Genomic DNA, 461,373 nt, shown 5'->3' with positions numbered 1-461,373 from the left:
GCCGCTTCCAGAAACTCGTCGAAGAAGCACCCGCCCCGTTCCTCACCGACGCCCAACGCAAAGAAATCCACTCGAGCGCCAAAGCGATCTGCCTCGAAGCCGGCTACTACGGCGCCGGGACCGTGGAATATCTCGTCGGCCAAGACGGCCTGGTGTCGTTCCTGGAGGTCAACACCCGGCTGCAGGTCGAGCATCCCGTCACCGAGGAAACCTCCGGCATCGACCTGGTCCTGCAGCAGTTCCGCATCGCTAACGGCGAAGAACTGACCATCACCGAAGACCCCGAACCGCGCGGGCATTCGTTCGAGTTCCGGATCAACGGCGAAGACGCCGGACGCGGGTTCCTGCCCGCCCCCGGACCGGTCACCACCTTCACCGCCCCCTCCGGCCCGGGAGTCCGCGTCGACTCCGGTGTCGAATCCGGCAGCGTGATCGGCGGCCAGTTCGATTCGATGCTCGCCAAACTGATCGTCACCGGAGCCACCCGCGAAGAAGCCCTCGCCCGCTCCCGCCGGGCGTTGGCCGAATTCACCGTCGAAGGCTTGGCGACGGTGATCCCGTTCCACGCTGCGGTGGTCTCCGATCCCGCGTTCATCGGCGACGGCGACTCCTTCTCCGTCCACACCCGGTGGATCGAAACCGAATGGGACAACCAGGTTCCCCCGTTCACCGCCGGGCAACCGATCGACGACGACGAGGCCCTGCCGCGGCAGTCCGTCATCGTCGAGGTCGGGGGCCGACGCGTCGAGGTCTCGCTCCCGGGAGAGCTCACCCTCGGCGGTGGTAGCGGCGGGAATGCCGGTGCGGTGCGGCGTAAGCCCAAGGCCCGCACCCGTGGTGGTGCCGGAGCCGGCGCAGCCTCCGGTGACTCGGTGACCGCACCGATGCAGGGCACCGTGGTCAAAGTCGCCGTCGACGAAGGCCAGGAAGTCGCCGCCGGGGACCTCGTCGCTGTCCTGGAAGCGATGAAAATGGAAAACCCCGTCACCGCCCACAAAGCAGGCACCATCACCGGCCTGAGCGTCACCGCAGGCGACGCCATCACCCAAGGCACCGTCCTCGCAGAAATCAAGTAGGGGAGTACCTTTCGATGACTGCCCTCGCTGAATCCTTCGACGGCGACACCTCTCCGGCGCATTCCACCGAGTTCGAGATCGTGTCCACGGTATTGCGGATGGCCTCGGCCGCCCGGGTGCGGTTGGCGGAGGCCCTCGATGCCCAGGGACTGAGCTGGGCACGGTACGAGGTACTCGAATTGGTTTGTCGCAGAGGGCCGTTGTCGTACAGCGCGCTCTCACGTGAATTGGTGCGACACCGAACCAGCATCACTGCGACAACTGCCAGTCTCGTCGACGCGGGCCTGTTGGTGCGCAGTGTCAATCCGCGAAATCGACAGCAGTACTTGGTCGACGCCACCGACTCGGGGTATCGCGCGGTGACACGTGCCGAACGTGCGCTCGAACGGGCTCGGTCGCGGATGGCGGTCGATGCAGATTCCGAACAAACACTCGAAGTGCTGCGCGGCATCGAGAAGCAGTGGAACAGGCGGCGCTGACCGACACGTCCTGGTTGTGATCCGCCGACGGTGATGCAAGTACCCCTGGGGTGATACCCCCAGGGGTACTTGCATACCCCCTTGGGTATGTGCAATGGTGAGCACGTTCGATTACTCGGGGTTTCGTCCGCCTCGATCGATACCCCCACCCGTATAGGAGAACCATGTCGCTGCGCGATGCCGAAATCCTTCGCCCACCTGACGACCTGCCCGCGAGAGGGCCGGGACTACTCGGCCGTGCGGGTGCGTCGATGGTGACCCACCGTCGTTGGGTGTTCGGCGTATGGCTCATCGCGCTGATCGGCCTCGGTTCGTTCGCGCCCTCGGTCTTCACCTCTCTGGCGGGAGCCGGGTGGCAGGCGAACGGATCCGAATCCGTACAGGTTCGAGAACTGGCCCAGCAGCATTTCGGTGGCAATTCGTCCGCAGCGGTGCAGGTGGTCGTTCACTCCGACGCAGCATCCATCACGGACCCCGCTGTTCGGGCAGTGATCGACGACGTGACCGAGGTGTTCTCCGGTGACTCCCGATTCGGAGACGTCGTTGCGCCGCAACCGAATATGACGATCAGCCCGGACGGCCGCACCGGCATCGTCATCGCCGGGGCGAACGGCACGACCGACGAGATGGTGAAGGCCGTCGACGATGTGAAGGAGCGGTTGACTGCGCTCTCGACCGACGGAATCGAGGTGTATCCCACCGGTTCGTCGGCCCTGTGGTCGGACTTCAACAAGGCGAACCACGACGCCATGATCCAAGCCGAACTGTTCTCGTGGCCGGTCACGTTGGCAATCATGGTTCTTGCCTTCGGTTCCCTCGTCGCGGCCGGTTTGCCGCTGCTGCTCACCGTCGCGGGGCTCGTTGCCTCCGCTGGCGGTCTCGTTCTGCTCAACGGTGTCACGCCGATCTCGGTGTGGGCCATGAACTTTGCAATGATGTTCGCCCTCGCGCTGGGAATCGACTACGCCCTGTTCATCGTCGCTCGATTCCGCGACGCGCTGCGGAACACCGACCCTCGGGCTGCCGTCGCCGCCACCATGGACACCGCAGGTAAGGCCGTCGTGTTGTCCGGGCTGACGGTGCTGGTGAGTCTGTCCGCAGTGCTGCTGGTCCCCGCGCCGGCGGTGCGCACGATGGCCGTCGGGATCATGCTGGCTGTCGCCTTCGTGTTGCTGGCAACGATGACTCTGCTGCCTGCGGCATTGGGTGCGCTCGGACCCAAGGTCAACGCCGCTTCGTTGCCGTACGCCAAGCGTCAAGTGCATCGATCCCCAAGGTTCGCGGCATGGGGGGAGTTGCTGCACAAGCACCCGTGGCCGTTCGCGGTCGTGTCGGTGGGGATTCTGATTGCGCTCGCCCTCCCGGTGCTCGGGCTGAAGGTGGCAATGCCGTCGATAGCAGTGGTGCCCGAGGATGCCCCCGTGCGGCAGGGCTACGAGCTCGTTCAGGACCGGTTCGGACCGGGCGCACCGGGTTCGCTGCAGATCGTGGTTCCCGAAGTGGATGCTGCCGAGACCGCAACCGTCGCTGCGCGGGTCGACGGGATCTCGATGGTGACGCCGCCGCAGAGTGCTGCTGACGATTCGGGATATGCACTGCTGCAGGCAATTCCGTCGGTGGATCCGTCCGACGAAGCGATGGGCTCCATTCTCGCCGAGCTGCGATCGACACTGCCCGATTCGGCACTCGTCGGCGGAGCACCGGCAGAGAACCTGGACCTGCAGCAGGCTTTGAACGACTACCTGCCGATAGTCGTCGGGATCATCCTGGTTCTCGGATTCGTGCTGCTGCTGGTGGCGCTTCAGGCTCCGCTCATCGCGTTGCTCGGTACCGCGGTGAGCCTGCTGTCCACCGCGGCGGCGTTCGGCGTCGCCAAGCTGATCTTCCAGGACGGACACGGATCCTCGTTGCTGGGCTTCACGCCGCAGGGATTTCTCGACGGTTGGGGTCCGGTGTTCTTCTTCGCGATGATCTTCGCCATCGCCATGGACTACACGGTGTTCCTCCTGGCTACCGCCAAGGAGCATTACGAGCGCTCCGGTGATTCCAAGGTTGCCCAGGTCGACGGGTTGGCCCACTCGGGACGAGTCATCTTTGCCGCAGCAGCGGTGATGGTGGCAGTGTTCTTCACATTCGCACTGTCGGATCCGTTGCCCCCGAAAGAGATGGGCATCATCCTGGGTGTTGCGGTACTGCTCGACGCGTTCCTGGTTCGACTCGTCCTGCTTCCGGTCCTGCTACGGCTGACCGGACACGGCGCGTGGTGGTCGCCGGTATGGCTACGTGCCGTCCTGCCCTCCATCCGTTTTTCTCACTGACACAACAGCTCACACTGACACAACAATTTTCGAGGAGACATCATGAACATCGCACTGTCCACCACACTGACCGACACCGATTTCGCCGACGCGATCGAGAGCACGAGAAAGGCGTTGTCGGAGCAAGGATTCGGAGTTCTCACCGAAATCGACATGCAGGCCACGTTGAAGGCCAAGCTCGACGAGGACATGGAGCGCTACGTGATCCTGGGCGCGTGCAACCCGGGACTGGCTCACCGCGCAGTGGGGGTGATGAAGCAGATCGGTCTGCTGTTGCCGTGCAATGTGGTCGTACGTGAGAACCCGGCGGCGGCGCGGTCCGTCGTCGTCGAGGCCATGAACCCGGCCATCATGGTCGAGGTCACCGGTGAGCCGCGGTTGGGTGCGGTCGCCGCCGAGGCCACGGCGAAACTGCAGGCGGCAATCGCGGCCCTCGGCGGTACCGGTACCGCGCCGCAATGATGCCCCCGGGGGTACCCTGGGGTTCACTGCTACCACCATCGAAGGAATCGACATGATCGGCGACGAAGACAGCATTGCACTGGTACTCAACCGGCTCAAGCGTGCGCACGGCCAACTTGCGGGTGTCATCGGGATGATCGAGAACGGTCGTGATTGCAAGGATGTCGTCACCCAGCTCGCTGCCGTGTCGCGGGCGCTCGACCGTGCCGGGTTCAAGATCGTGGCAACCGGCCTACGGGAGTGCATGACGGGGGATGCTGCTGACGGTAGGGAACCGATGACCGAGGCCGAGCTCGAAAAGTTGTTCCTGGCTCTGGCCTGAGCCGCCGGCCGAACTCCGGACGAACGGCATGTGTCGGGTTGCCGTCGATACCGAGTTGCAGTCGACAAGCAGCGGATTCGACTGCATACTTGACTTGGTCCAGAAAACCGGAGGATACTGACGCTGTGATGCCGATCTCACCCTATGCGGAGCAATTACGCACCGCCGATTTGCGCGTGACCCGTCCGCGGGTCACCGTGCTCGAGGTCGTCGAAACCAATCCGCATGCGGACACCGACACGATTCTCGGACTCGTCCGATCGGTGCTCCCCGAGGTATCACGCCAGACGGTGTACGACGTTCTCAATGCCCTGACCGCTGCGCGCCTGGTTCGTCGCATCGAGCCCGCGGGATCTCCCGCTCGATACGAATCTCGGGTCGGGGACAACCATCACCACGCTGTGTGCCGCAACTGCGGCGTGATCGCAGACGTGGATTGCGCGGTGGGCGAGACGCCGTGTCTCACCGCATCGGACTCCGTCGGTTTCACGATCGACGAGGCAGAGGTCATCTACTGGGGCTTCTGCGCACAGTGTTCGGCTGCTCGCGAGCAGCCGGCAGTTCCCGTTCAGTTCCCTCCCCGGTCACGAACACAGCAGAGTTCGTGACCACCGATCACAGCCCGATCGTCACACCTTGGAAGGAAGCACGTGTCTGAAGATCACGTAACACGCGAAAAAGAGATGAACGAGGATCAGCCGCAGGAGAGCGGTGGCAAGTGTCCGGTCATGCACGACGCGATGCCCACGCCTGTCGAAGGCGGCGGCAACCGCGAGTGGTGGCCCAAGGCGCTCAATCTCAAGATCCTCAAGAAGAACCCGGCCGTGGGCGATCCGATGGGTGCGGATTACGACTACGCCGCCGAGTTCAATTCTCTCGATCTCGCCGAGGTCAAGCGTGACATCGAAGCCGTGATGACGAACTCGCAGCCGTGGTGGCCCGCGGACTTCGGGCACTACGGTCCGTTCTTCATCCGCATGGCGTGGCACGCGGCCGGAACCTACCGCAAGCAGGACGGTCGCGGCGGTGCCGGAGCCGGCATGCAGCGATTCGCTCCCCTCAACAGCTGGCCCGACAACGCAAGCCTGGACAAGGCCCGCCGTCTCATCTGGCCGGTCAAGCAGAAGTACGGCCGCAAACTGTCCTGGGCCGACCTCATCGTGCTCACCGGCAACGTCGCCATCGAGTCCATGGGCCTGCCGACCTACGGCTACGCCGGCGGACGCGTCGACGCCTGGGAGCCGGACGAGGACGTCTACTGGGGCCCCGAGCAGACCTGGTTGGGCGACGAGCGCTACCACGGTGACCGCACGAGCCTCGAGAACCCGCTGGCCGCAGTGCAGATGGGCTTGATCTACGTCAATCCCGAAGGCCCCAACGGTAACCCGGATCCCGTGCAGTCCGCACTGGACATCCGCGAGACCTTCGGCCGCATGGCCATGAACGACATCGAGACTGCGGCACTCGCAGTCGGTGGACACACCTTCGGCAAGACCCACGGCGCAGCCGACCCCGATGCCCACATCGGACCGGAGCCCGAGGGCGCGCCCATCGAGCAGATGGGCCTGGGCTGGAAGAACAGCTTCGGCACCGGCTCGGGCGCCGACGCGATCACCAGCGGACTCGAGGTCATCTGGACCCCGACGCCGACCCAGTGGGACAACTCGTTCCTCGAGACCCTCTACGGCTTCGAGTGGGAGCTCTACAAGAGCCCGGGCGGCGCACACCAGTGGCGTCCGAAGAACGGAGAAGGCGCGGATCTCGTTCCCGACCCGGCGGATCCGTCCAAGCGTCGCCACCCGTCGATGCTGACCTCCGACATCGCGATGCGCGTCGATCCGATCTACGAGCAGATCACCCGTCGTTGGCTCGATCATCCCGAGGAGCTCGCAGAAGAGTTCCAGAAGGCGTGGTTCAAGCTGACCCACCGCGACATGGGACCGGTCTCGCGTTACCTCGGCCCCGAGGTTCCGGCGGAGCCCCTGCTCTGGCAGGACCCGATTCCGGCCGTCGATCACGAGCTGATCGGTGACGCCCAGATCGCCGAGCTCAAGCAGGCCATCCTCGGTTCCGAACTGAGCCAGGATCAGCTGATCTCGGCTGCGTGGGCGGCGGCATCGTCGTTCCGCGTCAGCGACAAGCGCGGCGGTGCCAACGGTGGCCGTCTGCGCCTGCAGCCGCAGGCCGGCTGGGAGGTCAACGAGCCCGACGAGATCGCACAGGTCATCCGCGTTCTCGAAGGCATTCAGCAGTCGTTCTCCGGAACGGTGTCGTTCGCGGACCTCGTCGTCCTCGGCGGTGTCGCAGCCGTCGAGCAGGCCGCCAAGAACGCAGGCGTCGACATCACGGTCCCGTTCACCCCGGGCCGCATGGATGCGACGCAGGAGAAGACGGACGTCGACTCGTTCTCCGATCTCGAGCCCAAGGTGGACGGCTTCCGCAACTTCCTGGGCAAGGGCCAGAAGCTGCCCGCCGAGTTCAACCTGGTCGATCGGGCCAACCTGCTCTCGCTCAGTGCACCGGAAATGACCGTGCTGGTCGGCGGTCTGCGTGTACTCGGCGCGAACTACAAGGGGTCGACGCACGGCGTCCTCACCGACAAGGTCGGCACGCTCACCAACGACTTCTTCGTCAACCTCCTCGACATGGGCACCGAATGGGTTCCCACCGCGGAGGACGGCATCTACGAGGCCAAGGACGCCGCTACCGGCGAGAAGAAGTGGACCGGAACACGTAACGATCTGGTCTTCGGCTCGAACTCCGAATTGCGCGCTCTCGCAGAGGTTTACGCTTGCGATGACGCCAAGGAGAAGTTCGTCCGGGACTTCGTCGCAGCCTGGGACAAGGTCATGATGCTCGATCGCTTCGAGCTCGCCTAGTACTCACCGGCGCTGATGCGCCACCCGAACTCGAAGTTGTGGATGGAATACGAGCTGGATCCATCCACAGCTTCGAGTTCGTCGTTACCGGGCTGTTATCTTTCGATGCCGATTCGTGACTTTGCACCTGGATTTGTCGCAATGTCCGATTGTCATGCTGGTTGCATGACACAACAGGACGTATCCGCAGGCTCTGCGGACAACAACAGAGACGAAACACGTCAGAGTGCATCCGGTTTCGGGTCGTTCCTCGAGATGTTCCAGGACGCGTCGACCGACAAGTCGGACACCGAGCGCGGAATCCGATAGGACTCAGCGAGCACCGATGGTGTTGGTGACGGAGCCGATTCGTTCGATATCGAGTTCGACGCGGTCGCCCGGAGCGATCCACCGGTCGAGTTCGAGCCCGCAACCGCGAGGCAGCGTGCCCGACGTCAGGAGCTCGCCGGGGTGGATGCTCTCACCGCGACTCGCATATGCCAGAGATTCACCCATGGAATAGCGCATCCCGGCAGTGCTGGTGGTGGACCAGAGCTCGCCGTTGACCCGGACGGCCGCGGCCATCGAATCTATATGTGCCGCAACCTCATCGGGGGTGACGATGTCCGCGCCCATCGAACTGGCGAACGTCTTGGTCTTGACGACCGGACCGAACGGAGTCCGGCGCTGCTCCTCCCACTGCGTGTCCCGCGCGCTGATGTCGTCGAAGACGACGTAACCGCCTATCGAAGCCTCGGCCTCCCGCTCGGATGCATCTCGGATCGGTCGGGTCACGAGGGCACCGAATTCGAGCTCGAAATCGAGAACTCGGCTGTACGACGGCCACTCGACATCGGCCCCGTCGGCTACGACGGTCAGGTGGTTACCGGTGTAGTAGATCGGATGGTCGTCGAACCCCGGACCGGGACGCAGAGCCGGAAAAGTTCGACGCGTCAGCATCTCGAATCCACGGATGAACGGTACGGCACGCGGTAGATTTCGCCGAACGAGGTTGTGTGCGGCCAGATCCCAGTGCTCGTCCCAACCCAGGAAGCAGCGCAGGGACGCCGGAACGACCGGAAGGGTCGGTGCCGGTCGGTCCATCGTCGCGACGCCCTCGTCGGCCGCCCGCCGCACCACCGTCGTTGCGGCTTCACGTGCGGGTTCACCTGCATCGAGGAACCGAAGCATGGAACCGGTGAGCGGGCGCAGGATCTCGGGGGCACCCAGAGTCGAGACCGCAGCCTCGAGATCGATCCACGTGGTTGTGTCGGGCACGTGGACGGCAAGGCGGTCGGCGGAATCGGTGGAGGTCAAGCGTCGCAATCGCACGGGCGCGTCCGATCTGTGCGGAGCAATGCTCCACAACGGTTGAGGAACCCGGAGTGTAAACGGTGCCACGGTCGGCGTGTCAAGACCCGACGGTTAGCGTGGGGTGATGAGATCACCGGTGCCCGAGTATCTTCAGTCCGTCCTGACGGAGTGCCGACACCTCGACGATGGGGAAATGTCGAGCGGCAACCCGGAATTGGCGGCGGCCGATCCCGACACGTTCGCGGTTGCGCTCGCCACCGTCGGTGGGTCGCACTACGGGGCGGGTGATACCGACACCGAATTCTCCATCCAGTCGATCGCCAAAGCGGTGGCCTACGCGCTGGCCATCGAGGACAACGGGCTCGCAGCGGTGCTCGAGGCCGTCGACGTCGAACCGTCGGGTGATTCGTTCAACGAGATCTCGTTGGAAGCGCGGACCGGTCGACCTCGCAACCCTCTGATCAATGCCGGTGCGCTGGCGGTACATTCGATGATCGCGGGCAGTGACGGCGAAGAACGAGCGGGGCGGCTCATCGAGCTGCTCGGAGCCATGGCCGGCCGTGAACTCCACATCGATCGGGCGGTGTACGAGGCCGAACTGGAATCCGACGATCGAAATACCGCGATCGCGCACCTGCTGAAGTCGGTCGGCCACCTCGGTGCGGAACCCGCGGTCGTCGTCGACGGGTATGCGCGCCAGTGCGCGGTGACGGTGACGTGCAACGATCTGGCCGTGATCGCCTCGGTGATGGCGAACGGCGGAACCGATCCGGCCACCGGCCGACAGGTCGTCGACCCCGCGGTCAACCGTCACGTTCTCGCTGTCATGGCAACCTGTGGGATGTACGACGGCAGCGGCAGTTGGATTGCTACAGTGGGCATTCCGGCCAAGAGTGGAGTCGCGGGAGCCATCATGGGCGTGCTCCCCGGTCAGGTGGGCGTTGCCGTGATCTCGCCCCGGTTGAACGAGCACGGAAACAGCGTCCGCGGGGTTGCGGTGTTCGAGAGGCTGTCACGCGACCTCGGTCTGCACATGATGCACGTCCCTCCCAGCGGCGAATCCGCCATTCGCACGCTGAGCGAATCCGACGGCGTCACCACCGTCGAACTGCAGGGCGAGCTGAGGTTCGCCGGTGCGGAATCCATCGTCGCCCGTCTTGCGGCCGGCGTCCCGGACTGCGAGGAGATAGTCGTCGATTTCACCGAAGTGCGCGCCGTCGACGGCGCTGCACAGCGCCTCCTTCGAGAGGCTGTGAGCGGACTGGAAGACGACGGCTACCGCGTCGTCGTCGAGGATCCCGACGGGCTGATGAACGCCTCCCGCGACAGCTGACACACCTCGAACCAGACGGTCGGTGTCACAGTCTCCCGGCGAGAATCATGTGCCAGTAGGACTGCGGTAGGCCGTATCGGTCGAACGCCCACGCGGACCGTCTGGGTTTCAGGGGATCGAGAAACGAGGGTAGCGACGAGGCCAGTGCACCGGTGCGGTCGAACTCGGCAGCAATCAGAGTGTGTGCTTCGACAGCGATGGGTGCGACGGTGTACCCGTCGTAACTCGACATCGCTCCGCCGCTCCTGGATGCGACGAGATTGTCGACGAGAACCGAAATCTGTTTGCGTAGAGCGCCACCCGACGAGTCGGTGTCGATCGCTGCACCGTCGCCTGCAGCCCACACCTCGGGGTGGCGTCGGTGCCGCATCGTGCGGGAGTCGATGTCGACGACACCGTGCGGCTGCTCTCCTGCCAGACCGGACTCCTGTACCCACAATGGTCCGCGGTACGGCGGGACCAGGTGCAGCATGTCGTAGTCGATACGCTCGTCGACCCCGGCGTGATCGGTGACGGTGATGCGCTTGCTCTCCGGCTCGAGCGCCGTGACCGCCGTATCCATCACGACGCGCACACCCAGGTCTCGGAGGTGGCCGGCGAGCCGGGGGTCCAGGTCAGGGACACCGATCAGACTCTCACGATCGACGACCAACGTGATGTCGACGGTCGGTAGTCGTCCTGTGCGCTTCCAGTGGGCGGCCGCGAGAAACAGCGGCTTGACGGTGGTCCCGGTACACCCGACGGGCGGGCGCGGCACGGTGAACACGGCATGACTGTGTGCAGGCAGGTCACGGACCAGCCGCCATGTGCGCTCGGCCCGGTCGAGGTAGTTGCTGGCGACATCGGGAAAACGAAGTGCCGCGTGCACACCCGGCAGAGCGGCTTCGTCGGCGATCAGGCCTTGCCCCAGCACGAGATCGCGGTAGCCGTACTCCATTCCCGACGCGCAGCGAACCGATCGTTCTGCCGGATCTACCGACACGACCGAATCTTCGAGCCACACACAGCCCTCGGGGGTCACCGAGCGTTGGGTCCGTTCGGCCTCGGTCAGCGGTGCCTGACCGGCACCGACGTACGACAACAGGGGCTTGTACGTGTGCACCTGCTTGGGCTCGATCACGGCGACGTCGGATACGCCCTTCTTCAGCAGTCGTGCGGCCGCGCTGATACCGGCATTGCCTCCACCGATGATCAGCACGTCGTACATGGTGCGGCTCACCGTGAATCGGCCGCCTGCGCTGTGACGTCGGTGCGGGCATCGGTTTCGGTGCGGGCTTCGGCGAGCGTGCGGTAGACGAACACGCGGTCCGAGACGCCGTTCAGGTCTGCGCCGTCGGGAAGCACGACGGAGAGTTTCTGCTGCCAGCGACCCTGGCGAATAGCGGTGGCGTCGAGCACGGAGCGAACTCCCGCCGCGACGAACGTGACGCGAGACAGATCGAGAATCAGAGCCCGGCCGCGCTCGGCGGCTTCCCCCAACGTCTCTGCCAGCACCGGAACGTCCACGTCGGTGATGGTGCCGGCAATGCGCACCTCGATGTCGTCTCCTGCGCTCTCGTCGACCGACACCGTCATCTCGGCCTCCGGGAGCGAGGAACGGGTACTCGAGGCACGGTCGTCGGCGGTGGAGAGCGATGGAACCACACCGGCGAGCGGAGTTCGAATGGACGGAACGACGATCATGGACAACTCCTCTGGAGCCGAACTCCTGAACCCGTGCAGGGGGAGTGCGGCAGTCGACTGCCGAGACTGCGGGCTGCTCCTCAACCACACACGTCCTAGCTCTACCCCGAAGTGCGTGTCGGTAAGCCTGTTCCGAACAACCGGTTTGCGGGGGTTGGACGCGGGAATACGAATCCGACAATCCACGCTGGGAGGAATGTCCATGACGACAGCCGAATTCGATTCCGTCCGTTCGCTGGCACGATTGCACGCCGATCCCGGAGTGTACGAGCCTCAGGAGGATTCACTTCTGCTGTGCGACGTCGCCGCAGATTCGGGGCTCGTGCCCGGAGCCCGTGTACTCGACATGTGTACCGGTAGCGGCGCAGTGGCCATCACCGCAGCACTGCTCGGTGCCCGCGAGGTGGTGGCCTTCGACATCTCTCCGCGTGCGGTTGCCTGTGCGCAGCGCAATGCCCGGTCGGTCGGAGTCGATGTGGATGTGCGGCTGGGGTCGTTCTCGGAGGCAGCCGAGCTGGAGCCGTTCGACATTCTGCTGTGCAACCCTCCGTACGTTCCGTCGGAGACCGCGCCCACCGGCATGGGTTTGCACCGCGCCTGGGATGCGGGTGAGGACGGGCGAGTGGTGCTCGACCCTCTGTGCACGCGAGGCGCGGAACTGCTGGCACCCGGCGGTGTGCTGCTGGTGGTCCACTCGGAATTCTCGGGTCCGCAGCGAACACGGGAGATGCTGAATACTCACGGTTTCGGTGCATCGGAGGCGGCGTGCCGCACAATCGACTTCGGGCCCGTCATGACGGCTCGTGCCGAGTGGCTCGAGGCCAAGGGCGTGCTCGAATCGGGCCGCAGAACGGAAGAATTGGTGGTGTTGCGTGGCGACAAGCGATGAGTCGACGGGTGGTGACGCTGCACCTGCGCGCACTCGGGTGAGACTGGTCCGGGGCGGACCGATGCTGATCGACGGGCCGGTCGAGATCGAACTCGACGACGGCTCCGTCGTCACCTCGGATCGTTTCGTCGTCGCGCTGTGCACGTGCAAGCGCAGCAAGACGTACCCACTGTGCGACACGAGCCATCGCGCGAAGCGACGAGCGAGTCAGTCCAGCGACGACTGACCGGCGGACCACCGCTGCATCACGTGGTCCGCGAGCTCGTTCTCGACGAAATCCAGTGCGCGCATGCCGAATACGATGTCGGCTTCGATGTGCGGTTCCTGTCCGATCAGGTTCTCCACCACGTCGTGGCGCAGGACCTGCTCGTGGACGGCGTCGGCCTCGACGTGCTCCGCGTAGAACGCGATGCATGCAGCCGGCGCTGACAGCCTGCGAAGGCCCTGCACGAACCGCTGTGAACCCGGCGAGGACGTGATCTCCGTGGCGGCGAAATGGCCCACGGTGGCACCTCGGCGGCTGCGGTGCAATCCGAACAACGACATGAGGTTGACCCACGCGAGTGTCTGGGCGGGGACGCGATCCACGTACCCGAGGTAGGACGCATCGAGGTCTGCTGCCGTCATGGATTCGGCCCACAGATGCTGGTGGACACGCTCACCCCTGCCACCGCCGTACTCGTCGAATTCGACGGCGACATACGAGGCCTTGACCTGGCCGACCAGCCTCGGGATCGCCCACGCATGGGGATCCGCTTCCTTGAGGTGGTAGATGGACCGATGTACGAAGTACTCGCGCATCTGCTCCCACGATCCTTCGTCCCGCAGGAACCACGACGGGCCGGTACCGGACGACGCCTCGACCGACAGTCGCTTCATTTCGGCGACGACGTCGTCGCCGGGTTCGACATTCGAGCGCACGTAGTTCAGAAACGCGGATTCGAGTGCTGCTCTGAACTGCAGCAGTGCCGGATCCCACTCCAGTTCGTCGTCCACGCCCTCGAACCCGCGGTAGTGCAGTTCGTAGCTGACGAGCAACGCCAGTTGCATGTCACGCGACGTCGGATCGGCATCCGACGCGCTGGGCAGTGCGGCACCGCCGCCGGTGGCGAGATACCGGATCACGGCGTCCGAGAGTGGACCACACGGCACCGGCAACCGAGGCGACACGAGGGTGGGGGCGATGGAAGGGGTCACAACACTCATTGTTCACGCCTACCCGCTGCCGGTCACGGTCAATCGCGTGGGCCCGATGCGTTTGCACGCATACGAAGCAGGTAATCCGCTTCGTGCGATTCCGAGTTTCGGGGTCGAGTAACAGAGAGGAGCCTCCATGCGCGCAGTGACATGGCAGGGCAAGAGGAACGTCAGCGTCGATTCGGTGCCCGATCCCCGCATCGAAGCGCCGACGGACGCAATTGTGAAGATCACGACCACCAATATCTGCGGATCGGACCTACACCTGTACGAGACGCTCGGTGCCTTCATGGACCAGGGCGATATTCTGGGTCACGAGCCCATGGGCATCGTGGAGGAAGTCGGTTCGGAGACAGGCGATCTCGCCGTCGGAGACCGTGTGGTCATCCCGTTCCAGATTTCGTGTGGACATTGCTACATGTGCAGTTCGAGTCTGTACACCCAGTGCGAGACCACCCAGGTTCGTGAGCAGGGCATGGGTGCCGCGTTGTTCGGCTTCTCCAAGCTGTACGGCCAAGTGCCCGGTGGGCAAGCGGAGTACCTCCGTGTTCCGCAGGCGCAGTTCACGCACATCAAGGTCCCCGAGGCCGGACCCGATTCGCGATTCGTCTACCTCTCCGACGTATTGCCTACCGCGTGGCAGTCGGTGGAGTACGCGTCGATACCTGCAGGCGGGTCGGTGACGGTGCTCGGACTCGGTCCCATCGGAGACATGGCCGCCCGCATCGCCCAGCACAAGGGTGCTCGGGTCATTGCTGTCGACCTCGTACCCGAGCGCCTGGCGCGAGCTGCGGCACGGGGAATCGAAACGGTGAATCTGGCCGAACACAGCGGGGGCGTCGGCGACGTCATTCGTGACATGACCGACGGCCGAGGAACGGACGCGGTGATCGATGCCGTCGGAATGGAGGCGCACGGCTCACCGGTCGGCAAGCTGGCCCAGCAGATCGTCGGAATGCTGCCCGACGCCGTGGCCGCGCCGATGATGCAGAAGGCCGGCGTGGACCGGCTGGGTGCGCTGTACTCGGCAATCGACATCGTTCGACGCGGCGGAACCATCTCGATCATCGGTGTGTACGGAGGTATGGCCGATCCGCTACCGTTGATGACCTTGTTCGACAAGCAAATTCAGCTGCGGATGGGCCAGGCGAACGTCAAGCGATGGGTCGACGACATCATGCCGCTTCTCGGCGACGACGATCCGTTGGGCGTCGATTCGTTCGCTACTCACGAGCTTTCGCTCGAAGAAGCGCCGCATGCGTACGACATCTTCCAGAAGAAGCAGGACGGTGCGATCAAGGTTCTGTTGAAGCCCTGAACCTTTCGAATACAGCGATGCGGCCCGGAACTTCACGGGCCGCATCGGTATTCGCAGAAGGATCGATCGATCGTCGTCAGTCGACGGAGATGACGTCCTTGGCGATTGCTGCCAGGCGAGTCTGTCCTGCGGACACGACTCCGTGGCGGTTCTTGTGTGCCTCTTCGTACTCCACGACAGTGCGTACGTCGGCGGGTGTGGTCAGTTCCTTGATGGCGGCCACCGCGTCCGAGACGTTGAGGTCGTCGTAGTCGGCTACGGGAAGCTCGTCGGCACCGAGAGTTCCACCGGCGGACCGAGCGGTGTGAATGGCGTCAGCGACAGAATCGACACCTTCGCTACGGGTGACATCCTCGGCGGCTTCGAGTGCTGCATCGCGGCTGGCGGTCAACGTTCTGACGGCGACGTCGCCTGCGTGTGCACCGCGGCCCAGCAGAGCGCTCAGTCGATCCGGGGTGGCGCGAGCGGCGTCCAGTGCGCGGTCGAGACCGCGGGCCGACCAGTTGGCCGGTGCGTTGACGATCTTGACTGCGGTGCCGGCAGCTGCCTGGAAAGGCGTCCGGCGCAGTGCGGCGGGTCCACCCAGGGCGTCTTCGGCGAGGACGGTCTCGAGCCATTCGACCGTGGCGGCGTGCGCGGTGGCCAAGCGGCCGGCCAGTGCCACGACGGACGGTTCCTCGGCTGCTGTCGCCAGAGCCTTTATGTACTTGGCTCGACCCAACAGTTGCTGCTCGAGGGCGAGATCGCCCAGCAGTGCCTCGTCGAACGGCTGCGCCTGCTCGGCGACTGCCTTCACCGCTGCGAAGGTGCGTCCGATGAACGGTGCCACGACCTCGGGTAGCCCGCCGAGGTTGCGCAGTGCTTCCTCGATGGCGGCGGCGCGGTCACGTCCGTTGGCGGCGTTCTGCGTCAGTTCCCGACGAACCGCTTCGGTGCGCGCCTGCACGACGCGGGTTTCCGCGACCTGGATTTCGGTGTGTGTCAGCTGCAGTGCAATCCGCAACTGAGCGATCAAAGTCGATGTGCTCATGGTGCTCCCCTTTCGGTGGGTGGGTACATGGATCCGGCCGATGCCTGTGGGTCACAGCGTGATGCTCGGCCCTGTTCTGGTGTTACCCGCCGGTAAGTTCTGCCAAACGGCTGTACCGCAGGTGTGAACAGCGACACGTCCGAACCGCTACTCGTGTCGGCGGGATTCGACGGTTTCGATCGGCGGCGGAATGGACATCCGACACCGATGACTACCGAGCTGTACACAGCAACCGTCTCTGCAACTGCGACCGGCGTGACCTCCGACGACGGAGTGCTGTCGTTGAGTGTGCGAGAACCGGCCGAACTCGGTGGCCCGGGCGAGGCCACCAACCCCGAGCAGTTGATGGCCGCAGCGCTGTCGAGTTGCTTGGTGGAGTCACTGCGAATCGCACTGGGGACCGTCGGCGGCAGTGTCGACGAACTCGCGGTCAAGGGCACCGTCGTGCTGACCGATTCGGACGCATCCGGTTACGACGCAAAATTCGCTCTGTCGGTGTCGCTACCGGGCACCGACAACCCGGAGGCCGTACTCGCGCAGGCCACGTCGATCTGCCCGTTCCTCAAAGTGATCGACGCCGTGGACGTCACCCTTGAATAACCGCTCGATCGTTCGGCGGACCTGCTCCGAACGCGCGCGATGACATCCGTTCGCGTTCGGGCGGTTCGCGGAGTGCAGGCGATCAAAGCCGGCTTCGCGCGTGAGGACACCACGCTGATCGCGGGCGGACTGACGTTCTACGCGGTGATCGCCGTCGTCCCTCTGCTGCTTCTGACGATCCGGGCGACTGTGTTGTTGGTGTCGGCGCAGTGGGTACAGGGCGGATTCGACGCCATGTCGGCGTTACTTCCCGATGCGTTGGGTGCCCGCGCGGCGCTCGACGGCCTGGCCGATGCCGGAATACACCTGGGACCGCTGGGAGTCGTGATCTCGATATTCCCCGCAACGTTCTACGGAGAGGGTCTGCGGAGGGCGATCGTGCGCTTCGCCCCGACCCGTGAAACATTCACCGGGTGGCGAGGCAGAGCTGCCATGGTTCCCTTTTTCGTCGCCGCCCCGGTGTTGCTCATCGGGGTGCTGACCGTCGCACGCGTCCTGCAGGCGACCACGGGCGGCGGGGGTGCCGGTGCGCTGGCTCTACGAATATTTCTGGGGTTCAACTGCCTGTGGTTGATCCTGGCCGTTCCGCTTGCCTGGACCTACCGGGTCATCGCGCCGCGGGCGGTGGGGTGGCGGGCACTCGTGGTCGGCTCCCTGGTCACGTCGTCGATCGTCACCGGATTCGTGCACGGATTCATCCTGTTCCTTGCCATTCCTGTCGACCTCGGTGCACCGTTCGGCGGTCTCACCGACATCGGCGGCGGTGTGGCAATCATGCTGTGGATGTTCGTCTTTCACGTGCTCGCGCTCGCCGGCTGGCTGATCACCGCCGAGTTCGATCGGCCCGTCGGTACAGCCCGAACATCAGCTGGGTGAACCCGAGAACAGCCAGACCACATGTCACCGATATTCCGATCGTCGCAGACGTCTGAGCGCTACCGGGGCCCGCGCCCGCAACGGTCGCGGTGACGACTGCGGCAACGACCCGAGACGGCCGCTCCCACACTGTCAGAAAGCCGACGTCGGAGATCCCGGCTCCGACGGCACGCGCGCGGGCCGTCTCGTGCAGCAATGTCGTCACACCGACGGCAGCGACGATGGGCATCGGAGCGCCCAGCGCGAGGCTGCCCGCGAGGAACAGCAGATCGCTGCACCGATCCGACACCGTGTCCAGCAGATAGCCCCACTGCGATTGGGAACGGCCGATCATGGCCACGCCGCCGTCGATACCGTCGAGCAGCCCGGAGAACACGATGAGCACCGCCGCCAGGAGGGGCAGCGAGGTGCCCGGCCGGGACAACGCCACCGAGCCTGCAGCCGCAACCACCGCGGCGACGGTGACGACGTGGGCAGAGACGGACGCGCGCACGAGCGGGGCGCTCAGGAAGTACACCAGACGAAGCCACGTCGACACGAGCACCGACGACGATGGATCGATGTTGCTGTGCAGACCCGACCATGTCGACAGATATTCCTGGCGGGTCGCCGGAAGTTCGGACGAAGTGCGCCGGCTCGGTGTGCTGCGCTGGTTGACCATCGACGATCCTTGCTCGGCAAATCGAAAGACCGACTCTACGAAAGATTCGTCGGTGTATACCCGCCTACTCGAAACCCACACCCGAGCGGCTCCAACAGTTACTGCTCGTCGGAGTTGCTCTGTCTCCTGCGGGCTTTGAGCCGCGATATTTTGATCCCGACGGCCGCGAACAGAATCAGCCATCCCGCGATCAACACTCCGCCTCCGACGAATGCCGCTCGCTGCAGAGGATGGGTGTCTGCGTACACGTAACCGACTGTGCCCCACAGCAAAGCGACGAAAAAGATAATCGCCATCATCCACATCATCGAATACAGCGTTCTGTTCATCATTCGCCCGATCTCGCCGTTGCTTTTGTCTGCCGCCGATTTACATTCTCTTGGCCGTACCCGATTCGGTCGAGTCGACACCGGAACCACCCCACATTCACCACGCAAGATTCGGTTGAACCTCGCCCGCGAAGAGCCCGAACTCCGCGCCTGTCCGATGCATGTGCCCGAACAGGGCCTCCGCGAGGTCCTCGGAAGCCGTTCCCATCGTCGACGACCACCGTCGAGCGCGACAGCTCGACCGAGACGTGCGCAGTTCGACCGTGCCCGAGTTGCCCACGTCGACCGTCAGACGATCCGCTCCTGTCTCCACGAGACGACGAAGTGCGCCGGCACCGAACAGGACGAGGCCGCGCACCTCGAGCACCGCGTGAGAACGTGCGGTGTCTCCCGGAAGACCCACCTGGATGCGGCAGTCGGCGTCGCCCCACTGCCGCCGTAATTCTTCGGCACCGGGTCCGTGAATCCACACTCGACAATCAGGATGCCTCAGGACCGAGCCGACGGTCTCGAGGAGGGACGCAGCGCTGTGCCCGGTGGTATCGACAACCGCGACGATCTCCGGCAGCGCGTAGGTCAGACCCTGGGTACGCGCCGCAGGGTCGGTGATGCGGGAGGCCAGCATCAGCGCTTCGGCGTTCTTCCGCTCTCGGTCTCCGCCCGTGCGTTCGGCCCAGTCGGGCCCGTCGTGCCAGGCGACTGCTCGCGGCCGATGGGCCAGGACGGCACCTGCGGCGTAGGCCCGATGCGCGAATTCCCAGTCTTCTCCGCCGTACCCGACGAACGTCGGGTCGAACCCGCCGAGTTCCTCGAACAACGTTCGGCTGCAAGACATCACGGCACTGATGACGTATCGGTACGAACGACGGTCCGCGTCCAGAAGATCTCGCGAGCCGGCGTAGCCGTCACGAAGCCATCGGGGCTCGGTGAATTCCGTGGGGCCCGCAGATCGGCCGTCGAACCAGGTGCCGATGTCCGCGCGCGTCCACCCGCCGAGATCGGCATGTCGACGCCTACCCACCGTCACCGCATCGGGAAGGGCCACGATCAGGCGTACCGATTCCTCGATGTAATCGGGTTCGGGCACGGTGTCGGCGTCGAGGAAGCAGAGGATGTCTCCGCGCGCTGCGGACGCACCGAGGTTACGTGCGGCGGCGGCCCGGAATCCGAGATCCGGTTGGCGCACGACGGTGATGTCGAGAGCCGAGCCGAATTCCTCCACGTTCGGTTCCTCGGGAGATCCGTCGTCGGCGACGATCACCTGGATGCGGGACGCGGGCCAGGTCTGCGCGGTCAACGCTGTCAGAACCAGGTCGAGCTGGTGCTGCTGCCGGAAGTAGGGAATCACGACCGACACTCGGGGCGTGTCGGATGCGGTCGGTGCCAGATCCCACCGATTGTGCGGAACCACCGAGCGGCCATCGGGCAGCGCGATGGACGGTAGAGCCATGCTTTCTCGGAACAGGGAGCTGTACAGGTCGGCCGCCTGCGCCGGCGATGGATAAGGTGCCGAGTCGGTGGCCTGCCATGTCTTCTCGGGTCGGCGTAACGCTTCTGCCATGGCCTCGGCCAGGCCCTCCACTGTGTCCTCGTGAATCCACAGCGCATCGGGCGAATTGACGGCCATCTCGTCGACGTATCGACCACGAGGGACCAGAGGGCGACGGCCCGCCGCGATCCAGGTGTTGATCGAACCGGATGCCGATACATGCCGGTGGAAAGCGACCGGGACAGCAATGGACCGCAACCGGCCGCCCAGTTCGGCGTCGGGCACGAAGCCGGTCGTCGAAAACGGCCTGCCCAGATGCCGGGCAGTGGCGCGTAGTTCGTCGAGCACGTCCTCGTGTCCGGCCGACGCGGCCCCGACGATCTCGAACCCGACGTCGGTGTCCAGTGCAGACATGGCACCGAGTACTTCGCTGTGTCCCTTCCCCGGATAGACGAACCCGAGAATCCCGACGACTCGCCGGGGGACGACGTCGTCGGATCGTAGTGCCGGGCGGTCTATCGGTAGGGGAATGACCCGGATGTCGGGTCGGCTGTCGAGTATGTCCTCGAGAAGCAGTCGCTCGTGCACACTCGACACCACGACCGTTGCAGCGCAGTCGATCACTCGGCGGTAGCAGTCGGTGCGTGCCGCAAACGCGGAGCCGTCCGAGATCTGGGGTACGTCGTGCAGCGTAACGGTGATGCGGGCTCGATGCTGGTGTGCCAGTGCGACAATGGCATCGGCTGCCTCGTGCGCGGTACGTCCGAACAGCCGGTCGGTGAAGTGAATGTGGACGGGAGTGTCGGGCGGTAGTCGGTCGGGAGCGGTCACCACGGGACTCGCTGTGGCCGTAGCCATGTCGCGGGCACACCGGACGACTCCGTGGTCCGGTGGGCCGACCACGAGATGATGCACGGGTGCGATCACGGCGTCGTCTGCAGGATTCGCAGGAGCTCGGAGTGGCGGGCCAGTGCGGCGTCGACGAACTGGGGATGTGCCGCATACCAATCGAGGTGAGCGCGGTGCACGACGTCGCTGGACACGTCGGAACCGTCGACCGTCCAGTCTGGGCGAGCATCACCGGGGAGGCCGAGGGCGCGCAGTACCCGACGTTCGACGGGCGCTCGCACACCGCCGAGCAGTTCTCTCCCTGGATCACCCACAGTGCAGGCGGTGTCGAGGTGGTCCAGGATCCGCTGCGCGAGTGCAGTCAACACCACGTTGGTCGGATGGTTGATCGTATGAGTGGCACGGCTTCCCGCACTCTGGAACAGGTCGGACGCAGCGATATCGGTGTCGCGGCTCTCGCGTCGTCGTAGCTCGTCCAGGCTCGCCTGCGCGGCATCACGAAAGCCGGCGTCGGATACCGGGAGGTCCCAGTTCTCGCCGGACCGCACGCCACGCTCGAAGGCCACAATCGTCCGCAGATCGTGGTACGGAACGAGATCCGGAACGGCCGCTGGGTCGCTCGGATGCCGAACGATGATCTGAAAAGGATGCAGCGCAGCGTATCTCAGCACGGGCCAACGAAGTACCACGGCGTGCGGCGGGAGTGATCGTGTCAGATCGGGGACCCCGAGCGGCAAATGCCGATAGCCCTCCCGCACAGGTTGAGTCAGCAGTACCGAGGTCTGCCGGACCAATCGATCGACGTGCGGCAGATCGGCGGATTCGAGTTCGTGTACCGGCGGGATTCGTACCGTCCGAAACGGCATCGCCGCATCCGAGCTCAGCAGAATGCGCATCGCCTCGGCCTGGCAGTTACCCCAGACGAGCAACAGGGGGCGATCGTCGACGGGTGTACGTGGCGCGGCCTCGAGCCCCGATATTCCGTAGAAATCGCCGTAGTGGCGAGTACGCCCGTCCATGTCTGCCCCGACGTCGTGTGAGTGCGTGTGTTCGACCATTCTTCTGGTCAACGTAGCCCCGCCGAACCTGCGACGCCAACCGCGATTGAACTCGGTACGAAGTGGGTACAGACCCCATGCGCGTGTCGGGAACAGGCACGATTCGTCTGACCTGTACCCGAAGGAATTCATGATTCGTATTGCGTCCGTACCCTCCTCTCACGTGTACGTACAGCACGTGCAGCCGGTGCCCGACGGCTCCGGTAACTCGGTGGTGCTGTTGCCCGATCCGACGCCGGTTCGCGTCGATGTGCCGGGCCAGTGGTGGCCGCCTCGTCTCCTCGACGCCGGGTGGTTGGCCGAGCAACCCGATTCGAGCTTCGACGTTCTGCACGTGCACTTCGGCTTCGAGTCCTTCTCACCGGAAGACTTGACCCGCACGGTCGAGTACTTGAGGGCCCATCGCAAGCCCCTGGTGCTCACGGTCCACGACGCGCACAATCCCCACTTCGCGGACAACACCGGTCATCTGGAGCAGCTGGACGTGTTGATACGTGGTGCCGATGCCGTGATCACCCTCACCGAGGGAGCAGCTGCGTGGATAGCCGATCGGTGGAACGTGCATGCGACGGTGATCGAGCACCCACACGTGGTGCCTCTCGAGAGAATGAACGTCCCACGCCCGGTGTCGGACTCGTTCGTCATCGGAGTCCACGCCAAGAACCTGCGAGCGAACATCGACCCGCTTGCGGTGATGGACGCCGTCGTCGAGGCGGCTCGATCGCTACCGGCTGCGACGGTGCGGTTGGACATCGACGAGGACGTGTTCGACACGGCCGGCCACTGGTACGACCCGACCGTCGGCGCGAAGTTGCTGGACTACAACAGTTTCCCCGACGTCGATGTGCGGGTGCACGCCCGATTCGACGACGAGCAACTGTGGGACTACCTGTCTTCGATCGACGTCTCGGTGTTGCCGTATCGGTTCGGAACACATTCGGGTTGGCTCGAAGCATGTCGGGATCTGGGAACGGCCGTCGTCGCGTCCGATTGCGGCTTCTATGCCGACCAAGCGCCGATTCACAGTTTCGTCATGAACACCGACTCGTTCGATCCCGCCACGTTGGTGGCAGCCGTGCAGGCGGCCCACGCCGATCGGACCACAGCGCTCGACGCCGCAACCCGGGCCGAGCAGAGACAACGAATCGCAGCGACCCACGCTGGGATCTACGCAGCAGTGACAAAGGAGATGCGTTGAACGAGAAGCCACTTCGCATCGCGGTGCTGGCGTCATCGAGTTTTCCGGTGGCACAGCCTTTCGCGGGCGGTCTGGAGGCACACGTCTACAATCTGGTGCGGGCGCTGACCGACCGTGGGCACCACGTCAGTCTGTTCGCCGCAGACGGATCGAGCGTCGATCTGGATGCCACGATGTTGCCGGTCCGAACGCTGGATCTGACACCGATTGCCCTCGCCGATCTCGCGGTCACCCCCACTGCGGTTCGCGAGCACCACGCATACCTCGCCGTGATGATGGAACTGGCCGGTGCGCTGTCGAACTCGTTCGACATCGTGCACAACCACAGCCTGCACTACCTGCCGTTGGCTATGTCCGCCACACTGCCGGTGCCGATGGTGACCACTCTGCACACGCCGCCGTTCGCGTGGCTGGAGTCGGCTGTTGCCCTGGCTCCGTTCGGTGCCAACACTTTTGCTGCGGTCAGTGCGTTCGCAGCCGAACAATGGGCCGACGTCGCGTCCGGGACGATCGTCATCCGGAACGGGATCTCGCTGCAGGACTGGCCGTTCGGTGCGGGCGGCGACTACGTGGTGTGGTCCGGACGGTTGGTTCCCGAGAAAGGATTGCACCTGGCCATCGCCGCCGCGAAGCTCGCCGGCCGGTCACTACGAATCGCCGGACCCATCAGCAACCTCGAATACTTCCACGGTGTCGTCGAACCCCTGCTCGACGATCGAGTCCGATACGTCGGACACCTCGATCAGCCGGCCCTCGCCGCGCTGGTGGCCGGTGCCGAGGTCGCGCTGGTGTCGCCGGTGTGGTCCGAGCCGTACGGTCTGGTGGTCGCCGAAGCTCTGGCCTGCGGTACCCCGGTGGCGGCGTTCGCCCGCGGAGGGATACCCGAGATCATCGACGCCTCGTCCGGAGTGTTGGTACCCGCCGACGACGTGGCCGGGCTGGCCGCCGCGATTCCCGCCGCGGCAGCGTTGAACAGGCACGACGCGCGGGCGCGCGCCGAGCAGGTGTGTTCGGTGGACCGGATGGTCGACGAGTACGAGGAGCTGTACCGATCGACCCTCGAGTCCGCATCGGCACCGGAGTCCGCCCACGGTCTCGCGATTGCATGATCGGCTACTACGCACACCACCACGGGGTAGGCCACGTCACTCGGTCCGACGCGATTGCGCGCCGCCTGGGTGAGCCGATCACGGTGCTGTCCTCGCGGGCGCGGCCTCCGGAACATGCTGCAGCGGAATGGATCGCACTCCCGCTGGATGTGAACGACACCGTGGGCGAGGCAGCCGCCGACGACATCTCGGCGGGGGGAGTGGTGCACTGGGCACCCCACGACGTCGACGGGCTGACCGCACGGATGGCGATCATCGCCGACTGGGTTGCGCGTGAGCGACCGCGGGCAGTGGTTGTCGATGTGTCCGTGGAAGTGGCGATGTTTCTGCGGCTGATGGGTGTCCGGGTGATCGTCATGGCGATTCCGGGAAACCGGGCCGATCCCGTCCACGCGATGGCCTATCGCGCGGCGACGCACATTCTCGCACCGTGGTCACGCAGTGTGTACGACCCGGCCTGGTTGCATCCGTACGCCGCCAAGACGACGTACTCGGGCTCGATCAGCCGGTTCGCCGGACGAGCCCGAACGGAGGGCTCGAACACTGCGGCCACCGAAGGCCCGGTTGTCGTACTGGGTGCGGCGGGCGGCACCTCGTTGACGCGTGAACTGGTGGACTCGTGGTCCGCCGCGGACGACCGGTTCGACTTCCGCACACTCGGAGTGGCGGGCGGTGACTGGGTGGACGACGTGTGGCCGGTGCTGTGCTCGGCGGCCCTCGTGGTGACCAACGCCGGGCAGAACGCCGTGGCCGACGTCGCCGCGTCGGGCACACCGGCCATCGTGGTTCCGCAAGCCCGGCCGTTCGACGAGCAGGCTGCCACCGCGCACGCACTGGCGGCCGGATCCATCGCCGCGGTGCTCGACGAGTGGCCCTCGGTCGATCGGTGGCGACGCGCTGCCGACTGCGCCCTGGGCATCGGCGGACGGACATGGTCGCTGCTCGGTACCGACGGCGCACCCGATCGGGCGGCTCGCGCGATCGAGCAGGCTGCGTCCGGGACGGCTCGGCGATGAACGTGGTTGTCGTGACCGTGGTCTCGGGCCGTCACGATCACCTCGCCGCGCAGATTCGCGGGTTGGCCGAGTCCACCGACCGGCCCGTCGAGCACATCGTGGTCGCCATGGGCGATGACGACATTGCGGACGTGGTCGCCCGATCCGGCTCTGCGGCAACGGTTCTCGACATGGAGGCACAGACCCCGCTGCCGGTGGCGCGAGCGCGTAACCTCGGGGCAGCCGCTGCCCTCGATCGGGGTGCCGAGCTGGTGGTGTTCCTCGACGTGGATTGCATACCCGCCCCGGAGATGCTCGACAGGTATCGCCGCGCCGCGCTGCGCCCCGACAGTCGGCGAACTCTGTTGTGCGGACCGGTGACCTACCTGAAACCCGACAGCGTCGGGCTCGAAGGTGACGCTCTGATCCCGCTCACCGCGCCGCATCCGGCTCGACCGAATCCGCCCGCGGGCGCAGTGGAACCCGGACACGATTTCGACCTGTTCTGGTCGTTGTCCTTCGCCGTGCACGCTGACACGTGGACCGAGATCGGCGGCTTCTGCGAGGACTACACCGGGTACGGGGGCGAGGACACGGATTTCGCGGCCACGGCCCGCGCGTCGGGCATCGGGTTGCGGTGGGTGGGCGGCGCTCACGCGTACCACCAGTTCCATCCCGTGTCCGATCCTCCGGTGGAACATCTCGACGACATCGTCGTCAACGCTCGGATCTTCTTCCGTCGGTGGGGCCGGTGGCCGATGGTCGGATGGCTCGAAGCGTTCGCGTCGCTCGGACTGCTCGAGTACGGCGGCACCGAGATTCGCCGTCTCACCGCCGCTGTTCACGACACCGACGACGGTGTGAATTAGGCTGGCCGGACTTTCACGAAACGAGGTCCAGACGTGCCCGAACCATCCAGGCCCCTGCGTTCGCTCGGATTTTTGACCATCGGGCTCTTCGACGAGAACGCACCCGGGGTCGGCCACGAATCGACGCTGCGCATCATCGAACTCGGGGAGCGGCTGGGATTCGACAGTGCGTGGCTTCGTCATCGTCACCTGCAGTTCGGTATCTCGTCTCCCATCGCGGTCATGGCCGCCGCGTCGCAACGTACCGACCGCATCATGCTCGGTACTGCGGTGACGCCGTTGGGTTGGGAGAACCCGTTGCGTCTCGCCGAGGACCTGGCCACGGTGGATGTGCTGTCCGGTGGGCGCGTCAACGCGGGAATCAGTGTGGGACAACCGATGCACTTCGATCGCGTCGCACACTCGTTGTATCCCGACACCGCCGAGGACGAGGACTTCGGCTACGACCGAGTCTCGCGGCTGCTTCGGTTCGTAGCCGGTGAACCTGCGTCCACGTGGTCGGGGACCGAGGGAATCGAAGCGTATTCCGAACGAGTACAACCGTATTCGCGTGGTCTACGGGACCGAATGTGGTACGGCGGGGCCAGTCTCCGTTCTGCGCAGTGGGCAGGGGAGAACGCGATGAATCTTCTGGTGAGCAGTGTGGTGCGCGCCGAGGACTCGACGGATTTCGATGCGATCCAGCGCGCGCACATCGCGCGGTTCCGCGAGGCTCACCCGGCCGGGGCCGACGCGCGGGTCTCCCAGGGGCTGGTGGTCATCCCCACCGACAGTGCTTCCGCCGCGCAGAAGCGCAAGTACGAGGACTACGTTCACGCGCGTACTGCACGGACCGGAGCACCGCAGGGGCCGGCTCGGATGATGTTCGCACCGGACCTCGTGGGTACCTCGGACGAGATCGCGGAGCAGTTGTACGCCAATCGATCTTTTCGCGAGGTCGACGAGGTGGCGTTCGCGCTGCCGTTCAGCTTCGACCACGAGGACTACGTGCAGATCCTGACCGACACGGCGCAGAAGCTCGGCCCGGCGCTGGGGTGGACCCCAGCACAGAACTGACCCGGACTTCCGCCGAGGGCGATCGGCCCGATCGGCCGATCGCCCTGGTGGAACAGAGGTACCGGTGTCCTACTGGCCCGTGATGGGCGAGTTGTAGGCACACGGGATCGACTTCGCGGGGAAGCCCTTCGGATCCAGTGCGTTCTTGACGATGCCGATCGCGCGCGGTGAGACGGAGATCGACAGGTGGTCCGACAGGTCGATGCCGCAGCCGTCCTGCAGGGTGACATTGTTGACGGTGGCACCGGGGCCTGCGGTGAGGAACGTCGTCTTGTACGGGGTGACGACCTCGTCGTACTTGGTGCCGATCACGGTGTACTTGATGCCGGGGTCGGTGTCACCGCCGACGGCCAGTCCCTTGACGAGTGGCGAGTCGATCACCTGGTCCGAAGCTGCCGGCCCGGCGATGGCACCGACGACTCCCAGGACGTTGAGTCCCAGGTTGTTGATGGTGCGCCCCAGAGTTCCGATGCCGACGAGGGTGGTGCCGTGATTCGATCCGGCGACGCTGACGACCGTGTTCACTTTGTTCTTGGTCGGGTCGGTCGGATTGGCACCGCCCTCGAAACGGAGGTACTGACGGGTGACGAGCCCACCCTGGGAGTGGCCGACGATGTCGACCTGCGCAGAGCCCGTGGCCGTCCGCACAGCGTCGACGTAGGTGGCGATCTCCTTCGCGTTGGACGCGACCGATGCGGTACCGCGAAGCGACGGGAGATTGCCGACGACACTGGAGTCCCCGTCTCCGTAGTTGAGCGCGAAGATGCAGTAGCCCTCCTTCTTCAGGGCAGGCGACATGCGCGCGAAGTTGTTGTACGCGTTCTCCCAGGTGCCGTGCAGGAGGACGACCGGGCGGGGGTGCGCGGCGGTGGGCTTGCAGTTCCAATCGTTGGCACCTTGGGGTGCGACGTTGGGGTTGACGATGCTGTAGAGGAATCCGGCCAGGAAGTTCTTCTGATCGGGCCCGTATCCGGTGGTCTCGGTCCGTGGGTCGTACGTCGCGGTGGCGGGGGCAGCCGAATCGATGCTCGGTGCCGTGATGCCCTGATCCGAGGCCTTCGGGTATGCGCCGGTCGGCCCCGGCGGAACAACGGTGTTGCCCTGCACGGTTGCGGGCGGTGCCGGTACCGGGACGGGTGCCGGCTGAGCCTGTGCTGCGAAACCGGAACCGAGGGCAACGGAGCATGCCATTGCAGCAATCATCGCAGCGCGGACTGTCGTGGCCTTCCTCGTTGCACGGAAGGTGGACCGAGAAGTGGTCATGGAGCCTGACTTTCGACGAGGGTCAAGTGGACAAGTCGGAACTGTAGGCCCGGATTTCGGCCCGGAACGTGCGCCGCATCACGTTTGGAAACCGCCCGCACGTGACCGTTCATTCGTGATGGGGCGTCACAAATGACAACGAACCGGACGCTAATGCGGATTTGTTGCCGGGTTCACGGTCCAAAACAATCCCCAGGTTTTATTTGTGCACTATGGTTCGAGTGTCTTCACCCCGGCCGACGGTTCGGCCGGGGAAGGACGGTTCGATACCGAGGCAGGGGCGTTGTGGGCAGACATCGGCCGCCTGAAGGACATGACCTGACGCGGGTTTCGAGTACGAGGGGTGGGGTTCGGTGACTGCAACAGACAGTGTGGACACGGCGCAGGAGGAGTACGCAGGTGGTCGACGTGCATCGGACCGCTTGCGGACGCCCCGGGAGACTGCCGCGCGAATGCTGAACCGGTATTTCGTCGATCCGGAGGACGTACCGCCGCCGCGCGACTGTGCACGGGGCGAGCTCGACGACATGGCGACCACCTGCAGCGAACTGGCTGCAGGGGTCCTCGATTCCGGTCGACTACCGGTCGCGGGGGCCATGGACACCTTCCGGGACGCCGCAACGCGGTGGGCCCGCGACGGAGTGCCGCTCGGCCGAATTCAGCACGCGATCAACGAAGGCTGTGCGCTGGGTCTACGGGCCGCCGAGTCAGCGGTGAACCGGGAGGCAGGCGCGGCGGGCGATGACCGGACGATCCTGATCATGGAGCTTCTGAACGTGGTCACCGAGGCGGTGTCCGACGCGTATCTCACCGAGTTCCGCACGTTGGCGCAGAACGGTCCACGGCACGACGTCGAACTGCTCGACGCTCTGTTGACCGGCGACGGCACTGCCCGCAGAATCGCCGATCGGATGGGTGCGCTGCTCGCCGAGGAGTATCACGTCGTGGCCCTGCACTTTCCGGCGCACGCCGACGAAGGGGGTAGGCGCGGCGATGCGGCGATGATGGCCGCACGGAAGCTGCGGAGAATTCACGCGGCCCTGGCAGCGCACAACGGAGACATCGCCCCCATCGCATCCATCAGTGCGACGGGCGGAACGGTACTGCTGCCCGACGTTCCGGGTGCCGACGTCGACGAACTGGTCGAGCGGCTTGCCGACGCCGGCCAGGTCGCAGTGACGGCGACGACCGGGTCGGCAGCGATCGACGACATCTCGGTGACGGCGCCGCACCTGTACGAGCTCTTGAGTCTGGTCCGCAGGCTGCACTACACGCCGGGCACCTACCGCATCTCGGACCTGGTGTTCGAGTACCAGGTGAGCCGGCCCGGACTCGGTCGAAAGCACCTCGTGACCTTGATCGATCCGCTACGTGACTCGGTCGACCTTCTTCCGACGCTGCAAGCCTTCGTGGACTCCGATTCCAACAGGAAGAAGACAGCCACGTGGCTGACGGTGCATCCCAACACCGTCGACTACCGCCTCAAGCGGGTGGATCAACTCACCGGTCTCGATCCGATGAAACCGTCGGGGTTGCGGCGACTGCACGCAGCACTGATCGCCGATCGCCTCGAGGCACGCCGAACCCCGGTGGACGAGCGATCACTGTGACCGTCTCGGACGGCGCGGTGCTGGCAGCGTCCGCGGCGCTCGAGTCGGTGGATTCGGTGGCGGCGCTGTTTCAGCCGGTCGTCGAACTGTCGACGGGACATGTCGTCGGCTACGAAGCCCTCGCTCGGTGGCCGTCGCCGAGCAGCGCACTTCCCGAGGACGTCTTTGCTCTGGCCCGTGAACGGGGACTCGTCGGCCGAGTGGATGTGGCCTGCCGCGCGGCAGCTCTGCGCGCGGCGAGGGAACGTGCCTACTCCCGCAGGGTGCGGTTCTTCCTCAACATCGAACCGGGTTGCTTCCGTGACGAGCAGGACGTCGACATGCACCTCGACGCCATCGGCGACGATCTCGACGTGGTCCTCGAGATCACCGAGCGTGATCTGGATCGGAACGTTCCGTTGCTGATGGCCCTCGTCCGCGGCGCGCGCGCACGCGGGATGGGGGTGGCCATGGACGACGTCGGAGCGACACCGGCAACCCTGGATCTACTGGCGCTGGTGGCACCGGACATCGTCAAGCTCGACGCGTCGATCGTGCGAGCTCCGCTGCGGTCCCGACCGGCGATGCGACAGGTTCACGCCTACGTTCGGTCGAGCAATGCGATCGTGCTGGCGGAAGGCATCGAGACGCGTCGACATCTGCGGCGCGCGAAAGCGCTCGGTGCCAGCTTGGGGCAGGGATGGATGTTCGGGCGGCCACTGCCGCTGCCGAATCCGACAGAAGGCCTGTGACAGAGAAGAACCCCGCACCCGAGCCGTGAAGGCTGGGTGTGGGGTTCTGCTGCATCGATGGATCAGTTCGTGAACTTGTCCTTGATGTTGCCGGCTGCGTCCGAGACGTCGTCGCCGACCTGCTTGGTCTTGCCCGACGCCTGGTCCTTTGCGCCTTCGGCAGCAAGGTCGTCGTTGTCGGTCTTGTGGCCGATCTTTTCCTTGGCTTCGCCCACGAGCTCTTCTGCCTTGTGCTTTGCCTTGTCGATGAAATCAGCCATGTGAACTCCTCGAAATCGATTGTGCTGCTCGTGCATGGGAGTTATACCCGAGATCGCGGTCGGTAATCATCGGACTCCCGGCCGTGTTGCCGGCACGGGATGCGGGTACGTGCCGTTCATGACTGCACAGACGAACGACCCACATTCGCATGAGACGCCGGCACCGGAGCACCGCCGCCCCGACGGAGTGGACGACGATACCGTGGCAGCCACGGGCAAACTGTCCGAGGCACTCGAATACGTCGAGCGCGCTCGCGGCCACCTGTACTCGTTCCATCAGCTGATGGGACACGCGGATCTGCTGCTCGGGGAGGCCTCCGACGCGTTGTCGGACGCCGGGCACGACGCGTTGGCACAGCGACTCGAGACCGACATGATCGGCCGCAACATCGCTCAGGGGCGGTGGACGTTCCAGCTCGTCGAAGAGTTCGACGACGGGTATTGGACGGTACTTCGTGATCACGAGCGGGCGGTCCGGAACGAGCTGCTCGACGGACGTCGGCACGTCTTCGAGGCCGAGATGAAAGAACAGCGACGAACGCACGGTCGCAGCGGCCACGAGGCGCGTCCGACGGAGTGATCTGGTTCTGTCACAACGAAAAGCACCGGCCTCGCCGTGATCGGCGAGACCGGTGCTTCGGGTAGAAATGTTTGTCAGCCGGCTTGCTTCGCAGCGTCGACTTCGCTGGTCGCGCTTGCGGTGGAGAGCTGACCACCGGAGTTCTCCAGGTGCGCGCGGACGAACCAGTGGAACAGTTCGAGCTGGGCGCTCTGGCCGATGAGCATGTCCTCGGTGATCGGATCGATCTCGCCGACCTCTTCGATGTTCTTACGGGTGGTCTCGATGACCCCGGTGTACACCAGATCGAGAGCGCCGAGGTGCTCGATCGCCGTCGCCCGGCCGATCGAGTAATCGTCCCAGGAACGTTCCTGGACGATGGTGCCCGGCGTTCCCTTCGCAGAGGAACCGAGGGTCGCGATGCGCTCGGCGACCTCGTCGGCGAAGCCGCGCACGGCCTCGACCTGAGGATCGAGCATTTCGTGGACCGAGATGAAGTTCGGTCCGACCACATTCCAGTGAATGTGCTTGAGCGTGAGATGGAGGTCGTTGTAGGCGTTCAGGCGATCCTGCAGGATCGCTGCGACGCGCGCGCCCACGTCCGACGAGAGTCCGGGAACGGTGTACGAGTTCTTGTCAGCCATGACGACGGTTTGCCCCATCACGGCGAAGTACAAACATGCCCCGCCGGATCGATTCCGGCGGGGCATGTGTCGTGCGGAACTACTTGTCGAGTCGAGGCGAATCGGTACCCGACGTACCCGTCGACGAGGTGCCGGCGGTGGAGGTTCCGTCCGTCGGATCGACGATCGGACTGTCGGCTGCGGCCTTGTCGACCGCGTCGGCGCTGTCTTCCTCCGGGGGATTCTTCAGGCTCAGGATGATCGAGCCTGCCAGGACCACGACGATGACCACCAGGCTGACGAAGGACGGGATCTCGGGGATCGACGTGCTGATCACCTTGTGCCCGGCCTGCAGGATCAGCTTGACGCCGATGAAGGCGAGGATGATCGCCAGTCCCTTGGACAGGTAGTGGAACTTCTCGAGCAACCCTGCGAGCAGGAAGTACAGGGCACGCAGGCCGAGGATCGCGAACGCGTTCGAGGAATACACGATGAACGGGTCGTCGGTCACCGCCAGAACGGCAGGAACACTGTCGACCGCGAAGACCAGGTCGGCGGCCTCGATCGCCACCACGACGGCGAGCAGTGGCGTGGCCACCCGCTTGCCTGCTTCCTTGACGAAGAACTTGGTACCGGAGTACTCGTCCTGAACGGGGACGATCTTCTTGAGCAAGCGCACTGCAATGGAGGTGCCGGGGTCGTACGAGTCGTCCTCGTCCTTCATCAGCTTGTACGCGCTGTAGAGCAGGATGGCGGCGAAGACGAACAGAACCGCGGCGAACTTGCTGACGATGGCCACACCGGCGGCCAGGAAGATGGCACGGAAGACCAGGGCGCCGATGACACCGAAGAACAACACGCGGTGCTGGTACTCACGGGGGACCTTGAAGTAGCCAAAGATCAGCGCGAAGACGAAGAGGTTGTCGACCGACAGACTCTTCTCCAGTAACCACGCCGTGGTGTATTCGACGCCGGCCGTTGTTCCCAGTGTGAAGAACACCACGATGCCGAAGATGATGGCGACGCCTACCCACAGTGCGCTCCACCACGCGGCCTCCTTGAAGCCGATGATGTGCGCGCCGCGGTGCGCCAACAGGTCGATGGCCAGCAGGATCAGGACGACGGCACCGAATGCGGCCCACGCCCACCATGGGACGACGTTCATGAACGGCCACCCTTACCGGTGAACTTCGTGCCCAATTGCTTCAACTTCGCCTGATTCTCGGGCTTGGTTGCATATCGGCGCGCTCGGTCGATCATCTGTTTGCCCTGAGGGCTGCGAGCGAACGCGGTCAACTTCTGTGTCAACGACGACATCTGTCCTGCTCCTTACGTTCTCGTTCGATCGGTATGTGGGGCGGTTCGACCGCAACTACTCCAGTCTGACTGTTTGCTTTACTGCAGGCAGGGTTGTTTTGCGGACATGTTTCAGCAGACTTTCTTGCCGACTTCCGGCAATCTCGGCCTCAGGTGCGATTCAGGAGTGCAGGCCGGATCGCGGCCAGTCGAGCAACATCGCGCCGAGTACTGCCGTGTGCAGCGCAAATGCCTCGACGGGATTGCCCACATCTTGCCCGGTCAAATCTCTTATTCGCGACAATCTGTACGTGACCGCGCGCACTGACAGATGCATCCGGCGTGCGGTGGACGCCGAGTTCGCGCCGGTCTCGAAGTACACCTGCAATGTTTCCAGCAGTGGGCCTGCTCCGCCCCGAGCGCTCGTCAACGGGGTCAGCAACGTCTCGACCAGATCGGCGATCGCGGCGCGATCACTGATCAGAACGCGATAGACGAGCAGATCACGGGCGTCGACGACGGGTGTGTCGAGCCCCAGCGACGACGCGAGGTCGAGCGCGTCCAGAGCGTCTCGGTACGACGCCGCCACGCCGACTGCGCCGCTGCGTGGGCGACCGACTCCGAGCTGTATCCGTCCGTATTCGCCGCGACGGTGCAGGTCGACCGTATCGCTCGGGGCGGCTGCCGACGCACCGAGGACTCGTCCCACACGGGTGAGCACGTGGTCGACGGCCTCGCGATCGGGTGCCGGAAACACCACGATCAGCCGACCCTGCTTGGTGGCGACGAGGAGATCGGCGTCCCCTTTGCTGCCCTGCACGCTGCGTTCGACCAGCCCGATGGCCGACGTCGCGTCGGTGAACGGAGTCGTGGACGTGACCACGGCGACTGCGTGCGGACTCGACAGATCCAGCCCGAACGTCTGCGCACGTCCCAGGACACCGGCGACATCGGCCGTTCCGGAGAGCAGATCGTCCACGAACTCGCGGCGTGCCAATACCTCCACGCGAACCAGGGTCCGCCGGGCGAGCTGAAAGCCTTCGGCGAGTTCGGCCGCGGCGTCGTCGACGGCTCGAAGCATGACCTCGCCCGCGGTGACGACCCCGGCCGGGTCTGCTGCGGCGGCCTGCACGGCGGGCAACTCGCGCCACAATCGCCACGCCGCCGACAGGTAGAGGTCGAGCAACGCGCGCAGAGCCACACCCGCTCGGGCTGCTTCGTCGCCGTGTACGCGGCACTCCCGAAGTTGCTTCCGGGTGAGCGGAACACCTGCGTCCACCGCATCGGTCACGACGTCGAGAAAGTTCCCCAGGAACGCGACGTCCAGGCCGCCTGCGTCCGAGGCCGCTTGCGCGGCCACCGCGTCGAGCGGTGTCGCGTCCGGCTGTGTGGCCATGTGTTCGAGGGTCTCCCATCCGAGTCGAGGTCAATGGTAGGCGGCGCTCACACCGACACCGGCTCGACGACGAGCTCGTGGACCGCGCGGCGTGTTCGGTGTGCGACCGGGTGGCTCGGGGAGCAGAATCACCGAAATCGCCTCGCGTCGGCTGCTGTACCGCCCGCGGCACGGTTCGGTCCGCACCGTTCGTCTTCACGTTGGGAGTCTCGACCATGACATCGTCGAACGGACCCGCATCGGGTCTGCGCTCGCAGTTGTTCCGCAAGAAACCGATCGCAGAGCCGGACCAGCAGCCCGGTGGTCTGGAACGCACCATCGGGACGTTCCAACTGACGATGTTCGGAGTGGGAGCGACCATCGGCACCGGCATCTTCTTCGTGCTCTCGCTCGCCGTTCCCGAAGCCGGTCCAGCCGTGGTCCTGTCGTTCCTGGCCGCAGGAATTGCCGCCGGGCTCGCCGCTATCTGTTACGCCGAAATGGCCTCGGCGGTGCCGGTCTCGGGATCGACGTACTCATACGCATACGTGACGATGGGGGAGGTGGTCGCGATGGGTGTTGCGGCCTGCCTGCTGCTGGAGTACGGGGTGTCGAGTGCCGCGGTCGCGGTCGGCTGGAGCGGATACCTCAACGAACTTCTCGGTAACCTCTTCGGCTTCACCATCCCGCACGCGTTGTCCGCGGCACCGGGTGACGCCGATCCGGGAATCCTGAACTTGCCCGCCGTCGTGCTGATCGTTCTGTGCGCCGTCTTGCTCATTCGCGGTGCGAGCGAGTCCGCAGCGGTGAACGCAGTCATGGTCGTCATCAAGCTGGGCGTGCTCGCGCTGTTCGCCGTCGTCGGATTCACCGCCTTCGATTCCGGCAACTTCTCGGACTTCATGCCGCTCGGAGCGGCAGGTGTCACCGCGGCGGCCGGCACCATCTTCTTCTCGTTCATCGGTCTCGACGCCGTCTCGACAGCCGGGGACGAGGTGAAGAATCCACAGAAAACCATGCCGCGAGCCATCATTGCCGCACTCGTCGTGGTGATCGTCTTCTACCTCGTCGTTGCGGTCGCGGCGTTGGGCACACAGCCGTGGACAGCATTCGCCGGGCAGGAAGAAGCCGGGTTGGCCGAGATTCTCCGAAATGTGACCGGACGGGCATGGCCGGCCACGATTCTGGCGGCGGGCGCGGTGATCTCGATCTTCTCGGTGACTCTGGTGACGATGTACGGGCAGACGCGCATTCTGTTCGCCATGGGCCGAGACGGGATGCTGCCCAAGGCGTTCGCGAAGGTCAGTCCCCGGACTCACACCCCCGTCAACAACACGATCGTCGTCGCGGTGATCATCTCGATCCTCGCCGCGTTCGTTCCGCTGGACAAGTTGGCCGATCTGGTGTCGATCGGAACGCTCGTCGCGTTCATCGTCGTGGCGATCGGCGTGATCGTCCTGCGCCGGACGATGCCCGACCTCGAGCGTCCGTTCAAGGTGCCGGGCTACCCGGTGACACCGATCCTGTCCATCGCCGCGTGCATCTACATCCTGTCCGGCTTGCGGTGGACCACGTGGTTCTGGTTCGGGCTCTGGCTCGCCGTGGTTCTCGCGTTCTACTTCCTGTGGGGTCGGCATCATTCGGCGCTTCGATCGGTCGGAAAGGTCGCGGAATGAGTGTGCTGATCGCCTTCGCGCCCGGCAAGGGGAGTGTCGGTGCCCTCGATCTCGGTGCGCAACTGGCCCGATCCCTGACCACGAACATCGACGTGGCAACCGTGGTTCCCAAGCCGTGGTCGACGCCGTCGATGGCCCGGGTCGACGCCGAGTTCGCCGACTGGGCCGCGTCGACGGCCACCGAGTCGGAGGCGAAAGCCCGCCACTACTTGGAGGAACGCGCACCCGATGTCGCCGCGTCGTTCCACCGGATGTCGCACCGCTCGGTATCCACCGCATTGACCGAGGCCGCGGAGACCACCGGGGCGTCGATCCTGGTTCTGGGTTCCTCGGGGGACGGTGCTCTCGGGCAAGTCGTCGTCGGTTCCACCGCGGACAAGTTGCTCCATTCCTCGCCGGTCACCGTCGCGTTGGCCCCGCGCGGCTACCGCATTCGAGATCGGGCCGTCCTGACGCGGATCACCTGCGCGTTCTCGGGCGACAGCGAGGCCACCCGCGTCGTCGGGCCCACAGCGGAGTTGGCCCGCGACACCGGTGTGCCACTTCGCTTGGCCTCGTTCGTCGTTCGCGGGGCAACGATGTATCCGCCCGAGATCGGGCTGCGAGCCGAGGACGACGTAGCAGCGGAGCTCGCCCGAGGACTGAGCGAGGCGCTGACCGCTGCGGTGGACGACGCTGTCGCGGTGGGGTTACCGGCCGACCGCGTCGACACCGAGTTGGCGACCGCGGGCAGTTGGCGAGAAGCACTCGACGAACTGCACTGGCAGGACGGCGAAGTGCTGACCATCGGATCGTCCGGGCCGTTGGGTCCGATCGCTCGGGTGTTCCTCGGTTCACGGGCAACGAAGATCATTCGGCACTCGCCCGTACCGATTCTGGTGTTGCCGCGCCGGTGAGTGCCCGCTACCGGTTCAGCGCCAGCACGGACAGCAACTCGTACGCGACATGGGCCGCCGCGATGCCGGTGATCTCGGCGTGGTCGTATGCGGGTGCGACTTCCACGATGTCGGCACCGACCACGTTGAGCCCTACGAGACCGCGCAGCGTGTTGAGCAACTCGCGCGAGGTCATCCCGCCGGCCTCGGGTGTACCGGTGCCCGGAGCATGCGCGGGATCGAGAACGTCGATGTCGACCGAGACGTAGACCGGGCCACCGTCGAGCCGCCTGCGCATCCGCTCGACGATGCTGGCCACGCCGTCGACCTCGTAGTCGTCGGAACGAATCACCTGGAAGCCGAGCACCCGGTCGTCCTCGAGGTCCTGCTCACTGTAGAGAGGGCCGCGGATACCGATGTGCTGGGAGCGTTCGAGGTCGATGAGCCCTTCCTCGCTGGCTCGTCGGAACGGCGTCCCGTGTGTGTACGGCGCACCGAAATACGTATCCCAGGTATCGAGGTGGGCGTCGAAGTGCAACACCGCAATCGGCCCGTGATCACGCGCGAGCGAACGCAGGATCGGGAGCGCGATGGTGTGGTCGCCGCCGAGAGTCAGCACCGAAGAGCCGTCGGCGCGCAGGTCCGTCACGGCATCGTGCACGGTCTGCAGCGCTTCGGTGATGTCGAACGGATTGACCCCGATGTCGCCGAAGTCGGCTACCTGTTGGCGTGCGAACGGCGAGACCTGCAGGGCAGGGTTGTAAGGCCGCAACAGTTTCGACGCCGCACGGATGTGGCCGGGTCCGAAGCGCGCACCCGGCCGGTAGCTCACCCCCGAATCGAACGGTACGCCGAGAATCGTCACGTCTGCCCGCGACACCTCGTCGAGCCGGGGGAGTCGCGCGAATGTCGTCGGTTCGGCGTAACGGGGGACCTTGGTGGCGTCGAGCGGGCCGACCGGGGTGTGTTCCGGGTTGTTCGCATTCATCGAGATGTCCCTCCGCAGTCGAGCGCCCGGCCGTCGAAAGGTCGACCATGTCGCTCGGCAAGCGTTACTCTGATGCTCGGTCTTGTCAACACAAGTTTCCTGAAAGGCGAAAAGGGTGTCTTCAGCCGCGCAGGTCGACGTCGATGCGCCACGGATCGGTGCGCGCCTGAAGGAGGCGCGCCTGAAGAAGCGGCTCACGCTCGACGCGCTCGCCTACACCTGCGGGGTCACCAAGGGGTATCTGTCCAAGCTCGAGCGCGATCAGGTGAACGCATCGGTTGCGTCCCTGGTTCGAGTGTGCGCCGCGCTCGACGTACCGGTCGGCTCGCTGTTCGACGACGCACCCGTCGGCGAAGTGGTACGCGCACAGTCGTTGCCGCGCATCATGTTCGGTGGAGAACAGATGACCGAGTATCTGCTGACGCCGGTAGGGGAGCGTCGCGTGCAGGTGTTGTTGGGGCATATCGAACACGGCGGCGGAAGTGGGTCCGAGGCGTACACGCTGCCGCTCGACGTGAGCTTCGTGTACGTGATCGACGGCGAGCTACGGGTGATCTTCGAAGCCGATCCCGGCGCGGACTTCGGCGGGGACGACATCTCTCTCGGGGCGGGGGACGCCTTCACGTTCTCGCCGCGCCGTCGGCACAGTTTCCGCAGCGACAGCAGCGGTGGGGCGCGAGTGTTGTGGGTACTGGCACCGGCACTGCCCGAAGAATTACCGATCGGAAAGCCGGGGTTGCATCGGTGACGAACACCGTCTCGCTCTATCAGGGGCCGGAGGACTCCGGCGATGTCGAGGCCAACCTGACGGCACTCGATGCTGCGGCTGCGGCAGCCGCGGCGGCAGGTGCATCGATCCTGGTCACTCCGGAGATGTCGGTCAGCGGTTACGACATCGGTGAACTCGTCGTCGATCGTGCCGAACCGTTCGACGGGCCGATCTTCGGGAGGGTCGCACAGATCGCCCGTGCTCACGGCGTCGCGATCGTGTACGGATATCCCGAACGCAGCGGCGAGTCGGTGTACAACGCCGTTCAGGTCGTCGATGCGACCGGTAAATCGCTGGCGCGGTACCGCAAGACGCACCTGTTCGGTGAGCTCGATCGTGCCCACTTCACCCCAGGCCAGAAGTTGGTGGTGCAGTTCGACTTCGGAGATCTGCGCTGCGGTCTGCTCACCTGTTACGACGTCGAATTTCCGGAGACCGTCCGCGCGCACGCCGACGCGGGTACGCAATGGTTGATCGTCCCGACCGGTCTGATGTCGCCGTTCGAGATCATCGCAACCCACGTGGTTCCCACGCGGGCCTACGAGAGTCAGGTGTTCGTCACCTACGTCAACCGCTGCGGCACCGAGTCGACTCTGACCTATTGCGGCCTGACGTGCGCCGTTTCTCCCGATGGCACCGACATCGCCAGAGCCGGTGTGCACGAGCAACTGTTGACGGTGCACTTGGACCCCGCCGACCTCGACAGGTCCCGAGCGATCAACACCCACCTTTCCGACCGACGTCCGGATCTGTATCGGACGGCTCCTCGTCCCGCAGGGACCGCAGGCCCGGTACGAGCCGAGCAGGAGAACGACAGATGACCACACCCGTCACCCCGGACAGCGCGATCGAGCCCGAGGACGAACAACCGCTCACCATGTTCGGGCCGGACTTTCCGTTCGCTTACGACGATTACCTCGCCCACCCGGCCGGCCTGGGTAGCGTTCCCGACGCTGCACTCGGTACCCGAGTCGCGGTGGTCGGCGGCGGACTCGCAGGAATGGTCGTGGCCCGCGAGTTGCTTCGGCTCGGCCTGGAACCGGTTGTCTACGAATCGGATCGGATCGGCGGCCGCATGCGATCGGTGCCGTTCGAGGGGCATCCGGGTGTGGTCGCCGAAATGGGCGCGATGCGGTTTCCGCCGTCCTCGACCGCGTTGTTCCACTACCTCGACTCCGTCGGGCTCGAGACGACACCGTTCCCGAACCCGTTGGCCGAGGCGACCCCCAGTACGGTGATCGATCTCAAGGGCACCAGCCACTACGCCCGCAAGCTCGAGGATCTCCCGCCGATCTTCGCCGAGGTCGCCGACGCATGGAACAGAACGCTCGAGGAGCACGCCGAACTGATTCCGCTGCAGCGTGCCATCCGCAGGCGGGACGCGGCCGAGATCAAGCGCATCTGGAACGAACTGATCGTGAAATTCGACGATCAGACCTTCTACGGATTCCTCGCTGCGTCCGAGCATTTCTCGTCGTTTCGCATGCGAGAGTTGTTCGGCCAGGTCGGTTTCGGAACAGGAGGTTGGGACACCGACTATCCCAACTCCATTCTCGAGATCCTTCGTGTCGTCATCACCGCAGCCGACGATCACCACCGCGGCATAGTCGGCGGGTCACAGCAGCTGCCGATGCGGTTGTGGACCGACACACCCGCGGACCTGGCGCACTGGCCCGCGGGAACGTCGGTGTCCTCGGTGAACGGCGGCACCACGATGCCGCGCGTCACCGAGATCAGGCGCACCGGGGGCGGCACCACGATCCACGACGACCGAGGAAACATCCGTACGTACGCGGCTGCGGTCGTGACCGCGCAGAGTTGGATGTTGCTCAGCAACATCAGGTGCGACGACGATCTGTTCCCGATCGACCACTGGACCGCCATCGAACGTACCCACTACATGGGGTCGACGAAGGTCTTCGCACTCGTCGATCGGCCGTTCTGGAAAGACAAGGACCCGGTGACCGGGCGTGATCTGGTCAGCATGACGCTGACCGACCGGATGAGCCGCGGCACATACCTTCTCGATCAGGGCGAAGGAAAGCCGGGGCTGATCTGCCTGTCCTACACCTGGTCCGACGACTCGCTCAAACTGCTGGCTCTCGATCCCACCGAACGCATGAACATCATGTTGCGATCCCTCGAAGAGATCTACCCGGGCGTCGACTTTCGCAGCCACATCATCTCGACTCCGGTGACGCTGTCCTGGGAGACCGAGCGCGACTTCATGGGTGCGTTCAAGGCCAACCTGCCGGGGCACTACCGCTATCAGGAAAGACTGTTCACCCACTTCGTGCAGGACGAACTCGAACCCCGACACCGCGGCATCTTCCTTGCCGGCGACGACATCTCGTGGACCGCCGGTTGGGCGGAGGGCGCGATTCACACAGCACTGAACGCGGTGTGGGGCGTCGTACATCACTTGGGTGGCACCTCGGCACCGGACAACCCGGGCCCGGGCGACGTCTTCGACACCATCGCGCCGCTTCGACTGGGCGACTAACGCTTCGCTGCCGCCGATCGAGGTGGGCGCTCGTCGAACACGAACAGTGCCAGCGCAACGATCAGCATGACGGCCACCACCCAGATCGCGCGCAGAGCGAACAGCTCCACCGACACCGCGCCGAGTACAGCGCCGCCGAGAAATCCGGCGATGACCGTGCCGAACCGCCGAGCTCTGATCCCCGCCTCCCGATCGTGCTCGACCACACGATGAAACGCCGCCATGGCCATGGTGCGGAGGTTGCCGGTCGTCATCGTCGTGTTGAACGGCGAATCCACCAACACCCGAAAGGTCGTCACCTGCACGCCCGCGACATGCGCGAGGATGACCGACACCACCGCATCGGGAACCGTTGCCGGCAGAAACCCGACGATCACCAGAACCAGGATCTCGTAGCAGAGCACAGCCCGCACCGGCCTGCGCACGATCCTCTCGATCGCAGGCAACGCGATGAACTCGGCCGTCATGACACCCAGAACGAACGCCGTCAACGGCGGCAGGAACACCAGCGCCTCCACCCAACGCCCGCCCGCCACGTCCACGCCGAGCAGCACCACGTTGCCGGTCTGGGCACCGGCGAACACACCGCCGCGAGTGACGTAGGTGTACGCATCCAGAAATCCGCCCACTGCCGCCAGCAGCACTCCGAGCCGAACCGACTTCGCGGTGGCGACGGAGATCTGGGGTTCAGGACGAGGGGTGGTCATCGCGAAATCCTGACACAGAGGGGTGCACTCATGCCGCGAGTAGGGAGAGCAACAATTCCGCACGCACCCGCGCCGACGTGAGATCCACCCCCAACAATTCCTCGCATCGTGTGATGCGGTTACGCAAGGTGTGACGATGCACCGACAGGTGGGCAGCGGCGGTTTCCCAGTGCCCGTTGGCTTCCAGGAATGCCCGAAGCGAACCCACCAGATCCGCGGTGTGAGTGCGGTCGTACTCGGCCAGGACGGCGATGGTGACGGCAGCCATGGCACGCAACGATTCCCGAACCGGTTCCGACGCCAGCAGCATCGACCCGGTGAAGTGGACGACCCGATCACCGGGACCGGCCGCCGCGCACGCGAGCCGCGCTTGTCTCAGCGCGGTGGGGGCCTCGGTGATGTGCATGTCGGTGCCGACCCCCGCACACACCGAACGGGGAAGAGAATTCATCAGCTGCGCAACGAAATTCGCGTCGCCGCCGGGTAGCAGCATCTCGGCGCCGTCGTCGGTGGACCTGACGAACGTCGGCCGTGCGTGGGCGCGGAACTGAGCATCGACGGCATCGGCGATGGAACCCGTCCGCCCCGTCGCGCCGCGGAGAACCACCACGGTGATGCGTGAGTCGTCGTCGGCCGCATCGGCGAGATAGCTCGGTACCTGCGTGTCACCGGGGGACAGGAGATGCCCGTCGAGGAGAAGTCCGAGCGCACGCGAGTTGAGGGCCGTCTGCTCCGCGCGCAGCCGCGCAGGCTTTTCCAGTTCGAGGGTAATCAGCGACACCGCATGCCCGAGCAATATCTGCTCGACTCCCGTCACGGGGCCCTTCGTGCGAATCGCGAGAAAGCTCGGCGCACTGGCGGTGATCGGTACCGAGTGCAGGCTCACGGTGCGGCCGGGCTCGCTCACCGACACCGTCGCGGGTGACGACGACGGACGGATACTGGCGGCGATCTCGCGGGCCTGCGCGATCAGATCCGCCGCGTCGACCGGATGGAACGACTCGGTGCGATGTCCGATGAGCGCGACGGAGGTGGACGTGGCGACCGCCAATTCGCGCACGATCGCGTCGACGCCGCCGTGCAGTGCGGCGCGGGTGATGCGGCTCTGTACCGACGCCGCCCGCAGGACTTCCTCGTACTCCTGCTCGGCGATGCGTGTGGTGACCGCCCGAATGACCGCGGCGAAGGGAGTGTCGTAGGGAACCTCGACGACGGGTAGCCCGACCTCGTCTGCCGCGTCGAGAAGTTCTCGAGGAATCACGCTGTGCGAGAGACCGGTTCCGAATCCGAGGCAGGCAACCCCTGCCGTTCGGAGGGTGCGGACGTACTGCGCGAGTGCGGGGCCGCCGGAGTCGAAGCCGAGACCTGTCGTGAGGATCAGCTCGCCGCCGGACAACCACGGACTCGGATCGGTGAGCTCGGTCGCCTGCGCGAAGGTGATGGCGGCGCCGCTGCGTTCGGGCCCGCCGCGATGACTCAGCCGGAGGTCGCGTTGTCTCAGCAACCAGGAAATCTGCACACTCACCTGTCGCACTGTAATCGTGCCTGACGAAATGGCGTGTGCTTCTGCACCTGAATGTACGTATCGGCAGTCTCCGGTCGACTCTCGCGGTCGCATACTTGCTGCACAGAGACCAACCCGAAAGGTGCGACCATGGCTTCGATCGAATACCGACTTCCGCAGGAGCGCAGGATCGTCACCGCGTTCCCCGGCCCGAAATCGTCGGCTCTGGCCGAGCGCCGCAAGGCCGTCGTCGGTGCAGGCGTCGCATCGACGCTGCCGGTGTACGTGGCCGACGCGGACGGCGGCGTCGTGGTCGACGTCGACGGCAATTCGTTGATCGACCTCGGCGCCGGTATCGCCGTGACGACCGTCGGTGCGTCGAATCCGGCTGTCGTTGCCGCCGTGCAGGATCAGGTCGCTCACTTCACGCACACCTGCTTCATGATCGCGCCCTACGAGGGATACATCGCGGTCGCCGAGAAGTTGGCCGAACTCACCCCGGGAGATCACGACAAGCGCACCGTCCTGTTCAACAGTGGTGCCGAGGCCGTCGAGAACGCAGTCAAGATCGCCCGGCACGCCACCGGCCGCTCGGCCGTGGTCGTGTTCGACCACGCGTATCACGGCCGCACGAACCTGACGATGGCTCTGACCTCGAAGTCGATGCCGTACAAGAGTGGATTCGGGCCGTTCGCTCCCGAGGTCTATCGAGTTCCGATGTCGTACCCGTTCCGTGAAGGACTCGGTGCCGACGGATCGGCCGTCACCGGTGCACAGGCCGCCGCCCGTGCGATCTCCATGATCGAAAAGCAGGTCGGCGCAGACAATCTCGCGGCCATCCTGATCGAGCCGATCCAGGGTGAGGGCGGCTTCGTCGTGCCGGCGGACGGCTTCCTGCCTGCGCTGACCGAGTGGGCGCGCAAGCACGACGTCGTGTTCATCGCCGACGAGGTGCAGTCCGGATTCACCCGCACCGGTGCCTGGTTCGCCAGCGAGCACGAGGGGATCGTGCCGGACCTGATCACCATGGCCAAGGGCATCGCGGGCGGTATGCCACTGGCCGCGGTGACGGGCCGGGCCGATCTGATCGACGCCGTGCATCCCGGTGGGCTCGGCGGCACCTACGGAGGCAATCCCGTCGCATGCGCCGCTGCGCTGGCATCGATCGAACAGATGGAGACCCTCGACCTCAACGCCCGCGCTCGCGACATCGAACGCATCGTCGTCGATCGGCTCACGGCGTTGATGCCGGAGGTGGGGATCATGGGTGAGGTTCGAGGCCGTGGGGCCATGCTTGCCGTCGAGCTCGTCGTACCGGGTGGACGTGAGCCGAACCCCGAGGCCACCAAAGCCGTTGCCGCTGCGGCACTCGCGGCAGGCGTGATCGTGTTGACGTGCGGAACCTACGGCAACGTCATCCGCCTGCTTCCGCCGCTGGTGATCTCCGACGAGTTGCTCGACGACGCACTCACGGTCCTCGAGAACGCACTGCGCGACGCTTCGAAGGGACTCTGACATGGCCGTCGAGCAGCTGTTGTCCTCGCTGCCCACCGACCTGTGGCTCGGTGGAAAGCAGACCCCCGCGCAGTCGGGCGCGCGATTCGCCGTCCTGAATCCCGCCACCGGTGAGGAACTGACCACCGTCGCCGACGCAGGCGCAGCCGACGGCATCGCGGCCCTCGATCTCGCTGCCGCGGCGCAACCGGAGTGGGCGGCAACGCCTGCACGGGAGCGAGCCGAAATTCTGCGGCGCGCCTTCGTCCTGTTGCAGGAACGTGCAGCCGATTTCGCTCTGCTGATGACCCTGGAAATGGGAAAGTCGTTGGCGGAGAGTCGCGGTGAAGTCAACTACGGCGGTGAATTCCTGCGCTGGTTCAGCGAGGAAGCGGTCCGGATCGGCGGCCGGTACACCCCTGCGCCCGCCGGTAACGGCCGCATCCTGGTCACCAAGATGCCGGTCGGCCCGGTACTCGCGATCACTCCGTGGAACTTCCCGCTGGCCATGGGAACTCGCAAGATCGGTCCCGCGCTCGCAGCGGGTTGCACCGTCATCGTCAAGCCGGCCGAGGACACCCCACTGACGATGCTCCTGCTCGGTCAGGTGTTCGCCGACGCCGGATTGCCCAGCGGTGTGCTGTCGGTGCTCCCGGCCTCGGACGCTGCATCCGTCACCGGTCCGCTGATGGACGACCCCAGACTGAGGAAGGTCACCTTCACCGGATCGACCGGAGTAGGAAAGCTGTTGGTGCGCAATGCAGCCGACCGACTGCTCCGGACATCGATGGAGCTCGGTGGCAATGCGCCGTTCATCGTCTTCGAGGACGCGAACATCGATGCCGCCGTCGACGGAGCGATGCTGGCGAAGATGCGCAACGGCGGCGAGGCGTGCACTGCAGCAAACCGTCTGTACGTGGCCGAGCCCGTTCGCGAGGAATTCACCGAGAAGCTGACCGCGAGAATCGCAGCACTGACGGTCGGCCCCGGTGATCGCGACGGTACCGACATCGGACCACTCATCAACGACAAGCAGCGACGGACGGTGTCGGCACTCGTCGACGATGCCGTTGCCAAGGGCGCCCGCATCCGCACCGGCGGATCGGCACCCGACGGTCCCGGGTTCTTCTTCACACCCACTGTGCTCGACCGCATCCCGGCCGACGCAAACCTGTTGCGCGACGAGATCTTCGGGCCGGTTGCCGCCATCGTCGGATTCGAGACCGAGGACGAGGCCGTCGCCGCGGCCAACGACACCCGGTACGGATTGGTGGCCTATTTCTACACCGAGAGCCTCGATCGGGCTCTGCGGGTCTCGGCTGCTCTCGACACCGGCATGGTGGGGGTCAACCGGGGTGCCATCTCCGACGCCGCGGCCCCCTTCGGTGGTGTGAAGGAGTCGGGCTTCGGGCGAGAGGGCGGCTCGGAAGGGATCGAGGAATACCTCGAGACCAAGTACATTGCGCTGCAGTAGACGGGCGCTGCAGTAGATCGCAGCGGTGCGCTCCACTCCTGAGCCCAGCGCGGTACATGCGCTGCCGGGTGGAGCGCACCGGGCGTGCGGTCCCTATTCTCGGGCGGCCGCAATTCGCTTCTCGGCCAGTCGGTCCGCGGCTGCTCCGAGCAGGATCCCTTCGCTGCGTGCCATGGTGAATATGCCGGCGACGGTAGTACGGATCTGTCCGATCGTTGCCATCACCTCGGCCGAATTTCGTCCGCGCAGTTCACCTTCCACCTGAATCAAGCCGCCGGCGTTGGCCACGTAGTCCGGTACCCAGACGATGCCCCGGGCGGCCAGCAGCGATTCGACGTCGGGCGTGAGCAGTTGATTGTTCGCGGCACCGCACACGATGGACGCCGACAGCCGGTCCACCGAGGACGCGTCGAGCGTTGCTCCCAAGGCGCACGGGGCGTACACATCGATGTCGGCTCCGATGATGTCGGTTCCGATCGTGACGCCGGGGAAGTCCTGGGCGATCCGTTCGAGGGCGGGTTCGTAGGAGTCGCTCACGAGCACGTCGGCACCCGCTCCGCGCAGGAGCGCCACCAGGTTGTAACCCACCTTGCCTGCGCCTTCGACACCTACTCGTCTGCCGGTCAGATCGTCGGAGCCCCAGGTCGATTCGGCTGCTGCCAGCAGGGAGAGATAGACCCCCAGGGCCGTCTGTGGACCGCTGTCGCCGGTGCCGCCCGCGGTGGTGTTCTTACCGACGACGTAGGCCGTTTGTTCGGCGACGATATCGAGGTCGTCGCTGTTGGTGCCGACGTCGCCTGCCGTGACGTACGTGCCGCCGAGCGATTCGACGAACCGGCCGTAGGCCTCGAGCAATGTCGGGGTCTTGATGACGGTCGGGTCGCCGATGATGACTGCCTTCCCGCCGCCCAGATCCACCCCTGCGACAGCCGCCTTGTAGGTCATCCCGCGGGAGAGTCTCAATACGTCGGTCACGGCGTCCTGCTCGGTTGCGTAGGGGTAGAAGCGAGTTCCACCGAGTGCCGGTCCCAGCACGGTCGAGTGAATCGCGACGATCGCGCGCAGACCGGTGTCTCGATCGTGGCAGAACACCACGCGCTCGTGCGCGGAGTCGGATGGCATGTCGGGCCGGTCGAAGACACCGGGTGCGGCCGGTGCCGAAGCCGAATTCGCGGTCTGGGCAACAGAAGAGCGATGTCGAGTGGGTGTGACGGCAGAGTGGTCGGCAACGACGGACACAGTCGGTCTCTTTCGGTCAGGGGATGGGAGCAGATGCAGCGGCTACCCGGATGTCTTGTCCGTCACAGGGTGTCGTGCACGACGCAGACCGGTCAACCGGCATCGCTCGGACCGTGCAGATTGCGTGATGCGGTCGGTATCGGCCCGACGGGGATGGTCGGGGTGCTCAGCGGCGGCCGTCGTCGGCGAGCTGTTCGAGCAACGGCTTGGTTCGGTACTGAATCAGCTCGGACATGGCAATCGACATGTTGGTCCGCTCGACGCCAGGAATGTCGAGGATCAGGCCTGCTATGCGGTACAGGTCGTCGGCGTCGACCGCCGCAATGCGGATGTGCATGTCCGCGGCGCCGGACAGACCGAACACCTCGAGTACTTCGGGGATCGTGCGGAGGTGTTCGGTGACCGCTGCCAACGTGTGCTGATTGACCTGAGCGGTCACGAAGGCCTGCAACGGACGTCCCAGCGACTTCGGCGGAATACGGTGATCGATGGGGGTGAGAGACCCCTTGTCGTCCCACCGCCCGAGGCGTGCCTGGACGGTGTTGCGGGACAGGCCCAACGTGGTGGCGAGTTCGACGCCGGTGGCTCGAGGCTTGGCGCAGAGGGCGAGGAGGAGTCGGGCGTCGGTCTTGTCGAGATCGGTCATTGCGCACTTCCTGTAGCTCGGTCGTTACCCGATATTGTGCACACTGCGTAATTCTGAAGTCATCACTTGTGCACGCTGGGCGTCGGTGGTGTCCTTGTGAAGGACATCACATCACGACGGAGAGTGCCACGGACATGAACACCACCTCGCTGATACAGCTGATCAAGGAATCCGGAACGGTGGTCCGCAACGAGGCGTATTCACCTCTGGTCGCGGACATCGACACGGCTGCGATGAAGGAGATCTATCGCGATCTCGTGGTCGTCCGGCGCATCGACGCCGAGGCGACCGCGCTGCAGCGGCAAGGCGCGTTGGGGCTGTGGGCTCCGTTGCTCGGACAGGAAGCGGCGCAGGTCGGCTCGGCCCGCGCACTCGACTCCGAGGACTTCGTGTTCGCCAGCTACCGCGAGCACGGGGTGGCTTACTGCCGCGGAGTCGATCCCACTCGGATGCTCCGTTTCTGGCGGGGATCGACCCTGTCGGGATGGGACCCGTACGAATATCGAATGACGACGCCGGCGATCATCGTCGGTTCGCAGGGTCTGCACGCGACCGGATACGCGATCGGCATGCAGCTCGAGGGTGCCGACGGCGCGGCCATCACCTACTTCGGAGACGGAGCGACCAGCCAGGGCGATATCTCGGAGGCTCTCGGGTTCGCGGCCAGTTTCCATGCACCGGTGGTGTTCTTCTGCCAGAACAACCAGTGGGCGATCTCCGAACCGGTCACCGTGCAGACCAAGTCCACGATCGCGGCACGCGGTGAGGGATTCGGCATCCCATCGGTACGGGTCGACGGAAACGACGTCCTCGCGGTGCTGGCCGTGACCAGAGCAGCGCTCGCCCGCGCCCGTGAGGGCAGCGGCCCGACGCTCATCGAAGCCGTCACCTACCGCATGGGGCCGCACACCACGTCCGACGATCCGACGAGGTATCGATCCGGGGCCATGGACGACGAGTGGCGTGCCAAGGATCCGATCGACCGAATCGAGAAGCTGCTCAGACGAATCGGCGTGTTCGACGACGAGTTCGTGGCATCGGTCCAGCGGACGGCGGACGACGTCGCCGCCGATCTGCGACGTGGATGCCTCGAGACCGTCGAACCCGCGGCGATGACGGTGTTCGACAACGTCTACGCCGACCCACACTCTCTGCTCGACGACGAGCGTGCCCAATTCGCCTCCTACCAAGCTGGATTCGAAGGAGTCACGTCATGACCACCCTGGAACGGCCCACCAGCCTGCCGCTCGGCAAAGCCATCAATGCCGGCCTGCGTCGCGCTATGGAGAACGACCCCAAGGTGTTGCTGATGGGCGAGGACATCGGCAAGCTCGGTGGCGTCTTCCGCATCACCGACGGCCTGCAGAAGGACTTCGGGCCCGGACGAGTACTGGACATGCCGCTGGCCGAATCGGGCATCATTGGTACCGCTGTGGGCCTGGCGATGCGCGGATTCCGTCCCGTGTGCGAGATCCAGTTCGACGGCTTCATCTACCCGGCGTTCGATCAGATCGTGTCGCAGGTGGCCAAGCTGCACTATCGCACGAGCGGAAATGTCAAGATCCCCATGACCATCCGGGTGCCCTACGGCGGCGGAATCGGTGCAGTGGAACATCATTCGGAATCGCCGGAGGGCTACTTCGCCCAGACCGCCGGACTGCGCGTGGTGACCTGCAGCAACGCCGCCGACGGCTACTCGATGATCCAGCAGGCCATTGCCAGCGACGATCCCGTGCTGTTCTTCGAACCCAAACGTCGATACTGGGAGAAGAGTCCGATCGACCTCGGTGTCGACGAAATCGCCACCGCCTTTCCGCTGCATCGGGCGCGGGTGGTCACCGAGGGCACCGACATCACACTGGTGGCCTACGGACCGTTGGTGTCCACTGCCCGTAAGGCAGCCGAAGTTGCGGCACACGAGGGTATCTCGATCGAGGTCATCGATCTACGGTCGCTGTCGCCGATCGACTTCGAGACCGTCGAAGCGTCGGTGCGCAAGACCGGGCGGCTCGTCGTCACACACGAGGCACCGGTCTTCATGGGCCTCGGCTCGGAGATAGCCGCTCGCATCTCCGAGCGGTGCTTCTACAACCTCGAAGCGCCGGTGCTGCGGGTCGGTGGATTCGGAACGCCGTACCCGGCATCGAAGCTCGAGAAGTTCTATCTTCCCGACGTCGACCGGATCCTCGACGCAGTGGACCGCTGCCGTTCCCACTGAGCTGCCGTTTCGCCTCGATCACACATCCTCCGCCGATGCCGACCGAACAGGATTCGACGATGTCCACCATCAAGAGTTTTCCGCTGCCCGACCTGGGGGAGGGCCTCACCGAGGCCGACCTGTTGACCTGGCTCGTCGCGGTCGGTGACACCATCGAACTAAACCAGAACATCGCCGAGGTCGAGACGGCCAAGGCTGCGGTGGAATTGCCTTCTCCGTTCGCCGGTGTCGTTGCTGCCCTGCATGTTTCCGAGGGCGACACGGTGGAGGTCGGAGTGCCGATCATCGACATCAGAGTCGGCGGTGACGACGAACCGGTCGCTACCGATCCAGAGCAGTCCGTTTCCCCGATTCAGACCACGTCGTCCGGGGAGGACGAGGACGAGCGCGTCCCGGTCCTCGTGGGTTACGGCGTCGCGAAGGAAGGCTCGAGCCGACGCGGTGGCCGCGTCGACCCACCCGCGGCGTCCGCGCCGAACGATCGGAACGGAAAGCCGCTTGCGGCCCCACCGGTACGAAAGATGGCCAAGGACAACGGCATCGATCTGAACGAGTTGCCCGCGAGTGGACGCCACGGCGACGTCACCCGTCAGGACGTGGAGTCGTACCTGCAGAGCGGGTCGGATGTGCGGAGTGACACCGATGTGCAGACTGACACCGACGTGCAGCTCGAGACCGAGGCGCAGCAGTCGGGATCCGGGCGGACCGGTCGAGAGGAGCGCACTCCGATCAAGGGTGTACGCAAGCACACCGCCGAGGCCATGGTGCGAAGTGCGTTCACTGCACCTCACGTCACCGAATTCGTGACCGTCGACGTGACCGAGACGCTCGAACTCCTCGAGTCGCTGCGGTCCTCCACACACTTCCGGGACGTGCGTCTGACACCGTTGGCTCTGGTGTCCAAAGCCGTTCTCGTCGCGCTGAAATCGAATCCGTCGCTGAACTCGAGCTGGGACGAGGTTGCGCAGGAGATCGTGACCAAGTACTACGTCAACCTCGGCATCGCGGCGGCGACACCCCGCGGATTGATGGTGCCCAACATCAAGAACGCACACGAGCTCTCTCTGGTGGACATCGCGCGTGCCCTGGCCGACCTGACGCGTATCGCGAAGGAGGGCAAGAGCAGTCCGGCCGATCTGGCCGACGGCACCATCACCATCACCAACGTGGGGGTGTTCGGAGTCGACGCAGGCACGCCGATCCTCAACCCGGGCGAGGCGGCCATCCTGTGCTTCGGGTCCATCCGTCGCACGCCATGGGAACACAACGGCGAGATCGCGTTACGGTCGGTGACGACACTGTCGCTCTCGTTCGATCATCGACTGGTCGACGGCCAACAAGGGTCGGAATTCCTCGCCCTCGTCGGTCGTCTGCTGACTCACCCGATCGATCTGATCGCGCTCGGCTGACCGCGGCGGCGCGGTGTGAATGCCGCCGGGGTTCAGTGCACCGGTTGCGCCGACACGGCCTCGTCCCGATCGCTGCTTGCCTGTGCTCGAATGAAGAACGACGCAGCCACCGCGACCAGTGACACCGCCCCACCGCACAGGAATGCGGTGTGGATGCCTGCCTCGGAACCACCCACCTGCGTTGCCCCGTCGGAGATTCGGGCCGCTGCGGTGTTCGACATGACGGTGACGAACAACGCGGTTCCTGCGGCTCCGGCCAGCTGCTGCACGGTGTTGAAGATTGCGCTGCCGTGCGAGTACAGGCGGGTGGGAAGGGATCCGAGCGAGGAGGTCATCAGCGGAGTCATGATGAGCGCGAGCCCCGCCGAGAGCAGCATGTGGATACCGACGACCAGCGGTAGTGCCGACTGTGCGTCCAGCACCGTCATCGACCACAACGCGGCGCTCACCACCATGGCTCCGGGAATGACCAACGGGCGCGGCCCGATTCGGTCGAAGATGCGGCCGACGAAGGGTGCGAGCAGACCCATCAGCAATCCGCCGGGCAGAAGCATCAGGCCGGTTGCAAGGGTGTCGAGTCCGCGCACGTTCTGCAGATACATCGGCAGGAGGATCAGGGCACCGAACAGGGCCATCATCGAGATCGCGATCATGCCGAGTCCGATGCTGAAGGTGGGGGTGCGGAACGGACGCATGTCCAGCAGCGCGCCGCCGCGTTCCTGGCGGGCGATCTGCCGCAGCACGAAGACGACGAGTGCGATCACTCCCACCACCAACGGCAACCAGACCGGTACGACGGACTCCTCGGCAGAATGACCGAGGCTGCTCAGGCCGTAGACGATGCCGCCGAACGCCAAGGCGGACAACACGACCGACGTGGGATCGAACGAGGGCCGCCCCGTCTCGGTCACGTTCTTCACCAGTGTGGTTCCGATGCCGAACGCGACGAGCGCGATGGGAAGCACCAGCCAGAACATCCAACGCCAATTCAGCGAGTCGAGAATGACTCCGGAGATGGTGGGGCCGACAGCCGGTGCGACGGCGATGACGATGGAGATCACACCCATCATCGCGCCGCGCTTGTGGGCCGGGACGACGGTGAGCACTGTGGTCATGAGCAGCGGCAGCATGATCGCCGTCCCGCTGGCCTGCGTGATGCGGCCGAGCAGAAGCAGCTCGAAACCGGGTGCCGAGGCCGCAAGCAGGGTGCCGACGGTGAACAGGGTCATCGCTGTCACGAACACCTGACGCAGCGTGAAGCGTTGGAACAGGTAGCCGGTGACGGGAATGACCACCGCCATGGTCAGTAGGAATCCGGTGGTGAGCCACTGGGCCGTCGTTGCCGTGATCTCGAGGTCGACCATCAGCGTCGGGAGCGCCACGCTCATGATCGTCTCGTTGAGGATCATGACGAAGGCCGCGATGACCAATATGCCGATCAATAGCTTGCTGCCCGGCGCGAGTTGCTCGTCGGGGGTGCGGTCGGTCTCGGGTGAACTCATGTGTCGACAAACTTTCGCGTATGGGATCGAAGCGTGCAATCGTATGTAGATAGCTTCAATCATTATGACAGTGACTGTCAACTTGACGATTGCTGGTAAGTTGACAGCGAATGACGACCGCAGTCGACGGATGGACGAGGATGAGCGAACGAGTGCCGGACCTGCGAGAGCGACGTCGCCGAGACACTCGGCTCGAGATCACTCGCGCCGCACTCGAGCTGTTCGAGAAGCAGGGCTGCGCCGCGACCACGGTGGACGAGATCGCGCGCCGAGCGGGGGTGTCGCCCAGTACGTTCTTTCGCAGCTTCGCCTCGAAGGAGGAGTCCGTTCTCGGCATCGACCCTGATTTCGAGGTCGACTTCGACCAGTGGCTCGCCGCTACCGCGCCCGAGCACATCACGCTGCCTGGAATCGAAGCGTTGTACGAGCAGTCCGTCGAGCGACTGTCGACAGCGCCCGAGGAGGAGCGCGACCGACTCCTACGCACTCGGCGACTGATCGGTATCGACGCGCATCTGCGGGCCGCAGCCTTCGCGGCCGACGCGATGACACTGTGCCGCGTCACCGATGCGGTGACCGAGCGCCTCGGTGACCACGAATCACGTTCGTATGCACGACTGTTGGTCGAAGGTGCCGGTATGGCCCTGCGCATCGCCTTCGACGACTGGGCGGTCCGGATCGACGGCGGGCAGGATGCCGACCTGCTGGACATCTATCGGACGACAGTGCGCGATCTGCGACGCGTCGTCGCCGGCTGAGGTCTCACGTCGTGAGTGGAACTTCGTAGCCCAGGTCGAGTTTCCGCGCACATGGCGCGCAGCGCCTCTAGCCGAGGCGGCGGGGTGACAGATCCGCTTCGAGAAGGCCGCGCTCGGCCACATCTGCCGGAACCGGTTCTCCGCGAACGACGGCCGCGCCCACCCGGGCCAGCGCCGCGCACGTCTGGATTCCGTAGCCGCCCTGCCCGGCGCACCAGAAGAAGCCCTCGAGCTCATGGTCGAACCCGACCACCGGGGTGCGATCGGGAACGAAGCTACGCAGTCCGGCCCAGGACGAACGAACGTGTCGCGCAGTCAGGGTGGTCACCTCGCCGATGTCGTCGAACGCCCGCGCAATCTCCAACTCGTCCGGACGGGCATCGCTCGGTTCGACCGCCGTCTCGTCGGCCGGCGAGCACAACAGTTGTGCGCCTTCGGGTTTGATGTAGAACTTCTCGTCGATGTCGCTCAGTGTCGCCAGATTCTTTGTGTCGAGATCGTCGGGTGCGGCGACCATGAAGACCGACCTGCGCTTGGGAACCAAGCCGATGTGGCGGGCCCCCGCCATCGCACCGACGACATCCGCCCAGGCCCCTGCCGCGTTCACGACCAGTGGAGCCCGATGAGTCGACCCGTCCGAGGTGCGTACGTGCCACAGACCGTTCAGGCGCTCGAGTTCGGTCACCGAGGCCTTGGTGTGGATCCGACCGCCCCGCTGTCGCAGACCTCCGACGAAGCCCTGATGCAGAGCATGGACGTCGACCTCCATCGAATGCGGTTCGTACAGAGCGCAATCGATCAGCTCGGGCCGTAGCGGTGGGAAGAATGTGCATGCGTCGGTGGGGGAGATCAGCTGCGCGTCGGGAGTGAGGCGACTGACGTCGGTGTACATCGCTTCGAGGGCATCGCCGCGTCCCGTGGCCGCGAATTGCAACAGTGGACGCGGAGTGAGCAAATCCGACCGGAAGCAGTCGGGTGGGTTCACCAGAAAGTCTCGGCTGGCGGTCGTCAAGGCGCGAATCGTGCTGTTGCCGTATGTCTCCAGAAACAGAGCCGCGGATCGACCGGTGGTGTGGAACGCCAGCGTGGACTCACGCTCGAGCAGCGTGACACGGCGGTCGGCGGCGAGTTCGTACGCGAGTGAGACACCGCCGATGCCGCCGCCGATGACAACGACGTCCGAGAGGGCGGGCTGTTCGGTGGCGCTCATGGATGTCTCCTGTTCGGCTTCGGCGTGAACCACTGCGCTCCGGGGCCGACTGCTTCGTCGAAGATCAGCCACGTCCGCGTCGAGAGTATCCCGTCCAGCCCTTGCAACTTGTCGAGTACCAGGTGTCGCAACGCCGAGTTGTCCGGAGCGCGCACGAGGACCAAGGCGTCGAAGTCGCCGCCCATCAAGCTGACGTGCTCGACGAAGGGGAACGTGCTGAGGTCGTCGGCGACAGTCCGCCAGGAATCTTGCCGAATCGACAGTGCGACATACGCAGATGCGCCGAATCCGGCTTTCTCGTACGCGATACGGGCGGTGAAACCCTCGATCACACCTTCGTCGACGAGTCGGTCGACGCGAACGTAGGCATGTGCGCGGGAAATGTGGGTGGCCTCGGCGAGGGCCCTCATGGACATGCGCCCGTCTCGGCTCAGTTCGGTGACTATCCGTCGGTCGACGTCGTCGAGTTCGTATTCGGTCTCGCTCGGTGCCATACGTCCACTCCAGACCGATCGCGATGGAAGCTCGTGGACGAATAGTCACACAGCGAGCTCCAGTATGCCATCAGTCTGCAATCCGGTTCGTGATTTGATACTCGGTCCATTTCGACACAGTCTGTGTAGAACGCATCGACGACGAACCAGCGCAGGAGGGGACCCCATGGCCACAACCGACACGCTCGAGCACGTCACGACCTCGGTCGCACGACGCGTTCGCGAGGGACACGAGCCGGACTTCGTCGAATGGACCGACCGGGGCATCGACCTGGTGCGAACCTTCCCGGGCTTTCTCGGCGGAGGCTGGCTGCGCAGCTCGGCCGAATCCAGTGACTATCACGTGGTGTATCGATTCGAGACGCACGACCATCTCGAGGCGTGGTTGCGTTCGGAGGCGAGGCGCGATTGGCTCGGCCGTGGCCGACCGATAGCGGACGACGTTGTGACACATCGGCTTTCCGGCGTGGAGGGATGGTTCGAGCCACAGTCGAACCTGACCGACGCCGTGCGCGTCGTGGGCGGTCCGCCGCCGCGGTGGAAGCAGGCCGTGTCCATCGGTGTTGCGTTCTATGCCGTCAGCCTGTTGGTGAACCTCGTGATCACCCCACATCTGACCCACCTGAACGTGGCCCTGAGGACTGCGGTCGTAGTGATGATGTGCACTCCGCTGATGGTGTACGTGGTGATGCCGTTCGTCACCGCACGACTGCGAAAGTGGCTCGTACCGCGCGGTTGACGGCCACGGCCCTGCTCGTTGCGAGCCGAGCGGTACCCTCTGCGTCATGCGAATCGGACAGACCGCCCCGGATTTCGAGCTGCCCGATCATTCCGGTGAACGTCGTGCGCTCACCGAGCTCACGGCGTCGGGGCCGGTGGTCCTGTTCTTCTATCCGGCTGCGAACAGTCCGATCTGCACGGCCGAGGCGTGCCATTTTCGGGATCTGGGAGCGGAGTTCGGCAGGTTCGGTGCGCAGCGAGTGGGGATCAGCACCGATACCCGAGACAAGAACCAACATTTCGCGCTGCAGAGGTCGTTCGACTTCCCGTTGCTCTCGGATTCCGACGGTGCGGTGGCCGAACAGTTCGGAGTGCGGCGCGGCGGGTGGTTCGCCCGTAGGCGTCGACTTCGGGATTTCGAGCGCGGCCACTCGAACGTGGCTCGTCGCAGTTATCTACGGCAGTTGTTGTCCGTGAAGCGGACGACGTTCGTGATCGATCGGCACCGTACGGTGCGGATGGTGGTGCAGAGCGAGCGCGGTCACGTACATGCGACCAAGGCGCTGGAGTACCTGCGGTATCTGTCGTGAGGGTCAGTCGTTGGCACCGCTGAAAAGGGCCGTGTAGACGGCGGGCTTGGTCGCTTCGGCCGAGGCATCGGTCGATGCGTCGTCGGGATGGCTGAAGAGCGCCTCGTTCTTGTCTTTGTGTTCCATTCCCCGAGCATGCACCTCATCGGTCGCAATAGCCACTTGCCGCGCGGAACGACCGCGCTCGGCCGGTCGCGTTCGGTGGAATACTGCCCGGGTGTCCGATGAAACGTTGTTCGAAGCTCTGCGGCGTGAGCCCGATGCCGAGGCACCCAATCTGCATGCGGTCGACGCGGCAGATCGTCTGCTGCTCGATACCGTCGACGAACTGGGGGTCGACCGCACGGCACCGATCGCAGTGATCGGTGATCGCTACGGCGCTCTGACTCTGGGTGCGGCGGCCCTGGGGTTCACCGACGTGCGAGTGCACCAGGACGCTGTTACCGGCGTACGCGCTCTGGAGCTGAACGCGGCGCGTGTGTCGATGGTCGGCACGTACACCCACCACGGGCTGGGTGCGGAACTGCTCGACGGCGTCGGCACCGTGTTGATGCAGTTGCCACGAGGTCTGGCCGAGCTCACCGAGATCGCCGAACACATCGCGGCGCATGCGCTCCAGAACGTCGTCGTCCTGGCCGGCGGCCGAGACAAACACATGACGCCTGCGATGAACGACATCCTCGGGCGGTCGTTCGAGACCGTCACGGCGGGTCGGGGACGGCAGAAGGCGCGGGTATTGAGCGCGACCGGGGCAGTGGCGTCGGAGATGACGTATCCGGTCGACAAACGAATCGACGACCTCGGCCTGACGGTCGTGGCCCACGGCGCGGTCTTCGCCGGGGCGGGCCTCGATATCGGGACGAGATTCCTACTGGGGTTCGTGCCGAAGATGGCACCTCGCGCAACCAACGCCGTCGATCTGGGGTGCGGCAGTGGAATCCTCGCGACCGAATTGGCTCGAACCAGGCCCGGTCTCGAGGTGATCGCAACGGACCGATCGGCCGCAGCCATCGCGTCGGCCGCTGCCACCGCCGAGGTGAACGGGACGACGGTCTCGGTGGTGGCCGACGACGCGATGTCGACGTTCGAGTCCCGGTCGGTCGACCTGATCGTCTGCAACCCGCCGTTCCACGAGGGCGCTGCGGTACACACAGGCGGGGCAGGCAAGTTGTTCGAGGCCGCCGGACGCGTGCTGCGGCCGGGCGGACAGCTGTGGACGGTGTTCAACACGCACCTGAACTATCGTCGGGCTCTCGCCGACGCCGTCGGGCCCACCGATCCGATGGGACGCAACACCAAGTTCACCGTCACTCGCTCGGTGCGCCCGAGCGAGTAACGGTGAAGACCAGATGCGAGAGCGTCAGGTGACGGGGCCGCCGTCTTCCGGGGTGCCGTCGATCTGGCCCCTGTCGCGCCCACGATCCTCGACGAGAGTCCCTTCGACGATCTCGGCCTGACGCTGGCCTTCCGCGTAATCGATGTCGGGATCCTCGTCGGACTCCTCGATGACGTGGTCGACCAGTTCTTCGGTCAGTTCGTCGTCCGGGGTCTCGGTGATCGGGCGGTCGAGATCCTCCTCGACGGCGATGTCGGGTTCTTCCTCGCTGAGCTTGAGGTCGAGGCTCTCACCCTCGGCTGCTTCACGGGCGGTCGTGCCGAAACTGTTGGCTTCGCTCCAGTGGTCCGGGGGATCGACCACGGTGTCGCCGTCGTCGTTGCGCACCTCGTCGGAGTCGAGGCTTTCGCTTTGGTCCAAGGTCTGGTCGGGTCCGTCTTCGATTGCCATTTCCTCATAGTGCCCGTTTCGATTCGGTGTCACACACGCGGTCGTGGCTGCCTGTCGAGGGGCGACCCGGTAGAGTCCGTTTTGTCCGACGTAGAGGTTCTCGTCACGGGAACTTTTGTCCGGATGTCGAACGTTCTACTGATGACCGACGGGGAGATCCCCGGTGGGGATCAGAACTTACGAAGGGAAGAGACACGGTGCGCACCTCCAGCAACCCGGTGTTCCGCAACCTGCCCAAGCAGCAGGGCGGCGGATACGCCACATTCGGATCTGCGACGGCTGGAGCCTCGCAGGCCGCAACGTTCGGCCAGCATCCCGGAACACAGGCCGACCCGTACACCACGCAGCCCGCCGAGCGGGCCATGACGATCGACGACGTCGTCACCAAGACCGGCATCACGCTCGGTGTGCTGAGCGTCACGGCGATCATCTCGTACCTGTATGCATCCGCCAACCCTTCGGCCGCACCCGCGTTGCTCATCGCTGGTGGACTGATCGGCTTCGGCCTCGTCATGTTCGCGACTTTCGGGCGCAAGATGGACAACAAGTTCATCGTCTTGGCCTACGCGGCAGCCGAAGGCGTTTTCCTCGGTGCTCTGTCGCTCGTGTTCACCGGAGAGATCTTCGGAATGAGCGGTGGATCGGGTCTCATCGGCCAGGCCATTCTCGGCACGTTCGGCGTGTTCTTCGGCATGCTGGTCGTCTACAAGACCGGCGCTATTCGCGTCACGCCGCGTCTGACTCGCATGATCGTCGGTGCCCTCATCGGTGTCGTCGTGCTCATGCTCGGCAACCTCGTCGCCAGCTTCTTCACGGACGGTGGATTTGGGCTGCGTGACGGCGGACCCATCGCCATCATCTTCAGCCTCGTCTGCATCGGCATTGCGGCGTTCAGCTTCCTGCTGGACTTCGACCAGGCCGATCAGCTGATCCGCGCACAGGCTCCCGAGAAGGCAGCCTGGGGCGTCGCCCTCGGTCTGACCATCACGTTGGTCTGGCTGTACGTCGAGATCCTGCGTCTGCTGAGCTACTTCCAGAACGACTAGTACTCACGCGAAAAGCCCCGCCCTCCGATTGGCGGATTCTAGGGGTCCTCGCAACACCTGATGGTCAGATGCCTGTCAGTAGATCACGTAAACGCTCGGCTGGAGTTTTCCAGCCGAGCGTTTTGCGTGGACGGGAGTTGAGGCGGTGGGCAACGTTCTCGAGGTCGGTGGCGCTGTACACGGACAGGTCCGTGCCTTTGGGGAAGTACTGGCGTAGCAAGCCGTTGGTGTTCTCGTTCGATCCGCGTTGCCATGGTGAGTGTGGATCGCAGAAGTACACCGGCACCCCGGTGGCGACGCTGAACTGCTTGTGCGCTGCCATCTCGCACCCTTGGTCCCACGTCAGTGAACCGCGCAAATGCGTTGGGAGAGAACCGATCAGAGGAACCAGAACGTCCCGGACCTCCTCTGCAGTGTGCCCGCCGGGGAGGTGACCGAGAAGCAGGTACCGGGTAGAACGCTCGACCAATGTCACGATCGCCGACTCCGATCGAGTACCGACGATCAGATCACCCTCCCAGTGCCCGGGCACGGAGCGGTCGGCGACCTCCGCCGGCCGCTCGGAGATCATCACCATCGCATCGACGAATCGTGAGGTGCGCTGCTCGGGTGAGCGGTGCTGTACGCGGCGAGTACGTCCGGTGCGCAATGCGGCAGCAACTTCTCGGCGTAGTCCGCCGCGCGACTGTACGTAGATGGCCTGGTAGATCGTTTCGGTGCTCACACGCATCGCCTTGTCATCGGGGAAGTCGACAACTAGAGCGTGGCAGATTTGCTCGGGCGACCACTGCAGGGCGAGTTTGCCGGCGACGTAGGACCGGAGCGAACCCTGTGCCGCCAGCTTCGCCGGTTTCGGCCGGGCACGCGAGATAGCCCACAGCCGATGTGCCCGGTGCGGGTGGTACTCGTCGGCGATGCCGTAGGTGTCGATCTCGCGTTTGACGGTCGAGGCCGCCCGGCCGAGGCGGCGTCCCATCTCACGCAGCGAACACCCGGCTCGACGCAGGTCGGCGATGTGTTCACGGTCGGTCACCGTCAGATACCGAGGGTGCAGTGTGGACTCGATGCGGGCCAGCGACGGCCTCTGAGCAGCGGTGACGAACGTTGTCATACCGGTTTTGTAGTCGATACGTCGACCATCCGGGTGCAGGCGCGCACCACCGATCTTGCGGATGCCCCCGTCCCAGTCCTGCGCGGTCCGGAGGTGGACCCCAACCTCCCGAGCAGCCTCGCGCCGCGAGATTCCCGACGAGCGGAGTTCCTCGTATCGTCCCCGACCCGAATGCTCGGCCCGGCCGCTCTTTCCGCGCCCTTGCACACCCGCCTGACGAACCCACCCGAAGGCAGTGTTCCGGTTCACCCCGACACAGCGTGCGGCCGCGCTGACATTCCCGTCCTCACGGTCCAACGCCTCGAAAAACCGCACCTTCAACCCAGCACATGCCACGATCCCCGCAACTCCCTCAAATCGAGGGTGTTGCGGGGATCGTTAGAACCCGCCATTCGGAGGGCGGGGCTTTTTCGTTGTGCGTCTCGGATCAGCTGAGACGTTCGAGCACCATGGCCATGCCCATGCCGCCGCCGACGCACATGGTCTCGACGCCGAACGTCTTGTCCTGTGTGGTCAGGTTGTTCAGCAGAGTCGTGGTGATACGGGCACCGGTCATGCCGAACGGGTGGCCGATCGCGATGGCACCGCCGGAGACGTTGAGCTTGTCCTCTTCGATGCCGAGGTCACGGGCGGAACCTAGGACCTGCACCGCGAAGGCCTCGTTGATCTCGAACAGGTCGATGTCGGAGATGGACATGCCCGCGATCTTCAGCGCCTTACGGGTGGCCTCGATCGGCCCCAGGCCCATGATCTCGGGAGACGTGCCGGTGACGCCGGTGGACACGATGCGAGCCAACGGGGTCAGGCCCAGCTCCTTGGCCTTGGTGTCGCTCATGATGACGAGCGCTGCTGCGCCGTCGTTGAGCGGGCACGCGTTACCGGCGGTGATGGTGCCATTCGGACGGAAGACCGGCTTGAGCTGGCTGATCTTCTCGTACGTGGTGCCGGCGCGAGGGCCGTCGTCGGTGGTGACGACGGTGCCGTCGGGCAGGGTCACCGGGGTGATCTCCCGCTCGAAGAAGCCGGCGTTGATGGCCTCTTCGGCGCGGTTCTGGCTGCGGACGCCCCAGCGGTCCTGGTCCTCACGGCTGATGCCGGTGAGCAGGGCGACGTTCTCGGCCGTCTGGCCCATCGCGATGTACGCGTCGGGCAGCTCGCCGTTCTCGCGGGGATCGGTCCAGCTGTCCGCGCCCTCTTCCTGTGCCTTCTTGGTACGGGCCTCGGCGTCGGCGAAGATCGGGTTGTGGCTTTCCGGAAGCGAATCCGAGCTGCCGTGGATGAAGCTGGACACGCTCTCGACGCCTGCGGAGATGAACACGTCACCCTCGCCTGCCTTGATCGCGTGCAGCGCCATGCGGGTGGTCTGCAGCGAGGACGAGCAGTAGCGCGTGATCGTCGTTCCGGGCAGCGAGTCGTAGCCGAGCTGAACCGCGACGATGCGCGCGAGGTTGTTGCCCTGCATGCCGCCGGGCAGGCCGCAGCCCAGGAGCAGGTCGTCGATGTCCTTCGGGTCGAGCGAGGGCACCTTGGCCAGCGCAGCGGCGACCATCTGAGCGGTGAGGTCGTCGGGACGAATGTCCTTGAGCGACCCCTTCATTGCCCTGCCGATGGGTGAGCGCGCGGTGGCGACGATGACTGCCTCTGGCATGAGATCTCCTTCGATATCGATACTGCTTACCTGCTCTGTTACCGCCGAGTAGGCGATGTCTCCTGATCGAACTTACAACCCTGCCTGACGGCCATCTCCACGACGTAGGAGATCCTCCGCCGCGCTGTCGATCTCGGCGTCGAGCTCGGCAGTTCTACGCCGGAGAAAGCGGTCCACTGCGGCGGTGGCGCGGGGTATGGCTCTGCGTGATTCGGCGGCGGCGGACACCGTCGGCAGTTCGGGCAGTGGACCGCCGTGCCATACGCCGAGGGCCGAGGCGAGCACCGGCAGAATCTGTTGCGCGGCCAGCTCGTAACCCGCAGCGGACGGGTGGAAGCGGTCCGCCGAGAACATCGTGTCGGGGGCGGCCAGAAACTCCGGTGCCAGCAGATCCGCCAGGGCTACCGGATGCCCGCCGGCGCCGAGAGTCCTGGCCGTCTGGGCATGGGCCAGCCGCCGACCCCAATTGCGGACGACGGTACGCAGCGGTTGCGGAATGGCCGTCACGACACCGAGATCGGGGCACGTTCCCACGGCGACGACGCAGCCCTTGGCCGTCAATCGTTCGACTGCATCGCCCAGCCTGGCCGCTGATGCCGGAATGGAGAATTTCTTGGTGACGTCGTTCGCGCCGATGAAGATCACCGCGGCGTCGGGCGGCGGGCCCGCGACGAACATGGCGTCGACCTGACCTTCGAGTCCCTTGGACGTGGCACCGGCAATTGCTTTGGTGCTCAAGCGGATTCGTTGACCGGTTTCCTCGGCCAATCCGCGGGCGAGCAGGACACCCGGGACCTCGTCGGCCACAGTGCAACCCACGCCTGCCGCGGTGGAGTCGCCGAAGATCATCAGATGAATATCTGCTGAACTCCCCATGCGCCACCGCTCGGGTGCCGCGCAGCCGGCGGTGTAGACCCCGTCGGCCTCGGGTGGCTTGGCAATGTTGCGTCCGATGACGCCGCGGGCCGCAGCGGCCTGTCCCATCAAATGTCGATACGCGGCCCAGGACACAGTCCCTGCTCCAGAGCCTGCAAGTACCGTCGCGGCGCTCGCTTTTGCGGCGGTACGCCATCCGCTCGCCGTCACAGATCGATCCCTCTCGTCGTGCCCCCTCACCATCGTATGCGGGTGTCGACAGCCGTGGCCGAGAGTCCGATACCTGCATCTGGGAAGATGGAGCAATGCGCATCGCACAGCACATCACCGAACTCATCGGCAACACCCCGTTGGTGAAGTTGTCCTCCGTCATCGGCGACGGCGCCGGCACGGTCGCAGCCAAGATCGAGTACCTCAACCCGGGTGGTTCGTCGAAGGACCGCATCGCCGTCAAGATGATCGACGCAGCCGAGGCCTCGGGCGAGTTGAAGCCCGGCGGCACCATCGTCGAGCCCACCTCCGGTAACACCGGCGTCGGCCTCGCGCTCGTCGCTCAGCAGCGTGGCTACAAGTGTGTGTTCGTGTGCCCCGACAAGGTCGGTGAGGACAAGCGCAACGTGCTGCGTGCCTACGGTGCCGAGGTCGTCGTCTGCCCCACGGCCGTCGCGCCCGAAGACCCCAACAGCTACTACAGCGTCTCCGACCGACTCGTCCGCGAGATCGAGGGAGCGTGGAAGCCGAACCAGTACGCCAACCCGGCCGGCCCGGCCAGCCACTACGAGACCACGGGGCCCGAGATCTGGGCCGACACCGACGGCAAGATCACGCACTTCGTCGCAGGCGTCGGCACCGGCGGCACCATCTCCGGCACCGGCAAGTACCTCAAGGAGGTCTCCGGCGGCAAGGTCAAGGTCATCGGCGTCGACCCCGAGGGATCGGTGTACTCCGGTGGCACGGGACGTCCGTACTTGGTCGAGGGTGTCGGTGAGGACTTCTGGCCGACCGCCTACGACCCGTCCATCCCGGACGAGATCATCGCCGTGTCCGACAACGACTCGTTCGACATGACTCGTCGCCTCGCCCGCGAGGAAGGCCTGTTGGTCGGCGGCTCGTGCGGCATGGCTGCTGTCGCGGCCATTCAGGTTGCCGAGCGTGAAGGCCCCGACGCGTTGGTCGTCGTTCTGCTGCCCGACGGTGGCCGCGGCTACCTGGCGAAGATCTTCAACGACTCGTGGATGTCGTCGTACGGATTCCTGCGTTCGCGCTTGGACGGCACCACCGAGGAGACCTCGGTCGGCGCAGTGCTGCGCGGCAAGTCCGGTGCCCTGCCCGATCTGGTGCACACCCACCCGTCCGAGACCGTGCGCGACGCCATCGAGATCCTGCGCGAGTACGGCGTCTCGCAGATGCCCGTCGTCGGAGCCGAGCCGCCCGTCATGGCAGGCGAGGTTGCCGGCAGCGTCACCGAGCGCGATCTGCTCAGCGCGGTGTTCGAGGGTCGCGCAGCATTGGCCGACCCGGTCGCCAAGCACATGAGTGAGCCGTTCCCGCTGATCGGTGCCGGCGAAACCGTCTCCGACGCCACCAAGGCCCTCGGGGAGTCCGATGCGCTGATGGTCGTCGAAGAGGGCAAGCCCGTCGGCGTCATCACTCGCCACGATCTGCTCGGTTTCCTCAGTAAGGGTGCCTGACCGTCGTGCGCGTTTTGCGTACCCTGAGGGACGCAAAACGCGCACGACAGTGTCGCTCTAGCGGAAAGCGCTGGAGCCCGTCAGCGCCTGCCCGATCACGAGTTGATGGACCTCGGATGTGCCCTCGTAGGTGAGGACGGATTCGAGGTTGTTGGCATGCCGGAGTACGGGGTATTCCAACGTGATTCCGTTGGCGGCCAGGATGGTTCGGCATTCGCGTGCGATCTTGATGGCCTCGCGCACGTTGTTGAGCTTGCCGAGCGACACTCGCTCGCCCGGTAGCTCTCCCTTGTCTTTCAGCCGGCCCAGATGCAGCGCGAGCAGTTGACCCTTGCCGAGTTCGAGCGCCATGTTCGCGAGCTTGGCCTGGGTGAGCTGGTATCCGGCGAGCGGCTTGTCGAATACCGCGCGGGTCTTGGAGTACTCGATCGCCGACTCGATGCAGTCCCGAGCCGCCCCCATCGCCCCGAACACGATGCCGAAACGGGCTTCGTTGAGGCAGCTCAACGGGCCGCTCAGGCCGCGGGCCTCGGGCAGCATCGCGTCGGCAGGGAGACGGACGTCGTCGAACACCAACTCGCCCGTGATCGACGCGCGTAGAGACAGCTTCTTCTTCACCGTGTTGGCGGTGAATCCGGGGGTGTCCGTGGGGACGACGAAACCCCTGACCTTGTCGTCGGTTTGAGCCCACACGACGGCGACGTCGGCGACCGGACCGTTCGTGATCCACATCTTGCTGCCGTTGAGAATCCAGTCGTCACCGTCGCGCTTGGCGCGGGTGAGCATGCCGCCGGGGTTGGACCCGAAGTCGGCCTCGGTGAGACCGAAGCAGCCGATGAGCGAACCCTCGGCCATCCCCGGCAACCACTGCTGCTTCTGTTCCTCGGACCCGTACTTCCAGATCGCGAACATCGCCAGCGAGCCCTGCACCGAGACCAGTGAGCGGATGCCGGAATCGATGGCTTCGAGTTCGAGGCAGGCCAGCCCGTACGCCGTCGCCGATGTTCCGGCGCAACCGTAGCCCTCGAGGTGCATGCCGAGCAGGCCGAGCGAGCCCAGCTCCTTGGCAAGTTCACGCGCGGGAACGGTGCCCTCGTCGAACCAGTCGGCGATGTGTGGTCGGATGCGTTCGTTGCCGAACTTGCGGACGGTGTCCCGGATCTGACGTTCTTCGTCGTCGAGGAGGGAATCGATCGCGAACAGTTCGTCGACGCTCTGGGAGTTGGCCACGGTGCCTCTTTCCGCTGGGGGTTGTCTTCGCAGGTTACCCACGCCCCTGCCGGGCGACGCAGGCCGATTAGTGTGGAGGCCATGAGTGAGCAGCGCAGCAAGGCAGACAACACCTCCTGGCAGGGCTTTTCCACGAAGGCGGTCCACGCGGGTTACGAGCCCGATCCACTGACCGGCGCGGTCAACGTGCCGATCTACGCCAGCTCCACCTTCGCGCAAGACGGGGTCGGCGGAATGCGTAGCGGATTCGAGTACGCGCGCACCGGCAACCCGACGCGTCGGCCGCTCGAGGCCAACCTCGCAGCCATCGAATCCGGTACCTACGGTCGCGCTTTCTCGTCGGGCATGGCCGCCACCGACTGCATGCTGCGGTCGGCGCTGCGTCCCGGTGACCACCTCGTCATTCCCAACGACGCCTACGGCGGCACGTACCGATTGATCGACAAGGTCTTCACCCAGTGGGGCATCGAGTACTCCGTGGCCGCGGTCTCGAACGTCGACGAGGTCCGCGCCGCGATGCGTCCGAACACCAAGCTGGTGTGGGTCGAGACGCCCACCAACCCGTTGCTCAACATCGGTGACATCGAGGCGCTCGCGGGCGTTGCGCACGAGGGCGGGGCCAAGCTGGTCGTCGACAACACGTTCGCGTCTCCCTACCTGCAGCAGCCGTTGTCCCTCGGTGCCGACGTGGTGCTGCACTCGACGACCAAGTACATCGGTGGTCACTCCGACGTCGTCGGCGGCGCTCTGGTGACCGACAGCGAAGAGCTGGATACCGCGTTCGCATTCCTGCAGAACGGTGCCGGGGGCGTTCCCGGACCGTTCGACGCATTCCTGACCTTGCGCGGCATCAAGACCCTCGCGTTGCGGATGGAACGGCACAGCGACAACGCGGAGAAGATCGTCGAATTCCTCGACGGGCATCCGGCCATCTCGCAGGTCATCTACCCCGGCCTCGAGTCGCACCCGTCTCACGCGGTGGCCGCGAAGCAGATGCGACGGTTCGGCGGCATGGTCTCCGTGCGGCTGGCCGGCGGCAAGCAGGCCGCTCTCGATTTCTGCGCGAAGACCGAGATCTTTACTCTCGCAGAGTCTTTGGGCGGCGTCGAGTCGCTCATCGAGCATCCCGGCGCGATGACGCACGCGTCGACTGCTGGTTCGCTGCTCGAGGTCCCGGACGACCTGGTGCGTCTGTCCGTCGGTATCGAGGACGGTGCCGATCTGGTGGGCGACGTCGAGCAAGCACTGGCATGATCGTTGCACTGATCGACTCGGGGTTGGGAATGCTCCCGACGGCTGCTCGCCTGCGTGAGTCGCGTCCCGAGCTCGATCTGGTGCTGATGATGGATCCCGACAACGCTCCGTGGGGTCCGAAGCCGGATGCGTGGGTGGTCGAGCGGGTGGTCGGTACCGCTCGGCATGCCGTCGAACTCGGTGCCGAGGTCGTGGTGCTGCCGTGCAACACGGCCAGTGTGACGGCGTTGAGCCAGGTGCGGGCTGCGCTCGGTGATTCGATCCCCGTGGTGGGGACGGTCCCGGCGATCAAACCCGCAGCGGCGGTCAGTGATCGGATCGCGATCTGGGCGACGGCGGCCACGACGGCAAGTGCGTACCAGGCCCGGTTGATCGACGAATTCGCCTCTCGTCGGACGGTGACCAGCGTGGCCTGCCACGGCCTGGCCGATTCGATCGATCGCGGGGACTCGACCGGAATACGTGCGGCCATCGACGCTGCGGTGGCCGCCACTCCCGACGACGTCGAGTCCATCGTGTTGGGGTGCACCCACTACCCGTTGGTGCTGGACGAGATCGTCGCGCGTCTGCCGGACGGCGTGACGATGTTCGACAGCGCGGCGGCCGTGGCCAATCAGACGGTGCGACGCGCGGACGAGGTCGGTTCGGGGCGGACCGGAACCGGATCGGTCGCGGTGTGGCTGAGCGGGATCGAAGGCGTACTACCGGAGAGTGCACATCGTTACCGCGAGGCAGGGGTACTGCTCGACGGTGCGCGGGCCCGGTAGTTCCGCGCCGCCGGGGAATGCCCGGTGCGTTCGTGCGTTGTCCTTCACTGAGGTAACGGTCGTTGCAGTGGAGGGAATGAGCACATGGTCGGTGTCGACACGCGGGACGTTCAGGGCAGAGCAGCGGCGCGGATTCCGCATCGGTACGCCTTCTGGGTGGTCGGCGTCGCCTTCATCGTCCTCATGGCGTCCTCCGCTGCACCGTCGCCGCTGTACCCGGTGTACCAGCAGTCGTGGGGGTTCAGTGCTATCACCCTCACGGTCGTCTTCGCCGTCTATGCGCTGGCGCTGCTGCTGACTCTGCTCACGGTAGGAAGTCTGTCGGACCACATCGGACGCAAACCGATCCTGGTCGCGTCACTGCTGCTGTTGATCGTCAGTCTGGTGTTGTTCATCGTCGCCGACAGTGTCCCGGTATTGATCGCTGCTCGCGTCGTGCAGGGAATCGCCGCAGGCGCGGCGACGGGGGCCATGAGTGCGGCCATCATCGATCTGCAGCCCACCGTGTCGACCGGCCCGCTGCTCAACAGCGTCGCCCCCTCCTTCGGTCTGGCGGCAGGCGCGATCGGGGCCGGTTTGCTGGTGCAGTTGGCGCCGGCACCCGAAATTCTCGTGTTCGCCCTGTTGATCGCCGCCGCGGCAGTACTGGCCGTGGCCCTGCTGTTCGTGCCGGAGACGTCGGCGATGCGCGGCTTCGATTCCCGACGTCACCTGGCGTCGACCCTGCTGCCGCGAGCCTCGCTGCCGAAGTCGGTGCGGGCACCGTTCGTGGTCATTGCCCCTGCCCTGTTCGCGACCTGGTCGCTCGGCGGGTTCCACCTCTCGCTGGGCCCGTCGATCATCGGCACCGTCTTCGGTATCGACAACCACATCGTCGGCGGCCTGGAGATCTTCTCGCTGTTCGCCTCGGGCTCGGTAGCAGCTGTCGTCGTGCGCAACGGGATTCCTCGCACGGTGATGATGATCGGCGCGTCGGTGCTCGCAAGCGGCGTCGCGCTGACCTTGGTGTCGGTCGAAATCGGCTCGGTCGCGCTGTATTTCGTCGGCGCTGTCGTCGCAGGATCGGGCTGGGGAGCAACGTTTCTTGGTGCGATGCGCACACTCGGTTCGTTGGTTCCCGCTGCGGAGCGAGGTGGCGTGTTCGCCACGACATTCGTCATCAGCTACCTCGCCTTCAGCCTGCCTGCGGTGATCGCCGGTCTCGCTGTGCACCGGCTCGGATTGAGCACCACGGTCGAGGTGTACGGGGCGTTCGTCATAGCTCTTGCATTGATCTCGGTCGTCGGGTTCTCGGTTGTGCAACGACGAAATCGATAGCGCAGCAATCACTCCTCGATCTCCCCTCCCGAGGACGGGCACCACGTACTGCCCAATCGGATAGTCCGGCAGCGGTGTTGGAACGGTTCTGCCCTGCAGGTGTTCCGATCTCCTCTCGGTGCGGCCATGGTGGTCATCAGTGAGACGCCGATCACACACCCCAGGCGTTTCCTGACCACACTCACCGAGGAGACACCGATGGCAATCGAGCTCAATCAGATCTGGGAATTCCCCATCAAGGAGTTTCACCCGCTGCCCCGCGCCAAGCTGGGGGTCGGCGCTCACGACATGATCGGCGTCGAGGCGAAGGAACTCGGATTCAAGCGTGCCCTGCTCGTCACCACCGGACTGCGCGGATCCGGGATCATCGAGGAACTGATCGGCAAGATCGAATACCAGGGCGTCGAGGTGGTTCTCTACGACAAGGTCGAGTCGAACCCCAAGGACTACAACGTCATGGACGGTGCCGCGCTCTACCAGAAGGAGAAGTGCGACAGCGTCATCTCCGTCGGTGGCGGCTCCAGCCACGACGCGGCCAAGGGCATCCGCGTCGTCGTTGCCCACGACGGCCGCAACATCAACGAGTTCGAGGGATTCTCCAAGTCCACGAACAAGCAGAACCCACCGCATATCGCCGTATCGACCACCGCCGGAACGGGTTCGGAGACGTCCTGGGCGTACGTCATCACCGACACCTCGGACATGGAGAAGCCGCACAAGTGGCTCGCCTTCGACGAGGCGTCGACACCGACTCTGGCACTGGACGATCCGCTGCTCTACTACACCTGCCCCCAGCAATGGACCGCGTTCTGTGGCTTCGACGTTCTGGCACACGGTGCCGAGCCGTACGTGTCGCGTCTCGATTTCGCGCCGTCGCTGGGCAACGCGATCTACTCGATCGGCCTGGTGTCCAAGCACCTTCGCGAGGCCGTCTACGACCCGGGCAATCTGAAGGCTCGCGAGGGCATGATGAACGCCCAGTACATTGCCACGCAGGCGTTCAACTCCGGCGGACTCGGTGTCATCCACTCGATTTCCCACGCGATCAGTGCGTTCTACGACAGTGCTCACGGCCTCAACAACGCCATCGCTCTGCCGCGCGTGTGGGAGTACAACCTGCCTTCGCGCTACGAGCGCTACGCGGAGATCGCCGTGGCCATGGGCGTCGACACGAAGAACATGACCACCGTCCAGGCGGCCGACGCGGCAGTCGAAGCCGCCATCCGGCTCGCGAAGGACGTCGGCATTCCCGACAACTTCGGGTCGATCCGTTCTGCGACGTACGACAAGAACCGGATGAACACCGGCAAGTACGCCGGTAAGGGCGACGTGATCAAGGGTGACGAGAAGTCGGTACTCAAGATCTCCGAGCACATCCAGGAAGACTGGTGCACCCCGGGTAACCCCCGCGAGGTCACCGTCGAGTCGATGATTCCGGTCGTCTCGCACGCGATCAACGAGTCGTACTGATGCTGCGCAGTGGTGCGGTTATGTGCCCCGGGCGGCGCATAACCGCACCACTGCGGCTCCGCCGCTCTTCGAAGGGAAACACATGACCTCGCTGTCGACAGTGCGTAGCGACGACACCGACACCGTTCGATTCACCGACGCTGCCGATCTGCGGAGGGCGCTCGCCGAGCAGGACTACATCGCCGACGACGACCTCGCCACCGTGGTGCATCTGGCGACAGCACTCGATCGCCCGCTGCTGCTCGAAGGACCGGCGGGTGTGGGAAAGACAGAGCTCGCCAAATCGCTTGCTGCGGCGAGCGGCCGCAAGCTGGTGCGCCTGCAGTGCTACGAGGGCCTCGACGACAACCGAGCCCTGTACGAGTGGGATTACGCCAAACAACTTCTGCACGTGCAGATGCTGCGTGAACACATCGGTGCGCTGACGCAGCATGTCACCGACATCGACGACGCCTCGAAAATGCTTGCCGCCAAGGACTTCGGCCTGTATTCCGAGCCGTTCCTCTCGGTGCGTCCGCTGCTGGAATCGATCCTGTCCGAGGAGCCGGTGGTTCTTCTCGTCGACGAGGTCGACCGCACCGAGGAATCCATGGAGGCGCTGCTGCTCGAGGTGCTCGCCGAGAAGCAGGTGACCATTCCCGAGGTGGGCACCTTCACCGCACGAAGTGATCCGTGGGTCATTTTGACCTCCAACGACACTCGTGAGCTGTCCTCCGCCCTCAAACGCCGCTGCCTCCACTTTCATCTCGACTACCCCTCCGCCGAACGGGAACGGGAGATCGTCACCGCCCGCGCTCCGGAGGTACCCGATCGGGTCGCAGCCGACATCGTGGCGCTGGCAACCGAACTGCGGGCGCTGCCGCTGCGCAAGAGCCCATCGATCTCGGAGGTCATCGACGCGGCTCGTATCGCGTCGGTCCTCGGCCACACGGAGGACACCCGCAAGTATCTGCTCGCCGCGCTGGTCAAATACTCCTCGGACATGAAGATCGCGATGGCAGGCCCGGCGACGGAGACAGTCTCTGCAGCACCATCTCTCGGAGCCGTCGTCAACACGACTGCGACGGCGTTCCGGGGTCATGGTGGACGGGACAAGGGCGGCATCGGGATTCGACGATGACTGCGGTCGAGCCGTTCGCTCCGTCGGTGGTACTCGACGTGCTGTCGGCAGTGTTCGGCCGGACGCTGCGGCGGTTCGGAGTGGCGGCGTCGCCGGCCGAGGTCATCGAAGTCCGACGCGTGCTCGGGCTCCTGGGGGCACGTGACCTGACGGTTCTGCGCGCGGCGTTACGCGCCACGTGCGCGAAGTACGATCACGAACAGCAGGGATTCGATCTCGCGTTCGACTCGCTGTTCGCAGTCGACTCGACCGCTGTTGTCCACGAACACACTTCGCCGGTCGGCGCGCAGGTGGCGGGCGGCCTCCCGACCGATCTCGACGTGGGAGCCGACCAGGAGGCCGCGAAGTACGCCGAATACAACGAGCGCGCTGTCGAGATCGGAGATCTGCTGGACGCCTCCGAGGCCGACAAGGGCTTCAACCCGCACAAGGACGACGACGACATCAGTCTGTCGTCGGAGGATCACGATCTGTCCATCGATACCGATGGCGACATGGGTCGACGGGGCGTGACCTACACCGTCGATCTGGAGCGTTCCGGTTCGACCGCGGCAGGGGAGTTGGCGTCGAGCACGAGCGGAGCGGTTGCCGGACAACTGAACTGGGAGGATCCCGCCAGTATCCTGGCATGGTTCGACGCCTACGATCCCAGTAGCGTGTACGGCGATGGCGGAGATTCCGGGCCGCTGAGCGCGGCGATGTTGGACAGGATCACCGATGCCGTCGAAGCCTTCGTCGCAGCTCTGGGTGAGTTGACCGGGACGATGTCGTCACCGGTGCCGGTCGACGGCGCAGGGCGGGGGATCGACAGCCATGCCGAGATCGAGCGCGCAAGTCACGAAGTGTTGCGGCACATGCGCGGGACTCCTCGGCCGCGGCCTCGCGAACACTCTCGGGGCCCGCTGGACATGCGTCGCACGGTTCGGTCGAGCCTGCGCACGGACGGCATTCCGTTTCGGTTGGTCACCAGGACACCGGTTCCGGACAAGGTTCGATTGTTGGTGCTGGCGGACGTCTCGTTGTCCGTTCGCCCGATCACCGCATTCACGCTCAGACTTGCCCAGGCGATGCACTCGCGTGCGCACCGCTGCACTGTGATGGGCTTCGTCGATTCTCCGGTGGACGTGACGACCACCTTGCTCGGGAGCACGGGCGACGGTGCTCTGGCTGCCGTACTCGCGGATGCGCGATTGGACCTCGAAGCGAGCAGCGATTACGGCAAGACCTTCGCGGACCTGCTGGACTCGCACGGGGAGGTGTTGAACAAGCGCACCGCGGTGATCATCGTGGGGGACGGTCGGTGCAACGGACGGCCGCCCGGACTCGATGCGTTGGAGAAGATTCGCTCCAAGGTGCACCGCATCGCCTGGATCACTCCCGAAGCTCGTCGCTACTGGGCGCAGGCCGCGTGCTCGATGGAGGAGTACGAACAATTCTGCGACCAGGTGGTCGTGGCGCGAGACGGGGAACAGTTGACGGCGCACGCCGCCGATCTGGGGCATGCGCTGTCCTGACCCGACCCATCACACCACGTACCTGCCCGATCGGGTAGGTAGGAACCTGGCCCGGTGCTGGTGGGAACGGACCGACTGTGCTCGTAAGGTTGTAACCTGAATCACAGGTCCGGATCGTGTTCGGATCGAAGGACAGCGAGGGTGTGAACGGTGGACCAGGCAGCTACTGCGAACGTCGGCAAGGCGCTGCACGATCTCGATACTCGGCGCAGCCGAGCCGAGACGCCACGTGTCCTCAAGTTCCATGCGCCCGAGATCGTGTTCGGTCCGGATTCGCTCGGAGAGGTCGCGCATGCGACGCGTCGTCTCGGTGGGGTACGGCCGATGCTCGTCACGGACGCCGGCTTGATCGAGAGTGGCTGGGCCGGGCAGCTCGTCGACCTCCTTCTTGCGCAGGGGCTGGAGCCCCAGGTCTGGAGCGCACTGACGCCCAATCCCAAGGACGTCGAAATCGAGGCCGGCCACGGTTACTACGCGGACTTCGGCTGCGACGTGTTGGTGGCGATTGGCGGAGGGTCGGTGATGGATGCGGCGAAGGGGATTGCCGTCCTCGCCGGCAACGGCGGTCGAATCCTCGACTACGAGGGGGTGGATCGGGCCACCCGGCCGATCCCGCCTCTGGTGATGGTGCCCACGACATCCGGCACCGGAGCCGACGTCTCGCAGTTCTGCATCGTCACCGATACCGCACGCTCGACGAAGATCACCATTCTCGGCCGAGCCCTGGTACCGGACATCACGGTGATCGACCCGATGTTGCTGACCACGATGCCCGAATGGCTCAACGCCGCAACCGGTTTGGATGCTCTGACGCACGGGATAGAGGCGTTCGTGTCGTTGGGCCACAACCAGCTCACCGACCATCATGCGCTCCGAGCCATCACCATGGTGATGTCACAGTTGGCTCGCACCATCGACGAGCCGACCGACATGGTTGCACGAGGGTCGATGGCGCAGGCGAGTCTGGAGGCCGGCCTGGCATTCACGAACGCGATACTCGGTGCGACGCACGCGATGAGCCACCAGGTGGGCGGGCTGCTCGATCTCCCGCACGGGGTGATCAACGGTGTGCTGCTGCCGCACGTCATTCGTTTCAACGCTGCCGAGGATCCGTTGCCGTACGTGGCCATCGCGACGAGTCTCGGGCTCCCCGAGGGCAGGGCCAGGCCGGAGGAGGCCGCCATGGCCGTGGCCGATCGAGTGGACCGCCTCGCTCGTCAGGTCGGTGTTCCCGCCGGCCTGGCCGAGATCGGCGTCAGCGAGTCCGATCTCGATGTGTTGGCCACCAACGCATTACGCGATGCCTGCATGTCCACCAACCCGCGCTCGGCCACGCACCGCGAGATGGTCGATCTGTTCAGGACCGCACTGTGACAACCGGACCCGACCTCTCGTTGCTGACGGGACTGCGTTCGGGCAAGAACACGTTCTACCCCCAGTATCGCGGCGCGGCAGAACGTTTGGAACGCGTCGTCTATGCGCTGGAACTGATCTCGCGAGCGCTGGTGCGCACGGTCGACGGTCCGGAAACGCTGGTGTGCGCTGTGGCCGAGGCGGCACGAGCCCATCTGAGTGCGCGTTGGGTCGTGTTCGCTCTCGCTGACGGGGCGTTCCCCGACGCCGGTCCTCGCAGATTGGTACTCGGACCCGACGCCACACCGTTTCTGGTCGACAACGTCGAAGGGCCACCGTTGCCGGAAGACGTCGTCGACTGCCTCGAGTCGATCCGACAGTCGACGTGCGGCGACGGGCTGACCCCGGTGATCTCCGCCCATCACGCTTTCGTGCCGATCGCATACGACGGGGGTGTCGTGGGCGCTTTTGCCGCATGGACCGGCGAGCAACGTGTGCTGGACGCCACCGACGCCGCGGTGCTCAGCATCCTGGCCAGCCAAACTGCGGTGGCCCTGCAGAATTCGGCTCTGTTCCAGAGCCGAAGACAACTCCTCGAGCGCACCGAGAGTGCCTACGCCGAGGCGAATCGAACAGCGGCCGACCTCGCCGCCCGCAATGCCGAACTCCTGCTGACGCAAAGACAATTGGGTGCCGCGCATCGGCATCAGGTGCTCGACGACGAACGGCATCGCATCGCACGCGAACTGCACGACAGCGTGACCCAGGCCGTGTTGTCGGCCGGTATGCAGATCGAGGTCTGTCGCAGTGACATCTCGGCGGAAGAGCGCAGTGACAGGCTGGATCTGGCCAAGGATCTGACGCGTCGGGCAGTGGATCAGCTGCGGTCGGCGATCTACGCGCTCAATCACCCTCAGGACGCCGACCGCACGTCGCTTCCCGAAATGCTCGAACAGCTTTCGGTGGTCCACATGCCCGACGAGTTGCAGGTCTCGCTGCGGGTGGAGGGAACTCCCGTCGAGTTGAGCAGCGAATGCGAGCATGCTTTGCTCCGCATCGCCGGAGAGGCGTTGTTCAACACTGCAGTGCACGGACATGCATCCCGGGCCATTCTTCGCTTGAGCTATTCGCTCGATCAGGTACAGCTGTCGATTGCCGATGACGGTGACGGCGATCCGGCGCACTTGCGCATGATGCTGCACATGGCCGAGTCCACCGACGTCGACGGCCGCCACCGCGGGTTGGCGAACATGGCGGCGCGCGCCCGCGAACACGGCGGGGTCTTCGAGATCCGCCGTGCCCGCACCGGGGGCGTGCGAGTGGCAGTGCGTATACCGCTCGACCCGAATTCCACGAAGGGCACAGCATGAGCGTCACAGCGGTACGAGACGGTTCGCCTCAGGCGGCGCCGCCCAGGGTTCGGATCGTCCTGGTCGACGACCACGCGATCTTGCGCGACGGGCTGCGTTCGGTACTCGAGCGTGAATCGGATCTGACGATCGTGGGGGAGGCGTCGACCCGAGAGGAGGGGTTGGCCGTCGTCGCTCGGGTCACACCCGACATCGTGCTGATGGACCTCAAGCTCTCTGCCAGCTCCGATTACGAGGGTCTCGCCCTGTGTGCGCAGTTGTCCAAGGCACACAACGGAATCGGTCTACTCGTCTTGACGACGTTCCTCGACGATCGTCTGGTGGTGGAGGCCGTGCATGCCGGTGCCCGGGGATATGTGGTCAAGGACGTCGACACCACCGAGTTGGTTCGCGCGATCCGCGCGGTGTCGCGCGGTGAGAGTGCGTTCGATTCCCGGAGCGCGTCGGCCGTCGTTCGTTCTCTCAACGGCACACCGAGCAGCATCGAGCGGCTGACCGAGCGGGAGCTCGAAGTGCTCCGGCTACTGGCAACGGGTCTGTCCAACAACATGATCGGAACACGTCTGTTCATCTCGGCGACGACGGTGAAGTTTCACGTCAGCAACATCATGCGCAAACTTGCGGTGTCTCGCCGTGCCGAGGCCGTCTATGCCGCGAGCAAACAGGGATTGATCTGAGCGATGAGCCTTCGGGCACAGAGTGCAAAGTAGACGGCGCTCGGCGTCCTGTCGGGAGCGTCCTCGCGGTGCAGGCTACGGATAACACATACCAGTGATATCCACGCCGAGGAGCACCCATGACGACTGTTCAGGAAGATACGCGCTCACACGACGCCCCGGCCGACCGCCCTACGGAACTCACCGTTCTCGGAGCGTGTGCGCAGGATTGTCCGGATTCGTGCTCGATGGTGGTGACCGTCGAGGACGGGGTGGCGACGAGCGTCAGCGGGAGCAAGACCAACCCGTACACCAACGGTGGCCTCTGCGTGAAGGTGGACAACTATCTCGACAAGGTCTACAGCCCGGACCGAGTGCTGTACCCGCTTAAGCGATCCGGGCCCAAGGGCTCAGGAGAGTTCGAGCGGATCTCGTGGGACGAGGCCGTGGCCACCATTGCCGAGAAGTTCACCTCCATCGCCGAGGAATTCGGCCCCGAGGCGATCATGCCGTGCAATTACCTTGGAACCCAGGGAATCACGCAGGGTCTCAACGTCGGGGATGCATTCTTCAACCGACTCGGGGCGACGGTTGCCGAGCGCACCTACTGCGATGCGGGCTCGTGCACGGCCTACGCGATGACGGTGGGCGACACGGCAGGCGTCGACCCCGAGAGTTTCGTCCACTCCAAGTTCATTCTGATCTGGGCGGCGAACACCATGAGCACCAACCTGCACCTGTGGCCGTACATAGCCGAGGCGAAGAAACGCGGGGCCAAGGTGGTGGTGATCGATCCGATCAAGACCAGAACCGCCAAGGCCGCGAGCTGGTACATCCCCATTCGTCCGGGCACCGACGGCGCCCTCGCACTGGCGATGATGCACGTGATCATCGACGAGGGATTGACCGATGCGGATTACATCGAACGCTTCACCATCGGTTTCGACGAATTGGCCGAGCGGGTGCAGCAATACACCCCGCAATGGGCGTCCGAGGAGACGGGCATTCCTGTCGAGGACATCTACACGCTCGCAAGGGAATACGCACAGAGCCAGCCCTCCGTCATTCGGATCGGCGTCGCCATCGAGCGCAGTGCCGGTGGCGGGCAGAGCGTCCGAGCCATCTCCTGTCTACCGTCTTTGGTGGGAGCATGGCGTAAGCCCGGCGGCGGCATCCTGCAGCTGCCGCTGTGGGCGTTTCCGGTGAACTGGCCCGAGTTTCTGCAGACGGATCTGCAGACTCCGGGTACACGCGTCATCAATCTGTATCAGCTGGGTGAGGCGCTGACCGGCGGGTTGAATTTGGATACGCCCCTCAAGGGATTGATGGTGTACAACTCCAACCCGGTGGTGGTGTGTCCCGATCAGAAGCGCATGATCGACGGGCTCAGCCGGGAGGATCTGTTCACCGTCGTCAGTGACCACTTCATCACCGACACAGCCGATTACGCCGATATCATCCTGCCCGCCACGACACAGCTGGAACAGGACGACATCAACTTTTCCTGGGGCCACCTGTTCGTCACGTACAACAACCGGTCGATCGAGCCCCTCGGGGAGGCCGTCCCCAATACCGAGCTGTTTCGCCGACTGGCCGCAGCGATGGGCTTCACCGAACCGGTGTTCTCCCGAACCGATGAGGAACTCCTCGCCCTCTCCTACGACTGGAATGCCCCGGCAATGGAGGGCATCACGATCGACTCGCTCAAGAAGCTCGGGTGGCAGCGACTCAACCTTCCTGGCCCCGACGAGTACGCACCGCACGCAGAGGGCAATTTCCGGACGCCGTCCGGCAAGACGGAGTTTCTGTCCTCGGCGGCGGCGGGTGGCAACTTCGTGCTGCCGCTGTTCCGGCAGGGATCGAACGATCACCAGCCGGGACAACGGGTGGATCCGCTCCCGCACTACATCCCGCCGCGCGAGTCGTCGAGGACCAATCCCGAACTGGCAGAGAAGTATCCACTCAATCTGCTCACGCCCAAATCGCATGCATACCTGAATTCGAGCTTCGGCAATCTCGACATGCACCGCAAAGTGCAGAAGGAACCGACGCTGCTGATCAACCCTGTGGACGGCGAACAGCGGGGAATTGCATCGGGTGACGTGGTGCGAGTCTTCAACGATCGCGGCGAATTCACCGTCGTTGCCAAACTCGACAAGTCGGTCATGCAGGGTGTCACCGTCTGTGCGATGGGGGCGTGGCGCAAGAACATGCTGTCTCTGTCGACCCCGGCCTCACTCAATCCGACGGTGTTCGCCGACCTCGGGAACGCTCCGACGTTCTCCGACACCCTCGTCGAGGTCTCAGCGCTCGACGCCTGACAACTCTTTCTCCTACTACGAACAAGAGGATTTCGAAATGGCCTACGTCGTGACCGAAGCGTGCATCGACCTACTCGACAAGGCATGCACGGAGGAGTGCCCCGTCGATTGCATCTACGAGGGCGCTCGGATGATGTACATCAATCCCGACGAGTGCGTCGACTGCGGCAAGTGCATGCCCGCCTGTCCCAACGACGCCATCTTCTGGGAGCACAAGATCCCGGAGGAACAGAAACGGTTCGTCGACATCGCCGTCGAATTCTGTGAGGACGCAGATGCTTCCGGTGGTGCGGAAGATCTCGGGCCGATCGGGCGCGACCATCCCTCGATCGACGAGGTGGCGAAGAAGTGAGTGCGACAACGGTTTCCGAAAGTGACCTGATCATCGTCGGTGCCGGACCGGCCGGTTTGTACGGTGCGTATTACGCGGGCTTCCGGGGCATGACGGTCACCGTGATCGACGCTCTGCCCTACCCCGGTGGGCAACTGGCCGCGTTGTATCCGGAGAAGAAGATATTCGACGTCGCCGGTTTTCCGGCGATCAAGGCGCAACATCTGGTCGACGCATTGGTCGAACAAGCGGATCAGGCGAAGCCGACGTACCTGATGGGTCACGTGGCGACCGAACTCGAGGAATCCGAGAACTTCGTGCGGGTCACGACGGACAAGGGCGAAACCGTCGTCGGGAAAGCCGTTCTCGTGGCCGCGGGTATCGGTAAGTTCACCCCGAGGCCATTGCCGGCCGGAGCCGAGTTCCACGACCGTGGCCTACGGTATTTCGTACCGAAACTCGATGACCTGGCCGGCGAACGGGTGATGATCGTCGGCGGCGGAGACTCGGCAGTCGACTGGGCGCTGAGCCTGGAACCGATCGCGAAATCGGTGGTATTGGTGCACCGTCGCAACGACTTCCGGGCGCACGCTCACAGCCTCGGTTTGCTGGAGCGGTCCAGTGTCGATGTCCTCACCCCGTTCGAGGTGGAGGAAATCCTTGGCGTGGACGCCGTCGAATCGGTGACGATCGTCGACGGCACCGGGGTCGATCGCCGACAGCTCGAAGTATCGAGTGTTGTTGCCGCACTGGGTTTCAAAGCCGCGCTCGGCCCCATCTCCACGTGGGGATTGGACAAGTACCAGCGCGATATCGCCGTCGGACGGACGATGCGCACCAGCCGAAGGCGAGTCTTCGCGGCGGGCGACGTCGCCGGACACGAGGACAAGGTCAAGTTGATCGCAGTCGGTTTCGCCGAGGCAGCGACAGCGGTGAACCACATCGCCCCGCTGGTCGACGGCTCGGCCGCGATCGTGCCCGGCCACTCGAGCGACTCGATTCACTGACGAGAGCCCCGAAGGAGCTCAGTTCGACCGACGAGGCCCGTGAGCAGTGCCGACCTCGGGCTGCTCACGGTCGCTCGGCCACATCGGGCGAGTCACCGCTCGCGGGTCGTCGGACTGCGCGCACGCGGCCGCGCGGTACTGACGCGGGCTCATCCCGTACTGCTCGCGAAAGGCGCGACTGAACACTGCGGAGTCCGCGAAACCCCACCGCCGACTGATCTGCCCCAGCGAGCGGTCCACCGCGACGCTGGCGATGATCTCGCGTCGGCAGCGCTCGAGCCGTTTGACCCGAATGCTGCGCGCCACCGTCGTGCCACTGGCCGCGAACAGACGGTGCAGTTGGCGGGTGGAGACGAGCATGGCCGACGCGACCGTGCTGGGCGACAGGTCTGGGTCTGCGAGGTGCTCCTCGATGTAGCGCTGCGCTGTCCGAACCAGGGCAGTGCTGGGGGAGTCCAGCGCCGGGCTGGTAGTGGTGTTCCTGGCGATGACGCTGACAAGATCTCCGACCTCGTCTGCGATGGCCTGTGCGCCTGCGGTGCCCAGCGTCGATCGGGTCGACCCCAGGTCGTGCAGAAATCGGCCGAGGAGGCCGCTGAAACCGGCCGAACCGTCGAATGCCATGGCCGTCAGGTCGCTGGATTCACGCTCGTCGAGTCGCAGCATGTGACGGGGCCAGGTGAATACTTCGAGCTCCCATTGATCGTCGTCGGGGTGACCGTCGATGATCCAGTCGAAGGGACGAGACGTGTCGTAGATGGCGAAGTCGCCGCGTGAGAGCACGCATTCGCGTCCGTCCTGCACCACGATCGCGCGGCCTCGACGGATCATACCGATCTGAACGTATTCGATTCGGTCCTTCTCGATGAGCGAGTCGGTTCGCGCGATGCGTTGAGTCGTCGATCGGACAGTCGACACCTGCAGGTGCGCGAGAGACATCGATCGGACGGCTCCGGTGAATCGGCTGTCCGCCACGTCGGCCACGTCCAGGGCGACGAAGTGTTCGTTCAACATGTCGGACCAGTCGCCGCGGCTGGTCGTTCGAGTCGGAATGGAGAATCCGGATCGAGACAGCATGGGGACCCCTTGTCGTAGACGCTCACGGCGATGCAGGAGCTTTCTTCGAGATTAACCCGCAATGTTTCCGGTTGATTCACTGTTCGTAACTTTGCCGGAAAGTCGTGAGGCAGGGTCGTGCGCTGGTCGCTGCACGTCAACTACCGGGCGCGCGCGGTCAAGTGTGAGGCACTGCCGTCCGCGATTCTGGTGTTCGACCGAGTGAAAGGACTACTCCGTGGTTGATCCCGTTCGAGCAGTGCGCACGCATCCGACCGACCTCGATTCGGGGACGGTGGACGCTCGGGGACGGGCACTTCGGGATCTCCGTATCTCGGTCACCGACCGGTGCAACTTCCGCTGTGTCTACTGCATGCCTCGAGCCGAGTTCGGTCCCGATCACCGATTCCTCGACACCGGCAGGCTGCTGTCCTTCGACGAGATCGACAGAGTGGCGCGGGCGGCGGCGACGATCGGCCTCCGAAAGATCCGTCTGACGGGTGGTGAACCGTTGCTGCGGGCCGGAATCGCCACGCTGGTCGAACGATTGAGCGCCATCGACGGCGTCGATCTTGCGATGACCACGAACGGGTCGTTGCTCGCAGCCCAGGCCGCATCCTTGTACGCGGCCGGTCTGAAACGCGTTACCGTCAGCTTGGATTCGATCGACCCGACGACGTTCGCGCGGATGAGCGACACGCGCGTACCCGTCCGGACCGTGCTCGACGGCATCGACGCGGCAGTGTGCGCCGGGATGTCACCCGTCAAGGTGAACGTGGTGGTGCGACGGGGCGTGAACGGTGATTCGATTCTCGACCTGGCCGAACGGTTCCGAGGGACCGGCATCGTCGTGCGGTTCATCGAGTACATGGATGTCGGGGCGACGAACCGGTGGGAAATGGCGCAGGTGACGGACGTCGACTCCATTGTCGACATCATCGGGGCAGCCCATCCGCTAGAACGGATCGAGTCGATGTACGAAGGCGAGGTCGCGACGCGCTATCGGTATCGCGACGGGAGGGGAGAAATCGGGGTGATCGGCTCGGTGTCGAAACCGTTCTGCGGCAGCTGTACTCGGGCCAGGCTGTCGGCGGACGGGCAGGTGTACACGTGCCTGTTCGCTTCAGCGGGAACCGATCTGCGCGCGCTGCTGCGTTCGGGGGCATCGCAGGATGCTCTCGTGGCGCGGTTGTCGGCGCTCTGGAACAGCCGTGACGATCGATACTCCGAACTGCGAGCGGGATCGGGGGACACCCCGGCCGGCGAGCGGATCGAGATGTCCTACATCGGCGGATGAGGCGGACCGTAAACTCGACTACCCGTTCGGTCGACGAACACCGTTGTGCCATAGAAGATCTCGGCTTGGCAGCCCGAGTACGGGCGGTACCCATCGGATCTGCGGTCGGCGCAGTTCTCGCCGAGGATGTCTTTGCCGAGCGCGTTCTGCCGGCGTTCGACAATTCTGCAGTCGACGGGTTCGCTGTGCGCCGTACCGATGTGATCGGTTCTCGACGCCTGCCGGCCACACTGACCGTCTCGGCGCGTAGCGTCGCCGGACGGTCGAGTACCGAGCTGAGCGTGGCACCGGGTGAATGTGTACAGATCATGACCGGTGCAGTACTTCCGCGAGGGGCCGATCTGGTGGTGCCTGTCGAACAGACCAGCGGATTCGTGACGTCGTTCGGTTCCGATACGGTGACCATCTGTTCGAGTGGTTCCAAGAGCAACATCCGCCGTCGTGCTTCGGATGTCGATGCCGGTGACGTGGCCATCAGGGCCGGTACGGTGCTGACTCCCGCTCAGGTCGGACTGCTTGCGGCACTCGGACGAACGCTTGTCAGGATTGGCTCGACATTGACCGTGGCTGTGTTGTCCACCGGATCCGAAATCCGCTGTGCTGAAGAAACTCCGACGCTCGGCGAGTGTTTCGACGCCAACTCTCCGATGATCGCAGCCGATCTGCTGCGGTGTGGTGCCGATGTGCACCTCGAATCGGCGGTATCCGACGATGTGGAGGCGTGCAGAGCGGCCCTTGCTCGCTGCGCTGCGGTAGCCGACGTCATCATCACGACCGGTGGAATCAGCGCAGGAACCGAGGAGGTGGTCCGGCTTGCGCTGGCGGATCACGACGTCACCTTCGCCTCGGTTGCGGTCAGGCCGGGAAAACCGCAGGGCTGCGGACGATTCGATGGAATACCGATCATCTGCCTGCCCGGAAATCCGGTGAGTGCGCTGATCTCGTACGAACTGTTCGTCCGGCCGGTCGTGGCATCCGCTCTGCAGGATCCGGCGGCGGAGCGAACGGTGAGAACTGTGCGGGTCCGCGGCGACGTGACCTCGGCGTCGAGCACACCTCGGGTTCTGTTGGGATTCATCGACGGCGCGGATGCCAAGGTCACGCAGTCACATTCGATGAGAGCATTGGCAGCCGCGAACGGAATGGTCGTCGTTCCCCCATGCGACTCGCTCCCACAGGCAACAGGGCAATATCCCGCGTGGACCTTCGATTCACGTACGGCATCGAGACCGGGCCGGTACGTATGACCGCCACTGCCGCTTCCCCGGCTGCCACCGACCCGCGGCACGCTGCCAAATCGACCACGTGATCCCGTTCGACCACGCCAATCCACTCGGCGGCTGGACCACCGTCAACAACTTCCAATGCCTCTGCGAATACCACCACAGCGTCAAAACCGCCGGCTACACATCCCCACCCAACCCAGACGATCCGGCATCATCGCCTACGCCGAACCACCCGACAACCCGACACCCGAACCGAGCGACGAGGAAGCCGACAAAGCACCACCGTTCTAGTACTCCCGCGGATCCCATGCCTGGAGTATCGAGACTGTTCAGGCGAGTTGTGGTGCCGTCGTCTTGTCGATCACGAGCCAACCGCCGTGGTAGGTCGAGTTCTCGAAGGGCTTCCCCGTCGATAGTCCCAGCTCGGCCAGCGCCGTCTCGTCGAACGTGCGGATGTGTCCGTGGCAGACAGTGGTCTCGGTCTCGAACGGTACCGCGATGACGACGCGGCAGCGCGCCACCCGGAGTGCCTCCGCGACGATGGCAGAGCCCGTCTCGGCATCGACGTGTTCGAGCAGGTGCAGAGCTGTCACAGTATCGACACTGTTGTCGTCGAACGGGATTCGGGCTGCATCGAACACTGCCGTGTCGAGTCTCGCGCCGAGGTGCGGAGCGACAGTCGCGAGCAAATTCATGGTTCCCGCTGACTGGTCGGTCGCGGTGACCGAACAACCCTGCATTGCCAGCCGCAACGGGAAGAAGCCGAAGCACGAACCCAGATCGAGTACCGAACCGCGGACCGACGCGGCGGCACGCTCGTGCACAGGAGCGAACTCTGCTCGACCGGAGAGGAGATCATCCAACGAGTTTCGGTAGTACGTCGTCCATGCCTCGACCGGATCGGCGACAGTGGTGCGCACGATGCCGACCAGCACGTGCTCGAACTCGCGTTGGGACAGCCCGATATGGCGCGCCTGTTCGGTGATGAGCGGCACGAGGCCTTCGCCGATCTCGCCCGCAGCGAGGCAGTGGTTGACCTGCACCGTCGATCCTGCACGGACGGCGTCGAATCGGAGCCCGTGAGTGTGCCGGACGACGACGTTCTCATGAGCCCAGACCCCGTCGGGTCCGGGTGCCAATGCATCGATCTCGGTCATGTAAGTCTTCTTCTGTCGTTTCTGCTGTGACCCTCTGTTCAGGTGAGCTTTCCACAGCGAACCGCGGCAGAACTCGGATCGGCCGCTGGTCGGTCCGCTCAGACGCCGCTCACCCCGCAGGCCGGACGGGCCGGTACCTACCCAACTGGACGGTTGATCGCGACGGCCGACCAGTTCCTGCGCCATGACCCCTCGGAAACCTCGACGGCCGTTAGCGTGGTGATCCTGAACACAGTCGATCGGATTGTGGCCGAACAGATTTCGTAGGAGGAATCAGATGTCGAAGAAGAGTGAGAACGCTGTGGTCGGTACGTCGGTCGTCGAGTCCGATCTGGTGGAGGAGTCGTTGGTGGAGGAAGTGTCGATCGACGGTATGTGCGGCGTGTACTGATCATGACTACTGCTGTGCAGAACACGCTCGATCTGGATGTGCGGTGGATTCTGCATCCGCAGGTGGCGTTGCGTCCCGAGTCGTTCGGGGCGCTGCTCTACCACTTCGGGACCCGCAAGCTGTCGTTTCTGAAGAACCGCACGATCGTGGCGATCATCGAGTCGCTGCCCGACCACCGGGATATGCGGTCGGCGATCGCGGCCGCAGGGATCAGCGATTCGGCATCGGCTCCCTACGTGAGAGCGCTCGCGACGTTGGCGGACTCGCACATGATCACTCGCCCGTAGAACCTGACCCATTCGTAGAAGAGGACGGCCCCTATGACTTCCACCCTCGAAAGACCAGCTCCGGTAGGGAAATTGGTCGATCAGTTCGAGCTCGGTCTCGATGCTCCGATTTGTTTGACGTGGGAGTTGACCTACGCCTGCAATCTGTCGTGTGTGCATTGTCTGTCGTCGTCGGGTCGTCGTGACCCGCGCGAACTGAGTACCGAGCAGTGCAAGTCGATCATCGACGAGTTGCAGAAGATGCAGGTGTTCTACGTCAACATCGGTGGCGGTGAGCCGACGGTCCGGTCGGATTTCTGGGAACTCGTCGACTATGCGACGGCGCATCAGGTGGGGGTGAAGTTCTCCACCAACGGGGTCAAGATCGACAAGAAGGTCGCAGCACGCCTGGCGGCGTCGGATTACGTCGATGTGCAGATCTCCATCGACGGGGCGACGGCGGAGGTCAACGACGCGGTGCGGGGTCCGGGTTCGTTCGACATGGCGTGCCGGGCGTTGGAGAATCTGAAGGAGGCCGGCTTCCGGGATGCGAAGATCTCCGTCGTCGTCACCCGCCACAACGTGAGCCAGCTCGACGACTTCAAAGCTCTGGCCGACAAATACGCTGCGACACTGCGTATCACACGACTGCGGCCGTCGGGTCGCGGCGCGGATGTCTGGGATGATCTGCATCCGACGGCCGGTCAGCAGCGCGAGTTGTACAACTGGCTCGTCGCGAACGGTGAGGGTGTGTTGACGGGGGATTCGTTCTTCCACCTCTCGGCGTTCGGGGACGCTCTGCCGGGGTTGAACCTGTGTGGTGCGGGGCGGGTGGTGTGTTTGATCGATCCGATCGGTGATGTGTATGCGTGCCCGTTCGCCATTCACGAGAACTTCCTCGCGGGCAATATCGTCCGAGACGCGAAAGACGGTATGGGCGGATTCCAAACCGTGTGGCAGACCTCGGAGTTGTTCCAGGAACTCCGCTCTCCGCAGACCTCGGGTGCGTGCACCAAGTGTGCGCATTTCGATGCGTGCCGGGGTGGGTGCATGGCGGCGAAGTTCTTCACGGGTCTGCCGATGGACGGTCCGGATCCCGAGTGCGTGATCGGGAACGGTGAGATGGCGTTGGCAGCGGCGGGGGAGATCCCCAAGTCGAGTGTCGATCATTCGCGTACCGGTCAGCGTAAGACTCCCCGTAAGTCGGTGCCGTTGACGTTGATGATGCGTCCACCGACGAAGATCTGCGACGAAAATCCGCTCGCGGGAATGGAACAGGAAGCGTAGTGATGGCGAAGAGTGCGTGGTTCGAGACCGTTGCCGAGGCGCAGCGGCGGGCGAAGAAGCGTCTACCGAAGTCGGTGTATGCCGCGCTGGTGGCCGGCTCCGAACGCGGCATCACCATCGACGACAACATGTCGGCGTTCGGCGAGTTGGGTTTCGCCCCGCATGTGGCGGGGTTGTCGGACAAGCGGGACTTGTCGACGACGGTGATGGGGCAGTCGTTGTCGTTCCCGGTGATGATTTCCCCGACGGGTGTGCAGGCCGTGCACCCCGACGGTGAGGTTGCGGTGGCGAGAGCTGCTGCGGCGCGGGGTATTCCGATCGGATTGTCGTCGTTCGCGAGCAAGTCCGTGGAGGAGGTCGCGGCGGCGAATCCGCAGACGTTCTTTCAGATGTACTGGGTGGGTTCACGCGAGATTTTGTTGCAGCGGATGGAGCGGGCTCGTGCAGCCGGGGCGGTGGGGTTGATCATGACGTTGGATTGGTCGTTCTCGAACGGCCGTGATTGGGGTAGCCCGTCGATTCCGGAGAAGATGGACCTCAAAGCGGTGGTGCAGTTCGCTCCGGAGGGTGTCATGCGTCCGAAGTGGTTGTGGGAGTTCGCGAAGACCGGCAAGATCCCGGATTTGACGACCCCGAACCTGACCCCACCGACCGGTGGTCCGGCTCCGACGTTCTTCGGGGCGTATGGGGAGTGGATGGGGACCCCGTTGCCGACGTGGGAGGACGTGGCGTGGTTGCGGGAGCAGTGGGGTGGGCCGTTCATGCTCAAGGGTGTGATGCGGGTCGATGATGCGAAGCGGGCTGTCGATGCCGGGTGTACGGCGATTTCGGTGTCCAATCACGGTGGTAACAACCTCGACGGCACCCCGGCTCCGATTCGGGCTCTGCCGGCGATCGCCGAGGCGGTCGGTGATCAGGTCGAGATCACCCTCGACGGCGGAATCCGGCGGGGTAGTGATGTGGTCAAGGCGTTGGCGTTGGGTGCTCGGGCGGTGTTGATCGGTCGGGCGTACCTGTGGGGTCTGTCGGCGGGCGGTCAGGCAGGGGTGGAGAACGTGCTCGACATCCTGCGTGGCGGAGTCGATTCGGCGGTCCTCGGGCTCGGGCACACCTCGGTGCATGATCTGTCACCGTCGGATGTGGTGATGCCCGCCGGGTTCGATCGGAAGCTGGGTGTGTGACCGACTGGTTCGAGACTGTCGCCGAAGCGCAGCGGCAAGCGCGTAAGCGACTTCCGGCATCGGTGTATTCGGCGCTGGTGGCGGGGTCCGAACGTGGTCTGACGGCGGGCGACAACACCACTGCCTTCGCCGAACTCGGATTCGCCCCGCACGTGGCGGGGCTGTCGGACAAACGTGATCTGTCGACGACGCTGATGGGGCAACCGTTGTCGTTTCCGGTGATGATCTCTCCGACGGGTGTGCAGGCCGTGCACCCCGACGGTGAGGTCGCGGTCGCGAGAGCGGCAGCGTCGCGGGGGATTGCGATGGGGTTGTCGTTGTTCGCGAGCAAACCGATCGAGGACGTCGTGGCGGCGAATCCGCAGACGTTCTTTCAGGTGCATTGGGTGGGTTCGCGAGAGCTGTTGGGGCACATGCTCGATCGGGCCAGTGCTGCGGGTGCGGTCGGGCTGATCGTGACGATGGACTGGTCGTTCTCCGAGGGCCGCGATTGGGGGAGTCCGGTGATACCCGAACGCCTCGACGTGCGGGCGATGCTGCGGTTGGCACCGGAAGTGTTGGCCCGTCCGCGGTGGCTGGCGCGGTGGGCGCGGACGGGGACATTTCCGGATCTGACGGCACCCAATCTCGCCGAGCCCGGGAAATCGGCGCCGACGTTCTTCGCCGCGTACCGGGAGTGGATGTCCACCCCGCTGCCGTCATGGGAGGACATCGCGTGGCTACGCGCGCAGTGGGACGGTCCGTTCATGCTCAAAGGTGTGTCCCGGGTCGATGACGCGTTGCGGGCTGTCGATGCCGGGTGCACCGCTATTTCTGTCTCTAATCATGGTGGTAACAATCTCGACGGGGCTCCGGCGTCGATCCGGATGCTGCCGGCGATTGCCGACGCGGTGGGAGATCAGGTCGAGGTCACCCTCGACGGCGGGATCCGGCGGGGAAGTGACGTCGCGAAAGCACTCGCCCTGGGTGCGCGGGCGGTGCTGATCGGACGGGCGTATCTGTGGGGTCTGGCCGCGAACGGTCAGGCCGGCGTGGAGAACGTGCTCGACATCCTGCGCGGTGGCCTGGATTCGGCGGTCCTCGGCCTCGGACACTCGTCGGTGCACACCCTCGAACCGACCGACGTCGTTGCACCGCATGACTTCACCCGTGCGAATCAGCTCCCCGGTTTGGAATATCCGACGCCGATCGGAGTCCGGGATACGGAACCGAGGAGCTGATTCGATCGACAACCCAGCGCAGCTGACGCTCAGGCCCTGCTGAATCCGTCGAGCATGCCGGTGTACAGCTTGGGCGGAGGAGTCGCGAACTCTCCACGCTTACCGGTCCCGAGTCCCAGGGTGACGAGGGATTGCACGAACAACGTTCCCGCTGCAACCCCGTCGACGACGGGCACTCCGATTTCGGACGAGATGTGTCGGCAGAGATCGGCCATACCCGCGCAGCCGAGGACCACGGCATCACTACCGTCCGTCTCTACCGCGATGCGGCAGGCCTCGGTGACGATCTTGCGAGCGTCGGGGTCGGTTTCGAGATCGAGGACGGGCAGGTCGCACGCATGGATGCCGAGGCACTGCCGTCCGAAGCCGTAATGGTCGGCCAAATCCTGTGCCCGTCCGATCGTGCGCGCGAGCGTGGTGACGACGCTGAAACCGCGGCCGAGGAAACTCGCGGCATGCATGGCCGCTTCCGCGATCCCGATGACGGGCCCCGATGCGAGCTCGCGGGCCGCGTCGATGCCGGGGTCGCCGAAACAGGCGATGACGTAGCCGTCGACCCCGGTGGCCTCGCCGCGGGCGATCTCGGCGAGAATGCCTGGGACGCTGAGGGCTTCGTCGACGTGGCTTTCGATCGATACCGGCCCCATGGCTGGGCTGACCGCATCGACGACCGTGCCCGGGCCGACTACGGCCCGGGCACAGTCACCGATCGTTGCGGTCATCGAACTCGTGGTGTTCGGATTGATGACCTTGATGAGCACGTGCGAGATCCTATGCTTTCACTGGAGTGTCGAAGTTGGTGACGGCCAGCTTGGTCCGCGTTGCGAGGTAGAAGTACATCGCGAATCCGATGCCGCATCCGATGAACCAGCTGTACTTGGAGGCCGTCGACATCCCGGCGATCTGCATGCCGTCGATCGCTCCGTTGAACAGCACGGTGAACATGGCCACCAGCGCGCCGACGATGGTGGAGTACACCGCAGCCGGGTTGTATCCCTTGGAGTACCAGTACAGACCCGTCGTCGACATCGAGAACAGCTCGTCGACGACGACCTTCTGCTTGCGGACGAGGTAGTAGTCGGCGATCAGAATGCCGAACAGTGGTCCGATGAATGCGCCCAGAGTTTCGAGGGTCAGGTGGATGACGTCGGGGTTGTTGTACAGGTTCCACGGGGTGATCAGCACCGAGCCGATGGCGGCGATCATTCCGCCTGCGCGCCAGCTGATGCGCTGCGGGCTGACGTTGGAGAAGTCGAACGCGGGGGAGATGAAGTTCGCGACGATGTTGATGCCGATGGTGGCGATCGTGAATGTCAGTGCACCGAGAACGATGGCGAACGTGCTGTCGATTCGAGCGACGGTCTCGACCGGGTCGGTGATCAGCTCACCGAACACCGGAAGCGTCAACGACGCCGTGACGACCACCAGGATGGAGAAGACCAGGAAGTTGACCGGGAGGCCGAGGAAGTTGCCCTTCTTCACCGCGGAGTAGGACTTGCCGTAGCGGGAGAAGTCGCCGAAGTTGAGCATGGGGCCGGAGAAGTACGAGACCACGAGGGCGATGGCTCCGAGCATCACCGGAATCGAACTCAGACCCGTGTGCTCGACATCTTGGAGGTTGAGATCGATTGCGCCCCAGCCTGCTTTCCAGATCAGGTAGCCACACAGTATGAACATCACGACGTAGACGGCGGGCCCGCAGAAGTCGATGAACTTGCGGATCGATTCCATGCCGCGCCAGAAGACCGCTGCCTGAACGACCCAGAGGAACAGGAAGCTGGCCCAACCGAGCAGGGACAGACCGGCGAAGCCGTAGTCGGCGGTGACGGCGTACGGGGCCAGTGACGGGAACAGCTTGATCAACACGATGTCGAGGGCTGCCGATGCCAGGAACGTCTGGATGCCGTACCAGGCCACGGCGATCAGTCCGCGAATGATGGCGGGGATGTTGGCACCGAGGACGCCGAACACGCTGCGGCAGATGACCGGGTAGGGCACCCCGGAGACCTGGCTCGGCTTGGCGACGAGGTTGCAGAAGAAGTACACGATGGTGATGCCGACGAGCAGCGAGATCAGCACCTGCCAGCTCGCCAACCCGAGTGCGAAGAGGCTGCCGGCCGTGACGTAGCCACCCACCGAGTGCACGTCGGACATCCAGAAAGCGAACAGGTTGTAGGAGGTCCAGGTCTGCTTCTTCAGCGGAGCGAGGTCTTCGTTGGTCAGCCGTGGGTCGTAACTGTCCTTGATCAGGCCTCCACCGACGGGGTGGCCCGCGGCTTCCACGAGATCTCCCGTTTGGGCGGGACCGTGCGCTGTATCTGTCATCGATGCTCCTGACGGCCGGGCAATGAATGGAACGAGTGAATGGGGAAAAGCTAGCGGCGAAGTATTGCGCCCTCGTGACGTGAGCGATATATCTTCAGCCCGGCGTTTCCGTGGGTGGATCGGCAAACAATCCGTGATCGTTCGACAATGTCGAAATGACCGAATTGAGACGCGTGTGATGGTGCTGGGCAGCGCGCAACAGTGCGTCGGAGTCGCGATCGAGGAAGGCGGCGATCATGTCGGCGTGGTCGTCGTGCAGTGACGCCCGATCGGACCCGGCGACATGCACCATCGGTTGCACGGGTTCGGTGATGTTCCAGGCGGATTCGAGCATGTGCAGGAGTCGGTGCATCCGCGAAGGCCGGGTCAGCGACAGGTGGAATTCGCGAGAGAGGCGGTGGTACTCGCGTGAGTCGTCCTCGGTCAACGAGGCCTCGAGCTGCCGGTTGATCTCGATCAGGTGCGCGCGATCGGCATCGGTGGCCTGTTCTACCGCGATCGGGAGTGCGGCAGTTTCGAGAACCTCACGCACGATGTACATTTCGCGCAGTTCAGCCGCTGTCAGCTGCGCCACTCGGTAGCCGAGATTGGGTCGATGGTCGACCAATCCCTCGCCGATCAGAGTCTTCAGGGATTCGCGTACCGGAATGCGGCTCACGCCGAACAATTCCGCGACCTCGTCTATCGGAATGGGTGTATTCGGCGGAGCGTCACCGGCCAGGATGACGCGTCGGAGCTCGTCCAGAATTGTCGGCTGCGGGCCACCCGGTGCCGATATGGACAATTGCGAGAGCAATATCGACCGACGGCGGGGTGGCACGAATCGAAGATTATCGGCCGTGTGTTTCGTCCGCGTGACGGCTCGGTTCCGTCCGATAGCATCTGCACTCATGGCCACTGACACGCTCGGTACCCAGTACTGGCCGGACATCGTCGGACCGAAGCTTCTCGTGGTTCCGGTCGGCTCGCTCGAGCAACACGGGCCGCACCTACCTCTCGATACCGATACCCGCATCGCCGACGCCGTCGCGCGAATAGTTCCGAACGCTCTCGTGGCACCCGCGGTGGCGTACGGCTCCAGCGGCGAGCACGAGGGCTTCGGCGGCACCGTGTCCATCGGGTCCGCCGCGCTCGAGGCGCTGTTGGTGGAGTACGGGCGCTCCGCGTGCCGGTGGGCAGAGAGGGTCGTCTTCGTCAACGGCCACGGCGGCAACGGTCCCACCCTGCGCTCGGCGGTGACGCTGTTGCGCTACGAGGGGCGCGACGTCGTATGGTTCCCGTGCTCGGTGCCGGGAGCGGACGCGCATGCCGGACGCACCGAAACATCGCTGCTGCTGCATCTTTCGGCCGATGTGGTCGACATGACGAAAGCGGCACCGGGAAACACCACCGAGATCGCGGCTCTACTGCCCGAGCTGCGCGCCGGTGGCCTGGCCCCCGTCACGGCCAACGGTGTGCTCGGCAATCCCCTCGGGGCCACCGCCGAGGAGGGACGGCTCATTTTCGAGCAACTGCGGGACCGCGTGCTGGGTGCGGTGCAGAGATGGAGTCCGTCCCCGCACGGCGTCATCGTGTGAGCGATCGCGGTACAGAACCGGCGGAAAGCCTGTTCGAGGCCTCGAACAGAAACGGGGAGCAGGTATGTTCCGACCGATTTACCGGGTGGCCGACACACCGACCGTTTGTCCGCTTACGATGCCCTGATGGGTGAAGGTCGGTTGCCTGACGGCTTCGGGGTGCGAGTGGATCCACGCGTACGCACATTCTCCGAGGGGCGCGTTCTGATCGGTGGTTCACCGATGCGGATGCTCACGTTGGCACCGACGGCCGCGGCAATGATCGGTGACGGTTTCATCGAGGTGACCGACTCGCAGTCCGCCCTCGTGGCGCGCAAACTGCTCGACTCGGGGGTGGGCAACCCGCGGCCCATGTCCATCCCGTCGCCCAGTGATGTCACCGTCGTGGTGCCGCTCAAGAACAACGAGGCCGGGCTCGCGCGGCTGATCACGGCGATGCACGGCATGCACGTGATCATCGTCGACGACGGATCCGACGTCCCGGTGGCGGTTCCTGCCGTGTCGTGGAGCGTGGGTAGCGTGACGGTGCTGCGGCACGAGACCTCACGCGGGCCGGCGGCCGCACGTAATACTGGACTACGTTGCGCTACAACAGATTTCGTTGCTTTTCTGGACTCGGACGTGGTACCTCGCAAGGGCTGGCTCGAGGTGATGCTCGGGCACTTCTCGGATCCGGCGGTGGGCCTGGTGGCACCCCGAATCGTCGCGCTGGAGCCCGAGGGCAGCGCACTGGCCCGCTACGAGCACGCCCGCTCCTCGCTCGACCTCGGACGCAAGGAAGCGGCGGTGCGCGCAGGGAGCGCGGTGTCGTACGTACCCAGTGCCGCCATGTTGCTTCGCCGGTCTGCTGCGGTGGAATGCCACGGGTTCGACGAGTCGATGCACGTGGCCGAGGACGTCGATCTGTGCTGGCGTCTGCAGGAGGCGGGCTGGCGACTGCGCTACGAGCCCGTGGCCCACGTGGCGCACGAGCACCGCGTCGCCTTCGTCGAATGGTTCGCCCGCAAACTGTTCTACGGCACCGGTGCCACGCCGTTGTCCGCGCGTCATCCGGGCATGGTGCCGCCGATCGCGATGTCGCCGTGGACGTTGGTGACGTGTCTGCTCGCCGCCAGTCTGACGCGTATCGGATTGCTCGGCGCTCTGGCCAGTTTCGGGGTCACGGTCGTTCGGCTGCGCAAGATGTTCGTCGGTCTCGATCAGCCCACCCGCATCGCGGCCGTTCTCGCTGCCGAGGGTTTCGTGGCGGGGTTGTGGCAACTTGCCTCGGCGCTGTGTCGACATTATTGGCCGATCACGTTGCTCGCGGTGTTGTTGTCGAGCCGTATCCGGAAGATCGCGCTCGGTATGGCTGTGGCAGAAGCGTGTTCGGATTGGTACAAGCATCGTGAACTGGGCGGGCTCGATCCGGTTCGATACATCTTCTTCAAACGCGCCGACGACATCGCGTACGGAACCGGGCTGTGGAGCGGCGCGCTGTCGGCTCGTTCCATCGAGGCGTTGAAGCCCCGCCTGGACGGCTGACCCGTGCGCCTGGAAGGCCGGGCCGACGACGAGGGAAGTCCACTCGACGCCGACGTCATCGTCGTCGGAGGCGGGTCGTGCGGTTGCGTCGTCGCCGCGCGACTGAGCGAGAATCCCGACCGCTCAGTTTTGCTGCTCGAAGCCGGGCCGGCATCTGCGGGGGTCGACGACATTCCGCGCAGCCTGGGCGACTCGACGACGCTCCCCATCGGTCCGGACAGCCGGTGGGTGAGCCGCTACACCGCCGAACTCACCCGCGACGTCACGCGCACGGTGACGCGAGGCCGAGTGCTCGGTGGATCCGGTGCCGTCAACGGTGGCTACTTCGTCCGGGCGATCCCCGCCGACTTCGAGGCGTGGCCACAGTCGAACTGGTCGTTCGATCAGGTGCTGCCGTTCTTTCGTCGTTCCGAGACCGATCTCGACATCGATGCCGCCGGCGGTACCGGCGTCGACCGTCGATGGCACGGATCGGACGGGCTGATGCCGATCACCCGACCACCCGCGCGGGCCTGGCATCGGCTGACGGCCGCGTTCGTGGACTCGGCGACGAACGCCGGGATCGGCTATCGCGAGGACCTGAACGCTCCCGATGCGGGGGCGGGCGGAGTCGGTGCTGTTCCCTCGAACGTTCTGGGCGGGCTGAGGGTGAGCGCGGCCCGGGCATACCTCCTGCCGAATGCCGACCGGACGAACCTTCGTGTTCAGGGTGATACGACAGTGGTGTCGTTGAAGTTCAACGGCAGCAGGGTGATCGGAGTCGAGATCGTCGTCGGCGGAGTGCGCAGTATCGTCCGAGCCGATACCGTGATCGTGGCGGCCGGGTCCGTGCACACGCCCGCGCTGCTGATGCGGTCGGGTATCGGTGACCCCGAAAATCTTGTCCCGCTGGGTATCTCGATGGTGGTTGCCAGTCCGGGTGTGGGTCGCGGATTCTCCGACCACCCCGAGGTCGCCGTTCCCGTCGTTCCGAAACGTTCCCCCGAACATTCCCCCGATGATCGGTTGTCGTCTCCGCTCGAGGCGGTGCTGCATGCGGGCGACGTGGAAATCCGGCCGTACACGAGGCGGTTCGACGAATTGATACCCGGACTGGACGTGGGGCCGCACTCGTTCGGCGTCGGTCTGATGCGTTCGACCGCGCGAGGACGCATCGTGTTGCGCACGGCGGACGCGTTCACTCCTCCCGCGGTGAACTACCACTACCTCGAATCGGAACAGGACCGTCGGGCGATGCGAGACGGGGTCGAACTCGCCGTCGACCTGCTCCGATCCCCGGCCATGGCGTCGGCCGTGGACGTTCCCGCCATCGCCGATCCGCTCGCGCCACTCGGTACGTCGTTGCACCTGTCCGGGAGCGCCCGAATGGGGCCCGAATCGGATCCGGGGTCGGTTCTGGACGACCATTGTCGGGTGCGTGGGGTCGACGGCGTGTACGTCATCGACACCTCGGCGTTCCCGGTAGTGCCCAGCAGAGGGCCCCACGCAACGGCCGTCATGTTCGCCGAACGGGCCGCGGCGCTGATCGATCGGCACGATCGCGGCGCGTAAGGCGTAGCGTTCGTGGTCTGGGGACCGTTCAGGTTCCCCAACAGATGGGTTTCTGCCATGTCGGACAAATCGCCCCGCAACACGATGACCAAGAAATCCGGCAAATCGCTCAAGGACAAGCGCGCCGACAAGCGAGCGAAGTCGAGTGGCGACACCAGCAACGACATCATCACCTCCGCCGTCAAGAAGAAGTAGCCGTCGTCGTCGACGGGACCGGCCCCGGTCGCACCCGTCGACAGCGGCTGTATCCTTGCCTGTGAGCTGGGTTACAACGATGTGGACAGGTCACGGAGGAAGCGTCGAATGGCAAGCCGATCGGACAGTGGCGGCAACCCCTGGGTCGCAGTGCGTCCCGGTGAGGATGTCACTGTGCTGGCGCGCCAAATGTCCAGTGCCCATCAATCTTTCGTCGACGACATCCGTACTCACGGCTCGGCGGTGCGGTCCGTCGTACTCGACTCGTGGATGCGAAGTCGAACCAAGGGCGTCGACCCGGACGGCGGTAGTCAGGCACCGGCCCTGAGCGGACCGGACCTCGACCGCTATCGCAACGGGCATCCGATGGCACTCATCCGCCCGGTGATCCGCAAACTGCTCGTCGAGGACGCCTCCGACACCGGTCTGCTCGTCGCGATCTCCGACGCGGAGGGCCGGTTGTTGTGGGTCGAGGGCGATTCCTCGGCCAAGGACCGCGCGCTGACGATGGATTTCGCCGAGGGCGTCGATTGGAGCGAGGAGAGCAAGGGGACCAACGCTCCGGGAACGGCACTCGCCGTCGATCACAGCGTGCAGATCTTCGCGTCCGAGCACTTCTCGCGATCGGTCCACGAATGGAGTTGCTCGGCAGCACCGGTCCATCACCCCACCAGCGGCCACATCCTGGGAGCCATCGACATCACCGGCGGGCCGCGGGTGGCCGTACCCGAGGTGCTCTCGCTGGTGCGGGCTACCGTCGCAGCCGCCGAGTCCGAGTTACGCCTGCACCTGTTGAACTCGCCGAAATCGTTGGGCGATACCGCTCCTCGTCTCGAGGTCCTCGGATCCGGCCGGCCCGGAGTGGTACGCGGCTCGGGTCGAACGCCTCTCTCACAGCGGCACGCCGAGATTCTCCTGTTGCTCGGCGATCATCCGGAGGGGCTCAGTTCGGACCATCTCGCCGTCCTGCTCGACGAGCAGGAACTCGATTCGGTGACCATCCGCGCAGAGATGTCGCGGCTGCGTAAGTCTTTCGGTACCGCAGGCCTCGCATCCCGGCCGTACCGATTGGTCGGCGAGTTGTCCTCCGATGTCGGCGACATCCGACGTGCCCTGGACCGCGGCGACGTCGAGGCGGCTCTGCGGATCTACACCGGACCGGTGTTGCCCGGCTCGTCCGCACCCGGCATCGAGGAGATTCGCGAAGAATTGCGGTCTCGTATGCAGGCTGCACTGTTGCGGCTGGGGGATCCGGTGTTGCTCGCCCAGTGGACCTCCTCCATTCACGGTCGATCCGACGTGATCGCATGGGAGGCCTATCGCGCCACGCTGAGCCGCGATTCCGCACTCTACGGCCAGGTCAGCGCACGTATCGACCTGCTCGACCGCGATCTCGGAGTCTGACGCACCCGTCGCGGCGGTGCCGTCGGAGTGACGGCAACGTAGTTGCAACGTTGCACCCCCTAGTGTCCTGAATCACACACCGCATCAGCAGTGCAGCACGTGTCGATCAGGAGGATTTTCAATGTCCGTCTATGCCCGTCCAGGTACCGCCGATTCCGTCATGTCGTTCCAGTCGCGCTACGACAACTGGATCGGCGGCGAATGGGTGCCACCGGTCAAGGGCCAGTACTTCGAGAACCCGACTCCGGTCACCGGTGAGAACTTCTGCGAGGTCGCCCGTTCCACGTCCGAGGACATCGAACTCGCCCTCGATGCCGCGCACGCCGCCGCTCCCGCCTGGGGCAAGACGTCCGCGGCCGAACGCGCCGTGATCCTCAACAAGATCGCCGACCGCATCGCCGAGAACCTCGAGTCGATCGCTCTGGCCGAGTCCTGGGACAACGGCAAGCCGATCCGCGAGACCCTCAACGCCGACATCCCCCTCGCGGTGGATCACTTCCGGTACTTCGCCGGCTGCATCCGTGCGCAGGAAGGCTCACTGTCCGAGATCGACAGCGACACCGTCGCTTACCACTTCCACGAGCCGCTGGGCGTCGTCGGACAGATCATTCCGTGGAACTTCCCCATTCTCATGGCCGTCTGGAAGCTCGCGCCCGCGCTCGCTGCCGGTAACGCCGTGGTGCTCAAGCCCGCCGAGCAGACTCCCGCCTCGATCCTGCACCTGATCTCGATCATCGGCGACCTCCTGCCCCCGGGCGTGATCAACATCGTCAACGGATTCGGTGTGGAGGCAGGAAAGCCGCTGGCGTCGAGCCCGCGCATCGCCAAGATCGCCTTCACCGGCGAGACCACCACCGGCCGCCTGATCATGCAGTACGCGTCGCAGAACCTGATCCCGGTCACGCTCGAACTCGGTGGCAAGAGCCCCAACGTCTTTTTCTCCGACGTGCTCCAGGCCAACGACGACTACCAGGACAAGGCCCTCGAAGGCTTCACGATGTTCGCCCTGAACCAGGGCGAGGTGTGCACCTGCCCGTCGCGTTCGTTGATCCAGGCTGACATCTTCGACGAGTTCCTCGCACTGGCCGCGATCCGCACGAAGGCTGTGCGGCAGGGTGATCCGCTCGACACCGAGACGATGATCGGTGCCCAGGCGTCCAACGATCAGCTCGAGAAGATCCTCTCGTACATCGAGATCGGCAAGGGCGAGGGCGCACAGGTCGTCACCGGCGGCGAACGCGCACAGCTCGGCGGCGACCTCAACGGTGGTTACTACGTGCAGCCGACGATCTTCACGGGCAAGAACGACATGCGCATCTTCCAGGAAGAGATCTTCGGACCGGTCGTGTCGGTGACGTCGTTCAAGGACTACGACGACGCCATCGACATCGCCAACGACACCCTCTACGGACTGGGCGCAGGCGTCTGGTCCCGCGACGGCGGCGTTGCCTACCGGGCGGGCCGCGACATCAAGGCCGGCCGAGTGTGGACCAACACCTACCACCAGTACCCCGCGCACGCCGCGTTCGGCGGCTACAAGCAGTCGGGTATCGGTCGCGAAAACCACAAGATGATGCTCGATCACTACCAGCAGACCAAGAACCTGCTCGTGAGCTACGCCCAGAAGGCGCAGGGCTTCTTCTGATGGAGAACGCTCGGCCGCCCGCGCGGCTGAAGACAACCGCCGAGGCGATGGATCTTCTCCGTCGCCTCGGCGGTATCCACGGCGAACTGATGATGCATCAGTCCGGCGGATGCTGTGACGGCTCGTCGCCGATGTGTTATCCCGCAGGCGAATTCATCGTCGGCGATCGCGACGTTCTGCTCGGGTACATCGACCTCAGGCTCGGAGTGGGCGAGATCGCCCAGGACCTCCCCGAGGGTGTCGACGGCGTACCGGTGTGGATCTCGGGTTCGCAGTTCCAAGCGTGGAAACACACCCAACTCGTACTCGACGTGGTGCCGGGCCGCGGCGGCGGATTCTCGCTCGAATCGCCCGAAGGCGTGCGGTTCCTGAGCCGTGGGCGCGCCTACACCCCGGAGGAGAACGAACTTCTCGCCGCGCATCCACCTCTCGTCGGAGTCGACTGGGAAGAGGGCCGACGACCGCCGGTACCCGACGACCCACTCGTGGTCGCCGAGGCCGTCGACGCCTGTCCTGTGCCGGGAATGCTCCAGGGCTGAGTGCCTACGGCAGTGGTGCGGCTCCGCTTCCGGGTCGTTCCGCGGGCTACACTCCGGTGTGCCCCAGGCGGCACATAACCGCACCACTGCGCGCAGCGCATACAGTGCGAACGATGAAGAGCTCATCGAAAACCGACGCGGCCGACGGCGACGACAGCCTGCGCACCGTGGTGATCGCGTTCGTCGCCAACCTCGGTGTAGCCATTGCCAAGACGTTCGCGGCGGTGTTCACCGGGTCTGCGTCGATGGTCGCCGAGGCCGCTCACTCCTGGGCCGACACCGGTAACGAGATCTTCCTGCTCGTCGCCAATCGCCGCGGGGCGCGCGGGCCCGACGATCGGCGGCCGCTCGGGTACGGCCGGGAGACGTACTTCTGGTCGACGCTCGCGGCCATCGGCTTGTTCGTCGCCGGTGCGGCGGTCTCGGTATGGCACGGCATCACCTCGTTGCTCGCGGGCGAGTCGAGCAGTGAGAACTACCTCGTCGCCTACGTCGTGCTCGCCATCGCCTTTCTGCTCGAGGGCGTGTCCTTCCTGCAGTCGGTACGGCAAATACGCGGCGAGGCAGCGCAATACGACAAGGACTTTCTCGATTACGCGTTGGAGACCTCGGATCCGACGCTGCGGGCAGTGTTCGCGGAGGACAGCGCGGCTCTGATCGGCATCGTGATCGCCGGTGCGGGAATCGGTTTGCACCAGCTCACCGGTTCGGCGGCGTTCGACGCCATCGGCTCGATTCTGGTGGGCGTTCTACTCGGGATCGTGGCGTTCGTGCTGATCGATCGAAACCGCCGATTCCTCACCGGCGAACCAGGATCGCGAGCATTATGGAACGCGGTAGTGCAGCGAATCGAGCTACTCCCCGAGGTGGCGTCGGTCCGGTTCGTTCGCATCGAGTTCGTCGGTCCCAAACAGATCTACGTGGTGGCGAGTGTCGATCTCGTCGGTGACTTCGCAGAGTCACGCATCGCGCACACGCTCCGGCGGCTGGAGCGTGAGCTGGAAACCAACAGAGCTGTGGTGGACGCAGTACTGACAGTCGCAGAACCGGACGAGGGAGATATCGGTGACGTGAATGCGGTTGCACAGCAGCCGTAATTCGCCCGTCATTCACCGATGACACCCCGCTTACATCACGGACCTATCGTGAACCGGTTCGCGCGCCCCACACACCCGAATGGGCGTCCCCTCGCGAGGGACCTGGTACGAGAGGCTTGCAATGTCCGTGAAAGATCCCCAGTCGCCTCACCCGAAATCCGGCTCCTACGAGGGCACACAGTCGCACGTCGAGGGCGGTGACTACCTGGCCAAGAGAACCCTGAAGAAGGGAACCGCCGGGTGGGTACTTCTCGCGGGCCTCGGTGTCAGCTACGTCATCTCCGGCGACTACTCCGGCTGGAACTTGGGCCTGGCAGAGGGCGGCTTCGGCGGTCTGCTCATCGCCGCGATCATCATCGCGGGCATGTATCTGGCCATGGTCCTCGGAATGGCCGAGATGTCCTCTGCTCTGCCCGCGGCAGGCGGCGGCTACACCTTCGCCCGCCGGGCCATGGGACCGTGGGGTGGATTCGCCACCGGCACAGCGATTCTCATCGAGTACGCTATCGCGCCGGCAGCGATCGCGACATTCATCGGTGCGTACGTCGAGTCGCTCGGACTGTTCGGGATCACCGACGGATGGTGGGTCTACCTGGTGGTCTATGCGGTGTTCATCGGAATCCACCTCTCCGGCGCGGGCGAAGCACTCAAGATCATGTTCGTCATCACCGGCATCGCCTTGGTCGGTCTCGTCGTCTTCGCGATCGCCGCGATCGGTCAGTTCGACGCGAGCAACCTGACCGACATCGCCCCCACCGACGCGGCCGGGGCCTCGGGATTCCTGCCGTTCGGCTACCTCGGCATCTGGGCGGCTGTGCCGTTCGCCATCTGGTTCTTCCTCGCCATCGAGGGCGTGCCGCTGGCCGCCGAGGAGGCCAAGGATCCGACCAAGAACGTCCCGCGCGGCATCATCGCCGCCATGGGCGTACTGCTCGTCACCGGTGCCGTCGTCCTGTTCCTGGTGACCGGAGCGGGCGGGGCCGACGCCGTCAAGGAATCGGGAAACCCGTTGGTGGAGGCGCTCGGTGACGGAACTGCGAGCAAGATCGTCAACTACATCGGCCTGGCCGGACTGGTCGCGTCCTTCTTCTCGATCATGTACGCGTACTCGCGTCAGCTCTTCGCGCTGTCCCGTGCCGGCTACCTGCCGAAGACGCTGTCCATCACCAACTCTCGTAAGGCCCCTACGCTCGCGCTGATCGTGCCCGGCGTCATCGGATTCCTGCTCTCGCTGACCGGTCAGGGCGGAATGTGGCTGAACATGGCCGTGTTCGGTGCGGCACTGAGCTACGTTCTGATGATGGTCAGCCACATCGTGCTTCGCCGCAACGAGCCGAACATGGAACGGCCGTACCGAACCCCCGGGGGCGTTGTGACCACCGGATTCGCGTTGATCATCGCGGCACTCGCCGTCGTCGCCACCTTCGTCGTCGATTCCACTGCGGCACTGTGGTGTCTGGCAGTGTTCGTCGCGTTCATGGCCTACTTCGGCATCTACAGCAGACATCATCTGGTCGCCAACTCGCCCGACGAGGAGTTCGCCGCACTGGCCGAGGCCGAGGCCGAACTGGAATGACGATCTACACCCAGCAGGTATCCGGGACCACCTACACGTTCGACGGTCTGGTCGACCTGATGGCCAAAGCGACACCGCTGCGATCGGGTGACGAATTGGCCGGCTGCGCGGCCGAATCCGATGCCGAACGGGCTGCCGCGCAGTGGGCGTTGTCCGAGGTCTCCCTCGATGTCTTCCTGCACGATCTGCTCGTTCCGTACGAAACCGACGAGGTCACCAGGCTCATCATCGATTCGCACGACCGCATCGCGTTCGGGGCCATCTCACACCTGACCGTGGGAGGTCTTCGGGATTGGCTGCTGCAGGTGACAGCGGGGCCCGATGCGGCCCAGACACTGCGATCGGTCGCGGCCGGATTGACACCCGAGATGGTCGCGGCGGTCAGCAAGATCATGCGGAACCAGGATCTGATCGCGGTGTCTCGGGCCGCGCAGGTGACGTCGGCGTTCCGGACGACGATCGGCCTACCCGGGACTCTCACCACGCGTCTGCAACCCAACCACCCGACCGACGACCCGCGTGGCATCGCCGCGGCCACACTCGACGGGCTGCTCCTCGGGTCGGGTGACGCGGTCATCGGAATCAATCCCGCGACCGACTCACCTCAGGCCACCGCCGATCTGCTGCATCTGCTCGACGAGATTCGGCAGCGTTTCGAGATCCCGACACAGTCGTGCGTCCTCTCTCATGTGACGACGACGATGGAACTGATCGACAAAGGAGTTCCGGTCGATCTGGTGTTCCAGTCCATCGCGGGGACCGAGGGTGCCAATTCGAGCTTCGGAGTGAACATTTCGTTGCTGCGTGAGGCCAACGAGGCAGGCAGATCGTTGCACCGCGGAACCGTCGGGAACAACGTCATGTATCTCGAGACGGGTCAGGGTTCGGCGCTGTCGGCGGGAGCGCACATCGGCACCGGCGACCGGCCCGTCGATCAGCAGACACTCGAGACGCGTGCGTACGCGGTGGCCCGTGATCTCGAGCCGCTGCTGATCAACACCGTAGTCGGATTCATCGGGCCCGAGTACCTGTACGACGGCAAGCAGATCATCAGGGCAGGCCTCGAAGATCACTTCTGCGGCAAGCTCCTCGGACTGCCGATGGGAGTGGACGTCTGCTACACCAATCACGCCGAGGCCGATCAGGACGACATGGACACGTTGCTGACGTTGCTCGGTGCGGCCGGCGTCGCGTTCGTCATCGCAGTGCCGGGGGCCGATGACGTCATGCTCGGCTACCAGTCCCTGAGCTTCCACGATGTGCTCTACGTGCGACAGGTCCTCGGTCTGCGGCCCGCACCGGAATTCGAGTCGTGGCTCTCGCGGCTGGGGATGGCGGACGCCGACGGCCGAGTCCTCGACGTCGATGCCGCGGGATCGCCGCTGCGGGCCTTGATGAGTGCGCGATGAGCACGCCTGCGGAACGACCGGAAGCGGCAGGAGTGGAGCCTGCGGAACGACCCGATTTGGGAGTGGAGCCTGCGGAACGACCCGATTTGGGAGTGGAGCCTGCGGAACGACCGGAAGCAGAGTTCTGGGGTGAGTTGCGGGCGAGTACCCAAGCTCGGATCGGTCTGGGGCGTATAGGCGATTCGTTGCCGACGACGCGGGTGCTCGAGTTTCGCTCGGCGCACGCCGCGGCCCGGGATGCGGTGCACATGCCACTCGAGGTCGACGAGTTCGTGCGTCGGGTGGAGCAGGTGGGGCTCGGTACACCCTCGGTGGTGACGTCGTTGGCGACGAGCCGGGCCGAGTATCTGCGTCGTCCGGACCTGGGTCGTCAGCCGAAGGATCTGTCGGCGATTGCACATTCGGAGGACGAGATAGGCATCGTGCTGAGCGACGGATTGTCTCCCCGGGCCCTGGCGGATCACGGTGTCGCCATGGTGGAAGCACTGAAAACCGAACTCGCCGAACGGTATTCGATTGCTGCACCGGTCATTGCGACCGAGGCCCGAGTGGCGCTCGGTGATCACATCGCGGCGGCGATGGGCGTGCGGACGGTACTGGTTCTCATCGGGGAGCGACCCGGCCTGTCCGTCGCGGACAGTCTCGGCATCTACTTGACGCACCTTCCCAAGCCCGGCCGTACCGACGCCGATCGCAACTGCATCTCCAACATCCACCCGCCCGAGGGGCAGGGGTACGCGCAGTCGGCCCGCATCGTGGCAGGTCTGCTGGCCGGAGCCAGGAAGCTCGGACGGTCCGGCGTCGCGCTCAAGGACACGTCGCGCGCCGAGGTGCTCGAGGCTGCGGACGTCATCACACTGGAGTAGGACCCCCATTCGGGGGTGGCCGGCCGTGACCGGCGTCACTACCGTGAGGCTCATGGACAGTTACGCCCGCGGAGATTCGGACACAGCGATACTCGACGACACGATCGGCCGAAACCTGCATCGCACCGTCGAGCGGCACGCCGAACGCGATGCCCTCGTCGATGTCGCATCGGGCAGGCGGTGGACCTACTCGGAGTTCGCGGCGGACGTCGAGTTGTTGGCGGCGGGGCTCCTCGTGGCCGGAGTGCAAGTAGGCGATCGAGTAGGAATCTGGGCACCGAACTGCCCCGAATGGACGCTGGCGCAATATGCGACGGCGGAGATCGGGGCAATTCTGGTCAACATCAATCCGGCGTACCGCTCGCACGAGCTGCAGTTCGTGCTGAGGCAGGCGGGTGTCTCGGTGCTGTTGTCGGCCACCGAGTTCAAAGGGTCCGACTACACGGCCATGATCGACGACGTGCGACCGGAGGTGACAACTCTGCGCGAGGTCCTGTTCATCGGAAGCATTCAGTGGGAAGCAATGACCGATCGAGGGCACCGAGCGTTGGCGAAGACTCCGCGGATGGTCGCCGACGTGTCGAGCACACTTCGCCCGGACGACGCGATCAACATCCAATACACCTCGGGTACAACGGGTTTCCCGAAGGGTGCGACGCTCAGTCATCGAAACATACTGAACAACGGCTTCTTCGTCGGCGAACTCTGCCATTACACCGAGAACGACAGGGTCTGCATTCCGGTGCCGTTCTACCATTGCTTCGGCATGGTGATGGGCAATCTCGCGTGCACGTCGCACGGAGCAACGATGGTCATCCCCGGTCCCGCGTTCGACCCGGTGGCGACGTTGACGGCCGTGGCCGATGAGAAGTGCACCTCGCTCTACGGCGTACCGACCATGTTCATCGCCGAGTTGGCACTGGAGAACATCGGCGAATTCGATCTGAGCAGCCTCCGTACCGGAATCATGGCCGGATCACCCTGTCCCACAGAGGTGATGAAGCAGGTCATCGAACGCATGGGAATGGCAGAGGTGTCCATCTGCTACGGCATGACCGAGACGTCGCCGGTATCGCTGCAGACTCGCAGCGACGATTCGATCGAGCAGCGCGTGTCGACAGTGGGCCGAGTAGGGCCGCATCTGGAGGTGAAGATCGTCGACCCCGTTCTCGGTGAGACACTGCCGCGAGGCGAGGCGGGTGAACTGTGCACCCGTGGCTACTCGGTGATGATCGGTTACTGGGAGCAGCCCGACAAGACCGCAGAAGCGATCGACAGCGACGGGTGGATGCACACCGGCGACATCGGGGTCATGGACGGTGACGGCTACGTCGCGATCACCGGGCGCATCAAGGACATGGTGATTCGCGGCGGCGAGAACATCTATCCCCGCGAGGTCGAGGAATTTCTCTACACCCACCCCGACATCCTCGACGCTCAGGTGATCGGTGTTCCCGACGCGAAGTACGGCGAGGAATTGATGGCGTGGATACAGCTCAGAGACGGTGCCGCACCACTGGATTCGGACGCCGTGCGGCAGTTCTGCGACGGTCGCCTCGCGCACTACAAGATTCCGCGCTACGTGCACGTCGTCGACGAGTTCCCGATGACCGTCACCGGCAAGGTGCGCAAGGTCGAGATGCGTGAACGCTCGCTCGGATTGATCTGAACCCAGCCGTTGGGCTGACATACTGACGTCCATGACCAGTGCGCTGTGGACGCCCACCGATACCGACGTCGAGCGCGCTCGGGTCACCGAGTTCACCCGGTTCGTCGAGGAGCGCCACGAGGTGACGCTGCCCGACTACGCAGCGTTGTGGCGGTGGTCGATCGACGACATCGAATCGTTCTGGAAAGCCGTGTGGGACTACTTCGACATTCGCTCCACCACCGAGCCGGCGTCGGTCCTCGAGGGCCACGGTATGCCGGGGGCGCAGTGGTTCCCGGGTGCCGAGCTGAATTACGTCGATCAAGTCGTCCGCCACGCTCGAGGAGATCGAGCCGCCATCGTTCATGCCTCCGAGGACGGTTCGACGCGGACCGTCACGTGGTCCGAGATGATCGCCCAGGCCGGTGCGTTGGCGGGCACCCTGTCCGACGCGGGCGTCCGACGCGGCGACCGCGTCGTCGGATACCTGCCCAACGTGCCCGAGGCGATCATCGCCTTCCTGGCGACAGCAAGTCTCGGCGCGGTATGGGCTGCGTGTGGGCAGGACTACTCGGCGGCGGCAGCGCTCGACAGACTGGGGCAGCTCGATCCCGCGGCGTTGATCACCGCGTCCGGGTACGTCTACGGAGGGGCCTTCCGCGACAAAGATGCGGACGTGAACACTCTCGCAGAGGGATTGCCGACGGTACGCACGGTGGTCACGATCGGCGACGCTGCGGGAGCTGTGGGAAGCGCGGGGACTGTGGGAACCGCGGGGATTAGGCTGAATTGGGCGGACGCGACCGCGACACCGCGCGAGCTCGCTCCGGTCGCAGTGCCGTTCGATCACCCGTTGTGGGTCGTGTTCTCGTCGGGGACCACGGGACGGCCCAAGGGGATCGTGCACGGCCATGGTGGCGTGCTGCTCGAGCATCTCAAATCCGTTGCACTGCACTCGGATCTAGGACCCGACGATGTGTTCTTCTGGTACACGAGCCCGAGCTGGATGATGTGGAATTTCCAGGTGGCCGGTCTGCTCGTCGGTGCCACGATCGTGTCCACCGACGGAAATCCAGCGTTCCCGAGAACGGATGCGCTGTGGGGCATTGCGGCCGCGCAGGGTGTGACGTACCTCGGTACCAGCCCCGGGTACGTCCTCGCGTGCATCAAGGCGGACGCACACCCCGGTGCCGATCACGATCTCTCGAGCCTGCGCGCCATCGGGATCACCGGGTCTGCGATGCCCGCGACGTCGTCGATCTGGTTGTCGGAGAACGCCGGAGCCCACGTACCGGTGTTCTCGATCTCCGGTGGTACCGATGTGGTGTCGGCGTTCGCCGGGGGAGTGCGGACCGTGCCGGTCTGGGCGGGCGAGTTGTCGGTTCCGTTCCTGGGCGTTGCGCTCGACGCCTACGACGAGGCAGGCAACTCGGTGCACGGCGCAGTGGGCGAACTGGTCGTCACCGAACCGATGCCGTCCATGCCGGTGCGGTTCTGGAACGATCCCGACGGAACCCGTTATCGGGACGCGTATTTCGATACCTATCCGGGCATCTGGCGGCACGGCGACTGGATCACCGTGACCGAACGCGGCAGCGTCGTCGTGCACGGTCGTTCCGATGCGACGCTGAACCGCAACGGGATTCGAATGGGAAGCGCAGACATCTATCAGGCCGTCGAATCTCTCGACGAGGTCACCGAGGCCCTGGTGCTCGGCATGGAACAGCCCGACGGGGGATACTGGATGCCGCTGTTCGTGGTGGTCCCGGATGGGCTCACCGCGGAGCTACGCGAGCGCATCGTTGCCGTCATCAGGACTCAGGCGTCCCCGCGGCACGTTCCCGACGACATCGTCGCAGCGCCCGCGATCCCGCACACGCGGACCGGTAAGAAGCTCGAAGTGCCGCTCAAGAAAATGTTCCAAGGTGCTGCCGCGACAACTGCTCTCGACACCAGTGCCGTCGACGATCCGGAGGCGGTGCGGTGGTTCGCAGATCGCGCGGCGGAGTATCAGCGAGTCCAGCGCGCGAGGTAGGCCTTCTCCTCGGGCGCTATCCGGCGCAGAGTCTCCGCCCCGACGTCGACCATCGCCATGCGAGTGGTCGCCACCACCGCAGGCGGCGAATCCGGGGCCGCGCCCGCTGCCCGTACCTCGTAGCCGATGGTGAAATCGACCGCACGTACCTTCTCGAACCAGAGTGTGACGTCGAGCGGACCGTCCGAGTGCCGAAGCGGCTTCTTGTACGCGATGGTGACGTTCGCGATCAACGCACTCTTGATCAGGCTTTCGTTGGCCTCGCCGTCGCTGAGCAGCCATTCGATGCGCGCCTCTTCGAGCAGGGTGACCATCCGCGCGTGATTGATGTGCGCGAATGCGTCCATGTCCGACCACCGCACCGTGACGGTCGCGTGATATCCGACGGGGTCGGTCCGATCTTTCTGCATCGCCACAGGCTCTGTCTTCATTGCTAGAGGATGGCATGCGCGCCTGCGTCGGGGGCGACGCTCTAGAGTGCCAGGAGTGATTATCGCCAATGTCGCACTGGATGATTCCGGCGTGCTCTTCGACATCGAACTCGTCGGCTCGACCATCGGGTCCATCACCCCGGCCGGTAGCGATCGCACCCGCGGCGTCGAGGTCGTCGACGGGGCGGGGGGAGTGGCCCTGCCGGGTTTCGTGGACAGTCATGTTCATCTGACGCAATGGGCAGCGGCGCGGCGGCGTATCGATGTCGGGCCGGCCTCGTCGGCGGCCGATGCCGTGGCACTGGTGTTTCCCTATGCGCGCACAGCAGGCGATTCCGTAGTGCGCGCCAACGGGTTTCGGGACGCGCAGTGGCCCGACGAACCACACAAGGACCTGCTCGAGAACGCGCTGCCCGGTGTGCGTGTGGCGTTGACGAGCATGGACCTGCACACGCTGTGGCTGAGTCCGGCGCTGCTGCGCGATCTCGGTATCGACCATCCCACTGGAGTGCTTCGTGACGTCGACGGTCTCGAGGCCGTCATGGCGCTGGAGGCCTTGGAGGACCCGGCCGAGTTGGACCGAGCTGTGCTCGACGCCACCGCGGCACTGGCGGTCCGCGGAGTGACCGGCGTCGTCGATTTCGAGTTCGCGGACAACCGGACGGTCTGGGATCGACGCCTGTCGGCCGGATCTCCCGCAGTGCGCGTCGACACCACGGTGTGGCCGCAGTGGCTCGACGAAGCGGTCGATCGTGGGGAGCGCACCGGCGACGTCTCGGCCGTCTCGGACATGATCAGGCGTGGACCGCTGAAGGTCATGCTCGACGGCTCGCTGAACACCAGAACGGCCTGCTGTCACGATCGCTACCCGGGCGTCGACGGTGACAACGCCTACGGACTGTTGCTCGAGACCCGCGACGGACTGTTCGAGCTCGTCTCTCGCGCAGCTCGCGGCGGAATCACCTCTGCTGTCCATGCGATCGGTGACCGGGCGAACGGTGTTGCGCTCGATGCGTTCGAGCGGGCCGGTTGCGGAGGTCGTATCGAACACGCGCAGCAGCTCGTCCCCGAAGACATCGCACGCTTCGCGGCGCTGGGCGTTGCGGCGTCGGTGCAGCCGCAGCACGCCATGGCCGACCGCGACATCGCCGAGGATCTGTGGGCAGGTCGACGCTCGGTGGCCTACGGCTACGGGTCGCTTCATCGAAGCGGTGCCACGCTGCTCTTCGGCTCCGACGCTCCGGTGAGTCCACCGGAGCCATTGGCAGGCGTCGCGGCGGCGGTATTCCGAACCGACGACGACCGGCCGCCGTGGCATGCCGAGGAATCGGTTCCTCTCGGCGCGGCACTGCAGGCGGCGAGCGGCGACCGCGCTGCGCTCCGCGTCCGGGACGTCGCGGACATCGTGGTTCTCGAGGAGCACCCGGTGTATCGCTCGGCGCACGATCTGGCCGACACGGAGGTGCGGGCCACGATCTGTGCCGGTCTGCTCACCCACGTCGGCCCGGCATAGCATCGTCGATCGGGCGGCACGTCCTGGCCGAGTTCGTCGGTGACGTGAACCTGTCGGTCCGGCCGAGTAGCGTGACGTCGATGACGTCTTTCACCGATCCACGCGTGCGAGAGTTTCTGTCGGCAGGTACCCGCACCGGAAAGGTCGGCTACCTCGCTTCGGACGGACGGCCCCTGGTCGCCCCGATCTGGTTCGTCGTCGAGGACGATTCCATCGTGTTCAACACCGGAGCCGATACCGCCAAGGGGCGAGCGATTCGCAGGGACCCTCGGATCGTGTTGACCGTCGATCTCGAAGAGCCGCCGTACGGGTTCGTGCAGGTGCAGGGCGTTGCCTCGATCGACGAGGATCCCCGAGAACTGGTGCGTACGGCCACCGAGATCGGAGCGCGGTACATGGGCCGCGACAGAGGGGAGGAGTTCGGCAGACGCAACGGAGTTCCGGGCGAATTGATCGTTCGTTTGGTACCTACCAAGGTGATTGCCGCTTTCGACATGACGGCGTGACAACCGACGAACTCCGCGCGTGCGGGCCTGTAGATTGGCCGGGTGCCGAATCCAGCCACCGGTTCTGCACGTACGGGGGCGGGTGCTCTCGACGCGTGCTGGGCATGTAACGGTCCGGCCCATCTCGACGGATAAGTACTGAAAGGTAACTTCCGAGTTGTTCATGGTGAGAAAATAGAGATCGACGTAGTCAGCTTGCTCGATGTGTTCGGTGCCCATCGTTGTCCGCCGCTTCGGCGGCCGGTGGGGGCGCGTGTGATTGTGGGAAAGAGAGGAATCGATTGGACCCGCTAGGTGTGGAAGGTGCTGGAGACGACGACACGGGAGTCGACAGTCGGCAGCATCCCTCGTTCCCACTGTCACCGGCCCAATTGGGGATGTGGTTCGCGCAGCACGTGGACCCCTCGGTACCCGCCAACATCGCGCAGTACGTCGAACTGCGCGGTGATCTCGACGTCGAACTGTTGCGGCGCGCATCGTCGCGCGCAGCCCTCGAACTGCAGTCCGGTTTCGTCCGTATCACCGAGATCGACGCGGAGCCACGACAGATCGTCGACCCCACCCTGGACGACTCGCTCGGACTGGTGGATCTGCGCGGCGAGAACGACCCTCGCGCGGCCGCCCTCGAGTGGATGCACGCCGATTACAGCGCTCCGATCGACATTCTTCGCGATCGACTGATCGCCGCCACCGTCCTGCGTATCGAGGACGATGTCTGGTTCTGGTACGAGCGCGTGCACCACGTCGTTCTCGACGGCTTCGGTGCCGTGACCTTCATGAACCGCGCTGCGGAGTTGTACACGTCCGAGGTCGAGGGCACCGAACCGACGAAGAACCTGGCCTCGGATCTGACCAAGGTCTACGACATCGAGATGTCCTACCGCGATTCGAGCCGCTTTCAGGCCGATCGCGAATACTGGGCGTCGCGGATCGACGGAATCGACGGAGTCACCACCCTCGCCGGGCACACCGCTCCGCCGGCCCCGAAGAGTCAGATCGACAGCACCGCTCTGTCTGCCGACACGATGAGCAGTCTCGATGCCCTGCGAGCCGAGACCGACACGACGATGGCGACCATCGTCATCGCCGCGTTCGCGGCGTATCTGGCCCAGATGACCGGCCGCGAGGACGTCGTGCTGTCACTGCCGGTGACTGCGCGAACCACCGCGGTTCTGCGCCGCTCCGGCGGCATGGTGTCCAACGTAGTGCCGCTGCGGTTCGACGTCTCGGGCGACACCACCGTCGAAACGATGCTGGCGCGCGTCAACGCCGAGGTCTCCGGTGCACTGCGCCACCAGCGGTACCGGCACGAGGACATTCGCCGCGACGCCGGCGGCGCAAGCGGTCAAGCTGCGTTCTTCGGTCCCTGGGTCAACATCATGCTGTTCTTCGGCGAGGTGCGCCTGGGATCGATGGTCGGCGGGATCAACATCCTCTCCACCGGCCTCATCGAGGACTTCGGACTGAACCTCTACACGAGCGTCGCCGGGGCCACGACCCACATCGACTTCGAGTCCAACCCCAACCTCTACGGCCCCGATCAGTCCGGCCGCAATCACGAGCGGTTCGTCGACTTCCTCGGCCGTTTCGTGGCAGCAGCCCCGACGGACCTCGTCTGGGACCTGGCTCTGACCGACGGATCCGAGCGCGCACTGGTCGTCTCCGAGTGGAACCACACCGAACACGAGACCACGCCCAGCACTCTGCTCACCGCCTTCGAGGCTGCTGCGGCAGCTCGTCCCGACGCCACGGCTCTGGTGTACGAGGGCGACGTCCTGACTTACGGAGAACTGTCGGCGCGGGTGAACGGCCTCGCTCGCCATCTGATCGACATGGGCGTCGGCCCGGAGACTCTCGTCGGATTGTCCATTCGACGCTCGTTCGATCTCGTGGTCGGCATGTACGCCATCGTGGCGGCAGGCGGAGCATGGGTACCGATCGACCCGGATCATCCTGCCGAACGCACGGCCTACATCCTCGATTCCGCGCAGCCTCGGTGCGTACTGATCTCGTCGCGTGACGACGTGTCGCTGCCCGAGGGCACCGAGACGGTCGCCGTCGATCTGGTCGACCTGTCCGCCCGGTCGTCCGCTCCGGTCGGAGACGCGGAACGGATTGCGCCGCTTCGTGTTTCGAACCCCGCGTACGTCATCTACACCTCCGGCTCCACCGGCCGCCCGAAGGGCGTCGCCGTGGAGCACGCCGCCATCCACAATCAGATGGAGTGGATGCTGGCGGAGTATCCGATGGATACCACCGATGTCTATCTGCAGAAGACGGCGACGACGTTCGACGTCTCGCTGTGGGGTTTCTTCCTGCCGCTGCGAGTGGGCGCGACGATGGTGCTCGCCACCCCCGACGGGCACCGCGACTCGGTCTATGTGGCGAACAGGATCGCCGAGCATCGCGTCACGGTCACCGACTTCGTGCCCTCGATGCTGACCGTGTTCGTCGCCAACGCGCCGGCCAACACCTGTGCTTCGCTGCGTCACGTCTTCGTGATCGGCGAGGCGCTTCCGGTCGAGACGGCAGCAGCATTCCGATCCGTCTGCGCCGCAGGACTGCACAACCTCTACGGTCCCACCGAGGCGGCGGTCTCGGTGACGTACCACGAGAGCAGCCCACAGGACACGCGAACCGTCCCGATCGGTGTGCCCGAGTGGAACACCCGCGCCTTCGTACTGGACAGCCGGCTGCGACCCACTCCGGTGGGAGAAGCGGGCGAGCTCTACCTCGCGGGCGTCCAGCTGGCGCGGGGCTACGTGGGTCGCCCCGACCTGAGCTCGGATCGGTTCGTGGCCAACCCCTTCGGCGACGCCGGAGAGCGGATGTACCGCACCGGCGACCTCGTTCGGTGGCGCAGCGACGGAGTGCTGGACTACATCGGACGCACCGACTTCCAGGTGAAGTTCCGTGGCCAGCGCATCGAGCTGGGCGAGATCGAAACCGTCCTGCTCGCACACGAATCCATCTCGCAGGCAGTGACATTGGTCGTGCAGACGGTCACCGGCGACCAACTCGTCGCCTACGTCGTCGCCGGGCCGGGGAAGTCCATCGACTCCGCCGAGGCCATCGAATTCGCCGGGCATGCGCTGCCGTCCTACATGGTTCCCGCAGCAGTGGTCGTGCTCGATGCGCTGCCGCTCAACACCAGCGGGAAGCTCGATCGAAAAGCGTTGCCGGAGCCGGTGTTCACCAGCGCCAAGAAGTACCGAGCACCGCAGAGCCGCGCGGAATACGTCGTCGCCGGAATCTACGAGGACCTGCTCGGCGCGTCCAAGGTCGGTCTGGACGAGGACTTCTTCGAGCTCGGCGGCAACTCGCTGATCGCCACACAGTTGGTGACACGAGTCGGCGGCGCACTCGGAGTACGCCTGGGAGTGCGCGAGCTGTTCGAGGCTCCCACCGTCGGCGCACTGGCTGCCCGGGCCGAGTCGGCTGCCGGCCGCGGATCCGACACCCCGATCCTCGAATCCCGGGAACGCCCCGAGCGCATCCCACTCTCGCCTGCACAGCAACGCATGTGGTTCCTCAACCGGTTCGATCCGGCCACTGCGGTGTACAACCTGCCGTTCTCGGTCCATCTGAGCGGCCCACTCGACGTGAGTGCCCTGTCGGCTGCATTCGCAGACGTCGTGGAACGACACGAGACGCTGCGCACCGTGTACCCGGAAGTGGACGGATCGCCCGAGCAGGTCGTGCTCAACGCGGCCAGGACACCGGCCACGATCACCCCGATCCGCATCGAACGGCACGAGCTCGGTGGCCGACTGCACGAGTTGGTGGCCAAGGGCTTCGACGTCACGATCGACACGCCGTTCCGAATCGCGCTGTTCGAGATGTCGCCCACCGAGTACGAACTGGCGATGGTCCTGCACCACATCGCTGCCGACGGAGCCTCCTTCGGACCGTTGGCGCGCGACGTCCTGCTGGCCTACTCGAGCCGGATACAGGGCCGCGCTCCCGAGTGGACGCCGCTCGAGGTCCAGTACGCCGACTACGCGCTCTGGCAGCGTGCGGTACTCGGTCCCGAAACCGATCCGCATTCGCTCGCTGCACGCGAAATCGCCTATTGGAGTGCCACACTCGAGGATCTACCCGATCAGCTGGCGCTGCCGTCGAGTAGGCCCCGCCCCGCCGTGTCGTCCAACGCAGGCAGCAAGCTGCGCATCGAGATTCCGGCCCGGTTGCACAGTGCTCTGGCCGATCTCGCCCGCGCGAACAACTCGTCGCTGTTCATGGTGATGCAGTCGGCGTACGCGCTGTTGCTGGCTCGACTGAGCGGCACCACCGACATCGCCATCGGCGCGCCGGTGGCCGGTCGCGGTGAGCCTGCACTCGACGACCTCGTCGGAATGTTCGTCAACACGTTGGTACTTCGTACCGATGTCGATCCGGCACTGTCGTTCGAGCAGCTGCTCGCTCGCGTCCGCGACACGGACCTGTCGGCATTCGCGCATGCCGACGTTCCGTTCGAGCGCCTGGTCGAGGTTCTCAATCCGGTCCGCTCGACATCACGGCACCCGTTGTTCCAGGTGGCGCTCTCCCTGGAATCGGCCATGTCTCGTGAACTCACCGTCGGCGGGCTCCGCGCCGTGGCCGCCGAATTCGACGTCCCGATAGCGAAATTCGACCTCCAGCTCTGGCTCACCGAGCACCAGGTCGACGGAACTGCCGCGGGTATCGATGCGGTGTTCGAGTACGCGACCGATCTGTTCGACGCAGATCTGGTCGACAGCTTCGCGCGGCGCTTCCTCGGAATTCTGGACGCAGTCACCACCGACGCGTCGGTTCCGGTCGGCGACGTCGACATCGTGGACGCCGCCGAGTACGAGTCCGTCGTGTCCACCTGGAACGTGTCCGGGCCGGACGTCTCTCGCGACGTGACGTTGATCGACCTGCTCGACGCTGCGGCCTCGGCACAGCCGGACGGAGTGGCCGTGCGCTTCGGCGACACGTCGCTGACGTACGCCGAGTTCGATGCTCGGACCAATCGCCTTGCCCGCGTACTGATCTCGCACGGCGTCGGCCCCGAGAGCCTCGTCGCGGTCGCCCTACCGAGGTCGGCGGAACTCGTCGTCGCGCTGGTCGCGGTGGTGAAGGCCGGTGGCGGTTACCTCCCCGTCGATCCGAGCTACCCGCTGGACCGCGTCGAGTACATGCTCGACGATGCGCGTCCGACATCGATTCTCTTCTCGGGAACGGACCCGATCGAACTGCCCGCGGACGTCGAATCTCGCATCGGCGCAACGTTCGTCGACATCGACACGGTCGATCTGTCGTCGATCTCGGACGCACCGGTGACCGACACCGATCGCATTCGCCCGCTTCGCCCCACCAACGTCGCCTACGTCATCTACACCTCGGGGTCGACCGGTCGCCCCAAGGGTGTTCTGGTGCCGCACCGCAACGTGGTTCGGCTGCTCGCGAACACCGATGCGGTCTACGGCTTCGGAGCCGACGACGTGTGGACGATGTTCCATTCCTACGCGTTCGACTTCTCGGTGTGGGAACTGTGGGGTCCGTTGCTGTACGGCGGCACTCTGGTGGTCGTCGACTACTTCACCTCGCGCTCACCCGAAGCGTTCCATCAGCTGCTCGTGGACGAACGAGTGACGGTGCTCAACCAGACTCCGTCGGCGTTCTACCAACTGTCCGAGGCCGATCGCACGGCGGCCTCGACCGGCGGCGAGCTGTCTCTGCGCTACGTGATCTTCGGCGGCGAGGCCCTCGAACAGCGTCGATTGAGCGGCTGGTTCGAGCGGCACGGCGATCGTGCACCGCAGCTGATCAACATGTACGGCATCACCGAGACCACGGTGCACGTGTCGTATCAGGCGCTGGGCTCCGCGTCCGTCGCAACGACCGCATCGGTGGTCGGCAAGCCGATCGCAGGGCTGCGCGTCTACGTTCTCGATACCCGGCTCCATCCGGTCCCGGTCGGGGTGCCCGGCGAGATGTACGTTGCCGGTGGACAATTGGCGCGCGGATACCTGGGACGCGCACCGCTCACCGCGGTGCGGTTCGTGGCCGATCCGTTCGCCGGCTCCGATGCCGGGTCGTTGCTGTACCGCACCGGCGATCTGGCGCAGTGGAACGCGTCGGGTGAGCTCGAATATCTGGGCCGCTCCGACGATCAGGTCAAGGTGCGCGGCTTCCGAATCGAGTTGGGCGAGGTCGAGGCCGCCGTCACCGCGCACCCCGCCGTCACCCAGGCTGCCGTCGTCGTCCGGGAGGATTCGCCCGGGGCGGCTCGGTTGGTCGCCTACGTGGTCTCGGCGGTGGCGAACGGTCGGCCGACCCTCGACCTCGAGGATCTGCGAACCGGTATCGCCGAACTGTTGCCGGAGTACATGGTTCCGTCGGCGTTCGTTGCGCTGGAGACGATTCCGCTGACGGTCAACGGAAAGCTGGACCGGCGCGCACTGCCCGCGCCGGTGTTCGAGGTGCGAGATTTCCGCGCACCGACGACACCGATCGAAGAGATCGTCGCCGACGTCTTCGCCGAGGTCCTCGGCGTCGAGAGAGTAGGACTGGACGACGACTTCTTCGAGCTCGGCGGTAACTCGCTGATCGCCACCCAGGTGGTCTCGCGGCTCGGAGTGGCACTCGACGCCACCGTGCCGGTGCGCATGCTGTTCGAGGCGTCGACGGTCGCGCTGCTCGCGGTGCGCGTCGAACAGGCGGCGGGGGAGGGCGGCCGGACTGCACTGGTCGCGACGGTCCGTCCGGAACGTATCCCGTTGTCGCTTGCGCAGCAACGCATGTGGTTCCTCAACCGGTTCGACGTCGACTCCGCCGCATACAACATTCCGTTCGCGCTGAAGCTGACCGGCGACCTGGATGTCGCCGCACTGCAGGTCGCCATCATGGATGTGATCGACCGGCACGAGTCGCTGCGCACCGTCTATCCCGACACCGCGCACGGACCGCAGCAGTCCATTCTCGACGCCGCTCAGACGGTGCCGAACCTGATGCCGATTCCGACCTCGGCAGCCGACATTCAGCGGCAGGTCTTCGCGCTCGCGTCGACGACGTTCGACGTGACCGTCAACGTTCCGATCCAGGCGCGACTGTTCGAGATCGGCCCACGCGAACACGTGATCGCCATGGTGGTGCACCACATCTCGGCCGACGGATGGTCGATGGGACCGCTGGCCCGAGACATCATGATCGCCTACGCCTCGCGCACCGCGTGGGAGAACCCGGCCTGGATGCCGTTGGAAGTGCAGTACGCCGACTACAGCCTGTGGCAGCGTTCGGTTCTGGGCTCCGAGGACGATCCGCAGTCGTTGATCTCCGGTCAGGTGAACTACTGGGCCGACATCCTCGCCGGCCTACCCGACCAGCTCGATCTGCCGACCGACCGGCCGCGCCCCAGTCGCCAGTCCTACCAGGGCTCGTCCATCGGATTCGACGTGCCTGCCGATGTGCACCAGGGCCTGTCCGCTCTGGCACATACCCACAACGCATCGCTGTTCATGGTCGTCCACGCCGCACTGGCCGTGCTGCTGGCCCGACTGTCGGGCACAGAGGACATCGCCATCGGTACTCCGGTCGCCGGCCGCGGTGACGCAGCGCTCGACGACGTCGTCGGCATGTTCGTCAACACGCTCGTTCTGCGCACCGACATCGACTCCGGACGCACGTTCTCCGAACAGATCGGCCGCGCACGCGAAGTCGCGCTCGGAGCCTTCGGCCACGCCGATCTACCGTTCGAGCGTCTGGTCGAGGTCCTCAACCCGTCGCGGTCGCAAGCTCGACACCCGCTGTTCCAGGTCATGCTCTCGTTCGAGAACCTCACCCGAACACACGTCGACCTGCCGGGCCTGTCGGTGGACAGCGTCGCCCTCGATGCCGAAATCGCCAAGTTCGACCTGCAGCTCACCGTGACCGAGTCGATCGGACTGGACGGCCGCGGACAGGGTATGGCCGCCGAACTGACCTACGCGACAGACCTTTTCGATGCCGAGACCGTTCGCGGGTTCGCCGACCGGTTCGTACGGATGCTCACGGCCGTGGTGGCCGATTCGTCGGTGGCCGTCGGAGACATCGATCTGCTCGACGACGGCGAGCACGACCGCGTGGTGGCCGAATGGAACGACACCGAACACGAGGTCCCCGCCGACATCACTCTGGTGGACCTGTTCGACCGACAGGTCGCCCTGACCCCGGACGCAACTGCGCTGGTCTTCGAGGGTGAGCGGCTGACGTACGCCGAGTTCGATGCACGCGTCAACCGTCTTGCGCGCCATCTGGTCTCGCTGGGCGTCGGGCCCGACACGTTGGTCGGCCTCGCGATCGCCCGCAGCCTCGACCTGTTCGTCGGCATGTACGCGATCGTCAAGGCCGGGGCCGGATACGTGCCGATCGACCCGACCCAACCGGCGGATCGCAACGACTACATCGTGGCCACCGCGGCACCGATCCGGGTGTTGTCCACCGTGCGCGATCATGTCGAATTCCCCGACGTCGACACGATCGACATCGACACGCTCGATACTTCTAACCTGTCGTCGGAACCGTTGCGCGACAACGACCGACGCGCCCCACTGCGTTCGCGGAACCTCGCGTACGTCATCTTCACGTCGGGTTCGACGGGCCGTCCCAAGGGTGTCGGGGTGTCGCACGACGCGATCGTCAACCGACTGCTGTGGATGCAGGGCGAATACGCCCTGACTCCACGCGACGTGGTGCTGCAGAAGACGCCGTCCACTTTCGACGTGTCGGTATGGGAGTTCTTCTGGGCGCTCCAGGTGGGTGCCTCGGTGGTGATCGCCGTTCCGGACGGTCACCGGGATCCCATCTACTTGCTCGATGTCATTGCGCGCGAACGCGTTTCGGTGGTGCACTTCGTGCCGTCGATGATGTCGGTGTTCGTGCCCGAAGTCGAGCGGCGTCGCAGCGCGGGAGCCTCGCTCCGGCTGATGTTCGCCTCCGGCGAGGCGCTGCCGCCCACCACCGCTCGCGCACTGCGGCGTGCGGTCGCCTCGGTGGAACTGCACAACCTGTACGGACCGACCGAGGCGGCCGTGGACGTGACGTACCACGCGGTCACGGATTCGGACTCCGACGTCATGCCGATCGGTGCTCCGGTGTGGAACACCGCTGTCTACGTGCTGGATTCGCGACTGCATCCCACCCCGGTCGGTGTTGCAGGTGAGCTCTATCTCGCCGGCACCCAGCTCGCGCGCGGCTATGTGGGACGCCCCGACCTGACCGCGGACAGGTTCGTCGCTCACCCGTTCGCCGATGGCGGCGCGCGGCTGTACCGCACCGGCGACGTCGTGCGCTGGAATCGCGACGGCGAGCTCGAATACGTCGGACGTTCCGACTTCCAGGTCAAGTTGCGCGGCCTGCGCATCGAACTGGGTGAGATCGAAACGGCGCTGCTCGCCCAGCGGTCGGTCTCTCAAGCCGTAGTCGTGGTCCGCCGCGACCAACTCGTCGGATACGTGGTTCCTTCGGGAGTGTCGGTCGACACCGGAGCCGTTCTGTCGGCGCTTCGCGGCCGTCTGGCGGAGTACATGGTGCCGTCGACGCTGATCGTGCTGCCCGAGTTCCCGCTCGGTGCCAGCGGAAAGCTCGACCGAAAGGCGTTGCCCGACCCCGCATTCGAGGTCACCGAGTACCGCGAACCGACCAACGACATCGAACGCACCGTCGCCGAGGTGTACGCCCAGGTGCTGGGCGTCGAGCGCGTGGGTCTCGACGACGACTTCTTCGAGCTGGGCGGAAACTCGCTCATCGCAACGCAACTCGTGTCCCGACTCGGCGTCGCGCTGGACACCCGGATCGCCGTTCGCGAGCTGTTCGACGCGTCCTCGGTGGCCGACCTCGCAGCCAGACTGGGCACCCTGGTCGCCACCGGCAGCAGGCCGCCGCTGGTACCGCAGCAGCGTCCGCAGCACATTCCGCTGTCGCTGGCGCAACAGCGGATGTGGTTCCTCAACAAGTTCGACGTCGAATCGGCGGCCAACAACATCCCGATCGCCGTCCGGTTGTCCGGTCTGCTCGACCGCCGGGCCATGCAGATCGCGGTCGCGGACGTCGTCGCCAGGCACGAGTCTCTGCGGACGGTGTTCCCGGAGACCGACGGCACGGCTCATCAGGTGATCGTCGACGCGCAGACGGCCACACCGGAATTGACGCCGATCGAAATTTCCGCGCATCAGGTGGCCGATGCCATGCGCGAGCTGGCGACGACAGGATTCGACCTGTCGAAGGACCTCCCGTTCCGTACTCGGTTGTTCGAGGTGAGCCCCACCGAGCACCTGCTGGTGTTCGTGGTGCACCACATCGCCGCCGATGGTTTCTCGTTGGGCCCGCTCACCCGCGACGTCATGAACGCCTATGCGGCGCGGTCGATGAACCAGGAGCCGTACTGGACTCCGCTTCCGGTCGACTACGCCGACTACAGCCTGTGGCAGCGCGAGGTGCTCGGCTCCGAGGACGACCCCACGTCCGTGGTCTCGCAGCAGATCGACTACTGGACGACGACGTTGGCCGGTCTGCCCGATCAGCTCGATGTGCCCTCCGACCGTCCCAGGCCGGCAGTGGCGTCGAACAGCGGTGCGCTGGTGCGTTTCTCGATCGACGGAGAACTGCATCGCGCTCTGATCGAGGCGTCCCGACGTGAGAACGCGTCGCTGTTCATGTTGGTGCACACCAGCCTCGCGGTACTGCTGTCGCGGCTGTCCGGCGAGACCGACATCGCGATCGGCACACCGGTCGCGGGCCGCGGTGAGGCGGCGCTCGACGACCTGATCGGCATGTTCGTCAACACCCTCGTGCTCCGAACGGAGATCGACACCGCGCGTAGGTTCGACCAGGTACTGGCCGATGCTCGCGAGACCGACCTGTCGGCGCTGGCACACGTGGACGTTCCGTTCGAGCGTCTGGTGGAGATCCTCAACCCGGTACGTTCCACGGCACGTCATCCCCTCGTGCAGGTGGTGCTCGCGTTCCAGAACCTGGGGCAGAAGGATCTCGAACTACCGGGACTGTCGGTCTCGGGCGTCGACTTCGAGACCCTGGTTGCACTGTTCGATTTGCAGTTCACGTTCGTCGAATCGTTCGGACCCAGTGGCGCGGCGCAGGGTATGACGTTCGATGTCACCTACGCCACCGACCTGTTCGACGAGTCCACGGTGGTCACCCTGGGTGAGCGTCTGATCAAGGTCCTCGAATCCGTCGCCGACAACCTCTCGACCGTCGTGGGCGACATCGAACTGCTCGACGACGTCGAGTACACGCGCGTGCTCGACGACTGGAACGACACCGACCACGACGTCGACCGGTCGCAGACGCTGGCCTCCCTCGGGCGGTCGGTCGAATCCGACGGAACCGCACTGGTATTCGGTGACGAGTCGGTGTCGTACGGCGAGTTCGACGCACGGGTGGCTCGTCTTGCGCGGTACCTCGTCGATCGTGGTGTCGGGCCCGAGACCACCGTGGCGATCGCTGCCCGTCGTTCGGTGGAGCTCCTCGTCGGAATTCACGCGATCGTCGCGGCGGGCGGTGCCTACGTACCGATCGACCCGGATCAGCCTGCCGAGCGAATTGCGCACATCCTGCGCACCGCGGCACCGGTGTGCGTACTGAGCACGTCACGAGACTCGGTGGATGCCGACGGTCTCGACGTGATCGACATCGACGTTCTCGACCTGTCCGGGGTCTCCGATGCACCGATCACCGACGCGGACCGAATCGGTGCACTCGCACCGACGAACACCGCATACGTCATCTTCACGTCCGGGTCGACCGGGCAGCCGAAAGGCGTGGCCGTCACACACGAGGCAATCGTCAACCGTCTGCTGTGGATGCAGTCGGAATACGAACTCGCCGCCGACGATGTCGTGTTGCAGAAGACCCCCGTCACGTTCGACGTGTCGGTGTGGGAACTGTTCTGGCCGTTGCAGATCGGGGCGACGCTGGTCATCGCGAAGCCGGACGGGCACCGAGACCCGCAGTACCTGCTCGAGACCATCGAGGCGCAGTCGGTCACGACGGCGCACTTCGTGCCGTCGTTGCTCGAGGTCTTCGTCTCCGTCGTCGCAGCCGAGTCGTCGTCTGCAGCCGCGTCGCTGCGGACTCTGTTCGCCTCCGGTGAGGCGCTGCCCGCCGAGGTCGGCGAACGCGTCCGACGCGTCCTGCCGGGCGTGGCGCTGCACAACCTCTACGGACCCACCGAAGCGGCTGTCGACGTCACCTATCACGAGGTGTCCGAGGCGGACGTCGACCTGGTTCCCATCGGTGTTCCGGTGTGGAACACCAGAACGTACGTCCTCGACTCCCGACTGTCCCCGGTTGCTCCCGGAGTCGCAGGTGAGCTCTATCTCGCCGGAGTCCAACTGGCCCGCGGCTACCTCGGTCGAGTGGATCTGACGGCAGATCGATTCCTGCCGGATCCGTTCGGCGAACCGGGTTCTCGTATGTACCGCACCGGCGATCTGGTGCGCTGGCGGGAGTCCTCGTCTCACATCGGGCGTCTGGAGTATTTGGGCCGCACCGACTTCCAGGTCAAGTTGCGTGGTCTGCGCATCGAACTCGGGGAGATCGAGACCGTGCTGCGCCGGCACCCGTCGGTGGAGTCGGCCGTGGTGCTGGTTCGGCAGACGGCCGTCGCCGGAGATCAACTGGTCGCCTATGTCGTCCCCGCCTCCGGTACGACCGTCGACGTGGCCGACCTGACGGCGTTCGCCGCCCGCTCGCTCGCCGGGTACATGGTTCCGGCTGCGACCGTCGTGCTCGACGCACTTCCGCTGACCGCCAACGGCAAGCTCGACCGGCGCGCGCTCCCGGCACCGGATATCGAGCAGCGTGCCTTCCGCGCTCCGACGACCACGTCGGAAATCGTGGTGTCGCAGGTGTTCCGCGACGTGCTCGGCGTCGATGTCGTCGGAGCCGACGACGAGTTCTTCGCTCTCGGCGGTAACTCGCTCGTGGCGACCAGGGTGGCGTCGCGCATCGGTGCCGCGACGGACACCACGGTCAGTGTTCGGACCATCTTCGAGGCGTCGACGGTGGCGGCTCTCGCGGCGAAGCTGGACGAACTCTCGGGATCGGGACGAAAGATTCCTCTCGTGCGCACCGAGTTGCCGGACTTCGTTCCGCTGTCGCTCGCCCAGCGCCGGATGTGGTTCCTCAACCGTTTCGACGTCGATTCGGCAACGGAGAATCTGCCCGTCGCCATCGAACTGATCGGTGACCTCGACGTCGTCGCGCTGCGCTCTGCCGTGGCCGACGTGATCGAACGGCACGAATCGCTGCGCACCGTCTACCCCGAGGTGGACGGGGTGGCCTCTCAGGTCATCGTCCCCGCAGCGCAGGTAGCTCCGGAGCTGGCACCGACGAAGGTCACCGCCGACGACGTCACCGCCGCCCTGGCCGAGTTCTTCGTGCAGGGTTTCGACGTCACGGCCGCACCCCCACTCCGTGCCATCCTGCTCGAGCTCGACTCGAACCGGTATGTGCTGGCCTTGGCCACACATCACATTGCCGCAGACGGTTTCTCGATCGGACCGATGACTCGCGACCTCATGATCGCGTACGCGGCCCGGAGTGCAGGAAGCGAACCGGGTTGGGCACCGCTCGCGGTTCGCTACGCCGACTACACCCTGTGGCAGCAGACCGTGCTCGGTTCCGAGAGCGATCCCGATTCACCGGTGTCCGGCCAGATCCGACATTGGACGCGAACGCTGTCGGGACTGCCGGACGAGAGCACGTTCCCCGGCGACCGAGTGCGTCCCGATCGGTCGTCCTACCGCGGCGGCAACATTCGGTTGACGCTCGATGCGCAGACGCATGCGCGTCTCGGTGCGGTAGCCCGCGCCAATCAGAGCTCACTGTTCATGGTGTTGCATTCTGCTCTCGCGGTGTTGCTCTCCCGGTTGTCGGGCGGAACCGACATCGCCATCGGTACTCCGGTCGCCGGTCGCGGTGAGGCGGCACTCGACGACGTCATCGGTATGTTCGTCAACACCCTCGTGCTGCGCACCGAGATCGATCCCGGTGCTGCCTTCACCGAACTGCTCGCCCGTACGCGCAACACCGATCTGTCGGCGTTCGCGCACGCGGAGGTGCCGTTCGAGCGACTCGTCGAGGTACTCGACCCACCGAGGTCGGCCGCGCGGCATCCGCTGATCCAGGTGATGCTCACCGTGCAGAACATGGAGCAGACCGAACTCGAGCTCCCGGGCCTGACCGTGCGCGGAGTCGATCTCGACGTCGAGACGGCGAAGTTCGACATCCAGTTCACGTTCACCGAGAACCAGGCGGACGGCAGCTCGGCCATCGACGTGACGTTCGCCCGTGATCTCTACGACGAGGACACAGCGCGCGCCTTCGGTGAGCGCCTGATCCGCGTGCTGGAGTCGGTCGGCACCGATGCCGAGCAGCCCGTCGGGGACATCCCGGTGATGGATACGGCCGAGCGCGATCACGTTCTCGCCCTTGCCCAGGACGCACCGGCGGTCGCGGATTCTGCCGACTCCATCGTCTCCCTGTTCGCGGCCAGGGTCGCGGAGAACCCGGACGCTGCCGCCGTCGTCTTCGACGGTCGGTCGCGCACGTACGGAGACATCGACACCGAGTCGACGGCACTGGCGAGAGTTCTTGTCGCACAGGGTGTCGGCCGCGAATCCGCGGTCGCAGTCGTACTGCCTCGCACGGCCGATCTCGTGGTGGCGCTGCTCGCGGTGCTCAAGGCCGGAGGTGCATACGTACCGATCGATCCGTCGTACCCGGCCGATCGCATCGAGTTCGTGCTCGCCGACTCGCGTCCCGCCGCGGTACTGACCTGGACCGGTGTCGAGGTCGCGCTACCGCCGGAACTGCCCAGGGTCGACATGGACACCCCAGCGGACGAGTCCCGGTTCGCAACGGACGTCCTTCCCGCGGTGACGGCCGCAGAAGCTGCGTACGTCATCTACACCTCGGGTTCGACCGGCACCCCCAAGGGCGTCGTCGTCCCGCACCGCAACGTCGTCCGCCTGCTGGCGAACACCCAGCGGCACTTCGATTTCGGTCCCGCCGACGTCTGGACTCTGTTCCACTCGTTCGCGTTCGACTTCTCCGTGTGGGAACTGTGGGGCCCGCTCACCACGGGTGGCACCGTCGTCGTGGTCGACTACTTCACGTCGAGGTCGCCGGAAGCGCTGCGCGAGTTGTTGATTCGCGAACGCGTGACCGTGCTCAACCAGACCCCGTCTGCTTTCTACCAGTTCGACCAGGCCGACCGCACGGCATCGGGTGCTGCCGAGTACGCGCTGCGCTACGTCGTCTTCGGCGGAGAAGCGTTGGAGCTGCGTCGATTGAGCGGTTGGTTCGATCGGCACGGCGATCGTTCCCCACAGTTGGTCAACATGTACGGCATCACCGAAACCACCGTCCACGTCTCGCATCGGGCGCTCGATGCGCAGGCTGCCGCGGAGGCATCGGGGTCACTGGTGGGTCGGGCGATCTCCGGGTTGTCCGTGTACGTGTTGGATGCGCGACTCGGCCTCGTGCCGGCGGGTGTCCCGGGAGAGATGTACGTCTCGGGCGGTCAGGTGGCGCGGGGATACCTGGGTCGGCCGGACCTGACGGCGACACGATTCGTGGCAGATCCCTTCGCAGGCGACGGATCCGTGCTCTATCGCACCGGTGACGTCGCCCGGTGGTCGCCCACCGGTGAGCTCGAATTCGTCGGTCGCGCAGACGATCAGGTCAAGATCCGCGGCTTCCGCATCGAACTGGGCGAAGTCGAATCGTCGGTTCTGTCGGCTCCGGCCGTCGGACAGGCCGCGGTGATCGTGCGCGAGGACGCTCCCGGTGCCGCGCGCCTGGTCGCTTACCTGGTGCCCGCAACCGGTTCCACGATCGACGTCGACGCCGTCCGTGCGTCGGTGGCCGAGCAGCTCCCCGAGTACATGGTCCCGTCGGCGTTCGTGGTGCTCGACGCAATCCCGTTGACCACCAACGGAAAGCTGGACCGACGAGCCTTGCCCGAACCGGCCGCACGGACTCGCGAGTTCCGGCAACCGACGACTCCGATCGAGTCGATGGTCGCCGAGGTGTTCGCCGACGTCCTCGGTCTCGACCGGGTCGGTCTCGACGACGACTTCTTCGAACTCGGCGGCAACTCGCTGGTGGCCACCCAGGTCGTGTCCCGGCTCGGTGCCTCCGCCGACACGACGGTCCCGGTCCGGGCACTGTTCGAGGCCCCGACGGTCGCGGCACTCGCCGCGAGGGTCGAGCAGGGCTCGGGCGCGCGGCCGGCGCTGGTGCCGGGACCTCGCCCCGATCGAGTTCCACTCTCGCTCGCGCAGCAGCGGATGTGGTTCCTCAACCGGTTCGACTCGGACTCGACGGCGTACAACATCCCGTTCGCTCTGCGGCTGAGCGGCGATCTGAACGTCGGCGCGTTGCAGAGCGCGGTCTCGGACGTCATCGAGCGGCACGAGACACTGCGATCGGTGTACCCGGATTCGCCCGAGGGACCGCATCAGGTGGTCGTGCCGATGTCCCAGGTGCCGACGACTCTCGACGTGATCGACACAGACGCGGAATCGGTGACCGCTCGGGTGCTGGAGCTGCTGGCGTCGACGTTCGACGTGACCGCAGAGGTTCCGTTGAAGACCTCGCTGTTCCGAGTCTCCGACACCGAGTTCGTGCTGGCGATGGTGGTCCATCACATCAGCGCCGACGGTCTGTCGATGATGCCGTTGTCGACCGACGTCATGACGGCCTATGCCGCCCGTACCCGGCATTCCGATCCCGCATGGGCACCGCTGCCGGTGCAGTACGCCGACTACGCGCTCTGGCAACGGGACGTTCTCGGCTCCGAGGACGACGCCGAATCGATTGCAGCGCAACAGATTCGATACTGGTCTGCCGCGCTGTCGGAGTTGCCCGAGCAGATCGAGCTACCCCTCGATCGCCCGCGTCCGGCGAGCCAGACGTTCCGCGGCAATCGCATCGATTTCCGAATCGACGTCGATGCGCACGCGCGTCTCGCGGAACTGGCACGCGCGCACAACGCGACCGTCTTCATGGCCGTGCATGCGGCCTTCGCAGTGCTGCTCTCGCGGATCTCGGGGTCCTCGGACATCGTCGTGGGTACACCCATCGCAGGTCGCGGCGAGGCCGAGATCGAGAACCTCGTCGGCATGTTCGTCAACACCCTGGTGTTGCGACTCGATGTTCCGGGCGAGGCGACCTTCGATGATCTCCTCGACGCCGCACGAGAAACCGATCTGCAGGCGTTCGCCCACTCGGACATCCCGTTCGAGCGGCTCGTCGACGTGGTCAACCCCACGCGCTCGACGGCTCGGCACCCGCTGTTCCAGGTCGGCTTCTCGTTCCAGAACTTCGCTCGCCGCGAGTTCGAGCTCGACGGGTTGGAAATCTCGGCGCTCGACACCGAGACCGGCAACTCACAGTTCGATCTGCATCTGATCGTGTCCGATGCCCAGCAGGGCGACGGCGCGGCAGGTGGCTTCGATGCCCTGCTGACCTACGCGACGGATCTGTTCGACGAGAGCACGGCCCGTTCACTCGTGGCCCGCTTCGAGGCCGTGCTGGCCGCCGTCGTGGCGTCGCCGTCGACACCCATCGGCGATCTCGACGTGCTGCTGGACGGCGAGCGATCTGCGATCGTCGAGGACTGGAACGACACGGTTCACGATTTCGGTGCCGTGGAACACACGACCCTGCCCGATCTGTTCGGTGCAGCCGCCGAACGCGACCGCGCTGCAGTCGCACTCGTCCACGACGACGGCGTGGTGACGTACGGAGAGTTCGCCGAGCGGGTCTCGCAGCTCGCGCGTCACCTGATCGGCATGGGTGTCGGGCCGGAAGTGCCTGTCGGCCTTGCCATTCGACGCTCGGTCGATCTCCTCGTCGGCATGTACGCCATCTCGACGGCAGGCGGGGCGTACGTTCCGATCGATCCGGACCAGCCGGCCGAGCGCAACGCGTTGGTCCTCGAGACAGCCGCTCCTGCGTGCATTCTGATCTCCGGCGATGTGGGTGCCGAGATCACCGATGCTGCCCCGATCGTGGATCTGGCCCGGTTCGACGCCGATGCCTACTCGGGTGTTCCGGTTGGCGCGTCCGAACGCACCGGGGTGCTCACCGCAGCCAACACCGCGTACGTCATCTTCACGTCCGGATCGACCGGTCGTCCGAAGGGCGTTGCGGTCTCGCACCGAGCCGTCGTCAACCAGCTGAACTGGCTGCGTGCGGAGTACGCACTCGACGAGACCGACGCAGCGCTGCTCAAGACCGCAGCCACGTTCGACCTGTCGGTGTGGGAGTTCTGGTCGCAGCTGACCTCCGGCGGACGGCTCGTCGTGGCCGAGGCCGACGGTCATCGTGACCCCGACTACCTGCTGGAGCTGATTCGCACGCAGTCGGTGACGACACTGCACCTGGTGCCGTCGATGCTGTCGATGCTCGGCACCGTCGCCGCGGGCGAGGTATCGCCGAGCCTGCGGCGGGTGCTGGCGATCGGTGAGGCACTGCCCGCTGCCGTCGCACAGGAGTTCCGCAAGCGGAACGGATCGACCGACCTGCACAACCTGTACGGGCCGACCGAGGCAGCGGTGTCGGTGACCGCGCACGCGGTGACGGACGCCGATACGACCGCGGTGCCGATCGGTGTTCCCGAGGCGAACACGACGGTGTTCGTGTTGGACTCGCGGTTGCATCCGGTGCCTGCGGGTGTCAGCGGCGAGCTCTACCTGGCCGGCGCGCAGCTGGCGCGCGGCTACTTCGGGCGCGCGGACCTGACGTCGGAGCGATTCGTCGCCAATCCGTTCGACGCGAACGGTTCTCGGATGTACCGCACCGGCGACCTGGTGCGCTGGCGGGTGCCCGTCGTCGACGGAACGCCGGCCCCGGCGCACCTCGAGTACATCGATCGGGCCGACTTCCAGGTGAAGATTCGCGGATTCCGCATCGAGCTCGGTGAGATCGAAGCGGCCCTGCGGTCGCAGCCGGCAGTGGCAGATTCGGCCGTCGTGGTGCACAGCGGCGAGTCCATGGGTGACCAGTTGGTGGCCTACGTCGTCGGCCGGGCCGGGGAGGTCGTCGATGTCGCGCACGTCGAATCCGAACTCTCGCATCTCGTTCCGTCGTACATGGTGCCTGCGGCATTCGTGGTGCTCGAAGCGCTACCGCTCAATGCCAACGGAAAGCTGGACCGAAAGGCGCTGCCCGCGCCGCACTTCGAGGCCACCGAGTTCCGCGCACCGGTCACCCCGATCGAGGAGATCGTCGCGACGACCGTTGCCGAACTGCTCGGGCTGGACCGCGCGGGGCTGGACGACGACTTCTTCGCCCTCGGCGGAAACTCGTTGATCGCAACTCAACTGGTCTCGCGCCTCGGCCAGGCTCTCGACGCGCAGATTCCCGTGCGATCGGTGTTCGCGGCGTCCACGGTGGCGGGCCTCGCTGCACACATCGCGCCGCTCGTCGGCGGCGGTGCCCGCCGGGAACTGACGGTGCGCGAGCGTCCCGATCGACTACCCCTGTCGATCGCCCAGGAACGGATGTGGACGATCAACCGCATCGACCCGGGCTCGTCCGCGTACAACATCCCCGTTGCGGTGCGGTTGACCGGTGCCCTCGACATTGCCTCGCTCCGCGGCGCGTTCGACGATGTGCTCGGTCGCCACGAGATTCTGCGGACGGCCTACCCCGATTCGGTCGACGGCCCGGTGCAGCAGATCGGTGGCGTCGCCGACGTCGGGGTGGATCTCGAACCCGAACAGGTGGCACCGGACGCCGTGGTGTCCCGCCTGACGGACGTCCTCGGTGCGGGATTCGACGTGACGAAGACCGTCCCGGTCCGGGCTGCGCTGCTGCAGGTCGGCGACGACGAACACGTCCTCGCCGTGGTGGCTCACCACATCGCCGCCGACGGGTTCTCGATGGGGCCGTTGATCCGCGATGTCATGGTCGCCTACACCGCTCGGGTGGCGGGGGAGATGCCGTCGTGGGCACCGCTGCCGGTGCAGTACGCCGATTTCGCGCTGTGGCAGCGTGATGTACTCGGCCGCGAGGACGACCCGGACAGTCCGCTGGCGAAGCAGCTGGCCTACTGGACCGCCGAGCTGGCGGGAGCGCCGGAACAACTGGCACTGCCGCTCGATCGCCCACGGCCACCTCGACCGACCATGGAAGGCGCGTCGTACGGCTTCACGTTCGGTTCCGACGTGGCGTCGGCCATAGAGAAGATCGCCCGCGAGCATGCGGCGACGACGTTCATGGTGGTGCACAGCGCGTTCGCGGTTCTGCTGGGCCGGTTGAGCAACTCGTCGGACATCAGCATCGGCACCCCGACCGCAGGACGCGGCGAGGAGCAACTGGACGACCTGGTGGGCATGTTCGTCAACACGTTGGTGCTGCGCACGCAGATCGATCCGAACGGCACGTTCCTGGACCTGGTACGTCAGGCGAAGGACAAGGACCTCGCGGCGTTCGGCCACGCGGACGTTCCGTTCGAGCGGCTGGTCGATGCGCTCGGCCGCGCTCGGTCGAGTGCCTACACACCGCTGTTCCAGGCGATGTTGACGTTCCAGAACCATGCGACGGGCACGTTCGAGTTGCCGGGCCTGCAGGTGCAGGCGCTGCCGGCAGGCGACGATCAGGCGAAGTTCGACCTTCAGCTGACCGCCGTCGAGAACTTCGACGAGACCGGAGCGCTGCAGGACATCGAGGCGACGTTCACCTACGCGACGTCGATCTTCGACGAATCGACGATAGCGACGTTCGCCGAGCGGCTGTCGAAGATTCTGCGGACGGTCGTCTCCGATCCCGAGGTGGTGCTGCGATCCATCGACATCCTCACGGACGAGGAGAAGGCCGAGTTCGCGCCGCGCGCCAAGCCGAAGACGGTCGACGACCTACCGCAGTTGATTGCCGACGCAGCGGCGACCGCGCCCGATGCGGTGGCGCTCGAGCACGAATCGACGAGTGTCGATTTTGCGGCCCTGAACGCCAAATTGACGCAGATGTCGGCGACGATGGGCGCGGCGATGAAGCCGCAGGCTCTGGTGACGGTCACGCTGTCCGCACTGATTCCGGGCATCTTGCCCGCCCTCGGTGCAGAGGGGTTGTCGACCGCTCTGGCATCGTTGATCCAACGGGCGGAGTCGGTGATCGCGTCGTCGTGACGAAAGCCGAGCTCGCCGGTTGTGCACGTGGATCGATCAGGAGGAATAGTTAGATGGCGGTTGGACGTCGACGCGAGGCAGCATTGACGGTCGAGGACCTTCCGCGCTTGGTTCGGAGCGTCGCTGCGGTCGAACCGGACCGCGTGGCGCTCGCGCACCTCGGCACGGAGTTGACCTACGCCCGGTTGGACGAGGAGATCACCACCCTCGACACGGCCATGGGTGGGGTTCTCGGCCCGGACGCGCTGGTCCCGGTCGTGCTGTCCAACACCGTTCCCGGCCTCATCGAGGCCACCGACGGTGGTCTCGACGCCGTGGTCTCGTCGGTGGTCTCCGATGCCGCGACGGTTCTCGGTGACGACGACTCGGCGTCGAGCCCGGCCGAACCCGAGGCAACCACCCTCTACACCCTGTTCGCCGATCAGGCCGAGCGGACACCGGACGCACCCGCGCTCGTGTTCGGCGGCGAGAGTCGGTCCTATGCCGAGTTCGCAGAGTCGGTCGAACGCCTCGCCCGGGTTCTGATCGAGCGGGGTGTCGGCCCGGATTCGACGGTGGGGCTGTCGATCCGCCGCTCGTTCGATCTGCTGGTGGGTATGTACGCCATCTCGGCAGCCGGTGGTGCCTACGTTCCGTTGGACCCCGAGCACCCGGTGGATCGACTCGCCTACGTCCTCGATACCGCGCGACCGGTTCTGGTGCTCACGACATCGGAGGACCTGCCGCAGTTGCCGGACGGCACGCAGACTCTGCTCGTCGATGCCGTCGACGTCACCGGCGTGACTGCAGGGCGCATCACCGATGCGGACCGGCTCGGCACCCTCCGTGAAGACGACCTCGCGTACGTCATCTTCACGTCCGGTTCGACCGGGCGTCCGAAGGGCGTGGCGGTGGGCCACCGCGCGATCGTCGCCAATATTTCATGGCGGCAGCGGGAATACACGATGACCCCGGCCGACGTCGTCGTGCAGAAGACGCCGTTCACGTTCGACGTGTCGGTCTGGGAGTTCTTCTGGCCGTTGCAGATCGGCGCGACACTGGTGATCGCCGAGCCCGACGGGCACCGCGACCCCGCCTATCTCGCCCGCGTCATCGCTGAACACGGCGTGACGGTGACCCACTTCGTACCGTCGATGCTGTCGGTCTACGTTGCCGAACCCACCGCCGCACAGGCCGATTCGCTTCGCACGGTGTTCGCCTCCGGTGAGGCGCTGCCGGCGCGAACCGTCAACGCGTTCCACGCGATCTCCGGTGCCGAGTTGCACAACCTGTACGGTCCCACCGAAGCAGCCGTCGACGTCACGTACTACCGAACCCAGCAGGTGGAGGACGGCTCGGTACCGATCGGTGCTGCCGTCGACGACACCGACCTCTACGTGCTCGACGAGGGTCTGCGGCGCTCACCCCGGGGAGTCGAGGGAGAGCTCTATCTCGCGGGCGTGCAGCTCGCTCGCGGATACCTCGGACGCACGGACCTGACGTCCGATCGATTCGTCGCCGACCCGTTCGGTGAGCCGGGGGACCGGATGTACCGCACCGGCGACCTGGTGCGCCGACGCGCCGATGGCCAGATCGAGTACATCGGCCGCACCGACTTCCAGGTCAAACTGCGTGGCCTCCGTATCGAACTCGGCGAGATCGAGCAGGCGCTGCTCGCCGAGCCGCAGGTGACCCAGGCTGCAGTACTCGTTCACGCCGACCACTCGCAGGCGCAGTTGGGTGAGCAGCTCGTCGGCTATGTCGTGAGCACCGAGCCCGATATCGATCACGACGGCCTTGCGGATGCGGTGCGTCGGCGCATGCCCGAGTACATGGTGCCGTCGGTGTTCGTCGTGCTGGACGAATTCCCGCTGAACGCCAGCGGCAAGCTGGACCGAAAAGCCTTGCCTGCGCCCGATTTCGCCTCGCTCGTACGCGAATACCGTGCCCCAGGCACCGACACCGAGACGGCCCTGGTGGCAATTTTCGAGACGGTGCTCGGGATGGACCGTATCGGCGTGGACGATGACTTCTTCGTCCTCGGCGGAAACTCGCTCAACGCGACCCGCGTGATCGCGCGAGTCAACGCGGAACTGGGCACAGCAGTGGATGTGCGGTCGTTCTTCGACGCACCGACCGTCGCCGAACTCGCCGCGGCCGTCGATGCCGCAGGCTCGACGCACGCGCGACCTCCGTTGGTGGCGCAGCAGCGGCCCGAACGTGTGCCACTGTCGCTGGCCCAGCAACGGATGTGGTTCCTCAACCGATTCGAGCCGGACTCGGCTGTCAACAACATCCCGGTCGCCATCGCGTTGAGCGGCGAACTCGATTTCACCGCCCTGCAGGCGGCCTTGATCGACGTGTTGGACCGGCACGAGTCGCTGCGGACGGTCTACCCCGATCACGACGGCATCGGCTTCCAACAAGTACTCGAATCCGATTCGGTGGCAGTGGAATTGGAGCGCGCGACGGCAACCGATGCCGACGTTCCCGCCGTGCTGCTCGAGTTCGCGCTCAGGCCCTTCGATCTGGCGGTACAGCTGCCCTTCCGGGCGGTGCTTCTCGAGACGGCCGAGACCGAGCACGTGCTCGCGTTCGTGGTGCACCACATCGCGGCCGACGGATTCTCGATGGGCCCGCTGACCCGAGACGTGGTGGCCGCATACGTGGCGCGCACCAACGGGCAGCAACCACAGTGGACTCCGCTGGAGGTGCAGTACGCCGACTTCACGCTGTGGCAGAGGGCCGTCCTCGGCAGCGAGGACGATCCGGAATCTCTGATCTCGGCGCAGGAGAACTACTGGCGGCACCGACTCGGCGGCGCACCCGACCAGTTGGAGCTACCCACCGACCGTCCCCGCCCGGCGGTCGCCACGACCAACGGCGGCACGCACACGTTCGAGATCGACGCCGAACTGGTCCGCGCGCTGGAGAAGCTCGGAAGAGACCACAACGCAACGACATTCATGGTCGTGCACGCCGCGCTGGCCGTGCTGTTGGCCAAGCTCGCGGCCGCCGACGACATCAGTATCGGTACGCCGGTCGCCGGCCGTGGAGACGCGGCCCTCGACGACGTGGTCGGCATGTTCGTCAACACACTGGTGCTGCGCACCGAAGTCGATTCACGGACGTCGTTCGACGATCTGCTGCGCGAGATCCGGGAGGTGGACCTCGCTGCGTTCTCGCACGCCGACGTGCCCTTCGAGCGTCTGGTGGACGTGTTGGCCCCGGCGCGCTCGCAGGCACGCCACCCGCTGTTCCAGGTCATGTTGACGTTCCAGAACCTGGATCGAACCTCGGTCGAGCTCCCCGGCCTGACCATCGCAGCGGTCGACTACGAGGCAGACCTGGCCAAGTTCGATCTGCAGGTGACGCTGTGGGATTCGGCACCGGCCGGCTCCGAGCCCGCGGGCCTGACCGTCGCCCTGACCTATGCCGCGGACCTGTTCGACAAATCGACGATGGCTCGATTCGGAGAGCGGTTCGTTCGTGTTCTTCGTGCGATCACCGCAGCGCCCGCTGCAGCCGTCGGAGAGATCGACCTGCTCGACTCGGTCGAGCGGGAGTCGGTGCTGACGTTCGGTTCGGGACCGGCGCACGAGATCACCAGCGGAACAACGTTGGTGGGGCAGTTCGATGGTCGCGTCGAGCAGACCCCCGACGCGCAGGCCCTGGTGTTCGAGGACGTTCGGCTGACGTACGCCGAGCTCGATGCGCGCGCGAACCGCCTGGCGCGGTACCTGTTGTCGGTGGGTGTCGGGACCGATTCGACGGTCGGTCTCGCAGTCGGCCGCAGTATCGAGTTGTTCGTCGGTATGTACGCGATCGTCAAGGCCGGTGCTGCGTACGTACCCATCGATCCGGCTCAGCCGTCGGAGCGCAACGAGTACATCGTGAGCACGGCCTCGCCGGTACGGGTGCTCTCGAGCACCCGAGATCACGTCGAGTTCCCCGGCGTGGAGACGGTCGACATCGATACCGTGGACGTGTCGGAATTCTCGTCGGCGCCGGTCACCGATGCGGAGCGGACGGCACCGCTGCGGGCAGAGAACCTCGCATACGTCATCTTCACCTCGGGGTCGACGGGTCGGCCGAAGGGCGTCGGCGTATCGCACGCGGCGATCGTCAACCGGTTGTCGTGGATGCAGCGCGAGTACCCCCTCGGTCCGCAGGACGTGGTGTTGCAGAAGACACCGGCTACGTTCGACGTGTCGGTGTGGGAGTTCTTCTGGGCCTTCCAGGTCGGCGCATCGGTGGTCGTCGCGGTTCCCGAGGGTCATCGGGATCCGTCGTACCTGCTCGATGTCATTGCACGCGAACATGTCTCGGTAGTGCACTTCGTGCCGTCGATGATGTCGGTGTTCACACCGGAGGCGCTGCGTAGGCCCGACGCGGGAGCGTCGCTGCGTACGGTGTTCGCCTCGGGGGAGGCGCTTGCGCCTGCTACTGCACAGTCGCTGCGCCGCGCACTCCCACAGGTGTCGGTGCACAACCTGTACGGCCCGACCGAAGCTGCTGTCGACGTGACCTATCACGCGGTCTCCGACGCGGACACAGCCGTGGTGCCGATCGGTTCACCGGTGTGGAACACCGATGTGCGCGTTCTGGATTCGTCGTTGCGGCCGGTTCCGGTCGGGGTGTCGGGAGAGCTCTATCTCTCGGGTGTCCAGCTCGCCAGGGGATACGTGAGCCGACCCGATCTGACCGCGGATCGCTTCGTTGCCGATCCGTTCGCGGTCGACGGAGCGCGGATGTACCGAACCGGCGACGTGGTGCGGTGGCTGCCTGCCGGTGAGTTGGAGTACGTGGGGCGGTCCGACTTCCAGGTGAAGTTGCGTGGTCTCCGTATCGAACTCGGCGAAATCGAATCGGCTCTGTTGGATCTTCCCGAGATCGCTCAGGCCGTGGTGCTCGTGCGACGGGAACAACTGGTTGCCTACGTCGTCCCCACCGAAGGCCCGGTCGATGTGGACCGGGTACGCACCGCGCTACGTGGACGTCTGGCCGAGTACATGGTGCCGACCACCGTCGTGGAATTGGCCGAGTTCCCGCTCGGCGGAAGTGGCAAGCTCGATCGAAAAGCGCTGCCCGATCCGGAATTCGAGGCAACGCCCTACCGAGCACCGTCCGATCCGGTCGAAGAGATCGTCGCGAACGTGTTCGGCGCGGTCCTCGGACTCGACCGAGTCGGTGTGGACGACGACTTCTTCGCGCTCGGCGGCAATTCGCTCGTCGCCACTCAGGTCGCCGCACGACTCGGTGCCGAGCTGGGCACGACGGTGCCCGTCCGAACGATGTTCGAGGCAGGCACAGTGGCAGCCTTGGCTGCTGCGTTGGAAAGTCACGTCGGCCACGGAGTCTCCGCGCCTCTGATGCCGCAGGAACGCCCCGAACGAATTCCGCTCTCTCTCGCCCAGCAGCGGATGTGGTTCCTCAACCGATTCGAGCCCGAATCGGCGGTCAACAACATCCCCGTGGCGATCCGGCTGACCGGAGCACTCGACACTGCGGCCCTGAACGCAGCGGTCGTCGACGTTCTCGATCGGCACGAGGCACTCCGCACCGTCTACCCGAGTGTGGACGGAGCGGGGCATCAGGTGATCCTGCCTGCCGAATCGGTGGCACCGGACCTGACGCCCACCACACCGTCCGCCGACGGTGCGGTGGCCGACCTGATCGCATTCGCCTCCGAAGGATTCGACGTCACCCAGTCGATTCCCCTGCGCGCGAAACTGTTCCAGGTCACCGACGACGAGTACGTGCTGGTCGTCGTGGTTCATCACATCAGCGCAGACGGGTGGTCCATGGGACCGCTCACCCGCGACGTGATGACGGCTTACCTCGCTCGTGTGGCCGGCGACGCTCCGCAGTGGACGCCGCTGGCGGTGCAGTACGCCGACTTCGCGCTGTGGCAGCGCGCCGTGCTCGGCGACGACGCGGATCCGAGCAGCCTGATGGCAGCACAGGCGGACTACTGGCGTTCGGCCCTGGCGGACCTGCCCAGTGAGCTGACCCTGCCGTACGACCGGCCGCGTCCTGCGGTGCAGTCGTACTCGGGCGGGCGGTTCCAGTTCGACATCGATGCGGATCTGCGTGCCTCGCTCGACGATCTGGCCCGGTCGACCGGAACCACCCTGTTCATGGTGCTCCACGGTGCACTCGCGTTGTTCCTGGCTCGCATGTCCACCTCGGACGACGTTGCGGTGGGTACCGCCGTCGCAGGCCGCGGCGAGGCCGTCCTGGACGACGTCATCGGCATGTTCGTCAACACCCTGGTGCTCCGCACCTCGGTCGATCGAAGCAAGGGATTCACCGACCTCCTCGGCCACGTCCGGGACGTCGACCTCGATGCATTCGCACACGCGGACATCCCCTTCGAGCGGCTCGTCGATCTGCTCGAACCCGAGCGAACGACGGCCAGGCACCCGCTGTTCCAGGTAGCGATCGCGTTCGAGAACCTGCCGCCGAGCGAATTCCATCTTCCCGATCTGACGGTCTCGGCGGTCGACGTCGAGGTCGACACCGCCAAGTTCGACCTGTCGCTGACGCTGCACGAGAAGTCCGACGGCACCGGTCTGTCCGCCGGTTTCCTCTACGCGCGAGACCTGTTCGACGACAACACGATCGAGGTGTTCTCGCGACGTTTCCGCTGGCTGCTCGAAGCGATCGTGGCGACACCGAACACCCCGGTGGGCGATCTGTCCATCCTCTACGACGACGAATACGACCGGCTCACCCACGTCCACGGTGACGACGTGTTGGCCGGCGGCACTCTGGCCGAGATCTTCGCTGCCGGAGCCGCACTCGACCCGTCGGCGACCGCGATTCGCTACGAGGGCCGCTCGATCTCGTACGCCGAACTCGATGCGACGTCCTCGCAGCTCGCCCGGGTGCTCATCGAGCGCGGGGCCGGCCCCGAATCCGTTGTGGCTCTGGGATTCCAACGCTCCTACTTCATGGTGCTCGCGGTCTGGGCAGTGGCGAAATCGGGGGCCGCGCACCTACCCGTCGACCCGACGTATCCGCAGGATCGCGTCGCCCACATGGTCTCGGACTCCGAGGCCCTACTGGGCCTGACCACCCGGGCACACTCGGATCGGCTCGCCGGCGGACAGCAGGACCTGACCTGGCTGAGCGTCGACGACGACGAGTTCGTGGCCGAGGTCCGCACCCGCTCTGCCGACCCGGTCACCGACGCCGACCGCCTGCGACCCGTCACGTTCCAGAACCCCGCCTACGTCATCTACACCTCGGGCTCGACGGGCAAGCCGAAGGGCGTTGTCGTCACGCACGCCGGACTCGGCGGCGTCCTCGACGCAGCAACCGATCTCTATCACCTGAAACCGGCCTCGCGGTTCCTCCACGTCTGCTCGCCGAACTTCGATCCGTCGGTTCTGGAGTGGATGGCGGCGTTCTCCGTCGGCGCGACGTTGGTAGTGGTACCCGCATCGATTCTCGGCGGCACCGAACTGGCCGAATTGTTGAAGGCGGAGAGGGTCACTCACACGATCATCACGCCCGCGGTGCTCGGCACGATGGATCCCCACGGGATCGATTCGCTCGAGGTGCTCTCGGTGGGCGGCGACGTGACCACTCCCGAACTGCTCGCCCGCTGGGCAGGGGACCGGAAGTACTTCAACGGGTACGGACCGACCGAGACCACGATCATCTCCAGCTTCGCCGAGTTGACGCCCGGCGAGCCGATCACCATCGGTCGACCGATTCACGGCATGTCCGTGCTCATCCTCGATTCCAGGCTCGAACCGGTTCCGACCGGTGTCGCGGGTGACCTGTATCTGTCGGGCGGTGCGCTCGCTCGCGGCTATCTCGGTAGGCCGAGTCTGTCCTCCGAGCGCTTCGTGGCCAACCCGTACGGCATCGACGGCGCACGGATGTACCGCACCGGCGACGTCGTGCGATGGACGGACGACCTGCAGCTGCAGTTCGTCGGCCGCACCGACTTCCAGGTCAAGGTGCGCGGGTTCCGTATCGAGCTCGGCGAGATCGACTCCGCGCTCACCGCTGTTCCCGAGGTCGACTTCGCCGTCACACTCGGACACGAACTGCCCTCGGGTGTCACCACCCTCGTGTCCTACGTGCTGCCGACGCGTGGTTCCGTCGTCGACGTCGAGGAGCTGACCGCCTTCGTCGGAAAATCATTGCCCGCCTACATGATCCCGTCGTCGATCATCGTTCTCGACACCGTTCCACTGACCCCGGTGGGCAAGTTGGATCGCGCCGCGCTTCCCGCACCCGTGTTCGAGGCCCGGGAATTCCGCGCACCCACCACCGCGGTCGAAGAGATCGTCGCCGGAGTGTTCGCCGACGTCCTGCACGTCGAGCGAGTGGGACTGGACGACGACTTCTTCGCCCTGGGCGGTAACTCGTTGATCGCCACCCAGGTGGTCTCGCGGCTCGGCGCGGCCCTGGACACGGTGGTCCCGGTGCGGGCGCTGTTCGAGAGCTCGACCGTGGCCGCACTGGTGGCGCACGTGGAGAGTGCTGTCGGTTCGGGCGGGCGCGCTGCACTCGTGGCGGGTCCGCGTCCCGAGCACCCGCCGCTCTCGCCTGCGCAGCAGCGGTACTGGTTCCTCAACCAGTTCGACACGACGTCGTCGGTGGACAACATTCCGTTCGCCGTGCGGTTGTCGGGTGAGCTCGACGTCGCTGCGCTGCAGTCGGCGGTGCGTGATGTCGTCGAGCGCCACGAGTCTCTTCGTACCCGGTACCCGGACTCGGCACAGGGCCCGTTCCAGCAGGTGTTGCCGGCGTCCGAGGTACCGATGGACCTCGCCGTCCGAGACGTGGCCGGTGTAAACGTCGTTGCCGCCGTGACCGAATTCTTTGCGCGGGGCTTCGACGTCACCGTCGAGGTGCCGGTCGACGCGCGCGTGTTCCGCGTCGACGAGAACGAGCACGTCCTGGCCTTCGTCGTCCACCACGTGTCGGCCGACGGCGCGTCGATGGGCCCGCTGGCCGTCGACGTCATGACCGCATACACCGCGAGATCTGCAGGGACGGCTCCGGACTGGGAGCCACTCGAGGTGCAGTACGTCGACTTCGCGCTGTGGCAGCGAACCGTACTCGGCACCGAATTGGATCCCGATTCGGTTGCAGCGCAGCAGGTGTCGTTCTGGAAGGATACGCTCGCCGAGCTGCCGGATCAGCTGGTGCTGCCCACCGATCGCCCGCGCCCGCCTGCGCAGAGTTTCCGTGGCGATGCCGTGCGGTTCACCGTCGACGCCGGCACGCACGCTGCTCTCGCCGAACTCGGACGTACCGAGCAGGCAACGTTGTTCATGGTGGTGCACTCGGCATTCGCGGTGTTGCTCGCACGCCTGTCCGGTTCCGAGGACATCGCGGTCGGAACGCCCATCGCCGGCCGCGGTGAGCGGGCTCTGGACTCGATGATCGGTATGTTCGTCAACACCCTGGTCTTCCGGTCGTCGGTCGAATCGTCGATGACCTTCCGTCAGTTGCTCGCTCAGGCCCGAGAGCGGGACCTGGCCGCGTTCGCGCACTCCGACGTTCCGTTCGAGCGTCTCGTGGAGGTGCTGAACCCGGTGCGGTCGACGGCACGCAACCCGTTGTTCCAGGTAGGCCTGTCCTTCCAGAACCTTGCCGAGTCGACGTTCGAGCTGCCGGGTCTGACGGTGAGTGCCGTCGAGGCGGATGCGGTGACTGCGAAAACCGATCTGCAACTGTCGATCTCGGATCGCTACGCCCCGGACGGCTCGCCCGCGGAACTGTCGGCCGAATTCAGTTACGCCACCGATCTTTTCGATCGCGCCACGATCGAAGGTTTTGCCGACCGGTTCGTTCGCCTCCTCGCCGCCGTGGCCGAGGACCCGTCGGCCGTCGTCGGCGATCTGGAGCTGCTCTCGCCCGAGGAACGCACCCGGATCGTCCGCACGTGGAACGACACCGATCACGATGTCGATGCGTCGCAGACGCTGGTATCGCTGTTCGATCGACAGGTGCAGGCGCAGCCCGACGCGGTCGCGGTGGTCCATGCCGGGCAGTCACTGTCGTACGGCGAGTTCGATCGTCGAATCAACCGGTTGGCCCGCGTCCTCATCGGTGCCGGTGTCGGCCCGCAGGTGACGGTTGCTCTGGCGATCAGGCGCTCGCTGGATCTGCTCGTCGCGATGTATGCCGTCGCCAAGGCGGGTGGGGCGTACGTGCCCATCGATCCGGATCAGCCGGCGGACCGCAATGCCTACATCCTGGAGGTAGCTGCTCCCGCTCTGGTCCTGAGTACTGCGCGGGACGGTGTCGATGTCGACTCGGTTCCGGTGCTGTTGGTCGACACCGATCCGCGAGTGCTCGACGCAGAGGTCTCGGACGCGCCCGTCACCGACAGTGAGCGCACCTCGCCGCTGCGGCCTGCGAACACCGCGTACGTCATCTTCACGTCCGGATCCACCGGCCGCCCCAAGGGTGTCGCGGTGAGTCATGCCGCCATCGTCAACCAATTGCTGTGGCAGAGCGCCCATTACGGACTGGGCAGCACCGACCGAGTGCTGCTCAAGACCGCGGCCACCTTCGACCTGTCCGTGTGGGAGTTCTGGGTCGCCACCGTCTCCGGTGGTGCGATCGTCGTGGCCGACGCCGAGGGCCACCGCGATCCCGCCTACCTCGTCGATCTGATGAACCGGGAATCGGTGACGACACTGCACACCGTGCCGTCCGTGCTCGACGCGCTGGTCACGGCGTCGGCGGGCACCCTGCCCGAACACCTGACGCGGATCCTGGCGATCGGCGAAGCGCTGCCGGTCGCCACGGCCGAGCGCGCGCTGCGCAGTTCGTCTGCGCGACTGGACAACTTGTACGGACCGACCGAGGCCGCGGTCTCGGTGACTTCGCATCGGGTGACGACCGTCGACGGCACCACGGTTCCGATCGGTGGCCCGGAGTGGAACACCCGTGTCTACGTGCTGGATTCGCGTCTGGCTCCCGTTCCGGTCGGCGTCGCAGGTGAGCTCTACCTCGCGGGGGCGCAGCTGGCCGACGGGTACTTCGCGCGGCCGGATCTGAGCGCCGAGCGATTCGTCGCGGACCCGTTCACCCCCGGCGGCCGCCTGTACCGCACCGGTGACCTCGTATCCTGGCGCGCCGACGGCGAATTGGAGTACGTCGGGCGCACCGACTTCCAGGTGAAGATTCGCGGTTTCCGTATCGAGCTCGGCGACATCGATGCCGCTCTCGGATCGCTCGACGAGATTCGCGACGTCGCCGTGATCGCTCTCGCGGACACGGGATCAGGCGCGCGGCTCGTGGCCTACCTCGTGCCCGCCGATGGGGTGACGCTGGATCAGGACGGCATCCGTCGTGCACTCGCCGAACGTCTGCCGTCGTACATGATCCCGGCGGCCTTCGTCGTGCTCGAGGCTCTTCCTCGCGGCGTCAACGGAAAGCTGGATCGACAGGCGCTCCCCGAACCGCAGTTCGAGACAGCCGAATTCCGCGCGCCGACCAATCCGGTGGAAGAGGCCGTCGCGGCGGTCTTCGCCGAGGTGCTCGCTGTCGAGCGCGTGGGTCTGGACGACGACTTCTTCGCACTCGGCGGTAACTCGCTCATCGCCACTCAGGTGGTCTCCCGGCTGGGGGCGGCGCTCGATACTCAGGTGCCGGTCCGCTCGATCTTCGAGTCTCCGACGGTGCAGTCGCTCGCACGTGCGATCGAGTCCGAGGTGGGTACCGGTGCGCGCCGGGCACTGACGGCTCGAACACGACCGGACTCGGTACCGCTGTCGATGGCTCAGCAGCGCATGTGGTTCCTGAGCCAATTCGATCCGACCTCCGCCGTGAACAACATCCCGGTCGCAATTCGGTTGTCCGGCAGCATCGATGTCGATGCACTCACCAACGCCGTGCACGACGTGCTGGCGAGGCACGAAATTCTGCGCACCGTGTACCCGGAGGTCGACGGACGAGGCCATCAGGTGGTACTCGGTACCGCGGAGGCCGGCGTGACGGTTGTCGTCGACGACGTCGACGAGAGTTCGATCGAGCAGGCCCTGCGCGACTTCGTGTCCGCGGGATTCGACGTGACCCGAGCTGTTCCGGTCCGAATCCGGATCCTGCGGGTCAGCGAGACCGAGCACGTACTGGCCTTCGTCGCCCACCACATCGCCGCGGACGGGTTCTCGATGGGACCCCTGACGCGCGACGTCATGGTGGCCTACACCGCCCGTGCCGCGGGGGAGAACCCGCAGTGGGCACCACTCCCGGTGCAGTACGCGGACTACGCGTTGTGGCAACGCGAGGTACTCGGTTCCGAGGACGACCCGGATTCGCCGTTGGCGAAGCAGCTCGCCTACTGGACGACGGCTCTGGCCGGTGCCCCGGCACAGCTCGACCTCGCGACCGACCGTCCGCGTCCGGCGGTGGCGTCGTATCGCGGTGCGGCATACAACTTCTCGATCGACGAGGCTCTGCAGTCGAACATCGCTCGCGCGGCCCGCGCCAACAACGCCACGAACTTCATGGTGGTCCACACCGCGCTCGCGGTGCTCCTCGGCGCGATGGCGGGTACCGACGACGTGACGATCGGAACCCCGGTCGCCGGCCGCGGTGACGCCGATCTGGACGAGCTCGTCGGCATGTTCGTCAACACGCTCGCCCTGCGTACCGCGGTGCACCCCGCGGCAACGTTGCGCGAGCAACTCGCCGCAGTTCGCGAGGCCGACCTGGGAGCCTTCGGGCACGCCGACGTGCCGTTCGAGCGGCTCGTCGACGAGCTGGCCCCGGACCGCTCACAGGCTCGCCACCCGATCTTCCAGGTCATGCTGACGTTCCAGAACCTGAACCGCCAGACGTTGGCCCTGCCGGGGTTGAGTGTCGAGGGCATCGATCTGGGTAGCGCGTTCGCGAAATTCGACCTGCAGGTGACGCTCTGGGAGAACACGGACGACCGCGGTGCTCCCGCCGGAATCGACGTGCAGTTCGACTACGCCACAGATCTATTCGAAGAATCCAGCATGGCCTCCCTCGGGCGACGGCTCGTCCGGGTACTGCACGCGCTGACCGACGCACCGGACGGAGTCGTCGGCGACATCGACATCCTCGAGGAAGGCGAACGTACCCGCGTCCTCGAGGACTGGAACGCCACCGCGCACGAGGTGGATCCCGGTGCAACTCTGGTGTCGCTGTTCGAGTCCCGAGTTGCCGAGTCCCCGGACAACACCGCCACGAGCTTCCTCGACGATCGGGTGACGTACCGCGAATTCTCCGAACGGGTCAACGCGCTCGCGCGTCTGCTCATCGCCGAGGGAGTCGGCCCGGAAACCGTGGTGGCGACGGCCATGCGCCGCTCCATCGACATGCTGACGGGTATCTACGCCGTGCTGGCCGCCGGTGGTGCCTACGTTCCGGTCGACCCGGATCTACCGGCCGAACGAATCGGCTACATCCTGGACACGGCGGCACCGGTGGTGCTGCTCACGACCGAGCGCGACGGTACAGATCTCGTGACCGACGCCGCCAGAATCCTGGTCGACACCGTCGACACGACAGGTCTGTCCACGGCACCGGTGACCGATGCCGAGCGAACCGCACCGCTGCGACCGGCGGACACCGCGTACGTCATCTTCACCTCCGGCTCCACCGGTCGCCCCAAAGGCGTTGCGGTCAGCCACGAGGCCATCGTCAACCGTCTGCTGTGGATGCAGGCCGAATACCGTCTGACCGAGCAGGACAAGGTGTTGCAGAAGACGCCGGTCACGTTCGACGTGTCGGTGTGGGAGCTGTTCTGGCCGTTGCAGATCGGTGCCGAACTCGTCATCGCGGTGCCCGACGGCCACCGAGATCCGGCATATCTGGTGAGCACCGTCGCCGAACGCGGCGTCACGGTCGCGCACTTCGTGCCGTCGTTGCTGGCCGTGTTCGCCGCTGCGGACGGTGTGTCGAACTGCACCGGCCTGCGTGCGGTGTTCGCCTCCGGTGAGGCATTGCCTGCATCGGTTGCCTCGGCCCTGCGCACTGCTCTGCCCGCAACCGAGCTGCACAACCTGTACGGCCCGACCGAGGCCGCTGTCGACGTCACCTATCACCATGTCCTGCCGTCGGACACCGTGTCGGTTCCCATCGGCGCACCGGTGTGGAACACGAGGGTGACCGTGCTCGACGCGCGACTGCACCCCGTTCCCGTCGGGGTGCCCGGAGAGCTGTATCTCGCGGGGCGTCAACTGGCCCGCGGATACCTCGGCCGCCCGGACCTGACCGCCGACCGGTTCGTCGCCGACCCGCACGGCAGTGCCGGCTCGCGGATGTACCGCACCGGAGACCTGGTGCGGTGGAGGCGCGACGGTGAACTCGAGTACCTCGGCCGCACCGACTTCCAGGTCAAGCTGCGCGGACTGCGCATCGAACTGGGCGAGATCGAAGCCGCGCTGACTGCAGATCCGTCGGTCGACCAAGCCGTCGTTCTCGTGCGCCGGACGCCGTCGGCAGGTGAACTCCTGGTCGGCTACGTCGTTCCTGTCGCCGGGGAGACGATCGACACCACAGCGGTCACCGCCTCGGTTGCGACCCTGGTTCCGGAATACATGGTTCCGGCCGGGCTCATCGTGCTCGATGCCCTGCCACTCGGGCCGAACGGCAAGCTGGACCGCAGAGCACTACCCGAACCGGAATTCGGCAGCGATGCCGAATTCCGCACCGCGACAACCGACACCGAACGCATCATTGCCGAGGTCTTCGCAGACGTCCTCGGCCTCGACGCCGTCGGGGTCGACGATTCGTTCTTCGCGCTCGGCGGCGACAGCATCGTCTCGATTCAGCTCGTCTCTCGCGCCAAGGCCAGGGGAATTCAGTTCGGGCCGCGAGATGTGTTCGAGCGCAAGACCGTTGCCGGTCTCGCCGAGGTCGCCGTGATCGTCGGTGAGGGCAGCGACGCGGTCGTGCTCGAGGAACTCGACGGCGGCGGTGTCGGTTGGATGCCGCTACCCCCGTTCGGTGTAGCGATGATCGAGCGCGGCGGCGGGTGGTCACGCTTCCATCAGGCCGTCACACTGGAGCTGCCGATCGGTATCGACCGAGCCGGGATTCTCGCCACGGTGACCGCAGTGGTCGATCGACACGACGTGCTGCGGTCGACCCTGGTGCACGACGACCGCGGCTGGGGCCTCGAGGTTGCGGGCACCGGAGCCGTCGACGTGGATACACTGCTCACCCGGGCCGATACCGATTCGGCTGCAACAGTATTCGACGATGCGGTGGGAACGCTCGACCCCACGGCCGGTCGCATGCTCGCCCTCGTCTGGGTCGATCGAGGACCCGAGGTGCCGGGCACGCTGACCGTGGCGGCGCACCACCTCGTGATCGACGGAGTGTCGTGGCGAATCCTGGTCCCCGACTTCGTCTCCGCCTGGGCTCAGGTGTCCGGGGGAGTGACCCCGACCCTCCCCGAGGTCGGGACCTCGATGCGGCGTTGGACCCATGCACTGGTCGACGCGGCAGCGAGCGAGGCGCGGCTGGCCGAATTGCCGCTGTGGCGTTCGATCGCCGACGCCGAGGACCCCGTGCTGGGCAACCGCCCCTTCGATCCCGCGGTCGATGTCGTGGCGACGCTCGAACGGGTGAACATCGAACTGACACCCGACGTCACGCGCACCTTGCTGACCACCGTTCCGGAGATCTTCCGCGGCGGAGTGGGCGACGGGTTGCTGGCCGGGCTCGCTCTGGCCGTCACGAGACTGCGGTCCGAGCGCGGCATCACTGCACCGGCAACACTGGTGCAGCTCGAAGGCCACGGCCGCGAGGAAGCGGTGGTTCCCGGAGCTGATCTGGGACGGACCGTCGGCTGGCTGACCAGTCTGTTCCCCGTTCGCCTCGACCTGACCGGAATCGACGTCGATGCTGCGTTCGCGGGAGGGTCGCAGCTCGGAGACGCAGTCAAGGCAGTCAAGGAGCAGATGCTGGCGCTGCCCGATCGAGGCATGGGCTGGGGACTGCTCCGCTACCTGAACTCGGAGACCGCTGCGGAACTGGCCGAACTCGGCACCGGACAGATCAGCTTCAACTACCTGGGCCGGGTCGACGCCGGCGAGGTCCCGGACGAGATGAAGTCGCTCGGCTGGTTGCCGGCCGCCGACGGTGAGCTCTCCGCGCCCGGTGACGCCGACATGGCCGCGAACAAGACCGTCGACATCAACGCCATCGTGCTCGACACCGACGAGGGCGGGGTCCTGAGCGCCAGCTTCGCGTTCCCGACCGGAGCCGTGTCCGCGGACACGGTCGAGCGTCTCGCCGGGCTGTGGTCCGAGGCGTTGTCGGCGCTGGCCTCGTACGCCGAGGTACCCGGCTCGGGTGGCCTGACCCCGTCGGACGTGCCTCTGGTGGCGGTGTCGCAGGCCGACATCGCGTCGTTCGAGGCGCGTTACCCACAGCTGACCGACATCTGGTCGCTGTCACCGTTGCAGCAAGGACTGCTGTTCCACGCGTTGTTCGCCGACGCGTCGATCGACGTCTACACCATGCAGGTCGTACTCGACCTGGCCGGCGAGGTGGACGCCGAACGGTTGCATCACGCTGCCCAGACACTGCTGGACCGGTACGACAATCTGCGTACCTCGTTCACCGCGACCGCAGACGGCGAGACGGTGCAGATCGTCCATCAGGACGTCGTGTTGCCGTGGACCACGATGGACCTGTCGCACCTCGACGAGCCGGAACGTGGCACAGCAGTCGCCGATGCCCTGGCGGCCGAGCAACGACGGCACTTCGACGTCTCCACGGCACCCCTGCTGCGGTTCCTGCTCGTCAGGATCACGCCGACCACGTACAAGCTCGCGATGACCAACCATCACGTGTTGCTCGACGGGTGGTCGTTGCCGCTGGTGATGAAGGAACTGTTGTACCTGTACGCCGCTCGGGGTTCCACCTCGTCGATGCCGAGGGTTCGGTCGTATCGCTCCTACCTGGCCTGGCTGAACCGACAGGACCCGGCCGTGTCTCTCGGTGCGTGGACCACCGCGTTGGCCGGAGTCGAGGAGCCGACGTTCGTCGCGCCGCCGAGTGTCGGACGTGAGATCTCCGCACGCTCGGCAGAGACGGAGCGATATGTCGATCCCGAGACCACCGCGTCGCTCGTGGCGCTCGGTGGCAGGCTCGGCGTCACGGTCAACACGCTGGTGCAGGCGGCCTACGGCCTGCTGATCGCACACATCACCGGCCGTACCGATGTCGTGTTCGGTGCCACGGTCTCCGGCCGTCCCGCTGCTCTTCCAGGCGTCGAGTCGATGATCGGCCTGTTCATCAACACCATCCCGGTGCGCGTTCGATTCGATCCGGCCGACACTGTCGAGAACTACCTGGTCCGGATTCAGGGAGAACAAGCAGACCTGCTCGACCACCATCACATGGGACTCGTCGACATCCAACGGGCGATCGGAATGGGGAATCTGTTCGACACCCTCACCATCTTCGAGTCCTACCCGGTGGACGAAGCCGAGCTGACGCAGCAGGCGGCAGCGATCGACGGAATGACCGTCGAGTCGGTGAGCTCGAACGACAACACTCACTACCCACTGACGTTGTTGGTCGTGGCCGAGGATCGAATCTCGTTCACGCTCAAGTACATCAGCGATCTGTTCGACGCTGCGTACGTCGAGTCCATCCTGTCCCGGCTCGTCGGTGTTCTCGAAACCTTCGTCTCCGACACCACGACGGCGGTCGGCGATATCGATCTGCTCGGCTCGGAAGAACGAACCCGTGTGATCGACACCTGGAACGACACCGCACACGAGGTCGACGCCGGCATCATGTTGACCGCGCCGTTCCGGGCTCGGGTTGCGGCGAACCCGGACGCCACGGCCGTGCTGTACGAGGGCGCCGCAGTGACCTACGCCGAGTTCTCGGAGCGGGTCAACCGTCTTGCCCGACACCTGATTTCGCTCGGCGTCGGCCCGCAGTCGCTCGTCGCTCTCGGCATGAGGCGAGGCATCGATCTGATGGTCGGCATGTATGCCGTCCTCGAAGCCGGCGGCGCATACGTACCCATCGATCCGGACCACCCGGCCGAGCGCATCGAGTACATCCTCGACACCGCGGTGCCGGTCGCCGTTCTCTCGACCAGCCACGATCGGACGGGACTGCCGGAACGGTTCCCGATTCTCGAAGTGGACACCCTCGATCTCGCGTCCTACCCGGCAGACGCCGTGGCGGACGCCGACCGACTGGCACCGGTACGCCCTGAGAACACCGCCTACGTCATCTTCACGTCCGGGTCGACCGGGCGACCCAAGGGCGTCGCGGTGCCGCACCGCGCGATCGTCAACGAGATGGCGTGGATGATCGACCAGTATTCGCTCGACGAGAACGACGTCTACCTGCAGAAGACGGCGACGACGTTCGACGTGTCACTGTGGGGCTTCTTCCTCCCACTCCAGGTCGGTGCGAGCGTCGTTCTCGCGACCCCCGACGGCCACCGCGACCCGGCGTACGTCGCGGAGCGCATCGCCCGGCACGGCGTCACCGTCACGGACTTCGTGCCGTCGATGCTCACGGTGTTCGCCGCGTACGCCACCGGGGAGCAGTGCCGGTCCTTGCGACACGTCTACGTGGTGGGTGAGGCACTGCCCCCGGAGACGGTGACGGACTTTCGCGCGATCACCTCTGCCAGGATCCACAACCTGTACGGCCCCACCGAAGCCGCAGTGAGTGTGACGTACTGGGAGACGTCTGCCGACGAGGGCGCGACCGTCCCGATCGGGGCGCCGGAATGGAACACCCAGGCCTACGTTCTCGACGGCAGGCTGCATCCGGTCGCCGCAGGGACCGCGGGTGAGCTGTATCTCGCGGGGACGCAGGTCGCCGACGGATACCTCGGGCGGGTCGACCTGACGATGGACCGCTTCGTCGCGAACCCGTTCTCGGCTGCCGGCGAGCGCATGTATCGCACCGGAGACCTCGTCCGATGGCGATCGGGGCCGGGCGCTGCAGGCGTCCTGGAGTACATCGGGCGCACCGATTTCCAGGTCAAGTTCCGTGGCCAGCGGATCGAGCTCGGTGAGATCGAGACCGCACTGTTGGCCCATCCCGACGTCAACCAGGCCACGGCCGTGGTGGCGACCACCGGTGCCGGCGACCAGCTCGTCGGATACGTGGTGCCTGCGCCGGGTAGAACGCTGGACCCGGCCGAGGTTCGCACCTTCGTCGGCGGCGCGCTGCCGAAGTACATGGTGCCGGCGACGGTGATGGTGCTCGCGGAATTCCCGCTGAACACCAGCGGCAAGCTGGATCGAAAAGCACTGCCGGAGCCGGTGTTCGAGGTTCGCGAGTTCCGTGCTCCCGCAACGCCGGTCGAGGAGATCGTGGCGGAGATCTACGCGGAGCTGCTCGGCGTGCAGCGGGTCGGATCGGACGACGACTTCTTCGATCTCGGTGGTAACTCGCTGATCGCCACAAGAGTGGCGGCACGGGTGTCGGCTGCGCTCGGGAAGAAGGTCGGTGTCCGAGACCTGTTCGAGGCCTCGACGGTCTCGGCACTCGCAGCGCGCGCCGAATCACGCATCGACGACGCGAACGATATGCCGCTGCGTCGCCGACCGGCCGGACAGACCGTTCCGTTGTCGCTCGCGCAACAGCGCATGTGGGTACTGAACCGACTCGACCCCGAGTCCGGGGCCTACAACATGCCGCTGGCGCTCCGTCTGCGAGGCGAGCTGGATGTCGCGGCACTGCAGAGCGCCGTGTCCAGCACCGTGGAACGCCACGAGGCATTGCGCACGCGCTACCCGGAAGATGCGAACGGTTCGCCGTACCAGGAGTTCGTCGACGCCGGATCGGTCGTACCCGATCTGACTCCCATCGACGCGACCGACGACTCCGACACCGCCGAACGGATTCGCGCACTCGTCTACGAGGGCTTCGACGTCACCGTCGCACCCCCGGTCCGGGGAGCACTGTTCCGCTTCGGCCCGGACGAGTACGTCTTCGTCATCGTGATGCACCACATCAGCGGAGACGGCGCATCGATGGCACCACTGGCCCGTGACGTCATGACTGCGTACCTCGCTGCCGCGTCGGGAACCGACTACACGCCCGAACCGCTGACGGTGCAGTACGCGGACTTCGCGGTATGGCAGCGGCAGGTTCTGGGCTCGGACAGCGACCCCACGTCGATTCTGTCGCAGCAGTTGGCCTTCTGGGCGGACGAGCTCAGCGGGATCACCCCGGTCGTGTCGTTGCCGTGGGATCGGCCGCGAGCGGCTACCGCCAACCTGCGCGGAGCCAGTGTGAGTGTCGAGTTGGACGAGTCGGTACACACCGGGCTCGCGGCGATCGCCCGCGAGAACAACGCGACCCTGTTCATGGTGTTGCACGCCGTACTCGGGGTGCTGTTGTCGCGGATGAGTGGCTCCCGCAGCTTCGCCGTCGGCACGCCCATCGCCGGCCGCGGGCACGAGGCGCTCGACGGACTGGTGGGCATGTTCGTCAACACGTTGGCGCTGCGCACGGACGTGGACCCGGATGCGACGTTCGCAGAGCTGCTGACCGCCCTACGCGAGACCGACCTGCGGGCCTTCGCGAATTCGGACGTCCCGTTCGAGCGGGTCGTCGACACGATCGCACCGGACCGGAACGCCGGGTACACCCCGCTGTTCCAGACGGTTCTGTCGGTGGAGCCCCACGGCGAGGCGCGCTTCGAGCTGCCGAACCTGGTGGTCGAACCCGTCAGCGGCTTCGAGCCGACGGCGAAATTCGACCTGCAGGTCACGGTGGAGACCCAGCACGCCGACGGGAACAGCGGCACCGGAACCCTGAACGTCGAATGGGTGTATGCCGCCGATCTGTTCGACGAGTCCACGGTCGCGTCGCTGGCGGAACGATTCGCACGCATCGCCGGTGCAGTGGCGGCAACACCAGCGGTCGTCGTCGGCGACATCGACGTTCTCGACGCCGCCGAGCGGGCGGCACTGACCGAGACCCCGCAGACCGCTGACTCCACTGCGGCACCGGTTCGGTCGGACGTGACCTTGCCGCAGGTACTCACCTCGACGGTGGACGCAGATCCCGATGCGCCCGCGTTGTCGTCGGACGGTGTCGAGACCACCTACCGTCAGCTCGACGAGCAGTCCTCACGTATGGCTCGGGTACTGATCGAACGTGGCGTCCGAACCGGAGTCGTGGTCGGCGTCTTCGTCACCGACGCTGTTGCGGCAGTCGTGACGCGGTGGGCGGTGGCCAAGGCAGGCGGAGCGGTGGCTCCGATCGCCCCGTCGAACTCTTCCGACGTTCTGCAGCGGGCAGGCGCGTCCGTCCTCGTCCTGGACGGTGACGACGCGCCGAGCTGGGCCGGGTCCGTCACGACCATCCACCTCGGGCATCCGGACGTCGTCGACGCCATTGCCGCGAGTTCTGGGCGGCCGGTGACGTATTCGGACCGAACGGCGGTTCTGGGACCCGACAGCCCAGCGTTGGTCGTGGTCGACGACGGCACCGTGATCGACCACGGAACACTCGCAGCACTGGCGACGAGCGCAGTGGCGGAGTGGGCCGTGGCCTTCGATTCGCGGCTGGCCGTCCCCACCCGGTTCGATTCCGGTGCAGCAGTTCTGGCCGGTGTGGTCGCCGTGACGGCAGGTGCAGCCCTGGTGACCGATCGGACGGAGTCCGCCGAGGACGCCGCCGATATCGTGTCCGCAGAATGGGTCACCCATGCGTTCCTTGCCTCAGCAGACATCGCCGCGGTCGATCGACTGCAACCCGAGGACATCGAGGACCTCGTTGCGATCGTGTCGGTCGACGGTGACGGTGCCGAGATGAGCGGTGTCGACATTCCGGTGCATCGTCTGCCCGGGTCGATAGGAACCGCCGCCCGATAAGGTGAGGCGAACTGCAACGCTCGCCGCGTCGTGGACGATGAACGGTCGGATCGGCCGACGCGTCGTCCACGACCGAGCGCGGGGCAACACTGGTGAGGAGTCATAGTTCAGATGAGTTCGGATGGATCGACCGGTACACCGTCCGAGTCGGGCGGCCGAGTGGGTGGACGGTCGAGCCGCCCCAGGCCTACCCGTGCACGACCCACCCGACAGCGACCGGCCCGTACGGTCGCGCTACCGACTCTGCTCGCCGCGGCGGTGGAAAAGAACCCGGACGGTATAGCGGTGGAGTGCGGCACCCGGTCGCTCACCTATCGTGAGATCGACTCCCGGTCGTCCAGGCTGGCCCGGCTGCTCATCGAACGCGGGGTCGGCCCCGAGGATTTCGTGGCACTGGCACTGACCCGTTCGATCGAATCTGTCACGGCCGTGTGGGCCGTGGCGAAGACCGGTGCTGCATTCGTGCCCATCGACCCCAACTACCCGGCCGCCCGAATCACGCACATGGTGAACGACTCCGGCGTGCGAATGGGTGTCACTGCAACACAATTCGAAGAGGCGATGCCGACGTCGGTGTCGTGGATCAGTCTCGACTCGTCCGACACCGAAGGCGCACTCCAGGGGTTGTCCGACGATCCCGTCGTGGCGGACGATCGACGGGCACCGATTCGCCCGTCCACGCTCGCGTACGTCATCTACACCTCCGGCTCGACCGGTCTGCCGAAGGGCGTCGCCGTCTCCCACGCCGGGCTGGCACCGCTGACCTCCACTCAGGTCGAGATCTACGGGCTGGACTCCGATTCGCGCACACTGCATTTCGCGTCCCCCAGCTTCGATGCGTCCGTGCTGGAGCTACTGATGGCTGTGGGCGCAGGTTCGACGATGGTCATCGTCCCGCCCGGTGTCTACGGCGGTTCCGATCTGGGTGACATGCTCCGCCACCACCGCGTCAGCCATGCGTTCATCACCCCGGCGGCGCTGGCCTCACTCGATCCGGCGGAGGTGCCCGACATGCGAGTGCTCGCGATCGGCGGCGAGGCCTTCACCTCGGAACTGATGTCGAAGTGGGCACCGGGCAGACGTTTTCACAACGTCTACGGCCCCACCGAAGCGTCGATGGTGTGCAACATCTCGCCACCCTTGAACGCGGGCGAAGCCGTGCTGCTCGGGCCGTCCACCAAGGACATGGGCTACCACGTGCTCGACGACCGGTTGCGGCAGGTGCCCGCCGGGGTGCCGGGGGAGCTGTATCTGACCGGTGCCGGCCTTGCGCGGGGATACCATCGACGCTTCGCGCTGACCGCGGCGCGTTTCGTCGCCAATCCGTATGCAGCCGAAGGTAACTCGGAACAGAGCCGACTGTACCGCACCGGTGACCTGGTGCGCTGGCGGGAAGCGGCGTCCGGACGGGCCATCGAATACCTGGGCCGCAACGACTTTCAGGTCCAGATCCGAGGCTTCAGAATCGAACTCGGTGAAATCGACGCCGTTCTCACAGCGCAGGACGGGGTCGATTTCGCGGTGACCCTCGGTCACCGCAGTCCCACCGGCGCAACCGTTCTCGCAGCGTACGTACTGCCGGTGGCAGGGACGGACGTCGACCTGGACCGGGTGCTGGACGAGGCCGGGCGGAGTCTGCCTGCGCACATGGTGCCCTCGGTGATCACACGGATCGATTCGATCCCGCTGACTCCCACCGGCAAGCTGGACCGAGACGCACTGCCGGAACCGGTGTTCGAGGCCGCGGAGTTCCGGCCCCCGTCGACCACTACCGAACATGTGGTGGCCGATATCTTCGTCGAGCTGCTCGGGGTCGAACGGGTCGGCCTGGACGACGACTTCTTCGCGCTCGGGGGTAACTCCCTGATCGCCACACAGCTTGCGGCTCGATTGGGTTCGGCTCTGGGCGTCCATGTTCCGGCGCGCTCGGTGTTCGAGTCCTCCACCGTCGAGGCCTTGGCGCAGGCCGCCGATTCGGCGGACGGTCCGGTTCGAGCTGCGCTGGACACGTCGAGGCAGCGGCCCGAGCGCATCCCGCTCTCGTCCGCACAGCAGCGAATGTGGTTTCTCAACCGCCTCGACACCGACTCCGCCCTCAACAACGTGCCGGTCGCTCTGTTGCTGCGCGGAGAACTCGATGTCGACGCGCTGCAGGCTGCCGTGGGGGACGTGGTCGGTCGACACGAATCGTTGCGCACCGTGTACCCGGAGATCGACGGTGTCGGGTATCAACAGGTGCGGGACGAGGCCGAGACGCACGTCGGGATGGACGTGGTCCGCATCGCTCGTGACGACGCGCTCGCTGCGGTCACACAGTTCTTCACCCGGGGATTCGACGTCACCGTCGAGATCCCGTTTCGTGTCCGGCTGTTCCACATCACGGACCCCGCCGGTGCAGCACCGGAGTACGTGCTGGCCTTCGTTGCACACCACATCTCGGCGGACGGGCTCTCGATGGCCCCGCTGTCCCGCGACGTCATGACTGCGTACCTCGCGCGGCACGGCGGATCGGCACCGCAGTGGGCACCGCTGCCGGTCCAGTACGTCGACTACACACTCTGGCAACTCGACATGCTCGGCTCCGAATCGGACCCGAAGTCGTTGGCCCGCAAGCAGATCGACTATTGGCGTCGCACGCTCGACGGCCTCCCCGAGCAGTTGGATCTGCCCTCCGACCGGCCGCGCCCGCGGGTCGCATCGGGACAGGGGGCGGTGACGGCGTTCGAGATCGACGCTGCACTGCACACCCGCGTACTCGAGTGTGCACGCGAGCACGACGCCACCGCGTTCATGGTGGTGCACGCAGCGTTGGCGGTGCTGCTGGCCACGTTGTCCGGGACGTCCGACATCGCCGTGGGAGCACCGGTGGGTGGTCGCGGCGACGCACGATTGGACGACCTGGTGGGCATGTTCGTCAACACGGTGGTCCTGCGAACGCAGATCGCTCGAGACGCCTCGTTCGGTGCGGTACTCGATGCCGTACGTACCTCCGACCTGGAGGCATTCGACAATGTGGACGTACCCTTCGAGCGTCTTGTCGAGGTACTCGATCCGGTGCGTTCGCAAGGGCGGCACCCGCTGGTCCAGGTAGCGCTGTTCTTCCAGAACTTCTCTCAGGGATCGTTCGAGCTCCCCGATCTGGGCGTCGAGACATTCGGGTCCGGGGCGGCGTCGGCAAAGTTCGATCTCCAGGTGACGCTCACCGAACTCGGAGACGGCGCAGGTCTGGCCGGCGAGCTGATGTACGCGACGGATCTGTTCGACGAGTCGACGGTGGCGTCGTTCGGGCGACGGTTGGTGGCTGTACTCGAGGCGGTGACCGCCCGTCCGGATGTCGTGGTCGGTGATATCGACGTTCTCGATTCGGCCGAGCGCGAACGAATCATGGTGCGCGGCAACGGCGACGAGGTGGCCATCGAATCCGCCGAGGTGTTGTTGGACGGCTTCGATCGCGTGGTGGCCGACACGCCCGACGCGGTTGCGGTGGTGTTCGGCGAACGGTCGCTGACGTATCGGGAGTTCTCGGCTCGGGTGGACGCGACTGCGCAGCTGTTGCAGGAGCACGGTGCCGGGCCAGGTGTTCTGGTGGGGCTCGCGATGCGGCGGTCCGTCGAGTTGGTCGTCGGCATGTATGCGGTGCTGCGATCGGGCGCGGCGTACGTTCCGGTGGACCCGGATCAGCCGACCGAACGTAACGACTACATTCTCGACACGGCCGCCCCGGTGGTCGTGTTGTCCACGGCCAGAGATGGTTTCGTCACCGCGACCGCTGTTCCGGTCGTCGACATCACCGATCCACCGGAGCCGTCCGGGTCGGTGGTGTTTCCGCGCGCCGCCGGGGACGACCTGGCGTACGTGTTGTTCACGTCCGGGTCGACCGGTCGTCCGAAGGGCGTGGCGATCGAACACCGGGCCATCGTCAACCAGATGGCGTGGATGGCGCAGGAATACGGTCTCGATGCGTCGGATGTGTACCTGCAGAAGACGGCGACGACGTTCGATGTCTCGCTGTGGGGTTTCTTCCTGCCGCTGCGAACCGGCGGTCGGTTGATCGTGGCGGCCCCGGGCGCGCAGCGTGACGTCGAGGCGGTCGCCGCCGATATCGCGCGGCACGGGGTGACCGTGACGGACTTCGTGCCGTCGATGCTGACGGTGTTCGTCGAAGCGGTGTCGGCGCAGTCGATCTCGACGCTGCGACATGTTTTCGTCATCGGTGAGGCGCTGCCCGCGGGTACCGTCGATGCCTGGCGGGCAGTGTCGGATGCGCGGGTGCACAACCTGTACGGGCCTACCGAGGCGGCGGTCAGCGTCACTTATCGCGATGTCTCCGAGGACGGGGCGGGGTCCGGATCGGCGTCCATCGGTGTGCCCGAGTGGAACACCTCGGTGCACGTGCTGGATTCGCGTCTGCATCCGGTACCGGCGGGCGTTCCGGGGGAGTTGTACTTGGCGGGTGTGCAGTTGGCGCGGGGTTACGTTGCGCGGCCGGACCTGTCGGCGGAGCGGTTCGTGGCGAACCCGTTCGACGGCGTGGGGACGCGGATGTACCGGACCGGTGATCTGGTGCGGTGGTCGATGGATGCCGATCGGCTCGAGTACATCGGTCGCACCGATTTTCAGGTCAAGTTCCGTGGGCAGCGAATCGAGTTGGGAGAGATCGAGACTGCGCTGACGGCGCGGTCGTCGGTGAGTCAGGCTGTCGTCGTGGTGTCGCACTCGGCGGTCGGTGAGTCGTTGGTGGCGTACCTGGTTCCTACTCCCGGTACCGACATCGACGTCGAGCTCGTTCGGGCGGAGGCAATTTCTGCGCTGCCGTCCTACATGGTTCCGTCGGCCTTCGTGGTGCTCGACGCTCTACCGCTCAACGCTGCGGGAAAGCTGGATCGTCGGGCGCTGCCGAGTCCGGAGTTCGAGACCCGCGAGTTCAGGTCGCCGCAGACACCGGTGGAGGAAGCTGTTGCCGGTGTGTTCGCGGACGTTCTGGGAGTCGAACGCGTGGGACTCGACGACGACTTCTTCTCGCTCGGCGGCAACTCGCTGCTGGCCGTCAAGTTGGTCTCCGCGCTGAAGGGGGCCCTCGGTGGTCGGCCTGTTCCTCTGAACTGGTTGTTCGTGGACGCGTCCGTTGCCTCCCTTGCGGCACGGATCACTGCTGCCACGGCATCGAGAGTCGACGGAGCGGAAGCAAGCGGGCTCGAGGTCCTGATACCTCTACGGGTAGGCGGTTCTTCGGCCCCGCTGTTCTGTATCCACCCCATCGTGGGTCTGTCCTGGGCCTTCGGTGCCCTGGCGTCACACATCGGCGACGACCGTCCGATCTACGGATTGCAGTCGCCCGCGCTGTCCGGTGCAGAACCTGTGCCGCAGTCGATAGAACAGTGGGCTGCGGTATTCGTGGACAAGATTCGCGCCGTGCAACCGTCGGGCCCGTATCACTTGCTGGGGTGGTCCATGGGCGGACTGATCGCGCATGCGATGGCCGTGCAACTGCAACGTGAGGGCCACGAGGTCTCGACGTTGGCCATGATGGACTCGTTCGTTGCGGGTGGGTCGGACCACCTCGTCGACAGGCCGGTATCGGCGGACGAGATTCTCGGCGGGCTGGGTGTCGGTGCGGACAACCACCTCGAGATCGGTGAACTCACGGTCGACTCCGTGGCCGAACTGTTGAAGTCGATGCCGGCACCTTTCGACTCTATTTCCCGCGAACGGGTCGCCGGGATCCTCGACGGGATCGCACAATCGGCAGAGCTCATCGAAACCTATGTGCCACAGACCTTCACAGGACGAGCGCTGCTGTTCGCATCGGTCACCGACGATCCCACGGGCAACGTGGCGGCGGCGACGTGGCGCGGTGCGCTGAGCGAGGGCGTGACGGTCGTCCCGGTCCATTCGACCCACTGGCAGATGGCGTCGTCGCCGGCATCGACCGAGATCGGGCCCGTGCTGGACGCGGAATTGCACCGGTAGTCCGTTCGGCAACGACGAAGGCCTCACGACATCGTGTCGTGAGGCCTTCGTCGTTGCGTGTGGAGAATGTTCAGCAGGGTGCGGGCGTGGTGGTTGCGTAATCGGGATCGAGTGCGGTCTTCACCATGTACAGGGGAGCGGGATCGGCGACGAGACCGACGTGGGACGTCGTCGCCGTGGGGCACACGTCCTGAACCCAGACGTTGTGCACCATCGCAGGGTCGCCGGACTTGAGGAAGGTGTTCGCGGGCGGTGTCGAGACGGTGTCGTTGCGCGTGGCGATGACGGTGTACTCGACCCCTGGTTCGACGTCTCCGCCTTCGTTCAAGCTCGTCAGCGTCGTCGAACCGACGAGTTGCTGGGCACCCGCCATGTTGTATGTCAGGGGGGTGAGTGCGTCGCCGGGCAGGCCGAGCGAGGTGAGCAGTTCGGAGAGCTGCTGCAAACCGCCGAAGGTCGTGCCGTGGTTGGTGGCACCCAGTGTGACCAGTGTGTGCACCTTGTTGCGGGCGGGGTCCTGCGCATCGGTGCCGCCATCGAACTTCATGTACTGCCGAGTGGCGGTGCCACCCTGCGAATGGCCGACCATGTCGACTTGCTCGGCACCGGTCGCCGCGAGTACTTCGTCGACGAAACGGCCGATCTGACGGCCCGACTCAGCGATGTCGCCGGAGCCCCAGATGGTCGTGCCCGGGTCGAGCAGCAGCGATACTCCGCCGTAGTTGGGTGCGAAGACGCAGTAACCCTCGCTCTTCAGCTGCGGTGCCAGGATCTTCCACGTGGACGCATCCATCTTGGTTCCGTGGACGAGCACGACCGGACGGGGATGGGCCGCGCTGGGAACACAGCCGAAGTCGTTGGCACCCTCGAGGGTAGGCGTGGCAGAAACCGAGGTTCCGGTGGGCGAGGGCGCAGCGACCGCTGTGCCCGTCCCGGTGAAGGACAGGGCACCGGCCACCGCGACAGCAATCGCCGTGGGCAATACTCTCGTGAACTTCTTCGGCATGGCCTCTATCTCGTCCGGGGCGTCGGAATCCGCCGCTGTCACCTGCATCTGCGTCACCGACCGTAACAGCCGGACACACAGGCGTAACAGGCGTGCAGGTCAAGGGTGCCGGTCGGGCAGGCCGGTCGGCGAGCCCGTGTGGTGGACATCACCAACCGATGGCTCCGTATCTGATTCCTGCGCGAAGCTCGCCGACCCGGATGACGAACGCACGCAGCCAATGGCCGCGTGACATCCCGGTCAGCGACGTCGGCAGCAGGGGATTGCGCAGCAGCAGCGCCATCCACCAGGACGCGACTCGGCGCACTTTCAGTGCCGGGCACCCCTGAGGCCGGTAGATTCCGCGAAGCTTGGCGAAGCCGAACCCGAGGCGGAAAGACTGGCGCAGGAGAGGGCGTAGCTCGTCACGCAGTCGATACGCCACTACTGCCTCGGTACTGAACCCCAAGGTGTAACCCGCCAGTTGCGCCCGCCAACTGAACTCGACATCCTGGCTTGCTCGGTAGCGGTTGTCCATGCCGCCGAGATCGCTGTAGACCGATGCCCAGCAGGCCATACTCGCGCCTATCGCGAACGGCAGGAAGTCGGTGCGGCCCTGGTTCTCCGGCGCTGTCGTGGGCGTCCACGACAGCGCCCGGACGCTGTTCAGCGTGTCGGTTTCGACCGCAGTACCGACAACATCGAACGACGACGCCTCCTGTACGAGCGTGGTGAGCCACGACGAGTGCACGACATCGTCCGAGTCGCAGAACGCCAACAGATCGCCGGACGCCTCTCGGGCACCGCAGTTGCGTGCGTAACCCGCTCCGGTCTCGCGGGAAGCATCGACCGACCTGAGCCGCAGCCGCTCTCGCAAAGGATGGGTGAGTACGTATTCGCCGAGGTCCCCGCCTCGCGTGTTGTCCGCAACGAGCACCTCGAACGGAAACCCGACATCCTGATCGGCCAGAGCCTGCAACTGTGCGTCCAAGTGCGGATCGAGGCCACCGACAGGAATGATCACCGATACCGACGGATGCTCAGGTCGTGCCCGGTCGACCACAACGAATCCCCCAACGTAGAAATGTCGGCCCGGGCGACGCGATCAGCCCGACGCAGATGCCTTCTTGTACCCCCGAATCGCAGGGTAGAGGAAGATCACGACCATTCCCAGAGACCACGCGAGAGTTTGGAGAATCGGAGTCATGACGGGCCCTCCGAGTGCCAGCGCGCGCATCGCGGAGACCGCAACCGACATCGGCTGCGCTGCAACCACCGGCTGCAGCCAGAGCGGATACGCGAGGACGGGGACGAACCCCGCATTGAAGAACATCAACAACGTGCAGAAGATCGACACCACTTCGACCAGTGGTGCGTCGCCGGCCACCGTGGCGAGGAACGTGACCATGACTGCGAACCCGATACCGAACACGACAGGAATCAGCAGCAACAAGATGCCGGCCTGAATTCCCTGAGTGAACCTGAACCCCAGCGCTACACCGGCACAGATGATGACCACGGTGGTCACGAGCACCCGAACTGCTTCGGCAATCATCCTGCCGAGTAGGCCGGCCGCACGGTGAGTGGGCGTTGTCCAGAACCGAGCCAACAGACCCGACTTTCGTTCGCCCTTGAGGCCGACAGCGCTGACGATGGAACCGAACATGGCTCCGACCAGAGCGATCATCGGCACCTGGCCGTAGATCGCCGGCGATCCGGTGGCCGCGGAGATCGAGTTCCCGAGCACGACACGGAACATGACCAGCATCAACGCGGGGTACAGCAACGCCTGAATCATCGTCGACGGATCGCGCATCCATCGCATCAGAAGTCGTTTGGCCTGGATCAGGCTGTGTGTCCCGAGCGCACGAACAGACCCTTCTCGCAGAGCCATGTTGGGTTCGGGAAAGGTCAGGTTGGACACGCGTGCAGCGTTCACCGACGCTTCTGTCATCGTCATCTCGGACTCGTCATTCTGGTCTCGAGCTCGCCCAGATGGCGAGCGGGACGAAGAACAGGAGCAGGCCGGCCACCCAGGCGAGGGATGGCCACAACACCTGGAAGCTGACTCCGCCCTCGGCCATGTCGCGCATAGCGAACGAGAACTGAGAAATCGGTTGATTGCGAACGAACGGTCGGATGAGTTCCGGGAAGCCGCTCTCGGGAACGAATCCGCACGAGGCCATGCCGAGGATGAGCTGGGGCAGGGTCAACACCTGGCTGGTCGCTTCGGGGCTCTTCGACAGCGTTCCGATTGCGTCGGCACCGATCGACAACGTGGTGCTGATCAGCATGGCGAGCGCGCAGAACAACAGGGCCTGACCGAACCCTGCAGAGAAGCGAAAGCCGATGACGTAGCCGAAACCGAGTGCGGATACGAGCGATACCAGTGAACGGACGACACCGCTCGAGATTCGCGACACCAGCGGGACGCCGCGTACGACGGGCATCGTCTTCAACCGAGAGTTGAGTCCACTCATCGCCTCCGTCGATGCCCTCTGCGCGGCGGAGATGGCGGTGAACGCCATTGCCTGCAGCACGATGATCGGCATCAGAAACTGTGCGTAGTCGATGCCCTGCAGGCCCATCACGAACTTGAGCGGGAGGTAGAAGCCGATAGTGAAGATCAGCGGAGCGATGACCGCGATCAGCAGCTCACCCTGGGTGAGCATCGTCCACAGTGCACGCCCGGTCAGTGCCTGCCACTGTACGAAGCCGGACGGCCGCGTTCGTGACCGGCGTTTGGGCTGCTGCGTCGTCGACCCGGTGGTTGTCCGAGGAGCGGTGACCGCACGCGTATTCGAGACGCCTCGCGTCGTGGCCGTCACGGCGTGGGGCTCGCTTGCGAATGGCCGGTGAGGGTGAGGAAGACGTCGTCGAGCGAGGGGCGGCGCAACGCGATGTCGGCCAGCACGATGCCACGGGCGTCGATACGGCGGAGGATCTCGGACAAGGTTGCGGCACCGTCGGGGGCAGGCACGGACAGGCGGTCGGATGCGGCAGTGATCTCGGCGTGCACCGCCGGAGGCACCATCTCACCCAGCGCCTCGGCCGCTGCTCGTAGCTGACCTGGATCGAGAGGCACCACTTCGCAGTAGCTACCGCCGGTCATGGCCTTGAGCTGATCGGACGTACCTTCGGCGATGACCGTGCCCTTGTCGATGACGATGATGTTGTCGCTCAGTACGTCTGCCTCTTCGAGATATTGCGTCGTCAGCAACACGGTGATGCCCTGGGCCTTCAGTGCCTCGACCAACGACCACACACCCTGTCGGCTCCGAGGGTCGAGTCCGGTGGTCGGCTCGTCCAGGAACACGACTTCGGGACGCACGACCAGGCCACATGCGATGTCGATACGACGGCGCATGCCGCCGGAGTAGCCGCGGACCGGACGCTTGCCGGTATCGGACAGGTCGAATTCGTCGAGCAGGGCCTTGGCGCGAGCCTTGGCAGCCTTCTTGTCCAGACCCATGAGGCGGCCGAACAATTCGATGTTCTCGCGCCCCGAAAGAGTGTCGTCGAGGGCGGCGTACTGACCCGTCATCATGATCGACCGCCGCACCGCGGGAGCGTCGGCAGCAACATCGTGGCCGGCGACGAAGGCCCGGCCGCTGTCGGGCGCGATCAGCGTCGACAGCACTTTGACAGTCGTGGTCTTGCCCGCACCGTTGGGGCCGAGGATGCCGAGTACGGTTCCCCGCTCGGCCGAGAAGCTGATGCCGCGCAGCGCATGCACATCGCCGAAGGACTTGTGCACGTCCTCCACGTGTACGGCTGCGTGCTGAGCTGACGACATCGGATCTCCGAGCTGTGGGGTGAATGGGGCCGGGGCAGTGCCGGGGCCCGTGGAGGGGAGGGCCACTACTTGATACGGGAACTGCCGGGAAATGTTACCTGTGGATTGCAGTCGCAGATGTTCTGCCGTCAGCCCCAATCGATATCGATACTGTCCTCGACGTCCAGCTTTCGGCACAGGGATCGCAGTCCGCTGTAGTCCTGAACCAGCGCTCGACGGCTCTTGTCGGCCTCGACGTCGGCGATCATGGCCTCGGCTCCGCGGACACCTTCGAGTTCGAGAATGCGCGCCCACGTCGAGAAGTCGCTGCTCGAGAACGCATCCATGCCGTCGACTAGACCGTCGAGAAACTTCTGTCGATCGTTGGATCCGAGCCTGTCGAAGACGATCGCCGCCATGTCGTCGGCAATCGATGCGTGGCAGTACTCGTCGCGATTGTGGAGCTTGACCGTCGCCCGATTGATCGGCTGAATGACGTCGTCGTCCTCGATCAGATCGAGGTAGGACGTGATGGAGATCTCTGCGACCGTCATGAAGGCGAGCGAGCTGATCGCCGCAGACCACGGGTCGTCACTCTTCGCCTGAGCGGTCCGCTGGCGACGGACGGTGGAACTGAACGGCAGGGATCGTTCGGACAACGCCCAACCGCGACCGCGACGGGTCGCCGCACTGGCGTTGAGGTGCATCAGCGTGTGGTACTGCTCGTCCACCATGGCCTGAGTCACCGCGACCGCGAGGGTGTCGCCCATCCCGGTCTCGAACACATCCTGGGCGAGCAGCGAAAATCCCGGGTGAACAACGTGCTGCTCGACATCCATCACGTTCTTGTTGAACGCGATCCAGCCCCAGGCCCGCAGCCGATCCTGCTGTTCCGGTTCGGCACCGAGGAACGTGTCGTGTTCTCCGAACGGGATCAAGGCGTCGGGGAAATCTCGCTTGGTCGTGTCGAACAAATCGTCCAACTGGGGTTCGGGCTTCTTGACGGTGGCACGCTGCGACCAGTTCTTCGCCAACCGCGCTACGACCGCGCTCTCGACGACATCGTGGGGGTCGTGCTCCGGCAAGGTCGGCTGTTCCAACATCGTGTGCCCGCCTCCGCGTCCGGACCGGCGATCACGAATTGTCGCCGGAACCTCGAACGATACCGAACAACTCGGCACAGACGGATCGATAGCGACCGGCGGAGCTGCCGAGGGCGCTGCCTGCTCGGTTCATCAGTTCGGCGAACTCGGACTCCGAGCCGGATTCGACGGTCTCGCCGAGCAGTTGCGTCGCGCGGCGCAGCGCCGCCCGCGCGTCCGCGGCGTGTGGGTTACCTGCCTGAACGTCCCAGTACACCTCGGGCTCCCCACCGGTGATGCGTGCGAGGAGGGCGAGCATCGTCGTGTGTGGGGGAGGAGCGACGGCGTCGATGTCGGCGAACGGCAGATCGAGCTCGGCCAGGGCGAGCCCGAACGCGAGAACACTGGCGTGGGTGAGCGCTTGGGTCGCCGCAGCGAGTCGGTCGTGACGCTCGGCGTCGAGGAGAACGGTCCGGCCACCCCAGTGCTGCAGTCTGTCGACGAACGCGTCGGCCGAGGTGCCGGGTCGGTGCACGACGACGGCAACGGGGCGTCCGTTCATGCCCAGGGACGGTGCGAACATCGGGTTGATGCCCAGCGTCGGGCCGAGGTGTCCACCGCGGCCGGCGTACTGCGAGTAGCCGGACTTGACCGACAACGTTTCCACCAGCAGTGCGTCGGGGCGTACCGCGGTCAGATCGGCCGACAGTGCCACGGACTCGGGCACAGCGAGCACGACCGTCGACGCAGTCGACAATGCAGCTGTGACGCGGTGGTCGGGTGCGGTGATGTCGCCGACGAGCGTCGCGGCGTCGACCGATGCCGAAGCGGCTCGAGCGTCGACGACGGTGACCTGCATGCCGTCGCCGCGCAGGAGATCGACCAGTAGCCGGCCGACGGCTCCCGAGCCCCCGACCACCACTACCGAGTTCTGTTGCTCCGACCGCGTCACCGTGTCCATCGGTCGAGTATGTCAACGAGAGGCTGCAGATACCCAGATCGTGATGTCGGCGTGCACCACCTCGACGCCCGCAGTGTCACGGATGGCAACCGGCACGACGATCTCGCATCCGTCGGTGATGGTCGCGAAATCGGGAATGGTCTCGAGTTCTGCCACCGCGCGCAGTGACGTGGTCGCCTTCGTCAGGTACTGGACGGTCATCGACTTGGGGATCCAGCGGTGCGACGTCGGAACGGTGGCCTCGGCGAGCATCCCCATCGCAACCTCGGCGAGGTTGCACGCGGCGATCGCGTGGAACGTGCCGAGGTGGTTGCGGATCCCCAGCCATTTCGGGGCCGTGACCTCGCAGCGCCCCGGTTCCAGCGCAACCACCCGCGGCAGCACGGACGCGAAGTAGGGCACACGAAGACACATGCCGATCGAGAACACGGTGGATCCGATAGTGTTGTTCGGGAGCTTCGACCAGGCTCGATACGTGGCCCCGGTGGTGGTTGCGACTGTGTTCATGGGCTTACCTTACTGCTGAGTAAGGTCGTGCGGAGCGTATGGATCGACCCCGAGTTGATCTGTCGCGCATACTGCGGCATACTGGTCGGGTTGCCTGGACACGGGACGCGCTTGCGTGCGGCCTGAACCAGGTGAGTCGATCGAGAGATCGGCTGAGCAGAACATGAGACCAGCGCTCCACGTGAGCGCGTCCGGACCACCAGCTCGATCGGTGTGGGTTTCCTCCCTCGGATGGTTGAAGCGAAAGTTTCAGCGCAGAAGAATGAGCGGAATCGCGACACGCCCGACCGCGTGGACCGGAGAACCATGACAGATGAAGAGCGGCAACGGATACAGGTCACGCCTGGTCGTCAACGTTTTTCACTGTCGTGTGTGCACGAAGGCAGTTCGAGTCGGAGGGATTCCCCCGGCTCGGGGACTGTGCAGACGAGGTGGAGCAGGCCGAACGGCCCGTTCTACGACCAAGCGGCAAGAAAAGGACACTAAGCGTGGCGGGACAAAAGATCCGCATCAGGCTCAAGGCCTACGACCATGAGGCGATCGACGCGTCAGCGCGCAAGATCGTCGAAACGGTCACCCGTACGGGTGCCCGCGTCGTCGGACCGGTGCCGTTGCCGACAGAAAAGAACGTGTACTGCGTCATCCGTTCGCCGCACAAGTACAAGGACTCGCGCGAACACTTCGAGATGCGTACTCACAAGCGGCTCATTGACATCCTCGACCCGACACCGAAGACGGTGGACGCGCTCATGCGCATCGACCTCCCGGCCAGTGTCGACGTCAACATCCAGTGAGCGCGGAGACAACGATGACTGATAACAAGAACCGGCCTGCGACAGGAATTCTGGGCACCAAGCTCGGAATGACCCAGGTCTTCGACGAGAACAACCGCGTCGTTCCGGTGACCGTGATCAAGGCAGGCCCCAACGTGGTCACCCAGATCCGCACCCAGGAACGTGACGGCTACAGCGCCGTCCAGGTCGCATTCGGTGCGATCGACCCGCGGAAGGTGAACAAGCCCACCACCGGCCAGTTCGAGAAGGCAGGTGTCACGCCGCGTCGCCACATCGTGGAGATTCGCGTTGCCGACGCCTCGCAGTTCGAGGTCGGCCAGGAGCTCACGGCTGCAGTGTTCGAGGACGGCGCATACGTCGACGTCACCGGCACCAGCAAGGGCAAGGGCTTCGCCGGAACCATGAAGCGTCACGGCTTCAAGGGACAGGGCGCGAGCCACGGTGCACAGGCTGTGCACCGTCGTCCCGGATCCATTGGTGGCTGTGCAACGCCGGGTCGCGTGTTCAAGGGAATGCGCATGTCCGGACGTATGGGTGGCGACCGCGTCACGACGCAGAACCTCTCGGTCCACAAGGTGGACAGCGAGAACGGTCTGCTGCTGATCAAGGGAGCGATCCCGGGCCGTCGCGGCAACGTCGTGATCGTCAAGTCTGCATTGAAGGGTGGTGCACGGGCATGACCAGCCTCGAGAAGAACACCGAGACCAAGCTGACGCTCGATGTCAAGGAAGCCGGCGGCAAGACCAACGGCACCGTCGATCTCCCCGCGGAGATCTTCGACGCACCGGCGAACATCGCGCTGCTGCACCAGGTCGTCATCGCACAGCTGGCAGCTGCTCGTCAGGGAACCCACTCCACGAAGACTCGTGGCGAGGTTCGCGGCGGCGGCAAGAAGCCGTACCGGCAGAAGGGCACCGGCCGCGCCCGTCAGGGCTCGACCCGCGCTCCTCAGTTCGTCGGCGGTGGCACGGTCCACGGACCGCAGCCGCGCGACTACAGCCAGCGGACCCCCAAGAAGATGAAGGCCGCCGCACTGCGCGGAGCCCTCTCCGATCGGGCCCGCAGCGAGCGCCTGCACGTCATCACCGAATTGGTTGCCGGACAGGTTCCGTCCACCAAGGGTGCGAAGACGTTCCTCGCCGAGATCTCGGACCGCAAGAAGGTCCTGCTCGTGGTCGGCCGCGAGGACATCGCAGCCTGGAAGAGCGTTCAGAACCTGGACGGCGTGCACCCCATCGCACCCGACCAGCTCAACACGTACGACGTGCTCAACGCCGATGATGTCGTTTTCAGCGTGGAAGCGCTGAACACCTTCATCGCTGGGCCTGCAAAGAACGAGGAGGCAAGCAAGTGACCACGATCGCCGATCCCCGCGACATCTTGCTGGCACCGGTCATCTCCGAGAAGTCCTACGGACTGATCGAAGAAGGCACGTACACGTTCCTGGTGCACCCGGACTCGAACAAGACGCAGATCAAGATTGCCGTCGAGAAGATCTTCGACGTCACCGTGACCAGCGTCAACACGATGAACCGTCAGGGCAAGCGTAAGCGGACCCGGTTCGGTTACGGCAAGCGCAAGGACACCAAGCGCGCGCTCGTAACGCTCTCCGCCGACAGCAAGCCCATCGAGATCTTCGGAGGTCCGGTCGCGTAAGCGACTGGGACTCTTCGGATATAGAGGACGAGAAGACTCATGGCAATCCGTAAATACAAGCCGACAACCCCGGGCCGTCGTGGCTCCAGCGTGTCCGACTTCGCTGAGATCACGCGTTCGACCCCCGAGAAGTCGCTGATCCGCCCGCTGCACGGTCGCGGTGGACGTAACGCACACGGTCGTATCACCACCCGGCACAAGGGTGGCGGTCACAAGCGTGCGTACCGTCTCATCGATTTCCGTCGCAACGACAAGGACGGCGTGCCGGCCAAGGTCGCTCACATCGAGTACGACCCCAACCGCACCGCGAACATCGCACTGCTGCACTTCGCAGACGGCGAGAAGCGCTACATCGTCGCACCCAAGGGCATCGCCCAGGGCTCGCCGATCGAGCAGGGTGCCAATGCCGACATCAAGCCCGGCAACAACCTGCCCCTGCGCAACATCCCGACGGGTACGACCATTCACGCGGTCGAGCTCCGTCCGGGTGGTGGCGCGAAGATGGCCCGCTCCGCCGGAGCGAGCATCCAGCTCCTCGGTAAGGAAGGCCCCTACGCCACGCTGCGTATGCCGTCCGGTGAAATCCGTCGCGTCGACGTGCGCTGCCGCGCAACCGTCGGCGAGGTCGGCAACGCCGAGCAGTCGAACATCAACTGGGGTAAGGCCGGCCGCATGCGCTGGAAGGGCAAGCGCCCGACCGTTCGTGGTGTCGTGATGAACCCGGTCGACCACCCGCACGGTGGCGGCGAGGGTAAGACCTCCGGTGGACGCCACCCGGTCAGCCCCTGGGGACAGCCTGAAGGCCGTACCCGCAAGAACAAGGCGAGCGACAAGCTCATCGTCCGTCGTCGTCGTACCGGCAAGAACAAGCGCTAGGAGGGAGTTCAGAATGCCACGCAGCCTGAAGAAAGGCCCGTTCGTAGACGATCACCTCCTCGCGAAGGTTGACGTCCAGAACGACAAGGGAACCAAGCAGGTCATCAAGACCTGGTCCCGTCGATCGACAATCCTCCCCGACTTCATCGGTCACACTTTCGCCGTCCACGACGGTCGCAAGCACGTACCGGTGTTCGTGTCCGACTCGATGGTCGGCCACAAGCTCGGAGAGTTCGCACCGACCCGCACGTTCAAGGGTCACATCAAGGACGACCGGAAGGCGAAGAGGCGATGACCAACTTCACCCCCACCGCCAATCCGACTGCCAAGGCCGTAGCGAAGCACGTTCGCGTCACGCCGATGAAGGCACGTCGCGTCGTGGATCTGGTTCGTGGGCGCTCCGTCGAGGACGCGCTCAACATCCTCAAGTTCGCGCCGCAGGCAGCGAGCGAGCCGGTCGCCAAGGTGATCGCGTCCGCAGCCGCCAACGCCGAGAACAACCTGGATCTCGATCCCAGCACGCTGATCGTCGCCACTGCATTCGTCGACGAGGGCACCACCCTCAAGCGATTCCAGCCGCGTGCTCAGGGCCGGGCATTCCGGATCCGCAAGCGCACCAGCCACATCACGGTGATCGTCGAAAGCCTGCCCAAGACCGGCGGAACGTCTCGTAACCGTCGTAAGGGCCAGGCGTCCAAGGAAGGGGCTCAGTAGTGGGTCAGAAAATCAACCCGCACGGCTTCCGCTTGGGTATCACCACTGACTGGAAGTCGCGTTGGTACGCAGACAAGCAGTACTCGGAGTACGTCAAGGAAGACGTCGAGATCCGCAAGCTCCTCGCCACCGGCATGGAGCGCGCGGGTATCGCCAAGGTCGAGATCGAGCGCACTCGTGACCGTGTTCGCGTGGACATCCACACGGCACGTCCGGGCATCGTCATCGGTCGCCGTGGTGCCGAGGCCGACCGCATCCGCGGAGCGCTCGAGAAGCTGACCGGCAAGCAGGTTCAGCTCAACATCCTCGAGGTCAAGAACGCCGAGTCCGAGGCTCAGCTCGTGGCCCAGGGTGTTGCCGAGCAGCTCAGCAACCGCGTCGCATTCCGTCGCGCAATGCGTAAGGCCATCCAGTCGGCCATGCGTCAGCCGAACGTCAAGGGCATCCGTGTTCAGTGCTCCGGCCGTCTCGGTGGCGCTGAAATGTCTCGCTCGGAGTTCTACCGCGAGGGACGCGTTCCCCTGCACACGCTCCGTGCCGACATCGACTACGGGCTGTACGAGGCCAAGACCACCTTCGGCCGCATCGGCGTCAAGGTCTGGATCTACAAGGGCGACATCGTCGGCGGACGGCGTGAACTCGCTGCCGCTGCGGCTCCGGCCGCCGGTGCAGACCGTCCCCGTCGTGAGCGTCCCACTCGTCCGCGTCGCAGCGGTGCCTCGGGCACCACGGCGACCAGCACCGAGGCCGGCCGCGCGGCATCCGCAACCGAGGCTCCGGCCTCGACCGAGCCCACTCAGGAGGGCTGACGCATGTTGATCCCCCGCCGGGTCAAGCACCGCAAGCAGCACCACCCGAAGCGTTCGGGTGCCGCCAAGGGCGGAACTCAGGTGACATTCGGTGACTACGGCATTCAGGCTCTCGAGCCCGCCTACATCACCAACCGTCAGATCGAGTCCGCTCGTATCGCGATCACTCGCCACATCAAGCGTGGCGGCAAGGTCTGGATCAACATCTTCCCGGACCGCCCGCTCACCAAGAAGCCTGCCGAGACCCGCATGGGTTCCGGTAAGGGTTCGCCCGAGTGGTGGATCGCGAACGTCAAGCCGGGCCGCGTGCTCTTCGAGCTGTCGTACCCCGACGAGACCATTGCGCGTGAGGCACTGACTCGCGCCATCCACAAGCTGCCCATCAAGGCACGCATCATCACCAGGGAGGAGCAGTTCTGATGGCTACCGGAACCCCAGCCGCAGAGCTCCGCGAGCTCACCGGTGAAGAGCTGGTCACCAAGCTGCGTGAGTCGAAGGAAGAGCTGTTCAACCTTCGTTTCCAGATGGCTACCGGCCAGTTGGACAACAACCGTCGACTGCGCACCGTCCGTCACGAGATCGCGCGCATCTACACCGTCCTGCGCGAGCGTGAGCTCGGCTTGGCATCTGGTCCTTCCGAGGACACTGCAGGTGACGCGGCATGAGCGAGGAAAAGACTGTGACTGAAGAGCGCAACAACCGCAAGACTCGGATCGGCTACGTCGTATCCGACAAGATGGAGAAGACGATCGTCGTCGAGCTCGAGGACAGGGTCAAGCACCCCCTCTACAGCAAGATCATTCGTCGCACCACCAAGGTCAAGGCACATGACGAGAAGGGCGACGCCGGCGTAGGCGATCGCGTTCAGCTCATGGAGACCCGTCCGCTGTCCGCCACGAAGCACTGGCGACTGGTCGAGGTTCTCGAAAAGGCCAAGTAGGACCTGCACAAAAATGCCCGCTCCCTTCCCGGGGGCGGGCATTTGTGCTTTCTGAAGCGTGCGGCCTACCTGCCCAGCAAGCCGCCCAGCGCTCCGCCGACGCCTGCTTGCTCGCCGCCACCGGTACCGCCGACCAGTCCACCCGGCGGCTGTTCCGACGGCTGCACCACCACGAACCCCTGGCCGGCGAATTCCAGCGTGAACCTCTCTCCGGTCGAGCGGCCGATCAACGTGCCGAGCCCGAACGAGTCGTTCTTCTTCACCCTCGTCTGCAGAGACGACGACCACGCGACTGCTGCCTGCGGGTCGGCGAACGTCGGCTGGTCGACGTTCAGGACGACCGGCACTCCGTCGGTGGTGATGGCGATACGGCCCCGACCCGTGAACACACAGTTGAAGAACCCCGCGTTTCCACCCGCAGCGGCACCCTGGACTCGCTTGATGTCGTAACTCAGCGAGGAGTCGAACGCGAGAACGTTGGCCCCGTTGATGGTGAGCCCGTCCGTACCGTCGAGATCGATCAGATGGACGTCCTGTGCGGCGTTGGCGAGGAACAGGTCGCCCTGGCCCGTGACCTTCATCAGGGGGACGCCTTCGCCGGACAGGGCTTGTTTGAGGGCTCGACCGATACCCCCGGAGCCCTTGGCCTCGAACTGCAGAGTGCCCTGGTACGCGACCATCGAGCCGGCCCGAGCCATGATCTCGCCGTTCATACCGACCCGGCACATCTTGCTGCCTTGTTTCTGAATCCCCGATCCGGGAACTTCGGCGTGGGCGGGCGCGAACAGTTCACTTCTCATGGCCAGGGCTCCTTGTGGGACAGGTGAATTCACGATCGCTTCGCTTCGGTGCGAGGGCGGTGCCGTCGGTGCCTCGGGTGTGGGCGGATCGTCGTCCTCGACGCTGATACCGAACGCGGTGGCCAGGCCCGCCAACCCATCGGCGTACCCCTGGCCCACCGCCCGGATTTTCCATTGCTGGTTGCGGCGATAGAACTCCAGGATGACGAGAGCACTCTCGTCGCCGAGTGCGTCGGCGGTGAATCCGACGATCGCACCGCCCGACGCGTCGGAGACGGTCACCGATGTCGGGCCGGCGGCAGCGAACGTTGCCGGACCGGTACCGTCCAGCGATGCCGCGATGGCAACGGTCTCGATATCGGCTGGAATCCTGGAGGGATCGATCAAGACGAGATGGCCGGACGGCCCGCGCTGGTACTCGAGGCCCGCGCCCTCGGGTTGGTTGTAGAACACCAGATCCGCGTCCGAACGCACCCGTCCGTCCGGCCCCAACAGCAGCGCGGATACGTCGACCGACGTCGAGGCGGCAAGTGTCACCGTCAGCCGGCCGGTCGGAGCGGGGCAGTTCTCCCCGCGAGCGAGGTTTTTCATCGGATCCAGTGTGCCAGTGTCGACGCGTGCTGTCAGGAACGCGCGAGTTCGATGACTTCTTCCTCGGTCGGCGGGCTCTTCGGGTGGTAGGACAGGCACAGGGGAGTGGCGGTTCGCCGGAACTCTGCGCCCTCGACGGCAGCGTAGAACTGCCCCGCGGGCAAACGGCCGACATCGGGTACCGAGCCGCCTTTGACGCGGGCCATCTCCTTGGCCGCCTCGACCTGGGACGGGCTGTTGAGCAGTCCGTAGAACTGCGTCGACGCGTTTCCGGCGATGCGGTTGTGCAACCCCTTCGGTGCCTGCGTGGCAAACACGAGACCGAGACCGTACTTACGCGCCTGCGACGCCAGCGCAAGTGTGCTGTGTGTCGCTGCGGTCGTGCGATCGGAGGGGGCGAAGTTCTGCGCCTCGTCCATCACGAACAGTCCGCCGAGCGGCCGGTCACCCGCCGGGTTCTTCTTGATCCAGGAGAACAGGCCCATCTGCAGCTGATTGACGAAGCTCTGCTTCTGCTCGTCGGTGGTCAGGCCCGCCAGATTGATCACCGATACTCGGGCCTTCTTTCCGTCGGCCGGAGTCAGCAGCACTGCCGGGTCGACCGGGGTGCCCGCCCCTGCGAACATGGGGTCGTTGGCCACGGCAGCCTTCAGATTTTCGGCCAGTCCCTGCGCGATCCGTACGGCATCGCGCAGGTCGCTGGTGTCCTCGGGCAATTCTTCGAGCAGGTCGATGAAGTCGGCCAGCGTGCCGCCCTGTGGGCGTCGACCGAAGAGATCGAGCGCCGACTTCAGCACTGCGCGGCCGTGTTTCGCCTTCTGGGAAGTACCCAGGACGCCGGCGGCGGGCTCGAGCGACGCCAATGCGGATTCGACGGAGGAATCGAACTCGTCGGCATCACCGAGAACGCTGACGAAATCGGGCAGTGGCTGAAAGCTCAGCGGTCGGCCCGCCGACTTGCGGGGCGTCCACACCACGACGTCGGTGTCGCGTAGATACGCCGCCGCCTTGGCCTCGTCGCCCGGCGGCCACGTCCGTTCGTCCTCGGGCCACGCGGTGCCGAGGCGAGCCAGGTCGTTGTTGACGTCCAACACGATCGCCGAAACACTTTGCAGCGCACATTCTTCCACCAGTCGGCGAATCAGTACCGTCTTCCCCGATCCGGAACCCGCAAAGATCGCTGTGTGCTTACGGAGCGCTTCGAGTTGGATCACGACGTCCGCACCGGTACTCACTTCCGAACCGGCGACGATCGACGGCCGGCGGCTCGCAATCGGCTCGGCCGCGACGGTGTTCTCGGGTTCGATCAATGCGGTGTCGTCGTCGACGACGCTGACTGCAGGCAACACGGAGGAGAACAGTTCGACCTCGTGTGCGGGCTTGCGCGCGAGCAACCACGACGTGAGAGCGGGGGAGTTCTCGGCCAGCAGCACCGACAGAGCCGCCAAGGCCCTGCGGTCCTCGTCGCCGAACGGCACGACAATGCCGCCTGCACGTCGCAGAGCGGCGACGGTCTGCTCGGTCTTCGCGCCATTGGGCCACGGGTCGTTTCTGATGAGGATAAGTCGCCGTTTCGGCATGTCTGCCCTGAGGCCGGCCGTGGTCACTGCACGCTCCACACGGGCCAACGCGGCCCTGGCGTTGCCGGAGGTGACCGCGCGGAAGCACCAGTGCTCCTCGTCGTCCGTATCGGTGTCGACGGTATGTCGCAGCCTGGCATGCAGGGCAGGCTTGCCGCTCGGAGGTGGGTCCTGGGCAAGGCTGTCGTCCGAGGACTGGTGCTCGTGGATCCATGCGGTCAGGCCCGCAGACAGGAGTGCGGGGACGATCGAGTCCTCGCTGTCGGGCTTCAGCGGAATGGAGACGTCGACCTGTTTGCGCAGTTGTGCGTAGCGATCGTCGAGTATGTCGAGTTCGTCGACCCGTGCTTTGGGGAGGTCCTGCGCATCCGCGGGCCCGGACTTGTCGGTGAAACTCTCCAACTCCGACGCGACGCCGGTGTCGAGGCAGTGCCTGATGTGACGGTCGACCGCGATCAGCAGCTGCCGCGGAGTGAAGTCCGGGGCCTGCTCGAATGCGTCGGGTGCCACCGGCCACGTCGGATGCGGAGGCGTGAAGCCGGCCTCGAGAAAGCACGCCGCCAGACGTCGTCCCAGTAACAGGCGTCCGATGTCGGACGACGGAATCGGCTTGAGAGGCTGCGTCACTCGGAAGCGGTCGCGCATCGGTGCCACGCCGCGGGCGGCGATCAACTCCCACGCGCTCGACAGTGCCGAGAGTACCGACGCGGTGCGAGGAAGCGTTTCGCGCAGCGACATCAGACCGTGCGCCAGTTGCTCGACGACCTTGTCTTCCTGTGCGTCGGCGAACTCCTGATCCGATCCCGTTCGGGATTGCGCGACCAACGTGTCGATCTGGTCTATCGCGAGAATTGTCGGACCGGTGATGGCCAGCAGCCGTGAGATGTTCTCGGCAATGCCTTGGTGACCGAGCTCGGCCCGGCGGATTCCCCAGGGCGAGAATTCTTCGGCATCGACGTCGTCGATCGACTGCAGGTATGCGTCACCGAGATCCTGGACGGCCGAATCGGGGGCGATGGACAGCACCAAGGCGCGCAGAGTGTGCTGCGAGGTGCGCCGATGTCGGGGGTGAACCTTGTATACGGCGGTGACGAAGTCGTTCAGCGTCTCGGCGTCGATCATGTTCTCGCCCATGATCTTTGCGCGTTGTTCGTCGGGAATGTCACCGATCGTGCACAAGCGACGCAGCAGAAGTGCGAGTTGGCTGTCGGATCCTTGGCCGGAGGGCCGCATCAGGTCGTCGAGCATCCCCATGAGAGTCGACCGCCAGAAGCCCGCGGCGTCGAGCAGCCTGATCAGGAAGAAGTACCCGCCCTTCTGCTGCACCTCCTCGCGCACCTGCCCCAGCAGATGCGTCTTGCCGGATCCGGCCGGCCCGCGTACGACGACTCCGAGCGGACTGGCGTCATCCGACGTCTCCGCGTCGTCGTAGGCGTTCATCACCTCGAGGAACACCCGCTCGTGCATGCCGGGAACGTGCACGTTGGACTGCGAACGCCACACGTCGTCGGGGGTCGGGGCCCAGCTCAGCCGTACCGATTCCAGAGCCCGGATCTGCTCGTTGTCCGTCATCGTGGAGTTCACGCCCATCATGATTCGATCGAGAGAAGGTGGTTCTGCTGATTACCGACGACGACGGCTGCAGCGCGTTCCTCGTCGGTCAGCGTCTTCTGGTTTTCCTCGGGTATCAGCGAGACGTCCGCGGCGCGTCGCAGCCGTGCGAGAGCATCGTCGAGATCGCCACGAGGGATGTCTCGCAACTCGTTTCGCAAGCGAGACAGCCGAACGGTGCTACCGGGTTCACGTGCGAGCGACGCGTACGCGGTGCGAATCGAGGCCTCGATGTCGACGGTCTTGTCGGCCTTCTCGGAGCTGTCGAGGGGGGCGGTCTCGTCCCCGCGGGGCGAGAACACATCGGCCGGACGGCTGTCGGTGCGATCCAGCCAGCGACGTAACCCTGCCAACACGGTGAACATGGCCTTGCCTGCGCCTGTCGACCGAGCCGGTGGTTCACCGCCGATGAGCTCACCGCAGGTGCGCCACCCTTTGTCGGTCAGCTCCAGGGTCATCGGGCGCACCGAAGAATCGACCTCGATCAATCCCGCATTCTTCAGTTTGTCGCGGGAAGCCTTCGGTAGTTCGGGGCCGAGTCCCTTGAGGGCGCTGTTCTTCACCGGACTCGCTTCGGCCATCAGAACGAGCAGTACTGCTGCTTCGGTGCCGTTCAGGTCTTCGGTACTCATCGAGGATCCCCCTTCGATCGTCTTCTCGATACTGCCTCGCGGATGGTAGCCACAGCGCGGTGCGGGTCGTCGATCACCTGAGCGTTGGTGAACCGCAACACCATGTACCCGTGTGTCTGCAGCTGGTTGTCGCGCACGCGGTCCTCGGCGAAGCGCTGGGCGGCACGGTGCTCGTCGCCGTCGATTTCCACGATGACTCTCTCGGTGCGCCACAGTACGTCGACTGTGAACGGACGGCTGAGTTCGCCGAGCCGAATCGAGCGATTGTGCTCTCGACCGGTGGCCCATTCGTGCTGGTCCAGCGCTCTGTACAGGCGCTTCTCCGGATCGCTCGCCGGGTGTGGGTGCCCGGCGATCGGCGGATAGCTCAACGGCCGGAAGCGATCGAGGACAGTGCTGACGCCGGCAGGCACTTCGGGTGCGCGCACCGATACGGACGGGAATCTGTCCATCCTCGACGAGCCACCGCCGGTGAGCCACACGCCCGCCCGTGCGTGAGCACACAGCCATTCCGCTGCGGTCGACACGAAGTCGGCGTCCACGGCGTCGGGTACGACCAGCACGAGAGCGACAACGTCGCGGCCGTGAGCTGCCGCGAGAGCTCGCGCCGAACCTGCCGCGCGGGTCTCGACGGTGAACACCGCTCGGCGTATCGGCCGTCCCGAGGAGGCCGACTCGGCCAGAGCCGCTATGTAGGGGCCGAAGTGTGCCGAGTCGGCAGCCAGGCGAACGGCGGACGTGCGAGCGGCACGCCGCTCCAACGTGGAGGTCCCTGCGTTGTGCTCGAACTCGGGGAGCCATAGCGCGGTCGAGTGGACCGCTGCGGTCTCCAGCGACGTGACCACCATCTCGACCAGGTCTGCCGAACGACGAGATGCCGGCTCGTCGACAGTGAAGAAGACGATCGCAGGTGCGTCGGCGGGGAGCGGGTTCGCGGATTCGGCGAGCTCGCGTTCGGACGCCCCGCGAAGTCGAGTCACTCGATCTGCGGGAAGACTCGACCACCAGCCTGCGGTCTCACCGTTCCCGGTCACAGCTGCTCCCCGCCCACCCCTGTTGCCCCATCTCCGAACCGTACCGACAAGGTCCGACACGTAGGGGGCGAGCACGTCTCCGTGACGGCGATTTGGCTCTGGCATCGGCGTTCCCCTACACTTGACCGGTTGCCTGTGGCAGCGGTGTGTCTTCGTGCGCCCGCTCTCGGCAGCCGACCGCGCGTGTCGGGACGGAAATCCGGCACGTACGTACATCCAGGTCAAGGAGAAGTTAGTGATTCAGCAGGAGTCGCGAGTACGCGTCGCTGATAACACGGGCGCGAAGGAAATCCTTTGCATCCGCGTTCTCGGTGGTTCGTCACGTCGCTACGCCGGAATCGGCGACATCATCGTAGCTACGGTGAAAGACGCCATTCCCGGTGGAAACATCAAGAAGGGTGAGGTCGTCAAGGCCGTCATCGTCCGCACCGTCAAGGAGCGTCGCCGTCCGGATGGCTCGTACATCCGTTTCGACGAGAACGCTGCGGTGCTGATCAAGCCGGACCACGACCCCCGTGGAACCCGCATCTTCGGCCCGGTCGGCCGCGAGCTGCGTGAGAAGAAGTTCATGAAGATCGTCTCGCTCGCCCCGGAGGTGCTGTAAATGAAGGTGCACAAGGGCGACACCGTTCTCGTGATCGCAGGCAAGGACAAGGGTGCCAAGGGCAAGGTCATTCAGGCCTACCCCGCTGACTCCAAGGTTCTGGTCGAAGGCGTGAACCGCATCAAGAAGCACACCGCGGTCTCTGCCAACCAGCGCGGCGCATCCTCGGGTGGCATCGTCACTCAGGAAGCCCCGATCCACGTATCGAACGTCGCAGTTGTCGACTCGGACGGAAACCCCACTCGCGTGGGCTACCGGACCGACGAAGAATCCGGCAAGCGCGTTCGTGTTTCCCGCAAGAACGGGAAGGACATCTGAGATGACTACCACCGAGAACATCGCGGGCGAACAGCCCCGCCTCAAGGCGCGCTACCGCGCTGAGATCAAAGACGCCCTGAACACCGAGTTTGCATACGAGAACGTCATGCAGATCCCCGGCATCGTCAAGGTCGTCGTCAACATGGGTGTCGGCGACGCCGCCCGTGACGCCAAGCTGATCAACGGCGCAGTTGCAGACCTCGCTGCCATCACCGGCCAGAAGCCGGAGATCCGCAAGGCTCGCAAGTCCATCGCACAGTTCAAGCTGCGCGAAGGAATGCCCATCGGCGCACGCGTTACCCTCCGTGGCGACCGCATGTGGGAGTTCCTCGACCGTCTGGTTTCCATTGCCCTTCCCCGAATCAGGGACTTCCGCGGCCTCTCGGGCACGCAGTTCGACGGCAACGGAAACTACACGTTCGGCCTCAACGAGCAGTCGATGTTCCACGAGATCGACGTGGACAAGATCGACCGTCCGCGCGGCATGGACATCACCGTAGTAACCACCGCAACCAACAACGAAGAAGGCCGCGCGCTGCTCAAGCACCTCGGCTTCCCGTTCAAGGAGAACTGAGTCCATGGCGAAGAAGGCATTGGTCAACAAGGCCAACAAGAAGCCGAAGTTCGCGGTGCGTGCATACACTCGCTGCAACCGCTGCGGCCGTCCCCATTCCGTGTTCCGCAAGTTCGGCCTCTGCCGTATCTGCGTGCGCGAGATGGCACACGCCGGAGAGCTTCCCGGAGTTCGCAAGAGCTCCTGGTGATCTGAGGCCTCCGGGCTTCACCACACCACGCTGATGGGCGTGGGTTCCGAAAGGAACCCACGCCCATTTTGCGTTGCTCAGGTCCTGACTTTCACACCGACCACACGTCGTGTCGTAGATCCAGAGAGCGGACCAGATCCACCGCCGCATGATGATCCTGGCTGTCGACGATCAGCAGCAGGCCACGCTCGGACATCGCCGACGCGAGGGCATCGGTGGAGACGGTTCTACATCCAGGCGGCATGTCCGGGTCTCCGAGTTCCCGGTAGGTGTCGGCAATCGCCACTACGTCCTCGACTGGATCGAATCCCCAGACGGTCACGAAATGTCCTACGTTCCAGTCGAATTCGGTCAACTCTGCAGTATGTACATTCGCCAACGATCCGAAGCGGAAAGGCCCGTCGGCAAGATGGTCGAGCAACAGACGCAATCTCTCGACGGAGGGCCCCACGATGGGAACCACGGCGACGCGGTGGTCGGTCGCGGTCTCGATGCCCTCCGTGAGACCTGCTGCCGTGGTCCCGGCTGCGTCGATCGATGCGGCTCTCGGCAGTAGATCCCACCCGTCGGTGATTCGGGGGGTTCCGGGAGGACGGGCCGAGTCGATTGCACCCGGCCAGATCGCTGACCTCGACGCGACCGCGAGGGCCGTCACGCCCGGTGCGTCGTCGCCCATGACGGCCGTCAGCGCAACCGATGCCGAGAACGGTCCGCAGAGTTGATCCGGTTGTGGCAGAGCATGATCGAGGGCCGAGACGATTGTGGTTGCCCCGACAAACCGTCGCAACACGTCAGTAGATCCAGCGCAGCGATTCGAGCAGTTCGTCCTCGGTATGGCTCTCCGCCCACGTGGCATCGGCGTCCCGGCAGGCGACGAACGCGCCCAGAAGTTCCATGCCCAACACGTCTCGGACCAGTGCGGACGACAGGAGGTCTTTGCGCTGTTGCGCGTGGGTCGTCGCGAGTGGGGAGATCCCCGCGGCATCCCGACGAGCATCGTCCCAACCTCCTACGTCCTCCTGGACCGGAGACGGCAACTGCGCCGAATCCGCCACTCCCGCCAGACCGGCCGCGATCGTGACGGCCAGCGCCAGATACGGATTGGCGGACGCGTCGCACGCCTTCAATTCGACGTTGGTGTGTTCCGGGCCGAGAAGGGGCGTGGCCGGTACGAGTCGCACTGCAGCCTCGCGGTTCTCGACGCCCCAGAATCCGAAGGCACCTGCCCAGTACCCCGGTCGACGACGCAGCAGTGACCCCGAACTCGGTGCCGTGATGGCAGTGAGTCCCGGGAGTTCTCGAACGAGGCCCGCGATGTACGCCTGCCCGGTGTCGGACAGTCCGTACTCTCCGTCGCCGGTCAGAGCGTTGTGACCGTCGCGAACCAGTGATGTGTGTAGGTGCCATCCGTTACCCGCACTGCTCGACGAGGGCAGGGGAGCGAAGCTTGCCCTCAGGCCCTGGGATTTGGCCGCTGAGTGGATGGTCTGCCGCGCGAGTACCTGCGCGTCGGCCGCAGCAAGTGGATCGAGTGGACTCAATGCGATCTCCAGCTGGGAGCCGCCGTACTCGGCATGAATCTGCCCGATGTCGAGGCCATTCGCAGACAGCGCCTCGAGCAGCAGTACTACGAATTGATCGACATCGCGGAGTGCGTTCGCCGAGTAGGCAGGTCCGCGATGAGCGGACAGTCCGTCCGACTCGCGAGTCAGGGCGAACTCGATCTCGAATCCGGCCCGTACCTCGAAACCGGCATCGGATGCCTTCTGCACCTGCCGCTCGAGAACTGAGCGCTGATCGTAGGGCCACGGTGTGCCGTCCGCCGAGACCTGTCGTCCGTGCGCCCAGGCCAGCCCCGGCTGTCCGGACAGGGCGACCACGCTCGACGCGCTCTCGATCACCGGAATCAACCGCACATCGCCGGACGGCGTCGACAGTCCTCCGTGGGCGAATGTGATCCCGTCATGCGAATCGAATACCGCGAACACCGCGGTGACTCCCACTCCACGCCGTGCGACTGCAGTCAATTCTGCGGTGGGCACGGTGCGGGATCGGACGATGCCGTTGTTGTCGACCCAGCCGATGGTCACGCCGACGATGTTGCGGTCGCGCAGAGTGTGGGTGAGGTGGTCGATGTCGACTGCCTTCGAGTCCGTCATGGTCCGACGTTAGCGAAGAAGTACTCGTCGGGGTGTCCGACTGGACCCGAGCTGTCCCGCAATGGTAAGGCGATTTGGTCTTCGGGTGCGCGATGCCTACACTAGAGCGGTTGCCCGGGCTTCGTCGTGCCTGCACGCGAGTCCTTGCAATACAACAAACGCAACCTCGAGTTCTCCGCACGTCAGCATTGAACATGCGGAAGCTCGTAACACCTGGCAGTGCAGCGATGCATTGCTTGGAGCGCAACCCCTGACCGGCAACAGTCGGTCAGGACATGTTCACTTCGCTGTAGGCCCACGATGTGACGAGCCAGGCCCGATGGGTTCTCCGGAACCCCAAGGCACCAGCCCGCGCGTGCTGCATGGGAACCGCTGCGAGAAAGGTGCACAGGTCACACCATGACGATGACCGATCCAATTGCAGACTTCTTGACCCGTCTGCGCAACGCCAACTCGGCGTACCACGACGAGGTGAAGCTTCCCCACTCGAAGCTCAAGGCGAACATCGCCGAGATCCTCAAGCGCGAGGGCTACATCTCCGATTACCGCACGGAAGACGCCGAGGTGGGCAAGACCCTCATCGTCGATCTGAAGTACGGCCCGAGCCGTGAGCGCAGCCTCGCCGGCGTGCGACGCGTCTCCAAGCCCGGTCTCCGGGTGTACGCAAAATCCACCAATCTGCCCAAGGTTCTCGGCGGCCTGGGCGTGGCGATCATCTCCACGTCCACCGGTCTGCTCACGGAGCGTCAGGCTGCCAAGCAGGGTGTGGGCGGAGAAGTCCTCGCCTACGTCTGGTAGGGGAGGCCACACCATGTCACGTATTGGAAAATTGCCGGTCGCAGTCCCCGCTGGCGTCGATATCACCATCGACGGCCAGGACGTTGCGGTCAAGGGCCCCAAGGGTGCCCTGAGCCTGACAGTCGCCGAGCCCATCAAGATCGCCCGCGCCGACGACGGCACCATCGCCGTCACTCGGCCCGACGACGAGCGTAAGAGTCGCTCGCTGCATGGTCTCTCGCGCACTCTCGTCGCGAACCTCATCACCGGTGTCACCAACGGTTACACCACCAAGATGGAGATTCACGGCGTCGGTTACCGCGTCGTACTCAAGGGCAAGGACCTCGAGTTCGCACTCGGTTACAGCCATCCCGTGCTGATCGAAGCACCCGAGGGCATCACGTTCACGGTCGAGTCGCCCACGCGATTCACCGTTGTCGGCATCGACAAGCAGAAGGTCGGTCAGATCTCTGCCAACATTCGTCGTCTGCGGCGTCCGGACCCGTACAAGGGCAAGGGCATCCGCTACGAGGGTGAAGTGATCCGCCGCAAGGTCGGAAAGACGGGTAAGTGATATGAGCCAGCAAACAGCAGACAAGGCGAACGTCGTCAAGCGCACACCGCGCGGCACCGACGTCTCGACGAAGCGTCGCCTGTCGAAGGCACGTCGTCACTTCCGCCTTCGCAAGAAGATCTCCGGAACGCCCGAGCGTCCGCGCTTGGTCGTCAACCGGTCCTCGCGTCACATCCACGTGCAGTTGATCGACGACCTGGCGGGCCACACGCTGGCCAGCGCGTCGAGCATCGAAGCCGATGTGCGCGCACTCGATGGCGACAAGAAGGCCGTCAGCGCGAAGGTCGGCGAGCTCATCGCCAGCCGTGCGAAGGCAGCCGGCGTCGAGGCAGTCGTGTTCGACCGCGGCGGCAACAACTACAGCGGCCGCATCGCGGCACTCGCAGACGCTGCCCGCGAAGGCGGGTTGACGTTCTGATGATGACAATGACTGACAACGGAAGGACAGCCTGATGCCGGGACGTCAACGGCGTGACGGCGGAAGCGGCCCCGCCGGACAGAACAGTGGCCCCAACGCAGGTGGCGACAACAACCAGCGCGGCGACAACCGCGGTGGTGGCGGTCGCGATCGTCGTGACAACGGCCGTGGCGGCAACGCTGCGGACAAGTCGAACTTCATCGAGAAGGTCGTCACGATCAACCGTGTCTCCAAGGTGGTCAAGGGTGGTCGACGCTTCAGCTTCACCGCCCTCGTCATCGTCGGTGACGGCAACGGACTGGTCGGCGTCGGCTACGGCAAGGCCAAGGAAGTTCCCGCGGCCATCCAGAAGGGTGTCGAGGAGGCTCGCAAGAGCTTCTTCCGCGTCCCGATGATCGCCGGCACCATCACCCACCCCATCCAGGGCGAAGCCGCTGCCGGCGTCGTCATGTTGCGTCCGGCCAGCGCCGGTACCGGCGTCATCGCCGGTGGTGCTGTTCGCGCAGTGCTGGAGTGCGCCGGTGTCCACGACGTGCTGTCGAAGTCGCTCGGTAGCGACAACGCCATCAACGTCGTGCACGCGACCGTCGCAGCCCTCAAGGGTCTGCAGCGTCCCGAGGAAGTTGCGGCTCGCCGCGGCCTGACCCTCGAAGAGGTTGCACCCGCCGGAATGCTGCGCGCACGCGCACAGGCAGGAGCGGTGAAGTAATGGCTCAGCTGAAGGTCACTCAGATCAAGAGCACCATCGGCCAGAAGGCGAACCAGCGTGACAGCCTGCGTACTCTCGGGCTCAAGGGCATCCGCCAGACGGTCGTCCGCGAGGACAACCCGCAGAACCGCGGACTGGTCAACACGGTGCGCCACCTCGTAACTGTTGAGGAGGTCTAACCATGACCATCAAACTGCACCACCTGCGCCCCGCAGCCGGATCCAAGTCGACGAAGATTCGCGTCGGCCGTGGTGAAGGTGGCAAGCGCGGCAAGACCGCAGGTCGCGGTACCAAGGGAACCGGCGCACGCAAGAACGTGCCGGCACGCTTCGAGGGTGGCCAGATGCCCCTCCACATGCGGCTCCCGAAGCTCAAGGGCTTCACCAACCGCAACCGTGTCGTGTTCCAGGTCGTGAACCTGCGCGACATCGAGCGCCTATTCCCCGAGGGTGGTCAGATCGGTATCCCCGAGCTGATCGCCAAGGGAGCTGTTCGCAAGAACGAGCTCGTCAAGGTTCTCGGAGACGGAAACCTCACCGTGAAGGTCGATATCTCGGCCAACAAGTTCACGGGCTCCGCCAAGGAAAAGATCGCCGCTGCCGGCGGTTCTGCAACCGAGGTATGAGCATTGCTTCGATGTGCTGAGTAGCAGCGCGTCGAGCAGCAGTTCGTGACGATGGCCGCAGCCACAGCTCTCGTAGCTGAGCTGCGGCCATCGTTGCCTACACGGAATGTCGTGTGTGTCGACCGATCGGCCAGGGTCCAACACTGACCGTCGGTCCGGTCGATGCGCACTGTTAGAGTTCTAGAGTTCAGAGAAGTTCGTATCGATGCGGTCGACGCATGTCGTCCGCAGTCCATGCTCGTGAGGCTCACGGAAGCATCAGTTGCTCCCGACGAAGCACTCGCGGCGTCAACGCAGTCGTGCCAGGAGGATCTTTGCTTTCCGCCTTCGTGTCGGCCCTCAGGACTCCTGACCTGAGACGGAAGATCCTCTTCACGCTCGGTCTGGTGGCCCTGTATCGCTTCGGTGCAACACTGCCGTCGCCGGGTGTCGACTACGCCAATGTCCGAGCATGCATCGACCAGGTCTCCGGTGGAGATTCGGCGGGCATCTACTCGTTGATCAACTTGTTCTCCGGTGGAGCGCTCCTCCAGCTCTCGGTGTTCGCGATCGGCATCATGCCGTACATCACCGCCAGCATCATCGTGCAGCTGCTCACCGTCGTCATCCCCAAGTTCGAGGAACTCCGCAAGGAGGGACAGTCGGGCCAGGCCAAGATGACGCAGTACACGCGTTACCTGTCGATCGCACTGGCCATCCTGCAGGCGACCGGCCTGGTGGCCCTCGCTTCGCGCGGCCAGTTGCTCCAGGGATGTCAGCAGGACATCATCGCCGACCAGTCCATCTTCGGGCTCGTCATCATCGTGCTGGTCATGACTGCAGGCGCAGCCGTCGTGATGTGGTTCGGCGAGGTCATCACCGAGCGCGGTGTCGGCAACGGAATGTCGCTGCTGATCTTCGCCGGAATTGCCTCGCGCATCCCGTCCGAGGGCAACTCGATTCTGGAGAGCCGCGGCGGGTTGGTCTTCGGGTTCGTCTGCTTCGCAGCGTTCCTCATCATCACCGGTGTGGTCTTCGTCGAGCAGGGTCAGCGCCGAATCCCGGTCCAGTACGCCAAGCGCATGGTCGGCCGGAAGATGTACGGCGGCTCGTCCACGTATCTGCCGCTCAAGGTCAATCAGGCCGGCGTCATCCCGGTGATCTTCGCGTCCTCGCTCCTCTACCTACCAAATCTCATCGCCCAGCTCACGTCCGCCAGCACCGCAACCGATCCGAGCTGGTGGCAGCGGATCATCAACGAGTATCTGGTGAACCCGGCGAACCCGGTGTACATCGCTATCTTCTTCGGGCTGATCGTCTTCTTCACGTACTTCTACGTGGCGATCACGTTCAACCCCGAAGAGCGGGCCGACGAGATGAAGAAGTTCGGTGGATTCATCCCGGGCATCCGACCGGGTAAGCCGACAGCCGATTACCTCAACTACGTTCTCAGTCGCATCACGCTGCCCGGTGCGGTGTACCTGGGCACCATTGCGGTGCTTCCCAACCTGTTCCTCGACATCGGCAGTTCGGGCGGAGCTCAAAACCTTCCGTTCGGTGGTACCGCCGTGTTGATCATGGTCAGCGTGGGCCTCGACACCGTCAAGCAGATCGAAAGCCAGCTGATGCAGCGTAACTACGAAGGGTTCCTCAAGTGAGACTTGTTCTGCTCGGTCCCCCCGGTGCCGGCAAAGGCACTCAGGCCGTCCTCCTCTCCGAGAAGCTGGGCGTGCCACACATTTCGACAGGCGATCTCTTTCGCGCCAATATCGGCGAGAAGACCCCGCTCGGATTGGAAGCGAAGAAGTACCTCGACGCGGGCGACCTCGTGCCGAGCGAACTCACCGTGGACATGGTGCGCAGTCGACTCGCCGAGCCCGACGCCGTCAACGGATTCCTTCTCGACGGTTTCCCGCGTTCGGTCGGCCAGGCCGAAGCTCTGGTCGACATCCTCTCCGACCTGAACGCGCATCTCGATGCAGTGCTGTCCTTTGTCGTCGACGAGGACGTCGTCGTGGACCGCATGCTGGCGCGCGGCCGTGAGGACGACAAAGAGGACGTCATCCGTAATCGGCTCAAGGTATACCGCGACGAGACGGCACCGCTGTTGGACTACTACTCCGACAAGCTGGTCACCGTCGATGCGATCGGTGAGGTGGACGAAGTCAACGCCCGCGCGCTGAAGTCCATCGAGGACCACGGCAAGTAATGGCGTTCGGCCGTAAACGAAAAGTTGTCCCGTTCAAGAGCGCCGGTGAGCTCGACGCGATGGCGGCAGCCGGTGCCGTGGTAGGTGCCGCTCTCGTCGCCGTACGGGATGCAGCCAAGCCCGGGGTCTCGACGCTCGAACTCGACCGAGTTGCCGAGGCGGTCATCCGTGATGCCGGTGCGGTGCCCTCTTTCCTGGGGTACCACGGTTTCACCGGCAGCATCTGCTCCTCGGTGAACGACCGCGTGGTGCACGGCATTCCGTCGGCGGACGAGTTGTTGGTCGCCGGGGATCTCGTGTCCATCGACTGCGGTGCCGTTCTGGACGGTTGGCACGGAGATTCGGCGTGGACGTTCGGCGTCGGCGACATCATCGAGGCCGATGCGTTGCTGAGCGATGCGACGAGGCTTTCCATGGAGGCCGGGATCGCAGCGATGATCCCCGGCAATCGTCTGACCGACATCTCCCACGCCATCGAGTCCGGTACGCACGCGGCCGAGGATGCTCACGGTCGTAAATACGGAATCGTCGACGGTTACGGCGGCCACGGAATCGGCCGCGAAATGCATATGGACCCGTTCCTCGCGAACGAGGGCGCGCCGGGCAAAGGCCCGGAACTCGTGGTGGGTTCCACGCTGGCCATCGAACCGATGTTGACGCTCGGTACCTACGAGACCGACATTCTCGACGACGGGTGGACCGTGGTGACCACCGATGGTTCACGCGCGGCGCACTGGGAACACACGGTCGCGGTGACCGAGGACGGTCCGCGAATCCTGACGGTTCGGCCTCGCTAGAACTACCAGGTCAACGCTCACCAGGTGAGTGACGAGTACCGGCGGCCCCCTCGGATGAGTCCGAGGTGGGCTGCCGTCAGGCGCAGCCAGAGGCGAGTCGGCATCCGAGTCAGTGCGGTCGGCAGCAATGGGTTTCGTACCGCGAGCGCGAGGAGCGCTACGGAAATTGTGCGGATTCGGAACGGCGGGCATCCGGCAGCCCGATACATTCCGCGGACGTGGGCCGATCCGTATCCGAGTGCCCCCGCCTGTTTCCAATTGTCCCGGTAGCCGGTACGCAGACGATATTCGACCAGCGGCTCGGCTATGAAGTGCAGGCGGGCACCCGATTGCTGTGCGCGCCAGGAGAATTCCATGTCCTCGCTGGCATGAACGAATTCGAACATCCCGCCGAGATCTCGGTAGGTCGACGCGCGGCACGCCATACTCGCCCCGATGACGAACGGGCGAAAGGGCGACTTGCCCTGATTCGAAGGTGGGGCGAAGGGAACTGCGGCGCGCGTCGCTTCGGAGTTCAGCGCCTCGGTGCTCAGGCCGGTTCCCACGAGGTCGTAGCTGTTCAATTCGGCGGTGATGCGCCGCAGCCATGTCGGGTGTACGACGTCGTCGGCATCGCAGAAGGCCAGCAGTGGGCCCTCGGCTGCTTCCGCACCGCGATTGCGGGCATGCGACGCGCCCGGGGTGCCGGACGAATCGACGTACTTCAGATTCAAGCGGGCCCGTAGTGCGTGGTCCTGCACGAACTCGCGCACTCCGTCGGTCGAGCCGTTGTCGCTGACGACGACCTCGAACGGGCCGTCGTAGTCCTGGTGGGCGAGCGCGCGTAGTTGCTCGTCGAGCACATCTCTGGCGTTGTGTACGGGAATGATCACGGAGACGGCTGGGCCGGACGGGTTGGAACTCAAGAGGGCACCTTGCGGGCTCGGTGGCTGAACGATGGCGGGCGGACGAAAGGTTAGCTCAGTTAATCTAACGTCGCCATCCGACGCGCTTCGTGCCCGCTTCGCGCGCATTTGGCCAGATGTGTCTTTGCCGGTAACATAGATCGACGGTGCGCCCTGCGTACCGGATGTCCGCATGCCTCGAGGGCTGTGCGGCCGTCCGGCGATACTCCGACTCGGTTCCGAGGAGTCGGTCAGTGGGCATCACGGTAACGGAAACAGATGCAATCAACCAGGTGTGAGAGCCAGGATCGCGGAGGATATGGCCAAGAAAGACGGTGCTATCGAGGTAGAGGGCCGAGTTGTCGAACCGCTGCCCAATGCGATGTTTCGCATTGAGCTCGAAAACGGCCACAAGGTACTCGCCCACATCAGCGGAAAGATGCGTCAGCACTACATCCGCATCCTTCCCGAGGATCGCGTCGTGGTAGAGCTTTCGCCCTACGACCTCACGCGTGGACGCATCGTTTACCGCTACAAGTAAGAGCTTCCTCGGCCATGTCCGGTCGGGGAGAACCATGCTCGGTCCGCTGCTCGCAGCGCGTCCGAGCTACACACAGGAGATCAACGACGTGAAGGTTCAGCCGAGCGTCAAGAAGATCTGCGAGAAGTGCAAGGTGATTCGTCGTAACGGACGCGTCATGGTGATCTGCGACAACCTGCGTCACAAGCAGCGTCAGGGATAACCACCGAGCATCACGCACGTCGGCTTGGCAACAGCTAGAAGATGACCTCCCAGCACCAACCGCAACACACGCGTTGCGGCAGACCCCCGGCACGGAGGCCGGGGCCCCACTGAGTTTGTTGAAAGACGCTTCCCACCCCAGCGGTGAGAAGGACGCAGGGGACGGACTGGGAGCAGACCTCCGGACAAGAAAAGGAAATGCCACATGGCACGTCTCGCAGGTGTGGATCTGCCGCGCGAAAAGCGCATGGAGATCGCACTGACTTACATCTACGGCGTCGGCCGTACCCGCTCCAAGGAAATTCTCGCAGCAACGGGCGTCAGCCCCGACCTGCGCAGCAAGGATCTCGGCGACGACGATCTGCGCAAGCTCAGCGATTACATCAACGAGTCCCTCAAGGTCGAGGGCGATCTGCGCCGCGAGGTGCAGGCCGACATCCGACGCAAGATCGAAATCGGCTGCTACCAGGGTCTTCGCCACCGTCGTGGTCTGCCCGTCCGTGGACAGCGCACCAAGACCAATGCGCGTACCCGTAAGGGACCCAAGCGCACCATTGCCGGCAAGAAGAAGGCGAAGTAATGCCCCCCAAAGCACGCGGTACCGGTCCGAAGAAGGCGCAGAAGACGCGTCGCAGGGACAAGAAGAACGTCCCGCACGGATCTGCGCACATCAAGAGCACGTTCAACAACACGATCGTGTCGATCACCGACCCCGCCGGAAACGTCATCTCGTGGGCGTCCTCGGGACATGTGGGCTTCAAGGGCTCGCGCAAGTCGACTCCGTTCGCCGCACAGCTCGCAGCCGAGAACGCTGCGCGCAAGGCTCAGGAGCACGGCGTCAAGAAGGTCGACGTGTTCGTCAAGGGTCCCGGCTCCGGCCGTGAGACCGCGATCCGCTCACTTCAGGCCGCAGGCCTCGAGGTCGGCACCATCTCCGATGTCACCCCTCAGCCGCACAACGGCTGCCGTCCGCCCAAGCGGCGTCGGGTCTAGCGGGAAGGAAAGGTTTAGAAAATGGCACGTTATACCGGTCCTATCACCCGCAAGTCGCGTCGTCTGCGCGTCGACCTCGTCGGAGGCGACCAGGCGTTCGAGCGTCGTCCCTACCCGCCCGGCCAGCACGGCCGTGCGCGGATCAAGGAGAGCGAGTACCTGCTCCAGCTGCAGGAGAAGCAGAAGGCTCGCTTCACCTACGGCGTCATGGAGAAGCAGTTCCGTCTGTACTACAAGGAAGCCAACAGGGCCGCCGGCAAGACCGGTGAGAACCTGCTGACCATCCTCGAGACTCGCCTCGACAACGTCGTCTACCGTGCGGGTCTCGCACGTACGCGTCGTCAGGCACGCCAGCTGGTCACCCATGGCCACTTCCTCGTGAACAACAAGCGAGTGGACATCCCCAGCTACCGCGTCTCGCAGTACGACATCATCGATGTCCGCGAGAAGTCCGCGCAGACCCTGCCGATCCAGATCGCTCGTGAGAGCTACGGCGATCGTCCGGTGGCTCCGTGGCTGCAGGTCGTCCCCAACCGTCTTCGCATCCTGGTTCACCGGGTGCCGGAGCGCGCACAGATCGATGTGCCGCTCCAGGAGCAGCTCATCGTCGAGTACTACTCGAAGTAAGGCGCAGCACGCATGTGAGTCTCCCCGCGAGGCTCACATGCGTCTTCGCCTCCACACGTGGGCGTCAAATAGCGGACGCCCGTACAGGAGGAACACAGAATGCTCATTTCACAGCGCCCGACGCTGACCGAAGAGGTCATCGCCGACAACCGCTCGAAATTCGTCATCGAGCCGCTCGAGCCCGGCTTCGGTTACACACTCGGCAACTCGCTCCGCCGCACCCTGCTGTCGTCGATCCCCGGCGCTGCTGTCACCAGCATCCGTATCGACGGCGTCCTCCACGAATTCACCACCGTTCCCGGAGTCAAGGAAGATGTCACCGACATCATCCTGAACCTCAAGGGACTCGTGGTGAGCTCCGAAGAAGACGAACCGGTCACCATGTACGTCCGCAAGCAGGGCCCCGGCGCTGTCACCGCAGGCGACATCGTGCCTCCGGCCGGCGTCACGGTGAACAACCCGGATCTGCACATCGCGACCCTGAACGACAAGGGCAAGTTGGAGATCGAGCTCGTCGTCGAGCGCGGTCGCGGCTACGTCCCCGCCGTTCAGAACAAGGCATCGGGTGCCGAGATCGGCCGTATTCCGGTCGACTCGATCTACTCGCCCGTGCTCAAGGTCACCTACAAGGTGGAGGCCACCCGCGTCGAACAGCGCACCGACTTCGATCGGCTCGTTCTCGACGTGGAGACCAAGAATTCCATCACCGCGCGGGACGCGCTCGCTTCGGCGGGCAAGACCCTGGTTGAGCTCTTCGGCCTCGCCCGTGAGCTGAACGTCGAAGCAGAAGGCATCGAGATAGGACCCTCGCCCGCCGAGGCCGATCACATCGCATCCTTCGGACTCCCCATCGAGGATCTGGACCTGACGGTTCGTTCCTACAACTGCCTCAAGCGCGAAGGTGTTCACACCGTCGGTGAGCTGGTTGGTCGTACCGAGTCCGATCTGCTCGACATCCGTAACTTCGGGCAGAAGTCCATCGACGAGGTGAAGGTCAAGCTGCACTCGCTCGGCCTTTCCCTCAAGGACAGCCCCGCGTCGTTCGATCCGAGCACCGTGCCTGGCTACGACGCCACCACGGGCACGTGGAGTGACACCGACGCAGGCTCCTTCGGCGATACCGAAGGCGCCGAGCAGGACTACGCCGAGACAGAACAGCTGTAATCAGCTCGCTGGAGCTCTTACTAGGAGATTCATCATGCCCAAGCCCACCAAGGGCCGCCGTCTCGGCGGGTCGGCGTCACACCAGAAGGCCATCCTGGCCAACCTGGCGACGTCACTCTTCGAGCACGGCCGCATCACCACCACCGAGTCGAAGGCCAAGCGCCTTCGTCCCCACGCCGAGAAGCTCGTCACCCATGCCAAGAAGGGTGATCTGGCCCATCGTCGTGAGGTTCTCAAGACGATCAACAACAAAGATGTCGTGCACAAGCTCTTCGCCGAGATCGGGCCTTTCTTCGCCGATCGCGACGGTGGCTACACGCGCATCATCAAGACCGTCCCCCGTAAGGGTGACAACTCGCCGATGGCCATCATCGAGCTCGTCAACGAGCAGACGGTGTCCAACGAAGCCGATCGCGCTCGCCGCGTGAAGGCTTCGCAGGCTGCTCCCGCCGCAACCGAGGCTCCGGCCGAGGACACGGCAGACGACAACGTCGTCGAGGCTGTCGAAGCCGACGCGACCGACGCCGAGGTGGCCAACGCCGACGCAGTCATCGAAGGCATCGAGGACAACGACGCTCACGCGTCGGACGCCCCCGAGGCCGAGGATGCGAAGAAGGACTAGTCCTTGTGAGCTCCGAGCACGACCGAAGCGGGCCCGCCATTTCCTCAGGAGATGGCGGGCCCGCTTTGTCGGTCCCCACCAGATATCGGCTCGACATCTCGTACGACGGCACGAACTTCTCCGGCTGGGCTCGGCAACCCGGTATCCGAACCGTGTGTGGCGTGCTCGAGGAGGCTTTCTCCACTGTGCTCCGTCAACCGGTCGAGCTGACGGTGGCCGGTCGAACCGACGCCGGAGTGCACGCGACCGGTCAGGTTGCACATTTCGACGCGGTGGGTGTGCCGGACGAGCACGACCGGTTGATTCGAAGAATGGCGCGCTTTCTTCCCTCCGACGTCCGGGTTCGTGCGATCACGAAGGTCTCGCCCGACTTCGACGCTCGGTTCTCGGCATATCGCCGTCACTACGAGTACCGATTCGGCACAGCGCTCTACGGCGTCGATCCTCTGGATGTCGCCGGTGTCGTGTCCTGGCCTCGGCCGATCGATCTGGACGCGGTACGCGAGGCGTCGCAGGCACTGATCGGACTGCACGATTTCGCAGCGTTCTGCAAGAGGCGAGACGGTGCCACGACAGTGCGAGAACTGCAGCGCTTCGACTGGGAACGCGAGGGGGATCGATTGACCGCGTACGTCAGCGCCGATGCGTTCTGCTGGTCGATGGTGCGCAGTCTGGTCGGGGCGATGCAGGCCGTCGGTGAAGGACGACGAACCCCCGACTGGGCACGTTCCCTGCTCGGTCGTCGAGAACGCGCGAGCGAGGTGGCAGTGGCCCCGGCCCACGGACTTGCCCTGGTGCGGGTCGACTATCCACCAGCCGACATGTTGGCCGCGCGCAATGCTGCCACCCGGGAGACTCGACCGGCAATCGTCGGCGACGAATGTTGTGGAGGAGAAGGATGAGCGACGATCGCGCCGGGTCCGGTGCCGACACGATGCAGCCGATACGTCTCGCGGTGGTCACCGGCAGTGTTCGGGAGGGGCGGGCGGGCCCCACCGTCGCAGCCTGGGTACGCAGCGTGGCGTCGGCGCGCGACTCTCTCACGGTTGTGGATGTCGATCTCGCTGACTTCGATCTCCCGAACAGCTTGACGTCGAGCGAGGGCTCCGAACGTTTCACCCGCATCGTGGGCGAGGCCGACGCGTTCGTCCTCGTCACTCCCGAATACAACCACGCTGTGCCCGGCTCGCTGAAGACCGCGCTCGACACGGTGAAGTACGAATGGCGTTCCAAGCCAGTGGGATTCGTTTCCTATGGCGGTCTGGCGGGTGGTGTGCGAGCGACCGAGCAACTGCGCCTCATCGCCGCAGAGCTACACATGGTGTCGGTACGGGATTCGGTATCACTCCATCGAGTGCGTCGGCGTTTCGACGAGGCCGGTGGCGTCGACGATCCCGCTGCTGTCGACTCCTTGGGGCGATTGCTCGACCAACTCGAGTGGTGGGCCGGCGCAGTGTCGAGCGCGCGGGCGCGCGTCCCGTACCCCGGCTGACACTGTCAGACTCGGACGGCGGGTCGAAGACTTCTCGGTCGACCGATGAACGCCGTTTCCTGCGGAATGGTGACCAGCGTCAGTTCGATGTCGATCGGACCCGAACGCACCCGAATACGGTCACCGGACGCACGCGGCTGAACGATCGACAGTGTCGCGGCGAATCTCTGTCGGGTCGGCCCGGGTGCCGCCGGATCATGCGGCGGTTCGTGCTCGGTCAGCGAGATCACAGTGACGCCGGGGACAGATTGGTGATCGAGCGAGATGGAGCCGTCTGCGAAGTCGACCACGACGACGTCGTACGAGGGCCGCACCCGTGTGTGGTCGCTGTCGACCAGAAACCGCTCGGGCTCCCCGATGGCGTCGCGGAGGGCTCCCCAGGCGTGCGGTCTGTCCGTTCTGACGACAACTCGCGCTCCGATCGCCACGGCTCGGAACAGAAGCTGTTGGGCGAGGTAGAGCTCGCCCACGATGCTGACCCGCGGCAGGTTCGCCCCGAAGATCCGCACTGCCACACCGTTTCCGTTCGTATCCGATCCCAGTAGTTGGCCGCAACCACTCACCGGGAACGCCCAGGCCTGCAGTGCGGAGGTCGAGAGGGTTCCGACCGGCATCACTGCCGAGTGTGTTGCCACAGCCAGTGGCAATTGAGCGAGAATGCCGTCTCGTTGACGTCCGGCCATCGAGGTCAGTGAAGCAACATCGGGCCTCGAGATTGCCTCTCGCGCAGCGAATCTGCACGACGCACGAACGCGGACGCGGCTCGGCTCGTCGGTGGGGCGCAGGTGAACGTACATGGTCGTACCCAGCGACGGTGTCGCCCACAAGGCCGAAAGATCCTCGACAGTGATTGTGCTGCAATCGATTCCGTAACCCGTACTCGCGACGCCGGGCAATGGAGCGTAGGACCACACCTGAGTCAGGTCGTCGGTGTCGACACCCCGGCTCAGGTGCAATGCCGCGGCTCGGAGTTCTGTGGCCGTCGACAGCCGTGTGGACAGTCCATGAGACTCCAAGGCGCGTGCAATGCGGAGGGCTGCAACGACCGCGGTTCGGGCCGCCCCCGTCCGGCCCGTGCCCCTCGCTGCCATCGCCCGGGCGTTGGCTCGTACGTCCAGAGTGACGGACACCCACACCGTCCGCTGCGCGACGGCGGGCAACGGGCCGATGAGGCCCTCGTACACGTCGGTGGCCACCGAACCGTCGGCGGTTCGAAACCCGAGCGCGACGATGTCGATTGCGGCAACCTCGACGTCGTGTTGCCGAAAGCACGACGTCAACGCCTCGATGGGCAGCGTGTGTCGTGTGTCGGCTCGCGTTCGCGCCAGCACCGTCGTGTCGTGTTCCGGTGCAATGATCTCCACGGTGCACGTGACGGTATCGCGCTGCCAGTGCACACCGACGGGCCGGCCGTCGGGGTCGACATGTTCTGTTGTCACCCCGACGGCAGGGACTCGGCCGGATCCGAAGCGCAGAGCGACGACCAGCCAGCCGGCGATCGACGTTCGCCGAAAGGCGACGAACGGTACGAGCGACACCGTCGCTGCGGCGGTGAGCGTCCACTCGACGGGAACGTCGGCCGCGAGTAGGGCGAGAGTTGTTGTCACAGTAGTTATTTCGGCCGCGAGCAACCCTCGAACAGATGGCACGGCGAACGACACGACCGACGTGCGCCGTCGTCTCCTCGAACGCGTCATCACATACCCTCCCCCCGAAGGTTGCAGCCCGATCGATCGTCGCCGACGCGGTCGCCGATGGGTGCGGACGAACTGTACTGTGTCGCGTGACCCGATGGGGGATCGGGTCGGCACAATCCTGGGGAGGAATCGTGGCATCTACTCCGACGACGAAATGGCAGGTCGGCGGATACCGCTTTCTCGTCCGACGAATGGAACACGCCCTCATCAGGCGCGACGCGCGGATGCTGCACGACCCGATGAAGTCGCAGTCGCGCGCGCTCATGGTGGGTGTCGTCGTCGCATGCGTGGGTCTGGCGGGCTGCGCTGCCCTGGCACTGTTTCGGCCTCATGACAAGATCGGCGACGCGTCGATCGTGGTCGGTAAGGAGTCGGCCGCCATGTTCGTCAGCGTCGACGGCGTGTTCCATCCGGTGCTGAACCTGGCTTCGGCGCGGTTGATCGTGGGAAGGCCCGACAACCCTGTGACGGTGAAGGAGTCGGAACTGGCGTCGCGACCTCGCGGTGCGCTGGTCGGAATTCCCGGTGCCCCGTCGGCGCTGCCGCACGACCCGGACGGCGAGGCCGAGTCGTGGACCGTGTGCGACACCGTCGATCCGATCGCCGGCGTCACGTCCACGACAGTGATCGTGGGGGAGCCCCGCTACGGCGAGAACGCGGCTGCGCTCGGCCCATCCGAGGCATTCCTGTGGACTTCGGGCGGTGCGGCGTATCTCGTCCACGACGGCACCAAGTCGCCGGTCGATCTGGCGGACAGAGCTGTCGTTCGCGCGCTGGGCCTCGAGGATGCGACGCCAACGCCGGTCAGTGCCGGTCTGCTCAACGCGGTACCGCAGTCGCCTGCGGTGACGGCTCCGTTCATAGCGCGAGCGGGTGAGATCCCCGCCTACCCGTTCGACAACCGGCCTATCGGCTCCGTGGTCAAGGTTGCCGGCCGCGACGTTCGGTACTACGTCGTGCTCGAAGACGGCATCCAAGCCATCAGCGAAACCGCGGCCCTACTCGTCAAGTTCGCCGACTCGCAGGGTAGCCCCGACATCGCGGCCGTCAATCCCGACGTCCTGGCCGACGCTCCCAAGACGATGTTCGGGCTCGACGTATCGACCTTTCCACCGACGACTCCCGACATCGTCGACTCGGGCCAGAGGCCTGTCGGGTGTCTGACGTGGTCACCACTCGATGTCGCCGACGGTGGGCCGACTGCGCAGCTGGTCGAATCCGCAGGTCGTGCGTTGCCACTCGATACCACCGCTTCACCGGTGGAACTGGCTCAGGCGGACGGCGGCGGTGATGCGGTCGACCAGGTCCATCTGTCACCGGGTAGCGGCGGATTCGTTCGAAGCACCGGTATCTCGACGGCCAGTACCCGTCAGGACAGCGTCTTCTTCGTCGCCGACACGGGAGTTCGCTACGGAGTCGAGGGTGCGGATGCAGCGTCGGCATTGGGCTTCGGACTCCCGGCACCTGCACCGTGGCAGATTCTGCAGTTGCTGGGCAGCGGGCCGACTCTGGGGCGTGGTCAGGCGCTGACCATGCACGACGGGGTCGCGGCGGACCCGCAGGCAGCCGCGGTTCCGTCCAAGTAGTCCCGGTGAGTGGGCGAGCCGATCACAGTCGCCGGCGCAGGGGAATGGAGACTGCCGTTCCGAGGCCCAGAATCATCGCGACCACTACCGACCCGGCCACCGCCGCATCGCGGGGCCGATGATCGACGGCGAGCGGTGGGAGCGGCGCACCGATCGCGACCGCATCTGCGGGGACGGTTCGCTGCGTCGGTGTCACGACGTCGGTTACCGCAGCGAGTGGATCGACGACGCCGTGGCCGACCGACGGATTCCATCCGTCGGCCGGCGCATGAGCTGTTCGCTCGATGCGGTCGATCACTTGAAGAGCGGACAGATCGGGCCTGTACGCCCGCACCAGTGCCGCTGTCGCAGCGACGAGCGGTGCGGCGAAACTGGTTCCGGTCATCGGTACTACGCCGTCGGTGCCCCGAATGCCGTTGGCCAGGCCGTTGCCCGCCGGCGACAGCGACGTCATGTTGGAGCCCGGAGCAGCCACGTCCACCCATGGTCCGGCCAGGCTGAACGACGACGGCGAACCGTCCGACTCGACCGAACCGACGGTCAACACGTCGTCGAACCAAGCAGGTGTCGCGATGGTCGCAAACCCCTCCCACGGGTCCGCCTCGGGCCGGACCGGGTCGGGCATGGGGTTCTGTGTCCTGCACGCGCCGCTTCCGAAGTTGCCTGCCGCAGCCACGACGACGGCGTCACTCTCACGAACGGCGTACTGCACTGCTGCACCGAGTGGGCCGTCGGCGACGCCTGCGCCGGCCGGGACGCACGCCACTTCGGAGATGTTGATGACCGATGCGTCTGCGTCGGCCGCCGCCCGGATTGCCATGGCCATCGTCCGTACGTTGCCGTACCCGGCAGCGTTCTCGGGTTCGGTCGTCTTCTCCTGGTCGGTCCTGTTGTCCACGACTTGAAACACGTTGCTGGACTGGCGGATCGACAGGATGCGGGCGTCCGGAGCGCCGCCGGCGAAACCGCTGCCCGAGGCCGTCTGCGCGGCGATGAGACCGGCCACCATCGTGCCGTGCGCGTCACAGTCGAGCAATCCGTCGCCGGTGCCGACGTAGTCGCCCCCCGGAATCAGACCCGGCAGACGTGGGTGAGGCGTGACGCCCGTATCGATGACGGCAATCAGTTGACCGGCTCCGCGAGTGATCGGCCACACGGACGCGAAGTCGAGTGCTTGCTGCGCCGTCGGAATTTCCTGGGTGTCGATCGTTTCGGAGGGGACGGCGCACGCGTTCTTCTGCTCGGTCGGTTCCAAAGGGGCGGGAGGGCTGGGCGGTGGCAGTTGCACCGGATCGATGAGCGGGCGTTCGGCGTGTGCGAAGGACGGTCCGATCAGTGCTTCGTAGGTGAGGGTCAGGACGGTGAGCGCGGCAAAGACGCACGCTCGACGCCGGCGCGTGGTCACAGTCCGCGGACGACGCTGTACAGACCGCACACCCATACTGCGATCGGAATGACGAGGGCGATCGCGGCGTATTCCACCAGTTCGGCCGATCGCCGCATCACCGGCGAATAGTTGCGGGCCGGAACCAGGGCTCCGAACACGGATGCGACGACGGCGGCGGCCAACGCCGCGCCGAACAACTCGAGTGCACGGTCCGGAAATGTGATCACTGCCCCGAGCGAGAGCGAGAACAGGACGACCGCACCACCACCGACGAGTGGGACGGCATGTGTCACAACGGCATACGTGCGTCCGCGCAGAAGTAGCACCAGCGCGCACAGTGCGGCGAGGGCGATGCCGGGCCACCCGGAACCGGTCGCGGTGTCGCTCGCCGCCGCAGCGAGTACTCCCATCACCACCACGATCGTGAACGCCGTGAGCAATCCCGTCAGGTAGCTCCGTGCGCGCGTGGCTGCCACCTGCAGATCTGCGAACGACATCGAATCGAGCTCTGCCTCCTGGGCGGTGTCCAGTGGGGCACCGGCGGTGGGAACCGGAGGCAACGGAAGCCGCGCCTGCATCATCGACAGTCGGGCCGACACGGCGATTCCGGTCAGACCTACCAGTGCTGCGACGGTACCGATGGCCGCCGGCGTCATCACGGTGAACAACGCGCAGACCGCCGCGGCGAACGCCGACACTGCCAGCACGATCGACCCGGTGAACACGGCGAGCCCGGCACCGCCGATTCGCAGAGACAACAGCGCGACCGAGCCTGCCATGGCCGAACCCAACATCACGTGAGCTGCCCCGAACTGGCCGGGTACGAACAGCGTTCCACCGGTGAACATCAGCGCCGAGGCGCATTCCCCGAAAAGCACCGCGACGGCCACCTGCTCGTACAGCCGGCCGAGAATCATCCCCGCAACGGCGAACAGGACCGCGGCCGTGACCGCGGCGACTGCCTCGACCGGGCTGCTCGTGTTCTCGGCACCGGCTCGCACCGGGTCACTCAGAACGATTCCGCAGGCGAGCAGGACCGTCGAGCCCGTGATGATCGAACCGACCGTGCGTGCAGTACGCGCGGTCCACTGAGCGACGTCGTCCTTGCCGGCCCGGGCCACGGCGTCCATGATATCGTCGAACAACGGAGTCGGTGCCGGACTCTCGGCGACACCCAACACGAGCAGGTCGCCGTCACGTACGCCCAGTTCGGACAGTGTTGACGTCGACGGTAATGGCGGACGTCCGATACGGGACAGCGTCCAGGCCCCCGACAACCCGTCGGATCCGGAGTCCGCGGTCCGGCTCCCGACCGGACCCGGTCCTTCCGCAGGTTCTGCTCGTAACGCGATCATGTCGACGATCCCCGGAATCAACAGCGACACCGGAACGTCGACGGGCAGTGCCATATCCACTTGGGTCGACCTCGCCGACACCGTCACCCGGCACACGTCCTGGGCGAAGACGGCACGCAGCCCCTGGGCACGTCGGGCGGGGTCCGATGCGATGGTCGGTTCGGCTGCGTCGGACGGTGTGTTCGTCGTTGCGGGACGGCTGTCGGCGCGTGTCATGGATATCCCCCCGGATGCGTGCAGTGCACTGTCGATGCCCGCCCCCCGGGCATCGTGCGTCCACACCCTACGACATCACGCCGACACTCGACCGCTCGTCGCCTCCGCCGAGACCTGCTCTCAGCAGTCAGGCAGGAACCAGCTCGCTCACCTGGGCCAGCAGCTCGAACGATCTGAGCCAGGATCGACGATCGGAGACGCCCGAGGCGACGATCAACTCGTCTGCTCCCGTGCGTTCGGCGAATCGGTCGAGGTACTCCCTGACCATGTCGGGTGTCCCGACGGCCGAGTACTTCGTCATCTTCGAGATCTGTTGCCCCGCGGGTGCTTCCAGCACCATGTCGGCTTCCTCGTCGGTGAAGGTGCGACCCCGTCCGAGCAGCAGGCTCACGCGGCTTCTCTTGGTGCGGAGGAACTGGGCCTGAGCCTCGGCGACGGTGTCCGCAGCGATCACGTTGACGCCCACGATGAGGTGAGGTTCGGACAGCTGCGCCGACGGACGGAAGTCGCGGCGATAGATCTCCACGGCCTGTTCGAGTGCGTCGGGTGCGAAATGCGACGCGAATGCATACGGCAGGCCGAGGGCTGCCGCGAGCTGTGCGCCGAAGAGAGACGATCCGAGGATGTACAGCGGCACCTCGGTGCCGGCACCCGGCGTGGCACTGACCCCGGGGACGAGGGACTGGTGAGACAGGTACCCCTGCAGCTCCTGGACGTCCTGGGGGAATCGGTCCGAGGACGCGGGGTCGCGGCGCATGGCGCGCATGGTCACCTGGTCGCTGCCGGGGGCGCGGCCCAGTCCGAGATCGATCCTGTCCGGGAACAACGTGGCCAACGTGCCGAATTGCTCGGCGATGGTGAGCGGCGCGTGGTTGGGAAGCATGATCCCGCCGGAGCCGAGTCGAATTCGCTTCGTATGTGCGGCCACGTGCCCGATCAACACCGACGTCGCCGACGATGCGATCGTCTTCATGTTGTGATGTTCGGCGTACCAGATGCGCTGGTAACCCCAGTTCTCGGCATGCTGGGCGAGCGTCACGCTGGCGTCGAAACTGTCTCGGATTGTTTCGCCCTCGCCCACGTGTGCGAGATCGAGGATGGACAGGGGTACGGACACGGAAGCCGACCTTTCGTTCGTCGAACATGTGCGGCCTTGGAGCCGCATTCTTCGTTCAACCGAATGCGGTGCCGTTCTATTTCTGTATCCCGATGCTTCGACGCAACTGTGGACCCTTCGGTTGTGCATGCGTTAGCCTGTCGTCCACGCGGCCTCGGGGGGAGGTCGCCGCGAATGCAGTTGTGGGGGCGCGGCCGTGGGGGCTGATCGATGAGTACCGTGCGCTTCGTTCGCAGCGCGCGCCGGGAAGTACCTCGGTCACCGGGCGGCGAGGTCGTACTTCAACCGCCGCCTCCCGTGCCGCGCGCGGTACCCGGCAATCTCCTGATGAAGCTGATGCCGCTGGTGATGGTCGCCGCCATGGTCGGAATGGTTGCGCTCATGTTCACTTCCGGTGCGGCAGCGAACCCGATGATGTTGATGTTCCCGGCCATGATGCTGATGTCGATGGTGGGCATGTTGGCCGGCGGGGGTAAGTCCGGGGGAGCACGTACCGCCGAGGCGAACGAGGACCGTAAGGACTATCTGCGGTATCTCGACCAGCTTCGACGAGACGTCGCCGACACCGAGCGAGATCAGCGCAGGGCACTCGAGTGGAGCCACCCGGATCCGGGCACTCTGTGGTCGACGGCCGGAACGCAGCGTATGTGGGAACGTCGGCCTCAGGACGCCGACTTCGCCCACGTGCGGGTCGGGCTCGGCGATCAGCGTTTGGCGACCCGACTCGTGCCTCCCGAGACCGGACCTGTGGAAGAGCTGGAACCGGTGTCCGCGGTGTCGCTGCGCCGATTCGTGCGAGCACACTCGGTGGTGTCCGAGTTGCCGATTGCCGTGTCGCTGAGGGGATTCGCCGCTCTGTCGATAGCCGGGGATCGCGATGCCGCTCGTGCGATGGTGCGCTCGATGGTCGCCTATCTCTGTACCTTTCACGGACCGGACCACCTCGCGGTGGCCGTCGTCTGCGGCCCCGACACCGTGGAGCAGTGGGAATGGACCAAGTGGCTGCCGCACACACAACACGACGTGTTGCGAGACGGTGCCGGTTCTGCGCGAATGATCTTCGGCAGTGTCCTCGAGCTCGAGAGCGCGCTGGGGGACGTCCTGTCGATGCGGAATCGCTTCGCACGTGGGGCGGTGAACAGTGGGGTCACGCAGTTGGTGATCGTGGTGGACGGCGGACTCGTCGCCAACCGTTCGACCGACCTCACCGACACCGGCCTCGATTCCGTCACCATCGTCGACCTGTCCGGGTTGTGTACGCGACTGGCGGCAAGTCGCGGGCTCCAGCTGGTGGTCGAGAACGGCTCGATCGGTGCGGTCAGCGGCACGGCAGTCGAGGTCTTCGCTGTGGCGGACGCGATGAGTACCACCGAGGCACACGCCGTTGCTCGACGCCTTTCTCCGTATCGCGCGCCGTCGTCGCCCTCCGCTGTCGATACCGTCACCGACGACGGGGCCGCAGTGTCGGGATGGAACAGCCTCGTCGGAATCGCCGACGTCGGTGCGCTCGATACGGATCGAGCGTGGACAGTGCGTCGCGGTCGAGACCGGTTGCGGGTACCCATCGGCGTCGCACCCGACGGCAGCGCGGTCGAGATCGATTTGAAGGAGTCTGCCGAGAACGGCATGGGTCCACACGGATTGTGCATCGGCGCAACGGGTTCGGGTAAGTCGGAGTTTCTGCGTACGCTCGTTCTCGGGTTGGTGTCCACCCACGCCCCGCAGCAGTTGAACCTGGTACTGGTCGACTTCAAGGGCGGGGCGACCTTCGCGGGGCTCGAGGCCGCGCCGCACGTTGCGGCCGTGATCACCAACCTGTCCGAGGACCTGGCTCTGGTCGACCGGATGCGCGATGCCCTCGCCGGCGAGATGAACCGTCGGCAGGAGTTGCTGCGCTCGGCCGGAAACTTCGCCAATGTGTCCGACTACGAGAAGGCGCGCGCAGCGGGAGCTGCTCTGGCGCCGTTGCCCGCTCTGTTCGTGGTGGTCGACGAGTTCTCGGAATTGCTCAGTCAGCAACCGGAATTCGCGGAATTGTTCGTGGCGATCGGGCGGCTCGGGCGTTCGTTGCACATGCATCTGTTGTTGGCCAGTCAGCGTCTGGAAGAAGGCAAGCTGCGCGGACTCGACAGCCATCTGTCCTATCGAATCGGTCTGAAGACGTTCTCGGCCAACGAGTCACGTTCTGTTCTCGGTGTTCCCGACGCGTACCACCTGCCTGCTCAGCCCGGTGCCGGCTATCTCAAGTGCGATTCGGCCGAGATCGTCCGCTTCGCTGCGGCCTACGTGTCCGGGCCGTACGTTCCGCCACGTTCGAGTGCGGGGGCACCCGCTGCGCAGGGCGTCGATATCCGTCCGAGGCCGTTCACCGCATATCCGGTCGTGGGCGATCCCATCGAGAACGACGTCCGTGTCGAGCCGGTGGTCGAACCGGATCCGGTCGAGAACGACGACACCGGCGCGACCGTTCTCGACGTCGTCGTCGGCCGAATCGCAGGCCGCGGTATGCCGGCCCACGAGGTATGGCTACCGCCGTTGGACAAGGCACCGACACTGACCCGCTTACTGCCTCGGTCGGTACTGAGCGGCGGCGTCGATTCGCTGAGCACACTTCGTGCTCCGATCGGCATCATCGACAGGCCGTTCGATCAGCGGCGGGATCTGCTCACCGTCGACCTGTCCGGTGCAGCCGGGCACGTGGCGATCGTGGGGGCTCCGCAGTCGGGGAAATCGACGGCCCTTCGGTCTCTGATCATGGCTCTGGCGATGACGCACACACCCGCTCAGGTTCAGTTCTACTGCTTGGACTTCGGGGGTGGAACGCTGGCCGGGTTGGCCGAACTACCGCACGTCGGATCGGTGGCCAACAGATTGGACGTCGACCGAGTGCGCCGGACCGTGGCCGAGGTCGCGGCTGTCGTTCGTCAGCGGGAGAAGACTTTTCGAGATCGCGGCATCGATTCCATGGTCGAGTTCCGGCGGCTGCGGGCGATGCAACCGGTCGATGCGAACGACCGGTTCGGCGACGTCTTCCTGGTGATCGACGGATGGCAATCCATCAGATCCGACTTCGAGAGTCTCGAACAACAGATCGCGACGCTGACGACCCAGGGACTGGCATTCGGTCTGCACCTCGTTCTGACGGCCTCTCGCTGGGCAGAAGTGAGGCCCGCGACGAAGGATCTGATCGGGACCCGGCTCGAGCTGCGACTCGGAGATCCGTCGGACTCGGACATCGGCCGAACGAAAGCCGCCAGTGTGCCGCAGGGCCGACCGGGCCGGGGTATGACCAAGGACGGTCTCCACCTGCAGATCGCACTGCCTCGGGTCGACGACCGTCGATCGGTGGCCGACCTGTCCCGAGCTGTGGCAGAGTCCGTCACCGCGATCGCCGCAGCGTCCACGGGGCCGCCTGCCCCGCCGGTCCGCATGTTGCCGGAGATGCTCGAACGGTCGGAGGTGCTCGATCGACTCGGTGGCGCCTGGCCTCGCGACCGCGGTACCGTTGCAGAACTGAGAGTTCCGATCGGCATCGACGAGGCCGAGCTGGCTCCGGTGACGGTCGACTTCGCCGAGAACCCACATTTCGTCGTCTTCGGCGACAGCGAATGCGGGAAGACGTCCCTGCTGCGGGGGATCTGTCGATCGTTGGTCGATGCGAACCCACCCGATCGGGTGAAACTGATCGTGGCGGACTACCGTCGAACTCTCTTGGGCACAGTCGATTCCGAGCATCTGGCCGGCTATGCGGCCGCGCAGGCGACGTTGACGGCGATGATCGTCGATCTCGCAGGCAGAATGAGCAGGCGCATGCCGGGATCGGACGTGACCCAGCAGCAACTTCGCGAGCGGTCGTGGTGGGACGGGCCCGAGGTGTTCGTCGTCGTCGACGATTACGACCTGGTGGCCACCGCGTCCGGAAACCCGTTGTCGCCCTTGGTCGAGCATCTGCCACACGCCCGGGACATCGGACTGCACCTCATCGTGGCGCGTCGCTCGGGCGGGGCGGGGCGGGCACTGTTCGACCCGGTGATCGGGCGGCTACGCGACCTGGTGACTCCGGGATTGGTCATGAGCGGGAGCCGAGACGAGGGGAGCTTGATCGGCACCGTGCGTCCGAGCCCGATGCCGCCCGGACGTGGAGTGTTCGTCGATCGGTCCGGCCCCGCGCTCGTGCAGCTCGGACACTCGAGTTGACGAGGGCGCAGTGGCGTTACGCGGCTGTGCATTTGAGTCATTCGGAGATTTCTGTCGTCGCGTCCGGTGCGACGCTGCAGGGTCCACGCGAACACGTCGGATCCGCATACGCGGTATCGGAGGGTGGTCGTCTCGTCTTCGGGCGGGCGGGCGCGGACACCGAGGTCCCTCCGCTGCTGTGTCTCGACGATCGATCGATCCTCGTGGGCGGCGCAGTGTGGGATCGCGGCGAAGTTCTGCACGGGATCGTGTGGTCGGCGCTGCAGGGAGCCGGGATACACGACCGACTCGATCTGCTCGAGATCGCGTATCCCTCGACGTGGGGCGACGAGCGTCGAGAGCTCCTCCGAGCCGTGTTCGGCACGTCGGCGAGCGAGGTCGTCGTCGTGGAGACGGCGATCGCCGCGGTCGCGTCGGCGGGAGAACGCGCACCGGCTGCTGCGGTGGTGATCGAAGTGGGCACCCTCGACACGACGGTCGTTCTGGTGGACGAAGCAGGAACTCACGGCGGCGACATCGGTGCAGTACTTGCTGTCGGAGAACGAGACGACAGCTGGCGACGACGAGCCGACGACTACCTTCGATCGTCGGTGTCGCAATGTCCCGAGGACATTTTCATCGTGACGGAGTCGGGTTCGAGCTCGAGCCCCGCTGCGGAAGATCCGGCACGATGGCTGACCGGACTCGACGTCGCCAGGTCTCTGTATCGACGTGCGGGAGCGGAGGTGGAGACTGCCCCGCCAGGGCGAGCCGCGGCAGGGCGCTCGGCGGCATGGCTCGACGAAGTGACCGTCGCGGTGCCACCTCCCCGAAGAAGCGGATTGCCGGTTCGAGCGTTCGGTGCGGTGGCCGCATCGGTCATCGTTGCCGGTGGTGTCGTTGCACTGACGTTCGTCCTTCGGTCTCCGGAAGAGGTGGCCGTCGCGACCTCGCCGCCGTTCGCGGTGCCTGCCACCCCGGCGGTGTCGACGACCGAATCCACCTCCGCGACCGAAACGACCTCGGCGACAGCAGTATCGGCGTCGAGCGAGTCACCGTCGGTGATGCCGTCGGCGACGTTCGTCTCGGGCCGGGCGTCGCTGCGACTACCGGCGACCTGGACCAGGATGGAGGATCCGGCCCGGATGGTGTTGATTCCGCCGACAGCACCCGAGCGTCGCATCGTCGTCACAGTGCAGGAATTGGTGCCCGGCTCGACGCTCGAACAGGTTGCGTCCGAGCTCGGTGCGGCAGTCGACGCGCGTGGACCCGACTCCCCGATCGGATCGCTGGAGCCTGCCCGGGATTTCGGAGGTCGGGTGGGGATCTCGTACGTCGAGCGGCCGGCCGATGTGTCCACAGTGTTGTGGCGTGTGCTCGTCGAATCGGATGTGCAGGTGAGCATCGGCTGTCAGTTCGAGGGACCGGACTCGTCCGCGATCGACACCGAATGTGATCTGGCCACCCAGACGCTGGAGATCGTGCCGATGCGTTGAGGCCGCCGCGCAGATTTTCGCCGTATGCCGGAACCGAACCGAGGGGTGGCTGCGTCCAAGGAGATGTAGGGGAGTGAGCGGGCCGCACGCGGTCCCTCGGTCGAGCGTCATGTGCGCCGCGGGCGTACGTGGATACGAAAATCGAAGCAGAGGAGTCGAAGTGGGATATCCAGGGGGACCGGAATCTATGGGTTCGTCGAACGGCGTCACCGTCACACCGCAGGAGCTCGTTGCCGCCGGGGCGACGATCGAGGGCCTGAGCGTGTCGATCGATGCGTCCAACTCGGCCGTGCGTTCCATCGTCGAGCAGACCGCTGAGGCATGGGTGGGCAAGGCCGGCAAGTCGTTTCAGGATGTCATGTCGCAGTGGGACACCAGTGCCCAGAAGATGCGCAGCGCGCTCGAGCAGATCTCGGCGGACATCAAGACCAACGGCCACGGCTACTCCGATGCGGACGACGACAACGTGGCGGCTGTGAACCAGGTGGCGGGATCGCTCGGTTCGGGACTGACCACGTTCAACTGACGGCACGACCGGCCACCGAACGGCCGACCACACGACCGAGCTCTATCTAGGAGACTGATTCGACATGAAGTACGACTTCGCTCAGATCGCGGCGTTGACCGAGGCGATGAACAAGCAGGCGAACGTGACCAAAGACCTTCTCGCCGACGTGGACGGCACTGCGAAGAGACTTTACGAATCGTGGGAGGGCGACGCGATGACGTCCTACTACGAACTCCAGCGTCAGTGGAACTCCGCATCCGACGAGCTCAATCTCATTCTGTCGAGCCTCGTCGCGGCCGCCCGCACCGGCGGCGAGGCCATGCACGGGGTGGAGATGGCGAACAAGGCGCGCATGGCGCGCTGACCGTCGACCACGAGCGTCGTATGCCCCGATCGGCACTCGTCGGTCGGGGCATACGACTGTCGAGGGGCGCGGCACCTGGCGCGGGTTGTGGTGGCGGTGTGTACTGGACGGATGACGGATTTCGGGACGGCGATCGATGCCGAGCGTTCTCGCGCCGAACACCGCCTGCACTCCCTTCGCGACGAGCTCGCGTCGGTCATCGAAGGCAGCCGGTGGACCACCGACGACGACGAACACGACCCGGAGGGTTCCACCATCGCCTTCGAGCGTGCCAAGATCGCGGCCCTGATCTCCGACACCGAGTCCGAGATGCGCGAGCTCGACGCCGCGTCCACGCGGTGGGATCTCGGGACGTACGGCACGTGCGAGCGGTGCGGAGAGTCGATACCGGCGATCAGGCTCGAGGCATTGCCTGCGGCCCGCCGCTGTGTGCGGTGCGTTCGCCTGTCCTGAGCCGGTCTTCCGCGTCGGAGGCGTTTTGACCTTGGTGCCGGCTCCCGGTATCGTTCCCCGTTGGCGTGTATGGGCTCGCCGCATTTCTTCGATGCGCAGAGCTCTTGTCCTCGGGTCTCAACTGGCCGCCGAGGGCATCCACACGTCTTGGCCAGCAGCGACATCATGAAGACAGGAATTTTCTGTGTCTACTTACGCCCCGAAGGCCGGGGACACCACCCGGACGTGGCATGTGATCGACGCCACGGACGTCGTGCTCGGACGCCTCGCCGTCCAGGCCGCGACACTGCTCCGCGGTAAGCACAAGCCCACCTACGCACCCAACGTCGACGGTGGCGACTTCGTCGTCATCATCAACGCCGAGAAAGTTGCCATCAGTGGCAACAAGCTCGATGGCAAGTTCCACCACCACCACTCCGGCCATCCGGGCGGTCTGAAGTCGCGCTCGACGCGTCAGGTGCTCGAGAACAACCCCGACCGTCTCGTGGAGAAGGCCGTTGTCGGCATGATCCCGAAGAACAAGCTCGGAAATGCCATCGCGAGCAAGCTGAAGGTCTACGCGGGACCGAACCACCCGCATGCCGCTCAGCAGCCCGTTCCGTTCGAGATCAAGCAGGTGTCCCAGTGACGGCGCCGGAGGGAAATGACGTGACGTCGCAGGAGAACATCGAAGAGATCGCCGCCGACGAGTTCGTGGCAGTGGAAGATCCCGAGGTGGCCACGGAAATCGAAGCTGCTGCAGCTCCGGCCCCCATCGTGTTCGATCGCCCGATCCAGACCGTCGGCCGCCGCAAGGAAGCCGTCGCTCGTGTTCGGTTGTCCTCGGGCACCGGTGGCTTCAAGCTCAACGGCCGCACCCTCGAGGATTACTTCCCGAACAAGGTGCACCAGCAGCTGATCAAGGCTCCTCTGGTGCTGGTCGACCGCGCAGAGTCCTTCGACATCGTGGCACTGCTGCACGGTGGCGGACCGTCGGGACAGGCAGGCGCGCTGCGTCTGGCCATCTCGCGTGCGCTGATCGAGCTCACCCCGGACGATCGCCCGGCTCTCAAGGCCGCCGGCTACCTCACGCGTGACGCGCGTGCGGTCGAGCGCAAGAAGTACGGCCTGAAGAAGGCCCGTAAGGCGTCGCAGTACTCCAAGCGCTGACGCGTCTTACCCGTTCCATCCTCGAGGGCAGGCTCCAGCAAGATCGGATGCCTGCCCTCGAGGCATTTTCCGACGATGTTCTCTCTGTTCGAAGGGGTCTTCACTCATGGCGCGATTGTTCGGCACCGACGGAGTGAGGGGACTCGCAGGCGGGGTCCTGACGGCAGAGCTCGCCATGACCATCGCCCGGGCTGCCGCCGCCGTGCTGGCACCGGATGTCGACGGTGGTCGACGGACAGCGGTCGTCGGCCGTGACCCCAGAATCAGCGGTTCGATGCTCGGTGCCGCAGTGTCGGCCGGGCTCACTGCCTCGGGTGTCGACGTGATCGACGTGGGCGTGCTGCCGACCCCCGCGGTCGCCTACCTCACCGGCGAATACGGCGCGGCGCTGGGCGTGATGATCTCCGCCTCGCACAATGCGATGCCCGACAACGGAATCAAAATTTTCGCCGCAGGCGGGCACAAGCTCGACGACGACATGGAAGATCGCATCGAGGCGTTGCTCGGGGTGGACGGCCGCACCGAGAAGCCGGTCGATGTGACCGGCGCTGCCATCGGTCGCATCGACGTCGCTCCCGACGCTGCCGAGCTCTATGCCGGGCACCTCGTCGCACCGCTCTCGCATCGACTCGACGGTGTCACCGTCGTGGTGGATTGCTCGCACGGTGCAGCCTCGACGGTCGGACCGGAGATCTACCGCCGGGCCGGTGCGACGGTCGTGGCGATCAACGCCGAGCCCGACGGGCTGAACATCAACGACGGGTGTGGTTCGACGCACCTGGAAGGGCTGCAGAAGGCTGTCGTCGAGCACGGGGCCGACCTCGGGATCGCGCACGACGGCGACGCCGACCGCTGCCTCGCGGTCGATGCCTCCGGTGCGGTGGTGGACGGGGACGCGATCATGGCTGTGCTGGCCATCGCGATGAGTGAGAACGGCACGCTGACCGACAACACGTTGGTCGCCACCGTCATGAGCAACCTCGGGCTCCACATCGCGATGCGCGAAGCGGGAATCACGTTGCGTACCACCGCAGTCGGTGATCGATACGTCCTCGAGGAGTTGCGCCGCGGAGGGTACGCGCTCGGCGGTGAGCAGAGCGGACACGTCGTACTCCCTGCGATCGGGACGACCGGCGACGGGATCGCCACCGCGCTGCGTGTGATGGAGCGGATGGCCCGGACCGGACGCACCCTGGCGGATCTGGCGTCGCCGATGCGCACGCTGCCCCAGGTGTTGATCAACGTACGTGTCTCGGACAAAGCTGCGGTGGCGTCGGCACCGTCGGTGTCGGACGCCGTGGCCGTCGCCGAGCTCGAGCTCGGCCAATCGGGGCGAGTTCTGTTGCGTCCCAGCGGGACCGAACAGCTCGTGCGAGTGATGGTGGAAGCGTCGGAACTCGACGTAGCGACCCGGCTCGCCGAGGAGTTGGCGGGCCGGGTCGCGGCGGTCTGATCGTCAGGCAGTGTCCGATCGTCAGGCGGTGAGTTCTCGCAAGGCGGTGAGCTGCGCGACGCGTCCTGCGGTGTCCTCGGCCAACGGTGCGACGTTGAGTGTCGTCACGCCGGCTTCGGCGAAGGCTGCCACGCGCTCCTTGACGTAGCTCTCCGGTCCGATGAGATTCACCGAACGCGCGAGCTCGTCCGGAACCGCCGCTGCTGCTTCCTCTTTCTTGCCGGCGAGGTACAGATCCTGAATCTTTTCGGCCTCGGCTTCGTAGCCGTAGCGCTGAGCAAGGGAGTTGTAGAAGTTCTTACCCTTGGCTCCCATGCCGCCGATGTAGAGCGCCAGGTGCGGCTTGACCCAGGGGAGGTACTTGTCGGCGTCCTCGCCGATGGCCAGGGTGGGACTGGCGAACACCTCGAGTTCGCCGAGTGACGGATCGCGTTTGGCCTTGCCTGCGGCCAGCGATTCGCCCCACACGTCGGCTGCCTTCTCCGGAAAGTAGAAGATGGGCTGCCAGCCCTCAGCGATCTCTGCGGTGAGCTCGACGTTCTTCGGTCCGAGAGCGGCGATGACGACCGGAATGCGTTCGCGCACAGGGTGATTGATCAGCTTCAGTGGCTTGCCCAAGCCGGTTCCCTTGTCCGCCGGCAACGGGATCTGGTAGTGCTTGCCCTGATACTGCACTTTTTCTCGACGCCACACCTGGCGGCAGATCTCGATGACCTCACGGGTTCTGGCGATGGGTGCGTCGTACTTGACGCCGTGGAAACCCTCGACGACCTGTGGCCCGGATGCGCCGAGTCCGAGAACGAAGCGCCCGTCGGAAACGTAGTCGAGGCCGGCGGCCGTCATGGCCGTCAGCGACGGCGTTCTCGTGTAGATCTGGAAGATGCCCGACGCGATCTTGATCGTGCTCGTCTTGGCCGCAAGGAACCCGAGTTGACTGACGGCGTCGAAAGAATAGGCCTCGGGCACGAAGATGATGTCGAGGCCCGCCTTCTCGAGTTCGGCTACCTCGGCAACGGTCTCGGTGAAACCACCGCTGTAGTTCAGCATCGTTCCGATGTGCATGGGACTCCTCGTTCTCGAGTAGCTGGTGAAGCTGCTCGGTTGTCTGTTACCGACGTTTCGTATCGGGACGTTACCGCTCGCCGGGGAACCGATGGGAGTCGGCGCACGTCATAGTGGGAAAGGGGCACTTCGAGCGGGAACGGGCGGGCGATGAGCGACGGATTCTGGGTGGACGCGGTCCGCGTGCGCGAGGTGGCGAACTCGATGACGGCGTCGGCGGAGGCCCTGGGTGCGGCAGCCGATTCGATCGCATCACCGGGATTCGGTACCGCCGCCGCAGGACGGAATTACGGAGACCTGGGCGCGGCTTATCTCGACGCCCACTCCGGGCTCGGGCGGGCCGTCGGGGTGTGGCGATCGTCGGTCGACGACATTTCCGATGCCCTCACCGTCGCGATGGACGCGTACGACATACAGGACGACGCCGGCGCGCACGCGATCGACTCGTTGCGGTGACCGCTTCTTCCACCTCGCCCGCCGAGGCAGCATCGGTCGACGAGATTCTCGACGCCAATGCCGTCGGGCTGCTGTACTTCGAGCGTTTCCTGCCGTTGGCCGAGCGCGTGCCCGGCAGCGAAGTCCCGCGCTACGACGAGGTGTGTGCACGGTACGACGAGCAGCGCGGCCTCAACCTGGATGCTTTGACGTCCGACGCAGATGCGGTCGGGGCGATGGCTGCGGCGCTGAGCGAAGAATTGGACGAGCAGGCGCAGCTCCTGATCGTTCTTCGACTGCGGTGGCACGGTGACGCCGGTGAGACGGCCCAGCGATATGTGGCCACCGAGCAGGAGAGAGCAGGAGTGCTTCTCGACTCGGTCGAGGATGCGCTGCAGACGATGTACGCGGCTGTGGACGTACTGCGTGAGGCTGTGACCGACAAGGCCGAGCTCGTCGGAAGCCTCGATACCGACACCGTGGAAGGACACGATCCTGACCGAATCGATGCGCTTCTGCTGGCCTCGGGCGTCGAGTGCGTTCCGGTCGACCGGGCAACCGTGTTCGCCCGCCTGGCACCGGCGTTTCCGGAATGGGCCGAGCAATTCGCGCGAGGAGACGTATCGGACGAGTTCGCAGCCGAGGTCGCCGACCGGTCTCGAGAATGGATCGAGGGCGAGTTCGTGCCACATGTGCAACGCACGTGTGCCGCAGTGTCGTCTGCCTGCATGGCCACGGACACGGCCGTTCGAGAGTGCCTGGCCCTGGTGGTGAAGGTCATCGAGGAAGTCGTCCACCCCGTGTTCGACGAGCTCGACGAGCGCAGTTGGGTGCCACTGGCTGTTGCTGAGAAATCGAGTGAGCGGTCGTCGCCCGAGAACTGCCCTGCGGCGGTCACGGCCGGAGCTGGGGGAGAGGCAGCCGTCACCGGACCCGCATCGGCAGCCCACCCTCCGTCCGAGGTGCCGGCCTCGGCTCCGCCGGCGCAACCGGCACCTGCTCCGGATGCACGTGCCACCGGTCCCACGGCGTGGGGCGAAACCGAGAACGACAATGGTCGTGAAGACAGTCGGGTCGATGCAGTCGCCGGACTCGTCGACGGCATCGTGGACGGCATTGTGGACGACATCGTGGACCGGGTTGTCGAGGCGCTCGGTGACACGACCGGCGACGGGAGTCTCAGCGACGAGACCGATGCCGACCCCACTGCAGAACCCGACCCCACTGCAGAACCCGACCCCGCCTCAGAACCCCACCCCACCGCAGTACCCAATCCGACTGCAACGCTCGATGATCCACCCGATTCGATCCCGTCGCCGGAATTCGGTGATGCATCGAAGGTCGTCGGCGAGCGCGGCCATCTCGAGGCCGAACTCGACGGCCATCGTGCCCGTATCGCGCTCGAACACGATGGGGCCGTATCGCTTCGACTCGAGACACCGGGCCTCGGGGTGCGCACGTTCGAGTTGCGCGTCGGTCCCTTCGGGTTGCCGGAGATCGTCGAAGTTCCCGGGACCGTCGATCCGAGCGGTGTCGGGGTGTCGAACCGGTCTTCGGCGACCGTGGAACCGCCGGAGCCCGCCGCGGGGAATCGAACCACACCCGATGCAGAACCCGAGATCGGACCGGCACCTCCTTCTGCCGAGTCCGGCGCTCCCGAGCCGAACACAGCGACCTCACCGTCGGTGGATGTCGCACCGGCCGACGAGCCGCAGGTGGGTAGTGCACCGACGGACTTGCAGCCCGCATCGACCGCGGATACCCCGGCGGTATGCGTTCCTGAAACTTCGGACGAGGAGGGCTCCGTCCGGCAGGGCTCGAACGAGGCTCATGAGGTACCTGCAGCTCCCGTGGCCCCTCCGGTCACCGAACCTCAGCCCAGCTCGGCGGGATCCGGCGCGGGCTTGAGCGAGGCGGGTGCACTGTGAATTCGGACCCCGCGTGGCGTCGTGAACTGCACCGTATTCGCGACGCGCATCGGTCGGCGATGGCGGATGCCGCCGAACGGCTACGGAATCCAGCAGATCCGGTGAGAACCGATGTGGGACAGAAGGTTTCGGACCCGTCGAGCGGAGGCGACACTCGGTCGGCGGCGGGCTCGGTCCTGCGCCCGGCTCACCTGGATCGACGGCACGGCGCACCACACGTCGAACCGGACCCCGACGAGCAACCCCGATCGTGGCTGGTGTGACGACGCCGAGCCCGGTGGGTCAGCCGCGACCCAGCAATGCCTTGATCGAGGCTGTCGCCTTCGGCTTGGGCTGCTCGGTCAGCGGCGCGTGAGGATCGACAGCACGGGTGCCGGCGATGTCGCCGTTCGTTCCGGCCAAGTCCTCGTAGTCGGAGTCGCCGGTCAGGTGGTAGAGCAGAAATGCGGTCAGTACAGCGCAGGTGCGTTGCTGGGTCTTGCGGTCGGAGCTGTTGACTCCCAGTGCGCGGAGCATTCGCCGGCCTTCGACGAATCCGTCTGCCGTCGAGCCGTCGATCCGTCGGAGGACGGATGGTCCGTGCCAGGCCTGGGCGAGAGCCAGTGAATTGTCGTTGAGCGAATCTGCGTTCGAGCTGTCGCCGACGACCAGTCCGGGCACGTCGAGGCCTGCGGCGGCGTCCTCGGACGACGGTGCCGTCGGTGCCGGAAACAGGGCGGCGACCGCTTTGACATCCGGTCGTCGGGAGGCAGCGAGTACGGCGGTCCCGGCGCCCATCGCGTGACCGACTGTGGCCAGATTCTCGGGATGCACGCTGATGTTGCCCGAGCCCAGGCGAACGCCGGTCATGATGTCGAGCACAGTGCCCAGGTCGGTGGCGAGTCCGCGGTGCGAGGGCACGAGGCCACGCTCGGTGTCGGGTGCTGCCACGACGAACCCCCACGACGCCAGGTGCTTCAGGGTGTCGGTGTAACTGCCGGGGCGCAGCATCCAACCGTGCGCGAACGCCACACCGGGCAGGCCGAAGCCCTCGGCCGGGGTGTAGACGACGCCAGGTTGCCCGGCCAGGGCCAGGTTCCCTCTCAGTACCTTGTGCGGGCCACGCTTGGAGAGAGCAGATGCCAGCTTCTTCGGTTTCGCCACGAGAGATGACGCTACCGAATGTGCTCGGGTATGGGGACGCCGGACACGGCGACCTGAGCGAATGGGTCGTGCGCGTCGTGCCGAGTACCCTGATGCACCATGTGCGGAATCGTTGGATATGTCGGCCACCGCCCAGCTTTGGGTGTGGTGGTCGAGGCGCTTCGGCGTATGGAATATCGGGGCTACGACTCCGCAGGAATCGCGATACTGGACGGCGCGGGTTCTACCGCGGTGGAGCGCAAGGCCGGGCGGCTGGCAAATCTTGAGGCCGAATTGGACGACATCGGCACCGATACGTTCGTCGGGACCACCGGCATGGGACACACGCGGTGGGCGACGCACGGGCGTCCGACCGACCGCAACGCTCACCCACATCGCGACGCGTCCGGATCGGTGGCGGTGGTGCACAACGGCATCATCGAGAACTTCGGTCCGCTGCGTGCCGAACTCGAAACGGCGGGTGTGGAGTTCCTGTCCGACACCGATACCGAGGTCGCTGTCCACCTCGTCGCTCGGGCATACGCGGACGGGCCTACCGCGGGCGATTTCGTCGCCAGTGCGAAGGCGGTGCTGCGTCGCCTCGAAGGTGCGTTCACGCTGGTCTTCACTCATTCCGATCACGCGGACACGATCGTCGCCGCGCGTAGGTCGACCCCTCTGGTGCTCGGAGTCGGCGACGGCGAGATGTTCCTCGGGTCCGATGTCGCAGCATTCATCGAGCACACGCGCGACGCCGTCGAACTCGGGCAGGACCAGGTCGTCGTCATCACGGCCGATGGCTACGACATCAGCGATTTCGACGGCAACGACGCGCAGGGGCGTCCGTTCCGGATCGATTGGGACCTCGCGGCCGCCGAGAAGGGCGGCCACGACTACTTCATGCTCAAGGAAATCCAGGAGCAGCCCGCCGCCGTGGCCGACACGTTGCTCGGCCACTTCGACAACGGCCGGATCGTGCTCGACGAGCAGCGTCTTTCCGATCAGGAACTGCGTGACGTCGACAAGGTGTTCGTCGTCGCTTGTGGCAGTGCCTACCATTCGGGTCTGCTCGCCAAGTACGCCATCGAGCACTGGACCCGGCTGCCGGTGGAAGTGGAACTGGCCAGCGAGTTCCGCTATCGCGACCCGGTACTGGATCGGTCGACCCTGGTCGTGGCCATCTCGCAGTCCGGCGAGACCGCCGACACCCTCGAAGCAGTGCGGCACGCCAAGGACCAGAAGGCGCGCGTTCTTGCGGTGTGCAACACCAACGGCTCGCAGATTCCCCGCGAGGCCGACGCAGTTCTGTACACGCGTGCAGGTCCGGAGATCGGCGTCGCGTCGACCAAGGCGTTTCTCGCCCAGGTGACCGCGAACTACCTCGTCGGCTTGGCTCTCGCTCAGGCGCGCGGCACCAAGTACCCGGACGAGGTGGCGCGCGAGTTCGCCGAACTCGAAGCGATGCCGGAGTTGGTGCAGCGGGTGCTCGAGACGGTCGAGCCGGTGCGTGCGCTCGCGCGCGAGCTGTCGACGTCGTCGACCATCCTGTTCCTCGGTCGACACGTCGGTTACCCCGTCGCTCTCGAAGGCGCGCTCAAGCTCAAGGAGCTCGCCTACATGCATGCGGAGGGCTTCGCCGCCGGTGAGCTCAAGCACGGTCCGATCGCGCTGATCGAGGACGGCGTTCCGGTCATCATCGTCATGCCGTCGCCCAAGGGCCGTGCGGTGCTGCACTCGAAGATGCTCAGCAACATCCGCGAGATCCAGGCCCGCGGCGCTCGGACGGTCGTCATCGCGGAGGAGGGCGACGAAGCGGTCCGGCCTTTCGCGGACAGCCTCATCGAGATCCCGGCGGCGTCGACACTGCTGCAGCCGTTGCTCTCGACGATTCCGCTGCAGGTCTTCGCAGCCGAGGTCGCTCAGGCGCGCGGCTACGACGTGGACAAGCCGCGAAATCTGGCCAAGTCCGTCACGGTCGAGTAGAAGGACCGGCGGGCTCGACACACTTGACGGCACGAGCGGGAGGACCTCGGCATGCGCGGCTACTACACACCCGAGCAGATCAGGAACGCCGAGGCTCCGCTGCTGCAATCGTTGCCCGACGGCACGTTGATGCGCCGCGCTGCGTACGGTTTGGCCTCGGTGGTGGCGCGCGAGCTCTTCTCGCGAACCGGCGGCGTCGCGGGGCGACGGGTACTGATACTGGTCGGATCGGGAGACAACGGCGGAGACGGCCTGTGGGCAGGTGCGTTCCTGCGCAGGCGCGGCGTCGCGGTGTCCGCGCTGCTGCTCGATCCGGACCGTGCGCACACCGAAGGTCTTGCAGCCCTGCGAACCTCGGGGGGACGGGTCGTCACGGAGCCGGACGATCCGGACCTCGTCATCGACGCCATCGTCGGGATATCCGGGAAGGGTCCGCTGCGTCCCCACGCTGCCGGGATGGTCGACCGGATCACCGCGCCCGTCGTCTCCGTGGACATTCCCAGTGGCGTCGATGCAGAAACCGGTGAGGTGTCGGGACCGGCGGTGACCGCCGATGTCACCGTCACGTTCGGCGCTCGCAAACCGGTGCACGTGTTGGCCGTACCTCGTTGTGGCCGAATCGACGTGGTCGACATCGGGCTGACCCTGCCGTCACCCGAGATCGAGTCCTTCGAGCCGGCCGACGTTGGCCGAATCTGGCCGATTCCCACCGCGTCGGACGACAAGTACTCGCAGGGAGTCGTCGGCGTGTTGGCCGGCAGCGCCACGTATCCCGGGGCCGCGTTGCTGTGTGTCGGCGCAGCCGTCGCCGCCACGTCCGGGATGGTTCGGTACGTGGGAAGTGCCGGCGCAGAAGTGGTCTCGCACCACCCGGAGGTCGTCGTCGCACCGGATCTGGATGCAGCGGGGAGGGTGCAGTCGTGGGTCGTCGGCCCCGGCTTCGGCACGGACGACTCCTCGGCGGACATCGTGCGTCGAGTGCTCGAATCGGATCTGCCGGTGGTCGTCGACGCCGATGCATTGACGATCCTCGCGGACAACGAGCAGTGGGTCGTCGATCGCACTGCACCGACGCTGTTGACCCCGCACGCCGGGGAGTTCGCCCGCCTGACCGGATCGGAACCCGGTCCCGACCGCGTCGCGGCCGTACGAGGCCTCGCCGCTCGGTGGGGCGTCACCGTGCTGCTCAAGGGCCGCGCGACGGTCGTCGCCGACTCGGACGGCACCGCGTTCGTCAGTGACGCGGGCGGATCCGCCGCGTCCACCGCCGGATCCGGGGACGTGCTGTCCGGCGTCCTCGGTGCCCTACTCGCAACCGGAATGGCACCGTCGACCGCGGCCGCGTGCGGGGCCAAAGTGCACGCACTGGCCGCAGCCCATGCCGCGCACGGAGCCGATGGCGAATTCGCAGCCCCGATCTCGGCGACACCGTTGTCGAACAGCCTGCGAGAAGCCATCCGGACGGTCCGCTCGGTCGCTGTCTGAGCTGCACTGGGCTCGCCGGCCGACCTAACGGTGTGTCATGAGTTGTGCCACCTGATCCGTGGTGTGTGCGGCAGGGATGGCACTATCGAATGTTGTGACTATCGGTAACGGCGACGTGGAGACCGATCCGCGGACGGATTCGGGTGCTCTGGCAACCGTCGATCTCGATGCCGTGGCCCACAATGTCCGGGTTCTGCGGGAATTCGCAGGCGACGCCGCCGTGATGGCCGTCCTGAAATCCGACGCCTACAACCATGGGGCAGGCCCCGTGGCACACGCTGCCGTCGCGGCGGGCGTGCACGAATTCGGGGTCACGACCATCGGCGAGGCCCTCGAATTGCGCGCAGCCGGAATCACCGTGCCGGTGCTGGCGTGGCTGCACCGGGCCGATTCGGACTTCGGTGCTGCGATCGCCGAGGACATCGGAGTCGGGGTGTCCACGGCCGGCCAGCTGAATTCGGTGATCGCCGCAGCCAGGCGGACCGGTCTCACCGCCGACCTCTCGCTCAAGATCGATACCGGCCTCAATCGCAACGGCGTTGCGCGGGCGGACCTCGATGTCGTCCTGGACGCCACCGCGTCGGCGGTCGCCGAAGGGTCCGTGCGATTGACGGGGATGTTCTCGCATCTCGCCTGTGCCGACGAACCGAATCACCCGGCCAACGACGCCCAGGCAGAGCGGCTCCGCGACGCTGTTGCCCGCGCCGGCCGGCGCGGTATCTCGCCGGCCGTCGTGCATCTGTCCAACTCGGCGGCAACGCTGACCAGGCCGGACCTCGGTTTCGACATGGTGCGTCCGGGTATTGCGCTGTACGGCCTGTCGCCGGTGCCCGATATGGGAGATTTCGGCTTGCGTCCGGTCATGACATTGTCCGCGCAGGTGGCCCACATCAAGAAGGTGAACCGAGGTGAATCGGTGTCGTACGGATACACCTGGACAGCTCCGACCGACACGGTGGTCGCACTGGTGGCGCTGGGTTACGCCGACGGGGTCGTACGCCGACTCAGCGGTCGTTTCGAGGTGACCATCGACGGTCGTCGTTACCCGTCGGTGGGGCGCGTGTGCATGGACCAATTCGTCGTGGATCTCGGCGGCGACAGCTCGGGTGTCGCCATCGGCGACGAGGCGATACTGTTCGGGCCGGGGGACAGCGGAGAGCCGCACGCTCAGGATTGGGCGGATGCGCTCGACACCATCGGCTACGAGGTCGTCACCGGCGTTCGTGGACGTGTTCGACGTCGTTTCGTCGGCACGCGCTCAGGGGAGGCGACGAAGTAGGCCATGCTGGGATTGCTGGAGAGTCTTGCGATAGTGGTGCGGGAGACGGCGTTTCGATCCAACAAGGATCCGCTGGCGACCGAGAATCTCGACCTGATGGACGCCGATCGAGGCAGTATCGTCACGGCGGACGACGGTGTTCCGCTGGCGGTCCGTGAGGTGGGGCCGGCGGATGCACAACTGACCGCCGTGTTCGTGCACGGATACTGCCTGCGCATGTCGTCGTGGCATTTCCAACGACGTGCGCTCGAACAGCAGTGGGGTTCGAGCGTGCGCATGGTGTTCTACGACCAGCGCGGTCACGGCCGCTCCGGGGTGCCCAGTGCAAGCAGTTGCACCATCGGTCAGCTCGGCCTCGACCTCGACGCGGTCATCCGTTCGGTCGTGCCCAAGGGACGCATCGTCCTGGTCGGGCATTCGATGGGCGGCATGTCGATTCTCTCCATGGCGCGCCAGCGGTCGTCCGTCGTCCGGCAACGAGTGATCGGTGCCGTGCTGATCTCCACTACGGCTGCCGGCCTCGCACAGACGGGAGTCGGCCGCAGCCTGCAGAATCCGGCGGTCGATGCTTTTCGACTGGCTGTACGCACGTCACCCGGCCTGGTGCAATTCGGGCGAGGAGCGGTGCGCGCCATCATTTCACCGGTGCTGCGCGCGGCCTCGTACGGAACGCGGGTGTCTCCTCGGCTGGTGGCATTCTCGCAGTCGATGATCGACGACACCTCCGTTGTCACCATCGTGAATTTTCTCGAGACCCTCGAACTGCACGACGAGTCGGCGGCTCTGGCGGAATTCGAGAACATTCCGGTGTCGGTGGTGTGCGGCGACGAGGACTGGATCATTCCCTTCGCGAGTTCGGAAGCACTCACCGACGCCCTGCCGAAATCGGAGATGGTGCGGGTGCGTCAAGGTGGGCACCTGGTGCAGTTGGAGTTCCCCGAACAGGTCAACGGTGCGATCCTTCGCCTGGTGGCGCGAGCATCGGAGCCCAAGAAGAAGCGGTGGGGCGTTGTCTGATTCCGAGAGTCCACCGAACTCCCGGCTCGACCTGCCCGTCGAGGCCGAACTGGCGACGGCGACGGACACTGCCGAGTTCGGTGCTCGGCTCGCGGACATTCTGGTCGCCGGCGATCTCGTCGTACTCGACGGTCCGCTCGGTGCGGGGAAGACCGCGATGACCAAGGGGATCGCGGCGGGTCTCGGAGTGCACGGTCGCGTCACCTCACCGACGTTCGTCATCGCCCGCGAGCATCGACCAGGCGTGCGCCCCAACGGTTTACCGCCTGTCGCCCTCGTGCACGTCGACGCCTACCGTCTGGGTATGACGGGACAGTCCGCGTTCGACGAGCTGGACGCGTTGGACCTCGATACCGATCTCGAGCACGCCGTCGTCGTCGTCGAGTGGGGCGAGGGCGTGGTGGAAACCCTGACGGATCAGCATGTCTCCGTGCGCTTGTCACGCGATCCGGAATCGGACGTCCGACGGGTGAGTGCTCGCCGGGTGAATGGCGATGCGCTCGGCCGCCTACCCGAGTGAGCACCGAAACCCGGCGCGCCCGTAACGGCACTCGACGAAGCGTGCGATGCGGGTATCCCGGGTCCGTGGTTCCGCGGCTACGGGAGTGCTGGGTGCGGCCACCGGGCGGGTAGCCTTGATCCTCGTGCTCGTACTTGCCGTGGACACCTCGACCCCTGCCGTCACCGCAGGTGTGGTGCGGTTGTCCGACTCCGCTGCCGACGGGGCCGATGTCACCACCGTCGCCACCCGCATCAAGGTCGACGCGCGATCGCACGCCGAGGTTCTGACTCCTCACATCCTCGAGTGCCTGGCCGAGGCCGGCATCGTGGCTGCCGATCTCGCGGCCGTCGTCGTGGGGGTGGGCCCCGGTCCGTACACCGGCCTGCGGGTGGGGATGGCGACCGCGGCTGCATTCGGTGATGCGCTCGGACTGCCGGTCCACGGTGTCTGCAGTCTCGACGCGATCGCGGCTGACGTCGACGAATCCGGATCGCTGTTGGTGGTCACGGACGCACGTCGTCGTGAAATCTATTGGGCACGTTACGAAGCCGGGGTTCGGGTAGCGGGCCCCGACGTGATCGCTCCGGCCGAACTGGAGCACGGAGGCGTCGACGCTGTCGCCGGCTCCGCGCCGCATGCCGCACTGTTAGGGTTGCCGGTGCGTGACGTGCAGGCCCCGTCGCCGGCAGGGTTGGTTCGGGTCGCTGCCACCGACATCGGCAGCGGGGTGCCACCGGGACCGCTCGTTCCGCTCTATCTGCGGCGCCCGGACGCGAAGACACTCGCCGAACGGGCTGCGGAGAAGGCCGCTCGATGACGGTGACGATCGAACCGATGACGGTGCACGACTGCGCACGATGCGCGTATCTCGAGACGGTGCTCTTCGAGGGTGACGACCCGTGGTCGGCAGACGCGTTCGTCGCGGAACTGGCTGCGCCGCACAATCATTACGTCACGGCGAAGGAGGCCGGCGAGATCGTCGGTTATGCGGGAATCTCTCTGCTGGGGCAACCGAGCCGCGGCGCATTCGTCGCCGGTGAGGCCGAGGTGCACACCATCGGTGTCGATCCCGCGCACCATCGCCGGGGGATCGGCGGACGACTGTTGAGCGAATTGTTGCGCGTCGCCGACGATCACGGTGGGCCGGTGTTTCTCGAGGTGCGCACCGACAACGACCCGGCCATCGAGTTGTACCGACGTGAAGGGTTCGAGATCGTGGGTACCAGGGCGAAGTACTACCAGCCCAGCGGAGCCGATGCGTTCACCATGCGTCGGCCGGAGAAGACGGAGGCTGCCCGATGATCGTCATGGGTATCGAAAGCTCCTGCGACGAAACAGGAGTCGGCATCGTTCGCTGGCGCGACTCGGGTGTGTGCGAGTTGCTGGCCGACGAGGTGGCATCCAGTGTCGACGAGCACGCCCGGTACGGCGGAGTGGTGCCCGAGGTGGCGTCGAGGGCCCACCTCGAGGCCATGGTTCCGACGATGCGCCGCGCTCTCGCCGCCGCCGACATTGATCGTCCCGACGCGGTCGCAGTGACCATCGGACCAGGACTGGCCGGTGCCTTGCTGGTCGGAGTTGCCGCTGCCAAGGCCTACGCAGCGGCGTGGGACGTCCCCTTCTACGCCGTTAATCATCTGGGCGGCCACGTCGCGGTCGACACCCTCGAGCACGGTCCTATGCCGTCGTGCGTGGCACTTCTGGTTTCCGGTGGCCATACTCATCTGTTGCACGTCGACGATCTGTCCAGGCCCATCGCGGAGCTGGGTACCACTGTCGACGACGCGGCCGGTGAGGCGTTCGACAAGGTGGCCCGCCTGCTCGGTCTGGGCTACCCGGGCGGTCCGGCGCTCGACGATGCGGCGCGCGAGGGCGATCCGACTGCAATTGCTTTTCCCCGCGGAATGACCGGCCCACGGGACGCTCGCTACGACTTCTCGTTCTCGGGGGTCAAGACGGCCGTCGCCCGCTTCGTCGAGGCCCGTCAGCGGGCCGGAGATCCGATTCCGGTCGCCGACATCGCGGCGTCGTTCCAGGAGTCCGTTGCGGATGTGTTGACGATGAAGGCGGTTCGCGCCGCGACCGACGTGAACGTCGATACCGTCGTTCTCGGTGGAGGTGCAACGGCCAACTCGCGGATTCGCTCGTTGATCGAATCACGGTGCGCGCAACAGGGTTTGACGCTGCGAATTCCGAAGCCGCGGCTGTGTACCGACAACGGTGTCATGATTGCCGCCCTCGGTGCTCACCTGGTTGCCGGGGGCGCGGCACCGTCGGCTCTGACAGCGGTGACGGACCCCGGCCTGTCGGTCGCGACCAGTCAGGTTCCCGGCTGAGCGTCCTGAGGGGGCTCGGAGGTTCGCGGCGCTGCCGTGTCCGGTGACGTCCGGGGTTCGACGCTCTGACCGGATACAGCAGGTGGTGGTGACCAGACCGTCGGCGGAGCGGTCAATTCCGGGGTGGGATCCGAGCCACGGACGACCGTCGTGGGAACGGTGATCGATCCGGTCGGGACTTCCGAGCTTTCCGGAACCGACCCTGCCGAGGGGCGAGGTGTCGGTCCTGGACTGAGCTCGATCGGGCCGGACGGCGTGGTGGGTTCGGAAGTCTCACCCGGGGCCGGGGTCGGCTCGACAGGCGAGCTGGTGGTCGGCGCGGGCGTCGTCGTGGGCTCGGGCGAGACCGGCGTCGACGGCTCGACGGTGACGCTGGTGCCCGCGTCGGGCGACGACGACTCCGGTGCCGGATCCATGGGCCAGTCGATCCGCGGGAGGTCTGGAGCAGGCCGCAACGTCGGCGTGGTGGTCGGTGCGGAGGATGCGGGGAGTCGGGACGTCGGACGCGAGGAATCGGCTGTGGTCGCTGCGGGGCCGATCGGGTCAGCCGAGTAACGGGTCGAAGTCGGCGTATCGCTCGGCGAGTAGCCCTCGGCTGCGGGTCGTCCTGCGTCCCCGGCTGCGACGGGTTCGGTGGCGCTACCGGCAGGAGACACGCTGGGGTCGTCTGCCGGGGTCATCGTCTGCAGCCCGTAGGCGAGGACCAGCCCGCCTGCGACGACGGCCGCCGCGATCGCACCCGAGTAGCGACCCATCCGGCCCGCAGTCCGGCGTGCGGCCGAGACCAGGGGGTAATCGTTGTCGGTCACCGATGCGGCGACGACGGCCGCGCCCACGGCGAGCACGGCATCCGGCTCGGGGAGGCGAACGATGCGTGCATGGAACGTGTCGGCCAGAGACGTGGCCAGCAGCGGGATGTGGGCACCGCCGCCGATCAGCACGATGGCCTCGGGTTCGTGGGTGCTTTCGTCGAACACGCTGCGCACGAACTGCGCTGCCTCGTCGAAGAGGGGCGATGCAGCGGTCTCGAATGCAGCGCGGCTCACGGTAAGCGGTACACCGCTGTATCGCTCGATGCGTGCTTCGTTCTCGTGTGAGAGCAGTTCTTTGATCGCCCGGTACCGCGCCGATCCGATTCCGCGGTCGTCGCGAATGTCGTCTCGCAGATTGTCGAGCGTCATGTTCTGAACGAGGTCCTTGACCAGTGCGTCGAGAACGACGCCGCCGATGGCCTCGGATCGGCCGTAGGACAGAACGACACCGTCGGTCCGGCGGGCCACGGTCACCGACAGTCCACTGGCTCCCAGGTCCACCAGGGCGATGGTGTCGTACCCGTCGACCAGACCGGTGGTGGCCAGATGTGCCGACGCGGCGGCGGCTTCCGGAACGAGCCGAACGTCTCGCGTGGTGTGTGCGAGTGCAGCGCGGATGCGCGCCGCATGTTCTTCGGTTCGGAAGGTGACTGCGATGGAATCGGGCTGTCGGTCGCCGGGAACGAGGGACGCCATCAGCTCGACCGCGGACGTCACGAGATCACCGACATCGATCTTCGCCTGGCGATCCGCCGAGACGGTGCGGTACTCGACTGCATGGCTGCCGTCGGATTCGACGGTGACCAGGGCTGCGCACACGCCCTCGGATCCGGTCGATACACCGACTCCTACCCGCATGGTGTACCTCCGCCCCGTTGTCCGTGTGTGGGAACCGTTCGGTTCCGCCGATGTCGTGCAGTGCCTCTCGTCTGTCGAGTCGTGGCGCGGCTGTCGATCGTTATCGTTCGGACAGCTCCGTTATCGTAACGTTACCGATCCCGTTGCGCGACCGTAATAATCTGCTCGGTCGGTTACTTCGCAGGCCCGCGTGCGGCCTCACCTGCACCTTCGGCAGTGTCGCGGCATCGAGAAAAAAGTGTGGAAATCCCCGTGTCGCGTGCCGAGGCGACCGGTGCGGGTGGGGTGGAAGTGCGATCCGGCCGAGTCGGTCCCCCGAACGCAAGCCTGGCGAACCCAGCCCTTGAGTGCTGGCACTCTCGTGTATAGAGTGCTAGTTGGCACCGAGCGAAGTCCCGGCACCCGCGACGACGGGACCGAGTTTCGTGCCGAGTTTGTCAGGACCGCACGAGAAGTACTTACACACAGCTGTCCGGGGATCCGACCCCGGACGCGTACCCCATAACTTTGGAGGGCTCAACGTGGCGAGCGTGAAAATCAAGCCGCTCGAGGACAAGATCCTCGTCCAGGCCAACGAGGCCGAGACGACGACCGCCTCCGGTCTGGTCATCCCCGACACAGCCAAGGAGAAGCCCCAGGAGGGCACCGTCGTCGCCGTTGGCGAAGGCCGTGTCACCGAGAAGGGCAACCGAATCCCGGTCGACGTCAAAGAAGGTGACACCGTCATCTACAGCAAGTACGGCGGCACCGAGATCAAGTACGCCGGCGAGGAGTACCTGATTCTGTCGGCACGCGACGTGCTGGCAGTCATCGCCAAGTAGGCCACAACGCATCCCGCCCCGGAATCCGATTTCAGTGTCGGTCCCGGGGCGGAGTGCGTTCGATCGAGTTTCTTTACTCGAAGGAGTAACACCGAAACATGGCAAAGCAAATCCAATTCAACGAGGAAGCGCGCCGCTCTCTCGAGCGCGGCGTCGACAAGCTCGCCGACGCAGTCAAGGTCACTCTCGGACCGCGTGGTCGCCACGTCGTCCTCTCCAAGGCCTTCGGTGGCCCCACGGTCACCAACGACGGTGTGTCGATCGCTCGTGAAATCGACCTGGAAGATCCGTTCGAGAACCTCGGCGCCCAGTTGGTCAAGAGCGTCGCCACCAAGACGAACGACGTCGCAGGCGACGGCACCACCACGGCGACCGTTCTCGCACAGGCTCTCGTCCGCGGCGGACTGAAGAACATCGCCGCCGGAGCCAACCCCATCGCGCTGGGCACCGGCATCTCCAAGGCAGCCGACAAGGTTGCCGAGGCGCTGCTCGCCGCCGCCACCCCGGTCGAGGGCAAGCAGGCTATCGCTCAGGTTGCCACCGTGTCCTCGCGGGATCCCGAGATCGGCGAACTCGTCGGTGAGGCGCTCACTCGCGTCGGTGCAGACGGCGTCGTCACCGTCGAGGAGTCCTCGACGCTGCTCACCGAGCTGTCGGTCACCGAGGGCGTCCAGTTCGACAAGGGCTACCTCTCGCCGTACTTCGTCACCGACGTCGACACGCAGGAAGCTGTGCTCGAGGACGCCTACGTCCTGCTGTACCGCGAGAAGATCACCTCGCTTCCCGACTTCCTTCCGCTGTTGGAGAAGGTTGCCGAGAGCGGCAAGCCGTTGCTGATCATCGCCGAGGACACCGAGGGTGAGGTTCTGTCGACTCTGGTCGTGAACTCCATCCGCAAGACGATCAAGGCCGTTGCCGTCAAGGCTCCGTTCTTCGGCGACCGTCGCAAGGCGTTCCTCGACGACCTCGCAGTCGTCACCGCGGGCCAGGTCATCACTGCAGATGTCGGCCTGAGCCTGAAGGAAGCCGGCCTCGAGCTGCTCGGCCGGGCGCGTCGCGTCGTCGTCACCAAGGACGAGACGACCATCGTCGACGGTGCCGGCTCGCAGGACGACATCGATGCCCGCGTCGGCCAGCTTCGTCGCGAGATCGAGAACACCGACTCCGAGTGGGATCGTGAAAAGCTCGAAGAGCGGCTCGCGAAGCTCTCCGGAGGCATCGCCGTCATCAAGGTCGGTGCCGCAACCGAGACCGAGCTCAAGGAACGCAAGTTCCGCGTCGACGACGCAGTTGCAGCGGCCAAGGCTGCAGTGGAAGAAGGCATCGTTCCCGGCGGTGGCTCCGCTCTGACTCAGGCCGCGTTGTCGCTGGCCGACGATCTCGGCCTCACCGGTGACGAAGCCACCGGCGTCGCAGTGGTGCGCACTGCACTGAACGCACCGCTGTTCTGGATCGCCACCAACGCCGGCATCGACGGTTCCGTCGTCGTCAGCAAGGTGGCCGAGTTGCCGAAGGGCCACGGTTTCAACGCTGCGACCCTGACGTACGGCGACCTGTTGGCCGACGGTGTGGTGGATCCGGTGAAGGTGACCCGATCTGCCGTGGTCAACGCCGCATCCGTCGCGCGCATGATCCTGACGACGGAGAGCTCCATCGTCGAGAAGCCCGAAGAAGAGTCCGAGGCCGCAACCGGCCACGGACACGCTCACTGATTTTCGGGTAGTACGACGAAGCCCCCAACCCGAACGGGTTGGGGGCTTCGTCGTGTGTGCAGCTGTGAATGTCGTGTGCTCAGACCGCGATGCGACGGCGGTTGTGCCGGGCGTGCAATTCGCGCTCCGTCTCGGACATCCCTCCCCAGATGCCGTACGGCTCGCTGACGTTGAGTGCGTGGGTGCGGCACTGAGCGAGTACCGGACAGCTGCGGCACATCTCTTTGGCGCGCATCTCTCGCTGTGCTCGCGCCCGACCCCGCTCGCCGTCGGGGTGGAAGAACATGGACGAGTCGACGCCACGGCACAGGCCGTGCATCTGCCAATCCCAAATATCGGCGTTCGGCCCAGGGAGGTGATTCGGCTGCGGCATGGAAACTCCTAGGGTGGTGTGGCTTCGACGGATTCGTGATCCGAACAGCGACAACGTTATGTGGGTCGACGAAATCGAGTCAATAGAGCTCGATCGTGGGCAAATGCATAGCGGGAGGGCGAAGAATTAACACGCTCGATATTTACTTCGAGCCGCTCGCATGTGTGCGCTTCCGGTTGAGAAATCGGCCGAGTCGGGAGACGATGCTCATGGCACGACGCGGCGCAGGATCGACGGTGACGTGTCGGCGCGAGCCGGTGTCGCTCCGAATTCCACCGCGCGTTTCTCGAAGACCTGCAGCTCGAAGGTGTTGTCGCAGAGCGTCGAGCAGTGGCGGGCCGGGTTCGGCCTCGACGCACGAGCGGCCGAGCGGATCGAGCGAGGAGTCGGTCGTTGTTGCCGAACGATTCCGATCGGCGGTGTCGAATGTGCCCGACGCATTCTTGTCCGGCTCCGATAAACGACCCGCCGTTTAACCCATTCGCCACACAGCGTTCAGACAACTGTTTCCGAAACAACACCTATTCACATTGTTAATTCTGTGAAAACTGCAGCGGCGTCCCGAAAGGTCGTCGTGAATGCGACAGCTATCCGGCGCGACATTCGCATTCGTGCGTTGCGGTGTCCGGCGTTCTCGGTCGGCCGACTCGCGTGCCTGCGGTCCGGCTGTGGCCATACCCTGACGTCGTGCACTTGGTTTCGAAGTCCTCGCCCGTCACCGGAGAGTCCGACTGCATCGGGCTCGAGCTGAAAAAGGCGGCGTTCGGAGCAGACCCCGGTCGAACCGACCTTCCGGCGGCCACCGATGCGCGGCAGAGTTGGTGCCGCGGCGTCGCACTGGCCGGCCAGGGTCGGTACAACGCCGCCCGGGTCGAGCTCCGGCGGTTCCGGCCGACGTCGCAGGCGCTCGAGTCCCTGTACGAGTCGACCAGGGCGTCATGGCTACGCCAGGTCGGTCGGCACCGGCTCGCCCGCGGGTTCGACGGGAGGGCGGTGTTCCTGATCGGGCTCACCGGCGAGGCGCGAACGACGGACGCGGTGGAGGCGCGCAGTGATGCGCTGGTCGGATTGGCGGCGGATGCACTGGGGACCGGCCGATTCGGGTTCGCGGATGCGTTCCTGGCGCGCAACGCAGAGCTGCTCTCGGTGCGTGGCGGGTCGGATCTGTGGCGTCCGGCGCTGCGCGCGCACTGGGTGGCAGCCGAGCTGGCAATGATGCGTGGGGACGGCTCGGGAGCGCTCCGACACGCCGAGTCTGCTCGCGCACTTGCCGACGACACCGATTCGTTACGGCATCGCATCAAAACCGATCTGGTGATGGCCGCTGCCCTGAGCTGCGCCGGTGCGACCGAGCGCGCACGTGCAGGAGCCGTCGACGTGGCCTGCGCTGCGGCGATGCACGGTTTACTGCCCCTGCGCTGGGCCGCGACCATGCTGTGCGAAGGAACCGGGGGAGCGGATCCGAATATGGTTCCGGCGCGCGACCTGGGAGCCGCACTCGAACGACTGGGTGGATCCGCGGTCGGTTGACCTGGACCGTAGCCGCACACGGACCGAGCGGTTCGATTGTGGGCCGTCGGTATCGCTATCCTTGGTTCGTTCCACCACCACGTGGAAGCGCTCCCAGGCGGGTGCGTACCTGTAACGCGGGGAAATTTGTCGACGATGAACAGTGCGGGTGAGGAGTTGGACTCTTTCGTCGTTGCCGCAGCGCAAGGCGATCGACTGGCTCTGTCCCGGGTCTTGGAATTCATCCGACCACTCGTCGTCCGGTATTGCCGGGCTCGAGTCGGTTCGGCTGAGCGTGGTCAGCTTTCGGCCGACGACGTGGCGCAGGAGGTCTGTTTGGCAGTCATGACCGCCTTGCCGCGTTACCAGGATCAAGGTCGTCCGTTCATGGCATTCGTGTACGGCATCGCGGCGCACAAGGTCGCAGATGCTCATCGCAGTGCCTCGCGTAACAAATCGGACCCGGCCGCCGAAGTACCAGATGTCGTGTCGACAGAACACGGTCCGGAGCAGCGAGCTCTGGAATCCGAGTCGAGTCGTCAGATGACTGCACTACTGGACACCTTGCCCGCCAAGCACCGCGAGATTCTGGTGCTCCGACTCATCGTCGGATTGTCGGCCGAGGAGACGGCAGCTGCGGTCGGCAGCACTGCAGGCGCTATCCGCGTGGCTCAGCACCGAGCTATCGCAAAACTGAAGAACGAAGTTGTGAGAGCAGGTGAAATGTATGGCTAGGGACAATGGTCACGGTGGCCCCGGTGAGACCCCGCGTCGCGGAATCTCGCGTATCGGAGAGCACGTGACACCCACTGGACCGAAGCAGAACGATCCCTATGCCGACATCGGCGCAGACGGTGGTCCCGTGGACCTCGTCGCCGTTCGTCGTGACGATGCCTTCATCGACGCGATCAGTGGTGACGGACCGATCGCAACCGATGATGCGGACGATTACCAACTCGCGCTCCTGCTCGCCAATTGGCGAGCGGACGTGATCACACCGTCCATGCCGGCCGGTCCTTCTCTCGACACCGTTGTTGCGGCCGTCGAGCGCGAGAAGGTGGCAGCCGACATGGCTCGATCCAGCGCGGCGAACCGCGGGGGCCGGATGCGTTTGTTGCGTCCGCTCGCCGGTGCCGCCGCCGCGATCGCAGTCGTGTTGGGCGGTCTGGTGGTCATCTCGTACAACTCGACGCCCGAGGATCCGCTGTGGAGCGTCAAGTCGGTCGTGTTCTCCGAGCAGGCCGATTCGACTGTCGCGCAGATAGATACGACATCGAAGCTGCAGGAGGCGGAGAACCTTCTGTCGTCCGGCGATGCCGACGCTGCCCGCGCTCTTCTCGACAACGCATCGAACCGCAGTTCCGCGGTCATCGACGATGCTCAGCGAGCCGAACTCGACCAGTGGCTGGCCCGTTTGCTGCAGGAGTTGCAGGCCATGACGGTGCCGCCCGTGGTACCTCCGATGGGTGTGGCCCCGGCAGCCCCGTTGTCGGTGCCCAGCCAAGCAACTCTGGTTCCGACGGCTCCGGTGGAGACGGTTGCACCGGAATCCACCGCGGTTCCGAGCACGCCGAATCCGGAAACGACGACACCGGTCAGCCCGCCCGTCACCACGAGTCCGAGTCCGACGACCACCGACGTCACGCCGACGGTGCTCGACAACCCGAATCAGCCGACGGCCACTGCCAGTGGCAGTTCGCCCGAGAACGGCGACCGCATGTCGGTTCCGTCCGGCGGAAGCTGAGCGACAGGCCCTGTTCGACGACGCAGACCGTGAACAACGAAGAAGCCCGACACGATGATCGTGTCGGGCTTCTTCGTTTGTCTGGGGTCTCAGCTCTCGAAACCGTCTCCGTGCAGAGCGTCGTTCATGGATGCATCGGCGAAACCGCGGCAGTAGTCCCAGGTGACGTACGCGTCGGGCACCGGGTCGTAGGCCGGCTCGTGCGGACGCACGGTGCCGTCGACCAGGAGCTGCAACAGATTGGCTCGCAGCATGTCCCAGTCGTGGTAGTGGTCCTGCTGGCAGTCCTCGCAGCACACGACGAGTCCACGAATACCGCGGTGGCCCAGGAGTGCCTCGTAGACAGCGAGGTCAGCCAGGTCCTCTTCCACGGCCAGTCGTTCTTGGGGATCGAGAGGCTGGCCGGGCTCGATTGCATCGAGGGCGGCCGACGGGTCGGCTGGGTCTCCGGCGAACGGATCCGGGGGTAGACCGGGAGGCAGTTGATCGCGCACGCCTCCACGGTACGCAGAACTGGTGGGTCTGCGCCAGCCGTTCGACCGCGACATGCCGGACGATCCGTACCGCCGACCCCCGTACGGTCTGCGATTCGGTGCCTCCGAGCGTCCGCAGCGGGAGGCGTGCGCACTGATTGTGCCGCAGGCCGATACCATGGTTCCCGGCGCTGAACAGATGAGTGCAAGTGCCGAAACTCCATCCGTTCTCCAACACCGCACCGCGGTGCGCCTGCGAGCTCTCACCGGCCGCATGCCGCGCCCACGATGCAACCAGGCTCTAGGGAGGGCCAGATTCGTATGAGTAGTCCCGGAGCCCACGTCCGCACAGGCGGCGACGATCCCAACAAGGTCGCGATGCTCGGCCTCACGTTCGACGACGTCCTGCTGCTGCCGGCCGCTTCGGATCTGATCCCCAGCGCCGTGGACACGTCCAGTCAGATCACCCGCGAGATCAGGCTGCGAGTCCCGCTGGTCAGTTCTGCGATGGATACCGTCACCGAGGCGCGGATGGCCATTGCGATGGCACGTGCAGGCGGCATGGGTGTGCTGCACCGCAATCTCTCGCTGCACGATCAGGCGTCTCAGGTCGAGACCGTCAAGCGCTCGGAGGCCGGGATGGTCACCGACCCGGTCACCTGCAAGCCCACCGACTCGCTGGCCGAGGTCGACGCGATGTGTGCGCGTTTCCGTATCTCGGGGCTCCCGGTCACCGACGAGACCGGTGCGCTGGTCGGCATCATCACCAACCGCGACATGCGGTTCGAGGTGGATCAGAACCGTCGCGTCGCCGACGTCATGACGAAGGCACCGTTGATCACCGCGCAGGAGGGGGTCACCGCCGAAGCAGCCCTCGGCCTGCTGCGTCGCCACAAGATCGAGAAGCTACCGATCGTCGACGGCAAAGGCGCACTCACCGGCCTGATCACGGTGAAGGACTTCGTCAAGACCGAGCAGCACCCGGACGCCACCAAGGACCGTGACGGTCGTCTGCTGGTCGGAGCAGCGGTGGGCGTCGGGCAGGATGCCTGGGCCAGGTCGATGGCACTGACCGATGCCGGCGTCGACGTCATCATCGTCGACACCGCGCACGGCCACAATTCCCAGGTGCTCGAGATGGTCAGCAAGCTCAAGGCAGAGGTGGGCGAGCGCGTTCAGGTCGTCGGCGGAAACGTCGCCACCCGCGCGGGCGCACTAGCCCTCGTCGAGGCCGGTGCCGATGCGGTGAAGGTGGGCGTCGGACCCGGATCGATCTGCACCACCCGCGTGGTCGCCGGCGTCGGCGCTCCGCAGATCACCGCCATCCTCGAAGCCGTGGCCGCGTGCAAGCCGCACGGTGTGCCGGTCATCGCCGACGGCGGTATGCAGTTCTCCGGTGACATCGCCAAGGCACTCGCTGCAGGCGCGTCGACCGCAATGCTCGGATCGTTGTTGGCCGGCACCGCCGAGTCTCCGGGTGAGCTGATCCTGGTCGGTGGCAAGCAGTTCAAGAGCTACCGCGGCATGGGCTCGCTCGGTGCGATGCAGGGACGCGGGGGAGCGAAGTCGTTCTCGAAGGACCGCTACTTCCAGGACGACGTGTTGGCCGAGGACAAGCTGGTTCCCGAGGGGATCGAGGGACGCGTCCCGTACCGGGGTCCGTTGAACCAGGTCATCCACCAGCTCACCGGTGGGTTGCGCGCTGCCATGGGGTACACCGGGTCGACGTCCATCGAGCACCTGCAGCAGGCTCAGTTCGTGCAGATCACCGCGGCCGGTCTCAAGGAGAGCCACCCGCACGACATCACGATGACCGCTGAGGCTCCGAACTACACCACCCGATAGTCGTGTCGGCCCGTGTGGCCGATCGATTCGCTCTCGAAGTAGAAAGGTGCGCGCGTGCGCGACCTCGTTGAAATCGGCATGGGCAGAGAAGCCCGTCGCACCTACCAGCTGGACGACGTCGATATCGTGCCGTCTCGGCGCACCCGGTCGTCCAAGGAGGTGTCGACTGCCTGGCAGCTCGATGCCTACCGGTTCGACATTCCGGTGCTCGCCCATCCGACCGACGCGTTGGTCTCGCCTGCGTTCGCCATCGAGCTCGGTAAGCAAGGCGGGCTCGGGGTGATCAACGGTGAAGGGCTGTGGGCGCGGCACGCCGACGTGCAGGCCAAGCTCGATCAGTTGATCCACATCGCCGAGACCGATCTCGATCCCGACGCACCGATCGCATTCCTGCAGGAACTGCACGCTGCGCCGTTGCAGCCCGATCTGCTGGCCGCCGCAGTGGGCCAGGTGCGTGATGCAGGCGTCACCGTCGCTGTACGAGTGAGCCCGCAGAACGCCCGTGCTCTGACGCCTGCGCTGATCGCATCGGGTCTGGATCTGCTGGTCATCCAGGGCACGATCATCTCCGCCGAGCACGTTGCGCACGGCGACGACGAGCCGCTCAACCTCAAGACGTTCATCGCAGAGCTCGACGTCCCCGTCATCGCCGGCGGCGTCAGCGATCACCGGACCGCGTTGCACCTGATGCGCACGGGTGCGGCCGGCGTCATCGTGGGCTACGGCTCGGTCGAAGGCGGCACGACCACCGGCGAGGTGCTCGGCATCGGTGTTCCGATGGCCACTGCGATCGCCGACGCGGCGGCCGCACGTCGGGACTACCTGGACGAAACCGGTGGACGCTACGTGCACGTCATCGCCGACGGTGACATCACCACGTCCGGCGCACTGGCGAAAGCCATCGCCTGCGGCGCGGATGCTGCAGTGCTCGGTGCGCCGTTGGCCGTGGCCGCCGAGGCTCCCGGTGGCGGCTGGTACTGGCCGTCCGCCGCGGCGCATCCGTCGATGCCGCGTGGCGCGTTGCTGCCGATGTCCGCGGGGGAGCGTCCGAGCCTCGATCAGGTGCTGCACGGACCGTCGCGTGAGTCGTACGGCTCGATCAATCTGGTGGGTGGGCTGCGTCGCTCGATGGCGAAGTCGGGCTACTCCGATCTGAAGGAATTTCAGAAGGTGGGCCTGAACGTTCGGGCCTGACACAACTCCCCATTTCACAGGGCGCGCACTCGATCTTCGGGTGCGCGCCCTGTGTCGTTCGTCGGGCAGGCACCGGTAAGCCGACCCTCGGTTGGTGATACCTTCCGTAACAGCTAGAATCGCTTGTGGCGGTAGTCACACAGCGATGTGCATACTGTTCGACAGGTAACGGACGTAGCGGAGGTCACCATGGGTTCAGCTGGACGCGCAACGGATTACGACGTTCTCATCGTCGGTTCGGGCTTCGGTGGAAGCGTCACCGCGCTTCGGCTGGTGGAGAAGGGATACCGCGTCGGAATCCTGGAAGCCGGGCAGCGATTCGAGGACAAGGACTTCGCCAAGAACAGCTGGGATCTCAAGCGCTTCCTGTGGGCACCCAAGCTGGGTCTCTACGGCATCCAGCGGGTGCATCTGCTGCGCGACTGCCTGATCCTCGCCGGTGCAGGGGTCGGCGGCGGATCGCTGAACTACGCGAACACGCTGTACAAGCCGCAGGCACCGTTCTTCGAGGACAAGCAGTGGGCGCACATCACCGACTGGAGCAGTGAGCTCTCCCCGTTCTACGACCAGGCCACCCGCATGTTGGGTGTCGTGCGCAACCCGCACATGACCCCCGCCGACGAGGTGATGAAGTCGGTGGCCGAGGACATGGGCGTCGCCGACACGTTCATTCAGACACCGGTGGGCGTGTTCTTCGGAGACGAACCCGGTAAGACCGTCCCGGACCCGTACTTCGGTGGTGCCGGCCCCGAGCGCACGGGATGCATCGAATGCGGCGAGTGCATGACCGGGTGCCGCCACGGTGCCAAGAACACTCTGCTGAAGAACTACCTCGGGCTGGCCGAACGTGCCGGAGCCGAGATCGTGCCGATGACCACGGTCACCGGCCTGAATCCTCGGTCCGACGGCACCTGGGACGTCGACACCGAGCGCACCGGGGCGCGTCTGCGCAAGGGTCGCAAGACGTACAGCGCTGCCAATGTCGTGCTGGCAGCCGGCACGTGGGGCACGCAGAACCTCCTGCACAAGATGAAGGACACGGGCACGTTGCCGCGGTTGTCGGACACTCTCGGTGAGCTGACCCGCACCAACTCGGAGTCGATCGTCGGAGCCGCGAAGTTGGCGGTCGATCCGAACATGGATCTCACGCGCGGCGTAGCCATCACGTCCTCGTTCCACCCCAGCCCCAACACCCACATCGAACCGTGCCGCTACGGCAAGGGCTCCAACGCGATGGGCATGCTGCAGACCTTGATGACCGACGGCGGAGGGAAGATTCCGCGTTGGCTCAAGTTCGTCTTCGCGCTGATTGCGCATCCGATCCAGTTCGTCCGCGTCGTCAACGTCCGGCACTGGAGCGAGCGGACAATCATCGCGCTGGTGATGCAGAACCTCGACAACTCGATCACCACGTTCACCAAGCGGGGCCCCTTCGGCCGCAAGATCTCGAGCAGGCAGGGACACGGTCAGCCCAACCCGACATGGATTCCCGAGGGCAACGACGCCACTCGGCGCATCGCGAAGAAGATCGGCGGCGTCGCGGGAGGGACGTGGGGCGAGCTGTTCAACATTCCGCTCACCGCACACTTCCTCGGCGGGTGCGCTATCGCCGAGGACGCCCAGCACGGCGTCATCGACCCGTACCACCGCGTCCACGGCTACCCGACTCTCAGCGTGGTCGACGGTGCGGCAGTCTCGGCCAACCTCGGAGTCAACCCGTCGCTGACCATCAGCGCGCAGGCCGAGCGGTCGGCGGCTCTGTGGCCGAACAAGGGCGAGTCGGACCTGCGTCCGGCGCAGGGCCAGCCCTACCAGCGCCTCGATCCGATCGCTCCGAACTCGCCCGTCGTGCCTGTCGACGCACCCGGCGGCCTGCGGCTGCCGATCGTGCAGATCAGGTCCGGTTCGGCGGCCATGCCCGTCGAACATTCGGGTGTCGCGTGAGCGATTCGGGTGCTGCGAGCACACCGAATCCGTCCCACTAGACTGACCAGGTGACCGACTCCTCTGCACACGATCCCGCACACGCACGGCCGGTTCTGGTCGTCGATTTCGGAGCCCAGTACGCACAGCTGATCGCCCGCCGGGTGCGCGAGGCCAGCGTGTACTCCGAGGTCATCTCGCACACCGCGACCGCCGAGGAGATCGCCGCCAAAGACCCCGTTGCTCTCGTGCTGTCCGGCGGGCCGTCCAGCGTCTACGCCGAGGGTGCACCCGAACTCGACTCCGCCCTACTCGAACTGGGCGTCCCGGTGTTCGGTATCTGCTACGGGTTCCAGGCCATGGCGCAGGCGCTCGGCGGAACCGTCGAGCACACCGGAACACGTGAGTACGGGCGTACTCAGCTCAGCGTCGACGGCGGCCGCCTGCACGACGGTCTGCCTTCCACCCAGCCGGTCTGGATGAGTCACGGTGACGCGGTCACCGCTGCTCCCGACGGCTTCACCGTCACCGCGACCAGTGCCGGGGCTCCGGTTGCTGCCTTCGAGAACGAAGAGAAGCGGATGGCGGGCGTGCAGTACCACCCCGAGGTACTCCACTCACCACACGGACAGCAGGTCCTGAGCCGATTCCTGCACGAGACCGCCGGAATCAAGCCGGACTGGACCGCCGCGAACATTGCCGACGCGCTGGTCGACGCTGTCCAGGAACAGGTCGGTCCGACGGGCAAGGCGATCTGCGGCCTCTCCGGTGGTGTCGATTCCGCGGTGGCCGCGGCACTAGTGCAGCGTGCGATCGGTGATCGGCTCACCTGTGTCTTCGTCGACCACGGCTTGCTGCGCGCGGGCGAGCGGGAGCAGGTGCAGCAGGACTTCGTAGCCGCGACCGGTGCCAAGCTCGTCACCGTCGACGCGGTCGACACCTTCCTCGGCGCCCTCGAAGGCGTGTCGGACCCGGAGGAGAAGCGCAAGATCATCGGCCGTGAGTTCATTCGCAGTTTCGAGGGTGCCGTTGCCGAGGTGTTGGGCGAGAACGCCGAGCACGGTGATTCCGTCGAGTTCCTGGTGCAGGGCACCCTGTACCCGGACGTCGTGGAGTCCGGTGGCGGTTCGGGTACCGCGAACATCAAGAGCCATCACAACGTCGGCGGTCTGCCCGACGACCTGCAGTTCGCGTTGGTCGAGCCGTTGCGGGCGCTGTTCAAGGACGAGGTGCGCGCCGTCGGACGCGAGCTGGGCCTGCCCGAGGACATCGTCGGCAGACAGCCGTTCCCGGGACCGGGACTGGCCATTCGCATCGTCGGCGAGATCACCGCGGACCGACTGGCGACGTTGCGTCATGCGGATTCGATTGTCCGAGAAGAGCTTACGGTCGCGGGCCTGGATCAGCAGATCTGGCAGTGCCCGGTGGTGTTGCTGGCCGACGTGCGCAGCGTCGGCGTGCAGGGAGACGGTCGCACCTACGGCCACCCCATCGTGTTGCGTCCGGTGTCGAGCGAGGATGCGATGACCGCGGACTGGACCCGGTTGCCGTACGACGTGCTGGAAACGATTTCGACTCGGGTGACCAACGAGGTTCCGGAGGTCAACCGAGTCGTACTCGACGTCACGAGCAAGCCGCCGGGCACCATCGAGTGGGAGTAGCGGGTTCAGTGCTTTCTGCTAGGACCCAGCAGTAAGGCCGCACCCACCACGACCGCAGCGATGACGAACACCCAGCGGAACTGAACCTCGGCCAGGGCGGTGACAGCGTCCTGGCCGATCAGCGCGGCGATCGCCACGATCAGCGCGGCAAGTCCGGCGAGGAACAACGGAGCCGACGGGCCTTTTCTGCTCGAACTCTGCGCCGCGGTGTCCGAAGAACTGTCTCCGTGGCCATGGTCGGTGTGAATGCCGTTGTCGCTCATTGCTGCACCACTTTCAGTTCTCCGAATGTCGCATCGCCCTCGATCGTCAAGACCGGCGCGTCGGGTCGTGCGTCCTTTCCGGCGCGGACGCCGGGATCACCGCACTCGGCCGAACCGAATTCGGCGTTGCATTTCGTCTCGATGCTCATCGTGCTCGGTACGGTCACCACGGCACTGCCGAACGTCACATCGATCGCCACAGTCTTGTTCTCGGTGAGCGTCAGGCCGGTGAGGTCGAGGTCCAGTTCACCGAAGCCGACGTCGTAGGCGGGGGCAAGTGCGGCGGCGGTGGTCGGGGCAACCCGCTGCGCGCCCGACACACTGTCGTCCAGATTCACCGGCCCGACCACCGATGCCAGGATGACGAACCCGGCCAGCGGCGCGCCGACGACCAACAGGCCGTAGCCCTTTCGGAGAAATGCACCCAGGATCAGACCCACTGCGATGATCGACAACGCGACGGCACCGACGCGGCCCGGAGTGATCCAGTCGGAACCTGTCAGTGCTCCGAGCCCGGTGGTGACGGCAGCGCCGAGCAATGCTAGGCCGAGAAAGCTTGCCGTCCAACGCGATCGACGCTTACGTTCGATCGGTGCCGGTGGGAAGGTGCCGGCCGGTTCAGGGAGGTCCCACGCAAACGGTGCCACTCCCAATGGGTCCCACGACGGAGGTGTCACGGCCTGGGGTGTGGTCGGAACGGCAGTGGCAGAAGTACTTTCGGCACGTGTGCTCTTGGTGAGGTCGACGGTCGGTGCAGTACCGGATTCCGATACCGGCTGTGTTGTCTGTGTTGTCTGCGGTGTCGGCTCGTAGCTCTTGGGTAGCGTCGTGTACGGGGTGTACTGCTCGTACTGGAACTGCGGCGGCCGGTATTGCGCGGCGGACCACTGCTCCGCGGAGGTGGTGGTCGAGCCGAACGGGGTCGGTGCGTACTGCTGCCGGGTGAATTCCGCTGTTCGCAGGTACGGCGGCGGCTCGGGGCAGCGCTGGTGAAGCAACCACAGTCCGCCGAGCATCGCCGCGAGAGAGATCACGCCGGATCCGCCGAGTCCCACACCGGCCGGACCGAGTGTCGACAGTGCGATCACCAACGCGACCGCCACGACGACGGTCTTCGTCGTCGAATCGGAGCTGTGCCCGCGGCCCACCATGGATTCGACCCCCGAGGCGGAGTCGCCGGCGCGGCTGAGGACCAGCCACGCCGCCAGGTACAGCACGATTCCGGTGCCGCCGAAGAGGGTGGACACGACGAATGCGACCCGGATGAGTACGGGGTCGACGTCGTATCGGTAGCCGATACCGGCTGCTACACCCGCCACGTGTCCGCGTTGCGGCAAGCGGTGCGGACGGGTGCGCCACATCTGCTGTAGCTGATCCGAGACGGTCACGTTGTTCATGACAACCATCGTGTCGGCTCGAACCTCGGAACACATCAGGGATTCCCCTGATCTCGTACCCCGGAACTCCGCCCGGGTCTGTTGCAAGGGCGAAAGATCAGGGCGAACCCTGATGCGGTACTGCCCCCGGCCGTGCCAGGATCGTGGGCGTGCACCCTGTCGACAATCCAGCCGTTGACGCCGCCGTCGGCGCGTCCGCCGCGCCCGGTGCTGCGCCGTCGACCCGTCCCCTCCCGCCGCACCCGGTCCTTGCGTCGGGTTCGGCTTCTCGTGCAGCGTTGGAACGTTCGGCCCCCGCACCGTATCGACGCCGCGGCGGCGGTCGTATCGTCGGCGGCGTCGCGGGCGGACTCGCCGATCATCTGGGTGTCGACGTGTTCAAGATCCGGGTGGCGTTCGCGTTGCTCGCGGCGTCCGCCGGTGCAGGGATCGTTGCGTACGGCCTGATCTGGATGTTCACCCCGGTCGGTGACGACACGGCACGTCCGAGCGCTACCGAGCGGCAACGAGCATTGGGACTGGCCGCCATCGGCCTCGGACTCGCCGTCGGGCTGGCCTGGTTGCTCAGTGGTACTGCGGCATCGGTTGTCGTGCCGGTCGTCGTGGTCGTCGTCGGTGCTGCCCTGGTGTGGCGAGAATTCGATGCCGAGGGGCCGCGAACGGCGCTGGGGCTGCCCAAGCAACCGACCGTGCTCAGCTGGGCTCGTGTCGTCGGCGGCGCGACGTTGATCGTCCTGGGCCTGGCCGTGGTGGTGTTGGCCCGCGTCGATCTCGCGTCGCTTCGGTCGTCCCTGTTGGCCGTGGTGGTCACCCTCGTCGGTGTCGGTCTGTTGACGGTGCCGATCTGGTTGCGGACCTGGCGTGCGCTCGGGGCCGAGCGATCGGCGCGTATCCGAAACGACGAACGTGAAGAGATTGCGTCGCATCTGCACGATTCGGTGCTGCAGACGTTGGCGCTGATTCAGAAGCAGGCGGATCGGCCGCAGGAGGTCATGCGGTTGGCGCGTGGGCAGGAGCGAGAACTGCGCAAGTGGTTGTTCGACGGCGGCGACACCGACAATTCGAGCTTGGCCGATGCGCTCAAGACCATCTCCGGCGAGGTCGAGGATCAACACGGCGTGACGGTCCGTCCCATCACGGTCGGGGACGTGCATCTGTTGCCGGACGACGTCGAATCGGGGCTGTCGCGAGAGAGCTTCACCGCGCTGCTGGGGGCCACTCGTGAAGCTCTGGTCAACGCGGCCAAACATTCCGGTGAGACCAACATTGATCTGTTCGCCGAAACCGAACCCGAGCAGGTCAGTGTGTTCGTCCGCGATCGCGGTACGGGCTTCGACGAGTCCGCGGTGCCCGAGGACCGACAGGGACTGGCCAAGTCCATCCGTGGTCGAATCGAACGCCGCGGCGGTTCCGTACAGGTGCGGTCCACAGTCGGTAGGGGAACCGAAGTACGAATCTTCATGCCTCGCAACGGCGGGGCAGTGACCACCGAATCCGAATCCAATCATCAGGAGCAGCCGACGTGACCGACCCTTTCCGCGTTTTTCTGGTCGACGACCACGCGGTGTTTCGCTCGGGAGTACGCGCCGAACTGGGCCGTGAGGCGGATATCGACGTCGTCGGGGAAGCAGGCGGAGTCGCCGAGGCGGTGTCGGGGATCGATTCCACCAAGCCCGACGTGGTGCTCCTGGACGTGCACATGCCCGACGGTGGTGGAGTGGCCGTGCTCAACCGAATCGCCGAGGGCCCAGTGTGCTTGGCGCTCAGCGTGTCCGACGCAGCGGAGGACGTCATCGCCGTCATCCGGGCCGGCGCGAGGGGGTATGTCACCAAGACCATCTCCGGCTCGGAACTGGCCGATTCCGTCCGACGCGTAGCCGGGGGAGACGCGGTGTTCAGCCCGCGTCTTGCCGGCTTCGTCCTCGACTCGTTCACCGGCCGCAGCGCAGCTCCCGAGCCGCCGTTGGATCCGGAATTGGATTCTTTGACGCCCCGTGAACTCGAAGTGCTGAGGTTGCTGGCGCGCGGCTACACGTATCGCGAGATCGCCGAGGATCTGTTCATCTCGGTCAAAACCGTCGAAACGCACGCGTCCAATGTTCTTCGCAAGACCCAACAATCGAACAGGAATGCACTGACGCGGTGGGCGCACAAGCGTCGAATCGATTAGGCCGTCTGCGTTGGGCTTGACCTTCGACCGACGCGAAGCTTCAGGATTTCGACATGACTGATTCGGACGAAGAATTCCTGACCATCGGTGTGTTCGCTCGCGAGAGCGGGCTGACCCCCAGCGCGCTGCGGTTCTATGACGATTGCGGCTTGCTGGCCCCGGCGTCCATCGACGCACAATCGGGTTATCGCTACTACACTCGCGCACAATCGAAGCGGGCGAACATCATTCGCCAGCTGCGCGAGATCGGGCTGCCACTCGACAAGGTTGCCGCTGCCCTCGACGGCGATGGAACTGCCGCCATCGAGATCGTGGACCGACACGTCGAACCTCTGGCCGCACAGGCGCGGGCGGCAGCCGAGGCAGCAGTGTCGATTCGCCGGTTGTTCGACGAAAAATACTGCACGGCAACGGTATCTGCCGAGGACTTGGCCTCGGCGATGGCGCAGGTCTCGTCGGCGGCCGGGACGAGCGAAGAATTTCCGGTACTGCAGGGCGTACTGATCGAGGTGGACGGAAGCAGTGTCACCCTCACCGCGACGGATCGGTATCGATTGTCCACGCGCAGTCTCGTCGCGCAGTGCTCGCCCGGATTACCGTGGTCGCGAATCGTGGCCGTCGGATGCCTCGCGGCCGTCCCCGCCTCGGGCACCCTCGTGCTGACGCGAACCGACGAGTCGATGGTGATCGACTCCGACGGTTCTCGGGTGGCGGTGAACACGGTCGACGGTGAATTCCCCGACTGGCGCACGATGATGGACGGTCTGGCTCCGACCGTGACGAGGGTTGTGCTGCAACGAGATTTCGTTCCCGTCGACGGCAGTACCCTGCGCATCGAGGCCGGGCCCGACGGTTTCTCGGTCGATGGTGTTCCGGTTCCTGCACGGGTGACCGGTTCACAGAGTGTGGTGTTGTTCGATGCGGCCGTTCTGCAGGCCGCCGTCGCCTCGGCCGTCGGACCGGATCTGATGCTCGATATCGCTGCACCGAATCAACCGATGCTGGTGCGTTCCGCGGTCGACGGTGCTCTGACGACGTTGGTGATGCCGGTTCTCGGCTGAACGGACGGACTGCGCGGGAGTTGTTACAGCAACAGGACGACGGCCAGGATCAGAAGAATCACGACCACGACGAGTCCGGCGAGGACGGCCGTCGCCGGGACGGACGTCCGGTCGCCGATGACGTCCTCGATGCGCATGAGTGCGTCCTGGACCGGGTTCTTTCTCTTCTTCGGCAGGTCGAACGGCGGCGGTGAGTACGAGGAGGGAGTCGGATCCGTTCGGCTCTCTCCCGGTTGCACGGCGGGCAGACCGGCGATGGTGCGTCCGAATTCTCGGGACGGTCGACGAGATTCCGAGACGGGTGTCGACCGTCTCGCCCAGGCGGGGACGACGCCGTCCGCTGAGGTCAGAGGTACTCCGCGCAACTGAGAGATAGTGCCGCGCTTGCTTATTGCGGCAAGAATGATCTCGTCACGGGCCTGCGCCATGGTGGGGCGTCGAGCCGGATCGGGCTCGAGCATGTGCAGTAGTGGGCCGGTGAGGTCTCCGCTGCGAGTGGGAGAGATGATCTGCCCCTTGGCAACTCGGTGCAGGAGCGCAATCGAATCGTGATCGATGCCGAAGGGCGGCGCACCTTCCATTGCGGTGTACAACGTGGCACCGAGGGAGAACACATCGCTGGCCGCAGTGGGGTCCTGGCCGCGGGCGACCTCGGGGGCGAAGTATGCGGGGGTGCCGGTGATGACGCTGTCGTCGGCTTCCTCCACGTCACCCTTGGCTCGGGAGATACCGAAATCGCTGATCTTGACGATGCCCAGATCCTTGCCGCGGTCGGCGATCAGAATGTTGCCCGGCTTGATGTCGCGATGCACGATTCCGGCGTCGTGTGCTTCGGTCAGGGCGTCGGCGATCTGCGCACCGATCTGAGCGACTTCGAACGGTGGTAGTGAGTCGGTGACGCCGAGCGCCTGCGCGAGGCTGCGTGAGGACAGGTATTCCATGATCAACCACGGCTCGCCGTCGACGAGAGCGACGTCGTGCATCGCGATGGCGTGTGGGCTCGACAGGCGGGCCGCGATCCGTCCTTCGCGCATGGCCCGGTTGCGCACGTCCACTGCCTGTTCCGGGGTCAATCGGGTGGTGGAGGTGACCTGTTTGACGGCCACCTGCCGGTGCAGAAGGGTGTCGGTGGCGAGCCAGACCGCGCCCATGCCGCCACCGCCGAGCTTGCCGGCGAGACGGTATCTGCCGGCGAGGAGGTAGTCGGGCCCGACTCCCCGTCGAACACGCTGCTGATCGGTCACGTCCACAGGTTAGTGGACGATGCCGCAGTGTGCCCGCAGCAGCGGTACTACCGCCTCTACCTGGGGCTACGGCATCGCCTTGACGAGTTGCCGTCCGAACGGCTTTACTGGGTGCAGATCGAAATTGTGTTCGAATACGTCACTTCCCGCGTCCGTCGAACACCGGTGTTTCGGCTCGATTTTTCATGCAGTGAAGGGGAGTGACATGTCTGTTTCCGAGGCTGCAGCACAGGCTTCCGTACCGCCGGATGCGCTCGACGGGTTGTCGCTTCCCGAGCGGGTGGCGCTGCTGCGCAGTCGGATGGCTGCCGTACCGTCTCGCGGTGAAACGGCCTCGGTGCGGATCGAGAATTCTGCTCCCGTTCGTCCCCGCCCTACCGACCCCGAATCCGACGCCGTCGACGGCTCGGAGCAGGTGTCGGTACCGACCCGTAGGCGGCCTGTTCTTCCGGTGCCGTCGGCGCTGATGGAAGTTCTTCCGCACGGTGGTCTGGTGCGCGGAACGGTGGCCTCGGTGTCCGGTGCCGGTTCGTTGTTGATCGGGTTGGTGGCCGCGGTGACCGGTGCCGGTGGCCATGTCGCAGTCATAGGCCAGCCCCGCTTCGGGCTGCTGGCTGCGGTGGAGATGGGCGCGCAACTGAGCAAGTTGGCTCTGATTCCCGATCCCGGCCCCGACCCGGTGGAAGTGGCGGCGATCCTGCTCGACGGCGTCGATCTCGTCGTCCTCGGTCTCGGTGGCCTGTCGGTACCACCGACTCGGGCCAGGGCAGTAGTGGCGCGCGCCCGCAGCAAAGGGTCGACGTTGGTGGTGACCGACGGGCACTGGGACGGAGCCGAGCTACGACTCGACGCGTCGGTGCACGGTTACGACGGCCTCGGCACAGGCCGTGAGCTGGGGCGTGGCCGGCTGCGTGGGGTTCGATTGTCGGTGTGCGCGCGGGGCAAAGCGATGCGTCCTCGTACGGTTCGATTCGACTTGCGTGCGGAGAACGGCCGTATCGAATGGCATGCCGAACAGCAGGAGTCGAATCCGTTGTCGATCGCGGTCTCGACATGAGTACCGGCCAGTCCAACCGTGTTCTGGCGCTGTGGTGTCCCGACTGGCCTGCCGTCGCCGCAGCAGCTCAGGCCGATCTACCGGCGACGCACCCGGTGGTCGTCACGTCGGCCAACCGGGTCGTCGCCTGCTCGGCCACGGCACGGGCGTCGGGCATCAAGCGTGGCCTACGTCGCCGGGAGGCGCAGGCGCGGTGCCCCGACGTGCATGTGGCCGTTGCCGATACCGATCGTGATGCACGCCTGTTCGAGCCCGTGGTCTCGGCTGTCGCGGCCATTGCCCCCGGCGTCGAAGTGCTGCGGCCGGGCCTGTTGGTTCTTGCAGCGCGTGGTGTCGGACGGTACTTCGGTACCGAGCATCGCGCCGCGGAGCGGTTGATCGACGAAGCGTCGGCTGCCGGTGTCGAATGTCAGATCGGGATTGCCGACGAGTTGTCCACCGCAGTCGTCGCCGCACGGTACGCACAGGTGGTGCCGCGCGGTGGTGGTGCCGGGTTTCTTTCGCCGTTACCGATTGCCGAACTCTCGGCGGAGCCCAGTATGGCCGCGGCCGATCGTGGTGAACTGGTGGATCTGTTGCACCGCTTGGGTTTACGCAGAATCGGGGACTTCGCTGCCCTGTCTCCGTCGGATGTGGCATCGCGATTCGGTACCGATGCCGTGCTGGCGCATCGCAGTGCCCGCGGTGAGCCCGAAAGGCCGCCGTCTGCCCGTGCTCTGCCTCCCGACCTGGATGTGGAGTATCTGTGCGATCCGCCGATCGATCGGGTGGATGCAGCCGCGTTCGCCGGGCGCGCATTGGCCGAGCAGCTGCACACCAAGCTCGCCGCGGCTGCTGTTGCGTGCACTCGGTTGCTGGTGCACGCCAGTACCGGCAACGGTGAGAATCTGTCGCGAATCTGGCGGTGCGCCGAGCCGTTGACGCCGGAGGGCACGGCCGATCGCGTGCGGTGGCAACTCGACGGCTGGATCACCGGACGCAGCGAGAACAAGCCGACGTCGGCGATCACCGTCCTGCGCCTCGAGCCGATCGAAGTGGTGGCAGCGGGGGAGTTGCAGCTGGGTTTGTGGGGCAGTGTCGGTGACGAGGACGACAGGGCGCGTCGGGCGTTGGTACGCGTTCAGGGTCTGCTCGGCGGCGAATCGGTGCTCGGGGGTGTTCTCAGCGGTGGACGCGGGCCGGCCGAGCGGATCACGTTGCGTCCACTGGGAGACGAGTTGGTGCCGCTGTCCGATCCATCGGCCCCGTGGCCGGGCCGACTACCCGAGCCGGCACCGGCGGCGGTGATCGAGACACGCCCGGCAGTGACGCTGATGAACCGAGCGGGTTCGGGAATCGGCGTCACCGACCGCGGTGTGTTCGATGCGCCGCCCAAGAGATTGCGGTGGGGGACCAAGGAATGGGAGTTGACGGGCCTGGCCGGGCCGTGGCCCGTCGACGAACGGTGGTGGGACAGCGGGCAAGGATCGACGGGGCCGACGGCGCGGGCACAGGTGGTACTCGACGACGAGAGGGCGTTGCTGCTGGTGTTCGACGACGGTCTGTGGCGGGTGGAAGGAATCTACGAGTAGGAACCGCTACCGTCGGGGAAATGCAGATGATGTCCGAGACGGTCGACCTCGATGGCGTCGACATCGCGTATCGCTCGTTCGCGCCGCAGGAACACACGAGTGCGGCACCGGTGATGCTGGTGCACGGCATGGGCGGAGACAGCGGAACCTGGGATCGCTTCGCTCGGGCTCTGACCGCGCACGGTCGCCGGGTGATCACCGTCGACCTCCGAGGGCACGGCAAGAGTGCCCACACGCCCACGTACGAGTTCGACATGTTCGGCGGTGATCTCCTCGCCCTGATCGATCACCTCGGGCTCACCGAAGTCGATCTCGTCGGGCATTCACTCGGTGGATACGCGGTCTCGCTCGTGGCGCAGCGTCGCCCGTCTCTCGTCCGACGCCTGGTTCTCGAAGAACTTCCGATACCGATCAGGCCCGGGGACGCCCCGCCGACCCTGACCGGGCGGATGCCGTCGGTCACCGAACTCTGGCATGCGGCGACCAGCGTTGTTCTGCATCCCCGTGCGGTACTCGCGTTCGATCGATCGATGACCGCCACTGCTCTCGAGCAGTTCCGTCGGCCGAACCCGCGGTGGTGGGAGTCGTTGGCCGACATCACTGCTCCGACGTTGGTACTTCGTGGAGGTCCGGGCGGCATGGTCGATCCGGTTCGGCTCGACGCGATGGTGGCGAGCATTCCGAACTGTCGAGTGGAGGCATTCAGGACCGGACACAGCATCCACCGCGATGGCTACTCAGCCTTCGAAGCGGTAGTTCGTCCATTTCTGACGCAGTAATCTGCTCTCATGTCGCTGACTGTGCTGGATCGGAAGCTGCTGGGATGGTCGGCGTTGTTCGTCGTCTCCCAGGCCAATATCGCCCGGTTGCTCGGGCCCGCGGCACCGAAAGTGCTTGCCGTGCAGACGGCCTGGTCCGAACAGCGGTACCGGAAGATTCTGGCGAGCATGGACGAGACGGAGATCGCCCGCTTCCGCAGTCATTATCTGCCCGACTTCGTCCACCCGGCCATCTATGCCATCGCACTGCGTGCGGGTGCGAGGAGCTTGGCTGCGAAGACTCCGCTGAGCCCTGCAGTAACGACGGCATTGGCCGTCGCTCCCGTGGCCTCCGCTGCCGGTGACTACATCGAAAACATCGTCGGGCTGATACTGGTGGACAACCGAGAACAGATCTCCGACACCGTCGTACGGGCCACCACCGTGGTCAGCACCGTCAAATGGATACTGGCCATCGGCTCATTGACATACCTGAGTCAGGGATTTCTGCGAGTGTGGGCAAGAGCTCTGTTGCGCTGAGGAAAAACCAGGCTAGAAAACGAAGGGCACCAATCGTTTCGAGCGTGCCATGTAGTCGGCGTACGCGTCTCCCAATCCCTCGAGCATGGCCTTCTCCTCCGATGGGATTCTGCGTACGTATCCTCCGGCCAGAAATGCCACCATGGCGGGGGAACCGCCCACTCCATGATCGAGTGTTGCGCTGTCAGCGCGGTGAATCACCGACTGACAGCGTGACGGTGGGCGGTCTATCGACTCCGCCCGAGCAGCTCGTCCCCCAGCGAAGTGCGTACGTACAGCACCGATCGTCCCTGTCTGACGCGTCGCACCACCGCTGCTTCGCGCAGAACGCGAAGATGCTGGCTCGCTGCGCTGGGTGAGACGCCCAGTGCAGCAGCGAGCTCCCCGGTGGTGGTGGGCGCATCGAGCAGCGTGAGAATCGTTGCACGTTGGGTGCCGAGAAGATTGGTCAGCGCCCGGTTCGGAGCTGTCCGCCCCATGTCCCACACTGCGCCTCGCCCGCGGGCCGGATACACCAGGGAGGGAGCTCGCGTCGGGCTCGTCTGCGTGATCGCGCCGTGCACGAACACCGACGGAATGAGAGGAAGTCCACGTCCGTCGACGTCGACCCACACCTGGTCCTCTAGCCTGTCGACCCACAGCACGCCATCGTCCCATCGGACACGAGAATCGAGATGCTCGAACATCTTTCGTGCCCCGAAGTGCGAAAGCTGTTGCGCGCGGTAGTCCAGATCGCCATCCAATACTGCTCGGATCCTGGACCAGTCGGGTTCGAGGCACGTTGCCCAGTAGTACGAGAGCGCATGGACTGCACGGGTGCGCACCGCTCGGGCCGGACCGACGAGGACCGCAGGAATGTCAGCGGAGAAAGCGGCCGCGATATCGCGTCGCATCTCGGTTGCCGGTGTTGCCCCGACAACAGCGATCTCGTCGTCGAAAGCCGGCGACTGAGTGGGCGGTCGGGGTGCGAGGAAATCCGGGATTCTCCCATCGGGAGAGACCAGCGCCGTCAGCATCTCGGTGTCACACTGCTGCCATGCCGATCGGACGCGTCGTCGCCAGGGCTCGTGCAGTGGGTGCCGGTTCGGAGCGGTCCATGTGCGCAGGCTCAGGACCGTCTCGAACAGAGGCGAGACGGTCAGTGACGTGTCCGCCAAGTCGGCGGCCCGAAGATGCAGAGCCAACATGTAGCCCCACACTAAATGGTGGACGCCCTCGGTGTGGCTCGCTGTACTCGTTCACATGCCTATCGACTTTCGTGATCCGCGCAACAACAACACCTACTCGAACCGTGAGGCCGACTCCTCTTGGATCGATGCCGTCGTCCGTATCGTCGATCCGGTTGGAGCGCACGTGGTCGATCTCGGGTGCGGGGGTGGAACCTATGCGCGGGCCTGGCGTTCGATGGGGGCGCGTGTGGTGGCGATCGATTCGAGTCCGCCGATACTCGAATCGGCCCGACGCTCGTCGCCCGAAGACATCGAATTCGTCTGCGCTGGTGCCGAGCACACCGGCTTGCCCAACGGACAAGCCGACATCGTGTTCGCTCGCGCCCTCGTTCACCATCTGTCCGACGCCTACACAGTGGCGCTCGAGTCTGCTCGGCTTCTACGACCGGGTGGGACGGTGATCATCCAGGACCGCACGGCCGAGGACGCCGGGCTGTCCGGCTCCGCAACCAACCCGCGCGGCTATTTTTTCGACGCCTTTCCACGGCTGATGGACATCGAACTTCGACGACGGCATGGCGTCGACGATGTCCGTGGCGCGTTGTCCCGAGCTGGATTCCTCGATGTCGCTACGCAGCAACTCTGGGAAACCCGTCGCCGCTACTCCGGCCAGGACGAATACCTCGACGAAATCGCGGGCAGAACAGGCCGCTCGATCCTGCACGAACTCTCCGACGTCGAACTTACGGAGTTGGTCGAGTATCTACGTGCTCGCCTGGCCGAAGGTGAGTTGATCGAACGCGATCGCTGGACCCTGTGGACTGCCGTGGCCCCCTGACGTGCACGTCACCAACTGGTGCCGGGTACCAACCTGCCGATGCGGCGGACGACCTTGCCGATACGCGCGCTGGGGGTCGACGGGTCGTACGGCCGAACCCGATAGGGCACTTTCCCGTCTTCGACGGGTACCGGCGTTTCGCCCTTGGCGGCGGCCGACTCGGCGAATTTTCGGTAGTGCTGATGCATCGTGCGATCTTTGCCCTTGGGGCTGAAGATGGCCCCGAACTGTCCGAGTGTTCCCAGCGGGGTGTCGATTCGCTTCGGCTTGTCGCTCAACGCGCGGATGACGATCGCGGCTGCCTTCTCCGGTGAGAAGACGGTGCCGACGTTCTTGTCGCCCGTCGGGGTGATCATCGGGGTGTCCACCAGCGGCATGTGAATGGTCGTGTAGGTGATTCCGTCCGAGAGCGTCTCTGCTGCAGCAACATCGGTGAAACCGTCGAGTGCTGCCTTGCTCGCCACGTACGCCGAGAACCGAGGAGGGTGCCCCAGTACTGCAGCGCTGGAGATGTTGACCACATGCCCGAAGCTGCGTTCGCGCATGTGCGGCAGTAGCGCCAACACCACACGAATCGCTCCGAAGTAGTTGACGGCCATGGTGCGTTCGTAGTCGTGCAGTCGGTCGGTGGAACGGTAGAGCGCGCGGCGAATGGATCGGCCCGCGCTGTTGACGAGCATGTCCACATGCCCGTGGTCGTGCAGTATCGCTTTCACTGTTCGTTCGACCGACTCGCTGTCGGTGACATCGCACGAATACCCATGAGCGACATGGCCGTCGGCGCGAATCTGCTGGACGACCTCGTCCAACTGATCTTGGCCGCGCGCGAGCACGATGACCACCGCTCCTTTTCGTGCAGCGGCCTCGGCGCTGGCCCTGCCGATACCGGAGGACCCGCCGGTGATGACGATGTGACGGCCGAACAGCGGACCGCGTGGATCGTCTCGGCGGTTGCGTTTGGGGTCGAGATTCTCCATCCAGTATTGCCACAGGCGGTCGGCGTACGTCCGCAGTGGCGGCGGTGCGATGGAGCTGCCCTGCAATGCTTTCTGTGTCGTTGCGGACTCGAAGACGGTCGGCAGAGTCAGATGATCGAGCATCACCGGCGGCACGCCCAGATCGCGAAGCGCAGCGTTGCGTTGTTTCCGAACCGCTGCGGATGTGGGTGACACCACGGGGGCAACCAGCTTCCCTGGGATGTCGACGATTCTGGCGCGGGATCCGGCAGCCGAAGAGAATGCGGAGTACACCTCGGCCATCGACTGAGGCTCCGGATTCACCAGGTGAAAAACGCTGCCGGACGGGGTGTCTCGGTGAACCAGTTCCACAATGGCGTCCGCGACGTAGTCGACCGGAACCAGGTTGGTGTGTCCGATCTTGGGTACCGTGATCGGCAGGACCGCCGGCAGTTTCGCCAGCTCGGCGAACAGTGGAAAGAAGTAGTACGGGCCATCGATCTTGTCTGTCGCGCCGGTCTCGGAGTGCCCGACCACGGCAGCAGGGCGGTACACCCGCCAGTCTGCGGAGCTGCCGCGAACCAGTTTCTCGGACTCGAACTTGGTGCGGTGATACGCCGTCGGAAAGTTCTGCCCCTTGTCGAAATCGTTCTCGGAGAACGTCCCTCGGTAGTCACCTGCCACTGCGATCGACGAGATGTGGTGCAGACGAGCGCCGGTCCTTTTCGCCAGTTCGACCACCGACGCCGTTCCGGCGACATTGGTCGGGGTTTGCTCGTCTCCCGCCGTGAGGTCGTAGACGGCACCGAGATGCAGAATGTGATCGACGTCGGCCGGAACGTCTTTCAGGCCGAGCCCGGGTTCGACGAGATCGCCGATCAGTGGGCGGATTCTGTCGCCGCCGTCCAGCTCGTCGGCCAGCTTCTCGAGTCGAGCGACCGATTGCGGTCGAACGAGTACATGGACGATGGCGTCCGCATCACGTCCGAGAAGTCGGGGCAGCACGTTCTTACCCAGAAACCCGGTACCGCCGGTCACGATGTAGCTCGCCATGCGAGGCGACCTTACTCCTCGGTAAGTTTGACGGCTAGTGCCCCATACCGGCCTTCTCGTGCACTTTCTTCATCCACGCCGGGGCCCACCAGTTGGCTTCGCCCATGAGCTTGACCAAGGAGGGCACCAGCAGCATGCGGATGATGGTGGCGTCGATGATCAGCGCCAGAATCACGCCGAAGCCGAGGAACTTCATGATCGACAGGCCCGAGATCGTGAACGCACCGGTGACGACGATCAGAATCAGGGCCGCGGCAGTGACGATGCGTCCGGTGCGTTGAGCTCCGAAAACAACGGCCTCCTCGGTGGAAGCACCTGCCGAGCGAGCTTCGACCATCCGAGACATCAAGAACACTTCGTAGTCGGTCGACAGGCCGAAGATGACTGCGAGGATGAGTACGACGAAGGTCGACTCGAGCGGACCGGGCGTCACTCCCAGCAGGCTTGCACCGTGACCTTCCTGGAACACCCAGGTCAGTGCACCGAAGGTCGCTGCCAGGCTCAGCCCGGCCATGAGAACTGCTTTGATCGGCAGCACTATCGAGCCGAAGGCCAGGAACAGCAGGACCAACGTCGAGATCACCATGATCGCGATCATCACCGGCAGCCATTTCGCGATCGCGGCATTACCGTCGTCGACGTTCGCGCGTCCGCCGCCGACGAGGATTTCGGTGCCGTCCGGTGGAGTGATCGCGCGGAGGGCAGTCACCGCATTCGATTGGGACCGAGCCTCGGTCGTTCCGTCGCTGGGTTCGCTGTAGGACGCCTGGAATGCCACCAGATCGTCCTTGGATCCGAGGAATTCGGCTCGGGCAACGCCGGGGGTGGCGTTCAGCGCTGCGGTCAGTTCCGCAACGGGCGGGCCCTGAGGTTTGACGCCGTCGAGACCCCGCAGCACCACGGTGGCACCGTCGCCGGTGGACTCGAAGTCGGTGGCGAGGGTTTCGAAGGCTGCCCGTGCCGGGTCGTTCTTCGGTAGTGCCGTGTAGTCGACCTCTCCCAGGGAGACCTTTAGAATCGGAGTGGCGACGATCAGCAGGCCCGCGACGATGACGGCGGCGACGATGCCTGGATTCTTCATCACTCGGGTGACGACGCCACCCCAGAACTTGTGTGCGCGTGCGTCGCTGCGGTCCGAGGCGGTACGCGACCAGGTCCAGGAGTTGATGCGAGTGCCGAGAAGGGCGAGCAGGGCGGGCACCGCGGTCAGGGACAGCAGTGCGGCGCTGGCCACCGCGGCCATGGCACCGAAACCGAGGGATCGAATCACCGCCTGCGGGAAGACCAGCATGCCCGCGAACGCGCAGATCAGGAGCAGTCCGGAGAAGACGACGGTGCGGCCCGCAGTGGACACGGTACGTACGGTCGCCTCCATCGACGACGATCCAGTGCGGAGTTCCTCGCGGAATCGACTGACGATGAACAGTCCGTAATCAATGGCCAAGCCGAGGCCGAGCAGCGACGCGACGTTGATCGAGAACGAGCTCACCTCGGTGAATTCGGTGAGCACCCGCAGGATTGCCAGCGAGCTGAGCACACTGAGAATCCCGACGAACACCGGTACCGCTGCGGCGATCACGCCACCGAAGATGAAGACGAGAAGTAGAAGTGTGATGGGGACGGCGATGATCTCCGAGCGCACGAGGTCTCGCTCGAGGGTTTGGCTGAGCGAGACTCCCACGACCGATGCGCCGGCGAATTGCGACTCGATGCCGGGGACGACGAGTTGTGGAGGTAGCTCACCGAACGTGTTGAACGTAACTCCCGATTTCGCACCCAGGGAGATGGTCACCAGCGCCTTGGTTCGGTCTTTCGAGACCAGGAATTCCTTGGTCACCGGGTCCGCGGTCCAGTAGGAGTTCACGTTTCCGAGGGTGTAGCGGCTGCGGAATTCGTCGAGTGTCGACTGCACCTGTGGTCCGATGTCGTCGATCGTGCGTCCGTCGGGTGCGGTGTAGATCGCGACGATGTCGGGGGTCGGTTGGCCGATGCCTTGGACCAGCCGCGCGACCTGTGACGATTCGCTGCCTGCGTCGGCGTATCCGCCCTCGCTCAGTTTCGAGAAGACGCCCAGTCCCAGCACGCCGCCGACGGCTACGACCGCGACGACGACGGCGAGCACCCATCGCTTGTGCGATACGACGAACGATGCCCAACGCGTCACAACTGTGCTCCGGCTCTGTGGAAGGGGTGAGTAGCGATTCGACTGTAGTTGATCGTGTCGGACCCTCGTGTTCTCATTAGAACAAGTGTTCGACGATCTGCGTGACGGTGTGAAGGAGGTGGTCTCGATGGGATGGAACGACGGGCCGCCCACCTGGTCGGAAATGGAGCGAGTCCTCTCCGGGCGCCCCAAGCCGGTCGTCGAAGGCGATGGGGGCGACAGCCCGGCGTGGTCGCGCAAACGCGACGCCTACCAGGGTCGCCGGCTCGATTCGGTGGGGCCGTCGACACCGTACGCAGAACTGCATGCGCATTCTGCGTTCAGCTTTCTCGACGGAGCATCGCAGCCGGAGGAAATGGTCGAGGAAGCGGTGCGTCTGGGACTCGAATCCATTGCGATCACCGACCACGACGGCTTCTACGGCGTCGTACGTTTCGCCGAGGCAGCACGAGCCCTCGGCATCGGAACAGTGTTCGGTGCCGAGCTGTCACTCGACACCCACCGGTCCAGGGCCGGAGCGACCGATCCCGACGGTACGCATCTTCTGGTGCTCGCTCGTGGACAGGAAGGGTATCGGCGGCTGTCGCGTCGGATCGCGGCCGCGCATCTGGCCGGCGGAGTCAAGGGTGAGCCGCGGTACGACGTGGACGAACTCACCGAATCGGCGGGAGGGCACTGGCAGATCCTGACCGGTTGTCGCAAAGGGCATGTTCGCCAAGCACTCTCGCGGGGTGGGCCGGAGGCGGCCGATCTCGCGCTGCGTGATCTGGTCGATCGGTTCGGGGCCGAGCGCGTCACCGTCGAGCTCACCAGGCACGGTACTGCCGACGACGATGAGCGCAACGACGCTCTCGCGGCGCTGGCTCGCCGGTACGGTCTGCCGATGATCGCCACCACGGCGGCGCACTACGCCAGTCCACGTAGCCGAAGGTTGGCCATGGCGATGGCTGCGGTACGTGCCCGGAGCAGTCTGGACGAGGCGGCAGGGTGGCTGGCACCGACGGGTGGTGCACATCTGCGGTCGGGGGCGGAGATGGCGGAGCTGTTCGAGCACTATCCCGGTGCAGTGCGCGGTGCCGTCGAACTGGGTCGAGAATGCACGTTCGATCTGAAACTGATTGCGCCTCGTCTCCCACCGTTCGAGGTGCCCGACGGTTACACCGAGATCAGTTACCTGCGGGGGCTCACGTTCGAGGGTGCTGCCCGGCGGTACGGCCCGCAGTCGGCGAACCCGGCTGCATATTCGCAGTTGGAGTACGAGCTCGACATCATCGAGCGGCTCGAATTTCCTGGCTACTTCCTGGTGGTGCACGACATCGTTCATTTCTGCAAGACCCACGACATTCTGTGCCAGGGGCGAGGTTCGGCGGCGAACTCGGCCGTCTGCTACGCCATCGGAATCACGAACGTCGATCCGGTTGCCAACAAGTTGCTGTTCGAGCGGTTTCTCGCACCCGAACGCGACGGACCACCCGACATCGACATCGACATCGAGTCGGATCGGCGGGAAGAGGCCATTCAGCATGTGTACGCCAAGTACGGCCGTACCCATGCCGCTCAGGTCGCCAACGTCATCACCTATCGCGGGAAGTCCTCGGTACGAGACATGGCTCGCGCTCTCGGGTTCTCCCAGGGGCAACAGGACGCGTGGAGCAAGCAGATCACCCGGTGGTCCGGAATCGGCGATCAGGACGGCGACGGGATCCCCGATTCCGTTCTCGACCTCGCGCGTCAGATCGAGGGCTTTCCGCGTCACCTCGGCATCCATTCGGGAGGAATGGTGATCTGCGACCGACCGATCGCCGACGTGTGCCCGGTGGAATGGGCGACGATGGAGAATCGCAGTGTGCTGCAATGGGACAAAGACGATTGTGCCGCAGTGGGTTTGGTCAAGTTCGACATGCTCGGGCTCGGGATGCTCTCGGCTCTGCATTACATGATCGACCTGGTCGCCGAACACAAGGGCATCGAGATCGACCTCGCCTCGATCGACCTGTCCGAACATGCGGTGTACGAGATGCTGCAACGGGCCGATTCGGTCGGTGTGTTCCAGGTCGAGTCGCGGGCCCAGATGGCCACTCTTCCGCGGCTCAAGCCGCGTAATTTCTACGATCTCGTCGTCGAGGTCGCCTTGATTCGTCCCGGTCCCATCCAAGGTGGCTCGGTGCACCCGTACGTCAAGCGGCGCAACGGACTCGAACCGGTCACCTTCGATCATCCGTCGCTGAAGAAAGCTCTCGATCGAACTCTCGGCGTGCCGCTGTTCCAGGAACAGCTGATGCAGATGGCCATCGACGTCGCGGGCTTCAGCGCCGCCGATGCCGATCAGCTGCGTCGCGCCATGGGATCGAAACGGTCTCCGGAGAAGATGGAATTGCTTCGTGGACGGTTCTACGACGGAATGCGTGATCTGCACGGCATCACCGGTGCAGCCGCGGATCGAATCTACGAAAAGCTCTCGGCGTTCGCCAACTTCGGCTTTCCCGAGAGCCATTCGCAGAGCTTCGCCTCGTTGGTCTTCTACTCGTCGTGGTTCAAGCTGCACCATCCGGCGGCGTTCTGTGCTGGTCTCCTTCGTGCTCAGCCGATGGGCTTCTACTCACCTCAGTCTCTGGTGGCCGATGCCAGACGGCACGGCGTGGTCGTGCACGGTGCCGACGTCAACGCCAGCCTCGGCCATGCAAATCTCGAGGCAGACGGTCTCGAGATCCGCATGGGTTTGGCGGACGTGAAGTTCATCGGGACGACACTTGCCCAGAAGATCGTCGATGCGCGAGACGCACACGGGCCGTACACCTCGTTTCTGGATCTGACGGGACGCGTCGAACTGTCGGTGGCGCAAGCGGAAGCACTGGCCACGGCCGGCGCGCTGGGGTGTTTCGGCATCACTCGTCGAGAGGCGTTGTGGGCTGCCGGAGCGGCCGCGGGGGAGCGGCCCGGTCTGCTCCCCGGCGTCGGCGCATCGACGAAAGCGCCTGCGCTGCCGGGTATGACGGACCTCGATCTGGCGTCGGCCGATGTCTGGGCAACGGGAGTGTCACCCAATTCCTACCCCACTCAGTTCTTCCGGGATCGGCTGGATTCCCTCGGCGTGGTGCCCGCGAATCGGCTGCTGAAGATCCCCGATGGCGACCGGGTCCTCGTCGGCGGTGCAGTGACGCATCGTCAACGTCCGGCAACCGCGGGAGGCGTCACGTTCATCAACCTCGAAGACGAAACCGGCATGGTCAACGTCGTGTGCTCGGTGGGGTTGTGGGCGAAGTACCGCAAACTCGCAATCACCGCTCCGGCGTTGCTCATTCGAGGCAAAGTGCAGAATGCCGAGGGGGCGGTGACCGTGGTGGCAGACCATCTGCAATTGATGGATCTGCGAGTTGCGTCCCGATCCAGAGACTTTCGCTGATGAACTCGGCCTGCCCGCGCGTCATCGAGCAGGACGCCGGTGCAGAATCGAGGCGTGAAGCTACTGATCATTGCGGACACTCACTTGCCCACCCGAGCGAAAGTGCTGCCCGATCAGGTGTGGGCCGCCGTCGACGACGCCGATGTGGTGATCCATGCCGGCGATTGGGTGAATCTCGCGACGTTCGAGGCACTCTCGCAGCGATCTCGTTCGCTGGTCGCCTGCTGGGGAAACAACGACGGCGACGAGCTGCGTGCGGTCATGCCCGAACGTGCCGACGTGGTACTCGGCGGCGTGCGCTTCACCGTCGTCCACGAGACCGGAGCCGCGACAGGACGCGAGCGCCGGATGGCGACCGCATACCCCGATACCGACGTCCTCGTGTTCGGACACAGTCACATTCCGTGGGATACGACGGCCGACAACGGTCTACGGCTGCTCAACCCCGGATCTCCGACGGACCGGCGTCGGCAGCCGTTCTGTACCTACCTCACCGCCGTTGCCGATGGCGGCGAGCTGACAGACGTCGAGCTGCATCGACTTCCGCCTCGCTGATCGGCATGCCGAGTGTCCGTCACATTCCGCCTGCGACTCTGACGACCGTTCCGGTGGCGTAGCGCGAATCCTCGGACAACAGCCACGACACCGCGCCGGCGATCTCGTCGGGTACTCCAGGGCGGCCGAGGGGGATGCTCGACGCCATCTTCCGTGGTCGCTCACGGTCTTTGTGAAACTCGGTCTCGATGACTCCCGGCGCGACGGCGTTGACACGAATGTTTTGCGCGGCAAGCTCTTTGGACAGACCGACCGTCAAGGTGTCGACGGCTGCCTTGGCCGCGGCGTAGTGCACGTACATACCGGGACTTCCGATGGTGGCTGCCGCGGAGGAGATGTTGACGATGGCACCGCCGTGGTCGGCCATCGCGTGTATGGCGTACTTGCAGCAGGTCAGGACGCCGAGCAGGTTGACGTCCAAGTCTGCCCTGATCGTCTCGATGTCGTTGTTCGAAAGTGTCCCTACTGCACGCGCCGATCCGGCGTTGTTCACCAATCCGGTGACAGTGCCGATCTCGGCAGCAGCAGCGAACAGATCGATCACCGACCGCTCGTCAGTGGTGTCGGCACGTATCGCGACGACCGTTCGGTCGGCGCTCGACAGTTCGTTCACCACTGCGTCGGCGGCCGCAGAATCGGAGCGGTAGGCGATCACGACGTCGTGCCCATCGGCCACGAGTCGCCGAGATACTGCGGCTCCAATTCCGCGGCTGCCGCCGGTCACGATCGTCAAAGGGGCATTCATCGTTCGACAATAGCGAGTACCGAAGGAGCACAATGGCGGGCAACGCACGACAGAGGAGGGTTCTGTTGATCGACAGACCGGAATTGGCCGCTTTTCTCAAGCAGCGCCGAGAGGCGCTACAGCCCGAGGATGTCGGACTTCCGCGTGGACAACGGCGTCGAACGCGGGGTCTGCGCCGGGAAGAAGTAGCCGGCCTGTGCCACATGTCGACCGATTACTACGCGCGCCTCGAGCGCGGAACAGGCCCCGCTCCATCGGAGCAGATGATCGCGTCGATAGCGCAGGGTCTGCACCTGTCGTTGGACGAGCGCGACCACGTCTTCCGCTTGGCCGGCCAGAGTCCACCGGTACGCGGTGCGGCAAGCGAGCACGTCAGCCCTGGCCTGTTGCGCATCATGGATCGCCTGCACGACACGCCGGCCGAGATCATCTCCGAGATCGGAGAGACCCTTCGACAGACGCCTCTGGCAGCAGCCTTGACCGGAGACGCAACGCACCGGACCGGGCCGGATAGAAGTCTCGGATATCGCTGGTTCACCGATCCTGCTGTCCAGCAGTCTTATCCGCTCGAAGATCGCGCCTTGCTGTCGAGGGCATACGCCTCGGGTTTACGGGAAGTCGCGACCCTGCGCGGCCCGGACTCACAGGCGGCTCGACTGGCCGCTCGACTCCAAGCGTCCAGCGAGGAATTCCGAGTGTTGTGGGAGCGGCGCGAAGTGGGTGTTCGTCCCCCCGAGTTCAAGACCTTCATCCATCCGGCGGTCGGCCAGATCGAGCTGCATTGTCAGACGCTGCTCGACCCCGAGCAATCGCATCGACTGCTGGTGTACACAGCCGTGCCGGGCAGCGAGAGCTATGCAAGATTGGAACTGCTCTCGGTTGTCGGTACTGACGTACTGACCTGACGAGGTCTGCTCATCAGTGGATCGGCAAGTCCTGGATCAGAGCGGCGTGTGGCACGACCATGGATGTCAGCGCATCCAAATCGCTCGATCACTACAGCCGAGGAGCTCACAATGGCCCGCATCGCAGATACATCGATCAGGAATCTCACTGGAAAGCGTGCCGTCGTCACCGGAGCGAGTGACGGTCTCGGCGCGGTGATTGCGACTTCTCTCGCTCGTTCGGGAGCCGAGGTCGTCATGCCCGTGCGCTCAGCCGCCAAGGGAGAGCGGGTAGTCGAATCGATTCGGTCATCCGTGCCGAACGCGAAGGTCAGCACTCGGCTCCTCGATCTGTCGTCACTGACCTCCGTTGGCGCATCGGTCGACGAGTTCTTGTCGGAAGGCCGACCGATCGACGTTCTCGTCAACAACGCCGGTGTCATGCAACCGCCGCAGCGGCAGGTCACCCAGGACGGGTTCGAGCTGCAATTCGGTACGAACCACCTCGGTCACTTCGCCTTCACCCTCGGCCTGCTCCCACTGCTCCGAGAAGGCGCAGCACGGGTCACTCACCAGACCAGCATCGCGGCACGCGTGGGGGCCATCAACTGGAACGACTTGAATTGGGAGCAGTCCTACGACGTCATGAAGGCCTACAGCCAATCCAAGATCGCTGTGGGGCTGTTCGCCCGTGAGCTCGAGGCGCGCAGTAGGGCCGGCGGGTGGGGAATCACCAGCAACATGGCGCATCCCGGAATCTCCCCGACGAATCTGCTTGCGGCTCAACCGGGCCTGGGACGACCCAAGGATTCGGCCGGCCGCGGGCTGATCAGCGTTCTGGCTCGCGTCGGGATTGCGGGGAGCGTGGACAGCGCCGCGCAGCCGGCTGTGGTGGCAGCAGCGGGAACATTGTCGCGAGGCGACCAGTTCGTAGGACCCAGACGCCTGATCGGTGGTCCGCCGGCCGAGGTCTCCATGTGGAAGCCGTTGCGCAGCATGGACGATGCGCGACGTCTGTGGGACGCATCCGAGGTTCTCACCGGTGTACGACTCGGATCCTGAGTCGCGGGCCCTGCTCGGTGCCCACTGCTGGGTTCTCACTGCTGGGTCGGTGCGGGCTCTCTGGCATGGTCGACCAAGTCGTGCACCAGTCCGATGATGACGTCCATCTGTTCGATGACCTCCACGCGCAGTCGGTCCTGTTGCTCGTCGGGCATGACCGGGGCATTCGGGCCGTCGAGGGACATCAACAGATCGATGTTGGTGCGCAGAGCGGTCAACGGTTCCATCAGTTCGGCACCGGCGTCGACAATCAACTGTCCCTGTCGTGCCCGCGACCGCGAGAGCGCAGCCAGCATCTCGTTGAAACTGTTGGCGAGAGAGGCCAGTTCGTCGTCTCCGTTGACGTCGATGGGCTCGAAGGCACCCGTCCTGGCCACTCGTTCCGTTCCGGCGCGCAACCGTCTGACCGGACGAAGGCCGGTGCGAGCGACGGCTGCGCCGGCCACACCAGCGAGGGCGACGAGGAACGCCCCGACGAGGATCAGGGCAAGCGTGAGTTTTCCGAGCAGTGGTGAGGTACCGCTCAGGGCTTCGGCCACCATGATGGTCTCACCGGAATCGGTGCGCTCGGCGGAGATGTAGTAGCCGCGAACCTCCCGCAGTGACCGATCGGTGCGGCCCTCGGTGACCGCCTTCTCCGGATCGTCGAGCCCACCATCGGAGTTGGTGAAGGGGTAGGTGCCGTTGGACGAGGATACCAAGGTGCCATCGGTGGTCATCAACGCAACTTTGACCGCGGTTCCTTCTGTGTCCTCGATCCCGAACCCGAACAGATCGGCCGGCACTCCCGACGATGCGCTGGCGATCAGCGCATCGCTGTTTCGGCCGACACGGTCGATGATCTGCGAGCGAAGCGACTGCTCTGCGACGAGGTAGATCGCCAGAGCGCTGACCGCAACGGCGAGCGCGGCCAGGCTCATCGTCAACACTCGAATCCGTCCGTGCAACGACAGCGCCCTCGGGCGGGTGTGCGCACGTGAATACCTCATGGATCGAGTATGCCGGTCGGCAGCGACCAGAATCCGCGAGGCTGCCATGAGTAGGCACCGCAGAGCGCACCGATACTCAGAAGGGCGGCTCCTCGTCTTCTTCGTTGGTCGGTTCTGGCTCGGGGGTCGGGTTGTCGGGTGGGTCGGGGTAGGCGATGGTGCCTGATCTTCTGGGTTGGGTGGGTATGTGGGGTCTGAGATCGTTGTCGGTGATCGGTACGGCTGTTCCGTTAGCGGGCAGGGTGATTCGGGTGATCTTCGAGGTGGAGGTCCACAGAACCGCGCCACCGGGGAGCATGACCGCTTTCCAGTAGCCGGCGGTCTTGACGCTGTGGTGGTATTCGCAGAGGCATTGGAGGTTGTTGACGGTCGTCCGGCCGCCGCCGAGTGGATTGGCGTGATCGAAGGCGATGATGTGGTCGAGTTGGCAGCGTTCGGCAGGTCTGTGGCAGCCGGGGAAGCGGCAGTGGCGGTCGCGTAGTCGTACGGCGGCGGTGGTGAGGGCGTCGGGTCGGTAGATCAGGGCTCGGTCGGTGAGGGGGTCGCGCCCGACGGACTGCCGAGAGTGGGGTCGGCGGCGATGGCGGCTTCGAGTGCTGCGGCGAGGGACGCATTGCCGAGGTAGATGCCTGCCGGTGTGTGCATGATGCGGCGGTTCGACCGGATCATCGAGGGTAGGTCGAGGACAGAGCTGTGCCGTGCGCCCCGGCCGATTGGGGTGTGAGTACAGAACAGTGCCGCTGCGGAGGCAAGGGCATTCCGACGTCGTTGCCGGGTGTCGTCATCAACGGTCGGCTCGGGTGGTGTCGGAACAGTCGTCGAATCGGTCTGTGCAGCAGCCGAACAAGGACCCGGCCCTGCATCGTCCACGCGTTCTGCACTGTCGGTTGCATTCTTGGTCGCGCCTTCGGTGTGAGTTGTCGGTGCTGCCGTGTCCGCTGGCGCTGACTTCTCCGTTGCGTTGTCCGTCGGCGCTGCTGCGCGCGTTGCGGTGCTGGTGCCTGTGTCTGTGCATGTATCCGCATGCGCTGGAGGTGTATTCGATTCCGTCGCGTTCCATTCGGCTACGTTCGATGCTGCCGACTTCGGCTGTGCCGGCTCGGGTTCTGTCGTGTTCGGCTGGGCTGTGGTGTCTGTGGTGTCTGTCGATTCAGCCGATCGTCGTTCCCACTCCCCGGTCTCCGGGTTCTGCACCGCCAGTCCGAGTGCCTCTGCAAGGGTCACTGCTTCGGTGAGCAGGATCTGCCACTGACTGTTGCGTGCCAACTCTCGTGCGAGATCGGGGTCGATGGATCCCTGCCCGGCCAGGTACGCAGGGTTCGCGAGCAGTCCGATGAGGGTGGCGATGTCGACGGTGATCATCGTCAACGGCACCCGACGATCCGGCAGCTCTGCGTCTTTCTTCGGGCAGTCTTCACGTTGACACAGGCATATCAGCCGGGGCTCTCCGTGCATCCGCGCCATGAAGGCATCGCACAGTCGTTCCTGTTTGCCGCGCGGATCCTTGACACACACCGTGTCGGCCATCTCCTCGAGCAACTGCCATGCCGCCGCCGCTTCGGGCGCGGTCAACTCCGCTCGGATCCGCGCCAACTCCCCAGCTGGGGCATAAGAAACATTGCGGAACTTCTTCGCGAAGTCGCGTAGTGCTGCTGCTTCCTCGGGCGCGACCCGCAGCAGAATGTCCCAGATCTCCTTCTCCAGTGGACCCGGTGACGACCGTCGGGCCGCTTCGACGATGTCTCCCTCGACGGACTTGACGATGTCGTCCGAGAGGTTGTCGAGGATCCGGCACACCGTACGTACGCGGGGGAGGTCGATGTCGCCGGCCTCGAATGCGGTTTTCACCAGAGGAAGCCGGGTGTGCAGTGCCACGCCGACGGACACGTAGGCTTCGGCGACGGTGGCGGAGCAGCTCAACGCGAGTGCCATCTCGGTGCGTCCGTACCGGCTGTACTGCCGATGCTTCGCATCCTGCGCGATGCAGGTGAGGTGGAAGTCGTAGCAGGCAGCGATCTTTCCGGCCGCATGCCGATTCTCTCCCCGCGCGGCAGCGATCAACGCCTCCAACGACACCACTGGTGCAGCCATTTTTCACCCCCCGGTGACCCCCAGTTCAGAACATGCGTTCGAACTGGGGAAAGCGTATCTCCACCCACCGACAAGAATGGAAAGGTGCCTCGTGGGCACGTGCTGACACTGCCTGAATACGTCGGGCTGATGCTGTGGTGCGGCAATCGACGCCATGTTGCACGTTGTCGTTGCCGAGTTCGGCGCAATCGACGTTCTGGTTCTCAATGCCTCGGGTGGCCTGGAGTTCGGTGCAGAACCCGACTACGCGATGAGTATCAATCGCGACGCGCAGTTGGCGCTGGCTCGCGCAAGTATCGCCCGTATGGAGCCGGGCTCGCGGATCGTCTTCCTCACCAGCCACCAGGCGCATTTTCACGGCAAGAAACCGGTCCCCGTCGAATACGAACCCGTTGCTGCGAGCAAACGGGCGGGGGAGGATGCCCTACGTGGGATGATTCCTGAATTGGATTCTCGGGGAATCGAATTGGTCGTGGTGTCCGGGGACATGATCGAGGGCACGATCGTGGTCACCCTGCTCGAACGCCGTAATCCGGACTCAGTCGCTGCGCGCACCGCGCAGGGTGCGCTCCCGACCATTGCGGAGTTCGCGTCGGCTGTGACGGAGGCTGCAATCGGACCCATCGAGAAGTCCGGCCGGACTGTCTACGTCGGTGGAGCCGACTACCTCGACGGGTTCGTGTCGGGGTAGTCGGCTCCGCTCGATCGGATGAAGAATCAGCTACCGAGAACGCAGAACTGACCGCTCGTGAGGTTCAGTGCCAACGACAGCGGCCCGACGCAGTCGACGCCGCGTGCCTCGGATGTGGCACCGGATCCCCATCCTGCGACCGCGAGGGTCGTCTGGCCGGCATCTGCCCACGAGTGCGCGATTCCGCCGCCGAGTGCGAGCGCGTATGCCGTGCCCGCGTTCTTGCTTGCTCCGAGCGCGACACCGTAACCGTTGGCGTAGGTGTTGGTTGCGCCCGGCCCGTCGTTGACACTGACGGCAGTACCGCTGTCGGCGGCACCGGCGGTGGCGGTTCCGGGTCCGTTCGAGGTGGCTCCGCAGCTCGCCGTGTCACTCACCTGGATGTCGTTGGCCGAGGGCGGCGACACGCACGTGACCGGTGCCGCCGACGCGGTGGCGGTGCCGGCGAAGGCGGCCGCCGTCAGGCCCGATCCGATGGCGAAAATAGCTGCGGTGCGGGCGATTCGACTACCGAACCGACTGAACGTTCGCGCGGAGGAGGAGTTGGAAGAAACCGTACGGGGCAGGGAAACAGAGAACAACAGAAAGCTCCTTCACGAGCGAAACGGGTCGGTGCGGCACACGGTACCCCGCTCCGGGGGTCCGTGACAGCAAGCAGACGCAGATTGTGTAACGGTGCCGATGGCATCGGGAGATGAATCGTCGTAGAAGTCCGGTTTCTCGGACCCCTGCGGCATCGGTCGAGCCGGTTCGTACCGCCATTCTAAAGCCCCGGTTCTACGTGCGCACTCCTGTCGATTCCGTTCCGTCAGTTCATGATTGGGACTTGTTTGTCGGCTCGGTGCCGGTGTTCGAAGCGGGTGGCGGTGCTCCGAGTCGGCATGCCCGGGCGACCGCCGAACGAAAGGAAATTGTTATCGGAGGCCGGCGAGCCGTCGGACGCGGCTCGATAGTTGGGTCTCACAGCGCAGGTGCCGTTCCGACCAGATCGATTTGTCGACGCTCACAATCGATTTGACGTGCGAGGACGCAGACATGCCCACCGGGCCGAACGGTTGTTCACCCGGATCACGGACCCGTTGTGCCGCCGTACGTTGCGATCTTGTACTCGGTTGCCACGAGAGACAGTTGCAGTTCTCGGATGCGCTTGTGAACAGCGTCGCGATGCGCGACGAGCATCTCGAGTCGTTCCGGGACGGTCTGGTCGCCGCTGTCGACCAGCGCGACGTATCTCCGGAGGTCGCGCATGGGCATACCCGAGAGCCGCATCCTTATCGTATTGTCTGTGCTCGAGTCCGTCGCGATCGACGTCGATGAGGCCGCATCGCTCGTAGTACCGCAGCGTGTGTGTGGAGATGCCGAGTAGTTCGGCTACCTCGGCGATACCGAGCGGTTCGGGCAGTTCCGACGGCTCGATCAGGTCGTGCAGCAGCTCCACCGTCAGGGGCGCAGCCGAGTCCACGGCCGCCGACAGCGCCCTGTTCATCAATTCGTTCGTCGACATGAGAGGGAAGATAGTCCTACCTGGGCAGTCATACCGGACGGACGGATTCGGGCACACCGGGGAAATCCGCGCTTGCGGACAATTCGGCATGGGTGTTCAAGGAGTCGAGTTCCCGACGGTACGACTCGCGTAGCCGTCGAACCGCTTCTCGCCCCAGTGGGATGCGCAGGGGAGCGGATTCGGCGTCGACCAGTCGGCGGATGATGTGCGCGGCGCGGGCCGGATCGCCTTCTTGCCGTCCGTCGACGTCGAGCATGTCGACTCTGAGCGCGCCCAACAGGGCGGTGTAGGCATCGATGGGGCCTGCGATCTCGAGTACATCGGCATTGTTGAACCCGGTCCTGAACCGACTCGGTTCGACGATGAGAACTCGAATGCCGAACCGAGCGACCTCGCCGGCAAGGGCTTCAGACCAGCCTTCGAGCGCGAATTTACCTGCAGAATACGAGCCGGCACCCGGGAACGAGACGCGGCCGCCTTGGCTGCTGACCTGCACGATGGTTCCCGCGCTCCGCTCTCGCATGTGAGGCAGGACTGCGCGGGTCAGAGCAGCAGGCCCGACCACGTGTTGTTCGAGCATGTCGCGCAATCGCGTGTCGTCTATCTCCTCCGCCGCACCGATCTGCCCGACGCCTCCGTTGTTCACCAGTACGTCGACGCGTCCGAACCGGCCGATCGCGGCCTCGACGACGGTCGGCGCGGATTCGGTGTTTCTGACGTCGAATGCGATGGCCAGTAGGGATTCCGGGTTCTCGGCAACCAGGTCGTCGAGACGTTCGGGTCGCCGCATCGCTGCGACGACGGTGTCGCCTGCTTCCAGGGCGGCGACGGTGAGCGCCCGGCCCAGTCCGGAGGATGCTCCGGTGATGAGCCAATGCCGTTGTCCGAGCGGTTGTGTCATGAACGGAAAGCTATGGCTTCGAGCGCACTCGAACGCAAATCGCTCAGACGCTGCCCTGATAGTCGTGTTGGCGCCAGGCCTCGTACATCGTCACTGCTGCGGCGTTCGCCAGGTTGAGTGATCGGCGTCCGGGGATCATCGGGATGCGCAGCTGATCGGTCACATGGGGGTCGGTCAGGACGTCGTCGGGGAGTCCGGTGGGTTCCGGTCCGAACAGTAGGACGTCACCGGGTTGGTAGGCGACGTCGGCGTAGGAGCGTGTTGCGTGCGCGGTGAAGGCGAAGACCCGTTCCGGGGCCAGTGCGGACCACGCCGACGGCAGGTCCTGGTGCACGGTGACCGACGCGAGGTCGTGGTAGTCCAATCCCGCACGTTTGAGCTTGGGTTCGGACATGTCGAACCCGAGGGGGCCCACGAGATGCAGTTCGCATCCGGTGCCGGCGACGAGGCGAATCGCATTGCCGGTGTTCTGCGGAATCCGGGGCTCGAAGAACATGAGTCGAAACACCCGGATCACTCTGCCACCACGGGCCCGGGGAGGATGGGGCAGGTGGACGACGAACAGACCATCGGCGAAGATTTCTCGGATTCTCGACTCGACGGGCGGGAGTGGTCGGGCAGGCAGTTCGTCCGGTGCACCTTCCGTGACGCGGACATGAGCAATGTGCGGACCGACTCGGTCGTCTTCACCGAATGCGACTTCACCGGTACCGACCTCACGGATTCGGTGCACACCAACTCGGCCTTTCGATCGTGCACGTTCACTCGAACCAATCTGCAGCACAGCGTCTTCCGTCACTCGACGTTGATGGGATCGGTGTTCGTGGACACTCGCATGCGTCCGGCCACCTACGACGAAGTCGATTTCACGTTGGCCTCGCTGGGTAATGCCGACCTGCGCGGCGTCGATCTGACCGGATGTCGGATGCGGGAGGCGAACCTGACCTCGACCGATCTTCGCAAAGCGGTGCTGCGGTCCGTCGATCTCGTGGGCGCACGAACCGTCGGTGCCAAAATGGAGGAGTCGGACCTGCGCGGAGCCGTCGTCGATGCGTCGCTGTGGGTCGGCGCACTGGTGCGCGGGGCCAAGATCGAACTGATGCAAGCAGTGGCCTTCGCGGCTGCGCAGGGTCTGATCGTCGAGAGCTGACCGCGGTGATCGGCCCGGCGCGCCGCCGGACGGGCAGAACCTGAAACAATGGCCCGGTGACTGCAACGATCCTCGATGGCAAAGCGACTCGTGACGAGATTTTCGTCGACCTCACCGCCCGTGTGGCACGTCTGCGGGAGCAGGGCATCACTCCCGGCCTGGCGACGGTGCTCGTCGGAGATGATCCGGGTTCTGCCGCATACGTGCGGGGCAAGCACAACGACTGCGCGAAGGTGGGCATCACTTCCATCCGACGCGATCTTCCCGCGGATATCACTCAGTCCGATCTCGAAGCGGTCATCGACGAGCTCAACGCCAACCCCGACTGCACCGGGTACATCGTGCAGCTTCCGTTGCCCAAGCATCTGGACGAGAACGCCGCGCTCGAGCGCATCGATCCCGACAAGGATGCCGACGGTCTGCACCCGATCAACCTCGGCCGCTTGGTGCTGGGCAAGGACGCCGCACTGCCGTGCACCCCGCGGGGCATCGTCCACTTGCTGCGGCGCTACGACGTCGCACTCGACGGGGCGCGCGCTGTGGTCATCGGCCGCGGTGTGACGGTGGGCCGACCGATCGGACTGCTGCTGACCCGCCGTTCGGAGAACGCGACGGTCACGTTGTGCCACACCGGAACTCGTGATCTTGCCGCAGAGGTCTCCCGCGCCGACATCGTCATCGCGGCCGCCGGGGTTCCCGGTTTGATCACCGCAGACATGGTCAAGCCCGGGGCGGCTGTGCTCGACGTCGGGGTCACCCGCACCGAGGACGGATTGCGCGGAGACGTCGCGGACGACGTCGCCGAGGTGGCCGGTTTCCTGTCGCCCAACCCCGGTGGAGTCGGGCCGTTGACGCGCGCGTTTCTGCTGTCCAATGTCGTGGAGCGAGCCGAACGCGCTGCGGCCCAGAGTTGAGCGAGCCGAGGTGAACGACGTACAGGATGCGCGAGGCGATCACGTGCCGGGTTTCCGAGCGGCGCTCGCTCGAAATCTACCGATGGTCGTGGTGTCGGTCATCGTGCTCGCTGCGCTGGTCCTGGTTCTCGCCGACCGCTGGCGGCGCGGGTCGTTCATCTTCGGGTGCGCAGCGGTGGTGGCAGCTTTGCTGCGACTGTGCCTGCCCGAGTCACGCGTCGGCACCCTGAAGGTGCGCAGCAGGGGATTCGACGTGTTGGCGCTGGGAGGCGTCGGCGGTGCCATCGTCTTTCTGTCGCTGTCGATCGATCCCCTGGGGACGGACTGACGTAGACCGATCGACTCGGGTCAGCGCCGTCCGAGGCGGGCGAGCTCCATCGTCTCGGCCAGCAGCTTCGCCACCGAATCGGCCTCGGTGAGAAATCCGTCGTGGCCGTCTCGCGACTGGATCACTTCGAGCCCCCGGCACTGTGGGAGCTCACGCGCAATTTCTTTCTGCAGTCGAAGCGGGTAGAGGCGATCGGAATCGACGCCCCCGACGATGGTCGGAACCGGCACGGACGCAAGGGCTTCGGCGACTCCGCCGCGTCCTCGGCCCACGTCGTGGCGGTTCATCGCTTCGCTCAGAAGAACGTACGTCGCCGCGTCGAATCGATTGACCAGTTTGGCGGCCTGATGCTCGAGGTAGCTCTGCGCGGAGTACCTGCCGCCGGCCCACGGATCCTCGTCGTTCTGCGGAGAGTTTCCGAACCGAATGTCGAGTTCGCTCTCGGTTCGGTACGTCAGATGCGCGATGCGTCGAGCGATCCCGAGTCCGGCGGTCGGGGCGGTGCCGGTGTCGTGGTAATTGCCGCCGAGCCAACCCGGATCGGCCTTGATCGCAGCGATCTGGGTGGTTTGCGTTCCGATCTGGTCCGCTGTCGCGCGGGCACCGACGGCGAGCACCAGCGCGGCACCCACCCGATCCGGATGTCCCACAATCCATTCGAGGGTGCGCATGCCGCCCATCGACCCGCCCGCGACGGCGGCGAACCGATCGATGCCCAGAACATCGGCCACCGCGACCTCTGCCGCCACCTGATCGCGAATCGAAATTTCCGGGAAGCGAGAACCGTACGGGGTGCCGTCGGGGGAGATGCTGCTCGGCCCGGTGGTGCCTCCGCATCCGCCGAGCACGTTGGTGGCCACGACACACCATTCGTCGGTGTCGATGGGGCTGCCTGGTCCGACCATCCCGTTCCACCAACCGGGCAGTACGTGGTCGGCATCCGGCGGTCCCGAAACGTGGGAATCACCGGTCAACGCATGTTCGACGAGCACAACGTTGCTGCGATCGGCCGCCATCTCGCCCCAACGCTGCACCGCCACGGTCACGTGCGGAATATGAGAACCGTTCTCGAGATCGAGACCACCGATGTCGATGGTTCCCAACCGCCCGTCCGGAGACGGAAGGACCGCCTCCGGACGAACGCCTGTGTTCAAACTGTGGCTCAAGACGCCGCCGCGCGGAAGCCGACCTCGAGATCGGCGATGATGTCGTCGATTCCTTCTATACCGACGGCCAGACGCACGAGGCCGGGAGTGACGCCGGAGGCCAACTGCTCTTCCGGGGTCAACTGCGAATGCGTGGTGGACGCGGGATGGATGACGAGAGAACGCACGTCTCCGATGTTAGCCACATGACTGTGCAGAGTGAGAGCGTTGACGAACTTCTTGCCCGCGTCCACTCCTCCTTTCAGCTCGAACGCGATGATCGCGCCCTGCCCCTTCGGGAGCAGCTGCTGCCCGCGCTCGTACCAGGGCGAGGACTCGAGTCCGGCGTAGTTGATCGAGACGACGTCGTCGCGACCGGCCAAGAAGGCGGCCACCTTCTGCGCGTTTTCCACGTGCCGCTCGATTCGAAGACTCAACGTCTCGAGGCCCTGGCTGATCAGGAACGCATTGAAGGGTGACACCGCAGCCCCGATGTCACGCAACAACTGCACCCGCGCCTTCAGGGCGAAGGCCGGAGCGCCGAGATCGGCGAAGACGACACCGTGGTAACTCGGATCCGGGGTGGTGAAGTTGGGGTGACGGCCCTGCGTCCAGTCGAACGTTCCGCCGTCGACGATGACGCCCGCGATCGCCGTGCCGTGACCGCCGAGGTACTTCGTCGCCGAGTGCACCACGATGTCGGCACCGTGCTTCAGCGGCTGCAGCAGGTACGGCGTCGCGACGGTGTTGTCGACGATCAGCGGAATGCCGTTCTCGTGGGCGATCGCCGAAATGCCGGGGATATCGAGAACGTCGTTCTTCGGGTTGGAGATCGTCTCACCGTAGAACGCTTTGGTCGACGGTGTGATGGCCGCGCGCCACTGCTCGAGATCGTCCGGATCGTCGACGAACGAGACGGTGATCCCCAGCTTCGGAAGCGTGTAATGGAACAGGTTGTAGGTGCCGCCGTAGAGCCGCGGGCTCGAGACGATGTGATCGCCCGCCTCGGCGAGATTGAGAATGGCGAACGTTTCTGCTGCCTGGCCCGACGCGAGCAGAAGCGCTGCGACGCCCCCTTCGAGAGCGGCGATGCGCTGCTCGACGACATCCTGCGTGGGGTTGATGATGCGGGTGTAGATGTTGCCCGGTTCCGCCAGGCCGAACAGTGCGGCCGCGTGATCGGTGTTGTCGAACGTGTACGAGGTGGTCTGGTAGATGGGCAACGCACGAGCCCTGGTGGTGCCGTCGGGTGTCTGACCCGAATGGATCTGCTTGGTCTCGAAGCTCCAGTCGGCTGCGGGATCGGTGAACGGATCCTCGGTGGGTGCTCCGGTGGCGTCGACGACGTCGGGGGTCGAATCGGTCATGGCTGGTGATACTCCGTTTTCTCAGACGTGTTTTCTGTCGAATGAAGCTCGAGAACTCGAGCGTTACGGGGCGTATCGGTACAGCAACACATGAGAACCTCCTGACATGCCTCGGCCCGTGGGGACCGAAGATCAGTGGGTCCGCTTCGGAGCGGACCCGCGCTTGTCGATACGACACGGATGTGTTGCATCGGCCTGGTCGTTCACCCGGGGCACCCCACCGCGGTTGGAGGGTTGCCGGCCAGCAAGCCGGGGCTCGATGCTGGCACTCATGACCTGGCAGGAATCTTAGCGGGTACGGGTGTCTCGGGGGAACGAGGGCGCTCACGACCCTCGAGCAGATGCTCTGGTGAGGACAATCACCGCCCGACGACTCGAAAACGAGTCGCCTCGGGGAAGACAATGAACACGACGAACGTTGTGCCGTCCGGTCGGGCTGTACTGAATCGATCCACCAGGTCGTCGATTTACCAGGTCGTCGATCCACCAGCCCCTGGCCCGCTCTGTAATCCGATTGCTTACGAAGGTTGTTCTGCTGTGACTGTCACCGATTCCGCTCTCGCCAGAAACGTCAGCGCCGTGCGCGGCAAGGTGTCGAGTGGGTTGAGCGTCGGCCATCGACCGCACTCGACCCGCCGCAGGCTCGCCATGCTGGCCCTGTCCATCGGCGGCTTCGGCATCGGCACCACCGAATTCGCGTCGATGGGCCTGCTCCCGGACATCGCGACGACGATGGGAATATCGGAGCCGTCGGCCGGCCACATGATCTCCGCCTACGCGCTCGGCGTCGTCGTCGGCGCGCCGACAATCGCCGCTCTTGCGGCGCGTGTTCCTCGGCGCATGTTGTTGCTGGCGCTGATGGTGGCGTTCACTCTCGGCAATCTCGGGACGGTCTTCGCGCCGAGTTTCAACGAGTTGGTGGCCTCCCGGTTCGTGGCCGGTCTGCCGCACGGCGCGTATTTCGGCGTTGCCGCACTGGTGGCGGCGCACCTCGCTGAGCCGGGCAAACGAGCCAAGGCCGTCGCGATGGTGATGATGGGTCTATCGGTGGCGAACGTCGTCGGTGTACCGGTGGCGACCTGGATCGGCCAGGCCCTCGGGTGGCGAAGCGCATTCGCCCTCGTCGCCGTGATCGGGTTGCTCACCGTCAGTGCACTCGTCCTGTGGATGCCGCGACTCGACGCCATGCCGACCACCAGCCCGATCACCGAGCTCGGTGCCCTCCGCCGTGGCCAGGTGTGGATGACCCTGTTCGTCGGCATCGTCGGATTCGGCGGCATGTTCGCGGTGTACACCTACATCGCGTCGACCCTGACCGACGTCGCAGGCCTTGCCCGTGCACTGGTTCCGGTGGCCTTGATGATCTACGGCCTCGGCATGGTTGCCGGCAACTACGCGGGCGGTTGGTTGGCCGACAAGTACAAGCTCAAAGGCACCTTCATCGGGCTGGCCGCGACCGCGGTGTCCCTGGCCGTCTTCGTCGTCGCGGCTCACAACCCGGTGACCGCGCTGCTTCTCGTGTTCTTGATCGGCGCGTCCGGCTCGTCCGTCGTCCCCGGACTTCAGACCCGTCTGATGGACGTGGCGGAGGACGCGCAGACTCTCGCCGCGTCACTCAACCACGCGGCGTTCAACCTGGCCAATGCCATCGGAGCCGCGGTGGGCGGCGCGGTGATCGCCGCAGGTCTCGGCTACACGGCACCGGCCGCCGTCGGCTCGGGTCTCGCTGTTGCCGGCCTCGGCGTTCTGTCCGTCGCCATGTGGATGGAGAAGCGCTCCGCGGCATGAGTCAGGACGTGATGGTGGTGGCGGTTCCGCCGAGCGCCTCGGAGAGTGCCGGGGCCACCTTGTCGATCACGTACGGCAGGCTCAGCACACTCGTGAAGTAGATCGCCCCCGCCGTCACCCCATCGGTGAAGACGAGGTTGCCGTCCTTGACCGGCTGCAGAGCGTTGTACACCGGTTCCTTCTCCAACTGGCCGCGATCGCCCGGGTTCTCCGTTCCCCAGATCAGCACATCTGCAGTGTCGAGGACCGACAGGTTCTCCAGCGGGATGCTCGCCTGTGCACTGCCGTCGGCCGGCACGAACGCGTCGATGTCGTCGGGGATCACAAAACCGAGCTTCGTCAGGAAGTCGGTGCTCAAACCGTCCTGGTACGCGATGGCCTTGCCCTCGTAGAACGCGTTCTGCAGGAAGATCGCCTTCTTCCCTGCGAACTCGGGGTGAGCCGCCGCGGCATCGGCGAACTTTTGATTCACACCGTCGATGAGTCCGTCCACTTCGGCTTTCTTGCCCAACGCCCGGCCGATCTTCTCCGCCTGTACGTCCCAGGGCTCGAAGTAGGCGGTCGACGCGTCGGACTGGGCGAGCGTGGGTGCGATGTTGCTCAGAGTCCGGTAGCTGTCCGCGGTGAGACCGGCGTTGGTGGCGATGATCAGATCGGGCTCGAGGGCGGCGATCTTCTCGGTCTCGAAGCCGTCGCCGTTGTTGGTCAGCACCTCGGGCTGGGCATCTCCCAGCGCGTCCCGAGCCCAGGGCCAGGTCGCGTACGGCTGGTCGCCGTACCACTCCGTCACTCCGACGGGGATTACGCCGAGGGCCAACACCGTGTCCTGTTCGGTGTATCCCGCCACCACGATGCGGGTGGGTTCCTCGGGAACGACGGTCTCGCCGAACGCATGCTCGACCGAGACGGGGAAGACGCCGGAGGCGGACGTTCCGGTTGTGGGGGAGTCGGCACCGTCGGATGCGCCGTCGGAGTTCGAGCAGGCGCTCAGTAGTCCCGCCGTGGTCAGCGCGATCGCGCACACCGCCAAAGTTCTCCGAAGTGGTCGGATACGCATCGAATGGGCCTTTCGTCAGGGCGGGTATCGAAAGGAAGGGTAGCCCACCCTTAGTCAGACATTCACGTCAACCTTCACCGAACCTCCACATTTCCCGACGAAGTCCTCCATGTCCGACCTCTAGGGTCAATTCTCATGAGCCGCACAGTTCTCGTAGTCGACGACGAACCCACGATCTCCGACGCCGTGGCCGCTCGACTGCGAGGCGAGGGGTACGACGTGGTCACTGCCGCCGACGGCCCCTCCGCGGTGGAGGTGTGCGGCCGGATCGACCCCGACGTGGTGGTGCTGGATCTGATGCTTCCCGGTTTCGACGGACTCGAAGTGTGCCGACGCATCCAGGCCTCCCGACCGGTACCGGTACTGATGTTGACGGCCAAGTCCGACGAGACCGACATGCTCGTCGGGCTGGGCGTAGGTGCGGACGACTACTTGGGCAAGCCGTTCAGCATGCGCGAACTGGTTGCACGTGTGCATGCTCTCATCAGGCGTGCCGAGCGCGTCGTCACTCCCGAGCAGCACACCACTCGAATCGGCGACGTGCACATCGATCACCGGGAGCGACGCGTCTCCACCGACGCGGGCGACATCCACGTCACCAGAACCGAATTCGACATCCTGGCGTATCTCGCCGCTCGGCCTCGTACGGCGGTGTCCAGGGAGACTCTGCTGTCGGAACTGTGGGGCTGGGACGATTCGGCCAGCAGTCGTACCGTCGACAGTCACGTGAAAGCCCTGCGGCGCAAGCTCGGTGGCGACCTGATTCGTACCGTCCACGGCGTCGGATACGCCGTGGAGGCACCGCGATGAGGCCGATGCTGCCGCGTCCACTCGATCCTTTGCGGTCGTTCAAACTCAAGGTCTCGCTCGTGGTGGGCATCGTGCTGGTGCTGGCGAGCGTCGTCTTCTGGATCGGGGCCGGCTGGCAGTTTCGCTACACACTTCTCGCGGCATTGATCGTGTCCTTGGCCGCAACACAATTCGTCGCGCACGGCATGACGTCGCCGCTGCGGGAGATGACCTCGGCGGCCAAAGCGATGGCGCGAGGAGACTATTCGACCCGGGTGCGTGCCACGTCCCGCGACGAGGTGGGCGAGCTCGCCACCGCGTTCAACACCATGGCGAGCGACTTGGAAGCCGCCGAGAAGTACCGCCGCGAGCTGATCGGAAACGTCTCCCACGAATTGAAAACTCCGATCGCTGCCTTGCGGGCAGTGCTCGAGAACATGGTCGACGGGGTGACCGAACCCGACCCGGCCACGTTGTCGGTGGCTCTCGGCCAGACCGAGAGACTGGGAAACCTGGTGACCGAACTGCTGGATCTGTCGAGGGTCGAGGGCGGAGTGCTGAGCATCGCCCCGACGGAATTCCCGGTGCGCCCCTTCCTCGAGGAGGCGACCGGCGTTCACCGAGAACGAGTATCGATCGTCGTCTCACCCGGTGCCGGGACGGTCGTCGCCGATCGCGCTCGAATGACGCAGGTGATCACGAATCTCGTCGACAACGCCGTACGGCATTCGCCGCAGTCGGGCACGGTGAGTATCCGAGCGCATCGAGCCGGGGACCGGTTCGCGTTCGATGTTCGCGACGAGGGTCCCGGCATCGCACCGGCCGACCGTCACGCGGTGTTCGACCGGTTCACTCGCGGCGGATCCACCGACGGCGGAACAGGTCTCGGACTCGGAATCGCACGGTGGGCCACCGAACTGCACGGCGGGACCATCGACGTTCTCGACAGTGAGTCGGGCTGCCACATCAGAGTGGCCATCCCCGGGCGCTGACGACCCACCTTCTCTCTCACACACCTCGACTGCTCGTCCCTGGACCGCAGCCGCGGTCCGGCATGCCTCGAACACAGAAATGGATCACAGTCATGACCACGATCGGAATACCCATGCACCCCAGAACGCGGCCTCGTCGATCGCTGTGGAGCCCTCGAACCTGGCCGGTGCTGCGACACTCTCGGGCACCCCGCGCGGCACTTGTCGGAGCGCTCGCTGCCGGCCTCGTCAGTGCAGTGGTATTGGGCTACAACAACTTCGGCGTACCCATCACTGCCGCAAGCATCATGGCTGTCGTCGTAGCGGTACGGCGTGCGTCGTTGTCGCCGTGCGAGTGGGTGGGTGTGGCGGGGGTCCTCGCCTTGTCCAGCGTCGCGGCGCTACGAGAGGCGGAGTGGATCGTCGCTCTGTCCGTTGCCCTTGCGGTCGTCGTCGGGTCGGTCGTTCTCTCGCGGGCCTGGACTTGGACGGGCATCGCTCTCGGCACCGTGCTGCCGCTGCTGCTGCCCTTGCGGGTTGTGCGGTGGACGCGACGAGGGGCGGGAACCATCGATCTCGACGGGCCCAAGCCGATCCGAATCGGCGTGGTCGCCGCCGTCACCGTCGCGCTCTGTGTGGTGTTCGCCGCGCTGTTCGGGGCGGCGGATCGACGTTTCGCGGATGCTCTGGGCTCGGTCACTCCGCAGTTCGATCTCGGATCGATCGTCGGGCGAGTGGTCGTATTCGTACTGACGGCCGCAGGTGCGCTCGCCGCCGCATACGTGGCCGTGCATCCGCCGCGCTTCGACCGCCTGGCGGCAACACCGCGTCGCACACTTCGGTTGTGGGAGTGGGCAATACCGCTCGGCGCTGTCGTCGGCCTGTTCGGGGTGTTCGTCGCCTTTCAGATTCCGAGCTTGTTCGGCGGCCAGGGACACGTTCTGAGCACCGAAGGTTTGACCAACGCCGAGTACGCACGGCAGGGCTTCTGGCAGTTGCTGACGGTGACGGTATTGACCTTGCTCGTCATCGCGGTCACCGTGACCAAGGCCGAACGAACGGACCTACGCGACCGACTTGCATTGCGGGTTCTGCTCGGCGCGCTGTGCGCACTGTCGGTGGTGATCGTGGCGTCGGCGTTGCATCGAATGTCGTTGTACGAGGAGCAGTACGGCTACACCACCCTGCGGCTGTTCGTCACCGCCGTCGAATGGTGGTTGGGTTCGGTGTTCGTATTGCTGCTCGTCGCGGGCGTACGTATGTCGGGTCGCTGGCTTCCGCGAGCAGTCGGTGTGGGAGCAGTGCTGACCGTTCTCGCCCTCGCGGCCGTGAACCCGGACGCGTACATCGCGCGGCAGAACGTCGAACGGTTCGAGGAGACGGGGCGGATCGACGTGTTCTACCTCGGCGGGTTGTCGGCGGACGCAGATTCCGAACTCGATCGCCTGCCCGAACGTGTGCGTAAGTGTGTTCAGGCCCGAGGCCCGGTCTCCTGGGGAGACAGCTGGTACCAGTGCACAGACCCGACGGTATCTGTACCCTGAGCAACGACTCGACGATCGGTGACGTAAGGACGGAGGTGCACGATGGGCTATCAGAACCTCGTCGTCACGTCGGTGCTGTTCTTCACGCTGCTGCTGACTACTCCGGCCGGACCGGCCGATCTCGCGCTGATCATCGTCGCTGCTCTGGCGGCGGCGGTGTTCTACGCGCATCGTGCCGGGGCGCTGAGCCTTCTGTACCGTCCGTCGAACGTCGGACCGAATGCGGAGGAGCGCCACCTTCGTGGCTCGTTCCGACGTCAACATCGCCCCGACGCACCCGGTCGCCCGCAGCCGCGAGCACCCGGTCTCCTGGTGGGAGCGCTGTAGTTCGACAGCTCTCCCACACCTCACGTGCCCCTGGTCCACGAGGTTCATCGGGAGAATCACTATGTTGTCCATCGACAACGCCACCCGCCGTCTCGATTCGACGGCTGCATTCGACGTAATTTCCAGGCGTGCGGTGTCGCCGTGGCGAGCCGCAGTGGTCACCCTCGTCGGAGTGACGGCAGTTCTGCTGGTCGTCTTCGCCGTCGTCGATGCCCAGCCCGCGGCCCAGATAGCGATGTTCGGTGCGCTGGTGGCTGCGGCACTGCTGGTGACGGGTGCATCGGCCGACATCCTCGTCGTGGTGCCGCCCGCGTCCACAACCGCCGGATCCGACGGCGGCAGACTCCGTGGGGCCTACCGCAGACAAGAGCAACCCGACGCGCCAGGTCGCCCTATGCCGAGAGCACCCGGATCGGTTCACGGACCGGATCGGTGGCTCCAGTTCCGCTAAGTCACTGCGAGATCCGGTCGAGACGTCATCCGACCGATTTCTCTCTCAGTGAGGCACTCCATCATGCTCGATTTCGTCTATTACCCCGTCTCCGCGGTGCTGTGGTTCTGGCACCGGGTCTTCGGTTTCGTGCTCGGCCCCGACAACGGCGTCGCCTGGGCCTTGGCCGTCGTATTTTTGGTCTTCACGCTACGAACGCTGTTGATCAAGCCGTTCGTGGGTCAGATTCGTTCACAGCTCGCCATGAAGAAACTCCAACCCAGGCTCGAGGAGGTACGGAAGAAGTACTCCGGTGACCGGGCTCGACAGGCCACGGAAATCCGCACAGTGCAAAAGGAACACGGTGTGAACCCACTGATGGGTTGCCTCCCGCTGCTCGCGCAAGCACCGGTGTTCATCGGTCTGCTGCACGTGTTGCGCTCGTTCAACCGGACGGGAACCGGGTTCGGGCATCTCGGTATGTCGGCGCAGGAGAATGCGAGTACAGCCAACTACGTGTTCGGTGCGGGCGATGTGCAGTCGTTTCTCGACGCGCGGCTGTTCGGCGCACCGATCTCCGCTGCCGTCAGTAGCTCTCGAGATGTTCTCGAAGCGTTCGGTCCGTTCGGTGGGGTGCCGTCGGTGTGGAGCATCGCGGTCGTCGCGGTGCCGTTGATGATCGTTGCCGCGGTGGCTACCCACCTGAACTCCCGGGCATCGATCGCGCGTCAGGATGCGGCCGCCGCGGCGAACCCGCAGACCGCGATCATGAACAAGCTCGCGCTGTGGGTCTTCCCGGCCGGGGTGCTGATCGGTGGCCCGGTGCTGCCCGTTGCGGTGCTGCTCTATTGGGTGAGCAACAACATCTGGACCTACGCCCAGCAGCACATCGTCTACCGACGGATCGACCGGGAGCCGGTCGCGGTGCCGTCGATGACTTCGGCGGTGACGGCTCCGAAGCCAGGAGCCAAACCGAAGAGAAGGTGAGCCTGCGGAGGCCACCTGCCGGTTGTCGGTGGCCTCCGCTACGGTCGTCGGCGTGCCGATCACTATTTCCACTGTCAACGTCAACGGGATCCGCGCGGCTGTTCGCAAGGGCATGCTTCCGTGGCTCGAGGCCACCGATGCCGACGTCATCTGTCTTCAGGAGACGCGCGCCAACGACGGCGAGCTGACCACAGCACTGGCCCCGGCCCTCGATGCGGGATGGCATCTGGCGTCGGCGGAACCGTCGGCGAAGGGACGCAATGGTGTGGCCCTGCTGTCGAGGGCCGCGCCGGAGGCGATCAGAACCGGCATCGGCGTCGCTGAATTCGCCGACGCGGGTCGCTACATCGAAGGAGACTACGGTGACGTCACCGTGGCGAGCCTGTACCTGCCGTCGGGCGAGGTGGGGACCGACCGACAGGACGAGAAGGAACGCTTCATGGCTGCGTTCGCGAAGTATCTCGCCAAGACCGCCAAGGCAACGACGTCCGCCGAGCGCGACGTCGTGGTCTGCGGCGACTGGAACATCGCCCATACCGAAGCGGATCTGAAGTCGTGGAAGACCAACCGCAAGAAGTCGGGTTTCCTCCCCGAAGAACGTGAGTGGGTATCGCGATTGCTCGCCGAGAAGTCACCGTGGACCGACGTCGTGCGCGAGCTGCACCCCGGCGTCGAGGGGCCGTACAGCTGGTGGTCCTACCGCGGCAAGGCGTTCGACAACGACGCCGGGTGGCGCATCGACTACCAACTCGCCACAAGTGATCTGGCCGAGCGTGCGAAAGAAGCTGTCACCGAAAGAGCGGAGGCGTACGACCAGCGGTGGTCCGATCACGCGCCGGTGACGGTGCGCTACCGCTAGGAGCGGAGCCTGCGGAGTGACCGGGGTGCTAGGAGCGGAGCCTGCGGAGCGGCTGGTGTGGCAAGGCAATCGGTACGGGTCGGGGACGGCGTGAAAAGATTGCCGCATGTCTTCTCCTGACTCGATCGACACGTCGCAGGGTCCGCGTCGTCGGGTGCTCTCGGGCATCCAACCGACGGCGGATTCTTTCCATCTCGGTAACTACCTGGGTGCTGTGCGGAACTGGGTGGAGTTGCAGGAGGAGTTCGATGCGTTCTACTTCGTTCCCGATCTCCATGCGATCACGGTTCCGCAGGACCCGAAGGAATTGCGCCGGCGCACCCGGATAGCGGCCGCACAACTGTTGGCGGTGGGTATCGATCCCGAGAAGTCGACGTTGTTCGTGCAGAGCCAGGTTCCCGAGCATGCGCAGTTGGCGTGGGTTCTCAACTGCATCACCGGGTTCGGCGAAGCCGGCCGGATGACGCAGTTCAAGGACAAGTCCGCCAAGCAGGGTCGCGATCACACCAGCGTCGGGTTGTTCACCTATCCCATTCTGCAGGCCGCGGACATCCTGCTGTACCGGCCGAATCTCGTTCCGGTGGGCGAGGATCAGCGTCAGCATCTGGAGTTGACTCGCGATCTGGCGCAGAGGTTCAACTCGCGGTTCAAGAAGACCTTCGTGGTTCCCGATGCACACATCATCAAGGGCACGGCCAAGATCTTCGACCTGCAGGATCCGACGGCGAAGATGAGCAAGTCGTCGTCGAATCCGGCGGGCATCGTCAACATCCTGGACGATCCGAAGGTGTCCGCGAAGAAGATTCGTTCGGCAGTGACGGACAACGAACGCGATATCGTCTTCGATCCGGAGAACAAGGCAGGCGTCAGCAATCTTCTGGTGATTCAGTCCGCTCTGTCCGGGAAGAGCATCGATGATCTGGTCGCCGGTTACGCAGGCAAGGGCTACGGCGATCTCAAGTCCGACACTGCCGACGTGCTGACCGAGTTCGTGGTTCCGCTGCGCGAACGAATGGACGGATTCATGTCCGACGTAGCCGAATTGGATCGCCTCCTCGCTGTCGGTGCGGATCGAGCCAGGGAGGTCGCGAGCAGAACGCTGGCTCAGGTGTACGACAGGGTGGGGTTCCTTCCTCCCGGCGCATAGCCCTGTCAGTACACGATATTCGCGCTACACGACATTTCGAGGACACGGCCCGAACAGCCGCCGACGACAGCGAAAAGGTGAGTGCCATGCCCGATTTCAAGGCCATGCTCGACGATCGGCGTGCTCGGTGGCCGTGGCTGGATCACACTGTTGTTGCCGCCCAGCGGTATCAGGGGCAGAAGGGCGATTACTACGCCGCGGGGATGACGTATTTCAGTGTGCTGGCGTTGTTTCCGCTGCTGATGGTTGCATTCGCCGTTGCCGGGTTCGTACTGGTGAATCAGCCCGAATGGCTTGCCGAGATTCAGTCGCAGATCGCGGAGAATGTCCCGGGCAGCTTCGGTGAGACGATCAGCTCGCTGATCGATACCGCGATCGAGTCCCGTACCGGTGTCGGTGTCATCGGCCTGCTCGGCGCGCTGTACGCGGGGCTCGGATGGGTGGCCAATCTGCGTGAGGCCCTGACCGCGATGTGGGAAAGCCAGCACGAGGCGGGCGGATTCCTTGCGACCAAGGCCAAGGACCTCGCGGCTCTGCTCGGCCTGGGAGCAGCACTGGTGCTATCTCTCGGGCTGTCCGCGTTGGCCGGGGGCGGCGTCATGCGTGGCATTCTCGAATGGTTGAACCTCGATTCCGTTCCCGGCGTCGGAGTGGCGCTGCGGGTCTTCTCGATACTGCTCGCGCTTGCCGGAACCTGGGCGCTGTTCACCTGGGTGATCTCACGTCTGCCGCGCGAACCGGTGTCGTGGCGCAGTGCGGCCAAAGGTGCACTGTTGGCCGCAGTCGGTTTCGAGATCTTCAAGCAACTCGGCGCGATCTACCTCGCGTCCGTCACGAGCGGGCCCGCCGGAGTCGTGTTCGGTCCCATCATCGGTCTGTTGGTGTTCGTGTTCACGACGTCGCGGTTGGTGCTGTTCTCGACTGCGTTCGCAGCCACCACTCGGGAGAGCCTTGCTGACGCTCATGTGCCGGCACCGGACCCCGCGGTGATCAACACCCGGGTCGAGGTGAGCGACGGCCCGGGTGTCAAGGGTGGTCTGGCCTTGGTGGGCGCGGGCGCTCTGGCCGCTCTGGGTATCGCTGGACTTCGCAATCGGCGACGCTGATCCGAGGCAACCTACTTGCGAATGTGAGAGGCGGCGGGGGAGTTCAGGGGCGGCGAGACAGTGTGCGTGCGCCCCACAGCAAACCGGCCACGACCAGTGCACCGATGACCCCGATTGCGATGCGCACGACCGTGTCGCCCTGCGCCTGCAGATCGGATTGTCGGGTACCCGATTCGGCACTCGACGCCGACGCAGGGGGTCGAGCAAGGGTCGGCACCGCGCCGGTCGCACGTGTACTCGTCACCGGCGACGTGGAATCCGGTTCGACCAGATCGCCGACGCTGCTGCTCGGGTCGAGGGCGAACCCGTAGTCGAGCAGCCGAGCCGCCTGTTCCCACGGCCGGATCGGTAGCACGTCACCCTTCATGATCGTTACGACCAGACGGCGACCGTTGCGTTCGGCACCCGCCACGAAGGTCTGGCGGGCATCGTCGGTGTAGCCGGTCTTGCCGCCGAGAGCGCCCGGATAGTTGTAGAGCAGCTGGTTGTCGTTGGACAGCGTGAAACCGGGGCGGTCCTGGTCGTCGGGGATCGTGGGATCCTTCGGATAGCCGGGAAATTGCACGTTCTCGGTCGAAATCAGTTGCGCGAAGGTCGAATTGCGCATGGCCTCCCGGTAGAACAGTGCCAGGTCGTAGGCCGAGCTGGCCATGCCGGGACCGTCCAGGCCGGAGGGAGTCGCGGTCCGTGTGTCGAGCGCGCCCAACTCTGCTGCCTTGGCATTCATCTTCTCGACGGTCGCGGCGTCACCTCCCAGCTGAGTCGACAAGGCATGCGCGGCATCGTTTCCCGACGCCATGACCAGGCCCTGCAACAGTTGCAGATTGGTGTAGACACCGTTCTTCCCGATGCCGACGGCGCTGCCTTCTGCGTCGGCGTCCTCGGCCGTCGCGGTGATCTGTTTGCCGAGGTCCAGCTCGTCCAGAGCGACGAGGGCGAGCAGTATTTTGATCGTGCTCGCCGGTCGGTGCCGACCGTGTGGATCCTTGGCGGCTACCACCGATCCGGAATCGAGGTCTGCCACCACGAACCCGGTTGCCGAGATGTCCGCGGGCAGTGGGGGCGCGCCGTCCGGCACGATCGCGCCGCACTCGGCCAGTCGGGATCCGCCCACCGGGTCCGCCGGGATCGGAACAGGTTGTGGCGCAGCGCTACCCGGAGCCGGAACTTCCGAGGAATCGATCGCCGGGGGCGGAGAGGCCGCGAACGGGCACGCGTCGGTGTTCGGCGTCGTGAACGGTGGCGTCGTCGATGCGACGGGTGGCTCGACTGCCGGCTGCGCCGATGCCGGGCCGCTGCCGACGCCGGCGAGAGCGAGAGCTGTCGCCCACACGGCTACGAACTTTCGAGTCCTTTTCATCGCGAATTACCATAGGCGCTGCAGAGGTCACCGAGGCCGCGACCCACCGGGGAGCGGGCCGGTTCGAAGGCCTGCCAAACTACGTCCATCGTCTGTGATCGGCATTACGTTGTACAGACAGCGATCCGCCGAGCTGTACTACCGACAGCTCGGTCGCCCGAGAGGAACCCGGATGACATTTCGACAGGCGGCCCGTACCGGCTCGCTCCGCTCGGTTCGACGCCGCGCCGGTGGGGCGGGTGTCGCGCTCGGGTTGGTGATGGTGCTGACGCTGACGGCCTGTTCGAGCACCGGTGGGGCTCCACGGTCCACCGACAGCGGCAGCAATGCGGGAGTGGCGAACACGCCTGCGGCGACGGTAGCGATGATCACGCACGAGGTACCGGGCGACACGTTCTGGGATCTCATCCGAAAGGGAGCCGAGGCCGCAGCCGCCAAGGACAACATCGAGCTCCGCTACTCGGCCGATCCGGAGGCACCCAATCAAGCCAATCTCGTTCAGAGCGCGATCGACTCGAAGGTCGACGGCATCGCTCTGACACTGGCCAAGCCCGAGGCCATGGCTCCGGCTGTCGAGGCGGCAACCGCAGCGGGCATCCCGGTCGTCGCCTTCAATTCCGGCTACGACGCATGGAGCGCAACGGGGGTGCAGCAGTACTTCGGTCAGGACGAAACCATTGCGGGTAGGGCTGCCGGGGCGCGGCTCACCGAAGACGGTGCGCGAAAGACCTTGTGCATCATCCAGGAGCAGGGTGCAGTAGCGCTCGAAGCGCGCTGCGCAGGAGTTCGACAGGGCTTCACCGGGGGCAGCACCGAAATTCTGAACGTCAACAGCAAGGACATGCCGTCGGTCGAGGCGACGATCACCGCGAAGCTCCAGCAGGACCCGAGCATCGACCACGTCGTTGCGCTCGCTGCCCCTATCGCACTGACCGCGGTGCAGTCGAAGACCAATGCCGGTAGCGACGCCACCGTCGTCACGTTCGACACCAACGCGGCCCTCGTCGACGCGATCGAGTCCGGTGACGTCGCCTGGGCCATCGATCAGCAGCCTTATCTGCAGGGTTATCTCGCCATCGACTCCCTGTGGCTCTACCTCAACAACGGCAACACCATCGGCGGCGGCACCCCGGTGCTCACCGGCCCGGCCTTCGTCGACTCGACCAACATCGAGGCCATCGCCGAGTACGCCCGCAACGGAACTCGCTGAGCGTCGTCCGGACGCGGAAGGAACATCATGCCAACACAGGCCGACCCGGCTTCGGGAACGCACGCCGTGATCCTGGACGAGCGGGTGAAGAAGCAGAAACCGTTGCAGCGCTTGCTGATTCGCCCAGAGATGGGTGCCCTGTTCGGTGCGATCGCCATCTTCGTCTTCTTCTGCATCGTCGCGCCGCCGTTTCGGTCTCCCGAAGCACTGGCAACCGTGCTGTACGCGTCGTCGACGATCGGAATCATGGCGATCGGTGTCGCGCTGCTGATGATCGGCGGCGAGTTCGACCTGTCCACCGGGGTCGCGGTCACGTTCTCCTCGATCATGGCCTCGATGCTCGCCTACAACCTGCACCTCAACGTGTGGACCGGAGCTGTGCTGGCGCTGGGCCTGGCATCGGCGGTCGGCTTCGTCAACGGGTATCTGGTGACGAAGACGAGGATTCCGTCGTTCCTGATCACGCTGGCGTCGTTCCTGATGCTCACCGGCATCAATCTGGCCGTCACCAAACTCGTCACCGGACAGGTTGCTACCCCGTCGATCTCGGACATGCAGGGCTTCGACTCGGCGAAAGCCGTGTTCTCCTCGTCGTTCTCGCTGTTCGGGGTCTCCATCCGCATCACCGTCGTGTGGTGGGTCGTGTTCACACTCGTGGCCACGTGGGTGCTCATGAGAACTCGCATCGGTAACTGGATCTTCGCCGTCGGCGGCGATCAGGAATCGGCCAGGGCCGTCGGTGTTCCGGTGACCAAGGTCAAGATCGGCCTGTTCGTGTTCGTAGGGTTCTGCGCGTGGTTCGTCGGGATGCACCTGCTGTTCGCGTTCGACACCGTGCAGTCCGGCCAAGGCGTCGGCAACGAATTCCTCTACATCATCGCGGCAGTCATCGGAGGATGTCTGCTCACGGGTGGGTACGGCACCGCCGTCGGAGCCTTCATCGGTGCGTTCATCTTCGGAATGACCAACCAGGGCATCGTGTATGCAGGATGGAATCCCGACTGGTTCAAGTTCTTTCTCGGCGCGATGCTCCTCTTCGCCGTGATCGCCAACAACTCCTTCCGTAACTACGCGGCGAAAAGGTGAGCATGACTACCTCCTCGGACCAGCCCGTCCAGTCGCCGTCGGGCGCGTCGGCGCCGCTCATCGAGCTGAAGAACGTCGGTAAGAACTACGGCAACATCGTGGCGCTGCACGGAATCGACCTACGCGTCGGCGCCGGTGAGGTCACCGGAGTTCTCGGTGACAACGGCGCGGGCAAGTCCACGTTGATCAAGATCATGGCGGGCCTGCACAAGCAGTCCGAGGGGGAGCTGTTCGTCGACGGCACACCGAGGACGTTCGACTCGCCGAGGGATGCTCTCGACCTGGGTATCGCGACGGTCTACCAGGATCTTGCCGTGGTCGCGCTGATGCCGGTGTGGCGCAACTTCTTTCTCGGCCAGGAGCTCACGAAGGGCAGATTCTTCAAGACTCTGGACACGAACGCCATGCGCGCGACGACCATCGAAGAGCTGCGCAAGATGGGCATCGATCTGCCCGACGTCGATGCCCCCATCGGGGCGCTGTCCGGCGGTCAGCGGCAATGCGTGGCAATTGCGCGCGCGATCTTCTTCGGAGCCCGTGTGCTGATTCTCGACGAGCCCACCGCGGCGCTGGGAGTCAAACAATCCGGGATGGTGCTGCGCTACATCTCCGCCGCCAAAGAGCAGGGACTGGGCGTCGTGTTCATCACCCACAATCCTCACCACGCGTACCTGGTGGGCGATCATTTCGTCCTGCTCGACCGCGGCCGCCAGAAATTGGACTGCACCTACGACGACATCTCGCTCGACGAGCTCACGACCGAAATGGCCGGGGGCCAGGAGCTCGCAACCCTCACCCACGAACTCGGTCGCTGAGACCCGCGATGGGTGAGACAGGGGCACGGCGGGTAGAAGAGCAATAGTGGTGCCCGAGGGCGGCACCGGACGAAGGAGTCGACCATGAGCAAGCACGAGCCCCTCGGGCCACTGTCGCCGGACTTCCTCGAATCGGATTTCTACGGGTATCAGGGCTTGCTCGACGAGGCCGAAGTCGACGTGGTGCTGCGTACCCGCCGGTTCCTCCAGGAGCAGGTTGCGCCGCGAGCCAACGAGTTCTGGGAGAAGGCCGTCTCACCGGTACACCTCATGCCGGCCATCGCCGACCTCGAAATCGCGGGTCTGGGATACGCCTTCAAGGAACCGGGTCGTTCCGCAGGCTCCACTCCTGTTGACCGCAAGGCCTCCCGCAAACTACTCACCGGCTGGCTCGAGATGGAATTCGCGCGGGTCGATCCGTCCACCGGAACGATGTTCAGCGTGCACAGTTCGCTGGCGATGAGCAGTATCTCGATTCTGGGGTCCGAGGAACAGCGCGAGCGGTGGTTGCCCGCCATGCGCCGAATGGAGACGATCGGCGCGTTCGGACTCTCCGAACCGCACGGCGGATCGGACGTCGCCGGCGGGTTGGAGACCACGGCTCGCCTCGATGGAGACCATTGGATTCTCAACGGAAGCAAGCGATGGATCGGTAATGCGACCTTCGCGGACCTGACGATCGTCTTCGCGAAGGACGAGGCGGACGGCGAGGTCAAGGGCTTCGTGGTCGAGAAGGAATTCGAGGGGTTCCGGGCCGAGAAGATCGAGGGGAAGTACTCGCTTCGCGCCGTGGAGAACGCCGACGTTCATCTCGAGAACTGCCGCGTCCCGGTCGCCAACAAGCTGGCCGAGGCCAACTCGTTCGCCGACACCGCCAAGGTGCTTCGGCTGACCCGCGGAGGAGTGGCGTTCCAAGCCGTCGGCGTCATGATGGGCGCGTACGAGCGAGCCGTCGCCTACGCGCGCGAACGGGAGCAGTTCGGGTCTCCGATCGCCTCGTTCCAGCTCATTGCCGATCTCATCGCGCGGATGACGGCGAACATCACCGCGTCTCTGGGGATGGCCGTTCGCGTCGCACAACTGCAGGGCAACGGAGTTCATCACGACGAGCATGCGGCGCTCGCGAAGACGTTCTGCACGACGCGTCTGCGCGAGGTGGTCGGATGGGCCCGAGAGATCATGGGCGGCAACGGAATTCTCATCGAGCACGAAGTCATCAGGTTCTTCTCCGATGCCGAGGCGTTGTACTCGTACGAGGGCACCGCTCAGATCAACAACCTCATCGTCGGCCGCGGCGTGACGGGTTACAGCGCGTTCGTGTGACGGACAGACGAAAGCGCCCCTTCGCGTCTGCGAAGGGGCGCTTTCGTCGTAGCCGTGGAGATCAGCGAGCGAACAGCAGTGCGCGCTTGACTTCCTGGATGGCCTTGGTCACCTGGATGCCACGAGGGCATGCGTCGGTGCAGTTGAACGTGGTGCGGCAGCGCCACACACCCTCGACGTCGTTGAGGATGTCCAGACGCTCGGTGGCACCCTCGTCACGGCTGTCGAAGATGAACCGGTGCGCGTTGACGATGGCCGCCGGACCGAAGTAGCTTCCGTCGCTCCAGAACACCGGGCACGAGGTGGTGCAGCACGCACACAGGATGCACTTGGTGGTGTCGTCGAAACGGGCGCGGTCCGCAGCCGACTGAATGCGCTCGCGGGTCGGCTCGTTGCCCGTCGTCATGAGGAACGGCTTCACGGCGCGGAACGCGTCGAAGAAGGGCTCCATGTTGACGATGAGATCCTTCTCCACCGGCAAGCCACGGATGGGCTCGATGGTGATGTTGAGGGTCTTCGACGAATCCTTCGGCAGCATGTCGCGCATCAGCACCTTGCAGGCGAGACGGTTGACGCCGTTGATGCGCATCGCGTCACTGCCACAGACGCCGTGGGCGCACGAGCGACGAAACGTCAGAGTTCCGTCGAGGTAGCCCTTGACGTAGTGCAGCAGGTTGAGCAGACGGTCGGTGGGCAGCGTGGGGACCTGGAAGGTGTCCCAGTACTGGCCGTCGCCGCTCTCGGGGTTGAAACGAGCGATCTTGAGCGTGACCATGACCGCGCCGTCGGGCACGGGAGGCAGATCGTTCTGTTCGGACTTCTTGTCCAGTGTGGGTGCGCTCATGTCAGTACTTCCGCTCCATCGGCTCGTAGCGGGTCTGGATTACCGGCTTGTAGTCCAGGCGGATCTCGGTGAGCAAACCTTCGCCCTCCTTGTAGGCCATGGTGTGCTTCATGTACTCGGCGTCGTTGCGATCGGGGAAGTCCTCGCGAGCGTGTCCGCCGCGTGATTCCTTGCGATTGAGCGCTCCGACGACGGTCACCTCGGCCATCTCGAGCAGGAAGCCGAGTTCGATGGCTTCGAGCAGGTCGCTGTTGTAGCGCTTGCCCTTGTCCGCGACGGTGATGTGGTTGTAGCGCTCCTTGAGGGCGCGCACATCCTTCAGCGCCGTCTCGAGGCGTTCCTGCGTGCGGAAGACCGACGCGTTGTTGTCCATCGACTGCTGCATCTCGGAACGGATGTCGGCCACCCGCTCGTGACCGTGGTCGGACAGGATCAGCTCGAGCCAGTCCTGCACCATCTTCGCCGGCTCCTCGGGGAGCGGGGTGAAGTCCACCGAGTTGGCGTACTCGGCCGCGGCGATGCCCGCACGACGACCGAAGACGTTGATGTCGAGCAGCGAGTTGGTTCCCAGACGGTTCGCGCCGTGCACCGACACACAGGCGCACTCACCTGCCGCGTACAGGCCGGGGACGATGTCCTCGTTGTTGCGCAGCACCTCACCGCGAATCTTGGTGGGGATACCGCCCATGACGTAGTGACAGGTCGGGTAGACCGGCACCGGCTCCTTGACGGGGTCGACACCGAGGTAGGTGCGCGAGAACTCCATGATGTCGGGGAGCTTCTCGTCGAGAACTTCCTCGGGGATGTGGGTGACGTCGATGTAGACGTAGTCCTTGTTGGGACCACCGCCGCGTCCCTCGAGAACCTCGAGCACCATCGACCGCGCCACGATGTCGCGCGGAGCGAGGTCCTTGATGGTCGGGGCGTACCGCTCCATGAAGCGTTCACCCGACTCGTTGCGCAGAATGCCGCCTTCGCCGCGGACGGCCTCGGAGATGAGGATGCCCAGGCCTGCGAGGCCGGTCGGATGGAACTGGTGGAACTCCATGTCCTCCAAGGGAAGTCCCTTGCGGAACACGATGCTCATGCCGTCGCCGGTCAGAGTGTGCGCGTTGGAGGTCGTCTTGTAGATACGTCCCGAGCCGCCGGTCGCGAAGATGATCGACTTGGCGTGGAAGATGTGCAGTTCGCCGGTGGCGAGTTCGTAGGCGATGATGCCGGTGGCAACCGGCCCGTCGTCCGTCTCGGTCAGGCAGAGATCGAGCGCGTAGAACTCGTTGTAGAACTCGACGTCGTGCTTGACGCAGTTCTGGTAGAGCGTCTGCAGAATCATGTGACCGGTGCGGTCGGCTGCGTAGCACGCGCGACGAACGGGTGCCTTGCCGTGGTCACGGGTGTGGCCGCCGAAGCGTCGCTGGTCGATCTTTCCTTCGGGCGTCCGGTTGAACGGAAGACCCATCTTCTCGAGGTCGAGGACGGCGTCGATGGCCTCCTTGGCCATGATCTCCACCGCGTCCTGGTCGGCGAGGTAGTCGCCGCCCTTGACGGTGTCGAACGTGTGCCACTCCCAGTTGTCTTCCTCCACGTTGGCCAGGGCGGCACACATGCCGCCCTGAGCTGCTCCGGTGTGGGAGCGGGTGGGGTAGAGCTTGGTCAATACGGCTGTCCGAGCACGGGGTCCGGCTTCGATCGCAGCACGCATTCCGGCACCGCCTGCGCCGACGATCAGTACGTCGTAACGATGTTCCTGCATGTAAGCGTCAGTGTCCTTAGCTCGCCGAGATGTTGGGATCGAAGGTGAAGATGACGTAGGTGCCGACGCCCATGATGAGGATCATCGACAGCACCAGCAAGGTCGTCAGCCAGAATCGCGTCGAGTCCTTGCGGGAGTAGTCGGCGATGATGGTGCGCAGACCGTTGCCGCCGTGCAGCTGTGCCAGCCACAGCATCGTCAGATCCCAGAACTGCCAGAACGGGCTGGCCCAACGGCCGGCGACGAAGGCGAAGTTGATGCGGTGTACGCCGTCGTCGAGCATCAGCATGATGAACATGTGGCCCAGGACCAGCACGACGAGTGCCAGGCCGGAGAACCGCATGAACAGCCACGCGTAGAGCTCGAAGTTGCCCTTGCTCTGACGCCGCGGCGAACGCGGGTTGGCCAGGCTGGCCGGACGGTCGTAGTTCGTGCCGAGGACCTTCGCCTCGGGACCCTGCGTCGACATCAGTGACCACCCGCCGTGAACATGTTGTAGAAGATTCGTCCCGCGCCCGGGATCATGACGACGAGCCAGACGACTGCGATGACCCAGAGCATCAGCTTCTGGTACTGCGGTCCCTTGGCCCAGAAGTCGATCAGCATGACTCGGATGCCGTTCAACGCGTGGTACAGCACTGCCGCGACGAGGCCGAGTTCCATGAGTCCGACGAGCGGGGTCTTGTAGGTTTCGATGATGGCGTCGTACGTCTCGGGATTGACCCGAACCATCGCCGTGTCGAGAACGTGGACGAACAAGAAGAAGAACGTCAACACGCCTGTGATGCGGTGCAGAACCCAGGACCACATTCCCGGGTCCCCGCGGTACAGAGACCGCTTGCGCTCCTTGACCGGAGCGGCTTCCGTCGTGCTACTCATCGAGTGCAATGCCTCCAACGTCGTTGGTGGACGCGTCGAGCCCGGTGGCCGGGCTTAACCTGGCTCGATTTGTCGCGATTCGGCCCTAGTGCTGGTTGTACTAGCCGCTTGATAGAAACTGTAAACCCATTCGAAACACGGAACTAATTCGACTCGAGGTTCGTATGGTGCCGAAATCCCGTGTTAGGTTTGCCTTCCCAATTCAATCGGGCGGTTTCGGGTAGATCTCTGCATCAATTCAGACAGCGTGATTGGATGGGTGACCATGAACGAAATCGACTGGAATGCGTTGCGCGACAATGCCCATGGGGCCATGAGGCACGCATACGCCCCGTACTCCAATTTTCCGGTGGGCGCGGCAGCTCTGGTGGACGACAATCGCATTGTCACCGGGTGCAATGTGGAAAATGTCTCATACGGTTTGGGCCTGTGCGCCGAGTGCGGGTTGGTGTCGAACCTGCACTCGACCGGCGGGGGCAGGCTCGTTGCCTTTTCCTGTTGCGATTCCCGACGCGAGATCCTCATGCCGTGCGGGCGGTGCAGGCAGTTGCTGTACGAGTTCGGCGGCGCGGATCTGCTCGTCGATACCGCCACCGGGCCGCGGCGACTGGCAGAGTTGCTCCCGGACGCATTCGGCCCCGACAACCTCGACGAAGGACGCGTGAACAACCATGCCTGACGCCGTATCGATCATCAGCGCCAAACGCGACGGACGCGTTCTCGACGACGAGCAGATCGAGTGGGTGATCGCCGAGTTCACCCGCGGAAGCGTCGCGCCGGAACAGATGTCGGCGTTGGCGATGGCAATTCTGCTGCGCGGATTGTCGCGCCGGGAGTTGAGTACGTGGACGAACGCCATGATCGCGTCGGGCACGCGAATGGACTTCTCCGCGTTGCCGCTCCCTACCGTGGACAAGCACTCGACCGGTGGCGTCGGAGACAAGATCACGCTGCCGCTCGCACCCTTGGTCGCTGCGTGCGGAGCGGCGGTGCCGCAACTGTCGGGCCGCGGGCTGGGGCATACCGGGGGCACCTTGGACAAGCTCGAGTCCATCCCCGGATGGCGAGCTGATCTCAGCGGCGACGAGATGCACCGGATTCTTGCCGACCCCGCCGTGGGCGCGGTGGTCTGCGCGGCAGGCGCAGATCTGGCTCCGGCCGACAAGAAGCTCTACGCCCTGCGCGACGTCACCGGAACCGTCGAGTCGATTCCGTTGATCGCCAGTTCGATCATGAGCAAGAAGATCGCGGAGGGCACGGGCGCGTTGGTGCTCGACGTGAAGGTCGGGGCGGGCGCGTTCATGAAGAACGTCGACGATGCACGCGAACTGGCAACGGCGATGGTCGAACTCGGAACGGATGCGGGCGTACGGACCCTGGCGGTGCTGACGGCGATGGACACACCGCTCGGCCTCACCGCGGGCAACGCGCTCGAAGTGCAGGAGTCGGTGGAGGTTCTGGCCGGCGGCGGGCCGGCGGACATCGTGGAGCTGACGATCACGCTGGCACGCACCATGCTCGCCGCGGCCGGGATCGAGGGCATCGATCCGGCAGACAAGCTTGCCGACGGGTCCGCCATGGACCGGTGGCGCACGATGATCGCGGCGCAGGGCGGCGACCCCGACGCCGCTCTGCCCGTCGCCCGTGAGAGCCAGGAATTCACTGCGACGCAGGACGGTGTCGTCACCGGCTTGGACGCGATGGGCGTCGGCCTCGCGGCGTGGCGGCTCGGCGCGGGCCGGGAGCGGCAGGGCGAGCCGGTACAGAGCGCAGCCGGCGTGCGTCTGCATGCCAAGCCGGGCGATCGGGTTCGCGCCGGGGATCGGTTGGCCACTCTGTACACCGACACCCCGGAGAAGTTCGACTACGCACAGCAGGCCCTCGAGGGCAGCTGGGAGATCGGCACCACCGCCGCGCAGCCGACCCCCCTCGTCATCGACCGGATCGGGCAGTAACGCCGGCGGTCAGATCAGGTTGCCCGCCTCGGTCAGCACGCTGCGCAGAATCTGTTCCATCTCGTCGAACTCCTTCTGCCCGCAGATCAATGGCGGAGCCAGCTGTACCACCGGGTCGCCGCGGTCGTCGGCCCGGCAGTACAGCCCGGCGTCGAACAGGGCGGTGGACAGGAACCCGCGGAGGATGCGTTCTGCTTCGGCGTCGCTGAACGTTTCCTTCGTGGCCTTGTCCTTCACCAACTCGATGCCGTAGAAGTACCCCTCGCCGCGCACATCGCCGACGATGGGCAGATCGTGCAGTTTTTCGAGCGTCGCGCGGAACGCGGGTGCGTTGTCCGCAACGTGGGCGTTGAGCCCCTCGCGCTCGAAGATGTCGAGATTGGCCATGGCGACGGCTGCGGAGACGGGGTGTCCGCCGAAGGTGTAGCCGTGGGCGAAGCTCGACGTGCCGTCGTCGAACGGCTCGAAGAGCTTGTCGGAGGCGATCATCGCGCCGATGGGGGAGTAGCCCGAGGTCATTCCCTTGGCGCAGGTGATGATGTCGGGCACGTAGCCGAAGTCGTTGCAGGCGAACATCGATCCGATGCGCCCGAACGCGCAGATGACCTCGTCCGAGACCAACAGGACGTCGTAGCGATCGCAGATCTCGCGGACCCGCTCGAAGTATCCGGGTGGAGGAGGGAAGCAGCCACCCGCATTCTGGACCGGTTCGAGGAACACCGCGGCCACCGAGTCGGGGCCCTCGAATTCGATGGCCTCGGCGATGCGGTCGGCCGCCCAGATTCCGAACGCCTTGGGATCGGTGTCCATGGGGGCCGCAGCCCGATAGATATTGGTGTTCGGCACCCGAAATGCGCCCGGGGTCAACGGTTCGAACGGTTCCTTGAGTGCCGGGATACCGGTGATGGCCAGAGCGCCCTGCGGGGTGCCATGGTACGCGATGGCACGCGAGATCACCTTGTGCTTACCTGGTTTGCCGACCTTCTTGAAATACTGCTTGGCCAGCTTCCACGCGCTCTCGACTGCTTCGCCACCGCCGGTGGTGAAGAAAACTCGATTGAGGTCCCCAGGGGCGTATCCGGCGAGCCGTTCGGCGAGTTCGATGGCAGGCTCGGTGGCATACGACCACAGTGGGAAGAACGCCAATTCCTTGGCCTGCTTGGCCGCGGCCTCGGCCAGTTCTTCGCGGCCGTGCCCCACCTGAACCACGAACAGGCCCGACAGACCGTCGATGTAGCTCTTGCCGTTCGAGTCCCAGATGGTCGAACCCTCGCCGCGGGTGATGATCGGGGGAGTGACCCCGCCGCCGTGACGGGTGAAGTGGCCCCACAGATGCTTTGCCGCGGAGGCGTCGAGCTCGGATGTGGTTCGCGTCATCGTGTTCCCCAATTGTATTGCTGCTTGACGAGTTTCAGATAGACCAGGGTTTCGGTACTGGTGACCGAGTCGAGGCTGCGGATCTGCTTGTTGAGAATCCGTAGTAGTTGTTCGTCGTCCTCGCACACCACTTCGACAACGATGTCGAAGGAGCCTGCCGTGAGGACCACGTAGTCGATCGCGTCGATCGCCGAGAGTTGCTCGGCCAGTGCATGACTGTCCCCGGTGCACTTGATGCCGATCATGGCCTGCCGCTTGAATCCGACCTGTACCGGATCGGTGACGGCGACGATCTGCATGACGCCGGAGTCCGTCAGGCGTTGAACACGTTGCCGCACGGCAGCTTCCGACAACCCGACTGCTTTGCCGATCGCGGCGTAGGAACGTCGCCCGTCCTCCTGAAGTTGTTCGATGATCGCCTTGGAGACGTCGTCGAGTGCGATGGGTGACTGATCCGGCATCGGTCGATCTTGTCACCGACACCGCCGCCGACACAAGCGATAGGCGATGAAATTCGCAATAAATATCTGTTTCGACGACAGAATCGGTTGTTGCGGGATCGGAAACCGGGCGAATCCGTGGATCGGTCGGTATCGTGCAGTCATGGCGAACATTCCTGGTTGTTGGATCGACGGACGCGCAGTGGACGGCAGCGGCGACCGCTGCGGCGTCGAGAACCCGGCGACCGGAACCGTGGTGTCCGAGTTCGGTCTCGCCACGGCAGCGGACGTCGAAGCGGCTCTCGTTCGAGCGCGCTCGGCGCTACCGCAGTGGGCCACCGCAACTCCGGCCCAGCGCGGCGCGGTGCTTGCCGAGTTGGCGCGATCGGTGGCGGCCGACGCCGAATTCGCCACCGAAGAGGTGGCCCAGACCGGCAAAAGCGTGCGTCTGGCAACGGAGTTCGACGTTCCGGGCAGCGTCGACAACATCGAGTTCTTCGCCGGAGCTGCCCGACATCTGGACGGCAAGGCAGCGGCCGAGTACTCGGGCGAACACACCTCGGCCATCCGACGCGACCCGGTCGGCGTGGTCGGATCGATCACGCCGTGGAACTATCCGCTGCAGATGGCCGTCTGGAAGGCGATCCCGGCGTTGGCGGCCGGGTGTTCCATCGTGCTCAAGCCCAGTGAACTCACGCCTCTGACCACGCTGCGTCTGGCGCGTCTCGCCTCGGAGGCCGGCCTGCCCGACGGGGTGTTCAACGTGGTCACCGGAACCGGAGCGGAGGCCGGAGTCGCGTTGTCCTCGCATGCGGGCCTGGACCTGATGACTTTCACCGGTTCCACTCCCGTCGGGAGGCAGGTGATGTCGCAGGCTGCCATGCACGGCACCCGGGTGCAGCTCGAACTCGGCGGCAAGGCCCCCTTCGTGGTGTTCGACGATGCCGACCTCGAGGCTGCGATTCACGGTGCCGTCGCCGGTTCGTTGATCAACGGCGGACAGGACTGCACGGCAGCCACCCGCGCCATCGTCGCGGACTCCCTGTACGACGATTTCGTCGCCGGAGTAGCCGAGGTGATGGAACGCGTCGTCATGGGAGATCCGACGGATCCGGCGACCGACATGGGATCGCTGATCTCGATCGCGCATCGGGATCGGGTTGCGGCCATGGTGGATCGGGCTCGCGATACCGGAGCGAGGATCGTCACCGGAGGCCGTGTCCCGGACGGTAGGGGTGCTTTCTACCCGCCGACGTTGATCGCCGATGTGGGTGAGCAGGACGAGATCTACCGCGACGAGGTGTTCGGACCGGTGCTCACGGTGTCGCGGCACTACGGCGACGACGATGCGATTCGGCGGGCCAACGACACCGCGTTCGGACTGGCGGCCTCGGCGTGGACCCGCGACGTGTACCGCGCGGGCCGAGCGTCGCGGGAGATCGCGGCCGGTTGTGTGTGGATCAACGACCACATCCCGATCATCAGCGAGATGCCGCACGGCGGATTCGGAGCGTCGGGCTTCGGCAAGGACATGTCGAGCTACTCGCTCGACGAGTACCTCACCGTCAAACACGTGATGACCGACATCACCGGTGTGGCCCGAAAGTCCTGGCATCGCACCGTTTTCGCTAGCGCAGGACCCGAGGATCAGGAGCTACGACGATGAGCGCATCCTGGGCTACCGAACCCACCGATCGCGGCGTGGCGATGGTTCTCGGAGCAGCGCCGCAGCCCTTCTGGCTCGACCGACCGGAACGACCGACGCCCAGACCGCGGCACTCCGGTTCGACGTCTGCGGATCTGGTGATCGTCGGCGGCGGGTTCACCGGATTGTGGGCGGCTCTGCAGGCGGCAGAGGAGAACCCCGACAGATCGATTGTCTTGCTCGAAGGCGACCGCATTGCCGAGGGTGCCACCGGACGCAACGGCGGCTTCTGCGCGGCCAGCCTGACGCACGGACTGGGCAACGGACTCGACCGGTATGCCGACGAACTACCCGAGTTGCTGCGAATGGGAACCGAGACGCTCGACGCGATCTGCGCGACTGCGAAGAAGTACGGAATCGACGCCGACATCGAACGCACCGGCGAGCTCGACATCGCCAATTTCGACTGGCAGGTCGACGACCTCCGTGAGCTCGGCGACGAGGGGAGACGACTGTCGCAACCGATGGAATACCTCGACGCCGCTGCAGTGAGAGCCAAAATCACCTCACCGATGGCGCGCGGTGCCCTGTTCGACCCCGACGTCGCGATGATCGATCCTGCCAAATTGGCCTGGGGCCTGGCCGACGCGGCGGAGTCGCTCGGCGTACGCATCCACGAGAACACTCGGGCCTTGTCGATCGACAAGTCCAGCAACGGTATTCGGGTGAAGACGGGCTACGGCACCATCGAGGCAGCCAAGGTTCTGCTGGCCACCTCGGCATCGAAATCGTTGCGGCGCAAGCTCCGTCACTGGATAGTCCCGGTGTGGGACTACGTGATCATGACCGAACCACTGACGCCGGCGCAGCTCGCCGCAATCGGCTGGTCCGGCCGCGAAGGATTGGCCGACTCCGGCAATCGATTCCACTACTTCCGGTTGACGGCCGACGATCGCATCCTGTTCGGTGGGTGGGACGCGCACTACTTCTACGGTAGCGACACCGACCCACGCCGAACCCAACATCCAGAAGAGTTTGCGTTGCTCGCCGAACATCTGCTGCAGATGTTCCCAGCCCTCGAGGGAATCCGTGCCACCCACGCGTGGGGCGGATCGATCGACACGTGCTCGCGGTTCAGTGCCTTCTGGGATCTCGGCATGAACGGACGGGTGGCCTCGGTGGCCGGGTTCACCGGCCTCGGCGTCGGCGCGTCGCACTTCGGGGCCCGCACCGCGCTCGACCTACTCGACGGCAAGGACACCGAACGGACACGCCTGAAGATGGTGCGTACCAAGCCGTTGCCGTTTCCACCCGAGCCCCTCAAGTCGATCGGGATCAACATCACTCGTGCGCAGTTCGCTCGTGCAGACCGCAACGAGGGACGGCGGGGATTGTGGCTGAAGGGAATGGACGCGTTGGGTCTGGGCTTCGACAGTTAGAGCGGCTGCGCCGCACGTGAGTGGAAACTCGGGCTCTGCTACGCATTTCCACTCACATGCGGCGAAGCCGCTCACTCGTGCGGAACGACGACCACCGGCACCGGGGCAGCACGCAGAATCTTGGCGGCACTCGAGCCCAGGAACACTCGCTTGGGGGTCGCCAGCCGACTGGAGCCGAGCAACAACACATCGCCCGGCTTCCACTCGAGGTTGCCCACGGCCTCGTCCAGTGTCGACCCGTCGGCCACCACGGATTCCAGGCCCTCGATGCCGGGGAGAGTGCGGGCCGCGAGTTCCAGATTCTCCTGTGCGGCAGCGACTTGCCGTCGACGCGTGTCCAGTGAAGTCTCGTCGCTCGGGGTTCCGGTCGATTCCAGAGAGACCAGCGAGACCAATCGAAGAGGCACGTGCGCAGCGCTGGCGAGAGTGAAAGCGAACGGCAACGGGTTCGGGGCGGATGACCGGGTGGGGACGGCGACGGTGAGATCGGTGATCGGTGCGCTGGAGAGCCGGTAGCCCCGAGGGGCAAGTGCCAACGGAACTTCCGAGGCGTGCAGAAGCTGACCGGCGACCGAGCCGATCGAATGTCGGTTCAGCAGGCCGTCACTGGCACCGCCGACAACGATCATGTCGGCATCGGAGTTCACGGCGAAGTCGATCAGGGCGCGGGCGAACGACTCGTGGCCGATCACGTGCGTGGTCACCTCGATACCCGACGGGACCTGGGCGGCCGCGTCGTCCACCCAGCCCCTCGCCTTGGCCTCGAGGATCTTTCGATAGGGTCCGCTGCCTTCCATGACAGGTTCGTCGACGGCCATGACCAGCACGATGTCGATGGACGCGTCGAGGGCGCGGGCGAGGGCGGTGGCCAGGGCTACGCCGTCGTCGCCGCTGGGGGTGGCGAGGTAGCCGACGGTGATCTTCATGAGTTTCGGTCCTTCTCTTCTAATAAGTGTCCGGAACCTTGACTTCGGTGGACGCGGTGAGTGTCTTGCCCTGGAAGAAATCCTTGTTACCCACGAAGCAGAGCAGCATCAGTGGGATTCCGAGTACCAGCATGCCGACACCGAGGACGAACACTCCGCCGATCGGACCGTAGACGGTGTAACCGTAGTCGGGCTTGATCATGTCGACTGCGCTCTGCACGAACGCCCACGTCATGGACAGCCCGCCGAGAAGTGGAAAGATGCCGCGCATGAACAGGTTTCGGGCGGACGAGAACAGTGTCCGACGGAAGTACCATGTGCATGCGTATGCCGTGATGCCGTAGTAGAACGCGACCGCGAGTCCGAGCGATGCCACCGAATCCTGCAGCGCGTTGGCGCTGACGAAGGTGAGCACCAGGTAGAACATCAGGGCTGCGGCACCCATCACGAGCGTGCCGAAGCCGGGCGTCATGTACTTGGGGTGCACGCTGGCGAACCGCTTGGGGATTGCCTCGTACACAGCCATCGACAGTGTTCCGCGGGCCGTGGGCAGGATGGTCGTCTGTGTAGAGGACAGCGCCGAGATGGACACCGTCAACAGCAGCAGCGACGCGACGATCGAGCCGGCGACCGGATCGCCGAGAATGGTGAGCACATCGTCGACGTTGTCCGGATTGTTCAGACCGATACCCGTGTCTCCGAACCCCGCGAACGACTGCACGGCGTATCCGACGAGCACGTAGGTCGCGACGAGAATCAGCGTGGTGATCACTGCGGCTCGTCCCGGCGTCTTCTCCGAGTCCTTCGTTTCCTCGCCGACGGCAAGGCAGGCATCCCATCCCCAGTAGATGAAGATGCACAGGATGATGGCCTGGGCCGCGTCGGACATCGTCACCCCGGTGGGCACCAACCAGCTCCATTGCGGCGTGATGGCCTGCGGACCGGCCGTACCTGTCCCCACCTTGACCAGTGCCGTCACCGACACTCCGATGAGTACGCCGAACTGGACGACCAGCAACACGTTCTGCATGCGTTCGCTGATGAGGATGCCGCGAAAACTGACGTAGGTCATCGCGACGATGAAGAACGAACCGAGGGCGACCTTGGCCGCGGTCGACTCCGCCAAGTCCGACAGGCCGAGGAACTCGAACAGGTAGATGGCTGCGATCTCGGCGACGTTGGCCAGCACGATGATCGCCGAGACGGCCAGCCCCCACCCGGCCATCCAACCGACCCAGGGCCCGAAGGCCTTGGTGCCCCAGGTGAACGACGTCCCGCAATCAGGTGTGTCGCGCCCGAGCTCGCGGTAGGCGAAGGCGGTGAGCAGCATCGGAACGAAGGCGATGAGAAACATCGACGGTGCTTTGTCGCCGACGGCCAGAACGACGTAGCCGAGGGTGGCGGCGAGACTGTAGGCCGGGGCCACCGCCGACAGTCCGATGACGATGTTGCCGACCAACCCGAGCGCGCCGGTGTTGAGTCCCTTGCCCGGAATGGTGTTGGGCGGTTCCGCAATCGACATAGGTCTCTCCGAGGTTCGAGTCGACCGAGGCGTCGGAAGGGGACCCGACAGAATCGGTCGCGTGTGATGGATGAACACTACGATTTCCGTCGCCGATTCGCTGTGTATCGACGGAATAGTTTTCATCGGAGTAACAATGCAACGAAATAGGTCGCGGAAGCGGCGGACGTCGGGGGAATCCGCGGACTCGCCGAGTGGCGATGACAGGCGCGCGTCCGCGCACGACGCGCGCTACCGTCGACACATGAGCACCGCGGAGAACACTCAGTCCTCGATCGGTGGCAGTGCGCCACTCGATCTCGCGTCCATCAGGTCGGCTCCGAAGGCGTTGCTCCACGACCACCTCGACGGCGGACTCCGACCGCAGACCGTGCTCGAACTGGCCGACGAATGCGGATACGACGGGTTACCCGCGACCGACGGTGCCGCTCTGGGGGAGTGGTTCCGCGACGCAGCGGACAGTGGATCGCTCGAGCGCTACCTCGAGACCTTCGCGCACACCGTGGCCGTCATGCAAACCCCCGAGGGGTTGTTCAGGGTGGCGCGCGAATGCGCCGAGGATCTGGCCGACGACGGCGTCGTGTACGCCGAGGTGCGCTTCGCGCCGGAACAGCACCTCGAACGCGGGCTGACCCTCGACGAGGTCGTCACCCACACCCTCGCCGGTTTCGAGGCGGGCATCTCCGCAGCCAAGGTGCGGGGCAAGAACATCACCATAGGCACCCTGCTGACGGCCATGCGGCACGCCGCACGTTCACGAGAGATCGCGGAACTGACGGTGCGTTTCCGTGACCGCGGGGTGGTGGGCTTCGACATCGCCGGGGCCGAGGCGGGCTTCCCTCCCAGCCGCCATCTCGACGCCTTCGAATATATGCGAGCCAGCAACGCGCACTTCACCATTCACGCAGGCGAAGCGTTCGGTTTGCCGTCCATCCAGGAAGCGGTGGCGTTCTGCGGGACCGACCGGCTCGGACACGGAGTGCGGATCACCGACGACATCACCACGAACTCCGACGGCACGCCGTCACTCGGTCTGTTGGCCGCGTACGTCCGCGACACCAGGATGCCTCTGGAGTTGTGCCCCAGTTCCAACGTGCAGACCGGTGCCGTCGAATCGTTGGCGACGCACCCCTTCGATCTGCTCGCACGACTGCGGTTTCGCGTCACCGTGAACACCGACAACCGATTGATGAGCGACACCTCGATGAGCCGAGAGATGGTCAAACTGGTGGATACGTTCGGCTACGGGTGGAGTGACCTCGAGCGATTCACCATCAATGCGATGAAGTCCGCATTCCTGCCGTTCGACGAGCGATTGGCGTTGATCGACGACGTCATCAAGCCCGGCTACGCGGTGCTGATCGGCTGACGAGCGAGCGCGCGGCCGGGCGAGAACGCCCTACTTCTTGCGGAGACGGCTCTCGAACTCTCGCTCGAGGGCTCGCCAGGCCTCGGCCTCGACGTCGAACGGTGCGCTCGGGGCCAGCCGATCGGGACTGGGCTCGAGGGTGTACGAGACGTACCAGCCCAACGGTGTGGACGTGGCGAGGGCCTCGTCCACCGAGCTGTCGCCGGCGAAATCGGCTGCATCGGTGAACAATTCGACGGCAAGATCGAGCTGGTCGACGTCCACTGCGGTGGGCCCGTCGGCAAGGTCGTCGGCGAGTCCGGGCAGTACGTAGACGTTGTCGTCGGTGATCGTGATGTCCAGGGAGCCGTCGATCGCGGCGGTCTGAACATCGGAGTAGGTGCTGACCTGCGCCAGATCGTGATCGTGATCGTCGGCGAGATAGCGAGCCAGCGACCGCTCGGACCCGAACACGCTGATGGCTCCACCGCGGCCGAGGAAGACGGGCTTGTCGCCGAGGTAGCACCGCAGGGTGTACAGCGTGTCGTCGGACGTGATGATGCGAATGGGATCGATACCGACGGTGGTCCAGAACGTCTCCTCCGCCGCGGCAGCGGCGATGGGATCTCGGTCGACGTCGTCCTCGTCGCTCTCTGCGTCGTCGTCGGACTCGTCGTCCTCGGTGTCGTCGTCGGACTCGTCGTCCTCGGTGTCGTCGTCGATGTCGTCCGTTGCGTCGTCTGCATCGACGGCGTTCTCCGCAGCCGCGGTGATCTCCGCGTCGGCGACGGCAACGGCGGCGCTGTCGACGTCGGGGGAGGTCACGATGGAATCGACTGCGTCGAGGACTTCGTCCCAATGCTTCGCCACTGCTGCACCGATGCGGTCCCACAGCTCGGCACCTTCACGGCCGAGAAAGTTCTCGACGCCACCGGCCACCGCTCCGACGAACGGATTGGTTCCGAAAAAGCTTGTCACGGGCCGTAGTTCGCAGACATCACCGATGGACGAGACGATGTCGAAGGTGGCCTGCAGTTCGGCGAGAACGTCGGCTTCGGGGTCTGCAGCCACCAGCTCGGGCACTGCGACGAGGTCGAACCGATGCAGCTCGTCGGGCTCGAGTTCGTAGGCCGCGAGAGCGGACACCACCGGCCACGACGGGTGGTCGACGAGGTCGTTGTCGTCGTCGGATCGGACGAATGCGGCGAGCTCGGCAACCGTGGCGAATCCGTAGAGATCTTCCTCGTGTCCGAGGAATGCCTCCCATTCGTCGTCGCCTTCTCGCCACTCCGGTGCCCACAGTGTCGAGAAGTCACCGGCGGTCAGACCGAGTTCGATCGGGATGATGTCTCCAGCCATGGCGCGAAGCCTATCTCAGGAGTCTGTGAACGAATCCTGCAGACTTTGCAGGATGGTCTCGCGCTGGTCCAACGCTGCGGACGCCGCCTCGGCGGCTGTGAGAACGATGGTCGACGCGAGTTCGCGGGCAGTCACCGATCCGAGATCCTCCGCGAGATCGAGACCGACCATGGCCCCGGTACCGTCCGCGACGACGGTCACGAGCCCGTTGGGTGAGGCCACTCGAATCCTGATGTGGTCGACGCGCTCCTGTGTCTCACGCAATCCGTCGAGCCGGTGTCGGGCTTTGTCGATCACGTTGTCGATCACGGTGTCGAGATCGGTGGGGTGAGAGTGGGTCATACCGGTCGCAACCAACTAGTGGGTGCCGGTTCCTGGGCCAGATCGTCGTTCGCGTCGGCGGCCACTCGGGCGTCGGTCGGCAGACCCAGGCGATCGAGGATGTCGGCGGGAACCCCGTCCTCGGCCAACCGGATTCGGCGCTGTGCCCGAGCGGCTGTGGTCGCCCGCGTGCATCGATCCAGGATCGTCGACGCCAATGCTGTTCCCCCGAAACGTAGTTCACCTTCGTCGATAGCGATTGCGATCGGCACTCCATGCTCGGTGGCGCGAACGGATACCGAGCCGGATCGAGTTGCCGATACCGCGCTGACGACGGTGGTGTTCGCGTCCGTCATCGACTTCCTCTCATTCGGTCTGCCTCTCGTTCGGTCCGACCGTTATTGGGTCGGACGGTAGAAGCCCTTGAATGCCATGTCGCTGTTGGTCGTTCTGATCGGTCCTACCTGCACCGGGTCTCCCGCCTCGACGAGCTGGCCGTTGCCGATGACCATCGCTACGTGGCCGTCCCACACCGCGAGATCGCCGGGCTGTACGTCACCGGCCGCGACCGACGAGCCGATGTCCTGTTCCTGCGCCAGCCGGGGGATGTCGACGCCCTGCTGTGCGTACGCCCATTGGGTCAACCCACTGCAGTCCAGTCCGGTGCCCGGCGTCGTACCGCCCCAGGCGTAGGGGACGCCCTGCTGCGTCAGCGCGCTGCGAACGGCACCTGCGGCTTCGGCGTTGGGGGCGGTGACGGTGCTCCCGTCGGGCAATCGCACCTCTACTCCTCGGTCGGCGTCCCCGGCGCCGGGCGAATCCATCGCCGAAGTGCCCAAGAAGTGCTGTGCTCCAACGGCTCCGGGGGAGTCCGGCGTGCCGCCGGTTTGTGAGAGCGACTGCGCGAACGTCTTCGCCAGCTTCTCCCCGGTCTCGATCACCTGAGCCGTTGCAGGTGAGGTCATCAGGTTCGAGGGCGAGCCCGGCACCGCTGCCGGGCCGGAGTCGATGGGTGCGGGGACCGCGGGCGGGGAGGCCAGCTCGCCGGCTGTCGCAGCGTGCACGGCCAGTTCGGCGCGCACACGCGCGACCACCGCCAGGGCACGCTCGAGGTGCTCGATCGCGGCCGAGATCAGCATCGTCTGCCCGATCGGGGTGGCAATGATCGGTCCTGCGGAGAGGGCGATGCCCACGAACGACTGCACTATTGCCTGTAGTTCGACGAAACCCTGCTCGGTATCCCGACATGCCCGATCGACGACGGCGGCGATATCGTCCGCGTGATCGGCAAGGGCCAGAGCACTCGCATGAGCGTTCTCGGCGTACCGAAGTGCGGCGTCCGCGGCCTCGCCGTTCCAGGTCGAACCAAGTTCGGTGATCGCGATGCGGCCGATTCCTTGGGCGGCCTCGATCGCAGCCGACGACAGTCGCAACACATCCGCGGGGCCTCCGGAGGGAACGGTACCGCCGCCGAAGGCACCGAGCAGCTCGACGATGGGGCGAGAGAGTAGATCGATCATCGCCGCTTACCGAGCGTCCGGTGCGCGACCGGCAGAGTGGGCCGTGACGGCCGCCCCGGTTGCGTCGTCGGTGCGGGCGTACGACACCGCAGCATCGGTGGCCGCAGAACCGAGGCTCGCCACCGCTCCCGCCAGGCGAACGACCGCATCGGTATGCGCCAGATGGGTTCCGGTCACGGTGGCCAGAAATTCCTGCCCGATCAGGCCGAACACCGGTGCCAACACGGCGGGCCCGCAGGCAGCGGCGGCAGCACCGGCCGCCGCGATCTGCTCGGCCATGGTCGACGCCGCTGCGCCGTAGGCGAGCACCCCCTCGGTCTCGACGACGAGTTCGTCCATGAGTCCCCCTGAAATCGCGTGCGTTCGCGCAGTCGCCGAATGCGACGCCCAACTGGTTCGACGCGAGTGCGGGCACATCGGTTCCCACGACCTGCCGTTCGCCGTTCGTCTCGGCGATCTCCTCCGGTGGGGCTCATCGTGTGGGCCTCATGGTGCTGGGCCTTATCCTGTGAGACATGGATACACACGTGGTCGACCACCCACTGGCCGCCGCCCTGCTCACCACCATGCGGGACGAGCGGAGCGACAACGCCACGTTCCGCACTGCGCTCCGCCAGCTCACCCACATGCTGGTGTACGAGGCCACCAGGGACGCCGACATCGACACGTTCGAGGTACGTACTCCCGTCGCGATCACCCAGGGCACCCGGTTGGCTCGTCCGCCGCTGCTCGTGCCCGTACTGCGTGCCGGTCTCGGCATGGTGGAGAAGGCGAGCGGTCTGATTCCACAGTCTCGCGTCGGGTTCGTCGGGATGGCCAGGGACGAGCAGACGCATCAGCCGGTGCCCTACATGGAGTCCTTGCCCGACGACCTGTCCCAGACTCCGGTCTACGTGCTCGACCCCATGCTGGCGACCGGCGGATCGATGGTGCACACGATCGAGCTGCTCGTCGGACGCGGCGCAACCGATGTCACTGCCATCTGCGTCGTGGCCGCCCCCGAAGGTGTCGCAGCGCTCGAAGCGTCGGGACTCCCGGTGCGACTCGTTGCCGCGAGCATCGACGACGGACTCAACGACAATGCCTTCATCGTCCCGGGCCTCGGCGACGCGGGCGACCGTCAGTTCGGACCCCGCTGATTCGCTCCGGTGCAACCCTGCTCGCGCTCGGGGTGTCCTGGCCCTCCGCCGGGCCCGACACCCCGCGGTTGCGCCTGCTCGATATCGAGACCGAGCAGGTCGAGTTCCAGGAGCTGGTGGGTAACACACTGAGCTACCGCGCTCTCGGCGGTGCGGCAGACCGATACTGCACGGGCCGAACGGCATTCACTGCGGACGGGCCGCCGCGGTACGTTCCGTGCCCGGGCCGAGAACCGGCCGTCGGGTCGAGCCAGTGCGCACGGTGCGCGGACAAGGACGTGTTTCGTTTCGTCCATACCGTGCACCGCAGCGGATTCGTCTCCCGCGATCTGGAAAAGCATGTCATGGCACCGCATTGGCTCTACCTGGCGGCGTTTGCCAACGGCACCTACAAGATCGGGACAGCCGCGCAGACTCGCAAATGGGGTCGGCTGGCCGAGCAGGGGGCTATCTGTGCGCAGTACGTCGCGTACGCGGACGACGGCAAGGCCGTGCGTGTCGCCGAGGACCTGGTGACCGAAAGGCTCGGACTACGGCAGGCCGTACGGTCGGCGACGAAGGCAGCATCGCTGTGCGTGCCACTCGATCTCGACCGATTGGAGGCAGGCACTGCCGCGCGTGCGGAGCAGGTCCGTCAGCTGTTGACCGACGCCGCGATCGGCGGATGTCGGCCGATCACGGAGCGGTGGACACCGCCCATGGGACGGGAAACATTGAGCGAGAACGATACTCGGGTTGCCTACCCTGCCGATGTCGCAACCGGCTCTCATGGACTGCAGATCAGGACATGCGTCGGGCAGGCGGTGATCGCCTCGGTCGACGAGCAGACCTACGTCGCGGATCTGGCGGCATTGAGGGGTCGGCGCATCGAACTCGGGGCCTTCACGTCCGATCTGCCTGCGGTGCAGTCGGCACTGTTCTGAGTTACAGCTCTTTTGCGAACGAGGAGAGCTGGGCCAGGAGTTCGTCCGCCGTCGCTCTCGCCCTTGCCAGATCCTGCCGGTCCGAGACGGGCTCGACGACCTCGAGGTACGCCTTGAGCTTGGGTTCGGTCCCGGACGGCCGCACGATGACCCGCAGCCCCGATCCCGCGATTTCGACTGCGTCGGTGCGCAACTCGTCGTCGCGGTCGGCGTAGTCCATGACGGTCACCGTGCGTCCGGCCAACTCCGTCGGCGGCGTGCTGCGTAACCGGCGCATCATGTCCCCGATGTCGGTGAGATCCTGCACTCGGCGCGACACCTGCGCGCCGCTGTGGACTCCGAATTCGACGGCGAGGTCGTCGAGTACGTCGAGTAGCGTGCGTCCGTCCTGCTTCAGCGCCGCCGCGAGGTCCGCCAGTACGACGGCGGCAGAAATCCCGTCCTTGTCTCGCACCACATTCGGATCTACGCAGTGGCCGATCGCTTCTTCGTAGGCGTACACGAGGCCGTCTCCGGCGCGCACGAGCCATTTGAAACCGGTCAGTGTGCGGGCATAGCGCGCGCCGCGGGCCGGTGCCAGTGCCGAGAGCAGCTGCGAGGACACGATGGTGTTGGCCACCAGTGAGCCGGGCGGTGCGTCACGCAGCAGGTAGTCGGCCAGCAGAGCGCCGGTTTCGTCCCCGGTCAGCATCCGCCAACCGTGAGCGTTTCGGACTCCGACTGCGCAGCGATCGGCATCGGGGTCGAGTGCCACGGCGAGGTCGGCGTCGGTCTCGGCCGCCAGCGCGAGAACCGCGTCCGCAGCACCCGGCTCTTCCGGGTTGGGGAAGGTCACCGTCGGGAAGGACGGATCGGGCTCGAACTGTTCCTCGACCACCCGGATGTCGCGGAACCCAGCGCCGCGCAGTGCCGCCACGGCGAGTTCTCCGCCGACGCCGTGCAGTGCGGTCAGGGCGATACGAACATCGCGTGGTCTCGAACGGGGCAGTCTCACAACCGAATCGAGGTAGCGCGACGCGATGTCCGAGCCGCTGGGCTCGACGGCTGTGCGAGGCACGTCGACTGCATCTGCGCTGGCGTCGATGAGCGCCTCGATCTGGGCATCGCTCGGCGGAACCAACTGCGACCCGCCCCGCAGATACACCTTGTACCCGTTGTCGGCGGCGGGGTTGTGCGATGCGGTGATCTGCACCCCCAGCTCGGCATCGAGCGCCCGTACGGCGAAGGCGACAACGGGCGTGGGGAGTGGTCGAGGCAGAAGGACCACCGAAAATCCTTGCGCGGCCAACGTTTCCGCCGCTGCGAAGGCGAACTGTTCCGAACCGGTGCGCGCGTCACGGCCCACCACGACGGTGGATCCGCCGAGGCCCTGCCCGAGCAGCCACGCTGCGATACCGGCGGTCGCTCGCACGACCACGGCGACGTTCATGCCGTTCGGGCCGGCGCGCACCGGCCCTCGGAGGCCGGCGGTGCCGAAGGTCAACGGACCGCTGAATCGGTCCGCGAGTTCGGAATCGGAGAGGCCGTCGAGTTCGTCGCGGCTCGCCGGATCGGGATCTCCCGCGATCCAGCGTTGCACACGCTCGGTGAGATCCTCGATCACAGTCGGGTGACCAACTCGTGCAGAAGAGCGCCCATCCGAGCTGCCGAATCCTTGCCCGCAGCGAGCACTTCGGAGTGATCGAGGTGTTCTCCGGTCATGCCGGCAGCGAGGTTGGTGACCAACGAAATTCCCAGCACACGAGCACCCTTTGCACGGGCGGCGATCGTCTCGTGCACCGTCGACATGCCCACCAGATCTGCACCGAACGTGCGCAGCATCTTGATTTCGGCAGGCGTCTCGTAGTGAGGGCCCGGCAGTCCCGCGTAGACGCCGTCCTCGAGAGACGGATCGATCTCGGCCGCGAGAGCGCGGAGTTCGGGTGAGTAGGCACCGACGAGATCGACGAATTCGGCGCCGACGAGCGGCGAACGGGCGGTCAGGTTGAGGTGATCGGAAATCAGAACCGGTTGGCCGACGCTCATGCCTTCACGGATGCCGCCGGCGGCGTTGGTGAGGACGACGGTCGTCGCGCCTGCCGCGATCGCGGTGCGGACCGGGTGCACGACGCGTCGGAGGTCGTGGCCCTCGTAGGCGTGCGTACGGCCCTGAAGTAACAGAGTGTGGGTTCCGCCCACGTCCACCGAGGTGATCGTGCCGGAGTGGCCCGACGCGGACGGCGGTGCGAAGCCGGGGAGATCGGCCATGCGCACGGTCGCGGTGGGGGAGCCGAAGACATCTGCGGCCGCCTGCCAGCCGGAGCCGAGGACGATGGCGACGGTATGGGTGTCGATGCCGGTCGCTGCAGCGAGAGCATCGGCGGCGGTGCGCGCCGCCGCATCGGGATCGGTCACGGGATCGGTTGCTCGTGCGTCGGAAGTTGCCACGATGAACAACAGTATGAGATCGCTGCGATGGATGTGGAACCGAGACGGTGCGACCGGGAAGTTACCGCCGAGTAGTATCCGCTGCATGCCTTATCTCGAACGCGACGGTGATGTCCACATCTTGTTCCTCGGTGCCCAGGAGGGCGCGGGCAATCCAGAGAACAGGTTCCACCCCGACTGGATAGATGCTGTCCATGCACTGCTCGACGAGGTCGAGGCATCGACCGGTCCGGCCGCGCTGGTCACCACCTCGGCAGGCAAGTTCTACAGCAACGGACTCGATACCGATTGGCTGTTCGCGAACCTGGACCGGATCACCTGGTACCTCGACCGCGTGCACACGCTCTACACGCGGCTGCTGGCGTTCCCGATGCCCACGGTCGCAGCGGTGCAGGGCCATGCGTTCGGTGCCGGCGCGATGTTCGCAACATCGCAGGATTTCCGCATCCAGCGCGCAGACCGAGGCTTCTACTGCCTGCCGGAGGTCAACCTCAACATGCCGTTCACCGTCGGCATGTCTGCCCTGATCAACTCCAGGCTGCCCAAGCAGACCGCCGTCGAGGCGATGCTGACCGGCCGTCGTTACGGCGGGGCCGATGCGGTGGCCGCAGGAATCGTCGAGGCCACCGCGTCCGAGGAATCGGTGGTCTCCGACGCCGTTGCCAAGGCGGCGGCGCTGACCAGCACCCGGGGAGCGAACCTGGCCGGCATCAAGAGTCGGATGCACGTGGACCTGCTCGCTGCGCTGACGACGCCGACGGACGACAGCAACTTCAGCTTCGGCAACTAGCCCGTCCGGCACTGTTCGGGCTCGGAGTCGGCACAGCCGTTCCGACACGCCGCCGCGCTAGTGACACACTGTCTCTCGTGATCGACGAACCGAACAGTGCCGCCGTGGGCGAGGAGATCGGCCGCGCGCTCGCTCACGCAACCGACGAACTGGTTGCGCTGTCGCACTCGATTCACGCAGAACCGGAACTGGCGTTCGAGGAATATCGCAGCGTTGCGAAGGTCCTCGACACGCTTCGCGCCCACCATTTCGAGATCGAATCCGGGGTCGCCGGCATCGACACCGCATTCACCGCGTCGGTGGGTAGCGGCGAGCTCGTGATCGGAATCTGCGCGGAGTACGACGCGTTGCCCGAGATCGGTCATGCCTGCGGCCACAACATCATCGCCGCGTCCGCGGTGGGTGCCGCCCTGGCGCTCGCGCCGGTGGCCGATGCGCTCGGCATCACGGTCCGAGTGCTCGGCACCCCTGCCGAGGAAACGGGCGGTGGCAAGGTCCTGATGCTCGAGCGCGGCGTTTTCGACGACATCGGTGCCGCACTGATGGTGCATCCGGGCCCGTTCGACATCGTGGGCGCGACGTCGCTGGCATTGGCCGACGTTGCCGTCAAATTCACCGGCCGTGCGGCCCATGCGTCGGCCGCCCCCGAGTGGGGAATCAACGCGGGCGATGCCGTCACCGTCGCACAGGTGGCGCTCGGGCTCATTCGGCAGCACCTCTCGCCCGGCCAGCAACTGCACGGCATCGTCAGCGACGGCGGCGTCGCGCCGAACATCGTGCCCGGACATGCCGAGCTGCTCTACTATCTTCGCGCGAACAGCACCGAGTCACTCGAGGCGCTGACGAAGAAGACGTTCGCCTGTTTCGAGGCGGGTGCCATTGCCACCGGATGCACACACGAAATCCGCACGGTGTCGCCGACGTACGCGGCCCTGACCCCGGATTCGTGGCTGGTGGCGGCATTTCGTCAGGAAATCGAATCATTGGGACGGTCGCCCTTGGCACCGGATTTGGAAGGATTTCGCCCGTTGGGCAGCACTGACATGGGAAACGTGACGAATGTTCTACCCGGAATCCACCCCGTCGTCGGCCTCGATGCCGGAGGGGCGGTGACGCATCAACCGGAGTTCGCCGCAGCGTGTGTCACCGAGTCCGCCGATCGTGCACTGCTCGACGGTGCTCTCGCCCTCGCCGGAACGGCCGCTCGCGCCGCAGCCGATCCACAGACCCGGGCGCGTCTGCTCGACGGTGTGAACGCTCGATCGGCGGTGCAGCGATGAGCGCAGGCGAAGAGGCAGAAGTTCGGATGAGCGCAGGCGAAGAGGCAGAAGTTCGGATGAGCGCAGGCGAAGAGGCAGAAGTTCGGATGAGTTCACGTGAAGCCGCGATCGATCGGTGGATTCAGGCTCACACAGAAGATCTGTCTCTGTGGCGTCGGCACATTCACGCCCATCCGGAACTGGCCCGTCGTGAATTCGCCACGACTGCGTTCGTCATGGAGCAGCTCTCGGCGGCAGGCCTGTCACCCAAACCGCTGCCCGGCGGCACGGGCTTGATCTGCGATATCGGTCCCGACGGCCCGCGCGTCGCGCTGCGCGCGGACATGGACGCGTTGCCGCTGCAGGAGATCACCGGTGCGCCGTACACGTCGACGGTTCCCGGCGTATCCCACGCGTGCGGGCACGATGCCCACACCACGGTGTTGCTGGCGACCGGACTAGCGCTGGCGTCGCTGCCGGACCTGCAGTACGGGGTTCGGCTGATCTTCCAGCCTGCCGAGGAGGTCATGCCGGGCGGTGCACTCGACGCCGTTGCCGCGGGTGCGCTCGACGGGGTGTCGAAGATTTTCGCGTTGCACTGCGACCCTCGGCTCGAGGTGGGGCAGGTGGGAGTGCGTGTCGGGGCCATCACCTCCGCCGCCGACACCGTCGAATTGCGTCTGGACTCGCCGGGCGGGCACACGTCGAGGCCGCACCTGACGACCGATCTGGTCTACGCATTGGGGACCGTCATCACCGGGCTGCCCGGCATGTTGAGCAGACGAATCGATCCGCGAACCAGCACAGTGATGGTCTGGGGCGCGGTCGTGGCGGGGCAGGCCCCCAACGCCATTCCGCAGACCGGCATGCTCACCGGAACAGTACGGACCGGCGACCACGAAACGTGGGCGCTGCTCGAGCCGCTCGTTCGCGAGATCGTCACCGGTCTGCTGGCACCGACCGGGGTGCGATTCGAGCTGCACTACCGTCGCGGCGTACCGCCTGTGGTGAACGACCCGGCGTCCACGGCCACCTTCGAGAAGGCAATCGGCCGAGTCGGTCCGACAGCATTGGCCGACACCGCGCAGTCCGGTGGCGGCGAGGACTTCTCGTGGTACCTGGAGAACGTGCCAGGAGCGATGGCCCGATTGGGCGTGTGGTCGGGGACCGGTCCGCAACTCGACATCCATCAGCCGACATTCGACCTCGACGAGCGAGCCTTGGCCGTGGGTGTGAAAGTGATGACCGGAATCGCATTGGATCCGAACTAGCGGTCGGGCGGTTGTCGTCGCCGCTGACCGCGAACTTCTACGACGTGGTACCGGGTCCTACGTTGCGGCTGTTCCTGGTGCGCAGGTCGCGCACGTATTCGGCTGGGGCACCGGCAATTTCGGCTGCCTCGGCCATGACCCCGAGGTAGCGTGCCGACGGTAGGCCACCCTCGTAGGCGTCGAGAACGTAGAGCCACGCGAGGACCGGCTCGCCTCCGGTCTCGATGCGCAGCCGGATCTTGCGGTGGATGCCGAGCTCGGAGCCCTCCCACCGATCCAGGCTTTCCTCGTCCTCGTCGGAGACGTCGTAGAGCACCACGAAGACCTGTGAGTCCGGGTCCTCGACGATCGTGGCGAGCGCGCCCTCCCAGCCGATGTCGCCACCGCCGAAGGTCAAGCGCCACCCGTGCAGCCACCCGGTTCCCGACAGCGGTGAGTGGGGGCAACGCTGCAACATCTGCTCCGGATGCATGTTCGATCCGTAGGCGGCATAAATTGGCACGTCGGCCAGCCTAAACCGTATCGCTGCCCGTTGACGCCCCGTGGTGGTGTTTCGGTGCGTCGTCGCAGGTACGCCGAGCGGCGGGTGGAGTGAAGCTAGCCTTACCGACGCGCGGAACCGGACACTGCAATACCGTTGACGTGACACAGTACAAAGATTTCAGCACGCGAGAAGAGGATCAATGACCCGGATTGTGATCATCGGTGGTGGTCCGGCAGGGTACGAAGCAGCATTGGTGGCGGCGCAGCACGGCGGACAGGTGACGCTCGTCGATTCCGACGGCATCGGTGGTGCCTGCGTTCTGTGGGACTGCGTGCCGTCGAAGACGTTCATCGCCTCGACCGGCATTCGCACCGAGATGCGTCGCGCGAGCGACCTCGGAATCTCACTCGACCCATCACAGGCAGCCGTGGCGCTGCCCCAGATTCATTCGCGAGTGAAGAGTCTCGCGCAGGCGCAGTCCACCGACATCGCGCACCGGGTCACCTCGGTGGGCGTCGAAATACTGGCCGGTCGCGCCGAGATGATCGACACGCACGTCGGATTGGCCTCGCACCAGATCAAGGCGGTGTTGGCCGACGGCGAGGAGCGAATTCTCGACGCCGATGTGGTCCTCGTCGCCACTGGAGCACGCCCCCGCGTCGTCAAGGGTGCCGAGCCGGACGGCGAACGCATTCTCAACTGGCGTCAGTTGTACGACCTCGAAGCACTGCCCGAACACCTCGTCGTCGTGGGATCCGGTGTGACCGGTGCCGAGTTCGTCTCGGCCTACACCGAGATGGGCGTCAAGGTCACCGCGGTATCGAGCCGCGATCGCGTCCTCCCGCACGAGGACGAGGACGCCGCCCTGGTGCTCGAAGACGCGTTCAACGAACGTGGCGTCACCCTCGTCAAGCATGCCCGCGCAGACTCGGTCGTCCGCACCGACGACGGCATCGTCGTCACGCTGTCCGACGGGCGCACCGTCGAGGGCAGCCACGCGCTGATGACCGTCGGTTCCGTTCCAAACACCTCCGGTCTCGGACTCGAAAAGGTGGGCATCGAACTCGACAAGGGTGGATACCTGCGTGTCGACCGCGTGTCTCGTACCGCGGTCGCGGGCATCTACGCGGCGGGTGACTGCACGGGTCTGCTGCCGTTGGCGTCGGTGGCCGCGATGCAGGGACGCATCGCGATGTACCACGCCCTGGGCCAGGCCGTCAGTCCCATCAAGCTCAAGACCGTGGCGTCGGCGGTGTTCACGCGGCCCGAGATCGCATCGGTCGGCGTCGCACAGTCCGCGATCGATGCAGGCGACGTACCGGCACGCACGGTGATGTTGCCGTTGACGACCAACCCGCGAGCGAAGATGAGTGGCCTCAAGCGTGGTTTCGTCAAGATTTTCTGTCGCCCCGCCACCGGTGTGGTCATCGGTGGCGTGGTGGTTGCTCCGAGCGCATCGGAGTTGATTCTTCCGATCGCGATGGCCGTGCAGAACAATCTGTCGGTGAACGACCTGGCCAACACGTTCTCGGTCTATCCGTCGCTGTCGGGTTCGGTCATCGAGGCCGCGCGTCAGTTGATGGCGCACGACGATCTGGACTGATTTCACAATGTGAGAAGTGCGTTTCATATTTCGGACGCACATGACATAGTCGAGAGAGCGGACACACCCGTCCGCTCTCTCTTCGACTCTGCGGATCCGCGGGCCGTTCTTCCCGTCCCTGCTTCCCTGGAGTCTCTTTCGTGTCTTCGATTCATCCGCCTGCCGGCTTGGCCCGACGCACCGCAACACTCGACAGCTCGGCCATCCGCGACCTTCTGGCCCTGACCGCTCGCGACGAGATCATCAGCCTGGCCGGCGGTTTACCGGCCACAGATCTCATACCGGTCGACCGCATCGCTGCCGCAGCGGACGCAGTGCTGCGACACTCCGACGCAGTGCAGTACTGCGAGACCCCCGGCCACCGCACACTGCGCAACGTGATCGCCGCCAGAGAGAGCGCCGTGCGCGGGGGAGTGACGGTTCCGACTGACACCGTCGTCGTGACGCACGGATCGCAGCAGGCACTGACGCTGCTCGCGCAGGCGCTGATCGACCCGGGTGCCGTTGTCGTCGTCGACGAGCCGGCGTATACCGGCGCGCTGCAGGTGTTTTCGATTGCCGAGGCGCAGATCGAATCCATCCCCATCACCGATGGCGGGATGGATGTCGACGAGCTCGAAGCGCGGCTGCTCGCCGGCCTGCGGCCCGCGGTGGTCCATACGGTCGCCAACTTCCACAACCCCCGCGGCGTGACGATGACCGAGGCTCGCCGTCGCCGACTCGCGGCCCTGGCCGACCGGTACGGATTCTGGATCATCGAGGACGATCCGTACGGCGAGATCTGGTTCGACACAATCGAATGCGGACCGCCCCCGTTGCCGATCGCGTGTCACAGCGATCGGGTCGTCAGGTTGTCGAGCGCGTCGAAGATCCTGGCGCCGACTCTGCGCGTGGGATGGTTCGTTGCCCCGCCCCGAGTGTGCGCGGCGGTGGAACTGCTCAAACAGGGTGCCGATCTGTGCGGTTCCTCGCTGACACAGCTGATGGCAGCGGACATGCTGGGCGACACCGGGTGGCTGGCGGACCACCTGACCGATCTTCGGCGTGAGTACGGTTGTCGCGCAGACGCATTGATGAGCGCTCTGTCCGGGGAATTCGGTTCGGCGCTGGACGTCTCGCGACCCACAGGTGGAATGTTCGCATGGGCGACCTTTCGCGACGGGACCGATACCACCGAGCTGCTCGCTGCGGCGCTCGCGCACGGCGTCGCGTTCGTGCCGGGTAGCGCGTTCGTGCGCGCTGCAACGTCCACGTCGGCCGAGTACTTCCGCCACTCGCTGAGGTTGAGCTTCGCCGGCTCCACACCGGAGGTGCTGAACGAGGCAGTGCGGCGGCTGAGCGCGGCACATGCGTCGATGACACGGCGAAGCTGAACCGCGACCAGCCTGCGCTGGTTCTGCGCTCGGCCGACCTGGGGCGGTAGCCTGACGTGGGAGACATCGCGAGGAATTTTCGAGGACAGGGAGCGTCCAGTGAGCAACCGATCGAACACGAAGTTCCTCGGACCCACCCAACGGGTGGAGGCGTGGGACCAGCTCGGACGCGAACAATTCGACGTCGTGGTCGTCGGCGGTGGCGTCGTGGGTTCGGGTGCCGCGCTCGACGCCGCAACACGAGGCCTGAAGGTGGCGCTCGTGGAGGCGCGTGACTACGCGTCGGGCACGTCCTCTCGCTCGTCCAAGATGTTCCACGGTGGCCTTCGCTACCTCGAACAACTCGAGTTCGGACTCGTCCGTGAGGCGCTGCACGAACGTGAACTCTCGCTCTCCACACTCGCGCCGCATCTGGTCAAACCGCTGAAATTCCTGTTCCCCCTCACCCATCGGGGGTGGGAGCGCCCGTACATCGCGGCGGGTATCTTTCTGTACGACCGGATGGGCGGTGCCAAATCGGTTCCGCAACAGAAGCATCTGACCCGTTCGGGTGCCCTGCGGATGTCGCCCGGCCTCAAACGGAAATCGCTGATCGGCGGAATTCGGTACTACGACACCGTCGTCGACGACGCGCGGCACACGATGACCGTCGCCAGAACGGCAGCCCACTACGGCGCAGTGGTGCGGACGTCCACTCAGGTCGTGGGGTTCCTCCGTGAAGCCGACCGTGTTTCCGGTGTGCGAGTGCGAGATTCGGAGACCGGGGCCACCACCGAGGTGCGAGCGCACGTGGTGATCAACGCCACGGGCGTGTGGACCGACGAAATACAGTCGCTGTCGAACATGCGTGGTCGCTTCCGAGTACGGGCCTCGAAGGGTGTGCACATCGTGGTGCCGCGCGATCGCATCGTCAGCGAAGCCGCGATCATTCTGCGCACCGAGAAGTCCGTGCTGTTCATCATTCCGTGGGGCGCGCACTGGATCATCGGGACCACCGATACCGACTGGAACCTCGATCTCGCGCACCCTGCCGCGACCAAAGCCGATATCGACTACATTCTCGGCGAAGTCAACGGGGTGCTCGTCACGCCGCTCACGCACGACGACATCGACGGCGTCTACGCGGGATTGCGGCCGCTACTGGCGGGTGAAAGCGACGAAACGTCCAAGCTGTCCCGTGAGCACGCGGTGGCGCGGGTGGCACCGGGACTCATTGCCATCGCAGGTGGCAAGTACACGACCTACCGGGTGATGGCCGAAGACGCAGTGGATCTCGCGGCCGAGGACATCCCGGCGCGGGTGGCGTCGTCGATCACCGAGAAGGTGCCGCTCGTCGGCGCGGACGGTTACTTCGCGCTGGTCAATCAGGCCCCGCACCTGGGCGAAGTACACGGGCTGCATCCGCACCGAGTGACTCATCTGCTGGACCGGTACGGCTCGCTGATCGACGAGGTGCTGGCCATGGCGGACGGCAAACCCGAACTGCTGCAACCGTTGACCGACGCGCCCGCTTATCTGCAGGTCGAGGTGGTCTATGCCGCTGCGGCCGAGGGCGCACTGCACCTCGAGGACGTGCTGTCGCGGCGCACCCGGATCTCCATCGAGTACTCGCATCGTGGGATGAACTGCGCGGGTCAGGTCGCAGCACTCATTGCCCCGATCCTGGGGTGGGACGAGGCCACGGTCGACCGTGAGGTCGACACGTACCGGGCTCGGGTCGAGGCCGAGATCGCGTCGCAGCGTCAGCCGGACGACGAATCTGCCGACGCTCTGCGCGTTGTCGCCCCCGAAGCGCGTCAGGAAATTCTCGAACCCGTCCGGACTCTCTGAGTCACGGAACCCGAACCAGCGTCCGCGGTGCGCGAGCAGCCGTCGCGCCGGATACAGCCATGACCAGCAGGGTGAGTATCGCAAGTGTCAACATACGACCCATGGTGATCGGCGAAGCTGTGAGCAGGCTTGGTCTCACCTGACAGTGAGCCGTCAGGTTCGTTCCCGGCGGTGCTGATCAGGGCGGGAAGACGGAGCGAGTTGCGCCTGGAGAAGCGCCCTCTCGGCCGGCGACGGGTCGAGAGCGAGCGCAGTCGTTGGCGCGTTTTTGGCCTCCTCCGCGCGGTCCAGGCGATCGCCGATTCTCCGGGATGACCTAGGAGCTCTTCTTCACTCCGCCTGAACCAGGAGGTGGCTTTTGGGTCGTTTGCTGCTGACGAGGGGGGCGTTGGCCGGTATTTACCGGTTTACGCCCGCCGTGACGCTGCTCGTCGGGTGCATCTGACCTAGCTGAGATTGGGCGATACCCGCCGCCGACCAAGGATTCCGGTTCATCCGTGCAGTCTTGGTTGCCCGTCATCCCTTTGCGCCCGTCTTAGAGGGAACGCCAGCGCTACCCTTAGGTTTTTTGGGAGAGGACTTCTGTTGTGACGAGCTCGCAACGAACTCGCCGCCGGGCCGGTAGCCTCCCGATCGCGGCGCGATCCACACACGCCGGGATTTCCCACTTGGCTGTGAACTGGTCTGATCTGCCATCATCGATACCTCCGGTAGCCAGTATGGCCCTTGTCGAACGCACGTGTCGTTGACGGCAAGAATCCTCCGCCCGCGTTCACGATTGTACCTACGCCTTCTCACCCTAGGAATGTGGATGACTCCTCGTCTGATTCTGGTGTCTCGGGTGCCGGAGCGACGATCTGAACTAGAGCAGCATCGGTACACGGGATCCATACTCCAGTTGGGCCAGGTAACTCGTCCAAGAACTCACCGTCTTCTGCCATGCTCCAAGCTCGGTCGACGTAAATGTCCCTAGGCTCTGGATAGCCGGTGAAAAATGCTTCAGTGGTAACGCATCCACCAATCCATGAACCTTGGGCATTCAGTACCCGCACGAAGCTGTTGGGCGCGACCTTAGCAGTCGCATAGTCCCAGGCAGTTGGCACTGGGGAATAGTTGCTGTCAGCACTGAAAAGTGCCTTCCACCAGCCTACTTCATCGCGCTCCGAATCAGCTGAATGGAAAATTGTCCCCCAGAAACCCGTGTTGTTGTAGCTCTGACGCATGACAAAGCTTGCTGCCACATGCCCTGCCAGGGCAGGAATGACGAAAACAAGAAGTGCGCCAACGAACCCGACCAATCGAGGATCATCGAACCGGTGTTCAGGCTGGGTCAGTCGCTTCGTTAGGGCTTCACCCAGACACAGGACGTAAACAAGCAGAAACCCGACCGACAACGCGAGGGCGCGGATTAAACGCGCACTCAGATCGCGATCCTCGGGAGATGGACCGACGCGAGCCTTCTTCACTCCTTGAAAAACAAACCCTGGCACCAACACAGCGACAAGAGTCAACGCTTGCTGCCAACCACTGACCAGCATGGGCCCCCCTTTTTTCTGCCCGAGAACAACAACGATCCAATGTATCGGCCGAGCGTGATAGACCACGGGTGTTCTGCGATACGGACGCGCTACCGAGGCGCCGCACGCGGCGGATTCGGCTCCCGTGCGCACCAACATGTCGAACGCCGTACTGATGCGACGTGCGCACCACGTTCAGCAACAGGTGCCGCGCGACAGTGCTCTTGCGAGTCTGACCTGAGAGTTCTTGCTAATCCGCGAAAGAGAGATCGAACGACTACTCCGACCCACTCTTGTCCGCTTATCGCCACAGCAAAGACGGCACGGGAGCTAGGACAGACACCGTCTCCGGACGTATTGAACGCTGCATGGCCGGAAGCACGAAAACTCAACTGCGACAACACTCGACCGATCATTCATGTTCAACGCCAGAACGCAAGGGCTTACAGTATGCAACTGTGCCGCCGTAGTCTTCGCCCACCACACCTGATTACGATGACGACTCGCAACCGTCGACGCATACGCGGTCGCCGCGACAAACGGTAGCGTCAACGCCAGATGGATCAATTGCTCCACCCACTGATGATCACGTTTCGCGCCCCGAGGAGGAAGAACCCAGCGAGTACCTCTTTTGCTTCGGCGAACGGACCGTCCGTCGTCAGGACGTCACCGCCTTTGCCGCCCGACACACGCACCGTGGTGGCGGTGGACGTGGGGTACAGGACCGCGCCGCCGGTGATCGCCGGTCCGGCCGAGGCGCTGAATGCACCGTATTCGGCCATCTCGTCGGCCACGTCGGGCGAGGTCCAGTCGGCATCGTGGGTGTAGACGATGGCTGCGTATGCGGTCATGGTCAGCTCCTGACGATTCGTCGTGGTCTGCGCCGTTCGCCGACCTACATACGAAGGACGAACGGGGTTCGCCGAAAAGGACACCACGAACAGGACTATCTCGCCACACCTCGAGGTTGGCAGTGCGGGCAGTAGTAGATCTGCCGTTCTTCGAGTGGGTTGTCGCCGATAAGTCCGAACTCGATGGTGGTACCGCACCGCCTGCACGGCTTGTTTTCACGGCCGTACACCCAGAAATGACGGCCCGCGCGACGATCCCCGGTGGTGACGCGCTGATTGCGATTCTTGTTGGCGGTGATGGTGCGGAAGGACAGGTCGATCATCTTCTTCAGGTCTCCGGAGTCCTCGACCGGCGTGCGGGGATCGACTCCGCGAAGGAAGCAGATCTCGTTGCGGTAGACATTGCCGAGTCCGGCTATGTTGCGCTGATCGAGCAGGGCCAGGCCGATCGGTCGGCCGGGGTCCGACTCCAGATTGGTCAGGGCGACACCTGGGTCCCAGTCGGGTCCGAGTAGATCCGGTCCGAGATAGCCGACAGCGTCGTCCTCGTTCTCGAGGATCTCCAGCACGCCCAGCTCGAATCCGATGGCCTGCGCCTTCTCGGTGTTCAGAATGATCCGAGCTTGGAAGGCCGGACGACGCCAGCGAGCCCCCAGTGCATAGACGTGCCAGGTGCCTTCCATCTTCAGGTGCGAGTGGATCGAGTAGCCGCCCACTCTGATCAGCAGGTGTTTGCCCCTCGACGCGACGGACTCGACCGTTTCGCCGGTGAAGTCGACTGTGGCGTAACGGGGTACACGAATGTCGCAGGCAGTGAGCTGCTGGCCCTCGAGCGCTGCCCGCAGAGTGTTGGCGGCGCGCCAGACGGTATCGCCCTCGGGCATCTACGTCCTCTCTCGTTCTTCGGTTCTCTTCTTCGTCAGTGGTGCGGTGCCTCAGCGCCGCAGGCGTAGTCCGCGGGGAGTCGCCGAGAAACCGGCCGCGGTCAACGTCTTGGAGAAGTCCGTGCCGTGGATGTCGTGACCGTTGATCCGTTCGACCAGTAACTTGTCCACCCCGCCGCGCTTGACCGTGGTCGCCAATGCCGTTGCTGCAGAAGCGATGTCCTCGGTGTTGTCGCCGAAGGTCAGCACCGACTTCCCGCCACGTTCGACGAACATCGTCAACTCCCCACGAACGAGTACGACCAGCGCTCCCGCCTTGCGACCCGGCCGGTGCTTCGTCGTGTCGTCCGTGTCTTCGCCGCCGGCCTTCGGCCAGGGCAGTGCACCGCCGTACGGGTTCGCCGGATCGCACGAGGCGAGCACCACGGCAGTGGCGTTCTTCTTCGGTTCGTCGTAACTACGCAACCGGTCGACGACGTCGGAGGTGGAGAACTGAGCGCCGCCGAGCGAATCGACGAAGTATCCGCGTCGGCAGCGACCGGAATCCTCGAACCCCGTCAGCACCTTGTACATCGTGGCGAACCCGCCGGGGACACCTTCGTTCATGACCGAACCACGCGTCACCACGCCGTAGCGTTCGAGGAGTACGTCTGCGGTCGCGTGAGCGCGGACGGTGAGGTCCGGTTCGAGTTCGGGCAACCGTGACCACCGACCGCCGGCCGTCGGTGGGCCGGTGCGGGTGGGCAGGGACGGCCGCTCGAATTGACGGTAGGAACGCAGGCGCGGGGTTCGACGCGGTGATCGATGACTCGGGGCGGAGCGGGTGGCCGTCGAGTTCAACAGAGCCCGCAGTGGCGCGAACGTGTCGTTGCTGAGCCGTCCGGCCCACACCAGCTCCCAGAGCGCAGCCTGCAGAGCCGTGTCGTCGGTGCTGCCGACGGTGTCCGAGAGCTGCCGGAAGAAGTACGCACCGCCGCCGGCGACTGCGTCCTGAATGCGAATCTGCAACTCCGACAGGTCGGATTCGGCGGCGGGCACCAGGGTCAGTGGCGCGGTATCGGCCATGTGCAGGCTCACCCAGCCGTCCTTCGACGAAATCGCACCGTGTCCCGCCCACAACACCTCACCGGTGGAGGTCAACTCGTCGAGTATGGCGGGGCTGTAGTCGCTCACCCGGGAGGCGAGCACGAGAGATTCCCACGCCGACGCCGGAACGGGCACGCCCGCAAGCTGTTCGATGACCGTTGCGACACCGTCGATGCCGCTCAACCGGCGACTGTCCACGTGCTGCCACGCCGGCAGGAAGCGGCCGAGCGTGGCGGTGGACACGGGTTCGACTTCCTGCCGTGCCGCCGCCAGAGATCGCCGCCGCAATCGCCGAAGAACCTCGGCGTCGCACCATTCACTGCCCGTTGCACCGGGACGGAATTCGCCCTCGACGACGCGTTTGTCCACGGCCAGTCGGCGCAGGACGTCACGCACCACGGCGGTACCGACGCCGAACCGCGCGGCTGCGTCGTCGAGGGTGAACGGACCGTGGGTTCGGGCGTACCGGCTGATCAGGTCGACGAGTGGGTCGTCGACGGGCTCGATGAACGCGGCGGGAGTGCCGATCGGTAGCGGAACACCGAGTGCATCGCGCAAGCGAGCCGCGTCCTCGATGGCCGTCCACCAGTTCTGGCCGGCGAACGAAACTTCCATTGCCCGCTTTGCATCGGCCAACTCGGCGAGCCACTGCGGGAATTCGTCGCCGTTGGTGCGCTGTCCGACTTCCGTGGCGGTCAGCGGACCGAGCAGCCGCAGCAGATCCGCAACACCCTCGATGTCTTTGGCGTGTCTGTCCTCGGGCAGTCGCTGCAACTCGAGCTCGGTGGTGGTGATGACGCTGTCGTCCAGCAACTCTCGCAGCTCGACGCGTCCGAGCAACTCGGCCAGCAGCGCCGAATCGAGAGACAGGGCGGCGGCCCGCCGTTCGGCGAGCGGGCTGTCGCCCTCGTACATGAAAGCGCCGACGTAGTTGAACAGCAACGAATTCGCGAACGGTGACGGTGACGGCGTCTCGACGTCGACGATCCTGATCTGGCGTCGCCCGATGCGGGCCAGGATGTCTTCGAGGGCGGGGAGGTCGTAGACGTCCTGCAGGCACTCGCGCACGGTTTCGAGCAGGATCGGGAACGTGGGGTATTTACGAGCGACGTCGAGCAGCTGTGCCGAACGCTGCCGTTGTTGCCACAGTGGTGCGCGCTTGCCGGGGTTGCGGCGGGGAAGAAGCAGTGCGCGAGCGGCGCATTCGCGAAATCTCGACGCGAACAATGCCGATCCACCGACCTGCTCGGTGACGATGTCGGCGATCTCGTCGCGCTCGAACACGAACAGTTCCGCGCCGGGCGGCTGGTCGTCGGTATCGGGTAGCCGGACGATGATGCCGTCGTCGGATGCGGTGGGGGCGGCGTCGATGCCGTATCGCTCGATCAGCCTCGCGCCGACCGCGAGGGCCCACGGCGCGTGTACCTGCTGACCGTAGGTGGAGTGCAGCACCAATCGCCAGTCGCCGAGTTCGTCGCGAAATCGCTCGACGATCATCGTCTTGTCGGTGGGGAGCTGGCCGGTGGCCTCGAGTTGTTCGTCGAGCAAAGCGATCAGGTTGTTGACTGCGTTGGCGTCGAGACCGTCGGTGCTCAGCCGCTCGGCCAGGTTGCTGCGGTCGGTGGTGCTCCGCAGAAACTCGCCCAGGGCCCGGCCCAATTCGGCCGGTCGACCGAGGCCGTCGCCGTGCCAGAACGGCAGCCTGCCCGGTTGGCCGTATGCGGGACTGACCAACACCCGGTCGTGCGTGATCTCTTCGATGCGCCAGCTGGTGGCACCGAGTGCGAACACGTCGCCCACTCGCGATTCGTAGACCATCTCCTCGTCGAGTTCGCCTACCCGTGACTGCTTTTCGCCCACCATGTAGACGGTGAACAGGCCGCGGTCGGGGATGGTACCGCCGGACGTGACGGCCAGTCGCTGCGACCCGGGACGGCCGGTGAGAGTGTTGGCGTCGCGGTCCCACACGAGCCGTGGCCGTAGTTCGGCGAACTCGTCCGACGGGTAACGGCCCGAGAGCAGGTCGAGTGTCGACTCGTAGGCAGATCTGGGCAGAGTGGCGAAACTGCCGGTGCGACGGACTGATTCGAACCAGTCCTCGGCGTCGATGGGTTCGAGTGCGCACGCTGCGACGGTTTGCTGGGCGAGGACGTCGAGGGGATTGGCCGGGACGAAGAGGGCCTCGATCTTGCCCGACGTCATGCGTTCGACGGTGACCGCGCAATGGATGAGATCGGTGCGGTGCTTGGGGAACAGCACGCCCTTGGAGATCTCGCCCACCTGGTGGCCGGCGCGGCCGACGCGCTGCAGGCCACTGGCCACCGACGGCGGTGCCTCGACCTGGACCACCAGATCGACTGCGCCCATGTCGATTCCGAGCTCCAGGCTGCTGGTGGCCACAACGCAGCGCAGACGACCGGTCTTCAGATCGTCTTCGATCAGCGCGCGCTGATCCTTGCTGACGCTGCCGTGGTGGGCCCGTGCCAGCAGAGGATCGGCACCGTGGTTGACGTCGGATGCGGTGCCCACCTGAGATGGTGGTTTGTGCTCGGTATCGACTCCGCCGCCGATACGTTCGGCGTACACCTCGTTGAGCCGCGCGGTGAGTCGTTCCGCGAGCCGGCGCGAGTTGGCGAAGACGATGCACGATTTGTGCTCGAGGATGAGATCGACCATCTTCTCCTCGACGTGCGGCCAGATCGATCCCTGAGCCGGGGGAGCGGCGGAGGTGTCCGCATTCGGGTCGGTGACGCCGAGTTCGGTCATGTCCTCCACGGGCACCTGAACCGTCAGGTCGAAAGTCTTCGGAGCGGGTGGGGCGACGATCTCGATGGGGGCGGCACCGGCGAGGAATCGGCCTACTTCCTCGTGGGGGCGCACCGTCGCGGACAGGCCGATGCGTTGCGCGGGCTTGTCCAGCATCGCGTCGAGCCGCTCGAGGGACACCGCGAGGTGCGCGCCACGCTTCGTGCCTGCGACGGCGTGCACCTCGTCGACGATCACCGTATCGACCTCGGCCAGGATGTCGCGCGCCGCAGAGGTGAGCATGAGGAACAGAGACTCGGGAGTGGTGATCAGAATGTCCGGCGGAGTCTTGATCATGGTCCGGCGATCGGCAGCGCTGGTGTCGCCCGAGCGGACTCCGACGGAGATCTCCGGCGGGTTCAGACCGAGACGCTTGGCCGTCTGGGTGATGCCGACCAACGGAGCTCGCAGGTTGCGCTCGACGTCCACTGCCAGAGCCTTGAGCGGCGATATGTAGAGCACCTTGGTCTTGCGGGTGCTGTCCGCACCCAGTTGGGCCAGCTCGTCGAGGGCCCACAGGAACGCCGACAGCGTTTTGCCCGAGCCGGTCGGCGCGACCACCAGGGTGTGCGATCCGCTGGAAATGGACGACCACGCACCGAGCTGCGCCGACGTGGGGGCCGGAAATGCGCCGTTGAACCACTCGCGAGTCGGCCGCGACAGCTTCTCCATGATGTCGGTGCCGATACTGTGCGTGGCCATCCCACCATCATGCCCCGAGGCACCGACAGGTAACCCCGGAGCGCGAAGCTCGTGCGCTGCGGTGTCGTTTGGCCCGATTCGGGTACCCGGTGGCCATGACCGACGACCAAGAGATCATGCAGAAGATTTCCGCGAAACTCGACGCACTGCTCGGCAGCAAGACGAACGGCCTGCAGAACGAGGTGCCGCCGGGTGCAAGCATCCAATCGGACGAGGACGACGCCGAGCACGGTCCACTCGGCCGGGATTACCACTTGGCGAGCAAGTACGCCCAAGCGCTGGCCATCAACGAGCCTCAAGTGATCGACCGTGACGAGTTCGACCGCTTGGTCGCCGAATACGGCTGAGCCGACGCATTCGAGTGAGCCCCGACCCCTGCAGGGGATCGGGGCTCACTCGTCTCGGGCGCACCTGGCGAACGCGCGCGGCCGGTTCTACAGTCGATAGAGTGACCGAACGCAAGAAGCCAGGAGTCACGTTCGAGTCCTGGGTCGACAAACAGATCCGCGAGGCGCAGGACGCCGGCGCATTCGAAGGACTCGACGGCACCGGTAAACCCATCCCGATGGGCGATTCCGACGACGAACTGTGGTGGGTTCGCGGCTATCTGAGGCGAGAGAACCTGCCGGTCGATGCGCTCTTGCCCACGGCGTTGGCGTTGCGCAAAGAGATCGAGCGGCTGCCCTCGACGTTGATCGGTCTCCGGCGCGAGGAGTCCGTACGAGACGTGTTGGACGAGCTCAACGCTCGCATCGTCGACTGGATTCGCTTTCCTACCCCGCCGATCGTGCCGCTCGGCCCCGTGGATGTCGAGACGTGGGTGTCCCGGTGGCGTACCAATCGAGCCGAGGTCGACCGCCTGGAAAGACAGCACGACGCGGAGTCGGCTGTGACGTCGGGCCGGCCCTCGGCGGCGGACCACGACGGTGCATCGTGGTTCGCGCGCGTTCGCAGCAGGCTCAGCTGGTGGCGCTGAGTCCGATCGTCCTGGCGCAGTAGGCCAGAGCGTCCGCCGCAGTGGACACGAACGGAAGCGCAGCTGTGCCGTCCACGCGAACTCGAGAAGGCAACAGCCCGTCGGGGCACTTCGGTTCCTCGAGTGTCGTCCACCCGGTTGCGCGCCGACGCACGCCGCCGACCAGGGTGTCGGTCGCGTGCCGGACTCCGCTGCGCAGCGCAATGGGGGCGGTGTCGAGGTGCGTGCGCGCGAAGCGCAGTGCGGCGTCGACAGCGTCCACGGTCTGGGTGGCCGATGATCGACCGCGCAGCCCGGTGCTCAGGCCGTGGCCGGGGAGATCCAGTACCACCACGTCGACGCCTGCCCGTGCGATCTCGGCGGCCACGGGTGTCAGGTAGCGGGCATGCAGACCGGTATCGGCAACCAGCACCACCGACTGGTCGGTGGCCGTCGCCGATCGGTGTACTTCGATGTGTACTCGCCCGCCGGCGATGTCGAGCTGCCGGTGCACGACATCGAGGCCGGCGACGTCTGCGCGGGCGAGCGCGACCGCGTCGGAGGCCGGCCGCAACGCTGCCTCGCAGGCGAGGTCGCGTTCGAGGGCGTCCTGACTCCTCAGCAGCGACTTGCCCTGCAGCAGAATCATCATGGCGGCAGCCTCGTGGGAGGTGAGGGTGGGTGCCCATCCGGTGGCGGCACCGAGCGCGGTCGAATCGACGATGGGCTCTCCGGGCGTGACCCACTGCCCGGAGAACGGCGTGAGGCCGAGGGCGAAGGCGATGTTCGCGATACGCGTCGCCGCTTTCTGTGGAACGTCGAACATCAACTGGCCCTGCATCGCAGCGAGTTCACGCACACCGACCCAGTCCACCGGACCCAGGTTGTACGGACCGACGAGGTCGGTCTTGGCCGCGCGGTGGAAGGCGTCGGCCATGTCGTCCTGGAACAAGAATTGGTACGAGGCCCGATCCGCTTCCGGGAACGCGCCGATCGGCCCGGTGAACTGGTCGATCCCGTCGTTGGCGAAGTCGGGTCCGACGATGTACGTGCACCGCAACATGGAGATGGTCATCTCACCGGGGTGCCTACGCAGCCACCACTCCGCGTAATGTTCCACCTCGGCTTTGTCGTAGAAGTAGTAGCGATTGGGATCGCCTGCGGGATAACTGTTCTCGGTGAGCGGCTCCGGAGCTATGTCGGCACCGTACGCGTTGATGCTGGACGCGATCACCACTCTCCCCACGCCTGCTCGATATGCGGAATCGATAACGTTGCGTGACCCGCGCAGGTTGATGTCGTGGGTCTCGGTCTTGTCTTTGAGCTCCTCGACCACGAACGCCAAGTGCAGCACGACGTCGCACTCGGCGAACGTCTCCTCGAGGTCGGGAGAGCGAATGTCCGAGCGGATCGCGGTGAACTTCGGGTGCGTGATTCGGGCTGGGCGACGGGCTATCCCGACGACCGCGTCCACCTCGGGATCCTCGAACAGCCTCGGGAGAATCGCGGCCGCGAAGTCACTGGTGGCTCCGGTGACCGCGATACGCACGCCGCGGTGGCGCTCACTCATGAGGGCAGCTCCGCTACGGCCTCGATGATCTGCTCCGTGGCGGTCGACAGGTGTTCTTCGGTGTGCGTTGCCATCACGCACAGGCGAAGTATGGCACCGGATTTCGGCACGGCGGGATGCAACGCGGCGCTGGTGAAGATGCCGCGGTCGTAGAGGTTCTTCCACAGACTCATGGCCACGAGGTCGTCGCCGATGTGGAGTGAGACGATGGGGGCGGCCGTATCGCCGTGGGGTGTGGACGAGCGGCCTGCCACGTCGAGGCCGGCCGATTGCAGTCCGCCGCGCAGGATCTCGGCGTTGTCGAGTACGCGCCGAGCCCGATCCTTGCCCTCGTCGCTTCGGATCAGGCGGACGGAAGCCAATGCGGCACCCACCGCAGCAGGCACACCGGAGGTCGTGAACAGGAAGGCGCGGGCCTTGACCCGGAGGGTGTCGATCAAGTCGCTCGAGCCGGTCACGAACCCGCCGGTGGAACTGGGGCTCTTCGACAGTGACGCCATCGTGACGTCGACGTCCTTGGTGATGCCGAACAGCTCTGCCGCTCCGGTGAGTTCGGGCCCGTAGACACCGAGGCTGTGGGCTTCGTCGACCATCAGCGCTGCGTGATAGCGGATACACAGCTCGGAGACGACGTCGAGCGGTGCCAGGTCGCCCTCCATGGAGTACAGACCGTCGACGATCACCAGCACGGCTCCGTCGTCGACGACGGGTTGCTGGAGTTTGGCTTCGAGATCGGCCATGTCGTTGTGCTTGAACTTGACCACCGACGCGCCCGAGAGGGTGCTGCCGTCGCGGATCGATGCGTGGGCCGCCGAATCGACGATCACCGTGTCACCGGGGCCGACGATCGCACTGATCGTTCCGAGGTTCGTCTGGTAGCCCGTGGTGAAGACGAGTGCGTCGTCCGTTCCGTGCCACTGGGCGATCTCGTGCTCGAGTTCGAGGTGGAGGTCCAGAGTGCCGTTGAGCAAACGACTTCCGGTGACTGCGCTGCCGAATGTGTCGAGCGCGTGCTGGGCACCCTCGACAACCTTGGGATGATCGGCAATGCCGAGGTAATTGTTGGATCCGAGCATGATTTTGTCCCGGCCCTCGACGCGAACGACCGGGGCGACGGCCGATTCCATCTTGCGGAAGTACGGGACCACATCGGCGTCTCGAACAGCGCGCAGCAAATCCACGCGCCCGTCTCCGCCGAGTCGTTTCATCAATCTGTTGACAACCATCGTGTACCAGAACTCCTCACAGAGTCGATTGTGGATTGTCGCGAATTCATGAGTTCATTCGGAGCGGGCGGCGCGGGCGATTGGTATTCGGCAGAAGAATATTCAGCGTTTCAAAAGATGCTCTTGCGACGGAAATAGGTTGGTAAATACGCCCCGAAAAATAACTTCGGTTTCTTTCGATCGACAAACTTTACGAGGCCTTTAGTTTATCGCCGCAGGTGGCGGGGTATTGTCGGGGTCCAGCGCGAATTCACCTGCTTTACCGCTGTCCATGCTGATATTCGACTGATTTGTCCAGGTCGACTGATGGTACAAATTGGACGACGCCCCAATCAATCAGTGACACACAATCGATTAGTGACACAAGGAGATGAACAGTGACTGGATTAATGGTGCGCGAAAGAGAAACGCTCGAGAAGTACATGCCGGGTTTGCTGCACTATCTGGACACGACCCCACTGGACCGACTGGAGTCCCGCGATTCGGACGCGATCGACAAGTTTCGGGAATTCGGCGGTACCGGCTTGGTGGTCCCGGGCGAACTGGGTGGTCTCGGTGCTCCGGCCATCGACGCGGTTCGGGCGCAGAGGGCCATCGGGTCTCGCTCACCCTCTCTGGGCGCGGGAACCACGATGCACCATCTCTCACTCGCGTCCCTGACCGAATTCGCTCGTGGTGCCACCGACGACGACCGAGCATTGATCAAGGGATTGGTCGACCAGAAGGCGATCGTTGCTTCCGGGTTCTCCGAGGGCGTCACCGGCGGGAGTGTGTTCATTCCGACGATGACCGCCGTGAAGAAGGGCGACAACTACATCGTCAACGGAAGCAAGAAGCCGTGCAGTCTGGCACGTTCGATGGACTTGCTGACCTGCAGCGTCGAGATCGACTCCGGTGACCGCGCCGTCGCGCTGATTCCGGCCGGCCTTCCGGGTATGAGTGTGAAGCCGTTCTGGACCACCGACATTCTGGCCGGCGCGCAGAGCGAGGAAGTGTTGCTCGAAGACGTCGAAGTACCGGCAAGCCTCGTCCTACCCAACAAGGACGACGATCCCGATGGCGTGCACGAGATGACCGGCTACCTCTGGTTCGGGATGCTGATCTCCGCCAACTACATCGGCGCAGCGACCTCCCTGCTCGAGCGGATGATCGAGCAGGACAAGGGTGACTACGAAGGCTACGTTCGAGCGGCGGCCGAACTCGAGGTGTCCATGGCGGCAATCGAGAACGTGGCCCGTGCCTTCGACGAAGGTGAACGCGGACAGGACATCTCGGTGAAGTTGCTGTTCAACCGCATCGCGATTCGTGACGCACTGGTGCGCAGCAGTGCGGCTGCCATCGAATCGCTGGGCGGGATCGGCTTCATCAAGTCACCCGAAATCGCCTACGTCGCAGCAGCATTGCACGCGTTCGCATTTCATCCGCCATCACGGCGGTCCATTTCGGAGACCCTGGCCCGTTTCCACGCAGGTGAAGATTTCGCGTTCGTCAAATAGCGACTACCGCTGTTCGTCTTCCAGCTCGTCGTTCAACTTGTCTTCGCCCCGGTTGCGGAAGAACTTGAATCCGGGGATGCCGATGACGGCGCGCCTGACGTCCTTCGTCACTCCGAGAAGTTCGTGGATCTCGGGGGAGACCGTATCGAGGGTCGCGAGGATGGGGAGTAGAGCTTCCATGTGGTCGAGGAGTCCGGGAAGCTGATCGACCATGGCGATCGCTGCGTCGACCTCGGCGTCGGACAGGTTGTCGACGAAGCGTCGCGCCATCGGCTCGGACTTCTTGGCGATGGGATCGAACATCTCGATCAGCTCCAACGCCGTATGCGAGGCGGCCGATGCCGACGCGACCACGGTGTCCGCGGCACCGGTCGTCCGTTGTACATGAGCAACCACGGCATCGGCCGAATCGATGACATGGTCGATTCGTGTCATCAATGTCTCTATACGGCTCAGCAGTGCTTCGATTCTGCCGGGCAGGGTAAGCGCGAAATCGGCCGTGGTGAACATCCAGCTCACACCGGCCCGCGCCACTGCGGCTCCTCGCCGAAGCACCGTTTCGGTACCGAGAGGGTCGGGGAGGACCACACCTGCCAACACGAGAGCCATAGGAGCGACAATGCCATACCGACGCAACGCCCCGACTGCCGTTAGCCTCGACGCATGAGAGTCCTCGTCACCGGTGCCAGCGGGTACATCGGGTCTCGGCTGGTGGCGGCCCTGTTGGCAGACGACGCGGACGTCGTCGTCGGGTCTCGGACTCCGAAGAACCTGCGCACTTTCGACTTCTACGATTCCGTGACCGCGGTGTCGCTCGACGTCACGGACGAACAATCCTGTGCCGCGGCCTTCGCAGAGTCGGGCGACATCGATGTCGCCTACTACCTCGTCCATGCGATCGGCGAGGCCGACTACCGTGCCCAGGACCGGACGTCCGCCGAGCAGTTCGCCGCGGCCGCCGCACGAGCGGGAGTGCGTCGAATCGTGTACCTGGGCGGCTTCGTCCCCGACGACGCCCACCTGTCGGAGCACCTGGCCAGTCGCGCCGACGTCGGTGAGGCGCTGACGGTGGACGGTATCGATCTGGTGTGGTTGCGAGCGGCGATCGTCATGGGTGCCGGCTCCACGTCGTACGAGATGCTCCGCTATCTGGCGGACCGCTTGCCGGTGCTGCCGTTGCCGAGTTGGCTCGCCGAGCCCGTTCAACCGATAGCAGTCGACGACGTACTGCACTACCTGGTGGCGTCTGCCGATACCGACACCGTCCCAGCAGGTTCCTACGACATCGGCGGCCCGGACGTGGTCCCGTACCGCGACCTGGTGTTCGCCTACGTCGAAGCCGCCGGGCTGCAGCGCATCGGGATACCGGTACCGCTCGTTCCGACGTCACTCGCCGGCAAGGTGATCGGAAAGATCATTCCTGTGCCCGCCGGGCTCGCCGAGGATCTGGTCGGTTCACTGCACAACACGATGACCACGTCTGAGAGCCGGATTCGGGATCTCGTCCCCGATCCGCCCCGTGGTCTGACCACCATCGCAGACGCCATGGCCCGTAGCGTGCGAGGAACCGTGGGCGAGCCGCCCGGGGTCTGTGCACTGAAGGACCCGCTGCGACTGGCGAACACCGACGCAGCATGGAGCGGCGGAGATGCGCTCGGCGTCCGGCGGCACGGCGTGGCCGCGTCCTCGGACCGCACCTGGGGTCTGGTCGAGGCTCTGGGCGGCCGTCGACTGCTGGCATCGAAGCCCGTGGCAGCAGCAGTGCGTACCAACCTCGATGTGGCTGCGAGTGTGAACCGACGCGCTAAGTCGGTCGTGCGCCGACTGACCGATACTGAGGAGGCATGATGGCAACGTGGTCGACGACCGCGCTGAACGTGATGAAGTCCGCTCTGGTCGATCCTGTCGAGCGCGACCACCGGGAGTCCGACGCGGCGTTCAGGAAACGGCGCATCATCGTGCTGATCACACTGGTGATCGGGGCGACGGTGCTGTATTTCTCGCTCAAGGTGGAACCGGGTGACCCGTCGTTCTACGCATTGACGCTCGTGTTGGCCGCAGTGTGGATCATCGGTGGATGTCTGTCGGGGCCGCTGCACCTCGGACGGATCAAGGTGGGCGGGTCCATCCGGCGGCCGATCGTCACCCCCATCCTCATCGGTCTCGCCGTCGGTGGCGTGTTCATGCTCGGCGGCCTCGTCGTCCGTCAGATTCCGCCGCTCGCCGATTTCACCGAGAACGTGCTCGCACACGCCCGAGTGGGGTCGCTGGTACTGATCGTGTTCATCGCGTTGCTCAACGGTGTCGCCGAGGAGATCTTCTTCCGAGGAGCCTTGTACTCGGCCATCGGAGTCAAACATCCGGTGATCATCTCGACGGTCGTCTACACCATCGCCACCCTCGCGTCCGGCAACCCGATGCTCGGCTTCGCCGCCGTGCTGCTCGGTTACGTGATGGGGCTGCAACGTCGCGCGTCGGGCGGAATTCTGGCACCGATCCTGACGCATGTCAGCTGGTCGGCGGTCATGGTTCTGGCCCTGCCCCCGCTGTTCGTGTGAGCAGAGGGTCATGTCTCGTGAGGGCAGAGGGGCATCGGCGGGGATCTGAGCTAGATTGCGCACGTGAGTGAAAACCTCGATCGCGTCGACCGCCTGATCGTCGACGAATTGATCTCGGACGGCCGCGCGACGTTGGCGACGTTGGCTGAGAAGGCGTCTCTGTCCGTGTCTGCTGTCCAGTCGCGCGTTCGACGCCTGGAGTCGCGACGAGTCATTCGCGGCTACACGGCGCAGGTCGATCCCGAAGCTCTGGGGCGTCCGTTGTCGGCGTTCGTCGCGATCACTCCGATCGATCCGGCTCGGCCGGACGACGCCCCCGCACGACTGAAGCATCTGACCGCCATCGAGTCGTGTCACTCGGTTGCAGGCGAAGAGAGCTACGTCCTGATGGTGCGCGTCGAGTCGCCGCGCGCCCTCGAACATCTACTTCAGGAAATTCGCGCTACGGCGCACGTGCAGACGCGCAGCACGATCATTCTGCAGACGTTCTACGATCGTTGACCGCTCGCCAGACGCGGTCCGAGGACATGGGCAAGTGGTGCAAGCGCACTCCCACCGCGTCACGGATCGCGTTGGCCAGTGCGGGGGCGACGGGGTTGTACGGTGACTCGCTCATCGACTTCGCGCCGAACGGGCCCAATCGGTCGTAGGTGTCCGCGAACAGCACCTGGGTTCGTGGAATGTCGGCGAACTGGGGAACGTGGTAGCTACGAATGGAGTCGGTGGTGATTCGCCCCGCACCGTCGGTGCGCATCTCCTCGTACAGTGCGCTGCCGATGGCCTGCGCGACACCGCCTTCGACCTGGCCCCGGCACTGCTGCGGGTTCATCACGGTGCCTGCGTCGGCGCTCTGCACCGACTGGAGGATCGCGACCGTACCGGTCGCTTCGTCGACCGCCACCCGAAATGCCTGCACGTTGAACGCCAGTGATCGCGGGAGTCCGCCGCTGTTGCCGTTCGCCGTCAACGTGCCGCCCGCCGATGCCAGTACGTCGTCCAACGGGACGAAGCGATCTCCGCACCGCACCCCCTCGGGCCCCAACGTGCAGTCCGAAGGGCGGCGCCCGGACGCGGTGGCGGCGACCTCGACGATGCGGGCCGACAACTCGCGCACAGCGGCGTAGAGCGCCTTGCCTGCCACCACGGTTCCCGCCGAGCCGAACGCACCGGTGTCGTAGGTGACCGACTCGGTATCGGACTGCACGACGCGGATACGGTCGACCGACGTGCACAGCTCGCTGGCCGCGATCTGGGTGTGGACGGTGGTGGTCCCGTTTCCGAACTCCGCTGTTCCGACGCGTATCTCGTAGCCACCTTCGGGCAGCAGCGACGCGGTGGCCTCGGCGCGGTGGCCACGGGGCGGAATGGTGGCGATCATGGCCACCGCCATTCCCTCACCGATCTTCCAGCCGGGCGGCGCAGGCTCGCCGTTGCCTTGCCTGATGGCGTTCTCGGCGAGGTCGATGCACTGATCGAGACCGTAGCTGCCGAATTGCAGGTCGTCGCCCTCGAGGTGCGCGGCGACGATCTCGTCGCCGGGAACGATCACGTTGCGGCGGCGGAACTCGAACGGGTCGACAGCGAGCTCTCGGGCGAGATCGTCGATGGCCGATTCGATCGCGAACATGACCTGCCCCAGTCCGTAGCCGCGGAAGGCACCGGATGGAATGTTGTTGGTGTACACGGTCTTCGCGTCGACCTTTTTGTTGGCGCACCGGTAGATCGCCACCGATTCGCCGCACCCGTGGAACATCACTCCGGCACTGTGATTGCCGTACGCCCCGGCGTCGGTCAGCACGTCGATCGACAGTGCGGTCAACACGCCGTCGGCGCTCGCGGCGGCGGTGACGTCGACGCGAAACGGGTGTCGGCACGGTGCGACCGTGAACTCGTCCGTGCGGGTGAACTCGAACTGCACCGGCCGACCGGTCCGCAGAACGGCCAGGGCGACGACGTCCTCGGTCAGTAGTTCCTGCTTGCCGCCGAACCCGCCACCCACCCGTGCGGTGAACACGCGGACACGATCCCGGGGGAGGCCGAAGATCTCGCATATCTCGTCGCGCACCAGGTAGGGAACCTGGGTGCTGGTGCGCAGATGAAGCCGGCCGTCGGCGTCCAGCCAACCGATGGTGCCGTGAGTTTCCAAGTGCACGTGCTGAATTCGCTGAGTCGTCCATCGCCCGGTGACCACGGCCGCGGCATCACGTACCGCGGCGTCGACGTCACCGGTGCTGCCGTGCAGTTCGGCCACCAGGTTTCGAAACGGGTCGGCGATCCGAGCCGATGTGTCCTTGTCGCCGTGGATCTTCGGTGCGTCCGGGGCGAGTGCCGACTCGGGGTCGAACACGGCGGGTAGCACCTCGTACTCGACGATCAGGGCGCGGCAGCCCTCCTGCGCGGCGGCGATCGACTCTGCGACCACGATCGCCACACGTTGGCCGATGAACCGGACGACGGTGTCGAGTACCCGGGTGTCGTCGGGGTCGTCGACGCGGCTGTCGTGTCTGGCCGTGGAAAATGCCACCGCCGGGCTGTCTTTCGAGGTGAGCACCAGCTGCACTCCCGGAACCTGCTCCGCGGCCGTGGTATCGATGGAGACGATCCGCGCGTGGGCATGCGGACTGCCGAGAACACTGGCGTGCAGCAGCCCGGGCGGGGAGTGATCGAGCGTGTACTGCTCGGTTCCGGTGACTATCCGTGTGCTTGCGGGGGCTTCGAGCGAACGCCCGCATGCCGGACCGTCGGCCACCTTCTCGGTGTTGACCACCCCGCACACGGCATCGGAAATGGCGCGATACCCGGTGCAGCGACACAGGTTTCCCTTCAATTTTGCCGGCAGCTCGTCCCTGTCGTCCGTGGTCAGGGTCGACGCGGTCACGACCATCCCGGCCGTACAGAACCCGCATTGGAATCCGGCGGCCTCGACGAACCGGCGCTGCATCGGGTGCAGATCCTCCGGGGTGCCGAGCCCGGCCACGGTGGTGACGGACCTGTCGGCCGCGCGGTAGGCGGGAAATATGCACGAGTGCACCGGTTCTCCGTCGACGAGGACCGTGCACGCGCCGCAGTCACCGGCGTCGCAGCCCTTCTTGACCTCGAAACGGTCGTGTTCGCGGAGCAAAGTGCGCAGACATTGACCCGGTCGCGCGGCAACCTCGGTCGGTACGCCGTTGAGGTCGACGATCATGACAGCTCCTCGCGAATGGACTGCGCCGCAGCGCAACTGATGTGTCGACGCCAATCCGGCGCACCATGGGGATCGTCGTACCAGTGCTGCGGGCCGATAGTGTCGGCAAGGGCGTCGTCGAGCTCGTGCGCCGTCGGTACAGCCGAAAACCGAAGTACGAACGGACGAACGGTCGACGCGGTGACGGTCAACACGAATGTGCCGTCGGGGTCGACGCGGCCGATCACCACCGCCGCCGATCGGCCGAGAGGTGAGAGCGACATCGTGCGCATCGCCGTTCTCGACTCGAGGGCGTGCCGCGGAACGTCGATGCTGCGCAGCACATCCCCGGGTCGGAGCACCGTGGTCTGGGGGCCGACGACCAGCTGGTCGATCGGCAGACGGTAGTCGTGCTCGGGGCCGTGTGCCGACCACACCCCTGCGACGCCGTCCAGGGCGGCAGTCAACGAGATCATGGCTCCGGCAGGCAGGGCGAGCGCTACGTTTCCGCCGACTGTGGCCGTCTTCCAGATCTTGAACGAGGCCAGCAGGGCGGCTGCACACCGAGGGAACAAGGTGGTTGCGGGGAAGGCGGACTCGAATCGAGCCAGAGTCTCGATCGTGCACGTCGCTGCGATCCCGAGTCCGTTCTCGTCGACGATCAACGGCTCCCATCCCAGGGCCGTGATGTCGATCAGGGTGGTCAGGTGGTCCTGTTTCTCCGAGAACAGCCACGTGCCGCCCGCAACTACCGCGGCGTCCGCGCTGCCCGGCGGCAGATCCGCACGCGAGCGGGGAAGCAGAACACGATCGACAGTGCCGAGATCCATGGCTTCGTTCACCTCATTCTCGCCGGCCCGGATTCACCGCCCGGTGCGCCTTCTCGAACTGTAGTGACTTTCTGTTACCGATCTCGGTGCTCACGCGATACGCCCGAAACTCGGCGGAAACAACCCGCGCTTATCTTTGCCTCCGGCACGGCCGAACACACGAGGCGGGAGGTTCAGCGATGTACGTCGGAGACCTACTCGATGCCTCGCACCTGGGCATCCGATTGCTCACCTCCGATCGCGACGCCCTCGGACGTACCCTGCGGTGGACGTTCACCACCGACCTACCCGACCCGTCCCGATACATCGCGGGCGGCGAGTTGGTCATCACCGGACTCGTATGGCGGCGCACGCCCGACGACAGCGAAGTGTTCGTTCGATCGGTGGCCGAATCCGGTGCGACGGCATTGGCCGCGGGGGAGGGGTTGCTCGGACACATTCCGCTCGATCTCGTTGACGCATGCGAGCGACACGGTCTGCCGCTCCTCGCTGTTCCCGACACCGTGTCGTTCGGTGAGGTCACCGAATTTCTCGTCGGCCGGGTCACCGGTGATCGAATTGCCTCGCTGAACAATTCGCTCGTGCGCCAACGCCAGTTGCTCACCGCGGTCGCCGACGGCAGAGCCCTCGACGAACTGGCACTGCACATCTCCAGAGAAACGGGAATGGCGTGTCTGATCTACACCGCCACCGGGCGTCGGTTGGTCACCGAGGCATCTGCTTTGTCCGACGCCGATGTCGACACCTTGACGCACGCGGCACTCTCGTCCGAAACACTTCCTACGACAACCGTTCTCGCTGATGGCTCGACCTACAGTGTCTTCGGCGTCGGGCCATCGCTCGTACAGCGCACCACGCGATGGTTCCTGGCCGTGGCCGGAGACATGGATTCGTTCTCTCCCGACGTCTCCGAGGCGTTCGGGCAACTCGCAGCCATCGCCGCGCTCGATCGTGCCCGGCGTGAAGAAGGACGTCTGGTGCGGCGTGAGATCGCAGACCAAGCCGTGGCGTTGATCGAACACGACAGCACCGGATTCGAGGCGCTGACCAGGCTGCGCCAGGCAGGAGTCGACCCCGACAGGCCGCTCGTCGTCGTCAGAGTTGCCCACAGCGGTCGCGTCGACCTGCGAGAGATGCTCCGATCCGTGGTCGGTGACACCCTGACCTCCTTCGGCGGTGGGTGTGTCGGATGCAGCGCGCACGGCGACATCGTCGCTGTCGTCAATACCGACGACACACTGTTCGCGCAGACCATCCGCATTCGGCTGTCCCGGTTGCGCTCCGGGATCGGACCCAGCCGAATACATGTGGGCGTGAGCGCCGTGGCCACCGGGCTGACCATCGACGGCGCACTGAGGTCGGCTCGTCACGCTCTCGAACTCAGCAGGCAGGGATCCGCGGCGGTGACGGTCACCGCAGGCACCAAGCCGACCTCGGCAGTATCGATGATGTCGGCGCTTCCCGACGACGTACGAAAATCGTTCGTCGAGCACGTCCTCGCGCCGCTGCTCGAGCACGACCGACGCACCGACGCCGACCTGACCGACACGCTGCGGGAGTTTCTGGCCAACGGAGGGTCCTGGCATCGAACCGCAGAGTCGATGCACGTCCATCTCAACACCGTCCGATATCGCATCAAACGCGTGGAGGAACTGCTGGGGCGAGATCTCGGCTCCACTGCGGACAGACTGGATGTCTACCTCGCCCTGCAATCCATGCCTCGGGCGTCGGTCCACGGCGCTGCATAATGGGGAAATGACTGCAGGCTTCACCGGAATCCCCTTCACCGCCCTGGACTTCTACGAAGACCTCGAAGCCGACAACAGCAAACTCTGGTGGAACGAACACAAGGACGTCTACGACAGTGCCGTCAAGGCACCGATGACCGCGTTGCTGGCGTACCTGGAACCCGAATTCGGTAGCGCCAAACTGTTTCGGCCGTACCGGGACGTTCGATTCTCGAAAGACAAGACCCCGTACAAGAGTCACCAGGGCGGGTTCGTCGCACGGGGCGACAGCCTCGGCTACTACGTCCAGATCGATCCCGCCGGATTGTTCGTCGCAGGCGGCTTCTACAACAGCTCCCCGGACTCGATCGCGCGTTTCCGCAAGACCGTCGACGACGACGTACGCGGAGCCGAACTCGAGGCGCTACTGGCCACTCTGACCAAATCCGGGTTCGAGATCGGCGGCGACGTGCTCAAGACCAAGCCGCGGGGCTACGAGGTCGACCATCCGCGCATCGATCTGCTGCGGCACAAGACGTTGACTGCCGGCAAACATTTCGGCTCACCCGCGTGGCTCGAAAGCCCCAAGGCAGCAATGAAAGTACGCGACGCCTGGCGTGCTCTGAGCCCGCTGGTGGAATGGTCTGCGGCACTGCACACGTGAGCGCAATGCGTTACCCGACGACGGAGTATGTGCGCCACGCACTTCCGGCGTCCGGAGCGTCCTCTCGTTCGACCGTCGCCTGAATCAGACCGTAGGGCCGATCGTCGGCGTTGAACACCTCCAGGTTGTTCTCGATGCCGAACTTGCCCAAGTCGTAGACGAAGTGGTGCTTGTTGGGGGCCGACATCGAGATCTCGGCAATGAACGGATACTTCTCCAGTACCGCCTCGCCCATGGCGTACAGGGTCTGCTGAAGAGCCAGCGACTGCAGGTTGGCAAATCGCTCGATCATCGCGGCCTTGACGCCCGCGTACACCGCATCCCACTCGACATCGGTTGTGGTGTAGCGCCACTGCGCTGTCAGCGACGTCGCCATCACTCGGTCGGTCGTGGGCTCGAGAATCGTCAGATCGTCCTCGAAGAAGCCGTGGAACTCCGAACCCGTCGACTTGAGAATCACCATTTCCTTGAAACCGCTGACGACCCAGGTTCGCTGCGCCTCGCCCTTGCCCTCGACCGTGACGGCCGAGGTGCGAATTTCCTCGCCCTTGCGGGTCCACGTGTGGTCGTGCTCGACGCCGTCGACGACCGCACGTGCCCAGGCGTACTCCTCGAGTTCGATACGGGCACCGTCGACGGGCTCGACGTCGTCGACGTAGTGACGGGCGAGGTCGAGCCCGTAGCTCTCCAGGTGGAGCAGACCCTTGGTCTTGGCATACGCGTACGCGGTCTGCTTCTGGGTGTCGGTGGGCAGAACGGCGGACTGATCGCCGGCCAGGTGTGCGGCAGAGAAATCGCCACGCAGCGCACTCGATACGTTGATGTCGTGAATCTCGTGTCGCGGAGAATCTCGATAGATCCGCACCACCCGGTTCTCGGCTTTGCCGTACTGATTGGCTCCCAGAACGATCTTTCCGGTCAGGTCGGTCATGTCAGCTCCCGCGGTAGGTCGAATATGCGAAGGGGGACAACAACAACGGCACGTGATAGTGGGCGTCGGGGTCGGTGACGGTGAAGGAGACGGACACCTCGGGGTAGAAGCTCGGGGTCGAGGTCGCCTCGAAATACGATTCCGTGTCGAACGAGAGCCGGTACACGCCCGGTTCGACAGGTCCGGGAATCACCTCACCGATGCGGCCGTCTCCGTCGGTGGTGGCCGTCGATATCTCGCCCTGTTCGGAATGGAACAGCCGCACGCGCATGCCGACCGCCGGTGTACCGGCCGTGGCGTCGAGCACGTGCGTGGACAGCCCGGTCACTGCGTCGGTCCCAGCACGCGGCCGAGGCGAATTCGGTTGATCTTGGCCAGTTCCACGCGGAGCACCCGTCTTTCGGTTTCGGCATCGTTGTCGAGCCTCTCCTCGAGGATAGCGAGCAACTCCTCGGCCGACCTGCCGGTCGCGCACACCAGATACACGTGCCCGAACTTGTCCTCGTACGCGCGGTTTCCCGCCGCCAGCTTCTCGCGTACTTCGGTGCCCGCAGTGGTCACTGCGGCCTGCTCACGCTTCGACGACGGGTTGTCCGCAGTGCCCCCGATCCGGGGATGGCCGTCGAGTGCATGATCTATCTCGGCCTCCGGCAGCTCGGCAAGTACCCGATCTGCTCTGTCCAACAAAGAGTCTCGGCTGGCGAACGGTCTACCCTGGGCGACTCGACGGGCCCAGATCGAGGACGCGCAGCACTCGAACAGTGCATGCATCGCCTGTCGATCGGAGAGCTTGTTGAACCCGTCGAGTCCTATCCATTCGTGCAGCACATCTCGCTCGCTATCTGAAGTCGTTGATCCGGCCGAACCGCGCGGCCGCGATGGGGTTGGCGTCCGCAACCAGATCGTCGAACCGATAGTTCGCGATCTTGGCGATTTCGATCATCGCGAAAGATCGCTCCGCCGACGGCGCATTCTCCACCCGCGACCATCCGTTGGCCAGAACCCGATCGTAGCGTTCGGTCTCTCGGGCGCAGATCACCAACGGGAATCCGAAGTGTCGCCGATACTCGGCGGCGAGCTGGACGATGTTCTCGTGTTCGTCCTCCTCGAGGTTGGACAATCCGACGTGATCGGCAGCGTTGAGGGTGCCCGTCGCATCCTCGCTGCCGAGGTCGGGGTAGCTGTTGATCAGCTCGATCTGTTCCTCGGTGGTACCGGCCAACAGTGCTTCCTGGAATGCCTCACGTAGACCGTGGGCGTCGGCGAACGGGCGCTGCTGATACGCACGCTCGACTACCCACGGGGTGCCCTGCACCAGACCGCCGAACGTGGCGGCGAACTCCTCGGCCGACATCTCGTTGACCCGGTCGAGGGTGATACCTGCACCCGGACCGCCGGCCACGGCCTGACCACGATTTCCGATGTGGAAGAACAGCACGTTGAGGACGATGGCAGAGACTGCGCCCAGGACGATTCCGCTGCCGAACAGCATCTCGAGCCAATCCGGTACGCCCTGCGAAACGGTGGGCTGGATGGTGACGAGCATCGCCAGTCCGAGACTGGTGGCGACGATGATCAAGTTGCGATGGTCGGTGAAGTCCACCTTCGACAGAGTCTGGATTCCGACTACGGCGACCGTCGCGAACAGGGCCAGTGCGGCACCGCCCAGTACCGGTGGCGGGATGGAGGCGACGACGGCCGCCGTCTTCGGCAGCAGACCGAGCAGAATCATGATGCCGCCCGCGCTGGCGACCACCCACCGACTACGGACACCGGTCAGTCGGACCAGGCCGACGTTCTCCGAGAATGCCGTGTACGGGAACGAGTTGAACGTGCCGCCGATGACGGTGGCGACTCCATCGGCCCGCAGCGTGGCAGCGATGTCGTCCTTCTTGATGCGCTTGCCGACGATCTCGCCCGTCGCATACACACTGCCGGTTGTTTCGACCGCGATGATGAGCATGACGACGATCATCGAAATGATGGCGACGACACTGAATTTGGGCACACCGAACAGGAAGGGCTGGGTGAATCCGACCCACGATGCTTCCGCGGTGCCGTCGAAGTTCATGTCCCCCAACACGAATGCGACGGCACTGCCGATGACCAGACCGAGCAAGACGGCGATGGTGGCCATGAAGCCCTTGAAGAACCGTTGGATCAGCACGATGATCAGCAGAGTGCCGATCGCATACGCCATCCATCGACCGTTGGTCGGATCCTGTTCGTGTGTCGCAGGATTGGTCACCGCATCGTTGACCGCTACCGGCAGCAACGCGACACCGATGATCGTGATGACGGTTCCGGTCACCACCGGTGGGAAGAAGCGCAGCAGCCTACTGAAGTACGGTGCCATGAAGAACGTGACCAGACCGGCGACGATGACGGCACCGTAGACGTACAGCAACCCCTCGGTGCCGCCGCCGTTGGCCAGTGCGATCGCGATCACCGGCGACACACCGGCAAACGTGACGCCCTGCAGAAGTGGGAGCCGGACACCGATCTTCCAGAACCCGACCGACTGAATGATCGACGCGATACCGCAGGTGAACAGGTCCGCGTTGATGAGATGGATCAGCTGTTCGTTGGTCAGCCCGATTGCACTGCCGATGATGATCGGTACGAGAACGGCACCGGCGTAGAACGCGACCACGTGTTGAAACCCGTACGCGGCCAATTTGGGAACAGGAAGCACTTCGTCGACGGGATGGACGCGCTTGCGTGTGATGGGCTTGACGGACATCGGTGGGCACCTCGCGGACGCAACAGGGTGGATTCCTGCGACGCTGCAGGAGAAGTGCACCAAGAATCGGTCATTGCGACCGCTGCCGCCAGTCGAGCGAGCACAAAGTTTCCGCCGCGCTCGAGGCGCGTGTTGTGCGATCATCCAAGACTCGGCAGGACGACAGAAGGAGTGACGATGTCCGACGCTGTCGTGGGAGTGGTCCTGGCTGCAGGTGCCGGAACGCGATACGGATCGCCCAAAGTGCTCGCTCACGACGGGTTGTGGCTTCGCACGGCCGTGCAGGCACTGACCGATGGTGGTTGTGACCAGGTGATCGTTGTGCTGGGCGCGGCCGACGTCACTGTGCCCGATGGCGCCACCGCAGTACACGCTCCCCACTGGGAGCAGGGAATGAGCGCATCCTTCACCGCCGGCTTGGCGGCCGCATCGGACGCGGAGTACGTGGTGGTTCACGTGGTCGACACACCCGACGTCGGACCGGAGGTCGTCCACGCCGTTCTCGACGCCGCACCGCGGACGGGTCTGGCCAGGGCAGTGTTCGACGGCCGCCCAGGTCATCCGGTCGTTCTGGCGCGTCGACACCTCGAGGCAGCTGCGGCATCGGCGTCGGGAGACTCGGGGGCGCGGGACTTCCTGCGGGGGAGGGACGACGTGATCGCCGTCGAATGTTCGCAATGGGCAACGGGAATCGACCACGACTACCGATAGCTACCGAATGTCGGCAACGATCGTCTCGGTCACGCCGACGAACTGGTGACCACCGGTCGGCAATTCGATCACTGTCGCCGACGGCAGAGCCTTCGAGTTCGTTGCCAGATGCGACACAGGGACGACCTCGTCGTCTCGGCAGTGCAGCAACGTCAGGTCGGTCCGCGGTTCGCCGGTGAGCGCGTACTGCGCCACGTCCCAGCCCTGCGGACTCCAGTCCGGCATGGCCAGCAGCGTGGCTCGCTCCGGATGGGCGCGCATCGCTTCGGCCAGGACCCGAACCACGATCGTGGCTCCGAAAGAATGCGCGACAACGCGGTCCGCAGGTCCTGCGTCGTCGAGCAGCTTCCGAATCGGCACAGCCCAGGCCTCGTAACCCATATCGCTGTCGGACAGTTCCGGCATGACGAGGTCCAGGCGCAGCGCCTTAGCCAACCCCTGCGCCAGCTCGGTGTCGTCGACGTAGCCGCCGGCACCGTGAACGAACAGAAGTCGGCCGACCATGCTGGGATTCTCTCCTCGACAACGCTGTCGTAGAAGGAGACCGAATCGCGGCCGTGAATTCACCGGTTGACTCGGATTCGGGGACCGTGCGAGCATCGACGGCAGCGTCGCGTGTCGATGACGGACTGCGTCAGGCACTGAGGCGTCGTACTGCCCAGGAGGCAGCGCATGTCCGTTTCGTTCGATCACACCATCATTGCTGCGAAGAACAGTTCTGCGTCGGCGGCGTTCTTTCGCGAACTGTTCGACCTGCCGGAGGCACCCTCGTGGGGCCCGTTCGTCAACGTCCAACTTACCGACGGCACGCTCGTTCAGTTCGCCGAGCCCCCCTTCGACGATATTCAGTGTCAGCACTATGCCTTTCGGGTCAGCGACGATCTGTTCGACGCGGCCTACACCAGGCTGGTCGACCGCGGCGTCGAGCACTGGGCCGATCCTCGGATGACCGAACCCGGCACTGTCAACACCGACCACGGTGGCCGCGGAGTGTACTTCCGCGACCCGACCGGGCACTTCTTCGAGATGCTGACGCACTCCTACCTGTCGACGCCGGGTGAGCCGGTACCGTAGCCACTGTGACCGAGCAGCAGCATGTTTCGATGACGAGGGCCGCCTACGACACCGTTGCCGAGAGCTACGCCGACCTGGTTCGCGACGAACTCGACGGGCGACATCTCGAGCACGGACTGTTGGCGACATTTGCGGACCGAGTGTCGAGCGGCGACGTTCTCGAAGTGGGATGCGGAACCGGCCGCATCACCGAACATTTGCACTGCCTCGGCGTCGACGTAGCAGGAATGGATCTGTCGCCCAACATGATCGAGGTCGCGCGGCGCGAACACCCACACCTGCGATTCGAGGTCGGATCGATGGAGGAATTGGAGGCGGGGGACAGCACCCTGGCGGGGATCGTCGCCTGGTACTCGATCATCCACACGCCTCCGCACCAATTGTCGACGATATTCGCCGAATTGCATCGGGTGCTGGTGCCGGAAGGTCTGCTGCTGTTGGCATTTCAAGCAGGCAACGAGCGAGTCCGACTCGAGCAGGCGTACGGACACTCGGTCTCGTACGACGCATACCGACTCGACCCGGACGCGGTCGCGGGCATGCTCGTCGAGGCGAACTTCGAGGTGGACGTCCGCGTGCATCGAGCTCCGATGGGATACGAGTCGACATCGCAGGCATTTCTGTTGGCCCGCAAGCGAACATCGTGACGTCTCAAGACCGGTAGGATCTGCCCGATGTGTGCACCCCGTCCACGCGTTCTGTTCGTGACTGACTTGGCGTATCTGTCGAGGGGCCGACGCTACTGCGACGAAGACATCTTCTTGTCTTCGCAGCTTCGTGAGTGGGTCGACATCGCGCTGTGTCACCCGCTCGATGCGCTGGCACTGATGGATGGCTTCGATGCTGTCGTCGTTCGGAACTCCGGACCTGTGCTGGGATACCAGGCAGCGTTCGACGCGTTTGCTCGCCGTGCGCGCGAGAACGGCACGAAGGTTTTCACCCAGCTGACCGGCAAAGGCGACCAAAGAGGCAAGCAGTACCTGGTCGATCTTTTCGCAGATGGTTTTCCGGTCATACCTACCGTCGACGATCCGCGGGGCGTCTCGCGCTTACCCGAGGTGAATACCTATGTGGTGAAACCTAAATGGGGTGCCGACTCGATCGGCATGCGTCAGATCGGACGCGCCGAACTGTCGGAAGTCGAGCCGGGCACATTGATTCAGCCGCGGATCGATTTTGTCTACGAAGTGTCGTTCTACTTCATCGGCCGCACAGTGCAATACGCCCTGTACGCCCCGGACCCCGGCCGACGCTGGGAGTTGGAGCCGTACTCGAGTACTGCTCAGGACGAAGAGTTCGCGCAACGTTTCGTCGACTGGAACGACATCGACCACGGAATCACGCGGGTGGACGCATGCCGCACCGTCGACGGAACGCTGCTGTTGGTCGAGCTCGAAGACCTGAACCCGTACCTCTCACTCGACCGGCTGCCCGAAACGGTGCGTCGACACTTCGTGAGCAACATGGCGGACGCGATCGTAGCGCTCTGTGCCCAGCCGTAGAGGGCGAAAACAGTCGTGATTCTCGGACCGAACGACGCGTTATCGCGTCGCCCCTCGCGAATCGTGGTGGCAGGAACATCCGGTTCCGGTAAGACCACGTTGTCGGCTCGTCTCGGATCGATTCTGGGAATCGAACACATCGAGATCGACAGCCTCTATCACGGGCCTGACTGGACGCCCCGTGCCACGTTCGAGCAGGACGTGGACGAGTTCATCGCCCGCCCGGCCTGGGTCACCGAGTGGCAGTACAGCGTTGTGCGGGATCGACTCGCCGATCGGGCCGACCTCTGCCTGTGGCTCGATCTGCCTCGTCGAACGGTGATGCGGCAGATCGTCTTCCGCACGCTCCGTCGTCGGGTCGGTCGAACAGTGCTGTGGAACGGCAACTTCGAGCCACCGCTGCATTGCATACTTTTCGATCGCGATCACATCGTCCGGTGGGCCTGGAACACGCATCGGATGACGGCCGCGCACGTTCAGCGACTGAACATGCGCCGACCGGACCTGACGATCGTGCGATTCCGATCGCACGCAGAAGTGAACAGGTGGCTGGCCGATCGACTGCTTCCGGCGGCGAGGATCTGAACTGCGTCTGTCAGCAGTTGAGTCGGTCGGCAAGGGACTCGATCGAGTCTGCGCTGTAGGTCCACTCGGCTTCGGGAGCAAGGTCGAACGTCTGCGTAGGGCCGTGTTCCAGCGGGCGAGCGACAAATGCGGTGGCGAAGCCACACTCGGCTGCGGCGGCGAGGTCGCTGTTGTGGGCGGCAACCATCATGCACTCGTCGGGACGGAGCCCGAGGATGTCTGCGGTACGCAGGTAGGCGTCGGGCATGGGCTTGTACGCCTGCACCGGTTCTGCGCCGAGGATGGCGTCCCAGGGAAGGCCGGCATTCTTGGCCATGTCCAGCAGCAGAGAGATGTTGCCGTTCGAGAGCGGTGCTACGACGAACTCGGTGCGCAGCCGCGTGAGCCCGGGAACGGAATCGGGCCACGGCTCGAGTCGATGCCACGCGAGATTGAGGTCGGCCGTGGCGTCCGTATCGAGGTCGATCTCGAACTCGGAGAGCACCGTTCGCAGGGACTCGAGGTGCAGTACGTCCAACCGAGTGAAAGGTCGCCCACCGGACCGCACCTGTTCCATGGCCGGTTGATAGAGGCTCCGCCACCGATCGGCAAACCGATAGCTGTCGACTCCCGGACCGCAGATTTCGGAGACCTCGCGGGCAATGCTCGTGCGCCAATCGACGACGGTGCCGAAGACGTCGAACAGCAGCGCTTTCAACGCTTCTTCTTCTTTTTCTTCTTGTCGGCCGGATGTCCTACCGCAGACAGGATGGCTCCGGCCAGCGGAATGAGAAGGAAGAAAAGCCACTTCTGGTCGAAATCGGTAAGAAAGAACAGAGCAAGTGATCCGAAGATGACGATCGGCATCACCACTGCAGCCCAATCGATTCCGCGGTCCTTCACGGCCGGTGCGTCGGCGTCGGATCGTGCGAGCGACGCAGTGCCGGACGCGGTGGGGAGGTCGACGAATACCGATTCGAGCTGTCCACGCGTCGTCGCGGAAGCGATTGTGGCACTGCGCTCGTCGAATTCGGGAACCGTCAGACGGCCCTCGCTGAAGTGCTGACCCAGCACATCGAGGGCTTTCTCCCGATCAGCGGTACCGATACGTATTTCCGGAAGCTCGGACATTGCTACAGGGTAGCGCTATCCGCGCCGCCGTTCGATGCCGAAAGTCGCCCGGGGGTCGATCCGTTCGGCATCGAACGTCGGTGTCACTTGATTTCTGCGAGGACGGTGCCTTGGGTGATGGCGTCGCCTGCGGTGACGCTCAGGCCGGTGATGGTGCCTGCTTTGTGGGCGGTGACGGGGTTTTCCATTTTCATCGCTTCCAGGACGGCGACGAGGTCCCCGGCGGCGACTTCCTGGCCTTCGTCGACGGCGACTTTGACCACGGTGCCCTGCATCGGTGCGGTCACCGAGTCACCGGAGGCTGCGCCGGCTCCGGCACCGCCACGGGTGCGGGCCTTGGGCTTACGCCGTACCGCACCGGCATTTCCGCCGCTGCCACCGCCGAGGGTGAGCTCGCCCGGGAGGGAGACCTCGACGCGTCGGCCTCCGACCTCGACGATGACGGACTGCCGGGGCAGGGCCTCGTCGTCGTCGATCGGTTGCCCGGCGGTGAACGGGGGAACCTGGTTGTCCCATTCGGTTTCGATCCACCGGGTGTGGACGGAGAAGGAGTCGCCGTCGCCGATGAACGCGGGATCGGAGACCACCGCCGCGTGGAACGGGATCACCGTCGCCAGGCCGTCGACGGTGAATTCGGCCAACGCCCGGCGGGATCGGGCGAGGGCTTCTTCGCGGGTGGCTCCGGTGACGATGAGTTTGGCGAGCATCGAATCGAACTGGCCGCCGATCACCGAGCCGGATTCGACACCGGAATCGACGCGGACACCCGGGCCGGAGGGGGCGGTGAAGGTGGTGACCGGTCCGGGGGCGGGCAGGAACCCGCGTCCGGCGTCTTCGCCGTTGATCCGGAACTCGAACGAATGCCCGCGCGGTTCGGGGTCTTCGGTGATGGTCAGTTCTTCGCCGTTGGCGATGGCGAATTGTTGCAGCACCAGGTCGATGCCGGAGGTTTCCTCGGTGACGGGGTGTTCGACCTGCAGGCGGGTGTTGACCTCCAGGAAGCTGACGAGGCCGTCTTGGCCGACGAGGTATTCGACGGTCCCGGCGCCGTAGTAGCCGGCTTCGAGGCAGATGGCTTTGGCGCTGGAGTGGATTTCTTTGCGTTGGGCGTCGGTGAGGAACGGGGCGGGTGCTTCTTCGACGAGTTTCTGGAAGCGGCGTTGCAGGGAGCAGTCGCGGGTGCCGGCGACGATGACGTTGCCGTGTTGGTCGGCGATGACCTGGGCTTCGACGTGGCGTGGTTTGTCGAGGTAGCGTTCGACGAAGCATTCCCCGCGCCCGAATGCGGCGACGGCTTCGCGGGTGGCGGAGTCGAACAGTTCGGGGATTTCCTCGCGGGTGCGGGCGACTTTCATGCCGCGTCCGCCGCCACCGAATGCGGCTTTGATGGCGATGGGGAGGCCGTGTTCGTCGACGAACGCGAGGATTTCGTTCGCGTCTTTGACCGGTTCGGAGGTGCCGGGGACGGAGGGGGCTTTGGCGCGGGCGGCGATGTGGCGGGCGGTGACTTTGTCGCCGAGGTCGCGGATGGACTGTGGGGACGGTCCGATCCAGATCAGACCTGCGTCGATGACGGCTTGGGCGAAGTCGGCGTTCTCGGAGAGGAATCCGTAGCCGGGGTGGATGGCGTCGGCTCCGGATTTGGCGGCCGCGTCCAAGATTTTGTCGATGACCAGGTACGACTCCGCGGAGGTTTGTCCGCCGAGTGCGAATGCTTCGTCGGCCAGGCGGACGAACGGTGCGTCGGCGTCGGGTTCGGCGTACACAGCGACACTGGCCAGCCCGGCATCAGCGGCCGCCCGGATCACCCGAACCGCGATCTCACCACGATTGGCAACAAGAACCTTGGTGATCTGAGCACTGGCATGGCTGGGCACTGAGCCTCCTACAGATGTGTTTTTCGCATCCATCGTCACGAACGTCACGTCGGAGTCTAAGCACCGACTCGGTCGTCGCTGCAATCGGTCCAGGCCGCTGCGGCGCGTCCAGGGCGACAGGATGGGACTACTGGCTGGTAGCGATCCGCCCGGTATCGGAGTGCCCGGGATCGGGATGCTGGGACGTTGCGGCAGAGAAGGAGGCGGTACCGGTGTCGGCCACCTCGGTCAGCAGGGCGCGAAAGGTGCCTATGTATTCGTGTACCCGGGCAGTTGCGAGCTCGGTGTTGGGATAGCGAGCCGCGATGTTGATTCCCTGAGGTGTGCGGTTGATCCAGATGTACACGTCGTGTTGGTACTGCTTGCTGCGCAGCGCACGCGCGTTCCAATCGGGCCAGTGCTCTGCTGCCGGCGCGAACCGCACATCCATGAACGAGACGACGAAACGTGGCCTGGCCGAGTAGCCGAGGGTGGTGAACACCCGATCGAGCGGAACCCGCGCAATCGGCTTGGTCTTCTTCACCTCGGCCGATGCTGCGGCCACGACCGAGCCGAACGACTCCGCGCCGGCGATGTCGAACGAGATGGGACACAGTCCGACGAACCACCCCAGTGCCGACGCCCACTGCGGCTCGTCCCGGGTGTGTACCGGGGTGACAGTCCGAAATTGGGTGCCCCCGCCCAGCTCGGCGCCGGTGATGGCCAGGACCCCCAGTAATCCGGCGAACAGACTGTTGCCGGTCTTCCGGCACGCGACCGAGAACGAATCGGCTTGCTCGGGGTCGAGCACCCAAGCAGAGAGCCCACCCTGAGGTACGTCGTCCGGGCTGGGATCACCGATGTCGAGCGGGAAGTCGGGCAGCTGGCCTTCCCCGTCGATCAGCAGATCGCGCCAGATCGCGACGGCCTCGTGCGAATGTTCCAACTCGGCGTTTCGCTCGCGTTCGGAGGACCCGAAGTCGAGATAGCTGCCGGCCTCGAACAGGGCGGCCGGTGCCCCGCCCAGCTCCTCGCCGTACAGGGCCGCGATCTCGTGGGCGACTAGGACAGTGGACAAGCCGTCGATGATCGAGTGATCTGCTGCGAAGAAGACGGTGATCGGCCGCGTCTCGTCCAGTGGTTCGAGAGTGACGAACGCGTAGGCGGGCCAGATCAGGGGCGAGGTGAACTCATCGAAGAGATACTGCAGATGCTCGAATACCTCACTCGATTGCGCACACCGTTCCTGCTCGACCTGCCAGATGTCGACGGCTCCCTGCGCGGCGGTCACCCGGGTCATCTCACCGGTGGCTTCGTCGATCGATGCGCTCGACCGCATGGCTTCGTGTCTGTCGATCCAGTTCAGCACCGCCCGCCGGAAGGCGTGCTTGTCCAGGGGACCGGCAATCTCGAACGCCGCGCCGAGCCACGACTCGCGCCCGCGGCGAGGGCTGCTCAGGCTGGTACGCAGGTGCGCCTCGTGGACGTAGGACGTCGGGCGAGGGTCGGGCTGCCACCCGGCGGCTTCGGGAGTGTGGGCGTGCGGGCCGACACTGGGAATCCATTCGGTGAGCGTGCCCGCGGGAACCGCGTAGTCCGCCAACTCGGTGAACTCCATATCGGCAGCAACCAGCCTTCGTCAGACGCATTCGGGGGATTGTTCGGACAGCGGGCGACGATGCCCACTACCGAAGTCTACCGACGGCGGCGTGTATCGATCAAGACGAAGGCCGGGCGCTGCCGACCACGAGGTCAGCGCAGGTGCCTCTTGATACGTGCAAGCATCGCCGACATCCCTCGGAGGCGCAGGGGGCTCACCGCATCGCTCAATCCGAGAGCCGAATAGAAATCGTCCGGAACGTCGAGGATTTCCTGTGCGCTGAGACCGTCGAGCCCCTGCGCCAGGATCGAGGCGAACCCGCGAGTCGTGGGAGCCTCCGGCGGCGCGCTGAAGTATAGCTCGATCCGGGCGGGATCGGATGCATCGACCGACAGGAACAACGGCGACTGACATTCGGGGACCGGCTCCATCGCATCCTGGGCCAGGTGATCCGGCAACGGGGGTAGTTCCCGGCTGAATTCGAGCAGGAGCTGCAGTTTGTCCTGGCCCTCGACTGCGGCGAAATCCTCGACGATCTCGGCCAACGATTCTGGAAGGGAACTCATCGAGCGGCCGGTGCCGATCCGGGCTCCTCGCCCCTGGCGATCGGAACGCGCACAGCATTGCCCCACTCGGTCCACGAGCCGTCGTAGTTGCGGACGGACTCGTACCCGAGCAGATGCGTCAGCACGAACCAGGTATGGCTCGACCGCTCGCCGATGCGGCAGTACGCGATGACCTCGTCGGTTGCCGAGGTCTCGGAGTAGATCTCGTCCAGTTCTGCGCGTGAGCGGAATCGACCGTCCGGTGCTGCTGCCTTGGCCCACGGGATGCTGACGGCGGTGGGGATGTGGCCGCCGCGCAGCGCACCTTCCTCCGGGTAGTCGGGCATGTGGGTGCGTTCGCCGGTGTACTCCGCGGGGGAGCGTACGTCGATCAGAGGCACGGAGCCGAGAACTCCGAGCACGTCCGAGGCGAATGCGCGGATCGGTGCATCGTTCCGCTCGACGACGGGGTAGTCGGTCGCCGGAAACTCAGGGACATCGAGTGTGGTGTCGCGATTCTCGGACAACCAGGCATCACGTCCGCCGTCGAGCAGCCGCACGTCCTTGTGTCCGAACAGGGTGAACACCCACAGTGCGTAGGCGGCCCACCAATTGCTCTTGTCGCCGTACACGACGATTGTGTCGTCACGTGAAATGCCCTTGCGGCTCATCAGTTTCGAGAACTGTTCGCCGTCGATGTAGTCGCGCGTGACCGGGTCGTTCAGGTCGAGGTGCCAGTCGATCTTGACCGCGCCGGGAATGTGGCCGACGTCGTAGAGCAACACGTCCTCGTCGGATTCGACGACGCGGAGCCCGGGCGTACCGAGATGAGCGGACAGCCATTCGGTGGATACGAGACGATCCGGATGCGCGTAGTCGGCGAACATTGCGTTGGAATCGGTTGGTACAGGCACGTATCGGCTCCTACGGAAGATATTCGGCTGGCGGCCCGCTCGGGGGTGAACGGTCTCCGTCGACAATCCTATGCCGTACCGCGACCGAGTGGCGGGAGACGCAGGCACAGAGCGCTGCGTCGGTACTGTCTCAGCGTGTCAGGGCCGTTGTGGCGGCCTCGTCGGTCGCCTCGGCCAGCAGCGCGACCAGCGCGTCGCTGAACGCAGTCATGACCGAGTGGCCGAGGACTGTGTCGGGAAAACGTGCCCGCAGAGCCAGACCCGAGGCTGTCCGCGACACCCAGAACTGCGCGTCGTCGGACACCGTCGCGTTGCTGACGTGGTGTGCGTTGGATTCTTCGAGTCGGCGGTGGCCCTCGATTCTGGTGTAGTCGATGTACGACACCATGAACACGTCGTTTCGCGAGAGGGTGAACGTGTCTCCGAGGGATGCCAACACCTGGGGGATGGGCACTGTGCTCAGCGGTAGCGCAGCACGAAACTCCCGTTGGGCCGCGGCGATCGTGTCGACGAGCACGTCGCCGACGTCCACGGTCATCGGGGCGTTGGTGGTGAACCAGCCCAGCGCCCGCCGGAACCGATCCTCGTGACGGGTGTGCAACGGGAACAGGAACGGTATCTGCCGCGGTCCGCCGATGGCGGCGCAGGCCTGACCGATCGCAGCCACGACCCCGGCGAACATCCCGCCGCCCGACCGAGTACACAGGCGCTCGAACTCGGCAGTGCGGTCGGCATCGAGGATCGGCGCGACAAGGGTTGCCTGCGTGGCAGTCTCACCGTCCGCCAGTCCCAGGTCGAACGGAAAACTCGGCGTCGTACCACCGCACCGGACAAGGAATTCCGACCACCGCACCATGCGGTCGTCATGGCGATCCACTGCCGGCTCGGTTGCTTCGATACGGCAGTAGTCGACGAATCCTCCCACCGGACTCAGCTCGATGTTCGGATTCGACGGGCAGCGCCGGTACGTGTCGTACCAGGCGCGAACCTCGTCCACGGTCACCGCGATCGACAGCGCGTCGACGTTCGAGTGGTCGAATGCGCAGACCACCGTCGAGACGTCGGGCCGGTCGATCGCGACGCACGTGTACGACGGGAACCGTCGTGCGTCGCAACGTAACTCGAGTATTCGGCGGAGATGCTCACGTAGCTCGGTCGGGCAACCGAATTCGGTCCGGTTCGACACCGCGATCTCGACCGAACCGGGGCGATGGAGCATCCTGTCCAGGCCGTCGGTCGCCTGGACGAACGAGCTGCGCAGAGTGTCGTGTCGGTCGATCAGTCGAGCGAACGCCCACGCGAGAGCGTCGACATCGATGCGGCCGGGCACATCGAACGTGCCCGCGATCCATACTCGCCGAGCCTCGCCCAGATCGCCCAGATGAAACCGTTGATTGAACGACGGTGGAATCGGGGACCGTTGTGTATCCCCGGTGACGTCGGCGGTGAATTCGACGACGACACCGGCCGCGGGATGGTACTCAGTGATCGAGGTGACCCGCACCGACCCGCTCCTGAACCGAACCGGGCGTCAGGACGTAATCGCCTGTGCGCGCGATCTTTTCGAGTACCGATGCCAGGTGTGCGTGGTACCGCTCGACCGATTCGGCAGCGACGGCCGTGTCGGGGGTCTGCGCCACCAGATATAGATGCTCACCGTCGCGGTTGATCCACATCGACGCGTTGGAGGTCGCGCCCTCGCCGGTGAAATGCTTGGCACGAGTGTCCGCATCTCGCCCGACGCCGGGGAACCAGCGAAAGTCGATGTACGAGAGCATGTTCGGGCTCACGGCGAGTTCGCTTCCGAGCGTGCCGTCTGCGGCGAGAGCGCCGAGTACCGCATGGACCGGTGCTTCGGCGATCTGCTTGGCCCGCTCGAAACCCTCGTGCGCCGGGCCGGCGACGTCGGAGAAGCGCTCGTGACCGGCGATGTCGAACGCGACCGGCGCGAAGTTGACGAACCAACCCTGGGATTGTCCGTAGTCACCGTGGTGGCGAGTGCTCAGCACCGTGATTCCGAAGTACTCCGCGTTCCCCGCGAGCTCGAAGTCGGTGATGCCGACGGCGGCGAAGATTCCACTGCTCATCCGTGCGCCGGCGGCCTTGCACGCGGCATCGAACGCTGCCGTCAGTTCTCGGTCCAACAGGTGGCGTTCGACGATTCGGACCGGGGCGCGTTCGCCGGGTGCAAGCCCCAGATCGAGGGGGAACCGAGGCATACGGCCCTCGTGCCTGGTGAAGATGTCACGCCACGCGGCGATCTCGGGGGAGTCTGCACCGAACGTCGCGGCGCGGGCGCGCTCGTCGGCGGCGTACTCGAGGTGACTTCCCGCCGAAGCCGGTTGCGGAACATCCGCCCCGATCTCGATCGCGTACAGATCGGCCAGTTCGCTGATGACCAGAGCCTGTGAACCACCATCGGTGAACGCGTGATCGGCACCGTAGTACAACGTGAAGCTGCCCGGCCTCGATACCACTCCGACGACGAACCCCGGCCAGATGTCGGCGGTGGCCTCGGTCGAGAAGCGCTGCCGCACATAGTGTTGAAACTGCTCGTCGTCGGATGTCTCACCTGCGTCGACGGTATCGAAACGAGCAACTTCCGGGCCGCCGAGGTGTCGAACCACGTCGGTGCCGTCCACCTCGAACCAGCACCGCAGACCCTCGTGCCGCAGCACGTACGCAGTCAGCGCACGGCTCATCGCCTCGGTGTCGATGTCGCCGTCGATCTCGGTGGCCACCCCGGTGTACGCCGTGTGCACGTCACCACGTGCGCGCGCTGCCCACGCTGCCTTCAGGTGGTCTTCCTGAAGAAACGACGGTGGAGTCGAATCGATCGGTGCCGCAGCGGCGCTCGCCTGTGCCGCCGCGGTGGGATGCCACTCGAGCAGTCGGCCGGGCGCGGGGTTCCAGCGGCCCATTGCGGTGATGATCATGTTCGCTTCACTCTTCCGGTCGGGGCGCAGTGGACGGAACGTACCGGCTGCCTACGCCGCCGTCTCCGTCCACTCCGCATCTACTTCTCCTGCGTGCACGCCTATTCTGCGTCCACGCTCATTCCGCGGCGACGACGACCGACGGCGGGGCCGCCGCGAGCACCGTATCGCTACCGCCGTCGGAGTCGATGACCGCCGTCAGAACCGCGACGAACTCGGTGATGAACCGATGGACATTGGTCGACGCGACATCCGAACTAGGGAAGCGGGCCGAGATGTTGAGCCCTTCGAGTGTGCGATTGACCCAGAAGTAGACCTCGTCGTCGGCGTGGCAGTTGCTCCTGAGCGCCCGCCCCTTGCGCCCCTGCCACTGGGCGGCGTCGGGCAGGAACCGCAGGTCGATGTACGAGACCACGAACCGGGGAATTTCGGTGGAGTCGAGGATCTTGGCGATCTTCGAGTACGGCATACGGGCCAGGCCCTTGTTCGCAGCGCCCGCGGTGGCCGCGGCCTCGAGTGCCTCGACGAAGGTGCAGGCGTTGTCGAGCTGGATCTCCATCGGAAGAATGCCGACGTACCACCCCACCGACGCGGCCCACTTCTGCTCGTCGCGGGTGTGCATCGGCATCACCGTGCGCAAAGACCGACTGCCGGACAGGCGAGCATTCGTCAATGCGAGCGCCGCAAGAATTCCGGCCTGCATGTTGTATCCGGCAGCGCGGCACGCCGCATTGAAGCCGTCCGACTGTTCGGAGGTCAGAAGCCACGACGAGATGCTGCTCTGGGGCGCAGGGCCGGTGTCGGCGCGGGGCCGGTCGCCCGCCAACGGAAGCGGGAAAGCAGGGAAGCGGCCGTCCTCGACAGCGAGGAAGTCCTGCCACGTTCGCACGGCACCGTGATCCGCCGTCAGGGTGTCGCCGAGTGCCCGTTCGGACTGACTGAAGTCGACGTAACTACCCACCTCGGGCAATTCCGGGTCGATGCCGTCGAGGGCCTGCGCGTACAGCCGGTCGATCTCGTTGATCGCGTAGATCTGGCTGTATGCGTCCATGACCGAATGATCGGCCGCGAAGGCGAGCAGGAACGATTCCTCGGGCCCACCGGCGAGAGTGCGGGACGCGTCGTCGGGTTCGATGGTGGCGAGAACGAAATGCGGCCATGCCGTCGGAGACACGGTGTCGCCGAACCACGACTGCAGATGGCCGAACACCTGAGTTTCCGATCGCGACTCCGCGTGTGGGCGATCTGTCACCTGCACGGCGTCGACCGGTGCGGTGAAGCGCTGCCACGAACCGGACTGGTCGTCACGACGAACCTTGGTTCGGAACGCCTCGTGCCGACCCATGTACGCGGCGATGGTGCGGCGTACGGCCTCGACGTCGTAGCGACGATGGATCTCGAATACCGTGCCGATCCAGGAGCCCGGCGCGCTGCGCTCGCAATGGTCCTCGTGCGTGAACGACAGCCCGCGGGGATCGAGAGCCCACTGATCGTCGTCGACGCGGGGAACCCACTCGGTCAAGCGTCCGGCGGGAAGTGGATAGTCGGCGAGTTCGGTGTATTCCATGGTGTCCTCTTCCGTTCCGGGCTCGGCCAGCGGTATTCGGCAGTAGTGGTGTCTATCGGCATTCGATTACGGTCGAGTGGTGGATGTAACGGCGGAAGTCGTCGGTCCGGCTCGCTTTTATCGGGTGCACTCGCAATGCTTTCGACATTGAAAGAACAACTATTCGACGGACCGTGGAGTCGCCGTCCGGTCGACGTGAGTACGGCACTCACAATAGGGCGAAAGCGAAACTATTTCGCGACGCGTAAAAGTAATTCTTGTCACTGTCGAGGGGGTTGACCGACGGGTGGAACATCGGTCGGAAAACTGATTCTCGTACACATCTGCATTGCGATTCCAGCGTAACCGCACGTCAGGGCCCGATGATTCGAGAGAGCCGATCCGGGTGACGGGCTCGGAACCCAGACCTCGGGCCGGACCGGCACCCCGAGACCGGAGTCACATTCGCGCGTCCGCTCGGTGGAATGGCACCTATTGCAAACATTGAATGAATCGCCCGACGAGAAACAGCACCACCTTCCCGTTTCTTTCGATGTAGTAGGTTCGGCGCGTGACTCGAATTGGATTTGCCGATCACCTTTTCTTGCGAATGCACCACGGCATCGGATTTCCCGTCTACAACCAGTTCCTGTGGTGGTTCGATGACGTCGTGCAGCGAGAAGACCTGGAAAGACTGCGTGACAACCTGTCCGACGGTCTGCTTGCACGCAGGGTGGTGGCATCGGCAATTCCGACGGCCCGAGATCGGTGGGTGCCGTCGGCCGCCTCTCATTCACTGGATTTTCATCCAGAATTCACAGACCCCTCGATGGTGCGGCAATGGGCGGACGGCCGGATCGATCCCGATATCGACCCCGAGACCGGATTGGGTTGGCAACTCGCGGCGACGAGACTGAGCGACGGCGGCATGGTGCTGTCGTTGGTCGCCTCGCACATGGTCGCCGACGGTGGCGCCTTGATCGCTGCATTCCGTGCGGCGAACTCCGACTCCGTCGCGTCCCGTGTCTCCTCCGCCCCGGGCGGCCTCGAGGCCCTCGCTTCCGACTTCGGTGACGCCGTCGAGCAAATTCGGTCCGCGGGTGGATGGCTGGTGAACGCGGCGGTGCAGGCTCTGCCTCTGTCCGGACGCTCCGAGCCTGCCGGTGCCACCCAGTCGAGGCCGAAACCACACCGGGCAGCACCCGAGCGAGCGGCTGCGGCGGACTGGACATCCCCGCACGTGGTTGCCGAGGTGGACGCCGATGCATGGCGATCGACCGCGGAACGCTGGGGAGGAACATCCAATTCGCTGTTCGTGGCGGTCCTGACTGCTGCGTCCGGACTCGCCGGCCGTGCTTCGGTGGGAGACACGGTGCAGTGGTCCCTGCCCGTCAGTGATCGCGGCGACGCATCCGACACACGGTCCAACGCCACCAAGATCGTCAAGATCGACGTGCCGATCGCCGACCCGACCGATCTGGACCTCCGCCCGATCCGCGCCGCCAGTAAATCGGCCTTCACGGCTTTCGCCGCTGCTCAGGCCGCCGGTGCCGCTCCGGGCGGCCTGTCCCAGGCACTGGTTCAAATGCTGCCCGACGCGGTGGTCGCACGAGTGCCGCAGCCCCGCGACGGTGCCGAAGGGCTGGCGTCGAACCTCGGTTCTCTTCCCGACGACTTCACGACGGTGGCGGGGATCGCTGCCCGAGCGGTGTCCGGTCGAGCGACGTTCGCCGGAGCCGACGCCGACTTCGCTCGTTCGCTCGACGGCGGTCTGACCGCATGGTCGAGCGAGACCGGCACCAGTGTGACCGTGACCGTCCACGCCATGGACCCCGACCGATGCCCGGACGAGCACATACTGCGTGAACACCTGACCGAGGCGCTTCGGAGATGGGGACTCTCGGCACGCTTCTGGTGAGTGGGTCAGCGGTCGCGCGCTGCTGCTTCGGTGATGTCGGCGGCAGCGGCCGTCGCCGTTCGAGCAGGCGTCATCGTATCGGCAAGCGCTCGCGCGGCCAGCCGGGCGTCTTCGGTCATGAGATCGGAAATGCCCTGCTGTAGAACGGATTCGGTCAACGTCGAGAACTTCGTGCTCGACCCGGCTCCTACGCGCCGCAGCGCCGATCCCCAGAACGGTTGGTCGGCGCTGAACCAGCACACCAGGGTCGGCAGCCCGGCTCGTGCCGAGGCTGCAGTCGTCCCTGCGCCGCCGTGATGAACCGCGGCCAGGCAGCGCGGAAAGACCGTCGCGTGATCGACCGATTTCACGACGAAGACGTTCGGGTTCGATCGATGGACGGCTGAATCGGACTCCAGCAGATCGCTCCAGCCCGCGCAGACCAGGGCGCGCACGCCCAGTCGATCGGTGACGTTGTCGATCATGCGCATCAGTGCAGCCGGTTCGGGCACCGGCATGCTGCCGAAGCCGAAATACACTGGCGCAGTATCTGCGTCGAGCCATCGGCGCAACGCGGGATCCGTCTCGGTGACTCCGTCGACCAGGCCGATGAAGCCGACGAACGGGCGTAGCGGGCCCCACTGTCGGGCAAGCCCGGGGAACAGCGCCGATTCGTAGGCCTGAATCTCGATACTGCCGTAGCGCGCCGACCTCACGGGCGTCGACTCCGTGGTGGGAGGCAAACCCAGTGATGCCCTCTGCGCGTTGTCGCGCTTCTTCATCGACTTCCAGCGCAGTGCCTCGAGGGCCGCCCACATCGACCGATTGACGACGGCAGGTAGGTTCACGCCCGGTGTGATCGACACTGCATCGTTGCGCCTGAGGGGGCAGTAGTGCAGGGACACAAACGCTGTGCCGTGCGCTTCGGCCACGTTCAGAGCCATTTCCTGACCGAGCGAGCCGGTGACGATTCCGTCGCACCCTGCCGCCATTCGGTTCAGCTCGGACGTCATGTCGTCCCAGCCGTGATGAGCCAGCTCGGACAGCGCAGCAAAGCGGGTCCGCGGGTTTCGAGACTTGATACGCACTCTGACCAGATCGGACTCCAACAGCTGCTGCGTGTCGGGCCCGAACGGTTGAACCTCGATACGTTCGGAGGATGCCGTGGCAGCCGACACGACATCGGTGAGATTCGGTGGGGCACCGAACAGCACGTCGTGCCCGCGATCTGCGAGTTCGAGCCCGAGAGCGATACCGGGGGTCACGTCGCCTCGGCTTCCGTTGAACGGCATCACGAACTTCACAGGCGCACTCGCAGACGTGTCGGCGTGGGGAAGAGCCCCAACCTATCAGCACCGTCCGAACCGAGCCGATACGAAAACATATGGCGCGAAACACATTTGCGGCCGTTCCACCTACGTGGGCGGGCAGGGATAGTCTCTCGTGGTGGAGAGATTGACGTACGACGACGACCTGTTCCTGCGCATGGAGTGCGTACTCGGAGTGCCCGTGGTCAATCAGATCGTGTGGCGGTTCGACTCGGCCGTCCCGCTCGACGCACTCGAATCCATGTGGCAGTTGCTTGCTACCGGCCCGTTGGATCGCTCCGTACGACGCTCGGCGGTGCCCGGTGCCCGCGATGGCTGGATCACGGCCCGCACGCCCGCCGCCCCGGTCGTCATCGGACACGCGATCGCCCGGGACGGCATCGATCTGTGGATCGAGAACGAGGCAGCGGTGACGCTGGACCCCATCGACGGACCTGCATGGCGTTTGTCGGCGACCTCGGTCGACGGCGGCGGCACGGTGGTCTCTCTCGTCGGATCGCACGTGGTCGGTGACGGCGGTGCCCTGACCTCTGCGGCGGCAGCAGCTCTCGCCGGTCGGGCGACTCCGGACGACTTCGTTCGCGGCGGGCTCGACCACGTTCCCCCGCGGTCGTCGGTACGTGCCGACATCGCGGACGGCGTCGGACAGATCGGTGCGGCATTGTCCGGGGTGGCGCGAGCGCTCGGACGTACGGCAGTGGACGCGGTACGTTCGCGAACCTCGTCCGACGAGGTAGCAGCGGGCTCCACGGCACCCGGCCCGACGCCGAGCCGTGCCGTGGCCGTCACCGCGGCACGAGAAGGCAAGTGGGTACCGAGCACGGTGGTCGTCGACTGCGCATCGGGGGACTGGGCCGTGGCCGCAGCGAGCAGGGGCGGGAGCTCGAACAGTCTCCTTGTCGCGGTCGTGCTCGGCATTCTCACCGCAAGTGGACGCGTCGGTCCGCAGGACCGGGTACGGGTGGCCCTTCCTGTCAGCACCCGAACACCCGGAGACAGTCGCGCCAACGCGACGTCCGGGGTGTCCATTCACGTCGACGGGGGACAGGGCTACCGCGACGATCTGACGGCCATCCGCGCATCGAGCAAGCAGGCGTTCACCGACCAGGCCGACAGTACGGTGACATCGGTGTTCGAGCTGCTCAAACCACTGATGCAGGTGTTGCCCGACGTCGTCGTCGCCAAGCTGGCGGCATCGGGCTCGGCACCGCTGTGCCTGTGCTCGAACCTCGGCGATCGCGGCGCGCGACTGCGCACCATCGGAGGCGTCGACGCCGCGGCAGTGGCGATGCGGTCGATCACCCAGAACACCGATGTGGCCTTGCTCCGTCGCACCGCCGGCGGGGTCAGTGCCTGGTGGAACGACTCGGGTGACCGCGCGACGCTGTGCGTCACCGGTCTCGACCCGGACGCGTTCCCCAGCAAGGAGCACCTGCGTGGGCTGGTCGAGGCCGAGTACACGAACTGGGGCCTGACTCCCGAATTCTGGTGACCTCGAGACAAATCACAACATCGGGCGTACGCGGATTTTCGGCGGGATCCCCGGTACGGCTATGCTTTTGCGACTGTTCGAGTGTTCGAGCGCATGTGAGAAAGGGGAGCGATCCATGGCAGTGGTCGTGTTGTTCGGGTCCGAGACCGGTACGGCCGAGGAGGTCGCCGACAAGATCGCGGACGTGCTCGGTGATCACGATGCCGAGGTGCGAGACATGCTCGAGTACGAGGTCTCCGACATCGACACGGACGACTTCCACGTCGTCATCTGCTCCACCTACGGCGACGGAGAGCTCCCCACCGGCGCGGAGCCGTTCTACGAGGCACTCGTCGAGGATGCCCCCGACCTCGCAGGACTGCAGTTCGCAGTCTTCGGTCTGGGAGACAAGGTATACGAGGACACCTTCAACCGCGGCGGCGAAATCATCGCCGAAAAGCTCACCGAGCTCGGTGCGAAGCAGGTCGGCACCCACGCTCGGCACGACAGCTCGTCGAACATCAAGCCCAAGGCAATGGCCGAGGACTGGGCTCGCGAGCTGATCGATCTGTTGCCCTGAGGTAGGTCTCGCCGGTCAGATCCCGATCGGGTCGTCCGGCGAGCCGTCCCAGAGGGCGGCAAGCGACGTACCCACCCGCTCGAGAAGAGTACGAACCAGTGGCAGGCCGATGCCGATCACCGACGAGGGATCACCCTCGATGCTGTCGACGAACCAGCCGCCGAGACCGTCGAGCGTGAATGCTCCCGCGACCTGCAGAGGTTCGCCGGACGCCAGATACGCGTCGAGATCGACAGCAGACGGGGTTGCGAAACGAATCGTTGTCGAGCTGTGCGCTGCAGCCTGCGCCACCACGACTCCGGCGGTCACTCGCAGAACGGCATGACCGGTCAACAGCGCCCCGGTCGACCCGGCCATGGTCCGCCAACGCTCACGGGCCACCTCGACGGTGTGCGGTTTACCGTGCAGCTCACCGGCAATCGACAGCATCGAATCACACCCGACGATCACCAAATCCGCCGAAGAATCCGCGAACGTCTCGGCGACTGCGGCGGCCTTGGCCCGCGCGAGTTCGGTGACCACGGTGGCGGCGGACGCGGACGGCCCCAGTTCGGCCGTCACCGCGTCCTCGTCGACTCCCGACACCCGGACGATCGGCTCCACGCCGGCACTACGAAGAACCCCGAGGCGAGCAGGTGACGCCGACGCCAGAACGAGTCGTACCGAATCGGCCCGGGTCGTCACGGGCGGCACCGTCACCGCGAGTATCGGCCCGACGCGGCGTACGAATACGCCGACTGCGCCGCGAAGCCGCGATGCATCGACGACGGTGCACCCCACAATTCCCGAGGCCGAGAATCCGCGCTCGATGCCGAATCGTTCTGCGCCGCAGTCAACACCGCCACCAGAGCCGCCACGTCCTCGTCGTCCGGATTGCCCTTGACGACCCGAATTGCCGCGGACATGCCTGAATCGGCAACGGTCTGACCGTCGTTCACGACGTCAGGACTCGCTTCGTTCACTGCGTCATGATTCGCTTCGCTCACTGCGTCATGATTCGCTTCGCCGCTCATAGTGGGATGTTTCCGTGTTTCTTCGGGGGCAGGGTCACTTGTTTGCGTTCGAGCAGCCGCAACGCGGTCACGATCTGCCCGCGGGTGTGACTGGGCGGGATGACCGCATCGAGATACCCACGCTCGGCAGCGACGTACGGGTTGACCAACGTGTCCTCGTACTGCTGCTGCAACGTCAGCCGCAACGCATCGACGTCCTCACCGTTCTTCGCGGCCTCGAGCAACTGCTTGCGGTAGACGAACCCGACCGCACCCGAGGCCCCCATCACCGCGATCTGCGCCGTCGGCCACGCCAAATTCACATCGGCACCCATGTGCTTGGACCCCATCACGTCGTACGCCCCGCCATAGGCTTTACGGGTGATGACGGTGATCTTCCCGACCGTCGCCTCCCCGTAGGCATACAACAACTTCGCTCCACGCCGGATGATGCCGTTGTATTCCTGGCCCGTCCCGGGCAGGAACCCCGGCACATCGACCAACGTGATGATCGGAACGTTGAAACAATCACACGTGCGGACGAACCGGGCCGCTTTCTCCGAGGCATCGATATCCAACGTGCCGGCGAACTGGGTGGGCTGATTGGCCACGATCCCCACCGACCGGCCGTCGATCCGCCCGAACCCGACGATGATGTTGCGGGCCCGACCTTCCTGGACTTCGAGGAATTCGTCGTCGTCGAGGATCCGGCGGATCACCTCGTGCATGTCGTACGGAGTGTTCGGCGAATCCGGAATCAGAGTGTCGAGTTCGAGGTCCTCCGCCGTCAACGAATCCTCGATGGATCCGAGAACAGGATCCGACGCCACCGTCCGCGGGGCATCGGCCCGATTGTTGCTCGGGAGGTAGGACAGGAGGTCGCGGACGTAGTCGAGGGCGTCCTGCTCCCCGGACGCGACGTAATGCGCGACCCCGGACTTCTCCATGTGGGTGTGTGCGCCACCGAGTTCTTCCATGGTGACGTTCTCCCCGGTGACGGTCTTGATGACGTCGGGGCCGGTGACGAACATCTGACTGGTGCCATCGACCATGACCACGAAATCGGTCAACGCCGGTGAGTAGACGTGCCCACCGGCGGCCGGTCCCATGATCACCGAGATCTGCGGGATCACCCCGGAGGCGCGGACGTTGCGGTGGAAGATCTCCCCGTACAACCCGAGGGAGACCACCCCTTCCTGGATGCGGGCCCCGGCGCCTTCGTTGATGCCCACCAACGGTCGTCCGGTCTTGATCGCCAGGTCCATCACCTTGACGATCTTCTCGCCGTAGATCTCCCCCAAACTGCCGCCGAAGACGGTCGCGTCCTGGGAGAACACGCACACATCACGGCCGTCGACGGTGCCGTAGCCGGTGACGACACCGTCACCGAAGGGGCGATTGTCACCCAACCCGAAATTCTGTGATCGGTGCCGCGCCAACGCATCGAGTTCGACGAACGAGCCCTCGTCGAGCAGGGCGGTGATCCGCTCGCGCGCGGTCAACTTGCCCTTGGCGTGGACCCGCTCCACCGCCGCCTCACCCGACGGCATCTCCGCAGCCCCCAAACGTTTACGAAGATCGGCCAATTTACCCGCAGTGGTATGGATATCGGGTGCATCTGCCGACCCGGGTGCAGTGGAATCCTGGACGCTGGTCATGGGGCAACACTTTAACTGCGAGTGTGATCTGCGCCCCGACCGAGGGTGGTTCACGAGCCGACGTCGGTTGGCGCCGAACCCATATGCTGGTGGTCATGTGGACCAATCTGGATCGCCCACCGCTCGACGTCCGCGCACTCCGTCGAGCCTTGGTGGACGGACCGCAGGCCTCGTGGTCTCGGGTGGACGTGGTGACCGAGACCGGTTCGACCAATGCTGACCTCGTCGCTGCGGCGGCAGACCGTGCGGACCGGACGGCCTTGATCGCCGAACATCAGGGAAGCGGGCGGGGTAGGCACTCGCGTCCGTTCTCCGGTGCTCCGCGATCGCAGATATTGCTGTCGATGCTGCTGAAGTTCCCGGGGATCGACCCGGCGGTGCTGGGTTGGCTGCCGCTGATGACCGGCGTGGCTCTGGTCGATGCGCTGCGTACCGTGGCCGAGGTCGATGCGCGGTTGAAGTGGCCGAACGACGTTCTGATCGGCGGTAGGAAGGTCTCGGGCATTCTGGCCGAAGTAGCCGCCCATGGGCCGAGTCCGACGGTGGTCATCGGCCTGGGAGTGAACGTCTCGATGACCGAGGCCGAGCTCCCGGTGCCCACGGCGACGTCACTCGCGCTCGAACAGGCCGCGGTGCTCGATCGAGACACCCTGGTGCGTGCGATTCTGCGCGGGGTGGCCGCCGAGGTGGATTCGTGGCGGGATGCGCACTGGGATACCGAGGCGCTGGCGCACCGATACAGAGATCGGTGCGGCACCATCGGACAGCGAGTGCGTGTCGACCTGCCCGGCGGCGAGCACGAAGTGGGAACCGCTGTCGATGTGGACGAACACGGCCGGATCGTGATCGAGGTCGAACGTGCAGGCTCCGCATCGCCCTCGGTTCTCGCGGTGGCCGCCGGCGACGTCACTCATCTCCGACCTGTCTCGTGAGACCATCTTCACCCGGGCAGATCCGGCGCGAATAGTCAGGAGTGCACGTGGGTTACCCACAGGATGCGTTGGCCGACGAGGAAGAGCTATTGCTTCACCGTCACCCGCATTGGAAGATGTTGATCCTGCCGTCGATCACGTTCGTGCTCGCCACGGGTCTCGCCGGCGTCGCCCTCGGTGTCGCAGGTGCCCGACTCGAATCCACGGCCGCCGATGTGGCCACGATCGCCGCGCTGGTGGTGTGGGCAGCGATCGTCGGGTGGCGATGCCTGGTTCCGCTCGTGAGCTGGAAGTGCACTCACTTCATCGTCACCGATCGTCGGGTCCTCGTTCGGCAGGGTGTGCTCACGCATTCCGGAATCGACATCCCCATGAGCCGCATCAGCAACGTGCAATTTCGACACGGGCTGCTGGACAGGATGCTCGGTACCGGCACCCTGATCATCGCGTCGGCGTCGGACGACCCACTCGAGTTCGACGACATTCCGCAGGTGCAACGCGTCCATTCGTTGCTCTACCAGCAAGTATTCGACTCCATGGACTTTCGTCGCGAGTCCGTTCACGATCGGGACCGAGCATTCGAGCCGATGGCCGACGATGCACCGGCCGAGTCCAAGCCCGGTTGGCGCGCGGGGAAACGCAGGTAACACAGGCTGTTCTCACATTCGAACCGTAGGGTTGCCGACGTGACCGATGTTCTGCTTGCCGAAGACGACGAAGCTATCGCCGCACCCCTCTCCCGTGCCCTCGGGCGCGAGGGCTACACCGTGACCGTCGAACAGACCGGGCCGGCCACGCTACAGCGTGCTCTCGACGGCAAATTCGACTTGCTGATCCTGGACCTGGGGCTGCCCGGAATGGACGGCCTCGAAGTGTGCCGTCAGGTCCGCGCCAACCGGTCCGAGGTGGCCGTGTTGATGCTCACCGCGCGCACGGACGAGGTCGACTTCGTCGTCGGCCTCGACGCCGGTGCCGACGACTATGTGGGCAAGCCGTTCCGGCTCGCCGAGCTGATGGCTCGGGTTCGAGCGCTCCTGCGTCGACGCGGTGCCGGCGAGGACGTTCCGATCGAGGTCGGTGCCATTCGCCTCGAACCGGCCGCCCGACGGGTGCTCGTCGGAGGTACCGAGATCTCGCTGGCCAACAAGGAATACGAGTTGCTCAAGGTGCTGCTCGATCACGCCGGTCAGGTGGTCTCGCGGGAGGTCATCTTGCGCGAGGTGTGGGGCGACGCGGAGTTGCGCGGATCCAAGACCCTCGACATGCACATGTCCTGGTTGCGCCGCAAGATCGGCGACGAAGGACCGGTGGCGGAGCGTCGCATCGCGACCGTTCGCGGTGTCGGATTCCGCATCAACAGCGACTAGTCGTCGATGCGGCGTCGAATCCTGGTCTCCATTCTCGCTGTCGTCATCATGACGGCCCTGCTGCTCGGGCTGCCGCTGATGTACACGGCCTGGCTGTGGGTCGAGGACTTCACTCGAAACGATCTGCAGGCACGCCTCGACCGAATGGCCGCGGAGATCATCTCGCAGGAGGGGTCGGCCGGACTGATCGAGGGTCAACTCGACATCGGTTCGCTGCGTCTGGCGATTCCGCAGGGTGGCCGCCTCGTCGTCATCTATCCGACGCCGGAGGACGCCGCGTCCCGTGCCGACATCGGCCAGGCATCCGTCCCCCGGCCACTCGTCGAATCGTTGTCGATGGGGACCTCGGGATCACTGCGACTCGAAGTACCGTCCGACGACATGCGTTCACTGCAGCGGCAGGCTCTCGGCGCGGTGACTCTGGTGGTCCTGGCGTCCGCGCTGGCAGGAACCGTGGTGGCCGTGCTCACCGCCAAGCGACTGGCCGATCCGTTGCAGGACGTCGCGCGGCGGGCGGCCCGACTGGCCGAGGGCGACTTTCGGCCGGACCCGCGTCGGCACGGCATTGCCGAGCTGGACCGGGTGTCGGAGGTTCTCGACTCGGCCACCGTCGAGATCGCCGGGCGGCTGCAGCGCGAACACACGTTGGTTGCCGACGTCTCGCATCAACTTCGTAGCCGCCTGACCGCCGTTCGACTGCGGTTGGACGAGATCTCCACCCATCCGGACCCCGCGGTGGTCGACGAGGCGAACGAGGCGATGGATCAGGTCGATCGGTTGACCCTGGCCATCGACGAACTCGTCCGCTCCTCCCGCAGCGACGGCGCCGCCGATGCGCACGAGGTATCGGTCATCGAGGAACTGACCGGCACGGTGGTCGAATGGCAGCGAAATTTCGACGATGCAGGTCGGAGTCTGGTGCTCAAGGGCGACGCCGACCTCCAGGCGTCGGTGACCGGCTCGCGTCTGCGCGAGGCCGTGTCGGTACTGGTCGACAACTCTCTGGTGCACGGCGACGGTGCCTGCACGGTTGCCGTGCGCGCCGTGTCCGCCGCCGAGGGGACCGACCGGCGGCGAGAGAAACTGGTCTGTGTCGAGGTTTCCGACGAGGGTCCAGGGGTGAGCAACGAACTGGCACCCCACATCTTCGACCGCGGATTCTCCGGAGCCGGTTCGACCGGAGTCGGTCTCGCGCTGGCCCGGGCCCTGATCGAGGCCGACGGCGGACGCTTGGAACTACAGCGCAGGCGGCCGGCACTGTTCTCGGTGTTCCTGCCCGCTCGGCGCGAATCGTCGCCCGCGCTCTCGCGGCGCGAACCACGCTGACCGCACTGGGGGTCAGTCGAGCGCGTTCGATGCGTCGGTCGGATCCCCGTTGCGCTCGGCGTCCACTTCCAGGATGGTGCGCGCGTTGTCCTCGGGAAAAGCGAAGCGACGCAGTGCCCAGAAGCGGAACGCCATCTGGAGCAGGTTGCCGATGATGTAGTTCAGCACGAAGTCGATGACGACCACCATCGTCAGCGACTCGTTGGTGTCGCGGATGTCGAAGATGTTGTTCGCGATCCACAGCGGACCGGCGGCGATGAGCACTCCAATGCCGCTGATGGCGAAGAAGAGAAGCGCTTCGTGGTGGCGTTCGCGCCCGCCGCGGTGCTTGAAGGCCCACTCACGGTTGAGGAAATAGCTGAGCAGGGTGGCGAGCACGCCCGAGATGATCTTTGCGATCACCGGCTTCTGCTCGAGCACCGTCAGGCTCAGCGAGTAGAAGATGACGAGGTCGAACACCATCGTCGTACCGCCCACGATGGCGAACTTGATCAACTCGCTGTACCGGATCGCAAGGTCCCTGATGGGCTTGGGTAAGCGCTGAAGCACGCTGTCGATCGTCGGCACAACGGTGAAGTCTACGAAACGAACGCCCGATCCGGCGAACCGACGCTCTGTTCATCAGCGTTTCCACAGTCTCGACAACAGTGTTTCCACGTTCTTCGCGACAACGACGACCGCCGTGCGACTGCCGGTTCGGCCCGAACCGGCAGGACATGACACCATGGTGAGCCGTGACAGGTACCGAACCGCGCCCCACCGCTGCGCGCCCGTCGTCGACCGGAATGCCCGTCGTGACGATGATCGGCGGAGGTCAGCTGGCCCGCATGACCCATCAGTCGGCCATCGAACTCGGCCAAACGCTGCGCGTGCTCGCCGCGGGCGCAGACGAGCCGGCGGCTCAGGTGAGCCCCGACGTCGTGTTCGGGCTGCACGACGACCTCGATGCGCTGCGCACGGCCGCGACCGGATCCAACGCCCTGACCTTCGACCACGAGCACGTGCCGACCGAGCACCTCGAGACCCTGGTCGCCGAGGGCGTCAACGTCCAGCCGCCACCGAGCGCGCTGATTTTCGCGCAGGACAAACTGCGCATGCGTCGAAAGCTCGAAGAGCTGGGGGCACCCGGACCGGCGTACGCGGAGGTGTCGTGGGCGCAGGACGCCATTGCGTTCGGTGACGAACACGGGTGGCCGGTCGTCCTCAAGGCGGTCCGCGGCGGCTACGACGGCCGCGGTGTCTGGATGCCCGCCGACGCCGAGGAAGCCGAAGAGATCGTCACTGCCCAGCTCGACCTCGGTGTGCCGCTCATGGTCGAGGAGAAGGTCGCCATGCGCCGCGAGTTGTCGGCGATGGTCGCGCGATCGCCGTTCGGTCAGGGTGCTGCGTGGCCCGTCGTACAGACCGTGCAACGACACGGACAATGCGCGGTGGTTCTGGCCCCGGCTCCCGACCTCGACGAGGACGTCGCCACGTACGCCGGTCGGCTGGCGCTCGATATCGCGGGCGCCCTCGGCGTGGTCGGAGACCTCGCGGTCGAGCTGTTCGAGACCACCTCGGGCAAGCTTCTGGTGAACGAGCTGGCCATGCGGCCGCACAACTCCGGTCACTGGACCATGGACGGCTGCCGCACCTCGCAGTTCGAGCAGCATCTGCGTGCAGTGCTGGACTACCCGCTGGGTGACACCGATCCACTGGCACCGTTGACGGTGATGGCGAACATCCTGGGTGCACCCGAAGCGCCGGAGATGACGATGGACGAACGCCTGCATCACCTGTTCGCCCGCATGCCCGACGCCAAGGTGCACCTGTACGGCAAGACCGAGCGGAAAGACCGAAAGATCGGCCACGTGAACATTCTGGGCGCGAGGTCCGGATCGCTCGGCGACCCGGCCTACGTGGCGGCCGTACGTGAACGAGCCGAACGTGCAGCGCACTGGATGTCGCACGCCGAATGGACCGACGGATGGGACCCGCACCATGACTGACGAATCCGGTACCGCCGTCGTAGGCCTGATCATGGGCAGCGATTCCGACTGGCCGACCATGGAGGCCGCAGCAGAAGCGCTGGCGGAGTTCGGTATTCGTTTCGAGGTCGGCGTCGTCTCGGCGCATCGCACACCTCAGCGGATGCTCGACTACGCCCGCGAGGCCGCCGGTCGCGGAATCAAAGTGATCATCGCCGGTGCCGGGGGAGCGGCGCACCTGCCGGGCATGGTGGCGTCGGCGACGCCACTGCCGGTCATCGGCGTTCCGGTACCGCTGAAGTACCTCGACGGTATGGATTCGCTGCTCTCGATAGTGCAGATGCCCGCCGGCGTTCCCGTGGCCACGGTGTCCATCGGCGGTGCCCGCAACGCGGGGCTGCTCGCCGTTCGGATCCTGGGAGCGTCCGATCCTGTTCTGCAGCAGCGGATGTCGGCCTTCCAGGCCTCTCTCGAGGCCATGGTGCTGGACAAGGACGCGGCACTGCGAACCACGCTGCTGGGATGAGTGCCGCGGCGTCGCGGCGCGAGCAGATTCGACGAGCCGGCCGCGGCAAGTGGCAGTCGGTGTCGGTGACCCGGCTGGCACTGCGCTACGCGCAGCTATGGGGCGGAACGGCGCGTTTCGACGACGAGTTCTCGATCTTCGTGTGTTCCGGCCTGCGCGGCGGATTCGGCCGCGGCGGAACCACTTTCGGTGGGGCCTACCTGACGGCGAACAACACCGCCCGTCGGGTGCTGCGGCACGAGGCGATTCACGCCGACCAGTGGGCGAGGTTCGGGCTGACCTTTCCGTTCCGCTACCTCGTCGAGGAAGCGCGTCACCGCGGCAGCGCCAATCGGTTCGAGATCGAAGCGGGACTCGCGGACGGCGGCTACCGCCCGACCGGATGAGGCGACAAGTCAGTCGAGGGTCGTCGTGACCTTCTCGGTGTCGATGCGTCGTTCCTTCTTGCTCTCGTCGGAGTTGGCCACCTGTACCAACGACGCTCCGGCCGCGAGCACCGAGAGCAGTCCGTCGATCAACTCGTCGGCGTTGGTCCAGGATGCACTGGACAACACTCGATCCGCGGCCGAAAGAGAACGGGCCTCGGCGCGTTCTCTCGCTGCAGCGAGTACGTCGTCCACCGAGCGGCCGTCCAATGCCGCGGCCCCGGATCCCGTTGCCCTGAATTGGTCACCGTGTACGCGAACCGAGGTGGCGTAGTCGGTCATCCCGAGGGGCAGATCGGGGACTGCCTTGCCGAAGGCATCGAGCGAGAGCGCCAGAACTTCGTCGACGTCGGGCGCGTCGTCGAGGCGGTCGCCGTACACCAGCGCGAGATCCGCGGAGTCGTCGGCACCGAGCACCACCTCGCCGCCGGTCCACCAGATTCCCAGAAGTACGGCAGCGGTCTGCCAGTGCGCCGGCAACAGCACGCACACGCGCGCGCCCTGATCGAGTGCGAACTCGTCACGGAGCAGGTTGGCAGTCTTGGCCGCCCAATTCGCCAGTGTCACGGCGGACACCTCGACCCGCTCGCCGGTGGCATCGTCGTAGTACGTGATGCGGGGACCGGCCGGGTCTGCCGCCAGGATCGGCTCGAGCAGGGTTTGAGTCAGGTTCGAAGCCACACCACGACCCTAGTCGACGCTGACCCGCCCCGATCTCCGCGCTGCGTTCGTACCGTCAGTTCACGCACATGGGGCCGGTGGAACCCGCGTCGATCGGTGCCGCAGGTTCCTCGGGGACTGCTGTACCTGCTTCGGGTGCCACGGTTTCGGCCGTTGCGGCCTGACCCGAGCCGGGGCCGGCGTAGTCGTCGGCGAGCACGACCCGGACGGCATCGGCCGGCATGGTGTCGTCGGCGGTGATCTGCAGGCCACCGAGTGCTGCCGACACGGCGCGAGCGGCGTCGCTGTCCACATCGGCGGTCTGGATGCGGCTCGTGGAGATGGACGAGCCCTCGTAGTTGCCGATGGTGCCACCGACGTACCCGAGCGCCGTCAACGATCCGGCCACACCGTTGGCCAAGCCTTCGATACCGCTGTCGTTCGCGACGTCCACCGTCACCGTCGACGGATCGACGGCCGGGGCATCCGAATTCTCGGCGTTGGTCTCGGCGGAGTTCCCGTCCTCGAGTAACCCGGCGACGTATTTCTTCACTGCTGCCGGGTCGACCTGCACGATGGATTCGCCGTAGTCGGTCGTCGCATTGATGTCGACCGCGGGAATGGTCTCGAACTTGACCTTGCCACCGGCGAGATCCTGCAGGCGAGTGGCGAACTGCAGGATGTCCCAGTCCGAATCGAGGGTGACCGACCGCTGCACCGCGGTACTGAGCTGACCGAGCTTGCTCGGATTGCTCAACGTCTTGGCGCTGAGCACACTGCGTACGAGGGAGGCCATGAAGACTTGCTGGCGCACGATCCGGTCCAGGTCACCGCGGGGCAGATCGTGTCGTTGCCGGACGAAACTCAGCGCCTGCGAACCGGACAGGTTCTGCTCACCGGCGGCGAAGTTCGCACCCGACAGCGGCTCCTGCACCGGATTGTTCAGGCATACCGCTACTCCGCCGACGGCGTCGGTCAGCAGAACGAAACCGAGCAGACCGACCTCTGCGTAGTGATCGACCGTGATGCCGGTGAGATTGGCAACCGAATCGATCAGCGCTTCGCGTCCGGCCTCGGTGGCCTGCGGTTCGGCGTCGGCATCGGAGACTCCCTGCTCGACCAGTTCGAGCCGTTTGTTCTCCTTGGTCGCTCCGTACGCGGCGTTGATCTTGGACATTCCGATCCCGGGCACCTCGACGTACGAGTCGCGCGGGATGGAGATGGCAGTGGCCGACGAGCCGTCGTTCGGGACGCGGATCAACACGATCGTGTCCGTGTTCGACGCAACTTCCTCACCTGCGTTGAGCGAGGCGAGTTCTTCCGGTGAGAGCGCGTTGCCGTGGGCGTCGGTGCGGCTGTCGGTGCCGACCATCAGGATGTCGACGGCGCCGTCCGCTGCGCCGCCCAGACCGAGGCCGCCCGCAGTGGCGATGTTCGACCGCAGACTGTCCACGCTGCGCCAGGCGAAGCCGGTCACCAGCAGGACGAGCACCGACAGCACGGCCACCGCAACGTGCGTCGCCGGCCAGCGACCACCTGCGCCCGGTCGGCGGGGTGCCTCGCCTGCGTCCGCTCGTCGGTCGTCGCCTCGGGGCTCGCGCTGCGGTCGTCGTGCACGGGAGGCTGTGGTTCGTCGTTCGTCGCCGCGCGCGCTGCCTCGGCGATGCACGCCCACTTCGTCGTCCGCGGAGGGACGTACAGGTCGATCCTGGGAGTCGCGCCCGCGGGATGCACGAGGGTCGGTGTCACGGTCGCGTCGCTCGCCGCGCAGGCCGTCGCCGTCGGCTCGCCGCGAGGTGCGCCGGTGTGGTGGGGGCGTGCGCTCACCTCCGTGCGTGCCTGAATCTCGTGGCACCTTCGACCCTTTCCTCGTTTCCGGCAGGCATGGACACCTACCGACAGACGTTCACTCCCCCCGACTCGAAGGTTACTGGCGATCGGCCGCGCTCTCGCCGAACCGACCGCGGCGTGCCACACTTGGCAACCGTGAATGCGATCGTGGTGACCGGTGCACACGGCCAGTTGGGCCGACGGGTGGTCTCGCTCGCCGCCGAGCGTGATTCCGACGTCGAGGTGCACGGCTATTCGTCCGCCGACCTGGACATCACCGACCCCGATGCAGTCGACGCCGTGGTGACTGCGGGTGCGACCGTCGTCAACTGCGCCGCGTACACCGCCGTCGATGCCGCCGAAACCGACGAGTCCAGGGCCATGGCCGTCAATGCCGACGGTCCTCGAAATCTCGCGCGGGCGTGCGGGCGTGTCGGTGCACGACTGATTCACATTTCCACCGACTATGTGTTCGACGGCACAGCGACCGAGCCGTACGACGTCGACGCGGCGACCGCGCCGAAGTCCGTGTACGGACGCACCAAGTTGGCCGGGGAAACGGCGGTACGTGAGGAACTTCCCGAGGCCGTCATCGTGCGCACCGCATGGGTCTACGACAACACCGGCAAGAACTTCGTCACCACGATGCGAAGACTCGAAGGCGAGCGGGAGACCGTCTCGGTGGTCGACGACCAGATCGGATCGCCCACCTTCGCCCTCGACCTGGCCGCCGGTCTGCTCGAGATCGAAGCCGACGCGACGGTGACCGGCCGGACCCTTCACTTCACCAACGCCGGGCAGGCGAGCTGGTACGACCTCGCCCGGGCAGTGTTCTCGGGAATCGGTGCCGACCCCGACCGGGTGCGACCGTGTTCGAGCGCAGAGTACGTCGTCCCGGCACCTCGGCCCGCATACTCGGTGCTGTCACCGAATGCGTGGTCCGCAGCCGGGCTCGGTGCGCCCCGCCCCTGGTCCGAGGCTCTGACGGCGGCTCTTGCCCGGTCGTGATGCGGGATCGATGCTCGCCTCGGGCTAGTCTTGCCCGCGTGAGTTCCGACCTGGCCGTGGTGACGGTGACCTATTCCCCCGGCGAATACCTCGAGCAATTTCTGACGTCTCTACGCGAGGCCACGACTCGGCCCGTGCGAGTCATCATGGCCGACAACGGGTCGGTCGACGGCACTCCGGAAGCTGCCGAGGCGGCGTTCGCGGAAGCAGAATTGCTGCGTACCGGCGCCAACATCGGCTACGGCGCTGCCGTCAATCGGGCGATCGCCGCGGTCGACCCCGAGGTCGAATTCGTCGTGGTCGCCAATCCGGATGTCAGGTGGCACCCCGGGTCCCTGGACGGATTGCTCGACGCCGCGGCGCGATGGCCGCGCGCAGGTTCGCTGGGCCCACTCATTCGTGAGCCGGACGGGTCGCGATACCCGTCCGCGCGATCGGTGCCCGATCTGACGTCCGGGGCCGGCCACGCAATTCTGGGCAAGCTCTGGCCGACCAATCCGTGGACTCGGCGATACCGCCAGGAGAACGAGACGGTGTCCGAGCGGCCGGTGGGATGGCTGTCGGGATCATGCCTGTTGCTTCGCCGCGCGGCGTTCGACTCCATCGACGGGTTCGATTCGCGCTACTTCATGTACATGGAGGACGTGGACCTCGGCGACCGGCTCGGTAGGGCGGGTTGGCAGAACGTCTACGTACCCGAGGTCGAGGTCACGCACTCGAAAGGCCATGCGGCAGGACGGCATCCGGAAGTGATGCTGCCCGCACACCACACCAGCGCCTACCGATTCCAGGCCGACAGACACGACCGGGTGTGGCAGGCTCCACTACGATGGGCGCTGCGCGCGGGTCTCGGTCTTCGCTCGAAGGTCGTTGTGACTTCGGCGCTTCGGGCCCGAGCTCGTGAAGAACGACCGTCGGACGAGAGAACAGAGGCTGGACATGTCGGATAGTTCCCCATCGGTCGCCGCACGGACGGATGCAGTGATCTTGGTCGGCGGCAAGGGAACTCGACTGCGCCCGTTGACTCTGTCGGCACCGAAGCCGATGCTCCCGACTGCAGGACTCCCGTTTCTCACCCACCTGCTGGCCAGGATCAAGGCTGCGGGCATCGAACACGTGGTTCTCGGAACGTCGTTCAAAGCCGAAGTGTTCGAGCAACATTTCGGCGACGGGTCGGCGTTGGGCATCGAACTCGAGTACGTGTTCGAGACCGAGCCCATGGGCACCGGCGGCGGAATCAGAAACGTGTTGCCGCGACTGCGGGCGGACAACGTCATGGTGTTCAACGGTGACGTGTTGGGTGGTACCGATCTGACGGCAGTGCTCGATACGCACCGCACGACCGACGCGGACGTGACGCTGCATCTCGTTCGGGTCGGCGATCCCCGAGCGTTCGGCTGTGTCCCGACCGACGAGAACGGCCGAGTCACCGCGTTTCTGGAGAAGACCCAGGATCCGCCGACCGACCAGATCAATGCCGGTTGCTACGTGTTCAAGCGTGAGATCATCGAGTCCATCGCAGCCGACCGGCCGGTGTCGGTGGAGCGAGAGGTGTTCCCTGCCTTGCTCGCCGAGAACAAGAAGGTCTACGGGCACGTCGACAGTGCGTACTGGCGCGACATGGGTACGCCGGAGGATTTCGTCAAGGGATCGGCCGACCTCGTTCGTGGGATTGCGCCGTCGCCCGCACTGCACGGAGATCGCGGTGAGTCCCTGGTTCACCCCGGAGCGGGTGTCGCGCCGGGCGCACTGCTGATCGGTGGAACCGTCGTCGGACGTGGTGCCGAGATCGGCGCAGGCGCTCGTCTCGACGGCGCGGTGGTGTTCGACGGTGCGATCGTCGAAGCAGGGGCCGTGGTCGAACGGTCCATCCTGGGATTCGGAGCCCGCATCGGACCGCGCGCACTCGTGCGTGACGCCGTCATCGGTGACGGTGCCGATATCGGAGCTCGGTGCGAGTTGCTGCGTGGGGCACGGGTATGGCCCGGAGTGAAGCTGCCCGACGGGGGAGTGCGCTTCTCCACCGACGTCTGATCGCCGTCCCGAGGGGCCGAGCGGGGCCGACCCGGGCCGATCAGCGATGCGCGGCGAGCGCGACGAGATGGTCGATGGTCTCGCGCTCGGCCGAGTCGGGTAGTTCGTCCACCGGCCACCAACGCAGGTCCGTCGATTCCTCGCTGCGCACGGCGCGCGCGCCGTCCGGGGCGCGCACCAGGAACCGCAGGTCCAGGTGCCGGGTCGGCTTACCCAGCGAGCACGTGATCGGGTGAGTGTGCGCCGAGAGCAACTCGGGATCGATCGACAGATCGGCAATTCCGGATTCTTCGGTCGCCTCGCGCAGCGCTGCGGCGACGACCGTCTCGTCCTCGGGTTCGCAGTGACCGCCCAGCTGAATCCACCGGCCCACCCGGGGATGCAGGGTCAACAGAACGTGCCGTCCCGACGCGTCGAGTACCAGCGACGACGCCGTGATGTGGCCGGCCTCGTTGGCACGAAGACACGCGTCGGGATTGCTGTGCAGAAAGGCGATCACGGTGTGCCGAAGGGATTCGTCCCTGGAGTCGGTCGGTGCCCATCGGTCGAGTGTCTCGGCCGCGGACTGCCACAGTGAGGAAGCGGACATCGTCGGTCAGAGCTCCACCAGCGAAGACCCGGGCGCGGCCGGATCTCGCACCGTCAGCGGTTCGCTGGGGTGTCCGATTGCGATGGCCCCCAATGCTTTCCAGTCCGCACGCAAGCCGAGCTCGGCGCGGACGGTATCGGCGGCGAAGATCGTCGAACCGATCCAGCAGCTCCCGAGATCGCGAACGGCCAGGGCGACGAGCAAACCCTGAACGGCGGCACCGACCGCCACGGTGAACATGGTGTCCTCCGCTGCGCGACGCCTCTCGTCGGGATAGGTGTGCGCCCCGTCCGGCACACAGAAGGGAATCACGATTTCCGGCGCATCGAACAGGATGTCACCGCGGCTCAGCCTGGCGGCGATGCGGTCCTCGGTCAGCCCGTCGCCGGCCAGATCGGCTCGCCACTGCTCGCGCATGGTCTCGAGCAGTCGGCGACGCACCGCGGGCGTTCTGATCCAGACGAATCTGACGGGGTGGGTGTGATGCGGGGCGGGGGCGGTGAGGGCGTCCGCGACGGCGTCACGAATCGAATCCGGGTCGACTGCGTCGGGGGAGAACGATCGAACCGACCGCCGGCGGAGCAGGGCCTCGCGTCGACCACGTTCGAGTGCCTCGGCGGTTCCCAGCCAGAACAGATCGTCTTCGCCGCCGCGCAGCAGGGTGGCGGCGTTGGAGCCGTCGTCGACCGGTGACAGGCCGCGGACGACGGCTATCGGAACGCCACCCAGCTTGCCCTTCACGAGATCGCCTGCCGCAGCGAGCTCGTCGGCGATGGCGACTTCGGTGACGATCAGTTCGTTGCCCTGGCCGTCTTCTGCCCCGGCGTATCGATGGACGACCGCCAGGCCGGCAGACCCGATCGCGGCATCGGTCTGACCGATCCGCCAGGCCCGGCCCATCGTGTCGGTGATCACGACAGCCACGGTGACTCCGGCCGACTCGTGCAGTGCTCGCCGAAGAGTCGCCGCGCTGGCGTCGGGATTCTCCGGGAGCAGCGCCAGTTCGCTGCCGTCGACGTTGGACCCGTCGATACCCGACGCGGCTTGCACGATGCCGAGGCGGTTCTCGGTGATGAGTGTCCGGCCTTTTCGGGCGACGACGCGAACGGCCTCCTGATCGACGAGGACCCGGCGGGCTCTGTCCCGCTCCTCGGGGGCCTGCGGTGCGGGCACCAGACGTCCCTCGACCTTGGAGACGATCTTGCTGGTGACCACGAGGACGTCTCCGTCGCGCAGCCAGGGCGCTCGGTCGACGATCGCTGCGGCGAGATCGTCGCCCGGACGAAACTCGGGAAGTCCCGTGACCGGCAGGATTTCGATCGATCCGCCCGGTGCGTGGTCACCGGGAGCCTCCGGCATCGACGCCACGTCGCGTGGGGCGGTCACAGTTCGAGTCCGGCTGCGCGCAGGGCGGTGCGGGCCATCACCGCTGTGGTCTCCGGGTCGGTCATCAGCAACGGAATCGACTGTACGTCGACTCCGTCGACCACCGCCGAGTCGGTGCTGTGCACCAGCCAGGCGTCGAGAATGCCGGTGCCGCTTCGGCTTCCGTAGAGGCGGCCGACGGCCTCGGCCGTCGTCTCGACGCCGATGACCGAGAGGCACTCGTCTGCCATGCCGCGCAACGGTTTACCGTCCACCACCGGGGACAGGCCGACGACCTTGGCGGCGGTGGTGCGGAGTGCGCCGCGGATGCCGGGTACGGCAAGAATTGCGCCGACACTGACCACCGGGTTGGACGGGGCCAGGATCACCGCGTCGGCCTCGGCGATCGCTTCGGCGACTCCCGGTGCGGCAGTGGCCTGTTCGGCACCGATATGAGCGAAACTGTGCGTGGGAATCTGCGCGCGGTAGCGAACCCACCACTCCTGGAAGTGGATCGCGCGTTGTTGCTCGCCGCTGGGGTCGTCGGGGTCGGTGACCACGACGTGTGTTTCCGAGCGGTCGTCGGTGACCGGCAGCAATCGGACGCCGGGCTGCCATCGGTTGCACAGTGCCTCGGTGACGGCCGACAGCGGAAATCCGGTGCGCAGCATGCGACTGCGGATCAAGTGCGTGGCGATGTCCCTGTCGCCGAGGCCGAACCAGTCGGGATCTGCTCCGTAGGCGGCCAACTCGTCGCGGGCGTTCCATGTCTCCGCGACCCGGCCCCAGCCTCGCTCGGTGTCGATTCCGTTTCCGAGGGTGTACATGCACGTGTCGAGATCCGGGCAGATGCGAAGGCCGTGCATCCAGACGTCGTCGCCGACGTTGACCACCGCCGTGATCTCGTTCTCGGGTTCGTCGCCGAGAAGGGAGTCGCCGAACAGGGATTTGAGCCCCTGGAGGAACCGTGCGCCACCGACGCCACCGACCAGAACAGTAACTTTCACAACATGCGAGCCTAGTGCGGTTGTCGTCCGCCCGGGTGAGCGCCCACCCGGACCGTCCGCGGGGCCGGGATCCGAGCCCGAGAACCGCCGCGACACGCACGGGACGCGCTCCGATTCGGGGAGACAGCCGATTTCGGGCATGGGATGGTATTGGATTTGTGCGATCGGCTTGACCGCGACACACCTGTACGTGTCTAATCACAGGTATGTCATTCAGCGTTCGCGGCACGAGTTCGACTGCAGCGAACCTGGTTTCGAACACTCGTTCCCTTCCTGTTCGTCCCTGAGTGGACGTGGAGTAGAGGTCGAGAGTTGGACGGGTGGAGAGCCGGCTCGGACGTACCAGCTCGATCGAATACCGGCGCGGGGCAAGGTATTCGAGATTACGAGGACCGAAAGTATCTGCGCTACCACAGGTGAGGAGGCGGAAGCGATGTATGACCAGCACGTGACACGTGATCAGCGGGGCGGACCCACTGCACACCTCAGCGCTGTCGACGACGCGCCGCAAACCGAGTCCGATTCCGGCGTGGATTCGAGCGTCTCCGTCGACGCCGGTTCTGCGTACGTGACCCCGTCGAACGATGCAGTCGACGGTGAACTCCCGAGTGACGCCGTGCAAATCGATCAGGACATCGACAGCCCCGACGTCGACAGCCCGGATGTCGACGACGTCGATAACGACGACTCGGACAACGACGCCGATTCGATGCCGTTCGTGGCCGAATCGGTTCCACCCGCCAAGCCGTTCCTGAGTCTCGTGGCGGGTTTCGACGAGATGTTCGAGGAGATCGAGGATCAGTGGCAAGAGCGCGCCCTGTGCGCTCAGACCGATCCCGAAGCCTTCTTTCCCGAAAAGGGCGGCTCCACCCGCGAAGCGAAGCGAATCTGCCTCGGCTGCGAGGTCAAGGACGAGTGCCTCGAATACGCTCTCGCCAACGACGAGCGATTCGGAATCTGGGGCGGACTGTCCGAGCGTGAGCGTCGTCGGCTCAAGCGCGGGATCGGCTGAGCCGAACGCGCTCAGGAGGATCCACCCACGAGCCGACGCTGCATCACGGCTCGGCGCTGGCGGGGTCCACCTCGTCTGGATCGATCCCCAAATACGTCGCTACCTGCTCGACCAGGACCTCGAACAGTAGGTCCTCCAAATCTTCCGGATGCTTGGCGCGCCGCTCGAGCGGACGCCGGAACAGCACCACACGGGCGCGTGTCGTCTCTCCGCGCTTGTCGATCCCTGCGGGGACCAGTCGCGACAGGGGTACCGGTCCTTCTGCGACCACCTCGGGCGGCCACGTGACCGATTCCGGGTCCAACGCCCTGATCTTGGGCACGTCGTCGACGGCGATGTCGAGCTTCGAGAGCTTGTCGTGCCACCGGTGGTCGATGCGCGCGAACGCGTCGAGTACCAGCCGGTCGAACTTCTCTGCACGTGATCGCCGGGCAGGTAGGTCCTCGGGCAGCACCGGTCCGCGGATGCCGCGGCCGTGCCGCGCAACGGACCGCGACGTGATCCTGCGCGCGGAAGAAAACTGAGGCATGGGGGCAGGTTATCGCGGCTGTCCGGTGTGTCGGTCGTTCGGTCGGTTGCACGTACCGGATACTCTGCACTCGTGAGATCACTGCGTGGCTGCTGCAGGCCTGGTTGCAACCGTTCTGCCGTTGCGACGCTCACATATGTCTACTCCGACTCCACTGCAGTCGTCGGTCCGCTCGCCACCGTGGACGAGCCGCACTCTTGGGACCTGTGCGAGGTCCATGCCTCGACGACCACGGCACCCAAGGGCTGGGAGCTCGTGCGGTACGAGGGTGGTTACTCGACATCGACCCCCGACGAGGACGATCTGACCGCGCTGGCCGAGGCCGTACGCGAAGCCGGTCGGGGAGACCGGACGCGCTCCGAGGAGCGAGACAGCGGTGACCGGTCGCCCGCCCGCCACCAGGACACCGAGCGACGGGCCACGCCTGCCGTCCGAACCGGCCGACGCGGACACCTCAGAGTTCTACCCGATCCCACGTCCTAGACCCCCTGCGCAGAACGCCGCGGCGGGCCTATGCGCTGCGTCCGCCCGAATGAACGACGGGTCGACTGGCCCGCCCACCGGGCGTCTGGCAAGGTTTGCACCAGTACCGAAACGGACAAGCCGGTCTGCCGAGCTTCGGTGTTGATCGCCCCGTACCCAACGCTGGATGTCCGACGCCGGACGACCGAAAATCAGGAGAATCTTCGTGGCCCGAACCGCAGAGTCCGTCAACGCCGTCATCAAGGCCTACGACGTCCGTGGCGTCGTAGGTGAGCAGATCGACGAGGCGTTCGTCCGAGACGTCGGTGCATCGTTCGCCCGGTTGGTACGCGACGAGGAGGGCGCGGCGCGGACCGTCGTCGTCGGACACGACATGCGTGACTCCTCGCCGGGCCTGTCCCGCGCTTTCGCGGACGGCGTCACCGCGCAGGGACTCGACGTCGTGCACATCGGTCTCGCCTCGACCGATCAGCTCTACTTCGCGTCGGGCCTGCTCGAATGCCCCGGTGCCATGTTCACCGCAAGCCACAATCCGGCGAAGTACAACGGAATCAAGCTGTGCCGCGCCGGTGCCAAGCCGGTGGGACAGGACACCGGACTGGCCACGATCAAGTCCGAACTGATCGACGGCGTGCCGGACTTCGACGGCCCGGCCGGTACGGCAACGTCGCGAGACGTGTTGACCGACTACGCCGGGTTCGTCCGCGATCTGGTCGATCTTTCCGGCATCGGATCCATGAAGATCGCCGTCGACGCGGGTAACGGCATGGGCGGGCACACGGTCCCCGCGGTGTTCGCTCCGCTCCCGGTGACGATCGAACCGTTGTTCTTCGAACTCGACGGCAGCTTTCCCAATCACGAGGCCAACCCACTGGATCCGGCGAACCTGGTGGATCTGCAGCGCTTCGTCGTCGAGACCGGTGCCGACATCGGGCTCGCGTTCGACGGAGACGCCGACCGGTGCTTCGTCGTCGACGAGAAGGGCGATCCGGTCTCGCCGTCGGCCGTGACCTGCTTGGTGGCAGAACGCGAGCTGGCCAAGGAGCCCGGTGCGTCGATCATTCACAATCTCATCACCTCGCGTGCGGTGCCGGAGCTGGTCACCGAGCTCGGCGGCAAGCCTGTCCGCACCCGAGTGGGGCACTCGTTCATCAAGCAGCAGATGGCCGATACCGGTGCGATCTTCGGCGGAGAACATTCCGCGCACTACTACTTCCGCGATTTCTGGGGTGCCGATTCCGGCATGCTCGCCGCGCTGCACGTTCTCGCTGCCCTCGGTGCCCAGGATCGACCGCTCTCGGAGATGATGGCCTCGTACGAGACGTACAGCGCGTCGGGTGAGATCAATTCGACGGTCGACGACGCAGCCGAGCGCACCCAGGCCGTGCTCGACGCGTTCGCCGATCGGACCACCGGAATCGACCGTCTCGACGGCGTGACCGTCGACCTCGAGGGTGGTGCATGGTTCAACTTGCGTGCGTCCAACACCGAGCCCCTGTTGAGACTCAATGTCGAGGCGCGCACCCGCACCGAGGTCGACGCGTTGTCGACCGAGATATTGAGCATCGTTCGCTCCGGACTGGAATAGTGGTTACCTAGAGTTCACAAGTGGGTATGCAGGCATTTCGAGTCGGTGACGTAAGGGAAGGTGCCGAGGTCATGAGGGCAGTGACGTCTCTGGTCGATCTCGACGACGCCGGCGCGATCGTGGCCGCCGATCGGGAGGGCGCGCTCCGCAGCGCCGCGCTCGCGGGTGCTCAAGTACGCGCCGTCGCCACTGCGGTCGAAGAGTCGGTGCTGGCGCGCCTGGCCGACCTGCGACCTCGCAGCGTGGTGATAGTGACCGGCGACGGCCGCAGCAGTCGTGCGGCGTCTCTGCTTGTCGCTGCTCTCGGAAACCATTTGGGCGTTCCCCTGGTTCGTAGTACCGGAACTCCGCCGTGGATCGGGCCACTGGATGTCGTCGTGGTGGCCGGCGACGATGCAGGCGATCCTCGTCTGGCCGAATCGGTCGACGCGGCAGCACGGCGCGGCGCGGAGGTCGTCGTCGTGGCACCGGAAGAGGGTCCCTTGCGTGCCGTGCGCGGTGCCAGGGTCATGTGGTTGCCGCCGCGAATAGCGGTGCGTGACCACAATGCGCTGATGCGCTACCTTGCGGCGTTCGTGGCCGTCCTCGGCGCGGTTGCCGGTGGTTCGTGGAAGGCGCTGCTGCCCAACCTTTCTCGGCTCGCAGATCTGCTCGATGCCGAGGCTGTGCGCAACAGCCCGTCCAACGAGGTGTTCCACAACCCGGCCAAAGCGCTTGCCAGTGGGTTCAGCGGCAAACGTGTGGTGCTCAGCGGTGCCGGGCCGGCTGCCGTCGAGGTGGCGCGGCACGGTAGCGAGGTATTGCTGCGGGTGGCCGGTCTGATCGTGGCTGCGGGTGAGCTCGGCGATGTCATCGCTGCGTCCATCCGTGCGTCCATGGTCGAGTCATCGGGGCCGGTCAGCACCTTCGACTCGATCTTCCACGACGAGGAGCTCGACGGACCGGCTCCCGAACAGCCGATGCGGGTATTCGTCCTGGCGTCCGAATCCGATCGCGCGCTGACCGACCGACGCATTGCCGGTGTTCCGAATTCCGAACTGGTACTGACCGAGTCCGGTGAGGCGGCGTCGGGCGGGGAGTTCGCGAGTTCGGGTTTCGAGGCCCGCGCGGCGTCGCCCGATCCGGTTACACTCTCGATGCTCGACACGATGTCGGTGTTGGCAACGCGGTTGGACACCACTGCCGCGTACTTGTCGTTGATGGGCGGTAGCTAGTGCAACTCCTGCGAGGCGCAGTCCGGTCCTACGCTTGGGGTTCGCGCACTGCTCTGGCTCGTATCCAGGGCAGGCCGGTACCGTCCGATCATCCCGAGGCGGAGATCTGGCTGGGTGCACACCCGGCCGATTCTGCGCACGTGGTTCACGAGGGTGGCAGCACGCCGTTGCTCACCCTCATCGACGGGGATCCGGAAACACAGTTGGGCGGCTCTGCTCAGGACTTCTCGTCGCGGCTGCCGTACCTGCTGAAATTGCTTGCCGCAGAAGAACCTCTGTCGTTGCAGGCACATCCGAGCAGCGCGCAGGCGCGCGAGGGCTTCGCTCGGGAGAATGCCGCAGGCGTCGCGATCGATTCCCCGGTGCGCAATTACCGGGACGCCAATCACAAGCCCGAGCTGATCGTGGCACTCACCGAATTCGAAGCACTGGCAGGGTTTCGGCAACCGGCCGAGACGGTCGAGTTTCTCGATGCGTTGGCCGTGCCGTCCCTCGCGGGGTATCGCACGTTGCTCGCCGCTCAGCCCGACGCGTCGGGCCTCCGGACGGTGTTCACCTCGTGGATCACGTTGCCCGGGCAGTCCCTGGACGACCTGTTGCCTGCGGTCGCTCAGGGCTGCATCGATTATCTGTCGGGGCCTGCCCGCGCCGACGGCGGTCGATTCGCCGCCGAGGCACGGACGTTGCTCGAGCTGGGGGAGTCGTATCCCGGTGATGCCGGGGTACTGGCGGCCTTACTGCTCAATCGGGTCACCCTGACTCCCGGCCAGGGCCTGTACCTGGATGCGGGCAATCTCCATGCGTACCTGCGCGGAACCGGTGTGGAGATCATGGCCAACTCCGACAACGTTCTGCGTGGAGGGTTGACGCCCAAGCATGTCGACGTGCCGGAGTTGTTGCGCGTGCTGGACTTCGAGCCCGCCGACATCTCTCCGATCACGCCGGGTGAGAACGATCGGCCCACCTACCGGTACCCGACGCCGGCCCCGGAATTCGTCCTCAGCCGGACGGCGGTCGGTCCGGGGGAGACCGTCGAGATCCCTGGAACCGGTCCGCGAATTCTGTTGTGCACCAGCGGTTCGGTGCTGGCAACGACCGGTGACACACACGCGGGGCTCACCGTGCCCCAAGGTAGTTCGGCGTGGATTCCCGCTGCCGACCGATCGGTCACCGTCACCGCGGACTCCCACGGTGCCGAAGTGTTCGTGGCGGCGGTCGGATCATTGCAGTCGTAAGGCGCGGCAAGTCGAGTGGCCGAAGTGTCCGACACGGGTGCCCGCTACCAATAGGGTGATGTCACAGTGAATTCTGGGACGGGTGGGTCCGATCGGATCGGCCGTCTGCAGAAGCGACGTGGCGATACGGAGGTCCGATGACCAAGGCAGACCGGCCCAGGAAGCCCCCGCGTACGACGGGGTGGTTCCGGACCAAGTCGATCGAACAATCGATCAAGGACACCGACGAACCGGACACCAAGTTGCGCAAGGAGCTCGGTTCGTGGGATCTGACCGTGTTCGGTGTCGCGGTGGCGGTCGGAGCCGGCATTTTCACGCTGACGGCAAGGACTGCCGGAAACGTTGCCGGACCGGCTGTTTCGGTGGCGTTCGTGTTGGCGGCCATCGCCTGCGGGCTCGCTGCCCTCTGTTACGCCGAGTTCGCCTCCACGGTTCCGGTCGCCGGTAGTGCCTACACGTTCTCCTACGCCGCATTCGGAGAGTTCATCGCCTGGATCATCGGCTGGGATCTGATCCTGGAATTCGGACTCGCCGCGGCGGTGGTGGCGAAGGCATGGTCGCTCTACCTGGGAGACCTGCTCGGCACGTCGGCCCCGGTACTGCAGATCGGTTCGCTGAATTTCGACTGGGGCGCACTGCTCATCGTGGTGGTGTTGACGGTTCTCATCGCCTCGGGAACCAAGTTGTCCTCGCGCGTGTCGTTGGTGATCACAGCCATCAAGGTGATCGTGGTGCTGTTCGTCGTCGTGCTCGGTGCGTTCTACATCAAGGTCGCCAACTACGACCCGTACATTCCGCCGTCCGAGCCCGCGTCCACGGGTGAGGGGCTTCATCAGTCCCTGTTCTCCTTCGTCACGGGTGCGGGCGGTAGCACCTTCGGTTGGTACGGACTGCTGGCGGCGGCGTCGCTGGTGTTCTTCGCGTTCATCGGCTTCGACGTGGTCGCGACCACGGCCGAGGAGACGAAGGAGCCGCAGAAGGCATTGCCGCGCGGCATCCTCGGATCCTTGGCCATCGTGACCGTGCTCTACGTGGCGGTGACCCTGGTGCTGACCGGGATGGTCAAGTACACGGATCTGGCCGGCGACAGTGCCACGCTGGCAACGGCGTTCGAGCTGAACGGGCTGACGTGGGCCAAGAACATCATTTCGTTCGGCGCACTGGCCGGTCTGACGACGGTGGTCATGGTTCTCATGCTGGGGCAGACCCGCGTCCTGTTCGCCATGTCGCGAGACGGCCTGGTGCCGCGCGGTCTGGCCCACACCGGAAAGAAGGGCACGCCGGTTCGGACGACGATCCTGGTCGGTGTGGTGGTCGGACTGCTCGCCGCGTTCGTCCCTCTCGGCACGCTCGAGGAGATGGTCAACATCGGAACGCTGTTCGCCTTCGTTCTGGTGTCGGCCGGTGTCCTCGTCCTCCGCAGGACGCGTCCCGATCTCGAGCGCGGGTTCCGCGTGCCCTGGGTTCCGCTGGTTCCGATCCTGGCAGTGGCCGCGTGCCTGTGGCTGATGCTCAACCTGTCGGTCGAGACGTGGTTGCGGTTCCTGGTGTGGATGGCAGCGGGTGTCGTCATCTACGTGCTGTACGGCCGCCGTCATTCGGTGATGGGTCTGCGCGAGGCGAAGAAAGTCGAGTCGCGACCCGAGTGAGTCGCGGCCGAGTCGTCTTGCGAGGCCGGCCCCGACCGTCGATCGTGCGGGCGGGGCCGGTTTTCTCGGACCCGACGTGTCCGGGGTATCCGTCACACCCCTCGGTCCGAACGCCCGGCATGTTATACCCTCGAAAACAAACTGATAGGACCGCAAACATTCGGTGAGAGGGTGTGGCAACTGTGAGCGTGGACGGCCGAATCACCTCATCGGACGATTCGGGTGTCGCTTTCGGGGAGCGGAATTCGGCCGGGGCTGCACCTGCGGTTCGGCGGTGGGACAACAAGCGCTACCTGTGGATGCTGGGTCTGCTGGCACCGGCATCGGCACTGTTGCCGTCCCAATTGGTGTACTGGACCGGCATGCCGGTGTTCTGGTGGAGCGGCGTCCTGGTGTTCTTCGTGATCATTCCGATCATCGATCTGCTCGCGGGCGAGGACGGTCACAACCCGGATGCGTCTGCCGCCGACAAGCTGCAGAACGACCGCTATTACCGCTGGTGTACCTACCTGTTCCTGCCCATACAATTCATCGGTCTGATCGTCGCCTGCTGGATGTGGGCGTACGGCGGTCTGAGCGTGGTGGACAAGATCGGGCTCGCGGTGACGGTGGGCCTGGTCGCGGGAACCGGAATCAACGCCGCCCACGAGCTGGGCCACCGCGTCGAGCAGCACGAACGCTGGTTGGCGAAGGTGGCCTTGTCGCAAACCCTGTACGGACACTTCTTCGTCGAGCACAACCGCGGCCATCACGTGCGGGTGGCCACTCCGGAGGATCCGGCCAGTGCCCGGTTGGGAGAGAGCGTGTGGACGTTCGTGCCGCGCAGCGCTGTTCTCGGGCTGGCCTCGGCCTGGAAGCTCGAGGCTCGGCGGCTGCGCCGCAAAGGCCACTCCGTGTTTCACCCGTCGAACGCTCTGTTGCACACGTGGCTGCTCAGCGCCGTTCTCTTCGTCACGCTGATGGTCGTCTTCGGCTGGGCGATCGCGCCGTATCTGCTGATACAAGCCGTCGTGGGATTCGTGCTCCTGGAGATGGTGAACTACGTGGAGCACTACGCACTGCTGCGCGAGACGAACGAGCGAGGCAGATACGTGCGATGCGCACCGCGGCACAGTTGGAACAGCGACCGGCTGTGCACCAACATCTTTCTCTACCACCTGCAGCGACACAGCGATCATCATGCCAATCCGGGGAAGCGATACCAGACTCTGCTCTCGTGCGACGAGGCCCCGCAATTGCCCGCCGGGTACGCGACGATGGTTCTACTGGCAGCGGTACCGCCGCTGTGGCGTCGGGTGATGGACCCGCGGGTGCTCGACCACTACGACGGCGATCTCGTCCGGGCCAACATTCTGCCCCGAAAGCGCGAACGGATTCTGGCGCGAGCCCAGCAACACGGGTGACCGCAGGACCACTCGACGAGCCGTCTGAAGGGCATCGGACCGATTCGCCGGGCAGACGGTCGCCGCGCGCCGCGACCCGATAGCCTGGACGAAGACATTCAAGTCAACAGGAGAGGCAAGATGACGACCTCAGTTACGTCAGGATCGGCACTCACCGTGGAACACCGCGGTGGAATCGACTTCAAGGTCGCAGACCTGTCACTCGCAGAATTCGGCCGCAAGGAAATACGGCTGGCAGAGCACGAGATGCCCGGCCTGATCGCGCTTCGTCGCGAGTACGCCGACGTTCAGCCGCTCAAGGGCGCACGAGTATCCGGATCGCTGCACATGACGGTGCAGACCGCCGTGTTGATCGAGACGCTGGTGGCACTCGGTGCCGAGGTGCGTTGGGCCTCGTGCAACATCTTCTCCACCCAGGATCACGCTGCAGCGGCCGTCGTCGTAGGCCCGTACGGCACCGTCGAAGAGCCCAAGGGCGTTCCGGTGTTCGCCTGGAAGGGTGAGACCCTCGAGGAGTACTGGTGGGCCGCCGAGCAGATGCTCACCTGGCCCGAGCAGCCTGCCAACATGATCCTCGACGACGGCGGTGACGCCACGATGCTGGTGCTGCGCGGCGCTCAGTTCGAGAAGGCAGGCGTCGTTCCGCCGACCGACGACGACCAGGATTCCGACGAGTACAAGGTGTTCCTCGGCCTGCTGCGTCGCTCCCTCGAGGCGTCGACGACCAAGTGGACCGAGATTGCCGCATCCGTGCAGGGTGTCACCGAGGAGACCACAACCGGTGTGCTGCGGTTGTACCAGTTCGCTGCTGCCGGTGAGCTGTCGTTCCCGGCCATCAACGTCAACGACTCGGTCACCAAGAGCAAGTTCGACAACAAGTACGGCACTCGCCATTCGCTGATCGACGGCATCAACCGTGGCACCGACGTTCTCATCGGCGGCAAGGCCGTGCTGGTCTGTGGCTACGGAGATGTGGGCAAGGGCTGCGCCGAGGCACTCAAGGGCCAGGGCGCTCGCGTGACGGTCACCGAAGCAGATCCCATCAACGCCCTGCAGGCACTGATGGACGGCTTCGACGTGCGCACGGTCGACGAGTTCATCGAGCAGGCCGACATCGTGATCACCTCGACGGGCAACCTGAAGATCATCACGTTCGAGCACATGCGCAAGATGAAGCACCAGGCGATCCTGGGCAACATCGGCCACTTCGACAACGAGATCGACATGGCCGGCCTCGAGAAGGCTGCCGACGTCACGCGGATCAACATCAAGCCGCAGGTCGACGAGTTCCAGTTCAAGGACGGGCACTCGATCATCGTGCTGTCCGAGGGCCGTTTGCTGAACCTCGGCAACGCCACCGGTCACCCGTCGTTCGTCATGAGCAACAGCTTCTCCAACCAGGTCATCGCGCAGATCGAACTGTGGACCAAGCCGAGTGAGTACGACAACGAGGTCTACCGGTTGCCCAAGCACCTCGACGAGAAGGTTGCTCGCATTCACGTCGAAGCGCTCGGCGGCTCGATCACCAAGCTCACGAAGGAGCAGGCCGAGTACATCGGCGTCGACGTCGAGGGCCCGTACAAGCCCGAGCACTACCGCTACTGACCGAGAGAGTTCGGTCGTTGGGAAAGCTCTTCGTCATCGAGGGAGTCGACGGAGCGGGCAAGAACACGCTCGCCCGTCGGCTCGTCTCGGCGTGGGAACGCGACGGCCTGGCCGTCGTCCGGGTCGGGTTTCCCCGGTACGGAAGGTCGGTTCATGCCGATCTGGCGGCCGAGGCGCTGCAGGGGGAACACGGAGACACCGCGGGCAGCGTGCACGCAATGGCGCTGCTGTTTGCACTCGACCGCAAGGATGCGGCCGACAAGATCCGAAACTTGTTGTCCCGCAACGATATCGTGTTGCTGGACCGGTACGTGGCGTCCAACGCCGCCTACACCGCGGCGCGGTTGGAGCAGTCCGTCGACGGAGCGGCCGTCGAGTGGATCCGGTCACTCGAATTCGAGCGGTTCGGTGTGCCCGTTCCGGACGTGCAGGTGCTGCTGGACGTACCGGTGGCTCTCGCTGCGGAGCGCGCCGCCGCGCGTGAGAGTGCGGACGCCGCGCGCACCCGGGATGCCTACGAACGCGACGGCTCGCTGCAGACCCGAACCTCGGCCGTCTACGGCCGTCTCGCAGAAACGAACTGGGCGTCGCCCTGGCGAGTCGTGCGCGCCGACGTCGACCCCGATCGACTCGCCGCCGACATGTTCAATCAGCCATCCGCCGAGCCGAAAGTGACACGATAGAGCCATGAAGCCTCGGATTCTGGTTGTGGACGACGATTCGGCTCTGGCGGAGATGCTCACCATCGTGTTGCGCGGTGAGGGATTCGAGCCGTTCGTCGTCGGAGACGGCACCCAAGCGCTGGCGGCCGTCCGCGAGAATCGACCCGATCTGGTGTTGCTCGACCTGATGCTTCCCGGAATGAACGGCATCGACGTCTGTCGCGTGCTGCGAGCCGACTCGGGCGTCCCGATCGTCATGCTGACGGCCAAGACCGACACCGTCGATGTGGTGCTCGGTCTCGAATCCGGGGCCGACGACTACATCATGAAGCCCTTCAAGCCGAAGGAGCTGGTGGCACGCGTCCGGGCACGACTGCGTCGAACCGAGGACGAGCCGGCCGAGCTGTTGTCGATCGCCGACATCGTCATCGACGTCCCCGCCCACAAGGTCAGCCGCGGCGACGAGCTGGTCTCGCTCACTCCGCTCGAATTCGATTTGCTGGTCGCCTTGGCTCGCAAGCCGCGTCAGGTGTTCACCCGTGAGGTTCTGCTCGAACAGGTGTGGGGCTACCGGCACGCCGCCGACACCCGCCTGGTCAACGTCCACGTTCAGCGTCTGCGCGCCAAGGTCGAGAAGGATCCGGAGAACCCGGAGGTGGTGTTGACCGTGAGGGGGGTCGGGTACAAGGCCGGACCGCCGTGATCGGTTTTTCCCACTCTCGGCGACGAATCAACGGCAAGTTCTCCCCGCTCCTGCGTTGGTTCAGGTCGCTGAGCACATCGCTGGGTCACGCCTGGCGAAGGTCACTGCAACTGCGCGTGGTCGTCTCGACCCTGACGTTGTCGCTCGTGGTGATCCTGATTCTCGGCGTCGTTCTGACCAGCCAGATCACCGATCGGTTGCTCGAAGCGAAGCTGTCTGCAGCCACCGAGGAACTCGACCGCTCGCGCACCACGGTGGAGGGCAACCTCGCCGGTGCCGATGATTCGAGCGGCCTGTCCACCCGTCTCGAACGGGCGAGAGCAGCGTTGACGAACCAGGACCTCGACGCCGCGTCGACCACCGGGTCGGCAGGGTCCTTCGACCCTGTTCTGATCGTCGAGGGCGACGCGACCCGCGCGGAAGCGTCGGTCGGTCCGGTCGACCAGATACCGGCCAGCTTGCGCGACTTCGTCAAGAAGGGCCTGATCAGCTCGCAGTACGCCACCGTGACCGACAGTGACGGCGGATATTCCGGATCGGCGCTCATCATGGGATCGCCCACCGGTTCCGACATATCGGCGCTGCAGCTGTATCTCATCTTCCCGCTCGCCAGCGAAGACCGGACGCTCTCCCTGGTCCGCGGCACGCTGTTCATCGGGGCCGTGGTGCTGCTGGTACTCCTCGCGGCGATCGCGATGCTCGTCGCGCGGCAGGTGGTGCTACCCATTCGATCCGCGTCCCGCATCGCAGTACGTTTCGCCGACGGCAGGCTCAAGGAGCGAATGCCGGTTCGCGGTGAGGACGACATGGCGAGGCTGGCGATGTCGTTCAACGAGATGGCCGAAAGTCTGTCCAAACAGATCACCCAGCTCGAGGAATTCGGAAACCTGCAGCGCCGGTTCACCTCCGACGTCAGCCACGAACTACGGACTCCGCTCACCACCGTGCGGATGGCCGCGGATCTCATTCACGACGCCAGTGACGATCTCGAACCTGCCCTCAAGCGTTCCTCCGAGCTGTTGGTCAACGAGCTGGACCGGTTCGAGACGTTGCTCGGTGATCTGCTCGAGATCAGCCGCCACGACGCCGGTGTCGCCGAATTAGCCGCCGAGCAACTCGACCTCCGGATGTGTGCACGCGCGGCGGTCTCCACGGTGCGTCACCTCGCCCGCGAAACCGGCACCGAGGTGATCGTCGACATGCCCGAGACGGCGGTCATCGCCGAGGTGGACCCGCGGCGTGTCGAACGTATCCTGCGCAACCTTCTGGCCAACGCCCTCGATCACGGGGAAGGCAAGCCGGTGCTGCTGCGCCTGAGATCGGATGCCGACGCGGCAGCCTTCGTGGTGCGCGACCAAGGAATCGGTCTGCGCCCCGGCGAGGAGAAGCTGGTGTTCAATCGGTTCTGGCGCTCGGACCCCTCCCGCGTCCGGCGCTCCGGCGGTACCGGCCTCGGGTTGGCGATCAGTGTCGAGGACGCCCGGCTGCACGACGGTAAGCTCGAGGCGTGGGGTGCAGTCGGCGAAGGCGCATGTTTCCGGCTCACGGTGCCACTGGTCCGTGGTCACAAGGTGATCGGCTCACCTCTGCCGTTGAAGCCGAGCACCAAGAAATACGCTCAGGGACAACCGATCCCGGCCATCGGTGCGCAGCGGGCCGCGTCGGAGTCGTCGACGTGATTCGCTCGTCTCGTCGGCTGTCTCGCTCGGTTGCAGTCTGCGCCCTGATCGCCGCCCTCGTCTCCGGTTGTGCCAGCCTGCCCGAATCCTCGAGCCCCCAGGCCATCGGCACGTTGACCGACGGTGCCGCGCCGACCAGCGCCCCGGCCCCCGAACCCGGACGTGAGCCCGACCGGCTGCTCGACGACTTCTTCGAGGCCAGCGCAGTGTCGGCCAACCGCCACCAGGCCGCCCGACAGTTCCTGACCGAGGACGCGTCGAACACATGGGACGACGGCGCTCGTACCGTCGTCGCAGATCGGATCGACACCCTGTCGGGGCCCCGAACTGCAGACTCTGCGCAGTTCACGATTCGGTCGACGACAGCGGGAATCCTGGCTCCCGGCGGGGAATATCAGGCTGGATCGGACACCTTCGACATCGCGATCGACATGACGCGCGTCGACGGCCAATGGCGCATCTCGAAGCTGCCACCGGGTGTGGTCATCGATCGCTCGGCGTTCATGGACACCTATCAGCAGCGATCCATCTACTTCGTCGATCCGCTCGGTGGGGTGTTGGTGCCGGATGTTCGGTGGACGAGCGGATCGCAGGATCAGCTCGCAAACCAGCTCGTGCAGCTGTTGATCGATGGACCCAAGTCCGCGCTGTCCGCAGCGGTGAGCAACGAATTGTCCGACGACGTCAGTATCCGGGGGCCCATCACCAAGGCCGACGGACAGACCACACAGGTCGGAGTCGGTCTCGGCGGCATCAGAATCGACTTCGGTGGTTTGCAGAACAAGGGCGACCGCGACCGAGAATTGCTTGCCGCACAGGTGATCTGGACTCTGGCCTCGGCAGAGGTGGCCGGGCCCTACGTGCTGCTCGCCGACGGACAACCCATCGACACGACCAAGCCGGACGGGTGGACGACGGCCGGGGTCGACTCCTTCGATCCACAGAGCTCCACCAACGAATCGGTCGGCCTGCACGCACTGGCCTCCGGTCGACTGCTCCGCGTCGAGGAATCCGCGACCACACCCGCCCCCGGGTACTTCGGGCAGGCACGGAATCTGCGCTCGGTGGCCTTGTCGAACGACGGAACACTCGTGGCCGGCGTCGCGGACACCGGTAGACCCGCTCCGGCACCGTCGAGCACATTGATGGTCGGTAGCTACGACGGTGGCGCGTTCCCGGTGGCCGAGGGGCAGTCGATCACGCGTCCGACGTGGGGAGCCGATGACAACGCCGCCTGGGCGGTCATCGACGGCACCAACGTCATTCGCGCGGCCCGCGACCCCTCGACCGGTCAGGTATCGGTGATACCGGTCGATGCCCGCGCGGTCACCACCCTGGGAACTCGCATCACCGAACTCCGGCTGGCCCGCGACGGCGTTCGGGCCGCACTCATCGTCGACGGCGTGGTGTACGTGGCCACAGTGGTACGCGATCCGTCGGGCGTCTATTCGCTGACGGCCCCGCGCGCGGTTGCGATCGGACTCGGCAGTGACGCCACCAGCCTGGACTGGAGCACCGGCGAGGCCATCGTGATCGCACGGGTTGCCACCGATACACCGGTGGTCCAGGTGACGGTCGACGGCTCGAGGATGGACGCCCTGCCGTCGCGCAATCTCACCAATCCTGTTCTGGCGGTCGATGCGTCGCCGGAGACCGAGTACGTTGCCGACGCTCGCGCCGTGTTCGCACTCAACAACGCCGATCCGGTCGGCGACAGGTACTGGCGAGAGGTCACCGGCCTGGCCGGGGTGAAGGCCGTCCCGATCCTGCCCGGCTGACGTCCGGCGGGTGTCGGTGGCTACCGGCACACTTCACGGTCATGAGAACGCTTCTCGACCTCGTCCTGCCCCTCGAATGTGCCGGGTGTGGGGTGCCGGGGGAGCAGTGGTGTCGCCGTTGCGAACAGGCGCTGTCGGTGCCGCCTGTCCGGGTGCGTCCGCGGGTCGATCCGGGGGTGCCCTGTTGGGCGCTGGGCACGTACACCGGTCCTCGGCGCAACGGGGTGATCGCACTGAAGGAACGGGGCCGACGGGCCGTGTCCGTGCCGTTCGGGCGGGCGCTGGCCGGTGCGGTGCACCAACTGCGTGCTGCAGGCGAGATCGATCCACCGGAGCTGAGTCCCCTCGTTCTGGTGTGCGCTCCGTCCCGGGCGCGCGCAGCGCGAGCCCGAGGGGGCGATCCGGTGCTGCGGTGTGCGAGGAACGCAGCGACCGAGTTGGCACCGGAGCGAGTATCGGTTCCCCAGCTGCTGAAGATGGCCGGGGGAGTGCGGGATTCGGTCGGGCTCTCGGCAGGTCAGCGTCAGCACAACGTGGCGGGCCGGATCGAACTGATCGGACAGTCGCGCTCGGCTATCGGCCGGCCGCGGCCGCGAACCGACGAACTGACCGTTCTTCTCGTCGACGACGTGGTGACCACCGGGGCGACCCTGGCCGAATGTGCAAGAGTGCTAACCGATTTCGGGATCTCGTTGGCCGGTGCGATCGTGGTGGCCAGCGCGTGAACGCCAGTCGACGAGACACGCCGACAACCAATTCGGGGTGAACGGTGGCACACGCGTCGATGACCGACTAACGTCGCGGACACGCTCCATCACGACGGAGCGGACCGGTAGAACGACCCGTAGAAACACGGACGTGAGGTGATGCCCCGGACTCGAGATGCCGGAAGGTTCCCCATTCGGCATGCACACCTGCCACGTCCAACAGTGGGCGTGGCCGATATCGGGAGGTACACGTGACGACCCCTTCACAAGCCTCGGTTTTCTTCGACGAGAAGCCTTCGGAAGAACCCGCCAAGAGCAATGCCGACGTTGTGGTCAAGGGCCGCAACGTCGAGATACCGGACCATTTTCGGATATACGTGTCCGAGAAACTGGCTCGCCTCGAGCGCTTCGACCCCTCCATCTACTTGTTCGATGTCGAACTGCAGCACGAACGAAATCGCCGTCAGGCCAAAGCATGTCAACGCGTGGAGATCACCGCGAAGGGCAAAGGCCCGGTCGTTCGTGCCGAAGCGTGCGCAGACAGTTTCTATGCCGCACTCGAAGCAGTGACCTCGAAACTCGAAAGCAGACTCAGGCGTACCAAGGATCGGCGCAAGGTCCACTACGGCGAGAAGAGACCCGTATCCGTCGCCGAGGCCACCGCTGAACTCGCCGAAGACGACACACTTGCGCTCGATCCCGAGACCAAGCTGGATTCGTTCGAGGACGATCAGACCGGCCCCGGGCACATCGTTCGCACGAAGGTTCACTCGGCGGCACCGATGAGCGTCGACGATGCGCTGTACGAGATGGAACTGGTCGGCCACGACTTCTTCCTGTTTCACGACAGCGCCACCGACCGGCCTTCCGTGGTGTACCGACGGCATGCCTTCGACTACGGCCTGATCAGGCTCACCTGACCGAGCGTGACGGCGAACGGGTCGTTCGCCGTCCGTGAAATATCCGACCACTGCAGGCTCGACGCCGGAAGACACGATCCCCACGTCGAGCCTGCAGTGCTGTGTCGGGGTTGTCCGAATGCCGGCGTCGTGTCGTTCGGGGACCGACAGTGGGACTGCCGTACCCACAGCGAGACCGCCTACCATGGACGCGTTCGGGTTACTGCCGCGCGGACGTCACGGTGACGAACCCGTGCGCTCGTGCAGGTAGCAGTAACGCGTCGAGTAACAGATTTGTTCGTGTCAGTACCCGTGAACCGAGGATCGAGGACGAGAAAACCCGTGCCGTCGCTGTCGTTTTCCAAGCTGCTCCGTGTTGGTGAAGGTCGCATGGTCAAGCGGCTCAAGAACATCGCTGACCACGTCTCGACCCTGTCTTCGGACGTCGAGAGTCTCTCCGACGACGAACTGCGGGGTAAGACCGCCGAGTTCAAGGAGAGGTACTCGTCCGGGGAGACCTTGGATCAGTTGCTGCCCGAGGCATTCGCCGTCGCCCGTGAGGCATCGTGGCGGGTGCTGTCCCAGCGGCACTTCGACGTGCAGGTGATGGGCGGAGCTGCCCTGCACTTCGGCAACATCGCCGAGATGAAGACCGGCGAGGGCAAGACCCTGACGTGTGTTCTGCCTGCCTATCTGAACGCCATCTCCGGCGACGGTGTGCACGTGGTGACGGTCAACGACTACCTCGCCAAGCGAGACTCGGAGTGGATGGGCCGTGTGCACCGCTTCCTGGGTCTGTCGGTGGACGTGATCCTGTCCGGGATGACGCCGGTCGAACGCCGTGCAGCGTATGCCGCCGACATCACCTACGGCACCAACAACGAGTTCGGGTTCGACTACCTACGCGACAACATGACGCACTCGCTCGACGATCTGGTGCAGCGCGGACACAACTTCGCCGTGGTCGACGAGGTCGACTCGATCCTCATCGACGAGGCGCGAACCCCACTGATCATCTCGGGCCCCGCCGACGCGTCGAGCAAGTGGTACGGCGAGTTCGCCCGGATCGCCCCCATGCTGAAGGTCGACACCCATTACGAGGTCGATATCCGCAAGCGCACCATCGGTGTGCACGAGGCCGGCGTCGAGCTGGTCGAGGATCAGCTCGGTATCGACAACCTGTACGAGGCGGCCAACTCGCCTCTGGTGAACTACCTGAACAACGCCATCAAGGCCAAAGAGCTCTACACCAAGGACAAGGACTACATCGTCCGCGACGGCGAGGTCATCATCGTCGACGAGTTCACCGGTCGCATCCTGGTGGGACGCCGCTACAACGAGGGCATGCACCAGGCGATCGAGGCCAAGGAGAAGGTGGAGATCAAGGCCGAGAACCAGACCCTCGCCACGATCACGCTGCAGAACTACTTCCGCCTGTACGACAAGCTCTCCGGCATGACCGGCACGGCCGAGACCGAGGCCGCGGAGCTGCATCAGATCTACGGATTGGGCGTCATTCCGATCCCGACGAACCGCCCGATGGTCCGCGTCGACAACGGCGACCTGATCTACAAGACGGAAGAAGCCAAGTTCGACGCGGTGGTCGACGATGTCGTCGAGCGGCACGAGAAGGGCCAGCCGGTTCTCATCGGCACCACGAGCGTGGAACGGTCGGAGTATCTGTCCAAGCAGTTCACCAAGCGCGGCGTCGCGCACAACGTGCTCAATGCGAAGTTCCACGAGCAGGAAGCGACGATCATCGCTGAGGCCGGGCGACAGGGCGCGGTGACCGTGGCGACCAACATGGCCGGCCGTGGCACCGACGTCGTGCTCGGCGGCAACCCGGACATCCTCGCCGACCTGAAGCTGCGTAAGCAGGGCTTGGACCCGGTGGAGACTCCCGAGGAGTACGAGGCCGCCTGGGAGCCTGCTCTGGAAGAGGTCAAGGCACAGGTCAAGGCCGACGCGGACACCGTGCGCGAGGCCGGTGGCCTGTACGTTCTCGGAACCGAGCGCCACGACTCACGTCGTATCGACAACCAGCTCAGAGGGCGCTCCGGTCGTCAGGGTGATCCGGGCGAATCGCGGTTCTACCTCTCGCTCGGCGACGAGCTGATGCGTCGATTCAACGGCGGCGCACTCGAATCGATCATGACTCGGCTCAACTTGCCCGACGACGTCCCGATCGAGGCCAAGATGGTGTCCAAGGCCATCAAGAGCGCACAGACCCAGGTCGAGCAGCAGAACTTCGAGATCCGCAAGAACGTCCTCAAGTACGACGAGGTGATGAACCAGCAGCGCACCGTCATCTACGAGGAGCGCAGGCGCATCCTCGAAGGTGCCGACATGGAGGGCCAGGTCGAGGGCATGATCACCGACGTGATCACCGCCTACGTCGATGGTGCGACGAGCGAGGGCTACGTCGAGGACTGGGATCTGGAGCAGTTGTGGACGGCGCTGAAGACTCTGTATCCGGTCGGTATCGACCACAAGGTTCTCTCGGGCGAGAACGAGGACGGCGAAAAGGGTGACCTGAGCCGCGACGAGCTGCGCGAGGCGCTGCTCGAGGACGCCCGCTCGGCCTACGCCGCTCGCGAGGCCGAGATCGACGGCATCGCAGGCGAGAACGGAATGCGGGAGCTCGAACGTCGGGTGCTGCTGTCCGTCCTCGATCGCAAGTGGCGCGAGCATCTCTACGAGATGGACTACCTCAAGGAGGGCATCGGACTGCGTGCGATGGCCCAGCGAGATCCACTGGTCGAGTACCAGCGGGAGGGCTACGACATGTTCCAGGGCATGCTCGACGGCCTCAAAGAGGAGTCGGTGGGCTTCCTGTTCAACCTCCAGGTCGAAGCAACCCCAGCCCCGTCAGGTCCGGCCGCGTCCGCAGGTCTCGCGGTTGCCCCCGGGTTGGCCTCACCCGTCGGATCCGGTCGCCCGGCACCTGCGGCAACGTCGGCACCTGCGGCCACGGGCGATCGGCCTGCGGCCAAGGCGGCCCCGGCCCCTGCCGCTCCAGCTCAGGCAGCTCCCACAGCTCTGCGTGCCAAAGGACTCGACGAGCGGGACGAACAGAGATTGACGTTCTCCGGCCCGGCCGAGGGCGGCGGTACGGCTGTGCAGCGATCGGATGCTGCAGCGAGCGCGGAGTCGGCGGCCGAGGGAACCCGACGCGAGCGTCGCGAAGCAGCGCGAGCGCAGAACAAAGCACCGAAGAAGTCGGCGCGCTCCAAGCGCAAGAAGTAGTCGGCCGGGTCGATCCGGCGCGACCTCGCCGGGCGACCCGTGTTCTCAACCCACTCGCAACGAGGTGACCGTCCATCCTGGCCGCCGCGGGTCGACCGCCTGCTCGATTCGGCCCGCGAAGGCGAAGGTGCGTGGGCCGCGGGTGTACGAGCCGAATATCTCGGCCGACGTGTCCGATCTATAGGCGACGTGCACGCGACGCACCGCGGCGAATCCGAGTCGCCGTCCTGGTGGGGGCGTGCGGACGATGGTGCGGATCAGGTCGATCACGGGCGCAGTGAACAACGAGGACAGTTGCTCGGCACTGCGCCTGCGGTCGATCACCTCGATCAGCAACCGCATGGCGCGTTCGGCGCTCGCCCGCGCATCGGCGGGCACGTCTTGCACGATCGGTCGATGGGGTGCCTCGGTCCGGCGGCGGGGGCGAGTGCTGCGTACCGATGCCGGATGGCGTTCCGGTGGCCTGTGCGAGCTCTCACCCCGGCCCCAGGTGTGCACCGCGCCTGCCGAGAGTGGCGGCTCGAACTGGGTCGGCCGCGACAGAAAGCAATGGTGCTCGGCGCGCAGCCGAGAGTCCGCCGGCGACGGTATCGGGCTGTCGTCCCCGGTGTCCGGCGGATCGTTGGATTCGATGACGCTCACACCGACATTGACGGTCGCGATCGAATTTCGGTTCCCGAGATCGACGACACGTCGTTGCCCACCCGGCACTGGGACTCACGTCGCGAACCCACGTACTCTGAGTTCGAGCACACCGCGCAACAGGCGGTATCGATCGGGGCGCACCACGTGCGAGGACGGGGACCGAGACACGCGATGGCGACCAGACTGACGGCGCAGGATGCGTCGTTCTACTTTCTCGAGGCCGGCAGCAGTCCCATGCACCTCGGCTCGCTCGCCGTCTTTCGGACCCCGCGGAGCGGTTTCAGTTACGACCGACTGCTGTCGTTGGTCGAACAGCGACTGATGCTGGTTCCGCGCTACCGGCAGAAGGTCCGCGAAGTCGCGTTCGGTTTGGCGCGGCCGGTCTGGGTGGACGACGCGGATTTCGACATCACCTATCACATCCGTCGTTCGGCACTACCCAAGCCGGGGACGGACGATCAGTTGCACGACCTGATCGCGCGACTGACCTCACGGCCGCTCGATCGCACCCGACCGTTGTGGGAGATGTACCTGGTCGAGGGACTCGCGAAGAATCGTTTCGCCATCTTCACCAAGTCTCATTCGGCCCTCGTCGACGGCGAGAATGCGCTCGACATCGGTCAGGTCATTCTGGATGCGAGCAAGAACCCCGCGCCGATGGCCGAGGAGCTGTGGATGCCCGCTCGTGAGCCCAAGGACTCGGTGTTGGTGCTCGACGCGCTCACCGAACTGGTGGTGCGTCCGGGCGAGAGCATCGAGACGTTGCGCGGCGCGGTCAACGGGGTTGCCGGTCTCGCGGGCGACGCATTGCGCGCCGCGGGCAAGGTCGCGGCCGTGCTGCGTACCGCGACACAGAGCGCCCCGTCCAGCCCACTGAACGCGCCGATCTCACGAAATCGTCGGTTCGCCGTGGCCAAGACCGAGCTGGCCGATTACCGCAGGATCCACGACAGATTCGACTGCTCGATCAACGACGTCGTGCTCGCAGTCGTCACCGGCGCGCTGCGAAATTGGTTGCTCTCGCGCGGCGAACCCGTCACGGCATCGTCCACGGTGCGGGCCATGGTGCCGATGTCGGTGTACGTCTCGTCCGATCGCGTCGGCTTCGGTGAGGGCAGCGACATGTCCGGTGAGCCGGCCGAGGACGATCGCAGCGAGGTGTCCTCGTTCCTCGTCGACCTCCCGGTGGGGGAGTCGAACGCCGTCGTTCGGCTGTCTCACATCGCGCACGCGACCGAGGCCCATTCTCATCAGAGCCGCGGTGTGACGGCTCAGACGCTGATGCGGATCAGTGGGTTCGCTCCGGCGAGCCTGCATGCCATGGGTGCGCGGGCGGGTAGCCGACTCTCGCAACGAGTGTTCAACCTGATCGTCACGAACGCGCCGGGGCCGCAGTTTCCGCTGTACGTCGGTGGTGCCCGGATGCTCGAGATGTACCCGGTGTCGCCGCTGTTCGAGAATCAGGCGTTGAGTATCGGGCTGACGTCGTACGACGGTTTCGTGTTCTTCGGGCTCAACGCCGACCGCGGAGCGATGCCCGATGTGGATGTGGTGACAGCGCTACTGCACGAGGCGCTGGAAGAGTTGGTCGACGCCAGCAATGAATCGAGAGTGTGAGGTCTTCTGCAATGCGTGTCTACGTTCCGGCGACGCTGGAGTTCTTGAAAGTGCTCGCAGCCGAGGGCGAGTTCAGTCCGGTCTCGCGCACCGCATTCGCGGTGACGCCCACCTTGCGTGAGGCGTACTCGTCGGGCGACGACGAGGAGTTGTCCGAGGTCGCGATGGGGGAGGCCGCGCGTGCCTCGCTGCGCCTGATCGCCGCGGCCGTCGACGACGAGGCGGACACGGGGACGGTGGCCGACGGCGTGGTCTACCGACGGGCGGTGATTGCCGCAGACGTCGACGATCCCACCCTGCGTCCCGATCTCGACGACGCTGTCGTTCGGCTGAAGGAACCGCTGCGAATGGATCAGGTCGCGTCGGTGCACGTCGATCTGGAAGGGGCCGAAGAAGCGGTTGCCAAGGCTGTCTCCGCCGTGGACGCAGCGGACACGGGCGATGCCGATGCAGAATTCGTTCTCGGTGATGCCGAAGACCACACGCTGGCGTGGTACGCCCCCCAGGAACTACCGTTTCTGCTCGATCTGCTGTGATCCTGCTCTCGGCCACGACCTGGCGATATCCACGGTTGGGCTGTCTGCAGAGGTGACCATGGGACTCAACCTACGGTAGCGTAACCTCGATGCCCGCACGCGGTTCGGTACGACGATCGAGGGGATGGGGAACACCCGATGGATCTGAAGAAGTGGTTGGAGGCCCCGGTGGCCGGTGTCTCGGCACCCAAGCGGCCGAGGCTGAACATGCTGCGTGGTGCTTTCACCCGCATCACCACTCCCTTGCTGCCCGACGACTACTTGCACCTCGCCAACCCGTTGTGGTCGGCCCGTGAACTGCGCGGCCGCGTCGTACGCGTGGAGAAGGAAACCGCTACCGCGGTGACACTGGTGATCCAGCCCGGGTGGGGCTTCAATTTCGACTATCAGCCGGGTCAGTACATCGGAATCGGACTGCATCTCGGCGGTCGGTGGCACTGGCGCTCGTATTCACTGACCTCGCCGCCGAACTGGGAAGACAAGCTGATCTCCATCACCGTCAAGGCGATGCCCGAAGGGTTCCTGTCGTCACATCTGGTGGGCGGCGTGCCGCAGGGGACCATCGTGCGACTGGCGGCACCGAAGGGCAATTTTGCACTGCCCGTTCCGCCGCCCGCCAAGATTCTCTTCGTCACCGCAGGCAGTGGCATCACCCCGGTCATCTCGATGCTCAGAGCACTCGATCGTCACGGCGACATGCCCGATACCGTGCATATCCACTCGGCCCCCACCGAGGACGAGGTGATGTTCGCGGCCGAACTCGCAGCCCTCGAGAAGTCGCATCCCGAGTTCACCTCTCACGTGCAGCTGACGCGTTCCGACGGCAAGTTCGCTCTGTCCTCGCTCGATGAGCTCTATCCCGACTGGCGTACCCGCGACACCTGGGCCTGCGGTCCCGCGGCACTGCTCGAGGAAATCGAGAAGACGTGGAAGCGCGAGGGCATCGAGCACAAGCTGCACCTCGAGCGGTTCGAGATCTCGCGCGCCGATACGTCCGGTTCCGGCGGAACCGTCACGTTCTCCAAGTCCGACAAGAAAGCGGCGGCGGACGGGGCGACCACGCTGCTCGAAGCGGGCGAAAATGTGGGTGTTCGGATGCCGTTCGGCTGCCGTATGGGTATCTGCCAGACGTGTGTGGTGCCGTTGACCGCAGGGCATGTGATCGACCTGCGTTCCGGTAAGGAACACAGCGAGGGTGACCGCGTCCAGACGTGCATTTCCGCAGCCGCGGGCGACTGCACATTGGAACTGTAGGTCTGTTTTTCGCACACTGCCTTCTCAGGCTGCTGGGTTACGCTCACGTAGGTTGCCCACGCTGAACCCCGGTATTTCGGGCGCCGCACACAACTGTTGGAGGACCCGGTGGCCATCACCGACATCAAAGAGTTTGCTCACCTGACCGAAGAAGACATGGAAGCGTTCGGGCGCGAACTGGACGCCATTCGCCGCGACGTCGAGGACAGTCGCGGCGAACGCGATGCCGCATACATCCGCCGGACCATCCGAGCTCAGCGCATGCTCGAGCTCGGCGGACGCGCCGTGCTGCTCGGCAGCAAGTACCGGCCGGCATGGCTCGTGGGGACCGCGATGCTCAGCGTCGCCAAGATCATCGAGAACATGGAACTCGGCCACAACGTGATGCACGGCCAGTGGGACTGGATGAACGATCCGGAAATTCACTCCACCTCGTGGGAGTGGGACCAGACCGGACCGTCGGAGCAGTGGAAGCGGGCGCACAACTACTCGCACCACACGTACACCAACATCGTCGGAATGGACGACGACATCGGTTTCGGCATCCTACGGATGACCCGCGACGAGCCGTGGAAGCCGATCAACCTCGTTCAGCCGCTCGCCAATGTCGTGCTGGCGACGACGTTCGAGTGGGGCATCGCACTGCACGACTACGACGCTCAGAAGCAGCTCGACGGGGAACACGAAAAAGGCCTCTTCAAGTCACCGGCGGCCCGCGCTTTCGCGCGCAAGATCGCCAAGCAGGTCGGCAAGGACTTCGTCCTGTTCCCGGCCCTGTCCGGCCCGGCGTGGAAGTCCACGTTGACCGCCAACGCCACGGCCAACCTGGTTCGAAACCTCTGGGCCTACGCCGTGATCTTCTGCGGTCACTTCCCCGACGGCGCCGAGAAGTTCACGATCGGTCAGTTCGAGAACGAGACCCGGCCCGAGTGGTACCTGCGGCAGATGCTCGGTAGTGCCAACTTCGAGGCTGGCCCCGTCATGGCGTTCATGAGCGGAAACCTCTGCTACCAGATCGAGCACCACATGTTCCCGGACCTACCGAGCAATCGGTACTCGGAGATCGCAGAGAAGGTGCACGCGCTGTGCGACAAGTACGACCTGCCGTACACGACAGGGTCGCTCGGTAAGCAGTACCTGTTGGCACTGCGGACCATCCACAAGCTGTCGCTGCCCGACAAGTGGTTGCGCGCAACCTCGGACAACGCGCCCGAGACATCGTCGGAGCGGCGTTGGCGCGTCGGCGATTCTCCGACCGTGCACGCACTTCGCATCGACCCGCTCACCGGCCAGCGCCGTGGACTGCGCTCGGCGATGCAGGAGGCACGAGGAGCTCTGCGCAACGCGAAGAAAGAAGCCAAACGACAGGCGAAGGCGCTCCGGCGATCGGACGTCACCGCCTGATTGTGAATCGTCACACAGATTCGCGCCCGTAACCTACGCGACCGTAAGTTACGATACGGTAGGTGACGGAAATGCACACGGCTCACTACCGCACGCTGTGTGTTCACAACTGCCAGGAGGCTGTTTCCCATGGCGATTTCGGACATCAAGGAATACGCGCATCTGACCGACGCCGACATCGAAGCACTGGGCCACGAGCTCGATGCGATTCGGCGAGACATCGAGGCGTCCCGTGGTGAACGCGACGCCCGGTACGTGAAGAACACGATTCGGCTGCAACGCTCGCTCGACATCGGCGGACGTGCAGTCCTGTTCGCCAGTCGCCGCCGCCCGGCATGGTTGGTCGGTACCGCCATGCTCGGGGTCGCGAAGATCATCGAGAACATGGAGCTCGGCCACAACGTCATGCACGGCCAGTGGGACTGGATGAACGATCCGGAGATCCACTCCACCTCGTGGGAGTGGGACAACACCGGGCCCTCGGCGCACTGGAAGCAGACGCACAACTACATTCACCACAAGTACACCAACGTGTTGGGCATGGACGACGACGTGGGTTACGGCCTGCTGCGCGTCACCCGCGACCAGCGTTGGAAGCCGTTCAACATCGGCAACCCGGTCTACAACCTGTTGCTGCAGCTGTTCTTCGAGTACGGCGTGGCGCTGCAGCACCTGGAACTGGGCAAGGTGGCCAAGGGCCGCGTCCCACGTGAGGAATTCGAGCAGAAGCGTCGCGAGGTTCTCGAGAAGGTCGGCAAGCAGATGGGCAAGGACTATGTCCTGCATCCACTGCTCACCGGACCTGCCTGGAAGAGCACGCTGACGGCGAACATCGTCGCCAACATGATGCGCAACGTGTGGACCAACACCGTCATCTTCTGCGGGCACTTCCCCGACGGTGCCGAGAAGTTCACAAAGTCGGACATGGAAGGCGAGACGCAGGGGCAGTGGTACCTGCGTCAGATGCTGGGCAGCGCGAACTTCAACGCCGGTCCGGTCATGGAGTTCATGAGCGGCAATCTCTGCTACCAGATCGAGCATCACCTGTTCCCCGATCTACCCAGCAATCGTCTGCGGGAGATCAAGGTTCGGGTTCTCGAACTCGCGGAGAAGTACGACCTGCCGTACACGACCGGTTCGATCGTGCACCAGTACTTCCTGTCGTGGCGAACCATTGCCAAGCTGTCGCTTCCGAACAAGTACTTGAAGGCGACCAGCGACGACGCGCCGGAAACCGCGTCCGAGCGTAAATGGGAACAGGCACCTGCAGGTCTGTTCGCCGTCGACCCCGACACCGGAAAGCGGCGTGGCCTCCGGACCGCGATCGCAGAAACCAAGAAGCGCAAGGGAATTCGCAGACTGGTCGGCAAAGCAGCCTGACCGCCTCCGATTTCGAGTAGCGAAGCCTGGTACAGACCCCGTGGGTCTCTACCAGGCTTCGTTCGTTCGAACCGCTTCGAGCAGGAGCCGTACGGCAGCCACCCGTCGTGCTGCATCCCCGGTGAGTGTGTCGAGAGCGCACTCGGGATCTGCCGGGGGGCCCAGGTGTGTGCAGCCGCGGGGGCAGTCCTCGATGGTCTCGGCGAGGTCGGAGAATGCGGCCACGACGTTCTCCGGCGAGATGTGTGCCAATCCGAACGACCGGATGCCGGGAGTGTCGACCACCCATCCGCCGCCCGGTAGCGGCAGCGCCACCGACTGCGTCGACGTATGGCGGCCCTTGCCGACGCCCGAGACCACCCCGGTCGCGCGATAGGCGTCGGGCACCAGTCTGTTGACGAGCGTCGACTTGCCGACACCGGAGTGTCCGATGAGCGCGGTGACCTTGTTCGTCAGCATGGCGGTCAGTTCGGTCAGGTCCTCGGACTGGCCCGCCAGTACCACCGGGACGTCCAGATCGGCGAACGACGCGGTGAACTCGTCGGGTGCAGCGAGATCGCTCTTGGTCAGGCACAGCACCGGTTCGAGCCCGCCGACATACGCTGCGACGAGAGCGCGCTCGACGAAGCCGGTGCGGGGAGGTGGATCGGCAAGCGCTGCGACGATGAGCAGTCGGTCGGCGTTGGCCACCACGACGCGTTCGAACGGGTCGGTGTCGTCCGCGGTGCGGCGCAGCACCGTTCGCCGCTCGGCCACGCGCACGATTCGGGCCAGAGTGTCGACCTTGCCCGACAGATCTCCGACGATGCCGACCTCGTCGCCCACCACGATCGGAGTTCGCCCCAGCTCGCGGGCCCGCATCGTCACGACCGGCCGAGACGGGTCACCGTCGAGTACGCAGCCCCAGCGGCCGCGGTCCACGGACACCACCATGCCGGCTTCGGCGTCGTTGTGTTCGGGTCGAGTCTTGGTGCGCGGACGAGAACTCTTGCCCGGCCGGATGCGGACGTCGGACTCGTCGTAGCGGCGCGCGGTCAGGATCCGACCCCGCTGGGTGTGGAAGCGGACAACATCGTGTCCCACAGGTTCTCGAAGCCGGGGAGAGTCTTGGCGGTGGTGCCGATGTCGTCGACCTCGACGCCCGGGACGCGGAGCCCGACGATCGCGCCGGCAGTGGCCATGCGGTGGTCGGCGTAGGAGTGCCAGGTGCCGCCGTGCAGCGGTGCGGGATCGATGCGAATGCCGTCGTCGGTTTCGACCGCTCGCCCGCCGAGGCGCACTATCTCGGTCGTCAGTGCGGCCAGTCGGTCGGTCTCGTGACCGCGTAGGTGGGCGATGCCGCGCAGGATGGACGGCCCCTCGGCCAGGGTGGCGAGCGCTGCGACGGTGGGGGTCAGCTCGCCGACGTCGTGTAGATCGAAGTCGATGCCGCGCAACGTGTTCGGACCTTCGACGGTCAGCACCCCTGCGCGTAGTTCGACCACCGCGCCCATCTGCGTGAGGATCTCGCGGAACACATCGCCGGGTTGAGTCGTCGACTCAGGCCAATTCGGTACTCGCACAACACCTTCGGTGACAGCGGCGGCAGCGAGGAACGGGGTGGCGTTCGAGAGGTCCGGCTCGATGCTCCAGTCGACGGGGGTCACCGAACCGGGATGCACGCGCCAGGTGTTCGCGTCTCCGCTCGATTCCGGGGTGTCGACTCGGACACCCGCACGGCGCAGCATCTCCACGGTCATGTCGATGTGCGGCATGGACGGGACGGGCTTACCGATGTGATGGATCTCGATTCCCTCGTCGAATGCCGCGGCCGAGAGCATCAGACCCGAGACGAACTGCGAGGACCCCGAGGCGTCGATCTCGACGGATCCACCACGCAGCGAACCGGTACCGCGCATCGTGAACGGCAGCGCGCTGCCGTCGACGTCGGCGCCCACAGCGCGCAGTGCGTCGAGGATGGTGTCGAGCGGCCGGATGCGAGCCTGCTCGTCTCCGTCGAAGGACACCACGCCGTCGGCGAGCGCGGCCAGGGGCGGGACGAAACGCATGACCGTTCCGGCCAGGCCGCACTCGACGGATCCACCGTGCAGCGTTCCCGGCGTCACACGGAGAGACGTCGGATCGTTGCGGTCGGCGGCCACCTGCACGCCCAGTGTCTCCAGAGCATGGATCATCAAGTCGGTGTCGCGGCTGCGAAGCGCGCCGGTGACGGTCGACGGGCCGGATGCGAGCGAGGCGATGATCAGCGCGCGATTGGTGATCGACTTCGATCCGGGCAGAGTGACTGTCGCGTCGATGGGTCCATCGGCGGCGGGGGCTGTCCAAGTGCTCACCGGTCCATCTTCGCTCATCGGCGGTCAGTGTGCGGCGATGGGCGCGGTGACGGCGCGCGTGAGGCGAACGAGATCGGCCGGAGCGAGTTCGATCTCCAGGCCACGGCGACCCCCGCTGCACAGCACACGGTCGAACTCGAGTGCCGAGTCGTCGATGACGGTGGGCAGGGATCTACGTTGGCCGAGCGGCGAAATTCCGCCGAACACGTAGCCGGACGACCGTTCGGCGTCAGCTCTGTCGGCCATCGCGACCTTCCGTGTGTCCAGAGCGGCTGCTGCCGCTTTCAACGAGAGCATTCCGGTGACGGGGACCACCGCGACGGCCAGCGAACGATCTGCGCGTTCGACGACCAGGGTCTTGAACACCTGCTCCGGGCGCACGCCGAGGCGCTCGCCCAGAATCTCGGCGGCCTCGCTGCCGAACGACTGCGTGCGCGAATCGTGCTCGTAGGTGTGCACGGTATGCGCCACCTTCCGTGCGGTGAGCAGCGCAAGAGCGGGAGTCGACGCAGCCATTCGTCGGACTCTATCGACTGCGGCGGGAACACCGCGGCGCGCGGCAGTGTTGTGACAGGGCAGATACGGATGCAGGCGGAAGGAATGACGAATGGCAGTGCTGACCGCGGGACGTCCCTTGGCGATCAAGGGGGTGATCTCGTCGCAGAAGCCGACTTCGGGCGCGGTAGCCTGGGTGCTGGAAGCTACCGAAGGGATCAGCGTGACAGAAGCCAGGACTCCCACCGAAGCGGACGAGAAGGCGATCGCCGAGCAGCGGGCAGCCGAGACCGAGGCCCAGCTGACCGAACGCTTCGAGCGTGACGCGTTGCCGATGCTGGACCAGCTGTACGGTGCCGCGCTGCGGATGACGCGCAACCCCGCAGATGCCGAGGACCTGGTGCAGGAGACGTTCGTGAAGGCCTACTCGGCGTTCCGGTCGTTCCGTGAGGGCACGAACCTGAAGGCGTGGCTCTACCGAATCCTGACCAACACCTACATCAACTCCTATCGCAAGAAGCAGCGTCAGCCTGCGCAGTACCCGACCGACGAGATCAGTGACTGGCAGCTCGCCGCGACCGCTGAACACACGTCCACCGGACTGCGCTCGGCCGAGGTCGAGGCGCTGGACGCACTGCCGGACGACGACATCAAGGCCGCTCTGCAGTCGTTGCCCGAGGAATTCCGGATGGCGGTGTACTACGCCGACGTCGAGGGTTTCCCGTACAAGGAAATCGCGGAGATCATGGGAACGCCCATCGGAACGGTGATGTCGCGCTTGCATCGTGGGCGTAAGCAACTTCGAGGTTTGCTGGCGGGTGTGGCCCGCGACCGTGGATTCAACCGGGACGGCGCAGTCGACCGGCACGAGCAGGAGGTAGTCCAGTGACGCGCACCGGTGATTCCGGCGATGACATCATCGGCGGCGGTTCTGTGGGCGACGGCGGAGCCGACGCCGAATTCGAGCGACTGGATTGCTCGGCCGTGATCGCGGACGTATGGATCATGTTGGACAACGAGTGCGACGAGGCCAGCAGGCAACGGTTGCAGAAGCACATCGACGAGTGCGGATCGTGCTTCGAGGCGTACGGCATCGAAGAGAAGGTCAAGCGGCTGATCTCCCGTAAATGTGGCGGAGATCAAGCGCCCGCCGGGCTTCGCGAGCGACTCAGCGTGGAAATCCGACGCACGGTGCTGACCCGTAGCGTCGACTCCGAATAACCTGATCGTACCGACGACGAAGGGCCGAGAAGCAGTGCTTCTCGGCCCTTCGTGGCTGGTGGCAGAACGTCAGCTGTTGGGACGTTTGCCGTGGTTGGCCTTGTTGCCCTTACGAGCACGCTTCTTACGTCCACGCTTTCCCATGATGGGCTCCTCTCGTTTGTTCACTACAGTCTCCCACGTGTGATTGGCTTACTGTGACGGGCATGGTCTCCGGTGTGTGCCCGCCGCGGTTCGAGGTGTCGTGAGAGAGGGGTTCGCCGGTGTCCGAGGATGTTCGTGCGGAGATGGTGTCGACGGTGTTTCAGGTGGTCGTGGCCCGCGGTGATGCCGTCGAGGTCGGTGACACGTTGGTCGTGCTGGAGTCGATGAAGATGGAGATTCCCGTGCTCGCCGAGACCGCAGGCACCGTCACGTCCGTGGACGTCGCAGTGGGGGATGTCATTCAACAGGGCGACCTCATCGCTGTGGTGTCCTGACCGACGGCTGCGTGAGAACCCGTGTCGACCCTCAGTGACCTGCTGGCCGAACACACCGATCTGCCCGGTGCCGCGGTGGACCATCTGCAGCGCGTCGTAGGGGAGTGGCAGCTCCTGGCCGACCTGTCGTTCGCGGACGTATTGCTCTGGGTCGGTACCGACGATGTCTCGGACGGGTCGGCGGACGTGCTGTGTGTCGCCCAGTGCAGACCCACCACCGCGCCGACGGTGTTCACCCACGACATCGTGGGGACGACCATCTCCGAGTCCGAGCACCCCGAAGTGCTCGTCGCGTTGCAACAGCGAAAGATCGTGCAGGGTGGTGTTCTGACCCGGAGCGAGAGCATTCCCGTGCGGTGTGGAGAGCACGTCATCGCCGTGCTGACCCGCGACACCAATCCGGCCCAGCTTCGGCCGCCGAGTGCGCTCGAGGTCGCGTATCGGGAATGTGCGGACGATCTGTGCCTGATGATCAGCGAGGGAACGTTTCCGACGCCGGAGGAGCGAACCGACGTCAACTCGTCGCCGCGGGCCGGCGACGGCTTCATCCGCATCGATACCGAGGGACGGGTGGATTACGCGAGCCCCAATGCGCTGTCGGCGTACCACCGAATGGGTTTGACGACGGAACTGTCGGGCCGTGACCTCGCGTCGGTGACGCGGTCTCTGGTGACCGACCCGTTCGATTCGCAAGAAGTGGCCGACCATATCCGGTCGTCACTGTCCGGCAACGTCGGGCACCGAATGGAAGTGGACGCCCGCGGCGCGACGGTTCTGGTGCGCACGTTGGCACTGCAGCCGCACGGTCGATCCGCGGGCGCAGCCGTGCTCGTCCGAGACGTCACCGAGGTGAAGCGACGCGACCGTGCGCTGCTCAGCAAGGACGCGACGATTCGCGAAATCCACCATCGAGTGAAGAACAACCTGCAGACCGTGGCGGCTCTGCTGAGGCTGCAGTCGCGGCGGCTCGAGAACGAGGAAGCTCGTACCGCGTTGTCCGAATCCGTTCGCCGCGTGACGTCCATCGCGCTGGTTCACGAGATGCTGTCGATGTCGGTCGACGAAGAAGTGGATCTCGACGAGATAGTCGACCGGTTGGTGCCGATCATGCTCGACATCGCCACCGTCAACCCTCGGGTGCGGGTGGTCCGGGACGGCCAACTCGGTGTCTTCTCCGCCGAGCGGGCGACGCCGCTGGTGATGGTGTTGGCCGAGCTGGTGCAGAACGCGATGGAGCACGGGTTCGACGCCGGATCGGTCGGCGTGGTGCGCATCGGTGCCGATCGCTCGTCGAAATGGCTCGACGTCGTCATCCACGACGACGGCCGCGGATTGCCCGCAGGGTTCTCGTTGGAGCGTTCGGACGGACTGGGGCTGCAGATCGTACGCACTCTGGTGTCGGTCGAACTGAACGGTTCTCTGGGCCTGCATCCGGCTCCTGGAGGTGGCACCGACGCCATGCTGCGAGTGCCACTGGGCCGTCGGGTGCCGCGAGCCTGACGGGCCGCTCGTGAACAGTGCGTTACGAACCGGCCGCACTGTGACGTGAGAACGCCCGATCTGTGGAAGCGCCCGCTATGCAGTCCGACATGCAGAAGGCCCGGTATCCGCTGAGCGGATGCCGGGCCTACCGAGTGTTGTGTGTCTGCGTCCTAGACGGAGCTACGTGCGCGCGTACGTGCGTTGCGTCGCTTGAGTGCACGGCGCTCGTCTTCGCTCATTGCGCCCCATACTCCTGCGTCCTGGCCGGATTCGAGTGCCCAGGACAGGCATTCTGCGGTGACGGGGCACCGAGTACAGACGACTTTGGCATCGGCGATCTGCGCGAGCGCCGGACCACTGTTTCCCACCGGGAAAAATAGTTCCGGATCTTCATCGCGACAAATTGCCTTGTGGCGCCAGTCCATCCTCTGCTCCTTACCGGGCGCCGAAGCGCCGTTTCGTTTCTCTTCTGTTTCACGAGTGGGTAACCAATGTTTCCGCACTGTTGCTTGTGAATGCTTTCACGAACTCAGGTGAAGTCAAGGGATACGCGCGTGACCGTGGTCAAGCTCACTCTGTTAGGCTCGCTTTAGCCTTCTGCGCTCCTTTGTACCCCGACTCGGCAGATATTGCTCGTGATTTCGCAGGAAATTGCCCATCGAGCATCTTCGCGCGCAGGTCACAGTGGGTCTCACGTGACGGGCGCGACAACATCCAATGCGTCGGGAGTCGAGAAGAACTCCGCCTCGGTGCGTTCACCCAGATAGTCTCCGTCCATCTGCAGCCCCATCGGTTCTGCAGACGTGATTCGAACACTCGGGACGTCGTCGACTCGAATCAACTTGCGAGACTTCGGTTCTGCACCTTTGGCCAACAGCTGACGCGACACCCGCAGCGTGGGGAACAGTGCCGTCGAGCGCATCGCGAACACGCCGAGACCCGAATCGAAAGCGGTCCCGGGATTGGTATGGACCGGACGATCGTTCAAGAAGGTCCACGGACTCGAGTTCGACACGAACGCATAGTGCACGTTCTCGATCGGATCCCGCCCGGGAACCTCCACCGTCAGCTGCGCCGGACGACGCTTGTGCTTGAAGAACTCCTGCACCGAGAACCGGAGATAACGCGTCGCCGACACCGGCGTACCGTCCTTCCGGCTCGCATCGATGGCCCGACACACTTCCGCGTCCAAACCCATCCCGGCATTGAACGTGAACCACCGGTTGTCGCAATGCCCCAGACCGACCGTCCGCCGCGCCCGCGCATCCAGCAGACCGATCAACTGATTCGTGGCCGCTACCGGATCCGCCTCGATTCCGAGAGAGCGCGCGAACACATTCGCACTACCACCGGGAACGACCGCAATAGGCGGAATCGCGCCGATCGTCACCGCCTGCATCGACGTCGGCAACGGAACCCCGAGCAGACCGTTGATGACCTCGTTCACCGTGCCGTCACCCCCGTGAACGATCACCAGGCCCACCCCGTCCTCACGGGCACCCCGAGCCAACTCCGACGCATGATCACGATGCGTCGTCTGCGCCACCGTCACCCGCAACCGACTCGACAATGCATGAGCCAACAGATCCCGAGCTGCAGCCGTCGTAGAAGTCGCATTGGGATTGACGATCAGCAGCGCACGCACAGGAACAAACACTAACCGGGTGGCTCGGCGGACTCCACCGGCACCACCCGGCTCGTTCCGCAGGCTCCACTCCCGCCCCCTGGGTCGTTCCGCAGGCTCCACTCCCGCCCCCTGGGTCGTTCCGCAGGCTCCACCGGCACCACCCGGGTCGTTCCGCAGGCTCCACTCCCGGTTGCCTAGGCTGGTCCCGTGTCCACCCAACCCGAGAACCTCACCCCACCGGCCACTTTTCGATCCGCCGGGGTCCTCGTCGCAGCACAAGGTGCCGTCTCGCTGGTCGCGGCCTTCGTTCTCGTCGTGCGCGCGGTCTCCGGAGAGGGCGACAACGCTGTCGCCAACGGGTACGGCACGGCCGGGTGGTTCGGCGTGCTGGGCCTGGGTGTCGGCGCGGCAGGCGTCGCCCTGATTCTCGGCAAACGGTGGGGGAGAGCACTGGCAACCGTCGTCCAGCTATTGCTGCTTCCCGTCGCGTGGTCGCTGCTCACCGGTTCACATCAGACCGTCTACGGCATCGTTCTGGGAGTCGTTGTGGTTGCGGTATTGGTGCTGCTGTTCAGTCCACCCTCGTCGCAGTGGATGGCGGCCGAGTACAGCGACGTCGACGACGAACCGCGTCTCTAGGACGCTTTCGCTGCCAGGTCCCGCAGGGCACCGTCGGTCAATCGGAATGTGGTCCACTCGTCCTGAGCCTGCGCGCCCAACGCTCGGTAGAACCCGATCGACGGGGTGTTCCAGTCCAACACCGACCAGGTCAGTCGCGTGTAGCCGTTGGTTTCGCACTCGGCCGCCAACGCTGCGAGTAGTGCGGTTCCGAACTCATGGCCGCGTGCGTCCGGCTGCACGTAGAGGTCCTCCAGATAGATTCCGTTGACCCCGTCCCAGGTGGAGAAGTTCAAGAACCACAGAGCGCACCCCACCACCACGCCGTCGTGCTCGGCGACGTGCGCGAATACCGTCGGATTCTCACCGAACAGAGCCGACCGGAGTTGGTCGTCTCGGACCGTGCACAACGAGGACGCCTTCTCGTACTCCGCCAGTTCGTGGACCAACCCGCAGATGGCGGATACATCGTCTTCGGTGGCGCGGCGGATCATCGTGGACCTCCGGTCGGGTCGGTGCCGATCGAGCGATCGGTGGCTGCAGAGAGAATCGAGGGGTGAACATTGTGGGCGATGAGCTGTCGAAAGGAGTGCTCGAAACCGAGCAGTGAGTAGGCGGCCGGGGACAATGCGAAGCGCTTCCCTTCGGTGATGGACGCTTCCGTCCAGCCGGCGATCAGTGCTCTCGAGAAATGGCCGTGTCCCACCAGCACCACGTCCCGGCCTTCGAGCAGTGGAAGAACAACGGACAACACCAGTTCGACGCGAACAGCGATGTCACCGATCGACTCTCCGCCCGGGCACGGGTGCGTCCAGACGGTCCAGTGCGGCACTGTCTCGTGGATCTCCGACGACGTGATGCCCTCGTAGTCGCCGTAGTCCCACTCCGACAGTGCATCCCATGTTCGATCGACCTCGAGCCCCGCGAGATCGGCTGTCCGACGGGCCCGTTCGCGCGGGCTGCTGATGACCACCGGGTCGCGCAGATTCAGCAGAGTCAGCAGTGAGCCGGCCTCGACTGCCTGCTGCTCACCGTGCGCGGTGAGTGGAACATCGGTGTTTCCGGTGTGCTTACCTGCGAGGGCCCATTCGGTTTCCCCGTGACGGAGTAGAACGACTCGGCCGGCCTCGACGGCTCCGTGGTTGGTCATGCACTCGATCATGCCTGCCGGTCGGGTGTGGGCTTCGTCATACCGAACCGGTGGATGTGTCCGAAAACGCGATTGAGTCCAGACCTACCGGACGGTTATTCTCTTCTGGATCTTCACCGTCGCAGGCAACGCAGTCCTGCCCGTCAGTGTGCTCACTGCATTGACCTCGTAGCTCTTCTCATCGATCTGGAGAACAATGACCGACTTGCAGAAGCCCGCGCCCTCCGGTGCCCCGGAGAAGCTCGACGGAGCGTTGCTGAAGATCGCCGGTGTCGTCGTTCTCGGCGCGATCATGTCGATTCTCGACGTCACCGTCGTCAGCGTGGCCTTGAGGACGTTCACCGACGTGTTCGAGACCACGTATGCCAACGCGGCCTGGACGATGACCGGTTACACCCTCGCCTTGGCCACCGTCATCCCGTTGACGGGCTGGGCTGCGGACCGTTTCGGCACCAAGCGTCTCTACATCACGGCACTGGTGCTGTTCGTACTCGGTTCGGTGCTGTGCAGTTTCGCCTGGGACATCACGTCGTTGATCGTGTTTCGCGTACTGCAGGGCCTCGGCGGAGGCATGTTGATGCCCCTGGGCATGACGATCATGACGCGTGCCGCCGGCCCCGAACGGATCGGCCGGGTGATGGCCGTGCTCGGTGTGCCGATGCTGATCGGGCCCATCGCGGGCCCCATCCTCGGCGGTTGGCTGATCGAGGCCGCGAGCTGGCACTGGATCTTCCTCATCAACTTGCCGATCGGCATTCTCGCGCTGATCGCCGCAATCGTGATCTTTCCGCGAGACAATCCGACCCCGTCGGAATCGTTCGACTTCCGCGGCATGCTGATGCTCTCGCCCGGTCTGGCCCTGTTTCTCTACGGTGCGTCGTCGGTCGTCGAAACCGAGACCGTGTTGGCCGTCAAGGTGCTGGTTCCGGTCATTGTGGGCCTGGTGCTGATCGTGTTGTTCGTCTTCCACGCTCTGCGCGTCGAGCATCCGTTGATCGACCTGAGGCTCTTCCGGAACCGTTCACTCACCGTCGCAGTCATCACGACCACCTTCTTCATGGTCGCGTTCATGGGCGCAGGGTTGCTGTTTCCCAGCTACTTTCTGCTCCGCGGCGAGTCCACACTGTCGGCCGGGCTGCTTCTCGCACCGCAGGGTATCGGCGCGATGATAGCCATGCCGATCGCCGGAGTGATCGCGGACAAGACCGGTCCAGGACGAATCGTGCTGATGGGCATGGTCCTGATCACCGCAGGCATGGCGGTGTTCACCCAGGTCGGCACCAGCACGTCGTACACGTTGTTGATCGGAGCCTTGTTCGTCATGGGGCTGGGGCTCGGCTCGACGATGATGCCCATCATGACTGCTGCGCTGCAGACGTTGACGAACGAAACAGTCGCTCGCGGTTCGACATTGATGAACATCGTCCAGCAGGCCGCCGGATCGATCGGAACCGCGTTGATGTCGGTGGTGTTGACCGCGCAGCAGAAGCCGGCGCTGACGGCCTCGAGCCAGCTCGAAGCATTCGACATCTCGGCGCGCGCGTTCGGGACCACCTTCATGGTCGCGTTGGTGCTCATCGTCATCACGTTCGTGCCCGCGTTCTTCCTGCCCCGAACCAAGCACGTTTCTCAGGAATCCGCGCCGCCGATCGTGATGCACTGACGCGCCCGGAACCGACAAACCTCGCTCGAGCGGCGAATCTAGGCAAGGATCAGGGCGTGACGACAATTCTTGCGGTAGCGAATCAGAAGGGCGGCGTGGCCAAGACCACTACGGTCGCCTCGCTGGCAGCCGCGCTGCACGCACTCGACCGACGCGTTCTGGTGGTCGATCTCGACCCGCAGGGATGCCTGACGTTCTCGCTCGGTCACAACCCGGACAAGCTCGACTCGTCGGTGCACGAGGTATTGACCGGGGACGCACAGGTCGAGGACGTGCTGATCGAGACGGCGGAGGGGATCGTGCTGTTGCCCGCCACGATCGACCTCGCGGGTGCGGAGGCGCTGTTGCTCATGCGCGCCGGTCGCGAGTTCGCACTCAAGCGTGCTCTGGCACCGATTCTGCAGGATTTCGACGTGGTCGTCATCGATTGCCCACCCTCGCTCGGTGTTCTCACGCTGAACGGTCTCACTGCAGCGCAATCGGTTCTGGTCCCGCTCCAGTGTGAGACGCTCGCTCACCGCGGCGTCGGACAACTACTGCGGACGGTGTCCGAGGTACAGCAGATCACCAACCCCGACCTCGCACTGCTGGGTGCACTGCCCACCCTGTTCGATGCCCGTACCACCCACAGCCGAGACGTGCTCGGCGATGTTTCCGATCGGTACTCGCTGCCGGTCCTCGCTCCGCCGATCCCCAGGACGGTGCGTTTCGCGGAGGCGAGTGCATCCGGCGCAACGGTGCTGTCGGGGCGAAAGAACAAGGGCGCGCAGGCGTATCGGGAGCTGGCCGAGAACTTGTTGGCCCACTGGGAGGGCACAGCAGAACTAAAGACGTACGACCCTGCGGAGTAGCTCCTCCGATCGGCCGTCCTCGATCAACCCAGCGCGACCAGGTCGGAACCGCGCTGCTCGACGACGACATCGCCGATCACGGAGGTCTGCACCGGTCCGTCGTAGTCGCCGCGATCGATCGGAATCTCGGCAATCACCGTGCCGGTGGCGAGCTCGACCACCGCGATCGCGTCGGGCACGGGAACCAGTAGCCTGCCGGCCATGACGGCACCGCTGCCGAGGGCCCCGGGCATGGACCACGCCGGAGTCAGGTCGGTGGAGTTCAGTGCCTGCACTCCGGAGCCGGTGAACCAGGTGAACACCGAACCCTGTTTCGCTGCCGGCGAGGCGGGCGGTGCGGATGTTGGGCCGAGGCCCGCGGGGAGAGCGAACTCGGAGACGGCCGTGGCGGTGTCGTCGTAGAGCGCGATGCGCGCAGGGGCACCGTTTGCGGACGGAACATACAGCGCGACAAGGCTTCCCGTCAGAGCCAGGACGCGTCCGGATGTCGGCTCCTGCTCCGAGGTGACGAGATCCGGGACCACCGAGGATCCGTACTCCTCGGGTTCGCTCGCATCCTTGGGGGCAGGGTTGAGCAGAGACAGTCGTGCGGCCGGCTCACCCGGGCACTGTTCGAGTACCGCCGTCCGCGAATTGGACGACGTGGTGGACAGGAGCGTGCATCCGGTTCTCGGCTGAGTACCCGGGTTGACCGGAGCATCGACGCGCCCGTATTCGAGTGTGCGCACCATGTCCGAGCGCCACAGTTCCATCCGAGTGTCACCTCGCGAGGTCACGTAGGTGCCGTCGGACGAGAGGTACACCGAGTCGTCTGCGTCGGAAGTGCGCTGTGCTGTGCGGACGCCGGTCGATCCGTCGAGCGTGGTCACCTGCGAGCAACCGCGGTCGTCGCGGTAGACCGAGACGGCAGTGTTCCAGGAGGCGATCACCGAGCACAGGGGTAGGTCTCGCGAGTACGACCACGCCGGGTCGCCGGAACGGGGGTCGTGGCCGACGACCGAACCGCCATCGGCGGTCACGACTGCCGAACCGGTCACGACCGGAACCGGCGTATGCGCCGAATCCGTCGCCGAACTCGGTGCCCGCCACAACTCGGACAGGGCGGCGGGCACGGAGGCGGCCGCCTCGGACGGCGCGAGTGGATTGTCGGCCGTGACAGAGGTGGTGCCCCGAGCGTCACCCGTGAGCCAAGCGACGCTCGCGGCCACGACCACCGTCACCGCGATGACTGCCGCGACGACGAGATCGGTTCTCGACCTACGTTCTGGAGCCAGCACGGCTGGAGACTACTCCGACGCGCTCGCCGTCGACGGTCCGGTCTCGGCGGACGATCCGCTCGTGCGGCGACGGCGTCGGCGACGAGGAGCGGTCTTGGTCGACGCTTCCGGTGTCGACGAATCGGTCGAATCCGACTGTGCTGCAACAGGGTTCGCGGTCGATGCAGAGGCGTTGGCCGAGTCGGTCGAGGTCGAGGCCTGGTCCCCGTCCTGTCCCGCGCGGGTGCGACGGCGGCTGCGTGAGCGGCGCGGCTTGCTCGGTGCGGACGCCTCTGCCGACGGTGCTGCGGACTCGGTGTCGGGGGCCTTGTCAGCGGCCTGCTCTGCGGCTCGCGCGGGTGCCGCCTTGCGTACGGTGCCGGTCGCATCGGTGGGGATATCGAGCTCGGCGAACAGATGCGGCGAGCTCGAGTAGGTCTCGACCGGATCCGGCATACCCAGATTCAGGGCCTTGTCGATCAGCTGCCAGCGCGGGATATCGTCCCAGTCGACGAGGGTGACGGCGATACCGGTGCGCCCTGCACGGCCGGTACGGCCGATGCGGTGGACGTAGGTCTTCTCGTCCTCGGGGCACTGGTAGTTGATGACGTGGGTGACGTCGTCGATGTCGATACCTCGGGCCGCGACGTCGGTGGCGATCAGCACGTCGATCTTGCCGGTGCGGAACGCCTTGAGAGCCTTCTCGCGTTGGACCTGCCCGAGATCTCCGTGGACCGCGCCGACCGAGTAGCCACGCTCGGCGAGCTCGTCGGAGACTTTCTGCGCGGTGCGCTTGGTGCGGGTGAACACCATCGTCGCGCCGCGGCCTTCCGCCTTGAGCACCTTGGCGACCATCTCGACCTTGTCGAGTGCGTGCGCCCGGTAGACGTGCTGGGCGGTGCGATCGTGCACGGCGGAGGACTCAGCCTCTTCGGCCCGGATGTGCGTCGGCTGCGTCAGGAACGTGCGGGCCAGCGTGATGATCGGGCCGGGCATCGTCGCGGAGAACAGCATCGTCTGACGCTTGTCGGGGACCATGCCCAGGATGCGTTCGATGTCGGGAAGGAACCCGAGGTCGAGCATCTCGTCGGCCTCGTCGAGAACCAGGACGCCGACCTTGCCGAGGATCAGGTGGTTCTGCTTGGCGAGGTCGAGTAGACGGCCGGGAGTGCCGACGACGACGTCGACGCCGTTCTGGAGCGCGCTGATCTGAGCTTCGTACGGGCGGCCGCCGTAGATGGAAAGAACCTTCACCGGGCCGTTCGCGCCGCTGAGGTACTTCGATGCATTCTCGAGGTCGGAGCTGACCTGAACACACAGCTCACGGGTCGGCACGATGATCAGCGCGCGTGGCGTGCCGTCGAGCGGGGTCGTTCCGGAATTCTCCGTGGCGAGACGATGCAGAAGAGGCACACCGAAACCGAAGGTCTTGCCCATTCCGGTCCTGGCCTGCCCGATGAGGTCGTCTCCCGCGATCGCCAGCGGAAGAGTGAGCTCCTGGATGGCGAAGGTGCGCTCGATACCCATGTCGGCGAGTGCACGAACGATGTCGGCGTCGACGTTCAACTCGGCGAACGTCGGTGGCACATGCGTGTCGTCCAGTTGGGCCGACAGGGTGGTGTCGCCGGTCTCGGATTCTTGGTCTACGACTATCTTGCTCAGGGGACTGGCCTTCCTCGTGGTCGAACGTACGCACAAGGAAGGGCACAGGCCTATTGCCGGCCGAAGTCGATGCCCTCAATCCGATGTGATGTCGCCGTCAGCCTCAGCGCGGCCGCGAACTGTGACGTTCGCTGCGGCGAAGCTCTCGAGGCGACCCGGATCAGGTGCGCACACATTATCGATGATCGCCGCATCGGCTTTCGGTCCGTGTGACAGGTCCGCGAGCAACGATCGACACCATGGTAGCTTGCCCGGCCCGATTCTCCACGGTCGACGGGTCGCGGCAGGTGTGACGCGCCCCGCGACGGGGCGTCGGACACGGGTCTACGATTCGTGGAATGGGAGCCCATTCGTCGGAGTCGTCGTCGCCCGCAGTTGCATCCACCGCCCTCGTCGGGTCGAGCGATCCGGACAGAGGGGAGCCCGCGATCGCACACGATCACCCGGGCGTTCCCGACTTGTTCGCCGTGCTCGCCTACGGCGAGATCTCTGCGTTCTACCGGTTGGCGGAGGACGCTCGAATGGCTCCGTCCATGGAAGGCCGGGTGGCGCTGGCGAGTATGGCCGCCGCCGAGATGAGTCACTTCGAGACGTTGGAACAGGCTTTGTCCAACCGTGGCCTCGACGTGTATTCGTCGATGGATCCGTTCGTGCGGTCTCTGGACGAGTACCACGCCTCCACCACGCCGTCGACCTGGTTGGAGTCGTTGGTCAAGGCATACGTGGGTGACGGAATCGCCGCTGATTTCTACCGGCAGATCGCGCACAGCCTCGCCCCCGACGTCGCGGAGATCGTCCGCGACGTTTTGGCCGAGACCGGGCACTCGGAGTTCGTCGTCCACGAGGTGTCCGAACGGGTCCGGGCGAGCTCCCAGGACAAGGCACGCCTGATGTTGTGGGGGCGTCGACTGCTCGGCGAGGCGATCACGCAGGCCCAGTTCGTGCTCGCGCAGCGCGAGTCGCTGACCGATCTCGTCATCACCGCGTCGGGCGACCTCAACGGGGTCGTCGCTCTGTTCGATCGCATGCAGGAGCAGCATGCCGAACGGATGTCCTCGCTCGGGTTGGACTGATCGGCTAGATCGGGCACCGGGCGGAGCCGGTCCCCGCCGGTGTTCGCTGACAGCACAGGCCTGGAAGCGGCTGCGGCACGCGGGCTGCACTAGCCTGGCGAGAACAGCGTCAGTTGTCGAGAGTTCGGAGGTTGACCGTGGAGGTCAAGATCGGTGTGTCGGAGAGTTCCCGTGAGCTCGTCGTGAACAGTGCGCAGTCCCCGGCCGAGGTCGAAGCGCTCGTATCGACCGCCTTCGCAGGTAAGGACGGAGTGCTGTCGTTGGAGGACGAGAAGGGACGCAAGTTCTTGATCCAGACCGCCAAGGTGTCGTACGTCGAGATCGGCCCGTCCGATCCTCGCAAGGTCGGGTTCGCAACCACCTGAGACGGCCGGTAACACCACACGCCCCTCGTTCTTCTCGAACGAGGGGCGTGTGGCGTATGTGGGCGGGATGCCCGACCGGCTGGTTACGGAGACTGCAGCGGAACGTGCGACAGGCCGCCCCAGGCCAGTGAGACCGTGGTGTCGACGGCGTCTTCCTTGGAGATCGGCCGATCTGCTTCGAGCCAGTAGCGCGCGGTGAACTGGCTGGCACCGACGAGGCCGACGGCCAGCACTCGTGCCCGGTACGGATCGAGTCCGGAATCGTGGGCAACCAGGTCGAAGACGGCGTCGACGCATGCTTCGGTCGCCTGCTCCACGCGGGCGTTGACCTGAGGGTCACCCATCAGATCCGACTCGAAGACCAGACGGAAGCCCTGGGTGTCGGTGTCGACGAAATCGTAGAACGCCAGAACGGCGGCGCGGACGCGTTGCTTGTTGTCGGTCGTCGAACGCAGAGCCTGACGAACCCCGGCGATGAGGGTGTCGACGTAGCTCTGCAGTACCGCCAGGTACAGCTCGAGTTTGCCGGGGAAGTGCTGGTAGAGAACCGGCTTGCTGACTCCGGCGCATTCGGCGATCTCGTCCATTCCCGACGCGTGATAGCCGCGGGTCACGAAGATTTCGCTCGCAGCAGCCAGCAGTTGCGCCCGACGGGCATCACGCGGCAGCCTGGCGCTGCGGCGGTTGCCGGTGGTGGCCGGACGGTCGGAGGACCTCCGGTCGTCGAGATCTGTCATCAAATATGTTCCCATCGCGTCGACAGCTGCGCTCGTCTTGGTTCGACAACGTGCGGTCCTTCGTGAACTTTCGGCGGGTGGCCTTCGGTTCGGACCGCTCGTAGCGCAGATCACGGGCAACGATACTCGTGGCCGTCGGCACCGCTGGGATCCTGGGGGATCCTTGTCGGAAACGGGCGATCTCGAATCACATCGGATGGTTTGTTTGTACGATGTTTGTCGTACCGAGAGCCCGATAGATCCGTCCCCGATACGGTATCGGCGTGCCGAGCGGCGAGCGAGCAGGATTGTGAGATCGTGAGCGAGTGACTGACCGAGGCGAGCCGCGAATTCGCGGCGGTGTGCAGTCCGGCGGGTTCGACGAGCGGTCGGACGATCTTCCACGCGGCGTGGGCGGTCGTGGGTCGCATCAGCCCTTGCGCGCTCAGTGGGACCCGACGCAGCGCGAGGTCAAGGACCGCAGTCGCCGTCCCGAGCGTGACGTGCGCAAACAGACCAAGCTGGGAAAGTTCGCCGCCACCTACGGTTGGCGGGCGTACGCGGTACCGATCCTGATCGCCGTCACCGCGCTCGTGGTCGTCGATGCCGTTCGGGCCGGTGACCCGGTCGTCGGCACCGCCTCTCAGGGCACCTCGCAGGACCCAGGGTTCGGCACGCTGAGCTCCGATACGTCCGGAACCGGAATCATCGGGGTCCCGCCGCAGGCCGACGGCAACTTCGCGGAAACGATCTCGTCCGGTGAGCTGCCCGACGGTGGACCGTTCGCGGTGCAGGGGGCAGGCACCTGGCACACCGTCGCCGGAAGCACCGAGCAGGTCGGCCAGGGAACCGAGCGGGTGTTCACCTATACCGTCGAGGTCGAGGACGGTGTGGACACCGTCGGTTTCGGCGGCGACGAGTCGTTCGGCCGTCTGGTGGATCAGACGTTGGCCAACCCCAAGAGCTGGACCAACGACCCACGTTTCGCGTTCCGCCGTATCGATCAGGGTGACCCGGATTTCCGGATCTCCCTGACGTCGCAGATGTCCATTCGGCAGGCGTGTGGATACGACATTCAACTCGAGGTGTCCTGCTACAACCCCGGCATCGAACGGGTCGTGCTCAACGAACCCAGATGGGTACGCGGAGCGATCTCCTTCCAGGGAGACATCGGTTCGTACCGTCAATATCAGATCAACCACGAGGTCGGGCACGCCATCGGCTACCAGCAGCATCAGCCGTGCGAAACCGACGGCGGGCTGGCGCCGGTGATGATGCAGCAGACGTTCGGAACGGCCAACGACGACATCGCGCGGCTCGACCCCGAGGGCGTCGTGCCCATGGACGGCAAGACCTGCCGGTTCAACCCGTGGCCCTATCCACGCGGGTGAGCGATCGCGGATTAGATTCGAAGGCGGCGAACGCAGTTATGTGGTCGCCCCGTCGAGTCGAGGAGAGTCGCTGAGCGTGGTCCACCTACCGCCACTGGTCGAAGCCACCGGTGAACTGACCTCCGAGGAGGTTGCCAGGTACAGCCGTCACCTGATCATTCCGGACGTCGGAACGGACGGCCAGAAGCGGTTGCGGAACGCCCGCGTGCTCGTGGTCGGAGCCGGCGGACTGGGTTCGCCTGCGCTGCTGTACCTCGCGGCCGCCGGCATCGGAACTCTGGGCATCGTGGAATTCGACGACGTCGAGCTGTCCAACCTCCAGCGACAAGTCATCCATGGGCGGTCCGACGTCGGACGACCGAAGGCCGACAGCGCACGGGACTCGATCCTCGAACTCAACGACGGCGTCTCGGTGGTGCTGCACAGGGTCCGCCTCGACTCGTCCAACGCGATCGACCTCTTCGGCAATTACGATCTCGTTCTCGACGGCACCGACAACTTCGCCACCCGCTACCTCGTCAACGACGCGGCCGCACTGGTCGGTATCCCGTACGTGTGGGGTTCGATCTACCGGTTCGAGGGGCAGGTCTCGGTGTTCTGGGATGCAGCTCCGGGCGGCGTCGGGATCAACTATCGAGATCTGTACCCCGAGGCTCCGCCGCCGGGAATGGTGCCCTCCTGCGCGGAGGGTGGCGTCCTGGGCGTGCTCTGCGCCTCGATCGGGTCGGTGATGGTGACCGAAGCCATCAAGTTGATCACCGGAATCGGCGAGACGCTGCTGGGACGGCTGATGATCTACGACGCGTTGGCCATGAGCTACCGAACCGTCGGACTGGCCCGTGATCCGCACCGAACCCCGATCACGGAACTGATCGACTACGACGCCTTCTGCGGGGTGGTGCCGGCCGTCGAATCCGACGACGCCTCGATCAGCCCCGAGCAGCTACGGGCGATGTTGGATTCCGGACGCGAGGTCGCCTTGATCGACGTGCGTGAGCCGGTGGAGTGGGACATCGTCCGCATCGAGGGCGCTCGGCTGATACCACGCGGGCGAATTCTGTCCGGTGCGGCGTTGGCCGAACTGCCACAGCAGGTACCGATCGTTCTGTACTGCAAAACCGGCATCAGGTCCGCGGAGGTTCTCGACGCTCTCGTCGGTGCCGGTTTCACCGACGCAACCCATCTCGACGGCGGAATCGTGGAGTGGGCCAAGCAGATCGAGCCCGGCCTGCCCATCTACTGACGTGGCGGCTGGGCCGCATGCGCGCGTCGTCCGCAGAGCTCTGCCCGATCGACGGTACCGTGGCGTTCGTGAGCTCTGTCGAACCTCCTCAGCACGTGATCTCTACGTTCGGGCTGCGCGATGTCGAGCCTGCGCCACTGGGTGCGGACTGGGACGGAGGGTGGCGTCTGGGTGACGTCGTGCTCTCGCCCGTCGCCGATCATGCTCGCGCAGCCTGGTCTGCGAAGGTGCGAGAAACACTGACTGTGGACGGTGTTCGCCTCGCTCGACCGGTGCGCTCGACCGATGGTCGATACGTCGTGTCCGGTTGGCGTGCAGATACGTTCGTCGCGGGCGAACCCGAGCCTCGCCACGACGAAGTGGTCTCGTTGTCCATGCGGTTGCACGCAGCGACCGCGCAGTTGGAACGTCCCCGCTTCTTGGTGCAGCCACCCGTCGCCCCGTGGGCCGACGTCGACGTGTTCGTCGCGGCCGACCGGGCTGCCTGGGAGGCCGTTCCGCTACGGACCGCTCGCGGTGCGGGTGCGCCCGAGCCGTCGTCGAGTGACGGCAAGAGCAGCCTCGAGTTGGTCAAACAGCTTGCGACACTGCGCAAGCCCGTCGAATCGCCGGATCAATTGGTACACGGCGACCTGTTCGGGACGGTGTTGTTCTCCGGCAGCGATGCACCGGGGATCAGCGACATCACCCCGTACTGGCGTCCGGCGTCGTGGGCTGCGGGCGTCGCTGTGGTGGACGCGCTCTCGTGGGGAGACGCCGACGACGGTCTGGTGGGCCGGTGGGACGATCTACCGGAATGGCCGCAGATGCTGTTGCGCGCGTTGATGTTTCGTCTGGCTGTGCACGCACTTCATCCGCGGTCGACGTCGGAGGCATTTCCCGGCCTCGCGCGCACGGCAGATCTGGTGCGTCTCATTCTGTAGGTTCGGGCGCGTGGCCCGGAGGGGCGGAGAGTTCGCGGAACAGCGAACGGGCGGAGGCGATTGCCCGGGCCGAATCACCGTCCACGATCGCGTCGACGAGGGCTGTGTGCTCGGCGACGTAGTCGTCGTCGTGAGCAGTGGCGTGTTCTCTGATCGTCTCGTGGATCACCGGTAGCAACGAGTCGTAGAACTCCAGGTAGATCGCGTTGTGGCTGGCGGCGACGATGCTCCGATGCAGGCGCGCGTCGATTCGTACGGCGTCGGCCAACGGCACGTCGCCGCTCGACCAGGCGACATTGCGGTTCTCGAGGGCGTCGTTCATCTCTCGGATGTCGTGCTCGTCGCGTCGATCCGCAGCCAATGCTGCTGCGGTCACCTCGAGAGTTTCCCGGAGCTCGGTGACGTCGCGATAACGGGCGTCCGAGAAGTACTTGCCCAGGGTGCCGCCGAGGTCCGAGCAGGTCATGACGAACGTTCCCGACCCCTGCCGTCGCTCGACCATGCCGGCGTGGACGAGTGCCTGAACGGCCTCACGAACCGTGTTTCGCCCGGTGCCGGTCATCTCGCACAGCTCCGGTTCGGTGGGAATTCTGCTGCCGACCGGCCATCGTTTCGACGTGATCTCGTCGCGCAGGGCTGCAGTGACCTGGGTGATCAGGCTCGATCGGTGGACCTGGCGCACGGAGGCTCCTCGTTCTGGGGGCGGTGCAGTGCTCGGGGTGCTGCGCCGACGATGATACTGCGTTGCACCCGATGATCCGGTCATCCTATGATTACGCGGTGAGTGCGCCTACCGTTTCCGAGACCACCCAGACCGGTACATCACTCGTTCGCGGCCGACTGCTGGTGTTCGCCGCCATCGTTCTTTCTGCGCTGACGCTGCGCGCCGCCGTGACGTCCATCAGCCCTCTGTTCGGCAGGATCGCAACGGATCTGCAGTTCGGGGATGCCGTCATCGGCGTCGTCGGGATGCTGCCGCCGGCGATGTTCGCCGTGTTCGGGTTGGCGACACCGCTTCTCGCCAAGCGCACCGGTCTCGAGCGCGCCGCCCTGCTCGCCATGGCGTTGACCACGATCGGGATGGCCACCCGGGCATTCGCGCCGAACACGGCGTCGTTGCTGGCGCTGTCCGCGATCGCCCTCGCCGGCATGGGTATCGGAAACGTCGTCATTCCACCTCTGGTCAAGCGGTACTTCTCGGATCGACTCGCAGTGGTCAGCACCATCTACATCTGTGCACTCCAGATCAGCACCATGATTCCGCCGCTGCTCGCGGTTCCGGTCGCCGATGCCCACGGGTGGCGGCTCTCCATCGGGGTCTGGGCGATCGTCGGTGTTGCCGCAGCATTGCCGTGGCTCGGTGTCGTGATCGCCCGACGTGGTCGCGACGAGAAGGACGTCTCTGCCGAGGCCGGTTCGGCGGCCGTGCACACCCGATCCGGCGGCCGCATCCATCGATCCTCGCTCGCGTGGGGAATGGTGATGATGTTCGCGATGACGTCGCTGATCACGTATTCGATGTTGACGTGGCTGCCGACGCTGTTGATCGACTCGGGTATCGGCGAGGGGTTGGCCGGAGCCTCGGTCGCCGCGTTCGGAGCGATGGGCCTGGTCACGTCGCTGGCCACGCCGACCCTCTGCGCAAAACTGCGAAATCCGTTCGGCCTCGTCCTGGTCGCCGCGGTGTGCTACCTCTGTGGGTTCTCCGGCTTGCACTTCTCGCCTGCCGCCGGAACGGTGATCTGGGTGTGCCTGATCGGCCTCGGCACGATGACCTTTCCGATGTCGCTGACGCTGATCAATCTCAGGACCCGCACCGCGGTGGGCTCATCCTCGCTCTCGGGCTTCACCCAGGGGCTGGGCTACGTGGTGTCGGCCACCGGACCGATACTGTTCGGCTTCCTGCACACCGTGTCCGGCGGTTGGGGATTGCCGCTGACGCTGCTCACCGGATGCGTTGTGATTCTGCTGGTCGGCGGCTATCTGTGCTGTCGACCTCGGATGCTCGAAGACTCCTGGTGACCCGGCTCGTCGACGCGTTCGATCTCACGTACGCGTCGACGAGCGGGTGAGAACGAGTTAATCAGCGGGTCACCGCACGCAGCGCCGCTGCAACATGGCTTTCCTATCTTGGTGTCACTCACCGAACCAGGAGGCCATACGTGACCAGCCTTTCTCGCAGCGCTTCAGCCGAAACCGGCTCTGCTGCCACCGCACCCGTTCCGCCCGGAACCGTTCCCGTCTCGGTGAATCACCGGATCGCGCATTGGAATTCCGAGGACGTGCAGGCGTGGGAAGGCGGCGGTAAGCAGATCGCCAAACGAAACCTGATCTGGTCGGTCGTCGCCGAACACGTCGGCTTCTCGATCTGGTCGATCTGGTCGGTGATGGTGTTGTTCATGCCGTTGTCGGTCTACGGCATCGATGCCGCGGGCAAGTTCTTCCTGGTGGCCGTCCCCACCCTCGTCGGTGCTGTCCTGCGCATTCCGTACACGTTCGCCACGGCGAAATTCGGCGGGCGCAACTGGACCATCTTCAGCGCTCTGGTGTTGCTGATTCCCACGCTGTTGACGATGTACTTCATGTTGAACCCGGCCTCGTACACCACGTACATCATCGTGGCGGCGTTCGCCGGAGTCGGCGGCGGTAACTTCGCCTCGTCGATGACGAACATCAACGCCTTCTATCCGCAGCGCGAAAAGGGTTGGGCCCTCGGACTGAACGCCGGCGGAGGCAACATCGGCGTACCGGTCATCCAGCTCATCGGTCTGCTGGTCATCGCTACCGTCGGCAACACCGCACCCGAGATCGTCTGCGCCGTGTACCTGGTGTTCATCGCGATCGCCGCCGTCGGTGCCGCGCTGTACATGGACAACCTCGACAACCAGAAGACCAACGGCCGCTCCATGATCGACGTGTTGAAGTTCTCCGACGCATGGTGGATCGCCTTCCTCTACATCGGCACGTTCGGATCGTTCATCGGCTTCAGCTTCGCATTCGGGCAGGTACTCCAGATCAACTTCCTGGCCGGATTGACCGACGGGGCACCCGCCACGGCGGCTCAGCAGGCCCAGGCCTCGCTGCACGCTGCACAGATCGCGTTCCTCGGGCCACTGCTGGGGTCGCTGTCGCGTCCGTTCGGCGGCAAGCTCGCCGACAAGATCGGCGGCGGAAAAATCACCCTGTACACGTTCGTGGCCATGACCTTCTCCACCGGAATTCTGGTAGCGGCCAGCACCTGGGACGACTCGACGCCCGGGGCGGCCAGCGGCACTGTGATGGTCCTCTTCGTCATCGGATTCATCGCACTCTTCTTGCTTTCGGGCCTCGGCAACGGGTCGGTGTACAAGATGATTCCCGCGATCTTCGCTGCAAAATCTGTTGCACTGCAGGGCATGACGGTCGAGGAACAGCAGCACTGGTCCCGCAAGATGTCCGGCGCACTGATCGGGATCGCCGGTGCCATCGGCGCACTCGGCGGTGTCGCCATCAACCTGGTGCTGCGGGCGTCGTACTCCGGTAGTGCGAAGTCGGCAACCACAGCGTTCTGGGTGTTCCTCGGCTTCTATGTGGTCTGCGCGATCGTCACGTGGGCGATCTACCTGCGCAGGACCGACTCCGCCGATGCCGACGCTCCGGTAGCCGTCTGACGCTCGGTGCAGGCGCGCTCGAAACATTCTGCACGGCAACGAAATCGGAAGGACCCGCAATGAAGAACGCGGTAGTGGTAGGGCACGGAATGGTAGGGCACAGGTTCGTCGAGGCGCTGCGGGCGCGCGACGAGGGTGCCGAGTGGAAGATCACGATCCTGTGCGAGGAAGCTCTGCCGGCGTACGACCGGGTGGGTCTGTCGTCCTACGTCGGTGCCTGGGACCACAAGGAACTTGCGTTGGCGGGCAACGACTATCCGGGCGACTCCCTGGTCGAGATGCGTACCGGGGTGCGGGCCGAACGCGTCGACCGTGACCACCGAACCGTCATCACCTCGGCCGGCGACACCGTGGACTACGACGCGCTGGTCCTCGCCACCGGCTCCTACCCGTTCGTCCCGCCGATCGCCGGACACGACCTGCCCGCGTGCTTCGTCTACCGCACCCTCGACGATCTGGACAGGATCCGTGCGCGTGCCGACGAGGCCGGGCCGGGAGCCGTGGGCGTGGTCGTCGGCGGCGGCCTGCTCGGCCTCGAAGCGGCGAACGCGTTGAAGAAGATGGGCATGACGCCGCACGTCATCGAGTTCGCACCGCGATTGATGCCGCTCCAGGTGGACGAAGGCGGCGGTGCGCTACTGGCCCGCCTCGTCACCGATCTCGGATTGAACGTGCATGTGGGAGTGGGCACGTCGTCGATCACCGAGAACGACAGCGCCGGATTGACGGTCGAGCTGAGCAACGGCGACACGATCGACGCGGCGCTGCTGGTGTTCTCCGCGGGGGTACGACCGCAGGACCGGCTGGCTCGCGAGAGCGGCCTCGACGTCGGCGAGCGCGGCGGTATTCTGGTCGACATCGGCTGCACCACCTCCGATCCCGACGTCTACGCCATCGGCGAATGTGCTGCGGTCGAAGGCCGATGCTACGGACTCGTCGCGCCCGGATATTCGACGGCCGAGGTGGTGGCCGACCGATTGCTCGGCGGCGCAGCGGAATTCCCCGGAGCGGACATGTCGACCAAGCTCAAGCTCATGGGCGTCGATGTGGCGAGCTTCGGTGACGCGATGGCCGCGACTCCGGGTGCGCTCGAGGTGGTCTTCAGCGACGCGCCGAAGGGCACCTACGCCAAGCTCGTCGTCACCGACGACGCCAAGACGTTGCTCGGCGGCATCCTCGTCGGCGACGCATCGGCGTACTCGCTGCTCCGGCCGCTCGTCGGACGCGAATTGCCGGGCGATCCGGGTTCGCTGATCTCTCCGGCGGCCGAGCAGGTCGGCATCGGAGCGCTTCCCGACGACGCCGAGATCTGCTCGTGCAACGGTGTGACGAAGGGTGCGATCTGCTCGGCCATCTCCGACGGTGCGTGCGATCTGGCCGCGGTGAAGAGCTGCACCACGGCAGGCACCACCTGTGGAGGATGCTTGCCGTCGATCAAATCGCTGCTGGCGGCATCGGGAGTGGTGCTGTCGAAGTCGTTGTGCGAGCACTTCTCTCAGTCGAGGGCCGAGCTGTTCGAGATCGTGCGGGCGACGAACACCCGAACTTTCTCATCGTTGATCGCCAAGTACGGATCGGGTGCCGGCTGCGACATCTGCAAGCCCGTCGTGGCCTCGATTCTCGCGTCCACCTCGTCGGATCACATTCTCGACGGTGAACTGGCGTCGTTGCAGGACACCAACGATCACTTCCTGGCCAACATCCAGAAGAACGGCACCTATTCGGTGGTGCCTCGGATGCCAGGAGGGGAGTGCACGCCCGAGCAGTTGATCGTCATCGGTGAGGTCGCCCGGGACTTCGGGCTGTACACCAAGGTGACCGGCGGGCAACGCATCGACATGTTCGGTGCCCGCGTCGAACAGCTTCCCGAAATCTGGAAGCGGCTCGTCGACGCAGGCATGGAATCGGGTCAGGCGTACGGAAAGTCGCTGCGTACGGTCAAGAGCTGCGTCGGGTCCAGCTGGTGCCGCTACGGTGTTCAGGACTCGGTGGGAATGGCCGTCGACCTCGAGAACCGGTACCGCGGACTGCGCTCGCCGCACAAGATCAAGTTCGGAGTGTCGGGCTGCGCACGTGAGTGCGCCGAAGCCCGCGGCAAGGACGTCGGCATCATCGCCACCGAAGGTGGCTGGAATCTCTACGTCGGCGGCAACGGTGGCCAGTCGCCCAAGCACGCCCAGTTGCTCGCGTCCAACCTCGACGACGCCACACTCGTCAGCTACATCGACCGCTATCTGATGTTCTACGTCCGCACCGCGGACCGCCTGCAACGCACCGCACCGTGGCTGGAATCGCTCGATGGGGGATTGGACCACCTCAAAGCCGTCGTCTGCGAGGACAGCCTGGGCATCGGCGCAGAACTCGAGGCAGACATGGCACGCCACGTCGCCGGCTACAAGGACGAATGGGCAGGGGTGCTCGAAGACGAGGAGAAGCTCGGCCGGTTCGTGTCCTTCGTCAACGCTCCGGCCGAGGCCGATCCGACCATCGCGTTCGACGAGTCCGGCGCACGCAAGGTGCCCGTGCTGATGGGGATGCCGCGCATCGGAGCGTGACGTGCTCGAGTGACGGGTTCCTGACAACCGACAGGTCACGAACCTGAGCGCATGTGCACAGGTGGGTAATCGCCGCTTAACGGCCAAGAAACACGGGCAGCGTCAAATAGCTGACCAGGAGGTACGCCATGACTGTCATCGATTCACATACTTCGGTACCGAACGATCTTTCGCGAGACTGGACCCCGGCCTGCACCCTCGACGCTCTCATCCCGGGTCGCGGGGTGGCGGTGTTGCTGCGCGGCGGCACCCAGGCGGCACTGTTCTTGCTCGACGACGGACGACTGTTCGCGGTCGGCAACATCGATCCCTACGGCCGCGCTGCAGTGATGTCACGTGGTCTGGTCGGCGACCGCGGCGGCGAGCCCACCGTCGCGTCTCCGCTGCTCAAGCAGGTCTTCTCTCTCGTCGACGGACGTTGCCTCGACGATGCGGAGGTCTCGCTCGGCTCGTTCGAGGTCGCCACGGTCGAGGGTGTCGTGCTCGTCCGCGGCGGATCTACGTGACCGAAAATGCCGGGGCGGACATGCCTCTGGCCGGGTTCACCGTCGGGGTGACGGCGTCGCGTCGCGCCGAGGAGTTCGCGACTTTGCTCGAGCGGCGTGGGGCCAGTGTGATGCACGCGCCTGCGATCAGGATCATCCCGCTCGCCGACGACGCAGAGTTGGAACGCGTCACCGCGGCGATCATCGCTGCACCACCCGAGATCACCGTCGCCACCACCGGAATCGGTTTTCGCGGCTGGATCGAGGCCGCCGACGGCTGGGGGCGAGCCGAGGAACTCGGTCGTGCCCTGGGTGCGTCGCGACTGTTGGCGCGTGGTCCCAAGGCCACCGGTGCCATTCGAGCGGCGGATCTACGTGAAGAATGGTCGCCTGCCTCCGAGTCGTCCGCCGAAGTGCTCGAACATCTGCTCGCCGAGGGTGTCGAGGGCAAGCGCATAGCGGTCCAACTGCACGGCGCGACCACCGAATGGGAGCCGGTTCCGGATTTCTGCGAGGTATTGCGCTGCGCCGGAGCCGAAGTGGTGCCGGTGCCCGTGTATCGCTGGACGGCGCCCGACGATCAGAGTCCGATGGATCGCATGATCGAATCGGTCGTCGTCGGTGATCTCGACGCCATCAGCTTCACCTCGGCACCGGCGGTCGCGTCGATGCTGATGCGTGCCGACGAGAACGGCGTACTCGAGCCTCTGCTGCAGTCGATGCGTACGCGGGTGCTTCCGGTGTGCGTGGGGCCGGTCACCGCAGCCCCGCTCGAACAGCTGTCGGTTGCCACCACTGCGCCTGCGCGTGCGCGCCTCGGCGCGCTCGCCCGTCACATCGCCGAGGAGCTGCCCAGGAGAACCGGTCGCCTGCACGCAGGCGGGCATGTGGTCAGTGTTCGGGGACGGTGTGTGGTGGTCGACGGGGAGGTGCGGCCCGTGTCCCCGGCCGGGATGGCGCTGATGAAGACGCTGAGTCGTAATCCGGGGCGCGTGGTCTCCCGTGAAGACCTGTTGGCCTCGTTGCCCGGAGGGGGTGGCGATACCCACGCGGTGGAGACCGCCATGACCCGACTCCGTTCCTCACTGGGGGCACCCAAGGCGATCCAGACCGTGGTCAAACGCGGCTACCGTATCGCGTTGGACTATATCGAGACCGAATCCGACTGCGATACACACGAACCCGCGGGGGCTGTTTCCGTGAGCGAGGGGAGTAAGTACTGATGGAACCCACCTTGGTGTTGGTCGCACACGGCACTCGAAACCCGCGCGGTGTGGAGATGGTCGCCGCGCTCGCCGACGCCGTCTCGAAGCAGATCGGTACTACGCGTGTCGCCTTCGTCGACGTGCTGGGACCGTCCCCGTCCGAGGTACTGCGCGACACTCCGGAATCGGCGGTCGTCGTTCCGGCATTTCTGGCATCGGGTTATCACGTCCACACCGACGTGCCGCGCGAGATCACGGACAGTGCGCACTCGTCGGTCGCCGTCACCCGTGCCCTCGGGCCCGACCCGGTGCTCGCGCGAGTGATGGTCGATCGGCTCCGGGACGCCGGCTGGCGAGCCGGCCAGAGCATCGTGCTCGCGGCCGCAGGATCGTCCGATCCTCGTGCGTTGCAGGAACATCGGATCGCGGCAGCCATGCTCGCGGACGCGGCTCGGACACCGGTGAAGATCGGATACGTGGCCACCAGTACGCCGACCGTCGCGCAGGCGGTGTCCGGGCTGCGGCAAGCCGGGCACGATCGAGTGTTCGTGGCGAGCTATCTGCTGGCTCGTGGGCTCTTCCACAATCGGTTGGCCGACGTGGGAGCCGACGGCGTCGGTGCGCCGCTCGGGGTGCATCCGGCCATCGTCGATCTCGTCGTCGAGCGGTACCACGAGGGTGTTCGGCTGCTGGCCGGTTCGGAATTCAGTACGGCAACGGAAGAATTGTCACCGGCTCGTCGTCGCTGACGTCGGCGGGTATCACGGCGAGCGCATCACGGCCGACGAGGTGCGCCAGATGAGCTGTCCGGACCTTGACGTCGGCTCGCCAGCGGGTACCGTCGGCCACCACGGGAACGATTCGAGGGATCGGGGCTCGAACCTCGGATGCATTGGACAACAACCCCGTTCGCGGTGAACGCGGAATGCGAGCGGTGAGCGCGTCGACGATCGCCGGTGCGGTCAGCAGCGCCGTGCTCACTGCCGCGAGCGGATTGCCGGGGAGGCCGAGGACAACCGTACCGTCGGGCAGGGTCGCGGTGATCTGGGATCCGCCGGGACGCACGCGCACTCGCCCGACGACGGTTTCGGCACCGAGGGCGGCGAGCGTGGAGCGTAGCTGATCGGCGGCGCCTCCTCCGGTGGCTCCGACCACGACCACGAGGTCGATGTTCTCGGTACTTCCCAAAAGGTCGGCGAACGCGGTCGCCGTGTCGTCGAGCAGCAGTGCGTCCACGACGGCGATTCCACAGTGCGCCAGATACTCCGGCAGCGCCGATCCGAGTACATCCCTGGTCTCCCCGGGTGCCAGCGGACCCGATACCCGAATCTCGTTTCCGCTGATGACAATTCGAGCGCGAACCGGCCCCCGCACATCGAGTTCGGTCACCTCCGCGCTCGCGGCGAGTGACCGAACAGCAGTGTCGATCGCGGTACCCGAGGCAACCAACTCCGTTCCGGGAAGCCAGTCCTCGCCGCGGCGACGCGTGTCGTCTCCCGACGTCGCCGTCGGTGCGCGTTCTACGACGCCGGCCGGTGTCGTGACCGCGTGTTCGTCGCGAACGACCGCAGTGGCACCGGGAGGAAGCGCTGCGCCGGTCGCGATGCGTACTGCGCTGCCGTCGGCGAGTCGGGCGATGCCGGACGTTCCGGCGTAGGCGATATCGGGTCTCAGCGTCCACGGAGGGGGGCCGCTCACGGCAAATCCGTCCATCGCGGAGATGTCGACCGCAGGCAGTGCTGTTGCTGCCACCAACGGTTGCGCGAGCACGGTCCCAGCCGTGTCCTGCAACGGAATTCGATGAACCGGGAGGGCGGCTACTCGCTGTCGAATTCGTTCGTGCGCGGCGTCGATGTCGAGTACGTCCTCCGGTCTCGACGCGGCTGCGGCGCGCGCGGCGACCAGATCGGCAGGGGTATCGCAGTCCTCGATATCGGCAACAGTGACGACGCGGTGCTCGTTCGGTACGAGTGCGCGCATCGGGGCGCCCTCGACGGTATCGAGCGCCGCCACCGCCGAGCGCAGCGCGCTGTAGCGCCAGACTCCGAGCAGGAACTGGGTGCGGCCTGTGGCGTCGGCCGCGAACACTGCGTCGGTCTCGACTCGGTGGAAGTGATCGATCAGAGACTGCACCGCAGAAGCATTCAGCAGCGGTATGTCCGACGCTACGACTGCCACCAGATCGGCTGTCCCGTCCAGTGTTTCGAGTCCGGCGGCCAGAGCTGCCACCGGGCCGCCGCCGGCGGGGGACTCTCGGGTCTGCACAACCGAACCCGGTACTGCGTCGCGTGTGGGGCCCACCAGTACCGTTCGGCGACAGTCCGAGACGGCCGCCACTGCAATGTCGACCAGTCGTCGTCCGCCGACCGTGAGCGCGGGCTTGTCGACCTCTGCCGATGGCGAGCCGGCAAGGCCCGCCATTCGCGATCCACGACCACCCGCGAGCACGATGGCGTCGCAGATCGGCTCGGTCGACGAGCCGCTCACCGGTGCGATCCCATCACGTCGGCAGCGGCACGTTCTGCAGTCGAACCTGGCCGCGCGCGATGGTCTTACCGCTGTCGGTCGCGGTGATCGTAACCAGCCAGAGTTGCTGAACGCGGCCCTGCTGCAACGGTTCCGCGAGAACATCCACCCGTCCGCCTTTGCTGGCGCGCAGGAAATCGGTTCCGTTGTGCACTCCGACCGCGAACTCGCCGCGATCCTTGACCGCCTCACTCGCGCCGATGCTCGCGGCGCTTTCCACAGCGCTGGTATAGACCCCACCGTGCACGACGCCCCAGGGCGTGAAATGTTCCTCGGTCAACTCGATGTGCCCCGCTACCCGCGTGCCCGAGACCTCGTCGATCACCAGGCCGGCCGCGGCGACGAAAGTGCTCGCCTTGGACAGGGCGAACTTCGCCGTAGGGCGTGGATCGAACTGCCCGAGCCGATCTCCGATGTTCATCCTTCGAGATTAGTGGTCGACGTCGAAGGCTGGGGGAGCGCCCCGAAGTCGAAGCGAACGGACTTCAGCGACACTCGCCCGTCGCGGATCTCGACACCTTCTCCGCGCAGCGTCTCGAGTTGTCTCGTCGCCAGATGCGCCGCAGGCTTTCCGCTTGCACCCAGGACACGGTGCCACGGCAGATCGGCGGAGTCGGTCCGCATGATCCACCCGACGATGCGGGGGCTGGACAGGTCGGCCGCCGCCGCGATGTCCCCGTAGGTGGCAACGGAACCGACGGGAATCGACGCGACCAACGCGCGTACCCGCTCCACCTGCGCCTCGGTGATCGGAGCCATCTACAGCAGGGATCGCACCAGCTCGGCCACGTCGGCCGGCTTGGCCTGGCCGACCATGTGATCGCAGTCGAGTTCGACGGTGCGCAGGTTCTCGCCGAGCTTGCCTCGGAGCGCGGACACGAATCCTTCGGTCACATAAGGAGGTTCGACGCGCATGGCCCGCACCACGATGGTCGGGACGCTCTCGGCGGGCACCACGATCGGACGAGCGAGCTCGCCCCACGTCGCGACGATGGCCGGAATCGACATTCGCCACGCGACCTTCCCGCCGTCGGCGGGGACCAGGTGATCGGCGACCTCACGGTCGAGCAACTCGGTGGGCACGTCCGCCCAAGCCCCGTGAATCTTCTCCGAACGAGCCTCGTCGGCGTCGGTGTAATCGGGGGACTTCGCAGTGGCCTCGGCGACCTCGAGCAGCTCCTCCGGCGGCAAGGCAATCGCAGGATCGAGCAGCACCAGCGCGCGCACCACCTCCGGGAACCGCTGTGCGAGATGCACGGCCAACGCGCCGCCGTACGAATGTCCGAGCACCACGACCGGACCGCGCGCATGGGCGTCGAGCACGGCCTTCAGTGCGGTGACCTGAGCGTCGATGTCCCACGGTGGAACGGACGGAGAACGGCCGTGGCCGATCAGATCGGGAGCCAGAATGCGGGCCTCGGGCAGGTGATTCTCGGCGAGGTCCCACCAACGGGCACCGTGGCCGGTCACACCGTGAACGGCGAGGATTTCGGGACCGTCTGCGGGTCCGAACGTATGCAGATTCAACTCGGGCACGTGAACCACTATGCCGCATCGAAGGCCCCGGTTTCGAAGGGGACGGGTCGGCTGCCGCCCCCGGGCCGCCGGATCGGGGCACGGCCCTTCGTGTCGGTGGGGCGTGATTGCATGTCCCGCATGAGCACGGACGGCAGACACGGCGCGACGGTCACCCTCGTCCGTGCACCCAGGGTGGCGCAGCCGCCCCGCCGGTGGACCGATTCCGCTGCCCGGTTGCTGGCGTGGACTCCCGATTCGGCGGCGGAGGCGGCTCAGGGCGCTCCTCGATGGAACCCCTGGCAGGTGCTCGGCGGGCCCGGCTCGGGAAAGACAGCGCTCGTGGCGGACTACGCAGTCTCCCGAATCGTGTCCGGCGATCCGGAATCGGTCCTGGTGCTCACTCAGTCGAAGCGCGCGTCCATCACGCTCCGCGAGCAGATCACCGCCGGTCTGTTCAGCGGCGATCACGCGCTGCGCGCCACGCGCGAACCGCTGGTACGTACGGTGCACTCCTATGCGTTCGCGGTACTCAGGTTGCAGGCCTCCCTCTACGGCAATCCGCCTCCTCGACTGCTGACCGGTGCCGAGCAGGACGCGGTGGTCCGCGAGATGCTGCGGGGCGACATCGAGGACGGCGCAACCGACTGGCCGGATCGATTGCGCCCGGCTCTCGGTACCGCAGGATTCGTCACCGCGGTGCGAGACATGATGCTCCGATCCGCAGAACGCGGAATCGGACCCGAGGATCTGGTCAAGCTGGGCCGCACGCACGGCAGACCCGAATGGATCGCCGTCGGCAAATTCGCGGCTCGATACGAACAAGCCATGTTGCTGCGCGGCGCAGTCGGCGTCGAAGCCGCAGGGGCCACGGCACCGGGCCTCGACGCGGCCGAGCTCATCGGCAGCGCACTGATGGCGTTCGCCACCGACCCGGATCTGCTGCGCAGTGAGCGCGCCCGCATCCGGCACCTCGTCGTCGACGATGCACAGCACCTCGATCCGCAAGCTGCGCAGCTGATTCGGTTGATCGGCACCGATACCGAATCGACCGTGATCGCCGGGGACCCCGATCAATCCGTCTTCACGTTCCGTGGAGCGGATCCCACGTTCGTGGCCGATCTGCTCGATGCGGACTCGCCTCGACGGGTGGTCCTGACGCGGAACTTTCGATCGGTGCCTGCAGTGGCGGAACTGACCGACATCGTGGCGGGGCGACTGCCCGGGCTCGGTCGGCACCGCAGTCCCGAGCCGGTGGCCACGGCTCGGTTCGGCGAGCCGGAAGCCCGGGTACACGTCGTGTCTTCGCCTGCCAAGGAAGCCGCGATCATCTCCGACGCCATGCGACGCGCGCACCTGATCGACGGAATGCCCTGGTCCGAGATGGCGATCGTCGTGCGGTCGGTCCCGCGCACCGTCGCGCCGCTGCGTCGCGCTCTGCACGCGGCCGGTGTCCCCATGATCACCCCGGCTTCGGAGTTGCCGTTGCATCGCCAGCATGGAGCGGTGGGCTTGCTGCTGGTGCTGCGGGCGATCTCCGACCCGTCGTTCGACGGAGAGGATGCGCTGGCTCTACTTTCCGGCCCCATCGGGGGTGCCGATCCGGTAGGTCTGCGGCGGCTGCGCCGAGGTGTCCGCAGACTCGAACTGGCCTCGGGTGGCGAGCGCGATTCGGCCGAACTGCTCAGAGTCGTTCTCACCGGCGAGACGCGAGAGAAGTTCGGGTGGATCACTGGTCTGTCGGACGTGGAAGCGGCACCGCTGCGACGAGCACTGAGCGTCGTTCGTAAGGCGCGAGCGGTGGCTCGGGAAGGCCGCGGAGTCGAGGATGTGCTGTGGGCTGCGTGGCAGGCGTCCGGACTCGAGCGGCGTTGGTCCGCCGCATCCGCGTGGGGTGGATCCGCGGGTGCTCAAGCCGATCGAGACCTCGACGCGGTGGTCGCACTCTTCGACGCCGCGGCGGCCTACGTCGACAGGTTGCCGCGCGCCCAGTTGGGCGGATTTCTCGATTACATTGCGCAGCAACAGATTCCTACCTCGAGCTCGAATCGTTCGACCGCGCCGGCCGATGCGGTGACGCTGCTCAGCGCGCACTCGGCAGCCGGTCGCGAATGGGAACTGGTGGCGGTCGCCGGGGTTCAGGAGGGGCTGTGGCCGGGTCTGCGAGCGCGCGGCAGCCTCCTCGGAACCGACACCCTCGTCGATCTGGTGTCCGGCAAGGTCGACGCGGCTGCGGCCCTCGACGGACGACTGTCGAAAGCTGCACCGCTACTCGCCGAGGAACGCAAGCTCTTCCTCGTGGCGTGCAGTCGCGCGCGCTCCACTCTGCTCGTCACTGCCGTGGACTCGAGCACCGGCGATACCGATCTGGTTCGCTCCCGATTCGTCGACGAACTCCGAGGAGTCGACGGCGACGCAGATCCCGTCCCGCTGCCCGAAGTTTCCGAGCCGCCGACCCCGCACCGGGTGTTGGCATTACCGATGTTGGTCGCCGAGCTTCGCGGGGTCGTCTGCGATCCCGTTGTTGCCGAACATGATCCGGACAAGCGAGCACGCGCCGCGCGGCACCTGGCCACACTCGCCGAGGCCGGCGTCCGAGGCGCACATCCCGACGAGTGGTTCGGGATTGCGGGGCTCAGCACCAGCGAGCCCCTGTGGCACCTCGGCGACGGGCCGGTCCCGCTCTCGCCATCGACGGTGGAACAGCTCACCACCTGCCCGCTGCGCTGGATGCTCGAACGTCACGGAGGAAACGACGGCACCAACACTCACGCCGTCACCGGAACCCTCGTGCACACTCTGGTGCAGGCAGTGGCAGGCAGGATTCCACCGGACCAGCTCAGGCGGGCACTCGAGACGGCCTGGGATGCAGTCGATCTCGGATCACAGTGGTTCTCGCGTCACGAGCTCGATCGAACCGGGGCGATGCTCGACACGTTCGAGAATTGGCTGCAGGGCACCCGAGGCGAGCTCACCGAGGCGGGCGTCGAGGTACAGGTCGACGGCATTCTGGCCGCCCGATCCGAGGACGAGCCTGCGGTCGCCCTGCGCGGCCGGATCGATCGGCTCGAACACGATCCGGACGGCCGCCCGGTCGTCATCGACGTCAAGACGGCCAAAACGGTGATGTCCAAGGAAGACGCGCGCAACCACCATCAATTGGCCACGTATCAGGTCGCCGCTGCCGCGGGTGCGATCGAAGGTGAGCCCGCGGGCGAACCCGGGGGTGCTCGGTTGGTGTTCGTGGCCAAACCGCACAACAAGGACGGCGCAACGCAGCGGATCCAGGAGGTGCCGACACCGGAGAAACTCGAGGAATGGCGAGACACCGTCCACCGGGCGGCCTCGGCGACGCAGGGTCCCGTCTTCGAAGCCAGAGTCAACGACGGGTGCAGACATTGCCCCGTCAAATCCAGTTGCCCGGCCCACGAGACAGGACGGCAGGTGACCGAGCAGTGACCGCCTCGGCGACGCGCAGCGCAACCGTGCGGGTCTCACCCGTCGAACTGTCCCGCGCCCTCGGGCAGAAGCACTCACCCACCGACGAGCAGGCTGCGGTGATCGCCGCCCCACCCGGTCCGACGCTCGTCGTGGCAGGCGCAGGGGCTGGGAAGACCGAGACGATGGCCGCGCGAGTGGTGTGGATGGTGGCCAACGGGTTCGTCGATCCGGATCAGGTACTCGGACTGACGTTCACCCGAAAGGCCGCGCAGCAACTGACGTCCCGAATCCGCGCTCGGCTGGCGCGGCTCGCCGGGTCGGATCTGGTGCGCGCGCTGGATCCGAGTCTGGCACTGCGCGAACGTATTCTCGCCGCCGAGCCGGAGGTGAGCACCTATCACTCGTATGCCGGGCGACTGCTCACCGAGCACGGCCTGTTGCTGCCCATCGAGCCCTCCGCGACGCTGCTGTCGGAGACCGAACTGTGGCAGCTCGCGCATCGTGTGGTCAGCACGTGGGACGGCGATCTCGACACCGACCGAAATCCCACGTCGGTGACCGAGGCGGTACTCGCCCTCTCCGGTCAGCTGGCCGAGCATCTGGTGGACCCCGACCAGCTGCGCGAGGCGCACGTGGAACTCGAGAAATTGGTGCACACACTCGGCCCCGGTCCGCGTCAACGTGGTGGGCCGACCAAGGAGCTGCTCAACATCCTCGATGCCCAACATCAACGAATCACGTTGCTGCCGTTGGTGGAACGACTCGCGCAGACGCTTCGGCACGAAGGGGCACTGGATTTCGGTTCTCAGATGTCGATGGCGGCGCGGGTCGCGGCCGAACATCGCGAAGTGGGAATCGCAGAGCGGCAACGCTTTCGGCTCGTTCTGCTCGACGAATACCAGGACACCGGTCATGCCCAGCGGGTGCTGCTGTCCTCACTGTTCGGATCCGGTAGCGATGCCACCCTGGCGCTGACAGCCGTGGGCGATCCGATGCAGTCGATCTACGGGTGGCGAGGGGCGTCGGCGGCGAACCTGCCGCGGTTCGCCACCGATTTCCCGCAGGCGGACGGCAGTCCGGCACCGCGGCTCGAACTCCTCACCAGCTGGCGCAACCCGCCCGAGGCACTCGCTCTCGCCAATCTGATCACCGACCCCCTGCGCCGCGTCGGTGTACCGGTGCCGACCCTGCGGGCCCGGCCGGGCGCGGTGCCCGGCGATGTACGGCTGGCCGTCACCGACACCGTCCTCGACGAACGGGAATGGATCGCCGACCGAATAGCCGAGCACTACCGCGACGCCCTCGAACTGGAGCGGCCTCCGCCCAGTGCCGCGGTACTCGTGCGGCGCAACGCCGATGCCGAGCCGATCGCCGAGGTGCTGCGTAGCCGTGGCCTACCCGTCGAGGTGGTCGGGCTCGGCGGATTGCTGCATGTGCCGGAGGTCGCCGACATCATCGCGATGCTGCGTCTGGTGGCCGATCCGATTGCGGGCAGCTCGGCCATGCGCATCCTCACGGGCTCCCGATGGCAGATCGGGGCCGCCGATCTGCGGGCGCTCGCTCAGCGCGCCAAGGAGCTCGAGATTCGGGGCGGCTACGGCACCGCGGGCCGTGTCGACGACGCACAGGCGCTCGACGCCGCGCTCGGAAGTGCCGTGCCGGGGGAACAGTCGGAGCAGGCCGGTCTGGCCGACGCCATCGCCGATCCAGGTTCGGCCGAACGATATTCGGAGGCCGGGCACCGACGCATCACTGCGCTCGCCGGAGAACTACATCTGTTGCGCGACCGTATCGGGCAGCCGCTGACGGAACTGGTCGCCGACATCGAACGCATCATGGGTATCGGCGTCGAAGCGCAGGCGCGGACACCGTTCGGTGTCGATGGTGCAGTCGGGCGCGAGCATCTCGACGAATTCGCCCATGTGGTGGCCGATTACGCCGACAATCCAACGGCCACGGTCACCGGATTCCTGTCGTTCCTCGCGGCGGCAGAGACTGTCGAGGACGGGTTGGCTCCGGGCGAGGTCGAGGTCGCCCCGCATCGAGTACAGGTGCTGACGGTGCATTCGGCGAAGGGCCTCGAATGGGAGGTCGTGGCCGTACCGCACGTGGCGACCGGAGTGTTCCCGTCCTCGAACGCCTCGTCGACCTGGCTCGGGGCGATGGCCGAACTGCCGCCGTCCCTGCGCGGCGACCGCGCTCTCGACGGTGAGGGTTCCGAGGGGGTACCGGTGCTCGAGCTCGAGGACCTCTACAACCGAAAGGACCTCGAGGACGCCGTCAAGCGGCACAAGGATGCACTCGCTCGGCGTCGGCTCGCGGAGGATCGTCGACTGTTCTACGTTGCACTCACCAGAACCGAACGGGTGCTGCTGGTCTCGGCGCATCAGTGGGACGAGACGTCCACGAAGCCTCGTGGCCCGTCCGAGTTTCTCGACGAGCTCTACCGGTACAGCTCGACGGCCGAGGACGCCGTCGCGGTGGTCGAGCAGTGGGCACCGGCCCCCGAAGCCGGAGCCGTCAACCCGTTGGGGGCCGAGCCGCATACGGCATCCTGGCCGCGAGATCCGCTCGGGCCGAGGCGAGGCGCGATCGAGAGTGGTGCGGCCGACGTTCTGCGGGCACTGGCCGACAGGGCCGGCTCCCATCATGATTCGGACGAAGACGAGGACGAGGACGACCCGGAGAAGTGGGGCTTCGACGTCCGGACCTTGCTGGCCGAGCGCTCGGCGCGGGCCGTTGCCGGGGTCGATGTCGCACTACCCGAAAACCTGTCGGTGACTCAGCTGGTCGACTTGGCAGCAGATCCGGATGCGCTCGCCTCGCGACTGCGCCGGCCACTTCCGTTTCCCCCGAATCCGTTGGCGCGCCGGGGAACAGCGTTTCACGCGTGGATCGAGCGCCGGTTCGGTGCGACCCGACTGCTCGATCTCGACGAACTGCCGGGCTCCGCCGATACCGGTGCTTCTGCCGATGTGGACCTGGACACTCTTCAGCGGGCGTTCGAGGCCTCCGATTGGGCACTGCGCAGTCCGGTGGAGGTCGAGGTGCCGTTCGAGACGTCGGTGGCTGGGACAGTGCTGCGCGGTCGGATCGACGCGGTGTTTGCCGACCCGGACGGCGGCTGGACCGTCGTGGACTGGAAGACCGGTGCCGAGCCGTCGGCGTCCGAGCAGCAGGCGGTGGCGATGCAGCTGGCGGCGTACCGGCTGGCGTGGGCGGAGTTGATGTCCGTCGGTCGTGCCGAGCCGGTACCGCTCGATCGCGTCCGTGCAGCGTTCCACTACGTCCGCAGCGGCCGTACCATCTCGCCCGAAAAGCTGCCTGACGCAACAGCTTTGGCGGCGTTGCTCGAAGGTCGATCCGTCGTGGACGACGTCGACACTACGGTGCCAGTCGACGAGCTTTCAGAGCCTCGGTGACCAGTGGGATCTGCAGGGGGAGACGAGCGATCATGGCGGCCTTCAAGGCCGGTGACGTCTTGGAGCTGCGTACGTACTTCCATGCGAGGTTGATGTTGGCGGGGAAGACCGCGACGAACAGGCCCGCTGCCAACGCACCGCCCACTCGACGGGTGCGGGGTGCGGCCAACGTGGCAGCCACAGCGAGCTCGGCTACTCCCGATACCTGGGTGTACGTCCGCGCCGAACCTGGCAGGGCGGTCGGTACCTGCGCATCGAAGAATTGGGGAGTGACGAAATGGAGTACTCCGGCGCCGGCGAGCAATCCCGCGAGACGCAGCGCTGCGGCCTGACTCGGTCTCTGTGTCATGCACACACCGTGCCACACGGTGCTGCATCCGCCCATCCGGTCCGCTCGAAGCGGTCGGTTGTCGACGCAGAAGCGCGGCATGGGGTTACGCTGCGTGCCGTGAATGATCTCGACTTCGGTGAGCACCTCGGTGGGCGACGTGGGAGGTAGGTTGCGCACGCGCCTGGGGGACAGCGGCGCGTTGACCGACAAGCCCGATTTCGCGCTGGTAGGTGTGCTGCGGGTTCCGGAAATCGAATCCAGCCCGTGGAGCGCGATCTACAAGCGGGTTCTGATGGCGTTGGGAATTCTCTTTCTCGCGGCGTTCGTCGTCTACCTCGATCGCGACGGCTACAGCGACAATCAGAACGGCGAGCTGTCGTTCCTCGACGCGTTCTATTACGCGACGGTGTCGTTGTCGACCACCGGATACGGTGACATCGCGCCGATGAGTCCGTCTGCGCGGCTGGTCAACATTCTGGTCATCACCCCCTTACGAGTCCTGTTCCTCATTCTGTTGGTCGGCACCACGCTGTCGGTTCTCACCGAGCGGTCTCGACAGGCATTCAAAATTCAGCGATGGAGACGCAGCGTGCGCAATCACACCGTGGTCATCGGTTTCGGTACCAAGGGCCGAACCGCAGTCGACGCGATGCTCGGTGACGGAGTGTCCGCCTCGGACATCGTCGTGGTCGACACCGATCAGACCGTGCTCGACGCGGCCTCGGCGATGGGTCTGGTCACCGTCCACGGCTCGGCCACCAAGTCCGATGTGCTTCGGCTCACGGGCGCTCAACATGCCGCGGCCATCATCGTGGCGACCAATCGCGACGACACGGCGGTCCTGGTGACGCTGACGGCCAGGGAAATCGCTCCGAAGGCCAAGATCGTCGCGGCGATCCGAGAGGCCGAGAACACGCACCTGGTGCGCCAGTCCGGTGCGGACTCGGTGGTCGTCTCGTCCGAGACGGCGGGTCGGCTGCTCGGAATTGCCACGTCCACACCGTCGGTCGTGGAGATGATCGAGGATCTTCTCACCCCGGAGGCAGGCTTCGCCGTCGCAGAGCGAGAGGTGGAGCGGGACGAGGTGGGCGGTTCACCGCGTCATCTGGCCGACATCGTGTTGGGAGTGGTTCGGGGCGGCAAGCTGTTCCGGGTCGGATCACCCGAGGTCGACGCGATCGAGGCAACCGACCGACTGCTGTACATCCGTCGCGTGGCCGACTGAGCAGGCCCAGTAGGGTCGTGAGCGTGCCGAATTTTCAGCTCGTCCATCCACCTCGACTGTCTCGATCACCGCTCGACCGGGCCGAGGAATTGCGCCGCGACACAGCGGCACTGGCCGCCGGTTGGTCCACGGCTCGCATACTCGACGTGGACGGTCGCGGCAGATTCGCAGTGGACGACGGTGGTCTGGTCTTCGTCGACGCCGCAGACGTGGCCACGGAACCGACCGAGGACGTGGTCTTCCTCGGAATTCATGGCGACCGGCACCTGTGGACCCGACGCGTCGAACTCGTCCAGGGCACGCTGGGAGACCTGCGAACCGACGGTGAGCGCCTCGACAGTGTGTCGCTGTCGATGGTCACCGGGGCTCTGGCCATCCTCAATTGGCACGCCAGTGCGCGGTTCAGCTCGCTCGACGGCGCTTCGTCCGTTCCGTCGGCTGCAGGCTGGTCGCGGACCAGCACGTCCTCGGGTCACGAAGAGTTTCCGCGCACCGATCCTGCGGTGATCTGCCTGGTTCACGACGGCGCGAATCGAGTGCTGTTGGCGCGCGCACCGATGTGGCCCGAACGTCGGTTCTCGGTGTTGGCCGGATTCGTCGAGGCCGGCGAATCGCTGGAGACCTGCGTCGCGCGGGAGATCAAGGAAGAAGTGGGGCTGGACGTATCCGGCATCGAATATCTTGGCAGTCAGCCGTGGCCGTTTCCGCGTTCGGTGATGATCGGCTTCTCGGCCGTCGCCGACCCGGATCAGCCGCTCGCATTTCAGGACGGCGAGATCGCCGAGGCGCACTGGTTCGAGCGGACCGAGGTCGTCGCCGCCCTCGAACTGGGCGACTGGGGATCGGAGTCGACGTCTCGATTGCTGCTTCCCGGATCCATCTCGATCGCTCGCGGGATGCTGGAGGCGTGGGCAGCGACGACCTGACGCTCGATCAGAGCGACAGAGCGCGCTTGACCTCGGCGAGACTGGGGTTGGTTGCCGTCGATCCGTCCGCGAACTGCACGGTGGGCACGATGTGGTTTCCGTTGTTGACGCTGCCGACGAACTCGGCGGACTCGGGGTTCTGCTCGATGTCGATCTCGGAGTAGGCGATTCCCGCCTCGTCGAGCTGAGTCTTGAGCCGGCGGCAGTACCCGCACCAGGTGGTGGAGTAGACGGTCAGCGCGGCCGGGGTCTGTGGGGTGTTCTCGGTAGTGGTCACGGAGACAGTCAACAGCAGGGCGCAGGTGATTGTTCCGTGACGGCGGCCTCGGCGAGTCTCGGCGGCGTCGGGCCCGGACATCGCTGTCGGTAGGCACTGACACAATGGACCCATGGCTGACGACGCGATGACTGCCGGTCTCGATCCGGAGCAATCCGCGGCAGTGCTGGCTCCTCGTGGTCCGGTCTGTGTGCTCGCCGGGGCCGGAACGGGCAAGACTCGCACGATCACTCGACGCATCGCGCATCTCGTGTCCGCGGGGCACGTGTCCTCCGGCCAGGTGTTGGCGGTCACCTTCACCGCGCGGGCGGCCGGTGAGATGCGCGGCCGTCTTCGAGAACTCGGCGTCGGGGGAGAGGGACCTCCGGTGCAGGCTCGTACCTTCCACGCTGCCGCGATGCGCCAGCTCAAATATTTCTGGCCACAGGTCGTCGGCGACACCGGGTGGCAGTTGCTCGACCGTAAGTTCACCGTGGTCTCGCAGGCAGCGAACCGGGCCGGCGTCTCCACGTCCACCGACGCCATCCGCGACCTCGCGGGCGAGATCGAGTGGGCGAAAGGCTCGTTGATCGCCCCCGAGGACTACCCGCGCATAGCGGCGAGCAACCGACGCGACGTGCCCATGGACGCAGCCAAGGTCGCTGCGGTGTACGCGGGATACGAAGAACTCAAATCTCGCGGCGGCGACGGCATGTTGCTCGACTTCGACGATCTGCTGCTGCACACCGCCGCGGCGCTCGAAGAGCACTCTTCGGTGGCCGACGAATTCCGCGAACGCTATCGCTGCTTCGTCGTCGACGAGTATCAGGACGTGACGCCGCTCCAACAGCGGGTTCTCGACGCCTGGGTGGGCGATCGTGACGACCTCACCGTCGTCGGGGATGCGAATCAGACGATCTACTCGTTCACCGGAGCGTCCCCTCGCTACCTGCTCGACTTCTCTCGCAAGTATCCCGAGGCCACGGTTGTCCGTCTCGAACGTGACTACCGATCGACACCGGAGGTCGTGTCGTTGGCCAATCGCGTGATCGGTGCCGCGCGGGGTCGCATTGCGGGCACTCGGCTGCAGCTGATCGGTCAGCGTGATTCCGGTCCGGAGCCGGAGTTCTTCGAGTACGACGATGAGCCCGCCGAAGCGGACGGAGTGGCACGCGCGGTGAAGAGGTTGATCTCGAAAGGCGTCGAGCCTGCCGAGATCGCAATTCTGTACCGCATCAATGCGCAGTCCGAGGCGCACGAGCAGGCCCTGACCGAGCTGAAGATTCCCTATCAGGTTCGCGGCGGCGAGGGTTTCTTCACTCGACCCGAGGTGCGGCAGGGAGTCAATGCACTGCGCCAGGCTGCGGGCCGAGACGATCTACCCGACGGTTCTCGTGCCGGGGACGGCCTGACCGGTCTGGTTCGGGCCGTGCTGGCTCCACTGGGGTTGACGGCTACCGAGCCGACCGGTGCGCAGGCGCGGGAGAAGTGGGCCTCCCTGGGAGGTCTCGTGCAACTCACCGAGGAATTGCTGGTGCACGACCCCGAACTGACCCTCGACTCACTTCTCGGTGAACTCGCGGCTCGCGCCGAGGCGCGGCATCCACCGACGGTGCAGGGCGTGACGCTGGCCTCGTTGCATGCGGCGAAGGGGCTCGAGTGGGATGCAGTGTTCATCGTCGGGCTTGCCGACGGAACGCTGCCGATATCTCACGCGATCGGCAACGATCCCACTGCGAACAACGAGGCCGCCGTCGAGGAGGAACGTCGCCTTCTCTACGTGGGTGTCACCCGGGCGCGGGTCCACCTGCACCTGTCGTGGGCCCTGGCCCGTAACGAGGGTGGGCGCAAGTCGCGTCGCCGCTCCCGATTCCTTGTCGGATTGGTGCCCGAGGATTCGCCCGCGTCGCGCATCGCGGCACCCGCGGCCAAGAGGTCCGGGCCCAAGTGCAGAATCTGCGGTAAGCCGCTGATCGGCACGTCGGCCACGATGCTCGGACGATGCGATAGCTGCCCGTCCAACGTGGACATCGCCCTGCTCGACGCGTTGAAGTCGTGGCGCTTGGACAAGTCCCGTGAACTCAAGGTGCCCGCATATGTCGTGTTCAGTGACAACACGTTGACTGCTATCGCGGAACAGCAACCGCAGGACGAGCGTGGGCTCGTAGCGATACCGGGAATCGGGGCCAAGAAGCTCGAGCGCTTCGGCGAGGACGTGCTCACGGTGGTGCGCTCTTCCGACCGGTAACCGTCCGTCGAACAGATGCCGTAAAACTGCTGGTCAAAAATAACTTGTGCAGATCTCGGCGGGGGGCTTAGTCTGTTTCTCGTGTCGCGGGAGACCGCACACTGCCCAGTCCGCCCACGAGACCAGAACAGGAGCTGAAGAACATGATCGACACATTCGACATCGCCGGTGCAAGAGCAACCGTCGTGCTCAGCCCTGTCTGCGGTGCAACGCCCTTCGGCGATGCACTGGTCGGTACGCCCGCTGCTGCGGCCGTAGCCGCCGGCTCGGTTGCGCAGACGTGGATTCGTCCCACCGCTTTCGGCCCGATGCACCAGTCCGCATCGGAAGCCCTCGGGTCGAATTCCGCCCCCGGCGTCCTGGCGTTGGCAGCACCCGCTGTGTACACCAATCGACGTCACCGCGCACCACGCGCGTCCGTGTTCGACAGCAGATACCGACTTCACTGTAGGTAGACGCTTCGATTTGCCCACCAGGCCACGGACCCGCACTCGCGGACCGTGGCCTTTGTCGTTCAGGTAGATCCTCTACCCGAGCGTGAGGCCGACATGGTTCGCATTACCCCTCGAACCGATAACGACGCCGCACGAAAAGTAGAGGAGACCGACGTGTCAACCGCCACGATCCGGACGACATGCCGACCAGAGTCCGAAAGCACCTACGCAGCAACAAGTTTCGCCGAATCGGCGGAGCTCGAGCTGTCTGTGCCTTGCCGAGCGGCGAACCCCGACATGTGGTTCGCCGACACCCCTGCCGAATTGGAGCAGGCCAAGGCGCTGTGCGCCGAATGCCCCATCCGCCGAACCTGCCTCAGCGCCGCATTGGATCGCGCCGAGCCATGGGGCGTATGGGGTGGCGAGATCCTGGAACAGGGTGTTGTCATCGCACGCAAGCGTCCTCGCGGACGACCACGTAAGAACGCGGCATGACGCTCGATCCGGAGGTCCGGCTTCACCGAGTGATTCACTCGGTGAAGCCGGGCAACCATTCCGTCAGAATTGCCATGTACGGCGCATAGGCGTCGAGCTGCGCGCAGATTCCCACCAGGCCGCCCAGTACCCGGAAGATCATCACGTACTCCGGCGGCATGTTCAGCGAGCGAACGGTGCGGAACTGTGCGCTGTTGAAATCGGCTGCGGTGCCTGCCGCTTTCTGCAGCCACGCCCGAGTGAAGTGGAACGACTCGGTGTGAATCGGGTCTGTGAACGGGCGAAGGTAATCGGCAATCTCCTTCTCCGTCACCGTGCGACCCGGCACCACGAAGCCACTTTCGGTGCACAGTTCGACCAGTTCGTCGAACTTGTCGTCACGAGCGAGTGCGACCATCCGGCCGAGGACCGGAGGCAGGCCGTCGGGCATCGGAGCACATGCCCCGAAATCGATGACGCCCATTCGGCCGTCGTCGAGCATCATGAAGTTTCCCGGATGTGGGTCCGCGTGCAACAACTTCGCGCGCGCAGGAGACTCGAACGCGAACCGCGCGAGTAGTTCGCCGGCTCGATTACGCTCGTCCGCAGTTCCGTGCGCGATCACATCGGCCAGGGGCCTGCCCGTCATCCATTCGCTCACAACCACTTTCGGGGCGCTGGCAACGATCTTGGGTACCGCGAACCGAGGATCGCCCGCGAATTCCTTGCTGAAGGCGCGCTGATTGGTTGCCTCAATACGGTAGTCGAGCTCGTCCTCGGTGCGAGCCGTCAGCTCTTCGAGCACGGGCTTGACGTCCGTACCGGCGAGCACCGTGCTGAACAGATTCGCGAAACGAGACAGAGTCTTGAGGTCCGACCGCAGGGCGTCGTCCGCACCCGGATACTGGATCTTGACCGCGACGTCGCGCCCGTCCGCCCACGTGGCTCGGTGGACCTGGCCGATGCTGGCCGAGGCGATAGCGGTGTCGTCGAAACTCTCGAACCGTGATCGCCACGCCGTACCCAGTTGTTGATCGAGTACGCGATGCACTGTCTTGGCCGGCATGGGCGGGCCCTGAGCCTGCAGCTTCGTCAGTGCCTCACGGTAGGGCTCCGAATACTCCTCGGGGACGGCGGCTTCCATCACCGACAGCATCTGACCGAGCTTCATGGCCCCGCCTTTGAGCTCTCCGAGGACGGAGAAGAGTTGCTCGGCTGCTTTGGCGGCCATGTCCGCGTCGATCTCGTCGCGGTTTCCGCCGGCGAGCTTCTTTCCGAAGCCCATCGCGGCACGTCCGGCCATTCCCAGGGGAATGCTGGCTAGTTTCGCGGTACGAGTGGATCCACGGCGCGGTATGTCTGACACAGCTCCATCATGGCTGAACCTTCCGACAAATGCTCGGACCGGTGAAACCGTGGCCTCGACTGCCGAGGTGGGCGGGTGGTCGAGTGACCGTGTCGTCAGTACCAGCAATCGCAATGCGGATGTCGCGTCCACTGTCTTTTGTGCACGGACGTACCGGTTGCCGCGAAACTCAGCTCCATCGTGCAGTCGGTGGTTTCGGGCATCGTTCCGTCCGTGCGATCGATGAGGGTCTCGAGTTGCGCGAACGCGAACGCCGCCGTGGCCAACACCGTGGCGGTACTCGCCTGGCCCACCGTGCCGAGCAGATGTGCGGACAGGTGCGGCCACTCCGGATCGAGATCACAGCGGGTGAGATCGGCGCAGCGCAGGCAACTCGTCTGTCCGGGCACCACGAACGGGCCGACGATTCCTTTCCCGTCCCGCAGTCGCACCTGCAGGTGCGGGATCCTTTTCCGCACCAGATCGGTCACCAGGCGGGGCTCGGCGACGAGGTCGTCGGTGAGCACGACCACGTCGTACTGCCACGAGTTCACGGCGAGGTGCGGATAGCGTGTCGGGGTCAGGCTCGTTCTGGTCACCGCGACACTGGTGCGCCGCAACCCAGCGGTCAGCGCATCCGAGAGCGGCCCACGGCCCACGAGATGCACGGAACGAATGTCGCGCAGTTCACTCGACGGAGCGTCCGCGTTGCTCGACGCCGGGCCACTCGTGCCGTGCACGAGCAGGCCGGAATCGTCCAATTCGGCGAGCATCGACGACACTCGGTTCGCGGACAAACCCAACGTCATTGCGTGACAGACGATGTGAGGCCTGGAACGTCCTGCCGCGAGAAGCCGCAGGATCTCGAGTATCGAGCCCGGTTCC

The 461,373-nt window shown here is 65.3% G+C and carries 399 protein-coding genes, 1 tRNA gene, 3 pseudogenes and 1 riboswitch (2 of these 404 only partly in view); of the genes and pseudogenes, 252 read left to right on the top strand and 151 right to left on the bottom strand.

The window, feature by feature from the left end; translation table 11 throughout:
* The 8 genes from JLZ96_RS05665 to JLZ96_RS05630 form a co-directional block, all read left to right on the top strand.
* Nucleotides 1-1,076: the 3' portion of an acetyl/propionyl/methylcrotonyl-CoA carboxylase subunit alpha gene (locus JLZ96_RS05665; RefSeq protein WP_201009627.1), read on the top strand. Its footprint begins 721 nt before the window's first position; only the last 1,076 of its 1,797 coding nucleotides appear in the window; the start codon falls outside the window, past its left edge; the stop codon is at nt 1,074-1,076.
* 14 nt (nt 1,077-1,090) lie between these two features.
* The gene (locus JLZ96_RS05660) at nt 1,091-1,555 is read left to right on the top strand and encodes a MarR family winged helix-turn-helix transcriptional regulator (RefSeq protein WP_051365075.1); all 465 of its coding nucleotides are present in this window, start codon (nt 1,091-1,093) and stop codon (nt 1,553-1,555) included.
* A gap of 164 nt (nt 1,556-1,719) precedes the next feature.
* On the top strand, nt 1,720-3,873 hold the full coding sequence (locus JLZ96_RS05655) for an MMPL family transporter (RefSeq protein WP_236253843.1): 2,154 nt from the start codon (nt 1,720-1,722) through the stop codon (nt 3,871-3,873).
* Between the two features lie 42 nt (nt 3,874-3,915).
* Nucleotides 3,916-4,335 (top strand): DUF302 domain-containing protein, encoded by a 420-nt coding sequence (locus JLZ96_RS05650; protein WP_032383505.1) that lies wholly within the window; start codon nt 3,916-3,918, stop codon nt 4,333-4,335.
* A gap of 52 nt (nt 4,336-4,387) precedes the next feature.
* Nucleotides 4,388-4,657, top strand: a complete 270-nt coding sequence (locus JLZ96_RS05645) for a metal-sensitive transcriptional regulator (RefSeq protein ID WP_032366273.1) — start codon at nt 4,388-4,390, stop codon at nt 4,655-4,657.
* A gap of 128 nt (nt 4,658-4,785) precedes the next feature.
* Complete coding sequence (locus JLZ96_RS05640) at nt 4,786-5,265, top strand: Fur family transcriptional regulator (RefSeq protein WP_032366272.1); 480 nt, start codon at nt 4,786-4,788, stop codon at nt 5,263-5,265.
* Nucleotides 5,266-5,340: 75 nt separating this feature from the next.
* Nucleotides 5,341-7,536: a catalase/peroxidase HPI gene (katG, locus tag JLZ96_RS05635; protein ID WP_197077504.1), complete on the top strand. Its 2,196-nt coding sequence runs from the start codon at nt 5,341-5,343 to the stop codon at nt 7,534-7,536.
* A gap of 165 nt (nt 7,537-7,701) precedes the next feature.
* Nucleotides 7,702-7,845, top strand: coding sequence for a hypothetical protein (locus tag JLZ96_RS05630; RefSeq protein ID WP_155288482.1), 144 nt, complete (start codon nt 7,702-7,704; stop codon nt 7,843-7,845).
* 3 nt (nt 7,846-7,848) lie between these two features.
* Here the strand turns inward: JLZ96_RS05630 and JLZ96_RS05625 are convergent, their stop codons facing one another.
* On the bottom strand, nt 7,849-8,847 hold the full coding sequence (locus JLZ96_RS05625; protein ID WP_201009626.1) for a fumarylacetoacetate hydrolase family protein: 999 nt from the start codon (nt 8,845-8,847) through the stop codon (nt 7,849-7,851).
* Between the two features lie 106 nt (nt 8,848-8,953).
* On the opposite strand from JLZ96_RS05625, the gene glsA reads away from it, so the two are divergent.
* Entirely contained in the window at nt 8,954-10,162 is a 1,209-nt protein-coding gene (glsA, locus tag JLZ96_RS05620) for a glutaminase A (protein WP_201009625.1), read from the top strand.
* Between the two features lie 25 nt (nt 10,163-10,187).
* On the opposite strand, the gene JLZ96_RS05615 is transcribed toward glsA, so the two are convergent.
* Complete coding sequence (locus JLZ96_RS05615; RefSeq protein WP_057474290.1) at nt 10,188-11,369, bottom strand: NAD(P)/FAD-dependent oxidoreductase; 1,182 nt, start codon at nt 11,367-11,369, stop codon at nt 10,188-10,190.
* An 8-nt stretch (nt 11,370-11,377) separates the two neighbouring features.
* Nucleotides 11,378-11,845 carry a hypothetical protein gene (locus JLZ96_RS05610; protein ID WP_167326727.1) on the bottom strand — a complete coding sequence of 156 codons (468 nt, stop codon included), beginning with the start codon at nt 11,843-11,845 and terminating at the stop codon, nt 11,378-11,380.
* Between the two features lie 202 nt (nt 11,846-12,047).
* On the opposite strand from JLZ96_RS05610, the gene JLZ96_RS05605 reads away from it, so the two are divergent.
* A complete protein-coding gene (locus JLZ96_RS05605; protein ID WP_201009624.1) occupies nt 12,048-12,734 on the top strand; it encodes a HemK2/MTQ2 family protein methyltransferase in 687 nt (228 codons plus the stop codon).
* A 61-nt stretch (nt 12,735-12,795) separates the two neighbouring features.
* Nucleotides 12,796-12,960 carry a CDGSH iron-sulfur domain-containing protein gene (locus JLZ96_RS05600; RefSeq protein WP_063216898.1) on the top strand — a complete coding sequence of 55 codons (165 nt, stop codon included), beginning with the start codon at nt 12,796-12,798 and terminating at the stop codon, nt 12,958-12,960.
* Here the strand turns inward: JLZ96_RS05600 and JLZ96_RS05595 are convergent.
* Entirely contained in the window at nt 12,942-13,940 is a 999-nt protein-coding gene (locus tag JLZ96_RS05595; RefSeq protein ID WP_201009623.1) for an iron-containing redox enzyme family protein, read from the bottom strand. The two genes, JLZ96_RS05600 and JLZ96_RS05595, sit on opposite strands and share 19 nt — an antisense overlap.
* A gap of 127 nt (nt 13,941-14,067) precedes the next feature.
* Here JLZ96_RS05595 and JLZ96_RS05590 point away from each other — a divergent pair, with 127 nt between their 5' ends.
* On the top strand, nt 14,068-15,249 hold the full coding sequence (locus tag JLZ96_RS05590; protein ID WP_201009622.1) for a zinc-dependent alcohol dehydrogenase: 1,182 nt from the start codon (nt 14,068-14,070) through the stop codon (nt 15,247-15,249).
* 76 nt (nt 15,250-15,325) lie between these two features.
* Here JLZ96_RS05590 and JLZ96_RS05585 read toward each other — a convergent pair whose 3' ends face one another.
* The gene (locus tag JLZ96_RS05585; protein ID WP_201009621.1) at nt 15,326-16,279 is read right to left on the bottom strand and encodes a ferritin-like domain-containing protein; all 954 of its coding nucleotides are present in this window, start codon (nt 16,277-16,279) and stop codon (nt 15,326-15,328) included.
* A 207-nt stretch (nt 16,280-16,486) separates the two neighbouring features.
* On the opposite strand from JLZ96_RS05585, the gene JLZ96_RS05580 reads away from it, so the two are divergent.
* Entirely contained in the window at nt 16,487-16,879 is a 393-nt protein-coding gene (locus JLZ96_RS05580) for an OsmC family protein (protein WP_027496209.1), read from the top strand.
* A 39-nt stretch (nt 16,880-16,918) separates the two neighbouring features.
* Nucleotides 16,919-17,755, top strand: coding sequence for a YihY/virulence factor BrkB family protein (locus tag JLZ96_RS05575; protein ID WP_201009620.1), 837 nt, complete (start codon nt 16,919-16,921; stop codon nt 17,753-17,755).
* On the opposite strand, the gene JLZ96_RS05570 is transcribed toward JLZ96_RS05575, so the two are convergent.
* From JLZ96_RS05570 to JLZ96_RS05555, 4 genes are all read right to left on the bottom strand, one after another.
* Nucleotides 17,703-18,416, bottom strand: coding sequence for a CDP-alcohol phosphatidyltransferase family protein (locus JLZ96_RS05570; RefSeq protein ID WP_201009619.1), 714 nt, complete (start codon nt 18,414-18,416; stop codon nt 17,703-17,705). The two genes, JLZ96_RS05575 and JLZ96_RS05570, sit on opposite strands and share 53 nt — an antisense overlap.
* Nucleotides 18,417-18,514: 98 nt before the next feature.
* Complete coding sequence (locus tag JLZ96_RS05565; protein WP_156158546.1) at nt 18,515-18,712, bottom strand: hypothetical protein; 198 nt, start codon at nt 18,710-18,712, stop codon at nt 18,515-18,517.
* Between the two features lie 130 nt (nt 18,713-18,842).
* A complete protein-coding gene (locus tag JLZ96_RS24925; protein WP_236253842.1) occupies nt 18,843-21,092 on the bottom strand; it encodes a glycosyltransferase in 2,250 nt (749 codons plus the stop codon).
* 65 nt (nt 21,093-21,157) lie between these two features.
* Complete coding sequence (locus tag JLZ96_RS05555) at nt 21,158-22,102, bottom strand: WcbI family polysaccharide biosynthesis putative acetyltransferase (RefSeq protein WP_032390225.1); 945 nt, start codon at nt 22,100-22,102, stop codon at nt 21,158-21,160.
* A 202-nt stretch (nt 22,103-22,304) separates the two neighbouring features.
* Between JLZ96_RS05555 and JLZ96_RS05550 the strand changes: the two genes are divergently transcribed.
* Genes JLZ96_RS05550 through JLZ96_RS05530 form a run of 5 tightly spaced genes read left to right on the top strand, consistent with a single transcriptional unit; the run spans nt 22,305 to nt 27,368 of the window.
* Complete coding sequence (locus JLZ96_RS05550) at nt 22,305-23,339, top strand: glycosyltransferase family 1 protein (RefSeq protein ID WP_228139179.1); 1,035 nt, start codon at nt 22,305-22,307, stop codon at nt 23,337-23,339.
* On the top strand, nt 23,336-24,448 hold the full coding sequence (locus JLZ96_RS05545) for a glycosyltransferase (protein WP_032366263.1): 1,113 nt from the start codon (nt 23,336-23,338) through the stop codon (nt 24,446-24,448). The genes JLZ96_RS05550 and JLZ96_RS05545 overlap by 4 nt, the downstream gene beginning before the upstream one ends.
* A complete protein-coding gene (locus tag JLZ96_RS05540; RefSeq protein ID WP_032366262.1) occupies nt 24,445-25,464 on the top strand; it encodes a glycosyltransferase in 1,020 nt (339 codons plus the stop codon). The genes JLZ96_RS05545 and JLZ96_RS05540 overlap by 4 nt, the downstream gene beginning before the upstream one ends.
* Nucleotides 25,461-26,312 (top strand): glycosyltransferase family 2 protein, encoded by an 852-nt coding sequence (locus JLZ96_RS05535; RefSeq protein ID WP_052053233.1) that lies wholly within the window; start codon nt 25,461-25,463, stop codon nt 26,310-26,312. Before JLZ96_RS05540 ends, JLZ96_RS05535 begins: the two co-directional genes overlap by 4 nt.
* 33 nt (nt 26,313-26,345) lie before the next feature.
* A complete protein-coding gene (locus JLZ96_RS05530) occupies nt 26,346-27,368 on the top strand; it encodes an LLM class flavin-dependent oxidoreductase (protein ID WP_032399681.1) in 1,023 nt (340 codons plus the stop codon).
* Nucleotides 27,369-27,437: 69 nt separating this feature from the next.
* Here the strand turns inward: JLZ96_RS05530 and JLZ96_RS05525 are convergent, their stop codons facing one another.
* Nucleotides 27,438-28,631 carry a triacylglycerol lipase gene (locus tag JLZ96_RS05525; RefSeq protein ID WP_027496218.1) on the bottom strand — a complete coding sequence of 398 codons (1,194 nt, stop codon included), beginning with the start codon at nt 28,629-28,631 and terminating at the stop codon, nt 27,438-27,440.
* 353 nt (nt 28,632-28,984) lie between these two features.
* Here JLZ96_RS05525 and JLZ96_RS05520 point away from each other — a divergent pair, with 353 nt between their 5' ends.
* Nucleotides 28,985-30,241, top strand: a complete 1,257-nt coding sequence (locus JLZ96_RS05520; RefSeq protein ID WP_032366259.1) for a CdaR family transcriptional regulator — start codon at nt 28,985-28,987, stop codon at nt 30,239-30,241.
* Nucleotides 30,238-30,972 carry an EAL domain-containing protein gene (locus JLZ96_RS05515; RefSeq protein WP_230597469.1) on the top strand — a complete coding sequence of 245 codons (735 nt, stop codon included), beginning with the start codon at nt 30,238-30,240 and terminating at the stop codon, nt 30,970-30,972. The genes JLZ96_RS05520 and JLZ96_RS05515 overlap by 4 nt, the downstream gene beginning before the upstream one ends.
* A 62-nt stretch (nt 30,973-31,034) precedes the next feature.
* Here the strand turns inward: JLZ96_RS05515 and JLZ96_RS05510 are convergent, their stop codons facing one another.
* Nucleotides 31,035-31,232 (bottom strand): CsbD family protein, encoded by a 198-nt coding sequence (locus JLZ96_RS05510; protein WP_027496220.1) that lies wholly within the window; start codon nt 31,230-31,232, stop codon nt 31,035-31,037.
* Between the two features lie 118 nt (nt 31,233-31,350).
* Here JLZ96_RS05510 and JLZ96_RS05505 point away from each other — a divergent pair, with 118 nt between their 5' ends.
* Nucleotides 31,351-31,812, top strand: a complete 462-nt coding sequence (locus tag JLZ96_RS05505; RefSeq protein ID WP_027496221.1) for a hypothetical protein — start codon at nt 31,351-31,353, stop codon at nt 31,810-31,812.
* A 74-nt stretch (nt 31,813-31,886) separates the two neighbouring features.
* Here the strand turns inward: JLZ96_RS05505 and JLZ96_RS05500 are convergent, their stop codons facing one another.
* The 4 genes from JLZ96_RS05500 to JLZ96_RS05485 form a co-directional block, all read right to left on the bottom strand.
* Nucleotides 31,887-32,435 carry a Dps family protein gene (locus JLZ96_RS05500; protein ID WP_201009618.1) on the bottom strand — a complete coding sequence of 183 codons (549 nt, stop codon included), beginning with the start codon at nt 32,433-32,435 and terminating at the stop codon, nt 31,887-31,889.
* Between the two features lie 79 nt (nt 32,436-32,514).
* Entirely contained in the window at nt 32,515-33,579 is a 1,065-nt protein-coding gene (locus JLZ96_RS05495) for a TerC family protein (protein ID WP_027496223.1), read from the bottom strand.
* Nucleotides 33,576-33,731, bottom strand: a complete 156-nt coding sequence (locus JLZ96_RS05490; protein ID WP_167326732.1) for a hypothetical protein — start codon at nt 33,729-33,731, stop codon at nt 33,576-33,578. Before JLZ96_RS05490 ends, JLZ96_RS05495 begins: the two co-directional genes overlap by 4 nt.
* A gap of 160 nt (nt 33,732-33,891) precedes the next feature.
* Entirely contained in the window at nt 33,892-35,106 is a 1,215-nt protein-coding gene (locus tag JLZ96_RS05485) for a CdaR family transcriptional regulator (protein WP_201009617.1), read from the bottom strand.
* 215 nt (nt 35,107-35,321) lie between these two features.
* Between JLZ96_RS05485 and JLZ96_RS05480 the strand changes: the two genes are divergently transcribed.
* Nucleotides 35,322-36,761, top strand: coding sequence for an amino acid permease (locus JLZ96_RS05480; protein WP_032383632.1), 1,440 nt, complete (start codon nt 35,322-35,324; stop codon nt 36,759-36,761).
* The gene (locus JLZ96_RS05475; RefSeq protein ID WP_027496226.1) at nt 36,758-37,657 is read left to right on the top strand and encodes a universal stress protein; all 900 of its coding nucleotides are present in this window, start codon (nt 36,758-36,760) and stop codon (nt 37,655-37,657) included. The genes JLZ96_RS05480 and JLZ96_RS05475 overlap by 4 nt, the downstream gene beginning before the upstream one ends.
* 7 nt (nt 37,658-37,664) lie before the next feature.
* Here the strand turns inward: JLZ96_RS05475 and speB are convergent, their stop codons facing one another.
* Nucleotides 37,665-38,624: an agmatinase gene (gene speB, locus JLZ96_RS05470; protein ID WP_027496227.1), complete on the bottom strand. Its 960-nt coding sequence runs from the start codon at nt 38,622-38,624 to the stop codon at nt 37,665-37,667.
* Nucleotides 38,625-38,739: 115 nt separating this feature from the next.
* On the opposite strand from speB, the gene JLZ96_RS05465 reads away from it, so the two are divergent.
* Genes JLZ96_RS05465 through JLZ96_RS05455 form a run of 3 tightly spaced genes read left to right on the top strand, consistent with a single transcriptional unit; the run spans nt 38,740 to nt 41,896 of the window.
* The gene (locus JLZ96_RS05465; protein ID WP_032366257.1) at nt 38,740-39,372 is read left to right on the top strand and encodes a helix-turn-helix domain-containing protein; all 633 of its coding nucleotides are present in this window, start codon (nt 38,740-38,742) and stop codon (nt 39,370-39,372) included.
* On the top strand, nt 39,369-40,214 hold the full coding sequence (locus tag JLZ96_RS05460) for a carbon-nitrogen hydrolase family protein (protein ID WP_032366256.1): 846 nt from the start codon (nt 39,369-39,371) through the stop codon (nt 40,212-40,214). The genes JLZ96_RS05465 and JLZ96_RS05460 overlap by 4 nt, the downstream gene beginning before the upstream one ends.
* A complete protein-coding gene (locus tag JLZ96_RS05455) occupies nt 40,211-41,896 on the top strand; it encodes an NAD(P)/FAD-dependent oxidoreductase (protein ID WP_201009616.1) in 1,686 nt (561 codons plus the stop codon). The genes JLZ96_RS05460 and JLZ96_RS05455 overlap by 4 nt, the downstream gene beginning before the upstream one ends.
* On the opposite strand, the gene JLZ96_RS05450 is transcribed toward JLZ96_RS05455, so the two are convergent.
* Nucleotides 41,893-42,603: a YoaK family protein gene (locus JLZ96_RS05450; protein WP_032366254.1), complete on the bottom strand. Its 711-nt coding sequence runs from the start codon at nt 42,601-42,603 to the stop codon at nt 41,893-41,895. The two genes, JLZ96_RS05455 and JLZ96_RS05450, sit on opposite strands and share 4 nt — an antisense overlap.
* 28 nt (nt 42,604-42,631) lie before the next feature.
* A complete protein-coding gene (locus JLZ96_RS05445; protein ID WP_057474293.1) occupies nt 42,632-44,128 on the bottom strand; it encodes a PucR family transcriptional regulator in 1,497 nt (498 codons plus the stop codon).
* A gap of 129 nt (nt 44,129-44,257) precedes the next feature.
* On the opposite strand from JLZ96_RS05445, the gene gabT reads away from it, so the two are divergent.
* A complete protein-coding gene (gene gabT, locus JLZ96_RS05440; RefSeq protein WP_032371094.1) occupies nt 44,258-45,622 on the top strand; it encodes a 4-aminobutyrate--2-oxoglutarate transaminase in 1,365 nt (454 codons plus the stop codon).
* A 1-nt stretch (nt 45,623) separates the two neighbouring features.
* Complete coding sequence (locus tag JLZ96_RS05435) at nt 45,624-47,075, top strand: NAD-dependent succinate-semialdehyde dehydrogenase (protein WP_032366251.1); 1,452 nt, start codon at nt 45,624-45,626, stop codon at nt 47,073-47,075.
* Between the two features lie 93 nt (nt 47,076-47,168).
* Here the strand turns inward: JLZ96_RS05435 and JLZ96_RS05430 are convergent, their stop codons facing one another.
* Together JLZ96_RS05430 and JLZ96_RS05425 are read right to left on the bottom strand one after the other, a co-directional pair.
* On the bottom strand, nt 47,169-48,197 hold the full coding sequence (locus tag JLZ96_RS05430) for a Glu/Leu/Phe/Val dehydrogenase (RefSeq protein WP_201010668.1): 1,029 nt from the start codon (nt 48,195-48,197) through the stop codon (nt 47,169-47,171).
* A gap of 283 nt (nt 48,198-48,480) precedes the next feature.
* Nucleotides 48,481-48,960, bottom strand: coding sequence for an Lrp/AsnC family transcriptional regulator (locus tag JLZ96_RS05425; protein WP_027496234.1), 480 nt, complete (start codon nt 48,958-48,960; stop codon nt 48,481-48,483).
* Nucleotides 48,961-49,094: 134 nt separating this feature from the next.
* Between JLZ96_RS05425 and pdhA the strand changes: the two genes are divergently transcribed.
* The 3 genes from pdhA to JLZ96_RS05410 are packed head-to-tail and all read left to right on the top strand — an operon-like array spanning nt 49,095 to nt 52,587.
* Nucleotides 49,095-50,177 (top strand): pyruvate dehydrogenase (acetyl-transferring) E1 component subunit alpha, encoded by a 1,083-nt coding sequence (pdhA, locus tag JLZ96_RS05420; RefSeq protein ID WP_201009615.1) that lies wholly within the window; start codon nt 49,095-49,097, stop codon nt 50,175-50,177.
* Complete coding sequence (locus JLZ96_RS05415) at nt 50,174-51,178, top strand: alpha-ketoacid dehydrogenase subunit beta (RefSeq protein ID WP_201009614.1); 1,005 nt, start codon at nt 50,174-50,176, stop codon at nt 51,176-51,178. The genes pdhA and JLZ96_RS05415 overlap by 4 nt, the downstream gene beginning before the upstream one ends.
* A 59-nt stretch (nt 51,179-51,237) precedes the next feature.
* On the top strand, nt 51,238-52,587 hold the full coding sequence (locus JLZ96_RS05410; protein WP_201010667.1) for a dihydrolipoamide acetyltransferase family protein: 1,350 nt from the start codon (nt 51,238-51,240) through the stop codon (nt 52,585-52,587).
* 32 nt (nt 52,588-52,619) lie between these two features.
* Here the strand turns inward: JLZ96_RS05410 and JLZ96_RS05405 are convergent, their stop codons facing one another.
* Nucleotides 52,620-54,089, bottom strand: a complete 1,470-nt coding sequence (locus JLZ96_RS05405) for an MDR family MFS transporter (RefSeq protein ID WP_032371088.1) — start codon at nt 54,087-54,089, stop codon at nt 52,620-52,622.
* Nucleotides 54,090-54,199: 110 nt separating this feature from the next.
* On the opposite strand from JLZ96_RS05405, the gene JLZ96_RS05400 reads away from it, so the two are divergent.
* On the top strand, nt 54,200-54,847 hold the full coding sequence (locus JLZ96_RS05400; RefSeq protein WP_051365083.1) for a TetR/AcrR family transcriptional regulator: 648 nt from the start codon (nt 54,200-54,202) through the stop codon (nt 54,845-54,847).
* 67 nt (nt 54,848-54,914) lie between these two features.
* On the opposite strand, the gene JLZ96_RS05395 is transcribed toward JLZ96_RS05400, so the two are convergent.
* Together JLZ96_RS05395 and JLZ96_RS05390 are read right to left on the bottom strand one after the other, a co-directional pair.
* The gene (locus JLZ96_RS05395) at nt 54,915-56,057 is read right to left on the bottom strand and encodes an FAD-binding oxidoreductase (RefSeq protein WP_032383634.1); all 1,143 of its coding nucleotides are present in this window, start codon (nt 56,055-56,057) and stop codon (nt 54,915-54,917) included.
* Nucleotides 56,054-56,551, bottom strand: coding sequence for an Lrp/AsnC family transcriptional regulator (locus JLZ96_RS05390; RefSeq protein ID WP_032383525.1), 498 nt, complete (start codon nt 56,549-56,551; stop codon nt 56,054-56,056). Before JLZ96_RS05390 ends, JLZ96_RS05395 begins: the two co-directional genes overlap by 4 nt.
* A gap of 166 nt (nt 56,552-56,717) precedes the next feature.
* Here JLZ96_RS05390 and JLZ96_RS05385 point away from each other — a divergent pair, with 166 nt between their 5' ends.
* Complete coding sequence (locus tag JLZ96_RS05385; protein WP_201009613.1) at nt 56,718-57,290, top strand: antibiotic biosynthesis monooxygenase; 573 nt, start codon at nt 56,718-56,720, stop codon at nt 57,288-57,290.
* 46 nt (nt 57,291-57,336) lie between these two features.
* Nucleotides 57,337-57,861: a peroxiredoxin gene (locus tag JLZ96_RS05380; protein WP_027496242.1), complete on the top strand. Its 525-nt coding sequence runs from the start codon at nt 57,337-57,339 to the stop codon at nt 57,859-57,861.
* A gap of 3 nt (nt 57,862-57,864) precedes the next feature.
* Here JLZ96_RS05380 and JLZ96_RS25120 read toward each other — a convergent pair whose 3' ends face one another.
* Nucleotides 57,865-57,987, bottom strand: a complete 123-nt coding sequence (locus tag JLZ96_RS25120) for a hypothetical protein (RefSeq protein WP_255032376.1) — start codon at nt 57,985-57,987, stop codon at nt 57,865-57,867.
* Nucleotides 57,988-58,078: 91 nt separating this feature from the next.
* Here JLZ96_RS25120 and JLZ96_RS05375 point away from each other — a divergent pair, with 91 nt between their 5' ends.
* A complete protein-coding gene (locus JLZ96_RS05375; protein WP_201009612.1) occupies nt 58,079-59,197 on the top strand; it encodes a class I SAM-dependent methyltransferase in 1,119 nt (372 codons plus the stop codon).
* A gap of 24 nt (nt 59,198-59,221) precedes the next feature.
* Here JLZ96_RS05375 and JLZ96_RS05370 read toward each other — a convergent pair whose 3' ends face one another.
* Complete coding sequence (locus tag JLZ96_RS05370; RefSeq protein WP_027496244.1) at nt 59,222-59,647, bottom strand: hypothetical protein; 426 nt, start codon at nt 59,645-59,647, stop codon at nt 59,222-59,224.
* Nucleotides 59,648-59,844: 197 nt separating this feature from the next.
* Here JLZ96_RS05370 and JLZ96_RS05365 point away from each other — a divergent pair, with 197 nt between their 5' ends.
* The gene (locus JLZ96_RS05365; RefSeq protein ID WP_201009611.1) at nt 59,845-60,693 is read left to right on the top strand and encodes a Bax inhibitor-1/YccA family protein; all 849 of its coding nucleotides are present in this window, start codon (nt 59,845-59,847) and stop codon (nt 60,691-60,693) included.
* Between the two features lie 64 nt (nt 60,694-60,757).
* Here the strand turns inward: JLZ96_RS05365 and JLZ96_RS05360 are convergent, their stop codons facing one another.
* The 3 genes from JLZ96_RS05360 to JLZ96_RS05350 all read right to left on the bottom strand — a co-directional run bounded on the left by JLZ96_RS05360 (nt 60,758) and on the right by JLZ96_RS05350 (nt 64,571).
* Nucleotides 60,758-61,936, bottom strand: a complete 1,179-nt coding sequence (locus JLZ96_RS05360) for an IS30 family transposase (RefSeq protein WP_201010666.1) — start codon at nt 61,934-61,936, stop codon at nt 60,758-60,760.
* 295 nt (nt 61,937-62,231) lie between these two features.
* Complete coding sequence (locus JLZ96_RS05355; protein ID WP_032371084.1) at nt 62,232-63,452, bottom strand: acetyl-CoA C-acetyltransferase; 1,221 nt, start codon at nt 63,450-63,452, stop codon at nt 62,232-62,234.
* A 72-nt stretch (nt 63,453-63,524) separates the two neighbouring features.
* The gene (locus tag JLZ96_RS05350) at nt 63,525-64,571 is read right to left on the bottom strand and encodes an SGNH/GDSL hydrolase family protein (protein WP_236253841.1); all 1,047 of its coding nucleotides are present in this window, start codon (nt 64,569-64,571) and stop codon (nt 63,525-63,527) included.
* 62 nt (nt 64,572-64,633) lie between these two features.
* Here JLZ96_RS05350 and JLZ96_RS05345 point away from each other — a divergent pair, with 62 nt between their 5' ends.
* Nucleotides 64,634-66,019, top strand: coding sequence for a cystathionine beta-synthase (locus tag JLZ96_RS05345; protein ID WP_027496256.1), 1,386 nt, complete (start codon nt 64,634-64,636; stop codon nt 66,017-66,019).
* Nucleotides 66,020-66,076: 57 nt separating this feature from the next.
* Here JLZ96_RS05345 and JLZ96_RS05340 read toward each other — a convergent pair whose 3' ends face one another.
* Entirely contained in the window at nt 66,077-67,249 is a 1,173-nt protein-coding gene (locus JLZ96_RS05340; protein WP_032387071.1) for an acyl-CoA dehydrogenase family protein, read from the bottom strand.
* A gap of 81 nt (nt 67,250-67,330) precedes the next feature.
* On the opposite strand from JLZ96_RS05340, the gene JLZ96_RS05335 reads away from it, so the two are divergent.
* The 12 genes from JLZ96_RS05335 to JLZ96_RS05280 all read left to right on the top strand — a co-directional run bounded on the left by JLZ96_RS05335 (nt 67,331) and on the right by JLZ96_RS05280 (nt 81,729).
* The gene (locus JLZ96_RS05335) at nt 67,331-68,503 is read left to right on the top strand and encodes a cystathionine gamma-synthase (protein WP_201009609.1); all 1,173 of its coding nucleotides are present in this window, start codon (nt 67,331-67,333) and stop codon (nt 68,501-68,503) included.
* Nucleotides 68,500-69,270, top strand: coding sequence for a glutamate racemase (locus tag JLZ96_RS05330; RefSeq protein ID WP_201009608.1), 771 nt, complete (start codon nt 68,500-68,502; stop codon nt 69,268-69,270). The genes JLZ96_RS05335 and JLZ96_RS05330 overlap by 4 nt, the downstream gene beginning before the upstream one ends.
* 84 nt (nt 69,271-69,354) lie before the next feature.
* Complete coding sequence (locus JLZ96_RS05325) at nt 69,355-70,587, top strand: MFS transporter (protein ID WP_201009607.1); 1,233 nt, start codon at nt 69,355-69,357, stop codon at nt 70,585-70,587.
* Between the two features lie 198 nt (nt 70,588-70,785).
* Nucleotides 70,786-72,057, top strand: a complete 1,272-nt coding sequence (gene mdo, locus JLZ96_RS05320) for an NDMA-dependent methanol dehydrogenase (RefSeq protein WP_027496261.1) — start codon at nt 70,786-70,788, stop codon at nt 72,055-72,057.
* 82 nt (nt 72,058-72,139) lie between these two features.
* Nucleotides 72,140-73,177 carry a MoxR family ATPase gene (locus JLZ96_RS05315; RefSeq protein WP_201009606.1) on the top strand — a complete coding sequence of 346 codons (1,038 nt, stop codon included), beginning with the start codon at nt 72,140-72,142 and terminating at the stop codon, nt 73,175-73,177.
* Nucleotides 73,174-74,691, top strand: coding sequence for a VWA domain-containing protein (locus JLZ96_RS05310; protein WP_201009605.1), 1,518 nt, complete (start codon nt 73,174-73,176; stop codon nt 74,689-74,691). Before JLZ96_RS05315 ends, JLZ96_RS05310 begins: the two co-directional genes overlap by 4 nt.
* Before the next feature lie 186 nt (nt 74,692-74,877).
* The gene (locus JLZ96_RS05305; RefSeq protein ID WP_027496264.1) at nt 74,878-76,065 is read left to right on the top strand and encodes an iron-containing alcohol dehydrogenase; all 1,188 of its coding nucleotides are present in this window, start codon (nt 74,878-74,880) and stop codon (nt 76,063-76,065) included.
* Nucleotides 76,062-77,414, top strand: coding sequence for a histidine kinase (locus JLZ96_RS05300; RefSeq protein ID WP_308436818.1), 1,353 nt, complete (start codon nt 76,062-76,064; stop codon nt 77,412-77,414). Before JLZ96_RS05305 ends, JLZ96_RS05300 begins: the two co-directional genes overlap by 4 nt.
* Entirely contained in the window at nt 77,411-78,091 is a 681-nt protein-coding gene (locus JLZ96_RS05295; RefSeq protein ID WP_032371078.1) for a response regulator transcription factor, read from the top strand. The genes JLZ96_RS05300 and JLZ96_RS05295 overlap by 4 nt, the downstream gene beginning before the upstream one ends.
* Nucleotides 78,092-78,210: 119 nt before the next feature.
* On the top strand, nt 78,211-80,391 hold the full coding sequence (locus tag JLZ96_RS05290) for a molybdopterin-dependent oxidoreductase (RefSeq protein ID WP_201009604.1): 2,181 nt from the start codon (nt 78,211-78,213) through the stop codon (nt 80,389-80,391).
* 37 nt (nt 80,392-80,428) lie between these two features.
* On the top strand, nt 80,429-80,743 hold the full coding sequence (gene fdxA, locus JLZ96_RS05285) for a ferredoxin (protein ID WP_201009603.1): 315 nt from the start codon (nt 80,429-80,431) through the stop codon (nt 80,741-80,743).
* Nucleotides 80,740-81,729 carry an NAD(P)/FAD-dependent oxidoreductase gene (locus JLZ96_RS05280; protein WP_201009602.1) on the top strand — a complete coding sequence of 330 codons (990 nt, stop codon included), beginning with the start codon at nt 80,740-80,742 and terminating at the stop codon, nt 81,727-81,729. Before fdxA ends, JLZ96_RS05280 begins: the two co-directional genes overlap by 4 nt.
* An 18-nt stretch (nt 81,730-81,747) precedes the next feature.
* Here JLZ96_RS05280 and JLZ96_RS05275 read toward each other — a convergent pair whose 3' ends face one another.
* Nucleotides 81,748-82,806 carry a helix-turn-helix domain-containing protein gene (locus tag JLZ96_RS05275; protein ID WP_201009601.1) on the bottom strand — a complete coding sequence of 353 codons (1,059 nt, stop codon included), beginning with the start codon at nt 82,804-82,806 and terminating at the stop codon, nt 81,748-81,750.
* 217 nt (nt 82,807-83,023) lie between these two features.
* Between JLZ96_RS05275 and moaA the strand changes: the two genes are divergently transcribed.
* Nucleotides 83,024-84,082 carry a GTP 3',8-cyclase MoaA gene (gene moaA, locus JLZ96_RS05270; RefSeq protein ID WP_236253840.1) on the top strand — a complete coding sequence of 353 codons (1,059 nt, stop codon included), beginning with the start codon at nt 83,024-83,026 and terminating at the stop codon, nt 84,080-84,082.
* Entirely contained in the window at nt 84,079-85,329 is a 1,251-nt protein-coding gene (gene glp / locus JLZ96_RS05265) for a gephyrin-like molybdotransferase Glp (RefSeq protein ID WP_268963035.1), read from the top strand. The genes moaA and glp overlap by 4 nt, the downstream gene beginning before the upstream one ends.
* A 308-nt stretch (nt 85,330-85,637) precedes the next feature.
* Here the strand turns inward: glp and mftM are convergent, their stop codons facing one another.
* Entirely contained in the window at nt 85,638-86,465 is an 828-nt protein-coding gene (mftM, locus tag JLZ96_RS05255; protein ID WP_201010664.1) for a mycofactocin oligosaccharide methyltransferase MftM, read from the bottom strand.
* A gap of 277 nt (nt 86,466-86,742) precedes the next feature.
* Between mftM and mftA the strand changes: the two genes are divergently transcribed.
* The 5 genes from mftA to mftD (JLZ96_RS05230) are packed head-to-tail and all read left to right on the top strand — an operon-like array spanning nt 86,743 to nt 90,810.
* Complete coding sequence (mftA, locus tag JLZ96_RS05250; RefSeq protein WP_069973092.1) at nt 86,743-86,856, top strand: mycofactocin precursor MftA; 114 nt, start codon at nt 86,743-86,745, stop codon at nt 86,854-86,856.
* 2 nt (nt 86,857-86,858) lie between these two features.
* Nucleotides 86,859-87,143, top strand: coding sequence for a mycofactocin biosynthesis chaperone MftB (gene mftB, locus JLZ96_RS05245; RefSeq protein WP_094718535.1), 285 nt, complete (start codon nt 86,859-86,861; stop codon nt 87,141-87,143).
* A gap of 33 nt (nt 87,144-87,176) precedes the next feature.
* Nucleotides 87,177-88,409, top strand: a complete 1,233-nt coding sequence (gene mftC, locus JLZ96_RS05240; protein ID WP_032371074.1) for a mycofactocin radical SAM maturase — start codon at nt 87,177-87,179, stop codon at nt 88,407-88,409.
* A 2-nt stretch (nt 88,410-88,411) separates the two neighbouring features.
* A complete protein-coding gene (gene mftD, locus JLZ96_RS05235) occupies nt 88,412-89,590 on the top strand; it encodes a pre-mycofactocin synthase MftD (protein ID WP_201010663.1) in 1,179 nt (392 codons plus the stop codon).
* Nucleotides 89,587-90,810: a pre-mycofactocin synthase MftD gene (mftD, locus tag JLZ96_RS05230; protein WP_201009599.1), complete on the top strand. Its 1,224-nt coding sequence runs from the start codon at nt 89,587-89,589 to the stop codon at nt 90,808-90,810. The genes mftD (JLZ96_RS05235) and mftD (JLZ96_RS05230) overlap by 4 nt, the downstream gene beginning before the upstream one ends.
* Nucleotides 90,811-90,839: 29 nt before the next feature.
* Here mftD (JLZ96_RS05230) and JLZ96_RS05225 read toward each other — a convergent pair whose 3' ends face one another.
* The 3 genes from JLZ96_RS05225 to JLZ96_RS05215 all read right to left on the bottom strand — a co-directional run bounded on the left by JLZ96_RS05225 (nt 90,840) and on the right by JLZ96_RS05215 (nt 93,955).
* Nucleotides 90,840-91,571, bottom strand: coding sequence for an aspartate/glutamate racemase family protein (locus JLZ96_RS05225; RefSeq protein ID WP_308436817.1), 732 nt, complete (start codon nt 91,569-91,571; stop codon nt 90,840-90,842).
* Nucleotides 91,572-91,581: 10 nt separating this feature from the next.
* Nucleotides 91,582-93,135 (bottom strand): NCS1 family nucleobase:cation symporter-1, encoded by a 1,554-nt coding sequence (locus JLZ96_RS05220; protein ID WP_167329331.1) that lies wholly within the window; start codon nt 93,133-93,135, stop codon nt 91,582-91,584.
* Between the two features lie 94 nt (nt 93,136-93,229).
* On the bottom strand, nt 93,230-93,955 hold the full coding sequence (locus JLZ96_RS05215) for a GntR family transcriptional regulator (RefSeq protein WP_032371147.1): 726 nt from the start codon (nt 93,953-93,955) through the stop codon (nt 93,230-93,232).
* A gap of 70 nt (nt 93,956-94,025) precedes the next feature.
* On the opposite strand from JLZ96_RS05215, the gene mftE reads away from it, so the two are divergent.
* The 13 genes from mftE to JLZ96_RS05150 all read left to right on the top strand — a co-directional run bounded on the left by mftE (nt 94,026) and on the right by JLZ96_RS05150 (nt 110,201).
* Nucleotides 94,026-94,712 (top strand): mycofactocin biosynthesis peptidyl-dipeptidase MftE, encoded by a 687-nt coding sequence (gene mftE / locus JLZ96_RS05210; RefSeq protein WP_201009598.1) that lies wholly within the window; start codon nt 94,026-94,028, stop codon nt 94,710-94,712.
* Between the two features lie 126 nt (nt 94,713-94,838).
* Nucleotides 94,839-96,236: a mycofactocin biosynthesis glycosyltransferase MftF gene (mftF, locus tag JLZ96_RS05205; RefSeq protein ID WP_027496281.1), complete on the top strand. Its 1,398-nt coding sequence runs from the start codon at nt 94,839-94,841 to the stop codon at nt 96,234-96,236.
* Between the two features lie 3 nt (nt 96,237-96,239).
* The gene (mftG, locus tag JLZ96_RS05200) at nt 96,240-97,787 is read left to right on the top strand and encodes a mycofactocin system GMC family oxidoreductase MftG (protein ID WP_236253839.1); all 1,548 of its coding nucleotides are present in this window, start codon (nt 96,240-96,242) and stop codon (nt 97,785-97,787) included.
* 57 nt (nt 97,788-97,844) lie between these two features.
* The gene (locus tag JLZ96_RS05195) at nt 97,845-97,982 is read left to right on the top strand and encodes a hypothetical protein (RefSeq protein ID WP_167326762.1); all 138 of its coding nucleotides are present in this window, start codon (nt 97,845-97,847) and stop codon (nt 97,980-97,982) included.
* Between the two features lie 108 nt (nt 97,983-98,090).
* Complete coding sequence (locus JLZ96_RS05190) at nt 98,091-99,386, top strand: transcriptional regulator (RefSeq protein ID WP_027496283.1); 1,296 nt, start codon at nt 98,091-98,093, stop codon at nt 99,384-99,386.
* A 121-nt stretch (nt 99,387-99,507) separates the two neighbouring features.
* Nucleotides 99,508-101,031: an aldehyde dehydrogenase family protein gene (locus tag JLZ96_RS05185; protein WP_027496284.1), complete on the top strand. Its 1,524-nt coding sequence runs from the start codon at nt 99,508-99,510 to the stop codon at nt 101,029-101,031.
* Nucleotides 101,031-101,570: a DUF779 domain-containing protein gene (locus JLZ96_RS05180; RefSeq protein ID WP_027496285.1), complete on the top strand. Its 540-nt coding sequence runs from the start codon at nt 101,031-101,033 to the stop codon at nt 101,568-101,570. Before JLZ96_RS05185 ends, JLZ96_RS05180 begins: the two co-directional genes overlap by 1 nt.
* A 113-nt stretch (nt 101,571-101,683) precedes the next feature.
* Nucleotides 101,684-102,667 carry a cation diffusion facilitator family transporter gene (locus tag JLZ96_RS05175; protein WP_201009597.1) on the top strand — a complete coding sequence of 328 codons (984 nt, stop codon included), beginning with the start codon at nt 101,684-101,686 and terminating at the stop codon, nt 102,665-102,667.
* Between the two features lie 121 nt (nt 102,668-102,788).
* Complete coding sequence (eat, locus tag JLZ96_RS05170; RefSeq protein ID WP_201009596.1) at nt 102,789-104,243, top strand: ethanolamine permease; 1,455 nt, start codon at nt 102,789-102,791, stop codon at nt 104,241-104,243.
* Nucleotides 104,240-105,652 (top strand): ethanolamine ammonia-lyase subunit EutB, encoded by a 1,413-nt coding sequence (locus tag JLZ96_RS05165; protein ID WP_032383548.1) that lies wholly within the window; start codon nt 104,240-104,242, stop codon nt 105,650-105,652. The genes eat and JLZ96_RS05165 overlap by 4 nt, the downstream gene beginning before the upstream one ends.
* Before the next feature lie 92 nt (nt 105,653-105,744).
* Nucleotides 105,745-106,518, top strand: a complete 774-nt coding sequence (eutC, locus tag JLZ96_RS05160; RefSeq protein ID WP_037220145.1) for an ethanolamine ammonia-lyase subunit EutC — start codon at nt 105,745-105,747, stop codon at nt 106,516-106,518.
* 52 nt (nt 106,519-106,570) lie between these two features.
* The gene (locus tag JLZ96_RS05155) at nt 106,571-108,187 is read left to right on the top strand and encodes an AMP-binding protein (RefSeq protein ID WP_201009595.1); all 1,617 of its coding nucleotides are present in this window, start codon (nt 106,571-106,573) and stop codon (nt 108,185-108,187) included.
* A gap of 31 nt (nt 108,188-108,218) precedes the next feature.
* Complete coding sequence (locus JLZ96_RS05150; protein ID WP_201009594.1) at nt 108,219-110,201, top strand: acetoacetate--CoA ligase; 1,983 nt, start codon at nt 108,219-108,221, stop codon at nt 110,199-110,201.
* Here the strand turns inward: JLZ96_RS05150 and JLZ96_RS05145 are convergent.
* Nucleotides 110,177-110,632: a thioesterase family protein gene (locus JLZ96_RS05145; RefSeq protein WP_236253837.1), complete on the bottom strand. Its 456-nt coding sequence runs from the start codon at nt 110,630-110,632 to the stop codon at nt 110,177-110,179. The two genes, JLZ96_RS05150 and JLZ96_RS05145, sit on opposite strands and share 25 nt — an antisense overlap.
* 55 nt (nt 110,633-110,687) lie before the next feature.
* Here JLZ96_RS05145 and JLZ96_RS05140 point away from each other — a divergent pair, with 55 nt between their 5' ends.
* The 3 genes and pseudogenes from JLZ96_RS05140 to JLZ96_RS25200 all read left to right on the top strand — a co-directional run.
* The gene (locus JLZ96_RS05140; RefSeq protein ID WP_201009593.1) at nt 110,688-112,145 is read left to right on the top strand and encodes an amidohydrolase; all 1,458 of its coding nucleotides are present in this window, start codon (nt 110,688-110,690) and stop codon (nt 112,143-112,145) included.
* A gap of 80 nt (nt 112,146-112,225) precedes the next feature.
* Nucleotides 112,226-112,651 carry a PPOX class F420-dependent oxidoreductase gene (locus tag JLZ96_RS05135; RefSeq protein ID WP_027496298.1) on the top strand — a complete coding sequence of 142 codons (426 nt, stop codon included), beginning with the start codon at nt 112,226-112,228 and terminating at the stop codon, nt 112,649-112,651.
* 377 nt (nt 112,652-113,028) lie between these two features.
* A pseudogene (locus JLZ96_RS25200) lies at nt 113,029-122,442 on the top strand (amino acid adenylation domain-containing protein); the annotation flags it as partial.
* A gap of 406 nt (nt 122,443-122,848) precedes the next feature.
* Here JLZ96_RS25200 and JLZ96_RS05085 read toward each other — a convergent pair.
* Nucleotides 122,849-122,955 (bottom strand) — tRNA-OTHER (locus JLZ96_RS05085).
* Between JLZ96_RS05085 and JLZ96_RS05080 the strand changes: the two genes are divergently transcribed.
* From JLZ96_RS05080 to JLZ96_RS05070, 3 genes are all read left to right on the top strand, one after another.
* The gene (locus JLZ96_RS05080) at nt 122,908-133,812 is read left to right on the top strand and encodes a non-ribosomal peptide synthetase (RefSeq protein ID WP_201009589.1); all 10,905 of its coding nucleotides are present in this window, start codon (nt 122,908-122,910) and stop codon (nt 133,810-133,812) included. The genes JLZ96_RS05085 and JLZ96_RS05080 overlap by 48 nt on opposite strands.
* Before the next feature lie 53 nt (nt 133,813-133,865).
* Nucleotides 133,866-155,621 (top strand): non-ribosomal peptide synthase/polyketide synthase, encoded by a 21,756-nt coding sequence (locus tag JLZ96_RS05075; protein WP_201009588.1) that lies wholly within the window; start codon nt 133,866-133,868, stop codon nt 155,619-155,621.
* A 111-nt stretch (nt 155,622-155,732) separates the two neighbouring features.
* The gene (locus JLZ96_RS05070) at nt 155,733-161,591 is read left to right on the top strand and encodes a non-ribosomal peptide synthetase (RefSeq protein WP_201009587.1); all 5,859 of its coding nucleotides are present in this window, start codon (nt 155,733-155,735) and stop codon (nt 161,589-161,591) included.
* 70 nt (nt 161,592-161,661) lie between these two features.
* On the opposite strand, the gene JLZ96_RS05065 is transcribed toward JLZ96_RS05070, so the two are convergent.
* From JLZ96_RS05065 to JLZ96_RS05030, 8 genes are all read right to left on the bottom strand, one after another.
* Nucleotides 161,662-162,597 carry a triacylglycerol lipase gene (locus tag JLZ96_RS05065; RefSeq protein WP_032365693.1) on the bottom strand — a complete coding sequence of 312 codons (936 nt, stop codon included), beginning with the start codon at nt 162,595-162,597 and terminating at the stop codon, nt 161,662-161,664.
* 148 nt (nt 162,598-162,745) lie between these two features.
* A complete protein-coding gene (locus JLZ96_RS05060) occupies nt 162,746-163,600 on the bottom strand; it encodes a glycosyltransferase family 2 protein (RefSeq protein ID WP_176458062.1) in 855 nt (284 codons plus the stop codon).
* A gap of 81 nt (nt 163,601-163,681) precedes the next feature.
* Nucleotides 163,682-164,536 carry an ABC transporter permease gene (locus tag JLZ96_RS05055; RefSeq protein ID WP_032373896.1) on the bottom strand — a complete coding sequence of 285 codons (855 nt, stop codon included), beginning with the start codon at nt 164,534-164,536 and terminating at the stop codon, nt 163,682-163,684.
* A gap of 10 nt (nt 164,537-164,546) precedes the next feature.
* The gene (locus tag JLZ96_RS05050) at nt 164,547-165,404 is read right to left on the bottom strand and encodes an ABC transporter permease (RefSeq protein WP_032365639.1); all 858 of its coding nucleotides are present in this window, start codon (nt 165,402-165,404) and stop codon (nt 164,547-164,549) included.
* Nucleotides 165,401-166,372 carry a daunorubicin resistance protein DrrA family ABC transporter ATP-binding protein gene (locus JLZ96_RS05045; RefSeq protein WP_027496305.1) on the bottom strand — a complete coding sequence of 324 codons (972 nt, stop codon included), beginning with the start codon at nt 166,370-166,372 and terminating at the stop codon, nt 165,401-165,403. Before JLZ96_RS05045 ends, JLZ96_RS05050 begins: the two co-directional genes overlap by 4 nt.
* A 128-nt stretch (nt 166,373-166,500) precedes the next feature.
* Nucleotides 166,501-167,454 carry a diiron oxygenase gene (locus tag JLZ96_RS05040; protein ID WP_027496306.1) on the bottom strand — a complete coding sequence of 318 codons (954 nt, stop codon included), beginning with the start codon at nt 167,452-167,454 and terminating at the stop codon, nt 166,501-166,503.
* 31 nt (nt 167,455-167,485) lie between these two features.
* Nucleotides 167,486-168,394, bottom strand: coding sequence for a prephenate dehydrogenase dimerization domain-containing protein (locus JLZ96_RS05035; protein ID WP_201009586.1), 909 nt, complete (start codon nt 168,392-168,394; stop codon nt 167,486-167,488).
* Nucleotides 168,395-168,406: 12 nt separating this feature from the next.
* Nucleotides 168,407-168,901, bottom strand: coding sequence for a hotdog fold domain-containing protein (locus JLZ96_RS05030; protein ID WP_027496308.1), 495 nt, complete (start codon nt 168,899-168,901; stop codon nt 168,407-168,409).
* Between the two features lie 488 nt (nt 168,902-169,389).
* On the opposite strand from JLZ96_RS05030, the gene rpsJ reads away from it, so the two are divergent.
* From rpsJ to rpsQ, 11 genes are read left to right on the top strand one after another with little or no spacing between them, the layout of a single operon-like run.
* Nucleotides 169,390-169,695, top strand: coding sequence for a 30S ribosomal protein S10 (gene rpsJ, locus JLZ96_RS05025; protein WP_003938093.1), 306 nt, complete (start codon nt 169,390-169,392; stop codon nt 169,693-169,695).
* Between the two features lie 14 nt (nt 169,696-169,709).
* Nucleotides 169,710-170,375, top strand: coding sequence for a 50S ribosomal protein L3 (gene rplC, locus JLZ96_RS05020; protein ID WP_027496309.1), 666 nt, complete (start codon nt 169,710-169,712; stop codon nt 170,373-170,375).
* Complete coding sequence (rplD, locus tag JLZ96_RS05015) at nt 170,372-171,049, top strand: 50S ribosomal protein L4 (protein ID WP_008718317.1); 678 nt, start codon at nt 170,372-170,374, stop codon at nt 171,047-171,049. The genes rplC and rplD overlap by 4 nt, the downstream gene beginning before the upstream one ends.
* Nucleotides 171,046-171,351, top strand: coding sequence for a 50S ribosomal protein L23 (gene rplW, locus JLZ96_RS05010; RefSeq protein WP_027496310.1), 306 nt, complete (start codon nt 171,046-171,048; stop codon nt 171,349-171,351). Before rplD ends, rplW begins: the two co-directional genes overlap by 4 nt.
* Nucleotides 171,352-171,390: 39 nt before the next feature.
* Nucleotides 171,391-172,227 (top strand): 50S ribosomal protein L2, encoded by an 837-nt coding sequence (gene rplB / locus JLZ96_RS05005; RefSeq protein ID WP_008718311.1) that lies wholly within the window; start codon nt 171,391-171,393, stop codon nt 172,225-172,227.
* A 13-nt stretch (nt 172,228-172,240) separates the two neighbouring features.
* A complete protein-coding gene (gene rpsS / locus JLZ96_RS05000) occupies nt 172,241-172,522 on the top strand; it encodes a 30S ribosomal protein S19 (protein ID WP_008718309.1) in 282 nt (93 codons plus the stop codon).
* Nucleotides 172,519-172,941 carry a 50S ribosomal protein L22 gene (gene rplV, locus JLZ96_RS04995; protein WP_027496311.1) on the top strand — a complete coding sequence of 141 codons (423 nt, stop codon included), beginning with the start codon at nt 172,519-172,521 and terminating at the stop codon, nt 172,939-172,941. Before rpsS ends, rplV begins: the two co-directional genes overlap by 4 nt.
* Complete coding sequence (gene rpsC / locus JLZ96_RS04990; protein ID WP_027496312.1) at nt 172,941-173,750, top strand: 30S ribosomal protein S3; 810 nt, start codon at nt 172,941-172,943, stop codon at nt 173,748-173,750. Before rplV ends, rpsC begins: the two co-directional genes overlap by 1 nt.
* Nucleotides 173,751-173,753: 3 nt before the next feature.
* Nucleotides 173,754-174,170 (top strand): 50S ribosomal protein L16, encoded by a 417-nt coding sequence (rplP, locus tag JLZ96_RS04985; protein WP_027496313.1) that lies wholly within the window; start codon nt 173,754-173,756, stop codon nt 174,168-174,170.
* Complete coding sequence (rpmC, locus tag JLZ96_RS04980; protein ID WP_027496314.1) at nt 174,170-174,415, top strand: 50S ribosomal protein L29; 246 nt, start codon at nt 174,170-174,172, stop codon at nt 174,413-174,415. Before rplP ends, rpmC begins: the two co-directional genes overlap by 1 nt.
* A complete protein-coding gene (gene rpsQ, locus JLZ96_RS04975) occupies nt 174,412-174,690 on the top strand; it encodes a 30S ribosomal protein S17 (protein WP_027496315.1) in 279 nt (92 codons plus the stop codon). Before rpmC ends, rpsQ begins: the two co-directional genes overlap by 4 nt.
* 65 nt (nt 174,691-174,755) lie before the next feature.
* Here rpsQ and JLZ96_RS04970 read toward each other — a convergent pair whose 3' ends face one another.
* Genes JLZ96_RS04970 through JLZ96_RS04955 form a run of 4 tightly spaced genes read right to left on the bottom strand, consistent with a single transcriptional unit; the run spans nt 174,756 to nt 180,938 of the window.
* The gene (locus tag JLZ96_RS04970) at nt 174,756-176,081 is read right to left on the bottom strand and encodes an AIM24 family protein (RefSeq protein ID WP_032386995.1); all 1,326 of its coding nucleotides are present in this window, start codon (nt 176,079-176,081) and stop codon (nt 174,756-174,758) included.
* Between the two features lie 32 nt (nt 176,082-176,113).
* A complete protein-coding gene (locus JLZ96_RS04965) occupies nt 176,114-179,233 on the bottom strand; it encodes a helicase HerA domain-containing protein (protein WP_201010659.1) in 3,120 nt (1,039 codons plus the stop codon).
* Between the two features lie 17 nt (nt 179,234-179,250).
* Complete coding sequence (locus tag JLZ96_RS04960; RefSeq protein ID WP_032383556.1) at nt 179,251-179,904, bottom strand: hypothetical protein; 654 nt, start codon at nt 179,902-179,904, stop codon at nt 179,251-179,253.
* Nucleotides 179,901-180,938, bottom strand: a complete 1,038-nt coding sequence (locus JLZ96_RS04955; protein WP_032400142.1) for an endonuclease domain-containing protein — start codon at nt 180,936-180,938, stop codon at nt 179,901-179,903. Before JLZ96_RS04955 ends, JLZ96_RS04960 begins: the two co-directional genes overlap by 4 nt.
* Nucleotides 180,939-181,173: 235 nt before the next feature.
* Between JLZ96_RS04955 and rplN the strand changes: the two genes are divergently transcribed.
* From rplN to JLZ96_RS04935, 4 genes are read left to right on the top strand one after another with little or no spacing between them, the layout of a single operon-like run.
* Nucleotides 181,174-181,542 carry a 50S ribosomal protein L14 gene (gene rplN, locus JLZ96_RS04950; protein WP_027496320.1) on the top strand — a complete coding sequence of 123 codons (369 nt, stop codon included), beginning with the start codon at nt 181,174-181,176 and terminating at the stop codon, nt 181,540-181,542.
* Nucleotides 181,543-181,860, top strand: a complete 318-nt coding sequence (gene rplX, locus JLZ96_RS04945; protein ID WP_008718278.1) for a 50S ribosomal protein L24 — start codon at nt 181,543-181,545, stop codon at nt 181,858-181,860.
* 1 nt (nt 181,861) lies between these two features.
* The gene (gene rplE / locus JLZ96_RS04940; RefSeq protein ID WP_008718275.1) at nt 181,862-182,434 is read left to right on the top strand and encodes a 50S ribosomal protein L5; all 573 of its coding nucleotides are present in this window, start codon (nt 181,862-181,864) and stop codon (nt 182,432-182,434) included.
* Nucleotides 182,435-182,438: 4 nt separating this feature from the next.
* A complete protein-coding gene (locus JLZ96_RS04935) occupies nt 182,439-182,624 on the top strand; it encodes a type Z 30S ribosomal protein S14 (RefSeq protein WP_008718273.1) in 186 nt (61 codons plus the stop codon).
* A gap of 91 nt (nt 182,625-182,715) precedes the next feature.
* Here JLZ96_RS04935 and JLZ96_RS04930 read toward each other — a convergent pair whose 3' ends face one another.
* Both JLZ96_RS04930 and JLZ96_RS04925 read right to left on the bottom strand, forming a co-directional pair.
* Entirely contained in the window at nt 182,716-183,414 is a 699-nt protein-coding gene (locus JLZ96_RS04930) for a DUF6885 family protein (protein WP_201009585.1), read from the bottom strand.
* A gap of 1 nt (nt 183,415) precedes the next feature.
* Entirely contained in the window at nt 183,416-184,783 is a 1,368-nt protein-coding gene (locus JLZ96_RS04925; RefSeq protein WP_201009584.1) for a glutamine synthetase family protein, read from the bottom strand.
* 399 nt (nt 184,784-185,182) lie between these two features.
* Between JLZ96_RS04925 and rpsH the strand changes: the two genes are divergently transcribed.
* The 9 genes from rpsH to map all read left to right on the top strand — a co-directional run bounded on the left by rpsH (nt 185,183) and on the right by map (nt 190,871).
* The gene (rpsH, locus tag JLZ96_RS04920; protein ID WP_008718266.1) at nt 185,183-185,581 is read left to right on the top strand and encodes a 30S ribosomal protein S8; all 399 of its coding nucleotides are present in this window, start codon (nt 185,183-185,185) and stop codon (nt 185,579-185,581) included.
* A gap of 13 nt (nt 185,582-185,594) precedes the next feature.
* The gene (gene rplF, locus JLZ96_RS04915; protein ID WP_027496323.1) at nt 185,595-186,134 is read left to right on the top strand and encodes a 50S ribosomal protein L6; all 540 of its coding nucleotides are present in this window, start codon (nt 185,595-185,597) and stop codon (nt 186,132-186,134) included.
* A gap of 1 nt (nt 186,135) precedes the next feature.
* Complete coding sequence (rplR, locus tag JLZ96_RS04910) at nt 186,136-186,552, top strand: 50S ribosomal protein L18 (RefSeq protein ID WP_236253834.1); 417 nt, start codon at nt 186,136-186,138, stop codon at nt 186,550-186,552.
* Nucleotides 186,553-186,586: 34 nt separating this feature from the next.
* Nucleotides 186,587-187,261: a 30S ribosomal protein S5 gene (gene rpsE / locus JLZ96_RS04905; RefSeq protein ID WP_032365630.1), complete on the top strand. Its 675-nt coding sequence runs from the start codon at nt 186,587-186,589 to the stop codon at nt 187,259-187,261.
* Entirely contained in the window at nt 187,261-187,440 is a 180-nt protein-coding gene (rpmD, locus tag JLZ96_RS04900) for a 50S ribosomal protein L30 (RefSeq protein ID WP_008718256.1), read from the top strand. The genes rpsE and rpmD overlap by 1 nt, the downstream gene beginning before the upstream one ends.
* A gap of 2 nt (nt 187,441-187,442) precedes the next feature.
* Nucleotides 187,443-187,886: a 50S ribosomal protein L15 gene (gene rplO, locus JLZ96_RS04895; protein ID WP_027496326.1), complete on the top strand. Its 444-nt coding sequence runs from the start codon at nt 187,443-187,445 to the stop codon at nt 187,884-187,886.
* 314 nt (nt 187,887-188,200) lie between these two features.
* Nucleotides 188,201-189,523: a preprotein translocase subunit SecY gene (secY, locus tag JLZ96_RS04890; protein WP_027496327.1), complete on the top strand. Its 1,323-nt coding sequence runs from the start codon at nt 188,201-188,203 to the stop codon at nt 189,521-189,523.
* Nucleotides 189,520-190,074 (top strand): adenylate kinase, encoded by a 555-nt coding sequence (locus JLZ96_RS04885; protein ID WP_027496328.1) that lies wholly within the window; start codon nt 189,520-189,522, stop codon nt 190,072-190,074. The genes secY and JLZ96_RS04885 overlap by 4 nt, the downstream gene beginning before the upstream one ends.
* A complete protein-coding gene (gene map / locus JLZ96_RS04880; RefSeq protein ID WP_027496329.1) occupies nt 190,074-190,871 on the top strand; it encodes a type I methionyl aminopeptidase in 798 nt (265 codons plus the stop codon). Before JLZ96_RS04885 ends, map begins: the two co-directional genes overlap by 1 nt.
* A gap of 17 nt (nt 190,872-190,888) precedes the next feature.
* Here map and JLZ96_RS04875 read toward each other — a convergent pair whose 3' ends face one another.
* Entirely contained in the window at nt 190,889-191,776 is an 888-nt protein-coding gene (locus JLZ96_RS04875; RefSeq protein WP_032373892.1) for a glycosyltransferase family 2 protein, read from the bottom strand.
* 298 nt (nt 191,777-192,074) lie between these two features.
* Here JLZ96_RS04875 and infA point away from each other — a divergent pair, with 298 nt between their 5' ends.
* From infA to JLZ96_RS04830, 9 genes are all read left to right on the top strand, one after another.
* A complete protein-coding gene (gene infA, locus JLZ96_RS04870; RefSeq protein WP_005140011.1) occupies nt 192,075-192,296 on the top strand; it encodes a translation initiation factor IF-1 in 222 nt (73 codons plus the stop codon).
* 88 nt (nt 192,297-192,384) lie between these two features.
* Nucleotides 192,385-192,498: a 50S ribosomal protein L36 gene (gene rpmJ, locus JLZ96_RS04865; RefSeq protein ID WP_025347279.1), complete on the top strand. Its 114-nt coding sequence runs from the start codon at nt 192,385-192,387 to the stop codon at nt 192,496-192,498.
* Between the two features lie 204 nt (nt 192,499-192,702).
* Nucleotides 192,703-193,077 (top strand): 30S ribosomal protein S13, encoded by a 375-nt coding sequence (gene rpsM / locus JLZ96_RS04860; RefSeq protein ID WP_027496330.1) that lies wholly within the window; start codon nt 192,703-192,705, stop codon nt 193,075-193,077.
* Nucleotides 193,077-193,490: a 30S ribosomal protein S11 gene (gene rpsK / locus JLZ96_RS04855; protein ID WP_027496331.1), complete on the top strand. Its 414-nt coding sequence runs from the start codon at nt 193,077-193,079 to the stop codon at nt 193,488-193,490. Before rpsM ends, rpsK begins: the two co-directional genes overlap by 1 nt.
* A gap of 21 nt (nt 193,491-193,511) precedes the next feature.
* Complete coding sequence (gene rpsD / locus JLZ96_RS04850) at nt 193,512-194,117, top strand: 30S ribosomal protein S4 (RefSeq protein WP_008718223.1); 606 nt, start codon at nt 193,512-193,514, stop codon at nt 194,115-194,117.
* A 99-nt stretch (nt 194,118-194,216) separates the two neighbouring features.
* Nucleotides 194,217-195,281: a DNA-directed RNA polymerase subunit alpha gene (locus tag JLZ96_RS04845; protein WP_027496332.1), complete on the top strand. Its 1,065-nt coding sequence runs from the start codon at nt 194,217-194,219 to the stop codon at nt 195,279-195,281.
* A 34-nt stretch (nt 195,282-195,315) separates the two neighbouring features.
* Entirely contained in the window at nt 195,316-195,903 is a 588-nt protein-coding gene (gene rplQ, locus JLZ96_RS04840) for a 50S ribosomal protein L17 (protein WP_201009583.1), read from the top strand.
* Between the two features lie 5 nt (nt 195,904-195,908).
* Nucleotides 195,909-196,805 carry a tRNA pseudouridine(38-40) synthase TruA gene (truA, locus tag JLZ96_RS04835; protein ID WP_032365628.1) on the top strand — a complete coding sequence of 299 codons (897 nt, stop codon included), beginning with the start codon at nt 195,909-195,911 and terminating at the stop codon, nt 196,803-196,805.
* Nucleotides 196,802-197,395: an NADPH-dependent FMN reductase gene (locus JLZ96_RS04830; RefSeq protein ID WP_236253833.1), complete on the top strand. Its 594-nt coding sequence runs from the start codon at nt 196,802-196,804 to the stop codon at nt 197,393-197,395. Before truA ends, JLZ96_RS04830 begins: the two co-directional genes overlap by 4 nt.
* Before the next feature lie 5 nt (nt 197,396-197,400).
* Here the strand turns inward: JLZ96_RS04830 and eccE are convergent, their stop codons facing one another.
* Nucleotides 197,401-199,002 (bottom strand): type VII secretion protein EccE, encoded by a 1,602-nt coding sequence (eccE, locus tag JLZ96_RS04825; RefSeq protein ID WP_201009582.1) that lies wholly within the window; start codon nt 199,000-199,002, stop codon nt 197,401-197,403.
* Nucleotides 199,003-199,223: 221 nt separating this feature from the next.
* On the opposite strand from eccE, the gene eccB reads away from it, so the two are divergent.
* A complete protein-coding gene (gene eccB, locus JLZ96_RS04820; protein ID WP_201009581.1) occupies nt 199,224-200,678 on the top strand; it encodes a type VII secretion protein EccB in 1,455 nt (484 codons plus the stop codon).
* Nucleotides 200,679-200,700: 22 nt separating this feature from the next.
* On the opposite strand, the gene mycP is transcribed toward eccB, so the two are convergent.
* The 3 genes from mycP to JLZ96_RS04805 form a co-directional block, all read right to left on the bottom strand.
* Nucleotides 200,701-202,119: a type VII secretion-associated serine protease mycosin gene (mycP, locus tag JLZ96_RS04815; protein WP_201009580.1), complete on the bottom strand. Its 1,419-nt coding sequence runs from the start codon at nt 202,117-202,119 to the stop codon at nt 200,701-200,703.
* The gene (gene eccD / locus JLZ96_RS04810; protein ID WP_201009579.1) at nt 202,080-203,636 is read right to left on the bottom strand and encodes a type VII secretion integral membrane protein EccD; all 1,557 of its coding nucleotides are present in this window, start codon (nt 203,634-203,636) and stop codon (nt 202,080-202,082) included. Before eccD ends, mycP begins: the two co-directional genes overlap by 40 nt.
* Nucleotides 203,637-203,763: 127 nt before the next feature.
* Nucleotides 203,764-204,753 carry an LLM class flavin-dependent oxidoreductase gene (locus JLZ96_RS04805; RefSeq protein WP_032388205.1) on the bottom strand — a complete coding sequence of 330 codons (990 nt, stop codon included), beginning with the start codon at nt 204,751-204,753 and terminating at the stop codon, nt 203,764-203,766.
* Nucleotides 204,754-204,963: 210 nt separating this feature from the next.
* Between JLZ96_RS04805 and eccCa the strand changes: the two genes are divergently transcribed.
* The 8 genes from eccCa (at nt 204,964) to glmM (ending at nt 214,352) form a co-directional block, all read left to right on the top strand.
* Entirely contained in the window at nt 204,964-208,950 is a 3,987-nt protein-coding gene (eccCa, locus tag JLZ96_RS04800; protein ID WP_201009578.1) for a type VII secretion protein EccCa, read from the top strand.
* 32 nt (nt 208,951-208,982) lie between these two features.
* On the top strand, nt 208,983-210,425 hold the full coding sequence (locus JLZ96_RS04795) for a type VII secretion-associated protein (RefSeq protein ID WP_201009577.1): 1,443 nt from the start codon (nt 208,983-208,985) through the stop codon (nt 210,423-210,425).
* Between the two features lie 187 nt (nt 210,426-210,612).
* Nucleotides 210,613-210,951: a WXG100 family type VII secretion target gene (locus JLZ96_RS04790; protein ID WP_032365623.1), complete on the top strand. Its 339-nt coding sequence runs from the start codon at nt 210,613-210,615 to the stop codon at nt 210,949-210,951.
* A gap of 64 nt (nt 210,952-211,015) precedes the next feature.
* A complete protein-coding gene (locus tag JLZ96_RS04785) occupies nt 211,016-211,297 on the top strand; it encodes a WXG100 family type VII secretion target (RefSeq protein WP_032365622.1) in 282 nt (93 codons plus the stop codon).
* A gap of 111 nt (nt 211,298-211,408) precedes the next feature.
* On the top strand, nt 211,409-211,750 hold the full coding sequence (locus JLZ96_RS04780) for a TraR/DksA C4-type zinc finger protein (RefSeq protein WP_027496343.1): 342 nt from the start codon (nt 211,409-211,411) through the stop codon (nt 211,748-211,750).
* A 184-nt stretch (nt 211,751-211,934) separates the two neighbouring features.
* Nucleotides 211,935-212,378, top strand: a complete 444-nt coding sequence (gene rplM / locus JLZ96_RS04775; protein WP_027496344.1) for a 50S ribosomal protein L13 — start codon at nt 211,935-211,937, stop codon at nt 212,376-212,378.
* Nucleotides 212,375-212,899: a 30S ribosomal protein S9 gene (gene rpsI, locus JLZ96_RS04770; protein ID WP_027496345.1), complete on the top strand. Its 525-nt coding sequence runs from the start codon at nt 212,375-212,377 to the stop codon at nt 212,897-212,899. The genes rplM and rpsI overlap by 4 nt, the downstream gene beginning before the upstream one ends.
* Nucleotides 212,900-213,005: 106 nt before the next feature.
* Nucleotides 213,006-214,352, top strand: a complete 1,347-nt coding sequence (glmM, locus tag JLZ96_RS04765; protein ID WP_027496346.1) for a phosphoglucosamine mutase — start codon at nt 213,006-213,008, stop codon at nt 214,350-214,352.
* Nucleotides 214,353-214,373: 21 nt separating this feature from the next.
* On the opposite strand, the gene JLZ96_RS04760 is transcribed toward glmM, so the two are convergent.
* Entirely contained in the window at nt 214,374-215,414 is a 1,041-nt protein-coding gene (locus JLZ96_RS04760) for an LLM class F420-dependent oxidoreductase (RefSeq protein WP_027496347.1), read from the bottom strand.
* Between the two features lie 150 nt (nt 215,415-215,564).
* Here JLZ96_RS04760 and JLZ96_RS04755 point away from each other — a divergent pair, with 150 nt between their 5' ends.
* Genes JLZ96_RS04755 through JLZ96_RS04745 form a run of 3 tightly spaced genes read left to right on the top strand, consistent with a single transcriptional unit; the run spans nt 215,565 to nt 218,040 of the window.
* Nucleotides 215,565-215,870 carry a type VII secretion target gene (locus JLZ96_RS04755; protein WP_201009576.1) on the top strand — a complete coding sequence of 102 codons (306 nt, stop codon included), beginning with the start codon at nt 215,565-215,567 and terminating at the stop codon, nt 215,868-215,870.
* Nucleotides 215,867-217,777, top strand: coding sequence for a hypothetical protein (locus JLZ96_RS04750; protein ID WP_201009575.1), 1,911 nt, complete (start codon nt 215,867-215,869; stop codon nt 217,775-217,777). Before JLZ96_RS04755 ends, JLZ96_RS04750 begins: the two co-directional genes overlap by 4 nt.
* Complete coding sequence (locus JLZ96_RS04745) at nt 217,774-218,040, top strand: hypothetical protein (protein WP_201009574.1); 267 nt, start codon at nt 217,774-217,776, stop codon at nt 218,038-218,040. The genes JLZ96_RS04750 and JLZ96_RS04745 overlap by 4 nt, the downstream gene beginning before the upstream one ends.
* 19 nt (nt 218,041-218,059) lie before the next feature.
* Here the strand turns inward: JLZ96_RS04745 and JLZ96_RS04740 are convergent, their stop codons facing one another.
* Nucleotides 218,060-218,920 (bottom strand): dienelactone hydrolase family protein, encoded by an 861-nt coding sequence (locus JLZ96_RS04740; RefSeq protein ID WP_201009573.1) that lies wholly within the window; start codon nt 218,918-218,920, stop codon nt 218,060-218,062.
* Nucleotides 218,921-219,019: 99 nt separating this feature from the next.
* On the opposite strand from JLZ96_RS04740, the gene glmS reads away from it, so the two are divergent.
* The 8 genes from glmS to tsaD all read left to right on the top strand — a co-directional run bounded on the left by glmS (nt 219,020) and on the right by tsaD (nt 227,501).
* Entirely contained in the window at nt 219,020-220,882 is a 1,863-nt protein-coding gene (gene glmS / locus JLZ96_RS04735; protein ID WP_201009572.1) for a glutamine--fructose-6-phosphate transaminase (isomerizing), read from the top strand.
* A gap of 51 nt (nt 220,883-220,933) precedes the next feature.
* Nucleotides 220,934-222,367, top strand: coding sequence for an NAD(P)H-hydrate dehydratase (locus JLZ96_RS04730; RefSeq protein ID WP_201009571.1), 1,434 nt, complete (start codon nt 220,934-220,936; stop codon nt 222,365-222,367).
* A gap of 76 nt (nt 222,368-222,443) precedes the next feature.
* The gene (gene alr, locus JLZ96_RS04725) at nt 222,444-223,646 is read left to right on the top strand and encodes an alanine racemase (RefSeq protein ID WP_094622598.1); all 1,203 of its coding nucleotides are present in this window, start codon (nt 222,444-222,446) and stop codon (nt 223,644-223,646) included.
* Between the two features lie 3 nt (nt 223,647-223,649).
* Entirely contained in the window at nt 223,650-224,663 is a 1,014-nt protein-coding gene (locus JLZ96_RS04720) for an alpha/beta fold hydrolase (protein ID WP_201009570.1), read from the top strand.
* On the top strand, nt 224,656-225,183 hold the full coding sequence (tsaE, locus tag JLZ96_RS04715) for a tRNA (adenosine(37)-N6)-threonylcarbamoyltransferase complex ATPase subunit type 1 TsaE (protein WP_027496356.1): 528 nt from the start codon (nt 224,656-224,658) through the stop codon (nt 225,181-225,183). Before JLZ96_RS04720 ends, tsaE begins: the two co-directional genes overlap by 8 nt.
* 124 nt (nt 225,184-225,307) lie before the next feature.
* Nucleotides 225,308-225,982 (top strand): tRNA (adenosine(37)-N6)-threonylcarbamoyltransferase complex dimerization subunit type 1 TsaB, encoded by a 675-nt coding sequence (gene tsaB, locus JLZ96_RS04710; RefSeq protein WP_201010656.1) that lies wholly within the window; start codon nt 225,308-225,310, stop codon nt 225,980-225,982.
* Entirely contained in the window at nt 225,979-226,467 is a 489-nt protein-coding gene (rimI, locus tag JLZ96_RS04705; protein ID WP_027496358.1) for a ribosomal protein S18-alanine N-acetyltransferase, read from the top strand. The genes tsaB and rimI overlap by 4 nt, the downstream gene beginning before the upstream one ends.
* Complete coding sequence (gene tsaD, locus JLZ96_RS04700; RefSeq protein ID WP_032388218.1) at nt 226,464-227,501, top strand: tRNA (adenosine(37)-N6)-threonylcarbamoyltransferase complex transferase subunit TsaD; 1,038 nt, start codon at nt 226,464-226,466, stop codon at nt 227,499-227,501. The genes rimI and tsaD overlap by 4 nt, the downstream gene beginning before the upstream one ends.
* On the opposite strand, the gene JLZ96_RS04695 is transcribed toward tsaD, so the two are convergent.
* Entirely contained in the window at nt 227,486-229,171 is a 1,686-nt protein-coding gene (locus tag JLZ96_RS04695; protein WP_201009569.1) for an Hsp70 family protein, read from the bottom strand. The genes tsaD and JLZ96_RS04695 overlap by 16 nt on opposite strands.
* Before the next feature lie 521 nt (nt 229,172-229,692).
* Here JLZ96_RS04695 and groES point away from each other — a divergent pair.
* Both groES and groL read left to right on the top strand, forming a co-directional pair.
* The gene (groES, locus tag JLZ96_RS04690) at nt 229,693-229,992 is read left to right on the top strand and encodes a co-chaperone GroES (RefSeq protein WP_008718149.1); all 300 of its coding nucleotides are present in this window, start codon (nt 229,693-229,695) and stop codon (nt 229,990-229,992) included.
* Nucleotides 229,993-230,090: 98 nt separating this feature from the next.
* Complete coding sequence (gene groL / locus JLZ96_RS04685) at nt 230,091-231,704, top strand: chaperonin GroEL (protein ID WP_027496360.1); 1,614 nt, start codon at nt 230,091-230,093, stop codon at nt 231,702-231,704.
* 79 nt (nt 231,705-231,783) lie between these two features.
* Here the strand turns inward: groL and JLZ96_RS04680 are convergent, their stop codons facing one another.
* The gene (locus tag JLZ96_RS04680) at nt 231,784-232,077 is read right to left on the bottom strand and encodes a WhiB family transcriptional regulator (protein WP_027496361.1); all 294 of its coding nucleotides are present in this window, start codon (nt 232,075-232,077) and stop codon (nt 231,784-231,786) included.
* A 687-nt stretch (nt 232,078-232,764) separates the two neighbouring features.
* Between JLZ96_RS04680 and JLZ96_RS04675 the strand changes: the two genes are divergently transcribed.
* From JLZ96_RS04675 to JLZ96_RS04665, 3 genes are all read left to right on the top strand, one after another.
* On the top strand, nt 232,765-233,607 hold the full coding sequence (locus JLZ96_RS04675; RefSeq protein WP_152530426.1) for a hypothetical protein: 843 nt from the start codon (nt 232,765-232,767) through the stop codon (nt 233,605-233,607).
* A 135-nt stretch (nt 233,608-233,742) separates the two neighbouring features.
* Nucleotides 233,743-234,321: a sigma-70 family RNA polymerase sigma factor gene (locus tag JLZ96_RS04670; protein ID WP_027496363.1), complete on the top strand. Its 579-nt coding sequence runs from the start codon at nt 233,743-233,745 to the stop codon at nt 234,319-234,321.
* Entirely contained in the window at nt 234,314-235,330 is a 1,017-nt protein-coding gene (locus tag JLZ96_RS04665) for an anti-sigma-D factor RsdA (RefSeq protein ID WP_051365104.1), read from the top strand. Before JLZ96_RS04670 ends, JLZ96_RS04665 begins: the two co-directional genes overlap by 8 nt.
* A gap of 89 nt (nt 235,331-235,419) precedes the next feature.
* On the opposite strand, the gene JLZ96_RS04660 is transcribed toward JLZ96_RS04665, so the two are convergent.
* Nucleotides 235,420-235,824, bottom strand: coding sequence for a DUF5319 domain-containing protein (locus JLZ96_RS04660; protein WP_027496364.1), 405 nt, complete (start codon nt 235,822-235,824; stop codon nt 235,420-235,422).
* Between the two features lie 300 nt (nt 235,825-236,124).
* Here JLZ96_RS04660 and guaB point away from each other — a divergent pair, with 300 nt between their 5' ends.
* The 4 genes from guaB to guaA all read left to right on the top strand — a co-directional run bounded on the left by guaB (nt 236,125) and on the right by guaA (nt 242,426).
* Entirely contained in the window at nt 236,125-237,648 is a 1,524-nt protein-coding gene (gene guaB / locus JLZ96_RS04655; RefSeq protein ID WP_032365609.1) for an IMP dehydrogenase, read from the top strand.
* Between the two features lie 54 nt (nt 237,649-237,702).
* On the top strand, nt 237,703-238,842 hold the full coding sequence (locus JLZ96_RS04650) for a GuaB3 family IMP dehydrogenase-related protein (protein ID WP_027496367.1): 1,140 nt from the start codon (nt 237,703-237,705) through the stop codon (nt 238,840-238,842).
* A gap of 189 nt (nt 238,843-239,031) precedes the next feature.
* Entirely contained in the window at nt 239,032-240,786 is a 1,755-nt protein-coding gene (locus JLZ96_RS04645) for an FAD-dependent oxidoreductase (RefSeq protein ID WP_032365607.1), read from the top strand.
* A gap of 50 nt (nt 240,787-240,836) precedes the next feature.
* Complete coding sequence (gene guaA / locus JLZ96_RS04640) at nt 240,837-242,426, top strand: glutamine-hydrolyzing GMP synthase (protein WP_032365606.1); 1,590 nt, start codon at nt 240,837-240,839, stop codon at nt 242,424-242,426.
* A 5-nt stretch (nt 242,427-242,431) separates the two neighbouring features.
* On the opposite strand, the gene JLZ96_RS04635 is transcribed toward guaA, so the two are convergent.
* Together JLZ96_RS04635 and JLZ96_RS04630 are read right to left on the bottom strand one after the other, a co-directional pair.
* Nucleotides 242,432-242,689, bottom strand: a complete 258-nt coding sequence (locus JLZ96_RS04635; protein ID WP_135047029.1) for a hypothetical protein — start codon at nt 242,687-242,689, stop codon at nt 242,432-242,434.
* The gene (locus JLZ96_RS04630; protein ID WP_201009568.1) at nt 242,686-244,086 is read right to left on the bottom strand and encodes a PspC domain-containing protein; all 1,401 of its coding nucleotides are present in this window, start codon (nt 244,084-244,086) and stop codon (nt 242,686-242,688) included. The genes JLZ96_RS04635 and JLZ96_RS04630 overlap by 4 nt, the downstream gene beginning before the upstream one ends.
* A 278-nt stretch (nt 244,087-244,364) precedes the next feature.
* On the opposite strand from JLZ96_RS04630, the gene JLZ96_RS04625 reads away from it, so the two are divergent.
* Genes JLZ96_RS04625 through JLZ96_RS04615 form a run of 3 tightly spaced genes read left to right on the top strand, consistent with a single transcriptional unit; the run spans nt 244,365 to nt 247,317 of the window.
* Nucleotides 244,365-245,612 (top strand): sensor histidine kinase, encoded by a 1,248-nt coding sequence (locus JLZ96_RS04625; protein ID WP_051365358.1) that lies wholly within the window; start codon nt 244,365-244,367, stop codon nt 245,610-245,612.
* Entirely contained in the window at nt 245,609-246,256 is a 648-nt protein-coding gene (locus JLZ96_RS04620; RefSeq protein ID WP_027496373.1) for a response regulator transcription factor, read from the top strand. Before JLZ96_RS04625 ends, JLZ96_RS04620 begins: the two co-directional genes overlap by 4 nt.
* A 53-nt stretch (nt 246,257-246,309) precedes the next feature.
* On the top strand, nt 246,310-247,317 hold the full coding sequence (locus JLZ96_RS04615; protein ID WP_201009567.1) for a MerR family transcriptional regulator: 1,008 nt from the start codon (nt 246,310-246,312) through the stop codon (nt 247,315-247,317).
* A gap of 23 nt (nt 247,318-247,340) precedes the next feature.
* Here JLZ96_RS04615 and JLZ96_RS04610 read toward each other — a convergent pair whose 3' ends face one another.
* Complete coding sequence (locus JLZ96_RS04610) at nt 247,341-248,561, bottom strand: serine/threonine-protein kinase (RefSeq protein ID WP_201009566.1); 1,221 nt, start codon at nt 248,559-248,561, stop codon at nt 247,341-247,343.
* 205 nt (nt 248,562-248,766) lie between these two features.
* On the opposite strand from JLZ96_RS04610, the gene JLZ96_RS04605 reads away from it, so the two are divergent.
* From JLZ96_RS04605 to JLZ96_RS04590, 4 genes are read left to right on the top strand one after another with little or no spacing between them, the layout of a single operon-like run.
* Nucleotides 248,767-249,618 carry a hypothetical protein gene (locus JLZ96_RS04605; protein ID WP_032365600.1) on the top strand — a complete coding sequence of 284 codons (852 nt, stop codon included), beginning with the start codon at nt 248,767-248,769 and terminating at the stop codon, nt 249,616-249,618.
* The gene (locus JLZ96_RS04600) at nt 249,615-251,189 is read left to right on the top strand and encodes a DNA polymerase Y family protein (RefSeq protein WP_027496378.1); all 1,575 of its coding nucleotides are present in this window, start codon (nt 249,615-249,617) and stop codon (nt 251,187-251,189) included. Before JLZ96_RS04605 ends, JLZ96_RS04600 begins: the two co-directional genes overlap by 4 nt.
* A 20-nt stretch (nt 251,190-251,209) precedes the next feature.
* The gene (locus JLZ96_RS04595) at nt 251,210-251,968 is read left to right on the top strand and encodes an alpha/beta hydrolase (protein ID WP_032371036.1); all 759 of its coding nucleotides are present in this window, start codon (nt 251,210-251,212) and stop codon (nt 251,966-251,968) included.
* 9 nt (nt 251,969-251,977) lie between these two features.
* Entirely contained in the window at nt 251,978-252,487 is a 510-nt protein-coding gene (locus tag JLZ96_RS04590; protein WP_201009565.1) for a hypothetical protein, read from the top strand.
* Between the two features lie 12 nt (nt 252,488-252,499).
* Here JLZ96_RS04590 and JLZ96_RS04585 read toward each other — a convergent pair whose 3' ends face one another.
* Complete coding sequence (locus tag JLZ96_RS04585; protein WP_201009564.1) at nt 252,500-252,688, bottom strand: isoprenylcysteine carboxylmethyltransferase family protein; 189 nt, start codon at nt 252,686-252,688, stop codon at nt 252,500-252,502.
* A 26-nt stretch (nt 252,689-252,714) separates the two neighbouring features.
* Complete coding sequence (locus JLZ96_RS04580; protein WP_201009563.1) at nt 252,715-253,674, bottom strand: helix-turn-helix transcriptional regulator; 960 nt, start codon at nt 253,672-253,674, stop codon at nt 252,715-252,717.
* Between the two features lie 55 nt (nt 253,675-253,729).
* Here JLZ96_RS04580 and JLZ96_RS04575 point away from each other — a divergent pair, with 55 nt between their 5' ends.
* Nucleotides 253,730-254,494 carry a class I SAM-dependent methyltransferase gene (locus JLZ96_RS04575; protein ID WP_201009562.1) on the top strand — a complete coding sequence of 255 codons (765 nt, stop codon included), beginning with the start codon at nt 253,730-253,732 and terminating at the stop codon, nt 254,492-254,494.
* A gap of 8 nt (nt 254,495-254,502) precedes the next feature.
* Here JLZ96_RS04575 and JLZ96_RS04570 read toward each other — a convergent pair whose 3' ends face one another.
* Both JLZ96_RS04570 and JLZ96_RS04565 read right to left on the bottom strand, forming a co-directional pair.
* The gene (locus tag JLZ96_RS04570; RefSeq protein WP_094717707.1) at nt 254,503-256,503 is read right to left on the bottom strand and encodes an SDR family oxidoreductase; all 2,001 of its coding nucleotides are present in this window, start codon (nt 256,501-256,503) and stop codon (nt 254,503-254,505) included.
* Between the two features lie 34 nt (nt 256,504-256,537).
* Nucleotides 256,538-258,667, bottom strand: coding sequence for an MMPL family transporter (locus JLZ96_RS04565; RefSeq protein ID WP_032393321.1), 2,130 nt, complete (start codon nt 258,665-258,667; stop codon nt 256,538-256,540).
* 127 nt (nt 258,668-258,794) lie between these two features.
* Here JLZ96_RS04565 and JLZ96_RS04560 point away from each other — a divergent pair, with 127 nt between their 5' ends.
* Nucleotides 258,795-262,070, top strand: coding sequence for an error-prone DNA polymerase (locus tag JLZ96_RS04560; protein ID WP_094642975.1), 3,276 nt, complete (start codon nt 258,795-258,797; stop codon nt 262,068-262,070).
* Nucleotides 262,071-262,124: 54 nt separating this feature from the next.
* On the top strand, nt 262,125-262,625 hold the full coding sequence (locus tag JLZ96_RS04555; RefSeq protein ID WP_032374686.1) for a metallophosphoesterase: 501 nt from the start codon (nt 262,125-262,127) through the stop codon (nt 262,623-262,625).
* Between the two features lie 19 nt (nt 262,626-262,644).
* Here the strand turns inward: JLZ96_RS04555 and JLZ96_RS04550 are convergent, their stop codons facing one another.
* Nucleotides 262,645-263,370 (bottom strand): SDR family NAD(P)-dependent oxidoreductase, encoded by a 726-nt coding sequence (locus JLZ96_RS04550; RefSeq protein ID WP_094642946.1) that lies wholly within the window; start codon nt 263,368-263,370, stop codon nt 262,645-262,647.
* A 65-nt stretch (nt 263,371-263,435) separates the two neighbouring features.
* Here JLZ96_RS04550 and JLZ96_RS04545 point away from each other — a divergent pair, with 65 nt between their 5' ends.
* Both JLZ96_RS04545 and JLZ96_RS04540 read left to right on the top strand, forming a co-directional pair.
* Nucleotides 263,436-264,275, top strand: coding sequence for a helix-turn-helix transcriptional regulator (locus JLZ96_RS04545; protein ID WP_032384021.1), 840 nt, complete (start codon nt 263,436-263,438; stop codon nt 264,273-264,275).
* A gap of 111 nt (nt 264,276-264,386) precedes the next feature.
* Entirely contained in the window at nt 264,387-265,316 is a 930-nt protein-coding gene (locus JLZ96_RS04540) for an SDR family oxidoreductase (protein WP_094642947.1), read from the top strand.
* Nucleotides 265,317-265,351: 35 nt separating this feature from the next.
* On the opposite strand, the gene JLZ96_RS04535 is transcribed toward JLZ96_RS04540, so the two are convergent.
* From JLZ96_RS04535 to JLZ96_RS04525, 4 genes and pseudogenes are all read right to left on the bottom strand, one after another.
* A complete protein-coding gene (locus JLZ96_RS04535; RefSeq protein WP_201009561.1) occupies nt 265,352-266,305 on the bottom strand; it encodes a HAMP domain-containing protein in 954 nt (317 codons plus the stop codon).
* Between the two features lie 76 nt (nt 266,306-266,381).
* Complete coding sequence (locus JLZ96_RS04530; protein WP_201009560.1) at nt 266,382-266,603, bottom strand: hypothetical protein; 222 nt, start codon at nt 266,601-266,603, stop codon at nt 266,382-266,384.
* Between the two features lie 33 nt (nt 266,604-266,636).
* Nucleotides 266,637-266,825 (bottom strand): annotated as a pseudogene (locus JLZ96_RS25195) (HNH endonuclease); the annotation flags it as partial.
* Nucleotides 266,825-268,396, bottom strand: coding sequence for a DUF222 domain-containing protein (locus JLZ96_RS04525; RefSeq protein ID WP_201009559.1), 1,572 nt, complete (start codon nt 268,394-268,396; stop codon nt 266,825-266,827). The gene JLZ96_RS04525 and the pseudogene JLZ96_RS25195, both read right to left, overlap by 1 nt.
* A 154-nt stretch (nt 268,397-268,550) precedes the next feature.
* Between JLZ96_RS04525 and JLZ96_RS04520 the strand changes: the two genes are divergently transcribed.
* Nucleotides 268,551-269,087, top strand: a complete 537-nt coding sequence (locus tag JLZ96_RS04520; RefSeq protein ID WP_201009558.1) for an SDR family oxidoreductase — start codon at nt 268,551-268,553, stop codon at nt 269,085-269,087.
* A gap of 26 nt (nt 269,088-269,113) precedes the next feature.
* Here the strand turns inward: JLZ96_RS04520 and JLZ96_RS04515 are convergent, their stop codons facing one another.
* The 4 genes and pseudogenes from JLZ96_RS04515 to JLZ96_RS04500 form a co-directional block, all read right to left on the bottom strand.
* Nucleotides 269,114-269,668 (bottom strand): DUF6764 family protein, encoded by a 555-nt coding sequence (locus JLZ96_RS04515; RefSeq protein WP_174557274.1) that lies wholly within the window; start codon nt 269,666-269,668, stop codon nt 269,114-269,116.
* 487 nt (nt 269,669-270,155) lie between these two features.
* Nucleotides 270,156-270,591 (bottom strand): annotated as a pseudogene (locus JLZ96_RS04510) (MerR family transcriptional regulator).
* Nucleotides 270,592-270,619: 28 nt separating this feature from the next.
* On the bottom strand, nt 270,620-271,492 hold the full coding sequence (locus JLZ96_RS04505) for an SDR family NAD(P)-dependent oxidoreductase (protein WP_032387031.1): 873 nt from the start codon (nt 271,490-271,492) through the stop codon (nt 270,620-270,622).
* A 43-nt stretch (nt 271,493-271,535) separates the two neighbouring features.
* On the bottom strand, nt 271,536-272,000 hold the full coding sequence (locus JLZ96_RS04500; RefSeq protein WP_179273747.1) for a tRNA (cytidine(34)-2'-O)-methyltransferase: 465 nt from the start codon (nt 271,998-272,000) through the stop codon (nt 271,536-271,538).
* Between the two features lie 33 nt (nt 272,001-272,033).
* Here JLZ96_RS04500 and JLZ96_RS04495 point away from each other — a divergent pair, with 33 nt between their 5' ends.
* The 3 genes from JLZ96_RS04495 to JLZ96_RS04485 all read left to right on the top strand — a co-directional run bounded on the left by JLZ96_RS04495 (nt 272,034) and on the right by JLZ96_RS04485 (nt 273,884).
* A complete protein-coding gene (locus JLZ96_RS04495; RefSeq protein WP_032400122.1) occupies nt 272,034-272,642 on the top strand; it encodes a pentapeptide repeat-containing protein in 609 nt (202 codons plus the stop codon).
* A gap of 56 nt (nt 272,643-272,698) precedes the next feature.
* Nucleotides 272,699-273,556 carry a bifunctional methylenetetrahydrofolate dehydrogenase/methenyltetrahydrofolate cyclohydrolase gene (locus tag JLZ96_RS04490; protein WP_032383970.1) on the top strand — a complete coding sequence of 286 codons (858 nt, stop codon included), beginning with the start codon at nt 272,699-272,701 and terminating at the stop codon, nt 273,554-273,556.
* A gap of 82 nt (nt 273,557-273,638) precedes the next feature.
* Nucleotides 273,639-273,884, top strand: a complete 246-nt coding sequence (locus tag JLZ96_RS04485; protein ID WP_048319895.1) for a DUF3017 domain-containing protein — start codon at nt 273,639-273,641, stop codon at nt 273,882-273,884.
* A 20-nt stretch (nt 273,885-273,904) separates the two neighbouring features.
* On the opposite strand, the gene JLZ96_RS04480 is transcribed toward JLZ96_RS04485, so the two are convergent.
* Entirely contained in the window at nt 273,905-275,038 is a 1,134-nt protein-coding gene (locus tag JLZ96_RS04480; protein WP_201009557.1) for a homoserine O-acetyltransferase, read from the bottom strand.
* A gap of 8 nt (nt 275,039-275,046) precedes the next feature.
* Nucleotides 275,047-276,396 (bottom strand): bifunctional o-acetylhomoserine/o-acetylserine sulfhydrylase, encoded by a 1,350-nt coding sequence (locus JLZ96_RS04475; RefSeq protein WP_201009556.1) that lies wholly within the window; start codon nt 276,394-276,396, stop codon nt 275,047-275,049.
* A gap of 154 nt (nt 276,397-276,550) precedes the next feature.
* Nucleotides 276,551-276,673: riboswitch (SAM riboswitch) on the bottom strand.
* A gap of 371 nt (nt 276,674-277,044) precedes the next feature.
* Between JLZ96_RS04475 and JLZ96_RS04470 the strand changes: the two genes are divergently transcribed.
* The gene (locus JLZ96_RS04470; protein ID WP_032367243.1) at nt 277,045-278,184 is read left to right on the top strand and encodes an MFS transporter; all 1,140 of its coding nucleotides are present in this window, start codon (nt 277,045-277,047) and stop codon (nt 278,182-278,184) included.
* Nucleotide 278,185: 1 nt separating this feature from the next.
* On the opposite strand, the gene JLZ96_RS04465 is transcribed toward JLZ96_RS04470, so the two are convergent.
* Nucleotides 278,186-279,241, bottom strand: coding sequence for an ABC transporter substrate-binding protein (locus tag JLZ96_RS04465; protein ID WP_201009555.1), 1,056 nt, complete (start codon nt 279,239-279,241; stop codon nt 278,186-278,188).
* 135 nt (nt 279,242-279,376) lie between these two features.
* On the opposite strand from JLZ96_RS04465, the gene JLZ96_RS04460 reads away from it, so the two are divergent.
* From JLZ96_RS04460 to yhjD, 9 genes are all read left to right on the top strand, one after another.
* On the top strand, nt 279,377-280,051 hold the full coding sequence (locus JLZ96_RS04460) for a response regulator transcription factor (protein WP_201009554.1): 675 nt from the start codon (nt 279,377-279,379) through the stop codon (nt 280,049-280,051).
* The gene (locus JLZ96_RS04455; RefSeq protein ID WP_032366682.1) at nt 280,048-281,022 is read left to right on the top strand and encodes an ATP-binding protein; all 975 of its coding nucleotides are present in this window, start codon (nt 280,048-280,050) and stop codon (nt 281,020-281,022) included. Before JLZ96_RS04460 ends, JLZ96_RS04455 begins: the two co-directional genes overlap by 4 nt.
* A 92-nt stretch (nt 281,023-281,114) precedes the next feature.
* On the top strand, nt 281,115-282,545 hold the full coding sequence (locus JLZ96_RS04450) for a DUF4153 domain-containing protein (RefSeq protein WP_201009553.1): 1,431 nt from the start codon (nt 281,115-281,117) through the stop codon (nt 282,543-282,545).
* Between the two features lie 42 nt (nt 282,546-282,587).
* Complete coding sequence (locus tag JLZ96_RS04445; protein ID WP_032366681.1) at nt 282,588-282,872, top strand: DUF6412 domain-containing protein; 285 nt, start codon at nt 282,588-282,590, stop codon at nt 282,870-282,872.
* A gap of 61 nt (nt 282,873-282,933) precedes the next feature.
* Complete coding sequence (locus tag JLZ96_RS04440) at nt 282,934-283,323, top strand: DUF6412 domain-containing protein (RefSeq protein ID WP_052053778.1); 390 nt, start codon at nt 282,934-282,936, stop codon at nt 283,321-283,323.
* 63 nt (nt 283,324-283,386) lie between these two features.
* Nucleotides 283,387-284,289: a membrane protein insertase YidC gene (gene yidC / locus JLZ96_RS04435; protein WP_052063061.1), complete on the top strand. Its 903-nt coding sequence runs from the start codon at nt 283,387-283,389 to the stop codon at nt 284,287-284,289.
* Between the two features lie 52 nt (nt 284,290-284,341).
* Nucleotides 284,342-285,148, top strand: a complete 807-nt coding sequence (locus JLZ96_RS04430; RefSeq protein WP_027496409.1) for an exodeoxyribonuclease III — start codon at nt 284,342-284,344, stop codon at nt 285,146-285,148.
* A 106-nt stretch (nt 285,149-285,254) separates the two neighbouring features.
* Nucleotides 285,255-286,295, top strand: coding sequence for a tryptophan--tRNA ligase (gene trpS, locus JLZ96_RS04425; protein ID WP_032383967.1), 1,041 nt, complete (start codon nt 285,255-285,257; stop codon nt 286,293-286,295).
* An 86-nt stretch (nt 286,296-286,381) separates the two neighbouring features.
* Nucleotides 286,382-287,401 carry an inner membrane protein YhjD gene (gene yhjD, locus JLZ96_RS04420; RefSeq protein ID WP_032383966.1) on the top strand — a complete coding sequence of 340 codons (1,020 nt, stop codon included), beginning with the start codon at nt 286,382-286,384 and terminating at the stop codon, nt 287,399-287,401.
* 43 nt (nt 287,402-287,444) lie between these two features.
* Here yhjD and JLZ96_RS04415 read toward each other — a convergent pair whose 3' ends face one another.
* Nucleotides 287,445-288,761: a D-alanyl-D-alanine carboxypeptidase family protein gene (locus JLZ96_RS04415; RefSeq protein WP_032383965.1), complete on the bottom strand. Its 1,317-nt coding sequence runs from the start codon at nt 288,759-288,761 to the stop codon at nt 287,445-287,447.
* 259 nt (nt 288,762-289,020) lie between these two features.
* Here JLZ96_RS04415 and JLZ96_RS04410 point away from each other — a divergent pair, with 259 nt between their 5' ends.
* The 4 genes from JLZ96_RS04410 to JLZ96_RS04395 all read left to right on the top strand — a co-directional run bounded on the left by JLZ96_RS04410 (nt 289,021) and on the right by JLZ96_RS04395 (nt 293,195).
* The gene (locus JLZ96_RS04410; RefSeq protein ID WP_236254065.1) at nt 289,021-289,971 is read left to right on the top strand and encodes a substrate-binding domain-containing protein; all 951 of its coding nucleotides are present in this window, start codon (nt 289,021-289,023) and stop codon (nt 289,969-289,971) included.
* A gap of 27 nt (nt 289,972-289,998) precedes the next feature.
* On the top strand, nt 289,999-291,057 hold the full coding sequence (locus tag JLZ96_RS04405) for an ABC transporter permease (RefSeq protein WP_032366677.1): 1,059 nt from the start codon (nt 289,999-290,001) through the stop codon (nt 291,055-291,057).
* A 2-nt stretch (nt 291,058-291,059) separates the two neighbouring features.
* Entirely contained in the window at nt 291,060-291,872 is an 813-nt protein-coding gene (locus JLZ96_RS04400) for an ATP-binding cassette domain-containing protein (RefSeq protein ID WP_167326918.1), read from the top strand.
* An 84-nt stretch (nt 291,873-291,956) separates the two neighbouring features.
* Complete coding sequence (locus JLZ96_RS04395) at nt 291,957-293,195, top strand: acyl-CoA dehydrogenase family protein (RefSeq protein ID WP_052073823.1); 1,239 nt, start codon at nt 291,957-291,959, stop codon at nt 293,193-293,195.
* 61 nt (nt 293,196-293,256) lie between these two features.
* Here JLZ96_RS04395 and JLZ96_RS04390 read toward each other — a convergent pair whose 3' ends face one another.
* Genes JLZ96_RS04390 through sdhC form a run of 4 tightly spaced genes read right to left on the bottom strand, consistent with a single transcriptional unit; the run spans nt 293,257 to nt 296,671 of the window.
* Nucleotides 293,257-294,039, bottom strand: coding sequence for a succinate dehydrogenase iron-sulfur subunit (locus JLZ96_RS04390; RefSeq protein WP_027496417.1), 783 nt, complete (start codon nt 294,037-294,039; stop codon nt 293,257-293,259).
* Between the two features lies 1 nt (nt 294,040).
* Entirely contained in the window at nt 294,041-295,792 is a 1,752-nt protein-coding gene (sdhA, locus tag JLZ96_RS04385; RefSeq protein WP_027496418.1) for a succinate dehydrogenase flavoprotein subunit, read from the bottom strand.
* A gap of 16 nt (nt 295,793-295,808) precedes the next feature.
* Nucleotides 295,809-296,261, bottom strand: coding sequence for a succinate dehydrogenase hydrophobic membrane anchor subunit (locus JLZ96_RS04380; RefSeq protein ID WP_027496419.1), 453 nt, complete (start codon nt 296,259-296,261; stop codon nt 295,809-295,811).
* The gene (gene sdhC / locus JLZ96_RS04375) at nt 296,261-296,671 is read right to left on the bottom strand and encodes a succinate dehydrogenase, cytochrome b556 subunit (protein ID WP_072692119.1); all 411 of its coding nucleotides are present in this window, start codon (nt 296,669-296,671) and stop codon (nt 296,261-296,263) included. Before sdhC ends, JLZ96_RS04380 begins: the two co-directional genes overlap by 1 nt.
* A gap of 265 nt (nt 296,672-296,936) precedes the next feature.
* On the opposite strand from sdhC, the gene JLZ96_RS04370 reads away from it, so the two are divergent.
* Complete coding sequence (locus tag JLZ96_RS04370) at nt 296,937-297,350, top strand: cytidine deaminase (RefSeq protein WP_027496421.1); 414 nt, start codon at nt 296,937-296,939, stop codon at nt 297,348-297,350.
* Complete coding sequence (locus JLZ96_RS04365; RefSeq protein ID WP_032408072.1) at nt 297,343-298,626, top strand: thymidine phosphorylase; 1,284 nt, start codon at nt 297,343-297,345, stop codon at nt 298,624-298,626. Before JLZ96_RS04370 ends, JLZ96_RS04365 begins: the two co-directional genes overlap by 8 nt.
* A 9-nt stretch (nt 298,627-298,635) precedes the next feature.
* Here the strand turns inward: JLZ96_RS04365 and JLZ96_RS04360 are convergent, their stop codons facing one another.
* The gene (locus JLZ96_RS04360; RefSeq protein ID WP_027496423.1) at nt 298,636-300,003 is read right to left on the bottom strand and encodes an aspartate aminotransferase family protein; all 1,368 of its coding nucleotides are present in this window, start codon (nt 300,001-300,003) and stop codon (nt 298,636-298,638) included.
* On the bottom strand, nt 300,000-300,464 hold the full coding sequence (locus tag JLZ96_RS04355; RefSeq protein WP_032366674.1) for an Lrp/AsnC family transcriptional regulator: 465 nt from the start codon (nt 300,462-300,464) through the stop codon (nt 300,000-300,002). Before JLZ96_RS04355 ends, JLZ96_RS04360 begins: the two co-directional genes overlap by 4 nt.
* A gap of 142 nt (nt 300,465-300,606) precedes the next feature.
* Between JLZ96_RS04355 and JLZ96_RS04350 the strand changes: the two genes are divergently transcribed.
* Both JLZ96_RS04350 and JLZ96_RS04345 read left to right on the top strand, forming a co-directional pair.
* Entirely contained in the window at nt 300,607-302,109 is a 1,503-nt protein-coding gene (locus tag JLZ96_RS04350) for a gamma-aminobutyraldehyde dehydrogenase (RefSeq protein ID WP_201009551.1), read from the top strand.
* Entirely contained in the window at nt 302,106-303,527 is a 1,422-nt protein-coding gene (locus tag JLZ96_RS04345) for an FAD-binding oxidoreductase (protein WP_201009550.1), read from the top strand. Before JLZ96_RS04350 ends, JLZ96_RS04345 begins: the two co-directional genes overlap by 4 nt.
* A 71-nt stretch (nt 303,528-303,598) precedes the next feature.
* Here JLZ96_RS04345 and JLZ96_RS04340 read toward each other — a convergent pair whose 3' ends face one another.
* Together JLZ96_RS04340 and JLZ96_RS04335 are read right to left on the bottom strand one after the other, a co-directional pair.
* On the bottom strand, nt 303,599-304,453 hold the full coding sequence (locus JLZ96_RS04340; protein WP_094650066.1) for a universal stress protein: 855 nt from the start codon (nt 304,451-304,453) through the stop codon (nt 303,599-303,601).
* 19 nt (nt 304,454-304,472) lie between these two features.
* Nucleotides 304,473-305,975: an APC family permease gene (locus tag JLZ96_RS04335; RefSeq protein ID WP_032371009.1), complete on the bottom strand. Its 1,503-nt coding sequence runs from the start codon at nt 305,973-305,975 to the stop codon at nt 304,473-304,475.
* Between the two features lie 244 nt (nt 305,976-306,219).
* On the opposite strand from JLZ96_RS04335, the gene JLZ96_RS04330 reads away from it, so the two are divergent.
* The gene (locus JLZ96_RS04330; protein ID WP_045841980.1) at nt 306,220-307,344 is read left to right on the top strand and encodes an adenosine deaminase; all 1,125 of its coding nucleotides are present in this window, start codon (nt 306,220-306,222) and stop codon (nt 307,342-307,344) included.
* A gap of 30 nt (nt 307,345-307,374) precedes the next feature.
* Here the strand turns inward: JLZ96_RS04330 and JLZ96_RS04325 are convergent, their stop codons facing one another.
* The 5 genes from JLZ96_RS04325 to JLZ96_RS04305 are packed head-to-tail and all read right to left on the bottom strand — an operon-like array spanning nt 307,375 to nt 310,862.
* Nucleotides 307,375-308,682, bottom strand: coding sequence for a primosomal protein (locus JLZ96_RS04325; RefSeq protein ID WP_201009549.1), 1,308 nt, complete (start codon nt 308,680-308,682; stop codon nt 307,375-307,377).
* Between the two features lie 15 nt (nt 308,683-308,697).
* Nucleotides 308,698-309,024: a YbaB/EbfC family nucleoid-associated protein gene (locus JLZ96_RS04320; protein ID WP_201009548.1), complete on the bottom strand. Its 327-nt coding sequence runs from the start codon at nt 309,022-309,024 to the stop codon at nt 308,698-308,700.
* Nucleotides 309,021-309,359: a hypothetical protein gene (locus JLZ96_RS04315; protein ID WP_201009547.1), complete on the bottom strand. Its 339-nt coding sequence runs from the start codon at nt 309,357-309,359 to the stop codon at nt 309,021-309,023. Before JLZ96_RS04315 ends, JLZ96_RS04320 begins: the two co-directional genes overlap by 4 nt.
* A gap of 42 nt (nt 309,360-309,401) precedes the next feature.
* The gene (locus JLZ96_RS04310) at nt 309,402-310,523 is read right to left on the bottom strand and encodes a C40 family peptidase (RefSeq protein WP_201009546.1); all 1,122 of its coding nucleotides are present in this window, start codon (nt 310,521-310,523) and stop codon (nt 309,402-309,404) included.
* Between the two features lie 6 nt (nt 310,524-310,529).
* On the bottom strand, nt 310,530-310,862 hold the full coding sequence (locus tag JLZ96_RS04305; RefSeq protein WP_201009545.1) for a type VII secretion target: 333 nt from the start codon (nt 310,860-310,862) through the stop codon (nt 310,530-310,532).
* A 176-nt stretch (nt 310,863-311,038) separates the two neighbouring features.
* On the opposite strand from JLZ96_RS04305, the gene upp reads away from it, so the two are divergent.
* Nucleotides 311,039-311,662: a uracil phosphoribosyltransferase gene (gene upp / locus JLZ96_RS04300; protein WP_201009544.1), complete on the top strand. Its 624-nt coding sequence runs from the start codon at nt 311,039-311,041 to the stop codon at nt 311,660-311,662.
* A 32-nt stretch (nt 311,663-311,694) separates the two neighbouring features.
* Complete coding sequence (locus JLZ96_RS04295; protein ID WP_236253830.1) at nt 311,695-312,585, top strand: DUF2797 domain-containing protein; 891 nt, start codon at nt 311,695-311,697, stop codon at nt 312,583-312,585.
* Nucleotide 312,586: 1 nt separating this feature from the next.
* Here the strand turns inward: JLZ96_RS04295 and JLZ96_RS04290 are convergent, their stop codons facing one another.
* Nucleotides 312,587-314,188, bottom strand: coding sequence for a phospho-sugar mutase (locus JLZ96_RS04290; protein ID WP_201009543.1), 1,602 nt, complete (start codon nt 314,186-314,188; stop codon nt 312,587-312,589).
* Nucleotides 314,185-315,012 (bottom strand): purine-nucleoside phosphorylase, encoded by an 828-nt coding sequence (locus JLZ96_RS04285; RefSeq protein WP_048319886.1) that lies wholly within the window; start codon nt 315,010-315,012, stop codon nt 314,185-314,187. The genes JLZ96_RS04290 and JLZ96_RS04285 overlap by 4 nt, the downstream gene beginning before the upstream one ends.
* Nucleotides 315,013-315,097: 85 nt before the next feature.
* Here JLZ96_RS04285 and JLZ96_RS04280 point away from each other — a divergent pair, with 85 nt between their 5' ends.
* The 3 genes from JLZ96_RS04280 to JLZ96_RS04270 all read left to right on the top strand — a co-directional run bounded on the left by JLZ96_RS04280 (nt 315,098) and on the right by JLZ96_RS04270 (nt 318,332).
* Entirely contained in the window at nt 315,098-315,802 is a 705-nt protein-coding gene (locus JLZ96_RS04280) for an enoyl-CoA hydratase-related protein (RefSeq protein WP_032366665.1), read from the top strand.
* 104 nt (nt 315,803-315,906) lie between these two features.
* Entirely contained in the window at nt 315,907-317,082 is a 1,176-nt protein-coding gene (locus JLZ96_RS04275) for a M20 family metallopeptidase (protein WP_048319884.1), read from the top strand.
* 86 nt (nt 317,083-317,168) lie between these two features.
* Complete coding sequence (locus JLZ96_RS04270) at nt 317,169-318,332, top strand: M20 family metallopeptidase (protein ID WP_201010654.1); 1,164 nt, start codon at nt 317,169-317,171, stop codon at nt 318,330-318,332.
* A gap of 37 nt (nt 318,333-318,369) precedes the next feature.
* Here the strand turns inward: JLZ96_RS04270 and JLZ96_RS04265 are convergent, their stop codons facing one another.
* A complete protein-coding gene (locus JLZ96_RS04265) occupies nt 318,370-318,834 on the bottom strand; it encodes a gamma-glutamylcyclotransferase (RefSeq protein WP_027496440.1) in 465 nt (154 codons plus the stop codon).
* Nucleotides 318,835-319,015: 181 nt separating this feature from the next.
* On the opposite strand from JLZ96_RS04265, the gene JLZ96_RS04260 reads away from it, so the two are divergent.
* The 3 genes from JLZ96_RS04260 to JLZ96_RS04250 all read left to right on the top strand — a co-directional run bounded on the left by JLZ96_RS04260 (nt 319,016) and on the right by JLZ96_RS04250 (nt 323,622).
* Nucleotides 319,016-320,419, top strand: coding sequence for an NAD(P)H-quinone dehydrogenase (locus JLZ96_RS04260; protein WP_027496441.1), 1,404 nt, complete (start codon nt 319,016-319,018; stop codon nt 320,417-320,419).
* 140 nt (nt 320,420-320,559) lie between these two features.
* The gene (locus tag JLZ96_RS04255; protein WP_201009542.1) at nt 320,560-321,792 is read left to right on the top strand and encodes a PLP-dependent aminotransferase family protein; all 1,233 of its coding nucleotides are present in this window, start codon (nt 320,560-320,562) and stop codon (nt 321,790-321,792) included.
* Nucleotides 321,793-321,891: 99 nt separating this feature from the next.
* A complete protein-coding gene (locus JLZ96_RS04250) occupies nt 321,892-323,622 on the top strand; it encodes a glycerol-3-phosphate dehydrogenase/oxidase (RefSeq protein ID WP_027496443.1) in 1,731 nt (576 codons plus the stop codon).
* A 794-nt stretch (nt 323,623-324,416) separates the two neighbouring features.
* On the opposite strand, the gene JLZ96_RS04245 is transcribed toward JLZ96_RS04250, so the two are convergent.
* The 4 genes from JLZ96_RS04245 to JLZ96_RS04230 all read right to left on the bottom strand — a co-directional run bounded on the left by JLZ96_RS04245 (nt 324,417) and on the right by JLZ96_RS04230 (nt 331,467).
* The gene (locus tag JLZ96_RS04245) at nt 324,417-325,160 is read right to left on the bottom strand and encodes a DUF6338 family protein (protein ID WP_201009541.1); all 744 of its coding nucleotides are present in this window, start codon (nt 325,158-325,160) and stop codon (nt 324,417-324,419) included.
* A 542-nt stretch (nt 325,161-325,702) separates the two neighbouring features.
* On the bottom strand, nt 325,703-325,990 hold the full coding sequence (locus JLZ96_RS04240; RefSeq protein WP_201009540.1) for a YciI family protein: 288 nt from the start codon (nt 325,988-325,990) through the stop codon (nt 325,703-325,705).
* 95 nt (nt 325,991-326,085) lie between these two features.
* A complete protein-coding gene (locus tag JLZ96_RS04235; RefSeq protein ID WP_032372730.1) occupies nt 326,086-326,874 on the bottom strand; it encodes a DNA-formamidopyrimidine glycosylase family protein in 789 nt (262 codons plus the stop codon).
* A gap of 51 nt (nt 326,875-326,925) precedes the next feature.
* The gene (locus tag JLZ96_RS04230; protein ID WP_201009539.1) at nt 326,926-331,467 is read right to left on the bottom strand and encodes an ATP-dependent helicase; all 4,542 of its coding nucleotides are present in this window, start codon (nt 331,465-331,467) and stop codon (nt 326,926-326,928) included.
* Nucleotides 331,468-331,562: 95 nt separating this feature from the next.
* Here JLZ96_RS04230 and JLZ96_RS04225 point away from each other — a divergent pair, with 95 nt between their 5' ends.
* The gene (locus JLZ96_RS04225) at nt 331,563-331,814 is read left to right on the top strand and encodes a hypothetical protein (RefSeq protein WP_027496446.1); all 252 of its coding nucleotides are present in this window, start codon (nt 331,563-331,565) and stop codon (nt 331,812-331,814) included.
* 101 nt (nt 331,815-331,915) lie between these two features.
* Nucleotides 331,916-332,443 carry a DUF1992 domain-containing protein gene (locus JLZ96_RS04220; protein WP_094642961.1) on the top strand — a complete coding sequence of 176 codons (528 nt, stop codon included), beginning with the start codon at nt 331,916-331,918 and terminating at the stop codon, nt 332,441-332,443.
* Here JLZ96_RS04220 and JLZ96_RS04215 read toward each other — a convergent pair.
* Entirely contained in the window at nt 332,427-333,992 is a 1,566-nt protein-coding gene (locus JLZ96_RS04215; protein ID WP_201009538.1) for an NAD-dependent epimerase/dehydratase family protein, read from the bottom strand. The genes JLZ96_RS04220 and JLZ96_RS04215 overlap by 17 nt on opposite strands.
* Nucleotides 333,989-335,218: an aminotransferase class I/II-fold pyridoxal phosphate-dependent enzyme gene (locus tag JLZ96_RS04210; protein WP_201009537.1), complete on the bottom strand. Its 1,230-nt coding sequence runs from the start codon at nt 335,216-335,218 to the stop codon at nt 333,989-333,991. Before JLZ96_RS04210 ends, JLZ96_RS04215 begins: the two co-directional genes overlap by 4 nt.
* A gap of 377 nt (nt 335,219-335,595) precedes the next feature.
* Between JLZ96_RS04210 and JLZ96_RS04205 the strand changes: the two genes are divergently transcribed.
* Nucleotides 335,596-336,714, top strand: a complete 1,119-nt coding sequence (locus tag JLZ96_RS04205) for an acyl-CoA dehydrogenase family protein (RefSeq protein ID WP_094622630.1) — start codon at nt 335,596-335,598, stop codon at nt 336,712-336,714.
* Nucleotides 336,715-336,717: 3 nt separating this feature from the next.
* On the opposite strand, the gene JLZ96_RS04200 is transcribed toward JLZ96_RS04205, so the two are convergent.
* A complete protein-coding gene (locus tag JLZ96_RS04200; protein WP_032370674.1) occupies nt 336,718-337,323 on the bottom strand; it encodes a hypothetical protein in 606 nt (201 codons plus the stop codon).
* 54 nt (nt 337,324-337,377) lie between these two features.
* Between JLZ96_RS04200 and JLZ96_RS04195 the strand changes: the two genes are divergently transcribed.
* From JLZ96_RS04195 to JLZ96_RS04185, 3 genes are all read left to right on the top strand, one after another.
* The gene (locus JLZ96_RS04195; protein WP_094650044.1) at nt 337,378-338,562 is read left to right on the top strand and encodes an NAD(P)H-binding protein; all 1,185 of its coding nucleotides are present in this window, start codon (nt 337,378-337,380) and stop codon (nt 338,560-338,562) included.
* A complete protein-coding gene (locus JLZ96_RS04190) occupies nt 338,562-339,272 on the top strand; it encodes a CPBP family intramembrane glutamic endopeptidase (protein WP_032383950.1) in 711 nt (236 codons plus the stop codon). Before JLZ96_RS04195 ends, JLZ96_RS04190 begins: the two co-directional genes overlap by 1 nt.
* Nucleotides 339,273-339,335: 63 nt before the next feature.
* Nucleotides 339,336-339,773, top strand: coding sequence for an Lrp/AsnC family transcriptional regulator (locus JLZ96_RS04185; RefSeq protein ID WP_027496454.1), 438 nt, complete (start codon nt 339,336-339,338; stop codon nt 339,771-339,773).
* Here JLZ96_RS04185 and JLZ96_RS04180 read toward each other — a convergent pair.
* Nucleotides 339,745-342,459, bottom strand: a complete 2,715-nt coding sequence (locus JLZ96_RS04180) for a molybdopterin cofactor-binding domain-containing protein (protein WP_201009536.1) — start codon at nt 342,457-342,459, stop codon at nt 339,745-339,747. The genes JLZ96_RS04185 and JLZ96_RS04180 overlap by 29 nt on opposite strands.
* Nucleotides 342,456-343,268, bottom strand: coding sequence for an FAD binding domain-containing protein (locus JLZ96_RS04175; RefSeq protein ID WP_201009535.1), 813 nt, complete (start codon nt 343,266-343,268; stop codon nt 342,456-342,458). Before JLZ96_RS04175 ends, JLZ96_RS04180 begins: the two co-directional genes overlap by 4 nt.
* Nucleotides 343,269-343,447: 179 nt before the next feature.
* Here JLZ96_RS04175 and JLZ96_RS04170 point away from each other — a divergent pair, with 179 nt between their 5' ends.
* Together JLZ96_RS04170 and JLZ96_RS04165 are read left to right on the top strand one after the other, a co-directional pair.
* Nucleotides 343,448-345,016, top strand: a complete 1,569-nt coding sequence (locus tag JLZ96_RS04170; protein WP_201009534.1) for a PucR family transcriptional regulator — start codon at nt 343,448-343,450, stop codon at nt 345,014-345,016.
* A 7-nt stretch (nt 345,017-345,023) separates the two neighbouring features.
* Nucleotides 345,024-345,659 carry a DUF2461 domain-containing protein gene (locus JLZ96_RS04165; RefSeq protein ID WP_201009533.1) on the top strand — a complete coding sequence of 212 codons (636 nt, stop codon included), beginning with the start codon at nt 345,024-345,026 and terminating at the stop codon, nt 345,657-345,659.
* Between the two features lie 10 nt (nt 345,660-345,669).
* Here the strand turns inward: JLZ96_RS04165 and pucL are convergent, their stop codons facing one another.
* The 4 genes from pucL to uraD (JLZ96_RS04145) are packed head-to-tail and all read right to left on the bottom strand — an operon-like array spanning nt 345,670 to nt 349,333.
* Nucleotides 345,670-346,590: a factor-independent urate hydroxylase gene (pucL, locus tag JLZ96_RS04160; RefSeq protein ID WP_201009532.1), complete on the bottom strand. Its 921-nt coding sequence runs from the start codon at nt 346,588-346,590 to the stop codon at nt 345,670-345,672.
* A gap of 1 nt (nt 346,591) precedes the next feature.
* On the bottom strand, nt 346,592-346,918 hold the full coding sequence (gene uraH, locus JLZ96_RS04155; protein ID WP_032366655.1) for a hydroxyisourate hydrolase: 327 nt from the start codon (nt 346,916-346,918) through the stop codon (nt 346,592-346,594).
* Nucleotides 346,915-347,418, bottom strand: coding sequence for a 2-oxo-4-hydroxy-4-carboxy-5-ureidoimidazoline decarboxylase (gene uraD / locus JLZ96_RS04150; protein WP_027496461.1), 504 nt, complete (start codon nt 347,416-347,418; stop codon nt 346,915-346,917). Before uraD (JLZ96_RS04150) ends, uraH begins: the two co-directional genes overlap by 4 nt.
* A gap of 10 nt (nt 347,419-347,428) precedes the next feature.
* Nucleotides 347,429-349,333: a 2-oxo-4-hydroxy-4-carboxy-5-ureidoimidazoline decarboxylase gene (gene uraD / locus JLZ96_RS04145; protein WP_027496462.1), complete on the bottom strand. Its 1,905-nt coding sequence runs from the start codon at nt 349,331-349,333 to the stop codon at nt 347,429-347,431.
* Between the two features lie 177 nt (nt 349,334-349,510).
* On the opposite strand from uraD (JLZ96_RS04145), the gene JLZ96_RS04140 reads away from it, so the two are divergent.
* Nucleotides 349,511-350,044 (top strand): NTP transferase domain-containing protein, encoded by a 534-nt coding sequence (locus tag JLZ96_RS04140; RefSeq protein ID WP_032387142.1) that lies wholly within the window; start codon nt 349,511-349,513, stop codon nt 350,042-350,044.
* On the opposite strand, the gene JLZ96_RS04135 is transcribed toward JLZ96_RS04140, so the two are convergent.
* Complete coding sequence (locus JLZ96_RS04135) at nt 350,045-350,548, bottom strand: alpha/beta fold hydrolase (protein WP_201009531.1); 504 nt, start codon at nt 350,546-350,548, stop codon at nt 350,045-350,047.
* 168 nt (nt 350,549-350,716) lie between these two features.
* On the opposite strand from JLZ96_RS04135, the gene JLZ96_RS04130 reads away from it, so the two are divergent.
* The 4 genes from JLZ96_RS04130 (at nt 350,717) to JLZ96_RS04115 (ending at nt 353,205) form a co-directional block, all read left to right on the top strand.
* Nucleotides 350,717-351,118, top strand: coding sequence for a VOC family protein (locus JLZ96_RS04130; protein WP_201009530.1), 402 nt, complete (start codon nt 350,717-350,719; stop codon nt 351,116-351,118).
* A 5-nt stretch (nt 351,119-351,123) separates the two neighbouring features.
* Nucleotides 351,124-351,765, top strand: a complete 642-nt coding sequence (locus JLZ96_RS04125; protein ID WP_230591645.1) for a class I SAM-dependent methyltransferase — start codon at nt 351,124-351,126, stop codon at nt 351,763-351,765.
* 57 nt (nt 351,766-351,822) lie between these two features.
* Nucleotides 351,823-352,620: a hypothetical protein gene (locus JLZ96_RS04120; protein WP_236253828.1), complete on the top strand. Its 798-nt coding sequence runs from the start codon at nt 351,823-351,825 to the stop codon at nt 352,618-352,620.
* Between the two features lie 63 nt (nt 352,621-352,683).
* Nucleotides 352,684-353,205, top strand: a complete 522-nt coding sequence (locus tag JLZ96_RS04115) for an AAA family ATPase (protein WP_236253827.1) — start codon at nt 352,684-352,686, stop codon at nt 353,203-353,205.
* A gap of 10 nt (nt 353,206-353,215) precedes the next feature.
* On the opposite strand, the gene JLZ96_RS04110 is transcribed toward JLZ96_RS04115, so the two are convergent.
* The 9 genes from JLZ96_RS04110 to JLZ96_RS04070 all read right to left on the bottom strand — a co-directional run bounded on the left by JLZ96_RS04110 (nt 353,216) and on the right by JLZ96_RS04070 (nt 363,733).
* Entirely contained in the window at nt 353,216-353,902 is a 687-nt protein-coding gene (locus JLZ96_RS04110; protein WP_201009528.1) for a haloacid dehalogenase type II, read from the bottom strand.
* On the bottom strand, nt 353,899-354,315 hold the full coding sequence (locus JLZ96_RS04105) for a DUF1707 domain-containing protein (protein ID WP_032390035.1): 417 nt from the start codon (nt 354,313-354,315) through the stop codon (nt 353,899-353,901). The genes JLZ96_RS04110 and JLZ96_RS04105 overlap by 4 nt, the downstream gene beginning before the upstream one ends.
* A gap of 83 nt (nt 354,316-354,398) precedes the next feature.
* Nucleotides 354,399-356,192, bottom strand: coding sequence for an acetyl/propionyl/methylcrotonyl-CoA carboxylase subunit alpha (locus JLZ96_RS04100; RefSeq protein ID WP_201009527.1), 1,794 nt, complete (start codon nt 356,190-356,192; stop codon nt 354,399-354,401).
* A 127-nt stretch (nt 356,193-356,319) separates the two neighbouring features.
* Nucleotides 356,320-357,789 (bottom strand): condensation domain-containing protein, encoded by a 1,470-nt coding sequence (locus JLZ96_RS04095; protein ID WP_094650022.1) that lies wholly within the window; start codon nt 357,787-357,789, stop codon nt 356,320-356,322.
* Nucleotides 357,790-357,923: 134 nt separating this feature from the next.
* On the bottom strand, nt 357,924-358,337 hold the full coding sequence (locus JLZ96_RS04090) for a SufE family protein (RefSeq protein ID WP_027496472.1): 414 nt from the start codon (nt 358,335-358,337) through the stop codon (nt 357,924-357,926).
* Entirely contained in the window at nt 358,334-359,203 is an 870-nt protein-coding gene (locus JLZ96_RS04085) for a sulfurtransferase (protein ID WP_374758045.1), read from the bottom strand. The genes JLZ96_RS04090 and JLZ96_RS04085 overlap by 4 nt, the downstream gene beginning before the upstream one ends.
* 157 nt (nt 359,204-359,360) lie before the next feature.
* Nucleotides 359,361-360,734 carry a condensation domain-containing protein gene (locus JLZ96_RS04080; RefSeq protein WP_201009525.1) on the bottom strand — a complete coding sequence of 458 codons (1,374 nt, stop codon included), beginning with the start codon at nt 360,732-360,734 and terminating at the stop codon, nt 359,361-359,363.
* A complete protein-coding gene (locus JLZ96_RS04075) occupies nt 360,712-362,166 on the bottom strand; it encodes a condensation domain-containing protein (RefSeq protein WP_032372708.1) in 1,455 nt (484 codons plus the stop codon). The genes JLZ96_RS04080 and JLZ96_RS04075 overlap by 23 nt, the downstream gene beginning before the upstream one ends.
* A gap of 118 nt (nt 362,167-362,284) precedes the next feature.
* Nucleotides 362,285-363,733, bottom strand: coding sequence for a condensation domain-containing protein (locus tag JLZ96_RS04070; RefSeq protein WP_201009524.1), 1,449 nt, complete (start codon nt 363,731-363,733; stop codon nt 362,285-362,287).
* Nucleotides 363,734-364,283: 550 nt separating this feature from the next.
* On the opposite strand from JLZ96_RS04070, the gene JLZ96_RS04065 reads away from it, so the two are divergent.
* Entirely contained in the window at nt 364,284-365,630 is a 1,347-nt protein-coding gene (locus tag JLZ96_RS04065) for a hypothetical protein (protein ID WP_052061691.1), read from the top strand.
* A 5-nt stretch (nt 365,631-365,635) separates the two neighbouring features.
* Here JLZ96_RS04065 and JLZ96_RS04060 read toward each other — a convergent pair whose 3' ends face one another.
* Nucleotides 365,636-366,913, bottom strand: coding sequence for a glycosyltransferase (locus tag JLZ96_RS04060; RefSeq protein ID WP_201009523.1), 1,278 nt, complete (start codon nt 366,911-366,913; stop codon nt 365,636-365,638).
* Nucleotides 366,914-367,055: 142 nt separating this feature from the next.
* Between JLZ96_RS04060 and JLZ96_RS04055 the strand changes: the two genes are divergently transcribed.
* Nucleotides 367,056-368,429, top strand: coding sequence for a hypothetical protein (locus JLZ96_RS04055; protein ID WP_201009522.1), 1,374 nt, complete (start codon nt 367,056-367,058; stop codon nt 368,427-368,429).
* 115 nt (nt 368,430-368,544) lie between these two features.
* Nucleotides 368,545-368,988: a flavodoxin domain-containing protein gene (locus JLZ96_RS04050; protein ID WP_027496480.1), complete on the top strand. Its 444-nt coding sequence runs from the start codon at nt 368,545-368,547 to the stop codon at nt 368,986-368,988.
* A gap of 15 nt (nt 368,989-369,003) precedes the next feature.
* On the opposite strand, the gene JLZ96_RS04045 is transcribed toward JLZ96_RS04050, so the two are convergent.
* From JLZ96_RS04045 to JLZ96_RS04035, 3 genes are read right to left on the bottom strand one after another with little or no spacing between them, the layout of a single operon-like run.
* The gene (locus JLZ96_RS04045) at nt 369,004-369,672 is read right to left on the bottom strand and encodes a nucleoside triphosphate pyrophosphatase (RefSeq protein ID WP_032370912.1); all 669 of its coding nucleotides are present in this window, start codon (nt 369,670-369,672) and stop codon (nt 369,004-369,006) included.
* Nucleotides 369,673-369,683: 11 nt separating this feature from the next.
* On the bottom strand, nt 369,684-369,974 hold the full coding sequence (locus JLZ96_RS04040) for an acyl-CoA carboxylase epsilon subunit (protein ID WP_236253826.1): 291 nt from the start codon (nt 369,972-369,974) through the stop codon (nt 369,684-369,686).
* Nucleotides 369,975-369,997: 23 nt separating this feature from the next.
* Nucleotides 369,998-371,638, bottom strand: coding sequence for an acyl-CoA carboxylase subunit beta (locus JLZ96_RS04035; RefSeq protein ID WP_032383493.1), 1,641 nt, complete (start codon nt 371,636-371,638; stop codon nt 369,998-370,000).
* A 95-nt stretch (nt 371,639-371,733) separates the two neighbouring features.
* Here JLZ96_RS04035 and JLZ96_RS04030 point away from each other — a divergent pair, with 95 nt between their 5' ends.
* From JLZ96_RS04030 to JLZ96_RS04015, 4 genes are read left to right on the top strand one after another with little or no spacing between them, the layout of a single operon-like run.
* Nucleotides 371,734-372,570, top strand: coding sequence for a biotin--[acetyl-CoA-carboxylase] ligase (locus tag JLZ96_RS04030; RefSeq protein WP_032372888.1), 837 nt, complete (start codon nt 371,734-371,736; stop codon nt 372,568-372,570).
* Between the two features lie 47 nt (nt 372,571-372,617).
* Nucleotides 372,618-373,217 carry a PH domain-containing protein gene (locus JLZ96_RS04025; RefSeq protein ID WP_027496483.1) on the top strand — a complete coding sequence of 200 codons (600 nt, stop codon included), beginning with the start codon at nt 372,618-372,620 and terminating at the stop codon, nt 373,215-373,217.
* Nucleotides 373,218-373,256: 39 nt separating this feature from the next.
* On the top strand, nt 373,257-373,937 hold the full coding sequence (locus JLZ96_RS04020; RefSeq protein ID WP_027496484.1) for a response regulator transcription factor: 681 nt from the start codon (nt 373,257-373,259) through the stop codon (nt 373,935-373,937).
* Nucleotides 373,938-373,943: 6 nt separating this feature from the next.
* Nucleotides 373,944-375,263: a HAMP domain-containing sensor histidine kinase gene (locus tag JLZ96_RS04015; protein WP_027496485.1), complete on the top strand. Its 1,320-nt coding sequence runs from the start codon at nt 373,944-373,946 to the stop codon at nt 375,261-375,263.
* Between the two features lie 12 nt (nt 375,264-375,275).
* On the opposite strand, the gene JLZ96_RS04010 is transcribed toward JLZ96_RS04015, so the two are convergent.
* Nucleotides 375,276-375,830 (bottom strand): GtrA family protein, encoded by a 555-nt coding sequence (locus JLZ96_RS04010; protein ID WP_201009520.1) that lies wholly within the window; start codon nt 375,828-375,830, stop codon nt 375,276-375,278.
* Between the two features lie 167 nt (nt 375,831-375,997).
* Between JLZ96_RS04010 and JLZ96_RS04005 the strand changes: the two genes are divergently transcribed.
* Genes JLZ96_RS04005 through JLZ96_RS03995 form a run of 3 tightly spaced genes read left to right on the top strand, consistent with a single transcriptional unit; the run spans nt 375,998 to nt 378,142 of the window.
* Entirely contained in the window at nt 375,998-377,251 is a 1,254-nt protein-coding gene (locus JLZ96_RS04005) for a 5-(carboxyamino)imidazole ribonucleotide synthase (RefSeq protein ID WP_027496486.1), read from the top strand.
* Nucleotides 377,244-377,756: a 5-(carboxyamino)imidazole ribonucleotide mutase gene (gene purE / locus JLZ96_RS04000; protein WP_027496487.1), complete on the top strand. Its 513-nt coding sequence runs from the start codon at nt 377,244-377,246 to the stop codon at nt 377,754-377,756. The genes JLZ96_RS04005 and purE overlap by 8 nt, the downstream gene beginning before the upstream one ends.
* On the top strand, nt 377,753-378,142 hold the full coding sequence (locus JLZ96_RS03995; RefSeq protein ID WP_032372702.1) for a hypothetical protein: 390 nt from the start codon (nt 377,753-377,755) through the stop codon (nt 378,140-378,142). The genes purE and JLZ96_RS03995 overlap by 4 nt, the downstream gene beginning before the upstream one ends.
* A gap of 9 nt (nt 378,143-378,151) precedes the next feature.
* Here the strand turns inward: JLZ96_RS03995 and JLZ96_RS03990 are convergent, their stop codons facing one another.
* Nucleotides 378,152-378,862: a TIGR03089 family protein gene (locus JLZ96_RS03990; RefSeq protein ID WP_032372701.1), complete on the bottom strand. Its 711-nt coding sequence runs from the start codon at nt 378,860-378,862 to the stop codon at nt 378,152-378,154.
* A gap of 55 nt (nt 378,863-378,917) precedes the next feature.
* On the bottom strand, nt 378,918-380,348 hold the full coding sequence (locus tag JLZ96_RS03985; protein WP_048320270.1) for an LCP family protein: 1,431 nt from the start codon (nt 380,346-380,348) through the stop codon (nt 378,918-378,920).
* A gap of 479 nt (nt 380,349-380,827) precedes the next feature.
* Here JLZ96_RS03985 and rfbD point away from each other — a divergent pair, with 479 nt between their 5' ends.
* From rfbD to JLZ96_RS03970, 3 genes are read left to right on the top strand one after another with little or no spacing between them, the layout of a single operon-like run.
* Nucleotides 380,828-381,679 (top strand): dTDP-4-dehydrorhamnose reductase, encoded by an 852-nt coding sequence (gene rfbD / locus JLZ96_RS03980; RefSeq protein ID WP_032370704.1) that lies wholly within the window; start codon nt 380,828-380,830, stop codon nt 381,677-381,679.
* Nucleotides 381,680-381,717: 38 nt separating this feature from the next.
* Complete coding sequence (locus JLZ96_RS03975) at nt 381,718-382,629, top strand: glycosyltransferase family 2 protein (RefSeq protein WP_027496493.1); 912 nt, start codon at nt 381,718-381,720, stop codon at nt 382,627-382,629.
* On the top strand, nt 382,619-383,713 hold the full coding sequence (locus JLZ96_RS03970) for a sugar phosphate nucleotidyltransferase (RefSeq protein WP_027496494.1): 1,095 nt from the start codon (nt 382,619-382,621) through the stop codon (nt 383,711-383,713). The genes JLZ96_RS03975 and JLZ96_RS03970 overlap by 11 nt, the downstream gene beginning before the upstream one ends.
* Nucleotides 383,714-383,753: 40 nt before the next feature.
* On the opposite strand, the gene JLZ96_RS03965 is transcribed toward JLZ96_RS03970, so the two are convergent.
* Genes JLZ96_RS03965 through cofD form a run of 3 tightly spaced genes read right to left on the bottom strand, consistent with a single transcriptional unit; the run spans nt 383,754 to nt 386,674 of the window.
* Nucleotides 383,754-384,302, bottom strand: coding sequence for an NUDIX hydrolase (locus tag JLZ96_RS03965; RefSeq protein ID WP_027496495.1), 549 nt, complete (start codon nt 384,300-384,302; stop codon nt 383,754-383,756).
* A gap of 6 nt (nt 384,303-384,308) precedes the next feature.
* Entirely contained in the window at nt 384,309-385,661 is a 1,353-nt protein-coding gene (locus tag JLZ96_RS03960; RefSeq protein ID WP_201010652.1) for a coenzyme F420-0:L-glutamate ligase, read from the bottom strand.
* A 23-nt stretch (nt 385,662-385,684) separates the two neighbouring features.
* The gene (cofD, locus tag JLZ96_RS03955; protein WP_032366289.1) at nt 385,685-386,674 is read right to left on the bottom strand and encodes a 2-phospho-L-lactate transferase; all 990 of its coding nucleotides are present in this window, start codon (nt 386,672-386,674) and stop codon (nt 385,685-385,687) included.
* A 778-nt stretch (nt 386,675-387,452) separates the two neighbouring features.
* On the opposite strand from cofD, the gene JLZ96_RS03950 reads away from it, so the two are divergent.
* A complete protein-coding gene (locus JLZ96_RS03950) occupies nt 387,453-387,686 on the top strand; it encodes a WhiB family transcriptional regulator (RefSeq protein ID WP_027496498.1) in 234 nt (77 codons plus the stop codon).
* A 43-nt stretch (nt 387,687-387,729) separates the two neighbouring features.
* Here the strand turns inward: JLZ96_RS03950 and JLZ96_RS03945 are convergent, their stop codons facing one another.
* Complete coding sequence (locus tag JLZ96_RS03945; protein WP_027496499.1) at nt 387,730-388,215, bottom strand: metallopeptidase family protein; 486 nt, start codon at nt 388,213-388,215, stop codon at nt 387,730-387,732.
* Between the two features lie 72 nt (nt 388,216-388,287).
* Here JLZ96_RS03945 and JLZ96_RS03940 point away from each other — a divergent pair, with 72 nt between their 5' ends.
* From JLZ96_RS03940 to secA, 14 genes are all read left to right on the top strand, one after another.
* The gene (locus JLZ96_RS03940; protein WP_027496500.1) at nt 388,288-388,698 is read left to right on the top strand and encodes a DUF3499 domain-containing protein; all 411 of its coding nucleotides are present in this window, start codon (nt 388,288-388,290) and stop codon (nt 388,696-388,698) included.
* A gap of 205 nt (nt 388,699-388,903) precedes the next feature.
* Complete coding sequence (locus tag JLZ96_RS03935; protein ID WP_052053378.1) at nt 388,904-390,286, top strand: phosphomannomutase/phosphoglucomutase; 1,383 nt, start codon at nt 388,904-388,906, stop codon at nt 390,284-390,286.
* 71 nt (nt 390,287-390,357) lie between these two features.
* Nucleotides 390,358-391,500: a tobH protein gene (locus JLZ96_RS03930; protein ID WP_201009519.1), complete on the top strand. Its 1,143-nt coding sequence runs from the start codon at nt 390,358-390,360 to the stop codon at nt 391,498-391,500.
* A complete protein-coding gene (gene manA / locus JLZ96_RS03925; protein WP_201009518.1) occupies nt 391,500-392,735 on the top strand; it encodes a mannose-6-phosphate isomerase, class I in 1,236 nt (411 codons plus the stop codon). The genes JLZ96_RS03930 and manA overlap by 1 nt, the downstream gene beginning before the upstream one ends.
* Nucleotides 392,736-392,872: 137 nt before the next feature.
* Complete coding sequence (locus JLZ96_RS03920) at nt 392,873-394,384, top strand: amino acid permease (RefSeq protein ID WP_048320229.1); 1,512 nt, start codon at nt 392,873-392,875, stop codon at nt 394,382-394,384.
* Nucleotides 394,385-394,683: 299 nt separating this feature from the next.
* On the top strand, nt 394,684-395,787 hold the full coding sequence (locus JLZ96_RS03915) for an alkane 1-monooxygenase (protein ID WP_081371345.1): 1,104 nt from the start codon (nt 394,684-394,686) through the stop codon (nt 395,785-395,787).
* Between the two features lie 120 nt (nt 395,788-395,907).
* A complete protein-coding gene (gene ahcY / locus JLZ96_RS03910; RefSeq protein ID WP_027496506.1) occupies nt 395,908-397,392 on the top strand; it encodes an adenosylhomocysteinase in 1,485 nt (494 codons plus the stop codon).
* Between the two features lie 17 nt (nt 397,393-397,409).
* Nucleotides 397,410-398,075, top strand: coding sequence for a dTMP kinase (locus tag JLZ96_RS03905; RefSeq protein WP_032390050.1), 666 nt, complete (start codon nt 397,410-397,412; stop codon nt 398,073-398,075).
* 4 nt (nt 398,076-398,079) lie between these two features.
* Nucleotides 398,080-398,757, top strand: coding sequence for an MtrAB system response regulator MtrA (mtrA, locus tag JLZ96_RS03900; RefSeq protein WP_027496508.1), 678 nt, complete (start codon nt 398,080-398,082; stop codon nt 398,755-398,757).
* Complete coding sequence (mtrB, locus tag JLZ96_RS03895; protein ID WP_032366296.1) at nt 398,754-400,436, top strand: MtrAB system histidine kinase MtrB; 1,683 nt, start codon at nt 398,754-398,756, stop codon at nt 400,434-400,436. The genes mtrA and mtrB overlap by 4 nt, the downstream gene beginning before the upstream one ends.
* Complete coding sequence (gene lpqB / locus JLZ96_RS03890) at nt 400,433-402,214, top strand: MtrAB system accessory lipoprotein LpqB (RefSeq protein ID WP_371827939.1); 1,782 nt, start codon at nt 400,433-400,435, stop codon at nt 402,212-402,214. The genes mtrB and lpqB overlap by 4 nt, the downstream gene beginning before the upstream one ends.
* A 41-nt stretch (nt 402,215-402,255) precedes the next feature.
* A complete protein-coding gene (locus JLZ96_RS03885; protein WP_032370712.1) occupies nt 402,256-402,939 on the top strand; it encodes a ComF family protein in 684 nt (227 codons plus the stop codon).
* A gap of 233 nt (nt 402,940-403,172) precedes the next feature.
* Nucleotides 403,173-403,841 carry a ribosome hibernation-promoting factor, HPF/YfiA family gene (gene hpf / locus JLZ96_RS03880; protein ID WP_027496511.1) on the top strand — a complete coding sequence of 223 codons (669 nt, stop codon included), beginning with the start codon at nt 403,173-403,175 and terminating at the stop codon, nt 403,839-403,841.
* Nucleotides 403,842-404,162: 321 nt separating this feature from the next.
* Complete coding sequence (gene secA / locus JLZ96_RS03875) at nt 404,163-407,066, top strand: preprotein translocase subunit SecA (RefSeq protein WP_032370713.1); 2,904 nt, start codon at nt 404,163-404,165, stop codon at nt 407,064-407,066.
* 45 nt (nt 407,067-407,111) lie between these two features.
* Here the strand turns inward: secA and JLZ96_RS03870 are convergent, their stop codons facing one another.
* Nucleotides 407,112-407,708 carry an Rv3235 family protein gene (locus tag JLZ96_RS03870; protein ID WP_145916507.1) on the bottom strand — a complete coding sequence of 199 codons (597 nt, stop codon included), beginning with the start codon at nt 407,706-407,708 and terminating at the stop codon, nt 407,112-407,114.
* Between the two features lie 174 nt (nt 407,709-407,882).
* On the opposite strand from JLZ96_RS03870, the gene JLZ96_RS03865 reads away from it, so the two are divergent.
* The 5 genes from JLZ96_RS03865 to JLZ96_RS03845 all read left to right on the top strand — a co-directional run bounded on the left by JLZ96_RS03865 (nt 407,883) and on the right by JLZ96_RS03845 (nt 413,902).
* Nucleotides 407,883-409,328, top strand: a complete 1,446-nt coding sequence (locus JLZ96_RS03865; RefSeq protein WP_027496513.1) for a wax ester/triacylglycerol synthase family O-acyltransferase — start codon at nt 407,883-407,885, stop codon at nt 409,326-409,328.
* An 11-nt stretch (nt 409,329-409,339) separates the two neighbouring features.
* Nucleotides 409,340-409,864 (top strand): DUF6912 family protein, encoded by a 525-nt coding sequence (locus JLZ96_RS03860; protein WP_201009517.1) that lies wholly within the window; start codon nt 409,340-409,342, stop codon nt 409,862-409,864.
* 138 nt (nt 409,865-410,002) lie between these two features.
* The gene (locus JLZ96_RS03855; protein WP_027496515.1) at nt 410,003-411,118 is read left to right on the top strand and encodes a ferredoxin reductase; all 1,116 of its coding nucleotides are present in this window, start codon (nt 410,003-410,005) and stop codon (nt 411,116-411,118) included.
* A gap of 108 nt (nt 411,119-411,226) precedes the next feature.
* Entirely contained in the window at nt 411,227-412,522 is a 1,296-nt protein-coding gene (locus JLZ96_RS03850) for a fatty acid desaturase (RefSeq protein WP_032366301.1), read from the top strand.
* 129 nt (nt 412,523-412,651) lie between these two features.
* Nucleotides 412,652-413,902 carry a fatty acid desaturase gene (locus tag JLZ96_RS03845; RefSeq protein WP_032370715.1) on the top strand — a complete coding sequence of 417 codons (1,251 nt, stop codon included), beginning with the start codon at nt 412,652-412,654 and terminating at the stop codon, nt 413,900-413,902.
* A gap of 48 nt (nt 413,903-413,950) precedes the next feature.
* On the opposite strand, the gene rsgA is transcribed toward JLZ96_RS03845, so the two are convergent.
* Genes rsgA through ybaK form a run of 3 tightly spaced genes read right to left on the bottom strand, consistent with a single transcriptional unit; the run spans nt 413,951 to nt 416,751 of the window.
* Complete coding sequence (gene rsgA, locus JLZ96_RS03840) at nt 413,951-414,985, bottom strand: ribosome small subunit-dependent GTPase A (RefSeq protein ID WP_027496518.1); 1,035 nt, start codon at nt 414,983-414,985, stop codon at nt 413,951-413,953.
* The gene (gene aroA / locus JLZ96_RS03835; protein ID WP_032366303.1) at nt 414,937-416,253 is read right to left on the bottom strand and encodes a 3-phosphoshikimate 1-carboxyvinyltransferase; all 1,317 of its coding nucleotides are present in this window, start codon (nt 416,251-416,253) and stop codon (nt 414,937-414,939) included. The genes rsgA and aroA overlap by 49 nt, the downstream gene beginning before the upstream one ends.
* A 6-nt stretch (nt 416,254-416,259) precedes the next feature.
* Nucleotides 416,260-416,751: a Cys-tRNA(Pro) deacylase gene (gene ybaK / locus JLZ96_RS03830; protein ID WP_201009516.1), complete on the bottom strand. Its 492-nt coding sequence runs from the start codon at nt 416,749-416,751 to the stop codon at nt 416,260-416,262.
* Between the two features lie 91 nt (nt 416,752-416,842).
* On the opposite strand from ybaK, the gene JLZ96_RS03825 reads away from it, so the two are divergent.
* Complete coding sequence (locus JLZ96_RS03825) at nt 416,843-417,619, top strand: sigma-70 family RNA polymerase sigma factor (protein WP_236253825.1); 777 nt, start codon at nt 416,843-416,845, stop codon at nt 417,617-417,619.
* Between the two features lie 44 nt (nt 417,620-417,663).
* Complete coding sequence (gene rsrA / locus JLZ96_RS03820) at nt 417,664-417,951, top strand: mycothiol system anti-sigma-R factor (protein WP_027496522.1); 288 nt, start codon at nt 417,664-417,666, stop codon at nt 417,949-417,951.
* Nucleotides 417,952-418,020: 69 nt separating this feature from the next.
* Here the strand turns inward: rsrA and JLZ96_RS25190 are convergent, their stop codons facing one another.
* Entirely contained in the window at nt 418,021-418,095 is a 75-nt protein-coding gene (locus tag JLZ96_RS25190) for a 50S ribosomal protein bL37 (protein WP_370878772.1), read from the bottom strand.
* Nucleotides 418,096-418,214: 119 nt separating this feature from the next.
* Between JLZ96_RS25190 and JLZ96_RS03815 the strand changes: the two genes are divergently transcribed.
* Together JLZ96_RS03815 and JLZ96_RS03810 are read left to right on the top strand one after the other, a co-directional pair.
* A complete protein-coding gene (locus JLZ96_RS03815) occupies nt 418,215-418,430 on the top strand; it encodes a biotin/lipoyl-binding carrier protein (RefSeq protein WP_027496523.1) in 216 nt (71 codons plus the stop codon).
* A gap of 21 nt (nt 418,431-418,451) precedes the next feature.
* Nucleotides 418,452-419,930: a sensor histidine kinase gene (locus JLZ96_RS03810; protein ID WP_027496524.1), complete on the top strand. Its 1,479-nt coding sequence runs from the start codon at nt 418,452-418,454 to the stop codon at nt 419,928-419,930.
* Between the two features lie 152 nt (nt 419,931-420,082).
* On the opposite strand, the gene JLZ96_RS03805 is transcribed toward JLZ96_RS03810, so the two are convergent.
* Nucleotides 420,083-420,337, bottom strand: a complete 255-nt coding sequence (locus JLZ96_RS03805; RefSeq protein ID WP_032366305.1) for a WhiB family transcriptional regulator — start codon at nt 420,335-420,337, stop codon at nt 420,083-420,085.
* A 266-nt stretch (nt 420,338-420,603) separates the two neighbouring features.
* The gene (locus tag JLZ96_RS03800) at nt 420,604-421,557 is read right to left on the bottom strand and encodes a diacylglycerol kinase family protein (RefSeq protein WP_201009515.1); all 954 of its coding nucleotides are present in this window, start codon (nt 421,555-421,557) and stop codon (nt 420,604-420,606) included.
* Nucleotides 421,558-421,746: 189 nt separating this feature from the next.
* Between JLZ96_RS03800 and JLZ96_RS03795 the strand changes: the two genes are divergently transcribed.
* Entirely contained in the window at nt 421,747-422,178 is a 432-nt protein-coding gene (locus JLZ96_RS03795; protein ID WP_201009514.1) for a hypothetical protein, read from the top strand.
* Here JLZ96_RS03795 and JLZ96_RS03790 read toward each other — a convergent pair.
* Both JLZ96_RS03790 and JLZ96_RS03785 read right to left on the bottom strand, forming a co-directional pair.
* Nucleotides 422,175-422,651, bottom strand: a complete 477-nt coding sequence (locus tag JLZ96_RS03790) for a GNAT family N-acetyltransferase (protein ID WP_201009513.1) — start codon at nt 422,649-422,651, stop codon at nt 422,175-422,177. The two genes, JLZ96_RS03795 and JLZ96_RS03790, sit on opposite strands and share 4 nt — an antisense overlap.
* Complete coding sequence (locus tag JLZ96_RS03785; RefSeq protein WP_048320261.1) at nt 422,648-423,307, bottom strand: acid phosphatase; 660 nt, start codon at nt 423,305-423,307, stop codon at nt 422,648-422,650. The genes JLZ96_RS03790 and JLZ96_RS03785 overlap by 4 nt, the downstream gene beginning before the upstream one ends.
* A 196-nt stretch (nt 423,308-423,503) precedes the next feature.
* Between JLZ96_RS03785 and JLZ96_RS03780 the strand changes: the two genes are divergently transcribed.
* A complete protein-coding gene (locus JLZ96_RS03780; protein ID WP_032372689.1) occupies nt 423,504-424,970 on the top strand; it encodes a DHA2 family efflux MFS transporter permease subunit in 1,467 nt (488 codons plus the stop codon).
* 56 nt (nt 424,971-425,026) lie between these two features.
* The gene (locus tag JLZ96_RS03775; RefSeq protein WP_027496529.1) at nt 425,027-425,821 is read left to right on the top strand and encodes a ParA family protein; all 795 of its coding nucleotides are present in this window, start codon (nt 425,027-425,029) and stop codon (nt 425,819-425,821) included.
* A 23-nt stretch (nt 425,822-425,844) separates the two neighbouring features.
* Here JLZ96_RS03775 and JLZ96_RS03770 read toward each other — a convergent pair whose 3' ends face one another.
* The gene (locus tag JLZ96_RS03770; RefSeq protein WP_094622384.1) at nt 425,845-427,098 is read right to left on the bottom strand and encodes a hypothetical protein; all 1,254 of its coding nucleotides are present in this window, start codon (nt 427,096-427,098) and stop codon (nt 425,845-425,847) included.
* Between the two features lie 9 nt (nt 427,099-427,107).
* Nucleotides 427,108-428,664 (bottom strand): DEAD/DEAH box helicase, encoded by a 1,557-nt coding sequence (locus JLZ96_RS03765; protein WP_230074291.1) that lies wholly within the window; start codon nt 428,662-428,664, stop codon nt 427,108-427,110.
* Between the two features lie 413 nt (nt 428,665-429,077).
* Between JLZ96_RS03765 and JLZ96_RS03760 the strand changes: the two genes are divergently transcribed.
* Both JLZ96_RS03760 and JLZ96_RS03755 read left to right on the top strand, forming a co-directional pair.
* Nucleotides 429,078-429,812, top strand: a complete 735-nt coding sequence (locus JLZ96_RS03760; protein ID WP_236253824.1) for a ferritin-like fold-containing protein — start codon at nt 429,078-429,080, stop codon at nt 429,810-429,812.
* Between the two features lie 137 nt (nt 429,813-429,949).
* The gene (locus tag JLZ96_RS03755; protein WP_027496533.1) at nt 429,950-430,177 is read left to right on the top strand and encodes a DUF3107 domain-containing protein; all 228 of its coding nucleotides are present in this window, start codon (nt 429,950-429,952) and stop codon (nt 430,175-430,177) included.
* Between the two features lie 83 nt (nt 430,178-430,260).
* On the opposite strand, the gene JLZ96_RS03750 is transcribed toward JLZ96_RS03755, so the two are convergent.
* Nucleotides 430,261-430,914: a TetR/AcrR family transcriptional regulator gene (locus JLZ96_RS03750; protein WP_027496534.1), complete on the bottom strand. Its 654-nt coding sequence runs from the start codon at nt 430,912-430,914 to the stop codon at nt 430,261-430,263.
* A 341-nt stretch (nt 430,915-431,255) separates the two neighbouring features.
* Here JLZ96_RS03750 and JLZ96_RS03745 point away from each other — a divergent pair, with 341 nt between their 5' ends.
* The 3 genes from JLZ96_RS03745 to JLZ96_RS03735 all read left to right on the top strand — a co-directional run bounded on the left by JLZ96_RS03745 (nt 431,256) and on the right by JLZ96_RS03735 (nt 434,450).
* Nucleotides 431,256-432,284, top strand: a complete 1,029-nt coding sequence (locus JLZ96_RS03745) for a DUF3152 domain-containing protein (RefSeq protein WP_370878773.1) — start codon at nt 431,256-431,258, stop codon at nt 432,282-432,284.
* 76 nt (nt 432,285-432,360) lie between these two features.
* A complete protein-coding gene (moeZ, locus tag JLZ96_RS03740; protein ID WP_027496536.1) occupies nt 432,361-433,527 on the top strand; it encodes an adenylyltransferase/sulfurtransferase MoeZ in 1,167 nt (388 codons plus the stop codon).
* 68 nt (nt 433,528-433,595) lie between these two features.
* On the top strand, nt 433,596-434,450 hold the full coding sequence (locus tag JLZ96_RS03735; protein WP_027496537.1) for a TIGR02569 family protein: 855 nt from the start codon (nt 433,596-433,598) through the stop codon (nt 434,448-434,450).
* Here the strand turns inward: JLZ96_RS03735 and JLZ96_RS03730 are convergent.
* The gene (locus JLZ96_RS03730; protein ID WP_027496538.1) at nt 434,440-435,132 is read right to left on the bottom strand and encodes a FadR/GntR family transcriptional regulator; all 693 of its coding nucleotides are present in this window, start codon (nt 435,130-435,132) and stop codon (nt 434,440-434,442) included. The genes JLZ96_RS03735 and JLZ96_RS03730 overlap by 11 nt on opposite strands.
* 98 nt (nt 435,133-435,230) lie before the next feature.
* Between JLZ96_RS03730 and JLZ96_RS03725 the strand changes: the two genes are divergently transcribed.
* The 6 genes from JLZ96_RS03725 (at nt 435,231) to JLZ96_RS03700 (ending at nt 443,094) form a co-directional block, all read left to right on the top strand.
* Nucleotides 435,231-436,472 carry an MFS transporter gene (locus JLZ96_RS03725; RefSeq protein WP_027496539.1) on the top strand — a complete coding sequence of 414 codons (1,242 nt, stop codon included), beginning with the start codon at nt 435,231-435,233 and terminating at the stop codon, nt 436,470-436,472.
* 224 nt (nt 436,473-436,696) lie between these two features.
* Complete coding sequence (locus tag JLZ96_RS03720; protein WP_032407092.1) at nt 436,697-438,100, top strand: NarK/NasA family nitrate transporter; 1,404 nt, start codon at nt 436,697-436,699, stop codon at nt 438,098-438,100.
* Between the two features lie 59 nt (nt 438,101-438,159).
* A complete protein-coding gene (gene nirB, locus JLZ96_RS03715; protein WP_201009512.1) occupies nt 438,160-440,655 on the top strand; it encodes a nitrite reductase large subunit NirB in 2,496 nt (831 codons plus the stop codon).
* A 128-nt stretch (nt 440,656-440,783) separates the two neighbouring features.
* The gene (nirD, locus tag JLZ96_RS03710; protein ID WP_027496542.1) at nt 440,784-441,161 is read left to right on the top strand and encodes a nitrite reductase small subunit NirD; all 378 of its coding nucleotides are present in this window, start codon (nt 440,784-440,786) and stop codon (nt 441,159-441,161) included.
* Nucleotides 441,162-441,181: 20 nt separating this feature from the next.
* Nucleotides 441,182-442,363, top strand: a complete 1,182-nt coding sequence (locus tag JLZ96_RS03705; protein WP_201010650.1) for a uroporphyrinogen-III synthase — start codon at nt 441,182-441,184, stop codon at nt 442,361-442,363.
* Nucleotides 442,360-443,094 (top strand): sirohydrochlorin chelatase, encoded by a 735-nt coding sequence (locus JLZ96_RS03700; protein ID WP_052067022.1) that lies wholly within the window; start codon nt 442,360-442,362, stop codon nt 443,092-443,094. The genes JLZ96_RS03705 and JLZ96_RS03700 overlap by 4 nt, the downstream gene beginning before the upstream one ends.
* Here JLZ96_RS03700 and JLZ96_RS03695 read toward each other — a convergent pair.
* Genes JLZ96_RS03695 through JLZ96_RS03680 form a run of 4 tightly spaced genes read right to left on the bottom strand, consistent with a single transcriptional unit; the run spans nt 443,051 to nt 446,407 of the window.
* Entirely contained in the window at nt 443,051-444,832 is a 1,782-nt protein-coding gene (locus JLZ96_RS03695; protein WP_268963034.1) for an NTP transferase domain-containing protein, read from the bottom strand. The two genes, JLZ96_RS03700 and JLZ96_RS03695, sit on opposite strands and share 44 nt — an antisense overlap.
* Before the next feature lie 13 nt (nt 444,833-444,845).
* Nucleotides 444,846-445,292 (bottom strand): PaaI family thioesterase, encoded by a 447-nt coding sequence (locus tag JLZ96_RS03690; RefSeq protein WP_228139195.1) that lies wholly within the window; start codon nt 445,290-445,292, stop codon nt 444,846-444,848.
* A complete protein-coding gene (locus JLZ96_RS03685) occupies nt 445,289-445,630 on the bottom strand; it encodes an MGMT family protein (RefSeq protein ID WP_032366321.1) in 342 nt (113 codons plus the stop codon). Before JLZ96_RS03685 ends, JLZ96_RS03690 begins: the two co-directional genes overlap by 4 nt.
* Nucleotides 445,631-446,407 carry an alpha/beta hydrolase gene (locus tag JLZ96_RS03680; protein WP_236253823.1) on the bottom strand — a complete coding sequence of 259 codons (777 nt, stop codon included), beginning with the start codon at nt 446,405-446,407 and terminating at the stop codon, nt 445,631-445,633.
* Nucleotides 446,408-446,518: 111 nt separating this feature from the next.
* On the opposite strand from JLZ96_RS03680, the gene JLZ96_RS03675 reads away from it, so the two are divergent.
* Both JLZ96_RS03675 and JLZ96_RS03670 read left to right on the top strand, forming a co-directional pair.
* On the top strand, nt 446,519-449,845 hold the full coding sequence (locus JLZ96_RS03675) for an ATP-dependent helicase (RefSeq protein WP_374758026.1): 3,327 nt from the start codon (nt 446,519-446,521) through the stop codon (nt 449,843-449,845).
* The gene (locus JLZ96_RS03670) at nt 449,842-453,249 is read left to right on the top strand and encodes an ATP-dependent DNA helicase (RefSeq protein WP_201010778.1); all 3,408 of its coding nucleotides are present in this window, start codon (nt 449,842-449,844) and stop codon (nt 453,247-453,249) included. The genes JLZ96_RS03675 and JLZ96_RS03670 overlap by 4 nt, the downstream gene beginning before the upstream one ends.
* Here JLZ96_RS03670 and JLZ96_RS03665 read toward each other — a convergent pair.
* Nucleotides 453,212-453,598 (bottom strand): membrane protein, encoded by a 387-nt coding sequence (locus JLZ96_RS03665; RefSeq protein ID WP_032370928.1) that lies wholly within the window; start codon nt 453,596-453,598, stop codon nt 453,212-453,214. The two genes, JLZ96_RS03670 and JLZ96_RS03665, sit on opposite strands and share 38 nt — an antisense overlap.
* A 139-nt stretch (nt 453,599-453,737) precedes the next feature.
* Between JLZ96_RS03665 and JLZ96_RS03660 the strand changes: the two genes are divergently transcribed.
* Together JLZ96_RS03660 and nudC are read left to right on the top strand one after the other, a co-directional pair.
* Nucleotides 453,738-454,805, top strand: a complete 1,068-nt coding sequence (locus JLZ96_RS03660; RefSeq protein ID WP_027496550.1) for a TrkA family potassium uptake protein — start codon at nt 453,738-453,740, stop codon at nt 454,803-454,805.
* Nucleotides 454,806-454,828: 23 nt separating this feature from the next.
* Entirely contained in the window at nt 454,829-455,731 is a 903-nt protein-coding gene (gene nudC, locus JLZ96_RS03655) for an NAD(+) diphosphatase (protein ID WP_201009509.1), read from the top strand.
* 7 nt (nt 455,732-455,738) lie between these two features.
* On the opposite strand, the gene JLZ96_RS03650 is transcribed toward nudC, so the two are convergent.
* Nucleotides 455,739-456,008 (bottom strand): mycoredoxin, encoded by a 270-nt coding sequence (locus tag JLZ96_RS03650; RefSeq protein ID WP_032366324.1) that lies wholly within the window; start codon nt 456,006-456,008, stop codon nt 455,739-455,741.
* Between the two features lie 112 nt (nt 456,009-456,120).
* Between JLZ96_RS03650 and JLZ96_RS03645 the strand changes: the two genes are divergently transcribed.
* The 3 genes from JLZ96_RS03645 (at nt 456,121) to JLZ96_RS03635 (ending at nt 459,164) form a co-directional block, all read left to right on the top strand.
* The gene (locus JLZ96_RS03645; protein WP_032370727.1) at nt 456,121-458,235 is read left to right on the top strand and encodes an ATP-dependent DNA helicase UvrD2; all 2,115 of its coding nucleotides are present in this window, start codon (nt 456,121-456,123) and stop codon (nt 458,233-458,235) included.
* A 143-nt stretch (nt 458,236-458,378) separates the two neighbouring features.
* Entirely contained in the window at nt 458,379-458,690 is a 312-nt protein-coding gene (locus JLZ96_RS03640; protein ID WP_032370728.1) for a hypothetical protein, read from the top strand.
* A 153-nt stretch (nt 458,691-458,843) separates the two neighbouring features.
* Nucleotides 458,844-459,164 (top strand): WhiB family transcriptional regulator, encoded by a 321-nt coding sequence (locus JLZ96_RS03635; RefSeq protein WP_027496555.1) that lies wholly within the window; start codon nt 458,844-458,846, stop codon nt 459,162-459,164.
* Between the two features lie 34 nt (nt 459,165-459,198).
* On the opposite strand, the gene JLZ96_RS03630 is transcribed toward JLZ96_RS03635, so the two are convergent.
* Both JLZ96_RS03630 and JLZ96_RS03625 read right to left on the bottom strand, forming a co-directional pair.
* Nucleotides 459,199-460,509: an AarF/ABC1/UbiB kinase family protein gene (locus JLZ96_RS03630; RefSeq protein ID WP_027496556.1), complete on the bottom strand. Its 1,311-nt coding sequence runs from the start codon at nt 460,507-460,509 to the stop codon at nt 459,199-459,201.
* A gap of 95 nt (nt 460,510-460,604) precedes the next feature.
* A protein-coding gene (locus JLZ96_RS03625; RefSeq protein WP_032372873.1) for a hypothetical protein crosses the window boundary here: on the bottom strand, nt 460,605-461,373 show its 3' portion. It continues 119 nt past the right edge of the window; the window shows 769 of its 888 coding nt (coding positions 120-888); its start codon lies off the right edge, out of view — the gene reads right to left on this strand; its stop codon occupies nt 460,605-460,607.

It is taken from the genome of Rhodococcus sp. NKCM2511 (assembly GCF_014905595.1).
Lineage (GTDB): Bacteria > Actinomycetota > Actinomycetes > Mycobacteriales > Mycobacteriaceae > Rhodococcoides > Rhodococcoides fascians.
The sequence above is the reverse complement of the archived record's forward strand: the minus strand, read 5'-3'. Positions and strand labels throughout refer to the sequence as shown.

What these genes read in the sequence shown, in the direction of transcription:
- JLZ96_RS05660 (WP_051365075.1), top strand. Translation starts at nt 1,091, where the DNA reads ATGACTGCCCTCGCTGAATCCTTCGACGGCGACACCTCTCCGGCGCAT.
- JLZ96_RS05655 (WP_236253843.1), top strand. Translation starts at nt 1,720, where the DNA reads ATGTCGCTGCGCGATGCCGAAATCCTTCGCCCACCTGACGACCTGCCC.
- JLZ96_RS05650 (WP_032383505.1), top strand. Translation starts at nt 3,916, where the DNA reads ATGAACATCGCACTGTCCACCACACTGACCGACACCGATTTCGCCGAC.
- JLZ96_RS05645 (WP_032366273.1), top strand. Translation starts at nt 4,388, where the DNA reads ATGATCGGCGACGAAGACAGCATTGCACTGGTACTCAACCGGCTCAAG.
- JLZ96_RS05640 (WP_032366272.1), top strand. Translation starts at nt 4,786, where the DNA reads ATGCCGATCTCACCCTATGCGGAGCAATTACGCACCGCCGATTTGCGC.
- katG (WP_197077504.1), top strand. Translation starts at nt 5,341, where the DNA reads ATGAACGAGGATCAGCCGCAGGAGAGCGGTGGCAAGTGTCCGGTCATG.
- JLZ96_RS05630 (WP_155288482.1), top strand. Translation starts at nt 7,702, where the DNA reads ATGACACAACAGGACGTATCCGCAGGCTCTGCGGACAACAACAGAGAC.
- glsA (WP_201009625.1), top strand. Translation starts at nt 8,954, where the DNA reads ATGAGATCACCGGTGCCCGAGTATCTTCAGTCCGTCCTGACGGAGTGC.
- JLZ96_RS05615 (WP_057474290.1), bottom strand. Translation starts at nt 11,369, where the DNA reads ATGTACGACGTGCTGATCATCGGTGGAGGCAATGCCGGTATCAGCGCG.
- JLZ96_RS05610 (WP_167326727.1), bottom strand. Translation starts at nt 11,845, where the DNA reads ATGATCGTCGTTCCGTCCATTCGAACTCCGCTCGCCGGTGTGGTTCCA.
- JLZ96_RS05605 (WP_201009624.1), top strand. Translation starts at nt 12,048, where the DNA reads ATGACGACAGCCGAATTCGATTCCGTCCGTTCGCTGGCACGATTGCAC.
- JLZ96_RS05600 (WP_063216898.1), top strand. Translation starts at nt 12,796, where the DNA reads ATGCTGATCGACGGGCCGGTCGAGATCGAACTCGACGACGGCTCCGTC.
- JLZ96_RS05595 (WP_201009623.1), bottom strand. Translation starts at nt 13,940, where the DNA reads ATGAGTGTTGTGACCCCTTCCATCGCCCCCACCCTCGTGTCGCCTCGG.
- JLZ96_RS05590 (WP_201009622.1), top strand. Translation starts at nt 14,068, where the DNA reads ATGCGCGCAGTGACATGGCAGGGCAAGAGGAACGTCAGCGTCGATTCG.
- JLZ96_RS05585 (WP_201009621.1), bottom strand. Translation starts at nt 16,279, where the DNA reads ATGAGCACATCGACTTTGATCGCTCAGTTGCGGATTGCACTGCAGCTG.
- JLZ96_RS05580 (WP_027496209.1), top strand. Translation starts at nt 16,487, where the DNA reads ATGACTACCGAGCTGTACACAGCAACCGTCTCTGCAACTGCGACCGGC.
- JLZ96_RS05575 (WP_201009620.1), top strand. Translation starts at nt 16,919, where the DNA reads ATGACATCCGTTCGCGTTCGGGCGGTTCGCGGAGTGCAGGCGATCAAA.
- JLZ96_RS05570 (WP_201009619.1), bottom strand. Translation starts at nt 18,416, where the DNA reads ATGGTCAACCAGCGCAGCACACCGAGCCGGCGCACTTCGTCCGAACTT.
- JLZ96_RS05565 (WP_156158546.1), bottom strand. Translation starts at nt 18,712, where the DNA reads ATGGCGATTATCTTTTTCGTCGCTTTGCTGTGGGGCACAGTCGGTTAC.
- JLZ96_RS24925 (WP_236253842.1), bottom strand. Translation starts at nt 21,092, where the DNA reads ATGGCTACGGCCACAGCGAGTCCCGTGGTGACCGCTCCCGACCGACTA.
- JLZ96_RS05555 (WP_032390225.1), bottom strand. Translation starts at nt 22,102, where the DNA reads ATGGACGGGCGTACTCGCCACTACGGCGATTTCTACGGAATATCGGGG.
- JLZ96_RS05540 (WP_032366262.1), top strand. Translation starts at nt 24,445, where the DNA reads ATGATCGGCTACTACGCACACCACCACGGGGTAGGCCACGTCACTCGG.
- JLZ96_RS05535 (WP_052053233.1), top strand. Translation starts at nt 25,461, where the DNA reads ATGAACGTGGTTGTCGTGACCGTGGTCTCGGGCCGTCACGATCACCTC.
- JLZ96_RS05525 (WP_027496218.1), bottom strand. Translation starts at nt 28,631, where the DNA reads ATGACCACTTCTCGGTCCACCTTCCGTGCAACGAGGAAGGCCACGACA.
- JLZ96_RS05510 (WP_027496220.1), bottom strand. Translation starts at nt 31,232, where the DNA reads ATGGCTGATTTCATCGACAAGGCAAAGCACAAGGCAGAAGAGCTCGTG.
- JLZ96_RS05505 (WP_027496221.1), top strand. Translation starts at nt 31,351, where the DNA reads ATGACTGCACAGACGAACGACCCACATTCGCATGAGACGCCGGCACCG.
- JLZ96_RS05500 (WP_201009618.1), bottom strand. Translation starts at nt 32,435, where the DNA reads ATGGCTGACAAGAACTCGTACACCGTTCCCGGACTCTCGTCGGACGTG.
- JLZ96_RS05495 (WP_027496223.1), bottom strand. Translation starts at nt 33,579, where the DNA reads ATGAACGTCGTCCCATGGTGGGCGTGGGCCGCATTCGGTGCCGTCGTC.
- JLZ96_RS05490 (WP_167326732.1), bottom strand. Translation starts at nt 33,731, where the DNA reads ATGTCGTCGTTGACACAGAAGTTGACCGCGTTCGCTCGCAGCCCTCAG.
- JLZ96_RS05485 (WP_201009617.1), bottom strand. Translation starts at nt 35,106, where the DNA reads ATGGCCACACAGCCGGACGCGACACCGCTCGACGCGGTGGCCGCGCAA.
- JLZ96_RS05480 (WP_032383632.1), top strand. Translation starts at nt 35,322, where the DNA reads ATGACATCGTCGAACGGACCCGCATCGGGTCTGCGCTCGCAGTTGTTC.
- JLZ96_RS05475 (WP_027496226.1), top strand. Translation starts at nt 36,758, where the DNA reads ATGAGTGTGCTGATCGCCTTCGCGCCCGGCAAGGGGAGTGTCGGTGCC.
- speB (WP_027496227.1), bottom strand. Translation starts at nt 38,624, where the DNA reads ATGAATGCGAACAACCCGGAACACACCCCGGTCGGCCCGCTCGACGCC.
- JLZ96_RS05455 (WP_201009616.1), top strand. Translation starts at nt 40,211, where the DNA reads ATGACCACACCCGTCACCCCGGACAGCGCGATCGAGCCCGAGGACGAA.
- JLZ96_RS05450 (WP_032366254.1), bottom strand. Translation starts at nt 42,603, where the DNA reads ATGACCACCCCTCGTCCTGAACCCCAGATCTCCGTCGCCACCGCGAAG.
- gabT (WP_032371094.1), top strand. Translation starts at nt 44,258, where the DNA reads ATGGCTTCGATCGAATACCGACTTCCGCAGGAGCGCAGGATCGTCACC.
- JLZ96_RS05435 (WP_032366251.1), top strand. Translation starts at nt 45,624, where the DNA reads ATGGCCGTCGAGCAGCTGTTGTCCTCGCTGCCCACCGACCTGTGGCTC.
- JLZ96_RS05430 (WP_201010668.1), bottom strand. Translation starts at nt 48,197, where the DNA reads ATGCCATCCGACTCCGCGCACGAGCGCGTGGTGTTCTGCCACGATCGA.
- JLZ96_RS05425 (WP_027496234.1), bottom strand. Translation starts at nt 48,960, where the DNA reads ATGACCGATCTCGACAAGACCGACGCCCGACTCCTCCTCGCCCTCTGC.
- pdhA (WP_201009615.1), top strand. Translation starts at nt 49,095, where the DNA reads ATGAACACCACCTCGCTGATACAGCTGATCAAGGAATCCGGAACGGTG.
- JLZ96_RS05415 (WP_201009614.1), top strand. Translation starts at nt 50,174, where the DNA reads ATGACCACCCTGGAACGGCCCACCAGCCTGCCGCTCGGCAAAGCCATC.
- JLZ96_RS05410 (WP_201010667.1), top strand. Translation starts at nt 51,238, where the DNA reads ATGTCCACCATCAAGAGTTTTCCGCTGCCCGACCTGGGGGAGGGCCTC.
- JLZ96_RS05405 (WP_032371088.1), bottom strand. Translation starts at nt 54,089, where the DNA reads ATGAGTTCACCCGAGACCGACCGCACCCCCGACGAGCAACTCGCGCCG.
- JLZ96_RS05400 (WP_051365083.1), top strand. Translation starts at nt 54,200, where the DNA reads ATGACGACCGCAGTCGACGGATGGACGAGGATGAGCGAACGAGTGCCG.
- JLZ96_RS05395 (WP_032383634.1), bottom strand. Translation starts at nt 56,057, where the DNA reads ATGAGCGCCACCGAACAGCCCGCCCTCTCGGACGTCGTTGTCATCGGC.
- JLZ96_RS05390 (WP_032383525.1), bottom strand. Translation starts at nt 56,551, where the DNA reads ATGGCACCGAGCGAGACCGAATACGAACTCGACGACGTCGACCGACGG.
- JLZ96_RS05385 (WP_201009613.1), top strand. Translation starts at nt 56,718, where the DNA reads ATGGCCACAACCGACACGCTCGAGCACGTCACGACCTCGGTCGCACGA.
- JLZ96_RS05380 (WP_027496242.1), top strand. Translation starts at nt 57,337, where the DNA reads ATGCGAATCGGACAGACCGCCCCGGATTTCGAGCTGCCCGATCATTCC.
- JLZ96_RS25120 (WP_255032376.1), bottom strand. Translation starts at nt 57,987, where the DNA reads ATGGAACACAAAGACAAGAACGAGGCGCTCTTCAGCCATCCCGACGAC.
- JLZ96_RS05370 (WP_027496244.1), bottom strand. Translation starts at nt 59,647, where the DNA reads ATGGCAATCGAAGACGGACCCGACCAGACCTTGGACCAAAGCGAAAGC.
- JLZ96_RS05355 (WP_032371084.1), bottom strand. Translation starts at nt 63,452, where the DNA reads ATGCCAGAGGCAGTCATCGTCGCCACCGCGCGCTCACCCATCGGCAGG.
- JLZ96_RS05350 (WP_236253841.1), bottom strand. Translation starts at nt 64,571, where the DNA reads ATGGTGAGGGGGCACGACGAGAGGGATCGATCTGTGACGGCGAGCGGA.
- JLZ96_RS05345 (WP_027496256.1), top strand. Translation starts at nt 64,634, where the DNA reads ATGCGCATCGCACAGCACATCACCGAACTCATCGGCAACACCCCGTTG.
- JLZ96_RS05335 (WP_201009609.1), top strand. Translation starts at nt 67,331, where the DNA reads ATGAGTGAGCAGCGCAGCAAGGCAGACAACACCTCCTGGCAGGGCTTT.
- JLZ96_RS05330 (WP_201009608.1), top strand. Translation starts at nt 68,500, where the DNA reads ATGATCGTTGCACTGATCGACTCGGGGTTGGGAATGCTCCCGACGGCT.
- JLZ96_RS05325 (WP_201009607.1), top strand. Translation starts at nt 69,355, where the DNA reads ATGGTCGGTGTCGACACGCGGGACGTTCAGGGCAGAGCAGCGGCGCGG.
- mdo (WP_027496261.1), top strand. Translation starts at nt 70,786, where the DNA reads ATGGCAATCGAGCTCAATCAGATCTGGGAATTCCCCATCAAGGAGTTT.
- JLZ96_RS05315 (WP_201009606.1), top strand. Translation starts at nt 72,140, where the DNA reads ATGACCTCGCTGTCGACAGTGCGTAGCGACGACACCGACACCGTTCGA.
- JLZ96_RS05310 (WP_201009605.1), top strand. Translation starts at nt 73,174, where the DNA reads ATGACTGCGGTCGAGCCGTTCGCTCCGTCGGTGGTACTCGACGTGCTG.
- JLZ96_RS05295 (WP_032371078.1), top strand. Translation starts at nt 77,411, where the DNA reads ATGAGCGTCACAGCGGTACGAGACGGTTCGCCTCAGGCGGCGCCGCCC.
- JLZ96_RS05290 (WP_201009604.1), top strand. Translation starts at nt 78,211, where the DNA reads ATGACGACTGTTCAGGAAGATACGCGCTCACACGACGCCCCGGCCGAC.
- fdxA (WP_201009603.1), top strand. Translation starts at nt 80,429, where the DNA reads ATGGCCTACGTCGTGACCGAAGCGTGCATCGACCTACTCGACAAGGCA.
- JLZ96_RS05275 (WP_201009601.1), bottom strand. Translation starts at nt 82,806, where the DNA reads ATGCTGTCTCGATCCGGATTCTCCATTCCGACTCGAACGACCAGCCGC.
- glp (WP_268963035.1), top strand. Translation starts at nt 84,079, where the DNA reads ATGAGGCGGACCGTAAACTCGACTACCCGTTCGGTCGACGAACACCGT.
- mftM (WP_201010664.1), bottom strand. Translation starts at nt 86,465, where the DNA reads ATGACCGAGATCGATGCATTGGCACCCGGACCCGACGGGGTCTGGGCT.
- mftA (WP_069973092.1), top strand. Translation starts at nt 86,743, where the DNA reads ATGTCGAAGAAGAGTGAGAACGCTGTGGTCGGTACGTCGGTCGTCGAG.
- mftB (WP_094718535.1), top strand. Translation starts at nt 86,859, where the DNA reads ATGACTACTGCTGTGCAGAACACGCTCGATCTGGATGTGCGGTGGATT.
- mftC (WP_032371074.1), top strand. Translation starts at nt 87,177, where the DNA reads ATGACTTCCACCCTCGAAAGACCAGCTCCGGTAGGGAAATTGGTCGAT.
- mftD (WP_201010663.1), top strand. Translation starts at nt 88,412, where the DNA reads ATGGCGAAGAGTGCGTGGTTCGAGACCGTTGCCGAGGCGCAGCGGCGG.
- JLZ96_RS05220 (WP_167329331.1), bottom strand. Translation starts at nt 93,135, where the DNA reads ATGACAGATACAGCGCACGGTCCCGCCCAAACGGGAGATCTCGTGGAA.
- mftE (WP_201009598.1), top strand. Translation starts at nt 94,026, where the DNA reads ATGGCCACTGACACGCTCGGTACCCAGTACTGGCCGGACATCGTCGGA.
- mftF (WP_027496281.1), top strand. Translation starts at nt 94,839, where the DNA reads ATGGGTGAAGGTCGGTTGCCTGACGGCTTCGGGGTGCGAGTGGATCCA.
- JLZ96_RS05195 (WP_167326762.1), top strand. Translation starts at nt 97,845, where the DNA reads ATGTCGGACAAATCGCCCCGCAACACGATGACCAAGAAATCCGGCAAA.
- JLZ96_RS05190 (WP_027496283.1), top strand. Translation starts at nt 98,091, where the DNA reads ATGGCAAGCCGATCGGACAGTGGCGGCAACCCCTGGGTCGCAGTGCGT.
- JLZ96_RS05185 (WP_027496284.1), top strand. Translation starts at nt 99,508, where the DNA reads ATGTCCGTCTATGCCCGTCCAGGTACCGCCGATTCCGTCATGTCGTTC.
- JLZ96_RS05180 (WP_027496285.1), top strand. Translation starts at nt 101,031, where the DNA reads ATGGAGAACGCTCGGCCGCCCGCGCGGCTGAAGACAACCGCCGAGGCG.
- JLZ96_RS05175 (WP_201009597.1), top strand. Translation starts at nt 101,684, where the DNA reads ATGAAGAGCTCATCGAAAACCGACGCGGCCGACGGCGACGACAGCCTG.
- eat (WP_201009596.1), top strand. Translation starts at nt 102,789, where the DNA reads ATGTCCGTGAAAGATCCCCAGTCGCCTCACCCGAAATCCGGCTCCTAC.
- JLZ96_RS05165 (WP_032383548.1), top strand. Translation starts at nt 104,240, where the DNA reads ATGACGATCTACACCCAGCAGGTATCCGGGACCACCTACACGTTCGAC.
- JLZ96_RS05155 (WP_201009595.1), top strand. Translation starts at nt 106,571, where the DNA reads ATGGACAGTTACGCCCGCGGAGATTCGGACACAGCGATACTCGACGAC.
- JLZ96_RS05150 (WP_201009594.1), top strand. Translation starts at nt 108,219, where the DNA reads ATGACCAGTGCGCTGTGGACGCCCACCGATACCGACGTCGAGCGCGCT.
- JLZ96_RS05145 (WP_236253837.1), bottom strand. Translation starts at nt 110,632, where the DNA reads ATGAAGACAGAGCCTGTGGCGATGCAGAAAGATCGGACCGACCCCGTC.
- JLZ96_RS05135 (WP_027496298.1), top strand. Translation starts at nt 112,226, where the DNA reads ATGACGTCTTTCACCGATCCACGCGTGCGAGAGTTTCTGTCGGCAGGT.
- JLZ96_RS05075 (WP_201009588.1), top strand. Translation starts at nt 133,866, where the DNA reads ATGGCGGTTGGACGTCGACGCGAGGCAGCATTGACGGTCGAGGACCTT.
- JLZ96_RS05070 (WP_201009587.1), top strand. Translation starts at nt 155,733, where the DNA reads ATGAGTTCGGATGGATCGACCGGTACACCGTCCGAGTCGGGCGGCCGA.
- JLZ96_RS05065 (WP_032365693.1), bottom strand. Translation starts at nt 162,597, where the DNA reads ATGCCGAAGAAGTTCACGAGAGTATTGCCCACGGCGATTGCTGTCGCG.
- JLZ96_RS05055 (WP_032373896.1), bottom strand. Translation starts at nt 164,536, where the DNA reads ATGACGATGACAGAAGCGTCGGTGAACGCTGCACGCGTGTCCAACCTG.
- JLZ96_RS05045 (WP_027496305.1), bottom strand. Translation starts at nt 166,372, where the DNA reads ATGTCGTCAGCTCAGCACGCAGCCGTACACGTGGAGGACGTGCACAAG.
- JLZ96_RS05040 (WP_027496306.1), bottom strand. Translation starts at nt 167,454, where the DNA reads ATGTTGGAACAGCCGACCTTGCCGGAGCACGACCCCCACGATGTCGTC.
- JLZ96_RS05035 (WP_201009586.1), bottom strand. Translation starts at nt 168,394, where the DNA reads ATGGACACGGTGACGCGGTCGGAGCAACAGAACTCGGTAGTGGTGGTC.
- JLZ96_RS05030 (WP_027496308.1), bottom strand. Translation starts at nt 168,901, where the DNA reads ATGAACACAGTCGCAACCACCACCGGGGCCACGTATCGAGCCTGGTCG.
- rplC (WP_027496309.1), top strand. Translation starts at nt 169,710, where the DNA reads ATGACTGATAACAAGAACCGGCCTGCGACAGGAATTCTGGGCACCAAG.
- rplD (WP_008718317.1), top strand. Translation starts at nt 170,372, where the DNA reads ATGACCAGCCTCGAGAAGAACACCGAGACCAAGCTGACGCTCGATGTC.
- rplB (WP_008718311.1), top strand. Translation starts at nt 171,391, where the DNA reads ATGGCAATCCGTAAATACAAGCCGACAACCCCGGGCCGTCGTGGCTCC.
- rpsS (WP_008718309.1), top strand. Translation starts at nt 172,241, where the DNA reads ATGCCACGCAGCCTGAAGAAAGGCCCGTTCGTAGACGATCACCTCCTC.
- rplV (WP_027496311.1), top strand. Translation starts at nt 172,519, where the DNA reads ATGACCAACTTCACCCCCACCGCCAATCCGACTGCCAAGGCCGTAGCG.
- rplP (WP_027496313.1), top strand. Translation starts at nt 173,754, where the DNA reads ATGTTGATCCCCCGCCGGGTCAAGCACCGCAAGCAGCACCACCCGAAG.
- rpmC (WP_027496314.1), top strand. Translation starts at nt 174,170, where the DNA reads ATGGCTACCGGAACCCCAGCCGCAGAGCTCCGCGAGCTCACCGGTGAA.
- rpsQ (WP_027496315.1), top strand. Translation starts at nt 174,412, where the DNA reads ATGAGCGAGGAAAAGACTGTGACTGAAGAGCGCAACAACCGCAAGACT.
- JLZ96_RS04970 (WP_032386995.1), bottom strand. Translation starts at nt 176,081, where the DNA reads ATGAAAAACCTCGCTCGCGGGGAGAACTGCCCCGCTCCGACCGGCCGG.
- JLZ96_RS04965 (WP_201010659.1), bottom strand. Translation starts at nt 179,233, where the DNA reads ATGACGGACAACGAGCAGATCCGGGCTCTGGAATCGGTACGGCTGAGC.
- JLZ96_RS04960 (WP_032383556.1), bottom strand. Translation starts at nt 179,904, where the DNA reads ATGAGTACCGAAGACCTGAACGGCACCGAAGCAGCAGTACTGCTCGTT.
- rplX (WP_008718278.1), top strand. Translation starts at nt 181,543, where the DNA reads ATGAAGGTGCACAAGGGCGACACCGTTCTCGTGATCGCAGGCAAGGAC.
- rplE (WP_008718275.1), top strand. Translation starts at nt 181,862, where the DNA reads ATGACTACCACCGAGAACATCGCGGGCGAACAGCCCCGCCTCAAGGCG.
- JLZ96_RS04935 (WP_008718273.1), top strand. Translation starts at nt 182,439, where the DNA reads ATGGCGAAGAAGGCATTGGTCAACAAGGCCAACAAGAAGCCGAAGTTC.
- JLZ96_RS04925 (WP_201009584.1), bottom strand. Translation starts at nt 184,783, where the DNA reads ATGACGGACTCGAAGGCAGTCGACATCGACCACCTCACCCACACTCTG.
- rpsH (WP_008718266.1), top strand. Translation starts at nt 185,183, where the DNA reads ATGACGATGACCGATCCAATTGCAGACTTCTTGACCCGTCTGCGCAAC.
- rplF (WP_027496323.1), top strand. Translation starts at nt 185,595, where the DNA reads ATGTCACGTATTGGAAAATTGCCGGTCGCAGTCCCCGCTGGCGTCGAT.
- rplR (WP_236253834.1), top strand. Translation starts at nt 186,136, where the DNA reads ATGAGCCAGCAAACAGCAGACAAGGCGAACGTCGTCAAGCGCACACCG.
- rpsE (WP_032365630.1), top strand. Translation starts at nt 186,587, where the DNA reads ATGCCGGGACGTCAACGGCGTGACGGCGGAAGCGGCCCCGCCGGACAG.
- rpmD (WP_008718256.1), top strand. Translation starts at nt 187,261, where the DNA reads ATGGCTCAGCTGAAGGTCACTCAGATCAAGAGCACCATCGGCCAGAAG.
- rplO (WP_027496326.1), top strand. Translation starts at nt 187,443, where the DNA reads ATGACCATCAAACTGCACCACCTGCGCCCCGCAGCCGGATCCAAGTCG.
- map (WP_027496329.1), top strand. Translation starts at nt 190,074, where the DNA reads ATGGCGTTCGGCCGTAAACGAAAAGTTGTCCCGTTCAAGAGCGCCGGT.
- infA (WP_005140011.1), top strand. Translation starts at nt 192,075, where the DNA reads ATGGCCAAGAAAGACGGTGCTATCGAGGTAGAGGGCCGAGTTGTCGAA.
- rpsM (WP_027496330.1), top strand. Translation starts at nt 192,703, where the DNA reads ATGGCACGTCTCGCAGGTGTGGATCTGCCGCGCGAAAAGCGCATGGAG.
- rpsK (WP_027496331.1), top strand. Translation starts at nt 193,077, where the DNA reads ATGCCCCCCAAAGCACGCGGTACCGGTCCGAAGAAGGCGCAGAAGACG.
- rpsD (WP_008718223.1), top strand. Translation starts at nt 193,512, where the DNA reads ATGGCACGTTATACCGGTCCTATCACCCGCAAGTCGCGTCGTCTGCGC.
- JLZ96_RS04845 (WP_027496332.1), top strand. Translation starts at nt 194,217, where the DNA reads ATGCTCATTTCACAGCGCCCGACGCTGACCGAAGAGGTCATCGCCGAC.
- rplQ (WP_201009583.1), top strand. Translation starts at nt 195,316, where the DNA reads ATGCCCAAGCCCACCAAGGGCCGCCGTCTCGGCGGGTCGGCGTCACAC.
- JLZ96_RS04830 (WP_236253833.1), top strand. Translation starts at nt 196,802, where the DNA reads ATGAGCGACGATCGCGCCGGGTCCGGTGCCGACACGATGCAGCCGATA.
- mycP (WP_201009580.1), bottom strand. Translation starts at nt 202,119, where the DNA reads ATGGGTGTGCGGTCTGTACAGCGTCGTCCGCGGACTGTGACCACGCGC.
- eccD (WP_201009579.1), bottom strand. Translation starts at nt 203,636, where the DNA reads ATGACACGCGCCGACAGCCGTCCCGCAACGACGAACACACCGTCCGAC.
- eccCa (WP_201009578.1), top strand. Translation starts at nt 204,964, where the DNA reads ATGAGTACCGTGCGCTTCGTTCGCAGCGCGCGCCGGGAAGTACCTCGG.
- JLZ96_RS04790 (WP_032365623.1), top strand. Translation starts at nt 210,613, where the DNA reads ATGGGTTCGTCGAACGGCGTCACCGTCACACCGCAGGAGCTCGTTGCC.
- JLZ96_RS04785 (WP_032365622.1), top strand. Translation starts at nt 211,016, where the DNA reads ATGAAGTACGACTTCGCTCAGATCGCGGCGTTGACCGAGGCGATGAAC.
- JLZ96_RS04780 (WP_027496343.1), top strand. Translation starts at nt 211,409, where the DNA reads ATGACGGATTTCGGGACGGCGATCGATGCCGAGCGTTCTCGCGCCGAA.
- glmM (WP_027496346.1), top strand. Translation starts at nt 213,006, where the DNA reads ATGGCGCGATTGTTCGGCACCGACGGAGTGAGGGGACTCGCAGGCGGG.
- JLZ96_RS04760 (WP_027496347.1), bottom strand. Translation starts at nt 215,414, where the DNA reads ATGCACATCGGAACGATGCTGAACTACAGCGGTGGTTTCACCGAGACC.
- JLZ96_RS04755 (WP_201009576.1), top strand. Translation starts at nt 215,565, where the DNA reads ATGAGCGACGGATTCTGGGTGGACGCGGTCCGCGTGCGCGAGGTGGCG.
- glmS (WP_201009572.1), top strand. Translation starts at nt 219,020, where the DNA reads ATGTGCGGAATCGTTGGATATGTCGGCCACCGCCCAGCTTTGGGTGTG.
- JLZ96_RS04730 (WP_201009571.1), top strand. Translation starts at nt 220,934, where the DNA reads ATGCGCGGCTACTACACACCCGAGCAGATCAGGAACGCCGAGGCTCCG.
- alr (WP_094622598.1), top strand. Translation starts at nt 222,444, where the DNA reads ATGGCACTATCGAATGTTGTGACTATCGGTAACGGCGACGTGGAGACC.
- JLZ96_RS04720 (WP_201009570.1), top strand. Translation starts at nt 223,650, where the DNA reads ATGCTGGGATTGCTGGAGAGTCTTGCGATAGTGGTGCGGGAGACGGCG.
- rimI (WP_027496358.1), top strand. Translation starts at nt 225,979, where the DNA reads ATGACGGTGACGATCGAACCGATGACGGTGCACGACTGCGCACGATGC.
- tsaD (WP_032388218.1), top strand. Translation starts at nt 226,464, where the DNA reads ATGATCGTCATGGGTATCGAAAGCTCCTGCGACGAAACAGGAGTCGGC.
- JLZ96_RS04695 (WP_201009569.1), bottom strand. Translation starts at nt 229,171, where the DNA reads ATGCGGGTAGGAGTCGGTGTATCGACCGGATCCGAGGGCGTGTGCGCA.
- groL (WP_027496360.1), top strand. Translation starts at nt 230,091, where the DNA reads ATGGCAAAGCAAATCCAATTCAACGAGGAAGCGCGCCGCTCTCTCGAG.
- JLZ96_RS04680 (WP_027496361.1), bottom strand. Translation starts at nt 232,077, where the DNA reads ATGCCGCAGCCGAATCACCTCCCTGGGCCGAACGCCGATATTTGGGAT.
- JLZ96_RS04670 (WP_027496363.1), top strand. Translation starts at nt 233,743, where the DNA reads ATGAACAGTGCGGGTGAGGAGTTGGACTCTTTCGTCGTTGCCGCAGCG.
- JLZ96_RS04665 (WP_051365104.1), top strand. Translation starts at nt 234,314, where the DNA reads ATGGCTAGGGACAATGGTCACGGTGGCCCCGGTGAGACCCCGCGTCGC.
- guaB (WP_032365609.1), top strand. Translation starts at nt 236,125, where the DNA reads ATGAGTAGTCCCGGAGCCCACGTCCGCACAGGCGGCGACGATCCCAAC.
- JLZ96_RS04645 (WP_032365607.1), top strand. Translation starts at nt 239,032, where the DNA reads ATGGGTTCAGCTGGACGCGCAACGGATTACGACGTTCTCATCGTCGGT.
- JLZ96_RS04635 (WP_135047029.1), bottom strand. Translation starts at nt 242,689, where the DNA reads ATGAGCGACAACGGCATTCACACCGACCATGGCCACGGAGACAGTTCT.
- JLZ96_RS04630 (WP_201009568.1), bottom strand. Translation starts at nt 244,086, where the DNA reads ATGAACAACGTGACCGTCTCGGATCAGCTACAGCAGATGTGGCGCACC.
- JLZ96_RS04615 (WP_201009567.1), top strand. Translation starts at nt 246,310, where the DNA reads ATGACTGATTCGGACGAAGAATTCCTGACCATCGGTGTGTTCGCTCGC.
- JLZ96_RS04605 (WP_032365600.1), top strand. Translation starts at nt 248,767, where the DNA reads ATGTCTGTTTCCGAGGCTGCAGCACAGGCTTCCGTACCGCCGGATGCG.
- JLZ96_RS04600 (WP_027496378.1), top strand. Translation starts at nt 249,615, where the DNA reads ATGAGTACCGGCCAGTCCAACCGTGTTCTGGCGCTGTGGTGTCCCGAC.
- JLZ96_RS04595 (WP_032371036.1), top strand. Translation starts at nt 251,210, where the DNA reads ATGCAGATGATGTCCGAGACGGTCGACCTCGATGGCGTCGACATCGCG.
- JLZ96_RS04590 (WP_201009565.1), top strand. Translation starts at nt 251,978, where the DNA reads ATGTCGCTGACTGTGCTGGATCGGAAGCTGCTGGGATGGTCGGCGTTG.
- JLZ96_RS04580 (WP_201009563.1), bottom strand. Translation starts at nt 253,674, where the DNA reads ATGTTGGCTCTGCATCTTCGGGCCGCCGACTTGGCGGACACGTCACTG.
- JLZ96_RS04575 (WP_201009562.1), top strand. Translation starts at nt 253,730, where the DNA reads ATGCCTATCGACTTTCGTGATCCGCGCAACAACAACACCTACTCGAAC.
- JLZ96_RS04570 (WP_094717707.1), bottom strand. Translation starts at nt 256,503, where the DNA reads ATGGCGAGCTACATCGTGACCGGCGGTACCGGGTTTCTGGGTAAGAAC.
- JLZ96_RS04560 (WP_094642975.1), top strand. Translation starts at nt 258,795, where the DNA reads ATGGGATGGAACGACGGGCCGCCCACCTGGTCGGAAATGGAGCGAGTC.
- JLZ96_RS04550 (WP_094642946.1), bottom strand. Translation starts at nt 263,370, where the DNA reads ATGAATGCCCCTTTGACGATCGTGACCGGCGGCAGCCGCGGAATTGGA.
- JLZ96_RS04540 (WP_094642947.1), top strand. Translation starts at nt 264,387, where the DNA reads ATGGCCCGCATCGCAGATACATCGATCAGGAATCTCACTGGAAAGCGT.
- JLZ96_RS04535 (WP_201009561.1), bottom strand. Translation starts at nt 266,305, where the DNA reads ATGAGGTATTCACGTGCGCACACCCGCCCGAGGGCGCTGTCGTTGCAC.
- JLZ96_RS04530 (WP_201009560.1), bottom strand. Translation starts at nt 266,603, where the DNA reads ATGCTCCCCGGTGGCGCGGTTCTGTGGACCTCCACCTCGAAGATCACC.
- JLZ96_RS04525 (WP_201009559.1), bottom strand. Translation starts at nt 268,396, where the DNA reads ATGGCTGCACCAGTGGTGTCGTTGGAGGCGTTGATCGCTGCCGCGCGG.
- JLZ96_RS04520 (WP_201009558.1), top strand. Translation starts at nt 268,551, where the DNA reads ATGTTGCACGTTGTCGTTGCCGAGTTCGGCGCAATCGACGTTCTGGTT.
- JLZ96_RS04505 (WP_032387031.1), bottom strand. Translation starts at nt 271,492, where the DNA reads ATGACACAACCGCTCGGACAACGGCATTGGCTCATCACCGGAGCATCC.
- JLZ96_RS04495 (WP_032400122.1), top strand. Translation starts at nt 272,034, where the DNA reads ATGGGGCAGGTGGACGACGAACAGACCATCGGCGAAGATTTCTCGGAT.
- JLZ96_RS04485 (WP_048319895.1), top strand. Translation starts at nt 273,639, where the DNA reads ATGGTCGTGGTGTCGGTCATCGTGCTCGCTGCGCTGGTCCTGGTTCTC.
- JLZ96_RS04475 (WP_201009556.1), bottom strand. Translation starts at nt 276,396, where the DNA reads ATGACCGATTCGACCCCCGACGTCGTCGACGCCACCGGAGCACCCACC.
- JLZ96_RS04470 (WP_032367243.1), top strand. Translation starts at nt 277,045, where the DNA reads ATGCTGGCCCTGTCCATCGGCGGCTTCGGCATCGGCACCACCGAATTC.
- JLZ96_RS04465 (WP_201009555.1), bottom strand. Translation starts at nt 279,241, where the DNA reads ATGCGTATCCGACCACTTCGGAGAACTTTGGCGGTGTGCGCGATCGCG.
- JLZ96_RS04460 (WP_201009554.1), top strand. Translation starts at nt 279,377, where the DNA reads ATGAGCCGCACAGTTCTCGTAGTCGACGACGAACCCACGATCTCCGAC.
- JLZ96_RS04455 (WP_032366682.1), top strand. Translation starts at nt 280,048, where the DNA reads ATGAGGCCGATGCTGCCGCGTCCACTCGATCCTTTGCGGTCGTTCAAA.
- JLZ96_RS04450 (WP_201009553.1), top strand. Translation starts at nt 281,115, where the DNA reads ATGACCACGATCGGAATACCCATGCACCCCAGAACGCGGCCTCGTCGA.
- JLZ96_RS04445 (WP_032366681.1), top strand. Translation starts at nt 282,588, where the DNA reads ATGGGCTATCAGAACCTCGTCGTCACGTCGGTGCTGTTCTTCACGCTG.
- JLZ96_RS04440 (WP_052053778.1), top strand. Translation starts at nt 282,934, where the DNA reads ATGTTGTCCATCGACAACGCCACCCGCCGTCTCGATTCGACGGCTGCA.
- yidC (WP_052063061.1), top strand. Translation starts at nt 283,387, where the DNA reads ATGCTCGATTTCGTCTATTACCCCGTCTCCGCGGTGCTGTGGTTCTGG.
- trpS (WP_032383967.1), top strand. Translation starts at nt 285,255, where the DNA reads ATGTCTTCTCCTGACTCGATCGACACGTCGCAGGGTCCGCGTCGTCGG.
- yhjD (WP_032383966.1), top strand. Translation starts at nt 286,382, where the DNA reads ATGCCCGATTTCAAGGCCATGCTCGACGATCGGCGTGCTCGGTGGCCG.
- JLZ96_RS04415 (WP_032383965.1), bottom strand. Translation starts at nt 288,761, where the DNA reads ATGAAAAGGACTCGAAAGTTCGTAGCCGTGTGGGCGACAGCTCTCGCT.
- JLZ96_RS04410 (WP_236254065.1), top strand. Translation starts at nt 289,021, where the DNA reads ATGGTGCTGACGCTGACGGCCTGTTCGAGCACCGGTGGGGCTCCACGG.
- JLZ96_RS04405 (WP_032366677.1), top strand. Translation starts at nt 289,999, where the DNA reads ATGCCAACACAGGCCGACCCGGCTTCGGGAACGCACGCCGTGATCCTG.
- JLZ96_RS04400 (WP_167326918.1), top strand. Translation starts at nt 291,060, where the DNA reads ATGACTACCTCCTCGGACCAGCCCGTCCAGTCGCCGTCGGGCGCGTCG.
- JLZ96_RS04395 (WP_052073823.1), top strand. Translation starts at nt 291,957, where the DNA reads ATGAGCAAGCACGAGCCCCTCGGGCCACTGTCGCCGGACTTCCTCGAA.
- JLZ96_RS04390 (WP_027496417.1), bottom strand. Translation starts at nt 294,039, where the DNA reads ATGAGCGCACCCACACTGGACAAGAAGTCCGAACAGAACGATCTGCCT.
- sdhA (WP_027496418.1), bottom strand. Translation starts at nt 295,792, where the DNA reads ATGCAGGAACATCGTTACGACGTACTGATCGTCGGCGCAGGCGGTGCC.
- JLZ96_RS04380 (WP_027496419.1), bottom strand. Translation starts at nt 296,261, where the DNA reads ATGTCGACGCAGGGTCCCGAGGCGAAGGTCCTCGGCACGAACTACGAC.
- sdhC (WP_072692119.1), bottom strand. Translation starts at nt 296,671, where the DNA reads ATGAGTAGCACGACGGAAGCCGCTCCGGTCAAGGAGCGCAAGCGGTCT.
- JLZ96_RS04370 (WP_027496421.1), top strand. Translation starts at nt 296,937, where the DNA reads ATGAACGAAATCGACTGGAATGCGTTGCGCGACAATGCCCATGGGGCC.
- JLZ96_RS04365 (WP_032408072.1), top strand. Translation starts at nt 297,343, where the DNA reads ATGCCTGACGCCGTATCGATCATCAGCGCCAAACGCGACGGACGCGTT.
- JLZ96_RS04360 (WP_027496423.1), bottom strand. Translation starts at nt 300,003, where the DNA reads ATGACGCGAACCACATCCGAGCTCGACGCCTCCGCGGCAAAGCATCTG.
- JLZ96_RS04355 (WP_032366674.1), bottom strand. Translation starts at nt 300,464, where the DNA reads ATGCCGGATCAGTCACCCATCGCACTCGACGACGTCTCCAAGGCGATC.
- JLZ96_RS04350 (WP_201009551.1), top strand. Translation starts at nt 300,607, where the DNA reads ATGGCGAACATTCCTGGTTGTTGGATCGACGGACGCGCAGTGGACGGC.
- JLZ96_RS04345 (WP_201009550.1), top strand. Translation starts at nt 302,106, where the DNA reads ATGAGCGCATCCTGGGCTACCGAACCCACCGATCGCGGCGTGGCGATG.
- JLZ96_RS04340 (WP_094650066.1), bottom strand. Translation starts at nt 304,453, where the DNA reads ATGAAGATCACCGTCGGCTACCTCGCCACCCCCAGCGGCGACGACGGC.
- JLZ96_RS04335 (WP_032371009.1), bottom strand. Translation starts at nt 305,975, where the DNA reads ATGTCGATTGCGGAACCGCCCAACACCATTCCGGGCAAGGGACTCAAC.
- JLZ96_RS04330 (WP_045841980.1), top strand. Translation starts at nt 306,220, where the DNA reads ATGAGCACCGCGGAGAACACTCAGTCCTCGATCGGTGGCAGTGCGCCA.
- JLZ96_RS04325 (WP_201009549.1), bottom strand. Translation starts at nt 308,682, where the DNA reads ATGGCTGGAGACATCATCCCGATCGAACTCGGTCTGACCGCCGGTGAC.
- JLZ96_RS04320 (WP_201009548.1), bottom strand. Translation starts at nt 309,024, where the DNA reads ATGACCCACTCTCACCCCACCGATCTCGACACCGTGATCGACAACGTG.
- JLZ96_RS04315 (WP_201009547.1), bottom strand. Translation starts at nt 309,359, where the DNA reads ATGACGGACGCGAACACCACCGTCGTCAGCGCGGTATCGGCAACTCGA.
- JLZ96_RS04310 (WP_201009546.1), bottom strand. Translation starts at nt 310,523, where the DNA reads ATGATCGATCTACTCTCTCGCCCCATCGTCGAGCTGCTCGGTGCCTTC.
- JLZ96_RS04305 (WP_201009545.1), bottom strand. Translation starts at nt 310,862, where the DNA reads ATGGACGAACTCGTCGTCGAGACCGAGGGGGTGCTCGCCTACGGCGCA.
- upp (WP_201009544.1), top strand. Translation starts at nt 311,039, where the DNA reads ATGGATACACACGTGGTCGACCACCCACTGGCCGCCGCCCTGCTCACC.
- JLZ96_RS04280 (WP_032366665.1), top strand. Translation starts at nt 315,098, where the DNA reads ATGCCTTATCTCGAACGCGACGGTGATGTCCACATCTTGTTCCTCGGT.
- JLZ96_RS04270 (WP_201010654.1), top strand. Translation starts at nt 317,169, where the DNA reads ATGAGTTCACGTGAAGCCGCGATCGATCGGTGGATTCAGGCTCACACA.
- JLZ96_RS04260 (WP_027496441.1), top strand. Translation starts at nt 319,016, where the DNA reads ATGACCCGGATTGTGATCATCGGTGGTGGTCCGGCAGGGTACGAAGCA.
- JLZ96_RS04245 (WP_201009541.1), bottom strand. Translation starts at nt 325,160, where the DNA reads ATGCTGGTCAGTGGTTGGCAGCAAGCGTTGACTCTTGTCGCTGTGTTG.
- JLZ96_RS04240 (WP_201009540.1), bottom strand. Translation starts at nt 325,990, where the DNA reads ATGACCGCATACGCAGCCATCGTCTACACCCACGATGCCGACTGGACC.
- JLZ96_RS04235 (WP_032372730.1), bottom strand. Translation starts at nt 326,874, where the DNA reads ATGCCCGAGGGCGATACCGTCTGGCGCGCCGCCAACACTCTGCGGGCA.
- JLZ96_RS04230 (WP_201009539.1), bottom strand. Translation starts at nt 331,467, where the DNA reads ATGGCCACGCACAGTATCGGCACCGACATCATGGAGAAGCTGTCGCGG.
- JLZ96_RS04225 (WP_027496446.1), top strand. Translation starts at nt 331,563, where the DNA reads ATGACCGACGACCAAGAGATCATGCAGAAGATTTCCGCGAAACTCGAC.
- JLZ96_RS04215 (WP_201009538.1), bottom strand. Translation starts at nt 333,992, where the DNA reads ATGAGTGAGCGCCACCGCGGCGTGCGTATCGCGGTCACCGGAGCCACC.
- JLZ96_RS04210 (WP_201009537.1), bottom strand. Translation starts at nt 335,218, where the DNA reads ATGGTTGTCAACAGATTGATGAAACGACTCGGCGGAGACGGGCGCGTG.
- JLZ96_RS04200 (WP_032370674.1), bottom strand. Translation starts at nt 337,323, where the DNA reads ATGGCTCTCGTGTTGGCAGGTGTGGTCCTCCCCGACCCTCTCGGTACC.
- JLZ96_RS04195 (WP_094650044.1), top strand. Translation starts at nt 337,378, where the DNA reads ATGAGAGTCCTCGTCACCGGTGCCAGCGGGTACATCGGGTCTCGGCTG.
- JLZ96_RS04190 (WP_032383950.1), top strand. Translation starts at nt 338,562, where the DNA reads ATGGCAACGTGGTCGACGACCGCGCTGAACGTGATGAAGTCCGCTCTG.
- JLZ96_RS04180 (WP_201009536.1), bottom strand. Translation starts at nt 342,459, where the DNA reads ATGATCGTCGACCTCAACGGCGTACCGACCGAGGTTGCCGCGCGACCG.
- JLZ96_RS04175 (WP_201009535.1), bottom strand. Translation starts at nt 343,268, where the DNA reads ATGGATCTCGGCACTGTCGATCGTGTTCTGCTTCCCCGCTCGCGTGCG.
- JLZ96_RS04170 (WP_201009534.1), top strand. Translation starts at nt 343,448, where the DNA reads ATGTACGTCGGAGACCTACTCGATGCCTCGCACCTGGGCATCCGATTG.
- JLZ96_RS04165 (WP_201009533.1), top strand. Translation starts at nt 345,024, where the DNA reads ATGACTGCAGGCTTCACCGGAATCCCCTTCACCGCCCTGGACTTCTAC.
- pucL (WP_201009532.1), bottom strand. Translation starts at nt 346,590, where the DNA reads ATGACCGACCTGACCGGAAAGATCGTTCTGGGAGCCAATCAGTACGGC.
- uraD (WP_027496462.1), bottom strand. Translation starts at nt 349,333, where the DNA reads ATGTCCGTCAAGCCCATCACACGCAAGCGCGTCCATCCCGTCGACGAA.
- JLZ96_RS04140 (WP_032387142.1), top strand. Translation starts at nt 349,511, where the DNA reads ATGTCCGACGCTGTCGTGGGAGTGGTCCTGGCTGCAGGTGCCGGAACG.
- JLZ96_RS04135 (WP_201009531.1), bottom strand. Translation starts at nt 350,548, where the DNA reads ATGGTCGGCCGACTTCTGTTCGTTCACGGTGCCGGCGGCTACGTCGAC.
- JLZ96_RS04130 (WP_201009530.1), top strand. Translation starts at nt 350,717, where the DNA reads ATGTCCGTTTCGTTCGATCACACCATCATTGCTGCGAAGAACAGTTCT.
- JLZ96_RS04105 (WP_032390035.1), bottom strand. Translation starts at nt 354,315, where the DNA reads ATGTCCGAGCTTCCGGAAATACGTATCGGTACCGCTGATCGGGAGAAA.
- JLZ96_RS04095 (WP_094650022.1), bottom strand. Translation starts at nt 357,789, where the DNA reads ATGGAGTTCACCGAGTTGGCGGACTACGCGGTTCCCGCGGGCACGCTC.
- JLZ96_RS04090 (WP_027496472.1), bottom strand. Translation starts at nt 358,337, where the DNA reads ATGAGTTCCCTTCCAGAATCGTTGGCCGAGATCGTCGAGGATTTCGCC.
- JLZ96_RS04085 (WP_374758045.1), bottom strand. Translation starts at nt 359,203, where the DNA reads ATGTTCGCCGACTACGCGCATCCGGATCGTCTCGTATCCACCGAATGG.
- JLZ96_RS04075 (WP_032372708.1), bottom strand. Translation starts at nt 362,166, where the DNA reads ATGATCATCACCGCAATGGGCCGCTGGAACCCCGCGCCCGGCCGACTG.
- JLZ96_RS04070 (WP_201009524.1), bottom strand. Translation starts at nt 363,733, where the DNA reads ATGGAATACACCGAACTCGCCGACTATCCACTTCCCGCCGGACGCTTG.
- JLZ96_RS04050 (WP_027496480.1), top strand. Translation starts at nt 368,545, where the DNA reads ATGGCAGTGGTCGTGTTGTTCGGGTCCGAGACCGGTACGGCCGAGGAG.
- JLZ96_RS04035 (WP_032383493.1), bottom strand. Translation starts at nt 371,638, where the DNA reads ATGACCAGCGTCCAGGATTCCACTGCACCCGGGTCGGCAGATGCACCC.
- JLZ96_RS04030 (WP_032372888.1), top strand. Translation starts at nt 371,734, where the DNA reads ATGTGGACCAATCTGGATCGCCCACCGCTCGACGTCCGCGCACTCCGT.
- JLZ96_RS04015 (WP_027496485.1), top strand. Translation starts at nt 373,944, where the DNA reads ATGCGGCGTCGAATCCTGGTCTCCATTCTCGCTGTCGTCATCATGACG.
- purE (WP_027496487.1), top strand. Translation starts at nt 377,244, where the DNA reads ATGACTGACGAATCCGGTACCGCCGTCGTAGGCCTGATCATGGGCAGC.
- JLZ96_RS03995 (WP_032372702.1), top strand. Translation starts at nt 377,753, where the DNA reads ATGAGTGCCGCGGCGTCGCGGCGCGAGCAGATTCGACGAGCCGGCCGC.
- JLZ96_RS03970 (WP_027496494.1), top strand. Translation starts at nt 382,619, where the DNA reads ATGTCGGATAGTTCCCCATCGGTCGCCGCACGGACGGATGCAGTGATC.
- JLZ96_RS03965 (WP_027496495.1), bottom strand. Translation starts at nt 384,302, where the DNA reads ATGTCCGCTTCCTCACTGTGGCAGTCCGCGGCCGAGACACTCGACCGA.
- JLZ96_RS03960 (WP_201010652.1), bottom strand. Translation starts at nt 385,661, where the DNA reads ATGCCGGAGGCTCCCGGTGACCACGCACCGGGCGGATCGATCGAAATC.
- JLZ96_RS03950 (WP_027496498.1), top strand. Translation starts at nt 387,453, where the DNA reads ATGTTCGAGGAGATCGAGGATCAGTGGCAAGAGCGCGCCCTGTGCGCT.
- JLZ96_RS03945 (WP_027496499.1), bottom strand. Translation starts at nt 388,215, where the DNA reads ATGCCTCAGTTTTCTTCCGCGCGCAGGATCACGTCGCGGTCCGTTGCG.
- JLZ96_RS03930 (WP_201009519.1), top strand. Translation starts at nt 390,358, where the DNA reads ATGAGGGCAGTGACGTCTCTGGTCGATCTCGACGACGCCGGCGCGATC.
- JLZ96_RS03920 (WP_048320229.1), top strand. Translation starts at nt 392,873, where the DNA reads ATGACCAAGGCAGACCGGCCCAGGAAGCCCCCGCGTACGACGGGGTGG.
- JLZ96_RS03915 (WP_081371345.1), top strand. Translation starts at nt 394,684, where the DNA reads ATGCTGGGTCTGCTGGCACCGGCATCGGCACTGTTGCCGTCCCAATTG.
- ahcY (WP_027496506.1), top strand. Translation starts at nt 395,908, where the DNA reads ATGACGACCTCAGTTACGTCAGGATCGGCACTCACCGTGGAACACCGC.
- mtrA (WP_027496508.1), top strand. Translation starts at nt 398,080, where the DNA reads ATGAAGCCTCGGATTCTGGTTGTGGACGACGATTCGGCTCTGGCGGAG.
- JLZ96_RS03885 (WP_032370712.1), top strand. Translation starts at nt 402,256, where the DNA reads ATGAGAACGCTTCTCGACCTCGTCCTGCCCCTCGAATGTGCCGGGTGT.
- JLZ96_RS03865 (WP_027496513.1), top strand. Translation starts at nt 407,883, where the DNA reads ATGGCGACCAGACTGACGGCGCAGGATGCGTCGTTCTACTTTCTCGAG.
- JLZ96_RS03860 (WP_201009517.1), top strand. Translation starts at nt 409,340, where the DNA reads ATGCGTGTCTACGTTCCGGCGACGCTGGAGTTCTTGAAAGTGCTCGCA.
- JLZ96_RS03855 (WP_027496515.1), top strand. Translation starts at nt 410,003, where the DNA reads ATGGATCTGAAGAAGTGGTTGGAGGCCCCGGTGGCCGGTGTCTCGGCA.
- JLZ96_RS03845 (WP_032370715.1), top strand. Translation starts at nt 412,652, where the DNA reads ATGGCGATTTCGGACATCAAGGAATACGCGCATCTGACCGACGCCGAC.
- aroA (WP_032366303.1), bottom strand. Translation starts at nt 416,253, where the DNA reads ATGAGCGAAGATGGACCGGTGAGCACTTGGACAGCCCCCGCCGCCGAT.
- ybaK (WP_201009516.1), bottom strand. Translation starts at nt 416,751, where the DNA reads ATGGCTGCGTCGACTCCCGCTCTTGCGCTGCTCACCGCACGGAAGGTG.
- JLZ96_RS03825 (WP_236253825.1), top strand. Translation starts at nt 416,843, where the DNA reads ATGGCAGTGCTGACCGCGGGACGTCCCTTGGCGATCAAGGGGGTGATC.
- JLZ96_RS03805 (WP_032366305.1), bottom strand. Translation starts at nt 420,337, where the DNA reads ATGGACTGGCGCCACAAGGCAATTTGTCGCGATGAAGATCCGGAACTA.
- JLZ96_RS03790 (WP_201009513.1), bottom strand. Translation starts at nt 422,651, where the DNA reads ATGATCCGCCGCGCCACCGAAGACGATGTATCCGCCATCTGCGGGTTG.
- JLZ96_RS03785 (WP_048320261.1), bottom strand. Translation starts at nt 423,307, where the DNA reads ATGACCAACCACGGAGCCGTCGAGGCCGGCCGAGTCGTTCTACTCCGT.
- JLZ96_RS03780 (WP_032372689.1), top strand. Translation starts at nt 423,504, where the DNA reads ATGACCGACTTGCAGAAGCCCGCGCCCTCCGGTGCCCCGGAGAAGCTC.
- JLZ96_RS03760 (WP_236253824.1), top strand. Translation starts at nt 429,078, where the DNA reads ATGGGAGCCCATTCGTCGGAGTCGTCGTCGCCCGCAGTTGCATCCACC.
- JLZ96_RS03750 (WP_027496534.1), bottom strand. Translation starts at nt 430,914, where the DNA reads ATGACAGATCTCGACGACCGGAGGTCCTCCGACCGTCCGGCCACCACC.
- nirB (WP_201009512.1), top strand. Translation starts at nt 438,160, where the DNA reads ATGAAGAACGCGGTAGTGGTAGGGCACGGAATGGTAGGGCACAGGTTC.
- nirD (WP_027496542.1), top strand. Translation starts at nt 440,784, where the DNA reads ATGACTGTCATCGATTCACATACTTCGGTACCGAACGATCTTTCGCGA.
- JLZ96_RS03705 (WP_201010650.1), top strand. Translation starts at nt 441,182, where the DNA reads ATGCCTCTGGCCGGGTTCACCGTCGGGGTGACGGCGTCGCGTCGCGCC.
- JLZ96_RS03690 (WP_228139195.1), bottom strand. Translation starts at nt 445,292, where the DNA reads ATGAACATCGGAGATCGGCTCGGGCAGTTCGATCCACGCCCTACGGCG.
- JLZ96_RS03685 (WP_032366321.1), bottom strand. Translation starts at nt 445,630, where the DNA reads ATGGCTCCGATCACCGAGGCGCAGGTGGAGCGGGTACGCGCGTTGGTC.
- JLZ96_RS03675 (WP_374758026.1), top strand. Translation starts at nt 446,519, where the DNA reads ATGTCCCGCATGAGCACGGACGGCAGACACGGCGCGACGGTCACCCTC.
- JLZ96_RS03665 (WP_032370928.1), bottom strand. Translation starts at nt 453,598, where the DNA reads ATGACACAGAGACCGAGTCAGGCCGCAGCGCTGCGTCTCGCGGGATTG.
- JLZ96_RS03645 (WP_032370727.1), top strand. Translation starts at nt 456,121, where the DNA reads ATGGCTGACGACGCGATGACTGCCGGTCTCGATCCGGAGCAATCCGCG.
- JLZ96_RS03640 (WP_032370728.1), top strand. Translation starts at nt 458,379, where the DNA reads ATGATCGACACATTCGACATCGCCGGTGCAAGAGCAACCGTCGTGCTC.